This is a genomic window from Micromonospora coriariae, assembly GCF_900091455.1.
Taxonomy (GTDB): domain Bacteria; phylum Actinomycetota; class Actinomycetes; order Mycobacteriales; family Micromonosporaceae; genus Micromonospora; species Micromonospora coriariae.
Genome location: NZ_LT607412.1, coordinates 2506538 through 2963079 on the forward strand (window position 1 = coordinate 2506538; position 456542 = coordinate 2963079).

A 456542-nucleotide genomic window follows, 5' to 3' on the forward strand; every position below is an offset into this window, starting at 1 on the left:
TACGATCACCAGAGCGTGATCATCCCCGGGTGTGCTGGCCAACCATCTGCACGTTGCCGGTGCCCTCGATGATCTCGCCGGCCTGCCACGCCTCGACCCCACGGCCGGTCAGCGTGGCCAGCGCCCGGTCGGCGTCCTCGGCCGAGACGATCGCGAACATGCCGACGCCCATGTTGAAGGTGGACTCCATCTCCGGGTCGTCGATCCGGCCCTTCGACTGGATCAGGTCGAAGACCGGCTGCGGCTTCCAGGTGGACCGGTTGACCACCGCGTCGACGTGCTCCGGCAGCACCCGGACCAGGTTGCCGGGGATGCCACCGCCGGTGACGTGGGCCAGCGCCCGGACCTCGGCCTCGGCGATCAGCTTGAGGCAGTCCTTGGCGTAGATCTTGGTCGGGGTGAGCAGCTCCTCGCCCAGGGTCCGCTGCCGGCCGAAGTCGTCGATCACGATGTCCAGCCGCATCCGGGCCGCGCCGAGCAGCACGTGACGGACCAGCGAGTAGCCGTTGGAGTGCAGGCCGGAGGAGCGCATGGCGATCACCACGTCGCCCACCTCGACCCGGTCCGGGCTGAGGATGTCGCTCTCCTCGACCACGCCGACGCCGGTCGCCGAGATGTCGTACTCGTCCGGGCGGAGCACGCCGGGGTGCTCGGCGGTCTCCCCGCCCAGCAGCGCGCAGCCGGCGTACCGGCAGCCGTCGGCGATGCCCGCTCCGATCTCGGCGACCTTGTCCGGTACGACCTCGCCGGTGGCGATGTAGTCGAGCAGGAAGAGCGGCTCGGCACCGCAGGCCACCAGGTCGTCGACGACCATCGCGACCAGGTCGATGCCGACCGTGTCGTGGATGTCCATCTGCTGGGCGATCACCAGCTTGGTGCCCACGCCGTCCGTGGAGGAGGCCAGGATCGGGTTCTTGTACTTCGTCGTGTCCAGACGGAACAGGCCCGCGAAGCCACCGAGGTCGCCCAGCACCTCCGGGCGACGGGTCTGGCGCACCTTCGACTTGAGCAGCTCCACCGCGCGGTCGCCCGCATCGATCGAGACCCCGGCGTCGGCGTACGAGACCGAGCGTTTGCGCGCCTGACGGCCGGCGCCGGCCGTCCAGAGCTGGCGGTCGCCGCCGGCGCCGGTCGGGCTGCTTCCTGCGCCGCTGCGCTCGGACACGTGCGTCACGGTTCTCCCCTTTGTGGTTCTCGGTGCCGCGCCGGCGGTGGCCGGGCCGCGCCAGTTTGGTGCTACGGGCGGTTTGCGGTCACGCCACTCGGAGTGGCGACGAGCGGGCCGTTGGTGTGCGGGGCCTCCGGTGCCGAGTTGGCGACCCGTCGGCCCACCCCTTCGAGCACGTGCTTGCCGATCAGGTTGCCAGCCGGCAGCTCGATCGGGTACTCCCCATCGAAACACGCCCGACACAGCCGGGTCTTCGGCTGCTCGGTCGCGGCGATCAGGCCAGGAAGCGAAACGTAACCCAGCGTGTCGGCACCGATGGAACGCCGAATGCCGTCGTTGTCCAACCCGTTGGCCAGCAGCTCTGCCCGGGTGGCGAAGTCGATGCCGTAGAAGCACGGCCAGCTGACCGGCGGGGAGGAGATCCGGACGTGCACCTCCAGCGCCCCCGCCTCGCGCAGCATCCGCACGATGGCCCGCTGCGTGTTGCCGCGGACGATCGAGTCGTCGACGACCACCAGACGCTTGCCCCGGACGTTCTCCCGCAGCGGGTTCAGCTTCAGCCGGATACCGAGCTGGCGCAGGGTCTGCGACGGCTGGATGAAGGTGCGCCCCACGTACGGGTTCTTCATCAGGCCGGCGCCGTAGGTGATGCCGGACGCCTCGGCGTAGCCGATCGCGGCCGGGGTGCCGGACTCGGGCACCGGGATCACCAGGTCGGCCTCGACCGGGTGCTCCTTGGCCAACTGCCGGCCGATCTGCACCCGAGCCGCGTGCACGTTGCGCCCGGCGATCGTGGCGTCCGGACGGGCGATGTAGACGTACTCGAAGAGACAGCCCTTCGGCTCCGGCGACGCGAACCGGGTCGAGCGCAGCCCGTCCTCGTCGATCGCGATCAGCTCGCCCGGCTCGACCTCGCGCACCACGCTGGCGCCGACGATGTCCAGCGCGGCGGTCTCGCTGGCCACCACCCAGCCGCGCTCCAACCGGCCGAGCACCAGCGGGCGTACGCCGTGCGGGTCGCGGGCCGCGTAGAGCGTCGACTCGTCCATGAAGACGAAGCTGAACGCGCCCCGCAGCTGCGGCAGCACCTCCAGCGCGGCCGCCTCGACCGACAGGTCCGGACGGCTGGCCAGCAGCATGGTCACCAGCGAGGTGTCGTTCGTCGAGCCGTCCGCGACGAGGCCGCGCTCGGCGACCTCCTTCTCGAGCTCGGTGGTGTTGACCAGGTTGCCGTTGTGGGCCAGGGCGATGGTCGTGCCGGAACTCGTCGACCGGATCGTCGGCTGGGCATTTTCCCAGTTCGAGGCGCCGGTCGTGGAGTAGCGGGCGTGCCCGATCGCCAGGTGGCCGCGCAGGCTGGCCAGGGTGGGCTCGTCGAAGACCTGGGCCACCAGGCCGAGATCCTTGTAGACCACCACGCCGGAACCGTCGCTCACCGCGATGCCCGCCGCCTCCTGGCCGCGGTGCTGCAGTGCGTAGAGACCGAAGTAGGTCAGGTTGGCGACCTCTTCACCGGGGGCCCAGACGCCGAAGACGCCGCAGGCGTCCTGGGGGCCGGGTCGTTGGGGGTCAAGGTCGTGGCTCAGCCGGCCGTCGCCTCGGGGCACTACCGCTCCCTCATGCTGGTCTGGACCGGCCTGGCGGGGATCACGGGTGGATCCACACTCCTCTGCCGGGACCACTGTCGTCGCCTGACAGTGTACGCGAATCGCCGTCGATACAGAAAGTCACGGTTTCCCTGCCGAGCGTCACGGAGGGCCGGACATCGGGGCAGCTAGAGGGGCAGATATGCCGAGAGGTCCGCCCGGACCCCGCTCACCTGGATGCGACCCTCGGTGACCGCCTCGGCCCAACCAATTCGCCCGGTGGCCAGCGCCAGCCAGGTGTCCGGGGACATCTCGACCACGTTTGGCGGGTTTCCCCTGGTGTGTCGAGGGCCAGGAACGCACTGGATCGCACCGTATGGTGGGACGCGCACCTCCACCGATCGGCCGGGGGCGCGCTCCGCGAGGCCGGCCAACAACGACCGGACCGCCTCCCGGAATACCGGCCTTTCGGGCGTACGCCCCTCGTCGAGCGCCGACAATGCCGCCGCAACGGCGGCGGACTTACTGTACGGAGAGGACACGACGGGACGATACGACCCGCGGGCGGAGCACCCGACGTTGGCCCTGGGTCGCGCCGATCCAGTAAGACAAGGCATAGTTGCCGACGGCGTATTCGTACCGTGATGATCCCGGGCCCGGCGCCCCGCCGGTCAAAGGGAAGTCAGTCCGGAAGGCGGTGGACGTGTCAACACACCGACGTGCCTGGAAGCAGCGGGCCGGTGTGGTCGTAGCGCTGGTTGCCGGCGCTCTGCTCGCCGTCCCCGCCACACCAGCCCTGGCCGCACCCGACGTCACAGATGTGTCGGCCTCGCCAAGCAGCGTTGAGGCCGGTAAGACTACGAAGATCAGCTACAAGCTCGACTTCGAGGATGGCTCTGAGCCGGCTGATATCAGTTTCAGCTCAAGCAATGGGAAGCTGACCTGCGTTGACGGGTGCTCACGCGGCCGAGTGACGGCGAGCGGCACCTATGAAGCCACCTTCAAGCTCGCGGATGACGCTGCCAACGGAAGCGCCAGTGTCACCGTGAAGGCCACAGACTCCACTGGCCCGATCAAGCAGAGCCGAGACGCCTCGACCACCGTCACGTTGGTCGCCAAGGCTGCGCCACCGCCGCAGGCGCAGACTGTGAAGACGGTCTCCGGCAAGGTGGTCGTGCAGGCCAACGGCGACGCTGTGCCGAACGCCGTGGTGATGCTCCTGGACAGCGCGGGTAAGCGCCACGACACCACCAGCGACGGCAGCGGCAACTTCCGCTTCACCGGCACCACCGGCAATCCGATCGCGCCCGGCAGACTCGAACTGGGCGCCAGCTTCGACAACGTCCTCGGGCGGAAGACCATCAACGCGAGCGCCGGGCAGTCCATCACCGGCCAGCGGGTCAGCCTGGCCCTCAAGGTCGAGGTGACCCCGAGCCCCACCCCGTCCGCCAGCGCTGAGGCCACCCCCAGCGAGGAACCGGTCGAGGAGGGCACCGAGGAGGAGCCCACCGAGGAAGCCAGCGCGGGCGCACCGGCGAACGCCTCCAACGAGGAGGACGGCGGCGGCCTCGGCCCGTACATGATCATCCTGCTCGGCGGCCTGCTCGTCGCCGCTGGTGTCGGCACGATCGTGATGCTCTGGATGAAGCGCAAGGAGAACGGCGACGAGGACGACGACCCGGCCGGCGCCGGCGCGGTGCCGGCGGCGCGGGGTGGGTTCCGCGCGGGCGACGACCAGACCCGGGTGGTCAACCGCCCGCTCGGCGCACCTGACCCGACGATGGTCGGCGGTGCGGCGCTGAGCGAGGCGCCGACGATGATGCACCGCCCGGTGGTCGACGACGTCCCACCGGACCCGTACGGCGCGCCAGCGCAGCCGTACGGCGCGGCGGGCCAGCAGGGCTGGGGCGGCGCCGGCTACGGCGACGAGCCGGCGCCCGGCGGGTACGGCGCGGGCGGCTACGGCAACGCTCCGGCCTCGGGCGGCGGCTACGGCACGGCGGTGACCCCCGAGGGTGGCTACGGTGCCGGCGCGGCCGGTGACGGCTACGGTGCCACGCCCGGCTCAGGTGCGGGCTACGGCGGCGCACCGTCTTCCAACGGCGGCTACGGCAGCGCGCCGTCCTCCGGCGGCGGTTACGGCAGCCGCGACTACACGGCCCCGGCCGGCGCGGCCGGCTACCCGCCGGCTCCCGCTGGAGGCGCGGGCTACGGCGAGCGCTTCGACGAGCCGACCGGCCGGTACACCGGCGACAGCACGCAGTACCCGGCTCCGGCCGACCCGTACGCCACAGGCGTCTACCAGCCGGAGCAGGGCCAGGGCTACGGTCAGTCCGACCCCGCCCCGTACGGCGGTCGGGCGGCGGAGCCGACCGGTGGCTACGGCCAGCAGGCCGGCGGGTACGACCAGGGCGGCTACGGTCAGCAGCCCGCTGGCGGATACGACCAGGGCGGCTACGGCCAGGAACCTCCGGCCCAGCGCGGCGGCGGCTACGACGACCGGGGCTACGACCAGGGCGGCTACGGCCAACAGCCCGCTGGCGGGTACGACCAGGGCGGCTACGGCCAGGAACCCCCGGCCCAGCGCGGCGGCGGCTACGACGACCGGGGCTACGACCAGGGCGGCTATGACCAGGGCGGCTACGGCCAGCAGTCGGGCCGGGCTCGGCCGGCGGACAGCCCGCCGCCGACCGAGCGGAGTGGTCGACGCCTCGACTGGCTGGACGACTGACCCGGCACGCACTGTCCACGGCACAGGAAACGGCCGCCCGGATCTCCGGGCGGCCGTTTCGTTGTCGCAAGGTCCACTTCGGTCAGGCGGCGGAGAACACGCCCTGACGGAGCACCGGGACGACGTCCGACACGCCGACCCGGACGGCGACGTCGACGTCCTCGGCGAAGCCACCCTCAGTCAGCTCCCGGCCGGATACGCTGCCCCGGACCGCGGCGGGCACGTCCGGGGTGCTGGCCAGCGCGGCGAGCGCCATGGCCGCCTCCACGGAGAGCCCACCCGGCACGCCGGAGAGGGCGTCGAGGACGCTGGCCGCGCCGAGCTGATCCTCCACCGACGGGCGCAGCGAACCGTCCGGCCACCGCTCCCCCGCCGCGATGACGCCGATCGGGGCGTCCGTCGTGCCGTACCCCTGGCGGCGCAGCCAACGCCCGACGGCCCCGGCATTGCGCAGGCACGCCGCGACCACCGGTAGCCCGGTGGCACTGGCGGCGGCGCTGATCGCGGAGCCGTTCGGCGAGGGCAGCACCAGGTCCGCCACCACCGGCGCGGTGCTCAGCGCGGCGGGCGAGAGCGACCACGGGTGCTCCGCCGTAACCCGCCGACGGCCCACCGCGGCCACCGCGCCGACCCGCAACGCGTACTCGGCCGCCTGCTCACCCCACGGGAACGGGTGCACCCGCATGCCGCGGCCGACCGCCACCTCCACCGAGGTGGTGAACGAGAGCACGTCCACCACCACCAGCGCGGCGCAGACCCGACCCAGCTCCGCCGCGCCGGTCAGCCCCCAGTCGAACCGGGCACCGGAGCCGGGTTGGCCGTAGACGGCGGCCGCCAATGCCTCAGCGCTCGTCAGGCGACGGCTCGGTGACACCGGAGCCAGCCTCGGACGACTCACCGGGCCCGGCGGGCTCGGTGTCCTCGACCGGGCTCTCGGCAGCCTCGGCGACCGGCTCGACGGCACCGGTCTGCGGAGCCGGGCCGGCCGACGCGATCGGCTCGGAGACGACCTCTCCCGCATCAACCGGCTCGGCCTGCGCGACCGGCAGCGGCACTGCCTCGACCGCGCCCGCCACGCCGGCCGCCGGTGCGGGCACCTCGACGTCGGCGGCGCCACCGAAGAGGCGCGGCAACGTCTCGGTGTGCGCGGCGCGCAGCTCGTCCAGCCCGATCCGGAACTGGCCGTGCACCTCCAGCGCACCACCAGCCGGGTCGGTGACGCCGATCAGCTCGAACGGCACCCCGCGCTCGGCGCAGAGCGCCGCGAACGCCTTGTCGTGGCCGCGCGGCACCGACACCAGCGCCCGTGCCGCCGACTCGCTGAACAGGTAGACGAACGGCATCGAGCCGCCGGCGAAGTGCTCCGGCACCGCGATCCGGGCGCCGACGCCGCGGCGCAGGCAGGACTCGACAAGGCTCTGGGCGAGGCCACCGTCGGAGAGGTCGTGCGCCGAGGTGAGGTGACCGACCCGGGCGGCCTCGGCCAGCAGGTCGGCCAGCGCCTTCTCCCGGGCAAGGTCGACCTGCGGCGGGATGCCGCCGAGGTGCTCGTGCGTCACCCAGGCCCACTCCGAGCCGGAGAGCTCCACGTTGGTCTCGCCGAGCAGGTAGAGCTGGTCGTGGTCGCCGGCGGCGCGCGGGACGAAGCCCATCGGGACCCGGTCGGCGACGTTGTCCAGCACGCCCAGCACGCCGACCACCGGGGTCGGGTGGATGGCCGCAGCGCCGGTCTGGTTGTAGAAGCTGACGTTGCCGCCGGTGACCGGGATGCCCAGCTCCAGGCAGCCGTCCGCCAGGCCGCGTACGGCCTCGGCGAACTGCCACATTACGCCCGGGTCCTCCGGGGAGCCGAAGTTCAGGCAGTTGGTCACGGCGATCGGCTTCGCGCCGGTCACCGCCACGTTCCGGTACGCCTCGGCCAGCGCCAGCTTGGTGCCGTTGTACGGGTCGAGCCGGGCGTACCGGCCGTTGCCGTCCACGGACAGCGCCACGCCGAGCCCGGTCCGCTCGTCGATCCGGATCACGCCGCCGTCCTCCGGCTGGGCGAGCACGGTGTTGCCCAGCACGTAGCGGTCGTACTGCTCGGTGACCCAGGTCTTGTCGGCCAGGTTGGGCGACGCGATCATGCGCAGCACGGTCTCCCGCAGCGCCTCCGGGTCGGCCGGGCGGGGAAGCGTCTCGGCCCGGTCGGCCTGGAGCAGGATCAGGTCGGCCGGCTCACGCATCGGCCGGGCGTAGACCGGGCCGTCGTCGACCAGCGAGCCCGGCGGCACGTCGACCACCAGGTGGTCCTGCCAGGTGATCAGCAACCGGCCCGGGCTGCCGTCCGGCTCCGGCGCGGTGACCTCGCCGATCGCGGTGGCGAGCACGCCCCACTTCTCGGCGGTCTTGAGCACCGCGTCGAGCTTGTCCGGCTCGACGACCAGCAGCATGCGCTCCTGGGACTCGCTGGCCAGGATCTCGTGCGGGTCCATCGACGGCTCACGCAGGGGCACCCGCTCCAGCCAGACCCGCATGCCGGTGCCGGCCGCGGCGGCGGTCTCGGTGAGCGCGCAGGTCAGCCCGGCGCCGCCGAGGTCCTGGATGCCGACGACCAGCTGGCCGTCGTACAGCTCCAGGCAGGCCTCGATCAACAGCTTCTCGGTGAACGGGTCGCCGACCTGCACGGCGGGGCGGCGCTGCTCGCTGCCCTCGTCGAAGGTGGCGCTGGCCAGCACCGAGACACCGCCGATGCCGTCCCGGCCGGTCTTGGCGCCCATCAGCACGACCACGTTGCCGGGGCCGGCGGCCGCCTTGTTCTGCAACCGGTTGACCGGCAGCACGCCCAGGCAGAGCGCGTTGAGCAACGGGTTGCCCTGGTAGGAGGGGTCGAAGACCAGCTCGCCACCGATGTTGGGCAGGCCGAGGCAGTTGCCGTAGCCACCCACGCCGGCGACCACGCCGGTGAGGACCCGGGCGGTGTCCGGGTGGTCCGCGGCACCGAAGCGCAGCGGGTCCATCACCGCGACCGGGCGGGCGCCCATGGCGAGGATGTCCCGGACGATGCCGCCGACGCCGGTCGCCGCACCCTGGTACGGCTCGACGAAGCTCGGGTGGTTGTGCGACTCGACCTTGAAGGTCACCGCCAGCTCGTCGGAGACCTGCACCACGCCGGCGTTCTCGCCGATGCCGGCGAGCAGCCGGTCGCTGTGCGGGGCCTTCTCACCGAACTGGCGCAGGTGCACCTTGCTCGACTTGTAGGAGCAGTGCTCGCTCCACATGATCGAGTACATCGCCAACTCGGACTGGGTGGGCCGACGGCCGAGGATCTGCCGGATCCGGTCGTACTCGTCGTCACGGAGCCCCAGCTCGGTGTACGGCTGGAGCTCTCCCGGGGTGCCACCGGCGCGCGGCACTGTGTCCACGCCCTCGGTCCAGTCGACGGCGGCCGGCTGGGCGGCGGCGGGCGCCGGGGCGGCGGGCTGCGCCGGGCTCGGCTCGGTCGGCTGCGCCGGGGCGGAGTACGCCTCCGGTGTGTCCCGTACCGGGTCCGGATGGGTGGTCATGACCTCTCCTCGCTGCGCTCGTGCCCGCCCGACCGGCGGTTGAGCTGACCGATGATCGTGCCGCCGGTCACCGCCCCACACTTCGTTCGCGACTGCGCGCTCACGCTGGCGCCCCCACCAGGTGCTTGAGGACCGAGGTGAAGAAGCCGAGGCCGTCCAGCGAGGGGCCGGTGAGCGCCTCCACCGCGTGCTCGGGGTGCGGCATGATGCCGACCACGTTGCCTGCGGGGTTGGTGATCGCGGCGATGTCGCGCTGCGACCCGTTCGGGTTGCCGCCGACGTAGCGGGCGACCACCCGACCCTCGGCTTCGAGCTGATCGAGCGTCGCGGTGTCGGCGACGTAGCAACCCTCGCCGTTCTTCACCGGGATGAGCACCTCCTGGCCGGGCTGGAACGCGTTGGTCCACGCGGTGCCGGCCGACTCGATGCGCAGGATCTGGTCCCGGTTGCGGAAGTGCAGGTGCTGGTTGCGGGTGAGCGCGCCGGGCAGCAGGTGCGCCTCGCAGAGAATCTGGAAGCCGTTGCAGATGCCGAGCACCGGCAGACCGCCCTGGGCGGCGTCCACGATCGTCTCCATCACCGGCGCGAACCGGGCGATGGCGCCGCAGCGCAGGTAGTCACCGTAGGAGAAGCCGCCGGGCAACACGACCGCGTCCACCCCGTGCAGCGCCGGGTCACCGTGCCAGAGCCGGACCGGCTCGGCCCCGGCGATCCGGACGGCGCGGGCGGCGTCCCCGTCGTCGAGCGAGCCGGGGAAGGTGACCACACCGACCCGGGCGGTCACGAGCGGGCGTCCGCGGTCTCGTCGGCCTCGACCAGGCGGACGGTGAAGTCCTCGATGACCGGGTTGGCGAGGAGCTTGTCGGCGATCTCCCGGGCTCGGTCCAGGTCCGGTTCACCGGTGAACTCGATCTCGATCCGCCTGCCGATCCGAACCGAGGCGACGTCGCTGACGCCGAGCCGGGGCAGCGCGTTTGCGACGGCCTGGCCCTGCGGATCGAGGATCTCGGGCTTGAGCATGACGTCGACGACGACGCGAGGCACTGGGCACTCCTGACTGTGTACGCAGTTGGGTGCCGACCCACAACGGGCGAGCGCAGCCAGCGTACCTGGCAGATACGGCCGCGGACGCACCGGCCGGGTGCAGTTCAGGCGGTGCGCTGCACAACCGGCGGCCGGGATGGGTCGCCGCGCGGGACACGCGGTCTCACCAGGGCATATACGGCGCTGAGGGTGGCCGAATCGTTACATTGATCAACCTCAATCAAATCCTTGAAAACAGCCGCCCAGGGCCCTATTGTATCGATATCATTCGATGTTGGCGATGACGGGGACCCCCCGCTGTCGCCCTCCCGCACCCGGCGACCCCGGGTCCGCCCCGTCCAAGGAGTCCACCCCATGCGCATCCGTCCCCTGCTCGCCCTGCTCGGCGTCGCGCTCACCGGCGTCCTCGGCGCCGCGTCCGGCGCGGTCGCCGCCCCGGCCGGCCCGCAACCCATCATCGGCGGCGGCACCGTCTCGTCCGCCCCCTGGGCCGCCGCGGTGATGAGCAACGGCTCGTTCACCTGTTCCGGCAGCGTGATCGCCCCGCAGTGGGTGCTCACCGCCCGGCACTGCATCAGCGGCACCATGTCCGTCCGGGTCGGCAGCGTCTACCGCTCCTCGGGCGGGGTCACCCGTACCGTCAGCGCCACCTACACCCGCAACGACCTCGCCCTCATGCGCCTCTCCAGCACGGTCAGCACCTCGGCGGTGAGCCTGGCCAGCAGCAACCCGCCGATCAACTCGACCAACTCGATCTACGGCTGGGGCATGACCTGCTACAGCGGCTGCTCGGCGTCCAGCCAGCTCAAGACCGCCACCGTGCGGGTGACCAGCAACAGCGCCACCGACGCGTACGGCGGCCAGGCGATCCGCAGCACCAGGATCAACGGCAACGCCTGGCGGGGCGACTCGGGCGGCCCGCAGTTCTACAACGGCCGGCAGGTCGGCGTGGCCTCGACGGCCGACGGCTCCAGCATCCAGAACTACGGCAGCGTCGCGTACAACCGGGGCTGGATCACCTCGACGGCCGGTGTCTGACGGTTAGCGCCCCGCGCGGCGCGGATGGCAGGCCCTGCGCCGGCCGTCCGCGCCGCGTCGTTTTGCAGCATCCGATCAGGTGAACAATGCACACGATCGGGTCACGCCGCTCCTGACAGCATCGGAACCGTGCTGGTCGTGACGACGGAGCAACTGCCCGGCTACGAAATCCGCCAGATTCTCGGTGAGGTGGTGTCATCGATGGCCAGGACGCGCAACCCGTACCGCGAGGGGGTCAAGAACCTGCGCGGTGGCGCGTACGACCCGCTGGCCCCGGACAACCTGACCCGCTGGCGCACCGACTCGGTGGCCCGGCTCGGCGAGGAGGCCCTGCGGCTCGGCGCCAACGCGGTGATCGGCATGCGGTTCGACAGCCGGGACTGTGGCGAGATGTGGATGGAGATCTGCGCGTACGGCACGGCGGTGATCGTCGCACCCGTCATGCCGGACGTCATGCCCGCCGATCAGCCAGCGATCGCCGCGGAAACGGCGCACGACGCCGGCTTCACCGAGTCGCCCGGCGGCATCGCCGAACCGGCCAGCGCCCCGAACCTCCGCACCGCCGCCGAAACCCCCACCGGCGACTAACCCCACCCACCCCGGCCCGGCCGGGCCCGGCCGCCCCGGGCCCGCCTTCACCCGGTCGATCATGAAGTTATTGCCGTCCGCCTCGGCGTGTCGCGGCAATAACTTCATGATCACGCGCGGGAGCGGTCACCGCGCGGGACCGGCCGGGGCGGGCCGGGCGCGCGGGGCCGGGCGGGGGTTCAGAGGATCGGGGGTGGGGAGTAGGTGGCGGCGTTCGGGTGGGCCGTCACCACGGCGGTGATGCGGCGGGTGACCGCTGCGACCTGGGCCGGGGCGGCGCCGACGAAGGCGGTGCGGTCGGCGACGAGGGTGTCGATGTCGGCGCGGGACAGGCCGAGCCGACCGTCCGCCGCGAGCCGGTCGAACAGGTCGTTCTCCGGCGAGCCCTTCTCGCGCATGGCCAGCGCCACCGCGACCGCGTGCTCCTTGATCACCTCGTGCGCGACCTCCCGACCGACGCCCCGCCGGACCGCCGCGACCAGGATCTTCGTGGTGGCCAGGAAGGGCAGGAACCGCTCCAGCTCCCGGTTGATCACCGCGGGGTACGCGCCGAACTCGTCGAGGACGGTGAGGAAGGTCTGGAACAGCCCGTCGGCGGCGAAGAAGGCGTCCGGCAGGGCGACCCGGCGGACCACCGAGCAGGACACGTCCCCCTCGTTCCACTGGTCACCGGCCAGCTCGCCGACCATCGACAGGTAGCCCCGAATGATCACCGCGAAGCCGTTCACCCGCTCGGAGGACCGGGTGTTCATCTTGTGCGGCATCGCGCTGGAGCCGACCTGACCCGGCTTGAAGCCCTCGGTGACCAGCTCCTGACCGACCATCAGCCGGATCGTGGTGGCCAGCGACGACGGCGCGGCGGCGGTCTGCGCCAGCGCGGCCAGCACGTCGAAGTCCAGTGAACGCGGGTACACCTGCCCGACGCTGTCCAGCACCCGGGAGAAGCCCAGGTGCTCGGCGACCCGGCGCTCCAGCTCGGCCACCTTGTCGGGATCGCCGTCGAAGAGGTCGAGCTGGTCGGCGGCCGTGCCGACCGGCCCCTTGATCCCGCGCAGCGGGTAGCGGGCGATCAGCTCCTCCAGCCGCTCGTACGCGATGAGCAGCTCCTCCGCCGCCGAGGCGAAGCGCTTGCCCAGCGTGGTGGCCTGCGCCGCCACGTTGTGCGAACGCCCGGTCATCACCAGCTCGGAGTGCTCGTGGGCGAGCCAGGCGAGCCGGGCCAGGGTGGCCACCACCCGATCCCGGATCAGCTCGAGCGAGGCACGCACCTGGAGCTGCTCGACGTTCTCGGTGAGATCCCGGGAGGTCATCCCCTTGTGCACGTGCTCGAACCCGGCGAGCGCGCTGAACTCCTCGATCCGAGCCTTCACGTCGTGCCGCGTGACCCGCTCCCGCTCCGCGATGGAGGCCAGGTCGACCTGGTCGAGCACCCGCTCGTACGCCTCGACCACGCCGTCCGGCACGGCCACGCCGAGATCGCGCTGAGCGCGGAGCACGGCGAGCCAGAGCCGCCTCTCCATCCGGACCTTCTCCTCCGGTGACCAGAGGGCGACCAGTTCGGGCGAGGCGTACCGGTTGGCGAGCACGTTCGGGATCGTCGTCACGGTGCCCATTCTCCCGCACCCGGTGCCCATCCCCGGACGGGGTCACCGTCCCCGCGAACCGTGACCAGGGCGGGATCACCGGCGTGGTGCGGCCGTCAGCGCTCCAGGATCGCCGTGACGCCCTGACCCCCGGCGGCACAGATCGAGATCAGTCCGCGTCCGCTGCCCTTCTCGGCCAGCAGCTTGGCCAGGGTCGCCACGATCCGTCCACCGGTGGCGGCGAACGGGTGCCCGGCGGCCAGCGAGGAGCCGTTGACGTTCACCCGGTCCCGGTCGATGGCGCCCAGCGGGGCGTCCAGTCCGAGCCGGTCCTTGCAGAACTCCGGCGACTCCCAGGCGGCGAGGGTGGCCAGCACCTGCGAGGCGAACGCCTCATGGATCTCGTAGTAGTCGAAGTCCTGGAGCGTCAGCCCGGCCCGGCCCAGCATCCGGGGCACCGCGTACGCGGGGGCCATCAGCAGCCCCTCGTCACCGTGCACGAAGTCCACCGCCGCCGTCTCCGACCAGCTGAACCAGGCCAGCACCGGCAGGTTGTGCGCGCTCGCCCACTCCTCGCTGGCCAGCAGCACGGTGGACGCGCCGTCGGTGAGCGGCGAGGAGTTGCCGGCAGTCATGGTGGCCTGCTCGGCGTCCGGGCCACGGGTGCCGAAGACCGGCCTGAGCGAGCCGAGCTTCTCCAGGCTGGTGTCGGGGCGCAGGTTCGCATCGCGGGTGAGGCCCAGGTACGGCGTCATGAGGTCGTCGAAGAAGCCCCTGTCGTACGCGGCGGCCAGCCGCTGGTGCGAGCGCAGCGCCAACTCGTCCTGGGAACGCCGGTCGATTTGCCAGCGCAGAGCGGTGCGGGCGGCGTGGTCTCCCATGGACAGCCCGGTACGCGGCTCCGCGTTGCGCGGGATCTCCGGCTTGAACGGCTGGAGCGGGCGCAGCTTCGCCGCGATCTTGAGCCGTTCGCCCAGCGTGCGGGCGGAGTTGAGCTTGAGCAGCGTCCGGCGCATCTCCTCGTTGACCGCCAGGGGCGCGTCGGAGGTGGTGTCGACGCCACCGGCGATGCCCACGTCCAGCTGCCCGAGGGCGATCTTGTTGGCGACCAGGATCGCCGCCTCCAGGCCGGTGCCGCAGGCCTGCTGGATGTCGTACGCCGGGGTGTGCGGGTCGAGCCTGGAGCCGAGCACGACCTCCCGGGTCAGGTTGAAGTCACGGGAGTGCTTGAGCACCGCCCCGGCCACCACCTCGCCAACCCGCTGCCCGGCCAGCCCGTACCGGGCGATCAGACCGTCCAGCGCCGCGCCGAGCATGTCCGAGTTGGACGCGTCCGCGTAGCGGGAGTTGGAACGGGCGAAGGGGATTCGGTTGCCCCCGATGACCGCGACGCGCCGGATGCTCTGCACGATCCGCCTCCTCGACATGTGTTGCTCGAACCCTACTCGCCAGTAGGCTACGCCGCTCGGTGACCACCGCGCGAGCCCCGGGTCTGCCGGCCCGGCTCGCCGGGCCCGTGCCGGTCGCCGCCGGCCGGCAGATCTGAACAGGGGCTCCCTGTACAACGCGAGGCGTTGACAGGGCCCTGCTTTTCGGCTCAGCGGCCGAGATCTCGCCGGGCGAACCGCAGGATGCCCGCCCCGAGCAGGACGGCCGTGGCGACGGCTAGGACGGCCGCGTCGACCGGCACGAAGCCGTACCGCAACGGTTCGCCCCCGATGTAGTACTGGAACGGGGTGAGGTGGCGCGACCACTCCGCGCCGATCTGTGGCGCGAACCCGTTCAGGGCGTACCCGAGCACGCCCAGGCCGGCGGTGAGGCCGAAGACCGTGGCCCGGCTCTTCCCGGTGGCCGCGCCGACGGCCGTACCGAGTGCGCCGAAGAACAGACCGAGCAACGCCAGGTTGACTGTCTGGGCGGTGAAGTTGGCGACGCTGATCGAGTCCAGTCGGGCGGACATCCGCACGGTGAGCACGGCAAGCATGACGGCCCCGGAGAGCAGCACGGCGCCGACGGCGAGGGCCGCGAAACGGTGCAGCAGCAGCCGGGCCCGCCCAATCGGGTGCGCCAGCAGCAGGTCGAGGTAGCCGGACTCCTCGTCAGCCGAGGTCATCCGCGCTCCGGTCGCCGCGCCGTAGAAGGTGACCAGCAGCGGTACGAGCAGCCCGAACACGGCTCCCTGAAGGTAGCCGGCAGCGGTGGCGTTGTCGTCCAGTCCGAAGCCCCTCATCGCCTCCGGCACGCTCGTCGGGGAATCGGCGGACAGTTGCGGATAGAAGCTGGCGTAGGCCATCGTGAGCAGGCCGGTGGCCAGCGCCCAGACCGTGAAAATGCGGCGGTTGTCGTAGAGCGTCTTGCCGGCCACCGATCGGCTGAAGGCCCGGGCGATCGTCGAGGTGCCCGGGACCACGCCGACGGTGGAGGTCGCCGGCCGGGCCGGCCGAACACCTGCCGTTGCTGGATTCATCTTGCCGCCGTTCGTTGCCGCGCCCTCGTGGGCGTCGGAGTGGCTGAAAGGAAGGGAGTTGCGGGCGTCAGGCGACATCGCTGGTCTCCTGCCGCGCGCCGCCGGTGTAGTAGCCGTGGAACAGCTCTTCCAGGTCCTGCCGGTCGGCCCGCAGCCCGGTGACGGCGTGCCGGGCAGCGGCCTTGATGAGGGCGTCCGGGGTGCCGTTGATCCGGCACTCGAGGACGGAACCGCTCACGAGCACGTCCCGGACACCGGGCAGGGCCGCGAACTCCGCGGCCCGGACTGGCTCGCCGAAGGTGAGCTGGATCCGCAGTTCGGACCGGGCCTGGAGGGCGGCGACCGTGTCCAGGGCGACGAGCCGGCCCTCGCGGATGATCGCGACGCGGTCGGCGACCGCCTCGACCTCGCTCATGATGTGGCTGGACATGAAGACGGTTCCGCCGTCCTGCCGGGCCTCGGCGACCAACTTGAGGAACGTCTGCTGCACCAGGGGGTCCAGCCCCGACGTCGGCTCGTCCAGGATCAGCAGCTCCGGCCGGTGCATGAACGCCTGCACCAGCCCGACCTTCTGCCGGTTGCCCTTGGACAGGCTCTTGATTCGGGCGGTCAGATCCAGTTCGAGGCGGTCGGCCAGCTCGACGATCCGCGCCGCCGGTACGCCGCCGCGCAGGTTGCCCAGGAACGTCAGGCACTCCCCCGCCCGCTGGCGGCCGTCGACCACAAAGTCACCGGCGAGATAGCCGATCCGGCGGTGCAGATCGACGGCGTCGACGGCGGGATCCAGCCCGAGCACCCGGGCGGAGCCCTCGGTGGGGCGGATCAGGCTCAGCAGCAGCCGAATGGTGGTGGACTTTCCGGCGCCGTTGGGGCCGAGGTAGCCGAACACCTCGCCGGGCTGCACGTCGAGGGTGAGAGCGGTCAGGCCGCGCCGGGATCCGTACGTCTTGGTGAGCCCGTTGAGCTCGATAGCGGGAGGCATGGGCACAAGCTATCAGAGTGTTCAGAGATTTTTGAACACTGAGAGATGTTAAAGTAGTCGCCGACACAGAAGGAGGCGGCAACCTTGGCGGACACCACCGCGGCGGCCGAACGCATGGCGCTGATCCTGGCCGAGGGCGGGCTGCAGAAAGCGACCGCGCGGGTGATGGCGGCGTTCCTCTTCGCCGACTCGGAGAGCGTGACGGCGACCGAGCTCACCGAGGAGCTCGGCGTCAGCTCGGGCTCGGTGTCGGGCGCGATCAAGATGCTGTCCACGGTCGGACTGATCGAACGGGTGCCGGCGCCGGGCAGCCGCCGTGAGCACTACCGACTGCGGGAGGGTGCCTGGGCCACCCTGATGTCGGCGCAGAACGGGACGGTCCAGGCCATGTTCGAGGCGGCCGACCAGGGGATCGCCGCAGCGGGGAAGGGCAGCCCGGCCGCCAGGCGACTGGCGGAGATGCGGGACTTTTACGGCTTCATGTTCCGCGAACTTCCCGCCTTGGTGGACCGATGGCGGGCCCTACGAACGGCGGGGCCGGGTTCAGACGCCTGACGACCGACCACGGCGGCGAAGGGGTTGCATCGAACCTACTCGTCAGTAGGCTACGGTCATGAGCGACCGCTACGCGAGCTTCGTCCGAACGGGGGCCGGTCGCGCGCTGGTAAAGCGCCTCGGGCTGCCCGACCCGCCCCGACTCCGCCGGCACACGCCGGGCGACCCGCTCGTTCCCGGGCCGGTCTTGCTCGGCTCGTCAACCGGCGGCCGGCTCGCCGAGCCGGTCGGCAAGATCTTCAGCGCCGCCGGGGTCGAGCTGTCCGACCCCGCCGCCGCCTCGCGCTTCGCCGCCCTGGCGTACGACGCGACCGGCATCACCGACTCCACCCAGCTACGCCAGCTCTACGACTTCTTCCACCCGCAGGCCCGGGCGGTGCTGCCCAGCGGTCGGGTGATCGTGTTGGGCACCCCGCCGCAGGAGTGTCCGACGCCGCGCGAGGCGACCGCCCAGCGGGCCCTGGAGGGGCTGGTCCGCAGCATCGGCAAGGAGTTCGGCCTGGGTGTCACCGCCCAACTGGTGTACGTCACGAAGAACGCCGACGCGGCCACCCGGGTCAGTCTGGAGTCCACGCTGCGCTTCCTGCTGTCAGGCCGGTCCGCGTACGTCTCGGGGCAGGTGATCCGGGTCGGCACCGGCGACGCGAGCGCACCGGCCGACTGGGACCGCCCGCTGGACGGGCAGGTCGTGCTGGTCACCGGCGCCGCCCGGGGTATCGGTGCCGCGCTGGCCCGCGTGCTCGCCCGCGACGGCGCCCAGGTGGTGGCGTTGGACATCCCCGCCGCCGGGGACGCCCTCGCGGCGGTGGCGAACGACATCGGCGGCACAGCCGTCCAGCTCGACCTGACCGCGCCGGACGCGCCGGCCCGGCTCGCCGACCACCTGGGCAGCCGGCACGGCCGGGTCGACGTGGTGGTGCACAACGCCGGCATCACCCGCGACAAGACGCTCGGCCGGATGGACGCCGACCGGTGGGACCAGGTGATCGACGTCAACCTCTCCAGCCAGGAGCGGATCAACGACGTGTTGCTGGAGCGGAAGCTCATCCCGGCCGGCGGGCGGATCGTGTCGGTCTCCTCGATCGCCGGGATCGCCGGCAACCGGGGGCAGACCAACTACTCCACCAGCAAGGCCGGCGTGATCGGTCTGGTCGACTCGCTCGCCCCCGCCCTGCACGATCGGGGGATCAGCGTCAACGCGGTGGCCCCCGGCTTCATCGAGACCCGGCTGACCGCGCGCATCCCGCTGGTGGTCCGCGAGGCGGGCCGGCGGATGAACAGCCTGGCCCAGGGCGGGCTGCCGGTGGACGTGGCCGAGACGATCGGTTGGCTGGCCTGGCCGGCCAGCGGCGCGGTCAGCGGAAACGTGGTCCGGGTCTGCGGCCAGAGCCTGCTGGGGGCGTGATGGGCGCGCGGAGGAAGCCGGCGGACGGGTCGGGCGACGACGTTTCCCTGCACGAGCTGATCGACGGCCCGACGGAGGCGCTGTCGGCGGAGACCCTGGCCGCGGCGGGTATGCCCGACCCGGGTGGCCGTACGCGCGTCGAACTGCCCCGGATGCCGGCAGCCGGTGCGCTCCACCGACGGGCGTTGCTCGGCGCGCTGCCCGGCCTCGGCGGCGGGCGGCGCGGGCCCGGCCTGCCGGCGGTCGAGTTGGCCACGGGCGGGGTGACCGTGGACCGCGCGCATCTGGCCGACTACGACCGGGTCTGCGGTTTCCGGCTCACCGACCGCCTGCCGGCGACGTTCCCGCACGTCATGGGGTTCCCGCTGGCCCTGCGGCTGATGACCGCACCGGAGTTCCCCATCCCGCTGACCGGCGTGGTGCACGTCGGCAACCGGATCACCGTCCGCCGACCGATCACCGCCGACGAGACCCTCGACTTCACGACGTACGCCGAGGACCTGCGCCCGCACGACCGGGGGCGGCAGGTGGACGTGGTGCTGGTCGGCTCGGTCGACGGGGAGGAGGTCTGGCGCGGCGTCTCGACGTACCTCGGTCGGGAGCACAAGCCCGACGGCGGTGAGCGGCGCGACCGGAGCGGACACCCCGAGGCGCCGGCCGCCACGGCCCGCTGGCGGGTGGAGCCCCGTATCGGCACGCAGTACGCGCGCGTCTCCGGGGACCACAACCCGATCCACACCTCCCTGCTCGGGGCGCGGCTGTTCGGCTTCCGCCGGCCGATCGCGCACGGCATGTGGAGCAAGGCGCGCTGCCTGGCCGCACTGGAGAACCGTTTGCCGGACGCCTACACCGTCGAGGTCGCCTTCAAGCTGCCCGTACCGCTGCCGAGCACGGTGAGCTTCGCCCTCCTGCCGGATGGTGGGTTCGCCCTGCACGACTCGCGCGGTCGACCACACCTGGCTGGTCTCGTGAGCTGACGCCCCTGCCGAGTCGGATTCGGGCTTGGCAGGGGCGTGCTCGTGCGTTAGGTTGTTCTCACGCAGAGATGTTCTCAGATTGAGAGAGACATGACTGACGAGCAGGAGTTCCTGGCCGCGTACGACCCCCGGGCCTACCCGTCGGTCGCGGTGACCGTCGACGTGGTGGCGCTGACCATCCGCGACGCCGCACTGCATCTCCTGCTGATCCGGCGCGGTCAGCCACCCTTCGAGGGGCACTGGGCGCTGCCCGGCGGCTTCGTCCGCCCCGACGAGGACCTCACCGCTGGTGCCCGACGCGAGCTGGCCGAGGAGACCGGGCTCGGCGGCGAGGGGCTGCGCCGCGTACATCTGGAGCAGTTGGGCAGCTATGGCGCGCCCGACCGCGACCCGCGGATGCGCGTCTTCTCGATCGCCCACCTCGCGTTCGCCCCCGACCTGCCCGACCCGGCCGCCGGCAGCGACGCCGACGAGGCGGTCTGGCTGCCGGTGACCGCGTTGACCAGCCGGCAGCTCGCCTTCGACCACGGCCGGATCATCGACGACGCGTTGGAACGCGCCCGCTCCAAGCTGGAATACACCCCGCTCGCGACGCGCTTCCTCGCCACCGAGTTCACCATCAGCGAGCTGCGCGCCGTCTACGAGACGGTCTGGGGTCACCCGCTGCACGCCGGCAACTTCCACCGCAAGGTGCTCTCCGTGCCGGGCTTCGTGGAGAGCACCGGCGCCAGCACCGAACGCGGCGGCACCCGGGGTGGCCCCCGCGCCCGGCTCTACCGGGCCGGCGACGCCCGACTGCTGCACCCGGCGCTGCTGCGCCCCGCCCACGAGGAGACGGTGCGATGAGGACGGTGGCCGCCGTCCACCTGGTCACGACGGCCCGCACCGACGCGGACCTGTTCGGCACGGACCAGCCGGCCCGGCGTTACCGCGAGCTGGTCGCGGCCCTGCACCCCGACCGGCTGCCGGCCGACCCGGCGGTACGCGCCGACGCCACCGAGGCGTTCATCCAGGTCACCGCGCGGTGGCGGGCCCGGCAGGTCACCGTCCTCGGCGACTACCGACTCGGCTCGCCGGCCCACACGGGCGACCTGGCCGACCTCTACGACGTCGGCGACGACCGGCTGCTCAAGCTCCCCCGACGGCCCACCGACAACGACCTGATGGCCCGTGAGGCGCACGCCCTGCGCACCATCGCGGAGCGCGGAGACCCCCGTTACCTGCCGTACGTGCCCCGGCTTGTCGACGAGTTCCCGCACCGCGACGCCGCGACCGGCGCCGAACGACGGATCAACGTGCTCGCCACCGCGCCCGGCCTGCACGACCTGACCGAGGTGCGGCGCGCGTACCCGGACGGGCTGGACGCCCGGGACGTGGCCTGGATGTGGCGGCGGCTGCTGGTGGCGCTCGGCCTGGCCCACCGGGCGGGCGTGGTGCACGGCGAGGTCCTGCCGCGACACGTGCTGATCGAGCCGGATGCCCACGGCGTGGTGCTGGTCGACTGGTGCCTCTCCACCCCCGTCGGGAGCACGGTCCCGGCGCTGGTGCCGGGGCAGGAGGACTGGTACCCGCGCGAGGTCCTCAGGAAGCTGCCCTGTGGGCCGGGCACCGACATCGCGATGGCCAGCCGCTGCATGACCTCCCTGATGAACCGCCAGGCACCGCGCGAGCTGCTCGACTTCGCACACGCCTGCCGGCAGCCGTCCCTGGGCTCCCGGCCCGACGATGCCTGGCGCCTGCTGCGCGAACTCGACGAGGTGCTGGACCGGCTCTACGGGCCACGCGCCTTCCGACCCTTCACCCTCACCTCCTAAGGAGCTGTCATGGGCAGTGGAATCTGGTCCACCGACGTGTACGACGCCGCCGACCGCTACCGGCGCACCACCGGTCGCAGCGCGTTCTCCTACAGCGACACTGGCGCGCGCACGGTGCACCCGGCGCTCGACCCCCGCGACGCGACGCGCGAGAGCCGCGACTCCGACGAGCACCCCCGGTCGACGCCCATCGCGGTCCTCTTCGACGTCACCGGCTCGATGCGCAACGTGCCGCGCGTCCTGCAGACCAAGCTGCCGCAGCTGCTCGGGCTGCTGCAACGGCAGGGCTACGCCAGCGACCCGCAGATCATGTTCGGCGCGATCGGCGACGCCACCTGTGACCGGGTGCCGTTGCAGGTGGGCCAGTTCGAGTCGGACAACCGGATGGACGACGACCTCGGCCGGATCGTCCTCGAAGGCGGTGGCGGCGGGCAGATGACGGAGTCGTACGAGCTGGCCATGTACTTCATGGCCCGACACACCGCCACCGACAGCTGGGAGAAGCGCGGCCGGCGCGGCTACCTGTTCATCATCGGCGACGAGCTGGCGTACCCGCGGGTGAAGGCGCGGGAGGTGGCCCGCCTGATCGGCGACGACCTGCCCGAGGACGTGCCGCTGCGGCAGGTCGTCGACGAGGTGACCCGCCGCTGGGACACCTACTACCTGCTCCCCGCCGGCAGCCACTACGCCGGCAACGCCAAGGTGCTCGACTTCTGGCGGGACCTGCTCGGGCAGAACGCCGTCGTGCTCGACGACCTCGACGCGGTCTGCGAGACCATCGCGCTCACCATCGGCCTCGGCGAGCAGGCCATCGACCTGGACGAGGGCCTGCGACACCTGGACCGGACGGGATCGGGCGCCACCGGCACCGTGTCGAAGGCGCTGGCCCGCCTCGGCCGGGGGCGGCGGGCCGAGGTGTCGCCGCTGCCGGCCTTCCGCGACACCGCCGGTGGGGTGACCCGGCTGTGAGGCATGTGGCGGTGGTCGACCTCGGCTACGGCGACGCCGGCAAGGGCACGGTGGTGGACTGGCTCTGCGCCACCCGCCCCGTGCACACGGTGGTCCGCTTCAACGGGGGCGCGCAGGCGGCGCACAACGTCGTGCTGCGCGACGGGCGGCACCACACGTTCGCGCAGTTCGGCGCCGGCACATTCCATCCCGCGGTGCGTACGCACCTGTCGCGGCACGTGGTGGTGGACCCGCTGGCGCTGGCCGCCGAGGCCGACCATCTCGCCACGGTCGGGGTGCCCGACGCGCTCGACCGCCTGACCGTCGACGGGGAGGCGCTGCTCGCCACCCCGTACCACCGGGCCGCCAACCGGGCCCGGGAGATCGCCCGGGGAGCCGACCGGCACGGCTCCTGCGGGCTCGGGGTGGGCGAGGCCGTCGCGTACGGTCTCGCCCACCCGGACGACGCGCCCCGGGTCGCCGACTGCCGCAGCCCGGCGCTGCTGCGGCGCAGACTGACCGCCCTGCGGGACCGGCTGGCCGCCGAGCTGGGCCCGCTGGACGCGCCGCCGGTCGAGGACTGCCTGCCCGCGTTCACCGGGTTCGCCGGGCGGGTCGCGATCGTCGAGCGGAGTTGGCTCGCCGGGGCGCTGCGCGCGGGGACCTGCGTCTTCGAGGGCGCGCAGGGCGTGCTGCTCGACGAGTGGCACGGCTTCCACCCGTACACCACGTGGAGCACCACCACGTTCGCCAACGCCGACAGTCTGCTCGCCGAGGCGGGGCTGCCGGGCGGCGCGACCCGAATCGGAGTGCTCCGGCTGGTCACCACCCGGCACGGGGCCGGCCCCCTGGTGACCGAGGACCCCCGACTGCCGCTGGCCGATCCGCACAACCCGACGAACCCGTGGCAGGGCCGGTTCCGGTTCGGCCACTTCGACGCGGTCGCCCACCGGTACGCCCTCGCCGCGGCCGGCGGGGTCGACGGCCTGGCGCTGACCCACCTCGACCTCGCCGGCCCGGAGCTGCGGATCTGCCGCCGCTACGACACCACGGACCGGCTCGTCCCGGGCCCACCCGGCGACCTGGACCGGCAGGCCGCGCTCACCGCCCGCCTGCTGCGCTCCCGCCCGCTGTACGACGACAAACCGCAGGACTGGCCGGCAGCGGTACGCGCCGAGCTGGACACCCCGGTGGTGCTCACCTCGCACGGCCCCGCCTCCGACGACAAGAGGACGCACGGTCCGCTGCTAGCCCCACCGACCCTGGTCCGCACGGCCTGACCCACCCCGCCCCCACCCCGTCGATTGACGGGGCGGGGGCGGGGTGGGGGTTATCCAGCGGCTTCGGCCACCGGGCGGGTCGCACCCCGCGAGCATGGGGGCATGGACTCCGCGCTCGACCTGCTCCGACAGCTGGTCACCTCACCGTGGCTGTACCTGCTGATCTTCGGGCTCACGGCGGTCGACGCGTTCTTTCCGGCCGTACCCGGCGAGGCGGCCGTCATCACCGCCGCCGTGCTCTCCACCAGTGGAAATCCCAAGCTGGCTGCGGTGATCGTCGCCGCCGCGCTGGGCGCATGCGCCGGTGACCACGTCTCGTACGCCATCGGGCGCGGTGGCGGCGCCAGACGCCTCGCCGGGTTTCCCGATGGCAGCCGCCGACGAGCCAGCTCGGAGTGGGCCCGGCGCGCGCTGAACCGGCGCGGCGGGCTGATCCTCACCACCTCCCGGTATCTGCCGGGCGGGCGGACCGCCGTCACCCTCACCATGGGCGCGGTGCGCTATCCCCGCCGGTCGTTCCTGCTGTACGACGCGATCGCGACGGTCACCTGGGCCCTGTACTGCGGGCTGCTCGGCTACTTCGGTGGGCTGGCCTTCGAACGGCACCCCGTCAAGGGCGTCCTCGCCGGGATCGGCCTGTCGGTGATCGTCACGCTGGGGATCGAGGGCACCCGTTGGCTGCGCCACCGGGCGCGCGGCCGCGCCACCGCCACCACCGACCGGGCCGGACCGATCTGACACCCGTCACAGCAGCTCGGCGTCGTGCACCAGGATGGCCAGCTGCACCCGATTGCCCGCCTGAAGTTTTGCCAGCGCCCGGCTGACGTGTGCCTTGACGGTGGCCTCGCTCATCGTCAGCCGCCGGGCGATCTCCGCGTTGCCGTGCCCGCGCGCCACCTCCCGGACGATCGCCAGCTCCCGCTCGGTCAGCGGGGCGAGCCGCTGCCGCGCCGCGTCCCGGCGGGCCGGACCACGCTCGGCGAACGAGCTGATCAGGCGCCGGGTCACCGTCGGGGCGAGCATCGCGTTCCCGGCGGCCACCGTACGAACGGCGGCGGCCAACTCGCGGGGCGGGGTGTCCTTGAGCAGGAAGCCGACCGCGCCGGCCCGCAGCGCTCGGTGCACGTACTCGTCGAGGTCGAAGGTGGTCAACATGATCACCTTCGGGCCGGCGGCGACCACGTCGGGCGCGACGGTCAGCCCGTCGACGCCCGGCATCCGCACGTCGAGCAGCACCACGTCGGGGCGTAACCGCTGGGCCTGCTCCAGCGCACCGGGGCCGTCCGCTGCCTCACCGACGACAGTGATGTCCTCCGCCGCCTCAAGGATCAGCCGCAGCCCGGCCCGGACCAGCTGCTCGTCGTCGACCACCACCACCCGGATCACGCCGCACCCGCCAGCGGGATCAGGGCCCGGACCAGGAAGCCGTCGTCCACCGGAGTCGCCTCCAACCGGCCGCCGAGCAACTCCAACCGCTCACGCAGCCCGAGCAGCCCCTGCCCTGCACCGGGCAGCGCCGACCCGCCCTCGGACGGGCCGTTGCGGACCAGCACCTCCAGCCCGTCGGGCAGGTAGCGCAGGCAGACGGTCGTCTCGGCGTCGGCCGCGTGCTTGCGCACGTTGGTCAGCGCCTCGCGGACCACCCGGTACGCGGTACGCCCCAGCGTCGCCGGTAGTGCCGTCGGCACACCCTCGTCCTGCCGGGACACCCGCAGCCCGGCGGCACGGGACTCCCCGATCAACTCGTCCAACGTGTCGAGCCCCCGTTCCGGCGTCACGGGCGGGCCGGCCTGGCGCAGCACGCCCAGCACCTCGCGCAGGTCGGTGAGCGCCTGCCGGCCGGTCGTCCGGATCAGCGCGGCGGCCTCGACGGTCGCCGGGTCCTCGGCGGTCACCTCCAGCGCCCCGGCGTGCACCACCATCAACGAGACCCGGTGTGCCACCACGTCGTGCATCTCCCGGGCGATCCGGGTGCGCTCCTCGGCACGGACCCGGTCGGCGCGGGCCTCCTGCTCGCGTTCCAGCCGCTCGGCCCGGTCCCGCAGCGCGGCGAGCGTGTCCTGACGGGCCCGCACCCAGAGGCCGAAGACCAACGGAAGCCCCACCAGACAGGCGGCGAGCAGCAGCACGTTGCCGGTGGTGGCGGTGGTGATCCGGCGTACGCCACCCACCGCCAACCCGACCAGCACCCCACCGGTCAGCACCAGGGCCGCCCCGGCGAGGTAGCCGGCGAGTTGGCGACCGCGCAACCGCAGACCCGCCTGGTACGAGGCCAGCACACCGGCGGCCGCCGCGGCGAGCACCAACCAGCCGACCGCCGCGGCCAGGAACAACGGCCAGCGGCGGGTCCGGACCGTGCCGGCGGCCCACGCCGAGCCGAGCGCGATCAGCAGCACGACAGCGCCCGGCAACGGCGAGCGGACCCCGATGTCACCGGTCGCGCTGGCCCACACGGCCGCGGCGACCAGGACGGCGAGCAGCGGCGGAGCGTACCGCTGGACGGCCCGCCGGAAGACGACGGCGCTAAAGGCCACCCAGCGAGCGTAGGGCTTCACGGACCGATCGGGCTGCCGTGCGCCGCCGGACCGGGGCGCGGTGGGGGAAGACCCCTACCCACCCTCGGGGACGGCCGCTACCTAAGTAGTGGCGCTCACCTGACCACTGGCCGATGTCGGGAGCCACGGCCCCGACCAGCATCGGGATCATGGATCTGCTCGACCTGCTGCACGACACGATGTCCTCGCCCTGGGTGTACCTGGCGATCTTCACGATCGCGGTGCTCGACGGCTTCTTCCCGGTGGTGCCGAGCGAGACGGCGGTGATCACCGCGGGGGTGTTCGCGGCCTCCGGAGCGCCGTACCTACCGGCGGTGATCCTGGTGGCCGCCGCCGGGGCGCTGGTCGGCGACCACATCTCGTACGCCATCGGGCGGGCTGGCGGCACCCGGCTGCTCGACCGACTGCCGCCCGACGGTCGACGCCGAGCCGCCATCGACCGGGCCCGTCGGGGGATCGCCACCCGGGGAGGTCTGATCCTCACCGTGGCCCGCTACATCCCGGGCGGCCGGACGGCGGTCACCCTCACCATGGGCGCGGTGCGCTATCCCCGGCGACGGTTCCTGGCCTTCGACGCGCTGGCCGCCAGCTCGTGGGGGCTCTACTCGGCGCTGGTCGGCTACGTCGGTGGGCTGGCCTTCGAGCAGGACCCGCTGCGTGGTCTCCTGCTCGGTCTGGGCCTCGCCCTGACGGTGACTGTGGTCGTCGAGGTGGTCCGCTGGCTCCGCAACCGCCGCATTGCGGCGCGGGCCGACGAGCCGGGCAGCGACGCTGTCTCCGCCGGGGTCGTCAGTCGGCCGGCGGACGCCAGGTGACGCCGTGCAGGAGTTGGCCGGCGCCGAGCCAGGCGACGTTCATCATCCGGGTGGCGGTCTTCTCCGGGTCGGCCTCCGGGTGGTCCGCCAGCCAGTCGGCCAGCGACTCCGTCGCGCCCACCAGGGCGTACGCGACCACCTCCAGGTCGGTGCCCGCCACCTCGCGGCCCTCCGCCCGCAACGCGTGGTCCAGCATCCCGGCGACCACCTCGACCAGCCGGGCCCGCATGGTGGCCAGCTCGCCGGCGAACGGCTGCTCGCCCCGGGCCTGCCGGTAGAGCACGGCCCAGCCGTCGCGGTACGCGCCGACGAAGCCGAAGAACGCCCGCAACCCTCGCCAGAGCCGCTCGTCGGCCGGCAGGTCGGGGGCGGCGGCGCCGGCGATGGCCTGCATCATCCGGGTGCCCTCCCGGTGCAGGCAGGCGACGAACAACTCCTCCTTCGTGCCCAGGTACGCGTAGACCATCGGCTTGGAGATGCCGGCGTCCTCCGCGATCTCGTCCATGCTGGCGGCGTGGAAGCCACGCCGGGAGAAGACCTTGACGGCCGCGTCGAGCATCTGCTGCTCACGGACGGCCCGTGGCAGGCGCTTGAACGCGGGAGCGGTGGACACCTTGCGAGCATACCTACTCGTGCGTAGGGTTACGCGCGAGTAGCCAAATCTTCCGGAAGGCGCACCTCATGACTGACTTCGACCCGGCCACCTTCGCCAACGTCGGGCCCAAGGAGTTCGCCCAGCTGGTCAAGTCCACTCCGGACGACAAGATCGCCCAGGTGATGTCCGGTGATCTGCGCGGCAAGGTCCTGGGCGAGGTGTTCGGCCGGATGCCGTCGCTGTTCCGCGCGGACCGGGCCGGCTCCACCAACGCGGTCATCCACTGGGTCGTCACCGGTCGCCCGGACGGCGGCAGCGACACCTACGAGGTGGTCATCGCCGACGGCAAGTGCGACGTGAACGAAACCCCGCAGCACGACCCGAAGCTGAGCCTGACCATGGGCCCGGTGGAGTTCCTGAAGATCGTCTCCGGTGGCGCCAACCCGGTGATGATGTTCATGACCGGCATGCTGAAGGCGAAGGGCGACCTGGGCCTCGCCGCCAACATCGCCAACCTGTTCGACATCCCCAAGGCCTGACATGGCTGAGTTCTCGCTCGACCTGAACGAGGAACAGCGGGACCTGCGCGACTGGGTGCACGGCTTCGCCGCCGAGGTCGTGCGCCCGGCCGCCGCCGAGTGGGACGAGCGCGAGGACACCCCGTGGCCGGTGATCCAGGAAGCCGCCAAGGTCGGCCTCTACGGCTTCGAGTTCCTCGCCACCTGCTGGGCCGACCCGACGGGGCTCTCCCTGCCCATCGCCAGCGAGGAACTCTTCTGGGGTGACGCCGGCATCGGGCTGAGCATCTTCGGCACCTCGCTCGCCGTCGCCGCCATCTACGGCGCGGGCACCCCCGAGCAGATGGTCGAGTGGGTGCCGCAGTGCTTCGGCGACGTCGACTCGCCGACCGTCGCCGCGTTCTGCACAAGCGAACCGGAGGCCGGCTCCGACGTCGGCGCGATGCGCACCCGGGCGGTCTACGACGAGGCCACCGACGAGTGGGTGCTGACCGGGCAGAAGGCGTACGCCACCAACGGCGGGATCGCCGGGGTGCACGTGGTCACCGCCTCGGTCGACCCCACGCTCGGCTCCCGGGGCCAGGCGGCGTTCGTCGTACCGCCGGGCACCCCCGGCCTGGCCGCCACCCGCAAGCTGCGCAAGCTGGGCCTGCGCGCGTCGCACACCGCCGACGTCTTCCTCGACGGGGTACGCGTGCCCGGGCGCTGCCTGCTCGGCGGCCGGGACGCCCTGCTGGAACGCCTGGACCGGGCCCGCTCCGGGCAGCGGGCCAGCGGGCAGGCCGCGATGCGTACCTTCGAGCTGTCCCGGCCCACAGTCGGCGCCCAGGCGCTCGGCGTGGCCCGGGCCGCCTACGAGTACGCCCTGGACTACGCGAAGGATCGGGTCCAGTTCGGACGACCGATCATCGAGAACCAGGCGGTCGCGTTCGCGCTGGCCGACATGCGGATGGAGATCGACGCGGCGCGGCTGCTGGTCTGGCGGGCCTCCTGGATGGGCCGCAACAACCGCCCGTTCACCGCCGGCGAGGGATCGATGTCCAAGCTCAAGGCCGGCGAGGTCGCGGTGTCGGTCACCGAGAAGGCGGTGCAGTTGCTCGGCGGGGCCGGCTTCCTGCGCGACCACCCGGTGGAGCGCTGGTACCGGGACGCGAAGATCTACACCATCTTCGAGGGCACCTCCGAGATCCAGCGGTTGGTGATCTCCCGGGCGATCTCCGGAATGCAGATCCGCTGATCACAGCGGTTGGGCAGCTCGGCGGATCCGGTGCATGATCGACGGCAGAGCCCGACGATGGGCCCCTCCGGGGGCCCATCCGTGCACCCCGAAGGAGGCCCAAGGGCATGGACCTGCCGTTCGTCGTCGCCACGCTGACCCGACGCGGCCTGCTCACCCCCGGCCGACCCATCCGCGTCGCCTCGCAGCTCAACGCCCTACGCACCTGGGGCTGGAGCCTCGCCGGTGAGCTGCGCCAAGCCGCCGCCCGGGACCCCGGCCGGCCGGCGGTGCTCGACGAGCACGGCACCCAGCTGACCTACCAGGAGCTGCTCGACCGGGCCGAGCGGCTGGCCCGCGCGCTGCGCGCCGCGCTCGGCGTACAGGCCGGCGACCGGATCGGGGTGCTCTGCCGCAACCACCACGGCCTGATCGAGACGATCGTGGCCGCCACCCTGCTCGGCGTGGACTCGGTCCTGGTCAACACCGGCCTGTCCGCCGCGCAACTGGCCACCGTCGCCGAGGAGCAACGACTACGGGTGCTGGTGCACGACGACGAGTTCGCCGAGCTGGTCCTCGGGCTCCCGGCCGAACTGCACCGGGTAGACGAGCGCGCCCATGCGGAGCTGATCGCCGGGGCGCTGCCGGGCGACCTGCGCCCACCGGAGCGCGACGGCCGGATCATCGTGCTGACCTCCGGCACCACCGGCTCCCCGAAGGGCGCCCGCCGGCCCACCCCGAACGGCTTCGGCCCACTGGTGTCCATCATCGACCGGATCCCGCTGCACACCCGGGACACGGTGATGATCGCCGCACCGATCTTCCACACCTGGGGCTTCGCGGCGCTCCAGGTGTCCTTCGCGCTGCGGGCCACCATCGTGCTGCAACGCCGCTTCGACCCGGCCGCCACGCTGGCGGCGCTCGCCGCGCACGGGTGTGACGCCCTCTTCGCCGTACCGGTGATGCTGCAGCGACTGCTGGAGGTGCCGCCGCCGGACCCGCGGCCCGCGCTGAAGGTGGTCGCGGTCAGCGGCTCGGCGCTGCCCGGTGGGCTCGCCCCGGCGTTCATGGACGCCTACGGCGACGTGCTCTACAACCTGTACGGCTCGACCGAGGTCTCCTGGGCCTCCATCGCCGGGCCGGCCCACCTGCGGCACGCACCCACCACCGCCGGTCGGCCGCCGCACGGCACCCGGCTGGAGATCCTCGACGACAACGGCGAGCCGGTTCCCGGTGGCCGGGTCGGCCGGATCTTCGTCGGCAACGAGATGCTGTTCGAGGGCTACACGTCAGGAGCGACGCGGGAGACCCATGACGGCCTGCTCGACACGGGCGACCTCGGCCGGGTCAACGCCGATGGCCTGCTCTTCGTCGACGGACGCGCCGACGACATGATCGTCTCCGGCGGTGAGAACGTCTTCCCGTCCGAAGTGGAGGACCTGCTCGCCCGGCTGCCGCAGGTCCGTGAGGCCGCGGTGATCGGGGTGCCCGACCCGGAGTACGGCCAGCGCCTCGCCGCGTTCCTCGCCCTGCACCCCGACGAGACACTCGATCCGGAGGCGGTCCGCGAGTACGTGCGGCACTACCTGGCCCGCTTCTCCGTACCCCGTGACGTGATCTTCGTGAAGTACCTGCCCCGCAACGCCACCGGCAAGGTGGTCAGCCGCGAGCTGCGCCGCTACTACGGCTGATCCAACCGACGTGACGTCCCGGCACGCCCACCGACCTGGTGATGTTTGTCACTTCAACTAGATCAAGTATCGGCGACCCGGCAGCCTTGCCGCGTGACAACCCTGGTGCGGCCCCAGAGCAGTGACCTCGCGGTCGCGCCGGCCACCCGCGACCCGTACATCGACAACGTCAAAGGGCTGCTGATCCTCCTGGTCGTGCTCGGCCACACAGTGGGTCAGACGGTCGGCTCCTCGCCGGGCGGCAGAACGATCTACACGTTGGTCTACCTGTGCCACATGCCGGCCTTCGCCATGCTGTCCGGGATGCTCTCGGCAACCGAGCTCACCGGCCGCCGGGCGGCGTCGCTGGTCCGTGACCTGGTCGCGCCGTACGTGGTGTTCCAACTGCTCTACATGGGCTTCTACACGGCCATGGACAAGCCCATGGACTGGACGGTCAACCAGTTCCTGACCCCGGTCTACCACCTGTGGTTCCTGCCCGCCCTGCTCATCTGGCGGATGCTCACTCCGCTCTTCGCCCAGCTTCGCGGAGTCGTCCTGATCGCGATCGGGATCTCCCTTCTCGCCGGAGCAACCACGGTCCTCAGCCACCCCCTGGCGTTGAACCGGGTGGCCGGCATGCTGCCCTTCTTCGTCCTCGGCGTCTGGCTCGGACGCGGCAGGCTGGCCTACCGCCCGTCTCCTCGGGTGCGGCTCGCCGCGGTCGCCGTACTCGTCGCTGCCGTGCCGATCGCCTACCTGGTCGGTTCGCGCCTGCCGAACCTCTGGCTGTACTGGAACAGCACCTACCAGCGCATCGGGGTGGACCTGACCGACGGCGTCCTGATCCGGCTCGGACTGATGGCCGTCGCGTCCGCGATGACCTGGGCGATCATGATGCTGGCTCCGCGCCGCCAGACGTTTCTCACGAGCTGGGGCGCCAACTCCATGTACCCGTACCTGCTGCACGGGTTCGCCGTGCTGGCCTTCGCCTGGTCCACCCTCGACAGTCGGGTCGACAGCATCCCGGCCCTGCTGGCGCTCGTCGCCGTGGTGGTGGCGGTGGTCTGGGTCACCGCAAGCCGGCCGGTGGTGTGGGCACTGCGTCCGCTGGTCAGCCCGCCGGTCGGCTGGCTGCTCAGGAAGAGCCCCTCGGGGCAGCCCCCGGCGGGGGTACGCGCCTAGAACCTGGCCGGCGAACCTCGCCGGTCCGGTCGTACGGTGGTCGGGTCAACGCCACTGGGTGCCACGGTCACCCCAGGTGGCCCCGCGGGTGGCGACTGCGCCGGGGGTTACCGGTCAGCCGGGAATCGTGATCCGGCCGTCGATGGCGGCGGCGGCGATGTCGGTGCGGTGCTGCGATCCGGCCAGCTCCACCCCGTCCACAAGCGCGTACGCGGAGTCCCGGGCTGCGGCGAGGTCGGTGCCGGTGGCCGTACCGCAGAGAACCCGGCCGCCAGCGGACAGCAAGGCGCCGTCGCTGGCCCGGCGGGCGGTGCCGGCGTGGATGATGCCCGGCCGGTCCGCGCCGGTGATCACGTCGCCGGTGCGCGGCGCCGCCGGATAGCCCTGCGCGGCGAGCACCACTGTGACCGCGGCGCCCGGCCGCCAGCGCAGCGGCGGATGCCCGGCCAACGTGCCGGTGGCCGCCGCGTGCAGTAGCCCGCCCAGCGGCGTCTCCAGCAGCGCGAGGACCACCTGCGTCTCCGGGTCGCCGAAGCGCGCGTTGAACTCGATCACCCGCGGACCTTCGGCGGTCATGGCCAGGCCCACGTAGAGCAGACCGGCGAACGGGGTGCCCCGGCCGCGCAGCTCGGCCAGCGTCGGGTGCACCACATCCCGCATCACATCGTCAACCAGGCCGGGCGGGGCCCAGGGCACTGGCGCGTACGCCCCCATGCCGCCGGTGTTCGGGCCGGTGTCGCCGTCACCGATCCGCTTGAAGTCCTGGGCGGGCAACAGCGGCACCGCCGCCTCGCCGTCGGTCACCACGAAGAGGCTGACCTCCGGGCCGTCGAGGAACTCCTCGACCACCACCCGGCCACAGTCCCGGGCATGCGCCAGCGCGGCCGACCGGTCGTCGGTGACCACCACGCCCTTGCCGGCGGCGAGCCCGTCGTCCTTCACCACGTACGGCACGCCGAACTCGTCCAGCGCCCGGGCGGTGCTCTCCTCGTCCGCGCAGGTGTACGCACGCGCGGTCGGGACGCCGGCGGCGGTCATCACGTCCTTGGCGAACGTCTTGGAACCCTCGAGGCGGGCGGCCTCGGCCGACGGCCCGAACACGGCGATGCCCTTGGCGCGTACCGCGTCGGCAACCCCGGCGACCAGCGGCGCCTCCGGCCCGATCACCACCAGGTCGGCTTCCACCTCGACCGCCAGCGCCGCGACGGCCGCCGGATCGGTGGCGTTGACCGCCCGCAGCTCAGCCACGTCGGCGATCCCCGGATTACCCGGTGCCGCGATCAGAGCCGTGACGGCCGGATCGCCCACCAATCCAAGGGCGAGCGCATGCTCCCGCCCCCCACCACCCACCAGAAGAACCCGCACAACCCGGAATCCTACTGTCCCCCACCCCCACGCCCACCCGCCAGGCTTGCCGATCATGAGGTTAGCCGTGCATTCGATCACCTGGAACCCCGTCAACCTCATGATCAACGCGAGCGGGTCATAGCGAGGGCCTGGCGAACGGTCCACGGGATGTAGTCAGGCTGGAGGGTGTCGGCCCAGGTGAAGCGGAGGACCGTCCAGCCGGCGTTCACCAGACGGTTCTGCCGACGGCGGTCGGCGAATGCGGCAGCCGGGGTGCCGTGTGCGTTCCGGCCGTCAGCCTCCGCTAACACTCTCGGGCCGCGCCAGCCCAGATCGCCGATACCGAGCAGGTGACCGTCCCCGTCCCGTACTTCCAACTGGAGGACGTCCGGCGGCACCCGGCCGTCGACACACCGCAGCCTCGTGCGTGTTTCCAGCGGCGACTGGGCCCGTCCGTCCGCTTCGGCGAGATAGCCCCGGGCCGCCACCGCACCGCGCCGCCCCCTGATCAGCGCCCGAATCATTGACAGGCACTCGGCCGTGAGCATCCCCCGATTGAGTGCGGAGTCGAGCACCGCGACCGCTGGGTACCGCTGCTCGCGCAGGATGATCTCGGCGACGGTCCACAGAGGCGTCGTCGCGGCGATCCCGTTTACCGGCCGCACCGCTGATGGCGCGTGCTCGAGCTGATGCAGCACGATGGCCGGGTCCGACACGCGGGTCAGCTTCGCGGCCCGGCCCGGCAACGCCACGTGGACCTCGTCACCGCAGGACAGACCGGCGATGCCGTGCAGTTCGGCTGCCGTGCCGAAGACCACGTGCGCCTCCGGACCCAGCGAGAGCACAGCGGCACGGATCCTGCACCGGCGTGCTGCCGGCTCGCCGTGTCGACCGTCGGTCAGATAGACCGCGCGGGCGAGCGGCCGCCACTGGCCGACCGCCACCAGGTGATCGATGTCGTGCCGACTGAACCCGGCGCGCAGTGCCTGGGCCCGAGTGGTCAAGCCGTCCTGGACGGCGGTAACGGAGCGAAGCAGTTCGGCACGGTCCACACACCCAAACTGGCGGCTCGCCCGCCCCGTCCGCCGCCCCTGTGGATAACCGGCGCCTCCCTGTGGACAACCGCCCGCCAACCCCTGTCGATCATGAGGTTGGCGGGCGATTTGATCTCCACAGTCCCCGCCAACCTCATGATCACCGAGGCGGCTAGGCCCGGGCGGGCCGGTGGGACCGGGCGGGCCGGGGCGGGGTGTTAGGGGAGGAGGGGGTGGAGGAGGACGTTTTCTTCGCGGCCGGGGCCTACGCCTACGACGCTCACCTTGGTGTTGCAGAGTTCCTCTACGCGCGCGATGTAGCGGCGGGCGTTCTCCGGCAGTTCGTTGGCGGTGCGGGCCTTCGTGATGTCCTCCCACCAGCCGTCGAGCTCCTCGTACACGGGCTTGGCGTGGTGGAAGTCCGTCTGGCTCATCGGCATGTCGTCGACCCGGACACCGTTGATCTCGTAGCCGACGCAGATCGGCACCTTGGGCAGCCCGGTGAGCACGTCCAGCTTGGTGATGACCAGGTCGGTGACGCCGTTGAGGCGGCAGGCGTACCGGGCGACCACCGCGTCGAACCACCCGCACCGGCGTTCCCGCCCGGTGGTCGTGCCGTACTCCGCGCCGATCTTGCGAAGGTGCTCGCCGCTGGCGTCGAACAGTTCGGTCGGGAACGGGCCCGCGCCGACCCGGGTGGTGTACGCCTTGCTCACCGCGATCACCTTGCTGATCGCGGTCGGCGGGATGCCGGCACCCACGCAGGCGCCACCAGCCGTCGGGTTCGACGAGGTGACGAAGGGGTACGTGCCGTGGTCCATGTCGAGCATTGTGGCCTGGGCGCCCTCCAGCAGCACAGTCTCGTGCCGGTCCAGGGCGTCCCAGAGCATCGCCCGGGTCTCCGCGATGTACGGCTTGAGCCGCTCCGCGTACCCCAGGTACTCCTCGACGGTCGCCTCGAGGTCGATCGCCTTGCGGTTGTAGACCTTGAAGAGGATCTGGTTCTTCTCGCGCAGCGCGAGTTCCAGCTTCTTGCGCAGGATGCCCGGGTCCAGCAGGTCCTGGAGCCGGATGCCGATCCGGGCGACCTTGTCGCCGTACGCCGGGCCGATGCCCCGGCCGGTGGTGCCGATCCGGGACGAGCCGAGGTACCGCTCGATCACCCGGTCCAGCGCCCGGTGGTGCGGCATGATCAGGTGCGCGTCGCCGGAAATCCGCAACCGGGACACGTCCACGCCCCGCTCGGCCAGCCCGTCGATCTCGGTGAGCAGCACCTTCGGGTCGACCACCACGCCGTTGCCGATGATGATCATCGCGCTGGGCGAGAGCGCGCCGGAGGGCATCAGGTGCAGTGCGTACTTCTGGCCGTCCGGGGTGATCACCGTGTGGCCCGCGTTGTTGCCACCGGAGTAGCGCACGACGTAGTCGACCCGCTCACCCAGCAGGTCGGTAACCTTGCCCTTGCCCTCGTCGCCCCACTGAGCGCCGATGAGCACGATCGCTGGCATCTTTTCCGCCTCCAGAAGGCTCGGGTGCCAGGTGGCGACCGGTTGGCGAGCCCGGGGTGTCAGGTTAACAAGTAGTGACGGCGCGGCCGGCAGGGGTCGCGGCGAGAGGCAGGAGGCTCCTTCGGTGTACGACGTGGTGCTGCTCACCCTCGGTTCGGAGCGGGACGCTTCCGGAGGCTGCGGCGGCGGCGGGGCCTGCTGCGGCGGGGCGACCGGAGCCGACACCGACCCGGCAACCGGTGCCGACGGCGGGGCGCCGGGCGATGCGGACAGGTGCGCCACCGGGCAGCCCCGGGTGCCGGTGCTGGCCTGCGCCGATGCGCTTAACGCCCGCGGTGCGCGGGTGCAGACGGTCACCGCGCGCTCGGACGCCGAGATCGACGAGGTGTTGTCCCGCCTCGACGGTCCGCCGCGTCCGGACGGCCTCACCTGGCCGGACCCGGACGGCAAGACCCGGCTGGTCGTCGCCACGGCCAGCGACGGGCAGTTGCGCGCCGTGCTGCGCCGGCTGGTCCGGCGGTACGCGCCGGCGCCGAGCCGCCGCCCGGCGGACCTGCCCGCTGACCGAACCCTGCCCGACCTGCCCCCGGTGGCCGTACTCCCGCTCGACCCGGCGCGCGGCGGCACCCACCGTGACCTGGCCGCGCAGCTCGGGCTGCCCCGCGACCCCGCTGCGGTGGCCGCCGCGGTGCTGGGCGGCACGCCGCGCCGGCTGGATCTGCTGCGCAACGACGGCGGCTCGGTGACCCTGGACGGCGCCCTGCTCGGCGCCGCCGACGACGCCGGCCGGCCGCTGCAGTGGCGAGCCCGGGTCGAGGTGGACGACACCATCCTCACCGACGGTGACGAACTGCTGCTGGCCTGTGCGATCGGTAACGCCGGCGGGTACGCGATGCTCGACGACGTGACGCTGCTGGCCGCGCCGGATCCGGCCGACGGCCAGGTCGAGGTCGCGGTGGCCGTGCCGGTGGTCGTCCGCTCGGCGCTGGGCAGGAAGCGGGTACGCCTGGAGGTGCGGCGCGCCCGCGGGCGGGCGGTGTCGGTGCTGCCCCGAGAGGGAAAGGTGCCCTACCTCGACGACGGAGTCGAAGGCGAGCTGACCCGGAAGCGGTCCTGGTGGATCGAACCGGGCGCCTGGGCGGTCTGGGCGAGCTGACCCCGGCTGCGCCGACCGGCCCTCGTCGGCAGGTGGGCCTATCCTCGCAGGAGGACTGGGGAGGAACCGTAATGGACGAGAACGCCGACCGGGCGCAACTGCCCGGCCAGCAGCCGGTGCCGGAGCGGGACATCGAACCACTCTGGCCACCTGATCCGGCCGACCCGGGCGCGGAGGCCGCGGCACCGCCATGGGCGTCGATCTCGGAGCAGCGGGGTGGCCCGCCGTCGGCCGTGCCGCCGTCGACCGTGCTGCCGCCCGTGGCCGCGCCGCCGACGGGCCGTCCGCCGGTTTCCGGGCAGTCCGGGGCAGCGGCACGGACGCCTCCGTCCCCGTCCGACTACCCGTCGCTCACCGGTGCCGTACCGGCGCCCGGCGGCTGGGGCGTCACCGGCCCCTCCGGCACCGCGTCGGGCTGGGCCCCGGCCCAGCCGAGTTGGCCACCGTCGGCCGATCCACCAACCCCCGACGCTGCCGACGCGACGAATGACGACGCCCGACCCACGCCGTCGACCACCGGTGCCGCGTCCAGCGCCCCGGCTACCGGCCCCGCCCCGGCCGGGGTTAGCGGCCCATCGAACGGCGCGGCGGTCGGGGCCGCCGGCTCGGCGACCGGCTCGACCGGTCCCGCGAACGGCAGCACCGACTCGCCCGGCGGCAACGGTGACTCGGCCAGCGCCGCGACACCGAGCACCGCCCCGACGGCCACGAACAGCGCGCCGGAGCCGGCAGGCAACGCGTCCGGGACACCAAACCCCACCCCGCAGGCACCCGATCCCGCGCCGGAGGCAGCCAACCCCGCGCCGCAGCCAGCCGACGCCACGCAGGCGGCCAGCCCCGCGCCGCAGGCGGCCAGCCCCGCGCCGCAGGCGGCCAGCCCCGCGCCGCAGGCGGCCAGCCCCGCGCCGCAGGCGGCCAGCCCCGCGCCGCAGGCGGCCATCCTGCCCGGGGCGGAGTCTTCCGCGTCGGGAGCGGCACCGGGGCGGGCCGACAATCCGGGTCCGGTCGCCGTCCCGCCGATCGTGCCGGGCGGCGTCGACCTGGACCTGCCGTTCTCCCTGGACCGCCCGGCGGCGTCCGCCACGCCCGCCATCAGCCAGGCCCCGGCCGCACCGGCGGCACCCGAAGACGCGACGGCGGACCCCACCACGGCTGGACCGACGGCGAGCCGGGCCGGCACCGGGGAGGACGGATCCACCGGAACGGCACGGCCGGCGGCCGAGTCGCCCTGGGCGTACCCGCCGCAGCGGCCTGCCGGCGCGACCGGGACGGCCCACGACGAGGCGGCCCCCGCAACGCCTCCGGTCCCCGCGCCTCCCGTCCCCCAGCCACCGCACCAGGGTGGCCCGCCCGCCCCGCACGCCGGCCCCAGCCAGACGTACCCCGGCCAGACGTACCCCGGCCAGATGCACACCGGTCAGACGTACCCGCCCGCGATCCCCGGTCCCGCCGGCCCGGCACCGATCCCGCCCCCGCCCGGCCCGACGCAGTTCGCCGAGCCGCCGCACGGCAGCCCCACGCCGCAGCAGGGTGGCCCGGTGGCCCCGCCTCCGGGTCCGTTCCCGCCGTCGCCGGGCTGGTATCCCCCGCCCTGGCAGCAGAGCACCCCCGGAGCCCCACCGGCGCAGCCGCAGTCGTATCAGGAGGCCGCGGGGGTGACCCGGGTGCCGACCACCGGCTATCCGGACGCCACCTGGGAGCCGGAGACCACTGCGGCGCCGACCGCGGAGGACTTCGCCCGGCGCCGGCAGGTACGACCCGCCGATCCGGTGGCCACGATGGGCGTCCGCGCGGTGGTCAACAAGATGGGGCTGCTCCGGCTGGCGCCCGGGCGACACGAGCAGGAGCTCAAGCGGGACATCGAGATGGTGCGTCGCAACTTCGGCGGGCTGCGACAGGTGACCGTGGTCAATCCCAAGGGCGGCGCCGGAAAGACGGTGGCCATCCTGCTGCTCGCGATGACGTTCGGCCAGAAGCGCGGCGGCTACGTGCTGGCCTGGGACAACAACGAGACCCAGGGCACGCTCGGGATGCGGGCCCAACAGGACTTCCACTCCCGCACGGTGCGGGACATGCTGCGCGACCTCGGGCAGTTCCAGGGCGCGCACGGGCGGGTCGGCGACCTGTCGCAGTACGTCCGCTCCCAGGGCGAGGGGATGTTCGACGTGCTCGCCTCGGACGAGTCGGCCACCGGTGGCGAGATGCTCACCGCGGCCGCGTTCGCCGAGATCCGCGAGGTGGTCAGCCGGTTCTACAAGCTGATCTTCGTGGACACCGGGAACAACGTCCGGGCGCAGAACTGGCAGGCCTCGATGGACGCCACCGACCAACTGGTCGTCACCATGTCCGCCCGTAACGACTCGGCGGAGACCGCCGCCCGGATGCTCGACCACCTCGAGCAGAGCGGCCGGCAGCGGCTGGTCCGGCAGGCGGTGACGGTGGTGTCGATGCCGCCGTCCCGCAAGGAGATCGACCTGCCGGCCATCCAGGAGCACTTCGCGGCCCGGACCAGGGCGGTGCTGCTGGCACCCTACGAGCGGCTCATCGACAGCGGCGAGCCGATCCGGTACGGAGGGCTCTCCTCGGCCACCCGGGACGCCTGGCTCAAGATCGCCGCCGCGGTCGCCGAGGGGCTGTAGCCCGCCGACGGCCGGCCCGGACGTGTGCCGGACCGACCGTCGGGCCGGGTGTCAGTTGCTGGCCAGCGCGTCCGCCGCCGCAGGGTCACAGTCGCGGAGGAACTGGGCGCAGCGGGCCGCCTCGTCGGCCTCGCCGATCTCGTCGGCTGCCCGGGAGAGCACGTACAGGCAGCGCAGGAAGCCCCGGTTCGGCTCGTGCGACCACGGCACCGGGCCGTGGCCCTTCCAGCCGCTCCGGCGCAGCTGGTCCAGGCCCCGGTGGTAGCCGGTGCGCGCGTAGGCGTACGCCGTCACCACCTGGCCCTGGGCGAACGACCGGGCCGCGAGCTCGGCCCAGGCAGCGCTGTAGGTCGGGAAATGGGCCGCCACCTCGGCGTACGCCTGGTCGCTGCCGGCCTGTTCGGCGGCGGCCAGGGCTGCGTCGGCCTCGTGGTTCGCGGGCAGGAGGGTGGCCGGTGGCTCTGGCAACAGGTTCTGCATCGTCCCATTCAACCCGCTGGACAGTGCGACACGCGAGCGGGTCGGCCGACGCGCTCCGCTGAACGGCTGAGGAGTTGGTCACGCCTGCGGCCTATGCCGCCGCCAGGTGTTTTCCACTACAACTAATGGTCCGGAGCCTCCCCAGGACCCGGTTACGCAGGAGCCCGGTGGCCACGGCCGCCGGGCTCCTGTCGGTTCCGCCCCGGCCCGGGGTTTGGCCGTCCCCGCCGGACGGGCAGGATGGCCCGGTGCCGACCCCACCTCCCGCGGACGTCATCGAGCCGCACCTGCACGCCAACGAGGTCCAGACCCGCGACGAGTTCGACCAGCAGCTGGCCACCGGCCGCCTGACCGGGCTGACAGTGCAGGGGCTCCGCCTCGACCTGGCCCCGGTGCCCGACCTGACCGGCGTCGAGGTCACCGGCACCCTCTTCGTCGGCTGCCGGTTCGCCTCCCGGGAGGTCGGCGCCGACCTGGTCCGGCGTGGCGCGAACGTGGTGCCGCCGTTCTCCGGGCTGCCGTACCCGACCCAACCGGCGCACCTCTACACCCCGGAGGAGCTGGCCGCCGGGTTCGCCGAGGACGGGTTCACCGGGATGTACGACACCCGGGTGTACGAGCACTACCGGGCGCACGGCGGAGCGATGCCGGACGTCAGGGAGGCCCTCGGCCAGCGTCTGCATGATCACGGCGTGGACAACGCGCTGGCCGACGCCACCCGGGTCTGGTTGGCCGAGCACGGGCCGCAGTCGGTGGTGGGCATCATGGGCGGGCACGCGGTGCGGCGGGGCAGCCCGGCGTACCGGATGGCGGCCGTGCTGGGTTGGGAGCTGGCCCGGGCCGACCGGCTGGTGGTGACCGGCGGCGGTCCCGGGGTGATGGAGGCCGCGAACCTCGGCGCCTACCTGGCGGATCAGCCGGCGGCGGAGTTGACCGCGGCGATCGACCTGCTGGCCACCGCGCCCGACTTCACCGACCACCAGCGGTACACCGCCGTGGCGCTGACGGTCCGGCAGCGGTACGCGGGCGTGCCGCGGCAGCGCGGCGCCGACGCGGGGTGGGCGCGGGCCGGCGGGCTGGCCATTCCGACCTGGCTGTACGGGCACGAGCCCGCGAACCTGTTCGCGGGGCGGATCGCCAAGTACTTCTCGAATGCGATCCGGGAGGACACCATCCTGCGGCTCGCCCGGGGCGGCATCGTCTTCGCCCCTGGCCGGGCGGGCACGGTGCAGGAGGTGTTCCAGGCGGCGACCAAGACCTACTACGGCACCGACGGTGTCAGCGGCGCCTACGTCTTCCTCGACCGCGCGTACTGGACCCGGGAGCTGCCGGTGGAGGAGCTGCTGCGCCCGCTGCTGGCCGCCTCCCCGTTCGGCGACCTGTCGTCGACGATCCACCTGACCGACGACGTCCGCGAGGCCGTCCACCTGCTGACAACGTAAGGAAGGGCACCTTCTTAACGCCTGATGTATAGGAAGGGCCCCTTCCTAACACCGGCGGGGCCGTCGCGCGGAAACGACGACGGCCGGCTCCCCGAGAGGGCCGGCCGTCGGTGGGACGTCGTTACTTGGACATCGTGGTTCCGGTGGAGCGCAGGTGCTCGCACGCCTCGACGACCCGGGCGGCCAGGCCGGCCTCGGCGGCCTTGCCCCAGGTACGCGGGTCGTACTGCTTCTTGTTGCCGACCTCGCCGTCGATCTTCAGCACGCCGTCGTAGTTGCGGAGCATGTGGTCCGCGACGGGCCGGGTGAAGGCGTACTGGGTGTCGGTGTCGATGTTCATCTTCACCACGCCGTAGTCCAGCGCCTCGCGGATCTCGCTCAGCAGGGAGCCGGAGCCGCCGTGGAAGACCAGGCTGAGCGGCTTGTCCTTGCCGTACTTCGCGCCGACCGCGTCCTGGATCTGCTTGAGGATCTCCGGCCGGAGCTTGACGTTGCCCGGCTTGTAGACGCCGTGCACGTTGCCGAAGGTCAGGGCCGCCATGTAGCGGCCCTTCTCGCCGAGGCCGAGCGCCTCGACCATGGCCAGGCCATCCTCGACTGTGGTGTAGAGCTTGTCGTTGATGGCGTTCTCGACGCCGTCCTCCTCGCCACCGACGACGCCGACCTCGATCTCAAGGACGATCTTGCCCTTGGCGGCCTCGTCGAGGAGTTGGGAGGCGATCTGCAGGTTCTCCGCCACCGGCACGGCCGAGCCGTCCCACATGTGCGACTGGTACAGCGGCTGCTCGCCCCGCTTGACCCGCTCCTGCGAGATGCCCATCAGCGGCCGGACGAAGCCGTCCAGCTTGTCCTTCGGGCAGTGGTCCGTGTGCAGCGCGATGTTGACCGGGTACTTCTTGGCCACCTCGTGCGCGTACGCGGCGAACGCCACAGCGCCGGTGACCATGTCCTTGATCGAGGGGCCGGACAGGTACTCGGCGCCACCGGTCGAGACCTGGATGATGCCGTCGCTCTCCGCGTCGGCGAAGCCCTTGAGCGCCGCGTTCAGCGTCTGGGAGGAGGTCACGTTGATCGCGGGGTACGCGTACCGGCCAGCCTTGGCGCGGTCCAGCATCTCCGCGTAAGCCTCGGGGGAAGCGATGGGCATATCGAACGCTCCTTACTTACCACTCTCGGCCGTGCTGGCCGCTGTTGTTCACGGGTGCGCCGGACCGCGCTGTCCTCCGCCCGGCAGTATCCCGTAGGTGAGGTGCGCCGGAAAAACCGGCCCGGGTGCTGGCCAGGATCCGGTCACCGGTTGTCCAGCCGGTCCGGCACGATGACGCTGATCAGCCAGGTGACCACGGTCATCACGATGGCGCCCCAGAACGCCGCCCAGAAACCGTCCACCTGGAACGGCAGGTCGAGCCCGCGGGCAATCCGGTCGGTGAGCAGGAACAGCAGCGCGTTGACCACCAGCGCGAACAGGCCCAGGGTCAGCAGGTAGAACACGCAGCCGACGACCTTGATCACCGGTTTGAGCACCGCGTTGATCACACCGAAGATCAGCGCGACCACGATCAGCGTGAGCACGGTGTTGCCACCCGAGCGTCCGTGCACCTCGACCCCGGGGACGATCAGCGTGGTCACCCACAACGCGACCGCGGTGATCGCCAGCCGGATGAGGAATCCCACGGCCCCATCCTGGCACCGGGTCGCGCCGCCCACGGGTGATTCGGCCGACTCGACTTTCGCGCGCCACCGGCACAGCCCGTACGGTGGGTGGGAACCGAGCACCGAGCCCCGGGAGGAACCATGGGTCAGCCCGATGAGGACTTCACCCCCGGCGACCACCTCGCCCCGGACGAACGCGACCCCGAGGCGGATCCGGCGGACGCGGTCGAGCAGGCAGCGGTGGTCGATCCCGCCGACGTCGACGGGGAGCCGCACCGCGGCTTGGAGGTCGACGACTGGGACGCGATGGAGCAGGCCCGGGTGGTCACCGGGGACGACGACGACTACCGCTGACGCCGCGCCCCCGGAGAGCGTCAGCCGGCGGGGTCGACCCGGTCCGGGTGGCGGGCCGCCCAGTCCCCGAGCCGATCCTCGCGCAGCGCGGTCAGGAACTCCGGGGCGAGCGCCGGGTCGGCGAACAGGTACCGGTCCCGGCCGGTCGGCTCGCTGATCGGCAGGCTGAGCCCGACCGGGTCGACGGATCGCAGTGCGGGCACGAGCCGGATCAGGTCCAGCATGGCGGCACCGTCAGGAGCCACCACGAGGTCCGGGCCGACGGTGTCCAGCAGCTTGGAGAGTCGTACCGGGTTGGTGAGCACGCCCTGTTCCCTGGCCTGGCGGACCAGACCGGCGGCGAAGAGGCGGGCGTTGTGGTCCCGGTCCTGACTGCCCTGGGGCAGCCCCCGTCGCTGACGGAGCAGGTCGACGGAGGCGGCGCCGTCGAGACGCTGACAGCCGGCGGGGAATAGCCGCCCGGTGTGGACCGATCGCACACTTTGGGGCAGGCAGACCGGCACCCCGTCCACCGTGTCGGTGAGCCCACGCAGCGCGGGGTACGTCAGCACGAAGCCGGTGTCCACCCGGGCACCGGTCAGCTCGGTGATCGTCCGCCGGGTCAGCTCGTACCCCTTGGTCAGGTCCGACCCCTTGGTCAGGTCCGACCCCTTGGTCGCGGTGCCCAAGGGGAACGCGGCGTTCAGCTTGTCGGTCCCATGGCCGGGGATCGACACCTTCAGGTCACGCGGCAGCGAGATCAGGTACGGACGGCTGCGGTCGGCCGGGATGTGCAGCAGCAGCACCGAATCGGCCAACGGTAGGCCCGACCGCGACGTGTGGCGGTCGATGCCGACCAGCAGGATGGTCACCGGGTCCGTCGACGCGGGACGGGCCGACTCACCGAGCAACTCGCCAGCCTGCGGCGGCCCGGAACGCTCCGGGGTGAACAGCGGCGCCCCGATCCCCAGTACGCCGAGCAGGGCCAGAGCCGTACCGCCGGCCTGCCACCGACGGCGGCGTCGCCGTCGGCCGGTCGCCAGCCGGTCGATCGCGGCCCGCAGCGGGCCGGTCGGCGGGGTAAGCGGTTCGTGCCGGGCGAACGCGGCACGCAGGTCGTCCTCGATCATGAGCAGGCCTCCACGTACTCGGCCCGGAGCGTGGCCAGGGCGCGGGAGATGGACGAACGTACGGTCCCGACGGCGCAGCCGAGGATGTCGGCGATCTCGGCGTCGGGCAGGTCCTCGTAGTAGCGCAGCACCAGGGTGGCCCGCTGCCGCCGCGGTAGCCGGGACAGCCAGGACCAGATCTGGTCCCGGTCCACGGCGGACTGGGCGTGGTCGACGGGTGCCACCAGCGCCTCGTCGGGTTCCCCGCGCAGCAGCACCCGGCGCATCCAGGAGCCGCGCCGCCAGTCGACGTACTGGTTGGTGAGCATCCGGCGCACGTAGCGCTCGGGCGAGTCCGCCCGGGCGACCCGTCGCCAGTTGAGCTGGACCCGGACCATCGTCTCCTGAACCAGATCCTGCGCCTGGTGCGGATCGCCGGTGAGCATCACCGCGTACCGCAGCAGCGGGGCCAGCCGCGTGTCCGCGAACTCCTCGTACGTCACTGCACCTCCCAGGTCTCCTGCCTCAGATGACGGAAGCGGGCCGACCGAACGTTGCGGTGACGCCCGTCAACCTTTCGGCCGATCTTCGGATCCCGGCTGCGGTCCGGGCGGTGGTCAGCTCATTGATTGCTTAAGATCCGCACGCTCCACCTGAATCCCCCACTGGAGGAACCCCCTCATGCTCACCCACTCCACCCGGCGCTGGCTCGCCGGACTGGGCGTAGCAGGCGCGTTCGTCGCCGCCTCCGCCAGTCCGGCCGTCGCCACCGAAGAAGCGCCCATCGAACTGGGCGTCTACTTCGGCGACACGACCATCGCGCTCAACTCCCCCGGCAAGATGGAATCCGCAACCGTCTACAGCAGCGCCCCCGTCGTGCTCCGCGATGTCACTGTCCGCTACGACTACCGTGGCCTGGCGGACAAGGTCACCATCGCGCGGGAGGCAGGCACGGGCGACTGCACCACGCCCGAGAAGGGCGTCCTGCTCTGCACCGAACCGTGGGAGGTCGGTGTGGACGAGTGGGGCCTCGGCGGCTTCTTCCCCGTCGTCATCGCGCCCACCGAGGATGCGAAGGACGGGGATGCGGGCACCGTCAAGGTGACGTTCAGCGCCCCAGGTTTCGACGCCGTCAGCCACGACGCCAAGATCCGTGTGGGTGAGGGTGTCGACCTCGCCGCCGGGCCCGGTACAAAGGTGTCAGCGGCACCCGGCGGAAAGTTCACCAGCGCCCTCAAGGTCAGCAACACCGGTGAGACGACCGCCAAGGGCGCGAGCGTCGTCTTCTACAACGACTACGGCATCCTCGCCGACAAGCACTACAGCAACTGCACCTATGTGGACGACACACTGCGCAGCTGCCACTTCGACGAGGATCTTGCACCGGACGCCACCTACGGCGTCAACCTCGCTTACCGGCTCGGGAAGGACACGTACGCTCCGGGCTCCCAGGTCGGCGAGATTGTCTGGATGACGCCCGCGGAGTTCGAGGACTACGAGGCGTATCTCGACAGCGCGGGGGTTTCGGCGGGCGAGCCGGGGACCGGCGGGAAGCTCACCCTCGTCGAGCTCCCCACGAAGTCCGGAGCCCGCGGGTTCCAGGCCGACATCGACCCGGAAAACAACCGGTCCCTGCTTGAGGTCACGGTGACCGGCAAGAACGGCACCGACCTCGAGGCGATCGGCGACAAGGCCACCGGCAAGAAGGGCGACGAGGTCGACGTCACCGTCGGCTTCCGCAACAACGGTCCGGCAACGCTGGACCACAGCCGTGGTGGCTCTCCGGTCACTCACATGAACGTGGAGATCCCGAAGAACACCACCGTCGTGGCGGCTCCGGACTTCTGCTTCCCGATCACCGGTGACGAGTGGGGCGAGCCGGGCGAGCCGGGCGGCCGGCTCTACGGCTGCTACCCGACGCCGTTCATCAAGGCTGGCGACCAGGAGACGGCCGACTTCACGCTTCGGATCGACAAGGTGGTCCCGAACGACACCGGCACTGTCAAGATCAACCTGCCCTGCCGGTGCGACGGCGGCTTCTACGCCGACCTGAAGCCGGCGAACGACACCGCCAAGATCCTGGTGAACGCGTCCGGCGAGGGCGGCGAGGGCGGTGAGGGCGGTGGCGACGGTGGCGGCCTGCCGGTCACCGGCCAGTCGACCGGCCTGATCGCCGGCATCGGCGCGCTGCTGCTCGCCGCGGGCGTCGGCGGCTACCTGGTGGCGAAGCGCCGCCGGACCCGCTTCGTCGCCTGACCCAACCCGCACCACCGGTGCCCCGCCGACCACCCGGTCGGCGGGGCACCGTCGTTGCGGCACCCCTCGCCTCGGGGGATGCGCCAGCGGGTGGTGTGGGCCCGGTCCGGCGCGGCACGAGACCCGGCCTTCGGTACCCTTTGTGGCCGTGGACACAGCTGAGAAGACCCGCACGCTCGCGGAGAGCGTCGCCCTGAACCCGCTCGATCCCAAGGAGCTGTTGCAGACCTTCGGGCTCATCGGCGTCTGGGTGATCCTCTTCGCCGAGACCGGCCTGCTGGTGGGCTTCTTCTTCCCCGGCGACTCGCTGCTGTTCCTGGCCGGGGTGGCCGCCTCGCCCGTGGCGGACGCCATCTTCGGCGACGGCACCCGGCTCTCCCTGGCCGGCCTGCTGATCGGTGGCCCGATCTGCGCGATCCTCGGCGCCCAGTTGGGGCACTGGCTCGGCGCGCGGTACGGCCGGCGGATGTTCGAGCGCCCCAACTCCCGACTCTTCAAGAAGGAGTACGTGGAGAAGGCGGAGTACTACTTCCAGAAGTTCGGCCCGGCGAAGGCCGTGGTGCTGGCCCGCTTCATCCCGATCGTCCGGACGTTCCTCAACCCGGTCGCCGGCGCGCTCGGCATGCCGGCCCGGCAGTTCCTGCTCTGGAACATCGTCGGCGCGGTGCTGTGGGTGGACGGCATCCTGCTGATCGGCTACCTGCTGGCCGAGCAGATCTACCAGGCCATCGGCGACAAGATCGACCACTACATCCTGCCGGTGGTGGCCCTGATCATCGTGATCTCGGTGCTGCCGATCTTCTTCGAGTTTCTCCGCGACCGGCGGGCCCGCAAGCGTGGCGAGGCGGTAGCGGTGGTCGCGGCGGCCAGCGCCGTCGGCGCGGTCGAAGCGGCCCGTGAGACGTTCGACCACGACGAGCACCCGCACGGCCGCCAGCGCCCGGAGCACGGGCAGGAGCGCTGAACCCTGGGTACGACGACGGCCGGCCCCCTGGTGAGGGGGTCGGCCGTCGACATGTCGGACCCGGCCTCCGGCGGTGCGGCCGGGGACGAGCAGGCGTCACCGCGCGGTGGCGCCACCCCTGGCTCGCCACCGAACACCATCCCGGCGCGGGACGATGCGCAGCGCCTGCTTCAGCGGGCCTTCTTGGTGGCCCGCTTACGCGGCGGGGTCAGCAGGTCGGCGATCGTCGCGATCGCACTCGGGACCAGCCGGTAGTACGCCCAGACACCGCGCTTCTCCCGCTCCAGCAAGCCGGCCTCGGTGAGGATACGCAAGTGGTGACTGACCGTCGGCTGAGAGAGGCCGAGCGGCGCCGTCAGGTCACAGACGCACGCCTCGCCCTCAGGGGCCGACTGGATCAGGCTGAGCAGCCGCAGCCGAGCGGGATCGGCAAGGGCCTTGAGGACCCCCGCGAGACGCTCGGCATCGGCACGTTCGATCGGCTCACCGGCAAGCGGCGAGATCTGAGGCATAGTCATTTCGGCCAACGCAGTTCCCACGTATTCCATCCTTCCACCAGCAGCATCGATCCGCCTGCATATCAGCAGATCCGAATCGGCAAACTTTTACGCCACAAGGCCGAGGTCAGCCAACGTATAGGCCGCCCGGTACGGCAATCCGGCGGCTCGCACCGCGTCGCCGGCACCTCGATCAACAATAACCGCCACGCCCACGACTTCAGCCCCGGCCTCACGAAGCGCCTCGACCGCGGTCAACACACTTCCGCCTGTCGTGGACGTATCCTCCACCGCCAACACTCGGCGGCCGACCACCTCCGGTCCCTCGATACGCCGTTGTAGACCGTGGGCCTTACCCGCCTTGCGCACCACAAAAGCGTCCAGGGCCCGACCGGTCGGAACAGCGGCGTGCAGCATCGAGAGCGCGACAGGGTCCGCGCCCAGGGTGAGCCCGCCGACGGCGTCGTACTCCCAGTCGGCGGTGAGGTCGAGCAGCACCCGGCCAACCAACGGAGCGGCCCGGTGATGGAGCGTGACGCGACGCAGATCGACGTACCAGTCTGCCTCCCGCCCCGAGGAGAGCACGACCCGTCCGTGGACCACAGCCAGGTCGGTAATGAATTTACGCAGGTCGTCGTGGTCCCCCATGGCGATAGAGGTTACTGCGCAAGTCTGAACGCCGCGTGTGGGGTCCACCCTGATCAGCCCGGTGGGGGACAGATGGTTGGCGATGTTCGACTACGCTCAGCAATCGGACCGATTGCGGCGAGCCAACGCACCGGCACCGGCGCCGGGAGACCGGGCGGCCCGTGGAGGCTCAGCTCTCGTCTCGGCCGATCCTGCCGCGGGTGTCCCGGGCGACCGCCTGGAGCAGCCTCCGCGGCGCGTGCCGCAGACCGGCGACGGCCACTTTGTACTTCCATGCAGGAATGCTGACCAACTTGCCTTTGCCCAGGTCACGCAAGGCTTCGCCGACCACATCCTCGGCCCGCAGCCACATCCACTCGGGCGTCTTCGACATGTTGATGCCAGCCCGCTGATGGAACTCCGTACGGGTGTAGCCGGGGCAGAGGGCCATCACCCGGACCCCGTACGGCCGTGCCGACTGGCCAACGGACTCGCTGAAATTGGTCACCCACGCCTTGCTGGCCGAGTAGGTCGATCCCGGCATCACCGCGCCGAATCCGGCAACCGAAGAGACATTTATCACTGCCCCATCGCGCCGTTCGGTCATCGGCCGTAGGGCCGCCATGGTCAGCCGCATGACCGCGTGCACGTTGAGCCGCAGCAGGCGGGCCTCGTCTTCGGCGGAGGAGCGCAGGAACGGTTTGTTCAGGCTGATCCCGGCGTTGTTGATCAGCAGGTGCACGGGACTGCCGTCGGTGAGCCGCTGCTCCACCACGGCGCAGCCGTCGTCGGTGGACAGGTCCGCCGAGATCGTCTCGACTTCGCGGCCGTGTCGGGCACCCAGCTCGGTGGCCAGCTCGGTCAACCGGCCCGCGTCCCGAGCGACAAGCACCAGGTGCCAGCCGTCAGCGGCCAGCCGACGGGTGAACGCAGCGCCGATGCCGGCGGTCGCGCCGGTGATCAGGGCCCGTCGCTCGGCGGTGGCGGGGTCGAGCGTCACGGGCGGTCCTCACCTGGGCGGGTACGGGGGCGCGGTCTGCGCCGGCGGCGGCTGGTGCGGGGCGGGTGCGAACCCGGGTGGGGCGGACGGAACGGTCGGCGTTGTCGGGCGGTGCCGACCGAACCAGGCGTTGGCCGCCGGCAGAGCCAGCAGCGTAGCTACCACAAGGTAACCGAGGCCCTGTCCGACGGAAAGCCCCGCGTTGAGCGGGATCCACCACGACGGGTACGCGTCACCGATCAGGCCCAGCAACTCGGCGGTGCCCCGCTCACCGGCGCCCAACCGCAGCGGCGCGGCCCGTTCGCCGACGAGCACCGCCACGCTGCAGCAGCCAGCGAGCAGGCCGAGCCCGCAGACGACCCAGGTGGCCATCCGGACGCCGGCACGACCTGTCAGCAGCCCGAGGGCCAGGCCGGCGAGCACCGGCGCGGAGAGTGCCGTCACCACCGCCGAAACCGCCGCGGACGCACGCAGCAGGGTCACCACATCGTCGATCTGCTGCGGGCTCGCCGAGGTGTCCCGGGCGGCGGAGCGGAACGCGTCGACCGTGCGGCCGAGCACCGCCAGGTCGATGACGGTGTACGCGAGTGCGGCGATCGCCATCACCAGCAGCACGGCCGTGGCCAGCAGGACCACGGCCGGCCGGCGCGCCGGTGCCGATTCCGGGTACGACACGACGAATCCCTCCGGTAGGCGTCGGGTTGCAACCTACTCGGAGGGATCGTCGGCGTCGTGGTTATCGAGCGGTCAACTCGTCGACGGCGGGGTCGGCCCGGGACGGTCGGCCGGCGGCGTGTCGTCCGGTCGGTCCGTGCCGGACGGGCCCGACGAGGGCGACGGCCCGGGCGGCGGCGGGTAACCCGGCTCCGACCCGGTCGTCTGGCCCGGCGTCGACGGGTAACCCGGCTCGCCACCCGACGGGTAGCCCGGCTGACCGGGAGCCTGCGGGTAGCCCGGCTGACCCGGCGCCTGCGGGTAACCGGGGTAGCTGGCACCCGGGGTCGGCGGCTCCCAACCCGCGGTGGGCTTGCGGAAGAACTCGTTGGCCTTCGGGAGCGCCAGCAGGATCAGCGCCGCGAGCAGCGCGAGCAGGCTGACCACGCCGAGCAGGAGGCTGACCGGGGTGATCCAGGAGGGCAGCGCCTCGTCCAGCCGGCGCTGGATCTCCTCACCGCTCGGCATGTCGCCGCCGGTGTTCCCGCCGGTGGTGAAGCTGCCGGCGGCCCCGCTGAGCAGGGTGCCGCCCACGCAGCAGACCATGATGCCGCCGATGATCCAGGTGGTGATCCGGGCGCCGTTGCGGCCCTGGTTGTTGAGCAGGGCCAGCACGCCCAGGGCGACCGCGAGCAGCAGCAGCAGGATGCTGGTGCCGATGCCGAAGGCGAAGAAGAAGTCCGCCACCTGCTCGGCACCGTCGGCGGAGCTGCCCTCGTACGCCTCACGGAGCACGTCACGGGTCTTGCCGATGGTGGCGAGGGTGAGGATCAGACTGATCACCTGGCACGCCAGGAACAGGAAGAGCAGGTAGCTGGAAATCGTCACGATGGACGGCCGCTGGCGGGCCGGCGTGCTCTGGGAATCGACCACGATTCTCCTTCCCTAAGATCGCCCACACCGTATCGGCAACTGGCCACTCTGGCATGCCGTGCCCATCCCGGCGCGCCCTTCGGGCCCGGCTCAGCGCTCTTCGGCGGTGGGTCGAATCGTCAGCTCGGCGGGGTCGAGCAGGTCGCCCCGGGCTACCCTCCAACCCTCTTCGCCGTACGCCTCGAAGGAGAGTCGCGCGCCGCCGCCGGACTCGTAGTCGTGGTAGCGCATCGTCCCTGCTGCCGGCAGCCCGGTCTCGCCAATGGCGGTGTAACGCGCCTGCCCGGTCTCGGCCCAGGTGTAGCGCCGCCCGCCGAGGTCGATGGTCGGGGCGCCCGGGGTGACGGTCGCGCCCGGTTCGGCGGTCCAGAGCACCAACTCCAGGTCGAGGCCGTCGTCCACGGACAACCGGTGGCGGGTCCCGGAGGCATCGTCGAGCAGGTGCTGCACCCAGCTCCAGTCCCCCTCGACCAGGCGGATCGTGCCGCTCACCGCGTACTCCCGCTCGCGGATCCGCACGCGGTCGCCCGGGGCCAGTCGGTGCGGACCGCCGCGCGGCGGCCGTCCGCCGGGCACCGCACCGCCGGGCCGGGCCGCCGCCCGTCGTCGGGCCAGCACGATGATCACGATCACGGCCACCGCGATGACGGCCACCGCCGCCACCAGGTAAGTCATCGACCCGTCCACCGACCACCTCCCCAGGTACGTCGGCGCAGACGGTAACAACCTCTGACACCGGAGCGACTCGCGTCGTGACGGAAAGCTCAGCTACGGACGGCGGCCGGATTGTCGCCCGGCGTGGTCGGCGGCACTGTGGACGAACTTGGAGCGGAACCGATCGGACTATTCCCGCCCGGCAAACGGATCATGCGGCGGCGAGCCGTTCGGCGGCGTAGTCGCCGAGAGTGGTGCGCCCCATCACGCAGCCGACGAAGGTGGTGAACTCGGTCGGATCGTCCCGCAGTGACGTCCAGGCCGCCCGGGCCGCCGTCGGGTCGATCCGCTCCAGCAGTGTGGCCGCGTACGCCCGGCCTGCGGGCGACCCGTCGGCCAGCACCCGGTCGAGCTGCCGGCGTACCTCCTCGGGGTGGTCGTCGAGGGTGGCCTCGATCCGCTGGTACGCCTCGGTCACCGGCAGCAGCGTGCCGGCGAACCCGACCCCACCGAAGGCGAGCGTGTCCGCCGCGACCAACTCGTCAACGGCCGAGTCGAGTTCCCGTTCCCACTTCTGCTTCCCGATGCCGAACATGCCCTCATCCTTTCCCCGCCCACACCGCCCCGACCCTGTTGATCATGAAGTTATTGCCACGACTCGCCGAGCCGGAGGGCAACAACTTCATGATCAACGCGGGTGGGCCGGGCCGGGAGGCACGGACAGGACAGGTGGGTCAGGCGGGGGTTACCGTCAGGGTGTTGGTGGAGGTGGTCAGGTCGACCTTGACGGTGTCGCCGTCGCGGATCGTGCCGGACAGGAGGGCCTTGGCCAACTGGTCGCCGATCGCGGTCTGGACCAGGCGGCGGAGCGGGCGGGCGCCGTAGATCGGGTCGTAGCCGTGTTCGGCGAGCCAACCTCGGGCCGCGTCGGTGATCTCCAGGCCGAGTCGGCGGTCCGCGAGACGGGTCCGCATCCGGTCGAGCTGGATGTCCACGATGGACCGGAGATCGTCACCCCGCAGCGAGGCGAAGACCACTATGTCGTCCAGCCGGTTGAGGAACTCCGGCTTGAAGTGCGACCGGACCACGGCGAGGACCCCCTCGCGGCGCTGCTCCTCGGCCAGCGTCAGGTCGCTGATCACCGACGACCCGAGGTTGGAGGTGAGGATCAGGATCGCGTTACGGAAGTCCACAGTGCGGCCCTGACCATCGGTGAGCCGACCGTCGTCGAGCACCTGGAGCAGCACGTCGAAGACGTCCGGGTGGGCCTTCTCCACCTCGTCCAGCAGGATCACCGAGTACGGCCGGCGGCGCACCGCCTCGGTGAGCTGGCCGCCCTCCTCGTAGCCGATGTAGCCGGGAGGGGCACCGACCAGGCGGGCCACCGAGTGCTTCTCGCCGTACTCGCTCATGTCGATGCGGACCATCGCCCGCTCGTCGTCGAAGAGGAACCCGGCGAGCGCCTTGGCCAGCTCGGTCTTGCCGACACCGGTCGGGCCGAGGAAGAGGAAGCTGCCGGTCGGGCGGTCCGGGTCGGCGACGCCGGCACGGGCCCGGCGGACCGCGTCGGAGACCGCGCCCACCGCCTCGATCTGGCCGACCACCCGTGAGCCCAGCGACTCCTCCATCCGGAGCAGCTTGGCCGTCTCGCCCTCGAGCAGCCGGCCCGCCGGGATGCCGGTCCAGGAGGCGACCACCGCGGCGATGTCGTCCGCGCCGACCTCCTCCTTCAGCATCGCGCCGTCGGCCTGGAGCTGGGCGAGCTCCTCCTCGGCCTGCTTCAGCTCGACCTTGAGCGCGGGGATCCGGCCGTAGCGCAGCTCGGCGGCGCGCTCCAGCTCCCCGTCGCGCTCGGCCCGCTCGGCCTCGCCGCCCAGGCGCTCCAGTTCCTCCTTGGCTGTGGAGAGCTTGGTGATGTGGCTCTTCTCCGTCTGCCAACGCTCGGAGAGCACGGTGAGCTGTTCGCGCTTGTCGGCCAGCTCCTTGCGCAGCCGCTCCAGCCGCTCGGCGGAGGCGGCGTCCGGCTCCTTGGCCAGCGCCATCTCCTCGATCTCCAGCCGGCGGACCGCCCGCTCGATCTCGTCCACCTCGACCGGCCGGGAGTCGATCTCCATCCGGAGCCGGGACGCGGACTCGTCGACCAGGTCGATCGCCTTGTCCGGCAGGAACCGGTCGGTGATGTAGCGGTCGGACAGCGACGCGGCGGCGACCAGCGCGGCGTCGGTGATCCGCACGCCGTGGTGCACCTCGTAGCGCTCCTTGAGCCCGCGCAGGATGCCGATGGTGTCCTCGATGGTCGGCTCGCCGACCAGCACCGGCTGGAAGCGGCGCTCCAGCGCCGGGTCCTTCTCGATGTGCTCGCGGTACTCGTCCAGCGTGGTGGCGCCGACCATCCGCAGCTCACCGCGGGCGAGCATCGGCTTGAGCATGTTGCCGGCGTCCATCGAGCCCTCGCCCTTGCCGGCGCCGACAACGGTGTGCAGCTCGTCGAGGAACGTGATGACCTGCCCGTTGGAGTTCTTGATCTCCTCCAGCACGGACTTCAGCCGCTCCTCGAACTGGCCGCGGTACTGGGCGCCGGCGACCATCGCGCCGAGGTCCAGCGAGACCAGCTTCTTGTCGCGCAGCGACTCGGGCACGTCACCGGCCACGATCCGCTGGGCCAGGCCCTCGACGATGGCGGTCTTGCCGACGCCGGGCTCGCCGATCAGCACCGGGTTGTTCTTGGTACGCCGGGAGAGCACCTGGATCACCCGGCGGATCTCCGAGTCCCGGCCGATCACCGGATCGATCTTGCCGTCGCGGGCGCTGGCGGTCAGGTCGACGCCGTACTTGGCCAGGGCCTGGTAGGTCTGCTCCGGATCGGCGGTGGTGACCCGCCGGTCCCCACCCCGGACGCTCGGGAAGGCGGCGACCAGGGTCTCCTCGGTGGCACCTACCGACGTCAGCGCGCCGGACACCGCGCCGCCCACCCGGGCCAGGCCGGCGAGCAGGTGCTCGGTGGAGGTGTACTCGTCGCCCAGCGGCCGGGCGATCTGCTCGGCGGCGCCGATGGCGTTGACGAACTCCCGGGCCAGCGTGGGCTCGGCGATGCTGGATCCCCGGGCGGCCGGCAGGGCGTCGACCGCACGCTGGGCGGCCCGGCGCAGCTCGACGGGGTCGGCCCCGACCGCGCGCAGCAGGCCGGCGGCGGTCGAGCCGTCGGTGTCCAACAGTGACAGCAGCAGGTGCCAGGGCTCCACGGTGGCGTGGCCGCGCTGGTTGGCCAGGGCGACGGCACCGGTGATGGTCTCGCGGCTCTTGGTGGTGAGGCGTTCGGTGTTCATGGGCTCCCCCGGATCGGCGTTGTCCATTGGGTTGGACGCAACCAGAGTTGAGCGTATTCCACTCAACCTTAGCGCTGTGGCCTAGAGCACATTCGACCACGCGCCGGGGCAGACGCCGGGGGGCGCAACGACTAACATCGCCATCGATGGAGTAGAGGCTGGTGACAACCGGCGGCGCGGGGGCGTCATTCATTGCCCCAATCTGCGGCTCCATTTTCAACGCTGCGATAAATTGCGTTCCTTAGGCGCGTCCGGGCCAAATCCTCCGTGGCATTCAATCCTCCGAGCGTTGCGAAGTTCGATGGCTTCTCCTATGGTCGGCACCAGGCACCGGACAACCGGTCCGGAGTTTCCCACGGGAGGATCGTCATGGAGACGAAGGAAACCGAGAAGAAGATGAGCCTGCGCATCCGCAAGCTGGAGAAGATCGAGACAACGGCCGACCGCAAGGACGGCTGACCAGCTGAATCGGCGCACTGTCCGCCTCTCACGCGAGGGGCGGACAGTGCCCCATTTTTAGCATCGCGTATGTTCACGGGGAGAAGTCGATGCACATGCTGAAGCCGAAGATCAAAAGCGTCCACGCTCCGTTCACCCTGCCGGGCAATAGGATAATTATCGGTCTCATGCAGTACGGCGTCGCGTCCGAAATTCAGGACGACGAAACCGGAATGGTGGCCCGGATGCTGACCCTCATGGATGGATCCCGTTCGTTCGAGCAGATTCACGAGGAACTCAGCGTGACTCACCCCGGCCTCGACCGGGACAGCGTCCGGGAGGTGATCCAGCAGCTGATCGAGCAGGGGTTCGTCGAGGACGCGGCCGCTCCGCCGCCCGGCGAACTGTCCCCCCGGGAGCTCAGCCGCTACGACTCGGCCCGCAACTTCTTTGCCTGGATTGACACCTCACCCCGGCAGTCACCGTACGAGCCGCAGCGCCGGTTGAAGCAGGCCAAGGTGGGCCTGCTGGGCCTTGGTGGTACCGGCTCCGCGGTGGCCACGGGTCTGGTGGCCAGCGGGATCGGCCGGCTGCACTGCGTCGACTTCGACACGGTCGAGGAAGGCAATCTCACACGGCAGTTGCTGTACACCGAGGCGGACGTGGGCCGCAGCAAGGTGACGACGGCCGTGGAGCGGCTGCGGGCGCTCAACTCCAACGTGAACGTCACCGGCGAGGAGTGCAAGGTCGCCTCCGCCGAGGACGTGGTCCGCCTGATGGACGGCTGCGACGTCTTCGTTCTCTGCGCGGACCGTCCCGAGAACCTGATCGAGGAGTGGACCAACGAGGCCGCGCTGCGGACCCGTACCCCCTGGTACGTCTCGTTCTACACGGGCCCGATGGCGGTCGTACGGTCGTTCGTCCCCTCTGAGACCGGCTGCTATGTCTGCCTACAGCGCCAGGAGGGCCAGCGGGAGATAAACCGTGACAAGACCTGGCTGACCGAGAGACGCCCGAACGCGGTGATCGCGGCCAGCGCCAACATCAGCGGCCACCTGTGCGCCCTCGACGTCATCTACCAGCTCACCGGCATGCCGCAGCAAGCGCGCGGTCGGGCGTTCCACCACAACTTCGCCAACTGGGACCATCACTACTACATCGACGCGGTACGTGATCCGGACTGCCCGGCGTGCGGCGAGACGACCGGCCGTGACTGAGGTCCGGGATATGACGACCCCGCCGGCCGACCCGGTCGCGGCGGCCGTCCAGGTCGATGCGCGGAGTGTGGTCCGGTTCCATCCGCTGCGCACGCGCCCGTCCGACGACGACCCCGACGAGGTCGTCGTCGGCCGCCCCGAGGTCGGCGTCTTCATAGAACTCCCCGACATCGGTCTCGAGGCGATCGACGCACTGAACACGGGGATGCCGGTCGGCGCGGCCGAGGACCTGCTCGCCGACCGGCACGGGGTCCGCATCGACCTCAGCGAACTGGTGGAGGACCTCGTCGGTGAAGGATTCGTCGCCGAGGTTGACGGACGGCCGGTGCCGGATCCCCACGACCCCGTGGCCAATCACCTGCCCTGGCTGCGTCCCCGGCACGTGCGGTGGTTGTTCGGCGTACCCGCGAAGCTCGCCTACGCCATCCTCGTCGCGGCCACCGTCGTCACTGTGATCGCCGATCCTGACCGCATCCCGAGCTTCCGGGACTTCTACTGGACCGACTACGTGGGCATGGCCGTCCTGGTCAACACCGTGATGTTCTCGGTGGCAGCCACGGCTCACGAGATCAGTCATCTGGTGGCGGCCCGCTCGCTCGGCGCACCGGCCCGGATCGGTTTCGGCACCCGTCTGCACCACCTGGTGCTGCAGACGGACGTGACCGCGATCTGGACCGTGGCTCGCCGATCCCGCTACCGCGTTTATCTGAGCGGGATACTGCTCGACATCGCCGTCGTCTGCTCGGCCATCCTGCTCATGGCGTACGCACACCTGCCGGCCCTGGTGGACGGGCTGCTGGGGGCGCTCGCCGTGGTGATGATCGGGTCGATGTCGGGGCAGTTCCGCGTGTACATGCGCACGGACCTCTACTTCGTGCTCCTGGATGTCCTCCGCTGCCGGAACCTGTTCCAGGACGGCCTGGCGTACGCACGGCATCTGCTGCGGCGAGCGGGTCACGTCGTGGCGCCGGGCAGAATCGCCACGAGTCCCGACCCGACGGACGAACTACCCGCCCGGGAACGCAAGGCCGTCCGGATCTACGCGGCGGCGGTGGTGGTCGGCAGCACCGTCGCCCTGGGCGCCTTCGCGGTGTACGGCCTGCCCGTGCTGTTGTTCGGCGCCGTGACCGCGGGAAGCGCGATCGGCAACGGACTCACCGGCGGAAACCTCCTGTCGGCCCTCGACGCCACCGCGATCATCCTGGTCGAGGGGTCGTTGCAGGTCCTCTTCCTCCGAACCTTCATGCGCAAGCACCGGGACCGGTGGGGGCGGGCACGGCGGACCCGCTGAGGTCAGGGACGGGACGAGGTTCCGACGGAACGTCCCGCCCGTGGCGCCGACAGCGTGCCGGAACCGCGCCACCGAGACGGGCCAGGCCGGCGAGCAGGTGCTCGGTGGAGGTGTGCTTGTCGCCCAGCGGCGGGCTCGCTGGGCGGCCCGGCGCAGCTCGACGGGGTCGGTCCCGAGGGTGCGCAGCAGGCCGGCGGCGGCCGAGCCGTCGGTGTCCAACAGTGACAGCAGCAGGTGCCAGGGCTCCACGGTGGTGTGGACGTGCTGGTTGCCCAGGGCGACGGCACCAATGATGGTCTCGCGGCTCTTGCTGACGAGCAGTTGAGCGTACCCCACTCAGCTTGGCGCTGTGACGCCCATCACTCTCGCCGACGCCACCGCCAGTCGAACTCCCCGGCCGCCGGGGGCGGGCCGGGCAGCGGGTCGGTGTCCGGCGCCGCCGACAGTCCGGCCAGCAGCACCGCGAGTTGACGGCGGCGCAGCTGCCCGGTCCGCTCCGGATCGGGTACGCGCACCGCGGCGCACGCCTCCAGCAGCAGCCCCAGGTCCTGCACGACCATGTCGGGGCGCAGCCGCCCGCTGGCCTGGGCCCGCTCGAACAGGGCCGTGGCCAGCTCGTTGGCGCGCATCGCGTCCCGGCCCATCTCCTCGGTCGGGGTGAAGGTGCCGGCCAGGTGAACGGTGAGCGAGTGCACGTCCGCGTCGACCACCCGGGCCAGGAACCCGGCGAACGCGGCCCAGTCGTCCGGCTCCGCCATGGCGGTCTCGGCTTCGGCGATGTAGTGGCGCAGCCCGTCGTGGCAGAGCTGGCGCAGCAGGTCCTCCTTGCCCGCGTACCGCCGGTAGAGCGCGCTGATGCCGACGCCGGCACGTTCGGCGACGGCGGCGATCGGCGCCTTCGGATCATCGAGAAACACCGCGCGGGCGGCTTCGAGGATCACCTCGTCGTTGCGGGCGGCCTGGGCACGGCGGCCGGCCAGCGGCGCGTCCGTCTTTCCGGGGGAGGTCGGCATGCCGCAAGAGTAACAGTGGAACGGATCGTTCCGGTCTGCTACTGTGGTGGCAGAACGAAACATTCCGTTCCGAAGGAGTTCCAGATGACCGGCACCGCGATCCGCCCGTTCCGCGCCGAGGTCCCGCAGGCCGCACTCGACGACCTGGCTGCCCGGCTCGGCCGCACGATCTGGCCCGCCGACCTGCCCGGCGCCGGTGCCACCCACGGGATGAGCACCGACCGGGTCCGCGCCCTCGTCGACCGGTGGCGGGACGGGTTCGACTGGCGGGCCGTCGAGGCCCGATTGAACGCCTACCCGCAGTTCGTCACCGAGATCGACGGCGAGCAGATCCACTTCCTGCACGTCCGGTCGCCCCGGCCGGACGCCACCCCGCTGGTGCTCACCCACGGATGGCCCGGCTCGGTGCTGGAGTACCTGGACGTGATCACCCCGCTCACCGAACCGACCGCACCGGACGCGCCGGCATTTCACCTGGTCATCCCGTCGCTGCCCGGCTTCGGGTTCAGCGGCCCGACCCGCAGCGCCGGCTGGAACCGGTACCGCACCGCCCGCGCCTGGGCCGAGCTGATGAACCGACTGGGGTACGACCGCTACGGCGCGGTCGGCAACGACGCCGGCTCGATGGTCGCGCCGGAGTTGGGCCGGATCGACGCGGCGCACGTGCTCGGCGTGCACGTCACCCAACTCTTCTCGTTCCCCTCGGGTGACCCGGCCGAGTTCGCCGGGCTCTCCGAGGCGGACCAGGCGGCGCTCGGGCACCTCCAGTGGTTCTACGAGAACAAGTTCTCCTTCAACCAGGTGCACAGTCAGCAGCCGCAGACCCTGGCGTTCGGGCTGGCCGACTCGCCGGTCGGGCTGCTGGCCTGGAACGCCCAACTCTTCGACGAGAGCCTGGACGCCGACTTCATCCTGGCCAACGTGGCGCTCTACTGGTTCACCGGCACGGCGGCCTCGGCGATCCGGTTCTACTGGGAGGACGCGCACGCCGGCGACGCGCCGGCCGGGCCGACCAGCGTGCCGACCGCGCTGGCCATGTTCCCCGGTGACTTCCAGTCGATCCGCCGCTTCGCCGAGCGGGACCACGCGAACATCGTCCGGTGGACGGCGTACGGGACGGACGTCGAGGGCCGCGGCGACGTCGGCGGCCACTACGCCGCCCACCAGGCCACCGACGTGCTGGTCGCGGATGTCCGCGAGTTCTTCGCCAGCCTTCGCTGACCGTGGCGCGCCCGGGTGCCCACCCCGCTCCGCCGGTGTGGGCACCGGCGCATGCCGGGCTCCGGCTCGGGCTCCCGTGCCGGGCGCTGGGCGCCGGCTTCGTCACGGACAACAAGCGTCGCGTCCTTTGCTCTGCTTCACCCCACGCAAGCCCACGACCAGCCACACGGACTGCCGGGACACCGGCCGGGTTCGACCAAGATCTGGGCTTCGTTCACCGAGCGGTAGCCTTGGCGGGTGCGAGTACGAGTCGAGCAGACCGCCCTACCCGGGATCGGCGTACGTCACGATCTGGTGACGGAGTCCGGACGCCGCCTGGGCGTTGTCTCCCACCGCAATGGCCGCAGGGATCTTGTCCTCTACGACCCCGACGATCCCGACGCCTGCCAGGCGGACATCCCGCTGACCGACGACGAGGCGGAGGCGCTGGCCGACATCCTCGGCGCGTCGCTGATGCTCGGTCAGCTCTCCGGGCTGCGCGAACAGGCCGCCGGCCTGCTCACCGAGCAGATCGCCATCACGGCGGGGTCGCGGTACGTCAACCGACAGCTCGGTGACACCAAGGCGCGTACCCGCACCAGCGCGTCCATCGTGGCGGTGCTGCGCGACGGCGAGGTGATCGTCTCGCCGCTTCCCACCTTCCGCTTCGCAGCCGGTGACGTGGTGGTCGTCGTGGGGACCCGCAAGGGTCTCGACGGTGTCTCCGCCATCCTCGCCGACAGTGACCCGGACGGCTGAGGCGGATGCACGACTCCACCACACTGCTCGTCGAGGTCGGCGCGCTGCTGCTGTTGCTCGGTGTCCTCGGTCGACTCAGCCGCCGCGTCGGTCTTTCGCCCATTCCCCTCTACCTGCTCGCCGGGCTGGCGTTCGGGCACGGTGGGCTGCTCCCGCTCGCGGCCAGCGAGGAGTTCTTCGCGGTCGGGGCCGAGATCGGCGTCATCCTGCTGCTGGTGATGCTCGGCCTGGAATACTCGGCCAACGAACTGGTCGGCAACCTCCGGTCGGCGGCCCCGGCCGGGCTGATCGACGGCGTACTCAACGCACTGCCCGGCGCGATCTTCGCCCTGCTGCTCGGCTGGGACTGGGTGGCCGCCCTGGTGCTCGGCGGCATCACGTGGGTCTCGTCCTCCGGAGTGATCGCCAAGGTCCTCGGCGACCTGGGCCGACTCGGTAACCGCGAAACCCCGGTGATCCTCTCGGTCCTGGTGATCGAGGACCTGGCGATGGCGCTCTACCTGCCGCTGGTCACCGCGGTGCTGGCCGGCACCGACCTGCTCGGCGGCGGCATCGCGCTCACCGTGGCGGTGGGTACGGTGCTGCTCGTGCTGGTGCTCGCCATCCGGTACGGCCATTTGATCTCGTCCGCCCTGTCGGCAAAGGATCCGGAGGCGCTGCTGCTCGGCGTACTCGGGCTGACCCTGTTCATCGCCGGTCTCGCGGCGAAGCTCCAGGTGTCGGCGGCGGTCGGGGCGTTCCTGGTCGGCATCGCGCTCTCCGGGCCGGTGGCGCACCACGCCACCGAGTTGCTCTCCCCGCTGCGGGACCTGTTCGCCGCGGTGTTCTTCGTCTTCTTCGGGCTGGTCACCGACCCGCGGGACATCCCCCCGGTGCTGCTGCCGGCGCTCGCGCTGGCCGTGATCACCATGGCGACGAAGACGCTCACCGGCTACCTGGCGGCACGCCGCGTCGGCATCGCCGAACCCGGTCGATGGCGGGCTGGCCTGGCACTCGTACCCCGGGGTGAGTTCTCCATCGTCATCGCCGGGCTCGCGGTGGCCGCCGGCAGCGTCGAGCCGCGGTTGGCCGCGCTGGCCACGGCGTACGTCCTGATCACCGTGGTGACCGGGCCGATGCTGGCCCGGCTGCCCGACTTCCCGTGGTTCAAGCGGTGGCTGCGCAACCGCGCGGCGGCCGAGCGGCGGGAGCCGGTTCCGATCCACGACTGACGGGCCACCACCGCTGACGTCGGCCCTGATCGGCACGTCAGCGGCGGTACGCGGGCCCTCCCGACCATCCGGTGGGCCCGGCCAGGCCAACGGTTGCTGAATTGCTCCCTGCGGGGACTACCGCAGCACCCGACGGCGGGTTACCGTTTCGCCGCAGCAGCCAGGGTCCGCGGGTGGCCAGTGTCAACGCGGGCGAAAGCGGAAGGTTGGCCGGTGAGCGTGCAGGAGTCGACGTTCCACGGCTTCGCCAACCCCGTCGATCCGACTCCGGCGGAGTTGCGAGCTTGGGCGTACCAGCCCGATTCGGTGCCGTTGGCTTCCATGCCACCAGATTGGGACCTACTGGTCGCCGGTGACCGGCTCATACTGACGCTCTTCGACCTGGCGATGGACCCGACCTGCCCGGCCCGCCGCTTCGCGCTGCACTGCCTCTACATCTACGCGGCCGACGGCATCCGGACGAACTTCCGCGCCCATCCCAAGCGCCGCTTCCGCAAGCTGGTCGAGCAGGCCGAGCGCGACGGCGACGAGCTGATGAAGATCTGGGCACACAACGGCCGCGTGCTGCTGGCCCGGCCGGATCTCTTCGTCTACCGGGACTGGTGCGAAGGCGGCCTGGTCCGCGAGAACCGCCGCCTCGGCTGACGCCGAACGGGCCGGGACCCCCCGTGGGTCCCGGCCCGCACGTCGGTTACCGGTCGGTCTGCTTCCGCTGGGTCTCGGCCCGGGCCTGGTCGACGCCGTGGTCGACCTGGTCGGCGAACCGCCCTTCGGTGATCTTGTCCCGAAAGCTTCCCTCGGTCACCTTGTCGAACTTCTCGCGGACGCTGTCGGCCAGGTCTTCGAGCCGGTCCTCGGTCTGCTGAGCCATCTGCTGGGCCATCTTCTTCGCCGGCTCCGCCATCGCTCCCCCTGCTATGCCGGTAGGTCCGAATTAAGCCGATAGAACCCGTATCGACAGGCTAACCGGAACGGCCCGGCGCGCGCCGGGAAATCCGGTGCGGGCCGGGCCGAAGAACGGGACCGGAAGAGCAGGTCAGCGGTCGGGCGTGCGGCGGGGCCGCCAGACAACCAGGGCGGTGGAGGTGCGGTTGGTGGGCACCAGATCACGGCCCGGGAAGCGGGCCAGCGACTCCAGTTCGGCCACCCGGCGGTACGCGGCGTCCAACTCCGCCTCCAGCCGGGCGACCCGCTGCTGCGCCTGCTCCAGCAGCCGCTCCAGCCCGATGATCCGCTTGACCCCGGCCAGGTTGATCCCGTCGTCCTGACTGAGCCGCTGCACCTCGCGCAGCAGCACCACGTCGCGGACGCTGTAGCGACGCCCTCCGCCGGCCGCCCGGCCGGGCTGCACCAGCCCCAGACGGTCGTACTGGCGCAGGGTCTGTGGGTGCATCCCCGCCATCCGGGCCGCGACCGAGATCATCAGCACCTTGGCCTCGTAGGCAGGGTCACCCGAACCGAGGAACTCGCCCGACATCCCGCTCACCTCCGCGTCCATCCCACCGGACTAACTGACCCGACGCACCCGAGCGTCGAGATGTTCCCTGGACGCTGGCGGGCTCTGCTCGGCGAACGCCTCCAGCGCCGCCCGCGCCTCGTCCGACAACCGGGCCGGCACCACCACGTCCAGCGTGACCAGCAGGTCGCCGGCCTGCCCGTCGCGGCGGACCACACCCTTGCCCCGGGCCCGCAGCACGCGGCCGCTCGGCGTACCCGGCGGGACCCGCAGGGTCACCGCGCCGTCGAGCGTCGGCACCCGCAGGTCCGTGCCGAGCACGGCCTCCGCGAAGGTGACCGGCACGGTCAACGTCAGGTCGTCACCGGTACGCCCGAACAGCTCGTCCGGCCGGACCTTGACCTGCACGAACAGGTCACCGGCCGGGCCACCGCGCTCACCCGGCTCACCTCGCCCGGCCAGCCGGATCCGCTGGCCGTCGGCCACGCCGGCCGGGAAGCGCACGTTCATCGTGCGGGTCTTGGTGACCCCGCCACTGCCATGGCACTCCGGGCACTTCTCCTCGACCACCGTGCCGACGCCCTGGCAGGTGCGGCACGGCTCGGAGAAGCTGAACGACCCCTGGTTGCGGGTGGTCACCCCGGCGCCGTGGCAGGCCGGACAGGTGCGCGGCTGGGTGCCGGGCTTGGCCCCGTTGCCGTGGCAGGTGTCGCAGACGCCCGGGGCGCGCAACGTCAGCGGCAGAGTCACGCCCCGCACCGCGTCGCCGAAGTCCAGCGCCACCTCGGTCTCCACGTCCCGGCCCCGGGCGGGCCCGCGCGGGGCGGCCTGCCCACCGGCCGAGCCGCCGGAGAAGATCGAGCTGAACAGGTCCTGGAAGCCGGCCCCGCCGAAGCGACGGTCCCCGCCAGCGCCCCCGCCACCGAACATGTCGGAGACGTCGACCGGCATGCCGCCCGGCTGGCCGGCTCCCCGGGCGTTGCGCCGGAACGCGCCCGAGCCGAACAGCGAACGCATCTCGTCGTACTCGCGGCGGCGGCCGGTGTCCGACAACACGTTGTACGCCTCGGAGACCGCCTTGAAGCGCTCCTCGGCCTTCGGGTCGCCCGGGTTGTGGTCCGGGTGCGACTCCCGGGCCAACTTGCGGTACGCCTTCTTGATGTCATCCGCGGAGGCGGCCTTGTCCACGCCGAGCACGGCGTAGAAGTCCTTCTCGAGCCAGTCCTTCGAACTCACCGGTCCACCCCCTTCCGACCGTCGAGGCCCGGCCGTCCCGCCCACCGCATAGCGGCGGGCGGGACAGGCCGGTCACCGTTTCGCACTATTCCGGATCCGCGACCGCTACCAGCGCGGGGCGCAGCAGCCGCTCACCGAGCTGGTAGCCGCGCCGCATGACCTGCACGCAGGTCGGCTCGCTGACCTCGGCCGAGGTCTGGTGCGCGACCGCCTCGTGCCGGGTCGGGTCGAACGGGTCGCCCTGCTCGCCGAAGGCGTTCAGGCCGAACTTGCCCAGCGCGGTGGTCAGCTGTTCCGCCACCGTGCCGAACGGCCCGACCAGGTCGCCGTGTTCCCGGGCCCGGTCCAGGTCGTCCAGGATCGGCAGCAGCGCGGCCAGCACCGAGCCGGTTGCCTGCTCCTGCACCAGGCTGCGGTCCCGGTCCACCCGCTTGCGGTAGTTGGCGTACTCCGCCGACACCCGCTGCAGGTCCCGCGTGCGCTCGTCCAGCTCGGCCCGGAGCGCCTCCATCTCGGCGCCGAGCGGCGTGCCGGTGCCGCCGCCGCCCACCGGCTGCGCCGGGGCGTCCACCACCGGTGGACCGGCCGGTGTGGGGCCGTCCATCGAGGTCGCCTCGATCTCGATCTCGTCGACCACGATCTCGGCGTCCTCGACCAGGCCCTCGGCCGGTACGTCGCTGCCCGCGTCGGCGGCGGCGCCCTCCGGCTCCGTCGCGTCGCTGATCTTGCGGTTGTTGCGGATGACGACCCGCTCCCCGTCGCCGGTGGCCGGCTTGGTGGGCGCGGAGCCACCCGGCGCCGACCCGGTGTCGCCCGGGTCGGCGGCTCGTGGCTTCTGCGTCATGCGGCTACCTCATCCCCTTCGCAGTGGACACGTGTCGGAGGCCGACGGTCACTTCTTGCCGTCCTCGTCCACGATCTCCGCGTCGACCACGTCGTCGGCGCCGCCGGCGGCACCGGCCTGCGGGCCGGTCGCCCCGGTCGCACCCGGGCCGGCCTCGCCACCCGCCTGCTGACCCTGCTCGGCCTGCTGCAAGTAGAGCAGCGAACCGGCCTGCTGGGAGACCTGCGCCAGCCGCTCGTGCGCCGACTTGATCTTCTCAATGTCCTGACCGCCGAGGGCGCCACGCAGCTCGCCGAGCGCCTCGTTGAGCTGCTCCCGGTTCTCGCTGGGCAGCTTGTCGCCGCTCTCGGCGAGGAACTTCTCGGTCTGCCACTGGAGCGCCTCGGCCACGTTGCGGGTCTCGGCGTCGTCGCGGCGGCGCTTGTCCTCCTCCGCGTGCTCCTCGGCGTCCCGGCGCATCCGCTCGATGTCGTCCTTCGGCAGCGAGGAGCCACCGGTGATCGTCATCTTCTGTTCCTTGCCGGTGCCCAGGTCCTTGGCGTGCACGTTGACGATGCCGTTGGCGTCGATGTCGAAAGCGACCTCGATCTGCGGCACGCCGCGCGGCGCCGGCGGGAGGCCGGTCAGCTCGAAGGTGCCGAGCTTCTTGTTGTAGGCCGCGATCTCCCGCTCGCCCTGGAACACCTGGATCAGCACCGACGGCTGGTTGTCGTCCGCCGTGGTGAAGACCTCGGAGCGCTTGGTCGGGATGGTGGTGTTGCGCTCGATCAGCTTGGTGAAGATGCCACCCTTGGTCTCGATGCCCAGGCTCAGCGGCGTCACGTCGAGCAGCAGGACGTCCTTGACCTCACCCTTGAGCACGCCGGCCTGGAGCGCGGCGCCGACGGCGACGACCTCGTCCGGGTTGACGCCCTTGTTGGGGTCACGGCCGGTGAGCTGCTTGACCAGGTCGGTCACGGCCGGCATCCGGGTCGAGCCGCCGACCAGGATCACGTGCTCGACGTCGGAGATCTTGATCCCGGCGTCCTTCACGGCCTGCTCGAACGGGCCCTTGCACCGGTCCAGCAGGTCCTGCGTCATCCGCTGGAACTCGGCGCGGCTGAGCGTCACGTCCAGGTGCAGCGGGCCGGCGGAGCCGGCGGTGATGTACGGCAGGTTGATGTTGGTGGTGGTGGCGGCGGACAGCTCGATCTTGGCCTTCTCGGCGGCCTCACGGAGCCGCTGGAGGGCCATCTTGTCCTGGCTCAGGTCGATGCCGTGCTCGCCGCGGAACGTCTTGACCAGGTGGTCGATGATCCGCTGGTCCCAGTCGTCGCCGCCGAGGTGGTTGTCACCGCTGGTCGACTTGACCTCGATGACGCCCTCGGCCAGCTCCAGCAGGGACACGTCGAAGGTGCCACCGCCGAGGTCGAAGACCAGGACGGTCTGCTCCTTGGAGCCCTTGTCCAGCCCGTACGCCAGGGCGGCCGCGGTCGGCTCGTTGACGATCCGCAGCACGTTGAAGCCGGCGATCTCACCGGCCTCCTTGGTGGCCTGGCGCTGGCTGTCGTTGAAGTAGGCCGGGACGGTGATCACCGCGTCGGTGATCTGCTCGCCCAGGTACGCCTCGGCGTCCCGCTTGAGCTTCATCAGCGTCCGGGCCGAGATCTCCTGCGGCGTGTACTTCTTGCCGTCGATGTCGACGGACCAGTTCGTGCCGACCTCGCGCTTGACCGAGCGGATCGTCCGGTCCGGGTTCGTCACCGCCTGGCGCTTGGCGACCTCACCGACGAGCACCTCGCCGTTACGGGCGAACGCGACGATCGACGGAGTCGTCCGCGAGCCCTCAGCGTTGGCGATGACGGTGGGCTCACCGCCCTCGAGAACGCTGACGCAGGAGTTCGTCGTGCCGAGGTCGATACCGACCGCACGTGCCATCTTCGCTTCCTCGCTTCGTAAGGTTGTGCAGGTGACGGGCACCGCCCGCGGACTGCCTGGCGGGCACCGCCCGCAGCGGGCCCACCACAAGTTGAGTGAACTTGACTCAATAGTGCCACGCCCCGGCCAATCGTCAAGTTGGGTTGAGCCGACCTGACGCAACCCAGCCGTTATTACCGTCCGGTTGTCTTCCCTTGCATCGGTCGGGCACGCTTTAGCGGTGACGACGCACGGCGATTCCGCCACCCGTTCCGGCGCGCCCGCCGTCGCAGCCCGCACCGGCCCGCCGGACGCCGCGGAGGAGCCGCCCGCCACCACCGGGGACGACAGCCTCCCCGGCGCGCTGTCGGGTCTCCGGGCCGCGATCGGCGCGGCCCGGTATCCGCTCGCCCTGCCCTCCGCCGGGCCGGCCCGGCACACCGCCAGCGCCCTCACCGACCAGCTCGACGACTACCTGCTGCCCCGGCTCGCCCGGCTCGACGCGCCACTGCTCGTGGTGGTCGGCGGTTCCACCGGCGCGGGCAAGTCGACCCTGGTCAACAGCCTGGTCAAGGCCCGGGTCAGCGCTGCCGGCGTGCTCCGGCCGACCACCCGCTCACCGGTGCTGGTCTGCAACCCGGCCGACGCGGCCTGGTTCCGGCAGGGTGAGCTGCTGCCCGGGCTCACCCGCACCACCGAGCCGAGTGAGGACCCACGCTCCCTGCACCTGGTCACCGCCCCGGCGCTACCCGCCGGGCTGGCCTTCCTCGACGCGCCGGACATCGACTCGGTGGTCGACGCCAACCGGGCACTCGCCGGCCAGTTGCTCGCCGCAGCCGACCTCTGGCTGTTCGTCACCACCGCCGCCCGGTACGCCGACGCGGTGCCGTGGGAGCTGCTGCGCAGCGCCCGGGCCCGGGGTGCGGTGATCGCCATGGTGCTGGACCGGGTGCCCACGGAGGCCACTGACGAGATCTCCGCGCACCTGGCCGAGATGCTGACCGCACAGGACCTCGGCCGGGCGCCCCTGTTCGTGCTGCCGGAGACGTGGGTCGACGGTCAGGGGCTGCTGCCCGAGGGTGTCACCGCGCCGCTGGCCGAGTGGTTCGCGCGGCTGGCCGCCGACGCCGACGCCCGGGCGGCCGTGGTCCGGCAGACCCTGGACGGGGCGCTGGCCGCGCTGCACCCGGCCGTGGAGGAGCTGGCCGACGCCGCCGACGAGCAGGTCGCCGCCGCGGACGGTCTGGACGAGCGGGTCCGGGCCGCGTACCGGGGCGCCGAGCGGACCGTCGAGGAGGGCCTGCGGGACGGCCGCCTGCTCCGAGGCGAGGTGCTCGCCCGCTGGCAGGAGTTCGTCGGCACCGGGGAGCTGTTCCGCACCCTGGAGGCGCGGATCGGGCGGCTGCGGGATCGGGTGGTGGCAGCCGTCACCGGCCGGCCGGCGCCCGCCGCGGAGCTGCGCAACGCCATCGAGTCGCAGCTGGTCACGCTGCTGCGCGGGGTCGCCTCCGAGGCCGCCGAGTCGGCGTACACCGCGTGGAAGGCGCACCCGGCGGGGGCGGGGCTGCTCGATCCGGGGCTCGCCCATCCCAGCGACGACCTGCCCGAGCGCGCCGAGCGGATGGTCCGGGACTGGCAGCGCGGGGTGCTGGAGCTGGTCCGGGTCGAGGGCGGCGACAAGCGGTTCGTGGCCCGCACCGCCGCGTACGCGGTGAACGCCACCGGGCTCGCCGTGATGATCGCCGTGTTCGCCTCCACCGCGTTCATCCCCACCGGGCTGGAGGTGGCCACAGGGGCCGGCACCACCGTCGCGGCCCAGGCCGTACTCCAGGCGATCTTCGGCGACCAGGCCGTGCGTACGCTCGCCGCCAAGGCCCGTGCGGACCTGCTGGACCGGGTGCGGACGCTGCTCGACGCGGAGGCCGACCGCTTCCTGACCCGCACCGCCGACGCCCGCCCCGCCGCGGACGCCGGCGACGGGTTGCGCAGGGCCGCCGGCCGGGTCGAGCTGGCCCGGCACCGCAGCGGCCTGGCGACCGGCGGCGAGGAGGACTCCGGGTGAGCAACATCGCCGGCCGGGTACGCGAGGCGTTCCGGGGCGACCAGCGGATCGACCCCGATGAGCTGATCGCCCGCCTGGACGCGGTACGCCGGTTCCTGACCGCGGCGGACGGCCTGCTGCCGGACTCCGAACTCGTGCCCGCGCACACCCTGGTCGAGCGGGCCGGCACCCGGCTCGCCCTGTCCCGCGACCACACCGTGGTCGCCCTGGCCGGCGCCACCGGCAGCGGCAAGTCCAGCCTCTTCAACGCGTTGGCCCGGCTGGAGCTCTCGCCGGTCGGGGTCCGCCGCCCGACGACCGGCGTCACGCACGCCTGCGTGTGGGGGGCACTGGAGGGCGCCAACCGACTGCTCGACTGGATCGGCGTGCTGCCCCGGCACCGCTTCGTCCGCGAGAGCGCGCTGGACGCGGACGACGAGACCGCGCTGCACGGGCTGATCCTGCTCGACCTGCCCGACTTCGACTCGGTGCAGCGGGCCCACCGACTGGAGGTGGACCGGCTGCTCGGCCTTGTCGACCAGGTGGTCTGGGTGGTCGACCCGCAGAAGTACGCCGACCGGGTCATCCATGACAGCTACCTCCGCGAGTTCCACCGCCACCGGGACGTCACACTGGTCGTGCTCAACCAGGTCGACCGGCTGCCCCCGGCCGAGCTGCCCCGGGTCCTGGACGACCTGCGCCGGTTGCTCGACGCGGACGGGCTGACCGGCGTGCCGCTGCTGGCCACCACCGCAATCGACCCGGCCGGGATGGTCGGGCTGCGCACCGCGTTGGAACGGACGGTCGCCGAGCGGCAGGCGGCGCTGCGGCGGCTCGCCGGCGACGTCGACACGGTGGTCGCCACGCTGGACGAGCTGGTCGGCTCGGCACGACCGGCGGGCGGGCCGGACGACGCGGCCGTCGCCGGGCTGAACCGGGCACTGGCCGGCGCGGCCGGCGTACCGGCGGTGAGCGAGGCGGTGGAGCAGGCGTACCGGCACCGGGCCGGCGCGGCCACCGGCTGGCCGGTGGTGCGGGGCTGGCGGCGGTTGCGGCCCGACCCGCTGCGCCGGCTGCACCTGCCAGGCCCGACCGGTGAGGCCACCGACCCGGCGGAGAGCCTGGTCGCGGCGACGTCGGTACCGGACCCGACGGCCGCCCAGCGCTCGGCGCTCGGGCTGGCCATCCGCGCGGTGGCCGATCGGGCCGCCGCCAACCTGCCGGCCGCCTGGCCGGCGGCGGTCACCTCCGCCGCCCGGTCCCACCTCGGCGACCTGCCGGACGCGCTGGACCGCGCGATCGCCGGCACCGACCTCGGCCTGGGCCGTCGACCCCTCTGGTGGCGCCTGGTCGGTGGTGTCCAGTGGCTGGTCACCCTGGCTGCCGTGGTCGGCCTGGGTTGGTTGGTGCTCGGGTACGCGCTGCGGGTGCTCGGCCTGCCCGCACTGGACAACCCGATGGTGGGGCAGGTGCCACTGCCCACGGTGCTGCTGCTCGGCGGCCTGCTGGCCGGGCTGCTGGTGGCGGCGCTGACCCGACCGGTGGTGCGCTGGGCCGCCCGGCGGGCACGGGCTCGCGCCAGGCAGCGGCTGACGCTCCGGGTCGCCGAGGTGGGCGAGGAGTACGTGCTCGCCCCGGTGCGGATCGTGCTCGCCTCGTACGCGCAGGCACGCGACGCGCTGCGGGATGCCGCCCGCCGCTGACGCCCCGCACGGCTCGCTACCCCTCTGCGCACCCGCCGAGCGGCGTAGGGTCGGAGCATGGCCACGCCTCAGACCCCCTACGACGCGGTGCTGCACGCCGCACGCGACGTGACCAAGCTGGAGTCGGCGCTGGACGCCGAGATGCTCGGCAGCGCGCTCCTGGGCAGCGTCTACGCGATCGCGGAGACCGACCGCGACACCGCCGTACGGGAGTTCGTCACCGGCTTCCTCGCCGCCACCGCCCGCCGCCGGATCGCGGCGGCGACCACCATTCGGCAGGTCTTCGCCGCGCTCATTCCCAACGCCGAGGGCACCGAACGGGTGCGCCCGGGCAGCCAGGCGCCGGCCTGGACCGGTCAGCTCGGCCGGGTGCACCTCACCGGCAGCTGGGCGTACGGCGACGTGTACGGCGACCAGACCTCCTACCTCGCCACCTTCGCCTACGACGACGCGGCCGGCGGCCCCGAGCACGCGCTGGTGGCCCTGGTCGACCACAACATCGGGATCACCAAGGACATCTTCGTCGGCGGGCCGGCGGAACGGATCCTGGACCAGGTCCGGCAGATGTGCGCGGACGACGAGTTGACCTGGTTCCGCACCGAGGACCCTGCCCAGCTGCGCGGCGAGGTGGCCCGCCACCTCGCCGTCACCGACGACCTGAGCGAGCTGCCCGGCGAGGGTTCGCTCGCCACCGACCGGGCACTTGTCGGCGCCCGGCTGGCGTTGCTGCCCACCGCCGCCGACCCGACCAGCCCGGCGGAGGTCGAGCCGCTCTCCGCCGCCGAGCGCACCGAGCTGGTCCGGCGGTTCCTGGCCGCGCCGGAGGCCGCCCGTTTCGGGCTGGACGCCGTCGACGGTCCGGAGCTGGCCTCGCTGCACTTCTGCCTGAGCCTGCTGCTGGACCATTCGGCGACCTTCCCGGACGCCGACCCGATGCGGTGGAGCCCGGCCGTGTCCGGGCTCTTCCTGCTCGACTGGGTGCACCGCCGGGCCGTGCTGGACATGGACGACGCGGCGATGCTGCCCCGCGTGCTGCGCGCCTGGGCCCGGTACGCGTCGCGCCAGCGTGGCCTGCCCGACACGGCCGCGACGCGCACGGACGAGGCGATCGAGGAGATGGTGCCGGAGTTCGCCCGCCTCTACTCGACCGGCGAGCGGCGCAGCCCGGCCACCGCGGCGGTGGCGCAGCTGATGGCCGACGGGGTCGACCCGGACGACCCGGCCGCACTGGACGCCTGGATCGAGGCGAACCGGCACCGTCTCGCGGACGACGGCGCCTGACGGCATCCCGGGCGGGCCGGCATGTCGCCGCCCGCCCGGGTCCGGTCAGCGGGGCCCGGTGACGCCCGGTCAGCGCAGCAGACCGAAGACCACCCCGGAGATCATTGCGCCGAGCACGCCGCCGGCCAGCACCTGCGGAACGGTGTGGTCCCGTAGCCGCACCCGGGCCCAGCCGACCACGCCCAGCAGTGGGGCGGTGACGAGCAGTTGGGTTCCGAAGGTCAGCACCAGGATGATCAGCGTGCCGGCGGCCACCGCCGAGTGGATCGACATCTTCCACCAGTGGCTCACCGACACGGCGACCACCAGCCCGACCAGCCCAGCCACCGCCAGTGCCAGCAACGGACGGGGTGCGCCGAGCACCGCGAGCAGGGCCAGACCGGCGGCGACCGAGCCGAGGCCGACCAGCAACGGCACCCGGCGCTGCTCCCGGCGACCGATGTGGTGGTCCGTGAGCCGACCACGGCGTACGCCGCCGACGATGTAGGCGAACGGAATGCCGGTGACGAAGAGCGTGGCGAGCAGACCCCACGCGAGGCCGTGACCGGCGCTGCGGGAGCTGTGCCAGCTCACGGTGACCATCAGCAACGACACCAGTACGGCGGGCGCGGTCAGCTCGGTGACCAGCCTGGCGACCCGCAACCCTGGCCCCGGCCGGGCGGTGACCGGGCGGAGTTTCGCACCGCCGCCCACGCCACCCCCTCCGGTACGCCCCTATCGCCGACCGCCGCCGGCACCGGGTGGGTCGCGCCTGATCGTCACCGTACCGCCGAGGACACCGTGGAGTACATGGGTCGCGTCAGCGGCGAGGGAGTGGCCGTGGGAGTCGGTCGGTCAGCCGGGAACGTCGGGGATGTCGCGACGGTCGGGCTGGGCCGGCTCGGCGATGAACCGGGCGTGGCGGGTGGCGTGGTCGTGGTGGCCGGCTCGGACAGGGTGCTGGTCGGCACGGCGGTCGGGGGGTCGGTCACTGTGGGCGTCGTCGGCGGGGTCGCCGTCGGGCTCGGCGTCGGGCTCGGCGTCGGGGTCGGGTCCGGGTCGGGCGGGCCGGTTGGCGGGGGCACCGGCGGCGGGCTGTGCGGGAGTGAAGCCGGGGGCGTGCTTCGGGTGGGCCTCGGCGAGGGTGGCGGGGGCAGCACGCGGACCGGCCCGGGATCGGCCCCGGTCGGCCCCCGGTCCGTCCGATCCTGGTCACGTCCGGGAGCCGCGGGCAGCCAGCCGGCGGTGGCGGTCGGACCGACGCCGGGCGTGGCGGGTGGTGGGAGCGCCGGCTGGCTGGTCGCCGGCACCGGGATGACCACCGGCCCGACCGACGGGGTCGGGATGAACGGGGTGCTGCTGTCCGGCAGCGCGGTGCTGCCCGGGGTTGCCGAGCCCGCGCTGATGGCGGCGAGGATGGGCATCGACGCGGTGCCCGCCAGCAGCGCGACGGTGAGCAGGTAGCCCCGGGAGGGGCCGCCGGCGCCGGGAGCGCGGTGCGCGCCGATCACCCGGCGGTACCCACCGGCCGACCGGTGCCGGCCGAGCGCGGGCGTGCCGGGACCGTCACCTGGCTCGTACACCGCATACCCCTTGTCGTCAGCCGTCGGAGGACGCGGAAGGACGTCGCCGGCTGAAGAACCACGGCAAATCACCCGATCGGCGCGTTCCTGCGGGAAACAGCGTCGCCCAGTTACCGTCCGTCAGCCAACCTCCACTGCGTGTCGACACGCGGAGATGGCCCGAACGGTGACGAACCATCGCCGTAACGCCTGGTTGGCACCGGAGGGCACGATGGCGACAAACAACCTCAAACAGGGGGCGGTCGGAATGCGGGGCGGGCGTACTGTGGGCGCGCTCACCTGCTCTGCGAATATGGAGCACGACGGCAACGCAGCCGCGACCTCCGCGCACCCTCGCGGCAGGCGCGGTTGAGCGCCGGCGCTCCCGAACCGGGTTCGGCCAGAATCCGGCTCACGCCGCGCGGCAACCCCCACCGGGGCTAGGCGCGGCCGCCAGGAACCGGTCCGGCAGCAGCCGGACAGGCGCACGAGTTGCGCGGCCGGGTGACCCCCCGGTGCCGACGCAGACACGACAGGGAGAGACGGATGGCAAAGGGCGACCCCGGGGGCACCACCCGCGGCAGGCGGGCAGCACCCCGCTCCAGGAAGAGCGCGGCCGGCGACCCCGAGCTGGTGCAGCTGCTCACCCCCGAAGGCGAGCGGATCGAGAGCGTCACCGGGCCGGACGGCAACGAGTATCGCGTCGACTTCACCGACGAGGAGTACCGCGGGCTCTACCGCGACCTCGTGCTGGTCCGCAAGCTCGACGCCGAGGCGACCGCGCTCCAGCGCCAGGGCGAGCTGGGCATCTGGGCCAGCCTGCTCGGCCAGGAGGCGGCGCAGGTCGGCTCCGGGCGGGCGCTGCGCACCCAGGACATGGCCTTCCCGACGTACCGGGAGCACGGCGTCCTCTACTGCCGCGGCATCGACCCGATCATGCCGCTCGGCCTGTTCCGCGGCGTCGACCAGGGCGGCTGGGACCCGAACGAGTTCAAGTTCAACATGTACACGATCGTGATCGGGGCGCAGACCCTGCATGCGACGGGCTACGCCATGGGCATCACCATGGACGGCAAGACCGGCACCGACGACGGTGAAGCGGTGATCGCCTACTTCGGCGACGGGGCCACCAGCCAGGGTGACGTCAACGAGGCGTTCGTCTGGGCCGGCGTGTTCAACGCGCCGATGGTCTTCTTCTGCCAGAACAACCAGTACGCGATCTCCGAGCCGCTGGAGCGGCAGACCCGGATCCCGCTCTACCAGCGGGCCGCCGGCTTCGGCTTCCCCGGCATCCGCGTGGACGGCAACGACGTGCTGGCCACGTACGCGGTCACCCGCACCGCGCTGGACAACGCGCGGCACGGGCAGGGCCCGAGCCTGATCGAGGCGTACACCTACCGGATGGGCGCGCACACCACCTCCGACGACCCGACCCGCTACCGGATCGCCAGCGAGGTCGAGGCGTGGCAGGCCAAGGACCCGATCGCCCGGGTCAAGGCCTTCCTGGAGAAGCAGCAGATCGCCGACGCGGACTTCTTCGCCGAGGTCGACGAGCAGGCTCGCCGCGAGTCGGTGCACCTGCGCGAGCGCGTGCTCGCCATGCCCAACCCCGAGCCGGTGACGATGTTCGACCACGTCTACCCGAACGGGTCTCCGCTGCTCGACGAGCAGCGCGCGCAGTTCAGCCGCTACATGGAGTCGTTCGAGGGGAGCGCCCACTGATGGCCACGGAGACGCTCACCCTCGGCAAGGCCCTCAACACCGGTCTGCGCCGCGCCCTGGAGAACGACCCCAAGGTCATCATCATGGGCGAGGACGTCGGCAAGCTCGGCGGCGTGTTCCGGATCACCGACGGGCTCCAGAAGGACTTCGGCGACCAGCGGGTGATCGACACGCCGCTGGCCGAATCCGGCATCATCGGCACCGCGGTCGGCCTGGCCATCCGTGGCTTCCGGCCGGTCTGCGAGATCCAGTTCGACGGCTTCGTCTACCCCGCGTACGACCAGATCGTGTCGCAGGTGGCGAAGATGCACTACCGCTCGCGCGGCAAGCTCAACATCCCCATGGTCATCCGGATTCCGTTCGGCGGCGGCATCGGCGCGGTCGAGCACCACTCCGAGTCGCCGGAGGCGTACTTCGCGCACACCGCCGGCCTGAAGGTGGTGTCCTGCGCCAACCCGCAGGACGCGTACGTGATGATCCAGCAGGCCATCGCCTCCGACGACCCGATCGTCTTCCTGGAGCCCAAGCGGCGCTACTGGGAGAAGGGGCAGGTCGACCTGGACGCGCCACTGTCCGACGCGTACCCGCTGCACTCGGCCCGGGTGGTCCGGCCCGGCACCGACGTGACCGTGCTGGCGTACGGGCCGATGGTCCGGACCTGCCTCGAGGCGGCGACCGCCGCCGCCGAGGACGGCCGGGAGCTGGAGGTCATCGACCTGCGCTCGCTCTCTCCGTTGGACCTGACGGCGGCGTACGAGTCGGTGAAGCGCACCGGCCGCGCAGTCGTGGTGCACGAGGCGCCGTCCAACATCGGCCTCGGCGCCGAACTGGCCGCGCGGATCACCGAGGAGTGCTTCTACTCCCTGGAGTCGCCGGTGCTGCGCGTGACCGGCTTCGACATCCCCTACCCGGCCGCCCGGGTGGAGGAGGAGTTCCTGCCCGACCTCGACCGGGTGCTCGACGCTGTCGACCGCACCTTCGGCTGGTGAGCGGCATGTCCCGGATCAAGACGTTCAACCTGCCGGACCTGGGCGAGGGGCTGACCGAGGGCGAGATCCTGACCTGGCTGGTCAAGGTCGGCGACACCATCGAACTGAACCAGCCGATTGTCGAGGTCGAGACGGCCAAGGCGGCGGTGGAGATTCCGGCGAAGTGGGCCGGGCAGGTTCAGGCGATCCACCACCCGGAGGGGACGACTGTCGAGGTCGGTTCCCCGATCATCGCGATCGACACCGACCCGGGCGCCGGCCCGCTGGACGCGCCGTCGACCACGGCCACGCCCGGCGGTGACCTGCCCACCCCGTCGGCGGCCTCGCTGGCAGCCGTCGAGGTGGCACCGGCCGAGGGCATGGTCGAGCCGGGTCTGATCGGCGGCCCCGCTCCGGGTGGGCGGACCGCTGTGCTGGTCGGCTACGGCCCGCGTACCACCGCCGCGAAGCGCCGGCCGCGCAAGGGTGCCGTCCCGGCTCAGGCCGCGGCGACGCCAGCTCCGGCGCCGGTCGCGCCGGCTCCGCAGCCGGTGGCCGCGCCGACGCCGGTCGCCGCGGCGACCGGTGGGCTGGTGCTCGCCAAGCCGCCGGTGCGCAAGCTCGCCAAGGATCTCGGGGTCGACCTGAGCACGCTGACCGGTTCGGGGCCGCTGGGCTCGATCACCCGGGAGGACGTGCAGCAGGCGGCGAACGGGGCCGTGGTGACGCCCGAGCCGATCAGGGCGACGTCGGTGGCGACGAGCGCGGCCAGCTTCGGCGCGGACCGCGAGCAGCGCATCCCGGTCAAGGGGGTACGCAAGCTCACCGCCGAGAACATGTCCCGCTCGGCGTTCACCGCCCCGCACGTGACGGAGTTCCTGACCGTCGACGTGACCCGGGCGATGAAGGCGCTGGACCGGCTGCGCGGCCGGCGGGAGTGGCGCGACGTCCGGGTTTCACCGCTGCTGCTGGTGGCGAAGGCAGTGCTACTGGCGGTCAAGCGACACCCGATGGTCAACTCGACCTGGGCCGGCGACGAGATCGTGGTCAAGGAGTACGTCAACCTCGGCATCGCGGCGGCCACCGAGCGTGGCCTCATCGTGCCGAACGTCAAGGACGCCGGCCGGCTCTCGCTACGCGAGCTGGCGGACGCCCTGAACGACCTGGTGCAGACGGCGAAGTCCGGACGGACCTCGCCGGCCGACATGTCCGGCGGCACCCTGACCATCACCAACGTGGGGGTGTTCGGGGTGGACACCGGGACGCCGATCCTGCCCCCGGGTGAGTCGGCGATCCTGGCCTTCGGCGCGGTGCGGGAGATGCCCTGGGTGCACAAGGGCAAGGTCAAGGCGCGTCAGGTCACCACGCTGGGGTTGAGCTTCGACCACCGGATCATCGACGGTGAGCTGGGCTCGAAGTTCCTGCGCGACATCGGCGACTTCCTCGCCGACCCGGAGGCGGCGCTGCTCGCCTGGACCTGATCGTCCGAACGCCAGCCACGGCCGGTGTGCCACGGGTTAACGCCCGGCACACCGGCCGTGTCCGTTGGGCGACGAAACCGCTGGTGAGTCGCCCTCCAGACCTTTGATTGTTAGGCGGGTGTCTCAGCTCACCTAATAATCGATGGAAGTTGCCCGGGTTCTGCGGTTGAATAGACGCATCAGGGGCCGACAACCGAATAGCCAGGAGGACACCCAATGAGCATGATCGAGCGAATCCGCAGCCACCGCGACGCCACCCGCCGCGCCCGTGCCATCGAGCACGCGCTGCGCTCGGCGAACTCGCCGGCGGTCCGCGAGGAACTCCTCATCATCGCCCAGCGTCACATGGGCTGACGCTCCACGACATTCCTCACCTCCTCCAGATCGATGGCCCGCCCGGCCCACCGGGCGGGCCATCGGCGTTTCCTCACCTCCCGGCACCGGGATTCCGCCGTGCCGCAGCGCCCGGTACGGTGGGCTTCGGTCGCCGCCCGCCGGCCCGGCACCGGCGGAGCCGATAGAAGCTGCTCGACACCGACCGGCCACGCGGAGTGACGACCGGTGCTCCTTGGACGCCCCGTGTGGCCAACGGATACGGTGCGGGGAGCCGGCACGGTGGTACGCCGGTGACGCCGGCAGCCATGCCGAGGAGACCGATCGGCACCGGCGGCCGACATGTGATGGAGGAGGCGCACCGATGACGTCCGAGGGCCCGCACCGCCCCGGCCAGGAGCCGGACGAGGTGTCACCGGGCGCCGGCGGACCGGCGCCGTACGGCGACCGCCCGGCGCAGCCGGACAACGGCTACAACGCCACCGGCCCCGATCTGGGCTGGGCACCCCCGCCGCCGACGCGGCCGAACCCGCCGGCCCCGGCATGGGCCGCCCAGTCGGAGCAGCAGCCGAACCCCGCCTGGGGTGCCGCCGCCGCGCCGCAGCCCACCGAGCCGGCGCAGCCCGCCTGGGCCACCGGCGGTGGCGCGAACGAGCCGCCGCAGCCGCCCGGCACCTGGACCGGCGCCGGTGGCCCACCCGACCACACGCAGCCCGCCCCGTGGGCCGCCCAGCAGCAGGGCTGGACGCCAGCCGAGCAGAGCGCACCCGGGTGGACCCCCGGGGCCACCGAGCAGCCCGAGTGGGCGCAGGCCCAGCCGGCCGCGCGGGGTGCCGCGCAGGTGCCGCCCGCCACCGCCGCCTGGCCGGCTCAGGACGACCCGTCCCGCTCCGGTGGCTGGAACGCCGACGCCCAACAGGACGACCCGGCCCGCTCCGGCGCTTGGGGCGGGGCGGCGCAGGCCAACCCGCCCGCCGGCGACTGGCGCGGCGGCGAGCCGCAGCAGTCCGAGTCGGCGCAGGCCGCCGGCTGGTCCGGCGGTGGCTCCGGTCAGCAGGACGACCAGGCCGGCTCCGCCGGTTGGGCCAACGGCACCGCCGGTCAGGCCGACCAGCCGGTGTGGACGCCGGCCGAGCAGTCCCCCCAGACCTGGGGTCAGGCCGCCGAGTCGACCGAGCAGCCGGCCCCCGGGTGGGGCCAGGCCGAGCCGGCCGCGGCCCGGGGCGCCGCTCAGGTACCGGCGCAGGCGCCGGCACCGAACTGGCCGAGTCAGGACGACCCGGCCCGCTCCGGCGGCTGGGCCGGCCAGCAGCAGCCGGCGCAGCCCAGCGGGTGGGGCGACGGCACCGACGTGAAGCAGGACGAGGCCGCGCAGCCCGCCGCCTGGGGTGGCGCCGAGGGCCGTCCGCAGCAGCCGGACTGGGTGCTCGCATCGCAGGACCAGCCGGCCGAGCGGCCGGAACCGGCGGAATGGACCCCCGAGGGGACCGCCACCCCGGCCCGGGCCAGCGCCAGCGTGCCCAGCAACGACGGGACGCCCGCCTGGGCCGCCGCCCCCGACAACGCCGCACAGGGCGGCGCCGGCGTGCCGGAGGCCCAGCCGTGGGCGCCCGGCGAGGTGTGGGGTCGCGCCGAGGCGGAAGCCTCCCAGTCCCGCGGTGACTGGGAGACGGGCCGGGGCGACGAGTCGCCGGTCTACCAGCCCGCTCCCGCGCCGGGCATCTCGCCCGCCAACGCGGTGCCACTGCCCCCGCAGGAGCAGCGCGTACCGGGGGCCAGCCTGGCTGCCGCACCACCGGCCAACTACGGGCCGCCGGCCCAGTACGGCCCAGCCTCGGAGCAGCCGGCGTACGCCGAGCGGGACAGCCCGGACGCCGCCGCGCAGTACGAGGCGGAGCCGGCCGGTTGGGGCCGCGCCGAGGAGGCTCCGGCGGCGGGCGCCGTGGTGCCCGCCCCGCGTACCTCCCCGGAGGCCGGAGCCGGCCGCGCGGTCGTACCGACGCCGGACGCCGAGTCGGCGGCCGGCGCGGCGGGTCGGGCGTCGGCGAGCGCCTCGGTGCCGTTGGCCAGCCGGGTGATGCCGCCCACCGACCAGGCCGTACGACCGGCCGGCGCGCCCGCGCCGCAGCCCCGTGTGTACGGCCGCCCGTCCCGACCCGAGCCGGATAACGAGCCGGAGCAGGCGGCGCCGGAGGCGTTCCAGACCGACCCGGGTCCGGAGCGCCAGAGCGCACCCGACTGGCAGAACGGCCCCGACCGACGGGCCGCACCCGACTGGCAGAACGGCCCGGAGCGACAGGGCGCTCCCGCATGGGGCGGCGAGGCCCCGGCCGAGCCGCGCTTCGACGACCGGGACGTGCCGGCTGCACCGAACGGGTTCGCTGAGGCGGCGTCTCCGCCCCCGGCGTTCCCGCCGGGTGTGCCGTCGTTCGTCGACACCCCGGGCAGCAACCGGCCGGTGAACGGGGTCCGGCCGCAGGCCGGCGCCGAGCGCCCGGCCGACCCGTTCGGCGCCCCCGGGTCACCGGCCGCCGGCACCGCCGCGGTGAACGGCACGCCGGGCTTCGGCGGCCCGAGTTTCGGCGGCCCGGGCTTCGGCGGACCGGCCAACGAGCCGGCACCGGGCGGCGGCTTCCCGCCGGCCTTCCCGCCGGCGCCCCAGCAGCTCGCACCATCGTGGGGCCAGCAAGCCGGTGAGTCGGACCAGGGCCGGTTCGACGCGTTCAAGCCGGACGCCGACCAGCCGAAGGTGGAGCCACCGACGCCGAAGGTGCGCAACGGCCGGGTGCTGGCGGCGGTGCTGATCGCCGCGGTGCTCATCCTGGCGGTGCCGCTCGGCCTGCTGATGCTGCTGGGCAAGTTCGGCGGGGACGACACGCCGGCCTTCGACCCGGCGGTCGGCACCTGCGTGAAGCAGTCCGGCCAGGGCGCCTCGGCGGTGGACTGTGGCGAGGCGGGCGCGTTCACCATCGTTTCCAAGGTGGATGCGAAGGACAAGTGCGCCGACCCGGCCCAGCCGCACGTGGTGCTGCCCGGTGACGGCATCAACCGGGTGCTCTGCCTCAAGCCGGCCACCAAGTAACGCGAACCGACGGCGGGGCCACGGGTATCCGTGGCCCCGCCGTCGTCGTCCCACCATCCGTGGGGGCGTACCCGCCCGGATCTCAGCGGCTCGCCCCCTCCGGCTGGCAGCGGGCCGGTGATCAGGCACGATGGGGGCATGAGCGCACGAGTACGGGCCCCCGAGCTGCGCGGTCGGGGCTGGCTGAACACCGGTGGACGCGATCTCAAGCTCGCCGACCTGCGCGGCAAGATCGTCCTGGCGGATTTTTGGACCTTCTGCTGCATCAACTGCCTGCATGTGCTCGACGAGTTGCGCCCGCTGGAGGAGAAGTACGGCGACGTGCTCGTCGTGATCGGCGTGCACTCGCCGAAGTTCGAGCATGAGAAGGACGCCGACGCGCTGGCCGCCGCCGTGGAGCGGTACGGGGTGCACCACCCCGTACTCGACGATCCCGAGATGGACATGTGGCAGCAGTACGCGGCCCGGGCCTGGCCGACCCTGTCGGTGATCGACCCGGAGGGGTACGTGGTGGCCACCATGGCCGGCGAGGGGCACGCCGAGGGGCTGGCCCGACTGATCGACGAGCTGATCGCCACCCACGAGGCCAAGGGCACCCTGCACCGGGGGGACGGCCCGTACGTCCCGCCGCCGGCACCGGAAACCGCGCTGCGCTTCCCGGGTAAGGCGGCGTTGCTGCCGAACGGCAACCTGCTGGTCTCCGACTCGGCCCGGCACTCGTTGGTCGAGGTCGACGCGGACGGCGAGACGCCGGTGCGCCGGATCGGCTCGGGTGAGCGGGGCCGGGCCGACGGGCTGGCCGCCGCAGCGACGTTCTCCGAGCCGCAGGGGGTGTGCCTGCTACCCACGCAGGTCGCCGAGGTGGTGGGCTACGACCTGGTGGTGGCCGACACGGTCAACCACCTGCTGCGCGGCGTACGGCTGGAGTCCGGCGAGGTGGTCACCGTGGCCGGCAGTGGGCGGCAGTGGCGCGCCTCGGTCGACGACCACCCCCACGACGCGCTCGCCGTCGACCTCTCCTCGCCGTGGGACCTGGCCTGGTACGACGACAAGCTGATCATCGCGATGGCCGGCATCCACCAGCTCTGGTGGTTCGATCCGATCAAGCGGACCGCCGGTATGTACGCCGGCACCACGGTCGAGGCGCTGCGCGACGGCCCGCTCGCCGAGGCGTGGATGGCGCAGCCGTCCGGCCTCTCCGTCTCCGCCGACGGCACGCGGCTCTGGATCGCCGACAGCGAGACCAGCGCCGTCCGGTACGTCGAGAACGGGGTGCTGGGCACCGCCGTCGGGCAGGGTCTGTTCGACTTCGGTCACGTGGACGGGCCGGCGGAGACGGCGCTGCTCCAGCACCCGCTGGGCGTGTGCGCGCTGCCGGACGACTCGGTGCTGATCGCGGACACCTACAACGGCGCGGTACGCCGCTTCGACCCGTCGACCGGCCAGGTGTCCACGGTCACCGACGGGCTGGCCGAGCCGAGCGACCTGGTGCTCACCCCGGACGGTGAGGTGCTGGTCGTGGAGTCCGCCGCGCACCGGCTGACCCGGCTGGCCCCGGGTTCGCTGTCGGCGGCCGGCGCCAGCACGGTGGACGGCCCCAGGCACCGCACCGAGCGCAAGCCCACCGACGTCGCGGCGGGTGAGGTCACCCTGGACATCGTCTTCACGCCCGCGCCGGGGCAGAAGCTGGACGAGACGTACGGGCCGTCGACCCGGCTGGTGGTCTCCGCGTCCCCGCCCGAGCTGCTGGTGGAGGGCGCCGGCACGGGCACCGAGCTGTCCCGCCGGCTGGTGCTCAACGGCGAGGTCACCGGTGGGGTGCTCCAGGTGACCGCCCAGGCGGCGACCTGCGACGCGGACGTCGAGCACGCGGCCTGCCACCTGACCCGCCAGGACTGGGGCGTCCCGGTCCGCGTGGTGGACGGCGCCGCGGCCCGGCTTCCGCTGGTGCTGCGCGGCCTCGACGCCTAGCTGTTAGGAAGGGCCCCTTGTACAACAAAATCCGATAAGAAGGGGCCCTTCCTTTCACGCGAACGGGGCTAGTGGGACTCCGGCGTCGATCAGCGTGGCGCGGACCAGCTCCGTGGCGGAGACCGCGCCGGGTGTGTCGCCGTGCACGCAGATCGAGTCCGCCGGGCAGGGAATGACTGTGCCGTCCACCGCCACCACGGTCCGTTCGGTGGCGATCCGTACCGCCCGTGTGGCCACCTCGTCCGGGTCGGTGATGAGCGCGCCGGGGGTGCCGCGGGGCACCAGCACCCCGTTGGGCAGGTAGCCGCGGTCGGCGAAGGCCTCGGCGACCACCGGCAGGCCGGCCCCGACGGCGAGCTGGGCGAGCGTGGTGCCGGGCATGCAGAGCACCGGCAGCTCGGGGTCGTGGCTGGTCACCGCGGCGACCACCGCCGCCGCCTGGGACTCGTCGGTGGCGGCCGCGTGGTAGAGCGCCCCGTGCGGCTTGAGGTAGCGGACCCGGGTGTTGAACAGCTGGCAGAACGCGCTGAGCGCCCCGAGCTGGTAGGTCACCTCGTCGCGTAGCTCGGCGAAGTCGTACGCGATGTGCCGCCGGCCGAAGCCGGCCAGGTCCCGGTAGCCGACCTGCGCGCCGACCGCCACCCCGCGCCGTGCCGCGCCCTCGCAGACCCGCCGCATCGTGGACGGGTCGCCGCCGTGGAAGCCGCAGGCGACGTTGGCGGACGTCACCAGGTCCAGCAGGGCCTCGTCGTCGCCGAGTCGCCAGATGCCGAATCCCTCGCCCAGGTCAGCGTTGAGGTCCATGGAATCTGACGGTAGTACCTGGCCGGGCCTGCGCGAGCGGGGTCACGTCGGGGACCACCCCGATGACGGGGTATCCGCCGGTGGTGGGGTGGTCGGCGAGGAAGATCAGGGGTTGCCCGTCCGCCGGCACCTGCACCGCGCCGAGCACGATGCCCTCGCTGGGCAGTTCGCCGGCGACCGCGCGGGGCAGCGGCGCGCCGGCGAGCCGCGCGCCGACCCGGTTGCTCACCGGGCTGACGGTGTACGCGGTGCCGAGCAGCCGGTCGAACGCGGTCGGGGTGAACCAGTCGTCGCGGGGGCCCCGGTGCAGAGCCAGGTGCAGCTCCGGAAGAGGTGCGGGGCCGACCGTCAGGTCCACCGGCGCGGGCTCGCCGACCGGTTCGCCGAGCGGCAACCGGTCACCGTCACGCAGCGGTGACGGCCCCAGCCCGGAGAGGGTGTCGGTGGCCCGGCTGCCGAGCACCGCCGGCACGTCGATCCCGCCCGCCACGGCCAGCCAGCTCCGTACGCCCCGACGCGCCGGGCCGATCCGCAGCACCGTTCCGGCGGGCACGGTGAGCGGGCGTCCGGTGTCGCCGGGTCGGTCGCCGGCACGGATCGGCGCCTCGGCTCCGGTGACCGCAACGGTGGTGGCCCGGGTCAGCCGCAGCACGCAGCCGGTCAACGTGATCTCCAGGCCGGCGGCCTCTTCCGGGTTGCCGACCAGGCGGTTGGCGAGCCGCAGGGCGGCCGGGTCGAGGGCCCCGGACCGGGGTACGCCCAGGTGCGCCCAGCCGGGCCGGCCCAGGTCCTGCACGGTGGTGAGCGCGCCGGCGCGGAGCACCTCGATCTCGGCGGGACGGGTCACGCCGCCGCCATCCGGACCCGCGTGCCTGGGCCCAGCCGGGCGGGCGGGTCGGCGTGGACGTCGAAGAGGACCAGCTCGGTTCGACCGACCAGCAGCCAGCCGCCGGGGGACGCGCTCGGGTAGATGCCGGCGTACGGGCCGGCCAGGGCGACCGAGCCGGCCGGCACGCGGGGGCGGGGGGTGGCCAGCCGGGGCAGCGCCAACTCGGCGGGCAGCCCGGTCAGGTAGGGGAACCCGGGGGCGAAGCCGCAGAAGGCGACCCGGAACGGGGTGCCGGTCAACCGGCGCAGTACGGCCGGCAGGTCGGTCCCCCAGTGCTCGGCGACCGCCGGCAGGTCGGGCCCGTCAAAGACGACCGGGACGACGACCTCGCCAGATTCCCGCTCGCGCATCCGTTCCGCCGCGCCTTCGGCGTCGTTGACGGCGGCGGAGACCGTTGGTGCCCAACGGGACAGCAGTTGGGCCGTGGCGGTCGGGTCGGGCAGGCCGTCGAGCAGGACGGTGCTGGCGGCCGGCACGATCTCGACGGCGGTCAGCTCGCCCCGCTCGCGGCGGCGCCACAGCTCGGCCCGCCACGCGTCGACGAGGGCGACCTGGGCCACGTCGGCGGGCGCGGAGCAGTCGAGCAGCAGGGCGTGCGCCCCGGCGGGTCGGATCCGCATCCGCTCATCCTCGCCGATGCCGTGTCGCCGGGGTGTTCACAGGGACGGTGCCGGGCGTCACCAGCGCGACTACTTGCAAGTAACCTACGGTGCCGTAACCTGATGTCGTGACCACCTCCGCCCCGCTTCGACTGAAGCCGGTCGACATCGGTAAGCCCCGGATGCGCGGCTGGCTGCACACGTACGCCTTCTTCGTCGCCCTGGTCTGCGGCATCGTGCTGTGCTCGATCGCCGCCACCCGACCGGGGTGGGCACCCCTGGTGAGCTGCGTCATCTACAGCCTGACCGTCTGTGGGCTCTTCGGCACCAGCGCGCTGTACCACCGTCGCGTGTGGTCGGAGCGCGGCTACCAGGTGATGCGCCGGATGGACCATTCGATGATCTTCGTGTTCATCGCCGGCACGTACACGCCGTTCTGCGCTCTGCTGCTCGCGCCGCGGCCGGCCACCGTGATGCTGGCCCTGGTCTGGGGTGGCGCGCTGGCCGGCGTGGCGCTCAAGATGGTCTGGCCGCACGCCCCGCGCTGGGTTTCCGCGCCGCTCTACCTGGCGCTCGGCTGGGTGTCGGTGGCCATGCTGCCGGAGATCCTGCACGGGGGTGGCGTCGCGGCGCTGGTGCTGCTGGCCGTCGGCGGCGCGATCTACAGCGTCGGCGCGGTCTTCTACGCGTTGCGCCGGCCCAACCCGTGGCCGACCGTCTTCGGTCATCACGAGTTCTTCCACGCCTGCACCCTGCTGGCCGCGCTCTGCCACCACATCGCGATCTACTTCGCGTTGTTCGCCTGACCGCGACCGGCAGAAGACGAGCCGGGGCCCCGCGACGCTGCGGGACCCCGGAGTGCGCGATCGTGGGTCAGACCGGCCGGCCCGGCCGGCGCACCTCGCGGTACTCCCGCATGACCCGGTCATCCTGGACCGGCACCACACGGTCCGCCACGACGCGGTCCTCGCGAACCGGCGCGGCGACCACCGTGCGGCGGCGGCTGTTCCAGAAGTAGAGGGTGACGAGCAGGCCGGCGACGCCGGCCAGCATCAGCACCCAGCCAACCACGGCCAGGTTGAGCCAGCCCAGGTCGGCCTCCACGGCGAATGCGAAGATCGCGCCCAATGCGATCAGGAAGATGCTGCCACCAATGCCCATGTCTCGCTCCTCGGCTCTAACCTGGCGTACGTCCCGCCGCGGCCGTCGGTAGGGGTGCGGCATCCATCGACTTACCCCGGCACGGAGATCGCCAATCGGGCAAGCTGGGGGCATGACGGACGCCCATCCCGAGACACGGACTCTGGTGCTGCTCCGGCACGCGAAGGCCGAGCAGGGCGGCGAAGGGACGGACGACGCCCACCGGCCGCTCTGTGCGCGGGGGCACGCCGACGCGGCGGCGGCCGGTGCCTGGCTCGCCCACCACGGGCTGCTGCCCGACGTGGTGATCTGCTCGACGGCGTTACGCACCCGGCAGACCTGGCACGGGGTGGCGATGGGGATGACCGGTTCGCCACCGGAGGGCGGCCCAGCCGGTCCCCGCCCGACCGTCCGCTACGAGCCCGGCGCGTACGACGCCCATCCGGAGGAGTTGTTGGCGCTGGTCCGCACCATCGACGCGGCAGCACGGACGGCGTTGCTGATCGCCCACAATCCGGGCATCTCGCTGCTCTCCGCGTTTCTCGATCCGGAGGGGGCGGACGCGGAGGGGTTGCGGACCACCGAACTGGCGGTGCACCGAGGCACGCTGAGCTGGACGGAGCTGGCTGCGGCTCGGGCGCCGATCACCGCACGGCACGTCGCACGCGGCTGAGCCACCCGCCGAATGCTCGACGGGTGGCCCGGGCGTACGCGGCTCAGGAGGGTGGCGCGGTCGGCGGCGGCGGATCGGGCGGCGGCGGCATCATCGCCGTCGGGTGCGAGAGCCGGTTCTCCTCGACGATGAGGGTTCGGGCCCTCTTGCGCCGGTCCTGCCAGAACCAGAGCGTGGTCAGCAGTACGGCCAGCCCGGCCAGGATGAACACCCAGCCGACCGCGCGCAGGTCTATCCACCAGACGTTGGCTCGTATCGCGAAGGTCAGGATGGCGCCGATCGCGATGAGAAAGATCCCGCTTCCTACACCCATGTGCGCTGCACTCCCCCGTGCGGTGGCTCTGGGCGTTCCCTGTCGTGACCACGCGACGGTTACCCGCCCCGCCGCCGGCCTACCGGGGTCGGGCCACCGAATAGCGGCACCGGTACGGGCAGCGCGACGGCCGGCGGGACAGGTGCCCCGCCGGCCGTCGGCGTCGGATGGCGCTTGGAACCTTCAGGCGTGCCGAGGCACGCTCAGAAGGCCTCCTCCGGCAGGTCCATGATGTCGAGGTCCGCGCCCTCGATGATGCGCCGGTCCGCGCCGATGCGCGGCAGCACCTCGCGGGCGAAGAACCGGGCAGCCGCCACCTTGCCGGTGTAGAACGCCTTGTCGGTCGCGGAGACCTCACCGGCCAGCGCCGTCAGCGCCACGTCGGCCTGCTTCTGGAGCAACCAGCCGACCACCAGGTCGCCGATGGCCAGCAGGAACCGCCGGCTGCTGAGCCCGACCTTGTAGAGGGCGCGGGTGTCGCCGCCCTGCGCCTCACCCAGCCAGCCGGTCAGCACGCCGAGCATGTTCTGGATCTCGGCGAGCGCCTTGCCGAGCGCCTGCCGCTCCTCCTTGAGCTGGCCGTTGCCCGCCTCGGAGGAGATGAACTCCTGGATCTCGCCGGCGACCGCCATCAGCGCCTTGCCGTTGTCCCGGACGATCTTGCGGAAGATCAGGTCCAGGCTCTGGATGGCGGTGGTGCCCTCGTACAAGGTGTCGATCTTGGCGTCCCGGACGTACTGCTCCAGCGGGTAGTCCTGGAGGAAGCCGGAGCCGCCGAAGGTCTGCAGCGCCTCGTGCCCGAGCAGCTCGTACGCCCGCTCCGAACCGACACCCTTGACCAGCGGCAGCAGCAGGTCGTTGACCCGCTTGGCCAGCTTGGTGGCCTTCTCGTCGCCGGCCGCCTCGGCGATGGCGACCCGGTCCTGCCAGGTGGCGGTGTAGAGGACCAGGGCGCGCAGGCCCTCCGCGTACGACTTCTGCAGCAGCAGCGAGCGGCGCACGTCGGGGTGGTGGGTGATCGTGACGCGCGGCGCGGTCTTGTCGGCCTGCTGGATCAGGTCGGCGCCCTGCACCCGGTTCTTCGCGTACTCCAGGGCGTTGAGGTAGCCGGTGGAGAGGGTGGCGATCGCCTTGGTGCCGACCATCATCCGGGCGTACTCGATGATCATGAACATCTGGCGGATGCCGTCGTGCTTGTCGCCCAGCAGCCAGCCCTTGGCCGGCACACCGTGCTCGCCGAAGGTCACCTCGCAGGTGTTGGAGACCTTCAGGCCCATCTTGTGCTCGACGTTCGTGGCGTAGACGCCGTTGCGCTCGCCCAGCTCGCCGGTGCTCTCGTCGAAGTGGTACTTCGGCACCACGAAGAGCGACAGGCCCTTTGTGCCCGGGCCGCCGACACCCTCGACGCCCACCGGGCGGGCCAGCACGTAGTGGACGATGTTGTCGGTCAGGTCGTGCTCGCCCGAGGTGATGAAGCGCTTCACGCCCTCGATGTGCCACGAGCCGTCCGGCTGCTGGATGGCCCGGGTGCGGCCGGCACCCACGTCCGAGCCGGCATCCGGCTCGGTGAGCACCATCGTGGAGCCCCACTGCTTGTCGATGAAGAGCTTGGCCCACTTCTTCTGCCGCTCGGTGCCCTCGACGTGCAGCACGTGCGCGAAGGACGGGCCGGAGGCGTACATCCAGACCGGGGCGTTCGACCCGAGCACCAGCTCGGCGAGGGCCCACCAGAGAGCACGCGGCGCGTTGGTGCCGCCCAGCTCGGGCGGCAGGTCCAGCCGCCAGAACTCGGAGTCCATGAACGCCTGGTAGGACTTCTTGAACGACTCCGGCAGCGGTGCGGTGTGCGTGGCCGGATCGAAGACCGGCGGATTGCGGTCACTGTCCGTGTAGCTGGCGGCCAGATCCTCGCGGGCGAGTCGGTCGACCTCGGCGAGGAAACTACGGGCCGTGTCGGTGTCGAGTTCCGAGTACGGCTCCTGGCCGAACGCCCGGTCAGCCCCGAAGACCTCGAACAGGTTGAATTCGAGGTCCCGGAGGTTGCTCTTGTAGTGGGTCATGCTCACTGGCCCCGCTTCCGGACAGGTGTTACCGATCAGTAACCCCGACTCTATTACTCGCGGGTAGCCAGCGACAAGCCGATCGCCCGAGTGACGGGCATTACACACCCCGGCGCCGCACCCGCGTCCGGCCGAGAAGTCAGCTCTCGGCGGCGCCGACCTCCCAGCTCGGCACGGCCGCCGCCGCGCCGGTCCGCGCGCCGGCGTACTCCATCAGGACCAGGGCGATGTCGTCGTCGAGCCGGCCGTGCACCCACTCGACCAGAGCCGTCTCCAGCGAGGCAAGCCCGTCGGCGACTGTGCCGTGCCCGAGCAGTCGCCAGGCCCGGTCCGCGGTCGGGAAGAACTCGCCGTCCCGCCGGGCCTCACCGAGACCGTCGGTGAACAACAGCAGCCGGTCGCCGGGCTCGAGGCGTTCCACCCGCGGACGGACCACCGGCATGAACCCGAGCGGAGGCGCCGGCGCGGGCGGCTCCAGCGGGATCACCGCGCCCCGGCGCAGCAGCAGCGGCGGAGGATGCCCGCAGTTGACGATGGTGAGCGTGCCGCCACGCTCCTCCACCAGAGCCGCTGTCACGAAGTCCTCGTCACCGACGTTGCGGGCCACCGCGCGGTCCAGATCGGCCACCACGGCGCGCAGGTCGGCCCGCTCGTACGCCACGTGCCGGTAGGAGCCGAGGACGATGCTGGCCAACCGGACCGCGTCCAGGCCCTTGCCGCGCACGTCACCGATGATCATGCGAACCCCGTAGGGCGTGTCGATCGCCTCGTACAGGTCCCCACCGATCTCGGCCGTCGCGGTGGAGGAGATGTAGCGGCCGGCCACCGACAGCGTGCCGACCTGCGGGCCGAGCGGACGCAGCACCGCCTGCTGGGCCACCGAGGCGAGCTTGGTCAACTCGGCGATCTGCACCGCCTGCCGCTGCCGAACCCAGGCCACCGCCATCGCCAGCCCGGTGGCGAACGCGACCCCGACCACGTTGACCGAGGTGACCAGCGACATCTCCGGCTCGATCAGGGCGAAGCCGGCCCCGATCAGGGTCGCCGCCGCGCCCACCCCCAGCACCACCTGCCACGCCGCCAGCGCGGCAGCCAGGACCGGGGCGGCCGCCAGCAGTGCGACGTAGTGCGCGGGCCGGCCGTCCGCCAGCTCCACCGCCGAGACGATCGCGAGCAGAACGAGGGCCGCGCCGAGGCCGGCGCGGGATCCGGGGCTCAGCGGGCGACGGCCCGACTGGAGGAGTCGCGTGGGTACGAGGGACAGCATGCCTGATCCGCGTGAACGGGTGAATGAACCTGACCCGTCGTCCGAGGAGGTTCTGTCCGGCTGGCGCGGGTGTCCGGCCGGAACGGCATTGCCCGCTCCGCTCAGCCGAGGACCTCGTACCTGACGGTGAGCGCGCCCACGTCGACCGAGGCGATGGTGGCGAACGCGGCCCGCGAGAGGTCCAGGCAGCGGCCGTCGATGAACGGGCCACGGTCGTTGATCCGTACCACGACCGACTTGCCACTGGCCGGATTCGTCACCCGGACCTTTGTGTTGAACGGAAGGGTCTTGTGGGCCGCGGTCAGCTCGTTCGGGTTGAACGACTCGCCGTTGGCGGTGAGCTGCCCGTCGGAGTAGAAGGAGGCGCCGCACGAGCCGCTCTCCAGCACCTTCGCGGCCGCGGCCTTCTTCTTCGCGGTCGGACTCGGCTTCGGCGTCGCGGTACGGGTCTTGTTCCGGGAGGCGGCCTGCGGCGACCGGCTGGACGACGGGCTGGCCGTCACGCTCGGCGAGGCGCTGGCACTCGGGGCCGGGGAGCTGGCGGCGGGGCTGCTGGCGGCGACGGTCGGAGCGAACTCGATGGTGGCCTGCCCCGGCTGCGCGGAGCCCGAGGTCAGCTGCACGGCCCCGACGGTGCCCCCGACGGCGAGGGCCACGCCGACCGCCGCGGTGGCCGCGATGCCCGCCGGGGAGGAGAAGATGCGGGTACGGGAGTGCCTGCCTGCCACCGGCCCGGTCCTTTCGTCGACTGAACAAACCGGGTCGGACCGTAACGAGTGAAGCACTTCCGAAGTCAACGTGATCATCGTGGTATGCCCGTATTTGCGCTGGTACGTGTAGCCGATCATCCGAGCCCGGATGGGCCGGCCGGCCCGGGTGCCCGCACGCCGGACGCGCGTACCGCAGGATGGACCGGTGCCCGCTGAGCTGACCGAACGCCTCGCCGCCCTGTTCCGGTGGATCGACCCCGGGCCGGGCACCAGCCACCTGGTCAGCGACATCTCCGGTTGGTGGCGGGACCCGGCCGTGCTGGCCGAGCTGGGACCGGCCCTGGTGGCGCCGTACCGGTCCGTCCGGCCGACCGTGGTGCTCGCCCCCGCGGTCACCGGGCTGCTGCTCGGGCCGCTGGCCGCCACCGCCCTCGGAGTCGGCTTCGTGGCCGCGCACAAGCCTGGCGACGGCCGGCTGCCGGCCGGGCCGCTCACCTGGGCGCAGAGCCCGCCGGACTACCGGGGCCGGCAGGTCGACCTGGCCGTGCGGGACCGGCACCTCGGCCCGGGCGACCGGGTCCTGGTGGTGGACGACTGGGTGCGCACCGGGGCGCAGATCCGCGCCCTCCACGACATCTGCGCGGCGCGCGGAGCCGAGGTGCTGGGCAGCGCCGTGGTGGCCGTCGACTGCCCGCCCGACGTCGCGACCGCACTCCGGATCACCGGCCTGATCAGCGGCGCCGATCTGCCGTCTTGACCTGAACCAAGCTTCACCTCCGACGATCGACGCATGGACGACGGGATCCTCGACGAGGCGTACGAACGACTGCACCGCACCGGCCCCGAATACGAGGGCTGGCTGACCAACCACGGGCCGATGGCCGTCGAGGCGCTGGCCCGGCACGGGCACCAGCAACGGGTGCACCGCTGGCTCGACGACTACCTCGGTCGCCTCGATGAGCTGCCCCGTGGGCTGCGCCCGATCGACGACTGGCGGGCGACGCTGGGCGACGCGAAGCGGGCCGGTGACTGGCTGGCGTACTTCGACCGGGAATTGCGCGAACGCCCGTGGCGGGAGGTGCTCGGCACCTGGTGGCCGCGGCTGCTGCCCGGCATCGCCGCCGGCGCCACCCACGGCGTGATCCGGGTCGGGCATGCCGTACGCGCGCTCGAGCCGGCGGGCGCGAACCCGCAGCGGCTCGCCGAACTGGGCCAGGCCCTCGGCTACTGGGCCGCCCGCTGGCAGCCGGTCCCAGGAGCGGACCGACTGCTCGACCCGGCCGCCTCGGTCGGCGACGTCGCTGCCGAGGCGGGCGGGCCGGGCACCGACGAGGTGGACGTGGATGCCGCGTTGGCCGGGCTGCCCCGGATCGACGACCAGTCCGGGGGCATCCTGGCCCGGCTGGGCCGGCTACCGGGCGTACCTCGATGGGAGCCGGCACTCGCGGCGCTGCGCCCCGCGCGGAGCCCGGCCCAGGCGGAGCGGGGGCTCGCCGCGCTGGTACACCGGGCCGGCCTGGACTACCTGCGCTTCGGGCACGCCGCGCCGGTCATGCTGGTGCACGCGGTCACCGCGCCGACAGCGGTGCTGCGTACCCTGCCGGCACTCGATCGGGCGCTCTGGGCGCCGAGCCTCGCCGCGGCCTGGGCCGCGACGGCGGCCGTGACCTCGGTGTACGCCCCGAACGACGGGATGGCGCCGCCGACCGTGCCCGCAGCCACCCCGGCGGAGGTCTTCGCCCGGGCAGCCCGCCACGGTGACGAGCACGTGGTCAAGCTGGCCGACGCTGTGCTCGACGCGCACGCGGCCACCGGCGACGAGCGGCTGCTCACCGCCGCCGGCTACGCCGGTCAGCTGATCTGACCAGGGCCCGGCATATTGCGGCGGCGGTACGGGTCGCGCTGGCCTAGCCTCGGCAGGATGTGGCCTCGGATCGGTGAACTGCGCACCCTCGCCCTCGGCACCCCCGGCGAGCTGCGGGCGACCTTGAACACCCTGGTGCTGGCCGGCGTGAAGACCGCCACGGCCGGCCGGCTCGCCGAGTACGCGGAGGAGGGCGAGGAGCTGGAGCGGGTCGGCGAGCGGCTGGCGCTGGTCGACGACGACGACGCGCTGGCCGGCGTCGTGGAGATCACCGGCGTCGAGGTGGTCCGTTTCGCCGACGTGCCCTGGGACTTCGCCCGCGCCGAGGGTGAGGGTGACCGCTCGATCGAGGAGTGGCGCGCCGGACACTCGGCCTACTGGGCGCGACTGGGCACCCCGGTCGACGACGACAGCCCGATCGTCTGCCTCCGCCTACGGCTGGTGTCCGGCGGCGAGGGCGGGGTGGCCAGCGGCGACCTCGGCACCTGACCCGGCTGTCGCTGGCGACGTGGTCTCACCGGTGGCGCTGCGGCCCCGCTGCCGGCTCAGCCGCGCAGCCCCGGCAGCAGCCGGGTCGCCACGTCCGCCAGGACTGCCTCATCGCCGGCGTACCAACTGCTGGCCCGCGGCCAGTGCGTCACCACGTCGGTGAAGCCGAGGTCAGCGGCCCGGCCGACCTGGTCGGCGAAGAACTGCGCGCTGCGGAGCGAGAAGACCGGCGCCGCGTCCAGCGAGAGATACCGGTCCAGGGTGGCCGGATCACGGCCGGCCTCATCCAGCGTCCGGTCCATCCGCGCGGACAGCGCCGACACCGTGCCCCACCAGCCCTCCACGTCGTCCGCGTCGGTGCCGGTGGTCACCCAGCCCTGGCCGAACCGGGCCACCAGCCGCATCGACCGCGGCCCGTTGGCGGCCACCACGAACGGCACCCGGGGCTGCTGGACGCAACCAGGATTGTTGCGGGCGTCCACCGCCGCGAACCAGTCACCACGCCAGGTGGTGCCGTCCTCCCGCAGGATCAGATCCAGCAGTTCGGTGAACTCGGCGAACCGGTCGACCCGCTGACGCGGCGGCAGCGTCTCGCCACCCAGCACCGCCGAGTCGAAGCCGATGCCGCCCGCGCCCAGGCCGAGCAGCAGCCGGCCGTCCGAGACGTCGTCGACCGTGGTGATCTGGCGGGCGAACGCCGCCGGGTGCCGGAAGTTCGGCGACGCCACCAGGGTGCCCAGCCGGATCCGGGAGGTGACCGTGGCGGCGGCGGTCAGCGTGGTCATCGAGTCGAACCACGGGCCGTCCACCAGGTCCCGCCAACCCAGGTGGTCGTACGTCCAGGCGTGGTCGAAGCCCCACTCGTCGGCCTGCCGCCAGCGACGCTGCGACTCCGCCCAGCGCTGGTCCGGCAGGATCACGATGCCAATTCGCATGATCGCCAGCCTAGCCGGGGGCACCACGGACACCCGGCTTTCGCTACCGTTCTCCGATGGACCTACGGTCGAGTCGGGCCGACACGGTACGAGCATTCGGCACCATGTCGCTGGTGGCTGGCTTCCTGACTTCGCTGCTCACCATGCCGTCCGACTACGACGGGCTCAGGCCGCAGATCCTCGCCGCCCTCCTCGTCCTGACGGGCATCGGTCTGCGGATCGAGGCGGCGATCATCGACCGTAAGTCGTAGTCCCACCGTCGCTGGCCGGCCCGGGCGTCCGGATCTTCACAGTGATCGCCTGGCGGCTGACCCTGCTGCCGTACCGCGGAGAGCAGTCTCACGCACTGACCTGTCGCGCTGTGATTCACGTCACTCCGTTGCCCTGTAGGAAGTTCTCCGGCGGCTCCGACCCATCGGCGAGCGGGCACCCGAACGGGTGTCGCCCGAGGAGAGGAACAAGGCGAGATGACGAAGGTGACCGCACAGGTGTCCGTGTCGCTGGACGGGTTCTACGCCGGCCCGCAGTTCGCTGGCGACGGCGACTGGATGGACTCGGCCGAGAGCGCCAAGTTCTTCCGGGTCACCCGCTGGGTGACCGATGCCGCGGCGTGGCGCGAGCGACAGGGCTTCGCCGGCGGCGAGCAGGACACCAACTCGGAGGTGGTCGCCGAGTCGTTCGGGGCGGCCGGCGCGTACGTGATGGGGCGGCGGATGGCCGACGGGGGTGAGGCGCCCTGGGGCGAGGAGCCGCCGTTTCGCGCGCCGGTCTTCGTCGTCACACACCGCCCCCGCGAGCCCCTGCTGCGCGGCGGTGGCACCAGTTTCACCTACGTCACCGATGGCGTGGCCAGTGCGGTCGAGCAGGCGCGCGCCGCGGCCGGCGGCAAGGACGTGGCGGTGGCCGGTGGCGGCAGCCTCGTGCGGCAGGTGCTCAAGGCCGGCCTGCTCGACCAGTTGGAGCTGCACGTCGTACCGGTCGTGCTCGGCACCGGCCTCCGGCTGTTCGACGCGGACCTCGACCTCGGCGAGAAGGAGGCGATCGAGCTGACGCCTACCCGGGTCATCCACACACCGCAGGTCACCCACATCCGGTACGCGGTGCGCGGTCGCGCCCCGCTCGTGCTCGACGACCGGGGCAGCGGCGGCGGCCCGACGGTGACCGGCCGAGTGCGGTAGCCGGCACCTACAGGCGGGACAGCACCAGCAGCCGGTTGCCGTCCGGGTCTTCGACCCGGGCGGACCGCTCACCCCACGGCTGGTCGACCGGCTCCTCGGTGACGGCCGCACCAGCGGCCCGCAGCGTGCCCACGGCCTCGTCGCAGTCGTCGGCGTAGACGCACAGTTCCCAGCGGTGGACGCTGGAAGGGCCGCCGGCCTTCGGGTCGGCGGCCAGGCCCAGTTCGCTGTTGCCCAGCCGGAGTGCGACGAACTCCGGGTCGCCGTCATCCGGGAACCGGTAGGTCTGCTCGAAGCCGACGACACCCCGATAGAACGCGATCAGTCTTGGCAGGTCGGGCGTAGTCACGATCGGGAACGCTTCGGTGAACACGGAACCACCTCCAAACCGGACACTAGCCGGTAGGGGCCCAGCCGCATCGATCTCGGCGACTCCCGGATGCCCGACCCCGCTCAGCCTCGGTCGATCCGCTTGTGCTTGGAACGGCTGGTGAACCTGGCGCCGCCGCTGCTCTGCACGCCGGCCCGCCGCGGCACCCCACGCCGGTGGATGGCGGGTCTGGCCGCCGGGCACTTGAACACGCGGCTGGCTCCCCGTGCCCGGAACCATCTCCGGAACGGGATGCGGGAGAGGGCCAGGGGAACCGCCACGACCAGGATCACGAACCCGGCCGCGCCGATGACACCTTGGATGCGGCCGCGGTGTCCGTTGAGCTCGTCGAAGTCGGTGACGAAGTCGCTCGGATCGGCAGGGTTCACCCAGATCGGCACCACGTCACCGGTTGGCAGACACACCTCGAAGCAGCCCATCTCCTGCTCGTACGTCCGGCCGGCCGTCTCGTACCGGAGATACATGGTGGTGGAGCTGCCACCCCGCTTGCTCACCCGGTCGTAGACGACGGCCCGCGCCGGTACACCTTCGGCCCGCAGTTCGGTCTTCCAGTCGTCGAGCGCGTGCTGCGTGTGCAGCGGCAGCCAGAGCAGCGCAGCTCCGGTTACCACAAGCAACACGCACCCGAGGGTCACCCAGACCGGGCGCCTCAGCGTCATGATCAGGCGGCTCATCGGCTCATCGTGCCGCTCCGACGCAAAGCGCACGCCACTGTCGCGGCGACGTCGCCGAAACCGCCTTGTCGTACTGCTGGCCCGTGTCTACGGTGCAGTGATGCTCTCGCGGATGCTGGCGGTGACCTTCGATGCGCACGACCCCGCTCGCCTGGCGCAGTTCTGGGCCGGAATGCTCGGCCGGGAGGTCGTCGGAGGCGCCGGTGGTGCGCTCCTGCCCGGCGATGACACTCAGCTCGGCCTCCAGTTCGTTCCGAGCCGCACGACGAAGGTGGGGCCGAACCGCATGCACCTTCACCTGACCAGCGCCAGCGACGCCGACCAGCAGCACAAGGTGGCGACGGCACTGGGGCTCGGCGGCGCGCACCTCGACGTCGGGCAGCGCCCCGAGGAGGGGCACGTCGTCCTCGCCGACCCCGAGGGCAACGAGTTCTGCGTGGTCGAGTCGGGCAACGGCTTCCTCGCCGGGTGCGGCCTGCTCGGGGAGGTCGCCTGCGACGGCACCCGAGAGGTCGGCCTCTTCTGGAGCGAGGCGCTGGGCTGGCCGCTGGTGTGGGACCAGGACGAGGAGACCGCGATCCAGTCACCGCACGGCGGCACGAAGGTCGCGTGGGGAGGCCCGCCCCTGGCCCCGAAAACGGCGAGGAACCGACAGCGCTTCGACCTCGCCCCGGCCGGTGGCGATCAGCAAGCGGAGGTCGACCGGCTGGTCGCCCTCGGGGCCACCCGGCTCGAGGTCGCTGCGGACGGCGCCGTCGTGCTGGCCGATCCCGACGGCAACGAGTTCAGCGTCAGAGGCCGCTGACCACATCGCGGCCGCCCCGACCCTGGCCCGGCCCCTCAGGCGCTGCTGGCGACAACACCGGCTGAGGCCCCGGCCAGGAATCTGTCCTGAGCTGGGGCCTCACGGTGGAGCGGGTGACAGGGCGGTAACGGAGGTGAACGACGCCGTTTTGGAATCGGCGCTCGTCGAGGAGCGCGAAGTCGGTGCGTACGCCAGTAGGCAGCCCCGGCTTGCCGCCTCCGACGGCCGCGGGCCAGACGAACAACTGGCACTCGTCGACCAGGCCGGCCCGCATGGCTTGCGCCGCCAGGTTGGCGCCTCCAACGGTGATATCACTGCTGGCAGTGGCCTTCAGCTGGTGTACGACGGCGGGGTCGAAACGGCGCTCCAAGCTGGTGGCGGCCGTTGACACCGCGGCGAGAGTCGTGGAGTAGACGACCTTGTTCGCCGCTTGCCAGGCGTTCGCGAAGTCAGCCATGAGGCCGGACTGCGCGGCTAGAGCAGCGTCGGTTTCCCAGACAGCCATCGTTTCGTACAGGCACCGCCCGTAAAGGAGAGTACCCACCGACCGCAGGAGGTTGGTGGTGAACGTGAATACCTCGTCGTCGCGTGCGAACCAGTCGAAGGCTCCACTTTCGTCCTCGATATAGCCGTCAAGCGACACGTTGGTCACGTAGATCAGCTTGGCCATGCCCCCACCTCCCGGTGCACGTAGGACCCGATTGGGATGTCACCTTCGCCTGCCACGCCTCGGCTCAAGCCTCAGTCGACGAGTGACGATCTCATCCCTGCAAGACGCGCCGCGGCTTGAACCGGCGAACCTCCTGCGGCCAGCCGCATGCCTCCGCGATTTTGCCGGCCCACATCCGGGCGGTCGCCTCATCCGGCACGTCCACGATGGTCAGGCCACCCAAGAACTCCTTGCTCTCGACATAGGGCCCGTCGGTGAAGACCATCGCACCGCTTGTGGCGTCTGCGCTGAAGACCGGGCCGTCCTCTTCCTCCAGGCCCCCGGCGAAGACGAATGCCCCGGCGGCCTTGATCTCATCAACAACCGCCCTGGCGAGTGGACCGCGCCCGAGGAACCACTCCTCGGTGTGGTCACCCACCCACTGCTGATTGAAGTAGATGAGGTACTCAGGCATGTCCGCTCCCTCTGATCGTCCCCGGACCCGACGTCCGTCTCTGCATACGCTACGAACGGCATCCGGCAGATCCGACACTCTCCAGCTTGATTTCTGTCAACCGGCACTCCGACGGGGTGATCCGCTCGCGCACGCCGGGATCGTCGGCCTGCGTCTCAGCCAGGCACCGCAGGGCCATGGGCTCTCCCGTGTCCGGGAGCAGGATGCGAACGCTGACGGACTCGGGCGTGAGTAGCCCGGCACGGATCTCGTCGAGCGGCTCGGCCTGTGCGCGAACGAATGCGCCGCTTGGCCCGTGGATGGCCCGTCAGGCGCTGCTGGCCGCAACAACATCGAAGGCCCTGGCTGGGACTGTCGTCCTGACCAGGGCCTTTCGCATGGAGCGGGTGACGGGAATCGAACCCGCACTGTCAGCCTGGGAATTGCCGATCTCCGGCAGGCCACCGGCTTGACGGCCTGGTCTCGGCAGTCTCGCGTGGCCTCGACTGGCCCCTGCTGTCCTCGCCCAATGGCATGCTAATGGCACGCCGGGTTCTTGCCCCGGCCGCCGGCCCGGTCCCGCCTAGTCCCGGTCCTACGCCGCTCGATAACTCGCTCCGTACCTGCGCTTGCATCCCCGGTCTATCCTGCTGGCGTCCTCGCCCCTGCCGGCTGTGCGGCTACGGTGGGATAACCCTCACTTGTGGCCATCGTCTACTCGGCTCGTGACGAGCGAGCCGAGCCAGTGAGATCTCGATGGTGACTCTGCGAGGGTTGCGTCGCCATATGCCGTTGAGCAGGTCGTCCAGCCCGAGTGGCGCGCAGACGTGGAGGGTGTCGGCATGGTCGAGTCTCACTGCCACACAGGTAGCGGTTTCGGGCCAGGTGGCTACGGCTTCCGCAATGGAGTTGAGCGCCGCTACGGGAGCAGCATTGAACACGCCCTCGTACCAGGTGTGCACAGCGGCTTGGTTGGTCGCCTCCCAGGGGACCAGCGGTTCCCGGTTGCCAACAACAATGACGCCCCCTCGGTCTCGCCGTTGTCCTTTATCCTCGTGGCCCGTGACCTTCGCACAGCAACTACAGGACTACTCCGACGCTTGCCGCTGGGTCGGTGACCTCGCCACCGCTACTCAGAGCCCTCAGCTTGACGCCCGGACTCCCTGTGAAGACTTCGACGTCCGAAGCCTCCTGGGACACCTACTCGGCACCGCGCACCGCTCGCTCGCCACAGCCCGAGGCGTTTCGACACGAGGGATTCCCCATGTGATCACCGATGTTGTCGATGACAAGCTGGCGTTGACCTACGCCGACTTGGCCAAGACGATCCGTGAGGAGTGGTCGGGGCTGACTGCTGCCGACACCGTCGTTGCTCCGTGGGGGCCGTGCACCGCGTTGGAGGCCGCTCAGGGCTTCACCGTCGAAACGGTCACCCACGGATGGGACCTGGCCGTGGCCACCGGACAGCCGAGCGAGGCACCCAAGCGGATCGCCGATCGCTGTCTTGAGTACGTCGCGGCTGTCATCCCGGATCGGCTACGCGGCGTCATGTACGGCGCTCCGGTCGTCGGAGTTGAGAACGTGTCCGCGACAGAACAGCTCGCTCATCTCCTTGGCCACAAGCGCATCGGAAACGGATGACTCGCGAACCCGCGCCTCGGCCGCATCCACCCGTCAAGACGTTCGTAGGGAAATCACGTGGGCGCCGGGTAACGGTTGCGGATCTCCTCGTCGGGCAGTCGTAGACCTTCCAGCCTCACTGCACCAGGCGCTGCGGGTGGACCGGAATAAGCCCGATGAGTCGGCCGTCAACGCGGGCAAGACCAAGGGCAAGCCGGGCAAGAAGTCCGGCAGCAAGAAGGGCAAGAAGCGGTCGGCGGATCGGGACGGGGCCGGCGATGACCAGGGCTAATGGCACGCTAATGGCACACGGCATGATCGCTTGCCTTGGAACATCGAAGGCCCTGGCTGGGACTGTCGTCCTGGCCAGGGCCTCGATCGTGGAGCGGGTGACGGGAATCGAACCCGCACTGTCAGCTTGGGAAGCTGATGTTCTGCCATTGAACTACACCCGCGAGCGGCACCACTGTACCTGAGTCACCCAGCCGGTGCACCCAGGCACCCCACCCCCACGTGGCGGTCGACCACCGGCCCCGTCGCGGAGGTTCGCCATCGCTCGCTGAGCTGCCGCTCGCGGAAAGTAGTTTCCTTGTGACAAGATATGGTCGTTCTCAAATGCATCGATGGCTTGTAACGTCTGCCACACGTTGCCAGCCACGGCGTGACACACCCCCTGCCACGCCGCCAGAAAGAGGTGGGCCCATGGGACTCCGTCCCAGCCTGCTGACCCGGCGTGCCGCCGGAGTCGCGTCGACGACCCTCGCGCTGCTGCTCAGCACCGCCGCCGTGGGCGTCGTTCCGGCTGCCTCGGCATTCTCCGCAGCCCCCGGCGGCGCCTGCGTGGAGCCGACCGACAGCCACGCCAACGCCCGGATGAAACCCGGTGCCGCGGCCAAGCACGAACCGAACGAACTGACCGCGAAGCAGGTACGCGAGCGGGACGCGGACCTCGCCGCGGCGCTGCGCGAGCGCGCCACCTTCCGAACCGGAGCCGGCGCCACGGCGCTGGCCACAGTCACCATCCCGGTGGTGGTGCACGTGATCCAGGAGAACAGCACCCGCGCCGGCGGCAACATCCCGGACTCGCTGATCACCGCCCAGATCAACGTGCTCAACCAGGCATACTCCGGCGCCACCGGCGGCGCGGCCACCGCGTTCGCCTTCCGGCTCGACGCGATCAACCGGGTGACGAACCCAGCCTGGTACCCGATCGTGGACGGCTCGTCGGCCGAGCGGTCGATGAAGTCGTCGTTGCGGGTCGGCGGCAAGAACACGCTCAACATCTACCTGGGCGAGTTGAGCGATGACCTGCTGGGCTGGGCGACGTTCCCGCAGCGGAAGCTGAACAGCATGGACGGCGTGGTCGTGCTGAGCGAGTCACTGCCGGGCGGCACCGCCACCAACTACAACCAGGGCGACACCGGCACCCACGAGGTGGGCCACTGGCTGAACCTCTACCACACCTTCCAGGGCGGATGCGGTGGCTCGGGTGACAGCGTCAGCGACACCCCGGCCGAGGCGTCACCGGCGTACGAGTGCCCGACCGGGCGGAACACCTGCTCGGCTGCGGGGCTGGACCCGATCACCAACTTCATGGACTACACCTACGACTCGTGCCTGTACCAGTTCACGCCGGGACAGGCCAGCCGCATGCTGACCGCGTGGAACGCGTACCGGGCGGCGTAGCTTCCCGCGTACCACCGGTGCCGGCTCCGTCACGACGGAGCCGGCACCGGTGGCTTTCCCCAGGACCCGGCCGCGATCAGGCCGCCGAGCGTTGGACGTCACGGTTGCGGCGGGCAGGGCGGGTCTGCGGTACGGAGGTTGGGCCGGCCGCCGCGGGCGGGGCGTGCGGGTCAAGCCAGACCTGGACGGCCGGCCGGCCTGGCGCACCACCCGTGATGCCCATGCCGTGCTGGTCGCGGCGGGTCAGCATCGCCACGTCGACGGTGAACTCGAACAGCCGCCAGTCGACCTGCGGCTCGGCCCGGGCGCTCTGCGCCAGCCGCGCCACCCGGGTCGGATCGGTCACCGGCCAGGCGTGCCCCGCCACGTATGCCTCGTCGTCGCTCTCCTCCGGCGGGAACGAGTGCAGCGCGTAACGGCCATCCCGTTCGAGGTCACGGCGCTTCGGAGAGTCGATCACGAAGCAGAACAGACCCTCGTCGGTGATGACCGGGGAGACCGGGTGGACCCGGGGCCCGCCGTCGGCGCGGACAGTGGCCAGATAGCCGAAGCCCGGCCCGTACTGCTGGAGGAGAACGCGGATCCCGTCGGCGAGTCGGGGCTCGTCGGCGGCGAATTCGGACCAGGAAGCCATGCGAGCATTCTATCGAACAAATGTACGACCAGCGACCTCGACGCGCTGGTCAACCGCACCGAATCCCGCCCCCGCGGCGAACGCCGCTATGGTGGTCCGATGCTGCTCTCCGACCGCGACCTGGTCTCCGAGATCAAGGCCGGCACGCTGGGCCTGGAGCCGTTCGAGCCCACCCTGGTCCAACCGTCCAGCATCGACGTACGACTCGACCGGCTGTTCCGGGTCTTCAACAACCATCTCTACACCCACATCGACCCGGCCATGCAGCAGGACGACCTCACCTCGGTCGTCGAGGTGCCCGACGGCGAGCCGTTCGTGCTGCACCCGGGCGAGTTCGTGCTCGCCTCGACGCTGGAGGTGATCTCGCTGGGCGACCAGCTCGCCGGCCGACTGGAGGGCAAGTCGAGCCTGGGCCGGCTCGGTCTGCTCACGCACTCCACCGCCGGGTTCATCGACCCGGGCTTCTCCGGGCACGTGACGCTGGAGCTGTCCAACGTGGCGAACCTGCCGATCACCCTCTGGCCGGGCATGAAGATCGGTCAGCTCTGCATCTTCCGGCTCTCCTCGCCGGCCGAGCACCCGTACGGCTCGGTGGTGTACGGCTCGCGCTACCAGGGTCAGCGTGGCCCGACCCCGAGCCGCGCCTGGCAGCACTGGCGCACCTGGCCCACCCGCTGAGGCCGTAACGGCGACGGGCCCGCCGCGAAGAATCGCGACGGGCCCATCGGTCACCCGGGATCAGCCCGGGCGGCCGTAGCTGTGGATCGGGCCGTCGTCGACCTTCTTCATCTTGATCGGTTGACCGGCCTGCGAGGCGTGCACGACCCAGCCGTTGCCCACGTACATCCCGACGTGGTGGATGTCGCTGTAGTAGAAGACCAGGTCACCGGCACGTAGGTCGGCCCGGCTGACGTTCTTGGTCACCCGGCTCTGCTGGGCGGCGTTGTGCGGCAGCGACACACCGGCCTTGGCCCAGGCGGCCAGCATCAGCCCGGAGCAGTCGTACGAGTTCGGACCCTCGGCACCCCAGACGTACGGCTTGCCGATCTGCGCGCAGGCGAACTTGACCGCCACGCCGGCGCCGCCGCCGGGGTAGCTGGCCGGGCAGGGCGCCGGACGCAGCGGGCCGCCGCCACCGTTGCCGTAGACCTTGAGGCGCAGCTTCTGCAGGCGGTCGATCTCGTCGTTGATCTGCTTCTTCTTGGCCGCCAACTGGGCCTCGGTCCGGGTCAGCTGGGCCACCATCTCGTCCAGTGGCGCCTTCTGCCGGGCCAACTCGTCACGCAGGTCGGCCACCTGCCGCACGTCCTGCTGCTGGTCGTGCGCGAACCGGTCGAGCATCTCGAGCTGCCCGACCAACTCGCTGGGCGACCGGCCACCCAGCACGGCGTTGACGGTGGAGACGTTCTCGCCCTTGTACGCGCGGACAGCCAGGGAGCTGACCTTGTCCATCGCAGCGTCGACCTGGCGCTCCAGCGGGGCGATCCGGGCCGCCAGAGCGTTGGCCTGCTTGCGCTTCGCGGCCAGGTCGGCCCGGGTGGCGTTGTGCCGTTCGATGATCGGTTCGAGCTTGTTCCAGTCGGCGTCGATCTGGCGCTCGATCTCGGCGACGGAGGGGTCGGCGTGGGCCGCCGTGGCGCTGCCGGTCAGGACGACGGCAACGCCGACCAGGGCGGCGAGGGCGGTGGTGAAGCGGGACCAGCGTGGACGCGGCACGATCGACGTCAGGCCGGCTGACGCCGACCGTTCGGACGACGGCCGCGGGGCATGGTGAGCCACCGGGTTCCGTACTCCTTCTTCCTGACCGCCTACCGGGTTAGCTGACGGGTTCGGGCGGGAAGGTGGACGCCCTACCGCAGTGGCTGCGGATTCACCCCGGGAAACCTGGGTCCCCGGCTCGCTCGGAAGCGATTCGGCGGTGTCGGTCCGTTACCGCCCGGCTGGGCGGAGCTGCTGTCGGCCCGACGAATGACCAGAGTAGAGACGACCGTTACCGATCCGCAACCGGTGTGGCCGTGACACTCCGTACCGATTGCCGGGGGCGACGACCGCCGACGAAGGTTTCCTTCCACGAACGTCGACAGGTGGAAAGGTATTGACGCGAGCCCCGGGCGGGGCGAAGGTGGCCTCACTTCGCCCTTCAGATCTAGGGGGTTCGATGCACCGTCCAACCCTGTCCACCGGCCGGCGCGCCCTGCTCGCCGCCACCGTGGTCGCCGCCGCGACCGCGGTTCCCCTACCCGCCGGCCCAGCCGTGGCCGCACCCACCGCCGACCGCCAGCAGCAGTACGCCGCCGCGGCGACCGAGTACGGCGTACCGGCCGACGTGCTGCTCGGCGTCTCCTATCTGGAGTCGCGCTGGGACAGCAACGCCGGCACGCCGAGCACCAGCGGCGGCTACGGCCCGATGCACCTGACCGACGCCCGGCACGTGGCCGCCCTACCGGGGCGCGGCCACCACGACGCCGGCACCGAGGACCCGCGCGGCGACGACTCCCGCCCCGCACGGGAGATGGCACCCCGACCCACCGAGGATCCCGCGCCGCCCGCCGCCGCGTTGCAGACCGTGGACGCCGCCGCCGCACTGACCGGCGCCGCCCCCGAGTCGCTGCGCACCGACCCGAGGGTCAACATCCGTGGCGGCGCGGCACTGCTGGCCTCGTACCAGCGGGAACTGGGCGCGCCGGTGGGCGCCGGCACCGACCCGGCAGCCTGGTACGGCGCTGTGGCCCGCTACGCCGGCGCGGACAGCGCGGACGCCGCGGCGGCCTTCGCCGACGAGGTGTTCACGACCATCGGCACCGGTGAGTCCCGGGTGACCGACGACGGCCAGCGGATCACGCTGCCGGCCCGGGCGATCCAACCGCAGCGCTCCTGGCTGGACCGCCTCGGGCTGCGCCGGCTCGCCCGCCCGGACGGGCTGGAGTGCCCCCGGACCATCTCCTGCGAGTGGATCCCGGCGCCGTACGAGGCGTTCGGCGCCGGGGACTACGGCAACCACGACCTCTCCGACCGACCCGGCCGGCAGAAGATCGAGTACATCGTCATCCACGACACCGAGGCGAGCTGGGCGACCACGCTGCAACTCGTCCAGGACCCCACCTACGTGAGCTGGCACTACTCGCTGCGCTCGGTGGACGGGCACATCGCCCAGCACGTGAAGACCAAGGACGTCGGCTGGCACGCCGGCAACTGGTACGTCAACGCCAAGTCGATCGGGCTGGAGCACGAGGGCTTCGCCGCGCAGGGCACCTGGTACACCGAGGCGATGTACCGGACCTCCGCCAAACTGGTCCGGCACCTCGCCCTGCGGCTGGGGATCCCGCTGGACCGCCAGCACATCATCGGCCACGACAACGTGTCCGGCACAGTCGCCTCCACCGTGCGCGGGATGCACTGGGACCCGGGCCCGTACTGGGACTGGACGCACTACTTCACGCTGCTGCACGCGCCGCGGCTGGACACCGGCACTCCGGCCACCGGACTGGTCCGGATCGACCCGGACTACGCCACCAACCAGCCGGCGTTCACCGGCTGTGTCACCGCCGGTGTGCCGTGCGCGCCGCGCGGCTCGTCGTCGGTGGTGCTGCGCAGCGCGCCGTCCGCGGACGCGCCGTTGGTCAACGACATCGCACTGCGCCCCGACGGCACCCCTAACACGATGGAGGTGTCGGACCACGGCGCCCGGGCCTCCGCCGGCCAGACGTACGCTCTCGCCGGTCGGCAGGGGGACTGGACGGCGATCTGGTATCTCGGGCAGCGCGCCTGGTTCCACAACCCGGCATCCGCGCCCACCGCCAGCTGGACCGTCGGCGTGGTGGCCACCCCGAAGCCCGGACGGGCCACCATCCCGGTGTACGGGCGGGCGTACCCGGAGGAGGCCGCGTACCCGGCCGGAGTGCCCTACCAGCCGATCTCGCCGCTCCAGTACACCCTGGCGGCCGGCCAGCGGTACGCCGTGGGCGCGGTGTTGCCGGGCGAGTACTACCGGGCCACCACGTTCGACGGCTCCTCGCCGGGCGACTGGACGGTCATCCGCGGCCAGAACCGGTACGCGCAGATCCAGTTCGGTCACCGGATCATGTACGTCGACCTCGCCGACGTGCAGCTCCTGCCGTCCCCGGTGGGCGCACCCCGCTGAACCGTTGAACGGCACGAGGCCCCCGGTCGTTCGACCGGGGGCCTCGTCGTGACTGCTGCTGGATCAGCCGGGTCTGCGGAACCCGGCGACCGGCATGTAGTTGATGCTGGCCACCTGCACCGGCTTGCCGGCGCGTGGCGCGTGCACCATCTTGTCGTTACCCAGATACAGGCCGACATGGTGCAGGTCGCTGAAGAAGAAGACCAGGTCACCGGGGCGGGCGTCGGCCCGCGAGATGGCCTTGCCCTCGTGCCACTGGTCACCCGTGTGGTGGGTCAGGCTGATCCCGGCCGCCTTGTAGGCGTACTGGGTCAGGCCCGAGCAGTCGAACGAGTTCGGGCCGGTGGCGCCCCAGACGTAGGGATCGCCGACCTGCTGGCAGGCGGTCTTGATCGCCTTCTGGGCGGCCGCGTTGGCCACCCCGTTGATGGTCGGGCAGCCCTCGGTCTTGATCGTCGTCTTCGGCAGCGAGGCCTCGAGACGCTTGATCTCGCCGTCGATCTGCTTCTTCTTCGCCGCCAGCTCGTTCTGCTGCTTGGTCTGGGTGGCGATCAGCGCGTCCAGCTTCTGCTTCTGGCCGTCGTACTTGGCCCGTACGGCCAGCACGCCCTCGACCTCCTTGCGCTCCCGCGCGGCCAGCCGGTCCAGGACCGTGAGCTGCTCGGTGAGCGTGTCCGGCTTGGCGCTGACCAGCAACGCGCCGATGTCGTGGGAGGGACCCGACATGTAGTACCGGGAGGCGAGGTCACCGACCCGGTTGAGCGCCAGCTCGCTCTGCAGCGCCAGCGGCTCGATCTTCTTCTGCAGTTCGGATGACTTCTTCCGGTTGGCCTTCAGCTGCGACCGCACCTTGTTGTACTGCTCGATGGTGGGCTCCAACTGCTCCCACTGCTTGTCGATCTGCGCCTCGATCTCGTCGACCGAGGGCGCGGCCTGCACGGGCGCGGAGAGCACGCCGGCGCCGACCGCGGCGGCGGCGACCAGGACGAGTAGACGGTGGGCGACCCGGCGCAGACCGCCCGGCCGAGCGGGCAGTCCCGGGGCGTGACGATGAGGGGGCATGGTTGCCACCGGCACCGACTCCTTTGCAACCGACCGCCGGGCGCCTCGCGTGAGGGAAGGGCCGAGGCAGACGACCCACAGCGGTCGGTGCCCCACATTAGGGAAGCGCAGCACCGGAATCAAGGCGGGAGGCGTCACCGTCACTGTCACGCAACCGCTTGCACACCAAGGGTATTGGCCCGTCACCCAACTATCGCGGTCAATACGTCGTCGAGCGTGACCACACCGAGCGGGCGCCGGCCGTCGCTGACCAGCACCATGTGCCTCCGCTCGCGGCGCATGGCCAGCAGCAGGTCGGCGAGCGTACGCTCCGGCGGCACCACCGCCAGCGGCCGGTAGACCTCCGCCGGCACCGGTGCCCGGCGGGCATGCCCCGAGTACCCGAGCACGTCCTTGACGTGCACGAAACCGAGCACCCGCCGGGTGGACCGCTGCACCACCGGGAACCGGGACCGGCCGGTGCGGGTCGCCAGCACCTCCAGCGACGCGGGCGAGACGTCCTCGGCCACCGTCACGACCGTCGACCACGGCTGCCACGCGTCCGCGGCGGTCCGGGTGTGCAGGGCCAGGGCGCCGGTGATCCGGGCGTGCTGCTCCGCGTCGAGCAGCCCCTCGGTGCGCGCCTGGGAGACCAGCCCCGCCAACTCCTCCGCGGTGAAGACCGTCTTCACCGCCTCGGACGCCTCGACCCGCCAGACCGCGAGGACCCGCCGGGCCGCCCACTTCATCGCCAGCAGCAGCGGCTTGGTGGCCACGCAGAACGCCAGCATGGCCGGACCGAGCCAGAGCGCGGAGAGTTCCGGACCGGCCAGCGTGATGTTCTTCGGCACCATCTCGCCGACCACCGTGTGCAGGAAGACCACCACGCCCAACGCCAGCACGAACGCCACCGGGTGCACCGCCCGCTCGGGCAGGCCGGCCGCGTGGAACGGCGACTCCAACAGGTGGGCCAGCGCGGGCTCGGCGATCGCACCGAGACCCAGGGAGCAGACCGTGATGCCGAGCTGCGCCCCAGCGATCATCAGGGGGATCTGGTTCATCGCCGACAGCGCCCAGCGGGCCCGCTTCGAGCCGGCGGCCAGCGGCTCGATCACCGTCCGCCGGGACGCGATGAGCGCGAACTCGCTACCCACGAAGAACCCGTTGCCGAGCAGCAGCAGCACGGTCACCAGCAGCTCAGGCATCGTCGTCCGGTTCCGCCGGGCGCAGCACCCGGACCTGCTCGATCCGGTGCCGTTCCACCTCCACCACTGTGAACTCCCAGCCGCCGGCCTCGACCGTCTCGCCGGCCAGCGGGATGTGCCCGAGCCGGGCCATCAGGTAGCCGGCCAGCGTCTCGTACGGCCCCTCGGGCAGCCGGAAGCCGGTCTGCTCGGCCAGCTCGTCGGAGCGCAGCACCCCGTCGACCAGCACGGTGCGCTCCCCGCCCGGCACGGTCAACTCGACCGGGCCGGCGTCGTCCACGCTGGCCGGATCGAACTCGTCGGCGATCTCCCCGACCAGCTCCTCGACCAGGTCCTCGATGGTCACCACGCCGTCCGTGCCGCCGTACTCGTCGACCACGATGGCCAGGTCGGCCCCGGCGGCCTTCAGCGCGGCAAGCACGCCGTCCAGGTCCAGGCTCTCCGGCACGTACACCGGCTCGCGGGCCACCGAGCCGACAGTGGTCGACGCCCGGGCGGCCAGTGGAACCCCGAGCGCGTCCGGCACCCCCGCCACACCGGTGACCAGGTCCAGGGTCTCCTCGTACACCGGGAACCGGGTCCGCCCGGTCTCCCGGGACAGCTCCAGCAACTCGGCCACCGTGGCCGTGGCGCGCAGCGCCACCACGTCCACCCGGGGGGTCATCGCCTCCGCCGCCCGCTTGTCGCCGAAGCGGATGGTGCGGCGCAGCAGCATCGCGGTGTCCGTCGGCAGTGCCCCCGCCCGGGCGGAGATGGCCGCCAGCAGGCCCAGCTCCTCCGGTGATCGGGCGCTCCGAAGCTCCTCCTGCGGCTCCACCCCGAGCGCCCGGACGAGCCGGTTCGCCGAACCGTTGAGCCCCCGGATCACCCAGCCGAACGTCCGGGAGAAGGAGTGCATGGGGCCGGCGGTCGCCAGCGCGGCCGGCATCGGCCGGGCCAGCGCCGCGTTCTTGGGTACCAGTTCGCCGAAGAGCATGGAGATCAGAGTCGCCAGGGCCAGCGCCAGGAACGGGGTGAACCGCTCCGTGCTGTCCCCGGCCACCGGGCGCAGCAGCGGGGTGAAGACGCGGGCCAGGGCCGGCTCGGCCAGGTAGCCCGTGAGCAGCGCGGTGATGGTGATGCCGAGCTGCGCCCCGGAGAGCTGGAAGGAGAGCTCGCGCAGCGCTGTGCGTACCGTCAGGGCGGCCTCGTCGCCGGCGGCGGCCCGGCGGTCGATCTCCGCGCGATCGACCGTGACCAGGGCGAACTCGGCCGCGACGAAGAACGCGTTGCCGGCGGTCAGCGCAGCGAAGCCGACCAGGGGCAGCAGCGTGGCCAGGACAATCCCGTCGATGTTCGCCTCACCTCGGCGAGATTGTGCCACGGCGGGTGCCCGGCCACCGGCCGGGACGGCCGGCCGGTGGCTCTGTGCGGTACGCGGCTCAGCCGCCGACCGGCGCGGCCTCCTTGCCGCCCTGTGGCTGCTCCGGCTTGACCGAGCGGAGCAGCACGCTGGCCACGTCGATCACCTCGACCTGCTCGCCGGCGCCCTTGCCGTTCACCCCGTCGTTGAGCATCGTCGAGCAGAACGGGCAGCCGACGGCGACCGTCTTCGCCCCGGTGGCCATGGCCTCCTCGACCCGGTCCACGTTGATCCGCTTGCCGATCTTCTCCTCCATCCACATCCGGGCGCCGCCGGCGCCGCAGCAGAAGGAGCGCTCGCTGTTGCGCGGCATCTCGGTGAGCTCGCCCTCGATGGCGTCCCCGAGCACCTCACGGGGAGCCGCGAAGACCCGGTTGTGCCGACCCAGGTAGCACGGGTCGTGGTAGGTGACCCCGCCGTCGACGGGCTGCACCGGGGTGAGCTTGCCGGTGGACACCAGGTGGGCCAGCAGTTGGGTGTGGTGGACCACCTCGAACTCGCCGCCGAGCTGGCCGTACTCGTTGCCGAGTGTGTTGAAGCAGTGCGGGCAGGTAGCGACGATCTTGCGCTTGGCCTTCTCCCGGCCCTCGAACGCCTCGTTGAGCGTCTCCACGTTCTGCTGGGCGAGCATCTGGAAGACGAACTCGTTGCCGATTCGCCGCGCCGGGTCGCCGGAGCAGGTCTCGCCCTCGCCCAGGATGGCGAACTTGACGCCCGCCTCGTTCAGCAGGGTGGCCACCGCGCGGGTGGTCTTCTTGGCCCGGTCCTCGAACGCGCCGGCGCAGCCGACCCAGAACAGGTACTCGAAGTCGTCCACCTCGCCGACCCGGGGCACCTCGAAGTCGAGACCCTTGGTCCAGTCCTCGCGGGTGTTCTGCGGGGCGCCCCACGGGTTGCCCTTGTTCTCCAGGTTGCGCAGCATCACGCCGGCCTCGGAGGGGAAGCTCGACTCGATCAGCACCTGGTAGCGGCGCATGTCGACGATGTGGTCCACGTGCTCGATGTCCACCGGGCACTGCTCGACGCAGGCGCCGCAGGTGGTGCAGGACCAGAGCACGTCCGGGTCGATGACCCCGCCCTCCTCGGCGGTGCCGATCAGCGGGCGCTCGGCCTCGGCGAGGGCCAGCACGTCCATGTGGGCGAGCTGCGCCTGGGTGGCCTTCTCCTCGCCGGTCAGGTCCTTGCCGCCGCCGGCCAGCAGGTAGGGCGCCTTGGCGTACGCGTGGTCGCGCAGGCTCAGCACGAGCAGCTTGGGCGAGAGCGGCTTGCCGGTGTTCCAGGCCGGGCACTGCGACTGGCAGCGACCGCACTCGGTGCAGGTGCTGAAGTCGAGCAGACCCTTCCAGCTGAACTGCTCGACCTGGGCGACACCGAACTGGTCCTTCTCCGGGTCCGCCTCCTCGAAGTCGAGGGGCTTGCCCTGACTGGTCATCGGGCGCAACGCGCCGAGGCCGGAGCCGGCCGGCCGGGCCGGCTCACGCTTGAAGAAGATGTTGGGGAACGCCAGGAAGCGGTGCCAGGCGACGCCCATTGTGACGTTAAGCGAGATGACGATCAGCCAGGTCATCGAGATTACGATCTTGATAACGGCGGCGATGCTCGCCCCGTCCTGCCAGTCCGGCAGCACCGCGCCGACGACGTGGCTTACCGGGGTGGCCCAGAGCGGGTACTCGAAGTGGTCGGTGGCGACCTTGAAGCCCCGGATCACGAACCCGAAGATCAGGACCAGCAGCACGATCCACTCGACGAAGTAGCCCTGCCACATCGTCGAGCCGGTGAACCGGGAGCGCCCACCCGGCCGGTTCGGCCGGTTGCGCAGCCGGATCGCCATCAGCACCAGGATGCCGACCAGGCCCAGGACGCCGATGATCTCGGTGGCCAGCCCGAAGACCAGCCAGTGCCCGATGATCGGCAGCCCACCGGTCGGGGTGACCACCTCGAAGTACGCCTCGAGCACCAGCAGCGACAGCACGATGAAGCCGACCATCACGAACCAGTGCGCCGCGCCCACCACGCTCCACTTGAGCATCCTGGTGTGGCCGGCGGTCTCCACCAGCATGGTCTTCGTACGGCTGACCTTGTCGGTGAACCGCTCCGGCGCGGGCTGCCCGAGCCGGATGACTGCCACCATCTTGAGGACCGCACGCGCCGCAAGCCACACCGCCACGGCGGTGATGGCGGCCGCGAGGATCGTGGTGACGATCTGGACGCTGCCCATCGAGTTGGCCTCCCCGGTCTGCTGCCTGTCGAGCGGCTCGGCGACCGGGACCGGGTCAGGACGTAGCCAGCGTCGCGCCGCTGCCGCACCTGCGACCGGACCGGTCGATGACCTCGCTCCGCTCGGTCATGCAGTGCAGCCTACGCGCAAGGTTACCCAGCAGTAACGTGAGTCATCTCGCAGCGGGCCGCGCCGCCCTGCGGACACCATAGGGTGCCCCGCCCGGTCCTGCCGGGCAGGGGCTCCGTGGGGTGACGTGAATCCTCCGGCGTGGCGACGCCGGGCCGGCTCAGCGCCAGCGGGAGAGCAGCGCCAGCGAGGCGACCATCGCGCCGAAGCCCACCGCGAGGTTCCAGTAACCCCACGCCATGACCGGGTACTGCTGCTCGGAGAGGTAGTAGACCACCAGCCAACCGATGCCAGCGACGATCAATGCGACAGCGGTGATCGGCAGCCACACCGGGCTAGGCTTGCGCGACGATGCCGCCGTCGTCGGACGGACGTCCGTCGGCGGGGTGTACACCTTCTTCTTGCGGACCTGAGACTTGGGCACGACGCTCTCCAGAGGGGTGACGACCTCGTCCGGCCTGACAACCGGGCGCGGGGGCGACGGTCCATGGCCAATAATGTTCGAAAGCTAGCGTAGTCCGGAACGCCCGCCCGGACCACGAATGGGGTCAGCCCGGTGCGCGGAGTGACCGAAAAAGGCGGGACTGTTCGCATCACCGGCCGGGCCGGGGGCGGACCAATCCCCGAAACGTGGAAGGAACGCTCGGTGGAGTACACATCCGGCGCTGCCTCCTGGCAGAAGGTCCTCCGACGGGCCGCTGCCGGGCTGCTGCCCCGGCGACCGCGTCAACGCCGACCGGGCTGGTCGATCGGGGTGCCCCTGATCGCCGCCGCGGCGGGGCTGCTCTTCACCACCACCGCGACCACCGCCGGCGGCACCGCGCTGCGAGAGGACCGCCGGCCCCAGCTCAACCAGCTCATCGAGGACCGCCGCGAGCAGGTGGCGGCGAGCGAGCGCCGGGCCGCCACACTGCGCGACGAGGTCGAGCAGCGGACCGACGCGCTGGCCCACTCGGACAGCCCGATCAAGGCCCAACAGGACCGCGCCCAGGGCAGCCTCCAGGCCGCCGGGTTCACAGCGCTGGCCGGCACCGGGGTGACCGTGGAGCTGAACGACGCGCCGCCGCGACGCAGCGACCAGGCCCCCACGGACGCCAGCAACGACGACCTGGTGGTGCACCAGGGTGACGTGCAGGCGGTGGTCAACGCGCTGTGGGCCGGCGGCGCGGAGGCCATGTCAATCATGAACGTCCGCGTGCTGACGACCAGCGCGGTACGCTGCGTCGGTAACACCCTGCTGCTCCACGGGCGGGTGTACTCCCCACCGTTCAAGATCGTAGCAATCGGCGATCCCGCTGCCCTCCAGCAGGCCCTCGCCAGCTCTGAGGGAGTCCGGTTGTTCAAGGACGCAGTCGACGACTACCAGCTCGGGTACGAGGAGACCGTCTCCGCGGTGACAGTCCCGGCGTTCGAGGACTCGACCGCCCTGCGCTCGGCGACGGTGCCCCGGTGAGCGGCCCGGACGACCGGCGGGACGGGCGACACCGGGACCAGGCCGACGAACCGACGGCGTTCCTACCCAAGGTCGACCGGCCCGAACGTGAAGCTGACCGACCGGGCCCCACCGGCAACTGGCCCGATCCGGTGCTGCCCTCCCGGCCCCGGGCGACGCCCCCACCGGCCGTACCCGAACCGCCGACCGGCCGCCCCGACAACCTCCCGGGCACCGGAGCGCCTCCGCCCTGGCCCGGCGCCAGGCCCGCCGAGTCGGGCCCGCACGGCGGGCCCGTCCCTCCTCCCGCAGCCACCCGCGGCCGACCGCCCGCACCCGACCAGGGACCGGTCCGACCGGCCGCCCCCGGCAACACCCCCATCCGGCCGCCGGCGCCGCCGAGTACCCCACCCGCCCGCCCGACGGCTGCCGGTGTGGACGCGCCCACCGCGTTCATCCGCAAGGTCGGGCCCACGCGCGCAACCGGCTCGCCGGCCGCTCCGACCGGTCCGGACCGCCCCGCCGACCCGGCCGCCACCGCGCTGATCCCGGCCGTACCCGCCCGGCCCTCGTCCCGCCCGCCGGCCATGGACTCCACGGCGCTGATGGGTGCCGTCCCCCGCACCGCGGCCACCGACGAGCCGGCCGGCGCCGAGGACAATCCCGCCGAGCCACCGCGGCCCCGACGCGGCGAGCGGGTGGTCCAACTCCGGCCCCACCAGACCGGTGAGGGTTACAAGAGCGTCTACTCGGAGCTCACCCGCCCCACGCTCGCCTCCCGGCTCCGCACCGGCGTCCGGGTCACCGGCGAGGTCCTGATCACCTTCGGCCTCGTGGTGCTGCTCTTCGCGGGTTACGAGGTCTGGGGCAAGTCGGCCATCGTCGACGCCCACCAGAACGACCTCAGCCAGCAGCTCGCCCAGGCTTGGGGCCCGACCGACGACCCCACGGTCGCCCCGTCGGCCACCCCGAGCGTCAAACCGGCGCCGCCGGTGCGCGGCAAGCCGATCGCCAGCCTCTACATCCCCAAGCTCGACAAGAACTGGGTGGTGGTCGAGGGCGTCACGCAGGCCGACATCCGGTACGCCCCGGGCCACTACCCGGCCAGCGCGCTGCCCGGGCAGGTCGGCAACTTCTCCGTCGCCGGCCACCGCAACCGGGCCACCTTCTGGCGGCTGGACGAGCTGGACGACGGCGACGCGATAGTGGTCGAGAGCAAGACCGACTGGTACGTCTATCGGGTTTCGCAGTCCCGGATCGTCAGGCCGACGCAGGTCGAGGTGGTGGCGCCGGTCCCCGGCGAACCGGACCGGAAGGCCACCCGGCGGATGCTCACCCTGACCACCTGCAACCCGAAGTTCGACAACTACCAGCGCCTGATCATCCACGCCGAGCTGGACCGGACCCAACCCAAGTCGGCGGGCCGCCCGGCGGAGCTGGGAGGCTGACCCGATGTACGCGTTCATCTGGCGCAAACTGCCGTTCGGCCTGGCCGGCAAGCTGACCGGTTCGGTGCTGCTCGCCGCCGCCGCGGTGGCCCTGCTCTGGTACGTGGCCTTCCCGTGGGCCGAGCCGCTGCTGCCCTTCGACGACGTGCAGGTCACCCAGGACTCCGGCGTGCCCGGCGACCCGGGCGGCGGGGATGCGGTGACCGGGGAGACCCCGGCCGGCGACGAGCACGAGCTGCCCTACGACACCGACCAGAACAACTCCGCGCCGCCCTCCCCGAGCAGGTGACCATGCGCGTCCTGGTGATCGACAACTACGACTCGTTCGTCTTCAACCTTGTGCAATATCTGGGCCAGCTCGGGGTGGACTGCGAGGTCCGCCGAAACGACGAGATCGACGTCGCCGACGTGGGCCGGGTGGGTGCCGCCGGCATCCTGCTCTCGCCCGGTCCGGGCAGTCCCGACCGCGCCGGCATCTGCCTGGACGTCATCCGGGAGTACGCGGGCCAGCTGCCCATCTTCGGCGTCTGCCTCGGCCACCAGGCGATCGGCGAGGCGTTCGGGGCGACCGTCACCCGCGCACCCGAACTGCTGCACGGCAAGACCTCCGAGGTACGCCACCAGTCGGTCGGCGTGCTCACCGGTCTCCCCGACCCGTTCACCGCCACCCGCTACCACTCACTGGCCGTACTGCCCGAGACGCTCCCCGACGAGCTGGAGGTCACCGGCTGGACCGGCTCCGGCGTGGTGATGGCGATGCGGCACCGTACGCTGCCGATCGAGGGCGTGCAGTTCCACCCGGAGTCGGTGCTCACCGAGGGCGGCCACCTGATGCTCGCCAACTGGCTGGCGAGCTGCGGCCACCCGGAGGCGCTGGAGCGGGCCCCGGAGCTGGCCGCCGAGGTAGACGCCCGCCGCCGCGCCGCCTTCGCCACCACCTGACCGCGACCAGGCCGGTTTTCAATCGGGACGCTCAGCCCCGCAGCGCGTCCTGGACGGCCGGACTCGCGGGCGAGCGCACCGCCGGTGCCCGGCCCCGGCCCGCGTCCCACGCCGCCTTGCCACTGGCGAAGTAGTCCCGGATCGACTTCTCGGCCAGCAGGACGGGGCCGCAACCGGTGCAGCGGGCGGTGACCCCGTCGACGTCGAGGCCGAGGTGCCGGCACAGCGTCACGGCCCGGGACACGTGGTAGGACTGGGTCACGATCAGGGCCCGCTCGACTCCGTACACCTCGCGCGCCCGGGCACAGCTGTCATAGGTGTCCAAGCCGAACGGGTCGGCCACCACGCGCCGCGGATCGACACCGAGTTCGGCCAGGTACGACGTCATCACCGCCGGCTCGTCACCCGAGGTGCCATCCCCGTCGCCCGACACGAGCACCACCCGGGCCCGCCCACTGTTCACCAACTCGGCCGCGGTCTCCAGGCGGCCGGCCAGCCGGTCCCCCGGTTGAGTTCGATCGGGTCGCCACAGCGGTGCCGAGGACGATCACGACGTCGGCGGCCGGGGCGTCGGCCTCGTCGTAGACATGGCCCCGCGCGGAGATCGTCGTCCACAGCCACGGAAGGCTGGCGAGGAGCAGCGAGGCCAGCCCCAGGGCGACCGCCCGGGTCAGGCCCCGCCGCCACCGGCACCCGCGACCCGGAGGGTCGCTCACCGAAGCTTCGGTCACGCGGACGGCCCCCGGAGCCGAGTCACCGGGTCTACTGCTCGTTGAGCCGGGTGGGTGGGGGAGGGAACGGCAGACCGGAACCGCCGCCGTTACCGTCGCCCGGCTTGGTCGGCGTGGTGGTCGGCGTGGGCGTCGGCGTCGCTGGCGGACTCGGAGTCTCGTCCTCCGGCTCCGGCTGGGAGACGACGATCGTCACGGTCTTCCCCTGGGCCAGCGGCGCGCCCGGCCTGGGGTCCTGGTCGGTCACCTTGCCGGCCTCCGCCGCGGGCACGAGGTCGCCGAGGTCGACGTTGACCCGGTAGCCCGCCTGCTTCAACTCCTCCTCGGCCGCCTTCTGCGACGAACCACGAACGTCGGGAACGCCATGGATGTTGCCCTTGGAGTAGGTGACCGTCACCTCGGTGTCCTCGGCCACCCGCTCCCCGGGGGCCGGCGACACGTCCAGGACGATGCCCTCGCTCGCCTTGTTGTCGATCGGCTTGGGCTTGACCTTCAGGCCCAGGCCCTCGAGCCGGGCCTTGACCGCGTCGTACAACGAGCCGACGAGGTCGCTCGGGATCGCCACGTCGGGCTTGCCACCGCACACCTGGATGGTCACTGTGCCGTTCTCCCGCAGCCGCGTCCCGGGCTCCGGAATCTGCTTGGCGACCGTGCCCTTTTCGCAGGTGCCGCTCAGTATCTGCTCACCCGCCTGCGGCTGGAGGCCAGCGTTGCGGATCTCGGTGAAGGCGGCCTCCTGGTTCTTACCGGTGAGCGTGGGCACCGACTTCAAGTTCTTGTCCGGTTGCTGGCTCCAGAGCAGGGCGGCGACCAGGGCGATCACCGCCAGGACGCCGACGGCGCTGAAGGTCGCGATCAGCAGGGAGGACGCCTTGCGCTGGCGCGGGTCGCCGACCCGGGCCGGGATCTGGCGGGTCTGCGGACCACCGGCGGCGGACGGATAACCGCCCCCACCACCGGCCGGGGCCATCGCCACGGTCTCCGCCTCGCGCATCACCGGAGTGGCCAGCACGGGACGGCCAGCGGCGGCGCGGAGCAGGTCGGCCCGCATCTCGCCGGCACTCTGGTAGCGGTTGAGCGGGTTCTTGGACAGCGCCTTGAGCACGATCGCGTCGACTGCGGGGTTGACGTCCGGGTTGATGTCGCTCGGCGTGGGCGGCGTCTCCCGCACGTGCTGGTACGCGACGCTGACCGGGCTGTCCCCAACGAACGGCGGGTGCCCGCAGACCAGTTCGAAGAGCACGCAGCCGGCCGCGTACACGTCGGAGCGGGCGTCCACGGCCTCACCGCGCGCCTGCTCCGGGGAGAGGTACTGCGCCGTGCCGATCACCGCGCTGGTCTGCGTCATGGTGGTCGCGCCGCTGGCCAGCGCCCGGGCGATGCCGAAGTCCATCACCTTGACCTGGCCGGTCTGGGTGAGCATGACGTTGCCCGGCTTGATGTCCCGGTGGATGATGCCGTGCCGGTGGCTGAACTCCAGCGCCGCGCACATGTCGGCGCAGATCTCCAACGCCCGGCGGGGCTGTAACCGGCCCTCGGCGCCGAGCACCTCCTTCAGCGTCCGCCCGTTGACGAACTCCATGACGATGAACGGCAGCGTCTCGCCGGTCGGCGCGGTCTCCTCGCCGGTGTCGTAGACCGCCACGATCGCCGGGTGGTTGAGCGAAGCGGCGTTCTGCGCCTCCCGACGGAACCGCATCTGGAACGTCGCGTCCCGCGCGAGGTCGGTGCGGAGCATCTTGATCGCGACGTCCCGACCGAGCCGGAGGTCGCGACCGCGGTGCACCTCGGCCATGCCGCCGTAGCCGAGCAGCTCGCCGACCTGGTACCTGCCACCGAGCAGGCGGGCCTGCGCTGTCATCGCGTCTGTCGTCCTTCGCTCGTCGTCTTCCCGCCGTCGTCCGGCTGGAGCCGTACCTCAAGACGGTACGACGTCCGGGTCGCATCGTCGCGTCCGTGGAGCCGCAGCACGCCGGACGTCACGGTGTGCGGAGCCAGCGCAGCGGGTTCACCGGCTTGCGACTGCTTCCGCAGGTTGTAGGAAATCACGCCGGAGCAGAGCAGGACCAGTACGGCCAGCAGGATGGCGAGGAGCACCATTCCGGGCCGGGACCGGCGAGGATCGGGTGCCGGCAGCGCCGGGCCGGCCTGCCGGAGGTACGCCTGCTGATGCTCCTGCCGCACCGGTGCCGACGGCACCGCGGCGGCGCCGCGCGGGTAACCGGCGGGGCTGACGGGCGGGCGTGCGTGCGGGACGGCCGGCGCGACGGCGGTGGGCCGGGGCTGCTGGGCCGGCGTGACGGCGGTCGGCCGTTGGCCGGCGACCGGCGGTCGGTGCGGGGTGCCCGGCGGGCGAAGCTGCTGCGCGGACGGCACCTGGGCCCGGCCGGGTGCGGCGGGCGAGGCCGGCGCCGCGGAGACCGGCCCGGGGTGGCCACCGGCCCTGGCCTGCTGGGAGAGCGCGGCCTTGAGCTGGCGGGCGACCCCGGCGAGGGCGGCGGCGCTGGGCCACCGGGCTGCCGGGTCCTTGGCCAACGCCCGTTCCACAACGGCCCGGACCTGCGGCGGGATGTCCGCCGGCAACGGTCGGGGGGTCTCCCGGACGTGCCGCATGGCGATGTCCAACGGGTTGTCGCCCTCGAACGGGCGGCGTCCGGCCAGGCACTGGTAGGCGACCACGCCGAGCGCGTACACGTCGGACGCCGGGGTGGCGACGCCACCGGTGGCCTGCTCGGGCGAGATGTACGAGGCGGTGCCGAGCACCGAGCCGGCGGCGGTGAGCTGGCCGACCAGGTCGGAGCGGGCGATACCGAAGTCGGTCAGCACCAGCGTGCCGTTCGGCCGGACCAGCAGGTTGCCCGGCTTCACGTCGCGGTGCACGATGCCCTTCTCGTGGGCGGCGTGCAACGCGTCCGCGGCCTGCGCGACCAGGGCCATCGTCCGGGCCGGGGTGAGCCGGCCGACCCGGCTCAGCGTGGACGACAGGGCATCGCCCTCGACGTACTCCATGACCAGGAAGGCGATCTGCTGGTCGTTGCCGAAGTCGTAGACGTCCACCACGCCGGGGTGGTTGATGGTGGCCATGGTCCGTGCCTCGCCGCGGAACCGCTCGGCGAAGTCCGGGTCGTCGAGCAGCGCGGGAAGCAGGCTCTTGACCGCGACCGTCCGGCCGAGCACCTGGTCGGTGCCGCGCCAGACGTCGCCCATGCCGCCGCTGGCGATCCGCTCGTCGAGGCGGTAGCGGTTGCCGAGCTGGACGCCGGGGCTGAGCATGTCAGCGACCCCCTGGGTCGGCGATGGCGGCCCGCATGATCTGACCGCCGATCCGGGCGGCCTCGCCGCTGCCACCGGAGCCGGCCTGCTCCAGGACGACGCAGACCGCGGAGACCGGGTTGCCGTTCTTGTCCAGCGCGAAGCCGATGAACCAACCGTGGTCGGGCCGGTCCGGAGCGGACTGCGCGGTGCCCGTCTTGCCGCCGACCGTGTAGCCGCTGATCGCCGCGTTCCGGCCGGTGCCCTTCTGGACCACGCTGACCATCATGTCGCGCAGGTCGCCGGCAACCTGCCCGTCGACCGGCTGGCGCAGCTCCCGCGGCTTCGCTGTGTAGTAGCTGGTGGTCCGGTCCGGGGCGAGCAGCTGCCGGACCAGGTACGGCCGCATCTGGCTCCCGCCGTAGGCGACCGCCCCGGCGATCATGGCCCCCTCCAGCGGGGTCATCCGGACGTTGTTCTGGCCGATCGACGACTGGGCCAGCGCGGCCGGGTCGGTGCTGCCGTCCGGGTTCTGCATGTCGCCGGTCCGGCTGGCCGCCGTGGGCAGGCCGTCCTCGCCGAGCTGACCGACGGTGAGGTCGTCCTGCTCGAAGCCGAACTGCTGGGCCTTCTCCTTGATGGTGTCGGCGCCGAGCCGCACGCCGAGCTGGGCGAAACCGGTGTTGCACGAGTAGGTCACCGCGTCCAGCAGGGTGACCTGGTCCTTCGGGCAGATCGACGGAGCGGCGTTACGGATCGGGCTGCCCGAGGTGGGCGGGGTGTAGCTCGGCCCGGCCGGGATCGAGGTGGATTTACTGATCCCGTTCTCCAGCGCCGCCGCGGCGACCACGATCTTGAAGGTGGATCCCGGCGGCAGCGTCTCGGAGAGCGCCCGGTTATTCAGCGGTTTATCCGGGTCCTGATCCAGCTTGTTGAACGCCGCCGCCGCCTCGGAGCCGTTGTGGCTGGCCAGCGGGCGCGGGTCGAAGCTGGGCATGGAAACCAGCGCCTGCACCGCGCCGGTGCGCGGGTCGATCGCGATCGCCGCGCCCTTCTTCACCCCTACCTGGTTGTTGCGCAGCTGGTCGTACGCCACGTCCTGGGCCCGCTTGGAGAGGGTGAGCAGCACGTTGCCGCCACCGGTGTCGTCGCCGGTGAACATGTCCTTCAACCGGTCGCCGATCAACTGGTCGCTGGTGCCGGCCAGGAAGTCGTTCTCTACCCTCTCGATGCCCTGGTCCGCCAGGTTGACCGGCTTGTAGCCGAGCACGTGGGCATACTTGGCGCCACCTGGATAGGTGCGCAGGAACTTCAGCTTGCCGGTGGTCTCCTTGCTGGTGGCCACCGCAGTGCCGCCGACCTCGATGTTGCCGCGCTTGCGCTTGTAGTCGGCGACCTGGACCCGGCCGTTGTAGTCGCTGGTGCGGTACTCGTCGGCCTTCTGGAACTGAATCCAGTTGAGGTTCGCGAAGAGCAGGCCGAACAGGACCATCACGACGACGCCGACGCGGCGCAGTGGTGCGTTCACGGCTTGATCACCTCCGTGGGAGCACCGTGCAGCTGCTCCGGCCGGCCGCCGGCGGGTCGGGCCGCCTTGGCGGCGCTCCCGCTCACCGGCCGACGGGCTCCGTCAGAGACCCGCAGCAGCACCGCGATGAGCAGCCAGTTCGCCATCAGCGACGAACCACCTGCGGACAGGAACGGGGTGGTCTGACCGGTCAGCGGGATGAGCTTGCTGATCCCGCCGACGATCACGAAGACCTGGAGGCCGAGCGTGAACGCGAGACCACCGGCGAGCAGCTTGCCGAACGAGTCCCGCACCGCGAGCGCGGCCCGCAGCCCCCGCTCCACGATCAGCAGGTAGACGACGAGCAGCGCGGAGAGCCCGAAGAGACCGATCTCCTCGCCGATGCCGGCGAAGATGAAGTCGTTCTGCACCTCCGGCAGGATGTCCGGCTGACCGCCGCCCGGCCCGGCGCCGAAGAGCCCGCCCGTACCCAGGGCGAGCAGCCCCTGGACCAACTGGTAGCCCTTGTCGGTCGGGTCGGCGAACGGATCCAACCAGATCTCGGCACGTAGGTAGAAGTTGGCGAACGGCCCGCCGACCGTCGAGCCGAGGACGTAGGCGAGGTACGCGCCGCCGAAGAAGAGGACCAGGCCGATCAGCAGCCAGCTGACCCGTTCGGTGGCGATGTAGAGCGTCACCACGAACATGCCGAAGTAGAGCAGCGAGGTGCCCAGGTCCTTCTCGAACACCAGCACCAGGACGCTGATCAGCCAGACGCCGACCACCGGGCCGAGATCGCGGCCACGCGGGAAGTCGATGCCGAGGAAGCGCCGGCTGGCCAGCGACAACACCTCACGCTTGCGCACCAGGTAGTAGGCGAAGAAGACCAGCAGCGCCAGCTTGGCGAACTCACCCGGTTGGATGGAGAAGCTGCCCACCCGGATCCACAGCTTCGCGCCGTTGATCTCGGAGATGCTCGACGGCAGCACCGCCGGGAGCATCACCAGCACGATGCCGGCCAACCCCAGGGTGTACGCGTACCGCGAGATCGACCGGTGGTCGCGCATGATGGCGAGCAGGCTCGCGGCGAGGACCACCGCACCGAGCGTCCAGGCCAGCTGGCGCCCGCCCTGCCCCGCGAAGACGGCCAGGCTCTCCCGCTCGGCCACCGGGGCGTCGCCCAGGTCGATCCGGCGCAGGAAGCCCACCCCGAGCCCGTTGAGCAGGGCCACCGCCGGCAGCAGCGCCGGGTCGGCGAAGGGTGCCAGGAACCGGATGACCAGGTGCAGGCCGAGGAAGACCGCGCCGAGCGCCGCGGCGGGCATCCAGAAGTCCGGAGTGACGGTGTCCAGCAGGTTCGCCTCGACGGTCGCCCCGTACGCGGCCACCAGCACCATCGCGAGCAGCAGCAGGGACAGCTCGGCGTTGCGGCGCGACCGCGCCAGGCGTACGCCGGATTGCTCGCCCGCATTGGCGGGCGAGGGAGCCGGTGTGGCCGCTACGGTCACGGGTGGAGTCCTCGAGATCTCAGCTGACGCTCACTCAGGAGACCGGCAACCGGCCGGGTCGAGCCCTGGCGTGGTCGAGTCGGAGGGCGTGGCGTCGGGTGTGGTGGTCGGACCGGTCACGCCGACAGCGGCGGTCGCACCGGTGGTCGGAGTGGCGCTGACGACCCCGTTGGGGGTCACCGACGCTTTGGCGCTGGGGCTGCCGTTCGGTGCCGGCGTCGTTCCGGCCGGCGTGGGGGTGGGCGTCGGCGTCGCGCCCACCGCGGCGGTCGGGTCGGCCGGGCAGAGCGGCTTCAGGTTGGGGTTGCTCGGGGTGTCGCTCGTCAGCTCGGCGAGTTGACGCTCGGCGTCCGGCTCGCTCTTGGCCCGGATGCCCACCTTGACGGTGTCCTGCGCCGCCACGGTGAGGTCGTCCAGCCGGGTGCCGCTGGTGCGGTGCACGGTGGAGAGGTCCATCCCGGCGATCTGACCCTGGATGCCACGGAAGACGGCGACCTGGCCCTCCTCGGTGGCGCCCACGTAGTACTGCCGCTGCGTGTAGGTCCAGCCCGCGAAGAGCCCGCCGCCGAGGATCACCAGCAGGGCCAGCGCCATGGCTGTGGCCCGCACCGGGCGGCGCTTCGGCTCCTGCTCGTCGTCCGCCGCCGGCGGCTCCTCGGGCGCGGCCGGACGGGGCGCGGAGAGCGCCGAGGCCCGGGCGGCCGGGGTGGAGTCGTCGGCGGAGGTGGCCATGCCCCGGTCCCGGGCGGCGGCGCCGCCAACGATCGGGGTCGCCTCGACGATGTCCTGGTCCGTGGCGTCCGCGATGATCACCGTGATGTTGTCCGGCCCACCGCCGCGCAGCGCGAGCTGCACCAGCCGCTCGACGCACTGCTGCGGGTCGGCGTACTCCCGCAGCGTCTCGCCGATGGTCTCGGCGCTGACCACGCCCGAGAGGCCGTCGCTGCAGATCAGGTACCGGTCGCCGGGCAGCACCTGGCGCACCGAGTACTCCGGGTCGATGTCCCGGCCGTCCAGGGCCCGGGTGAGCAACGACCGCTGCGGGTGGCTGCTCGCCTCCTCGGCGCTGATCCGACCCTCGTCGACGAGCATCTGGACGTAGGTGTCGTCCTTGGTGACCTGCGCGAACTCACCGTTGCGCAGCAGATAGGCCCGCGAGTCGCCGATGTGGACCATCCCCAGCTTGCTGCCGGAGAAGAGGGTCGCCGTCAGCGTGGTGCCCATCCCCTCCAACTGCGGGTTGGCGTCCACCGTGTCGCGGAGTTGTTGGTTGGCGGTGCCCACGGCCGAACGCAACGCGTCGACGAGAGCGTCCCCCGGGACGTCCTCGTCGAGCGGCGCCATGGCACCGATGACGATGTTGCTGGCGACGTCACCGGCGGCCATGCCGCCCATGCCGTCGGCAACGGCGAGTAGCCGCGGCCCGGCGTAGACGGAGTCTTGATTGCCGTCTCGGATCAGACCGCGGTCGCTGTGGGCCGCATAGCGCAGGGTCAGAGTCATGGCCGTAATTCGAGGGAAGTGCGGCCGATCCGGATCGGCACGCCGAGGGGGACGGGGGTTGGTCCGGTGACCTTAGCGCGATCTAGGTACGTGCCGTTAGTCGAGCCGAGGTCCTCGACGAACCACTGCCCTTCGCGCGGCACGAGCCGGGCGTGCCGCGCGGAGGCGTAGTCGTCGGTGATGACCAGGGTGGAGTCCTCGGCCCGACCGATGGTGATCTGCGCTTCACCGAGAGTGATCCGAGTGCCGGCCAGCTGACCGGCGGTCACCACCAGCTGGTGTGCCGCTCTGCCGCGCTTCACCTTCGCCGGCTTGGCCGCCTGCCCCGTCGAGGCGCCCACCGCACGTGGCGCCGCCACCAGACGACCGGACCGGGCTCCCGCGAAGAGGTCCCGGCGGATCACGCCGACCACCGTGAACACGAAGATCCACAGCAGGATCAGGAACCCGAACCGGGCGACGGTGATGACCAGTTCCGGCAAGGCGGGTCAGCCGTCCACGCGGAAGGTCAGCGTCGTGGTGCCGAGCTGGACCATGTCACCCGGATTGAGGGCGACGGCGGAGACCCGCTGGCCGTTGACCATGGTGCCGTTGGTCGACCCCAGATCGGTCAGCACGACCTGGCCGCCGTCGAAGTCCAGCCGGGCGTGTCGCCGGGAGATGCCGACGTCGGGCAGGCGCAGGTTGGCCTGATCGCCGCGACCGATCACCGTCGACCCCATCTGGAGGGGATAGGTGCGCCCGTCACCCGAGACCAGCCGCACGTTGCGGCCGCCGCCCTGCCCGGGCGGTGGACCGTAACCGCCACCCTGGTCGTACGCGGGATAGGCGGGCGGGCCGGCGTCGTAGCCGGGCGCCGAGACCGGGGCGACCTCGCCGCCGGTGTAGACCTCGGCGGTGACCCGGAACATCCCCGTGTCCAGGCCCTCCCCCCGTTCGATCTCGACGATCACGTCGCCGTAGACCGTCCAGGCCTGCTCGCCGATGAACTCCGCCTGCGACTGGGCCAGCTCCTGGGCCAGCGCGGCGGCGTACGGCGCCAGACGACTGTGGTCGAACGGCGAGAGATCGATCACGTAGCGGTTGGGCACCAATGTGCGCCCACCGGCCAGGATCGCCTTGTGCGCCTCGGCCTCCCGCTGCATGGCGTTGAGGATCTCCACGGGGTGGACCACCCCTTTGAAGACCTTGGCGAAGGCCCCTTCGACCAGGCCTTCCAGACGCTTCTCGAAGCGTTGCAGCACGCTCACCGGCTCCTCCTCGGGTCCCGAGGACATGATGGTATCCGGCCGGCGCGCGCGCAGCTCACACGCCGCTCGGCCGCCTGCTCCCGGCCCGTTCGGATGGGCCGGGTCTCCCGTGCTAATCTTTCGTCCGCCACGAACGGTAACCGCTCGTGGCGAGCGCCGGGGACAGCGTAGTATCTCCGGGGCCTGCTGGAGACAGTGGGCTCGGGGCGGCTACAGTGTTCCGGGTCGTGCCACGGGGATGTGGCGGAATGGCAGACGCGCACGGTTCAGGTCCGTGTGCCCGAAAGGGCGTGGGGGTTCAACTCCCCCCATCCCCACCACCGACGAGGGCTCCGCAGAATGCGGGGCCCTTCCGTCATATCGGGGCGCGCCCGGCGTCACGCTATGCTCCGATGGTTTCTGCCTCCGATGGACCAGGAGTGGCGTGTGAGTGTCGCGTTGGTGACCGGGTCGGGTGGTCTGATCGGCTCCGAGGCGGTCCGGCACTTCGCCGGCCTCGGTCTGGACGTCGTCGGCATCGACAACGACATGCGCCGGTACTTCTTCGGCGAGGACGGCTCCACCTCGTGGAGCCTGGAGCGGCTCAGCCGTGACCTGGGCACCGCGTACACCCACTTCGCGGTGGACATCCGGGACCGGGACGGCCTGGAGCAGGTGTTCAAGAAGTACGGCTCCGACATCGCCGTGGTGATCCACAGCGCGGCGCAGCCGAGTCACGACTGGGCCGCCAAGGAGCCGTACACGGACTTCGACGTGAACGCCGGCGGCACGCTCAACATCTTGGAGAACACCCGGCGACACGCGATCGAGGCGCCGTTCATCCACTGCTCCACCAACAAGGTCTACGGTGACCGGCCCAACAGCCTGCCGCTGATCGAGCTGGAGACCCGGTACGAGCTGCCCGAGGACCACCGCTGGTACCAGGGCATCACCGAGGACATGTCGATCGACAACTCGCTGCACTCGGTCTTCGGCGCTTCCAAGGTCGCCGCGGACGTGATGGTGCAGGAGTACGGGCGCTACTTCGACATGAAGACGGCCTGTTTCCGGGGCGGCACGCTGACCGGCCCGGCGCACTCGGCGGCCGAGCTGCACGGGTTCCTGGCCTACCTGATGCGCTGCGTGATGGAGGGCCGGACGTACAACCTGTTCGGCTACAAGGGCAAGATGGTCCGCGACGCGATCCACTCGCGTGACGTGCTGACCGCGTTCGAGGCGTTCTTCCGGGCACCGCGTTCGGCGGAGGTCTACAACCTCGGCGGAGGCCGGCACTCCAACACGTCGCACATCGAGGCGTTCCGGATCGCCGAGGAGATCACCGGCCGCGAGGCGCAGATCAACTACGTCGAGCAGAACCGCACCGGCGACCACCAGTGGTACGTGAGCAGCATGGCTCGATTTGAGCAGCAGTACCCGGAGTGGGAGATTACGTATGACGTCCCGATGATCCTGCGGGAGATCTACGAGGCAAACGTGGACAAGTGGGTGCCCCAGGCATGACCGCCCAGACCAAGCGCAACGTGCTCGGCGTCCTGGTCGACGCGACCGACTACGCCACGGCGACCGACGCCGTGGTGACCGCGGCGCACGAGCGACGCCCGCTCGCGCTGACCGCGCTGGCCGTGCACGGTGTGATGACCGGGGTGCTGGACCCGGCGCACAACGCCCGACTCAACTCCTTCGACGTGGTCACCCCCGACGGTCAGCCGGTGCGCTGGGCGCTCAACCTGCTGCACCATGCCGGGCTCACCGACCGGGTCTACGGGCCGACGCTGACGCTGCACGTGCTGTCGCGCTTCGCCGACGAGGGGCTGCCGGTCTACCTGTACGGCTCCACCGAGGAGACGCTGGCCAAGCTGCTCCCGGCGCTGGAGCGGATGTTCCCGGCGCTGAAGATCGCCGGGGTGGAGCCGTCCAAGTTCCGCGCGGTCCAGCCGGGCGAGGACTTTGAGATCGCCGACCGGATCCGGTCCAGCGGTGCCCGGCTGGTCCTGGTCGGGCTTGGCTGCCCGCGCCAGGAGGTCTTCGCGTACGCCATGCGGCCGTTGCTCGACATGCCGCTGATGGCGGTCGGGGCGGCCTTCGACTACCACGCCGGGCTGCTGCGCCAGCCCCCGTCGTGGATGCAGCGCGCCGGACTGGAGTGGTTCTGGCGGCTCGGTCTGGAGCCGAAGCGGCTCTGGCGCCGCTACGTGATCCTCAACCCGGCCTACCTGGCCCGGCTCGCCGGGCAGAAGACCGGCCTGTGGAAGGCCCGCCCGCCGGCGCCGGCCACCGAGCGGCCGGCCACCTTCGCGGTCTGAACCCTGATTGGTACGGCACGAGGCCCCACCCGGCGTTCCGGGTGGGGCCTCGGCCGTGGGAACCAGGTCAGAGGGTCAGGGTCCAGGTGTTGATGTAGCCGGTGTCGCCGGAGTAGACGTCCCGCACCTGCAGTCGCCAGGTGCCGTTCGCCGCCTCACTGGAGACGTTGGCGGTGTAGGTCGTGTTCACGTTGTCGGCGCCGTCGAAGTAGCTGCTGTTCTTCAGCCGGTACGCCGAGCCGTCCGGGGCCACCAGGTCGATCACCAGGTCACCACGGTAGGTGTGCACGATGTTCACCGCGACGGTCGAGGACGCCGAGGCGTTGCGGCCGCAGCCGGCGATCGTGATCGAGCTGGACACCGTGGCGCCGGTGTCCGGGATCGCGACGTCGGCGCCGTTGGTGCCGGAGCAGCCACCGCCACCCGAGCCGGTCACGGTCAACGTGTACGTGGCCGTGCGGGTGCCCGCCGCGCCGCTGCCGGTGATGGTCACCGGGTAGCTGCCGGCGGGGGTGCTCGCCGAGGTGGCGATGGTGAGGGTGGACGAGCCACCCGAGGTCACCGTCGACGGGCTGAACGACGCGGTCGCCCCGGCCGGGAGGCCGCTGGCGGAGAGGCTGACCGCCTGGGCGGAGCCGGCGGTGGTGGCCGTGCCGACGGTGGCCGTCACCGAACCGCCCGGCGCGGCGGAGCCGGAGGTCGGCGACACCGAGACCGAGAAGTCGTTGGCCGGCGGGGTGCCGCTCACGACGTAGAGCAGCCGGTTCGGGGTGCCGGTGCCGACGTTGGTCACCACGTTCGGGGTGGAGTTGTTGACCAGGTTGTCCCGGACCTGCTGCGGGCTCCACGACGGGTTCGCCGAGAGCACGAGCGCCGCGGCCCCGGCGACGTGCGGCGACGCCATGGAGGTGCCGCTGATGGTGTTCGTCGCGCTGCTTCCGGTGTACCAGGCCGAGGTGATGTTGACGCCCGGGGCCAGGATGTCGACGCAGGTGCCGAAGTTGGAGAAACTCGCCGCGGCGTCGTTGTTCTGCGTCGCACCCACGGTGATCGCGGAGGCGACCCGGGCCGGGGAGTAGTTGCAGGCGTTCTGCCGGACGCCGAGGGCGTTGCCGTTGCCCGCCGCCACCGCGTACGTGACGCCGGAGTTGATCGAGTTGGTGACGGCCGTGTCGATCGAACTGTTGGCGCCACCACCGAGGCTCATGTTCGCCACCGCCGGCCTGACCGCGTTCGCTGTCACCCAGTCGATGCCGGCCACCACCTGGGCGTTGGTGCCGCTGCCCTGGCAGTTGAGCACTCGGACGCCGACGATCTGGACGCCCTTGGCCACCCCGTACGACGAACCACCAACCGTGCCCGCCACGTGCGTGCCGTGGCCGTTGCAGTCGTCGGCGGAGCCGCCGTCCACCGCGTCGAAGCCGGAGACGGCCCGCCCGCCGAAGTCGTTGTGCCCGTACAGCACGCCGGTGTCGATGATGTAGGCGCGGACGTTCGACGCCGTGGTCGGGTAGGTGTACGAGCTGTTCAGGGGTAGGTTCCGCTGGTCGATCCGGTCCAGGCCCCAGGACGGCGGGTTGGTCTGGGTGCCGGCGATCGAGACGGTGTGGTTCTGCTCGACGTACGCCACCGCCGGGTCCGCGGCGATCCGTGCGGCGGCCTTCGCGCCGACCCGGATCTCGAAGCCGCGCAGCGCCGCGCCGTAGGTGCGGGCCACCGTGCCGCCGTGCCGGCCGACCAGCCGGTCCGCGTTGTCGCCGACCGTGCCCCGGCTGACGGCGGTGTCCTTGAAGACGACGATGTAGCTGTCCGCGACCGCGGTGTCTCCACCCGCCGCCCGGATGGCTCCGGCCGGTTCTGCGGCCAGGGCGGGTGTGGCAGCGGCCAACAGGGTCAGTGTGGCCACCCCGACGAGTACGGACCTGTGGGCAAGACGCATCTCTTACCTCCCTCCGACCGGCAGCCGCCCGACGCGGGTCCCGCTCAGATCCATGACGGCCGATCTTTCCGAGAGTAGGTCAACGCAGTGACGAAGATAAACATGTCGCATCGTTCATAACGCGGAAAGGATGCCCCCTACGGGACGGCGTCCGGGACGAACGAGGGCTGCGCCCGGAGTCGCGGACGGCCGCGACCGGGAAGGCTGACCAGCATGGAGAGCCCCCTCGCCACCCTGCTGCCGATCACCGTCCTGTGGCTGGCCGCTGGCGTGGTCGCGGACGGCCTGCCACGGCTGGACCGCGCCCGCGCGCTGCGCCGACGCGCTGGACACCTGCTCGTCCTGACCCTGATGGGCCTGACGCTCACGGCGGCCGTGCTCGCGGCCGGGTTGTTCAGTGCCGGAAACACCCCGGCCGACCGGGCTGCCGCCGCGCTCAATCTCGCCGGGCTCCCCACCCTCGTGGTGGCGGTCTGCACCGTACGCCGGGTGCGCCGGCTCTGGGCCGGTGCGGGAGCGTTTGCCGCAGCACCGGAGACCCCGGCGCCGCACGGCCTCCGGGCCGCCGCCGCGCACCCGCTGATCGGGTTGCCGTTGCAGGTCACCGGTGTGCTGACGGTGCCCGCGGTGATCGCGGCGAGCGGCGCCGACCTCTTCGCCGCACCGGGCGTCACCGGTCCGGCGATCACCGTCGGCGCGCTCGGGATCCTGGCCATCGGCGTCCGGCACGCGCTCCGGCACAACCGGCTCGCCGAGCGGGCCCAGCCGGACCCGGCGACGTCAGCGCGAGCGGCCGGGCCCCTGCACGTATAGCAGCTCCAGGATCGCCCGTGTCGCCTCGAACCAGCGATCCAGCCAGCCCGGCGGCGGCACGCTGCCCTTCGGCGGCAGCTCCATCAGCAGGCCCCGCAGCAGCGGGTGCTCAGCCAGCGACCCGGTGGGCTCCATCGGCCAGCCGCTCGGCGGGAAGGACGGCTCGACCAGTGGGTTCGGGTCCAGCGAGGGCAGCGAGAGCGGCGCATCGCCCGCCTCGGTCGCCGGAGCCTCCCGCCCGCTCATCTCCTGGTCGGTCGAGACCACCTCGGTCAGTACGGTGTCCCGACGCGCCCCGCGGTACTTGCCACCGAACCGCTCCGGCTTGCCCGGACCGTTGGTGAGGTTGTCTGACCCGATCGTCGTCATCCGTCTCGCCTACCTCGCTGGGTTGCGGATCGGTGCGGCGGGTCGTCGACCAGCGCCGTACCGACCGGTTCAACGAGACGGACCCGCTGTGGCGACGGGATTCCCGGCGGAACCTCGCCGAGCGCGCCTCCGCGCGGCGAGCGGGAGCCCGGCAGCTCGGCACGCGAAGGCCCCCGCCCGGTCGGGACCGGACAGGGACCTCACGTGACCGCTCGGTCAGGCCGAGCCGAACACACCACCTCTGGTGCCGGCGACGAAGGCGTGCCAGTCACCCGGGGCGAAGACCAGGGCCGGGCCGGTCTTGTCCTTCGAGTCCCGCACTCCGACCGCCCCGGTCACGTACGCCACCTCCACGCAGTTGTCACAGTTCGGCCCGCTCTTCGAGCTCTTGAACCACGTTGCCTGCGTCAGGTCCACGGGGAACCCCTTGGTCGCCATTTCCACAACGGCTCCTCTGCCAGTTTTGCGATGTGTGCGACGGACTCCTCCGGACGAATGGCCGCGGCGCGGATGTGATCGAAGATGAAGCTGTACTTCTGCAGTTCGTCGCTCTTCTCAAGGAAAAGCCCACCCGTGGCGTTCTCCGCGTACACGACATCCGGATCACCGGGCTCGGGGAAACTGAGGATCGTGAAGGTGCCGTCCATGCCGGCGTGCGCACCCACCTCGAAAGGCAGGATCTGCAACGTCACGTTCGGCAACTCGGCCACTTCGACCAACCGCTTGAGCTGGCCACGCATCACCTCGTCCCCACCCACCGGCCTGCTTACCACCGCCTCATCGAGCACCACCCACAGATCGACCGGATCGTCCTGGGTCAACAACGACTGACGGCCCAGTCGGACACGCACCCGCTGGTGGACCTGATCGGCGGTGAAGTCCGGCCGGGCGGCGCGGATCATCGCGCCGGCGTACTCCTCGGTCTCCAGCAGGCCCGGCACCACCTGCTGCTCGTACGCCCGAATCGAGCTCGCCGCGGCCTCCAGCCCGACGTACGCGCCGACCAGCACCGTGCTGTACGGGTGCCACCAGCCCTTCTGCCGGGCCTCCCGGGCGATCTGCACGAGTTCGTCGCTCTCGGCACCGACCACGCCGTAGATCCGCAGCATGTCCCGGACGTCGCGCGGGGTGGCCGTGGTGTGCCCGGTCTCGATCCGGGAGACCTTCGACGCCGAGCACTCCAACTGCTCGGCGACGACTTCGATGGTGATGCCGGCGGATTCCCGCTGGCGGCGTAGCTCGGCACCGAGCCGTCGTCGCCTGATGGTGGGGCTGCGCCGCTCACTCATGGCACTCCCCGGTCACCGCTCCCCGCCGCTGGCTGCTCGACCCCACTTCGGGCTACCTCCGGTCGACGCGCCACTGGCTGCCGCCCGCCGGGGGCGCGACCGTCGACCGGCGAGCGTTCGCGGCGAGGGGTGGTGCCGGTCATCGGCCGGCCGCGACGGGCGAAACCGGCCCTCAGTGTGCCGTCCGGACGCGGATGGCTTCAAGCGCCGCTTTGCGGAAGGGACTCACGTATTGGCAAAACTCGACGTGCAACTTGCATGAAGCACGTCCCTGATGCACTCTGTCGGTATGGCACGGATCACTCAGCGTCTCCGTCCGGTCCCCCGGTGTGGTGATCCCACCGACCCGGGGAAGCCGGGCACGACGCGGGCCCGGCCGGCGACACCGAGAGCTGCTCCGGGGTGAGGACCTCGCCGCTGCAAGCCTGCCGGCTGCGGCGGCGGGCGCGGTTCCCGGAAAGCAGTCGGATGATGGTCGGGTGGCGGCACGCCACCAGCGGAGTACGGCCCGACCACCACCACCCGCACCACCGGTCCACGAGGCGCGACCCCGTCACCGGGCCGAGACGTTCCCCCGACCAGTCACCGCCGGCAGAACTGCCGGCCGACCTCCCCAGGAGCCCATGTGCTTCCCCGCTCCGGTGACGTACTGCACGTGACTCGCGCGGCGAGTGTCCAGTTCCTCAGGCCCATCAAGTTCCGGGTGATCCGGGTGCTCGACTGGCCGACCTACGACGGTTGGCTCTGGCTCGACGGCTACGAGTTGAACACCGCGGGCGACGCTGTCAACCGTCGGTCGATCTTCGTCCAGCGGGACGGGCTGCAACAGGTGCAGGCCGCACCGGAGCCCCGCACGCACACCGTACGGAGCCGGCGACCGGTCGTCCGTACACCGGTCCGGGTGGGCTGACCGGCGCGATCCGCCGCCGGTGGGCGTGCCGCCGCCATAGAATTGGTACGCCCACCCCGGCACCGTTTTACCCGCGCGTCCAGGGCCCTGAGCCTGGGATGGTCATGGTCAATCAGCCCGCCCTGCGGCGGCACCACCGCTCCCGTATCGCCTACGCCTTTGGACTGCTCGCCCTGCTCGGGGCCGTGACCACGCTCGTGGTCCTGGCCCGCGACCCGGCGCTGTCGTCCACCCGGCTGACCACTCCGGTGCCGGCGCCGGAAATCACAGTGGTCGACGCCTACCCACCGACGGACGACGAACCCGGCTGGTTCCACACCGACGCCCCCGACGGCCGCGCCGACGCTGTCGACCCGACCGGTTCGGCGGCCGGGGCCGGTGGCGGCGGCCAGTCCGACGGGCGGCAGGAGATCACCGAAGCCGGTCCGGCCGGGCACACCGCGACGGACGTCCGCCGCTCGCTGTTCTGGTCCGGGATCTTCGGCCTCACCATCTCCCTGGCCGGCCTCGGCCTGGTCGGCACCCGCCGCCGGATGTGGTGAGCACCGGTCACCCCGTGCCCGTCACAGTAGGGCTCGGAGTGGCCGGGCTGGTCCCGGTCGAGGGCTGGGCCTGGGACACGACCAGCAGCACCTCCTCGTCGGTGGGCACCCTGGTGCCGGCATCCGGTTCGGTGCCCACCACCGTCCCCGCCGGCAGCTCGGACGGGCGGTACACCACCCGGTAGGTCAGACCGAGCCGGTCCAGCAGCCCTTCCGCGGTGGCCTGCGGCAGGCCGGCGAGCGGCGGCACCGGCACCTCGGCCGCCGCGGTGGTGGCCGCCGGGCTGCTCGGCGTCTCGCTGGTCGGCGCCGCCGAGGTCGGGGCCGCGCTGGTCGGTGCGGCGCTCGTGGCACTGGGTGGCGGCAGCGACGGGGTGGATCCCGGGTCGTCGTCCCTGTCGTCGTTCTGTGCGGCGAGCACCACCCAGAGCGCGGCGCCGAGCAGGCCGGCGAGCAGGAGCGCGAGTACGCCCCAGAGGATCGGCAGCCACCAGCGACGGCCGCCCTGCTCCTCGGCGTACCACTCTCCCGAGGGCTCGGAGGGTCGGGGCGCCCGTACCTCCGCCCTCCCGGACCACGGCGGGGTCGCCCGCTCGGCAGGCATCCGCGCGGTCCGGTCGGCAGGCGTGCCCGGCTGCGTCAGCGCGGAGCGGTCGATCGGCATGGTCTCGTCGGGCGACCCGCTGGCAGGGGTGGCGGGTCCGGCGGTTGGTGGCGCCTCGGACCGGTCGGCGGTGGGAGGCAGCGGGCGCGTCCGGTCGTCGTCGTGCTCCCCGGCGGGCGGCTCCTGGCGGTCGTCGCTCATCGCACGTCCTTTCCCGAACCGGGGCGGGCGCCATGGCCCTCGACCGCCAACCTAACCGCCCGGACCGTCAACGGCGCGGATCAGCGGCCCGAACCGCCCGGGCCTGGGGTCGCGGACCGGAGATCAGAAGGGGGGTTTAGTGCCCGGCAGGCTCGGCGGCGTCTCCCCGCACCAGATGCTGACCTCGTCGTTCCAGCGGGCCGGGCCGTCCTCGGCCGGTTCCTGCCGGCTGACCTTCCCACTGCGCCCGCTGCGGTAGCGCGGGTAGAGACCCTCGTCGACCAGTTCGTCGGCGGCCCTCGCGCAGTCGTCGCCGACCACGTCCGGCACCTCGGCGGCCGGCGGCGGGCCGGCAACCCGCAGCTGCACGGTGGTGCCCCGGGTCACCTCCGTGCCCACGTCGGGCGAGGTGCTCTCGACCGTACGACCGGTGCCGGTGCCGAAGACCAGCCGCCAGCCCAGCCGCTGCTTGCGCAGGGTGTCCCGGGCCTCCACGAAATCGGTGCCGATCACCGGTGGCACTGTCAGTCCGGTCCCCCTGGTCGCGCTGGCGGAGGTCCGGGGGGCGGAGGGCGTGGTCCGGCCGGTGCTCGGCCGGGATGCGGTGGGCCGTCCCGTCGGCGCACCGGTCGCCACCGCCAACGGCTCCGGCGGAGGTGCGTCGTCCTCACCGGCCAGCAGCCAGCCACCGGTCGCGCCGACCGCGGCGAGGAGCACGGCGACCAGCCCGCCACCCAGCAGCACGCTGGCCCGGCCCGCATCGCTGCCGTCCCGGCCGGCGACGGAATCCTGCCGACCCGTGTTCGCGTCCGTCATTGCGCCCACCGCCTCATCACCGGCGACCGTACCGGTCGTCGCCCAACCCGTTGCGTCTGCGGTCCACCCCGGCGGGTAGTTGCCACTCGCCGCGCCGACGACGGGACGTTACGCTGCCCGGCATGGCCAGACGGGGCTGGGGAGTATCGATCGTGACGGCGGTCGGGGTCGCTGCCGGCGCTGGCGCCGCGCAACTTGGCTTCGGCTACGGGCTCGGCGTCATCACCTGGACGCCCACCGATGCGGGCGCCACCGACACGGCCTGGGCGGACGGCCTCGCCTGGGCCACATGGCTCGCCGCCAGCTCCACCGTGCTGGGTGCGGTGTGCGCCCAGCGCCTGCACTTCAGGGCCGTGCCGCCTGCGGCCGAGCCGACGGTGAGTGGCCCGGATCCGATGCCTCCCGCCACACCGGCCCCGGAGAACGGGTCCGAGTCGGCCGAACGGTCGGAGCCGGTGACGCCCGGAGCCGCGCCCGCTGTCGGTAGTACCGTCCCGGCGAGCGCCGTGGAAGGCGCGCCGGCACAGGCGGCCGAGGTGTTGTCCAGCGAGCGTGGGAGCCTGCTGCGACGGGTGTCCCTGGCGCTCGGCGCCGCGATCGGCGGGCTGGTCACCGTGCTTCTGGTCGCCGTACCCGCGCGGATCGCGGTGGGCGCCGACACCGGTGCGCCGCAACGGGTGGCGGCCGTACACGCGGGGCTGGGCATCCTGGTCGGAGTGCTCGTCGCGCTCTGGGCGCTGCGCTCGCGCGCCGCCGCGGTGAACGTGACCGCGACGGCCGCCTGGCTCTGGCTGCTCGCGGTGGTCTCGGTGATCGACGGGGTACGCGTCGGACGCGGTCTGACCGGCGCTCAGCTCGGCACCTGGCAGCTCGACCCGGACCACCCGCGGTACTGGATCGGGGACCAGCTCTACTGGCCCGGTGCACTGCTGGCGCTCGTTCCCGCGCTGCTGATCGGCGCGCTGGCCGCCCGGCGGGCCGCCCGGTCGACCGGGCACCGGGTCGGCGCGGCGGCCTCCGGCGCGGCCGGCCCGCTACTCGTCGCGGTCGCCTACCTGACCACCCTGCCGCACTGGTCGGCGCTGGGTCCCGCGCAGCTGTCCACCCAGCTCATCGCCCCGTACGCGGTGATCGCCGGCCTCGGCGGCTCGGTCCTGGTCGCCGTCCTCGCCGAGCGGGCCAACCGAAGCCCCGGCGCGGCTGCGCAGGGCCCGGCGGCCGGCCCGGCCCCGGCCGCTCGGACCGATGCAGTCCCGGCTGTCGATCCCGAGCCGACCTCGACCGGGGCCGACGCCGAGCCGTTGAAGTCCCCCTCGACGGAAACCGCCGGTCGGCGCGGCACAGCCGTCACACCCCGGATTCCGGCACCGCGCACGGACCCGGACCTCTCCGAGCCAGCCGACGGCGGGACGGCCGAGGCCGAGCAGCCGAATGCCCGCCGCGCCCGAGCAACCAAACGAACCACCCGCCCCACTGCGGGCTGAGTCCGCAGGGGTGATCAGTCGACCGGCCAGGTGTGGACGGGTTCGTTGCCGCGTTGGAGTTCCGCGTAGCGCTGGACCATGTGGTGCAGCGCGTCGGCCCGGTCCATGCCCCGGTGCCGCTCCGCCGCCCAGACCGCCTCGGTCTGCCAGACGGCGCCGTTGCGGCCGGTCCGGCAGCGCTGCTCGATGATGCCGAGCAACCGGTCGCGCTGCGCCGGGGCGACGCCGAACCCGTCCAGGCCGGCCGCCGCGGTGGGGAGCAACTGCTCCAGCACCAGCTTGGTGACCGGAACATCGCCGATCCGCGGCCAGTGCAGCACGGCGTCCAGGCCGCGCCGGGCGGCGGCGTGGAAGTTCTCCTCGGCGGAGCTGAAGGTGAGCTGGCTCCAGATCGGCCGGTCCGCCTCGGCCAGGCCGCGGGCCAGCCCGAAGTAGAAGGCCGCGTTGGCCAGCATGTCCACCACGGTCGGACCGGCCGGCAGCACCCGGTTCTCCACCCGCAGGTGCGGGCGGCCGTTCATGATGTCGTACACCGGGCGGTTCCACCGGTAGACCGTGCCGTTGTGCAGCCGCAGCTCGCCGAGCTGCGGCACACCGCCGGAGTGCAGTACCTCCACCGGATCCTCGTCCTCGCAGATCGGCAGCAGCGGCGGGAAGTAGCGGACGTTCTCCTCGAACAGGTCGAAGATCGAGGTGATCCAGCGCTCGCCGAACCACACGCGGGGGCGTACGCCCTGGGCCTTGAGTTCGTCCGGTCGGGTGTCGGTCGCCTGCTCGAACAGGGCGATCCGGGTTTCGGCCCAGAGCTGACGGCCGTACAGGAAGGGAGAGTTCGCTCCGATCGCCACCTGCACCCCGGCGATGGCCTGGGACGCGTTCCAGTAGTCGGCGAAGCTGTCCGGGGCGACCTGGAGGTGGAACTGGAGACTGGTGCAGGCGGCCTCGGGGGCGATCGAGTCGGTGTGCGTCCGCAACTGCTCGACGCCGCGGATGTCGAGCTCGATGTCCTCGCCCCGGGCGCCGACGATCTGGTCGTTGAGCACCCGGTAGCGCTCGTTGGTGGAGAGATTGTCCTCGACGAGGTGCCCCTCGGTGAGGGTGGGCAGGATGCCTACCAGAACGATCTTCGCGTCGGACTTGGCCGCACGCTCGTCGGCACGGGAGAGGCTGCTGCGCAGGTCGTGTTCGTAGTCGGCGAAACCGGTGCCGTCGATCAGCCGGGGCTCGGCGTTGAGTTCCAGGTTGAACTGCCCCAGCTCGGTCTGGAAGAGCGGGTCGGCGATGTCGGCGAGGATCTCCTCGTTGCGCATCGCCGGCTCGGCCGCCGAGTCGACCAGGTTGAGTTCGATCTCCAGACCCGTCATCGGCCGGTCGGCGTCGAAGCCGAAGTCGTCCAGCATCAGAGCGAAGACGTCCAGGCATCGCCGGACCTTCTGCCGGTAGCGGACTCGATCCTCCCGGGTGAAGGCGCCCTGCGAGACGTCCCTGCCCATGTGTCCTCCCGGCGGCCGGCGCGGTCGGGATCCTGCCGTCCCGGAAAGCGCATTGTGAACCATCCACGTTAAGAGCGCCCACCTGACCGGAGCCAGGGGCCGGTGCCGATGATGCGAAACCGGCCCGCGCGGAAGCGCTCGTGGCGCCATCTGTACCCCGTCGCGGGCGTGCCGGACCCGCCGGAGGTGCGAACAACCCGTGACACTTCACACGCAGGTGGCGACGGCTGGCCGAGACGACGCCGGGCCCGCGCCGACATGCGGCGCGGGCCCGGCGTACCGGCGATCCGAAGGATCAGGCCTGGCGGACGGCCTCGCCCTCGATCTCGATCTTGATCTTCTTGCCGACCAGCACCCCGCCGGTCTCCAGCGTGACGTTCCAGGTCAGGCCGAACTCCTCGCGGTCGATCTCGGTGCTCGCGGAGAAGCCGAAGATGTCCTGGCCGAACGGGCTGCGGCCGACGCCCTCGAACTCCACCCGCAGCTCGACCGGACGGGTGACGTCCTTGATGCTGAGCTCACCGGTGAGCACGAACTCGTTGCCGCGACGGGACTTGACGCCGGTGCTGCGGAACTCCAGCGTCGGGTACTTCTCGACCTCCAGGAACTCGGGGCTGCGCAGGTGCGCGTCCCGGTCGCTCTGGGTGGTGTCGATGCTGGCGGCCTGAATGGTCGCGACGACCGACGACTGCAGCGGGTCCTCGGCGATGGTGATGGTGGCGGCCGCCTCTTTGAACTCGCCGCGGACCTTGCTCACCATCATGTGCCGGGCGACGAAGCCAACCCGCTTGTGTGCCGCGTCCAGCGCGTAGGTGCCGGCCGTCGGAATGGTGAGGCCGTCCCAGTCGCGGGTAACCGCATCGATGCTGCTGGTCATGCTGATCTCCTCCAGAAGAATGTTTAGTAGCCCAACGACTGCCTGAGCAACTATAGCCACAGCAATATTCCCTGTGTCAAGTACTGGTAGGATGAACGAGTGACAAACGTGTTCGACGATCCCCGGATCACCGCCGTCGGCCTGCTCTACGAGGTGCACGCCGGGCTCTCGGCCCGGTTCGCTGCCCAGCTCGAGGAGCACGACCTCTCCACGGTCGAGTTCGAGGTGATCACGCGACTGGCCCGCTCGCCGGGCAACCAACTACGAATGACCGACCTCGCCGCGCAGACCTCCCTCTCCACCAGCGGGGTGACCCGCGTGGTGGACCGGATGGAACGCGACGGCCTGCTCACCCGCCGGGCCTGCCCGACCGACCGGCGCAGCTCGTACGCGGTGGTCACCACCGCCGGCATGCAACGGCTGAACGAGACGCTACCGGGGCACCTGCGGATCATCGAGCAGTGGTTCACCGGCCAACTCGGCCCCGAGGCCCTGGCCGCACTGCTCGACGGCCTGCGCCGGGTACGCGACGCCGTCCACCCGTGCGCCACCGCCGGCAGCACCGACGCCGCGCCCGAGGAGGAGATCACCGCCGATGGAGCTACCCGAGCCTGACCGCCGGCGAGCACCGGTCCCGGCCGGCACGGCAGCGGGCGGCGTACGGACCAGCCTGAGCACGTGTCACGTCACCGGCAGAAAAACCGGCAGAACTGACCTTGGCAACCGGACCTATCGCCCGGAATAGACTTTCCGCTCCCATCTCGGTGGCAGGCTTCGGGCACCGGGGATTCACCGGGGGGTGACGGCGCGGGCGAACAGCGAGGGGTAGCACCAAGGGGGCTTTTCGTCCGCGCCACTCCCGCCCGGGCATCCGCTATGCGGTCCCACCCCACGACAGAGTGGCCGGTCCGCCACGACTACCCCACGGCCGGCCCGCCCCGGGCGGCCATCAGCGCGTAGAGCAGCCCAGACTCCTGTGGCAACAGCCGGATGCCACTCTCCTGGCAGACCTGGTCCAGCCGGTCCATGATCGCCGGATCAGCGGTGCTCGCGGCCAACCCCACCAGCGCCTCCACCACGTCCCGGCGATCCTGAGCGGCATCGGCGGCGGCGGCGAACCACTCGGCGGCGAGCTCCCGGTCACCCTGGTGCAGCGCCAGATTTCCCTCGATCAACGCCCAGGTCCCCGACTCCGGCCCGCCCCTGGACAGCACCGCGTCATCCGCGCGGGGTCGTGGCGGCCCGGCCCGCTCCACCCACGATCGATTCGGCACGGCCACCGCGACCTCGGCGATCCCCGCCCGCAGCTCGGTGAGCACCTCGGTCGCCTCCGCACCGCGACCGTCCTGGGCGAGCGCCAACCCGACAGTGCCGAGCACCCGGCGCCGATGCCCCGGATCACCCAGCTCGGACAGGGCCACCACTGCCCGTCGGCCCTGGTCGACGGCGTCGGCGTACCGGCCCTCGAGGCGGGCGACCTCGGCGCGGTTGGCCCAGGCCAGCACCCGCAGTCGCTGCTCACCGCTCTCGGCGGCGAGCCGGTCGACCGCGGCCAGCCGCCGACGCGCCGCAGCCAGGTCACCGAGCCGGATGTCGTGCCAGGCGAGACTGTTCTGGGCCACCGCGAGGTGCCGGGTCCGACCGTTGCGAGCCGCCAGCCGGAGCACCGCCTCAGCCTGCTCGCGGGCCTCGTCGTGTCCGCCGACGGTGATCAGCAGCGCGCCGAGAACGGTCCGCGCCTCCAACTCTCCGGTAACGTCGCGGGCCTGCCGGAACATGTCCAGCGCGGCGCGCGCCGTCGGCAGTTCGTCGGGACCCGCACCGTGCTCGACGGCGAGCCGGGCCACCCCGAGGCTGGCCCAGCCACGCAGGACGGGATCAGCGTCCGCGGTTCGCGGGTCGGCCAGCAACCGGCGCAGCCACTGCCTGCCGGCGACGTCGCGCCCCCGGAACCGCCACCAGCGGGTCAGGCAGGCCGCCAGGCGAAGCGCGGTCATCGGGTCGTCGGTGGCCGCGTGGGCCAGCGCGGAGCTGATGTCGCTGCTCACCTCATCCAGCCGGTGCACCGCGTCGGGCAACCGGGGACCAGCGAGGTCGGCGGCGGTCCGCGCCACGAGGCGGGCGATCACCTCCGCGTGCCGGCGCCGGACGCACGTCAGCTCGCCACCGCCGGCCGCCTGTTCGAGAGCGAAGTCGCGGACCGCGTCGAGCAGCCGGAACCGGAACGGCCCGGTGCCGCGCACGCTCAGCAGGCCCAGTTCGACGAGCCGGTCCAGCACCGGGACCGGGTCGATCGCCACTGTGCCGTCCCGGTCGGCCTCGTCGGCGAGCATCTCCTCGGCCAGCTCCACCGACCACCGATTGCCGAACATGGCGAGCCGCCGCAGCGCGGCCTGCTCGTCCGGCGCGAGCAACCGGTAGCTGGCCGCCACCGCGTCCCGCAGGGTGACCGCCGCCACGGCCGAGGTGGCATCGGCGCCGTTCGCGCGGTGGGCGGGGGCATCCGGGCCGTCCCAACCGGGGTGGACCGCCGGATCGCCCGGCGTCGCCAGGTCGAGCACCCGGTCGCCGTACCGGTCGAGCAGCTCGGTGAGGTCGAGAAGCCGACCTCGGGCGGCCATCAGCTCGATGGCCAGCGGCAGCCCACCCAGCCGGCGGACCAGCGCGGCCAGCGCCGGCAGCTCGTCGGGAGCGGGCGGCTCCCGACGGACCTGGGCGAGCCGGGCGGTGAACAGTGCGACCGCCGGCCACGACCCGAGGGTGGCCGGTCCGGACCGCTCGGCGTCCGGCGGCGGCACGTCGAGCGGCGCGACCGGCCAGACCCGCTCGCCGGGCAGGCCGACCGGGTGCCGCCCGGTGACCAGCGCCCGCAGCGAGGGCAGCGCGCCGGTCAACCGGTGCAGTGTCTCGGCCACCGGGCCGGGCGCGCGCTCCGCCGCGTCCATCACCAGCAGCGTCGGGCGGCCGGCGAGCCGGGCGGTGAGCCCCGGCAGCCGGGCCGCACCGAGTACGGCCATCGAGGCGGCGAGCACGTCCGGCCCGTCCGAGCCCTCGCCGATCAGCACCCCGGCGACGCCGCCCGGGTGCGCGTCGGCGGCGTCGTGCGCGACGGACAGCGCCAGCGCGGTCTTGCCGACCCCGGCCAGCCCGACCAGGCTCACCAGCCGGGGACCATGCTCCGCGGTCAGCATCGCCGTCAACTCGGTGACGTCGCGGTCCCGGCCGATCAGCGCGACCGCCGGTGGGAGGGCGACCGGCGGGGCGGAGCCGACCGGGTCGACTGCCGAAGTGGCGGGGCCGGTGACCGCGAGGGCCGCGAGGGTCACGTCCGTTCGGGGCAGGTCACCGCCGGCCTGGCCCCGGGCAGCGGCCAGGAACGCCGACCGGACGGCCCCGGTCAGCTCCAGAGCACCGGCGAGCAGCTCGACGGTGGTGCGCTGCGGTCGGACCGACCGGCCGCGCTCCAGGTCACGCACCGTCCGCACGCCGACGCCGGCCCGGTTGGCCAGCTCCGCCTGGGTCAGGCCGGCGGCACGCCGGTGCCCGCGGAGCAGCTCCGCCAGCCCGCTACGACCGGCCGGGCTCCGCGACCGTTCATGATCCGGAGTCATGGGCACGAAGAGTACGGATCGACTCCGACCATCGGCAGTCGAACGTCGGGCTGCCGACGCCCACTCGCCGAAATCCGACAGCCTGGCCGGGCAGCCCTGCCGGAGGCGGCTGTCGACCGGCCGCCGGCGAATCCAGCCCCGGTCAGAGGCCCAGATCGCGCGCGATGATCATGCGCTGCACCTCGCTTGTGCCCTCGCCGATCTCCAGGATCTTGGAGTCCCGCCAGAACCGGGCCACCGGGGACTCGTTCATGAAGCCGTAGCCACCGTGGATCTGGGTGGCCTCCCGGGCGTTGTCCACCGCGATGGTGCTGGCGTGCAACTTGGCGATGGCGGCCTGCCGCTTGAACGGCTCACCGGCCAGCATCCGCGCGGCCGCGTCGTAGTAGGCCAGCCGGGCGGTGTGCGCCTTCAGCTCCATGTCGGCGATCTTGAACTGGATCGCCTGGTTGCCACCGATCGGCCGGCCGAAGGCGTGCCGCTCCTTCGCATACTTGATCGACTCGTCGACGCAGCCCTGAGCGAGACCGACGGCCAGCGCGGCGATGGCGATCCGGCCCTCGTCGAGGATCTGAAGGAACTGGGCGAAGCCGCGCCCCCGTTCGCCGAGCAGGTTCGCCGCCGGCACCCGGCAGTCGTCGAAGGTCAGCTCGTGGGTGTCCGAGGCGGTCCAGCCCACCTTGGAGTAGCCCGGCGCCACGGTGAACCCCGGCGTGCCGTTGGGCACGATGATGGTCGACAACTCCTTCGAGCCGTCCGGCTTCGTACCGGTCACCGCGGTGACGGTGACCAGGGCGGTGATGTCGGTGCCCGAGTTGGTGATGAACGCCTTCGAGCCGTTGATCACCCACTCGTCACCGTCCAGCACCGCCCGCGTCTGGGTGCCGGCGGCGTCCGAGCCGGTGCCCGGCTCGGTGAGACCGAAACCGGCAAGCGCCTCGCCGCTGAGCAGCTTCGGCAGCCAGGTCGCGCGCTGCTCGTCGGTGCCGAACCGGTAGATCGGCATGGCGCCGAGCGAGACCGCCGCCTCGAGCGTGATCGCCACGCTGGAGTCGACCCGGGCCAGCTCCTCCAGGGCCAGGCAGAGCGCGAAGTAGTCGCCACCCATGCCGCCGTGCTCCTCGCCGAAGGGCAGGCCGAACAGGCCCATCTTGCCCATCTGCCGGATCACCTCGTACGGAAAGGTGTGCTGCTCGTAGTGCTCGGCGATGACCGGCGCGACCACCTCGCGCGCGAAGTCCCGCACGCTCTCCCGCAGCGCCGCTTGTTCGTCGGTGAGCCGGAAATCCATCTCATCCTCCTGTGTGGACGGGGCCGCCGGGCGCTCGTGACGCCGGGACGGTTCGCTGTGCTGGTCCGGTCGGGGGTCAGACCGGGGTGACGCCGTGCCGGCGCCGGGAGAAGTGCCGATCCTTGGTACGCGCCGCGGCGAACCGGCGGACCAGCTCGGTACGCAGGTCGTGCGGCTCGACTATGGCGTCCACCACCAGCTCGCTGGCGAGCCGGACGACGTCGATGTCCTGCTCGTACTCGGCCCGCTTGGCGGCGACGAAGGCGGCCCGTTCGTCCGCGTCCGCGATAGCGGCGATCTTGTTGGCGTAGACCGCGTTCACCGCCGCCTCGGCCCCCATCACCGCGATCTTCGCGCTGGGCAGCGCGATGGTGGCGTCCGGCTCGAACCCGGGGCCGGCCATCGCGTAGAGGCCGGCGCCGTACGCCTTGCGGACCACCACGCAGATCTTCGGAACGGTCGCCTCGGAGATCGCGGTGATCATCTTGGCGCCGTGCCGGATGATGCCCTGCTTCTCCACCACGCTGCCGACCATGAAGCCGGGCACGTCGCTGAGGAAGAGCAGCGGCACGTTGAACGCGTCGCAGAGCTGCACGAACCGGGTCGCCTTGTCGGCCGAGTCGACGAAGAGCACGCCGCCCTTGAACATCGAGTTGTTGCCGAGCACGCCGACGACCTCGCCGTTCAGGCGACCGAAGCCGATGGTCAGCTCCTTGGCCCACAGCGCCTGGATCTCGAAGAAGGACCCCTCGTCGAGCAGGCCCTTGACGTACCGCCGCATGTCGAACGCCTGCCGCTCGCTGGCCGGCACCAGCGCGGCCAGGTCGGCCTTCGCGGGCGCGGCGACGGCCTCCGCGGCCGGCGGTGCCTGGGTCCAGTTCGCCGGCAGGTACGACAGGTAGCGGCGTACCACGTCGAGCGCGTCGGCCTCGGTCTTGCACAGGAAGTGCCCGACGCCGGATTCGGCGGTGTGCACCTTGGCCCCGCCCATCGCCTCCAGCGTGGTCTTCTCGCCGGTGACCATCTCGACCATCCGGTCGGAGCCGAGGTACATGCTGGCGTTGCCGTCGACCATGGCCACCACGTCGCAGAACGCCGGGATGTACGCCCCGCCGGCGGCGCTCGGGCCGAACAGCGCGCACACCTGCGGGATCGAACCCGAGGCGCGCACCTGGTTCCAGAAGATCTTGCCGGCACCGCGACGACCGGGGAAGAGGTCGACCTGGTCGGTGATCCGGGCGCCGGCCGAGTCGACCAGGTAGACCATCGGCACGCCGGCGCCGTACGCCCGCTCGATGATCCGGATGATCTTCTCGACGGTGCGGGCGCCCCAGCTGCCGGCCTTGACGGTGGAGTCGTTGGCCATCAGGCAGACCTGCCGGCCGTCGATGGTGGCGGTGCCGGTGACCACGCCGTCGGCGGGCAGCCCCTCGGCCAGCGCGTTGGCGTACAGGCCGTCCTCGACGAACGAACCCTCGTCGACCAGGAGCGCGACCCGCTCCCGGGCGAAGAGTTTGCCCTTTGCGGCGTTCGCCGCGTGGTACTTGTCCGCGCCGCCGGACCGGGCCCGCTTGCGCAGCTGCTCCAGCGCCTCACCGTCGAGCGTCACGCTGACTCCCTCGCCGTACTGACCTGAACGATCGTTAGGCTATCGCATTCGCGCGACGCCCGGCGACCCATGGGCGGGACCGGATGGCCGGGTGGCCGCCGGGAGGCTGCGGATTCAAACCAGACATTGAAATCTATTAATCTCTATGGCTAGGCTCCTGACACCCCCTCCTCCCGGATTGGAGTCAGCGATGACCTCACGACTCAATCGGCTCGCGGTCGCGTTCGTCGCGACGGCGCTCGCCACCCTCGGCGTCACGGTCGCCAACCCGTCGCCCGCGTCCGCCGCAATGACCATCTGCTACAACACCAGCCAGGCGGGCAGCTACGCCAGCACCGCCAACCAGGCCGCCTCGATCTGGAACAACGCCACCGTCAACCTGACGCTCTCGGCGAACTGCGGCTCCAACCTCCGGATCTACCGGATCACCGGCGGCGGCTCGTACGCCGTGCGGACCAGCCTCGGCAACGGCCGGGTCTACATCGACACCCAGCAGGCCGCCCAGTACAGCGTGCTGCGGATCATGACCCACGAGATCGGGCACATCCTCGGCCTGCCGGACAACTACAACGGGAACTGCGCGCTCCTGATGTCCGGTGGCAGCGCCGGCACCAGCTGCACCAACCCGTACCCGAGCACCGCCGAGGCGAACCGGGTGAGCAACCTCTTCGCCGGCACCTTCGCCGCCACCGAGCGCAGCACGGACCGCGCCGGAGCGGACATCTTCCGCGACAGCTGGCCGAGCGTGCTCACGCCGGTGGGCTGACCGACCGGGCAGATACGTCGGAGGGGCCGGCACGCCGCCGGCCCCTCCCCGCGTTCCCGAGCGGTCAGCTCGGCATCGGCGTCAGCCGGGTACGAGGGCCGGCACGCAACACGCCGGACGGGAGCTTCTTGCCGAGCAGGTGCTCGGCAAGCTCGGCCGCCTCGATCAGGGCGGCCAGGTCGATGCCGGTGTCGATGCCCATGTCGTGCAGCATGTGCACGGCCTCCTCGGTGGCCAGGTTGCCGCTGGCCCCCGGGGCGTACGGGCAGCCGCCCAGGCCGCCGACGCTGGCGTCGAACTCGGTCACCCCCAGCTCCATCGCGGTCAGCAGGTTGGCCAGCGCGGTGCCCCGGGTGTTGTGGAAGTGCAGCAGCACCGGCACGTGCGCGTTGCGGTCGCGTACGGCGGTCAGCAGCTCGCGGACCCGGCGCGGAGTGCCCATGCCGGTGGTGTCGCCGAACGCGACCCGGTCCGCGCCGTCGCGGACCACCCGATCCACTATGCCGGCCACCCGCTCCGGGGCGACGTCCCCCTCGTAGGGGCAGCCGAAGCTGGTCGCCACGATCACCTCGACCCGCGCGGAAGCACCGTGCAGCAGGTCGATCAGCTCGGCGATGTCGTCCAGCGACTCGTCCGTCGAACGGTTGACGTTGCGCCGGTTGTGCGTGTCGCTGGCCGAGACCACCACCTCGATCTCGGTGAACCCGGCGGCCAGGGCCCGCTGGGCGCCCCGCGTGTTCGGCACCAGGGCCGAGTAGCGCACGCCGTCGGCCCGCACCGCCCGCCGCCACACCTCGTCGGCGTCGGCCATCTGCGGGATCGCCTTCGGGTGCACGAACGACACCGCCTCGATCCGGCATACGCCGGTGCCGGAGAGCGCGTCGAGCAGCCGCACCTTGGCGTCGGTCGGGATCGGGTCCTCGTTCTGCAGCCCGTCTCGCGGCCCGACCTCACGGATCGACACGGAATCTGGCAACTGGCTCATCGGTCACCTCGCTGTGACGTCGGATCGGGGCGGGATGTCGGCTCCACCGCGCCCTTTGCACTGCTTCAACGGACGCAACGGCGACTGTCCGGTATCCGGACGACCGCTGTTGCGTCCAGGTAAGCAGAGCAAAGGGCTCGGCTGCCAGTGCCGCCGGGTCGCTGGACGGCGGCCCGGCGGCCCGGCGGCCGACCGGGTCAGCGCATGCGGGAGACGATGCCGGTGTCGTAGGCGCCGGAGAGAAACTCTTCGTTCTCCAGCAGCTCGGCGAAGAAGGGCAGGTTGTTCTTCGGGCCCTCGATCCGGAAGGCCGCGACTGCCGTCCGGGCCCGCTCGATCACCTCGTCCCGGGTGGCACCACTGATGATCAGCTTGGCCATCAGGCTGTCGTAGAACGGGGTGACGGTGTTGCCCTCGGTGTAGCCGGAGTCCACCCGGACCCCGTCGCCGGTCGGTTCGACCCACGTCTTCACCACGCCCGGGCCGGGCAGGAAGCGCTTCGGGTCCTCGGCGTTGATCCGCATCTCGATGGCGTGCCCGCTCGGTGCCAGCGCGTCCGGATCGAAGGTCGGCGCCAGCCCGGACGCCACCCGCAACTGCTCCTCCACCAGGTCGACGCCGTAGACGTACTCGGTCACCGGGTGCTCCACCTGGAGCCGCGTGTTCATCTCAAGGAAGAAGAACTCGTCGGACGCAGGATCGAGCAGACATTCCACCGTGCCCGCGTTGCGGTAGCCGACCGCCTCACCGGCGCGTACCGCCGCGGCCAGGAAGCGCTCGCGCAGCTCCGGCGAGACCGCCGGCGACGGCGACTCCTCGACCAGCTTCTGGTTACGCCGCTGCACCGAGCACTCCCGTTCGCCGAGCGCCACCACCCGGCCGTCGGCCAGGCCGAGGATCTGCACCTCGACATGGCGCACCCGGGGGAAGTACCGCTCGATCAGCACCGAACCGTCGCCGAACATCCGCTCGGCGAACGCGCGCACCTTGTCGTACTCGGTGCGCAGCGCGGCCTCGTCGACCGCCACGCCCATGCCCATGCCGCCGCCACCGGCGGCGGCCTTGACCATCACCGGGTAGCCGATCCCGGCGGCGGCCGTCACAGCCGCGTCCAGGTCGGCGGCCGGGTCGGTGGTGCCGGGCGCGACCGGAACGCCGGCCGCCGCCATCAGGTTCCGGGCGTTGATCTTGTCGCCCATCGCGGTGATCGCGTCCGCGCCGGGGCCGACCCAGATCAGACCGCTCGACTCGACGGTACGGGCGAACTCGGCGTTCTCCGACAGGAAGCCGTAGCCGGGGTGGATGGCCTGCGCGCCGGTCGACTTCGCGGCGGCGAGGATCGCCTCGGTGTTGCGGTAGCTCTGCGCCGGGTTCGGCGGGCCGATGAGGACCGCTTCGTCCGCCTCGGCGACGAACGGCAGATGGGCGTCGGCCTCCGAGTACACCGCGATCGCGCGGATGCCGAGCCGCTTCGCGGTACGGATGATCCGGCGGGCGATCTCGCCCCGATTGGCGACCAGCAGTGACTCGATCATGTTTCCTCCCGGCGTCCGGATGTTGGGACGGTTGTCAGGAAACCATGACCGGCACGCCGGTGACGAGTCGGCTCAGGCGAGCAGTGCGGCCAGGGCGGCGTCGCGCAGCAGCTCGGCGCGGCGTCGGCGGTCCACCTCGCCACCGAGGAACGGAGTCGAGTTCATCAGGCCGAACGCGGCGTGCGCGAGCACGCGCGCCTCACCGTCGGGCATGCCCGGGTGCAGCGCGGTGAGCACAGTCACCCACTCCTCGACGTATAGCCGTTGCAGGCGACGGATCCGCCGCCGGGGCTCGTCCGGCAGGCGGTCCAGCTCGTGCAGGTGCAGCGCGATCACCGCCGGGTTGGCCAGCGCGAACTCGACGTGGAAGTCGATCAGCGACTCCAGTACGCCGCGCGCGTCGTCCGGGTGCCCCGCGGAGCGCTCCCGGCCGCCGGCCAGCAGCCCCTCGCTGACCGGGATCAGCGCGGCGGCGAGCATCGCCTCCTTGCCGGCGAAGTGGTGGTAGAGGGCCGGGCCGGTCACCCCGGCGGCCGCGCCGATGTCGTCCATCGACACCCCGTGATAGCCCCGGGCGGCGAACAGACCGACCGCGATCTCCAGGATCTCGTCCTTGCGGGACCGGCGCCGGCCCGCACCCGCCGCACCCCGTGCCTGCTGCTCCACCGTCACGGGGCAAGCGTAGACCGCGAGCCGCGCACCGTGGAGCGGTGGTTACCGGTCGGTTGCGCACGCCGCACCGTCGGTCGGGTCAGTCGTCCGGGTCGAGGTCGTGCTCCGCCCGCAACGCCGCGGCCTCCTGCGGCCGGTCCAGCAGGTCCAGCGCACGGGCCAGCAGCCAGGCGGTCTGGCGCACCGGCCGGGAGTCCGCCGGGAGGCCACCGAGCACCCGGCGCAGCAGCGGTTCCGCCTCGGCCGGACGGTCCAGGCGCAGCAGCAGCTCACCGATGAGGATCTCCACCTGCGCGGCCTCGCCGAACGCCTCGATCGACCGCAACCGGTCGGGCACCCCGGCCAGCCGGCCCAACGCCTCGTCCGGCCGGTCCTCCCCGGTCAGCACCCGCGCACCGGCCTCGGCCGCCATCGCCAGCTCGTACGTCACCGGCGGCGACTGCTCCGGCTGCCCGGCCAGCGTCGCGGCCAGTCCGTCCATCAGCTCGATGGCGCGCACCGCCGCCGGTCGGTCATCGGACCAGAACCAGGCGTACGCCTCCCGCCGGCGGGCCCGCAGCTCGTCGAGCGGCAGGTCGGCGAGCCGGTAAGCAGTGGCGGCAGCGGTGAACCGCTCGGCGGCCACCGCGTCCCGGTCGGCGTCGTAGAGGATCCCGCCGGCCTCCTCCAACACCTGAGCGCGGTGCGGGAGGTTGTCCGGGCCGTCCAGGTTGTCGGCCAACCGCTCCAGCAGTGCCAGCGCCGGATCGATCTCGCCGAGCCCGGCGTAGACACCGGCCAGAAGGTGCCGGCAGCGGTCCGCTTCCGCCTGGGCGCCGAGCCGGTCCAGCCCGAGGACCGCCTCCTCGGCGACCTCGGCCGCCTCACCGAGCCGACCCACCACCCGGTACGCGTTCGCCAGCTCCCAGCGCAGGAAGGCGTCCCCCTCGGCGCCCCGCTCCACGCAGAGCGTCACCGCCTCGACGAAGTCGTCCACCGCGTCGGCGGCCCGCCCGGCGGAGAGCAGCGCCCGGGCCCGGGCCACCCGGACCGGCAGCACCGCAGCCGCCGGAGCCACGGCCAGCGCCTCGTCGCAGGCGGCCACGGCGTCGGCCGGATCGTCCACCGCCCGGACGTAGGTCAGGCAGGCCGCCGTGATCAGCTCGCCGACGCCCAGCTCACGGCCGATCCGGCGGGCCTCGTCGGCGGCCGCGCGGGCCTCGTCGACCCGGTCCGACTGCTCCAGCAGGTGTGCCCGGTGCAGCGCGATCCGGGCCGCCAGGTGCCGGTCGCCGCCCGCGTCGGCGGGCACCCGGTCGAGCGCGGCGAGCGCCTCCGCCCAACGTTCCCGGTGCAGCAGCGCCAGCGCCACCCGATCGTGCCCGGCGGCGCGCTGTCTCGCGTCGCCGAGCCGGTCCAACACCTCGGCCGCGGCTCGGACCAGCGCCAACCCCTCCTCGGCGTCGTCGTCGGAGCGGGTCAGCAGCACCCCGAGCCGCCCGGCGACCACCTGCGCGGGCACCTCCTCGGCCGCCTCCCGGTACCGGCTCAGCGCCGCCCGGTTCATCTCGATCGCGCCCGCGATGTCGTCCTCGTCGCCGCGCTCGGCCGCCCGCAGCGCCAGCCGGTGCGCGGCCGTACGCGGTGGCAGGTCGTCGGTGCCGAACCGGTCGTCGCAGGCGGCCAGCGCCGCCCGGAACGTGGCCCGGTCGTGCCGGCCCCAGCTCTCCTCGGCGAGGGCCAGCAGCTCGTCCGGACCGGCGTCGGCGGGCAGGGCCACGCTGGTCTCGTCGCCGGCCCGCGCCCGGTCGGAGGCGGCCGGTGACACACCCCGGTCGCGGTGGATGCTCGGCTCGTCCCCGACCGGGCGGGACGGGCGGCGGCGGACGCTGGCGGAGAGCGGCAGGTGCTCGCCGCTCGCCCGCACCGCGAGCCGACCGGCTATCCACTCCGACTGGTGCGCGGTGCCGTTGCGGGCGTCGAAGCGGGCGGCCAGCGCGGTCGCGGTCTCCGCCAGCTCGTCGGCGAGCGTCAGCGCGGGCACCTCGCCGGCCGGCCGCCCCTCGGCGGCACGGCGGTACACGGTCGGTGCGCCGATCCGGCCGGCCTGGCGCAGCGCGGCGGCGGCGGTCGCCGCGAAGTGCATCGCGGCGGCCGGCGACGGCGGCCGGTCCAGCCAGTCCAGGTGCCGTTCGACCAGCTCCACCGCCCGCGCCTCGTTGCCGGTCAGCGTGCAGAACTCGATGTGGTCGCCGATGTCCCACAGGTCGGCGAGGTTGGCGCGCAGCCGGCGGTACGCCTCCCGGTGCGCGTCCCGCGCCGACTCACCCCGCCCGGTGCGCAGGTACGGCAGGAGCAGCGCGGTGAGGATCGCCTGCGGCTGCTCGGTACACGTGAGCCGACCGGCGAGCACCGGCTCGGCCAGTGCCACCGCCTCGGCGTCCCGTCCGGTGTCGGCGAGATAGCCCACCTGGCTCGTCGGGTCACAGCCGGCACAGTCGGAGAGTTCGTCGCGCGGGGTGGTCTGCCAGAGCCGGTACCAGTGCGCGGCCGCCTCGGCGTCACCCACGTGGTCGGCGACCCGGAACCGGTGCTTGTGGACGGTCTGCAGGCTGTGCCCGCCGGCCCGGTAGCGCCGCTCCATGTCGTCCAGCACCGCGTACGTGCGGTCCAGCGGCACCTCCGGGAACTTCAGCAGGCCGGACACCATGTACTTGAAATGCCACAGCAGCTGGTGCAGGTGGCGCTGGTGGTAGGGCTGCGGATCGCTGTCGAACTCGGACAGGCACCAGGAGAAGGTCACGAAGGACTTCGCCGGCTCACCGCCGTAGACGTACCCGGTGGTGGCCTGCATCCGCGTGACGAAGGCGAGGTGCCGGTCGTCCGCGGCGTCCACCCGGCGCAGCAACTGCTCCAGCGCGGCGATCTGCCCCGCCCCGTACGGCATGTCGGCGATGCCGCGCAGCACCCGCCAGAGATCCTCGTCGGCCATTGTCACTCCCGTCCCGGCACGGCCCGGCCGAGCAGGCCGAGGAAGGAATCGTTCAGCAGCGCGGCGTCGGCCGCGCGGATCGGGTGGTGGCCGAGCAGCAGCGCCTGCCCGTACAGCGCCTCGACGGCGAGCCCGACCAGCTCCGGGTCGGCCAGCATGGTGACCCGGCGGACCAGCGGGTTGCGGTGGTTGAGCACCAGCTGCGGGCGGTCCGGCGGGGCGGTGGCGGCGAGCGCGTCGAGCACTCCACCCCACAGCTCGTCGGCCCGGTCCCGGCTGGCCGCGAGCTGGTCGTTGAACGCCGCCGACCGGCTGACCAGGTAGAGCGCGGGCAGCGAGACCGGGTCGTACGCCCGGATGACCACCTCGCAGCCGGAGCGCTCGACCGCCCGCTGCGCCGCGGCGAGGAACGGCCGCAGGGCCAGCTCCACCTGCGGGTCGAGACCGTCGAAGCGGGTGGTGAGGTCGCTCGGCTCCAGCCGCTCGATCAGCACCGAGCGGTCCACCGTCGGCAGCCGCTCGATCAGCTCGGTGTCGTACGTGTAGCCCGCGTTGACCACCGCCAGATCCTGCGCGGCGGCCACCGCGGCGAGCTGGCGGAACTCGTCGAGGCTCGCCGCGTACCGGAGCACCCCGTAGCGCTCCCGGAACTCGGCGAGGGTGAGCGTGCCGACGTTCGTGTCCATCGGCCACCACCGGTCGACCAGCCGGAGCATCTCGTCGTCGTGCAGTGCCAACGCTTTCACGCCGAGGTGGTGCACCTGGAGGAACTCGGCCAGCCGGTGCGGGTCGTGCCGCGCCAGCCGGACCAGCCAGCCGCGTACCTGGTCGCCGAGCGCCTCCCGGGTGGCGGCCAGCAGGGTGTCCTCGTAGAGGGCCTCCCGGCTGGCGGTCGGGCGCAGCTCGGTCGCGTCCACCACGCAGTGCGCGAAGAACGCCCAGTCCGGCAGCAGCCCGTCGGCGTGCTCGGTGAGCAGCATCCGCTTGAGGTAGACCCGGTGCCCGGCCCGGGCCGCCGGGTTCACCGGGGTGGGCAGGATGAATGCGACACCGGTCAGCCCGGCCTCCGGCACGCTCAGTGGCACCACGTCGAACGGGTCGACGCCGAGCGTCTCCCGGGAGTATCGGATCAGTGCCGCCCGGTCGACCGGCGCTCCCGCCGTGGTCGGCCAGGGTGGCTCGCCGGTGGTGGTGACCACGTCACCGACCCGGACGGTGACCGGCAGCAGGGAACCGAAGAGGCGGGCCAGGTCGGTGACGGTCGGGGTGCTGAACCACTGGTCGGCGTCGCGGCGGGGCACCAGCGTGACAGTCGTGCCCGGCTCGGCGCGGGCGGCCTCGGGCGGCGCCACCGTCACCGCATAGCGGCCGTCGGCGTACCCGGTCCAGCGGACCGTGGGGTGGCCACCGTGCCGGGTGAGCACCTGGATCTCGTCGGCCACCAGGAAGCAGGAGAGCAGGCCGATGCCGAACTGGCCGAGGAACTCGTGCCGGGAGAAGCCCAGCTCGTCGCGCTTGGAGCTGCGGCCGATGGTGGCCAGCAGCTCGTGCACCTGCGCCTCGGTGAGGCCGATGCCGGTGTCGTGCACCCGCAGCGTGCCGTCGCCGGTGCGGTCCGGCGGCTCGATGCGGACCAACGCGGGAGCGTCCGGCTCGTTCGCCCGCCGCGCGGTGATTGCGTCCACCGCGTTCTGCAGCAGCTCCCGGACGTAGACCCGCGGGCTGCCGTAGAGGTGATGACTGAGCAGGTCGACCACGCCACGGAGGTCGACCTGGAAGGTGTGGTCCACGCCTGAGTTCTCCCCGGTCCGATGCCGGCGCCCACCGTACCGATGATCACCGACGCGTGGCGTCCCCCTTTCGCCCGGCGGTTTGACCCTCGACCCGGTCGAACCCGCACGGTCAGCGCCATGACCTCCTCCGCTCTCGGCCGGGACTTCCGGCTGCTCTGGTCCGCCGCCGTCTCCTCCCGATTGGGAGACGCCCTGCGTACGCCGGCTCTGGCGCTGCTGGCCGCGGCGCTGACCCGCGATCCCCGGGTGATCGCGGCGGTCACAGTGGTCGCTCAGCTGCCGCCGCTGCTGTTCGGCCTGCTCGGCGGCGTGTACGCGGACCGCTGGGACCGCCGGCGGACGATGGCCCTGGTGGACGGGGTCCGCGCCGCCGTGGTGGCAGCGCTGGCCGTGGCGGTCGCCTTCGACCGGGCCGGCGTCCTGGTGCTGCTGGTGGCCGCGTTCCTGCTCGCAGCGCTGGGCACCCTCTTCGACGCCGCCTCGTTCGCGCTGCTTCCCGCGCTGGTGCCGCCGGCCGCGCTGCCCCGGGCGAACGGCCGCCTCCAGGCGGGTACGGCGGTGGCCGGCGGCTTCCTCGGCGCACCCGCCGCCGGCGTTCTCTTCGCCGCCGCCCCCGCCCTACCGTTCACCGTCGACGCAGTCACCTTCGCGGTGGCCGCCCTGCTCGTCCTGGCCCTCACCCCGACACCCGCTCCGCAGCCGGTGGCCGGATCCCGGCGAAAATCGGTGTGGGGCGAGATCGTCGAGGGGATGCGGTGGCTGCGTGGGCACCGGACACTGTGGCCGGTCACCCTGCTGGCCGCAGCGAGCAACCTGGCGATCAGCGGGCTGCTGGCGGTGCTGGTGCTCTACGCGCTGGACGTGTTGCGGGTGCCGCCGGCCGGGTACGGGCTGTTCGCCGCGGGGACGATCGTCGGTGGCGTGGCCGGGGCGCTCGGGTCGGGTCGGCTCGCCGCCCGGCTCGGCACGGTGACCGCGCTGCGCGTGGTACTCGCCGTGCAGACCGTCGCGCTGGCCGGGTTCGCGCTGGCCCGGCATCCCGTGCCGGGCGGGATCGCGCTGGCCGTCTTCGCCGCCGGCACAGTGGTGTGGAACAGCCTGTGTGCGTCGTACGGGCAGCGGCACGTGCCGAGCGGACTGCTCGGTCGGGTGGGTGCCGCGCAGCGGATGGTCGGGCTGCTCACCGCACCGGTGGGCGCGACGCTCGCCGGGCTGGTCGCCGCAGCGTACGGAACCGTGCCGGTGGCGGGTGCGGCGGCTGGCACGTTCGCGCTGGTCACCCTCGCGGCGTGGCGCACACTACGGGCCTAGCCCGGCGTTCGTTCCCGGTGGGACAGCCCGGACAGGCGCAGCGCGATCTGGCGTCGGGCCGGCGGCACGGCACCGAGCAGCCGGAGCAGCACGTCCCGTACCGGCCGGCGGGCCGGGGAGAGGGTGGCCAGCCGGGTCAGCCCGGCGGCGAAACTCAGCACGTCCTCGGCCATCGGGCGCTGCCGGGCGGTGTAGCCGTCCAGCAGCGTCTCCGGCCCGCCGCCGAGCACGTCGGCCAGCGCGGTGCCGAGCGCCACCGCGTCGCAGATGCCGAGGTTCATGCCCTGCCCGCCGGCGGGGCTGTGCACGTGCCCCGCGTCCCCGGCCAGCAGCACCGGTCCGGACCGGAAGGTGTCGGCGATCCGGTGGTGCACCCGGAACCGGGATCCCCAGAGCACTTCGGTCACCCGTTCGGGTTGCCGCGCCGGGCCGCGCTCGTCGAGCAGCGCCTGGAGGTACGCCGCGTCGGGTTCGGCCGGTGCGGTCGGCGCGGCGGCGACCAGCCGAACCACCCCGTCCGGGAGCGGCGCCCAGATCAGCGGCCCGGACCGGGCGAGGAAGAGCGCCGCCTCGTCGCGGGGCAGTGCACTGTGCACCCGGACGTCGGCCAGCACGAAGGACTCCTCGTCGCTGGGGCCGGTGAAGCCGATGCCGGCCAGTTGCCGGACAGTGCTGTGCAGGCCGTCCGCGCCGGTCACGAACCGGGCGCGCACCTCTGCACCGTCGACCTGCGCGAGCACCCCGTCCGCGGTCCGCCTCAGACCGGACAGCCGGCACGGCCGCCGGACCCGGACGCCGAGGTCGGCCAGGCGCTCGCTGAGCACCGCCTCGGTGACCGCCTGGGAGACCATCAACGCGTAGGGAAAGCGGGACGGCAACTGGTGGAACGGAACCGACAGCAGCACCCGGTCCCGGTCGCGGACGGTGAAGCGCGGCGCCCGCACGCCCTGGGCGACCAGCGGCGCCGCGGCGCCGATCCGGTCCAGCACCTCCAGGGTGTACGCGTGCACGACGGCCGCGCGGGAGGTCACCGGCGGGCTGCCGAGCTGGTCCACCACGGTCACCTCGAACCCGCGGCGGGCCAGTGTCAGTGCGGTGGTGAGGCCGGTTGGCCCGGCTCCCACCACCAGAACGTCGGTATGCGTGGGCAGCATGGCCACCTCCCGAACAACCGTTGCCAACACATGTTGGCAAACACTTGTTGGCAACGCTAGGTCGCCGCTCATTGTGTGTCAACAGTCGTTGGCATACGGTCGTTGACATGACAGCGCCAACCCATCCGACCCAGCCCCGCCGCTCGGACGTCACCCGGGCCGCGATCCTGCGAGCCGCCCGGGAACGGTTCGCCGCGGACGGGTACGAGCGCGCCACCATCCGGGCCATCGCCGCAGACGCCCGGATCGACCCGTCGATGGTGATGCGGTACTACGGCAGCAAGGAGGGCCTCTTCGCGGCGGCGGCCGAGTTCGACCTACGGCTGCCCGACCTGACCGACGTGCCGCCCGGGCGGTTCGGCGACGTCCTGGTGCGGCACTTCCTTGCCCGGTGGGAGGGCGACGAGACGCTCGTCGCGCTGCTGCGTGCCGCGAGCACCAACCCGGGCGCGGCGGAGCGGATGCGCGGCATCTTCGCCGACCAGCTCACCTCTGCCGTGGCCACGTTCGGCACCGACCCGGCAACCACCGCCCGACGCGCGGGCCTGGTCGCCAGTCAGATCCTCGGCCTCGCCTTCACCCGCTACATCGTCCGCCTGCCACCGATGGTTGAGCTGGATCCGGAGGAGCTGGTCTCCTGGGTCGCACCGACCCTCCAGCGATATCTGACCGGGCAGCCGGAGAGCTGACCCAACCTTTTCCCCCTCCCCGTGCGTCTGCCAGGTGACGGCCGAACGCGGCGGCCGGGAGGTGGGCGGATGGCAAACGACGGACGCGACGGCTACCTCGCCTTCGTGGAGAGCCACCAGCACCGCCTGCTGCGCGCGGCCTACCTGATCTGCGGCAACCGGCACCAGGCCGAGGACCTGCTCCAGGACGCGCTGCTCAAGCTGGCGCTGCGCTGGACCACGGTCCGCGACGGCGATCCCGCCGCGTACGTGCGGGCCATCCTCTACCGGGACACGGTGTCGTGGTGGCGTCGCCGGCGGCGGGAACGGCTCAGCGCCGAGCCGCCGGAGCAGGTGGCCCCCGACCGCGACGGCGCGTTACGGCTCACGCTGCACGACGCGCTCGGCCTGCTCCCGCCCCGGCAGCGGGCCGTGCTGGTGCTGCGCTACTACGAGGACCTGACCGAGGTCGCCACGGCCGAGGCGCTCGGCGTGACAGTCGGCACCGTGAAGAGCCAGTGCCACGCGGCGCTGCGCCGGCTCCGCGAGGTGGCCCCCGACCTCACCCGGGACTCCCGACCGGCTCAGCAGCCGGCGACTCGCCGCGACCTGGCCAGCGGCCTGGAGGTGAATCCGTGAACGAGCAGGACCTGCGCCGGCTGCTGACCGTCAGCGTCGAGGACGTCCGGCCCAGCCACCCGGCCACGGCCGGCTGGGAGCGGGCCCGGCGTACCCGGCGTACCCGACTGGCGGTCGGCGCCGTCGCCCTCGCCGTGGCACTGATCGGCGGCGGCACGGTGGCCGCCCTGCGACCCCCCGCCGATCCGCCGCCGGACCAATCGGTGGCCCCCACCCCGACCGTCGAGCCCAGCCATGCCCCGCCGGTGGTGCGTGCCCCCGCCGAGCTGACGTTCCCGCCCGACCCGTTGGCCCGGCTCAGCGGCCCGGCGACCGTGCGGCTGTCGGAGCGACCGGTCCAGCGGGCGCTGGCGCTGTTCCAGCAGTTGACCGAGGAGTACCGGGCGGACGGCCCCGTCCGGATTCTCGGCGACGACGGCGTCGTGCGCAGTCTCGACGTGGTGACCCCGGCACCCACCCGGGACGAGGGCGGCAACCAGGCGCCCGCCGTGAAGCCGGGGGTGCTGTCGCCCGACGGCCGGTCGGCCGCGTTCGCCCAGACCGACGAGCTGATCATGGTCGACCTCACCATGGCGACCGTGCGCCGGATCCCGCTCGACGGCTACCTGGAGCTGGTGGTCTGGGCGAGCGACCGGGTGCTGGTCGGCGGCGACGACCGGACGTACGCGGTGGACCGGGTCACCGGCGCGGCGAGCGAGGTCGACGTGTCGGCCTGGGACCTCGTCGCACCCGACCCGGCGGCCGGCCGCGACGCGGCGCTCGTCGAGGTGGGCGGGCTGACGCTGCGCAGCCGAACCCGCGAGGGCACGGTTCGCTCCGAACAGCGGATCACGGGCTCGGCACTGCCCTCGCCGTACCAGGTCAACGAGTTCTACGGCCGGGGCTGGCTGCACGGCGAGCGGCTGGCCCGGGCAGCGTGGATCACCAATGACGAGATCGGCGGGGCCGAGGGAGTGGCCGTGCTGGACGCCCGCACCGGCGCGGTCGCCCACGTGCTGGACCTGGGTCGGGACCGGTGGAAGAGCTGCTGCGAGGTGCTGGGCTGGGACAACGAGGGCGCCGTGCTGCTCCGCCTGCAACCGACAGGCGTGGCGCGCTGGCACCCGGAGACCGGCGAGATCACCGGCGTGGTCCGCGACCTGCCCGGCGTGGTGGCGCTGGCCGGTTGAGCACCGTCCCCGCGAGACGACAACCGCCGCGCGGGGACGATCGGGCCGCTCAGGCGGCGAGGCCACCGGGCTGGTCGCCCTTCACAACGGGCGCCCGGACCAGGTTGCCCCACTCGGTCCAGGAGCCGTCGTAGTTGCGCACCTGCGGATAGCCCAGCAGGTGCCGCAGCACGAACCAGGTGTGGCTGGACCGCTCACCGATCCGGCAGTACGCGATCACGTCGTCGTCCGGGCTGAGCCCGAGTTGATCGGCGTAGATGGCCTTCAGTTCGTCGGCGGACTTGAACGTGCCGTCCTCGTTGGCGGCGGACTTCCACGGCTTGCTGACCGCGCCCGGGATGTGGCCGCCGCGCAGCGCGCCCTCCTGCGGGTAGTCCGGCATGTGCAGCATCTCGCCGGTGTACTCGCCCGGGGACCGGACGTCGACCAGCGGCCGACCCGCGGCGATGTGCGCCATCACCTGCTCGCGGAACGCCCGCAGCGGCGTGTCGTCCCGCAGCGGCACCGGGTAGTCGGCGCGCGGACGGGACGGCTTGTCGCGGGTCACCTCGCGCCCCTCGGCGATCCACTTCTGCCGGCCGCCGTCGAGCAGCCGCACGTCGGCATGCCCGAAGAGCGAGAAGACCCAGAGGGCGTACGCGGCCCACCAGTTGAAGTTGTCGCCGTAGAAGACCACCGTGTCGCCTCGGCCGATGCCCTTGGCGGCGCACATCTCGGCGAAGCTCGTCGCGTCGAGATAGTCCCGGGTCACCTGGTCGTTCAACTCCAGGTGCCAGTCGACCTTGACGGCGCCGGGGATGTGACCGGACTCGTAGAGCAGCACGTCCTCGTCGGACTCGACCACGACGAGGCCCTCGTCGCCCAGGTGCTCGGCCAGCCAGTCGGTGGTGACCAGCCGCTGCGGGTCGGCGTACGACTGGAGGCGGGGATCAGGATCGTTCGGCACAGACATGATCCCCAAGGTACGCCGCAACCCTGCCCTTCGACCGGCCATCGGGTGCGACGCCGCGCACGTGCCGGCGGTCAGGCGCGGCGGTGGGCGATCCGACCGGCGACCACGGTCATCAGGCAGGCGTCGCCGTCGTGGACCGCGAGGTCGGCGCGCTCCCCGGCGACCAGCACGGGCACCACTGCGGCCGGCAGCACCAGCAGGTCACTCCGGTCGACGGCCGCCCGCAGCGCCGGATCGGCCAGATGCTCCGCCAGCACCGCCGTCACCCCGCGCCGCAGCAACGCGTGCACCCGCTCGCGCGGGGTCGGCGCCACCGGCAGCGCGCCCTCGTGCAGCAGACCCGGACCCAACGTCCCAGGCCAACGGCGGACCCGCACCCCGGCGTACGCCGCGCTCAGCTCGACCAGCGGGCCGACGGCCTCGATCCGGTCGGCGCTCACCAGCACCGCGTGATCCGGCAGCGGGTCGCCATCTCTGGTGAGCCGCAGCAGCGGCGCGGTGTGCAGGGTGCGCACGCTCAGTCGACGATCGGCCCGAGCAGCGGGCGCTTCGCGGTGACCGTGTCGCCGGACGACCGGCCGGTCAGCCGACGCTTGATCCACGGGGCCAGGTGCTGCCCCGCCCAGCGCAGGTCGGCGGCGCGGGCGGCCAGCCACGGCGACGGCGCCGGGTGCGGAGGCACCATCAGCCACTCCTCGTCGCAGCCGACGCCGAGCGCGGTGAGCACCTGCCCGGCGACCCGTCGGTGCCCGGCCTCGCTCAGGTGCAGCCGGTCGGTGCTCCAGAGCATCGGGTTGAGGAAGGTGTCGTCGGCGTACAGGTCGACCATGATGGCGCCGTGCCGCTCGGCGGTCTCGCCGACGGCCTGGTTGAGCAGCTCCACCCGGGGGGCGACGAGACGCTGGCCGGGCAGCCGGGCCATCACGTCGGCGAACCGGAAGAGCAGCACGTCCGCGCCACCCGAGCGCAACTGCCGAACCACCTCGTCGAAGCGGGCGACCAGCGCGTCCGGATCGAAGGTGCGGCGCAGCACGTCGTTGCCGCCCGCCGCGAAGCTGATCAGGTCGGGCTTCATGGCCACCGCGGCGGGCACCTGCTCGGCGACCACGCTGGGAAAGAGCCGCCCCCGGATGGCCAGGTTGGCGTACCGGAAGTCGGGGCCCGCCTCAGCGGCGAGCCGGGTCGCCACCATGTCGGCCCAGCCCCGGTAGGTGCCGTCCGGGTACGCGTCGTCCATACCCTCGGTGAAGCTGTCCCCGACCGCGACAAAACTGCGCCAGCGCACCCGCGCCCCCTCACGCCACTCGTTGCCTGCGGCGACCAGTCTGTCACCGGAGACCCGCCCGTCGGTGCCCCCGCAGGGACGACGTGGCGGAGGTCATCCGTGCGCTCGGGGTGGCCCGGCCGTGCCCGGGCCACCCTCGGTCCGCTCAGCCGAGCGCGTTGATGATCTGCATGTCCCGGAGGCTCGGCGGCTCCGCCTGCTCGGCGACCTTCGTTCCGCCCTCGTCAACGAGGATCAGGGTGTACCTGTCACCGCTGCGAACCCGGACCACCATCGACCCGTCGAGCGGCAGCACGACCTCCTTGCCGGTGCGGGTGTCCAGCACCACGTTGGCCAGCAGGGATCTGGCGGCGTCGCCCGCGTCGGCACGGCGCGCCGGCGTTCGGGTAGGGACGAACGAGTCGAACTCCGTCAGCAGAGGGTCCACACGAGCCGATCCTTCGGGTCATGGTGCGGCGACGTTGATGCCTTTCCAGACGCGAGTTGGGACGGCGATGGTTGCCACACCCGCGACGCCCGGCCTCGAACAGCTCGCGCGGGCCGTCGGTCCGATTCAACCGGAACAGGTCGTGGATCGCCTCAGCGCTGCGTGACACTCTGCTGAAGGAGGAACTACTGTCGGGAGGCATCGACTGCGGTCTGGTCGAGGTCCGGTCGGGTCGATCGCCCGGACCAGCCGGGACAATGCCGGATAGAGCCTGGAGGACGTGTGGAAGGTGAACCGACCGCGGAGCTGATCCGGGCACAACTCCGGCGGCTGCGGCTGCGCGCCGAGCTGAGTCAGGAGGAGTTCGGAAAACTCGTCCACTTCTCGGGCTCGCAGGTGTCGGCCGTGGAGCTGGGTCAGCGCCCGCTCGACCGGTTCTTCCTCAAGCGGGCGGACGAGGTGCTCGCGACAGGCGGGCTGCTGATGTCGCTGCTGAAGCTGGCCGAGCGCGACGGGCAGCCGAGCTGGTTCCGACCGTGGCTGGAAGCCGAACGCCATGCCCGGCAGCTGCGGTGCTACCAACCCACGCTCATTCCCGGCCTGCTACAGACCGAGAATTACGCCCGCGCGGTGATTCGGGTCAACGACGAGCTGAGCGATGACGAGGTGGAGAGGCGGCTGGCGGTCCGGATGGATCGGCAGTCCATCCTCGTGCACGCGGAGGCCCCGAAGCTCGTGGCGGTGATTGAAGAGAGCGTTCTGCGGCGTGCCGACGAAGGGTTTCGTGGGCTGATGACCCAACAGGTCGCGCACCTCCTCGAGTGTTCGGAGAGCCCGCACATCAGCGTGCATGTCATTCCTGTCGAGGTCAGCAACCACATCGGACTGAATGGTCCCTTCACCCTGGCTCGTGGCAACGACGGCGGGTGGGTCGGTCACCTGGAGAACCAGCTCGGCGGCGTGGTGGTCGATCGGGACGAGGATGTGGCTATTCTGCTGGCGAGGTGGGAGAGCGTCCGCAGCGAGGCCCTGCCTCACCGGCAGTCCACCCTGCTCATGAAGGAAGTGATGACGTCATGGAGCTGATCGGCGCAGCGTGGCGCAAGTCCACTCGGAGTGGGCAGGGTGAGTGTGTCGAGGTGGCAGACAACCTCGTCGGCGTCGTCGGCGTGCGGGACAGCAAGGACCCGACCGGCCCGGTGCTCACCTTCGACCCGCAGTCCTGGCGAGCCTTCGTCACCTCCGCCAAACGGCGCTGACTCCGCCGCGCGGGAGCTGATCCACTCAGGACATCCGCCACTGGTCGAAATGGATCGCTCATCCAGCCGTACCGGTCGTAGGCTGCGCTGATGCTGTTACGCATGTCGACCCTGCTGCTGCGGACCCTGCGCGAGGACCCGGCAGACGCGGAGGTGCCGAGCCACCGGCTCCTGCTGCGCGCCGGCTACATCCGTCGCGCCGCGCCGGGCGGCTACACCTGGCTGCCGCTGGGCAAGCTGGTGCTGGACCGGATCACCGAGGTGGTACGCGGCGAGCTGACCGCGATCGGCGACCAGGAGGTGCACTTCCCGGCGCTGCTGCCGGCGGAGCCGTACCGGACCAGCGGCCGGTGGACGGAGTACGGCGACGACATCTTCACCCTCGCCGACCGGCGCGGTGCCGAGCACCTGTTGGCGCCCACCCACGAGGAGATGGCGGCACTGCTGGTCAAGGACCTGTTCACCTCGTACCGGGATTTCCCGGTGACGCTGTTCCAGGTGCAGACCAAGTTCCGGGACGAGGCGCGGCCGCGGGCCGGTCTGCTGCGCGGCCGGGAGTTCCTGATGAAGGATGCGTACTCCTTCGACCTGGACGAGGCGGGGCTGCGGGAGGCGTACGGGCGGCACCGGGCGGCGTACCAGCGGATCTTCGACCGGCTGGGCCTGGACTACACGGTGGTGCACGCGATGTCCGGGGCGATGGGCGGCTCGGCGTCGGAGGAGTTCCTGGCCGCGACGCCGGTCGGCGAGGACACCTTCGTCGGCTGCACCACCTGCGACTACGCGGCGAACACCGAGGCGGTCATCACGCGGGCACCGACCGCTGGCGACCCGACAGCGCGGCCGGCCGTCGAGGTGCACGACACTCCCGAGACCCCGACGATCGCCAGCCTCGTCGAACTGGCCAACGCGCGCCGGCTGGGTGGCCGGGACGGCTGGACCGCCGCCGACACCCTGAAGAACGTCGTGCTGGCTGTCCGTCAGCCGGGTGCGGACCGGGCCGAGCCGCTGGTGGTCGGCGTTCCTGGTGACCGGGAGGTCGACCTGAAGCGGGTGGGCGCCGCGCTGCACCCGGCCCAGGTGGCCGTCTTCGAGGAGTGGGGCGACCATCCGGAGCTGGTTCGCGGGTACATCGGACCGCAACTGCTCGACAAGCTGGGCATCCGCTACCTCGTCGATCCGCGGGTGGTGCCCGGCTCGGCCTGGTTGACCGGGGCGAACGAGCCGGGCCGGCACGCGACGGACGTGGTCTGCGGGCGGGACTTCACTCCCGACGGCACGATCGAGGCGGCCGACGTACGGGCCGGCGACCCCTGCCCGGCCTGCGACGGTGGCGAGCTGACCATCCGGCGGGGCATCGAGATCGGGCACATCTTCCAACTCGGCCGCCGGTTCACCGACGCGTTCGCGGTCGACGTGCTCGGTCCGGCGGGCAAGCCGGTCCGGCCGACCATGGGCTGCTACGGCATCGGGGTGTCGCGGGCGGTGGCGGCGGTCGCCGAACAGCACCACGACGACCGGGGGCTGGTGTGGCCGGCCGCGGTCGCGCCGTGTGACGTACACCTTGTCGTGGCGGGCAAGGGTCCGCAGCTCGACGCGGCGCTGGAACTCGGCGGGCGGCTCGCGGCCGCCGGCCTGCGGGTGCTGGTCGACGACCGGACACACGTCTCGGCCGGCGTGAAGTTCACCGACGCCGAGCTGATCGGCATTCCGCGCGCCGTAGTGGTCGGCCGACGGCTGGCCGACGGGTACGTCGAGCTGCGCGAGCGGGCCGGCGACGGGCGCACCGAGCTGCCCCTCGACGGTCTGGTGGAACGGTTGGTCGACGAGGAGCGCCGGGAACGTGGGACCGTGGTGTAGCCACCACGGCACGGGGTACCGCAGTTCGATCGGGTGGATACGTCTTCGGAGGCTCTCATGACCGGTTACCGGGTCAGCGACGTGATGACCAAGCAGGTGGTGTACCTGCCGGCGGAGACCACCCTGGACGAGGCGGCCAGGGTGATGAAGGAGGCGGACATCGGCGACGTGGTGGTCACCGACGGCGCCAGCCTCGCCGGCATGCTCACCGACCGGGACATCGTGGTCCGGGCGGTGGCCGAGAACACCTCGCCGGCCGCCACGACCATCGGCTCGATCGTCACCCGCGAGGTCGTCATGATCGAGCAGCACTGCACGGCGGGCGAGGCGGCGGCGCTGATGCGGGACCGGGGCATCCGGCGGGTGCTGGTCTGCGACACCGACCGCAAGCTGGTCGGCATCGTCTCGCTCGGCGACCTGGCCATGCAGCTCGACCCGACGAGCGCCCTCAGCGAGATCAGCGAGCAGTCCCCAACCGTGTAAGGAAGGGCCCCTTCTTATCGCCTCAGGTAGAGGAAGGGTCCCCTGTTAACAGCGGTAGCCTCGACGCATGGCTGACATGCCGGCCCGACTGGCCGAAATCGTCGACGAGTTCGCCTCCGCTCCGCGCGACCTGGTGCTGGAGATGCTGCTCGAGTACGCCGACGTCATCCCGCCGCTGCCGGTGGAGGCCGCCGAGCGCGAGGGCATGGAACAGGTACCGGAGTGCCAGACGGCGTTCTTCCTGCGCGCCCGGGTGACGCCGGACGGGGTGGTCGAGACGCTCTTCGACTGCCCGCCGGAGGCGCCGACCACCCGGGCGTTCGCCGGGATCCTCGCCGAGGGGCTGGCCGGCGCGAGCGCCGAGGAGGTGCTGGCCGTGCCGGACGACCTCTACCAGCGGATGGGCCTGGCGCAGGCGATCAGCCCGCTGCGCGTGCGCGGCGGCACCGCCATCCTGGGCCGACTCAAGCGCCAGGTGCGGGAACAGATCGGCTGACCAGCGAGTTGGGACCGATCATGGAGATCGAGATCTACGCGGACGTCGTGTGCCCGTGGTGCTACATCGGCAAGCGCCGACTGGAAGAGGCGCTCGCCAGCTACGACGGCGAGGTGACCGTCCGCTACCGGCCGTTCCAACTCGATCCGTCGCCGGTGGCCGAGCCCCGGCCGCTGGTGGAGGCGATGGCCGCCAAGTTCGGCGGCCCGGAGCAAGCCCGGCAGATGTTCGCGCACGTGACAGGGGTCGCGGCCGGTGACGGGCTCCGGCTCGACTTCGACCGGGCGGTGGCCGCGAACACCTTCGACGCGCACCGGCTGGTCTCGTACGCCGCCGACCACGGCCGGGCCGCCGAGATGGTGGAGGCGCTTTATCAGGCGTACTTCACCGAGGGCGTCGACGTCGGCTCCCACGAGGCCCTGGCCACGGTGGCCGGCGGCATCGGCCTGGACGCCGCCGACGTGCGCAGGTTCCTCGACTCCGACGAGCGGGTCGCCGACATCGCCGCCCAGCTGGCCGCCGCCCGGGAGTTGGGCGTCACAAGCGTGCCGACCTTCGTGCTGGCCGGAAAGTACGCGGTCACCGGCGCCCAGGAGGCCCAGACGCTGCTCGCCGCGCTGGCGGAGGTCGAGCAGCGCGAGTCCGGAGCGCACTCGCACTGAGTCGGGCCGCAGCCGGCCAGGGCAGCCGGCATCGACAGGCGTGATGTTTCACGTGCAACGGTATCGATGCCGGTGCCTGGTCAGGCCGGTCGGGCCAGGCCCTCCACCACCTGCGCGCCGGGCAGTACGCCGAGCGCCGGACCGGGCAGCGCGATCTTGCTGTGCCGTACGCCGGACCCGATGATCACGTGCGGCGTCGCGATCACCCGTGCGTCCACCAGGATCGGCCACTGCGCCGGCAGCCCGATCGGGGTGATGCCGCCGTACTCCATGCCGGTGAGCGCGACCGCGTCGTCCATCGGAGCGAAGCTCGCCTTACGCACGTCCAGTGCCCGGCGGGCCACTCCGTTCACGTCGGCACGGGTGGTGGCCAGGATGATGCAGGCCGCGTAGCGGACCACACCCTCGCGCTTGCCGGCCACCACCACACAGTTGGCCGACACGTCCAGCCCCACCTCGTACGCCGCGCAGAACGCGGCCGTGTCGGCGAGATCGGCGTCGATCGGGGCGACCAGCACCTCGTCGACGTCCACCGGGGCGTCGGCGGGCCACTGCGCGATCGCCTCCGCCACCGGCGGGGCGAGCAGGTCCAGGCGGGCACGGGCGGGTTCGGTCTTCAGCGTTCCCATCACGGGTGCGATCCTCGCACCCGCCGCGCCGAACCGCCCGGTGACTCCCGAACCGCCCGGCGATCCCGAGCCGCCACGCGGCCCGGCCCGTCCGGGGGCCGAGCCGGCGGGCGGCTCAACTGCCGGCGAGGAAGGCGTTCTCGCGCAGGAAGGTGCGGTCGCGGGAGGCTGCCAGTTCCTCGGCGCGCTGGGCCTTGGCCCGGAACAGCTCCACATCCTCCAGCGCGTGCCGGACACCCAGCCGGATCACGCCGTAGAGGAAGACGAAACCGAAGACGTACAGGATGACGGTGGCGACGACTGCGAACATGGCGTCACCGTAAGACGAACGTGAACCGGTGTACGTCTCATCTCCGCTCGGTTCCCCCGTACGTGTCAGCGAGGTGGTCGGCCCAGGTGCGCACGCCTCGGGGCAGCACCTCGGTGACCAGGCCGCCGGCGCGCAGTTCGCGACCGAGCCGGCCGGGGATCCGCACCGGCAGCAGGGGACGGCGTGATCCACGGGCCTTCTGCCAGGCGCGTACCGCCTCGTCGAAGCGGAGCACCTGCGGCCCGCCGTACTCCTCGATGCCGCCCAGTGGGCCGGCGACCAGGCGAGCCGCCAACCGCGCCGCCACCTCGCCCGTGTCGACCGGCTGGGCGAGCACCGCCCGGTCGCCGATCACCGGCCCCAGCCGCGCGCTGGCGGCCAGCATGTCGTCCAGGAACTGCGGAAACTGGGTCGCCCGCAGCACCGACCACGGCACCGGGCCGGCAGCCACCACCTGCTCGGCGGCGAGCTTGTGCCGGTAGTACGGGATCGGCACCCGGTCCACGCCGACGATCGAGACGTACACCAGGTGCTGGACACCGGCGGCGCCAGCGGCGACCACCAGCCGGCGCGTGCCCAGCACGTCCACCTGGTAGGTCCGCCGGCCCTGGGGTGCGGACGCCAGGTGCAGCACAGCGTCCACTCCGGCCACCGCCTCGGTCAGCCCTTCGCCGGTGGCCAGGTCGGTCACCACCCATTCCACCTCGCCGCCGGTACGCGGCCGTCGGCTGGCGGCCCGGACGCGAATTCCGTCGTCGCGCAGCCGGGCCAGCACAGCGTGGCCCAGGCGACCGCTCGCTCCGGTGACCAGAACCCTCATCCCATCCTCCCGCCCGCCGTGAAACCACGGCCTCCGCCAGCCCATCGATCCGTCCGGCACCGGCCGCGCCGCCCGTGGGCCACCTGCTGTTGACGGCACCTCGGGGCGGCCCGTGACCGGGTGTGCGGCGGGTCACCCCGAGCGGATCAGATCCAGCACGGTCAGCAGCGCGAAGAACGCGATCAACACTTCGCTGACCACCCAGGCGTGCCCCTGTGCCCACTCCCGCATGCGGGCCAGCACCCGTGCCGCGCGCTGCCTGAGCAGAAGCAACGCCAGCAGTGGCAGTGCGAGCAGCGTCACCGTGAACAGTACGAACGGCAGCAGGTGCCACCACGGCAGGTTGTGCCGGGCGACGCTCGCCCCGACGGCGGCCATGGTCAGGTCATCGGTGGGCGTCACCACGAAGAGCAGCGCGCCCAGCCGCAACGCCCAGGCGGGGTCGGCGTGCCCGATGCTCCCCAGCCACTTCGGCTGCCCGGCACGGTGCCGGCGCAGCCAGACGACCACGGCCAGAATGACCAGCAGGACGAGCACCACCAGGTCGACGGCGGGCCCACGCTCGAGCCGGCCCGCCACTGCTGTGGCATCGTCGGCCAGGCCGCCGACCAGCCGGACGAGCAGCCACGCCACCGTCACCCCGGCGGTGACCACCAGCCCGGCACCGGCGAGGAAGCCCAACGACGCGGCCCGGGGACGGTCCGACGAGGCGAGGAAGACCGCCACGACCAACTGGGTCCCGGCGACCATCACCACGGCCAGTGGCAGGACGGTCAGGAAGTTCATCGCCCGCCATCCTCCCGGCCCACCTGCGCCGGACGCCGCCGAATCCACGGATCAGCCGCCCGGCCGCGCCCTCCCGCCAACCACCACCCGACCGGCCAGCAGCGCACCGAACAACGCCAGCCCGGCGGCCACCACCAGGGTCGCCGTGTAGCTGGCCGGGCCCGGCGCGCTTCCGGCGGCCAGCACGGCGCCGGTGAGCGCCAGCACGGTCGCCGCGAAGAGCGAGTCGCCCAGTTGCAGCGAGGAACTGTTCCGGCCCTGCTCCCCGGGGGCCGACAGCTCCAGGGTGAGCACCGACAACGACGGATAGAGCAACCCCATGCCGAGGCCGGCCACCGCCCAGCCCAGCACCGCGACGGCCACCGGCAGCTCGGGCCGGACGGCCAGCGCCACAGTGGCGGTGCCGATCGTGATGCAGCTCAACCCGGCCCGCGGCAGGCTGGCGCGGGAGGCCGGCAGGGGGATCCGGCCCTGCACCCAGGAGCCCACCGACCAGGCCAGCGCCCCGACCGTGAGAACCAGCCCGGCGGCGGTCGGCGACAGGCCCCGCTCCCGGGACAGCATCAGCGGGATGACCACCTCGGCGCCGACGAACGACGCCGACGCCAGACCCCGCAGCCCGACCACGGTGGGCAGGCCCCGGGCCGCCCGCAGGAACCCGGGCGGCAGCAGGCGCGGAGCGCAGACCAGCAGGCCGGCCACCGCGAACGCGATCACGACCACGGCGGCGGCACCGCGCTGCTGTCCCCCGATGTGCAGCAGTGCGGCGCTCGCCCCCGCCCCGCACGCCCAGCCGATCCGGGCCGCCGCGCCCGCCGGCGGCCGGGTCTGCACAATCCGGTCCAGCGACCGCAGGCCGGGATGGATCAACAGCACGGCCGGCACGGCCACCGCCGGCACCGCCAGGAAGACCCACCGCCAGCCCAGGTACTCCACGATCAGGCCCGCCAGCGCCGGCCCGACCAGCGACGGTACGACCCACGCCGCCGCGAACGCGGCGAAGATCCGCCGGTGCAGCTCCTCCGGGTACGCGTGCCCGACGATCACGTAGAGCGCCACCGAGAGCAGCCCGGAGCCGAACCCCTGCACCACCCGGCCGACGACCAGCGCACCCATCACGGGGGCGGTCCCGGCGATCAGCAGTCCGACCACGAACCAGGCGACGCCGTGCCACATCGGCCCCCGGGGCCCACGCGAGTCGGACCAGATGCCGGAGACCACCATGGCCAGCACGCCCGCGGCGAACGGACCGCCGAAGGCGATGCCGTACAGCGCCAGCCCGTCCAGGCTGCGAGCGACGGTCGGCATCGCCGTACCGACAGCCAGCGCCTCGAACGCGAGCAGCGAGATCAGCGCGACACTGCCCACCGTCATCGCGCGCAGCCGGGGCGCGAACAGCCCCGGCGCGGCCGGTACGACGGTGGCGGTCACCGAGCACCCGCCGAGCGGGCGTCGGGCGGGCAGGTCCGCAGTGGTGTGCTCGGCATGCGCCCAGCCTGCGACCTCAACCCGGATTCAGGTCAACCGGTGTGACCCGGCTCTCGTCAGGCGTTCTCCAGCGCCTCCCCGACGCCCCGTACCAGTCCCGAGAAGTGCTGGTCCGACAGGAGGTGGCCGGCGGTGATCACCACGGCCAGCGGCCATTCGATGACCTGGAGGGCGGCGAGCACCCCGAGCCCGGCGTAGTACGCGATCCGGTCCGGCGGTGGCACCGCCATCGAACCCAGCATCGGCACCTCCACCCGCCGGCTGTACATCCGGAGGTTCTCCCGCGCGCCGTTGAGGTGTCGCGTCAGCGTGCTCATTCGGCCTCCCCGTGGTCCGTTGACGTTCGCCGGATTCCACCACCCACCCCGTCCATGCGCTGCCGCCTGCGGAAAGTTCAGCTGCTCGCGGGGCATAACGGACGGCAGGCCGGGAAGCCAGGCCGCCGGACGCGAGGCGGCGGGAGGGCGACGATGGGCGTGGGCAGGTGCAGCAGCTACGGGGAGTCGGGCCGGCGTCCGTCCAGTCGTACGCCTCGATGACGGCGGCGGGCCGCGCCGTCGGCCGTCTCCTGCCGTCCTTCGGCGTGCCGAATCTGGTCGGCGAGGCATCCCGGACCGTGGGCTCGGCCGCGACCCGGTTGGCCCGGACGGCCGGCCTGTCCCGGCGCCGGATCTGGTCCCGGCCCGGCCGGCACCACATCGAGGTGCACGGTGTCTGCCAGGACGGCGGTGACCGGCTGGCCCGGCAGGTGGAGGGCGCGCTGGAGCGGCTGCCCGGGGTGGCCTGGGCGCGGGTCAACGCGCCGTCCGGCCGGGTGGTGGTGGCCGTGCAGGCACCCGAGCCGAAGCTGCGCGACCTGATCGCCACTATCGCCCGGATCGAAAAGACCTGCGACCACGAGCCGGACCCGGAGATCCCGCCGCCGCACCCACCGGAGGAGGGGCCCCGAACTCCCCGCACCCTCGGTGCGCTCGCCTCGGACGCGTTGGGCCTGACCATCTCGGCGGCCACCCGGATCCTGCCGTTCGCGCCGGTGCCCGCCGAGGTGGCCGGGCTGCTCGCCGCGGTGGACCTGCAACCCAAGCTGCACGCGCTCGCCGCCCGGGGCCTACGCGCCGATCCACGCGCCGACATCCTCTTTCCGCTCGCCGAAGCGGTGGTGCAGGGCCTGACCGGAGGCTGGGCCGGGATAGTCCTGGACGGCGCGCAACGGATCGTGCAGTGGGGCGAGGCGCGGGCGCAGCTCACCGCGTGGGAGCGGGCCGAGCCACGGCTGACCGGAGACCCGGAACGCGCGACAGCCCGTTGGCCTGTGGACGAACGCCCGCGGCCCAAGCCGGACGGCCCGGTCGAGCGGTACATCAACCGGATGCTGGCCGCCGGCGCGGCGGCTGCCGCGGCCGCGACACCCTTCGCGGGACCCAAGCGCGCCGCCGCGCTGGGCCTGTCCGCCCTGCCCAAGGCTCCGGGCAGCGGACGCGAGGGGTACGCCGCTCAGCTCGGCCGGATTCTGGCCCGGCGCGGCGTGATCGCGATGGACCGCAGCGTGCTGCGCGAGCTGGACCGGATCGACACGCTGGTGTTGGACGCCGCGGTGCTCGGCTCGAACCGGGGCGTGCTGGCCGACCTGGCCCCGGCGCGGGGAGTGGACGTCGAGCAGGTGGCGGAGCAGGCGTTCGCGCTGTTCGACCCGGCTGATCCGTCCGGCTCACGGGCGGCGGACGGCTGGCGGATCGGGACCCTGGACCAACTGTCCTCCGGCGACCCGGATGACATTCCGGACAGCGATCGGCTACGCGCGGCCGGTGGTCAACTGCTCGGCCTGGTCCATGACGACCGGCTCGCCGCGCTGCTCCGGGTCGAGCCGGAGCCCGCGCCGGGTGTCGACGGCCTGACCGCCGCGGCCCGCGAGGCCGGCCTGCGGCTGGTCGTGGCCGGCGGTGACGAGCAGCGGTACGGCTTCGCGGATGCGATGCTGCCCGGCGGGGACCGGCTGACCGACTCGGTACGCGCGTTGCAACGCGACGGGGCGGTGGTGATGCTGGTGTCCGGGGACCGGTCGGCGCTCGGCGCGTCCGACTGCGGCCTCGGGGTGTCGGCCCAGGAGGAGCTGCCGCCGTGGGGCGCGCACCTGCTGGTCGGCGCGGACCTCCGGACGGTGGCGCTGCTGGTGGAGGCGACCGGGGTGGCCCGGCGCATGACCGAGCAGAACATTCGCCTGGCCCTGGCCGGCGCCGGTCTCGGGGCGCTCGGCGCGTTCACCGCCGCCCCGGCCCAGTTGCCCGGCCGGTCACTGGGCGCCGTGAACGGCGCGGCCGGGCTGGCCTTCGCGCACGGCGTCTGGCGGGCCCGGCGGCTGCCGGACCGGTCGGACACTCCGGCGCCGGTGGCGACCGCCTGGCACCTGATGCCGGTCGGTGCCGTGTTCCACCGGCTCGACACCGGGCCGGACGGGCTGGACAGCGCTGAGGCGCAGCGCCGACAGGACGGGCAGGGCCCGAGCGGTGGCGACGCATCCGGCAGCGGAGGTCTGCTGCGTGCCTTCGTGGACGAGCTCGCGAACCCGCTCACCCCGGTGCTGGCCGCCGGCGCGGTGCTCTCCGCGTCGTTCGGCTCGCTGGTCGACGCCGCGCTGGTGGGCAGCGTGGTCGGCGGGTCCGCCCTGATCGGGGCGGTGCATGAGCGCAACACCGAACGGTCGCTGGCCGAACTGCTGTCCCGTTCGGCGGTGACCGCCCGGGTCCTCCGCGACGGTGCCGAGCGGGTGGTCGCCGCCGAGGACCTGGTCCTCGGGGACGTCATCACCGTCGAGCCGGGTGACTCGGTGCCCGCCGACTGTCGGGTGCTCGAATCGGTGGGGCTGGAGGCGGACGAGTCGTCGCTGACCGGCGAGTCGCTGCCGGTCGCCAAGACCGACCGGCCGGTGGTCGCGGCCGCCGTCGCCGACCGGCATTCGATGCTGTACGAGGGCACCACCGTCGCCGCCGGACACGGCACCGCCGTCGTGGTGGCCACCGGCGCCGACACCGAGGCCGGGCGCAGCCTGGCGCTGGTCCGGCAGGCGCCGCCGACCAGCGGGGTGGAGGCCCGCCTGGGCTCGTTGACCAGCGCCGCCATCCCGTTGGCCGCGGGCTCGGCGGTGGCGGTGGCCGGCGCTGGCCTGCTCCGGGGCGTACCGCTGGCCGAAACGGCGGCGACCGCCGCGAACCTCGCCGTGGCGTCGGTGCCGGAGGGGCTGCCGTTCCTGGTCAGCGCAGCGCAGCTGGCTGCCGCCCGACGGCTGGCCGAGCACGGCGCACTGGTCCGCAACCCGCGCACCATCGAGGCGTTGGGTCGGGTGGATGTCCTCTGCTTCGACAAGACCGGCACCCTCACCGAGGGTCAGTTGCTGCTCGCCGGCGTCGGCGACGGCGTCGGCGACCGGTACGCGCCGGTGGACCGGCTCGACGATCGCCTTCGGTTGACGCTGGCCACGGCGCTGCGGGCCACCCCCGCCGCAGCCGATCCGGAGGAGTTGGCGCTCCAGACCGACCGCGCGGTCCGGCGGGGCGCCAAGGTGGCCGGAGTGGTGGAGCAGACCGGCGCCGCGGGCTGGCGGGCCGCCGGCGGGCTGCCGTTCGAACCGTCGCGCGGCTACCACGCGAGCATCGGGGAGACCGACGGTCGCCTGCTGTTGAGCGTCAAGGGCGCCCCGGAGACGGTGCTGCCGCGCTGTTCGACACGGCGCACCGACGGCAGTCAGCAGCCGTTGGACGACGCCGGGCGCGCGGAGCTGGAGCGGATGCTCGCCGACCGGGCCGGGGCGGGCAACCGGATCCTGGCCGTCGCCGAATGCCAGGTAGACGACCCGCAGGTGACCGACGGGGACGTCCGGGACCTGACCTTCGTCGGTTTCCTCGCCCTCGCGGACGGGGTGCGGGAGAGCGCCGCCCCGGCGGTACGCCGGATCCGGCAGGCCGGCGTACACACCATCATGATCACGGGCGATCATCCCGCTACCGCCGAGGCCATCGCCGCCACCATCAGCGAGCACGACGAGCAGCGGGTGGTCACCGCGGGCGAACTCGACCAGCTGGACGACGAGATGCTCGCCGAGCGGTTGGCCAACACCGACGTGGTGGCCCGCTGCACCCCCGCGCACAAGGTGCGGATCATCCAGGCGTTGCAGAAGTGCGGGCGGACCGTGGCGATGACCGGTGACGGCGCCAACGACGCCCCGGCGATCCGGCTGGCCGACGTCGGAATCGCCCTCGGCCAGCGGGGCACCCCGGCGGCCCGGGCCGCCGCCGACCTGGTGGTCACCGACGACCGGCTGGAGACCATCATCGCCACCCTGGTCGAGGGGCGGGCGATGTGGTCGTCGGTGCGGCACGCGCTCAGCATCCTGGTCGGCGGCAACCTCGGCGAGATCGCGTTCAGCGTGCTCACCGCCGCCGCGACCGGACGTTCCGCGCTCACCGGACGGCAGTTGCTGCTGGTCAACCTCCTCACCGACCTGGCACCGGCGCTCGCCATCGCGGTCCGCCCGCCCGCGTCGGACCGCACCGACAGCCTGCTGCGGGAGGGCCCGGACGCGTCGCTCGGGGAGACGCTCACGAGGGAGATCGGGCTGCGCGCGGCGGCCACCACGCTGGGCGCCACCACCGGCTGGACGTTGGCCCGGTACACCGGCCGTCGTCGGCGGGCCGGCACTGTCGCGCTGGTCTCCCTGGTGGGCACCCAACTCGGCCAGACGATCCTGGCCGGCGGCACCAGCCCCGCGGTGCTGGCGTCCACTGCGGCGTCGCTGGGGGTGCTGGTCGTGGTGGTGCAGACGCCGGGGGTGAGCCAGTTCTTCGGCTGCACCCCGCTCGGGCCGGTCGGCTGGACCATCGGGGCCGGGTCCGCGCTCGGCGCCACCTTCGCCAATGGCGCGCTCACCAAACTGGTGGAGCACCTGCCGCAGGCTCGACCCGACGGCGGTGGAGCGAGCGGATCCGAGGGCTGACCGCCCACCCGCGCATGCCCGCCCCTCGCCGGGGTACCGCAGCACGGGAGGAGGTGGTCACGGTGACGGAACAGCCGCAGGTGACGTTCATCGGCACCGCGACGACGGTGCTGCGGATCGGCGGGTTCACCCTGCTGACCGATCCGAACTTTCTGCACCGGGGCCAGCGGGCGTACCTGGGCAAGGGCATGTGGTCGCGCCGGCGCACCGACCCGGCACTGTCGATCGCCCAACTCCCGGAGCTGGACGCGGTGGTCCTTTCCCACCTGCACGGCGACCACTTCGACCGGGTTGCCCGCCGCCACCTGGCCCGCGAGCTGCCCATCGTCACCACCCCGGCCGCTGAACGGAAGCTGCGTCGCTGGGGATTCCGGGCCGCGGAGGGTCTGCCGACCTGGTCGTCCCGGGAACTGCACAGCGATGGTACGACGCTGCGGCTGACCTCGATGCCCGGCAAGCACGGCCCGGGCGCCCTGGACCGGCTGCTGCCCGACGTGATGGGCACGATGATCGACGTGGAGCGTGCCGGGCGGCGCGAGTTCCGGCTCTACGTCACAGGCGACACGCTGAACCGGCCGCTGCTCGCCGCCGTCCCGGAGCGGTACCCGGACATCGACGCGATGCTGATCCACCTCGGCGGCACGAAGGTTGCCGGGATCCTGCTCACCATGGACGCCCGGCAGGGCGCCGACCTGGTGGAGCTGGTTCGGCCGAAGTTGACCGTGCCGATCCACTACGACGACTACGGGGTGTTCCGCTCACCGCTGGCGCACTTCGTGGACGAGGCCCGACGCCGGGGATGGGCGGCACAGGTACGCACCATCGGCCGCGGTGAGACAGTCCCCCTCACCTCACCCTCCTGACCGCCGGTGGCTGCGCGATCGAGGCAGGCACCGGCACACCGATCGCCGCCACCGCTGACCGGTGACGGCGCTCGATGACGGACGAGGTCAGCCGCGCTCGGAGATGGCCTCGATGAGATCACCCACGGGGCGTTCCGGCAGGGACCGGGCCACATCGGCCACGGCCACGATGCCGACGAGCTGATGCCCGTCGATCACCGGCAGTCGGCGTACCTTGTGCTGACCCATGGTCCGCAGGATCTCGGCAGCGTCGTCGTCCGCGCCGATGGTCACCGCCTCACCCTGGGCCAGTTCGCCGGCGGTCACGTTGGCCGGGTCGCGGCCCTCCGCCAGCACCTTCACCACGATGTCGCGGTCGGTCAGCATGCCCTTGAGCCGGTTGTCGTCACCGCAGATCGGCAGCGAGCCGACTCCCAGCTCGGCCATCCGCTTCGCGGCCGACTTCAGGTCGTCCTGCTCGCGGACGCAGCTCACGTCGTTCGTCATGATTTCGCGCGCGGTCGGCATTGGCCTGACACCTCACTTCCGGGGGGGGGTTGTTGCCGTTCCTCCTACCCCGACCGCCCTCGACCATGCGAACCGGCCGGCGGCTCACCGCTCCGGGCCGTGCGCGCAGTTCGACCTCTTGGCAGCTCGCTTCGCCGGTCGCTTCCCGCTCATGCCCTGCCCATCGTGCTCGTCGCCCAGCCGTGGCGGTTCGACGTCTCCCCGTGCGAAGCCGGAGATCCCGACACGACCCTGTTCGTCTACACGACCGAGGCCGGGTCGCCCTCGCGGCGGGCCATGGATCTCCTGGCGAGTTGGACCGCCCCCGACAGTGGCCTCAACCGGGAGCAGCAGAGTCGACGCCATCCGGACTCCGCCACGGGGTGACTGCCCGCACAGTTGTGGACTGATCAGTTCCTTACCTCTATGGTTGCGGCATGGGCAGGCCGAGGACGTTCGACATCGACGCGGCGGTGGACCGCGCGATGGAGCTGTTCTGGCGACAGGGCTTCGAGGGCACCTCGACGGAGGATCTCGTGGCGGGGCTCGGAATCGCCCGGGGCAGCCTCTACAAGGCGTTCGGATCGAAGGAGCAGCTCTACGCGCTGGCGCTGCGCCGTTACTGCCAACGCCACGCGGCAGGGCTGCTCGAGGTGTTGGACCGGGCGGAGCAGGTGCGGCCGGCGATCCGGGCGGCGCTCCTGGAGTTGGTGGAGGTTGATCTGGCCGATCCGGAGCTGGGCTGCCTGGTGGTCAACGCGGCCACGGAGCGCGCTGCGCACCCGGACACGGTGCAGCAGGTGTCCCGCACGATGGGCCAGATCGAGTCGGCCCTGGCGGGAGCGTTGGAGCGGGCCCGGGTCCGCGGGGAGATCGCGGCGGACAAGAAACCACGGGAGCTGGCCCAGTTCCTGACCACGTTTCTGCAGGGTCTGCGAGTGATGGGCAAGGCCCGCGCGGATCGGGCGTTCCTTGACAACGCCGTGGAGGTCGCCATGGGCGCCCTCGACTGACTTTTTGCTGCCCGAATTAGGAACTGATCAGTCAACAATTGGGAGTGATAGTGAATCTCGAACTGCAGGGCAAGGTCGCCATCGTCACCGGTGCGAGCAAGGGCATCGGACTGAGCACCGTGGCGGCGTTGCTCGACGAAGGGGCGCACGTGGTGGCGAACAGCCGCACGAGCACGCCGGAGCTCGACGCCCAGGTCGCGCGCGGCGCCACCGTGGTACTGGCCGACATCACCGACGCGGATACCCCGCAACGGCTCGTCGACGCCGCACTGTCGACGTACGGGCGCCTGGATGTGCTGGTCAACAACGTTGGCGCCGGCAGCGTCCGGTCCGGATTCCTCGACGTCGACGACACCGAATGGGCGCGCGTGTTCGACGTGACGTTCTTCAGCGCCGTACGCACCAGCAGGGCCGCCCTGCCCGCCCTGCTGGACAACGGCGGGACGATCGTCAACATCAGCAGCATCAATGCCAGACTGCCGTTTCCGATGGTGGTCGACTACTCGGCGGCCAAGGCGGCGGTGGCCAACCTGACCAAGACCCTGTCGGAGGAGTTCGCCCCACGTGGTGTGCGGGTCAACGCCGTCTCGCCCGGCCCGGTGCGGACCCCGTTCTGGACCGGACCCGACGGTTTCGCACACGCCGTCGCGGCCGGCGCGGGGGTCACCGCACAGCAGGCGCTCGACGAGGTGGTGCCGCAGAGCATGGCGATCAGCACCGGCCGGATCACCGAGGCCGGCGAGGTCGCCGACCTGGTGCTTTTCCTTGCCTCCGCCCGCTCCGCCAACACCACCGGCGCCGAGTTCATTCTCGATGGCGGCCAGGTCAAGACCCTCTAGCCACACCTGCCCCTCGGGACGTGGACATCCCGGCCAGGCAGCGGACGACAGGAAAGGCAGCCGCCCATCAGAACATGATGGGCGGCTGCTCTCGTCAGCTCGCTGTTCCGAACGCGGGCCCGCGGCATCATCGGCACGGTCAGCGCCGGAGCAGGACGAACCCTCCCCCGGGCTGGGAACGCTGGCTCGCCCCGCACCCGCAGCCGATACCAACCCCGACCTGCGGATCCGGCGCGGCCGCCCGGGCGCAGATGAATGAGTCGGCCCCTACCGGGGACTAGCTGGACCATACCGATCGAGACGGAAGGCGGCGATGGGCGTCGACCGGGACTGCACCGAGGTGGGGGACGACTTCCTCCGGGTCATCCGTACCGTGTTGGCTACGGCGCCAAGGACCGGCGCCGCGCCCGGGGGAACGGCCGAGCCGGCTCCGGGAGTGTGGTGACCGGGCGCAGGTCCGTGGTCGTGGGCGTCGTGGCCGCCCCCGGAGTCGCGGCCGACCTGGCGCGGGAGGCCGCCACGGAGCTCGCCGACCGGCTCCGCAACCGGGTCCCGGAGGTCGACTGGGCGGTACGCCTCCAGGTGGCGCGGCTCGTCGAAGGGCCAGCCGACCTCGGCCAGCTCATCGAGGCAGCCCGGCGCTGGATGCTGGCCGAGGGCTGGAGTCTGGTTCTCTGCGTGACGGACCTGCCGTTGCAGACCGCGCGGCGGCCCGTGGTCGCGCACGCCAGCACCACCCACGGCGTCGCGGTCCTTTCCATGCCCGCGCTCGGCCTCGTCGCCGTGGCCCGGCGGATGGCCGAGGCCGGCGACCGGCTCTTCGCCGCACTGCTCGGCGATACCGACGCGGTCGGCGACCCGGTGCGGGCCGGCCCGCGCCGCCGGCGCCTGGCCACCAGTCGGCGGGCCCGGGAACTCGGCGCGCGCGTGAACCCCCAGGCGTCCGGCATCGGCCTGCTGGCCGGGGTGATCGGCGGCAACCTGCGGCTGCTGCTCGGCATGCTCCGGACGAACCGACCGTGGCGGCTGGCCGTCCGGCTCTCTCGGCTGCTGGTTGGTGCCTTCGCGACCGCCGTCCTCGCCCTGGTGACCGCCGATATTTGGCAGTTGTCGGCGGCCGTGGGCAACCTGCGGCTCGGCCTGCTCGCGGCCGGCTCCGTCCTGGCGGTGGTGCTGACCATGATGCTCGGCGCGCGCCTCTGGGAGCGGGTTCCGCGCGACTCGGGTGCCCGGGAGCAGGTCGTCCTCTTCAACGTGGTCACCGTGCTCACTGTGGTGATCGGCGTCCTCGCGCTGTACGTGGCGCTCGCCGCGCTGACCATCATCGGGGCGATCGCCCTCGTCCCCTGGGACCTGCTCGCTGAAGCTACCGGCCGACCGGCCGGCATCGCCCACCAGGTCAAGCTGGGCTGGCTGGCCAGCTCGCTGGCGACGGTCGGCGGCGCGCTCGGCGCCGGACTGGAGTCCGACTCGGCGGTACGGGAGGCGGCGTACCGCTATCAGCCCGACACCGAGCTGACCGGCGAGCAGGGTGGGCCGAACCCAACCGGCGGGGCCGGACCGAGACCTAGCAGCGAGTCCGGGTCGCCGCACAGAGACAGGTCTGAGCCGGAGCGGAACCACGAGGCCGGCTGACGGCCCTGGTCGGCGCTGTGTTCAGGACCCACGCCCGCTCGTGCCCGCTGCCCCCTGCGGCTCATCGCCGCCTTCGTGGTCGGCGTGGTGCTTGGCGGCTTCGGTGTCAGCCAACTGCGAGACTCGCGTGATCAGCGGGAGCGCAGCGCCGTGGTCGCATTCGTGGCCTTCCCTCAATCGGCAGACTCTGGAAACGCAGCCTCCAAGGGGTCCGTCCGACTGCCCGGGTATTTGGCGTTGGCCAACGCCGACCCCGGGCCGATCACCGTTCGTGGGGTTCTTGCAGAGAGGCCGGGCGTCGTAATACACACCATCGGATCGCCCCGGCTGTTACACCCTGGCAGCACCGGTCAGCTCGCGGTCGAGCTGTGGTTCGAGTGCTCGGTCGCACGCCTCCAGCGAGAGCCGCTGCCGCTAGGGTTGTCAGTCGAGACCGATGATCCTGGTCACCGGCGCGAAACGTGCAAGACCGCGACGCTGCCCGACCCCTGCTCTGGGCGCTACACGCCTGTTTCCCAGGCATCCGTCTGATCTGGGCCGACTCGGGCTACGCCGGCAAACTCGTCGACTGGGCCGCCACCCACCTCCGACTCACCGTCCAGATCGTGGCCAAACTCGCCGGGCAGACCACCTTCGTCGTCCTGCACCGCAGATGGGCCGTGGAACGCACCTTCTCCTGGATCAACCGGTGCCGACGCACCGTCCGCGACTACGAACGGCTACCCCAACACCACGCCGCGATAGTCCAAATGGGCCATGATCACCATCATGACCCGCCGCCTGGCCCGACACCACACCGCCGCGCCACCCACGCCCACTGCGCCATCGACCGCCTGAACCCCTCGGACCGGCCCACCTGCCATCCCGTATGCCGTCGACTCGCCCCAGCCCGCACCGGGGAGCACCGGCAAGGCCCCGCTGATCAAGGCGACACGCAAGTCACCGATCAGCCGTGATAGCCGTCCGGCGTCGCTCATTCGACGGCTTCGCGCTGGCGCCGCCGGTAGACACGGTTCTTGTTCCGTGCCCCGCACAACTGCATGGTGCACCAGCGGCTGGAGCCGTTGCGCGACTGGTCATAGAAGACCCACCGGCAACTGTCTGCCTGGCACACCTTCAGCCTGGAGAGCGTGCGGTCGGCGTCGCCGAAGGCCAGCGCCACCAGGATCGCCGCGAGCGCCCCGGACAGCCCAGTGCCCGTGGGAGCGATGGTGAACCGCTCGCCGACCACGACCGCGAGCGGCAGGTCGGCCGCGGCTTCGGCGAGCACGCGGCGGCCCCGCTCCCGGCGGTCGAGTCCCGGTGACTCGTCCTGCGGGCCGGGCCGACCGTGGTGTGCCGGGACGCTCAGCAGGTCACGCAACGCCTCCCGGAAACGCAGCGCACGCCCTACGTCGTCGGGTCCCAGCCCTCCTTCGCGGACCGCGTGGCCCTTCGCGGCCAGCCAGGTGGTCAGGCCACCGGGGTCGGCGAGGTCGTCCCAGCCGCCCTCGAAGTCCACGCTGTTGCAGAAGTCCTGTACGAGGCGGAGCCGACCGGGTGCGGGGCGACGCGCATCGGCGTCCTCAGTAGTCACAGATACCAGCATAACCAGTTGACCGGCATCGCCACGCATGATCTACTCCTCGGCGATGCCAGTGAAAACGTTAAGCAGGTATCGGCCTCCATGGACCGATGTCGAGCCGCTCCCGGCCTCGCACCAGCTCCCGCCCGGATTCGGCCTGCTCTGGGCCGGCCAGGGCGTCAGCGAGTTCGGCACCGCGATCGCCGGGCTCGCCCTGCCGCTCCTCGCGGCGCTGCACCTCGGCGCGGATTCCGTACAGCTCGGTTGGCTCGGCGCGGCCGCGATGCTGCCCTGGCTGCTCGCACTGCCGATCGGCGCCTGGATGGACCGGGTGCCGGCGCGGCCGGTCATCGTCACGGCCGAACTCACCCGCGCCGCGGCAACCCTGCTCATCCCGGCCCTGTGGCTCGCCGGTTCGCTGTCCCTGTCGCGGTTGTACCTGCTGGTCGCGGTGATCGGCCTGGCCCAGGTGTTCTTCGAGACCGCCTGGGGCACCGCGCTGCCGCGGATGGTGGGCCACGGTGCCCTGCTCGCCGCGCACAGCCGCCTCGAATCGGTCCGATCGGCCACGTCGGTCGGCGGACCGGGGGTCGCGGGCCTGCTGATCCGCGCCGTCGGCCCGGCCGCCGCCCTGGTCGTCGACGCACTGAGCTATCTGGTCAGCGCCGCCACGGCCTGGCGAGCACTCCCGCACGGCCCGGCGACGGTCGGCGACCAGCCCCGTGAGCCCCTGCTCACCGCCATCCGCGCCGGGCTCACGGTGATCACCCGGACGCCGATGTTGCGGGCGATGGCGCTCCAGGCCACGATCTGGAACTCCGTCACCGGCGCCACCCAGGCACTGTTCATGCTCTACGCTCTGCGCGTACTCGGCCTAGGCCCCGGCGGCATCGGCGTGCTGCTCATGATCGGCGGCATCGGCGCGCTGCTGGGCTCGACCACCGCACCCATGCTGCTACGGCGGCTCGCCTTCGGACCGACCTACATCGTGCTGGTCCTCGTCGCCTGCCTGGGTACGCTCCTGACCGCGGCGGTCACCCGACCCCTGCCGGTGGCGCTGGCGCTGGTCGGCGTCGGGGAGTTCCTCGTCGGCGTGGGCATCGCGGTCACCCGGGTGCAGGCCGTCAGCCTGCGCCAGACCATCACCCCAGCCCCACTGCTGGCCCGCATGCTGGCGACGTACCGGCTGCTGGCCTTCGGCACGGTTCCGCTCGGCAGCGTTCTCGGCGGTTTCCTGGGTGGAGCGCTCGGCCTGCGCGCCGCCCTGCTGCTCATCGCCATCGCCGGGGTGGCCGCCGCCGTCCCGCTCCTGCTCTCCCCGATCCGCACCCTGCGTACGCTTCCCCACACCAGCACCGAAGGGCCCCTCCTGTGACCACGATCCGCATTGCCCACTCCGACGAGATCCCCGGGCTCGTCCAGTACCCGAACGATGCCGAACGCAACGCCGCGACCGGCACGTACCTGACCGACCTGCTCAGCAAGGGCTGCACCCGGCCGGAGTGGTGCCTGGTGGCCGAGGACGACGGCCGACTGGTCGGCAGTGTCGTGCTGTGGACCATGCCCGGTAACGAGATGCCCATCGACGTGGTGCTCCTGGAGGCCCCCTGGGACGACCCCGACCTGACCATCGGGCTCGCCCTGCTCGCGGAGGCGGCCACCCTGGCCAGGACACTCGGTGCCACGGAACTGGGTCACGTGGTGGACTCACCGGCCCAGGCACCACAGTTCCAGCGCCATCCCGAGGAGCACGCGGAACTGCTGCGCCGGGCCGGATTCACCGTGGCCCGCGACGGCCGGCGCTTCCGCTGGCTGGCCGGCGGGGAACTGCCCGCGCAGGACGGGCGGCTTCGGTTCCGGTCCCTCGCCGAACTGGGCCCCGAACCCTTCGTCCACCTGTTGGAGACCCTGCTCGCGGAGACCGCCGACGCGCGGCTGACCGAGGACGTACGGCGGCACGGCCTGCGCAAGGCCGCGGAGCTGCTGTTCGAGGAGTCAGCGGAATTGGACCACGAGCCGCAGTGGTGGGAGATCGGGTACGACGCTGACGGCACCCAGGCCGTGATCAGCCTCCCGGCGCACAGCCCCGCCTTCCCCGTGATCGGCTTCGTCGGTGTCGCTCCCGCGCACCGGGGCAAGGGCTACAGCTCGTCGGTCGTGGCACGGGGAACGGCGATCCTGGCCGAGAACGGCGCCACCGAGATCCGGGGCGACTGCGACGTAGAGAACGTCGCGATGTTCAAGGGCTTCCAGCGCGCCGGTTACGACAACTTCGCCAACCGGATGGAGTTCACCCGCCCGCTCTGACCCGTACCCCGCGACGCCGCCGGGCTGCCCTGGTCCGGCGGCGTCTACGCCGTGTGGCTGTCCCGCCGACATCGCTGCCAGAGCGCCGAGGTCAGGCCGGATCCGGACCGATCCGTACGGCACCACCTGATCGACCTGCTTCACCGAGGAAGAGATCGCCGCCCTCGACGCACGGAGTCACCGGGTGGCGCCGGCGGATCGGTCCCACGAGGCGACTGACCCGCCGACCACCACGCTCCCCGGCCTGGCGACCTCGCGGCGCATGCGGACCGCGTCCCGGGACCGAGCCCGAACGCGCGCTCGGCGGCCAGCACTTCGGTCAGGCCCGGAGTGATCTCCTCGTCGGCCAGTCTCCGGAACCACAGCGGGCGTGGGGCCGGCGTTCCACGGCACCGCCCGGAAGGTCGTCAACGTGCCTGCCGGCAGAACTCGACCAGTGGCCCAGGCGGCGACGAGGTCCAGCAGCAACCGGCCGATGCACGCAGATGCCGCTCACCATGCTGGGATGGTTCACTGGGCGATGGTCCGTCGGTTGATACGCGACATGTGTCCGCCAACTGATCTGCGACAGCCAACGACGCTGCGCTGGCCGGTACACCCGTAACCGGGTAGACGGGCTGGCTCGGCAACGGGCAGCATCGCGCGGTGCACATCGCAACGGACGGGGAAGCCGTCGACATCATCACGGCTGGCGACCACTGGCAGTCCTCCTGGTATCCGCCGTCGAACCTCCCCGCTGGCGTTCCACATGGATCGACCGGGGTCTGCGCGGTCGGTGGTCATGTGATCCTGGTCAGCGGTGACGGCAAGTACTGGCAGTTCCCGGGCGGACGCCCGGAGGCCGGCGAGGACTGGTCCGACACCCTGGCCCGTGAGGTGAGCGAAGAGGCGTGCGCGACAGTGCTCGGCTGTCGATTGCTGGGCTTCAGCCGCGGGGTGTGCATGAGGGGGCCAGAGCAGGGTCTCGTGCTCGTGCGGGCCCTGTGGCGCGCCGATGTCCGCCTAGACGCGTGGACGCCCGAGCACGAGATGGTCGAGCGTCGCCTCGTCCCTCCAGAAAGCGTGTGGGATGCGTTGTCTGTTCCGACCGGCTGGGAGCCGATTTACCGCCGGATCTTGATCGAGGCAGGTATCCCGGCTGGTCAATAGCCTTCTAGTTCGGCCTCGGGCTAGCGGCGTGCAGTGGGCCAGCGTGGCGTCGTCGTGGGTCTTGCCCCGTGGCCACTTCCTGCCGTGCGGATCGCTGGCTTCCGCTGCTCGGACCTGTCGGGCACACTCCGGCGGATTTCCACGATTCGGTGCGTCGGGTGTTCAGCGGGTCTGCTGACGATTCGCTGACTGCGAAAGACGCACTTCGATCCGAGGAAGATCGGCCGACGGGGGAGAACAGGTCGTGACCTGGTCGGATGGTGTGGTGGAGCCCAGGGGACTCGAACCCCAAAAACGCGATCATGGGACATCGGGGGTGTAGGCGGCCTTTGACCTGCTGTCACCTCGGATCGACTTCCGTTGCCTGACACCACTTTGCGGCCTCAGGTGGTCCCGATGTGGTCCCGATGATCTTGCCGATCGAGGCGGCCCGAGCCGGCGCCGTCCGCCTGGTCCTGGTCCTCGACGGCTCGGTCAAGTCCGCCCCGGTGGCTCCACGCGTGGCTCCCAAAGGCCCCTCGTGGGGCGACTTGACACGCGAGGTTAATGAGCCTAACTTTTAGGTTAACTCCACTAACAAGCCGTCAGGAGCTGGTCATGGCCATGCTGTCGTCCCTTACCAACCTCGACGCCGCCGCGTCACGGCAATCCACCTCGACGCCGCCCCGGCGGCGCGTGGCCCCCGTGCTCGCCGGCGTCGGCTACTCGCTCGCCTGGATCGCCGGCCTGACCGTCGCGTCCGCCTCCACCGACGTGACCTCCACGGGCGCGGCGCTGGTGGCGGATTCCGCCGGCCACGAGGTCGCCTCGATCACGCAGTACGTGCTGACCGAGGGCGTCGCCGCGGTCCTCCTGGCCGTGGTGGTCGTGCTGCTGGGCCGGGCCGTGGGCGAACACCGAGGTTCCCGGCTGCTGACCGGCACGGGCCTGGTCGCGGCCGGCATCTCGCTGGTGCAGTGCGCGCTGGGCGTCACGCTCGCCGGCTGGGCGGCGCCCGGAGGCCATGCCGACGTCGCCGGGGCGCTCTTCGAGACGGTCAACCGGCTCGACGGGCTGAAGATGTTTGTGCTAGCCGCGATGGCGCTGGCAGGTGCCGGCCTGGCCCGGCGCGCCGCCATTCTGCCCCACTGGTTCGGGTACCTCGGACTGGCGCTCGCCGTCACGCTGGTCGCCTCCGGCGTGGGCTATCTGTTCCTGATGAGCACCGCGGCGCTGGCGGCGTACGTGTCGTTGCCGTTGCTGCTGGTCTGGGTGACGACGGCGGGCCTGCTCGTGCGTCGGACCGGTCGGTAGGCTGCGGTAATGCCCCGTTCGGGTCTGACCCGCGACCGCGTGGTCGCACAGGCCGCGACGGTGGCCGACGAGGTGGGCTTCGACCGGCTCGCTCTGGCCACTGTCGCGAAGCGACTGAACGTCTCCCTGCCCGCGCTCTACAAGCACATCGACAGCCTGGCCGGGCTGCAACGCGACGTGGCCGTGCTCGGCGTGCGGGAGCTGACCGTAGCGATCTCCACCGCCACGGTGGGCCGGTCCGGTCGCGACGCCCTGCACGCGGCGGCACGGGCGTACCGCGAGTACGCGCTCGCGCATCCCGGCCGCGCCGCCGCCGCCGTCCGGGCACCGGACCCGGCGGACGCCGAGCACCTGGTCGTCGGGCGGGCGGCGGTCGAGGTGCTGATCGCCTTGCTGAGGGGCTACGACATCACCGGGGACGACGCGATCCACGCGGTACGCGCGATGCGCGTGGTCCTGCACGGGTTCGTGACCCTGGAGGCGGCCGGCGGGTTCGGGCTGCCGCAGTCCCTCGACGAGACGTTCGACCGGCTGGTCGATTCCCTAGACGCTACGTTCCGCGCCTGGGCGGCTGGCGTGCCGACGAAACCGTCGTAGCCGTCTGCGGGTAGGCGTCGAGCAGTCCCTTCGGTGCCAGTCCTGGCGCTGTTCTGGGCCGCGTTCACGATCCTCGAAGGACAAGGTGGGGCGCCCTACCGGACGAGTCTCAATGGCGGTTGTCAAGCGGCGGCGCCGGCGGCAGGAGTGGCCTGGGGGTTAGAAGAAGATCGCGGATGACTGGTTAGGGCATCGCACCCCTGTTCGACCCGTCCGTGGTTGTCGGGCATCGTCGGCCACTGCCGCTGTCCTTGGCTGTATCGATGGCTGTATGACCGGCCGGCGCTGACCGTCTGATCCGTAGATTCCCAAGAGCATGCCAAGGCCGTCCGATGCCGTCCGCCTGGTCCTGGTCCTCAAGCGCTCGGCAACTCGATCGGTCCCGTCCCGTCCGGTCCAGTCCGCCCCGGTGGCTCCCCCGCGTGGCTCCCAGACTGTCAGCTTGGGAATTGTCGATCCCCGCCTGCCTGCTGGGTTGGCGGCCTGCTCTCGTCGGTCTTCGTGGCCTCGGCCGGCCCCTGCTGTCCTGGCTCAATGGCACGCTAATGGCACATGTGTGGTCCTCGCCGATGCACCGCATGATCAGCTTGCGCTTTGAACACGATCGGATCGGGGCCGGGCCGTCGATCCGGCGATCCGGCGATCCGATGGACCCGAGGAACCGGGCAGGCGCCTGGGCCGTCATAGCCTTTCGTGAAGTCCCGGACGCGACGCCTACTCATCTCGGGTGCCCTTGCCGCTTTCGTGGCGGTGGGGATCCTCGCCACAGGTCATCACTACGTTTGGTGGGGACCCGAGCCACCACGCGATCCGGACGCGCTCGTACTGCGGATCCAGTTCGTCCAGGGCATGGGGCCCCAGTCCATTCGCCCGGTCCCCGACATTTCTGTATACGGGGACGGGCGCGTACTGACCACGGCGACCGAGTTCGCCGAGTTCCGCTTCCGGGAAGTCGTCAAGGATCAGCAGCTCACCCGTCTGGCGTACCGCCGGGTCTACCGCGACGCCCACCTTGCCGGGCTGTCCAAATCCCGTACCTTCGACAGCGACGCGCAGTGGCCTGACGCCGGTCCCACCGTAGTAACGCTCCTGGCCGGCGATGGGCAGCACGTCTCCACCCTGGAACCAGGCGCCAGCGGCACGCGCGTCTGGCTGATCAAACGGCTTGCCGATCACCTGCGATCCCTGCCACGAAGCGACCTCGTACGCCCGCCAGTAACCTACAGGCCGACGCGGATGGCGATCGTGGCGTGGCAAGCCGGGGAGAACTCGTCCGAAAGCTCACCCAACGGGCGGACCCAGGTCACGCCATGGCCACTCTCGCCGATCGCGGCAGACCAGCAGCCAAGTTGCACTCTTCTGAGGGGAACCGACGCTGAAGCCGCTGCGCGACTCGCCGACTCAGCCTCACCTGACACGCGATGGCGCAGCGGCATGCACCTTTACACGATGGCTCTCCGGCCGTTGTTGCCCGACGAGACCGACTGTACGGCGGCGATCCGATAAGCAAGACCGCCGTCACCCCCACCGCCGGCCCCGTGCCAGACCTCAAACCCAGATCGACGTACATCGGATCCTGCGGGCACAAGCGAAGCCTCGCGCACTGGGCCCCGTGTGCGGGATCTCCTCTTCGGGCAAGTCGTAGACCGTCCAGCCTCCCAGGCATAAGGGGGTCGCCAGTCTGCCCCCATCCCCGGATAGGTGCCAAGGACTGCGGCGCCCGGTCGGTGTCACGGGTGGCCGCAGGCCATCGGCGTGCCGACGCGCAGCGCCCTTGACGCCGGCTGGGCGGCGTAGAGAATCGGGTACCCGGGGATGGGTCACACCCCGGTCCTCGTCGTCGTCCGAACGCGGTCAGTGTCCCCGAGATTCAGGGGCAAGCAGCTCTGCTGCGGGCCGCCCTCGGCCGCCGGGACCATCGGTAACGTGGTCCCGATGTGGTCCCGACGATCTTGCGGCGTGTCCCGCCGCAGGTCAGAGGCAGTATTGGTGGAGCCCAGGGGACTCGAACCCCTAACCCCTGCCTTGCAAAGGCAGTGCTCTGCCAGTTGAGCTAGGGCCCCGTGGGCGGCGGCGGCTTCGCCGATCGTTCGCCGCCAAGCCGGACGTCAGCGCAGGTCGGGCGCGGTGGTCGCCTCGTGCCACAGGGCGCGCTCGTCGTTCGAGGCCTTCACCTTGTTGAACACGACGGCGGCCACGCCAACGACGCCGGCCAGAATCAGCAGCTTCTTGAACATTGGGGACACCCCTCGCGCTCGACTACCGTCGGACGACGTGCGGTGGGGCTAGCTGGAATCGAACCAGCGACCTCAGAGTTATCAGCTCTGCGCTCTAACCGACTGAGCTATAGCCCCGTGTTGCGACGAGCAAGGTTAACCCATCCGCTCAGCCGGCCCCAAATCGGGGGCCGGGCCCGCGAGCCGGGCCGTCGACACCTGCAAAACCTACCTGAGTACGAGACGCCGGAGCGACCGCATTCCGCGGCGCCCCGGCGTCCCGATCGCTCAGTCCCGCTCGGCGAGGGTCAACTCGATCCCGCCGACCAGGTCGGCGCAGACGTTGTAGACGAACGCTCCCAGCGTGGCCAGCGCGGTGAAGAGCACCACGTTGACCAGGCCGATCAGCGCCGAGCTGAGGATCACGCCCTTGGCGGTGATCTGGAAGCCGCTGGTGCTCTGCCCCCCGCCGGCGTTCACCAGGTCGCTCAGGCTGTCGTTGACGCTCTGGAACACCCCCATCGCGTCCAGCGCCAGGTAGAGCACCGACGTGGCGACCACCACGACGATGAAGAGCACCACCGAGACGGCGAACGCGAACTTCATCACGGACCAGGGGTCGATCCGCTTCAGGTTCAGCCGGGCCCGGCGCGGCCCGCGGGACGCGGCCGAGCTGACCGAGGTACGCGCTGCGCGTACCGCCTCACCGACCCGGGCCGCCCCGACCGCCGACGCGTTCCCGATTCCCGGCGGCAGGCCGCCGCCGCTGGCCGGGCGGCTGGTGCCGGTGGCACGCCCCCCGTCCGGCTGCGGCTGGGTCATGCCCGGCGTGATCCGGGGCTGCGTGCCGGTGGCCCCGGTGGATGCCGCCTCGCCCGGCCGGACACTGATCGGCTGGGTGGTCGTGGGACGGGCCGGGGTCGCCGCCGCCACCGGAGGCGCGTCGGTGGACGCCGGCGCCTCGACGCCGGACGTCTCGGTCTTGTCGCCCGATCCACCGTCCTCGCCGGGCTGGTCCGGCGGGGGTGTCATGCCGGGAGCCCGGGTGAATTTCGGGGCAGGCGCGTCGGCGGGGACCGTTGCCCGGCCCACGGCCGCGCGGCCGGTCGCTGGTGTGCCGCCCTTGGCGGCCTCCTCGTCGACCGGGTTGGCCGAGGTCCCCGTGTTCCCCGACTTCGCCTGTGTCTCCGTCATTCAACTAGTCCTGTTCGTCGGGTTCGTCGGCATTGCGAGCAATGGCCACGATAGTCACGCCGTCCGGGAGGTCCATCAGCTTGACCCCCATTGTGTTCCGGTCACGCGTACGGCGTACAGGCTTCACCGGAGTCCGGATGACACCACCGTTGCTGGTGATCGCGAACAACTCGTCGTCCGGGTCGATCACCACCGCGCCGACCAGACCACCGCGCCGCTCGGTGATCTTCGCAGTCAACACGCCCTTACCTCCCCGGCCCTGCACCGGGTATTCCTCGATCGGGGTACGTTTCGCGTATCCCCCGTTCGTGGCCACCAGAACGTCCAGGCCCTCCCGAACGACCTCCATGGCGAGCAGGACGTCGTCGTCCGTGAAGCGCATGCCGATCACGCCGGAGGTGGCGCGACCCATCGGCCGCAGCGCCTCGTCGGAGGCGTTGAACCGGATCGCCTGCGCCTTCTTGGAGACCAGCAGCAGGTCGTTCTCCGGCGCAACCAGCGCAGCACCGACCAGCTCGTCCTCATCGCGCAGGTTGATCGCGATGATTCCGCCGGAACGGTTGGAGTCGAACTCCTCGAGCCGCGTCTTCTTCACCAGGCCGTTCTTCGTGGCCAGTACCAGATAGGGGGCTACCTGGTAGTTCGGGATTTCGATGATCTGCGCGATCTGCTCGTCGGGCAGGAAGGCGAGCAGGTTGGCCACGTGCTGGCCCTTGGCTACCCTACTGGCCTCCGGCAACTCGTACGCCTTCGCCCGGTAGACGCGTCCCTTGTTCGTGAAGAACAGGATCCAGTCGTGGGTGGAGCATACGAAGAAGTGGCTGACAATGTCGTCCTGCCGCAGCGTGGCGCCGCTGACACCCTTGCCACCTCGGCGCTGCGAGCGGTAGAGATCCACCTTGGTCCGCTTGGCGTACCCGGTCCGGGTGATCGTGACGACCACGTCCTCCCGGGCGATGAGGTCCTCCATCGAGACCTCGCCGTCGAACGGGATGATCTGCGTACGTCGCTCGTCGCCCCACTTGGCGACGATCTCGCCCAGCTCCTCCGAGACGATCTTCCGCTGCCGCTCGGGCTTGGCGAGGATGTCCTTGAGGTCGGCGATCTCGATCTCGAGCTTCGCCAGGTCGTCGACGATCCGCTGCCGCTCCAGGGCGGCGAGACGGCGCAGCTGCATGTCCAGGATCGCGGTCGCCTGGATCTCGTCGATCTCCAGCAGCCGGATCAGGCCCTGCCGGGCGTCGTCCACCGTCGGCGAGCGCCGGATCAGGGCGATCACCTCGTCCAGCGCGTCCAGCGCCTTACCGAGGCCGCGCAGGATGTGCGCCCGCTCCTCGGCCTTGCGCAGACGGAACGCGGTCCGCCGGCGGATCACGTCGATCTGGTGCTCGACGTAGTAGCGGATGAACTGCGCCAGGTTGAGCGTGCGCGGCACCCCGTCGACCAGGGCCAGCATGTTGGCGCCGAAGGTCTCCTGGAGCTGGGTGTGCTTGTAGAGGTTGTTCAGCACGACCTTGGCGACCGCGTCGCGCTTGAGCACGAGCACGATCCGCATGCCGGTACGACCGGAGGACTCGTCGCGGATGTCGGCGATCCCGGCGAGCTTGCCCTCCTTGATCAGCTCCGCGATCCGCTCGGCGAGATTGTCCGGGTTGACCTGGTAGGGCAGCTCGCTGACGACCAGGCAGGGCCGGCCCCGCTTGTCCTCCTCGACCTCCACCACCGCGCGCATCCGGATCGAGCCGCGGCCGGTGCGGTACGCGTCCTGGATCGCGGTGGTGCCGACGATCAGGCCGTGGGTCGGGAAGTCCGGACCCTTGACGATGCCGAGCAGGGCTTCGAGGGTGGTCTCCTCGTCCTCCTCCGGGTGCTCCAGGCACCACTGCACCGCCGCGCCGATCTCCCGCAGGTTGTGCGGCGGGATCTTGGTGGCCATGCCGACCGCGATGCCCTCGGAGCCGTTCACCAGCAGGTTGGGGATCCGCGACGGCAGGATGGTGGGCTCCTTGGCCCGGCCGTCGTAGTTGTCCTGCAGGTCGACGGTGTCCTCGTCGATGTCCCGCAGCATCTCCATGGCCAGCGGATCGAGCTTGCACTCGGTGTATCGCATGGCGGCGGCCGGGTCGTTGCCGGGAGAACCGAAGTTGCCGTTTCCGTCGACCAGCGGATACCGCAGCGACCAGGGCTGCGCCATCCGGACCAGCGCGTCGTAGATCGCCGAGTCGCCGTGCGGGTGGAACTGACCCATCACGTCGCCGACGACCCGGGAACACTTCACGTAGCCGCGGTCCGGACGGTAGCCCGAGTCGAACATGGCGTAGAGGATCTTGCGGTGCACCGGCTTGAGCCCGTCCCGGACGTCCGGGAGCGCACGACCGACGATGACGCTCATCGCGTAGTCGAGGTAGGAGCGCTGCATCTCCACCTCGAGCCCGACCGGTTCGATCCGGTCGTGCGCGACCACGGCGGCGATGGCCTCGGCGGGGACCTCGGGCTCGTTCGGTGTGGACTCGGGGGAATCGGTCACTGTATACCCTTATCAGACTCAGAGTCGTTTTCGTGCTGTGGATAACGGCTGTGGATACTGGCCAAGCTGTGGATAACTCTGTGGATCGGCGGGTCGGTCGGGTGCACACCGGCCGACCCGCCGAGCTCCATCAGATGTCCAGGAACCGCACGTCCTTGGCGTTGCGCTGGATGAACGACCGGCGCGCCTCGACGTCCTCACCCATCAGCACGCTGAACAACTCGTCGGCGGTCGCCGCGTCGTCGAGCGTGACCTGACGCAGAGTACGCGTTGCCGGGTTCATAGTGGTTTCCCACAGCTCGGGATAGTTCATCTCGCCGAGGCCCTTGAACCGCTGAATGTCGTCCGGCTTGGCGTTCGGCTTCTTCTGCTGGCGCAGCGCGATCAGCCCGTCCCGCTCACGATCGGAGTAGGCGTACTGGGCGTCGTCGCCCTTCTTGTTCCACTTGATCTTGTAGAGCGGCGGGGCTGCCAGGTAGACGTGGCCCATCTCGACGAGTGGACGCATGAAGCGGAAGAGCAGGGTGAGCAGCAGCGTCTGGATGTGCTGGCCGTCGACGTCCGCGTCGGCCATCAGCACCACCTTGTGGTACCGCAGCTTCTCCATGTCGAAGTCGTCGTGGATGCCGGTGCCCAGCGCGGTGATCAGCGCCTGGACCTCGTTGTTCTTCAGCACCCGGTCGATCCGGGCCTTCTCCACATTGAGGATCTTGCCGCGGATCGGCAGGATCGCCTGGGTGCGTGGGTCGCGACCCTGCTTGGCCGAGCCGCCGGCCGAGTCACCCTCGACGATGAACACCTCGGACTCACGGGGGTCGGTCGACTGGCAGTCGGCCAGCTTGCCCGGCATCGAGCCGGACTCCAGCAGCGACTTGCGTCGGGCCAGCTTGCGCGCCTGCTGCGCGGCGATCCGGGCCCGGGCCGCCTGGGACGCCTTCTGAATGATCGTCTTGGCCTCGGCCGGGTTGCGGTCGAACCAGTCGACCAGCCGGTCGTTGCAGACCCGCTGCACGAAGCTCTTCACCGGTGTGTTGCCCAGCTTGGTCTTGGTCTGGCCCTCGAACTGCGGATTGGTCAGCTTGACCGAGATGATCGCGGCCAAGCCCTCGCGGATGTCCTCGCCGGAGAGCTTCTCGTCGCCCTTGAGCAGCTTCTTGTCGGTGCCGTACCGGTTGACCACGCTGGTCAGCGCGGACCGGAAGCCCTCCTCGTGGGTGCCGCCCTCGTGCGTGTTGATGTTGTTGGCGAAGGTGTAGACCGACTCGCCGTACGACTCGTTCCACTGCATGGCGATCTCGAGGGACATGCCCTCCTCCTCGGCCCCGAACTCGACCACCGTCTTGTGCATCGGGTTCTTGGAGGCGTTGAGGTGTCGGACGAAGTCGGCGATACCGCCGTCGTAGCGGAAGGTGACCTCGCGGGTCTTGCCGTCCTCGTCCTCGGCCACCCGCTCGTCGAGCAGGTGGATGGTGATGCCCCGGTTGAGGAAGGCCATCTCCTGGAGGCGTCGGTAGATGGTCTGGAAGTCGAAGTCGATCGTCTCGAAGACGTCGGGGTCGGGCCAGAAGGAGACCGCCGAGCCGGTGAGGTCGGTGGCCTCGCCCTTCTCCAGCGGGCTCGGCTTGGAGTTGGTGTAGTGCTGCCGCCACACGGAGCCGGACTTGTGGATCTCGACGAACATCTTCGTGGAGAGCGCGTTCACCACTGAGACACCGACGCCGTGCAGACCGCCGGAGACCGCGTACGCCTTGCCGTCGAACTTGCCACCCGCGTGCAGCACCGTCAGCGCGACCTCGACGCCCGGCTTCTTGAGCTTCGGGTGGAGGTCGACCGGGAAGCCACGGCCGTTGTCGGTGACCTGGACCCCACCGTCGGCGAGCAGCACGACGTCGATGGTGTCGCAGTAGCCGGCCATCGCCTCGTCGACCGCGTTGTCGACGACCTCCCAGACGAGGTGGTGCAGACCGCGCTCGCCGGTGGACCCGATGTACATACCGGGCCGCTTGCGAACCGCCTCCAGCCCCTCGAGAACGGTGATCGACTCTGCGCCGTACTCCTGCTTGTCCTGCGCTGCCACCCTCGGCCACTTTCTCGCGTCGTCCGCGCCAAAATGGGCGCGTCGGGCGCGGGTTCGGCGGACAGGACGCGACGTCGGCGCGCGGACCGGTGCCGGAAATTTCCGGACAGCGGGTCGAACGCGCCGGTCGCCGCGGTTTGCCCGCGGATCGCGATCGGCTCGACCCGACGTGGAGAATGACTCTGGGGCCACCGGCCCCGTCCCTCGCTCCGCACCGGGTCTTCGTCTCACCGTCAATCCTACTGTGCGCGGAGGACAGAACCACCAGTCGGCACCCTCAGCGAGGCGGCTGAGAAGTCCATAGCCGGCAGAACCCCATTGCCCGCGACTCCCCCCACACGCCAGGCTCCGATCGGACGCGCCGCCCCGGAACGGGTTGACCCGCGGCCGGGCGGGTCGGGGGTCGCGGCCGGGCCGCCCGTGCCGTACGTTTGCGGCGCCCCGGAAGCGGGCTTGATCTTTAGCGGCCGGAACCGGGACGATCGACCCGATCGACCCGACACGTGCTCTTTAAGAGGTGACAGATGGGGCTGGACAACGTCGCGGTGCACTGGCCGCGGACCGGCCGCTTCTACGATCCGGTCGCTCCGGCCGAGTTCGTCGACTTCGGCGAGATCGTCGACCTGCCACGAATCTCCGCTCCGACGGCGGCGCTGGCTGAGCTGATCGCGAAGACCGGCACCGTCCGGGCGACCGCGTACACCGAGCTGGTGGATCTGCTGCTCGGCCTGGAAGGTGTGTTGTACGCCACAGACGCCGCGGCCGAGGACGAGGACCCGGTGATCGACCCGGACGGGTGCGCCTGGATCGCCGGCGGCATCGAACGGTTCGTCACCGGCCACCGTGCGCACGGCGAGGCCGTGACGTTCGAGTCGGTGAGCGTCGTGCTGCGCTCGCTGCTCGGCGACGGGCGGCTGGCCGAGCAGCAGCTGCGCTGGCTGGAGAGCCGGCTGGACGCGCTGCGCGACGAGAGCGGCGACCCGCCGCAGTGGAATTTCACCTGCGCCGAACTGGGTGTGCTGGCGGCGTTCTACAGGCGCTGCGCCGAGCGCGGCTTCGCCGTCTACGCCGACGCCTGACCGGCCGGCCCGGGATCGGCGGCGGTCTGGTCGTCGCCTCCGGGGCGGTTGGCCGCGGCGATCACCTGGGTCAGCACCACGTGCAGGTGCCGCAGGTCCTCGACCGGCAGCCCGAGCCGCTGGACGATCGCAGCCGGGATCTGCTCGGCCCGGCTGCGCAGGGCGACTCCGCTGGGGGTGAGGGTGACAGCGAGGCTGCGTTCGTCGGCGGCGTCGCGCTCACGGCGCAGGTAGCCGGCGGCTTCGAGCCGCTTGAGCAGGGGCGACAGGGTGCCCGGGTCGAGCTGCAACAGCCGGCTGAGGTCCCGGCCGGACAGCGGCGCGTGCTGCCAGAGCGCGAGCATGACCAGATACTGCGGGTGGGTGAGGCCCATCGGCTCCAGCAGCGGGCGATAGACGGCCACGACACTGCGCGCCGCCACCGACAGGGCGAAACAGACCTGTTGCTCCAGCGCCAGCGGGTCGACGCCGTCCGGTCGTTCGCTCATCGGTTGCCCTCCTCAGACACAGTGGCTATCGTACCGATCATTGGTGCACAAACTATTAGTACACCAATGGTCTGCCCCGGTGCTCGGGCGGAACGACGGCGCGCAGGAAGAGGGCGGCAGATGAGCGAGGACGACGCGGCCACCAAACCGCAGGGCGAGGGCGGCCGGTTCATGCGCTGGGCGTTCCGGCACCTGGCCGGCCCGGCCGAGGGCGTGCAGGGGGCGGTGCAGGGCGGCTCGGCCGAGGCCCGCGAGGCGTGGAAGCGCGACCTGGCCGAGCGTAAGCGCTACACCCGCGAACAGCGCGAACGGAAGCGGGCCGCCAAGGAGGCCGACCGGCGACGCTGAGGCGCTCGCTCAGCCGTAGGTGTCCCGCGGCCCCCGGCCGCGTACCCGACGCGGCCCCTTGGACCAGGACGGCGCGGCCGGACCGTGGATGTGCAGCTTGCGCACCACGTTGTGGCCGACCTCCCGGGCGATCTGCTTGAGCAGCGAACCGGCGAGCAGCCGCAGCTGCGTCGCCCACGCGGTCGAGCGGGCCTCCACGGTCAGCTCGCCGTTCTCCAGCTTGACCGGCCGGCTGTGCTGGGCGACCTCCGCGCCCACCACCCGCTCCCAGGCGCCGAACACCGTGGCCTCGGCCGCCGGCTGCTGCCAGCCCCGCGCCTTCACCAACCGGTTCAGCACCACGCTGAGCGGCTGCGGGTCGCGCGGGTCCGGGCCCGGGCCGGAGTAGCCGCGCAGGCGCCGCCCGGAGCCGCCGTCGCCACTCCCGCCACTCCCGGGGGTACGCCGGGCGCGGGCCGCCGCCTGCCGCCGGGACAACGCCGCGTCGAGCACCGCCCGGGCCAGTTCCGGCCCGGTCGCGGCGTCCGGCTGCCCGCCGCCGTCGCCGTCGCCGCCGCCGGCCGCCTTCGACCCCGGGGTACGCGGCGATCCGGCATCACCGGCCCGCCGGTCATCGCGGCCAACGTCGGGACGGGCGGGTTTCGGCTCATCCGACACGGCGTACCGTCCCCTCGCCGACCTGGTAACGGACGCCGCGCAGGGCGGCCGGCACGTCGTCGTCCACCGCGCAGGTGACCAGCAACTGGCTCGCACCGCCGACCAGTTCCGCCAACCGCTCCCGGCGACCGGTGTCCAACTCGGCGAAGACGTCGTCGAGCACCAGCACCGGTTCGATGCCGTCGGCGCGCAGCAGGTCGTACCCGGCCAGTCGCAGCGCGAGCGCGAACGACCAGGACTCGCCGTGGCTGGCGTACCCCTTGGCGGGCAGCGGGCCGAGGGTCAGTGTCAGCTCGTCGCGGTGCGGGCCGACCAGGGTGGTGCCCCGTTCGATCTCGGCGGAGCGGGACGCGGCGAGCGCGGCGGTCAGCGCGGCCGCCAGCACGCCACGATCGGTGGTCGGCTCGGCCAGCTCGATCGAGGGCCGGTAGGCGATACCCGCGGCGCCGCGCCCGGCGGCCACCGCGTCGTACGCCTTGGAAACGTGCGGCGTGAGCGCGGCGACCAGCTCCAGCCGGCCGGCCAACAGCTCCGCGCCGTGCTGCGCCAGATGCGTGTCCCAGACGGCGAGGGTGCCGAGGTCGCCGCCCCGGGACCCGCCGGTCTTGCGGGCCAGGTACGCGGTACGCAGCAGGGCGTTGCGCTGCTTGACCACCCGCTCGTAGTCGGCCCGCACGCCCGCGTACCGGGGCTGCCGGTTGACCAGCAGGTCGTCCAGGTAGCGGCGGCGCTCGGCCGGGTCGCCCCGGACCAGCTCCAGATCCTCCGGCGCGAAGAGCACCAGTCGCAGGGCGCCCAGCACGTCCCGGGCCCGCCGCGCCGGGGATCTGCCCAGGCGGGCCCGGTTGGCCTTGCCGGGCACAATCTCCAGCTCGACCAGGAGCTCACGGCCGTCGTGGACCACCGCGCAGCGGATCACCGCCGAGGAGGCGCCCATCCGGACCAGTGGTGCGTCCGTGGCGACCCGGTGCGAGTCCAGGGTCGCCACGTAGCCCAGAGCCTCGACGAGGTTCGTCTTGCCGACGCCGTTGGCGCCGATCAGGACGTTCGCCCCCGGCTGGAGGTCGACGGCGACCCGCTCGTACGAGCGGAAGTCGACAAGTTCCAGCCGGTGGACATACACAGGGTGTGGATACCGCTCAGCGCTTGTGGACGGCGTGGCCGCCGAACTGCTGGCGCAGCGCGGCGACGGCCTTCATGGCGGGCGAGTCGTCCTGCCGGGAGGCGAACCGGGCGAACAGCGAGGCGGTGATGACGTTCAGCGGCACGGCCAGCCGGACCGCTTCGTCGACCGTCCACCGGCCCTCGCCGGTGTCCTCGGTGTAACCACTCAGCTCCGCCAGCTCCGGGTCCTCGTCGAGCGCCCGGTCCAGCAGGTCGAGCAGCCAGGACCGAACAACGGTGCCCTCCCGCCAGGACTTGAACACCCCCGGCACGTTGGTCACCAGCTCCGAGGCGGCCAGCAGCTCGTAGCCCTCGGCGTAGGCGTGCATCAGGCCGTACTCGATGCCGTTGTGCACCATCTTGGAGTAGTGCCCGGCGCCGACCGGCCCGGCGTGCACGAAGCCGAACTCACCCTCCGGCTTGAGCGCCTCGAAGATCGGCAACAGCCGGTCGACGTGCTCCTGGGCGCCGCCGACCATCAGTGCGTAACCGTTCTGCCGGCCCCATACGCCGCCGGAGACACCAACGTCCAGGTAGCCGATGCCGCGCTCGTTGAGCCGCTCGGCCCGGGGGGCGTCGTCGCTGAACCGGGAGTTGCCACCGTCGATGATGATGTCGCCCTCGCCCAGCACCGCGGCGAGCTCGTCGATGGTCGCGTCGGTGACACCGGCGGGCACCATGACCCAGACCGCCCGCGGCGACTCGAGCTTCTCAGCCAGCCCTGCGAGGGTCGGGACGTCACTCAACTGGGCGTTGTGGTCGAAGCCGACCACCTCGTGGCCGGCGGCCCGCAACCGCTCCCGCATGTTGCCGCCCATCCGGCCGAGTCCTACCAGGCCGAGCTGCATGTGTTCCTACCTCCGTGGATCTGGGTATCGGTGCGCGCGATCAGCGGGACACGCGGATCGGCATGATGAGGTACCGGTACCCCGGAATGGCCTCGCCATCCTCGCCGGCGGGCGAGATCACCGCGGGCTTGAAGGCGTCGACGAACGAGAGCACGGCGGTCTGGGAACCCAGGTTGGCCAGGCCGTCGATGAGGTACTGCGGGTTGAAGCCGATGGTCAGCGCGTCGCCGGTGAAGGCGGCCTCCATCGCCTCGCTGGCCCGCGCCTCCTCCGAACCGCCGGCCTCGACCACCAGCCCGTCGGCGCTGAAGCTCAGCAGCACCGGCGTGGTGCGCTCGGCGACCAGCGCGACCCGCTTGACCACCTCGATCAGGGTGCTGACCGGCACCCGGGCCTCGGCGTTGTGGGTGGCCGGGAAGAGCGAACGCACCGGCGGGTAGTTGGCCCCGTCGAGCAGCCGGCTGGTGGTACGCCGGGTGCCACCGGCGAGGCCGACCATGCCCTCGCCCGCCGCGCCCTGGGCGAGGGCGAGGGTGACCTCGCCACCCAGCGGGCCGAGCGCCTTGGCGGTGTCGTTCAGGGTGCGGGCCGGCACCAGGGCGTTGATGCTCACCTCGGGGTCGTCCGGCCGCCACTGGATCTCGCGCAGCGCCAGCCGGTAGCGGTCGGTGGCGAGCATCGACAGGGTGCTGCCGGAGAGCTCGACACGCACCCCGGTCATCATCGGCAGCGTCTCGTCGCGGCCGGCGGCGATGGCCACCTGGGAGACGGCGGTGGCGAACGCGGCGGCGTCAACGGTGCCGGCGCTCTGCGGCATCTCGGGCAGCGCGGGGTAGTCCTCCACCGGCATGGTGGGCAGGGTGAACCGGGCGCTGCCGCAGACCAGCTCGAGGTGGGCGCCGACGGCGGCGATGTCCACCGGCTTGGCTGGCAGCGCCTTGGTGATCTCGGCGAGCAGGCGACCGGAGACCAGCGCGGCCCCGTCGGCGTCGCCCTGCACCTCGACGGTGACCTGGCTGGAGACCTCGTAGTCGAACCCGGAGACCCGCAGGTTGCCGTCGGTGACGCGAAGCATCACCCCGGCCAGCACCGGTACCGACGGACGGCTCGGCAGGCTCTTCGCGGTCCAGGCCACGGCCTCGGCGAGCGCGTCGCGCTCTACTCGGAACTTCATCAATGCCTCCGCGTCGACGTCAGCGACAACTCTCTCATGCCGACCGCTGCCTACCGTCCCGCCCAACCGTGCGGGTACCCATCGCACTTTAGGGCGCGGGGGCATCGGCTGTGCGCCCGGCCCCGTGGATCGTGTCGATGCTGACCGGCTGGTCCGGCAGCTTTCGGCCCGATCCACAGAAAGTCCAACGGTGATGATTGGTTTTTGTTCTCTTAGAAGAGATAACCCATCGTCTTCATCGCACCTGTGCAAACTGTGGAGAACTCGGGTCCGCGCAGCTCAGACAGGTTATCCACCGGTGATTTGGCTGTGGAGAACCGGGGGTACAACCGCCTCGCGTGTCCACAGCCCGCCCGCGCCGGCCGGTTGTCCACCGTTGTCCACCGGTTGTCCACCGGTAATCCACCGACTTTCTCCCCAAGCCTGTGGATCGCCATGAAGATCACCAATGGCGTCATCCCCAGAACCTTCAACAGGTCGTACACAGGACGACGGTCGCCGGTGGACAACCGCGCAGTTGTCCCCAGCCGTCCACAGCGTCGTACACAGGGTTTCTCCACAGCCTGTGGGTAACTGGCGGAGGACGGACCGTAGTTATCCACTGACGGTGGACAGCGAGCTGTGGACAACGAGTGAGCATCGAATCGGTCACGGCGTCGATGCTGTGGTCTGCACCATGTCGAGGGTCAAGTCGGAGACCCGCCAGAGACGAAAAAAGAACGCCCGGCCGGGTCTCCGGCCGGGCGTGTCCAGGGCAGCGTGCCGTCGCGACGGCGGGCGTACGCCTCAGGTGTTCTGTTTGATCCGGTTGGTCAGCTCGGCGATCTGGTTGTAGAGCGAGCGCCGCTCGGCCATCTGCTGGCGGATCTTGCGGTCGGCGTGCATGACCGTGGTGTGGTCCCGGCCCCCGAAGGCCTGCCCGATCCGGGGAAGTGACAACTCGGTCAACTCCCGGCACAGGTACATGGCCACCTGGCGGGCGTTGACCAGCACCCGGGAGCGGGACTGACCTCGCAGGTCCTCCAGGCTCACCCCGAAGTAGTCCGCCGTGGAGACCATGATCTGGTCCGCGGTGATCTCCGGGCCGGCGCCGTCCGGAATGAAGTCCCGCAGGACCTCCTCGGCCAGCGACAGCTCGACCGTCGACCGGGTCAGGCTGGCGAACGCGGTCACCCGGATCAGCGCGCCCTCGAGTTCCCGGATCGAGTTCGACACCCGGGAGGCGATGAACTCCAGCACGTCCGGCGGGGCGTAGAGACGCTCCTGCGCCGCCTTCTTCTGCAGGATCGCGATCCGGGTCTCCAGATCCGGCGGCTGGATGTCGGCGAGCAGACCCCACTCGAACCGGGTCCGCAGCCGGTCCTCCAGCGTGGCGAGTTGCTTCGGCGACCGGTCCGACGTGATCACGATCTGCTTGTTGGCGTTGTGCAGCGTGTTGAAGGTGTGGAAGAACTCCTCCTGGGTGCGCTCGCGGTTCTCCAGGAACTGGATGTCGTCGATCAGCAGGATGTCGACGTCGCGGTAGCGCCGCTGGAACGCGCTGGTCTTGTCGTCCCGGAGCGAGTTGATGAAGTCGTTGGTGAATTCCTCGGTCGAGACGTACCGCACCGAGCGGGCGTTGCCGAGCGTCGTGGCGTAGTGCCCGATGGCGTGCAGCAGGTGCGTCTTGCCCAGCCCGGAGCTGCCGTAGATGAACAGCGGGTTGTACGCCTTCGCCGGCGACTCGGCCACCGCCACGCTCGCCGCGTGGGCGAACCGGTTGGACGAGCCGATGACGAACGTCTCGAACATGTACTTCGGGTTGAGCCGGTTGCCGCCGGTGTCGGTGCCGGGCAGCCGACGGTCGTCGCGCCCGCCGGGGCGATGATCCACACCGCTGCGACCCGGACCGCTGTCCGTCCCGCTGTCCCGCGGCATCGCACGGATCACGTGCTGGTCCCGCGGTGACGCCGCGTCCTCCCGGTAGCGGGGCTCGTAGGGCCGGGTGTCCGGGCCCGGCGGGTCCAGACGGCCGGCCTGCTCGTCGTAGCCGCGCCGGTCAGGCGCCGGGCGGGGCGTCCGCAGCGGCTCCACGAACGCGGCGCTGAACAACGCCTCCTGCCCGTCGCGGCTGGCCGGAATCAGCCCGGATCGGTGCCCGTCGGCGGTCGGCGCGAGCGGCGGACCGGACGGGGCCGGTGGCGCAGCCGGCTCGGGCGCTCGCGCCGGGTGCTGTTCAGGGATGACCGCGTCGTACGCCGGCCGGCCGGACTGCTCGTCGTCGGACGGTACGGCGGGCGGCGGACCCCCGGCGTCGATCGACCCCGGTTCGGGTGCACTGCGGTAGACGGTGCCAGCCGGGCGGCCGGCGGTGTCCTCGGCCACCCGCACGGTGACCGCGACCTGGATCGGCCGGCCGAGCCGCCGGGTGAGCGCCTCGGTGATCGCCGGGCGCAGCCGTGACTCGATCACGTCGCGGGTGAACGCGTCCGGGACGGAGAGCAGCGCGGTGTCCTCGACGATCGCCCGCAGCCGGGTCAGTCGGAGGTAGGCGCGCTGCTGGGCGGAGATGATCTCGTCGGCGAGCTCGTCGGTCGCCGCTAACCACACCGCGGCAAGGTCGGTCGTACCGGCCACCGTCGTGCCACCCCCTCGCCTCTGCTCCCGGCCGCCGCTGTCTGCCAGCCGGCCGTCCCGGGCCCGCCGCGTTCGCGGGTGGAACATCACCCACCCGGACGGTTGACCAGTGGTCGTCCACAGGTTATCCACAGCCTGTGTACCGACCGATTGTGGCCGCCCGCCGGACGCGGGTGGGACCTGCCCCCTGCCTGAACGGGCGCTGAAGCGGGTTCACCGTGCCGAACGATTCACTACCGTGTCCGGTCTTGCCTGCGCGCGACGACCGGAGCTTCCGACGCTCACCGCAATCGGGCACGGTAACAGCGTTGTCCCTGCGCCATCAACCGGCGACGCGACGGGCTCCTTGTCGGCATCAGCGAAAACCGCCCCTTCGGCCCCGGGCGCGTCCCGATCTCCGCCGTCGCGAGGTGTTTGACGGTCATTGCACCCCTGCGTAGGCTGGAGCGGCTGCTCTCTCGCCCTCTGCTAGGGTGATGGGTGCTTGCTGTCCGCGGTCGCATCCCCGCATCGCCGAGGTCCCGCTCCGCCGGGCAGCACCGATCGGTGGCCATCGTCGAGGTGGCCTGGACCACCCCACGACCCCGGCGATCCCGTCGCCCGGGGCGCGTACGAAAACGGAGAGCCTGACGTGAGCAAGCGCACCTACCAGCCGAACAACCGCCGGCGCGCGAAGACCCACGGCTTCCGGCTGCGCATGCGCACCCGTGCCGGCCGTGCCATCCTCTCGAGCCGCCGCGCCAAGGGTCGCACCACCCTGTCGGCCTGAGCCGACGGGCCGGTCCGGGGGACGTGGGCAGTCGTGCTGGCCGCCGCACAGCGACTGCGGCGTAGCACTGACTTCGCCGCAGCGGTTCGCGGTGGCCGACGCGCCGGACGAGGCGGCGTCGTGGTCCACCTGACCGTGCCGGCGACCGCCGACCCCAGCACATCGACCTCGTCGGAGCCGGCGCGGGACACCGGTGCGGAGCAACTCTCCGCTCCGACCCGCGCCGGCTTCGTCGTGTCCAAGGCGGTCGGCAACGCGGTGGTGCGCAACCGGGTCCGGCGTCGGCTCCGGGCACTGGTCCGGGAACGGCTGGCCGCGCTGCCCACCGGCAGCACCCTGGTCGTCCGAGCGCTCCCGGCCACGGCCGAGGCGTCGTACCCCCGGCTCGCCGCCGACCTGGACGCCGCCATCGCGGCCGCCCGGTCACCCCGGGAGCGGAGGTCCCGATGAGTACGGAGCCGACCGCCCCGCGCCCCACAACCGGTGCCAGGGTGCTGATCGCGCCCATCATCGCGTACCGTCGGTGGATAAGTCCGGCGCTGCCGGCCCGCTGTCGGTTCTACCCGTCGTGCAGTGCGTACGCCCAGGAGGCGGTGGCCCGGCACGGCGCGCTCCGGGGAGCCGCGCTGGCGGTCCGGCGGCTGTTGCGCTGCCACCCCTTCCACCCAGGTGGACATGACCCGGTGCCGGAACCGGGCGGTCGCCGTCGTGCCGATGTGACTGGAGCACCGAATTGAGTCTCGACTGGATCTACTTCGCGATTTCGTGGATCCTGCTGACCTGGCACTCTGCCTGGGACGCCATCGGGGTGCCCGTCAACGCGGTGATCGGCACCAACTTCGCCTGGATCCTCGCCATCGTCTTCCTGGTTGTCACGGTCCGGGTGATCCTGTTCCCGGTCTTCGTCAAGCAGATCAAGTCGCAGCGGGCGATGCAGGCGCTCCAGCCCAAGGTCAAGGAGCTGCAGGAGAAGCACAAGGGTGACCGGGAGACGCTCCAGAAAGAGATGATGGAGCTCTACCGGAAGGAAAAGGCCAACCCCCTGATGGGCTGCCTTCCGATGTTCCTCCAGATCCCGGTGTTCCTCGGCCTCTTCCACGTGCTGCGCCGCCTCGACCCCTTCAAGGGGGAAGACAAGAAGACGATCTACGGCTGGACCGTCGACCAGTTCAACAGCGCCTCGCACGCGAAGCTCTTCACCGCGCCGCTGTCCGGCAAGTTCGGGTCCACCGCCGAGGAGTTGGCCCGCCTCGGCGCCAACGGCACCACTGTCAAGGTGATCGCCGGCATTCTGGTCCTGATCATGATCGGCACCACGTACCTGACCAGCCGTCAGATGATCCTCAAGACCGGCTGGGCGGAGGACCCGCAGCAGCGGATGATCCAGCGACTGATGCTCTACGGCATCCCCGCCTCACTGTTGATCTCCGGTGCGATCTTCCCGATCGGCGTGATCATCTACTGGGTCACCAACAACCTCTTCACCCTCGGCCAGCAGCAGTGGGTGCTGCGCAAGTTCCCGCCGCCGGTGACCGCCAAGAAGGCCGCCACCCCCGCCGCCCGTAACCCGGTGCAGCCGGCCAAGGCGGGCGGCCTGTTCGGACGCGGCAAGTCGGCCCCGCAGGCGCCGGTCAAGGCGACCGCGCCCAAGGTGGCCGGGCCGAAGCCGGGCGCCAAGCCGGTGAACCCCAAGAAGAGCCGCCCCGCCAAGCGGCAGGGCTGACCTCCGGGCCGTCGTCGGGCGACCGGCGGCGGCCCGTTCCGCACCGCGCAGCCGCCGTACGGCCGGCGCCGGACGGAACCGACCGCGCGTGACGCGGCCACGGGCGACACTGCCCGTACAGACGTGCCCGTGGGCACCGGCGACCTCCCGCCGGCCCCGGGAAACCAGCGGACCCGACGGTCCGGCCGAGCGAGTACGGAGATGAGACCGTGACCGAGACCAGCATCCCCCGCGCCGAGCAGTCCCTGGACGAGGAGGAGACCGCGCCGCTCGCGGTGGACGACGACATCGAGGCCGACGAGACGGAGGCTGACGACACCGAGGCCGGCGACGACACCGAGCCCACCGCCGGCGGCCGGGAGAAGAAGACCCCGGGCGAGGGCGAACTTTTCCGGCAGAGCGAGATCGCGGCGGACTACGTCGAAGGGTTGCTCGACATCCTCGACTACGACGGCGACATCGACGAGCTGGTCGCCGGCGGCCGGCCGGTGGTCGAGGTGGTCGGTGCCCGGCTGCAGAACCTGGTGGGTCAGCGCGGCGCCACCCTGGAGGCGCTCCAGGAGCTGACGCGCCTCGCCGTCTTCCGGGCGACCGGCACGCCGAGCCGCCTGCTGCTGGACGTCGGAGGCTACCGCGCGAACCGCCGCAAGGAACTCGCCGCCGTGGCCAAGAACGCGGTGGAGAAGGTCAAGGAGTACGGCGAGCCCGTCCGGCTGGAGGCGATGTCCGCGTTCGAGCGCAAGTGCGTCCACGACGTCGTCAACGCCATGTCCGGCGTGGTGAGCGAGTCCGAGGGCGTCGAGCCGAGCCGGCGCATCGTCGTACGGCCGGCGGACTGACCGGGTGACCCACGACGACACCACGGCTGACGCCGTGACCGGCCCGGGCGGCACGCCGCCCGGGCCGTCCGCTGTCCGGCCCGGCACCCCCGGCGTCGACACCGATGCGGCGCGGGACGGTTCGCCGTCGCCGTCCGACGCGGAACTACCGCCCGAACTGGCCCCGGCCGCTCTGACCCTCTTCGGCGATCGACTCGACGTGGCAGCCGCGTACGCCGAACTGCTGGCCACCGACGGGGTGGTCCGCGGTCTGATCGGCCCCCGGGAGGCTCCTCGCATCTGGGACCGGCACCTGCTCAACTGCGCTGCGGTCGCCGAGCGGATCCCCGCCGACGCGACGGTGCTCGACGTCGGGTCCGGCGCCGGTCTGCCCGGCCTGGTCCTGGCCATCGCGCGCCCCGACCTGACGGTGACCCTGATCGAGCCGCTCGCCCGACGCACGTCGTTCCTGATCGAGGTCGTCGAGCGTCTCGGCCTGACCAGATCGGTGCGGGTTTTCCGGGGGCGGGCCGATGAGGCGGCCAGCGGATCGAGCGGCCGCGAACCCCTCCGGGGAGATGTGGTGACCGCCCGCGCCGTCGCGCCGCTGGACCGACTGGCGGCCTGGAGCCTGCCGCTGGCGGTGCGCGGCGGGCGACTGCTGGCGCTCAAGGGCGCGTCCGCCGCCGAGGAGATCAACGAGCACGGCGAGGTGGTGGAGCGGCTCGGCGGCGGAGAGCCGACAGTGCATCTCTGCGGCGTCGACGTGATCGACCCGCCCACCACCGTCGTGGAGGTCGTCCGTGAGCGGATGGTCGGTCCGGCCCGCCCGGCTGCCAACAAGCGCTCCCGGGGTGGGCGGCCACGCCGCCGTTGACGCTTCGCGCCATCGGGCGTCCGGCCGGTGGGTTGTCTCGTTGTACCGGTACGGATGGAACGAGGGGATGAGAACCCGACGTGGACCGGCCACGCCCGTCCGCCGTAGGCTGGCCGTGCGTCGATAGTGTGGAGTGGGCGACGGACGTCGCGGCCTCCGACCACTCCCGAGGGGCCGTACGCTCCGGGGGTGCGAGCGCGGGTGCGGCCAAAGTTGACCGGGGCGCGGACCGACCATCCGAAGCGGGTAGGGATGACAGGTGCATGACGACGGCAGGTACGACGATCCACGCGTGACCGGGTCAACCAGCGACCCTGTTTCACGTGAAACCGACTACCCAAGCTGGTCGCCCGGCGCTTCCGGGCCTTCGCCCCGACCGGCGGACAACGATCCGCTGGTGTCGCGCGACGAGCCCGCGGGCCAGCCGACCGGACCCGACACCACGGAACCGGCGGCTGTCCGTCGGGCACCGGATGCGGTGAGCCGGCCGGCCAACGCCGCCGACGTACGGCCGACCTCGGGTCGGCGGAACACCGTCGCGGCGGTCCGCTTCGAGCCGGCGGTTCCGCACCAACCCACCGCCGCGGCGGCTCAGGACGCGGCGCCCGTGGTCGCTTCAACGGAATCGTTGACCGCGGTATCGGCCGACCCCACGTACGTTTCACGTGAAACCCCGACGCGCGAAGAGGATGACCCACCGTTGGCTATGGAGGCGATGCGCGCCGTGCAGATCCTGAATCCCAGTGGCGAGGTGACCATGCCTCGGCCGGACCGGACACGGGTCATGTGCGTCGCGAACCAGAAGGGCGGCGTGGGTAAGACCACGACCACGGTCAACCTTGCGGTGGCGCTCGCCCTGCACGGCAACCGGGTGCTCGTGGTGGACCTCGACCCCCAGGGCAACGCCTCGACCGGCCTCAACGTCCCGCACCACACCGGCATACCCGACGTGTACGACTGCCTGATCAACAGCGTGCCGTTGGCCGAGGTGGCGCAGGCGGTCGAGGGCATCCCCAACCTGTGGTGCGTACCCGCGACGATCGACCTGGCCGGCGCGGAGATCGAGCTGGTGTCGGTGGTGGCGCGGGAGTCGCGCCTCGACCGGGCCATTGCCGCCTACCCGGGGCAGTTCGACTACGTCTTCATCGACTGCCCGCCCTCGCTCGGCCTGCTCACGGTCAACGCCCTGGTCGCCGCGCAGGAGGTGCTGATCCCGATCCAGTGCGAGTACTACGCGCTGGAGGGGCTCAACCAGCTGATCAACAACATCAACCTGGTGCGGCAACACCTGAACCCCAAGCTCGACGTCTCGACCATCCTGCTGACCATGTACGACCGCCGTACCCGCCTGGCCGACGCGGTCGAGCAGGACGTCCGGAACCACTTCGGCGACAAGGTGCTCCAGGCGGTCATCCCCCGCAACGTCCGGGTCTCCGAGGCGCCCAGCTACGGCCAGTCGGTGATGACCTACGATCCCGGTTCGCGGGGCGCCACGAGTTACTTCGAGGCTGCCCAGGAGATCGCCGAGCGGGGCGTCAAGGAGCCGGTGGGCCGGAATGCGTAGTGCGGACGATTCGCTGGGAGGCGTGGCATGAAGAACCGTCCTCGGGGCGGTCTGGGTCGGGGCCTGGGGGCGCTCATCCCGACCGGGCCGGCGCCGGGTGCAGCGGGCACCCTGACGGCCGAGCCGGAGAACGGGCACGTGCAGGATGAGTCCGTCGCGGCCGTGTCGGCGGCGCCCGCCGGTCCGCCGGCCCGCGAGTCGGAGCCGACGCTCAGCCCCGTGCCAGGCGCCCGATTCGCCGAGATCCCGGTCGACGCGATCGTGCCGAACCCGAAGCAGCCCCGCCAGGTCTTCGACGAGGAGGCGCTGGAGGAGCTGAAGACCTCCATCCAGGAAGTCGGCTTCCTCCAGCCCATCGTCGTCCGCCAGCTCGACGACGAGAAGTACGAGCTGGTGATGGGCGAGCGGCGGTGGCGGGCCGCCCAGGCGGTGGGGCGGGAGAGCATCCCGGCAATCGTTCGGGACACCCGCGACGACGCCATGCTCCGGGACGCGCTACTGGAGAACATCCACCGGGCCAACCTGAACCCGCTGGAAGAGGCCGCCGCGTACCAGCAGCTGCTGGAGGAGTTCGGCGCCACCCACGAGGAGTTGGCCCGCCGCATCGGTCGGAGCCGACCGCAGATCTCCAACACCATCCGGCTGCTGAACCTGCCGGCGCAGGTGCAGCGCCGAGTGGCTGCGGGGATCCTGTCGGCCGGCCACGCCCGCGCCCTGCTGAGCCTCGACGAGTCGGAGGCGCAGGAGCAGCTGGCGCTGCGGATCGTGGCCGAAGGGCTGTCGGTCCGTGCGACCGAGGAGATCGTGGCCCTGACGCTGAACGACGGGCCGTCGAAGGGTCAGGCCGCGAAGCGGCGACCGAAGCCGCACGCGCCCGCCCTGAACGACCTCGCCGATCGGCTGTCGGATCGGTTCGACACCCGGGTGAAGGTCGACATCGGCAGGAGCAAGGGCAAGATCACTATCGAGTTCGCGACCGTGGACGACCTGGAGCGGATCGTCGGCATCATCGGAGTGCAACAGGAGGAGGCCGGGGACTGACCTCCCCGTTCGCCTGCGGCCGCGCTTCCCTCGGGATACGCGGCCGTTCTGCATCCGGCCGCGCTGGTTTCACGTGAAACGGGCGAGCTCTGGCACCGGGGTGCCGCCCTTACACGTCGCGTCCATCGCGCCCTGTCGAACTGCCGTCGTTTCACGTGAAACAGTGCGGCGCACGTGTGGTCGACGCGGCTCGGCCGGGGGCTGGCGACGAGTGCCCTCGTGCGCCCGCTCAGCGGCCCGCTGCGCCGTCGTACGCCTCCCGTGGTGGCTCGGGCCGGGCGGCCTATTCTCCGAGCCCTGGCGGTGCTCCGCGCGGATCGAGGTCTCCTCGACCGACGCGTGCCGGCCGTGCCTAAGCGGCGGTCGGGGCGGGCGGCTTGTGCGCTATGCGTCGGGTACCGCTCGCCGCGTCCGTGTCTCCGCGCTCCGCACGGTGGGTCGGTGGGTCCGGCGGTCCGCGCTTCGCGTTCGGTCCGCGCTTCGCGTTCGGTCCGCGCTTCGCGTTCGGTCCGCGCTTCGCGCCCCGTCTCCGTCTAGCGTCTGTGCGCCCGCGATCCCGCCTCGGTGTCGGGGCCCGGACTGCTGCGAGTCGGTCCGGGTCATCCAATGCCCCAGCCACCTGCCAGACCCACCTTGCACCTTGCCCATTGCTGCGCGCCGTCCCACACCCACTCCGCCCCTAACGCCAATGCGTCAGGCCAAGATCCGGACAACTTCAGGGATCTAGCTGCCTCCAGCGCTCGCGAGGCGACTACATCCCGGAAACTGCTGCCTCGACAGCCGGCGGGGAGCGGCGAGGTGCCCGATGGCACCGAGGCGTGGCCGGCGGGCAGGGAGCTGCGGGAGGCGGGCAGCGGGCAGCGCGTGAAGCCGCCTCGGCACGCCCGACGCATGGCGCTGACCGCCGATCACACCAGCGTCTGAGGACCCTGGCTCATGCGAGTCGGGTCATCCGAGCCGACCGCGGAGGGCCCAACCACTTCGCCGCCCAATCCGCCGCCCAGCCCGCCGGCGCGGCTTCGAGGTCGGCCTAGCGGCGGGTAGTCCCGCCGTGCCGTCGAGCCTGGGCGCCGTACTGACGAGTCGACGTCGGCGCCGGCGTCGTCGGCGGGGTGCGAGCGGGTTCGCGGCCAACGAACGACCAACCAAAAAGTTATCCACACCGGTTGTCCACAGGCACCCCCTGTTTCACGTGAAACACCGCGTGGGAGCGGGTGCCAGCCTGTGGATGACGGCCCGTGTTCACGATCTCGGCAGCCTGTGGATATCCCCTCGCCGGCGCTTTGGTGATCCGAACATCGATCGACGATGAGCGCTGATCGGGTGGACCAGGGAGGGGTCAAACTGGTAGGGACAGCGGTGTCAGACTCGGTTAGGGTCAGCGTCGTGCACGACACCCCTCCCTCAGTCCCGGACTTCACCCAGTGGCCCTCGTTTCCCTTCGAGGGCGACCTCCGTGTAAAGCAGCTCGACGATCCGGTCCCGGTCGAACCGCCACGCAAGGGCGAGGGCCTCCGGGAATGCACGGCCTGCAACGCTCCTGACGACGCCTACATCTGGGTGGGAGAGCGGTGGCGGGTACGCGCCATGGACCGGCCCACCGGCCTGCCCATGGTGCTCATCCTGGAATCGCGGACCCACCTCGACCTGGGCGACCTGCCGAACCTGCTCGCCGCCGAGCTGGGCGTGATGACCGTCCGTCTGGAGCGGGCCATCCGATCCTTGGACGGCGTGGCGCGGGTGCACGTGAACCGGTGGGGCGACGGCTCCGCCCATCTGCACATGTGGTTCCTCGCCCGGCCGTACGGGCGGCTTCAGCTGCGGGGCACCTTCCTGTCGCTGTGGGACTCGATCCTGCCGCCGATCTCCGAGGCGCAGTGGCGGGAGAACCTCGCGCTCGTCGCGGCCTGGCTGGCCGAGTTCGGTGGCCGGCCGCTCGCCGAGCCGCCCCGCATCCAGTGGCAGGCACCGTCCAGCCTGCTCGCGCAGTCCGCCGCTGCGGACGCCGCCGCGGCAGCGGCGGAGGCGGTTTCGGTCATCGAAGCGGCAGAGGAGATCCCCGAGCCAGCGAACGACGCCGACGCCGCCACGGACGACGGCACCGGCACGGACGGCGGCACCGGCACGGACGACGGCACGGACACCGGAACCGTGCCCGGCACCACCGGCGATCCGGCAACCGGAACCAACGGCACCACCGACCCGACAACCGAATCCGCCAGCGCATCCGCACCCGCTCTGGCGGACACTGCCGGTCCCGGCAGCCGCACCGACACGGCCGCTGCGGCTGGCGTCCCACTCATCAGCAACCCCAGCACGTCCGAGGACGCGCCACCCGCCCGCTGACAATCCACAGGATCATGAGGTTGGCGGCGGCAACGGACCGCGCGGCACCCGTCAACCTCATGATCGACCGGCCCGGCGGCAACGCGGAGGCGGCGCGGAGGCGCAGGGCGCGGGGATGCGGGGATGCGGGGATGCGGGGTGCCGCGGGGAAGTTCGGCGCGGCGGCAGGGAGCTCAGGACGTGGTGGGGCGGGCGGCGGCCCGGGTGACCAGAGAGCCGAGGAGTCGACCGAAGTCCAGGCCGGCAGCCTGCACGGCGAGCGGGAGCAGCGACGTCTCCGTCATGCCGGGTGAGACGTTGACCTCCAGCACGTGCGGCTGACCGGCGGCGTCGACGATCACGTCGACCCGGGACAGATCACGCAGGCCGAGCGCGGTGTGCGCGGCGAGGGCCACCTCGGCGACCTTGGCGGCTGCCTCCGGCTCCAGCCGCGCCGGGGCGTGCCACGTGGTACGCCCGGCGGTGTAACGGGCGGCGTAGTCGTAGACCCCGTTACGCGGCACGATCTCCACCGGCGGCAGCGCCTGCGGTCCGTCGCCGAGGTCGACCACGGAGACCGCCACGTCCATGCCCGGCACGTACCGCTCCACCAGGGCAGTGGAGTCGTACGCGAAGCAACCGACCATCGCGGCCGGCAGCGACGCGGCGTCCCGGACCACGGCGGCGCCCAGCCCCGACCCGCCCTGCGCCGGCTTGACCATCAGGGGCAGGCCCAGCCGGTCGGCGATCCGGTCGAGCACGGCCACCGCACCCAGCTCGGAGAAGCGGTCGTGCGGCAGGGCCACCCAGTCCGGAGTCGGAATGCCGGCCTCGCGGAGTACAGCCTTGGCCGAGGGCTTGTCCCAGGCGAGCCGGGAGGCACGGGCGTCGCAACCGACGTACGGGACGCCGCACAGGTCCAGCACTCCGCGCAGCGAGCCGTCCTCGCCGGTGGCACCGTGCAGTGCGATGACCACGGCGTCCGGCGGGTCGACGGCGAGCGCCGGCAGCAGGGCCACGTCGGCGTCCCGCAGTTCGGCCTCCACGCCCACGGCACGCAGCGCGTCGAGCACCCGGCGACCGGAGCGCAGCGAGACGTCCCGCTCGTAGGAGAGCCCGCCGGCGAGTACCAGCACGCGCAGGTCGGCCGCGACGGCGGATTTGGTCACGTGGAGGGGCTCGGCAGCGGTCGTACCCATGCCGGCATCATGCCAAGTCGGGTCCCGGCACGTCGGAGCCGGCCTGGCCGCGTCGCCCGGCTGCGCCACCCACGGCGCCGAAGACCCGGCGCATCGCGATCTCCTGCTCCATCACCCCGGCGAGCCGGCGGACGCCCTCGCGGATCCGCTCCGGCGGCGGGAAGCTGAAGTTCAGCCGCATGGCGCCGGTGCCGGTGCCGTCGGCGTAGAAGCCGGTGCCGGGCACGTAGGCGACCCGGGCGGCGACCGCGCGCGGCATCATGGCCTTCGAGTCGAGCCCGTCAGGCAGGGTCGCCCAGACGAAGAGGCCGCCTGCCGGGGTGGTCCAGCTGGTGCCCTCGGGCATCAGGTCGGCCAGCGCGTCGAGCATGGCGTCCCGGCGCTCCCGGTAGACCTCGCGGTAGACCTTGAGCTGCTGCCGCCAGGGCATGGTGCCCAGGTAGGTGGCGACCGCGGCCTGGGCGTAGCCGCTGGGGCAGAGGATCTGCGCCTCGCTGGCGATGACCAGCTTGTCGCGGACCGCGTGTGGCGCCAGGATCCAGCCGACCCGCAGCCCGGGCGCGAAGGTCTTGGAGAACGTGCTGAGGTAGAACACCCCGTCCCGACGGCGGGCCCGCAACGGTGCCGGCGCCTCGCCCTCGAACCCCAGCTGGCCGTACGGGTCGTCCTCGACCACGAGCAGGCCCGCGCGCTCGCAGATGTCGAGCACGCGCTCCCGGCGCTCCTCGCTGAGCGTCACGCCTGTCGGGTTCTGGTAGGTGGGGATGGTGTAGAGGAACTTCACCCGTCGGCCGGCCCGGGCGAGGTCGGCGATGGCCGTCTCCAGCGCCTCCGGGATCAGCCCGTCCGCGTCCATCGGCACGTGCGCCACCTGAGCCTGGGCGGCCTGGAACACTCCGAGCGCGCCGACGTACGTCGGACCCTCGGCGAGCACCACGTCACCCGGGTCGAGGAAGAGCCGGGCCACCAGGTCCAGCGCCTGCTGCCCGCCCACGGTGACCACCACGTCCTCCGGGGAGGCGCCACAGCCGGCGTCGATCCCGGAGAGCGCCATCACCTCGCAGATCCGTTCGCGCAGCTCGAGGGTGCCCTGGCCGATGCCGTACTGGAGGGTGGTCTCACCGTGTTCGGAGCCGAGCCGGCCGAGCATCTCGCCGACCGCGTCGAGCGGCAGGGCGGCGATGTACGGCGCCCCACCGGCGAGCGAGACGACCTCCGGCCGGCTGGCCACCGCGAAGAGTGCTCGGATCTCGGAGGCGGTCATCCCGCGCACCCGCCGGGCGTACCGGTCGGTGTAGTCGTCGAGCGTCGTGCCGGTCATGACCTCACCTCGATCGCTGCTCGGGTGGCTCCCCCCGGGTACCCCGGACGCTGGCGACCATGGCGGCGGGGACACCGATTGTCGATCCTAGTCCGCCGCAGCCAGGGTGCCGGCCTGCTGCGCCGCACCGTCCACATCCCGGACCGGTCCCCGGTGTCCCCCGGTGCGGTGAGCATCTGCGCGTCCCCTCCCGTACCGTCGATCGGCGGCGTACGATCGCTCGTCGGGGGCAGGAAGGCGGCGCTGTCGTTCCGTGCCGGTCTCACCACCGAGCCTATTGTGGGGATGCGCCATATGTCGCGACGTCTGGTCAGCCTGACCCTCGACACGTTGGAAGACCTTCCTCGCCCATGCCGACAGTGCGTCTACTGGGAGTTGGACCCGGTCTCCGCCGACCGGGCCTGCGCCGCAGGCGATCCGGGCCTGGAGAAGGAGGCGTGGGTCTCCCAGACGCTGCTGGAGTGGGGCTCGTGCGGCAAGCTCGCGTACGTCGACGGCATGCCGGCCGGCTTCGTGATGTACGCCCCGCCCGCCTACGTCCCCCGCTCGATGGCTTTCCCCACCTCGCCGGTCTCCGCCGACGCGGCGCTGTTGATGACCGCCAACGTGGTCGCCGCGTTCGCCGGCGGCGGGTTGGGCCGGATGCTTGTGCAGGGCGTCGCCCGGGACCTGACCAAGCGGGGGATCAAGGCGATCGAGGCGTTCGGCGACGCCAAGTTCGGCGACGCCGACGACCCGGTGGGTGGCTGCGTCGCACCGGCCGATTTCTTCCTCTCCGTCGGGTTCAAGACGGTCCGTCCGCATCCGCGGTTTCCCCGCCTGCGGCTGGAGCTGCGCACAGCGCTGAGCTGGAAGTCCGACGTCGAGTACGCGCTGGAGAAGCTGCTCGGCTCGATGAGCCCGGAAACCCTGCTCCGCCCGGTCCGCCCCGCCCCGGCAACCCGCTCCGCCGGCGGCTGAGCGGACGACGCCAAGCGCCCCGGCTCAGTCGACCACCGTCCCGGCGGTCACCACCGCCCGCAGCTCGCTGACGTCGATCGAGCCGGTCGGCACGTCCCGCTCGATCGGGAAGTACATCCGCTGCACAGCGGCCACGATCGCCTCCACCACCCGGTCCCGGAACGCGGGGTCGATGATCCGGGCGCGGTCCGCCGGCGAGGTGAGGTAGCCGACCTCCACCCGGACCGCCGGCATCCGGGTCAGCCGCAGCAGGTCCCACGCCTTGGCATGGGTACGGCAGTCCCGCAGCCCGGTGCGCGCGACGATCTCCCGCTGCACGAGCCCGGCCAGCCGCTCGCCCGTCGCCGACGTCACCCCGTTGTTGGTGCCGTAGTGGTAGGTCGCCACGCCCTCCGCGTCCGGGTTGGCGTGCCCGTCCAGGTGCAGCGAGATGAAGACGTCGGCGCCGAGCGAGTTCGCCAGCAGCGCGCGGTCGGTGTCCGGCAGGCAACTGTCGGGCGCCGGACCCCGGGTGAGCTGCACCCGCACCCCGGACGCGGCGAGCCGCCCCTCCAACCGGCTTGCGAGGTCGTGCATCAGGTCCGCCTCGGTCCAGCGCAGCGACCCGTCCGGCACCACCACGCCCGGGTCGGTGCCACCGTGGCCGGGGTCGATGACCACCGTCTTGCCGAGCAGTGCCGGCCCGGACTGCCGGATCGCGTCGGACTCGCGTAGCCACTGGGGGCGGCCACCCACCACCTTGCGGCCGATCCGGCGCAGCGCGTTCATGGTGTGCGGTCCGCAGGAGCCGTCGGGGGTGAGGCCGACCTCGCGCTGGAACTGGGCCACCGCCCGGGAGGTACGGATGCCGTAGATGGCGTCCGCCCGGCCCGCGTCGTACCCCATCTCCAGGAGTCGCTCCTGGAGCGACCGGACGTCCTCGCCGGTGAGCGGGTCGGGCACCGCGTGGTAGAGGGTGCGGGCGCCGAGCCGCCAACGGGCGGCGTCCAGGGCCCCCCAGGTCTCCGTCCCGACCCGGCCGTCCACGCTGAGCCCGCGGGACTGCTGGAAGGCGCGGACCGCTCGCTCGGTGTCGAGGTCGAACTCGTCCAGGTGCGGGCCGGCGGCGGAGGCGAGCAGGTCGAGGCCGATGAGGATGGTACGGATCTCCGTGACCGCGGGTCCCCGGTCACCGGGTCGGATCGGACGCACGCACGACCCCCTCTGCACGACGCTGGCTGGCCGGGCGGCCCCGGCTTGAGGCTATGCGTTCCGGGGCTGCGAGGTGGCTCGGGCTGGAAAAACGGCTGTGACGTGGGCCCGGAAGACACCGAACCCCGCACCCGGTGACCGGGTACGGGGTTGGGGTACGTTCCTGCTGGTCAGAGCGCCGATTCGATGAGCCGGACCAGCTCACCCTTCGGCTTCGCGCCAGCGATCGACTGCACCGGCTGGCCGTTCTTGAAGACGGTCAGCGTCGGCACGGACATCACCCGGTAGGCCCGGGCGGTCTCCGGGTTCTCGTCGATGTTGAGCTTGACGATGGTGACCTGGTCACCCATCTCGCCGGCGATCTCCTCGAGCAGCGGCGACACCTTGCGGCAGGGCCCGCACCACTCGGCCCAGAAGTCCACCAGAACCGGCTTGTCGGCCTGCAGCACGTCAGCCACGAAGCTCGCGTCGGTGACCGCCTTGGTTGTTCCCACTATTGCCCCTCCTCCGGGATGTGTTCGATTTCAGCTGAGCGTCGCGATGAACCGTTCGGCGTCGAGCGCGGCGGCACAGCCGGTGCCGGCCGCGGTGATCGCCTGACGGTAGGTGTGGTCAACCACGTCACCGGCGGCGAAGACGCCAGGCACGCTGGTCCGGGTGCTGGGGGCCTGAACCTTCACGTAGCCCTCGTCGTCCAGCTCGACCTGGTCGCGGAAGAGTTCACTGCGGGGGTCGTGACCGATGGCCACGAAGACGCCGGTCACGTCCAGCACCTTGGTCTCGCCGCTGTGCACGTTGCGGACCCGTACGCCGGTGACCTTGCCGTCGGCGCCCAGGATCTCCTCGACGGTGCTGTTCCACTCGACCTTGATCTTCTCGTTGTTCAGCGCCCGGTCAGCCATGATCTTGCTGGCCCGGAACGAGTCGCGCCGGTGGATGATGGTGACCGAGTCGGCGAAGCGGGTGAGGAAGCTGGCCTCCTCCATCGCCGAGTCGCCGCCGCCGACGACCACGATGTGCTGGTTGCGGAAGAAGAACCCGTCACAGGTGGCGCACGAGGAGACGCCGTGGCCAAGGTATTCCTGCTCGCCGGGCACACCCAGCGGACGCCAGGCCGAACCGGTGGAGAGGATGACGGAGCGTGCCCGGTAGGCGGTCTCACCGACCCAGACGGTGCTCACCGCGCCGGAGCCCGCATCGCCGGTGTCGACCAGCTCGACCCGGGTCACGTCGTCGGTGAGGAACTCGGCGCCGAACCGCTCGGCCTGCTTGCGCATGTTGTCCATCAGCTCGGGGCCGAGGATGCCGTCGGCGAAGCCGGGAAAGTTTTCCACCTCGGTTGTGGTCATCAGCGCGCCGCCCGACTGCACGCCCTCAATGATCAGCGGCTTCAGGTTGGCGCGTGCGGCGTAGACCGCCGCGGTGTAACCGGCCGGCCCGGAGCCGATGATGATCAGGTTGCGGACCTCGTCCACTGCCGTCTCCCGAGTTGTGTGTGTCGGCGTCGGCGCACGCACCGATGCTGATCCGAGTGCCGACGCCTGGAGGGTGCCGGCAGGTGACTTCCAGAACGTCATCGTACGAACTGGGGATTCCCGAGCCGGACATCCGGTGGGTCAGGTCACGCGTACGCTCGCCGGTGACCGCAGATTCACCCTACCCGCGCCGAATACCGGCTGTCCGAGCCGGACCCGGGGACACCGCACTCCGGGCCGCTCACCCAGGCCCAGCGGGCGCCGGCAGCGTCGGTGAACCGGATGACGAGTGCCGGCTCGCCCCGGAACGTGGCGTAGTCGATCACTTCGACGACCAGCGGGGCGGATCCGTGCTCCGCGGCCACGTCGGCCAGGCAGGTTTTCAGCGCGGCATCGTCGGTCAGCCGGGCCAACTGGTCCAGCCCGCTCGACAGCGGTCGCCGGTCCCCCTCGCCGGCCACCCCGGGCTGCGCGTCGGCGGAGGTGCTGGCTCCCTTCAGGGGGGACGGGCCGCCCGTCCTGTCGCCGAGGCTCTGCGGGCTGTAATCCGTGCCGCTGCGCAGGGACGGTCCGGTGGTGCGGACCGCGCTGTCGGGCGCGCTGGCCGGCTGGTTCAGGGCGCTGGTGCTGGCCGGCCGGTTCACGGCGCTGGTGCCGGCGGTGTCCGAGGCGTCCATCGAGAGCTGGTCGAGGCCCAGCCCGACCGCGACGAGGGCGACCACCGCGACGGCCACCGGAGCGGCACGCCGGGCCCACCTGCGCCGGCGGCGACCAGGACCCGTTCGTGTGCCGCGTGCCGGGTCGGCCGGGGACGGGCCGACCGGGCGGCGGCCGGGGCCGCTTCCGCCCTGTGCCGGCACGACCACCGGTGTGGCGGCGCCGGCCTCCGCCTCCCCGTCGGCGGTGCCGGAGTCGACCGGGGCGCCGTTCGGTACCGGATCCGCCGCAGCCAGCGCGGCGGCAAGTCGGTCGGCCACCGCCGGCGGCAGCTCCGGGGAGGGCTCGGCCCACCGGGCCAGGTCGGCGCGGACCTCGATCACCGCGGGAGCCAGCAGCGCGTACGCCTCAGCCCAGGCCGGGTCCGTGTCGACCAGCCGAGCGACCTCCGCCTGCTGCGGCGTGCCGTCCAACGCCCCGCCGAGGTAGTCAGCGAGCAGGTCGTCGTCGACCTCCCTGTACCCCTCGGTCGTCACGTGTCCTCCTGATTGGCGTCCCGCCGGTAACGGCCCGACCCCGATCCGACGCCCTCCGCCGGGCGTGGGTTCCCCGGCGTGACGCCGGGCACGTCCGCGACCGGTCCGGATCGCTCCGGGCGGGCCGTGGGGGTCGCCGTGCCGGCTGCCGGGCGGAGGTGCCCGAGCAGCACCGCCAGCCGGGCCCGACCCCGGGCGCACCGGCTCTTCACCGTCCCCTCCGCGACACCGAGGATGCGTGCCACCTCGGCGACCGGGTAGCCCTGCAGGTCCACCAGCACCAGGGCGGCGCGTTGCTCGACGGGTAGCGCCGCGAGCGCCTCACGGACCACCAACGCGGTCTCGTGATCCTGCGCCGGTGCGGCTGGCTCCACTCCTCCGGTGGCCGACCCGTCCCCGGCGCGGTTGCCGTCGGGCAGCGGAACTGTGGGATGCGCCTGCCGGCGCCGGATCCGGTCCAGGCAGGCGTTCACCACGATGCGGTGCAGCCAGGTGGTGACGGCGGAGTCACCGCGGAACCGGCCGGCCGCTCGATGCGCGGACAACAGCGCGTCCTGGAGGGCGTCGGCGGCCTCTTCCCGGTCGCCGAGCGTCCGCAGGGCCACCGCCCAGAGCCGGTCGCGGTGCCGGTGGAACAGTTCGGCGAAGGCGTCCCGATCTCCGGTGACGTGGGCGCGCAGCAGCTCCAGGTCCGTTGCGGCGTCGCGCCCGTCCATCACCACGTCCAACGGATGCGGTGCCCTGGTGCAGGTGCCAAGCTCACGACCCCTGGACCGTGATCTCCTGCACCCCCAGCTTGAAGCCACCCTCGGCCGGAGGCAGTTCGGTGATCCAGAACAGCAGGTATTGGTATTTCGTGTCCGCGTTGAAGCCGTTGAACGTCATGGTGGTGCCGTCGTGGTCCTCGAACGGCTGCCCGATGCGGGTCTTGTAGCTCGCGACCAGCTGCTTGTCGCCGCTGGAACTCGGCGGCGGGTTGGCACTGCCGGTGAGGAGCTGGGCGGAGGCGCCGGTGGCGGAGAGCACCGCCTGCACCGACTTGACGGTGTGCGGCTCGCCGAGATCGAGCCAGACGCCCATGCCCTTCTTCAGGTTGCCGAAGTTGGGCCGGTCCCGGTACGTCTCCGTCTCCCAGCCGTTGTCCTCGTCACCGTCGATGACCTTGTCGGCGCCGTCGACCTCGCTGCGGTTCTTGCTGTCCGGGTCGATGATCCGGACCCCCGCCACGGTCAGCTTCCGTACCGTGGTGGCGGCCGGGGTGGCATCGTCGGCCGGGGCGCTGGAGGTGGGAGCGGCCCCCGCGTTGCCCTGCGGCTTCTCGTCGTCGCCACCCAGCGCGCTGATCCCGATCAGCAGACCGACCAGGGCGACCGCCAGCAGACCGGCGATGCCCACGGCGACCTTGCGACCGCCGGCCGCGGCCAGCGGCGACGGCTCCTCCTCGGTGTCGGCGGCGAACCGCAACGGCCCGCTGTTGTCGAGGTAGTGCTCCTCCTCGGCCGGCACGTCCAGCCGGGCCAACTCGGCGGCGAGGACGTCCGACGAGGGCGGGGCGATCTCGGCGTCGAGCAGATCCATTGTCAGGTCGTCCAGGTACGCGGGCACTCCGGCCCGGACCTGGCGGGGGGCCGCGATGCCGCCGCTGGCGTCCCGGACCGCGTCCGGGATCGCGGCACGGCCGTGCCCGGCGGTGGCGCCGTGCAGCGGAGCCTCGGCGTGCGGCCAGTAGCCGGTCAGGGCGAAGTAGAGGATCCCGCCGACCGCCCGGATGTCGTTCTCCTGGCTGTCGGCGCCGTCGGTGCGCGCGTCGGCAAGGACCACCCGGCCCTCGTCGCTGATCATGACGGTGCCGGGGTGCACGTTGCCATGCACCATTCCGGTGGCGTGCACCGCGGCGAGCGCGCTGGCAACGGCGTTACCGATCGCGGTGGCCCGGGCCGGGTCCAGCGGGCCCTCGGTCGCCAGGTCGCGCAGCGACTGCCCGTCCACCCACTCGCGCACCACGTACGCCCGCTCGGCCTCGTCGATCGCGTCGTAGACGCCGACCAGGTTGGGGTGGATGACCCGGCTGGCCGCGACGGCGGCCTGAAGCATCTCGGTGGCGGAGTCGCCACCCGGGTAGCGCAGCACCACCGCGACGGGGCGGCGCAGGATGACGTCGACCCCGCGCCAGACCAGCCGACCCGCGCTGTCGTTGTTGATGTGCTCGACCAGCTCGTACCGCTCGGCGAGGACTTCACCGGCCGTGGGAGCACCGAAGGTCATGAGCGGCGGAGCGCTTTCGTCCGCCTCCTGACCCTCGCCGACCTGGGTCACCCGTCCTCCCTCGGTGATCGTGTCGATCGATGGACCCGCACTGCTGGGCATGTGGCTTCCCGCTCTGCCGTCGAAGGAACCGGCCGACCGGTGTCGACGCGCAGCGCCGGCGCCTGCCGTACCCGTCGAGAGCGACCTTACCCGGGTTGCCCGTCTCTCCGACATGTCATCTTCCCGCCGTACCCAGCGAGGTGCCGGGAGTCGGAAGAGTCGTCCGGTTACGACCGTTGTCAGCCACGTTGCTGGCACATGTACTAGCCAATCTACGGCTTCACTGCAAGTGACCGACGCCGGGGCCGGACCAGGTTGGTGCGCCCGTCAGCGGGCGTGTTCCCGCCGATCGGACCGACACGCTCAGCCGTACGGTCAGTTATCCACAGGCGGTTCGGTGGCTGACCGGCGAATCGCGGAGTTATCCACAGGTGCATCCCCAGCCTGGTGATCCGCGGTCACGATCCGTGCAGGTACGACTTGGTGGGCGGACGCTCGCGCTCAGCGACCGATCCGTCGGCGGACCATGCCGACCACCTCGGTGATCTCGCCGATCCGCAGCACAGTGGCCAGACCCAGGTACGTCCCGCCGATCACCGCACCGCCGATCACGAGCTGGATGATCGCCTCCGCCCGCGTCGGCGTGTCGTCACCCGGCAGCAGCTTGACCACCACGAGGCCGACCAGCGCCGCACCCAGCGCGGCGACCGCCACCCGGAGCAGGGTGCGCATGATCCGGCCAAGGCCGATCCGCCCCACCCGAGGACGGAGCAGCAGGGCGGAGCCGACGGCGGCGGCAAGGTACGAGACCGCGTTGCCGATCATCATGCCGCTGGCCGCGAAGCTCGCCGAGAACGCGGCGAAGAGGACGACTTGGAGCCCGGCCCGCAACGCCACCACCGGGATGTTGATCAGTGCCGGAGTTCGAGTGTCGGGTAGGGCGTAGAAGGCGAAGGTGAAGAGCTGGCTGATCGCGAACGGCACCAGGGCGACCGCGGCGAAGAACAGCACCGGCGCCGTCGACCGGGCGCCCGCGTCGTCGAACGCCCCGTACCGGAACAGGGTGAAGGCAATCGGCGTGGCCAACACCGCGTAGCAGACCGCGATCGGCGCGAGGACCGCCGAGACGGTGCGGGTGCCCCGGGACAGGTCGGCGGCGACGTCGGCGTACCGGCCGTCGGCGGCGGCCGCGCTCATCCGGGGCATCAGCGCGGTGATGATCGATACGGCGATGATGCCGTGCGCCATCATCAGCAGCAGGAACACGTTGTTGTAGATCAGCGGGCCGGCTGACTTTTCGCCCGTCCGGCTCAACAGGTTGAAGACCACGATCAGGCCGAGCTGGCTGACTGCGACGTAGCAGAACATCCAGGCGCCGAGCCGGCCCAGCTCACTCAGGCCGAGCGCGCGGAAGTCGAACCGGAAACGCCAGCGGAAGCCGACCTTGCGAAGAGCGGGCAGCAGCCCGATGGCCTGTGCGGCCACCCCGAGCAGGGTGCCCCCGCCGATCAGCAGGATCCGGCCGGGCGTCATCTCCTTCGGGGTGAGAACGTCAGTCCCGAAGATCAGTAGGTAGAGCCCAGCGGTGCCGATGACCACGATGTTGTTCAGGATCGGTGCCCACATCGGGGCGGCGAAGTGCCCCCGTGTGTTGAGAACCGCGCTGATCAATGCGCTGAGGCCGGTGAAGAAGATCATCGGCAGCATCAGGAAGGCCAGCTTGGTTACCAGGTTGGAGTAGCCGGGCATCCCCTCATCGCTCGCGTAGAGCCACGTCAGTACCGGTGCGATGGCCACGGCCACCAACGCGGCCGCCCCGAGCGTGATCACCGCGAGGGTGAGCAGCCGCTGGGTGTACGCCTGTCCGGCGTCGGCATCGGCCTTGCGCCGACGTACGAGCACCGGGATCAGCACGCTGGTCAAAACGCCACCGAGTAGGAACTCGTACACCATGCCCGGCAAGATCTGTGCGGTCGTGTACGCGTTGCCGATCGCCGAACCGAGCGCCGCCGTGATCGCCAGCGTGCGCAGGAAACCTGTGCCCCGGCTGACCAGGCTGCCGATCGCCATCACCGCGCTGTTGGCCGCGGCGCTCGCCTCGGCCACCTGCTCCTGCGGCGGTGCGGTCGACTCCATGGCGGGCTGGTTCAGCGGCTCGGCGGAGATGAAGGTGGCGCCGTCCCCCGGGCGTGCGCCGGGCCCGCCGTCGTGCGCGGCGTTCGCGCTGCGGTAGAGCCCGCCGCTCATCTCCAGCCTCCCAGGGGTACGTCGAGCCGGGCACCGACCCGCACGTCACAGACCTTAGTCAACCGGTACCCGTTACCCGCGCCCGGCGGACGGGATGCGGACCGGGCCCGATACGCTGGGGATCCCATGTCCGAAGCCTCCGCTCCCCACGCCGCCGACCGCCGCGAACTCACCGGCGCCCAGCGCAACGCCGTCGCCGAACTGCTCCGGGTCTCCCCGGTCGCCGACGAGTTGGGCCACCGGTTCGTCCGTGCCGGTCACGAGTTGCACCTGGTGGGCGGTTCGGTGCGGGACGCGCTGCTCGGCCGGCTCGGGGACGACCTGGACTTCTGCACCGACGCGCACCCCGACGAGACGCTGCGGATCATAAAGGGCTGGGCCGAGTCGATCTGGGAGACCGGCCGGGAGTTCGGCACCATCGGCGCCCAGCGCGACGGCCTCCGGTTGGAGATCACCACCTTCCGCGCCGAGTCGTACGACCAGGTCACCCGTAACCCCGTGGTGGTCTACGGCACCAACCTCACAGAGGATCTGAGGCGGCGCGACTTCACCATCAACGCGATGGCGGTCAGTCTGCCGGAGCACCGGTTCACCGACCCGCACGGCGGGCTGGACGACCTCTCGGCCAAGGTGATCCGTACCCCCGCCGATCCCCACGAGTCGTTCGGCGACGACCCGCTGCGGATGCTGCGGGCCGCCCGGTTCGCCGCCCAGCTGCGCTTCGCCGTGCACCCGGACGTGCACGCGGCGATGAGCCGGATGGCCGCCGACCTGGACCGGATCACCGCCGAGCGGATCCGCGACGAGTTCACCAAGCTGCTCTGCGGCGCGGACCCGATCACCGGACTGCGGCTGTTGGTCGACACCGGGTTGGCCGAGCGGTTCCTGCCGGAGCTGACCGGGCTGAAGCTGGAGATCGACGAGCACGCCCAGCACAAGGACGTCTACGAGCACACGCTGACGGTCGTCGAGAACGCGGTCTCCTTCGAGGAGGACGGCTGCGACTTCATCCTGCGGATGGCGGCCCTCATGCACGACGTGGGCAAGCCGGCGACCAAGGCGGTCGGCCCCGATGGCCGGGTCAGCTTCCACCACCACGAGGTGGTCGGCGCCCGGCTGACCAAGGCCCGGATGAAGGCGTTGCGCTACCCGAAGGACATCACCGCGAAGGTGACCGCGCTGGTCGCGCTGCACCTGCGCTTCTACGGGTACGGCCGGGGCGAGTGGACCGACTCGGCGGTACGCCGCTACGTCGCCGATGCCGGTGATCTGCTACCTCGGCTGCACAAGCTGACCCGCTCGGACTGCACCACCCGCAACCGGCGTAAGGCCGCCCAGCTCGGCGCGGACTACGACGCGTTGGAGGACCGGATCGCCCGGATCGCCGCCGAGGAGGACCTGGCCCGGGTGCGCCCCGACCTGGACGGCAACGCGATCATGGAGTTGCTGGGCGTACCGCCGGGACCGGTAGTGGGGCGGGCGTGGAAGCACCTCAAGGAGCAGCGCCTCGAGCACGGTCCGCTGGACCGCGACGCCGCCGAGGCGGAGCTGCTGCGCTGGGCCCGCGCCGAGGGCCTGATCGACTGACCGGGGCCGACCCGTCACGACAGGCGCCGCCCCCGAACCGGGAGCGGCGCCTGTCGGCGTACTGCGTCAGCGGGTCTCGACGGCCGTTCCGTCCACGGCCGCGGTGCCCTTGCCGGCCGAGGTGCCGTTGCCGTCCACGCCGGACGCCGAGCCGAGCCGGGCCAGCAGGCCGGCCAGGTCGATCCCGGTCAGGTCGCTGCCCAGCTGGAGTCCCTGGGCCACGTTGCCGGCCACCGACTTCGTCAGCGACGACGCGCCATCGGTGGAGATGACGGTCATCTTGTCGATCGCCCCGATCGGTGCGCTGGCCGCCTCGACAACCTGCGGCAGCACCTTGACCAGCAGGTCCAGCACCGCCGCCTCGCCGTACGCGGCGAACGCCTCCGCCTTGCGCGCCATCGCGTCCGCCTCGGCCTGGCCCTTCGCCAGGATGGCCGCCGCCTCGGCCTGACCCTCCCGCTCCACCGCCTCGGCGATCGCGGAGCGCCGGCGCTGCTCGGCCTCACCCTCCTTGGCACCCTCGATCGCGTTCGCCTCGGCGAGCGCGGCCCGTCGGGCCCGCTCGCCCTCACCGGTGAGCCGGGCCTGCTCGGCGGAGGCCTGGGCGGCGGCGATGACCGACTGCCGCTGCGCGTCCGCGTGCAGCACCGCCGCGGCGCGGGACGCCTCGGCCTCCTGCTCGACCTTGTACCGGGCGGCGTCGGCCGGCTTGCGTACCTCGGTGTCCAGTTGGCGCTGCTTGAGCTCGGCGTTGCGCTCGGCCACCTTCTGCTGCTCGGAGAGGATCGCCTGGTCCCGCTCCGCCTGCGCGAGCGGCCCGGCCGCCGCCGACTTCGCCTTCGCCGCGTCGATCTCCGCCTGGATGCCGGCCTGCTTGAGGGAGAGGTTCCGGTTCGCCTCGGCGATGGCCTCCTCGGCGAGCAGCCGCTCCTGCTCGGCCTGCTGCCGGGCCCGCGCCTCGGCGATCGCCGCGTCCTTGAGCACCCGGGCGGCCTCGGGCCGACCCAGGTCCTGGAGGTAGGAGCCCTCGGCCAGGATGTCCTGGAGTTGGAACGTGTCCAGCACCAGACCCTGGTTGGTCATCGAGTGCTCGGCCTCCTCCGCCACCGCGCTGGCGAACGCCGCCCGGTCCCGGATGACCTCCTCGACGGTGAGCCGACCGACGATGGAGCGCAGCGCACCGGCCAGCACCTCCCGCGTGAAGTTGTCGATCTCGTCCTGCTGGTGCAGGAACCGTTGGGCGGCGGCGCGGATCGCGTCCTCGGTGCCGCCGACCTTCACGATCGCCACGCCGTGCAGGTCGGTGCGGATGCCCTGCTTGCTCACCGCGCCCCGGATGCCGACGTCGATCCTCCGGCTGGACAGGTCGAGCGACTGGAGCTTCTGCACCACCGGCAGCACGAAGACCGAGGCGCCCAGCACCACCTTCTGGCCGGACATGTCGGTCGACCGGCCGCCGTCGGCGGTCTGCGTGGTGCGGCCCTTGCGGCCGGTCACGATGAACGCCTCGTTCGGCCCGGCCACCTTGATCCGGGAGAGCACGAAGAACACCAGGACGAGCACGAGGAGGACCGCGCCGCCGATGGCGATTAACAGGGGCATGAAAGGAGTCCTGTCTGCGAGAAGTGGTCAGTAGGTCTCGACGTGCACGCTGGTCTCACTGAGCGCCTGCACGACGAAGACCTGGGCGCCGACCGGGATCGGCTGGTCGGCGCGGGCGTTGAGCTTGACCGGCTGCCCGGCGACGAGCACCCGGACCTCGCCGTAGCCGTCGACGGGCACCGGGGTGACCACCAGGCCGAGCGCGCCGACCAGGTCGTCACGGGTGGGGGTGGGGTCGGTGCGCATGTTCCGCGCCGCCCGGCTCAGCCGGGACGCCAACCACCCGGTGGGCACGGCGGCGACCAGGCCGCCGGCCGCGGCGCCCGCGATCATGCCGGGTGTACGCGCACCGAGCAGTTCGTTGACGATGGCCGCGCCGAACCCGAACGCACCGGCGAAGCCGGCGACCGTCTCGGTCGAGATCGGCCCGTCCACGTCGGCGTGCCCGAAGTGCAGCAGCTCGGTGCCGAGCAGGGCGAGCGCCAGCACTCCGACACCTGCCCCGCCGATGATCAGAAAGATGAGCGTCCCCGTTGCCACGACCTGCACGGTATCGATATCGCGCAACGCCCGGCAGCCCAGCAGGACGCGATGATGATCTACCGGATCGAGCCGGCCGCAAGCTCTATCTCGGCTTCCGGAATCGCGACCGGGCGCGGGCCGAGCGGGCCGCGGCGGCGGAGGCGTTCCGGGCGGCCGAGGAGTGGCGTTCGGCCCGACGCTGGTAGCCGGGCCGGCAACGGCCTCCGCGTCAGGGAGAATGGGTGGATGCGCTGGACTGTGCTCGACTCTCCGATCGGCGAGTTTTCTGTGGCGAGCGACGGCGCGAGCGTCTGCGGCACCCACTTCGGTCGGGTTGAGGCAGCGGTCGACGAGCCCGACCACGCGTTGTCCCGGCAGGCCGTCGCCGAGCTGCGGGCGTACTTCTCCGGTGAGCTCACCGGGTTCACCGTTCCGGTGTCGATTCCGCGAGGGTCGGAGTTCGAGCGGGCGGTGTGGCGGGAGATGACCCACATCCCGTACGGCGAGACGCTGACGTACGGCGAGGTGGCGCGCCGGGTCGGTGATCCCGGGGCGGCCCGGGCGGTGGGCGTGGCCTGCAACCGGAACCCGGTCCCGGTGATCGTGCCGTGTCACCGGATCGTCGGTGCCGGTGGGAAGCTGGTCGGCTTCGGTGGTGGCCTGCCCCGCAAGGTCACGCTGCTGGAGCTGGAGGCCCGGGTGGCCCTGCAACGCGCCTGGTCCTGACCCCGGCCGGCCCGGCCCGCTGCTGGACGCGGCGAGGGCCGGGTCCGTACGGACCCGGCCCTCGGCCGTGCTGATGCTCAGCGGGTCAGCGCGCGACCTCGCCGGCGATGAACTCCTCGACGGCCTGGTGGGCGTCGTGGTCGGCGTACTGCACAGGCGGGGACTTCATGAAGTACGACGAGGCCGACAGGATCGGGCCGCCGATCTTCCGGTCCAGCGCGATCTTCGCGGCGCGAACCGCGTCGATGATGACGCCGGCCGAGTTCGGAGAGTCCCACACCTCGAGCTTGAGCTCGGCGTTGAGCGGGGTGTCGCCGAACGAGCGGCCCTCCAGGCGGATGTACGCCCACTTGCGGTCGTCCAGCCACGGCACGTGGTCCGACGGGCCGATGTGCACGTCGCTCTTGCTCATCTCGTGCGGGATCTGCGAGGTGACCGACTGGGTCTTCGAGATCTTCTTCGAGACCAGCCGCTTGCGCTCCAGCATGTTCATGAAGTCCATGTTGCCGCCGAAGTTGAGCTGGTACGTGCGCAGCAGCTCGACGCCGCGGTCCTCGAAGAGCTTCGCCAGGGCGCGGTGCACGATGGTGGCGCCGACCTGGCTCTTGATGTCGTCACCGACGATCGGCAGGCCCGCGTCGGTGAACTTCTGAGCCCACTCCGGGTCGGAGGCGATGAAGACCGGCAGGGCGTTGACGAACGCGCAGCCGGCGTCGATCGCGGCCTGGGCGTAGAACTTCGCGGCCTGCTCGGAGCCGACCGGGAGGTAGCAGACGACGACGTCGACCTGCGCGTCGCGCAGCGCCTGCGCCACGTCGACGGGAGTGGCGTCGGATTCCTCGACGATCTCGCGGTAGTACTGGCCCAGACCGTCGAAGGTCGGACCGCGCTGCACGCTGACGCCGGTCGGCGGCACGTCGCAGAGCTTGATCGTGTTGTTCTCGCTGGCGACGATCGCCTCCGCGAGGTCCATGCCCACCTTCTTGGCGTCCACGTCGAACGCCGCGACGAACTCCACGGCGGAGACGTGGTAGTCGCCGAAGGCGACGTGCATGAGACCCGGGACGCGGTCGTTCGGGTCGGCATTCCGGTAGTACTCGACGCCCTGAACAAGGGACGAGGCGCAGTTACCCACACCGACGATGGCGACGCGGACGGAGCCCATAGCGTCTGCCTCCTTCTTTTCTGTCACGGCCGCTCTTTCCTGGTCTCTCCAGGCGGAGGCGGGCTGTTGTCTTCTCGTCGGCCACCGGCCGTCCCGATGTTCGGGACCGTCGGGGCTCGGCCGGAGCGCTCGTTGGCGATGAGCTCCTCCAGCCAGCGGACCTCACGCTCACAGGCGTCAAGGCCGTGGCGCTGCAGTTCCAGTGTGTAAGCGTCGAGGCGCTCGGCCGCCCGGCCCAGCACGTCACGAAGCCCTTCGCGACGTTCCTCGATCTTGCGGCGGCGACCCTCCAGAATGCGCAGTCGGGTCGCCTGGTCGGTCCGGGCGAAGAACGCGAAGTGCACTCCGAAGCCCGTGTCGTCGTACGTCTCGGGCCCGGCCTGCGCGATCAGCTGGGCGAAGCGTTCCTTGCCTTCGGCGGTGATTTTGTAGACCACCCGACCTCGTCGGCTGGTCAGCGCGGGAACCTCCTCGGCGGTGGCGGGTGTCTCGGCGGCTTCGGTGATCCATCCCGCCGCCTGCAACCTGCGCAGGGTCGGGTAGAGCGAGCCGTAGCTGATCGCCGCCCGGATCGCGCCGAGTTTGGCGGTCAGCTCCTTGCGCAGCTCATAGCCGTGCATCGGAGACTCCTGCAGGAGGCCGAGGATGGCGAACTCAAGCACTGCGCCACCCTCTCTTTACCCCCGGCGCGAAGTGGTAACCGCCGCGATGTATCGGACCGATACATCGCACGTTAGCGGCTTGAGGATGCCAGGGCAAACCCCCGTTCCGGGGTGCTGTCGTCACGGATCGTGAGCACGGTCGCCTGGTCGGGCCGGACCGCGTACCCTTCTCCGCATGCGTACGCAGCGCCAGGTCGTCGACTACTCGCTCCAGAAGCGAGCGGTGCTGCGTGAGCTCCTGGCCGGCCGGGTCGGCACGTACGACGTCTGCGACGCGTCGCCGTACCTGAAGAACGCCGCTCGGTTCCACGGCGAGCCGACCGAACGGCGCTGCCCCATCTGCCGCAGCGAGAACCTGACACTCGTCCACTACATTTACGGTGACGAGCTCAAGCAGTCCGCCGGCCAGGCTCGGACACTGACCGAGCTGCCCGTGCTGGCGATGACACTGCGTGAGTTCCAGGTCTTCGTGGTGGAGGTGTGCCTCGGCTGCGACTGGAACCATCTCGTCGAGCAGTACCTGCTCGGCCGGGACGGTCTCACCGGCGAGGGCGAAGGCACCAGCGAGCAGAACGCGGCGGGCGCCGGTGGCGCCGGCCGGCGGAGGCGAGAGGCGCAACGGTGATCTCAGCTGGTTCGACCGGCCCCGGGGCCGTAGACGCTACCCGGGACGGCCGACCGCTCGTTGGTCTGATTGGCCCGATTGATACTGCAATGACCTCGGCGAACCGGCACCCCCGTGCCGGTGCCCAGGGTGAAGCAACTCACGGCAACCGGGTGGCGGCGCAGTCGCGCCCCACCGCGACCGGCAGGGTGTGAGGAATGAACTCGTACGGCGATCCCAGTTCTGCGCGCGGGCGGGCCCAGTATTCGGGCCCGGACGGTGACCCCGGACCGGGCGCGGACGACGCGTACCGCCGATCCGGCGGTGACTCCCGGGGGAGCGGATGGTCGGCCTCCGAGGCCGCGGCGTCCCCCGCTCGTGCTTCGGTGACACCGCGGGCCGCCGGTGGGCGGGCCTCGGTGGGTGGCTCGGCCGCGGTGCCGCCGCGCGGCGGTGCGCCCGCCGGATCCGCCTCGGTGGGCTCGGCCGCGCCGGGCCGGGCCGGGCGGGCGTCGGTGCCGGTGTCGCCGGCACCCGGCGTGGCCGCCGGTCGTGCCGGCGCGGGCCGGGCCTCGGTGCCCGTGTCCCCGGCGCCGGGCGCACCGGCCGGTCGCGCCACGGTCGGCGCCGCCTCCGTCGGCACCGCCTCGGCGGGCCGGGCCAGTGTCGGGTCGGCATCCGTCGGCGGCCGGGCCGCGGTGGCCCGGGCGAGCGTCTCACCGGTCGCCGGCGGCCCGGGTGCCCCCGGCGGGCCTGGCGGGCCGAACGGTCCGGGTCGCGGTGGCCGGGGCGGTCGCGGTCCGGGTGACCCCGGCGCGGCGGCCCGGGCGAAGAAGCGCAAGCGGATCAACCTGCTGATCGCCGGGTTCGCGGTCTTCATCATGCTCGCCGGCGTCGGCGTGGTCGGCTTCACCTACTACTCGACAAACGTCGTGCTGCCCGACGAGATCACCCCACCGCAGGCGACCACCCTGTACGCGTTCGACAACAAGACCCCCATCGCCAAGGTGGGCGATCAGAACCGCACCCTGGTCACCATCGACCAGATTCCGGAGTGGGTGCAGAACGCGGTGGCCGCCGCCGAGGACCGGAACTTCTACCGGCACTCCGGTGTGGACTACAAGGGCATCGCACGGGCCGGCTGGAACAACCTCTCCGGCGGCGACAAGCAGGGTGCCTCCACCATCACCCAGCAGTACGCGCGCAACGCCTACGACAACCTGAAGGACGACACCTACGCCCGGAAGGTGAAGGAGGCGATCCTCGCCTCCAAGCTCAACGACGAGTACACCAAGCCGGAGATCATGCAGCACTACCTCAACGTGATCTACTTCGGCCGCGGCGCGTACGGCATCGAGGCCGCGGCGCAGACCTACTTCGGCAAGTCGGTGAAGGACCTCAAGCCGGACGAGGGCGCGGTGCTCGCCGCCCTGATCAAGCAGCCGGAACCGAGCGCCACCCACCAGGGGTACGACCCGGCGATCAACCGGCCCGCCGCCGAGGACCGCTGGAACTACGTGATCGACGGCATGGTCAAGGAGGGCTGGCTGGGCGTGCCCGGCAAGCCGGAGCGGCCCGTCGCGTACCCGAAGAACATCAAGGCCCCGAAGAAGGGCGGCATCGGGATCGACTTCGGCGTCAACACGCCGTACGGCAACGTGATCAACTACGTCCGGGAAGAGATGCGGGACAGGGGCATCTGCGTCGACAAGGACACGCAGGTGACCGAAGCCAAGCCGCTCTGCTCCCAGGCGCTGATGGCCGGCGGTTACCGGATCCGCACCACCATCGACACCACGATCCAGAAGGCCGCGGTCGAGACGGCCCAGCGCAAGTCCAAGGGCTCCGAGTTGGCGGGCCAGCCGAGCAACCTGATGGCCGCGGTGGTCGCGATCGACCCGAAGAACGGTCGGGTGCTCGCCTACTACGGCGGTGACAACGGCACCGGCACCGACTACGCCGGCAAGAACACCGACTCCACCGGGGCGATCAGCGGCGGTCACTCGCCCGGCTCGAGCTTCAAGATCTATACCCTGGCGGCCGCACTCAAGGCCGGCAAGGCCCTTGAGTCCCGATGGAAGGGCAAGGCCTTCACGCCGGAGGGCACCAAGTTCAAGGTCAGCAACGCCGGCACGGACGATCCGTCCTGCCACAATTCCTGCACGCTCCGAACGTCCACGCTCAAATCACTGAACGTGCCGTTCTACTACGTCACCGAGGACATCGGCGCCGACAAGGTCGTCGACATGGCCAAGCAGGCCGGCGTCACCACCATGTGGCGCACCGACACCAACCCGGCCAAGGCCTACGACCTGACCAAGGCCGACCCGAAGGACATCACCCCGGAGCCGTTCTTCAACGTGGTCGGCTACGGCCAGTACCCGATCACCGTGTTGGACCACGCCAACGGCGTGGCCACCTTCGCCAACGGGGGCGTCTACAACAAGGCGCACTTCCTCTACTCGGTGGAGAAGCAGAACCCGAACACCGGCAAGTGGGAGAAGGTGGCCAAGGGCAGCGAGAAGCTGAACTCCCAGCCGCGCATCGACAAGGACGTGGTGGCCGACGTGACGTCGGTGCTGAAGGACTACCCGGCCGCCGTCAACCACCGCCTCGACGACGGCCGCAAGGCCGCCTCCAAGACCGGCACCTGGGAACTCAGGGGCGACAGCGAAGACAACGGCGACGCCTGGATGATCGGCTACACGCCGCAGTTGGCCACCGCGGTATGGGTGGGCAACGTGCAGGCCCGGAAGGCACTCAAGCTCAAGGACGGTCGCAAGGTCAGCGGTGGAAACCTCCCGGGTGACATCTGGGAGCGGTTCATGGACGAGGCGCTGAAGGACAAGGACAAGCTCGACTTCCCGCCAGCGGCGAACATCGGCGACAAGGAAGCCGGCAACGGTGAGCCGCCGCCGCCGCCCCCGCCGCCGGCAGGAGGCCTGCCGGGCCTGCCGGGTCAGCCGGGTCAGCCCTGTGATCCGCTGACCAACCCCTTCTGCCCGCGTACCGACGGCGGCAACAACGGGGGCGACAACCCGAACGGTCCCGGCCGACCCGGGACAGGCGGCAACGGCGGTGGGCTGTTACCCAGCCTGCCACCGACCAACCGGGACTGACCCGCACCGCCGCGCGATGCCGTCGCCGGCCGGACGACCTGTCCGGCCGGCGACGGCGTTTCCGTACCCGATCCGCGAGCCGGGACGGCACGTCGTAAGGCAGGGTGCCTGTGGAGTGCCATCCGGTGTCGCCGGGAAGATGACGCGGCGGTGATGCGGTGGTGACGCGGCGATGTGAAGGCCGCTTACCATCCGGGCTTCCGATCCGTCAGGAGGCCTGGAGTGAGTCCCATCACCGCCAAACCTGCCCGTCTACGACACGCCACTACCCGGATGCTGTCCACGTTGGCTGCCGTCGCCATCGGCCTCACCGTGAGCCTGGTGGGTGGCCAACAGGCTGCGTTGGCCGCCACCTCCGGGTGCGGAGCGGTTTGTGACGGCAAGAACCCGGACACCTACATCGCCACGGTGGACGGCAAGAGCATGCGCTGCAACTACCTTGACAACTCGTACACCAAGTACACGGCGAGGAACGTCGAGTTGCGCTACAGCTCGTTCTGTCGCACCGCCTGGGCCCGGCAGACGGACAGCTTCGGCTACATGTCCGGGGTGGTCGTGGAGAGCTTCAACACCAACGGTTCGCTGCGTAAGCGGTACGACAACGAGCATTGGAGCAATCTGTGGACGCCGATGGTGAACGACAAGGGATACACCGCCCGAGCCTGCTTCTACCAGTACGACACCGAGCTCGACCAGGCCGAGGGCCGGCGGCACTACCTGTACTGCACTCCCAAGTTCTGACCTCGTCCTAGCCCCCCTCAACGCGGTGGATTGGCCGGCCCCGGTTCGGGCACCGCACCACGTCGGTGACCGGCCGGCCACTCCCTCCGCACTGCACCAGATCCGCCACGCGACCTGTTCCGGGGAAACATGACGTGATACTGCGAGTACGGCAGGATGCCTTCCCATGAGCACCCAGTCGACGCCCGGCATCGACGACGCCGGAACCACCGACCACCCGTCCCGCTCCGACGGGTTCGTCCGCGGCATCTCCGGCATGATCGGCGGGCCCCTGGGAGACCACGCGACGGCACTGGACCGGCCGGCCGGTGGGGAGCGGCGGTTCTGGACCGCGGTCCGGATCGTGCTGGCACTGGTCTGCCTCACGCTCGCTCTGCACTGGGTGCAGAAGTCGCCATGCCAGGACGGTGCCTGGCAGGACAACGAGCAGTACACCCGGTTCTGCTACACCGACGTGCTCGCCCTCTACTACGCCGAGGGGCTCAACGAGGGCAAGGTTCCCTACCGTGATCACCCGGTGGAATACCCGGTGCTGACCGGCTACTTCATGGGGGCGCTGGGCCTGCCGGTGCACGCTGTCGGCGACGGCGACCCGAGCATCAACCAGGGTCAGTGGTTCTACAACCTCAACGCACTGGTGCTGGGCGCGCTCGCGGTGGCCACGGTGGCGGTGATCCTTGCGCTGCGCCGTCGACGACCCTGGGACGCCGCGTTGTTCGCGCTCGCCCCGGCGTTGCTGCTCACCGCCACCGTCAACTGGGACCTGCTTGCCATCGGGTTGGCCGCGTTCGGCCTGCTGGCCTGGGCCAGGAAACGACCGGTGGTGGCCGGAGTGCTGCTCGGCCTCGCCGGCGCGGCGAAGCTCTGGCCGCTGTTCATCCTCGGTCCGATCCTGGTGCTGGCGCTGCGGGCCGCCCGGCTGCGGGCCGCGCTCATCGCGGTGGGCAGCGCCATCGCCGCCCTGGTGCTGGTGAACCTGCCCCCCGCACTGGCGTACCGGGAGAACTGGGACCGGTTCTTCGAGCTGAACAGCACCCGCCCCATCGACTGGGGCACGCTCTGGTACATCGGGCGTTACCTCGATGGCAAGGTCGGCGGTAACCCCGCCCGGCTCGGGCCGTTCGAGTGGCTGAACGCCAACATCCCCACCCTGAACACCGTCTCGTACGCCCTGTTCGGGCTTGCCTGCCTCGGGGTGGCCGTCCTGGCGCTGCGGGCACCGCGCCGACCGCGGCTGGCCCAGCTCGCCTTCCTGGTCGTCGCCGCGTTCCTCATCTTCAGCAAGGTCTGGTCCCAGCAGTTCGTGCTCTGGCTGCTACCACTGGCGGTGCTGGCCCGCCCGAAGTGGGGTGCCATCCTGGCCTGGCAGTTCGCCGAGGTCTGCTACTTCGTCGCCTTCTACGGCGAACTGCTCGGCGCGGCGACCAGCCGACCGGTCTTCCCGGAGGGCGTGTTCGTGCTGGCCGCCACGCTGCGGCTGACCACTGTGGTGGTGCTGTGCGTGCTGATCGTCCGGGAGATCCTGCACCCCGAGCGGGACGCCGTACGGGCCACCTATGCCGACGATCCGGACGGCGGTGTGCTCGACGGCGCCCAGGACGTGTCATGGCGGGAGCGCTGGCGGCACCTGCGGGCGGTGGTCACGCAGGCGGCCCGCCGCCTGACCCGACGGCCCGGCGCAAGACGGGTCAGAGCCGGTACACCACGGCGCCGTCGATCTCCTGCCGGGTGATGCCGAGCGAGTCCACCGGGGCGTCGATGGTGATCTCCCACGGCGTTCCGGCCACCTGCCCACGCAGCAGCACCACCGTGCGGACGCCGAGCGTCCGCAGGTAGTCGACGCTGGTCTGGTCGGGGAACGACTGGCTCACCCGGCGGACGTCGTCGAGCTGGCGCGGAGTGAAGCCGCTGCCGCCGTTCACCACGTCCGTGAAGCCGCTGGTGGACCAGAGCATCACGTGCTGGTCCAGGCCCTGGTTGCTGGGCAGCACCAGCAGCGGCCCCTCCACCGTGCGCAGCGCGGCCGGTTGGGTCGGCACCACCGGGTGCGGCGTGGTGTTCAGGCCCTCGACGGTGACCAGCAGCAGCGGCAGCAGGGTGGCCAGGCGCAGCCACGGCCCCGGCCAGGACGGGATCCGCTGCGCGGCCAGGTCGCGGACCCGTTCGGTGAGGGCGGTGACCGCGCCCGCGGCGAGCAGGGCGAGCAGCAGCGTGGTCCAGAGCATCAACCGGCCCGGGGTACGCAGCGCGTTCCAGCCCGGTGCGTGCTCGAACAGGGGGACGTAGGTGAAGCTGCCGTCGAAGAAGCGGGTGCCCATCGCGAAGGCCATCGTCACCAGCACCCCGGCGAGGAGCAGCAGCCGGTGCCGTAGCCGCCAGACCGAGAAGAACAGCCCGCCGGCGGCCAGCGCGTAGAGCACGAAGCCCGGCAGCAGGGTCATCTCCGGGTGCCACGGCAGCGCCGCTCGCGCGCCCTCGTGCAGACCGCCCCAGATCCGCGATTCCGCGGGCGCGGTCACGAAGCCGGAAACCGGCGGCGAGAAGATGCTGATGTCGCCGATCGTGCGCTCGGCGTACGGGTGCAGCTCGGTCACCTTGAAGTACGGGATCGCCATCAGCAGACCCATCCCGGCGAAGAGCATCCCGCCGACCAGATCGGCGACGAGCAGCCGGCGGCCGAACGGCAGGGCCTGGCCGGTGCGGAGCCGCCGCGCGAGGAACAGGACGGCCGCGACCAGCACCGCGCAGGCCAGGAAGTACGCGAACGGCAGACCGATGCCGAAGCCGAGGCTGAGTTGCCAGGCCGCCACCAGCCAGCCGGCGTAGACCCAGCCGTCGTGTCGGCGCTCCGGCCGGTAGCCGTGCCGCAGCGACCAGCCGTGCCCGCGCGCCAGCATGGCCAGGGCGAGGGGGATCCCGCCGTTGGAGAGCACGTGCAGGTGCCCGGCCTGGGCCAGCAACCACGGCGCGTAGGTGTAGGCGACGCCGGCTACCGCGGCACCGATCCGGCCCGCGCCGAGCTGCCGGGCCAGCGCGTACGCCCCGAGCGTCGCGAGCGCGTGCGCCAGTACGAACATGATGTTGTAGCGCAGCACCGCGTCCTCGGGGCCGTTGCCGAGCATGCCGGCCGGGGCGTAGCCGAGCAGCGTGTCGGAGAACGCGAAGCTCCACAGCTCGGGGAAGAACGTGTTGGACTGCCACAGGCGCGCCGGCTCGGTCAGCAGGATGTGCCCGGACCAGGCCATCTGCCACGCCTGCAGGCTCGGGTCCCAGTGGTCCTGGGGGAGGGTGTAGCGCGGGTAGCGCAGCGTCGGCCAGGTCATCAGCACGGCCAGCGCCAGCGCGCCGAGGGTCGCCAGGGTCCACTCGTGGATCAGGAACCGGCCGACGGCGCGGGCCGCCCGGCCGAGCCGGGAGGGCACCGGCTCCGGCGCGGAGGCGAACGCCTCCCAGCGCTCGGATCCCGCCGACTTCGCTTCACCATCGGCCTTCACCGGACCGTCGGCGTCGCCGCCCTTCGCGCCCTTGGCCGCGTCGTCGCCCTCGGCCGGACCGCCTTCGGCCGCACCGTCCTTCTCCGCGCCGGCCTTGACAGCACCGGCCGCAGCCGCGCCGGCCTTGACCGAACTGTCCTTCTCCGCGCCGTCCGCGCCCGCGTCGCCCGTTGCCGCGTCGGGCTCGGCCGTACTGTCCGTGGCCGCGCTGTCCGTGGCGGTGCGGTCCGTGGTCGCGCCGTCGGCCGAGCCGAGCCCGGGGCCGTCGTGCTTCGCGGAGCCGGGCTTCGGGTCGTCCGTGGCGGTGGCGGCTTTCGTACCGTCGTTGGTGCCGGTGCTGGCCCTCGTACCGTCGCCGCTGGCGGGGTGGTCCGTGCCGGCGGCGGTCGTGGTGTCGGAGGCCGTGGCGGCGGTGCGCGCCGCCAGCGTGGGGGTGCCGGAGGCGGTCGGGATCGCCGGCCGGATCCGGGCGTCCCCGGTGGGGGTGGGCCGGGCGCTCCCGGTCCCGGGCTGGCCGGTCGTCATGCTGCAGTGCTCTCCGTCCCGAGCTGCTGGCGCAGGAAGTCGATGTCGGCGGCCTGGCCGGCGACGCCTCCCGGAGTCTCGACGACCACCGGCGCCCCGGCAGCGCGGATCACCGCCACCACCAGCTCCGGGTCGATGGTCCCGCCGCCCAGGTTGTCGTGCCGGTCCTGACCGGAGTTGAAGGCGCCCTTGGAGTTGTTGGCGTGCACCAGGTCGATCCGCCCGGTGATCGCCTTGACCCGGTCAACCAGGCCGAGCAGCTCCTCGCCGCCGGCGTACGCGTGGCAGGTGTCCAGGCAGAAGCCGACCTCGTGGTCGCCGATGGCGTCCCAGAGGCGGGCCAGCGCGTCCAGTCGGCGGGCGCACGCGTTGTCGCCGCCAGCGGTGTTCTCGATCAGGACGGGGACGCCGAAGCCCCCGGAGTCGGCCGCGTACGCGAATGTCTTGCGCCAGTTGTCGAAGCCCACGGCCAGGTCGTCGCCGGCATTGACGTGCCCGCCGTGGACGATCAGGCCCTTCGCGCCGATCGCGGCGGCCGCGTTCGCGTGCCCGAGCAGCAGCTTGCGGCTGGGGATCCGGATGCGGTTGTTGAGGGTGGCCACGTTGATGACGTACGGCGCGTGCACGTACAGGTCGACCTCGGCCGCGCGCAGCCGCTCGGCGTCCTCCCGGGGCTTGGGCGCCTTCCACCCCTGCGGGTCGGAGAGGAAGAACTGCACGGTGTCGGCGGACCGGGCGGCCGCCTCCGTCAGCGGGTCGGTCGAATCGACGTGGGCTCCGATACGCATGCGAGCGAGCCTACGTCGCGACCCCGACGGGTGGGGCGACCGGCCGGGGCGGTGTCGCGGTCAACGGCGTCACCGAACGGACCGACGATCGTTGATGGGATGGAGCCGGCGGCCAGCGCCGGTGCCGTCGGTGGCGTGAACGCCGCGGACGGCAACCGGTGGTCGACGGACCGACAGCGAGGTCACCCCCGCCGCGCGGCCCGGCGTGGCGGGGGCGGCCCCCCGGGCACATCAGATCCGACCGATGAAGAATCTCGGAAATTTGTGCCTTTCCCCCCGACAAGGTACGAGAGCCGTTGTATCGTCAGATAACAACACGATAAAGCTCCGCGGGGCGTCTTCGGTCCAACCTCATCGGTGTGGTCGTTCCTCCCCAGGTCCCACCCAAGGAATGCGGACGGGACGCCCCGCGGCCTCGTTGACGGGGGTCCACCACCGGCCGGTGACGGCCGGACGGTGGGCCCCCGTCGGCACGTCCGGGCGCTGGCCGTACCACCACAGGCATGATCGTTCGGACCGGGTATCCTGGTCAGGTTGTCCGCGTCCGGCCGGGTTCCCCCGGTACGTGCGGGCAGCGACGCACGACCTCCTGCCACGGAAGGACCGTGGCCGCTTAGCCCACAGGAGGTGAGCACGTCTTGCGTCATTACGAAGTAATGGTGATCCTCGACCCCAGCCTCGAGGAACGCACCGTCGCCCCGTCGCTCGACACGTACCTGAACGTGATCCGGACCGCGGGTGGCTCGGTTGAGAAGACCGACGTGTGGGGCCGCCGGCGCCTCGCGTACGAGATCAACAAAAAGGCCGAGGGCATTTACGCCGTCGTCGACCTGCAGGCCACGCCTGCCGCGGTGGCCGAGCTGGACCGTCAGCTCCGGCTCAACGAGTCCGTGCTGCGCACCAAGGTCATCCGGCCGGAGATGCGCTAAGCATTCAACCCGGTTCGCCCGGATCAGCCTCCGCGGCTCTGTCGTACGGCTCTGAGAGCCTGTACGACGAGACGCTGAGTGCGCGAGGAGATGGTCATGGCAGGAGACACCACCATCACGGTCATCGGCAATCTGACCGATGACCCCGAGTTGCGGTTCACCCCCTCCGGGGCGGCGGTCGCCAAGTTCCGAGTCGCCTCGACGCCCCGATTCATGGACAAGGCGTCGGGCGAGTGGAAGGACGGCGAGCCGCTGTTCCTCGCTTGCACCGTGTGGCGGCAGGCCGCCGAGCACGTCGCCGAGTCGCTGCAGCGTGGCGCTCGGGTGATCGTCTCGGGCCGGCTCCGGCAGCGGTCCTACGAGACCCGCGAGGGTGAGAAGCGCACTGTCATCGAGCTTGAGGTCGACGAGATCGGCCCGTCGCTGCGCTACGCCACGGCGAAGGTGCAGAAGATGTCCCGCTCCGGCGGTGGCGGCGGCGGCTTCGGTGGCGGCAGCGGCGGCGGTGGTGGTCAGGGTGGCGGCGGAGGCAACTTCGACGACCCCTGGGCTTCGGCCGCACCCTCTCCCGCGCGTGCCGGTTCGGGCGGCAACTTCGACGAGGAGCCCCCGTTCTAATGGCGCCGAGCGCCCGCGATCGCAAACCAGGAGCACGAGCAATGGCCAAGGCTGCGGCACTTCGCAAGCCGAAGAAGAAGGTGAACCCGCTCGACAAGGACGGGATCACCTACATCGATTACAAGGACACCGCGCTGCTGCGCAAGTTCATCTCCGACCGCGGCAAGATCCGCGCTCGGCGGGTGACCGGCGTGACCTCGCAGCAGCAGCGGCAGATCGCCCGTGCGGTCAAGAATGCCCGTGAGATGGCGCTCCTGCCGTACACGGCTACCACCCGCTGAGAGGAGGCACCGATATGAAGATCATCCTGACTCAGGAAGTGTCCGGCCTCGGTGCCCCGGGCGACATCGTCGAGGTCAAGGACGGCTTCGGCCGTAACTACCTGCTGCCGCAGGGCTTCGCGATCGCCTGGACCAAGGGCGCGGAAAAGCAGGTCACGGTCATCAAGCGGGCCCGCTCGGCCCGCGAGATCCGCGACCTCGACCACGCGAACGAGGTCAAGGGTCAGCTCGAGGGTCTCAAGGTCAACCTGAAGGCCCGCGCCGGCGACGGCGGTCGGCTCTTCGGCTCGGTCACTTCGGCCGAGATCGTCGACGCCGTCAAGGCCTCCGGTGGCCCGGTCCTCGACCGGCGCCGGCTGGAGGTGCCCGGTCACATCAAGTCGACCGGCACCTACCCGGTGAAGATCAAGCTGCACCCCGAGGTGACCGCGTCGTTCAACCTGAACGTCGTTCAGGGCTGACACCAGCGACACCACCACGAGGGCCCGTGCCGAGCGATCGGTACGGGCCCTCGTGCGTACCGTCGTCGGGCCCGCGCCCGGTCAACCGATCGGCTGACCGGTCACCGCGCTGATCAACACCGTGGAGAGGCCCCCGCCCACCACCGCGGCGGCGAGCGCGATGGTGGCCGAGCGCCACGTCGTACCGACCCGACGCAGCAGCGCCGCCACCACCAGACTGCTCAGCAGCGCCAGCCCGAAGCGGGGCGAGCCGGCGAGCAGCGACTCCAACGCACGCGACCGGGGCGAGTCGCACCCGCCTCCGCTGATGTCGGTGACGCACCCGGCCGGCGCCTGGCTGTTCAGGGTCAGCAGCCAGACGAAAATCAACACCGCCGGCACCAGATAACAGGCCGCGGTGTACAGCAGCGGCCGGATGGACCCACCCGGATCCGGGTCCAGCAGGTCGTCCTCCAGGCGCCGCGCCCAGCCGCCCGTGGCCACGGACTCGACCCGCCGACGCACCGAGGCCACCCCGACCGGCGGCTGGTCCACCCGCCGTCGTGGCCCAGCACCACGCGGTACGGGCGCACCACGCGGTACGGGCGCACCACGCGGTACTGGTGCGCTCCGCGGGCGCGGGGCGGTGTAACCCACCACCGGCGACCGGGGTGCCGTCGTCGACGGATCCATCCAGCGCGGGTCGTCACCGGCCAGCCGAGTGCCGGACCAGAAGCGGTCGTCCCGGCTCGGCCAACCCTCGGCCGCCACCGGCCGGTCGGAGCGGGGCGCGAGCGTCCGGTCCCACTGGTCGTCCTCGACCGCGGACCGCTCCCACTGGCCGGTGCGGTCGGACCGTTCCCAACCACCGATGCTCTCCGCCTGCGCCCACTGCCCACTCAGGTCGTTGTCGTCCGTATCGGCCACCGGCGGCCACGCGTGTACGCCCGAGGCGTCCCACGGGTCCACCGCCGGCGCGTACGACGGGTCCGGCTCGGGCGTCGGCCCCGAACCGCGCTCCCACGGATCGACCGCCGGACGGGTCCAGGACTCCTCCGCCCGGCGGCTGCGCCGGGTGGGTCGGTCCGTTTCCCAACGCGGCGCCGGCTCGGCCGGGGCGGGCTCCAGGTCACCGCCGGACCAGATCACCTGTGGGCGGCCGGCGGGCGCACGGCGAGGACGGCGGTCCGGGACCGCGCCGGAGACCGGCTCCTCCTCCGCCGAGTCGGCACGCCGGCGGCCCGCGTACCCCTGCCCCTGTGGACGGTCGAGCGTCCACTCCCGGGTGTGGTCCGAGTCGGGCGCAGCGCCGATCGCCGGTCGCTCCCGCCAACTCGTCTCGCTGACCAGGCGCCGGGTGCTCGTCGTCTCACTGGCTCGCCAGCCGGCTCCGGAACTAGGCAGTTCGGGCTCGGGCTCGGGCTCGTCGTCATCCGGGGCGGCGTGCCGGCCACCGCCGTCCGCGTGCCGGACCCCCGATTCCAGTGCCCACCGGGGCAGGTAGGCGTCGACCGGCTCGTCCTGCCCCCGGTCCAGTGCACGCCGACGGCTGGAGGTGCGATAGCGCCCGTCCTCGTCGTACGGGTCGACCGGAAGGGGTGGCATGCGCTCACCCCACGAGGCGGTCGGCTGGCGCTCGCGCGGGCTGCCCTCCCCGCGTCCCCAGTCCCGGTAACTCACGGCCGGAGTGTGACCCTTCTGAACCGAAAGCGTAATCCGCTGTCCAGGTGTAGCCGTTCGCTGGAGATAGTACGGGACGATCGTGTCACAGGCCCGACCGAAATATTCTCCTCCACAGGCTGGGGATCGCATATCCGCAGGTCAGCGAGGTGTGGCCCGGAATTCCCCAAGCGTTGTCCACAGGCTGTGCACACGCTGCGCACATGCTCGTCCACCGACATCCACAGGTTGTCCCGAGGCTCGTCCACCGGCGCTGTTGAGTCGCTGACCTCGGGGTCCGTATGGTTGGCCCTCGACCGCCGGCGCGATGGCCCCCGATCGACCGGCCCGGTCGGACGGAATTGTCGTACCCCGGCGATAGAGCTGGGACCCGGATCCGGCGCAGTGGAGGGGGGACCCGTGTCGGTCACCGACGACATGCGGGCGGAGCCACGCTCCGGCGGCCAGCCGCCCGCCCAGCGCGACGGCCAGTTCGACAAGACTCCGCCCCAGGATGTCGCCGCCGAGCAGTGCGTCCTCGGCGGCATGCTGCTCTCCAAGGACGCCATCGCCGACGTCGTCGAGATCCTGAAGACCAACGACTTCTACCGGCCGGTGCACGCCACCATCTTCGACATCATCCTGGACATCTACGGCCGGGGTGAGCCGGCCGACCCGATCACCGTGGCCGCCGCCCTCACCGACTCCGGTGATCTGGCCCGCATCGGTGGCGCGCCCTACCTGCACACCCTCATCGCCAGCGTGCCCACCGCCGCGAACGCCGCCTACTACGCGCGGATCGTCAGCGAGCGGGCGGTGCTGCGCCGGCTGGTCGAGGCCGGCACCAAGATCGTGCAGTTGGGTTACGGCACCGCAAGCGGCGGCAGCCGCGACGTCGACGACGTCGTGGACCTCGCCCAGCAGGCCGTCTACGACGTCACGGAACGCCGCGTCAGCGAGGACTTCGCGGTCCTGGCGGACATGTTGCAGCCAACGCTTGACGAGATCGAGGCGGTGGGTGCGCAGGGCGGGATGATGACCGGCGTCCCGACCGGCTTCACCGACCTCGACCGGCTGCTCAACGGCCTTCACGCGGGCCAGTTGATCATCGTGGCCGGCAGGCCTGGTCTGGGCAAATCGACCGCAAGCATGGACTTCGCTCGAAATGCCGCTATCCGGGCCAACCAGGCGGCTGCCATCTTCTCGCTGGAAATGAGCAAGGTCGAGATCGTCATGCGACTGCTCTCCGCCGAGGCGCGGGTGCCGCTGCACGTGCTGCGCAGCGGGCAGCTCTCCGACGACGACTGGACCAAGCTGGCCCGGTGCATGGGCGAGATCAGCGAGGCACCGCTCTTCGTCGACGACACGCCGAGCATGAACCTGATGGAGATCCGGGCCAAGGCCCGCCGGCTCAAGCAGCGGCACGACCTCAAGTTGATCGTGGTCGACTACCTCCAGCTGATGACCTCGCCGAAGCGCACCGAGAGCCGACAGCAGGAGGTCGCCGACCTCTCCCGTGGCCTCAAGCTGCTGGCCAAGGAGGTCGAGTGCCCGGTCATCGCGGTCAGCCAGCTGAACCGTGGCCCCGAGCAGCGCACCGACAAGCGCCCCCAGCTGTCCGATCTGCGCGAATCGGGTTGCCTCACTGCGGAGACCCGAGTGATACGTGCGGACGACAATACCGAGATCACTTTGGGTGAGTTGCTGGCCAACAACGCAAAGGACATTCCGGTCTGGGCGCTGGACGAGGGTCTGCGCTACACCCCTCGCACCATGACCCACGTCTTCCCGAGCGGCACCCGCGAGGTGTTCCGGCTGACCCTCGCATCGGGCAAACAGATCGACGCTACGGCCAACCACCCCTTCCTCGCGTTCACGGGGTGGGTGCCGCTAGGTGAACTGTCGCCAGGAGATCGCATCGCTACGCCGCGACACCTCCCGCCCCCAATGGTCGCCCGCCCATGGGCCGACCCGGAGGTCGTTATGTTGGCGCACCTACTGGGCGACGGTTCCTTCGTGCGGCGCCAACCGATCCGTTACGCAAGTCGCGACGAGCTGAACCTGCAGGCCGTGACAGAAGCGGCGAAACATTTCGGGATCACCGCCCTCCGCGACGACTACGCGGCCGCGAGGGTGACCACCCTCCGGTTGCCCGCGCCTTATCGGCTGGCTCGTGGTCGGCGTAACCCGATCGCGGCGTGGTTGGACGACTTGGGCCTCTTCGGCCTTCGGTCGCACGAGAAGTTCCTCCCGCCGACCGTCTTCAGCCTGCCCAAGGAGCAGATCACCACCTTTCTACGGCACCTGTGGGCCACGGACGGTTCGGTGACGGTCAACCGCTCAGGGCGCGGCGGCCGGGTCTATTTCGCGTCCACCAGCCGACGAATGCTCGAGGACATCTCGCGGCTGCTCCTGAGGTACGGCATCACGGCCCGACTCAAGGTCGTACCAGTCGTGGGGCATCGCCCGCAGCACACGCTCGACATCTCCGGTCGGGACGACCAGTTGAGGTTCCTGCGCGAGATTGGCGTCCACGGGCAGCGGTCGGAGGGCTGCGCCGCCCTGCTTGCCGCGTTGGAAACAACGGAGAGCAACACCAACGTCGACACCGTGCCGCGCGAGGTGTGGACCAGGGTCAAGGAAATTCTGGTGGAGCAGGGCATGACCCACCGTGAGTTCGCGAAGGCCATCGGCACCCAGTTTTGCGGCAGCGCCCTCTGGAAGCGCGCGCCCAGCCGCTCCCGGCTGGCGGCGATCGCCGCCGTCCTCGACGCGGCCGATCTCGACTTGCACGCGACCAACGACATCTTCTGGGATTCGATCGTGGCCATCGAGTCGATCGGCGAGCAAGAGGTGTTCGACGCGACTGTGCTCGGGAAGCACAACTTCATCGCCAACGGCATCGCCACCCACAACTCGATCGAGCAGGATGCCGACGTTGTCATCCTTTTGCACCGCGACGACTACTACGACAAGGAGTCGCCGCGCGCGGGCGAGGCGGACTTCATCATCGCCAAGCATCGAAACGGCCCCACCGACACGGTGACCGTCGCGGCCCAGCTGCACCTGTCCCGCTTCGTCGACATGGCCATCGTCTGATCGGCGCGAGCACCGACGCTCAGCCCAACAGCGGGAACCAGCCCGCCGATTCGCCCAGCTCCAACCGGTCCCGGTCGGTGAGCGGGAGACGCCCGGTGGCTTTCAACAGGAACTCCTCGTCGTCCCACGCCGTGGGGCGGACCGTGTCGTCGCTCATCAGGCCGTCCATGGTCGCCACCGCGACCCGTACCGCCAGTCGGCCCGGCGGCGGCGCGTCGGGCAGTTCCAGCGTCAGGTCCAGGTGGTGCACGACGGCTTCGGTGGTCAGGGTGGCGAGGAAGTCCGGTACGCGTAGCACGTGCCCCTGCGTGGTCACGTACCCCGTCGGGTCGGCTGCGGCGGCGGCCCGGATCGCCGCCGGGGCGGTGTCCCGCCAGAGCCGGACGATCCCGGTCGGCCGGTCGAAGGCGGCCGCGGACCGGCGGACCGACCAGGCGTGCCGGGCGTCGATACCACCGTCGGACGGGAAGCCGCGCCAGTAGCTGACGTCGTCCACGTCGGCGGGGCCGTCGGCGGGACTGGCCAGCGCGACCAGGGCCCGCTGGGCGTCGCCGAGCACGTGGAAGAGGACATCCGCGACGAGCCACCCCCGGCAGCGGGTGGATCGTTGCAGGTCCCCGTCGTCCCGGCCGTCGACCACGCCGGTGATCCCGTCGTACGCCTGGGCCAGCGCCTCGGCCGGCCGGATCGCGCTCATGCGATGCAGCCTCGCACGGACCAACCCGCCCGCCAACCGTTGTCGATGGTGGCGGTGGACGAAGCGCCCGGGCCGACGCGCGGATCGGCCCGGGCGGGATGATGACCTCGGCTCAGCCGAACATCTCGTCGAGGAATCCCTTGCGCTTCTTCTGCCGGTAGTGGCCGTGGTAGCCGTGGTGCTGTTGGCCGCCGTAAACCGGCGCCGGCGGGTAGCCGTGGGCGGGCGGGGGCGGTGGCGGCGGGGGAACCGCACCGTAGCCGGGCTGGTGCTGCGGCGGTGGGTAGCCACCGGGCTGCTGAGCGGGCTGCGGCGGCGGGCCGGCCTGCTGGCGGCTCCAGTTGGCCTCCGCCTCGAAGAGCTTCTCAAGCTCGCCGCGGTCGAGGAAAATGCCTCGGCACTCCCCGCACTGGTCGATGACGACGCCGCTGCGCTCGTACTGACGCATTTCTCCGTGACACTTGGGACAGGTGAGACTCATCATCCGAAGGTACCCGGTCGAGTCACGCGGTCGCGGTAAGCGCCTCGATCACCTCTTCGTCGGGCACCTCGTGGAAGTCCTCGTAGTAGACGCTGACCGCGCCGAAATCCTGCGGGCGTTGGGCGCAGACGACCTGGTCGGCCTCCGCGGCCAGTAGCTCGTACGCCTCCTGTGCGCCGACCGGCACCGCCACCACCACCCGACGTGCGCCGAGTCGGCGGACGACCTCGACGGCGGCGCGCGCGGTCGCGCCGGTGGCCAGGCCGTCGTCAACGATCACCGCGATCCGCCCGGCGAGGTCCAGCGGCGGTCGGTCGCCCCGGTAGAGCCGCTCCCGACGCTCCAACTCGGTCTGCTCCCGGTGGTTGACCTCGGCGATGTCGTCGCTGCTGAGCCGGCTGGCCACCGCCTCGTTGAGCACCTGCACACCGCCCGGGCCGAGCGCGCCGAAGGCGACCTCCCGGGCCCACGGCATGCCGAGCTTGCGGACCACCAGCACGTCCAGGGGCGCGCCGAGCCGTTCGGCGACGACCCGGGCCACAGGCACGCCGCCGCGGACCAGGCCGAGGACGACGACGTCCGGCTCGCCGATGAGTGCGGTGAGCCGATCGGCGAGCACCTGGCCCGCCTCGGCCCGGTCGCGGTACGTGGTCATGCCTTCAGGTGTACGCCGTGTCGCGTCGTTCCGCCCGGCAGTTACGCCGAAGTGGCCCGACCGGACAGCTCGCCGGGCACCGGGACGGTCGACGCGTCGGTGGTGCGGTGCAGTGCGGGTGCCCAGGTGAGCAGGGCCAGCGGATACAACAGGTAGCCGAACCGGGTCGAGGGCATCAGGAGGATCGCGGCGAGCAGCCCGTACCCGCAGATCAGCGCCGTGGCCACGGCGGTGCGGGGCGGACGGCGGGCGAGTCGGACGGCGATGGTCAGGCCGGCCGCGACCAGTAACGCGGCGGCGATCAGCCGGCCGGCGGGCAGCGCGGTGGCGATCAGGTAGCCGGGGAACGGGGACTGCGCGGGGCTGGTGACCAGGCCGTGGCCGAGCGGGAAACGCAGCACGTTCTCGATCAGCGCGTCACGGTCGACCAGCAGGGCCGGGAGCAGGGCCGCCACGGGCAACCCGATCGCGCCGGCGGCGACCCGGGTGCCGGCCCGCCGGGTCAGCCCCCACACGATCAGGACCAGGGCGACCGGCCAGGCGAACAACTTCAGCGCGCCGGCCAGCCCGACCGCGAGGCCGGCCCGGCCGGGTCGGTCGGCGGCGGCGAGCGCGAGAGCGAGCAGGCAGAGCGCGAGTACGGGCAGGTCGTCGCCGCCGGTGGCGAGGGTGAGCGCGCAGATCGGCAGGACGGTGGCGGCCTGCACGCCCCGCAGCAGGGCGGCGCCCCGACGGTCGTCGGCGTCGGCGGTCGTGGCCGGGTGTGCGCGGTGGGCGGAGCGAAGGGCGGCCACGGCCAGGGCGAGCGCCAGCGCGGTGCCCACCGAGAACCAGACCCGGGCATCGGTCCACGCGGCGTCGAACAGGGCTCTGGGCAGGCCGAACATCGCCATGCCCGGCTGGTACGGCGTGTAGCCGAGCAGCTGCTCGCCGTGCGGCAGGGCGGCTATGGCGTCGTGCCCGAGGTACGGCGTGCCGTGGTCGAGTAGGCGCGCCCCGGCCTGTTCCACGACCAGCACCTCCTCCTGGGCTCGGTCGACGCGTCCGGTGGCCCGCTCGACGCTCTGCCAGAGCACGGGCAGCAGGGCGGTGCTCGCCCAGACGAATCCGGTGACCGTCCACCGGGCTGGCAGGCCGACCAGCCGGGAGGCCGAGCCGCGTCGGCGAAGGATGAGCTGGAGGACCACCGCCAGTGCCGCGATGAGGTAGCCGACTGTGGCGACCGTGCCCCAGGCCCGGTGCGGCAGCAGCGTCGAGGTGACCGCGGTGATCGCGGCGAAGATGGCCGAGACGGCGTAGAGACCGAGGTCGAGGGCGAGGCCCCCGGCGGCGGTGTCGAGCGTCCGCCAGCGACGGGCGGTCGGGTGGTCGGCGGTCACGGGCGCCAGTCTGGCAGACCGCTCTGCCGGGACCCGGTCAGGCGGGGAGGTGGGGAAGGCGGTCCGGGCGGGACCGGCCGCCCTGGCGGCGGTTCTGGGTCAGCCGGATCACCGCGCCGGCGTCGTGCAGCGGCGGTGCGAGGGCGCCCGGGCGGCCGCCCGAGCCGCGCTGCAACGCCGCGAGGAGAGTGCCGGCGGGCATCGGCCGGGCGAACAGGTGCCCCTGGCCGGCGGTGCAACCCAGCTCCCAGAGGGCCCTTCGTTGCGGTTCGCTCTCCACCCCCTCGGCCACCACGTCAAGGTCGAGGCTGCGGCCCAGGTCGAGGGTGGAACGGATGACGGCGGCGGCCTCCGCCGAACTCTCCATCGTCGTCACGAAGCTGCGGTCGATCTTCAGCTCGTGCACGGGGATCCGGGAGAGCAGGGAGAGCGAGGAGTAGCCGGTGCCGAAGTCGTCCAGCGCCAAACGGACGCCCTCGTCGCGCAGCCGGCTCAGCACCCGGTCCACCACGTCGAGCTGGCTGAGCGTCAGCGTCTCGGTCAACTCCAGCACCAACCGGTCCGGCGGCAGGTCGTGGGCGCGCAGGTGGGCCAGCACCGAGCCGGGGAAGCGCGCGTCGAGCAGGCTGCGCGGGGACACGTTGACCGCGACCGGCACGTCGAAGCCGGCGTCGCGCCAGCCGGCCGCGGCGATCAACGCCTGGTCGAGGATCGCCTCGGCGAAGGCCGGTAGCAGCCCGGAGCGCTCCACCGCCTCCAGGAAACGCAGCGGATCGATCATGCCGTGGGTGGGGTGGTGCCAGCGGGCCAGCGCCTCCGCGCTGGTCACCTCGCCGGTGCCCAGGTCGACGATCGGTTGGAAGTTGACGACGAACTCGTGGTCGGCGACCGCCCGTGGCAGGTCCCCCCCGAGGGTGAGTCGGCCGAGGTCGGCGGTGTCCCGGGCCGGGGCGTACGTGGAGATCCGTTGACCGGCCCGCTTCGCCTGGTACATCGCCACGTCGGCGCGGCGCAGCAGCTCTGCCATGCCGCCACTGGCCGGGGCGACGGAGATCCCGCCGCTGGCTTCGACGCTGATCCGCATGCCGTCCAGCTCGAACGGTTCGTGCAGCGCGGCGAGCAGCGTCTCCGCCCGGTGCGCGGCGACCGCCGGGGCCGGCAGCCCGCGCAGGAGTACGGCGAACTCGTCGCCGCCGAGGCGGGCCACCAGGTCAGTGGCCTGGGCGGCGCCCCGCAGACGTTCGGCCACCTGTACCAGCACCTGGTCGCCGGCGGCGTGCCCGAGCGTGTCGTTGACCTCTTTGAAGTGGTTGAGGTCGATCAGCACCAGCGCGGTCACCCCGTCCGCGTGTCGCCCGCTCAACTGCTCGGTGCCCTTGTCGAGCAGGTGCCGACGGTTGGCCAGGCCGGTCAGCGCGTCGTGCGCCGCGGCGTACGCGTGCTCGTCGGCGACCCGTGCCAGCTCGGCGTACGCCTGGGCGTTGCGGACCGCCGTGCAGAGCGCGGAGGCGAAGGTACGCAGGGTGTACTGCTCCCGTTCGGAGAGCTGCACCGGGCCGCGGAAGCGCAGCCGCAGCGCGCCGATGTCGACCGAACGGTCGTGGCCCTCCAGCGGCGTGGCGACGATCGTGCCGTCCACGTCGGTGGGCGTGCCGGCCGGTCCGTCGAAGGCGATGCCGCCGGCGTCACCGCGGACGGTGCGGCCACCGTCGCGCAGCTCGATCTCGACCTCGTCGGCGGAGAAAAGCTCGGTGGCCTGGGTGACGGCGTTGGTGAGGACTTTGTCCAGGTCGACCACGTTGAGCGCGTCGGTGGCGCGGGCGAGCCGCTGCCACGCCTGCTGCTCGGTGCGGCTGCGGATATGCGCGGAGTAGGCCAGGTGCAGGCTGAGGACCAGGAACGGAACGGCGAGCAGGAGACGTTGATCCGCCCGAAGGATGATCAGGGTGAAGGCTGCGACCACGAATCGGACGGCGAAGCCGGCGAGCCGTAGGTCCCAGTGGTTACGGAACTGACGGGCGACACGGGTGCCCGACGCCAGCGCGATGACCGGGATGGCCAACAGGTCGTCGAGCACCGCGGCGGCGAGGTACACCGCCCCGAGCAGGATGAAGAGGTCCCACAGGCCCTCTGGCGGCCAGCGCTCGCCGAGGAGCATGACCACCGCAGTCGCGCCACCGGCCACGAGGGTGTGTTTGGCGATGCCGAACGCCGCTTTGATCGCGGTCAACCGGTTGAGGAGCGAGACGCAGGCGATACCGATGCCGGTGGAGAGGATCACCCAGGGTGGTGGGGCCAGGGCGAGCCCGAGAACGATGGCGGTCTCCACCCAGGCGAACGAGAAGGTCGTCGACCGGATGCGGAGCCGCGCCTTGACGACCGCTCCGGAGGCGATCATCAGTATGAGTGCCACGATTGTCGAGACGTCGCCCGCGCTGTCCGGCGCCTTGCGTACCGCCGCGAGAGCAGCGGTTACGGCGACGGCTGTCGCCAGCACCACCAGCACTCCGACGAGGGTCAGCAGGCGGGGGTCGGTGTCCCTTTGACGACGCGTCGTCCGGCTCACTCAACCTCACCCGTAACCCACCGTCGGTGTCCGCTGACGGGCAGCGTACTCCGGTGTGGCTGTGGTGATAAGGACTCAGTCCCATTCGGTGCTACGCATCTGACACCCCTTCAGCGTCGAGGATCTGCATCTGGCTGAAGCTGGACTAGTCCCACTCGGTGCTGTTGCGCATCGTCCCTCCCCCTTCCCGCTCCGTGGCGCCTGTCGGGGCGCCCGTCGTTTGGTAGGGCTGAGAGTAGGAGAGGTGACGTGTGAGAAGGAACAATTAATGTCGGTATGCGCAACATTAGCCAAGCTGAAGCGGATATGTCACTTTGTGTCCGCACTCCTGAGCGGAGCGCTCAACCTTCACGCCGATGCGCGGGGCGGGTCGACCCATTGATGCCATCGCTTGCAGACTGCAATCAGTGTCGCTAACTGCGTAGGCAACTTCATCCGCGCTTCGGTCCCTGGGCGGAGATGAAACGGGTTGTTCGTGAGCAGACATCAGGAGCAGACCACTCCAGTTGAGACTAAGGCCAGCGGCGCTGCCGGGGTGAGTGGGTGACCCTAGGCTTCGTTGTGTGACCGACCGGACACGCGTCATCGTTCACGTAGGGAGGACGGGTGGAGATTCGGGTTCTTGGCGGCCTCTCCGTGCAACTGCCCTCCCGCACTTTGCAGCTGGGCACGCCAAAACAGCAGGCAATCTTCGCGATGCTCGCAGTTCATCCGGGCCAGCTGGTGACGGTGGAGGATCTCATCGATGAGTTGTGGCCCGATCGTCCTCCGCGGTCTGCCGTGGCGAACGTGCGGACCTACGCGGCGAATTTGCGTCGAGGCTTCGAGGCTTTGCAGCCCGGCCAAGGGGTTGTCGCTCGGCAGCGGAACGGCTATCGGCTCGACCTGCGGCCGGATCTGATCGATATCTGCCTCTTCGAGATGGAGCATCGCGCGGGTCGGGACGCCCTCTCGGCCGGAGACCTGGACCAGGCGCGCCACCTGCTGGGCCAGGCCGTGGCCCGGTGGCAGGGCCGGATGCTCGCCGGCATCCCACTCGGGCCCGTGCTGGCCGCCCGCGTGGTGGCCGCCGAGGAGGAGCGGCTGCTCACCACGGAACTCCTCGCTGACGTCCAGTTGAGATCGGGTCGGGATGACCTGGCGATTCCGCTGTTACGGGAGGTCGTCGCCCGTCATCCCCTCCGTGAGCCGGCGTACGTCCTTCTCATGCGTGCCCTGTACGAGCGTGGAGACAATGCGGAAGCACTCGCCGCGTACGAGGAGATCCGTACGCGGCTGGCCACGGAGCTGGGAGTGGGCCCCGGCGGCGATACCCAGGAGTTGCGCCGCACGATCATCACGGCGACATCCCGCCCAATGCCCGCGCGTTCCGTGCGCTCCGGCCCGGTCACACCAGGCATCGACGGCTCGGCGCCCGGGGGTCGGATCAACCCGGTGGATCACCTTCCCCGGGCGGTCACCGACTTCGTCGGGCGGGAGGACGTGTTGGCTCGGTTACTGGTGGAGACCCGGCGGGTCGAGGAGCGTGTTCCGACCGTCCACCTCATCGACGGAATGGCGGGCAGCGGCAAGACCACCCTCGCCGTGCACCTGGCGCGTCAGTTGTCGGCTCGGTACCCGGACGCCAAGCTGTTCATCGACCTGTGCGGCCACGGAGAGAAGACCCGGGTGGATCCGTCGAGCGCGCTGGTCACCCTGCTTCGCCAGCTTGACGTGCCCGCCGATCACGTTCCGGTCGAGTTCGACGCCCGAGTCGAGTTGTGGCGACGTGAGCTGGCCAGGAGAAGGTCCGTCGTCGTCCTCGACAACGCCGCGAGCAGCAGTCAGATCCTTCCCCTCCTTCCGACCGAGCCGACCACCGTCGTGCTGGTGACGTCGCGACGCCGACTCTCCCACCCGGAGGTCGGGCCGTCGCAGACCCTGCCCGTCATGACACCTGAGGAAGGTGTGGATCTGCTGGCCTTCAGCGTGGGCCGGGACCGGGTCGACGCCGAGCCGCAGGCGGCCGCTGAGGTGGTTCGGCGGTGCGGGTACCTGCCATTGGCGATCCGGTTGGCCGGAGCCCGACTGGCGCATCGGCGCGGTTGGCGGCTGGGGCAGCTCGCCGAACAGATGGCTGCCGGCCCGCCGGCGCTGCGTCATCTGGCCGGGGAGGAAAGTACGGTGGCGGGCGCCTTCGCCGCTTCCTACGAGCCGCTGCCGGCCCCGATCAGGCGAGTCTTCCGTCTCCTGAGTCTGTATCCCGGAAATCGGCTCAGTCCGCCGGTCGTCGCCGCGCTGACCGGTCTGCCGATGGAGGAGGCACACGCGGCGCTGGACGAACTCGTCGACCGGAACCTGGTGGAGGACATCGACTCCGAGCGATACCGACTGCACGATCTCGTCCGCCAGTACTCCGCCGAGCTCTGCTCCCGCATCGATCCACCGGCCGACCGGAGGCAGGCGCTGCATCAACTCTTCGAGGTCACGCTCGAAGCGGCCCTGATGGTCGCCGTGTCGCTGGAGCCGAGCGGCATCGTCAGTGCCCAGGTCACCTTCGCCCCGTCCGGGCGACCCGAGCTGGCCAGGGCCCTCGGGGAACGGAACGTCGAATGGTTGGAGGCCGAGCGGACGGATCTGGTGACAATGGTCGTCTCGGCGCGCGAGCTGGGCTTCCACCAGCACTCGTGGCAACTGGCTCGCGCACTCTGGCGGTTCTGCTACATCCGCGGGTATTTCGAGGACATCATCCTGACTCACCGGCAGGCGATGGCGGCGGCGGAAGCCACCGGGGACGCTGACGCGCTGGCGGTGATCAACAACTATTTGGCCTCTGCCTACGTGCGGACCGGCGATAATCGGAAGGCCCTGCATCACCTGACCCGTGCTGTCGCTCTCTCCCAGAACTCCCGGGACCGGCTGAGCACGGCGCGATACCGATCCAACCTCGGCGCCGTCTACTGGTGGAGCGGCAAGCTGACCGAGGCGGTCGCGGTCGGGATGGAGAGCCTGCGCGACTACAAGGGGTATGGCAATGTCGGAGTGCCCCTGGTGCTGCCCAATATCGGTCTGGCGCTGACGGCGCTGGGTCGCCACGACGAGGCGCTGCGGCTGCATCGTCTGCACCTGGCCTGGGCCCGGACGAACTCCGAGGACTTTCACATCCTCAACGCCCTCAGCCACATCGGTGCGGTACGGGTGCGAATGGGTCACTTTCCGCAGGCGATCCGGATCCTCACGGCCTCCCTGGCGATGCGTGACCGGACCGGCCACCGGTATGCCGAGGCCGAGGTGCGCAACGACCTCGGGATCGCGTACCGCGGTCTCGGCCGGCTGGTGGCGGCCCAGCAGGAGCACGAGGCGGCTCGGCGACTGGCGGTCGGTTCGGGGGAACGGCACGTCGAGGCGGCGGCGTTGAACGAACTCGGTCGTACCCTGCGGGCCCAGGGGCGAGGTGGCGAGGCGGTCGAGATGCACCGGGCGGCGTTGCGGTTGGCCACCCGGATCGCACACCCGCACGAGCAGGGGCGCGCCCTTGCCGGCCTCGCCGAACACTTCGCCCGCGTCGACCCGACGGAGGCACGACGCCACTGGGAGCGAGCGTTGGCGATCTTCCAACGGATGGGCGTCCCGGAGCGCTTCGAAGCCGAACGTCGCCTCGCCGAGTTGGGCGAGACTCCCGTGAACGCGGAGGCTTGACCTGCCCGGACGGCCCTTATCGATTTCTTATCGCCGTGCCCGGTAGCTTGTCGGCCGTATCGGCGAACGGGGGAGGTTCTGCCCACGGGCAGAACCGGGTCGTCGACACACGCCCGCTGCCAGGTCCCCCCCCAGCGACCTCGGCTGCGGTGGGTGGTGAGGGAGGAGCGGCATACGGCCGGCGCGTCGGCAGCACCCGACGTGGCCGGCTCGGGCGCCGCTCCTTCCGAGCACCCGTCGTGCCGCACCGATAGGCTCGGCACCGTGACCGAACCCGCGCAGCTCAGCCACGTCGACCGCGCCGGTGCGGCCCGCATGGTCGACGTCTCCGCCAAGCCGGTGACCGGCCGGCTGGCCGTCGCCGCGGGCCGCCTTCGGACCACACCCGAGGTCGTCGACCTGCTGCACCGCGACGGCCTGCCCAAGGGTGACGCTCTGGCCGTCGGTCGGCTGGCCGGGATCATGGGCGCCAAACGCACACCGGAGCTGATCCCGCTCTGCCACCCGATCGCCCTGCACGGCGTCACCGTCGACCTGCGGCTCACTGTCGACACCGTGGAGATCACCGCCACCGCCCGCACCGCGGACCGGACGGGAGTCGAGATGGAGGCACTCACCGCGGTCGCCGTCGCCGGTCTCGCCCTTGTCGACATGGTCAAGGCGGTTGACCCGGCGGCGTCGGTGGAGGCGGTCCGGGTGCTTCGCAAGGAGGGCGGCAAGACCGGCGAGTGGGTCCGACCGGAGGACCGGCCGTGATCCGGGCCCGGGTGATCGTCGCGTCGAACCGGGCCGCGGCCGGCGTCTACGCCGACACCAGCGGTCCACTGCTCGCCGCCGGCCTGCTCGACCTGGGCTGCCAGGTCGACGAGCCGGTGGTGGTGCCCGACGGCGAGCCGGTCGGCGCGGCCTTGCGAGACGCCCTCGCCGACGGCATCGACGTGGTGTTGACCAGCGGTGGCACGGGGGTCACCCCGACAGACCGGACACCGGACGTGACCCGGGGTCTGCTGGATTACGAGATCCCCGGCATCGCCGAGGCGATCCGCGCGCACAGTCGCGACCGGGTGCCCACGTCGGTGCTGTCCCGAGGGCTGGCCGGCGTGGCCGGCCGGATGCTGGTGGTCAACCTGCCCGGCTCGACCGGCGGTGCCCGGGACGGGCTGGCCGTCCTCGGGCCGATCCTCGCGCACACCGTCGACCAACTTCGCGGCGGAGACCACTGACCGGTCCGCGCCCAGACCCGGCGGGTGTCGGTCCGTCCCGATAGGCTCGGCCGGTGAGCACGGAAACCGCACCAACCGCGGACCGGGTCGCCGCGCCCCCGCCGGCCGGGTGGGAGGAGGCGCGCTCCCGCGTCTACGCAGTCGGCCTGGCCGCCGCGCTTCCCACCCTCTCCCGGCCACTGACCGACACCGACGGGCTGACCCTGGCCGAGCCGCTGACCGCCCGCACCGACCTTCCCGCCTTCCCCACCTCCAGCGTGGACGGCTGGGCGGTGCGCGGCGGCGGCCCCTGGCGCGTCGTCGGCCGGGTGCTGGCCGGCAACACTCCCGCGCCGCTCAGCGAGGACGGCACGACCGTCGAGATCGCGACCGGTGCGATGGTGCCCGAAGGCGCGACCGCCGTGCTGCGCGTCGAGGAGTCCACCACCACCGACGGCCTGGTCAGCGGCACGCCCCGCCAGACGCCGGAGTGGCGGCAGCCGGGCGAGGAGGCGTCCGCCGACGAGGAGCTGCTGCCGGTCGGCACGCCGATCGACCCGGCGGTGATCGGCCTGGCGGCGTCCTGCGGGCACGACACCCTGCGGGTCCGGCGGGCGCCGCGCGCCGCGCTTCTGGTCTTCGGCGACGAACTGCTCACCGCGGGTCCCCCCGCGGCCGGCCGGGTCCGGGACGCGCTGGGGCCGGCGGTGCCCGCGTGGCTGCGCCGGTACGGCTGCCAGATCCGTCCGGCCGACGTGGTCGGCCCCGTGGCCGACACGCTGCCCGCGCACGTGGCTGCCCTGCGCGCGGCGCTGACCAACGCCGACCTGGTCTGCACCACGGGCGGCACGATGCACGGCCCGGTCGACCACCTGCACCCGGCGCTCGAAGCGCTCGGCGCCGACTACGTGGTCAACACGGTGGCGGTCCGGCCCGGCTTCCCGATGCTGCTGGCCCGGGTGGCCGGCGCCGACGGGCGGGTCCGGTTCGTCGCCGGGCTGCCGGGCAACCCGCAGTCCGCCATCGTCGCGCTGGTGTCGCTGGTCGCCCCGCTGCTCGCCGGCCTCCAGGGCCGTCCGATGCCGGTTCTGCCGCAGGCCACGTTGGCCGAGGCGGTGCCCGGTCGTGGCGAGCACACCCACCTGGCGCTGGTCCGGCTGGACCGGGCGGCCGGCACCGCGTTCCCGGTGCGGCACGTCGGCTCGGCGATGCTGCGTGGCCTGGCCGGCGCGGACGGGTTCGCGGTCATCCGGCCGGGCACCAGCGGCGATCCGGGTGACCGGGTGCCGATCGTGCCGCTGCCGCTGCTGACCGGGGAGCGTGCGTCATGACGGCGCCGGCGCTCACCTTCGGCCAGGTCACCGACCAGCCGCTGGACCTGGCCGCGCACGAGGCGGCGGTCGCCGACCGGCGGGCCGGCGCGGTGGTCTCCTTCCAGGGTGTGGTCCGCGACCACGACCACGGGCGGGCCGTGGTGAGCCTGGAGTACGAGGGGCACCCGAGTGCCGAGCAGGTGCTCCGCGAGGTGGCCGCCGAGATCGCGGCCGAGCCCGACGTCTACGCGGTGGCCGTCTCGCACCGGGTCGGCCCGCTGGCGATCGGTGACGTGGCGCTGGTCGCCGCCGTGAGCACCGCGCACCGCGCGGCGGCATTCGAGGCCTGCGCCCGCCTGGTGGACGAGGCCAAGGCACGGCTGCCGATCTGGAAACGGCAGGTCTTCGGCGACGGCACCGAGGAATGGGTCAACTGCCCCTGACTGCTCAGCGTCGGCCGTTGACCAGCACGTTCCGCGCGAGTCGATCGCCGTAGAACGCCGGCTCGGCGCCCGGGCGCCAGGGCAGCGCGGCGACCAGCACGATCAGCGCGAGCGCGAGCGAGTTCTCCATCAGCGCGCCGAAGAGACCGTCCTGATAGTGCGACATCTCGGGCAGCTGGTGCTCGTACGGCCAGATCGGGGAGATCAGGAACAGCAGGTAGAGCCCGATCGCGGCGACGCCGTGCCGGAGCCCGGTCAACGTCGGGTACCAGATCGGCGGGCGGAGCCCGTTGACCCCGGTCAGGCCGCCCAACGCCAGGCCCTGGCCACTGCGCGAGGTCAACCCCCGGCTCGCCTCCCGGCGGCGCACCGCCGCGTCGGCCAGCACGATGATCGCCGGAACCACCCAGACCAGGTGGTGCGTCCAGGAGATCGGACTGATCACGTTGGCGGTCAGACCGACCAGCGTGAACGCGGTCAGTTCGTCACCGTCGGCGCGGGAACTGGCCGCCCGGGACAGGCCCAGCGCCAGGATCAGCACCGAGAAGGAGAACCAGAGCAGACCGGGGGTCTCGATCGAGTCGTACAGCCGGGCCAGCAGACCGGCGAGCGACTGGTTGGGCGTCATGTCCGCCGCGCCGACCCGCTCGGTCTGCCAGAGGACGCTGCCGAAGTAGGCCCGCGACTCGTCGCCGACGATCGCGAAGGTCCCCACCGTCACGCCGATCGTGGTGCCGATCGCGGTGGCCGCCACCCGCCACTGGCGGGTGACCAGCAGGTAGGCGATGAACAGCGCCGGGGTGAGCTTGACCGCGGTGGCCAGGCCGATGCCCGCGCCGGCCCAGGCGCCGCCGTAGAGGAAGCGCAGCAGGGGGCCGTCGGTCGCCGCGTAGTGGGTGCCCCGGCGGGAGCGCCACCGCAGCCCGATCAGGTCGGCCATGATCAGCGCGAACAGCAGGATGTTGACCTGGCCGTAGCCGAGGGTCTCCCGGCCCGGTTCGATGGCCACCGCGAGCGGCACCGCCAGGGCCACGGTGAACCACAGCGGCCAGGCCAGCCGGTCCACGATGGGGCGGAGCAGCCCCGCCAGCACCAGCGCCAGCGCCGCGATGCTGGCCAGAGCGTTGACCATCCCGGCGGCGCCGATCGGCAACTGTGCCATCGGCAGCATGACCAACCCGGCGAACGGCGGATAGGTGAAGCCGAGAGTTGTGCCCGGCGCGATGAACTCGTAGAGCTCGTGACCGCTCGCCCACCACACCACCGCGCCGTGGTAGATCTTCATGTCGAAGAAGTTGTACGGCCGCCCGAACGCGCCGATGGCCAGCCATGCGGCGTAGGCGACGGCGGCCACGATGCCACCCCGTACGACATTCGCGCGATCGATCCCGCGCGCCACGCGTTGGATTTGGGCGAGGCGGTCCGCCCGTCTACCGACAGTCGTCGGCATGGCGTGGCCACCCCCGTACCAAGATCGTCCTACCCGTCCAGGTCCTGCACGGAGCCTAGAACGGCGCCTCACGTCAGTGCCTCCCGCGTTATGCGACCGTGTCCGATCCCACACATGTTTTTGACATTTCCACCGCGTTAACGCCTACCGGGCGGTTCAGGTAATTCGTCGCCTTAGCGGGGGTGGGGGTGATGGCGGAACGGATCGAGGCAGGTCAACCCGGAAGTCGACGCGCGGTGGAGGCGGACCGGACGGCGATCCGGGCCTCCCGTCGGGCGGTGCGGACGGCGCGCTGCATCGAACGTCGAGAGTGGCCGATGCGATGACCGGTCCGCCACCGTAGACCCGGCTTGCCTCCGGTGTCGGCCGCGGCGAGCAGCAGGCCGCCGAAGAGGCCCAGGTTCTTCAGAGCGTGAACCTGATTGTTGTTCCGGGCCACCGGGTCGTCGTTGTTCCAGAAGGGATGCCCGGCGATGGTGACCGGCACCAGCGTGCCGGCGAGGACCAGCGCGGCAGGTCGGCTGAACCGCCCGGTAGCCAGCATCAGCCCGGCGCTGACCTGCACCGCGGCATTGAGCCGGATCAGCGTCTTGGTGTCGGTGGGGAAGTTCGGATGCGCCTTCTGCAACATCGGCGCGACCTTGTCGGTCACCGGCTTGGCCGCCACCGCCAGCCGGTCCGGGCTACGGAAGTTGCGGTACCCGCTGACCACGAAAATGCCGCTCAGCATGGCGCGGGCAAGGGAGCGTACGGGCTTCATGGATCAGTCATACCCCGTCACGGCGTTTGCTACCCCGGCAACCGCCGGATCCGGATCGGTGGCCGTACACATGCGCCACGCCGATTCGAGCGACCATCGCTGATGGAACGGCCGACACGGGTAACGTCGCGCGGGTGACCACGCTGCGGCTGCGACCCGAGGACACGGCCGACACCGGCCCGGTGCGTCGGGTGCTGGCTGGCGCGTTCGCCCGGCCCGACGTGGCAACACCACCGGAGGTGAGCCTGGTCGACGAGCTGCGCGGCACCGACGCCTGGCTGCCGGAGCTGGCGATGGTCGCCGAGTACGGCGGCGAGGTGGTCGGGTACGCGCTGCTCACCCGGGTGCGGGTGCGACCGGAGCGGGGCAGCGACGCGCCCGCTCTCGCGTTCGGCCCGGTGGCGGTCGCTCCGCACCGGCAGCGGCTGGGGCACGGAACGGCGGTGGTACAGGCGGCTCTGGACGCCGCCACCGAGCTGGGCGAGCGCCTGGTCGTGGTTCTGGGTGATCCCGCCTTCTACCGCCGGTTCGGCTTCGGCCCCGCCGGCGAGCTGGGCCTGACCAGCCCGTGGGCCGGTCTCGGGGAGCCGTGGCAGGCGTTGGTGCTGCCGCCGTCCACCAGCGAGGAAGGGCCACCGCCCTCCGGCGAGGTCCTGTTTCCGGTGCCCTGGTCCCGGGTCTGACCGCGCCGGACCACGGTGCCCGTCAGGCGGGCTGGGTGCGCAGGTACCGGCCGAAGTGCGGAACGGTAAAGGCCACAGTGCCCCGCTCACCGGAGTAGATCAGCCCCTTCTTGATCAGCGCGTCGCGCGCCGGGGAGAGGCTGGCCGGCTTGCGACCGAGGGCACGGGCGATCTCCGCGGTGGGCACCGCGGCGTCCATGTCGTCCCGGACCGGAGCGCCGGACTCGCCCTCCACCAGGGACAGCGTGGCCATGGCCCGCATGTACTCGCGCTCGGCGGGCGTCGCCCGCTCGAACCGGGAGCCGAAGAAGCCGACCGCCAGCTCGGCCTCCGCCTCGGGCGCGGCCACCCGGACGTCGGCGGCGGTGATCGGCGAGCGCGGAGCGTGGTCCCAGGTCGCCTTCCCGTACGCCTGGACGAAGTAGGGGTAGCCGCCGGACTTCTCGTAGAGAAGGTCGAGCGCCTTCTGCTCGTACTCCACCTCCTCGCGTTCGGCCGGCGCACACAGCGCCTGGTCGGCGGCGATCCGGTCGAGCCGGTCGATGCGCTGGTAACGGAACAGCCGCTCGGAGTACGACTTCGCGGCGCTGAGCACGGCCGGCAGGTGCGGCAGGCCGGCGCCGACGACGATCAGCGGTGCGCCGAGCTGGGACAGCTCGTGGCAGGCGGCGCAGAGCGCCGACACGTCCTCCGGGCCGAGGTCCTGCATCTCGTCGATGAAGACGGCGATGCCGGTGCCCACGTCGCTGGCCACGGCGGCGGCGTCAGTGAGCAGCTCGACCAGGTCGATCTCGATGTCGCCGGAGTCGGCCCGACCACTCGCCGCGGGTACGTCGATCCCGGGCTGCCACCGGTCGCGCAGTTTCGGGGCGGCCCCGCCCCGACCGGCCGGGGCGGACCGCTGGGCGAACGCCTTGAGGACTCCGAGGAAGGCGTCGATCCGGTCGGGCGCGCGGTGCCGGGGTGCGAGCTCCCGGACCGCCATGTGCAGCGCGGCGGCGACCGGGCGGCGCAGGGACTGATCCGGTCGTGCCTCGATCTTGCCGCTGCCCCAGAGCCGGTTGATCGCCTGCGAGCGGAGGGTGTTGAGCAGGACGGTCTTGCCGACCCCGCGCAGGCCGGTGAGCATCAGGCTGCGTTCGGGGCGACCTCGGGCGATGCGCTCCAGCACGATGTCGAAGACGTCCAGCTCCCGCCCCCGCCCGGCGAGTTCGGGCGGGCGCTGACCGGCGCCCGGTGCGTACGGGTTGCGGACCGGATCCACGCATCGCACAGTATCGGGCCCTCTAGCTGAGGGGCTAGATATGGATAGATGGGCCTACCGGCGTGTCGGGGCCGTCGACAACAAACTAGGGCTGTCTAGCGTGGACGCTAGACAGCCCTAGTTTTGCCTACCGGCTACCGCTTCTTCAGGCAGAGCACGTAGTCGAACAGGTCGACCGAGTTGTCGTGTACGTAGTTCGCGGTGGCCTGCGGCGCGAGCGTCTCGCACCGGTTCCCGTCGCTCGTTGCCGGAATCCGCAGCAGCACCTGGTAGGTGTTGGGGCCGCACGGCACCTTGCGCAACTCCGCGTCGTCCTCGGTGCCGTCGTTGACCACGCAGTCACCCTTGGCGAACTCGTCCTCGCTCGGGCTGGGCGCGGCCGAGGTCGGCGCGTCGCTGGGCAGGACGGGCGGCACGGCCGGCGCGGTCACCGACGGCGCGGGCGCCGCGTTGCTGTCGGCGTCCACGGCCCTCCAGACCGCCCAACCCGCCAGGCCGAGGCACGGGCAGAGCAGGAGCAGCACCACCAGCGCGATGATCAGGGCGACCTTCCGGCCGGTCTTGTTCGCCGGTGGAGCGGGCGGCATCCAGTACCCGCCGGGTGCCGGCGGGCCCCACGGCCCGCCCGGCTGCGCAGGCATTGGACCGGCCGGCGGGAACGGACCGGGCGGCGGCGGGTAACCGGCTCCGGAACTGGGCGGCGGGTAGCCGGCCCCGGGGGCCGGCGGCGGGTAACCCGGGCCCGAGGTCGGCGGCGGACCCCACATGGGCGCGGTGGGCGGCTCCGCGCCGGCCGGCGGTGGGCCCCACTGCTGCCGGGTCGGGTCGTCCGACGGCGGGCCGTCGGCGCCGGTCGCCGGGCGCTGGTACGGGTCGTCCGGCTGCCCGGCACCCGGTGGTCCGTAGGTTGTCATGTCATCCCCAGGGTGGCTGGCGTCAGCGCTGCTTCAGGCAGAGGACGAAGTCGAGGGTGTCCAGCTCGCTGTCGAAGAAGTACCAGTTGGTGTAGCCCTCGACCTTGGCGCACTTGGCCTCGGCGTCCCGCTCACCGCTGGTCGCGCCGTCGATCCGGCGCAGCACCTCGTACGACTTCGGGGCGCAGCCGCTGATCAGCAGCTTGGGCTTGCCGCCGGCCGCACCCTCGTTGCGGACGCACTGGCCCACCTTCACGAACCGCGGGTCGGCCGACGACTCGGGCGCTGCGGCGCTCGGTGCCGGCCCGGCCGGGTCGACCGCGTCCGCGCTGGGCTCTTCGGCGATGGCCGAGCCGGTCGGCGCGGTCACCGGGGCGGGATCGTCCGGACCGCTGAGGAACCAGAACGCCCCGCCACCGGCCACCACCAGCAGCAGCACGACGGCCAGCACCGCGATCAGCGGACCTCGACCACGCCCACCCGGAGCCGGCGCGGGGTCTCCGCCGTACGGACCGTCGTCGGGCCGGTACGACTCCCCACCGCCGTACGCCGGGACCGGCCGGTACGACCCGCCACCGTAGGTGCTTCCCGACTCGCCGTAGCGCGTCTCAGGCCCGCCGCCGTAGGGCGCCGCGACCGCGCCGCCGTAGGGCGCGTCGTCGTAGGGCCCGGGTCGCCCCTGGTGCGGCGACGGGTACGACTGCACCACCGGCGGGTAGGGCTCGTGCGAGGGCGGGTAGGGCTGTTGGGCCGGTGGGTAGGGCTGCTGGGGTGGCCGTCCGGGCGTCTCGTCGGGTCGTTGCCCACGCCACGGTCCCGGGACGCCGCCACCCGGTGGTCCGTAGTTCGTCATGCCGCCCTCCTGCACAAGTGAGAGGCCGGCCACCAATGCGCGACGCCGACTCCGTGGTCACCGTAGCGTGGTCCACCGATGAGCTCACCTCCACCGAGTGCCGCCGCCCTGGCCAACCGCCGCGCCGGCACCGCGCCGACCTTGATCTGGACCGCGTTGATCGTGGTCTACCTGCTCTGGGGCTCCACCTATCTGGGCATCCGGATCGCCGTGGAGACGCTGCCACCGTTGACGTCGGCCGCCCTGCGGTTCGTCGTCGCCGGTGCGGTGCTGGCGGTGGTGTTGCGCCTGCGCCGGGGGCCGGGCGCGTTGCGGGTGGAGCGCCGACAGCTCGCCTCCGCCGCGCTGATCGGGGCGCTCCTGCTCGCCGGCGGCAACGGGCTGGTGGTGCTCGCCGAGTCCGGGCCGCCCGGAGTGGCGTTGCCGTCCGGGATCGCCGCGCTGCTGGTGGCGACCGTGCCGCTGCTCGTGGTGCTGCTGCGCTCCGCCGCCGGGGACCGACCCCCCGTCTGGACGTTCGCCGGGGTCACCCTCGGCTTCGTCGGTCTGGTCCTGCTGGTGCTGCCGGCCGGCGGTTCGGATGCCGTGCCGCTGGTCGGGGCGTTGACCGTAGTCGCCGGGGCCGTCTCCTGGTCGGTCGGATCGTTCCTGTCCGGAAAGATCCGGATGCCCGCCGACCCGTTCGTCGCCACGGTGTACGAGATGGTGGCCGGCGCGCTGGTGCTGGCCGTCGTCGCCGTCGGGCGGGGCGAGCTGCGCGACTTCCACCCGGCCGAGGTCAGCACCCGCTCCTGGCTGGCGTTGGGCTATCTCATGGTGGCCGGCTCGCTGGTGGCCTTCACCGCGTACGTCTGGTTGCTGCACAACGCGCCGATCTCGCTGGTCTCGACGTACGCCTACGTCAACCCGGCGGTCGCGGTGGCGCTCGGCGCGTTGCTGGTGGCCGAGCCGGTCACCCCGCAGGTGCTGCTCGGCGGAGCGGTGATCGTGGCCGGGGTGGCCCTGGTGGTGACCATGGAACGTCCCCGCCGGCCGAACACGGGATCGCGGTCCGGGACCGCGCGCGAGGGCGACCGGCGGTAGCCTCCGGCGCATGTCGGCCGTTGCGCTGGTGCCGGTGGCGTCGCTCGGCGTGCTGGTCGGCCTCGCCGTTCCTGCGCTGGCCGGACGCTTCACCCCTTCGCCGGGGCACCCCCCGAGGCCGTCCCGGCCCTGCCGGTGGGTGTGGCTGAGCCCGGCGGTGACGGGCGTGGTGTTCGTCGGGCTCGCCGTGGCACTGCGTGCCGACCCGGCGCTGCCGGTCTTCCTCGCGGTGGCGTCGGTGGGGCTGGTGCTGGCCGTGGTCGACCTGGCCTGCCTGCGCTTGCCTGATTCGCTGGTCCTGGCCACGGCGCTGCTCGCTCTGGGCGGCCTCTCCGGCGCGGCGCTGCTCGCCGACGATCCCGGACGGCTGCTCGGCGCGCTGGCCGGAGCGGCGGTCGCCGGCGCGGCGCACGTGCTGCTGGCCCTGCTGCCCGGCTCCCGGTTGGGCTTCGGGGACGTGAAGCTCGCCGCGGTCCTCGGCCTGCCGCTCGGCTGGCTGGGTCGGGACGCCCTGCTGGCCGGGTTGCTCCTGCCGCACCTGCTGCACGGCGGCCTGGTGCTCGGCCTGCTCGCCGCGCGGCGGGTACGCCGGGACACCCTGCTGCCCCTCGGCCCGGCGCTGCTCGCGGGCGCCTGGCTCGCCGTGCTCCTCGCCTGACCGCCCCTCCCTTGAGCGGCGCGCCTCAGAGCAGGCCACTGGTCCGGTCGGGGCGGGCCGCAGGCCGCCGCGACGGGAGCGGGATCTCAAATGAGGCGGAGCTGGCGGTCCTTCGGCCGGCGCGGCTCGGCCTCGCCGAACCGTTCGAACAGCCCCGGATCGATCGCGCCGAGGAATGGCGACGGCGCACAGTCGCGCTCGACGCCGTGGCGGACACGGCGTGCGGCGTGCGTGACGTACAGCCGATCCTGCGCGCGGGTCAGGCCGACGAAGAAGAGCCGTCGCTCCTCGGCGACCGCATCCTCGTCGGGTGTCGAGCCCGGCCAGCGCAGCGGTAGCAACCCGTCCTCCGCGCCGACCAGGAAGACCACCGGGAACTCGAGGCCCTTCGCGGCGTGCAGCGTCAGCAGGGTGACCGCCTCCGCCCGCGGGTCGAGCGCGTCCACCTCGGCTCCGGTGGCCAGCTGCGACAGGAACGTCTCCAGGTCGTCGCCGCAGCGTCGGGCCAGCGGGGTCAGCAGATCCACCGCAGAGCGGACGTCCTCGGGACGGCCCACGCCGGCACCGTCCAGGGTCGGCACGGCGAAGCGCTCCGCGACGACCTGGCCGGCCAGCCGCACCCGGGCGGCCAGCGAGCCGGCCAACCCGTCGGCGTGCCGCAGCTCGCGGGCGATGGCCGCCACTCCGGGCCGGTCCCGCAGCCGGTCGTGTGAGCGTTTCTGCACCGGAATGTTGGCCCGGGCCAGGGCGTCCACGATCGGCGCGGCCTGCGCGTCGGTGCGGTAGAGCACTGCGATGTCGGAGAACGACAGCGTGGTGGACCGCCCGTCGATCCGACCCGAGTCGAGCGACCGGTGGGACAGCCCGCCGACCAGTTCGTCCACCGTACGGACCACGAAGTCGGCCTCCTCGGCGACGGACGCCGCAGGATAGCGGCCGACCAGCGGCGCCTCCGGATCGAGCCGGGCCGGGTCCAGCCGTCGGCCCCGAACCAGCGAGGACGGCGCGATGGCCTGCACGGCGGCGGCCAGGATAGGAGCCGAGGAGCGGTAGTTGCGGTTGAGCCGGACCAGCCGGGCGTCGGTGAAGTCCTCGGAGAAGCGCAGGAAGTAGCCGACGTCGGCACCCCGGAACGAGTAGATCGCCTGGTCCGGGTCGCCGATCGCGCAGAGGTTGCCGTCGGCCGGGCTGAGCAACCGCAGCAGCTCGTACTGCACCGCGTCGACGTCCTGGTACTCGTCGACGAAGATCCACCGCCAGCGGTCCCGGTACCGCCCGACCAGCTCCCGGTCAGCCCGCAGCAGCTCCACCGGCAGGCTCACCAGCTCGTCCAGGTCAACCAGATCCTGCTTGCGCAGCAACGCGGTGTAGCCGGACGGGTCGTCGCCGGCCTCCGACCGGGCCGCCGCCCGCTCGGCGTCGTCGGCGATCCGGAAGTTCACCGGCAGGCCCGCCGCGTCGGCATTCTCCCGCAGGATGCTCAGCCCGAGCGCGTGGAAGGTGCCCACTGTGACGTCCTCGGCGACCGGGCCGAGCAGGCCGTCGAGGCGGTGCCGCAGCTCCTCGGCGGCCCTGCGGGTGAACGTGATGGCAAGGCAGTGCTCGGGGAAGACGTTCAGCTCCGCGCAGAGGTACGCGATCCGGTGCGTCAGCGTCCGGGTCTTGCCGGTGCCCGGGCCGGCCACGATCAGCAGCGGGCCGCCGGGCGCGGACGCGGCCACCCGCTGCATCGCGTCCAACCGGTCCAGCAGGCCGGTGCCGACCTCCTCCATGCCCGCGAGCATCGGCTCGAACGGCTCGTGCGGTGACGGCGGCGATGCGATCGGTGGGGCGGGTGGCGGGGCCACCTTGCGCTTCGGTTCCGGCTTCGCCGCCGCCGGGCGCCTGGCTGCCGCCCGGGCTGCCGGCTCCGCGGGCTTCCGCTGCGCCGGCAGCGGTACGTCGAACAGCGTCTCCTGCGCCGTGCCGGCGCTGCCGCCCAGCTCCGCCGGGTCGAAGAGGGTGATCACGCCGTACTCGCCGTCGTAGCCCGGCACCCGGCGCACGTCGCCGCGCCGCAGCCGCCCGATGCCCTCGGCGAGCAGCTCGCCGCCTGCCTGCGCGATGTCGGTCAGCGGCGTCGTGGTCAGGATCTCCAGCTCGGGGCCGAGCGCGGCGAGCAGTTCGTTGAGCCGCCCCTCGACCTTCTTCGACCGGGCGCCCACCCTGTTGATCTCACCGAGAATCTCGGCCAGCGGCACCAGGTGGGTGACCTCCCGGGCGTGCGCCGGCCGGTGCCCCTCCGCTCGGTCAGCCAGCTCCTCGATGCGGCTGAGCACGCCCACGGTGAGCGGCTTGCCGCACTCGGGGCAGCGTCCGTCCGCGGCCCGGGTCCGCTCGGGGGACCAGTTGATCCCGCACAGCCGGTGCCCGTCCGCGTGGTACTTGCCCTCCTCGGGGAAGAACTCGATGGTGCCGGCCAGGCCATCGCCGGTCCGCAGGGCCTCCCGGACGGCGAAGTAGTTCCGCTCGGCGGTCAGCACGGTCGCCTCCCGGCCCAGCGCCGGCGGGGAGTGTGCGTCCGAGTTGGAGACCAGTTGGTAGCGGTCCAGGCTGCCGACCCGCCAGTTCATCGCCGGGTCGGAGGAGAGGCCCGTCTCCACGGCGAAGATGTGCTCGGCCAGGTCGGCGTAGCAGTCGGCGATCGCGTCGAAGCCGGATTTCGAGCCCAGCGCGGAGAACCACGGCGTCCAGATGTGCGCCGGAATCAGGTATCCGTCCGGGCTCGCCTCCAGGGTGATCTCCAGCAGGTCGCGGGAGTCCAGGCCGAGGATCGGCCGGCCGTCGGAGCCGAGGTTGCCGATCCGGCCGAGCGCGGCGTTGAACCGGGCCACCGCGTCCAGGTCGGGCAGGTAGATCAGGTGGTGCACCTTGCGGGTCCGGTCGTCCCGCTTGTAGATGGTGGAGATCTCCACGCTCAGCATGAACCGGACCGGATCCGTCTCCGCCGTGCCGGCGAGTCTGGGCGGCAGCCGGCGGGCGATGTCCCGCTCCGCCTCCGGGTCGAGCCGGTAGAGCCCCGGTTCGGCCGGGCGCAGCGTGTCCCGGAGGTGGTCGTACCAGGCGGGGTGGGTGAAGTCACCGGTGCCGAGCAGGGCGATGCCCTTGCGCCGGGCCCACCAGGCGAGGTTCGGCAGGGTGAGGTCGCGGCTGCACGCGCGCGAGTACTTCGAGTGGATGTGCAGGTCCGCGACGAATGGCGGGAGGCCACCGGGGGGTACGGCGCTGAACGGGGGCACGCCGCATCCTGTCACGCCCGCCGCGCCGGCCGCCGGCCGCCACGCGCGGACGTGACGTCCGCTATGCCGAGCGCAGCTCGACCAGACTGATCTGCGGTTCGGCCCCGACCCGGACCGGCGGACCCCAGAAGCCCGCGCCGTTGGTCACGTAGACCTTGGTGCCGTCGACCTCGCCGAGCCCACTGACCACCGGCTGTTCGAGCCGGACGGCCAGGTTGAACGGCACCACCTGCCCGCCGTGGGTGTGCCCGGACAGTTGCAGGTCGACGCCGTACCGGGCCGCCTCCTTCGCCTGCACCGGCTGGTGCGCGAGCAGCACCACCGGGCGGCTCGGGTCGCGGCCACCGAGGGCGGCGGCGAAGTCCGGCCCGGCGGCGAGGCCGGTGCCCGTGCCCGAAAGGTCGTTGACGCCGGCCAGGTCGAGTACGCCGCCCCGCGCCTGGATCTCCTGCCGCTGGTTCTGCAGCACCCGCAGGCCGAGCCGGTCCACCTCCTGGACCCACTCCTCCACACCCGAGTAGTACTCGTGGTTGCCGGTGACGAAGAAGCTGCCGTAGCGGGAGCGCAGGCCGCGCAGCGGCGCGGCTGCCGATCCCAGCTCGGCGACCGAACCGTCGACCAGGTCACCGACGACCGCGACCAGGTCCGCGTCGAGGCGGTTGATCGCGGCGACGATCCGCTCGGTGTGCGCCCGGCCGCGCAGCGGCCCGAGGTGGATGTCGGAGACGGTGGCGATGCGCAGGCCGTCCATGCTGCGCGGAAGCTTGCCGAGCGGGATCTGCACCCGGTCCAGCTGCGGCGGGCCGAGCGCGGTGCGTACCCCGTACCCCGTGATGCCGGTGGCGGTGAGGCCGGCGAAGATGGCTGCACCGCGGGCCAGCAGCAGCCGGCGTGCCGGGTCGTGGTCGGGTGCACGGACCGCGCTGGCGGCCGGCGGGTCGGTCGGCCCGGCGGCGCCGACCAGCACCGGCTCCGGTGCGGCGGTGGTCGGCTCGACGGCGGTGACCCGGCGGCGCAACACCAGCCGGGTGGCCAGCATCGGCACTTCCAGCACGGCGAGCAGGACCAGCAGGTAGAACATCACCGCGAGCCAGAGGTAGCCCGGCCAGGCGAGCCAGTAGAACCCGGCCTGCGTCCCGACGAGGGTGGCCGGCACGAGCAGCGCCAGCACCAGGGCCGCGACGCCGCCGATCCGTCGCAGGCGGCCCGGCGTGGTGGTGTCCCGGATCAGCCGCTTCCACAGGTAGAGGTGGATGAGGCCGATGACCAGCGCCAGGACGGCCACGAACCCCAGAACCGCCAACATCTGTGCCTCCCTCAGCCGCCCGCGAACGGGGGCAGGACATCGATCGTGGCCCCGCCTGGCAGGGGTGCCTGCCGATCATGACAGGTCACGCCGTCCACGAGGAAACTCGCCACCCGCAGCACGGCGGCCAACCGGTCACCGTGCCGCTGGGCCAGCTCGGCGGTGAGGTCATCGAGCGACCGACCGGCGGCGACGGCCTCCTCGGAGCGGCCGGCGGCGGCGCGCGCGCCGGCGAAGTAGCGGACCGTCAGCGGCCTCAGGTCCACGTCTCAGCCCCCGATCGCGGACATCGGCCGGGTCGGCTGGAGGAAGGTGGGGTCGTCGATGCCGTGGCCCGCGCGCTTGCCCCACATCGCGGTGCGCCAGCGTCGGGCCAGGTCGTCGTCGTCCGCGCCGGCGCGCAGGGCGGCGCGCAGGTCGGACTCCTCGGTGGCGAAGAGGCAGGCGCGGACCTGGCCGTCGGCGGTCAGTCGGGTGCGGTCGCAGTCGCCGCAGAAGGGGCGGGTGACGCTGGCGATCACGCCGACCCGGGCCGGGCCGCCGTCGACCAGCCAGGTCTCCGCCGGCGCCGCGCCGCGTTCGGCCGGGTCGGGGCTGAGGTCGAAGCGGGTACGCAGGGAGGCGAGGATCTCCTCGGCGGTGACCATCGTGCTGCGGTCCCAGCCGTGCTGGGCGTCCAGTGGCATCTGCTCGATGATCCGCAGTTGGTAGTCGTGGTCGACGGCGAAGCGCAGCAGGGCCGGTGCCTCGTCCTCGTTGACGCCGCGCATCAACACGGAATTGATCTTCACTGGGCTGAGCCCGGCGGCGGCGGCCCCGGCGAGCCCGGCGAGCACCGCGTCCAGCCGGGGGCGACGGGTGAGCTGGGCGAACCGGTCCGGGTCCAGGGTGTCCAGCGAGACGTTCACCCGGTCGAGGCCGGCCGTGCGCAGCGCCGGGGCGAGCCGGTCCAGGCCGATGCCGTTGGTGGTGAGCGAGATCCGCGGGCGGGGCTCCAGCGCGGCGACCGCGGCCACGATGTCGACCAGCCCGGGTCGGATCAGTGGCTCGCCGCCGGTGAACCGCACCTCGGTGACGCCGAGCCGCTCGACGGCCACCCGGACCAACCGGACGATCTCCGTGTCGGTGAGCAGCTCGGGACCGGCCAGCCAGGGCAGCCCTTCGGCCGGCATGCAGTAGGTGCACCGCAGGTTGCACTTGTCGGTGAGGGACACGCGCAGGTCCCGGGCGACCCGGCCGAACCGGTCGACGAGGACGCCGTCGGTCCGCGGGGTGACGCTCATCTGTCGACCGTAGCGCGCTCGGGCCGGCCCAGGGCGGCGCGGGCATTCTGGACGACGGCATCTCGGTATCCGGCACCGAACAGCGCGGTGTGCACCAGCAGCAGGTGCAGTTGGTGCAGCGGCACCCGGTCGCGCCAGCCGTCGGGGAGCGGCCAGCTTTCCCGATAGGCGGCCAGGGCCCGGGCCAGGTGCGGGATGCCACCGAAGAGCGCCAACTGGGCGAGGTCCGTCTCCCGGTGCCCGCCGTGCGCCGCCGGGTCCACCAGCCAGGCCCGGTCGTCGGCGCCCCAGAGCACGTTGCCCGGCCACAGGTCGCCGTGGATGCGGGCCGGCGGCTCATTCCCGCCGAGCTCGCCCACCCGGCCGATCACCTGCTCCACCAGAGCGGCATCGTCGCGGCTCAGCGCGCCGGCGTCGACCGATCGCCGCAGGTAGGGCGCGAGCCGCCGCTGGGCGAACCACGTCGACCAGGGACCGTCGTCGGGGGTGTTGTCCTGCTCGAGCGCTCCGATGAAACCGGGCCAGGCCGCACCGAAGGCCGGTGCCCCGGCCCGGTGGAGGTCGGCCAACTCCCGGCCGAAGCGCTCGGCCGCCTCCGGCGTCGGCTCGCCGGGCTCCACCCAGTCGAGCGCCAGCAGGTCGGGCAACGCCACGATCACCTCGGGTACGGCGATCGCGTCGGCCTCGCGCAGCCAGCGCAACCCGGCGGCCTCGGCGGCGAAGAAGCCCTCCGGCACCGGCCGGTCGGCCCGCTCCGGCCAGGACTTGGTGAAGACCGAGTGGCCGTCGTCCAGGGTGAGTCGGGCGGCGGCGCAGATGTGCCCACCGGCGACCGGCGTCTCCCGGATCCGCTGGTGGGTCAGGAACGTCGGCAGGTGTGCCGGGTGCGCGCGCAGATACGCCAGGTCCATCAGCGCACGGTAACCGCTCCCCACGACACAACGGCACCACCCGAACACATCAGGTCGGCCACCGGCGCCACCGGTCCGCTCTGAGCACCTGGAGATGGACGTTGACCAGGGACAATACGGGGAGTGACTGTGGATAAGCCGCGTGTCGTCCACAGGGGCGGCGAAGCCGGGCGAGCCCGTCGCAGGCTCCCCGCATGACCTCGACCGAACGCCCCCGGCTCGCCGTCCGCTCACCCGCCGACCTGCTCGCCGCCGTGCCGTACCTGCTCGGCTTCCACCCCGCCGACAGCGTGGTCGCGGTGGCGCTGCGCGGGCGGCGGATCATCTTCGCCGCCCGCGCCGACCTGCCCGATCCGTCGACCGATCCGGTCGAGCGGGCACGGCACCTGGCCGGGGTGATCCGTCGCCAGGGCGCGGAGGCCGCGACCGTGGTGGGCTACGGGCCGCCGGACCGGGTGACGCCGAGCGTGGACGCGGTGCGCGCCGCCCTGACCGGGGCCGGGCTGGAGGTGCTGGACGCGCTGCGGGTGACCGACGGCCGGTGGTGGTCCTATCTCTGCGCCGAGGTCGACTGCTGTCCGCCCGAGGGCCGGCGCTACGACCCGGCCGCCAACCAGGTGACCGCCTCGGCGGTCTTCGCCGGCCAGGTCGCGCTCCCCGACCGGGCCGCCCTCGTGGCCCAGGTGTCACCGGTCGACGGCCCGGCGCGCGACGCGCTGCGCGCGGCCACCGCGCGGGCCGAGCGGCGACTGGCCGACCTGGTCGAGCAGGCGCCCGCGAGCGATCTGCTCGGCGGCCGGGCGCTGCGCTCTGCCGGGGTTGCGGCGGTCCGTGCGGCGCAACACCGGCAACGGCGCGGCGAACGGCTCGACGACGACGAGGTGGCCTGGCTGAGCCTGCTGCTGACGCATCTGCCGATCCGCGACCACGCCTGGGAACGCACCGATGGCCGTGACCGGGACATCGCCCTCTGGACCGACGTGCTGCGCCGGGCCGAGTCGGAGCTGACCGCCGCTCCGGGCGCACTGCTGGCGTTCGCGGCCTGGCGGGCGGGGCAGGGGGCGTTGGCGGCGGTCGCGCTCGAGCGCACGCTGAGCCTGCACCCCGACTACTCCCTGGCCGTGCTGCTGGACGACCTGCTCCGGCGCGGCGTGCCCCCGTCCGAGCTGGACGGCTGGCCGTCGGTCGGGATGCCCGGCGTGGTCCGCCCTCGCAGGAGGCGCCGACGTGGCAGCCGCTGACCAGCTCGGTAATACCGTCGGTGCTACCGGCTCGACATCGCGGTGCGCCTTGCCGAATCCGGTGGGCTACAGATTCCTGTCGCGGCAACGTTCTCGCTGACCGCGGCCGCGGCCGCACACGAGTTGAGCGAGGCACGCCATGCCCCTGGAAGGATCGCTCTGGTCAACTGACCGGATCATGGCTCGACAGCCCTGCTGGCCTCCGTCGAACGATGTACGCGTTTCTCCTGTTCGCGGCCGACGCGGTGAGGTAGCCGCCACCGAAGAATGATCTGGTGTTCACTCTTCGCCCGGGTACGCCATGACCGCCGGGTTGCTGTTGTCGCTCGCGGGGCTGGCCCTGGTCGACAGCACCAGCATCGGCACCCTCTTCATCCCGGTCTGGTTGCTGCTCGCGCCCGGGACGGTCAACGCCCGGCGGATCCTCGTCTACCTCGGCACCATCGCCGTCTTCTACTTCGCGGTCGGGCTGCTGCTCGCCGTGGGGGGCAGCCGGCTGGCCGACGTATTCGGCGGGGCGCTGGACAACCGGCCGGTGCTCTGGGCACAGCTCGTCCTCGGGGTCGGGCTGTTCGCGCTCAGCTTCCGGTACGACGGCAAACGACGCCCGCGCGGCGGCGGTGTGCTGCGCTGGCGGGACCGGGTCACCGCCGGCGACTCCTCGGCGCGATGGCTGGTGGGGCTGGCGCTACTCGCCGCGCTCGCGGAGATGGCGACGATGCTGCCGTATCTCGGGGCGGTCGGCCTGTTGACCACGTCCGGGCTCGGCGCGGCGGAGATCGTGGGGTTGCTCGCCGGCTACTGCCTGGTCATGGTGCTGCCGGCGGTGCTGCTGCTGGGGGCGCGGATGGCCTGGCCGAGTCTGGTCGAGCCGGTGCTGGTCCGGCTCAACGCCTGGATCGTGCGGCACTCCGGCGGCATGCTCGGCTGGATCCTCGGCATCGCCGGCTTCCTGCTGGCCCGTGACGCCGCGATCCGGTTGGGGCTGTTCGACTAGCTGGCCGATCAGATGGTGACCCGTTCGGGACGGGCGTAGACGTTCATCGTGTTGCCGCGCAGGAAACCGACAAGCGTCATCCCCGCCTCGTCGGCCAGTTCGGCGGCGAGGGTGCTCGGGGCGGAGACCGCGGCCAGCAGCGGCAACCCGGCCATCCACGCCTTCTGGGTCAGTTCGAAGCTGGCGCGGCCGGAGACCAGCAGCAGGTGCCCGGCCAGCGGCAGCCGTCGTTCCCGCACCGCCCAGCCGATCACCTTGTCCACGGCGTTGTGTCGGCCCACGTCCTCCCGGAGCACCACCAGCTCTCCGGCGGGCGTGAAAAGCCCCGCCGCGTGCAGCCCACCGGTCCGGTCGAAGCCGCGCTGGCCGGCGCGCAGCCGGTCGGGCAGCTCGGCGAGCAGGGCCGCCGGCACGGTGAGCGGGTCCGCCGCCACCGGGAACAGCGAACGGGTGCGGACGGCGTCGATGCTGGCCTTGCCGCAGACCCCGCAGGAGCTGGTCGTGTAGAAGTTCCGGGACGGGTCGGTGGTCGGTTCCGGCACCCCGGGGGTGAGCACCACGTCCACCACGTTGTACGTGTTCGGCGTCTCCGCGCCGGCGCACAGCTGCGCGGTCTGCACGTCGTCCGTCGACCGGATCAGCCCCTCGGTCAGCAGAAAGCCGATGGCCAGGTCCAGGTCGTCCCCGGGGGTGCGCATGGTGACCGCGAGCGGCCGCCGCCGGCCGGGGCCGGCCGGGCCCACCCGGATCTCCAGCGGCTCCTCCACCGCCAGGTTGTCCGGCCGGCGGACGGGTCCACGCCCGTCGGCCGCCGCGTCCAGGTCGATCCGGAGTACGCCCCGTCGGTCAGTCGCCCGTCCCATCCCGCCATCCTGCACCTCGCATCGGTACGCCCGCACGGCCACCGGGCATCGGCGCGGGCCGCCGACCGGGTGGCGGCACGGCTACGGTGGCCGGATGGGGACGTACGCCGCGGTGGTGCTCGCCGGTGGGGCCGCCCGACGGATGGGCGGGGTGGACAAGCCCGCGCTCCCGGTCGGCGGCCGGCCGATGCGCGACCGGGTGCTGGCCGCGGTCGCCGATGCCGCGCCGCGGGTGCTCGTCGGTCCGGCGGGCGCGGTTCCGCCCGGCGTTCGGGTGACCCGGGAGGACCCGCCCGGCGGGGGACCGGTCGCCGCGGCGGCGGCCGGGCTGGCACTGCTCGACCCGGGGGCGAACCTGGTCGCGCTGCTCGCCGCCGACCTGCCGTTGCTCACCCGCGCCGCGATCGGCGAGCTGCTGACCCACCTGGCCGCGCCTCGGCACACCGGACCGGCGAGCGGCGGCAGCCCGGTCGGTTCGGAGCGGCTACCCGACGGGGTGTGTTTCGTCGACGCGGACGGGCGGCGGCAGTCCCTCTGCGGGGTGTGGCGGGTCGCCGCGCTGCGTGCCGGGCTGGACCGGCTGGCGGCCGAGCGGGGTGGCAGCCTCGCCGGGGCTCCGGTCCGGGCGTTGCTGGCCGGGCTCGTCGTCCGCGAGGTGCCCTGGTCCGGTGACGGCCCGCCGCCCTGGTTCGACTGCGACACTGACGAGGACGTACGCCGGGCGGAGGAGTGGGCGCGATGACGGTGATGGACGACTGGGTGACGGCGGCGTGTACCGAGCTGGACCTGGGCCCGGCCCAAGTGCCCGTGCCGGTGGTGCTGGACCTGGCCCGCGACGTCGCCCACCAGGTGTTGCGACCGGGCGCGCCGATCACGGCGTACCTGCTGGGGCTGGCGGTGGGTCGCGGCGCCGACCCGGCGGACGCCGCCGCCCGGCTCAGCGCCCTCGCGGCCACCTGGCCGGTCGAGTTGGGCGCCGATCCCGCCGACCCGTCGGCGGTCTGACCGCCGGGCCATTGCCGGTGTCCGGTCACGGTCCGGGCTGATTCGACGCCCGGACGGCGTGGGTAGGGTGATCGTGACGGACGGAGGCGATCATGACGGATGACCACCCCTCGGCGCCGAAGAATGAGCTGCCCGGCGGTACGGCCGAGCCGGCGGAGTCGATCCTGCTCGACGAACCGAGCACCACGGATCTGCGGGCCAAGGTGACGGAGGCGTGGCAGGAGTTCGCCCGCGCGCTCGCCGTCCGGCTGCGGGAGCTGCCCGCCGGCGCGCACCTCGAACTCACCCTGGACCCCACCGCCTCCGGGACCGGGGACGCCGTCTACTCGATCAGCGTCGACGTGGACGGCGACGGCCGGCTCTCCGCCCGGGCGGTCGGCAACGCCGCCCTGCCGGCGGGCTACCGGTTGGATCGCGCCGCTGTGGCGGACATGGTCGCGCTCGGCTGGTCCCCGCCCGGGGTGGTGGCCGGCTCCGGCGGTTCCTTCGGGTTGGACGGCACAACAGCGGAGGCGACCCGGATCGCCGCGCTGCTCTCCCGGACGCTGCGCGACGTCTACGGCGCCCCGCACCCGGCGTTCCTGGTCTACCTGGTGCAGGACGCCGAGGGTGAGCCGCTGACCGTGGAGCCGCTGGGCACCGCGCGTAGCGAGTTCGGTCCGGACGCCGACGTGGAGGCCGACCTGGAGGAGGCGCTGGCCGAGGCGGCCGCCGCGCAGGTCGAGCGGGACGACGTGCTCGACCTGGCGGATCGGGTCCGCACAGTGGTCTCGACCATGCTGAAGTCCGACACCGACCGGTTGCAGGTCGACTCGGACGGCGACATCAACATCCGCGCCGGTTCGGCGATGGTCTTCGTCCGGGTGCGGGACAACCCGCCCCTGGTGGACGTCCTCTCCCCGGTGCTCACCGAGGTGGAGCCGACCGAGCGGCTCTACGTCAAGCTCTCCGAGCTGACCAACCGGATGCCGATCGGCCGCCTCTACTGCGCCGACGACACGGTCTGGGCGTCCATTCCGGTCTTCGGCCGCAACTTCCAGGCCACCCACCTGATGCTGGCGGTGCAGGTGATGACCGGGCTCGCCGACGAGTTGGACGACCGGCTGCACGGCGAGTTCGGGGGCAAGCGGTTCTTCGGCGAGGGCGACAAGCCGGTCCGGCGCGACGAGTCGGAGCACCGCACCGGCATGTACCTGTGAGCGTGGTTTCAGGAGACGTCGAGCAGGGTCTTGCCGACCGTCGAGCGAGCCTCGATGGCGGCGTGCGCGTCGGCGGCGCGCTCCAGCGGGAAACGCTGCCCGATCACTGGCCGCAGCAGGCCGGCCGCCGCGTCCGCCAGCGCCCGACCGGTGTACGCCCGCAGCCGCGCGGGCGCGGCGTCCGGCCGGACCAGGGTGACCTGCCGTGCGGTGGCGGCCTCCACGGACACCGGTGACCACTCGCCGCTGGCCAGCCCGAAGCTGACCATGCGGCCACCCGGGGTCAGCAGCTCGAAGGCCGCCTGGGCGACCGGCCCGCCGACACCGTCGAACACCACGTCGATCCCGCCCACCGCGTCCCGGATCCGGTCAGCCCAGCCCGGCACGCCGTAGTCGACAGCCAGATCGGCGCCCAGCCCCGGCAGCAGGTCCACCTTGCGTTGCCCACCGGCCACGCCGATCACCCGGGCACCGGCCCGGGCCGCGAGCTGCACCAGCAGGCTGCCCACCCCGCCCGCCGCGGCCTCCACCAGCACCCGGTCCCCGGGGTGGACGCCGACCGCCTCGACCAACATCGTGGCGGTACGTCCGTCGGCCAGCAGCGCGACCGCCGCGTCCAGCGCCAGCCCGACCGGGACCTCGATCGGCGTGGACGCGTCCACCACCACCCGTTCGGCGTATCCGCCGGAGCCGCCCGTGGCGCTGACCACCCTCCGCCCGGTCAGCCCGGGGTCGACGCCCGGCCCGACGGCCACGATCACCCCGCCGACGCCGTTGCCGGGGATCAGCGGTGGGGTGACCCGGAACGGCCCGGGGCGACCGGAGCGCTGCTGCGTCTCGACGAATGTGATGTTCGCGTGCGCGACGTCGATCAGCACCTGACCGGGGCCGGGCACCGGGTCAGGCGTCGGGCCGGGCACCAGCACCTCGGGCCCACCGAATGCACGTATCCAGACTGCCCGCACGGAACCCCCTCGGCCGCGGTGGGCATCGTGCCCACACCAGGCCACAAGTTCATCTGCTCAACCGGGCTTGAGGTCAAGGGCGGGTGGGGCCCGGATACCCCGAGAACCAGGCCCCACCCGCCGGGGAGGGAGGGTCATGCTGCGGTGGCCGCCCGTCCGGGCCGGGCCACTGCGGTTCGACGCGGCCCGGCCCGCTCCGGTTCCCATCGATCACCGCGCGGGCGCGAGTACATCGGCCCGGCCCCGACGGGAGCGGCCGGTCAGCGGGTGGAGGGGCCGACGCCGGGGGATTCGACCAGCCGGGAGAGCACGATGGTGCTGCGGGTGGAGGTCACGAACGACTCGGCGCGTAGCCGCTCCAACGCCGCCTCCAGGTGGGCGATGTCGGCGGCACGCAGGTGCACCAGCGCGTCCGCCTCACCGGAGACGGTGTACGCGCCGACCACCTCCGGGTGCCGGCGGGCCGCCACGCCGATCTGCGCCGGGGTGGTCCGGCCGGCACAGAACAGCTCGACGAACGCCTCGGTGGTCCAGCCGACGGCCGCCGGATCAACCACGGCCGTGAATCCCCTGATCACGCCGGTGGCGCGCAGTCTGTCGACCCGGCGCTTGACTGCCGGGGCGGAGAGTGACACCCGGGTGCCGATGTCCGCGTACGACGCGCGGGCGTCGGCGACGAGCAACGCAATGATCCGCTGGTCTACCGCGTCTATCTGCAACGTTCCGCCTCTGGGAAGCAATGGTTGTGGCTGTTACCAAAGTTCAACGGTACCTACTCTTGGTGACCGTGAACCAGCAGCGAGTCCCGCGAAAGCGGACATATCTCATGTGCTCGCCCGCGCACTTCGCGGTGGAGTACGCGATCAATCCGTGGATGGACGTGACCACCCCCGTCGACCGGGAACTGGCCGTCAAGCAGTGGGACCGGCTGCGCGAGACGCTGGTCGGCCTCGGCCACGAGGTGCACCTGCTCACCGCCGAGCGGGGCCTGCCCGACATGGTGTACGCCGCCAACGGCGGCTTCGTGGTGGACGGCAGTGTCTACGGCGCGCGGTTCAAGCATGAGCAGCGGGCCGCCGAGGCCGCCCTGCACCATGCCTTCTACGAGTCGCAGGGCTGGCGGTTCATCGCGCCGAGCGAGACCAACGAGGGCGAGGGTGACTTCGCGTACGTGCCGGAGGCGCACGGCGGGCTCATCCTGGCCGGGCACGGCTTCCGCACCGAGATCCCGGCGCACGCGGAGGCGCAGGAGGCGCTGGGTCGTCCGGTGGTGTCGCTGCGGCTGATCGACCCCCGCTTCTACCACCTGGACGTGGCGCTCGCGGCCATCGACGACGCGAACATCGTGTACTTCCCGGGCGCGTTCTCCGCGGCCAGCCAGCGGGTGCTCACCCAGCTCTTCCCGGACGCGGTGATCGCCGACGACGAGGACGCGATGGCCTTCGGCCTCAATCTGGTCAGCGACGGCGCGAACGTGGTCCTCAACAGCGAGGCCACCCGGCTGGCCGGCAAGCTCAAGGCCGCCGGCTACACCCCGGTCCCGGTCGAGCTGGCCGAGCTGAAGAAGGGCGGCGGCAGCGTGAAGTGCTGTATCGGGGAACTCCGGCACTGACCCGCGAACGCCTCGGGGCCGGCCTCCCTTTCGGGAGACCGGCCCCGCACCTTGCTCCAGGGGCGCTCAGCCCAGCGTGGCCAGCTCGTTGATCAGCACGTTCGACATGACCTGACCGTCGCGCTGCACCTCCCGCAGGTACCACTTCTGCTGCGGGGTGCGCGGCTGGTTGAACTGCCAGATGCCACGTGGGCTGTCGATCTGGCCGATCTTGCCCAGCGCCAGGTTGACCTGCTGGGGGGTGGGTGACCCGCCGGTCAGCTGGATCGCCTGGTCGAGCACCTGCGCCGCATCGTACGAGGCCATCGCGTAGGTGGTCGGGGTGACCTGGTACTTCTTGCGATAGGCCGAGGCGAAGACCCGGTTGGACGTGTTGTTCAGGTCGGCCGAGTAGTTCAGGGCGGTCTGGATACCCAGCGCGTCCCTGTCCATGCTCTCCAGCACGGTGCCCTCGGTGAGGAAGCCGGGTGCGTACACCGGCCCGGAGAACTGGTCACGCAGCTGCTTGATGAACTCCACGGCCGCCGCGCCGGCGTAGAAGCAGACGACCGCGGTCGGCTTCTTGGCCAGCGCCTTGCGGATGTCCGCGACGTAGGTGTTCTTCCCCGGGTTCGGGGTGGGGTTGGTGTTGGTCACCGGATCGGCGATCCGCGGGTCGTTGGCGCCGAACTCCTGGCGGAAGCCCCGCACCACGTCCGGACTGCCGACGTTCTCCGGCATGATCATCGCGATGCGGCCGTTCGACGGCAGCCGGTCGCGCAGATAGCGGCCGAGCGCCCGGCCGGCCTCGTCCAGCACGTAGGACGTCCGCCAGATGTAGAAGACGCTCTGCAGGCTGCTCGGCGAGGCGTTGGAGCCGATCAGCGGGACCCGGGCCTGCTCCACGGTGTCCCGGATACCGACCATCACCGCCGAGTTGACCACCCCGGTGAGCGCCAGCACGCCCTTGGAGAGCAGGTCGTCAACGGCGGCCTTGCCGGTCTTGGCGGTGTCACCCTCGTCGGCGGTCAGCAGCTCCACCGGGTGTCCGCCCAGCCGCTGGTCGTGCAGGTCGAGGAAGAGCTGGAAGCCGTTGGTGATGTCCTCACCGATGCTCTTGAAGCCGCCGGCCTGCGGCGTGATCAGACCGATCTTGACCGGGCCCCGGTTGGCGGTCGGTTGGTCGTCGGTGTCGGAGCCGCACGCGGCGGCGAATCCGGTGGTACCGAGCGCGGCCAACAGTTGGAGCGCCCGCCTGCGATTCATCTGCGACACCGAGTTCCTTCCAGGAGCGTTGCAGGGCAGAACAGCGCCCCTCCGGCGTTCTACCTGCTCCGCGACGCTGCGTCAATGGCTAGTGATCATCGTGCAGGGACCGCAACATAACCAGGACGCGGGGCCAGGCCGGGGACTCCGGGTCGATCAGCCCGAAATGCTCGCATCCGGGCAGTTCGACAAGGGAAATATCGGATCCCGCGGCACGCGCCGCCGCCACGAACGCCCGGCTCATCGTCACCGGCACCTGCTGGTCGGCCGACCCATGCATCACTACTGTGCGTGTCCGAGTCGGCACCAACGAGCGTGGATCGGTCGCCGCGTACCGGTCCGGGACCTGCGCCGGGCCGCCGCCGAGCAGCGCCGCCACCGCGCCCGAGTCCAGATCCTGCCGGTACGCCTCAGCCAGGTCGGCCACCGGGGCCAGGGCGAGCACGCCACCCACCGTCGCGGGCGCGGTGGCCGCCGCGTACAGCGCCAGGTGGCCACCGGCGGAGTGGCCGATCAGGATCGGGGCGGCCCGGGACACCCGGCCGGGCAGCGCCTCGGCGGCCAGCGCGGGCAGTGCCGCGACCCCGGTCAGCACGTCGGTCATGGTTCCCGGCCAGCCGCCGCCCGGCTCCCCGGTGCGCCGGTACTCCAGTTGCGCCACCGGGTGGCCGACAGCGGCGAGCGCGGCGGCCAGCGGCCCGGTGTGCCGCCGGTCGTACTCGGCCCGCCAGAAGCCGCCGTGCACCACGACGACCAGTGGCCGTGCCCTGCCGGTGCCGGCCGGCTGCCGCAGGTCGGCCACCTGGTCGGGGTGGTCGCCGTACGCCACGGTCCGGTCGGGCTCCGGAGCGGGCCGGGTCAGCACCTCGCGCGGATCGGCAGGCATGGCGTGACGGTAGCGCGCCCCGCTCGGGTGGTTCGGACCCGGGAGTCGGTCCCGGGCGGTATGGGTTGAGCCCGCTGGGTAAAGATGGACCCCATGACCGAAGCGCGCTCCGCTGCACAGAACGACGAGACCGACCGCGACGATTCCGGCCACTCCGGCACCGTGGTGGTGGTCGGCCCGGACGGCCGGCCGATCGGCACGGTGCAGACCGAGGAGGGGCAGGGCGAGGACCCGACCCGCCTGGTCGAGCAGCCGGCCAAGGTCATGCGGATCGGCAGCATGATCAAGCAGTTGCTGGAGGAGGTCAAGGCGGCCCCGCTCGACGACGCGAGCCGCAACCGGATGCGTGAGATCCACGAGCGGTCCATCGTCGAGCTGAAGGAGGGCCTCGCCCCCGAGCTGCGCGACGAGTTGGAGCGGATCTCGCTGCCGTTCGCCGAGGACAAGGCCCCGAGCGAGAGCGAACTGCGGATCGCGCACGCCCAGCTCGTCGGCTGGCTGGAGGGCCTGTTCCACGGCATCCAGGCGGCCCTGGTCGCCCAGCAGATGGCCGCCCGGGTCCAGCTGGAGCAGATGCGGGGTGGCCGGCAGGCGCTGCCCAGCGGTCCAGGGGGGATCGTGCCCGGGATGCCCGGCGTCGGCCAGCCGACCGGTGGCGAGGGGCACAACACCGGCCAGTACCTCTGATCCGACCGGCTCAGTCCACCCCGAAGATCTTCTCCAGGTACGCCGCCACGCCGTCCTCGGAGTTCGCCGCGGTCACCTCGTCGGCGACCGCCAGGACGGCGCGGTGGGCGTTGGCCACCGCCACGCCCCTCCCGGCCCAGGTCAGCATCGGCACGTCGTTGGGCATGTCGCCGAAGGCCAGCACGTCCGCCGCCGCCACGCCGAGCCGGTCGCAGTACCAGTCGAGCCCGGCCGCCTTTGTCACTCCCGCCGCGGAAATCTCCACCAGCCCGGAGTTCGACGAGTGCGTCGCCTCGGCCAGCCCGGCCACCGCCGCCGCGACCAGCTCGACGAAGACGTCCGGGTCCTGTTCGCCGGCCCGCACCAGCAGCTTCACCGCCGGAACGGACAGCAGCTCCTCCGGCGTCCGTACCGGGCGGATCGCCTCGTGGTCGGCGTCCCAGCGCAGCGGGTACCGCTCCTCGTGGCGCATCTCCCGGCTGTCCAGGATCTCCACGGCGAAGGCGATGCCGGGCACCTCGGCACGCAGCCGCTCGGCCACCTCGGCCAGGTGCTGCGGGGCGAGCGGGTCGGCGCGCAGCACCTCGTCGCGGGCCGGGTCGTAGACCACGGCTCCGTTGGCGCAGACCGCCGGCAGCGGCTCGGCCAGCTGGTCGTACACCATCTTCAGCCAGCGGACCGGACGGCCGGTGACCAGCACGACCGGTGTGCCCTGCCCGGTGATCCGGGCGAGCACGCCGGCGGTGCGCGCGCTGACCGTGTGGTCGTCGCGGATCAGCGTGCCGTCGATGTCGGTGGCGATCAGTCGAGGTGTCTCTCCCATCACCGGGACAGTAGCCGGTCCAGATACACCGCCACTCCGTCGTCGTCGTTGCGGAGGGTCACCTCGTCGGCGGCGGCACGGACGGCGGGGTGCGCGTTGGCCACCGCCACCCGGGACCAGCCGGCCCATTCGAACATCGGCAGGTCGTTGGGCATGTCACCGAAGACCAGCACGTCGGCGGGGTCGACCCCGAGCGTCTGCGCGACCACGGTCAGCCCCGTCGCCTTGTCCACCCCGGGCGGGCAGATCTCGATGAAGCCGAGCCCGGCCTGGGTGAGTGTGGCGACCTGCGGCGGGACGATCCGGCGGGCCACGGCCAGCAACTCGTCCACGTGGTGGTCGGCGGTCCGGGCGAAGGCCTTGATCACGTCGCAGGAGAGGCACTCCGCGCGGGTACGCGCCTCGAACCGGTCCTGGTAGGGCCAGCTCGCGTGGTAGTCGCCCCAGAGCGGGGCGTCGTGCTCGTCGGATGCTTCGACCATGACGGTCAGCGGGCCGACCTCGGCCTCCAGGTCGGCGAGCAGCGTGGCCAGCACCTCGCCGGCCAGTCGCTCCTCGCGGAGCACCACCGGGCCGGTCGGGTCGCTCTGATCGACCACCCACCCGCCGCCGGCCATCACCAGGAAATCGGCGGCCCGGATGTCGTTGCGGGTCAGCTCGGTCAACCGCGGTCCGCGCCCGGTCGCGCCGACCACCGGAATGCCGGCGGCCCGCACCCGGTCGAGCACCCCATGGGTGTACGCGGAGACGGTGTCGTCGCTGCGAACCAGCGTCCCGTCAAGGTCGGTCGCGATCAGCTTGGGCAGTCCCGGGCGGGTCATCGTTCCTCCTTCGCCCGCCGCCGTCGCAGCCTGCCGTGCGGTACTGGTGCCGAGACCCGGCGTTACGGCGGGCAGCAACCGTACCTCGCGGAACAGGGCGCAACCATGGCTTCCAGGCGAATCAGGCGCCAACGGGCGGCACACCGTCGGTGTCCATGAATCGCAGGTCAGACGGTGTGGGCAGAGCGTCGCATCGCGTCCCCGACGCGGCTCAGGCCGGGGGTTCGGGGCGGGCGAACGGAGCGGCCGAGGTGACCGTCAGGTCGGCCGGCGGGGGCGGGCCGTCGTCGATCGGGTCACGGTCCCGGCGGCGGCGCCAGCCTCGTCCCGCCGCGCCGTCCCCGGCCCGGTCGTCCTCCGTCGGCCCGGCCTGTGCGCCAATCGGAGCGGCCTCCGCCAGCCGCAGCGCGAGACCGAGCAGCACGCAGGCGGTGAACGCCATCACCATGCCGCGGCCGTACTCGACCTTGAAACCTTCCTGGGGTGAGTAGAAGAGGTTGCGCTCACCGGGGTCGTCGAGCGTGACCGTGGCGGCGGCCAGCAGCGCCAGCAGGGCACCGACGAGGGTGAGCCCGGCCAGCCGGGCGTTCGGCCGGACAGCCGCCGTGCCCCGCAGCGCCAGCGCGACGGTGCAGACCAGGCCGAGCAGCCCGACCAGGTAACCGACCCCCAGGCCGCCGACCTCGGACACCCCGGCAGGCACCTCGATCGTGGTGTTCCCCTCCGGGCCGCCGTTCGGGACGGTCATCACCAGCCACTCCCCGACCAGCGAGGCGACCCCGGCCACCGCGCCGAGCCCGGCGAGCAGCACAGGCAGCCGGGGGTCCCGGGTGAAACCGGCCAGACTTCGGCCGAACCGGTGCCGCCGGGCCGATTCGTCGGTACCCCACTCGACCACGGCAGGGCCGTCGGACCGGTCGCCTTGCCGTGGGATCGGCAGCTCCTCGGACATCGGCCATCCTTCCGCCGGTCACGGGCCTGCGTCGAATCATGGCACAGCCGACGGGTGGTGACCGGAATCGCAGGGCCGGCGTCCGTGCCGGTCGGTCGCCCGGCGGACGCCTTTCCGCTAGCGTTCTGGTCATGCCAATCCGTACCGCTTCCGCACAATGGCAGGGCAATCTCACCGAGGGGTCCGGCACCGTCCGCACCGGTAAGGGCGGCCTGTCGGGCAACTACTCCTTCAAGTCGCGCTTCGAGGAGGGCGAGGGCACCAACCCCGAGGAGCTGATCGCCGCGGCGCACTCCGCCTGCTTCTCGATGGCGTTCTCGAAGGCCCTCGCCGACGCCGGCTCGACGCCCACCTCGGTCGAGACCACCGCCAAGGTCCACCTGGACAAGACCGACGCCGGGATGACCGTGACCCGGATCGAGCTGGAGACCGTCGGCCAGGTGCCGGGCATCGACGACGCGGAGTTCCAGAAGCTCGCCGAGGCCGCCAAGGCCAACTGCCCGATCTCCCGCCTGCTCTCGCCGGGCGCCGATATCACCCTCACCGCCCGCCTGGCCTCCTGAGCCGGTCGACCCGTACGCCGCACGTTCACGGACAGGGTCTCCGCCCGCACCCGGGCGGCCGCTCTCTCCGTGAACGGGCGGATCCCGGTCCCGCGCCGCTGATCGTGATCCGTCGGCCGGCACGGGGTCGGGCAGAATGGGTGGGGTGCCGGTGGAGATGACTCGCGAACGCTTCGAGGAGCTGGTCGGCGACGCCCTCGACGAGGTGCCCGAGGAACTGCTCGGCCTGATGAGCAACGTGGTGATCCTGGTCGAGGACGACCCGCCGCCGGGCGAGCCCGACCTGCTGGGCCTCTACGAGGGGCACGCGCTGACCGACCGGGGCTGGGACTACTCGGGCGTGCTGCCGGACCGGATCTTCATCTACCGCCGCCCGATCCTGAGGATCTGCGACAACGACGAGGACGTCGTCGACGAGGTGGCGGTGACCGTGGTGCACGAGATCGCCCACCACTTCGGCATCGACGACGCGCGGTTGCACGCGCTGGGCTGGGGCTGAGCGCGGCCGATCGTCGCCTGACCGACCCGCCGCGCCACTCGGCCGATGGTCCGTGGTTGCCCTGGTCGCCTACCGTCGGTGCAGCGACCGCGACCTTTTCAGGAGGCACCTTTCATGCGCAGCGAGCTGTTCTCCGCGGAGAATCTGGAGAAGGAGTCCGCACAGGCCGGCATGCGGCTGCAGAACTCCAAAATGTTGAAGATCGAGCTCAACGGCGAGGCGATGGCCCGGGTCGGGTCGATGGTCGCCTACCAGGGGCAGGTGCAGTTCCAGGCGCTGGGTTCGGGCGGGCTCGGCAAGTTCCTCAAGCAGAAGCTCACCGGCGAGGGCGTCCCGCTGATGAAGGTCTCCGGCCAGGGTGACGTCTTCCTCGCCGAGCTGGCCAAGGACGTGCACATCATCGACCTTGAGCCGGGCGACGCGCTCTCCATCAACGGCTCCAGCGTGCTCGCCTTCGACTCCACCCTCCAGTACGACATCCGGATGGTCGGCGGCGCCGGGATGGCCTCCTCGTCCGGCCTGTTCAACTGCGTGTTCAGCGGGTACGGCCGGATCGCCATCACGACCAAGGGCACCCCTGTGGTGCTGAACGTGGACGCCCCGACGTACGTCGACCCGCAGGCCGCGGTCTGCTGGTCGGCCAATCTCCAGACCGGCTACCACCGGGCCGAGCAGCTCGGCCTCGGCACGCTCCTCGGGCGACGCACCGGCGAGTCCTTCACGATGAGCTTCGCCGGCCAGGGCTTCGTGGTGGTTCAGCCTTCCGAGGAGCCGCCGATCATGGGCAGCGGCGCGCAGCAGCAGGAGGGTGGCCTGCTCGGCGGTCTGCTGAGCTGACCACGCCGGCGTCGGCGCGCCCGGTCCCGGGAGCGCCGACGCTTCCGGTCAGCTCAGTTCGCCCCTGCGCAGCCGGGCCAGCCAGGCCGCCGCGTCGGCGTAGTCGACATCGGAGAGACCTGCCGGCGCCGGCACCGGCCGCTCGCCCGCCGCCTCTGCCCAACGGTGCCGGGGGTACGAGCCCAGGAAGCGGACGTCGGCGCAGACCCGGCGCAGGCCCTGCAACGCCTCGCCCATCCGCACGTCGGCCACGTGCCCCGCGCAGTCCAGGAAGAAGACGTACCGGCCCAGCGCCTCGCCGGTCGGACGGGACTCGATCCGGGTCAGGTTGACTCCCCGGACGGCCAACTCCATCAGCACCGACAGCAGCGCGCCGACCCGGTCGTGGGCGATGTAGACCGCGAGCGAGGTGAGGTCGTCGCCGGTCGGCGGTGGGGGCGGCCCAGGGCGGGAGACGAGCGCGAACCGGGTCACCGCGTCCGGATGGTCGGCGATCTTGTCGGCGAGCACCGCGAGGCGGTGCCGAGCCGCCCCGATCGGCGCGCAGATCGCGGCGTCGTACTCGCCCGCCCCGGCGCCGGCGGCGGCCGCACCGTTGGAGAGCACGTCGACCACCACCGCGTCGGGCAGGTGGTCGCGCAGCCAGCCCCGGCACTGGGTGGACGCCTGCGGGTGGGCCGCCACGGTGCGGACCGAGGTCAGCGAGGTGCCCGGGCGGGCACCGAGCATGAACTCCACAGGCAGGATCACCTCCCGGGTGATCACCAGTGGCTCACCCTCGGCCATCTCGTCGAGAGTGACACCGACCGCGCCGCCGATCGAGTTCTCCAGCGGCACCAGCGCGGCGTCGGCGTCCCCGGCCCGAACGCTGTCCAGCGCCTCACCGACGCTGCGAGCGGGCGTACGGTTGCCGCGCTCGGCGGCGGGGACGGTGCGCAGCGCCTGTTCGGCGAAGGTGCCCTCCGGGCCGAGGTAGACGAAGCGCGTCGGCGGTGTTCCTGGCATGCGGCCAGCCTACGCACCCGAGCCGAGAACCGGCCCGGCGTCGCAGGCGAGCGTCCGGATCCCCACCGGACCGGTGGCGCGTACCTCGATGGTGCACACGTCGGTGCCGGCGGTGACCAGCTCCGGAGCGGCTGCCCGACCGCGGGTGACGACCTGGAGTTCCTCGTGCCCGGTCACCTCCAGCACGGTGTACTGCCAGTCGGCGGCGCAGAGGGGCCCGCTGCGGACCCGGACCCGGACGTTTTCCGGAAGCACGCCACCCCGGCCGCGCAGCAGCTGCACCACCCGCTGCCCGGACGGCCCGTTCGGGCAGGCCGTCGCGACCAGCCCGGCGTCCGGGGTGGCTGTGGCGGTGCCGACCGGCGGGGTGGCGGGCGCGGTGCTCGGGGTGCCGGTCGGGCCGGGTGCCGCCGGGACTCCGGTGCCGGTCGGCGCGCCGGACGGTTCCCGCAACCCGGGTGGGGCGCCGCAGCCCGTCAGCACTGCGACGGTGAGGAGAGCGAGCGCCGCTCGCAGGACCCGGGTCGCGGGTAGCGCGCGGACAGCCACCGGATCGTGGGTCGCCGGTGGGGCGTGGGTCGTCGCCCGCGGTGGGGTGGACACGCGGCGGAGCGGGGTGAACGGCACGGGCCGATCCTCGGGACATCGGAGAACTCGTCGCGGCCGGGGTGGCCGAGCCCATCGTAGGGGGAGCGGCCGGCGGGGTGAAGCTCAGCCGAGGACGCGGTGCCCGGCACGCTCCAGGGCGGCCGTGCCCTCGGTCAACCGCACGGCCGGCACCAGCAGGTAGTCGGTATCGAAGGTGGAGAACGTGACCACGCTGACCCGGGCCTCGGCGAGCGGGTCGACGAGCGCGGCCAGGGTGTCGGTGCCGGCCACGTCCACCGGGCCGGCGACGCGCAGGCAGCGCCAGACGGTCTCCACAACGGCCTGCGCGGGGGCCCGTTCGGTCGGGCAGATCACCGAGATTCCGTCGGCCGTCCAGCTCACGGTGACCACGTCGGTGCGACCCAGCCCGCTCGACAACGCGTCCGGCAGGGTGGAGCCGGCGGCCAACCGGCACACGGCGTACTCCCCCGGCAGCAGAGCGATATCGAGCATGAGGGCACCTTACGGCCTCGGTGCGGACCCACCCCAGCATCGCCGCGTGCGGCGAACGACACACTCCGTCGCAGGTCAGACCTCGGAGAAGAAGGTGAGCGAGCCGGCCACGGCACCGTCGGCGAGCACCGGGGTGGAGATCGCGTCGACGGTCGCGTCGGAGCTGTCCGCCGAGGCCGCCTGCACCCGGAGCAGACCGCGGGCGAGCCGGCCGGACGAGAGCGCCAGCAGGGGCGGAATCTTGTCGATCTCGGCCTCGGTCAGCTCGCCGCGGTTGGCGGTGAAGTCCAGCAGGCGCAACCCGCCGTCGAGCAGCGGGCGCCCGATCAGGCCGTCCGGTTCGCCCAGGCAGAGCAGGTCGCAGCCGGCCGCGGAGATCGCCACCACCCGGGTTTCGGCGTCGATCAGCAGGCACGGCTCGTCGGCTCGGCCGACCGTCGAGGACCACTGGCCGAAGTTGTCGGACTCCGGCTCTGTCGAGGCCCGCGCCGTCGGCACGAACACTTCCGAGAGCGAGAGTTCGACGTGGGCCACCGAGCCTCCTATGTACACCGACGGACTGTCCACGCTAGCGGGTCGCCGACGGAACCACCGAGCGCACCGCGCCACCGGCCACACTGCCTGAGCCGGGGCGGCCAGTGACGGCGCGGGAGCCGGTGGCGTGGACGGGGACCGGAGCCGCGTGGCGTCGCCGGTGACGTTACCGGCGGTTGGCCGGCTTGTCAGCGGCCGTTCGGCCCTCGTCATACCACCGGTAGTCGGCGGATGGACGGTACGTGCCGTTCAGCCAGGTGCCCGGGTGCTGCGCGACCCGGGACAGCTTCTCGGCCGTGGCGGGGCTGATCCGGCTGCCGCCGGCCACGAGGAGCCGGTCCAGCTCCCGGTGGGTGGCCATCAGACAGTCCTTCGGCAGGCCGTAGACGCTGATCACGCCGGAGCCGACGAAGGTCAGCACCGGCGTCACCGGCACAGGCAGCCGCACCGCGGCGGAGAGGGCCTTGCTGGCCCGCTTGGCGTCCCGGCGGGCCTCCGCCACGTACGGCGGTCGCTTGCCGTTGATCTGCACGACGTCCCCCGCGACGAGCACACGGGCCCGCCCGTGGTCGGCGATGGTCACCGCGAACAGGCCGCTCGGCCCGATGGCGAGGAACCCGGCGCGCTCGTCCTGACCACGGTCGAGCAGGACGTCGGCCACGTCGGTGCGGGGCCACTCGATGACGTGCCAGGCCGGCCCGAGATGGTCGAGCTGGCCCAGGGCCCGTGCTCCGGCCGCCTCCAGCCTCCGGGCGCCCCGCTCGGCCCGACGACGGCGGGCCCATTCGAGCGGTGTCGGACGGACCGGTGCGAGAACCCCCGGCGACTCGACGCGGGGATGGGGCACCGCGACGGGCGGCAGTGCCCGGGCGGTCGGTACGGCTCGTCGTGCGGGAAAGACAGTCATCGCGACCTCCGGCAAAAGGTCCCTCGAAGTTATGTCCCCACTACCCTACGTTGACACTCCCCGTGTTCGGCAAGCCGGAACGCCGGAGTGACTGTGGATGAATGCCATATTCATCCACAGTTCTTTTCTCGGATGCCGCCAAACCCTGCCCTACGCTGCGGGGGTGACCCACTACGTCGACAGCGAAGTCGGCCGGCTCGGCACCGTACTGCTGCACCGGCCCGGCCCGGAACTGGCCCGGCTCACCCCCCGCAACAACGACTCACTCCTGTTCGACGCGATCCCCTGGGTCGGCCGCGCCCAGGAGGAACACGACGCGTTCGCCGCCGCGCTGCGCGAGCGCGGCGTCGAGGTGCTCTACCTGGCCACCCTGCTGGCCGAGACGTTGGCCGTCGCGGACGCCCGGGCCGAACTCACCGAGCAGGTGCTGCGCTCGCGCCGGCTCGGCGACACCCTGCGCGCCCGGGTCGCCGACCACCTCTCCTACCTGGACCCGGTCGCGCTGGCCGACGTGCTCACCGCCGGGCTGGCCCACGAGGAACTGCGAATCAGCTCGGAACGGCCGGGCGGCCTGGTCTACACCCTGATGGACCGGCACGACTTCGTCATCGACCCGCTGCCCAACCTGCTCTTCACCCGGGACTCGTCGCTGTGGATCGGCGACCGGGTCGGAGTCACAAGCCTGGCCATGCCGGCCCGCCGCCGGGAGACCACCCTCACCGACGCCATCTACCGCCACCATCCGCGCTTCGCCGGCACCGAGTTCGTCTACCGCCCCCACCTGGAGCACCTGGAGGGCGGGGACGTGCTGCTGCTCGCCCCCGGGGTGCTGGCGGTCGGGGTGGGTGAGCGGACGACCCCGGCCGGTGCCGAACGGCTGGGCCGGCAGGTCTTCGCTGCCGGGCTGGCCCACACGATCCTGGTGGTGCCGATCGCCCAGGAGCGCGCCACCATGCACCTGGACACCGTCTGCACGATGGTCGACGTGGACGCCGTGCTGATGTATCCCAACGTCGCCAGCGTGCTCTCCGCGTACACCGTGATCGCCGGCGCGGACGGCGAGGACCCGCGGGTGGACGGCCCCGCGCCCTTCCTGCGGGCCGCCGCCGACGCGATGGACCTCGACCAGCTCCGGGTCATCGACACCGGGCTCGACCCGGTCACCGCGGAACGCGAGCAGTGGGACGACGGCAACAACACGCTGGCCCTGGCACCGCGGCTCTGCGTCGGCTACGAGCGCAACACCGAGACCAATGCCCAGCTGGAGCGGGCCGGCATCGAGGTGATCCCGATCGCCGGCTCGGAGCTGGGCTCGGGGCGGGGCGGCCCGCGCTGCATGTCCTGCCCGATCACCCGCGACCCGCTGAAGGAAGGGCCCCTTGTTAACGCCTAGTGCATAAAAAGGGGCCCTTCCTAACGTCAGCGGAGGGTGAGCTGGCGACCGAGCAGCCCCTGACGGGCCCGGCGTCCGGCGGCGTCCAGCGGGTCGCTGGCGGCGAGTGCCTCGGTGTACCGCTTGGCGAACTGCGCCACCGGGTCCTCCCAGTCGGTCGCCGGAGTCTCCTCCGGCAGGTCCCAGACCGGCACCAGCCGACCGTGCGCGCGGAACATGCCGGCGAACCGGGTCTGCTCGCCGAGCGGCAGCGTGCCAGCCGCGCCGAGCCGGGCCAGCGCGTCGAGCGCGGCGTCCTCCTCGTCCGGCAGCACCCAACGCACGTGCGCCTTCTCCGGGACCTGGCACCAGTACGCGGCCTTCGCCGCGGTCAGCCGCACCGTCGGGTAGATGGCCGCGTTCGCCCGCTCAAGCGACGCCTGCACGGTCGGGTCGTCCGTTGCGCCGGGGTCGAGCCAGAACTCGAACCCGTCGTGCATGGTGATCTCCAGTGGGCCGTCCACCAGGACGTCCTGCAGCCGGGGGCCGGGTCCGGGCAGCGGCGGCACGGCCACCTGGCCGCCCGGCTCGGTCCGCAACGCGCAGAGCAGCGCCTCGGCCAGGTCGCGGGAGACGTCACCGGACTGCTGGTGACGTTGCAGGCCGATGAGCACCCGGCCGTCCGGCTTGGTGATCGCCGGAGCGGCCATCGGCAGCACCGTGGCCAGCGTGACCGGCCGGTCCCCGAACTCCTCGACAAGGGCGGGCGACAGCCGCAGCGGCGCGGACGCGGCGGGCACCAGCTCGCGCAGCGCGATCCACTCGGGTTCGTCGACCAGCCCCTCGAACGGTCGGGGCACGAAGATGTCCCGCACCTTGTCCCGACGGGGGGCGGTGTCCGCGGCGGCACGCTGGTTCTTTCGACGCTTGCTCACGGCGTCACAGCCTAGAGGCCCGACCGGCTCGTCGTGGGCGGGACCCGCTCCGAGACGTCGCTCAGCCTGCCGGCACCAGGTCGGGCCGGGGCGCCGGGGCAGGATCGAACTCCGCCCAGACGCGCTGGCCCAGACCGTCCCGCTCGACGCCCCACCGGGTGGCCAGACCGGCCACGATGTGCAGGCCTCGGCCATCCGCCGCGTCGGGGTTGGCCGTCCGGATCCGTGGCCCGGTGCTCGCGCCGCCATCGGTCACCCGCAACTGGATCCGCGGCCCGTCGACCGAGGGCCGCAACCGCCAGGCCACCCGGACCACGCCGCCGGGCAGCGGTCGGGCGTGCCGCACCGCGTTGCCCACCAGCTCGGCGAGCACCGCGATCAGGTCCGCGAGGAGCGTCGGGGGTACGACGTCCGCCAGGTCGTCGGCGAGCCGGTGCCGGGCCAGCCGCGCTCCGGTGGGATGGTGGGGGACCACCACGCACCATGCCCGTTCCTTCGCTGCCACCGTTGCCTCCACGTCGCGCCACCGCCGGTCAACCGCGGGGCAGCCGCACCTCTGCGACCGTACCGCCGCCGGCCCTCGGACGTAGGGATACCCATCCATTCTGCTGTTCAACGATCCGGCGGACGAGATAGAGACCGAGCCCTGCGCCCGGGTAGCCGCGCCGGTCGCCGGATTCGCCCTGCCAGAACCGGTCGAACGCCCGCTCCACGTGCTCCGGGCGGATGCCGATGCCCCGGTCGCTGACCCGGAAGGCCACCAGCTGACCGTCGACCGCGGCGGTGATCTCGATCGGCGCATGCGGCGCCGAGTACTTGCCGGCGTTGGTCGTCAGCTCGGTCAGCACGGTGACCAGGCTGGGCCGGTGGCCGAGTGCCTTGGGTAGGTCCGCCGGGAGGCGGAGCACCAGTCGGCGGCGCAGCTCCGCCGGCAGGTCGACGACCGCGGAGCGCAGCGCCTCGCCGAGGTCGAACGGGGTGGGCGGGTCGTCCCCCGGCCCCGCCTCGGCAGTCGAGGAGAGCAGTCGGTCGACCAGCCGCGCCAGCTCGTTGGCGCGCTGCCCGATCACCCGGGCGGCCTGCCGCCGGTCGGACTCGACAAGCGAATCCCAGTGGTCGGTGAGGGTGTCCGCGTACCCCTTGATCACGGTGACCGGGGTGCGTAGCTCATGGCTGGTCACCGCGACGAACAGCTCGCGGTCGTGGTCCCGACGCTGCTGGTCGGTGATGTCGCGGAAGGTGACCACCCGCAGCGTGCCCGGGCCGGGCAGTTCCCCGGAGGTGATCCGCAGCCAGCGCCCGTCCGGCAGACGGTGGTCGCGGACCTGACCGGACGGCGGCAGCGGGAACGGCAGCGGTTGGCTCAGAGCCTGCTCGGCCGTCCGGCCGGTGACCTGGGCGGCGGCCGGGTTCCAGAGTCGGACGTGCCCGTCCCGGTCGACCACGGCCAGCCCGTCGGCGAGCGCCGCCACCACCGGTCCGTCGCCGTGCACTGGCAGCCCGGTCTGGTCGCCGTACATGTGCGCGATGCAGGAGGCGAGGTAGGCGACGACCCCCTGCTGCTCGGCGCTCGGCTCCTCGTCGACCTGGTAGAGCGCGTGCAGGCTGCCGACGGTGTGACCGCCGATCTCGGCCCGGGAGACCGCCATCCGGCGCAGGCCGCAGCCGGCCAGTTCGTCGGCGAGCTTGCCGCTGAGGTCGGCGACCCGGGCCTGGCGAACCCGGGGGCCCGAAAGTAGGCAGACAGTGTCCGGATCGTCGGCCGCCAGCGGGCGGCCGAGGATCCACTCCGCCGCCCCCGTCGCGGCGATCACCCGACCACCGGTCGGGCCGAACTCGGCGAACGCCATGCCGGCCGCGCCGAGGGCGGGCTGGGCCACCCGTAGCAGCTGGGTGAGGACCGGCAGGCCGGCGTCGCCAGAGTTGATCATCTCGATCACGACGGTGTGGCCGGCGATGAGAGCGGGGAAGTCAATACGCTCCGGCATGTGCCGAGTCTGCCCCGCCGACGCGAATTTCGGCACCCCTGCCCGGTAGGTGCCGGTCAGCGGTCCAGCCGGGCCAGGGCGTGTGCCGGGCGATCGGTGATGATCCCGTCCACCCCGGCGGCCAGGACCAGCTCCAGATCCGCCGGGTCGTTGACCGTCCAGACGTACACCTCGTTGCCGGACGCACGCAGCGCGGGCAGCAGTTGCGGGCGAGACCGGACCAGGCCGATGCCCGGCCCGGCGATGCGCGTGCCGAACGGCAGCCGCCCCAGGCGGAGCCAGGGCGGCAGCACCTCCAGCAACAGCACAGTGGGCAGCGTCGGGGCCAGCTCGTGCACCCGTCGGACCGCCAGCGGGGAGAACGACATGACGGTGACCTGGACCGGGTCGTCCGGCGCCGGGTCGGCCAGCCCGTACCGGCGCAGCAGGGCGACCAGCCGCCGCTCCACGTTCGAACCGTAACGGGACGGGTGCTTCGTCTCCACCAGCAGCCGGACCGGGCGGCCGGCGGCCAGCACCGCGTCCAGCAGCCGGGCCAGGGTCAGCAGCCGGGTGTGTGACTCGTCGGGCGGCACGTCACCGCTCGGCGCGCTGCCGGGGTGCCAGGAGCCGAAGTCCAGCGTCTCCAGCTCGGCGAGCGTACGCGCGCTGACCAGGCCGCGACCGTTGCTGGTGCGGTCCAGTCGGCGGTCGTGCACGCAGACCAGATGCCCGTCCCGGGTCAGCCGGACGTCGCACTCCAGGCCGTCGGCGCCCTCGTCGAGGGCACGCAGGTAGGCGGCGAGGGTGTGTTCCGGAAGGTCGTACGAGGCGCCGCGGTGCGCGAAGACCAGAGGCCCGCCCATCCCGGCCGCCTTCAGATGACCTGGCCGGGCTGCCCGTTGGCGTCGACCACCGGGCGGCCGACGGCGGCCCACTGGCGCATCCCGCCGTCGGCGTTGCGTACCTGCTCCCAGCCGTTGTTGACCAGGTAGGCGACGACCTGGGCGGAGCGCCCGCCGGAGCGGCAGATGACCGCCACGTCCCGGTCGGTCGGCACCTCGGCCAGCCGCGCCGGCAGTTCCATCATCGGCAGGTGGTGGGCGCCGGGAGCGTGGCCGGCCGCCCACTCGTCGTCTTCCCGCACATCCAGCAGGTAGGTGTCGTCGGCGATCTCGGTCACGGGCACGGTGGGAACCTGGGGTCCGAACACAGGTACCAACACTAGATCCTCATCGGCCGGTTCGGCATCGACCCGGCCGTCGGCACCATCACAACCGGGTCACCCACCGTGGGTTGGCCTGAGCCCAGGCCGGCACCCTGGTGCCGCGTACGGCCTCGAAGAGCCCGTTGCCGCCGTTGTCCAGCACCACGTACGAGACCTCGCCGATGGTCTGCGGGGACGAGGGCACCTGGACACCCCGCAACCCGTCGGCCGGCAGCGCGCGCAGCGCGAGGAGCAGGTCCTCCAGGGGTACGCCGTTGGTGTCGACGGTCAACGAACCGCCGACCGCCCGGAGCACCTGGTCCAGCTTGACCGGGTTGCTGCGCAGATCCGCCTGGCCAGCCCGGTCCAGCATCGCCTTGAGCAGTTGCTGCTGGTGGTGCTGCCGGTCGTAGTCGCCGCCGGGCAGGTCGTAGCGCTGCCGTACGTAGTCCAGTGCCTCCGCGCCATCCATCTGCCGACAGCCGGTGGGGAAGACCCGGTTGGTGTGGATGGAGCGGACCTCGGTGTCCACGCACATCCGCACCCCACCGAGCAGGTCGATCACCTTCCGGAAGCCGGAGAAGTCGATGAGCGCGGCACCGTCGAACCGGATCCCGGTGAGTCGGGCCAGAGTGGCGGAGAGCAACCGGGTGCCGGCCTGCCCGCCGCCGCCGTGCTCGTACGCCGCATTGATCTTGTCCTGGCCGCCGGGGAAGCCGTTTGTCGGCGGGATGGCGACCAGCAGGTCACGCGGGATGGAGACCAGGTACGCCTCCCGGCGCCCAGCGGGCACGTGCACGATGAGGATGGTGTCCGAGCGTTGGTCCGGCCCGCTGCCGCCGGGGCGGCGGTCGGAGCCGACCAGCAGGTAGTTGAGCGGCCCGTCCAGGTCCGTCCGGTCGGTGCGGGCGTCGAGGTCGAGCAGGATCTCCTTGGCCACCGCGCGGTCGTACCTGTGGCTGAGCGTCTTGAGCCCGACCACGGCGAGCCCGGCCAGCAGGACGAGGGCCAGGCCGATGCCGAGCAGGATCCGTGACCCACGGGCGCGGCGCGGACGGGCGGCTCCGGCCTCGGCGGCCCGGTCCGCTGCGTTCCGTCCCGACCTGGACGTGACCGCCTCCCCGCAGCCGATACGTGAAACCTGCTCACGTCAGGCTACGGGCGGTGACGGGGCGGTCGCCGGCTTTCCGGGACTTCCGGTCGGCTGCCGCCTGCGTCACTTCCGGCTTGAGATCATCTCCGGGTGGGCGAAGACAAATTCGCCCAGCTTGTCCTGCTTCATCGCCCGGAACATCTCCATGGTCTCCTCGTTCAACGTCTCGCGCTGATTGCCGTTCCCGTTGAACGTGCCGTTGTTGGTCTTGAGCATGGTCAGGTCCCTCGAGGTCACCCCGCGCATGGTGAAGATGAACTTCTCGATCGCCACGCCGCCGGTGTCCAGCACCAGCGCCTTGCCGGCCGCCTTGGTCAGCTGCTGGAGCTTCGCCGGGTTGGTCAGCGCGCCGCCGTCGGTGGCCTTGCGGGCCATCGCCTTGATCAGCTGCTGCTGATTCTGCTGGCGGTCGTAGTCACCACCGGGGAGCCCGTAGCGTTGCCGGGCGTAGTCCAGGGCCGCCCAGCCCTCCATCTCCTGGCAGCCCTTCTTGTGCACCACCGGAGTCATCTGCTTGCCGGTCTTCTTGGCGTCGGCGTTCCACATCGGCTCGCCGTCGACGAACGACATGTGCTTCGACTTGACCTCGTGGCTCACGCAGATCTTCACGGTGCCGAGGGTGTCGATGACGTTCTTGAAGCCACCGAAGTTGATGATCGCCGCACCGTCGAAGCTGACTCCGGTGAGCCGCTTGATCGTCTGCGCCATCAACTGAGCCCCGCCCTCCCAGCCGCCACCGTTGCGGGCGCCGGCCTGGAAAGCGGCATTGATCTTGTCGGTGTCACCGCCGAACCCGCTCTTCGGGAACGCCGGGATCTGTGCCTCGGTGTCCCGGGGGATGGAGATCAGGTACGCCTGGTCGTGGGAGGCCGGGATGTGCAGGATGATGATGCTGTCCGACCGGACGTTGTCCGCGGCCCAGCGCTCCCGCGCGTCCACGCCGAGCAGCAGCATGTCGATCGGACCGTCCAGGCTCGCGCCGCCCTCGGCGTCGGACTTACCCGCGTCACCGAGCAGGTTCCGCTGGGCGATGTCCCCGGTCGCCTGGCTGATCAGCACCTTGCTACCGACGATGCCCACTCCGCTGCTGAGCATCAGCACGGCACCGAAGATCACCGTCAGCCGAGCCCAGAGCGGATCCCTGCGCTTCGGGCGCTTCTTCGCCGGCCCGCCTCCGGAGCGGCCACCGCCGCCGGGCGGGCGACCACCCGGACCGCCGCCCGCGCGGCCCGGCTGCATCGGAATGGACGAGGCGATCCGGCCGCTGGGGGCGGCGGACCCGGTAGACGAAGGGCGACGGCTGGCCTGAACCGGCATGCGTGCTCCAGCTCGTGATCAGGAGGGGGGCGGCACCACTGTACGTACATCGATTCGACTTGGCGAGTTCATCCCGGGTCAATCCGGACGCCGATTTCGCTGAGGTCGGTCGGTCGTCGACACCTGATGACCCGAACGGGCCGCTGCCGGTCGTCCTGCGGATCAGCCGCCCTCGGTGCCCTTGGGCTGGTTGGCCTTGACCCAGTCCGCCATGGTGTCCGCCGACATGGCCCGGTACATCGCCAGCGCCTTCTCCCGGTCGGAGACCACCACCGACTCGCCGTTGATCGTGTCGCTGCCCGAGTTCGGGCTGGTCACGAAGGTGAGGTTCTGGCCGCGCAGGTTGCGGAACTGCAGCGCCATGTCCGTCACCGAGAAGCCCTCGTCGACGGTGGCGGCGGCGGTCACCGACTGGAGGAAGTCGTGGAGCTTCTTCGGGTTCGCCAGCGTGCCCGTGCTCGCCGCCTTGTCCAGCAGCGCCCGGAGGAACTCCTGCTGGTGCCGCATCCGGGCGAAGTCCCCGTCCGGGAACTGCTTGCGCTGGCGGATCCAGTCCAACGCCTCCGCGCCATCCATGTGGTTGGTGCCCTTGGTGAACGTCCGGTACGGCTTGTGGATCGAGGTGACGGTCCGCTCCACCTTCAGGTCGACGCCGCCGAGGGCGTCGGTGACCTGCTTGAAGCCGGCGAAGTCGATCGCCATCACGTGGTCGATCCGGACGTCGGTGAAGCACTCCACGGTGCGGACCGCGAGCGGCAGCCCGCCGAACGCGAACGCCGCATTGATCTTCGCGCGCTGGCCGGAGCCGCAGTCCGCGCCGGCGCTCTCCGGGATCGGCACGTAGAGGTCACGAGGGATGGAGACCAGGTACGCCTCCTGGTGGTCGGCCGGAATGTGCATCACGATGATCGTGTCGGCGCGCCACTGGCTCTTCGTGTCGACCGGCGCGTCCGGGTCCCGAGAGTCGCTGCCCACCAGCAGGATGTTCAGCGCGCCGTCGACGGTCTTGACCGGTCGGCCACCGGTGATCTCCGCGAACGGGTCGGTCCGGGCCAGGTCGCCGTCGAGGTTGCGCGCGTACAGCCACGCGCCGATGCCGCCGAGCAGGGCCAGCACCAGCACGGCGATCCCGGCCACCAGGCCGATCCGACCCCAGCGTGGCCGTGGGCCGCGCCGGTCCGGCCCGCCGGCACCACCCGTTCCACCTGGTCCTCCGGGCCCACGCGGCCCCTCCGGGCCGCCCGGCCGGGGCCGCTCCTCGTCGGGCGACGGATACCAGCGTGCCTCGCTCGGCCGGGTACGTCCGGAGGCGCCCCGGTCGGGGCCGGGCACGGAGGCGCGCCCGGCGCTGCGGTGCAGGTACGGGTGCGGAACGCCGGCAGACGAGGTCGCTGACATGTAACTCAGGGTACGTAGGACGAGCCACTACCGCCCTCAGGCGACACTCAGCCAGCTGTCGTGCGTCGCCGGCCGGTTACCCTAGCCGCGCCCGGAAGTGCTCGATCGTGCGTCGCAGGCCGTCTTCGGGCGCCACGGTCGGCTCGTATCCGAGCAGTTCGCGGGCGAGGGTCAGGTCCGGGCGGCGCATCTCCGGGTCATCCGAGCTTCGAGTGATGTACGTCACTTCCGAGCTGCTGTCGGAGAGCGACACGATCAACTCAGCCAGTTGCCGCATGGTGAGCTCATGCTCGGTGCCGCAGTTGATCGGACCGGTCTCGGTCGAGTCGAGCAGCAGCAGGATGCCTCGCACCAGGTCCTCGACGAAACAGATGGACCTGGTCTGGTTGCCGGTGCCGTGCACGGTGAGCGGCTCGCCGCGCAGCGCCTGGGAGATGAAGGTCGGGATGGCCCGGCCGTCGTCGGGGCGCATCCGCGGGCCGTACGTGTTGAAGATCCGGACGATCGCCGCGTCGAGCCCGCGGTGCCGGTGGTACGCCATGGTGGCCGCCTCGGAGAAGCGCTTCGCCTCGTCGTAGACGCTGCGTACCCCGATCGGGTTGACGTTGCCCCAGTAGGTCTCGCGCTGCGGGTGCTCCTTCGGGTCCCCGTACGCCTCGGAGGTGGAGGCCATCAGGAACCGGGCGCCGTCGGCGACCGCGCGGTCCAGCAGGTGCAGGGTGCCCACCGAGCCGACCCGCAGGATCTCCACCGGCAGGTGGGCGAAATCGGTGGGGCTGGCCGGCGAGGCCATGTGCAGGATCGCGTCGAACCGCTCGGCCAGCGCCGGGTGGTGCGTCGGCAGACCCTCGGAGATGTCCGCCTCGACCAGGGTGAAGGTCGGCCGGTCCAGCAGGTGGGCGACGTTCTCCTTCGACCCGGTGACGAAGTTGTCCAGCGCCACCACCGTGCAACCCCGCGCGATCAGGGCGTCCACCAGGTGCGACGGGACGAAACCGGCGCCGCCGGTGACGAGAATGCGGTGACCGGAACCGTAGCGCTCAGCAACCTTCATACCGATCAGCCTACCGACCCCCGGAATTGCGGAAGGGCCCCCTGTTGACGCCCGGCGTTCCACAGGAGGCCCTTCTCAACAAAGTGCCGCGGTCAGTGGGCACCGGCGCCGGTCAGGGCGCGGACCTCCAGCTCCGCGTACTTGTCCTCGTCGTGCTCCTTGGAAAGGAGGGTGCCGATCCAGCCGCACAGGAAACCGAACGGAATGGAGAGGATGCCCGGGTTGGACAGCGGGAACCACTGCCAGTCGTGATCCGGGAACATCGACGTCGCCGCCCCGGAGACCACCGGCGAGAAGAACACCAGCAGTACGGCCGAGAGCAGACCACCGTAGATCGCCCACACCGCGCCGGAGGTGTTGAACCGCCGCCAGAACAGGCTGTAGAGGATCGCCGGCAGGTTGCCCGAGGCGGCCACCGCGAACGCCAGCGCCACCAGGAACGCCACGTTCAGGTTCTGCGCGAAGATCGACAAGGCGATCGAGACGGCGCCGATCACCAGGGCGGAGATCCGGGCGACCCGTACCTCCTGGCGCTCCGACGCCTCACCCTTCTTCATGACGTTCGCGTAGAAGTCGTGCGCCAGGCTGGACGAGGAGGCCAGGGTCAACCCGGCGACCACCGCCAGGATCGTGGCGAAGGCGACCGCCGCGATGATCGCCAGCAGAGCCGCCCCACCCACGTCGCCGCCGAGGAAGTCGATGCCGAGCGCCTCGGCCAGCTGTGGCGCTGCCGTGTTGCCCGCCTTGTCCTGTGCGGTGATCGCCTCGCTGCCGACCAGTGCCGCGGCGCCGAAGCCCAGGGCCAGGGTGAGCAGGTAGAAGGTGCCGATGATGCCGATCGCCCAGAGCACGCTCTTACGGGCCGCCTTCGCGGTCGGCACCGTGTAGAAGCGGATCAGGATGTGCGGAAGGCCGGCGGTGCCGAGCACCAGGGCGATGCCGAGCGAGAGCAGGTCCATCTTGCTGTAGAAGGTCTTCAGCGCGTCACCGGGTGTCTCCACCCCGTAGCGAAGCCCGGGTTCCAGGAAGGCGGCTCCCTTGCCGGAGGCGTCCGCGGCGTCGCCGAGCAGCGACGAGAGGTTGAACTTGTACTTGGCGAGCACCAGCAGCGTCATGACGATCGCGCCGCTCATCAGCAGGAACGCCTTGACGATCTGCACGTAGGTGGTGCCCTTCATGCCGCCCACGGTGACGTAGATGATCATGAGGGCGCCGACCATGATGATGGTGGCGATCTTCGCGGCGTCCGCGTCCATGCCGAGGAAGGTGGTCCCCGGCCTGATCCCCAGCAGCAGCGCCACCAGGGCGCCGGCGCCGACCATCTGGGCCAGCAGGTAGAAGATCGACACCGTGATGGTGGAGACCGCCGCCGCCGTACGCACCGGACGCTGGCGCATCCGGAACGCCAGGACGTCGGCCATCGTGTACCGGCCGGAGTTGCGCAGCAGCTCCGCGACCAGCAGCAGGGCGACCAGCCAGGCGACCAGGAAGCCGATGGAGTAGAGGAAGCCGTCGTAGCCGTAGAGCGCGATGATGCCGGCGATGCCGAGGAACGAGGCGGCCGACATGTAGTCGCCACCGATCGCCATGCCGTTCTGGAAGCCGGAGAAGGACCGGCCGCCCGCGTAGAAGTCGGTCGCGGTCTTGGTCTGCCGGCTGGCCCAGACGGTGATGGCCAGGGTCACGGCCACGAAGACCAGGAAGAGCGTGATGGTCAGGTTGCGGGCGGTGTGGCTGCCCGCCTCAGCCGCCAGGAGCGGGTTAGCCGCGAGGACCGTCTTCATGGGTCACCTCCCCGATCTCGGCACGGATCCGGTCGGCGACCGGGTCGATCTTCCGGTCCGCGTACCGGGAGTAGAGCCAGGCGATCACGAACGTGGAGACGAACTGGAGCAGGCCGAAGACCAGCGCGACGTTGATGTTGCTGCCGAACAGCTTCGTGCCCATGAAGTCCCGGGCGTACGCGGAGAGAATGACGTAGAGCGCATACCACAGGAAGAACGCGACGGTCATCGGGAAGACGAAGCCGCGCAGCGCGCGCCGCAGCCCGGCGAACTCGTCCGACCGTTGTACGGCCAGGTATCTGTCCGGCTGGGAAGCGGTCGGCGCGGGTGTGTCCGTGGACATCTGTGGATCACCACCTTCACAGGCGTTGGAGGAGTTTCGCGCACCGTAAAGAGCGCGCTCCCCGCCGGGGAAGGCCGCGATCGACGCCGGTCGACGAGTGCGCCGAGCGGTCGGCTGGCTGCGCCGAGTGACTCAGGTCACTCCGGTGACCGGTCGGCCGGCGCGACGGCCGCCCGGAACCCGCGTTCAGCCGGGCAGCTCGTGGTAGCGACCGCGGTAGTGCAGCAGCGGGCTGGCCTCCTCGGCCAGGTCGACCGCCTCGATCGTGGCCTCCACCAGCAGCGCCCAGCCGTACTCCCGGGCGGTGTCCAGTCGGCAGCCGACCCATCCGCCGGCGTCCGTCGGGACCGGCCCGTACGGGGTGTCGGTCCACGTCCCGCTGGCGAAGAGCCCACCCGGGGCGGGGAAGAGACCGGCGAACCGGTCGGCGAGCTGCCGGTGCGGCGGGCCGAGCGGCGCGACAGCGAACCGGCCCGCCGCCTCGATCGCCGCCCACAGATCGGACTCCGCGTCGATCAGCCCGATCAGCCGGTCCGGCTCCCCCTCGGCGACCAGGGTGGACGAGACGGTCAGCCCGGCCGGGCCCGGCGCGGTCCAGAGGGTCACCGGCGCGGCGAGCCGACCACGCAGCCGGCGGACCGGTGACCGTTGCCCGGCCGGCACCGCGAACGGGTCGGTGTGGTGGATCTCGGCGCCCGGCTCATGATTCACGTGAAACATTGTGACCCCACGACCCCGCCTTCAGGACCCGACCGGCGAAGGTCCGGACCAGGACCGCCACCTCGTCGGCCCGCGTGTCGAGCACGAAGTGCCCGCCGTCCAGCAGATGCGCCTCCGCCTCCGGGACGTCGGACTGGTACCGCCGCCGGCCCGGCGACGTCCTCGCTGCCCGGGTCGGCGTCGAGGTCAGCGGGTCGTGCTCAACGGCGCGGCGTGACCGTGGCCAGCAACTCGGGCAGTCGCCGGTCCAGCACGTCGCCGGCCAGGTACGCGCCCAGCAGCGCCGCGCCCAGCCCGTACGCCGCGCCGACCGGCAGGGCCAACCAGAGCCAGGCGTCACCGAGCAGTGCCGCGGCCACCACCATCGGCACCCCGGCGATCGCCGCGACGACCATGGCCAGCAGGGTGAGCAGGCCCTTCGCCATGCCCGCACCAGTGTTCATCGCGAACGGGTTGCTCGTCTCCGGCAGCGAATATGCCCCGAGCACCGACACGAAGCTGCTCACCGCCAGCCCCGCACCGTAGGTGGCCGCCAGGCTGCCGGCGGTCAGCCCGATCCAGCCCGGGTGGCCGAGCAGCAGCGACAGCGCCACCGCGACGACAGTCAGCATCGGCAGCACGTACAACGAGAAGGCCGCCATCCGCGCGCGCAGCTCGACCCGGCCGGGCACCCCGGCCACCACGTTCGCCGCGTACGCGCTGCCGTCGAAGCCGAACTGGTTGGCCAGGGTGACCGAGGCGAGCACACCGACGAAGAGCATGGAGATGGTGACCAGTACCGGTGAGCTGTCGCTGGCACTCAGCGTCATGCCCTGCTCGCCCCCGGCGAAGCCCGCACCGCCGAGGTTGGTCATGACCGGCACGAAGATGCCGACCACCGCGATCGTGATCAGGTTGGCCCGGCGGCGAGCGTCCCGCCACCAGTAGCGGGCCTCCCGGGCGACCAGGGCGCCGAACCGGTCCCGCCGCATCCGGCCGGTGATCCGGGGAAACAGCTGGGCGACCGCGCCACCTGTGGCGCCTCGCCGGGCCGGCGCCCGGCCGGAGCTGACCGCCCCCACCATCGCCGACTCCAGCGACCGTGACCACCAGGCCAGCAGGGCACCGAGCGCGACCACGGTGATCAGCAGCTTGACCGGAGCAGCCCAGACCCGCCCCTGGGCCACGTCGATGCCGGCGGTCCAGGGTGCGCCGAACGGCGTCCACCCGATCACGGTCGCCAACCCGGTCAGCCGGTCCCAGTCCGTCTCGCGCAGCGCGGCCAGGCCGAAGATCTGCAACGGACCGAGCAGCGCGGCCGCCACCGCCAGCAGGACAGCCGCCAGGTCACGCACCCGGCGCGACCGCAGCATGCTGGCGAAGGCGCTGGTCACCGCGCGGCTGGCGGCCACACAGAGCAGCATCCCGGCGACCACACCGACGACGGCCACCATCCCGGCGGACCAACCACCCAGCCTCCAGGCGGTGAGCACCAACCCGAACGTCGCGATCAGCATCGCCAGCGCCGACACGCTGACCAGGGCCGCGGCGAACAGGCCGATGACAAGCGTGCGGCGGGGCAGGGGCAGCAGAGCGAACCGGGCCGGGTCCAGTGTCTCGTCGACCCCGAAGAAGACCAGCGGCAGCAGCAGCCAGCCGAGCACCAGCAGCCCGCCACCGCCCGCCGCGACCAGCATCGCGTACCGGCCGTTGCCCGTCATGGCCGGCACGGCGAAGAGGAAGAAGCCGCTGGCGGCGAACCAGAGCCCGACCAGCGCGCCGCCGATGAACATCGCGAGCCGCCAGCCCTGGCCACGGAAGCTGTTGCCCATCACCCGCAGCTTCAGCCGCAGGAAGTGCCGGGCGGAGACGGCTCGGACCGGCCCGGCGGGCGCGGCGGCGGTGCTCATCGGGAGAGCCACGACAGCTCCTCACCGGTCGCGGTACGCCCGCCGACCACCTCGACGAAGACCTGCTCCAGCGAGCGGTCGCCGCGGACCTCCCCGATCGTGCCGACCCGCTTGATGGTGCCCTCGGCGAGAATCGCCACGTGCGAGCAGAGCCGCTCGACGACCTCCATCACGTGACTGGAGAAGACCACTGTGCCGCCGCCGGCCGCGTACCGGGTGAGGATGTCCCGGATCAGCGCGGCGGAGACGGGGTCGACCGCCTCGAACGGCTCGTCCAGCACCAGCACCCGGGGGCCGTGCAGCAGCGCGCAGGCCAGGCCGATCTTCTTCTTCATACCCGCCGAGTAGTCCACCACCAGCGTCCGGCCGGCGTCGCCGAGCGCCAGCACGTCCAGCAGCTCCGCGGCCCGCTGGTCGACCACCGCCGGGTCCATCCCACGCAACAGCCCGTTGTACGCCAGCAGCTCCGCCCCGGTCAGCCGGTCGAACAGCCGGACCCCGTCCGGCATCACGCCGAGCAGCCGCTTGGCCGCCACCGGATCCCGCCACACGTCGTGCCCGAGCACCCAGGCCGAACCGGCATCGGGCCGCAACAGCCCGACCGCCATCGACAGCGTGGTGGTCTTGCCGGCGCCGTTCGGGCCGAGCAGGCCGTAGAAGGAGCCGGCGGGGACGTCGAGGTCGACGCCGGCCACCGCGATCGTGCCATCGAACCGCTTCGCCAGACCACGCAGCGCCAGCGCGGGATGCTCACCAGTCATGAGCCGACGTTATCCGTCGGCCACCACTTGCGCGCTCCGGCGGCAGGCGGACCCGGCGTCATCCCCAGGACGGACGTCGCACGAGATCCGCCGGCGGAAGGTGCCGGTTCCCGATGCGACCCGCCGTCGTGCTGGCGGGTGACCGGAAGTCGCCCTTCCCTACATGCGGAGGGCCTCGGGGGTGTGCAGGCGGAGCATGGTGGCGGCGACGTCGGCCGGGGCCCGCCGACGGGTCGCCATCGACACCGCGACCATCACGGTGAAGGCCAGGGGCACCGTCCAGGCGGCCGGTTGCGCGGTGAGCGTGGCCGGCCAGCCGGACAGCGGCGGGCCGAGCACGGTGAGCAGCACAGCGCCGATCGCCGCGCCGCCGCCGGCCAGCACACCGGCGGCGGCGCCCAGGTCGGTCAGCCCGCGCCACCAGATGCCGAGCACCAGCAGCGGGCAGAAACTCGACGCGGCGACCGCGAAGGCGAGCCCCACCACCTGCGACACGTCCAGCCCGGAGAGGTTGAGCGCCAGCACCGCCGGCACGCCCCCGGCGATCACCGTGGCCAGCCGGAAGCCGCGCACCGAGCCCCGGCCGAGGACGTCCGTGGAGATCACCCCGGCGACGCTGGTCAGCAGCCCGGACGAGGTGGAGAGGAAGGCCGCGAACGCGCCCGCCGCGACCAGCGCGGCGAGCAGCCGCCCGACCAGCCCGTCGCCGAGGGCCGCGCCGGGCAGCAGCACCACCACCGCGTCGGTCTGCCCGCTGACCAGCAGCTGCGGGGTGTAGATCCGACCGAGCACCCCGTACAGGGTGGGGAGCAGGTAGAAGACGCCGACCAGGGCCAGCACGACCAGCGTGGTCCGGCGGGCCGCCGCGCCGTCGGGATTGGTGTAGAAGCGGACCAGCACGTGCGGCAGGCCCATGGTGCCCAGGAAGGTGGCCAGGATCAGCGAGTACGTGGCGAACAGGCCCCGGTCGTCGTCGCCGGCGGTGCTGGGCAGCAGCCAGTCGCCGGCGTCTGTGGCGACGCCGGACACCTCCGGCACGGAGTCGCCCGCGGCGAAGGTCAGTTCGTCGCCGGGGCTCACCTCCCGGACGTCGCCGTCGGGCAGGGTGAGGGTCGCGCGGTGCTCGACCACGACGGTGGTCGCGGTCCGGAACGTCGGCCCGTCGGGCGGGGTCACCGCCGGCCGGGCGTCGGCCTGCCACTGCAACGCCAGGAAGATCGCCGGTACGGCGAGCGCGGTCAGCTTGAGCCAGTACTGGAACGCCTGGACGAAGGTGATAGCCCGCATCCCGCCGAGCGCCACGTTCGCGGTGACCACGGCGGCCACCAGCAGGGCGCCGAGCGGGAACGGGGACCCGGTCACCGTGGCCAGGGTGAGCCCCGCGCCCTGGAGCTGCGGCACCAGGTAGAGCCACCCGATGAAGATCACGAAGGCGGTGGCGAGGATGCGCAACCGGCGCGATCCCAGTCGCAGCTCGCAGAAGTCGGGCAGGGTGAACGCGCCGGAACGGCGCAGCGGCGCGGCCACGAAGAGCAGCAGGGCCAGGTAGCCGGCGGCGAACCCGACCGGGTACCAGAGCACGTCCACGCCGTACTTGAGGACCATGCCGGCGATGCCCAGGAAGCTCGCCGCCGACAGGTACTCCCCGCCGATGGCGGCCGCGTTCCAGGTGGGACTGATCGCCCGGGAGGCGACCAGGAAATCGGAGGTGGTCCGGGCCAGCCGCAGCCCGTAGAAGCCGATCCCGACGGTGACCAGGGTGACCGCGACGATGGCCGGGACCACGTAGTCGTTGCCCACCTCAGCGCTCCGGCCGCTGCACCAGGTCGGTGAAATCCTGCTCGTTGCGTTCGGCCAGCCGCACGTACGCCCAGCCCACCCCGATCAGGAACGGGAAGGACGCCACGCCCAGCAGCAGCCAGGGCAGGTTGACGCCGGCGACCGTCGTCCGGCCGAGCGACGGTGCGATGGCGAACAGCCAGGGCAGCCCGCCGAGCCCGATGGCCACCACGAGCGAGAGCCGCAGCGCCAGCGCGAGCTGGGCCCGGACCAGACCGCGGACCAGCGCCTCGCCCACCTGTGTCTGCTGCGCCAGCTCGGCGCGGGTCCGCTCGGAGCGGCTGTCCTGACGGGTGATGTCGGCCAGCACGATCCGGGTCCGGCGGGGCGGCGGTGCGGTACCGCCGGGCCCCGCGTCAGTGAGTCGCTTGGCCACCCCGGCAGTCTCACCCGCCCCGCCGGAATGTCAAGCGGCACGTTCACCAGCGCAGCGGACCGGCGCAGTCGGTCACGCCGGCGGTCATCACGGCTCCGCCCAGCTCCCGCCGGGCCCGCTCCCGGCCGAGGTTCGCCGCCCAGAGGCCGTCCCGGGGCAGCTCGGCGGCGATCTCCCGCAGCGCGCACGCCCGCAGTGGCTCGGGCAGTCGGTCCAGTGCCGGGACGGCGTCGGCGGAGAGCCCGGAGAGGTAACCGACGTCCAGTCGGCCGGTCTCCAGATACCGGTCGACGTTCCGGTCGGCGATCAGCCGGTCCGGGTTGACCAGGGCCAGCCCGAGCAGCGCGAGCACCGCGGTGCCGATCACGAGCCGCGGCAGCCACTCGGCGCGCAGCCGCACCACGGCCACCCCGACCAGGACGAAGAGCAGCCCGAGCCAGAGTTCGACGGTCGCCACGACGAGCCGGAGGCGGGTGGCGCCGTACGCGTCGGCGTAGACCTGCATCCGGTAGAGGGCGGAGGCGACGACCACGAGGCTGAGCGCGGTGAGCGCCCCGAGGAGGACGCGGACCAGCAGCCGGTCGGCGCGGGTGGCCCGGGGCGCCCGGCGGGCGGCGATCGCGATCACCAGCAGCGTGAGCCCGGTGACGGCGAGCAGCTGCCAGAAGCCGCCGCGGGCGTACTCGGCGTAGGTGAGCCCGGCCGTGCGGAGCACGTGCCCCGCGCCGCCGAAGAACACCGTCAGCTGCACCAGTACGAATGCGGCGAACAGGGCGTTGAGCAGCGTCAGCGGCAGCGCCCACTCCAGCCGGTGCGCCGGCCGGGAAGGCGCCGGCCGCAGACCGTCCAGGTCGGGCGGACGGCTGACCAGGTACGCGCCGCCGAGCAACCCCAGGCCGATCAGCAGCAGGCGGGCCAGCCAACCGAACACACTGCTCGCCGAGATGTCCGGCAGCAGACCCGCGACCAGGTCGGCGAAGACCGCGTCGGCGGAGGAGAAAAGTAGTCCGAACAGCACCAGCAGGCCGGCCGAGACCGCGAGGCTGCTCACGATCCGCCCGATCCCGGGACCGGCCGGGCGGGTGTGGCGCAGCCCGCGTACCGCCCAGGGGATCGCCCGGACGGTCGCCGCCGGCGGCAGCGTCGCGGCCACCAGCATGCCGAACGGGTTCCGTCCGCCGGTCACCGCGAGCGTCGCGGTGACCGCGGCGGCGATCAGACAGAGCGCGAAGAGCCACCCGGCGGCCCGGACCGTTCCGACGGCGACCAGCGCGACGGTCGCGACCGCCCAGGCGACCCGCGCCACCCGTCCCGGTGCCCCCGTGGCACCGGGACGGGCGGTGGCCGGCGCGGGGGTCACGCTGTCCGCCCGGGTCGCCGCCGTGGTGGCCGGCGTGGCCGTGGGCAACGCCGTGGTGGGCGGCGTTGCCGTGGGCAACTCCGTCGTCGGCGGCGTGGCCGGCGCGGCGGTCGTGGGTGGCGCGGCGGTCGTGGGTGGCCGGTTGGTCGCCTGCGCGGGGGTGTCCGGAGGCGCCGCCGTCGCCGGGGGAGCTGCGGTCGTGGCCGTGGCGGCCGGGGACGAGGTGTCGGACCGGACGAGGCTGGCGGTGACGAGCGCGGTCGTGGCGGCCAGCGCGGCCAGCAGCCACCCGACGCCCGGACGAACCGCCGGGAGCGTCGTGGCGCCGATGACCGCCGCCGCCGTCAGCACGGCCAGCACCACCGGACGGACGGCGCCGGTCGGCCCAGGCCAGCGCCGTTCCAGCAGTCCAGGCGGCCGAGGGATTGCCGGCGTCGGCGGCCAGGGTTGGGGCCGACCGGCCGCGGGCGGGAACGCCGGGCCGGGGCCGAACCGGGGCTCTCCGGGCCCGCCGGGAGCGGGGGATCGTGGGCCGGTGGCCGGGACGGGCATGCTGCCGGGGCTGGTCATGCGGCCTCTTCTCGGAGTGAGCCGTCGGTCGGGATGGTGACCTGGATGCGGCAGCCGGGGCGGCTACCCCGGGTCGGTCCGTCCGGGTCGAGGACGCCGATCCGGCCGCCGTGCAGTTCGACGACCCAGCGCGCGATGGCCAGGCCGAGCCCGGTCCCACCGCCGGCCGCCCGGTCACCGCGGGTGAACCGCTCGAACACCCGGGAACGCTCGGCGGTGGGGATGCCCTGGCCCTCGTCGCTCACCTCGAAGCGGAGGTGGCCCGCGTGTTCCTCGACGCTCAGCCGTACGGTGCCACCGGGCGGGCTGTGCCGTGCCGCGTTGTCGAGCAGGTTCGCGAACACCTGGTGCAGCCGCCACGGGTCGGCCTGCACGGTCAGGGGCATCTCCAGCTTGCGGAGCCGGAAGCGCACGTCCAGCCCGGCGCCGGTCGCGCTCGCGGTGGCGTGCTCGACCGCCTCGTCGAGGAAGTCCCCCACGTCCATGCGGACGCGCCGCAGCGGAACCACCCCGGCGTCGAGACGGGACAGGTCGAGCAGGTCGGCGACGAGATGTCCGAGCCGTTCGGTCTGGGCCAGCGCCGAGCGCAGTGCCGCGGGTTCCGGCGTGGCCACGCCGTCCACCATGTTCTCCAACACGCCCTGCAATGCCGTGATCGGCGTACGCAGCTCGTGCGAGACGTTGGCGATCAGCTCGCGCCGCCGCTGGTCCGCGGCGTGCAGATCCTCGGCCATCTTGTTGAACGCCTGGGCGAGTTCGCCGACCTCGTCACGGGACGTGGCGCGTACCCGGCGGGTGTAGTCACCCCGGGCCATCGCGCCGGCGGCCGCAGTCATCTCCCGCAGTGGCGAGGTCATGCCGTGGGCCAGCACCTGCGAGGTGAACAGGGCCACGGCGATGGCGGTCGCCGAGGTCACCGGTGGTGGCCAGCCGATGCCGTACGAGAAGTACGCGAGGCCGGCAGCGCCGGAGGCGACCAGCAGCACCCCCAGTTTCAGCTTGATGGAGCGCACCGGGTCCAGCGGGCGGGGCAGCAGCTCCAGCACCCGGTCCACGCGGGTGAGCAGGGTGGCGGTCACGACGGCACCTCCAGGGCGTACCCGACTCCGTGGACCGTACGGATGAGGTCGGCGCCCAGCTTCCGGCGCAGGGCCTTGACGTGGCTGTCCACCGTGCGGGTGCCGCTGCCCTCGGCCCATCCCCAGACCTCGGCGAGCAGCCGTTCCCGGTGCAGGACAGTGCGGGGCCGCCCGGCGAGGTGGACCAGCAGGTCGAACTCGGTCGGCGTGAGGTGCACGTCCGCGCCGGCACGCCGGACCCGCCGCTCGGCCTCGTTGATCTCGATGTCACCGAGGCGGAGGGCGGGTGGCGCGGGCGTTGTGGCCGCCCGCTCCACCCGGCGCAGCAGGACGTGCACCCGGGCGGCCAGCTCGCGCATCGAGAACGGCTTGGTGAGGTAGTCGTCCGCGCCCACCGCGAGCCCGACCAGCAGGTCGGTCTCGTCGTCGCGGGCGGTGAGCATCAGCACCGGCACCGGCCGGACGGCCTGGATCCTCCGGCACACCTCCAGGCCGTCGAAGCCGGGCAGCATCACGTCGAGGACGACCAGATCCGGTTGCCCCGTCCGGAACTGCTCGACCGCGCTGGGACCGTCCACGGCGATCTCCACCGCGAATCCCTCGGCGCGGAGTCGGGCGGCGACCGACTCCGCGATGGTCCGTTCGTCCTCGACCACCAGTACCCGGCGTTCCTTCATGGGCCCTGACTGTAGGGATCCGCCGTGGAGATCGGTGGGTGGCGTTGTGAATAACCTGTGGAGAACGGGTCACGCCTGTGGATAACCCGGTGCACAGCTGTGCCTCGCTGTCAGCCCAGGCCGACGCGCTCCGGGCGGGCCGAGGCCGAGCCGAGCCAGGTGTGCGGGTTGCCGAACCAGCACCAACCCAGCTTCGGTGCGCCCTGGCTGATCCAGAGCGCCGGCACCCGCTTGTCCCCGCACCGCGACCCGACAAGCGAGAAACACCTGTTGCTGGCCAGCGCGGCCGGGTGCAGCGTGATGAAGGCGAGACCCTCGTCGATGGTGAGCGGCAGTCGGCCCTGGGCGGTCATTCCCTCCAGCGCGGCGGCCGGGGGCAGGTTACGGAACTCCTCACCCCGGTCGACGTCGAAGAGCAGGTACGCGGGGCCCTCCGGGACCTCCAGCTCCTTGATCGGGTCGAAGCGGGGCAGGTCGTCCTCGGCGTAGTGCCGGTCGAGGAAGCCCGGCTTGCGCTTGCCGACCAGCGTGGTGAGCTCCAGCCGTGGCTCGACCGGCACCAGGTCCCGAGTGGTGACCAGCAGGAACGGCACCCGGGCGTCGGTGGGTGCGGCCAGGCCGGTGGCCCCCTCGACCGCCCTGGCCCGCAGGGGTGCGACCAGATCGCGGAAGGCGGTCTCGGACAGCCCGGCCAGGCCGGGGTAGCCCAGCTCGGTGAGCCGGTCGAGTTGGCGGTCGAATTCGGTGGCAGCGTCGAACACGGCGGTTCCCCATTCGTCGTTCGGAATATCGTACAGCGTACGACAGTGCTGCGTTATTCCCCGCCGCGCCGATGCAACCCCCGGGGGCGACCGCTCCGTCGTACGACCGTGATGGTCAGCAGAGGAGAAAGACCGCGGTGAGGCGGGCCGACGAGGAAGACTTCCACGACTTCGTCGCGGACCGGATGGACCGCTGGCGACGGAGTGCATTCCTGCTCTGTCAGGACTGGCACGCCGCAGACGACGTCGTCTCGGTCACGGTGACGCGGCTCTACCGGAGCTGGCGCCTCGTGCGCCGGGCGGAGAACCGCGACGCGTACGCGCAGCGGGTCCTGACCCGCTCCTGGCTCGACGAGCGGCGTCGCCCCTGGAGCAACCGGGAGCAGTCGTGGGCGGAGGTGCCGGACGTGGCCGGCGCCGTGCCGGAGACGGTGACCGACCGCGACGGGCTCGCCACATTGCTGCGCTCGCTCGCCCCGAAGCAACGGGCGGTGCTCGTCCTGCGCTTCTACCTCGACTACTCGGTCGAGGAGACCGCCCGGATGCTCGGCATCTCCGCCGGCACCGTCAAGAGCCAGTCCGCACGCGGGCTGGCGAATCTGCGCACCGCCGTCAACGGTCAGTACTGAGCGGGGAGGCACCAGATGAGTCACCAACTGTTCGACGAGTTGATCGGTACACCCCCGCCACCCCGGGTCGATGTCAAGGGCATCGTCCGGCGGGAACGGCGGGCCAGCGCCGCCCGGCGGCTCGGCGGCTCGTTGGCCGCCGTGCTGGCCCTGGCGGTGGCCGGCGGCATCAGCGTCGCCGTACGTCATCAGGAGCCCGGTGCGGCCCGGGCCACGCCGCAGGCCGTTGCGTCCTCGCCCGCCGCGGACACGCGGTTCCGCCTGGTGTTCGACACCGAGGAGACGGCCGACGCCACCGCCAAGCGCCTCAGCCAGGAGCTGGACCGGGCGCTGCGGGCGGTGGCGCCCGGCGCGACGTGGACCTGGATGCCGGACCACCTCGGCGAGCCTCGCAAGCCGGACGGGCAGCCGCCAGAGTTCACGCACCGGGGCACCCCGGACTTCGTCGGTACCTCCTCCGGCATCTCCTACCAGGGGCGCAAGGGTTCCCTGGGCGTGTCGATCACTCCGGACGCGTCCGACGGACCGGCCGGGTTCCACTGGCCGTGCCAGCTGCCCCAGGGCATCCCGGAGGACAGCCGCTACCGCAGGGTGTGCGACGCGGGCACGACCCCGAACGGCGCGCTGATGAAGATCGAGACGCTGACCGGTACGCGGCAGAAGAGCGTGCAGTACCTCATCGCGATCCAGTTGCCCGGCGACCGGGCACTCCAGGCGAGCGTGCTGAACATGGTCGGGGTCGACGAGTCGGCGGTGCCCGCGCAGCCGCAGGCTCCGCTGTCCATGGAGCAGCTGAAGGCCATCGCCCTGGCCATCGCCGACCAGGTCAAGGCCTGACAGCCACCGAGGCGGGGCGGATCCGACGAGGGTGAGCGGGGCTGGGAGCCGGGGTCACCGGTTCCAGTCCTGCTTCGCCGCTCGCACCAACTTGTCCTTCAGTTCCCGGGTGTGCCGCCGGCTCACCGGCAGCTCGGTCCCGTCGATCACCACCACGTAACCGGAGTTGACCAGCCGCAGCTCCGCGATCAACTTCAACTGCACCAGGTACGACCGGTGCACCCGGACGAAACCGGCGTCGGCCCACCGCTCGGCGAGCGTGGCCAGCGAGACCCGCACCAGGTGTGACCCCTCCGCCGTGTGCAACCGGGCGTAGTCGCCCTGAGCCTCCACCCAGCGCACAGCCGAGCGGGGCAGCATCCGGGTGGTGCCGGCCAACTCGATCGGGATGGTCGGATCCTCCTCGGCCCGGGCCAGCGCCGCCGGATGCGACGGCACCACCCGCGAACCGATCACCCGGCGCAGCGACTCGGCCAGCCGCTCGGCGCGCACCGGTTTGCGCACGTAGTCGGTGGCCCCCAGGTCGAAGGCGTCCACCGCGCCGTCGTCGTACGCGGTGACGAAGACGATCGCCGGTGGCCGGGCGAACCGGCGCAGAACCCGGGCCAGCTCCATGCCGTCCAGGCCGGGCATCCGGATGTCCAGGAAGACCACGTCCACGTCACCGTCGCGGAGCAGTCGCAGCGCCTCGGTGGCGTCCCCCGCCGTGTGCAGGCGGGCCACCCGGGGGTCGGCCCGCAGGTGGTACGCCAGCTCGTCGAGCGCCGGGGGCTCGTCGTCCACCGCCAGCACCCGGAGGAAACCGGACGCGCTCACGTTCCGGCCCGCACGCCGGGATGGAACTTCGGCACCCGCATGCTCACCCTGGTGCCCGAGCCGAGCCCCGTCTCGACAACCAGCCCGAACCGGTCCCCGAAAACGGACCGCAGGCGCTCGTCGACGTTGGAGAGGCCGACGTGCTGGCCCGTCTCGTCGCCCGGGTCGCCGGTGCTGCGGGCCAGCTCCGCGATGCCGGCGGTCAGCGTGGTCGGATCCATTCCCACCCCGTCGTCCTCCACGGTGATGTGGCATTCGGCGCCCGCGTCCCGGGCCTCGATGCTCACCATGCCTGTGCCCGGCTTGCGGGACAACCCGTGCCGGACCGCGTTCTCCACCAGCGGCTGCAGGCAGAGGAACGGCAGTGTCACCGGCAGCACCTCCGGGGCGATCTGCAACCGCACCTGCAACCGGTCGCCGAACCGGGCCCGCTCGATGGTCAGGTAACGGTCGATCGACCGCAGCTCCTCGGCCAGCGTGGTGAACTCCCCGTGCGCCCGGAACGAGTACCGGGTGAACTCCGCGAACTCCAGGATCAGCTCGCGGGCCCGCTCCGGATCGGTGCGCACGAACGAGCCGATCGCGGTCAACGCGTTGTAGATGAAGTGCGGGCTGATCTGCGCCCGTAGCGCCCGGATCTCGGCCCGCGCGAGCCGCTCCCGCGACGAGTCCAGCTCAGCCAGGGCGAGCTGGTTGCCGGCCCAGTGCGCGGTCTCCAGGGTGGCCTGCACCAGCCCGGGCGCCGGGGGGCTGTCGGCGATCGCCACCAGGGCACCGACCACCCGGCCGTCCGCCCCCTGCAACGGTGCGACCACCGCTCCCCGGATCGGGCAGTCGACCCGGTCGCAGCGCAGCTCGGATTCACCGAGCACCGTCGAGCGCCCGGTCTCCATCGCCCGGCGGGCCGCCGCGAGCAGTTGCTCGCCGTGGTGCGCGCCGCGTCCATCGAGGGCGAGCACCACGTCGGCGTCGGTGAGCGCCAGCCCGGCCGCCCCCACCAGAGCCCGCAGATGGCGTACGGCCTTCGCCGCGCCCGCCGCGCTCAGCCCCGCCCGCAGCGGTTCGGCGGCCAGCCCGGCGGTGTGCAGCACCTCGTAGGTGGCCCGCTGGGTGGCGGTGGCGATGCCCCGGCGGGCACGCAGGCGCAGCACCGCCCACAGGGCCGCGGTCAGCGCGGTGACCAGTGAGACGACGCCGATGACGGCGGAGAGGTTGCCACCCACGCAGCGATCCTGGACCCTCCGGCCCGGCGCGCCAACCCCCTAGTAGGCGCCCTTGCGGGCGAGCACGACCCCGACGGTGCGCCACAGGATGCTCAGGTCGTACGCCAACGACCAGTTGTCGACGTAGTAGAGGTCAAGCCGGACGGACTCGTCCCAGGACAGGTCGGAGCGGCCGGAGACCTGCCACAGGCCGGTCATGCCGGGGCGGACCAGCAGCCGGCGGCGCACGTCGCCCAGGAAGTCGCCGTCGTCGGCCGGCAACGGGCGGGGCCCGACCAGCGACATCTCACCCCAGAGCACGTTGATCAGCTGCGGCAGCTCGTCCAGTGAGGTGGCCCGCAGGAAGCGGCCCACCGGGAAGACCCGCGGGTCCTCCTTCATCTTGAACAGCATGCCGTCGGTCTCGTTCCGGTCGACCAGGCTGGCCAGTCGATCCTCGGCGTCGACGTACATGGTCCGGAACTTCCACACCCGGAACGTGCGCCCCTCGTGCCCCACCCGGGGCTGGCGGAAGAAGACCGGCCCGGGGTCGGAGATCCGGATCGCCACGGCGATGGAGAGGAAGAGCGGGATCAGCAGCAGCAGACCGAGGCCGGCGGCGACCCGATCCAACAGGTTCTTGGCCAGCAGCGCCGGCCCGGAGAGGGTCGGCTCCTCGACGTGCAGCAGCGGCAGACCCTCGATCGGCCGGATGTGCACCCGGGGACCGGCGATGTCGGTCAGCTGCGGGGCGACCACCAGGTCCACGCCGGAGCCCTCCAACTGCCAGGCCAGCCGGCGCAGCTCACCCGGCTCGGCGCTGGCCGACCCGCAGATCGCGATGGTGTCCCCGCCGACCTCCCGGACCAGGGCCAGCACGTCCCGGCCGGCGTGCACCGGCACCGGGGTCGGCATCCCCCGGGCCGCGGCGTAGCCGTCGGTGATGTGGATGGCGACCGGCACGAGCCCGGCGTTCGGGCTGCGGGTCACCGCCGCGTAGACCTCCAGGCACTCGGGCAGGGTGCCGACCAGCACCATCCGGTGCGCGGCCTGGCCGGCCCGGCGGCGGATGTAGTGCAGCGCCCAGCGGGCCACGAAGCGGCCCCAGAGGATCAGCACGGTGGCGCCCACCAGCGCGGTGCCCACGGTGTACCGGGAGAGCTGGGTCACCGTGGCGAAGGCGAGGAAGGAGACGCTCGCGGCGACCGTCACCGCGGCCCGGATCACGCGCTTGAACTCGTCCGGCCCGAGCCCCAGGTAACGCCGGTCGTAGGCCCGGTTGCTCCAGAGGATGATCACCCAGCCGAGCGGGAGCAGGAGGTAGGAGACGGTGTGGAACCAGGTCGGGTCCTGCTTGGTGCCGGAGAAACCGGAGGCCGCCTGATCGAAGAGCTGGATGGCGATCCAGCTGGCGAACGCCGCCGCGCCGAAATCGAGCACGAGGAGGATCGCCGTGTAGGGGCGGTGCCAGCGGGAGACACGGCGTCGCGCCCTGGCCCATGCCGACCGGGGGACGCCGTTGTGCGACGGCGGGGTCGGCGGCTGGATCTCGAAGCTGTCGACGTGCCGCACGAGTCTGCTCCGGCCTTCGTTGGATACCGGGCGCTGGAGGCTTGCCGTCACCTCACCCATGTCCTCCCGCATGACCTGTGCCGCTCACTCGGCGTGAGGGCCCGGGTCGCCCACCGTCCCAGTCTCCCACGCGGGATCCGACCGGTCGCGCCCCCGGAAGGGATTGGCGACCGATGGTGCCGGCGGGATCTGGCCGGCTCCGTACCATTTCAGAAGCCGGGGACCGAGCCACTATACCGATGGATGCGCGTGTGGCGGGAACCGTGGACCGGAGCTTCGGCTCAGTCGGGTCGATTCCGCTCCGTAGTCGCCAAGTGGGATTACTCACCGTACGAGACGTGACAACCGTCGGTCAGCGAGCGGCTTGCCGCCGGTCTGGCACGTCGGGCAGTACTGGAGGCTCGAGTCGGCGAACGACACCTCCCGCACGGTGTCACCGCACACCGGGCAGGGCAGGCCGGTGCGGGCGTGCACCTTCAACCCGGAGCGCTTCTCGCCCTTCAGCTCCGCGGCCCGCTGCCCGAGGGACCGTTGGACGGCGTCGCCGAGCACCTGCCGGGTGGCCGCGTGCAGGGTGGCGAGCTGGTCGTCGGTGAGCCGGTCGGTGATCGCGAACGGGGACAGCTTCGCCGCGTGCAGGATCTCGTCGGAGTACGCGTTGCCGACGCCCGACAGCACCGCCTGATCGGTCAGCACCCCCTTGATCTGCCCGCGCCGGCTGCGCAGCCGCTCCGCGAAGGTGGGCAGGTCCGCGGCGAGCGCGTCCGGGCCCAGCTTCGCCACGCCGGGCACCGCCGCCGGGTCGGTGACCAGGTACGCGGCCAGCTTCTTCTGTGTGCCGGCCTCGGTGAGGTCGAACCCGGAGCCGTCGTCGAGGCGGACGCGCAGCGCGATCGGGCCCTTGCCGGGCCGCAGCGGGGTGGTGGCCGGGAACGCCTCCCGGTAGTGCAGCCAACCCGCCCGAGCCAGGTGGACCACCAGGTGCAGGTCGCCCTCGACGAGCACGTCGAGGAACTTGCCGTGCCGGCGGGCGTCGACCACCGCCCGACCGGCGACCGCGGCCGGTGCCGGGTCGTACGTCTTCAGGGCGCTGATCGCGGCGACCTCGAGCCGGTCGACACGCCGCCCCACCGCGCGCTGTCGCAGGTAACCCGCGAGCGCCTCAACCTCCGGTAGTTCGGGCACGACCCAACGGTAGCCTTCTTTCCGGTGAGCGCGAGGAATGAGCTTGCGAGTCCCGGCACGACCGCGAACGAAAGGCGAGCTCGTTGAGAATCGTGGTGGCACACAACCGGTACCGGGAAGCCCAGCCCTCCGGCGAGAACACGATCGTGGACGCGGAGATCGCTCAGCTCACCGCCGCCGGCGTCGAGGTGCTGCCGTTCATCCGCAGCTCGGACGAGATCCCGTCGATGTCGAAGGTGGCGAAGGCGCTGCTGCCGATCTCGCCGATCTGGGCCCCCCGGGCCCAGCACGACCTGAGCCGGCTGCTCACCGAGCACCGGCCGGACGCACTGCACCTGCACAACCCGTACCCGCTGCTCTCGCCCTGGGTGGTGCGGACCGCGCACCGGCACGGCGTCCCGGTGGTGCAGACGGTGCACAACTACCGGCAGGTCTGCTCCTCGGGGATCTACTTCCGCGACGGCGTGATCTGTCAGGACTGCAAGGGCCGGGCGCTGGGGGTGCCGGCGATCAAGCACCGCTGCTACCGCGACTCGGCGGCCCAGAGTGCGCTGATGGCGACCACCCTGGCCGTGCACCGGGGCACGTGGCGGTCGGTGGACCGGTACATCGCGCTGACCACGGCGATCGCCGACCACCTGCGTGACTACGGCATTCCGGACGAACGGATCGTGGTGAAGCCGAACGCCGTGCCGGATCCGGGCCGGCCGGCGCCGCTCGGTGACGGTTTTCTCTACATGGCCCGGCTGAGCCCGGAGAAGGGCGTCGACCTGCTGCTGGACGCCTGGCGCCGGCATCCGGTGGGCGCACTGGGCACGCTGCGGGTGGCCGGTGACGGCGAGTTGCGCTCCCTGGTGGAGGCCGCCGCCGTCGAGCGACCCGACGTGGTCTACCTCGGCCAGCTCGACCGGGCCGGAGTGCGGGCGGCGGTCGAGGCGAGCGCGGTGGTGATCGTCGCCGCCATGTGGCACGACGTGCTGCCGACCGTGATCATCGAGGCGATGGCCAGTGGCCGGCCGGTGCTCGGCACCGCGTTGGGCGGCATTCCGTACCTGATCGGGGCGGATGCCCCGCACGAGCCCGCCGGCACCGGGCCCGCCGAGATCGCCTCCGCGGTCGCCGGGGGCGGCGGCGGGTCGCCCATGCCGGCGGGGATCGGTCTGGGCGAGGCCGGTTGGGTGGTCGCCCCGGAGCCCGCCGCGCTCGCGGCCGCCCTGCCGGTCGCCCGCGCTGGTGCGTCCGGGCTGGCCCCGGCCGCCCGCGCCCGCTACGAGCGGACCTTCCACCCCGACGTGGTCACCAAGCAGCTCATCGACGTCTACGCCGGCATGGCCCGCACCGCGCACCGCCGCTGACCTGCCAGCCCTGCCGGTCCGGGTCCCGCGCCGCCCGCCGGCTCGGGCCGCATGCCGCCCGCCGGGTCGGGCCGGCAAGATCGTGCTCGATCGATCGTGGAAAGAGTGGCCTCGGAGCAAGATCCACACAACATCAGGGATATTGGGGCCTCCCACGTCTGGGAGACCGCAGCATCCGGGAAGTTGCGTGGATCTTGGCCCGACGTGGCCCGGCCCGATGTGGCCCGGCCCGGGCGCGGGGCACGCCGTGGGGATCAGCGCAGGGAGGCGCGGGCGGAGAAGGCGATGCTCGCCAGCAGGAAGCCGCCGTTGACGATGGTGAACGCGACGATCACCCAGAGGACCAGCGTGGGGGCGACGGCCAGCACCAGGGCGGCCACGAAGATCACCGCGCCGTAGTCGCGGACCAGCTTCGCCAGGCGGACCGGCAGCGAGGTCGAGGTGACCATGCTGGCCGCGTTCGGGCCGGCCTGCATCACCGAGGTGACCAGGTTGACCATCCAGGTGCCGGCGAAGGTCGCCACCAGCCAGGTCGGGGTCGACGGCTCCTGCGCCACCGCGGTGGCGGCCAGCGCCGCCACCAGGGCGATCTGCGCGGCCACGTCGCACAGCACGTCGACCCGGGCACCGGCCGCGCTGCCCTGGCCGGTCACCCGGGCCAGTTGCCCGTCCGCGCAGTCCAGGGAGTACGCCACCTGCCAGCCCACCAGGGCGAGCACGCCGACCACCCAGGCCGGCACGTCACCGGCCGCGACCGGTCCGGCGAGCGCCACCACGGTGACCGAGGTGGCCAAGCCCAGCACCAGGTTGGTGATGGTCAGCGCGGTCGGGCGCAGCCCCAGCCGCTGGGCGACCAGCGCGAAGGCGGCCCCCAGCCACTGGCTGATCGACTCGCTGAACAGACCACCGCCCCGGTTCACCCGGTGGAAGTCGGCGATTGTGGGACGGGGGTCAGCCAAGCTGGTCGCGGATTGCACCGGCGTAGTCTGCCAGCCGCTCCCGCGTCTCGGTAGGCGACAGCGCCAGGTGCTCGAGGATCGTGTACCGGTCCGGCCGGGTGCGCGGCGCGAACTGCACCGCCTCGACGAACTGGTCGTCGGTCAGCCCCACCTCGGCGGGAAGCCGGGGCAGCCCGTGCCGGGACAGGCAGGCCGACATCTCCCCGAAGCGGCGCAGGTCCCCGCGCAGCCAGGTGCAGAAGAGCGCGCCCAGCCCGGCCAACTCGCCGTGGGAGGCGGTGCCGGGGAAGAGGGCGTCCACCGCGTGCATGATCTCGTGGCAGCCGCCGCTGGACGGGCGACTGGTGCCGCAGACCGCCATGGCGAGGCCGCTGGAGATCAACGCCTCGGCCAGCACGGTGACGAACGCGTCGTCGGTCATGTCGCCCGGGTGGTTCAGCACGGCTTCGGCGCCGGCCCGGGCCAGTGACGCGGCGAGCCCGTCGACGGGCTCGCCGCGTACCCGGCGGGCGAGCTCCCAGTCCGCCAAGGCACTGATGTTGCTGACGACGTCACCGATGCCGGCTCGGTTGTGCCGGTCCGGACCGCTTTCCACGAAGTCCAGGTCAACGATCACCGCGATCGGGATGTGCACCCCGTAGGAACCCTTGATCCCGTCGGTGATCAGGCTCGCCACCGGGGAGGCGATGCCATCGTTGGCCAGGCTGGTGGCCACCGAGACCATCGGCAGGCCCCGCCGGGTGGCCGCGTACTTCGCCACGTCGATGGTCTTGCCGCCGCCGATGCCGACCACCGCGTCGTACGAGCGGGCGCGGAGCTTGCCGCCCAGGTCGTCGGCGGCGTCCAGAGTCGCCCCCGCGACGGTGAACACGTCGGCCGACCGCAGTGACGGTCGGATCAGCTCGGCGATCTGGGCACCCTGACCCGGCCCGACGACCACCGCGACGTCGCCGCCGGCGGAGATCCGCCCGTCGGCCAGGATCGCGCCGAGGTCGGCCACCGCGCCCCGCCGCACGTCGATGTGGAGCGGGGTCAGCACGCTACGGGCTAGTAGCGGCACGCGATCTCCCGCGCGCGGGCCAGGTCGGCGTGGTTGTCGACCTCGACCCAGGGCACGTCGCCGATCGGCGCCGCCCGCACCTCACCGCCCCGGTCGGCGAACTCCTGGTAGCCGTCCTCGTAGTACAGGTTCGGGTCGCGCCGCCAGGTGGCCTCCAGAGCGTCGGCGAGGGCGTCGGCGGCCTGCGGCTCGATCAGCGTGGCGCCGATGTACTCCCCGTACGCCTCGCCCGGGTCCATGATCTTGGTGATCCGGGTGAGCTGGCCGGCGGCGTCGAAGGTGGTCTTCATCTCCTCCTCCGCCAGCGGCTTGAGCGTGTCCACGGCGAGCAGGATGCCCGGCCCACGCTCGGCGAGCAGGGTCTTCTCCACGCTCACCGGGTGCACGGTGTCCCCGTTGACCAGCAGCACCCCGCGCGCGAAGTACTCCCGGGCCAGCCAGAGCGAGTAGGCGTTGTTCCACTCCTCGGCCTTGTCGTTGTGCACCAGGGTGAGGGTGACCCCGTACCGCTTCTCCAGGTCGGCCTGCCGCTCGCGGACCGCGTCCGCCGCGTAGCCGACCACGATCACGATGTCGGTGAGGCCGACCTCGGCCAGGTTGCCCAGCGCGATGTCCAGGATCGTGGTCTCCCCGTCCACAGGCACCAACGCCTTGGGCAGAGTGTCGGTGTACGGGCGCAGCCGGCGCCCTGCCCCGGCCGCGAGCACCATCCCGATCATCCCGACATCCTCCCTCGTCCTGCTCCCCGTCACCGGTGGAGGATAGCCCCGGGTGGACGGGCCGCTCCGGCCAACCGGGTCAGCCGGGCAGCGCCGCCAGGTCGGCGAGCATGGTCAACCGCTCCTCCGCGCCGAGCACGGCGTACGGGCCGGCCGCCCGCCGGTCGGTCTCCAGCTCGATGGCGAGCCGCTCCGGGCCGACCGGCAGGGTGGCGATGCTCGACGCGGTGTGCCCGGCGGCGGTCCAGGCGGCGGCGTGCGCGTCGGCCCGGTGGTAGCGCATCGTGCCCAGCCGGTTGAGCAGCAGCACGCCCGGCGGGGTGCCGTCCGGCTCGTACGGGGGCGCCATCGCGGCGAACGCCGACCCGTCCCGGTCGCCCTCCTCGTCGGCCAGCACCAGGGCGTACGCCAGCAGCCGGCCGAGCGCTGCCACCAGCCTCGACACCCGCTCGTCCTGCCCGGCCCACAGCTCCTCGGTGACCTCGGCGTGCACCTGGTACAGCTCGGCGAGGAAGGCGGCACCGCGGTCGGTGGCGGAGAGGCCGCCGTCCGGGCGGCGGTGGATCATGCCGTGTGCCACATGCTTGTCCACGCTCCGGTGGCAGACCACCGGGTCGCGGTACCGGGTGATCGCCGCGAAGCCCGGCCCGTCCACCGTGCCGCCGGGCGCCGCCAACCGGGTGCGCAGCTCCACCAGGAATCCGGTCGCGGCCGGACCGCCGTACCGCTGGCTCAGCTCGGCGCCACCACCGTTCCGACCGGCCAGCATGCCGGCGACGAAGGCCCGGTCCACGGCCGGGGCGAGCAGACCGGCGAACCGGTGCGGCGCCAGCTCGACGGTGTTCACAGACCGATCGACCGCAGGACGGCGAAGCCCTCCTCCGCGATCCGCCGGATCAGCCCGTCGTTGACGTGGCGGTGCTCGTCCAGCACGGTCACCTCGTGCTCGGCCAGCCAGCGGTACTCGGTGTGCTTGCCGGCCTCCAGCGTCGGATGGTCCAGGTCACCGTCCACCCGGACCAGGAAGTCGTGCTCGATCCGGGCGAGACCGTCGTCGCCGACGTAGTGGTACTCGCCGACCTGGCCGAGGACGTGCGACAGGGTCCAGCCGGTCTCCTCGGTGACCTCCCGACGGAGTGCCTCGTCGACCTCCTCGCCCGGCTCGAGATGGCCGCCGACGATGTCCCAGCAATTGGGAAAGAGGCGTCGGTGCGGCGAGCGGCGCTGAAAGAAGATGCGGCCGTCGTGGCTGACGATCAGCGCGCCGGCGCAGCGCAGGGGCTCGGTGGACACCGTCCGACAGTAGCGAGCGTGCGGGTGGAACGGCGATGCCCGGTCTTGTCCAGGAGACATTCACGGACCACCATGTCGGTACCGGATGCCACCGTCCCAAAGGGGTGATGCGTGATGCAGGTACGGGAAGCGATGTCCAGCCAGGTCCTCGTCGTCGGTCCGGAGCACACGCTCCGCCAGGCGGCCCGGATGATGTCGGCCCGCGGTGTCGGGTCGGCGGTCGTGATCGACCCGGACTCCGAGGGGATCGGCATCATGACCGAACGCGACGTGTTGAAGGCCATCGGCGCCGGCCTGGACTGCGACGTGGAACGTACCGGCGCTCATCTGACGTGGGACGTGGTCTACGCCGGCCCGGACTGGACGGTGGCCGAGGCGGCCGCCGCGATGGCTCGGGGCGGGTTCCGGCACCTGGTGGTGCTGGAAGGCCGGGAGGTGGCCGGGGTGATCTCCGTCCGGGACATCATGCGGGTCTGGGCGGAGAGCCAGGTGGTCGCCGCGACCTGACCGTGCGCCTGACCGGCACCCACGCCGGGCATTCCGGAGGGACTTTCCCGGGCAGCGCAGCACGACTCGCTCGACCTTCCGGTCTGATCTGACGCCGACCGGTGGAGCCGGGTCACCCGACCCGGTGGCTCAGGATGCGGACATCGCCGTGCCGTCCGCGTGTCCCCCGCCGCCGCCCGTACGCTCAACATCCATGACCGCCGAGCAGCTGATCTCCTTCGCCCGTGGGGCTCCCTCGCTGGACATCGTCGATGTCGAGGGGCTCAAGGCCGCCGCCGTCCGCGCCTTCGACGCCGATCCAGCCGGGGTCACGGCCTACGGCACCTCCGTGGGCTACGTTCCGCTGCGAAAGTGGATCGCCGAGAAGCACGGGGTCAAGGTCGATCAGGTGCTGGTCACCAACGGGTCGCTGCAGGCCGACGCGTTCCTCTTCGACCACCTGGTCCGCCCCGGCGACGCGGTGGTGGTGGAGCGGCCGACGTACGACCGGACGCTGCTCAACCTCCAGCGGATGGGCAGCGAGCTGCACGGTGTCTCGGTCCAGCCGGACGGTCTGGACACCGCCGAGCTGCGCAAGCTGCTGGAGTCCGGGGTCCGGCCCCGGCTGGCGCACGTCATTCCGAACTACCAGAACCCGGCCGGCGTGACGCTCTCGGAGGAGAAGCGCCGGGAGCTGCTCGACCTGGCCGCGGAGTACGAGTTCACGATCTTCGAGGACGATCCGTACGCGGACGTCCGGTTCCGCGGCGAGGCGCTGCCGTCGATGCTCTCGCTGGACACCCGCAACGTGGTGGTGCACGCGTCGAGCTTCACCAAGACGGTCTGCCCCGGCGTGCGGGTCGGATACCTGGTCGGCCCGGCGGATCTGATCGCCGACATCGCCAAGAACGCGACCAGCCTGTACATCTCGCCCGGCATGGTGTCCCAGGCGATCGTGCACCAGTTCTGCGTCTCCGGCGACATCGACCGCTCCATCGAGACGGTCCGGGCGGCGCTGGGCGAGCGGGCCCGGGTGCTCGCCGAGTCGCTGCGCCGGCACCTGCCGCAGGCCCGGTTCGTGGAGCCCGACGGCGGCTACTTCCTCTGGGTGGAGTTTCCGGACGACGTGCTGGTCGACCGGCTCGCCTCCGCGGCGGCCGAGCGCGGGGTCGCAGTGGTCAAGGGCAGCGACTTCATGCTGGACGGCGGGCAGCACGCCCTGCGGCTGGCCTTCTCGGCGGTCACCGCTGACCGGATCGACGAGGGTGTCCGCCGGCTCGCGGCGGCCGTCGAGGCCGTCCGCGGCTGAGCTTTCTGTCAATTTCCCGACAGAACGACGATGCCGGCCGTTCCGGGACTCCCGCCCGGACGGCCGGCGGCTCACAATGCTGCGAGCGTCACTCATCAGGTGTAGTGGAGATCACCGCCCGCTTCCCGGGCCGCCCCACCCCCGGTGACGCGTGCAGCACAACCCCCGCCCCCAGAGGCGCCGGGTGGGCCGTGTCGTCCCCGCACCCCCCAATGCGGCCCGGCCCGCCCGGCGCCGCCCCACGCGACAGCTGTCACACGTGCCCTTCGCCGCCACCGGCGTAGCCTCAAGCCGCAGCCGAGCGCGGGGAGGTGGCGCGATGACGGATCGGGCAGATCAGGGCGGGACGGCACCGTCGCACACCGGCCGTGTGCTGCGACCCCGGGCGTGGCCGTCACCGGTCCGGGCGATGACCCGGATCCTCAACGCGGACGGCTCGCCGCCCGCGCCGACCCCGACCGGCACCGGGCGCAGCGGCGTCGTCGACTGCGCGCTCTACGTCGACGGCAAGCGGCAACCCGGCGACTGGACGTACGCGGACGCGCTGGCCGCGGCCCGCCGCGAGGAGCACGGCTTCGTCTGGCTCGGCCTGCACCAGCCCGAGCTGGCCGAGATGACCGCCATCGCGGCGACCTACGGGCTGCACGAACTGGCAGTCGAGGACGCGGTGAAGGCCGAGCAGCGCCCCAAGCTGGAGCGGTTCGGGAACGTCAGCTTCCTGGTGCTGCGTACCGCCCGGTACTGCGAGCACGCCGAGCTGACCGAGAACTCCGAGGTCGTCGAGACCGGCCAGGTGATGCTCTTCATCGGCCCGAACTTCCTGATCAGCGTCCGGCACGGCGACGCGAGCCGGCTCTCTCCGGTCCGTGCCGACCTGGAGACCAAGCAGGAGCTGCTGCTCCAGGGCCCGTGGTCGGTCGCGTACGCGATCACCGACCGGGTGGTCGACCTCTACCTGGAGGTCGCCGAGCAGCTCGAGGACGACCTCGACGTGCTGGAGGCCGAGGTCTTCGACCGCAACGGCCGCGGGCGGATCCAACGGATCTACCAGATGAAGCGGGAGCTGGTGGAGTTCAAGCGGGCCGTGGTGCCGTTGCAGCGGCCGCTGATGACGTTGACCTCGCAGGTCAACCGGGAGGTGCCGAAGGAGATCCGGCGCTACTTCCGGGACGTGCAGGACCACCTCAGCCGCACAGTCGAGCAGGTGAACTCCTATGACGACCTGCTGAACTCGATCCTCCAGGCGCGGTTGGCCCAGGTCACCGTCGACCAGAACAACGACATGCGCAAGATCGCCGCGTGGGCGGCGATCGCCGCGGTCTGGACCGCCATCGCGGGCATCTACGGGATGAACTTCGAGAACATGCCCGAGCTGAACATGACGTACGGCTATCCCGTCGTGCTGGCCCTGATGCTCGCCATCTCGCTGGCCCTCTATCGCTGGTTCCGCCGCAACGGCTGGCTCTGACCCCGCGCGGAAGCGCCGGCGGGCGCGGGAAACCCGCGTCGCCGGCGCTCGATGCGCTTCCGCTCGGTCAGCGGCGGCCGTTGGTGCGGGCGGTGTCCTTGCCCAGCGCCTTGGTGAGGTCGTCGGCCGGACGCCCGGACGTGTCCTTGGCGCCCTCGGCGACCGAAGGGACCTTGTCGGTCGGGCGGACGCTGGACGGCTTGGCGGCACCGGTGGTGCTGGCGCTGTCGCCACCGGCCACCGCCGAACTACCGGCGCCGGTCATCCCGGCCATGGTGGACCCGTCGGTCCCCTTGGTCGCGGCCGGAGTCCGTACCTCGATCGAATCCACCTCGTCGCGCATCGGCTCCAGGGTGCGGGTCGGGTCGTACTCGGCCCACTCCTGCTGCTCGCGGCGGCGGCGCAGGGCGACCGCGCCAGCCAACCCGACGATGGCACCCGCTGCGAGCAGCCCGGTCATCATCGATCCGCGACGGCGCGGCTGCTTCTTCTTGGCGGTGATCCGCATGTTCTTCGACCTGGCCTTCCTGGTGAGCGGCCCCGCCTGCGCGGCGCCGTCACGGGCGGCCGCGGCCAGCGGTGCCAGCGTGGTGAGTGTCGTCCCCCAGCCGGTCGAGGCACGGTCGCGCACTCTCGCCGCGGCCGGCTCGACGTAGCCGCGGGCCATCTGGACCCGTGGACCGACCGTCGCGCCCGCGCCCTTGGCGGCGTGGTTGGCTGCCTGCACCAGGTGGCTGATGCTCTGGTTCAGCTCGGCCCTGGCCAGCTGCCCCTCGGACTTACGCCGCCCGATTCCAAACACGGTCCCACCTCCTGGGAGTTGTTCCTTCGTCATCCTCCACCTTCGGATGCCTCCGCGATGCCAGATCGGGCACATGGGAGGATCCGCATGGAACTGACCAACGAGTGAGGAGTACCCGTGGCCGAGGCTGTCTACGCCACCTTGCACACCAACGCTGGCCCGATCCGGCTGGAGCTCTTCCCCAACCACGCGCCGAAGACGGTTCGCAACTTCATCGACCTGGCCGAGGGCAACCGGGAGTACACCGACCCGCGCACCGGTCAGCCGGGCAGCGGTCCGTACTACGACGGCACCATCTCGCACCGGGTGATCAGCGGCTTCATGGTCCAGATGGGCGACCCGACCGGCACCGGTCGGGGCGGGCCGGGCTACAAGTTCGCCGACGAGTTCCACCCGGAGCTGCGCTTCGACCGGCCGTACCTGCTGGCGATGGCGAACGCCGGACCGGGCACCAACGGTTCGCAGTTCTTCATCACCGTGTCCCCGACGCCGCACCTCAACAACCGGCACACCATCTTCGGCCAGGTGGCCGACGAGCAGTCGGTGAAGGTCGTGGACGCGATCGCGAACACCCCGACCGGCCCGAGCGACCGTCCGCTGCAGGACGTCGTCATCGAGCGGGTCGAGATCGAGCGGTCCGCTGCCTGATCGACAGGCGAGGTACCTTTGCTCGCATGATTGAGCGCTCCGGAGCACCGCACCGGCTGGCGTCGGTGGACCGCGCGGTGGCGGACGGAGGGTCGGCCCGGTGAGCGAGTCTCCGCCGACCACCCCGGTCTGCTACCGGCACCCCGGCCGGGAGACCTACGTCCGGTGCTCCCGCTGCGACCGGCCGATCTGCCCGGACTGCATGCGGGAGGCGTCCGTCGGGCACCAGTGCCCGGAGTGCGTCAACGAGGGACGTCGCAGCGTCCGGCCGGCGCGTACCGCCTTCGGTGGCGGTACCGCCGGCCGGCACGGCTACGTCACCAAGGCGCTGATCGCGCTGAACGTGCTGCTCATGCTGCTCTCCATCGCCTCCGATCGCGGTGGGGACGCGGCGGTGGGCGGCTCCGGCTTCGGCGGTCTGATGGGTGGCAGCACGCCGCTGACCAACTGGGGCTCGGTGCTCGGGCTGGCGGTCTTCCCCGACGGCACGCTCGGTGGGATCGCCGACGGCGAGTGGTACCGGCTGGTCACCGCGATGTTCCTGCACTACGGCGTGATCCACCTGCTGCTCAACATGTGGGCGCTGTGGGTGCTCGGCCGGTCGCTGGAGGCCAACCTCGGGCCGCTGCGCTTCGGCGCGCTCTATCTGGTCGCGGGTCTCGGCGGCAACGTCGCCGCCTACCTGTTCAGCGCCCAGAACTCGGCCACCGCCGGCGCGTCCACAGCCGTCTTCGGCCTCTTCGCCGCGCTCATCATCATCGAACGCAAGCTGGGCCGGGACATCTCCCAGGTGATCCCGATCCTGGTGATCAACCTGGTGTTCACGCTTACCGTGCCGGGCATCTCCATCCCGGGGCACCTGGGTGGCCTGGTGGTCGGTGGGGCGATGGCCCTGGTGCTCGCGTACGCGCCGCGCGGTCGGCGCACGCTGGTGCAGGTCGCCGGCGGCGCGATCATCCTGCTGATACTGCTCGGCCTGGTCCTGTTCCGTACCGCGCAGCTGCTGGCCTGAGCGCCCGGACCAACGGCGGCGCCGGGCAATCGCGCCGGGCGCCGGGCGGTCACGCCGGGCGGGCGGCCCGCAGCGTCTCGGCCACCTCGTCCGGGGCGGCCCCCAGGTCGTACCGGCCGAACAGGTGCAGCGATTCCCCGGCGTCGATCTCCAGCAGCTCGGTGGTCAGACCGAGCCGGGGCCGACGGTCCACGGTGATCCGCTCGACCATGGCCCAGGGCAGCAGCCGGCGACCGGCGAAACCCTGGGCGACGATCACGCCGGCCGGGTCGAGGGCGAGCCGGACCGGCGCCAGCAGGTCACGCAGCGCCCAGCCGACAAGGCCGGCGGCGACCAGCCCGATCAGCGTCAGCTGCACCGGGTCGCCTTCGGCGAGGAGCAGGCCGAGCGCCACCAGGACGACCGCGCCGGCCACCTTCGCCAGCGGTACGCCCACCGGCACCCGCCACTGCCGGACCGGGAAAGCTTCGGCATCCATCCGGCCAGCATGCCAGCGTCCGCCCGGGGGACCGTGCCGGCACCCGTTCGCGGGCGGGCCGGACCGGGGGAGGACGACCGGTCCGTGGACGACGTAGGATCGGGACAGCCCAAGTTACCCGGGAGTAAACATGAGTGACGCGGTCATCGTCGGCGCGGTACGCACTCCGGTCGGGCGGCGCAAGGGCAGCCTCGCCGGCGTCCACCCGGTCGACCTCTCAGCACACGTGCTGCGCGCCCTCGCCGAGCGCACCGGGCTCGACGCCGCGCTGGTCGACGACGTCTTCTGGGGCTGCGTGTCCCAGGTCGGCGAGCAGTCCTGGAACATCGCCCGCAACGGCGTGCTCGCCGCCGGGTGGCCCGAGTCCGTGCCCGGCACCACGCTGGACCGGCAGTGCGGCTCCAGCCAACAGGCGCTGCACTTCGCCGCCGCGACGGTCCTCTCCGGCCAGGCCGATCTGGTGGTCGCCGGCGGGGTGGAGTCGATGACCCGGGTGCCGATGGGCTCCAGTGTGGGCGGTGGCATGCCGTTCAGCGACCAGCTGCGGGACCGCTACCGGGGCGTGGAGGGCTTCGCCGATGACGCGGCGCTGCCGTTCAACCAGGGGGTCGGGGCCGAGTTGATCGCCCGGAGGTGGCGCTTCTCGCGTACCCAGCTCGACGAGTTCGCGCTGGCCAGCCACGAGAAGGCGGCCGCCGCACAGGACGCTGGCGCGTTCGACCCGGAACTCGCGCCGGTGCCGCTCGCCGACGGCGGCAAGTTCGCCGCCGACGAGGGCATCCGCCGGGACACCTCGCTGGAGAAGCTCGGCGAACTGGCCACCCCGTTCCGCGCCGACGGGGTGGTGACCGCGGGGTCCGCGTCCCAGATCTCCGACGGCGCGGCGGCCCTCGCGGTCACCACCGGCGAGTGGGCCAGCCGGCACGGGCTGCGCCCGCTGGCCCGGATCCACACCGCCGTGGTCGCCGCCGACGACCCGGTCACCATGCTCACCGCACCCATCCCGGCCACCGCGAAGGCGCTGCGCCGCGCGGGGTTGGGCATCGAGGAGATCGGTGTGTACGAGGTGAACGAGGCGTTCGCCCCGGTGCCGCTGGCCTGGTTGGCGGAGACCGAGGCGGACCCGGAGCGGCTCAACCCCCGCGGCGGGGCGATCGCCCTCGGCCATCCGCTCGGCGGCTCCGGCGCCCGGATCATGACCACGATGCTCCAGCACATGCGGGACAACGGGATCCGCTACGGCCTGCAGACCATGTGCGAGGGTGGCGGCATGGCCAACGCCACAATCGTCGAGCTGCTCTGACTCCAGCCCCGGTCGTTACCGGAAAAGGCGTCGCCCCGCCCCGGCCCGGCCGCCTAGGGTGCGCACTGTGACGACGATCGCCGGTGAACGCGCGCCCGACTGGTCCCGAGAGCAGTGGCAGGTGCGGGCCCGTTCCTGGGTGGATACGCAGCTGAGTCAGGCCGGCCGGCGGGTGACCGGGCCGGTGGAGCCGCGGGTGCGCCCGTGGTCGCTGGTGTGGCGGGTGCCCACCGACGGTGGGCCGGTCTGGTTCAAGGCCAACAACCCGGGCACCGTGCACGAGGCCGTCCTGATCGCGGCGCTGGCCGGGCTGGCGCCCGAGCGGGTGCTCGCACCGATCGCGGTGGACCCGGCTCGGGGATGGTCGCTGCTGCCCGACGGCGGCGAGTCGCTGCGGGACGTGCTGGGCCGGGACCCGGACCTGACGCACTGGGAGCGGGCGCTGCCCGGTTACGCCGCGCTCCAACTGGCCACCGCGCCACGGGCCGGGGAACTGATCGCCCTCGGCGTGCCGGACCACCGTCCCGAGGCGCTCGCCGGGCTGCTCGCCGAGCTGCTCGACGATCGAGAGTCGCTGCGGATCGGCGACGAGGACGGGCTCAGCCCGGAGACGTACGAGCGGCTGCGGGCCGAGTTGCCGGCGTACGCCGAGCGGTGCCGCCGGCTCGCCGACATCGGCATCCCGGCCACCGTGCAGCACGACGACCTGCACGACGGCAACGTGTTCGCCGGCCCGGACGGGTACCGCTACTTCGACTGGGGTGACGCCTCGGTGGCGCACCCGTTCGGCACGCTGCTGGTGACCCTGCGCTCCATCCGGTACGCCACCGACCTGGCTGCCGACGACGCCCGGCTGGCCCGGCTGCGCGACGGTTACCTGGAGGCGTGGACCGACCGGTACGACCGTCGGACCCTGGTCGAGGCCGCTGGCCTGGCGATGAACCTGGGCGCGGTCAGCCGGTCGCTCTCCTGGCGGCGGGCTCTGGACACCGCCGACCCGGCTCGGGCCGAGTACGCCGACGCGGTCCCCGGCTGGCTCGGCGAGCTGTTCGAGCCCAGCCCACTCTGACCCGCTGCCTGCCACAACCCGTACCGCTCGGAAGTCGGACAGGCGGTGCGACGCGCCGCGTGGAACTTCCAAAAAACCGCCGTGACCCACGTCACCTCCCTCGAAGAGGTCGTTGGGCAGGTCATGGACGTCTTCTCCCGAACGTTCCTCCCGGCCGCCGCCGAGGCTGGCCTGGCCGTGCAGACCCTGAACCGGCACATGCCGGTCTTCCGGCGCTGCGTCGGCTCCGGTGACGCCACCATCCTGGTCACCCGCTGCAGCCGCCCGGACCGTCCGGTCACCGGCGACTACCTGCTGCTGCTCACCCACCGTCGGCTGGTGGTGACCCAGCAGACCCGGCTGCTGCACCGGCTGCGCCTGCATCTCAACACCGAGCTGCGCGAGCTGAGCAACGTCACCTGGAGCCCCGACCCGCGGCTGCACTCGGTCGAGCTGGCCGCCACCGCCATCGATGGGATCCGCGAGCGGTTCCTGATCCGCACCACCCACCCGAAGCGGGTGTGGCAGCTCGACGCGCTTCTCAACCACGCCTTCCGGACTCGTCTGCGTACTCCCCGTGAGCGGATCGTCGCCACCATCGGCGAGGTTCCGGCCGCCGCGCGGCCCAGCGTGTTCCGACCCGTCGCGGCGCACTGACGCCCCACCGCCCCACCGCTCGCGGCGGCCCTGCGCCCCGCCTTTACCGAACTCGAACACGCGCCGATCGCGCCGAGCGCACCGGGTCGGCAATCATGGGCCGGTGACAGTCGAACCGCCGCACCGCGGGCTCGTCCTCGTGGTCGAGGACGAGCCGGCCATCGCCGACCTGGTCCGGCTCTACCTCACCCGCGACGGGTTCGGCGTACACCTGGAACGGGACGGCGAGGCCGGCCTGGCCGTCGCCCGCCGGCTGCGTCCGGTGGCCTGCGTCCTGGACATCGCCCTGCCCGGGCTGCCCGGCACGGAGATCTGCCGCCGGCTGCGCGCGGGCGGCGACTGGACGCCGGTCATCTTCCTCACCGCCCGGGACGACGAGGTGGACCGGATCGTCGGCCTGGAGTTGGGCGCCGACGACTACGTCACCAAGCCGTTCAGCCCCCGCGAGCTGGTCGCCCGGGTGCGCGCGGTGCTGCGCCGCTCCGGTGGCGGCCCGGCGGGTGCCGACCAGCCGCGCGTCGTCGGTCCGGTGACGCTCGACCCCGCCCGTCGGACGGTCACCGCCGCCGGCGCCCCGGTGCAGCTCACCTCCACCGAGTTCGACCTGCTGGCCCACCTGATGGCCCGACCCGGGCGGGTCTTCACCCGGGAGGAGTTGCTGGCCGGCGTGTGGGGCTACGCCGCACACGCCGGCACCCGCACGGTCGACGTGCACGTCGCTCAGGTGCGGGCGAAGCTCGGCCCGGCCAGCGTGATCCGGACGCACCGGGGCGTGGGGTACGCGGCAGATGCCTGACCATCCCGGTCGGCGGCAGCCCACGGCCCGACCCGAGGCGCCGACGATGGCGCTGCCGGTGGTCGGCGCCCAACCCCCGACCGCACCCCGGCCCAGCCGATTCGGTCGGACGCTGACCGCGCGGGCGGTGCTGGTCACCTGTGCCGTGGCGCTGGTGTCGGTGCTGGTCACAGCGATCGTCGCGGTGCCGCTGGCGATCCGGGGCGCGGAGCGACGCGATCAGGAGGCGCTGGCCGCGCAGGCCCGACTCGCCGCCGAGGTGCTGCGGACCCGTCTCGACCGGGGTCGTACCGCCGACGAGGAGCGGCTCATCCAGCAACTGCGCGCCCAGGGCATCGACGCGTACCTGATCCGGCGGGGGGCCGTCGACCGGCCGGGCCTGCCGCCCCGGGTGGTGCAGCGGATCGAGCAGGGCCGCAACGTGTCGGCCCGTCGCCCGGTCAACGGCAGGCGCGCACTGGTCGAGGGCCGGGCGCTGCCCGGCGGCAACGGGGTCGTGCTTTCCCGCGCCTCGACGACCGGGCTGTGGCGGCAGGTGCTGCTCAGCCTCTGGCTACCGCTGCTGGCCGGGCTCGCCGCCGGCGTGGTGGCCGGGCTGCTGCTGGCCCGCTGGTTGGCCCGGCCGATTCGCGTCGCGGCCACCGCCGCCGCCCGCCTGCGCGCCGGGGACCGCGCGGTCCGGGTGCCGGTCGAGCCGCCGGACGAGGTCGCCGACCTGGCCGAGGCGTTGAACGGGTTGGCCGCCGCGCTGGCCACCAGCGAGGGCCGGCAGCGGGAGTTCCTGCTCTCCGTCTCGCACGAGCTGAGGACTCCGTTGACCGCGATCCGAGGGTACGCCGAGGCGCTGGCCGACGGGGTGATCGGCGCGGACGGTACGGCTGGCACCGGCCGGACGATGCTGGCCGAGGCGCAGCACCTGGACCGGTTGATCGGCGACCTGCTGGCGTTGGCCCGGCTGGAGGCCGCCGACTTCCCGCTGGAACCGGTGCCGGTGGACCTGGCCCGGCTGGCCGTCGACACCGAAGCGACCTGGTCCGACCGGTGTACGGCGGTCGGAGTGCCATTCCGATTGGAGATGCCCGGGGTGCCGGTGCCGGTGTACACCGATCCGGGGCGGATCCGGCAGGTGGTGGACGGGCTGCTGGAGAACGCGCTGCGGGTCGTACCCCCGGGGGCGCCTGTGGTGCTCGCGGTCCGGGCAGCCGGCGCGGACCCGGCCGCCGGCGGCGTGCTGGAGGTCCGCGACGGCGGGCCCGGCTTCACCGACGACGACCTGGCGGTGGCGTTCGAGCGGGGTGCGCTGCACCAGCGTTACCGGGGGGTGCGCAAGGTGGGCAGCGGGCTGGGGCTGGCACTGGCCGCCGGGCTGGTCCGCCGGCTGGGTGGCGAGATCGTCGCGGGTCACGCGCCGGAGGGCGGCGCCGCATTCACGGTCCGGCTGCCCGGTGATCCTTACCAGACCCGAACATCGGCCTGATGCTCCGCTCGTCGTCGCCGGGCAGGCTGAGGGCTCCACGGACGAGAGGGAGAGTCATGCCACGTTGGGGATCTGCCGCAGTCACCACGTCACTGCTCGCGGCGGTCGCGCTCGGCATCAGCGGCTGCGGAGCGGCCGAGGTGGCCAGCCAACCCGCCCGGGAGGCCGCGGTGGAGGTCGCCGCGGCGATGGGTGTGGAGGGCCAGGCGCTGGCCGCCATGGGCTTCGACGCCAACGATCTGGACGTGCAGGCCGTCGCCGCGCCGGCCACCGGCGGGTCGGCCACGCCCGGTGCTTCGCCCAGCGCCCAGGAGAAGGCCCGGCAGAAGCGCGGCGAGGAGTGGCGCAAGCGCCGCCAGGCCCGGGTGCTGCTGCGCAGGAACACCCTGCACGGTGAGGCGGTGGTGCAGACCAGGGACGGCGGTACGAAGACGGTCGCCGTGCAGCGCGGCGAGGTGACCGCGATCGACGGCGACTCGATGACCGTGAAGTCCACCGACGGCTTCACCATGACGTGGACCTTCGGTGACGACCTGCGGGTCGTCGAGCGGCGCGCCACCGTGCAGGCGAGCGACGTGAAGGTCGGTACGACGCTCGGCGTCGCCGGCGCGAAGGACGGCGACAAGAACGTGGCCCGCCTGGTCCTCGTCCCCCGCGCCAAGTAAGCGCCGCGCGAAAGGAAGGGCCCCTTATTAACGCCAGGCGTTAATAAGGGGCCCTTCCTTTCGCAGCTCAGTAGACGCGGGAGCCGATGAAGTCGTCGTGACCGTAGCCGACCGGGTTGGCGGCGGTCCGGGGCTCGAACGACCACTGCTGCCGGGTGCTGGTGGAGCAGCCGGCCAACCGCAGCCGGGGACTGCCCAGCCACGGGTTGTCGAACGCGACGCAGAGGTTGCTGGCGCCGGCCGGCTTGATCTGGTTGCCGGCGAAGACGAACTGCTGGGCCGGGGTCCCGTTGCAGTCGTAGATGTTGACAGCGGTACCGGAGCTCAGCGACCCGTTCGCGATGTCGAGGCACCGGTCGTGGGAGAGCTCGGAGTGCAGCGACCGCCGGCCCGGGTCGTACCAGAAGCCCTGGTTACGTCCACCGTGGCAGGTGTACGGCTGCTGGACGGTGCCGTTGCGGGAGTCGTATCCCTTGCCGTCGACACAGGTGCCGGTGGCCAGGTTGCGCAGCTGCTTGAACTCCAGCAACCCCGGGTAGAGCACGCCGCTGCCGGTGCTGGCCGGGTCGACACAGCTGGCCCGCTGCTGCCCCGAGTTCCAGAACTGGGTGATGCACTGGGCGAACATGCCGTGCCCGCGGGCGTTGGGGTGGAACGACTGCCGGGCGGCGTTTTCGTCCCAGATGCCCAACTCGATGTAGAGGCCGCGGACCGACGTGTTGTCCGTGCACACCTCGTGGCCGTGGAAGAGCCGGCTGGCATCCAGGTAGCGGGTGCCGGTCTGGGTGGCCGCGGCGCGCAGCGCCGACTCGAACATCGGCACGGCCTTGTTCCGGGCGAACGCCGCGTCGGCCAGGTAGAGCAGGCAGCCGCCGGAGTACCAGCCGGGGAAGTTCGGGTTGTCCTCCACGTCCGGGCTGCCCGGGCTCGGGTACGACATGAGCACCAGCTCGTAGTCCGAGCGCAGGTAGCCGGCGTTGGTCATGGTCTGCCGGATGTCGTTGAGCGCGTCGACCACGGCCTGACGACTGCCGTCGGTGCGGATCGTCCACTGGTCGGTGTAGCGCGGGTAGCAGGGGCCCTGGAAGAAGACCCGGCTGATCGCGCAGTCGGTGGCGACCGGGCCGAACTGGATGGTGCCGTCGCCGTTCGCGCCGACGACCACCCAGATGAGCTTCACGTGCGTGTTGCGCGCCTTGATTCCCAGGTAGTCGCCCTGGTTCAGCTCGTTGTGCTGGGTCGGTCCGCCGGCGATCAGGTTCCACGGGGTGCCACCGGAGCAGGCCAGGTTGTACTGCGCGTCCGAGGGGATGCCGGTGCGGAACAGCGCCTGGTCGTACGAGCGGTCGCACCAGTTTCCGGGCTGGTGCGTGCCGGGGACGTAGTTGCCGACCCCCTCACCGGAGATCTCGCTGTCACCCATGGTGATCAGCGCCGTGCGGCGTTGCTCGATCGGGCGGATGGCCGGGGCGCCGTAGAGGGCGGTCGCCTCGGCGGCCCGGATGGCCTCCAGGTTGGCGGGGAGTGGCTGGACGGTCGGCCGGTCGGCGGCGGTCGCGGGGGCGGCCGGTCCGGCGAGCATCGGCAGGACGAGAGCGGCGACGGCGACGGCGACGGTGAGGGCCCGTCGTCGGGTCGCGCGTTCGGGCCTGGCGGGGGTAGCAGGCATCGACGCACTCCTTTCGGCTCAATCGCGGGACGTCGATTGAGTTACCAGACGGTAACGTGCTGATCAACGGATGTGAATACGCTTCGGATCCTTGCGCGCGGGATGCAGAACCGCCCGGATCGGACGATCCGGGCGGCGTGGGCGCGGGGTGGTCTGGCCTCGCGGCGGTCGGTGCGGCCGGGCGGTCAGCGGCCGGGCGGCAGCGCGTAACCGACGTAGCCGCGGAACTCCAGTCGCCAGCCGGCCGGGACCAGCTTGGCGCACGCCGGCTGGCTGCCGGTGCAGACGATCGCGTCCACCGAGGTGGGGTTGGCCGGCGGGCGTTCCGGCAGCACCGACTGCAACGCCACCAGATCCGGTGACCGCCTGTCCGGCTGCCGCAGCAGCAGCCACCACGGGTACTCCCAGTTGTCGTTCTGCTCCACCAGCCCGATCCGGCGCGCACCGCTGTCGTGGACCGCCGCGGCGGCCCAGCGGAACTCGTCGGCCCACTGTGGGCGACGCAGGAACCGGGTGTCCCAGTCCGAGGTGGTGAACACCGATCCGCTGCCGACGAGCCGGCGTGGGAACCCGTACGACAGCGCGAGCACCCCGGCCAGCGCCGAGGTGGCCAGCACGGTGACCGCCGCCACCGTGGCCACCGACCGCCGCCCCCGGCCGGTCCCGCGCCGGTCCGCCGCCGCGCCGGAGTGGCGGCGGAGGAGCGCGTCCAGCCACAGCCCGGCCAGTGGTACGGCGAGCACCAGGGCGTAGAGCAGCAGCCGGTTGCCCCACGGTTGCCACTTGATCATCGCGGTGTGCAGCAGCACGGTGGCCAGCACCACCGCCGCGTACCCGCGCATCTGCCCCGCCTGCCCCGGGTCGATCCGGCGTGGCCGGACGAGCGCGACCGCCGCGCCGATCAGCGCCAGCACCCCGGCGATCGGGAACGCCACCCGGTCCTCGTCCGGGTACCAGGCGGGCTCCGGAAAGACCTCCCGGCCGAAGGTGATCGCCCGGTCCTGCGGGTCGACGCCGATCAGGTCCGCCCCGTCGATGATCGCCTCGGCGCCGACCCGGCGCAGCGGTGCCAGCGGCGTGTCGAACGCGGTGTGCCCGATCCGCAGCGCGTTCACCAGGATCGACTGCGGATCGTGTCGTTCCATCGGGATCGACTCGCGCAACCGGGGTGGCCCCAGCGGATGCCCGAACTCGGCGGTCACCCGGGCCAGGAAGGGGCCGACCACCAGGGCCGCGACCAGGAGGATCAGCGCCGAACCGCCGACGGTGCGGGCCACCCCGCCGGCCGGCCGCGACCGCCGCACCCCACGGACCGCCGTCGCGTCGGCCGGTGCCCGGCCGTCGGTCAGGGCCAGCCGGAGCTGGGCCATCCCCCAGAGCACCAGCAGCGGGCCGAGGGCGATCAGGCCGCTGGTCTTGGTCACCGCGGTCAGGCCGGTGGCGGCGCCGAGCGCGAGCACTGTGCCCCAGCCGGTACGGCGGCGCAGCCCGTCCAGCACCACTGTGGCCGCGCAGGCCACCCACGCCGCGCAGACCAGGTCGGTCTGCGTACTCGTCGCCTGCAGCACCACCATCGGTGTGCTGGCCAGCACGAACGCGGTGATCAACTGGGCCCGCCGGCCGCCGCCGAGTTGCGCGGTGATCCGCGCGGCCACCAGCAGGCAGACCACCCCGGCCGCCCACTGCACCAGGTTGTACAACTGGTCCCCACCGGTGAGCAGGCGCAGGTGCAGCAGCAGATACTCGGCGCCGGGCGGAATGGTCACCTGCCGGTGGATGGCGGTGGCCCAGAAGTCAAGGTCGCCCTGGGCCACCCAGTGCTCGACCTTGGGCAGGTGGTACGTCTGCGAGTCGAAGTTGTTCGGCTCGGCCACCAACGCGACAAGCAACTGCAGCAGGACCAGCCCGCCGACCGTGCCGGCGAGCAGACGCTCCCCCCGACCCGCCGTACGCCAGGCGTCGACCGCGACACTGAGCAGGCCGGCGGGAGTCCGACCGACCCACCTGGGCGCGTGGTCACGTCCGGCTCCATTGTCGTCGGCTGGCGGGGCGGGCGCCTCGGGGCCGGTGCCAGCGGGCACAGCGGCGCCGACCGCGACCGGCCGGGGTGCCGCGGCGGCTGGCTGCGCGAGCCGGGTCACCTGGCGCCACCGCAGCCCCGCCGCCGTCGCGGCGGCAGCCAGGAAGAGCAGCCAGGCGGCGACGATCGCCGGTCGGGTGAGCGCGTGCAGCGCGCCGAGCAACTCGACGACGAGCACCGCGTACGTGCCGGTGAGCACTGCGGTGCGCACCACCGCGAGCCGCAGCGGTGCCACCGCGTCGACCCCGCGCGGTCTCGTCGCGACGGTGAGCAGGAGCACCGCGGCGGCAGGAACCGCCACGAGCAGGGAGTCGGCAGCCGACATGGCGGGAAGTAAACACCATCCGGCTGAACCCGCCACGTTGGCTGCCCGGCGGTGACGGCCGGCGTTCGGCCGACCAGCCAGGCTAGGCTATGCCCGACGTATTGTCGCCACCGTGGAGATTTCCGTGAAGCTCTCGATCCTCATGCCGGTCTACAACGAGGAAGAACGCATCGCGGATGCCCTCAAGCAGGCACTGGCGGTGGACTATCCCTGCGAGATCGAGCTGGTCGTGGTCGACGACGGCAGCCGGGACGGCACCGGCGAGATCCTCGGTCGCGCCGATGACGCCCGCCTGCGGGTCATCACCCACCAGCGCAACGCCGGCAAGGGCGCGGCCATCAAGACGGCGGTGGACAGCGCGGAGGGTGACTACATGGTCATCCTCGACGCCGACCTCGAGTACGACCCACAGGACATTCCCAAGCTGCTCGACCCGGTGCTCGACGGGCGCGCCACAGTGGTCTACGGCAATCGCACCTTCGGCAGCCACAGCGCCTACAGCTTCTGGTACGTGATGGGCAACAAGGGCGTCACCATGGCGGCGAACGTGCTGTTCAACTCGTACATCGGTGACCTGGAGACCTGCTTCAAGCTGATGCCGGTGGCGCTCTACCGGTCGCTCGAGGTGCGCTCGCGCGGCTTCGGCATGGAGGCCGAGGTGACCGGCAAGCTGCTGCGCCGCCGGATCCGCCCGTACGAGGTGCCGATCAGCTACCGGGCGCGTGGCCGGGAAGAGGGCAAGAAGATCACCTGGAAGGACGGCGTCGAGGCGATCTGGATCCTCGGCCGGGAACGCGCCCGCCGCCGTCCCACCACTCCGGCTCGCTGACCGCTCAGCGGCCGGTCGCCAGCAGCGCACCGGCCAGGAAGGCGTCGACCGAGCGGCGCAGGCCCGCGCTGTCCAGCCCGTGCCACCGGTTGTGGTCCTCCGGCGAGCCGTAGCGGCGCAGATCCTTCCGTCCCACTCCGAGGGCCAGCAGCCGATGTGGCCGGTCCGCCAGTGCCGCCGACACCACCCGGCTGGACGTGCCGGCCAGGTACGGCTCGACCAGGATCACCTCGGTTCCCGCCAGTGCCCGCAGCCCAGCGGTGTCGAACGGTCGCGGCCGGTGGGTGTAGGCCACTGTGACCGGCAGGTCGGCGACCGCGTCCAGCGCCGCGTCGAGCACCGGTCCGACCGCCACCAGCAGCGGGGCCCCGGGGCCGGCGGCACGCACCACCGCGAGCGAGCCGTCGCCGCCGCGTGGCCGGTCGTTCTGCAGTACCGAGAGCCGCAGGTACGCCGAGCCGTCACTGGCCACCGCGTCCCGCAGCAGCGCGGGCACCTCCCCCGGGTGACCCGGGACGTGCACCGTCCAGCCGTGCAGGGTGTCGATCAGTGACACGTCCGCCGGGGACAGGTGCGTCCGGCCGGCTGCCGCGCGGTCGTACGAGGCGCCGACGCCGACCAGCACCGCGGACACGTCCTGGTGGTCCAGATCCAACTTGATCTGCTCGTACGCCCGCTCGATCAGGAACGGCGCGTAGCTGTGCACGATCGGCCGCAGACCGGTGAGGGCGAGCCCGCCGGCCACCCCGACCATCAGTTGCTCCCGGATGCCGACGTTGAGCACACGGTCCGGATGCCGCGCGGCGGCCGGGGCGAAGGCGGCAGCGGAGATGTCGGCGAGCACCAGCGCGGTGCGCGGATCCTCGGTCAGCAGGTCGGTGGCGGTGGCGGTGAAGGTGTCGCGCATTGTCACTCCTCCGTGTCGACGACCGCGACGACGACGTGCGGCCGTTCCTGGCGCTGACCGGTGAGGGCGGCGTGCAGCGCGTCATGGTCGTGTCCGTCGACGGTGCTGGCGGTCCAGCCGTTCACCGTGAACCGGGCCGCCACGCCACCCGGCCAGCCGTGGGTGGCCGAGTGGTTGTCGACAACGACGGCGGTCAGGCTGCCGAGGCCGGTGGCACCGGCGTACGCGATCGCCTCGTGGTTCGATCCCTCGTCCAGTTCGGCGTCACCGAGCAGGACGTACACCCGGGGGGTGAGCAGGCCCTGGGCTCGTAGCCCGAGCGCGGTGCCCACGCCCAGGCCGAGACCGTGCCCGAGTGAGCCGGAGCCGATCTCCACCCCCGGCACCAGGGTCCGGTCCGGGTGGTCGCCGAGGGGGCTCGCCGGCCCGCCCTGCTCATCCAGCCAGGCGGTGGGGAGGAAGCCCTTGGCGGCGAGCACCGCGTAGTAGCCGGCCACGGCGTGCCCCTTGGAGAGCAGGAACCGGTCCCGCTCGGGGTCCTCGGCGGTGCCCGGAGTGATCCGTATGACGCGGTCGTAGAGCACCCAGAGCACATCGATTGTCGAGTACACGTTGGCACCGAACTCCCGGCCGGCGCGTAGCCGCTCCAGTGGGCCGGCCACCGGCGCCGGCACCGGCGACGTGGCCGCGTTGGTGGTGGTCGTCATCATCTGGATAGCCTGTGAGTTGAAGCGCACTTCAACTCAAGGACCGGGTGATGCAGGACTCACTGACAATCGGCGAGCTGTCCGTCCGTTCGGGCGTGGCGCCGTCGGCGCTGCGCTACTACGAGCGGCTCGGTCTGATCCGCGCCGACCGGACCGGCGGCAACCAGCGCCGGTACGCCCGCGCCGAGCTGCGCCGGGTGGCCTTCATCCGGATCTCCCAGCAGGTCGGCGTCTCGCTGGACGAGATCCGCGCGGCGCTGGACTCGCTGCCTGAGGCCCGTACGCCCAGCCCACAGGACTGGGCGCGGCTCTCCGCCAGCTGGCGGGGCCGGCTGGACGAGAGGATCCGGCTGCTCACCAAGCTCCGCGACGACCTGGACGGCTGTATCGGGTGCGGCTGCCTGTCCCTGCAGCGCTGCACGCTCAACAACCCCGGGGACGCCCTCGGCGGCGAGGGGCCCGGTGCCCGCCTGATGCTGCCCCGGCCGGCGGCCGACACGTCCGCCTGACGTGCACCCACCCCGGCCGGTGACCGACGTCACCCGATGGTGAGCAGCACCTTGCCGACGTGGTCGTTCGACTCGACCAGCCGGTGCGCCTCCGCCGCCTCGGTCATCGGCAGCCGCCGGTCCACCACCGGCCGGATCCTGCCGGTTTCGATCAACGGCCACACCTCGTCCCGTACGCCCCGGACGATCTCCGCCTTCTCGGTGAGCGGCCGGGCGCGCAGGGTCGTCGCCGAGACGCTGGCCCGCTTGCTCACCAGCGCGCCGAGATCCAGCTCGGCCTTGCGGCCACCCTGTAGCCCGATCACCACCAGGCGGCCTCCGCTGGCCAACGCGGCGACGTTGCGACCCAGGTAGGACCCGCCCATGATGTCGAGGATGACGTCCGCGCCGTGGCCGTCGGTGATTCGTCGGACCTCCTCGACGAAGTCCTGTTCCCGGTAGTCGATGGCGTGCGCCGCGCCCAGTTCGCGCAGCCGGGGGTGCTTGGCGGCCCGAGCGGTCACCAGGATCGTGGCGTCGAGGGCCGCCCCGAACTGGATCGCGAAGGTGCCGATCCCGCTGCCGCCGCCGTGCACCAGCAGCGTGTCACCCGGGCGGAGCCGGCCCACCGGGACCAGGTTCGACCAGACGGTGCAGGCCACCTCGGGCAGCGCGGCGGCGTCGACCAGGTCGACGCCGGCCGGCACCGGCAGCAACTGCCCGGCGGGGACCGCGACCCGCTCGGCGTACCCGCCGCCGGTCAGCAGCGCGCAGACCTGCTGGCCGATCGCCCACCCCGTCACCTCGGGACCGATCGCGCTGATCACCCCGGAGCACTCCAGCCCGGGGTGATCGGGTGCGCCGGGCGGCGGCGGGTAGTGCCCCTGCCGTTGCAGCAGGTCCGCGCGATTGACTCCGGCGGCGCGCACATCGACGATCACCTCGTCGGGGCCGGGCTCGGGATCGGGGACCTCAGCCCAGATCAGCGCGTCGGGTCCACCGGGCTTCGGGATGGTGATGGCTCGCATGGGCTCAGTCTTACCCGATGGCACCGCGGGCCGCAGGCGCACCCGGTCGGTCCCCGACGACCACTGTGGATGTTCGGACCAGTTCCGGCGCCATGCCGCCCGGTCAGGGAGGGACGCCGGGCCGCGCACCCGGTGTCATGGCAGACTAGGCACGGCCGCGCACCCTCGGGTGGCGGCCCGGGAGGGTTCGCCTAGTGGCCGATGGCGCTGGTCTTGAAAACCGGTAAGGCAGCGATGTCTTCGTGGGTTCGAATCCCACACCCTCCGCCCTTCGGAACAGCCTAAACGCCCCTGACCAGCGCAAATATCGGTCACGGGGTGTGTCTGTGGGTGGCGATCGGTCCCGCTCCGGGCGGTCGAGCATGATGTGGCCGTGCGCTACCTGATCTCTCACCCCGACGCGTTGGCCGAGCTTGGCGACCTGGACGTCGCGCTGTACGACGGCACCCAACCCGTGCCGGAAAGCCTGGACGATGTCGAGTTCTACGCGATTCCGTACGGGATCATCGACCCGCGGTTCTGCGAGCCGATCGCCCGGATGCCCCGGCTCACGGTGGTGCAGACCGTGACCGCGGGCTACGACCATGTCCTGCCGTACCTGCGGCCCGGGCTGACTCTGGCCAACGGCCGGGGCGTGCACGACGCGGCGACCGCCGAGCTGGCCGTGGCGCTCACCCTTGCCGCCCGCCGCCGGCTGCCGGACTTCGTCCGGGCGGGAGGCGAGGGCCGCTGGACCACAGGCTGGTCGACCGGGCTGGCCGACACCCGGGTGCTGATCGTCGGGTACGGCTCGATCGGCGCCGCGATCGAGCGCCGGCTCGCCGGGTTCGAGGTGGAGATCAGCCGGGTGGCGCGGAGCGCTCGCCCCGGCGTACGGCCGGTCTCCGAGGTTTCGGAGCTGCTGCCGCGAGCGGATGTCGTCATCCTGGCCACGCCGCTGACCCCGGAGACCGAGGGCCTGGTGGACAAGGACTTCCTGGCCGCAATGGCCGACGGCGCCCTGCTGGTGAACGTGTCACGGGGGCGGGTGGTGGACACCGATGCGCTGCTCGCGGAGCTCAGCGCGGGCCGGCTGCACGCTGCCCTGGACGTCACCGACCCCGAGCCGCTGCCCGCCGAACACCTGCTGTGGTCCGCACCGAACGTCCTGATCAGCCCGCACGTCGGCGGTCTGACCGCAGCGATGGCGCCCCGGGCCCGCCGGCTGCTGGTCGATCAGGTCCGGCGGTACGCGGCGGGCGAGCCGCTCGCGAACGTCGTCATCGGGCCGTGACGTCCGGGTCCCGTACCTTTCACCGCCGTCACTCCGGTGTTTCGGTGGCCCGCCGGCTCTCTCGGATCGTCTCCTCGGCCAGCCGCTCGATCGCGCGCCGGCGCTCCTCGGCGATGGCCCGCTCGTCCTGGCGGCGCAGCGCGGTGAAGACGGCTGCTACGAAGTCCCGCCAGATCCCGGCCACGAGGTCCCCCTGTGGAGCGTTGCCCCGGACTCAACGGTAACGCTGCGGAGCCGGCGCTGGCGCTTCCGGTCGTCGTAGACGCCGCGAAGGGGTAAGAAGGGGCAGGTATCTCCGTGAACACCGGAAGGACGCGTCCCGATGACCCTGGAACGACCGATCGCCCCGGACCCGTACGAGCTGCTGCCGACGGTGCCCTCGTTCACCCTGACCAGTGACGACGTGCAGAACGGCGAGCCGATGGATGCCCGGCATGCGCACGGCAGCACCGGCGGCGACAACGTCTCCCCGCAGCTGACCTGGTCGGACTTCCCCGCCGAGACGAAGAGTTTCACCGTGACCTGCTTCGACCCGGACGCGCCGACCGGCAGCGGCTTCTGGCACTGGGTGCTGGTGAACGTGCCGGTCGACGTCACCCAGTTGCCCACCGGTGCGGGTGGCGCGGCGGGCGCGGACCTGGGTGGAGCGTTCTCGGTCCGCAACGACTACGGCGAGCAGGGCTACGGCGGCACGGCGCCGCCCCCCGGTGACCGCCCGCACCGGTACGTCTTCGCGGTGCACGCCCTGGATGTGGACCGCCTCGACCTGACCCCCGACGCCAGCCCGGCCTACGTCGGCTTCAACCTCACGTTCCACACCCTCGCCCGAGCGGTGATCCGCCCCACCTACCAGATCAAGGAATGATCCCTACCCCGCGATCTTGCACTTGCTCACGCGGAAGAGTGCAAGATCGCGGGGGTGGGGTCAGGAAGGGACGCGGGCCACCGCGAAGACGGACTGGCCGAACGGGGGCCGGATGCGCTGTTCGGCGGCCTTGGTGGCGGGGAGGACGACCGTGTCGTACACCTTCACCATCGGGCCCTCCTTCGGCATCAGCCGGAAGACCTTGGTGGCCATGAAGTAGCCGAGCAGCCCCAGCGCGTTGGCGTAGTGGATCTTCTCCACGGTCAGGCCCGCCTCGGTCATCGCTGCTCCGAGCGTCTTCTTCGTGTAGCGGCGGACGTGGCCGGTGGCGATGTCGGCCGGGCTCATGGCGAACTGGAACGCCGGCACGATGATGATCACGGCACCGCCGGGGCGGACCAGGTCGCGCATGCTGCGCAGCGCGCCCACGTGGTCCTCGATGTGCTCCAGCACGTTGTACGAGACCGCGGCGCTGTAGTCGCCCCGATCGTTGTGCGGCAGCAGCATCTGCCGGACATCGATGCTCGGCTCGTCGGCGAGGCGCTCCTTGAGCTGCACCAGTCGGTCCGGATCGGCCTCGGTGGCGGTGAACCGGGGCAGCCGCTGGGACCATTCCAGCGCGTAGTCACCGAGACCGCTGCCGATCTCGATCGGATCGTCACCGAGGTACGGCACCGCCAGTTCGACGAACCAGCGACGGTGGTTGACCGCCGTGGCCAGGCCCTCCAGCACCTCGGACTGGACGCGCTGATCCCCAGTGATTTCTGCCATGCGTCGATTCCTCACGATATGAACTCGACCCGTGCCTGGACCGACAGAGTGAATCATCCGCTGGGATGGGAGAAGAATCGGGGCAGCGGGGTGGCCGAATTGTGGTCGGGGGTGGGCACGTGATCGGCGGTCGGCGAACCCGGCACATAGTACGGCAGTACCCCGAAACATGTCACGGCAGTGCCATACGCTGACTACCCTATGAATTGTCATGACTACTCCTGAATCGGACGCGCCCGGAGGCGGCCCGGCCACCGCGTCGACCGTGGAGGGCGATGACTCCCGCGCGCGCCGCAGCGGCAAGCGCGCCGATCTGGCCGCCGTGCTGAGCTTCGTGGTGCTCGGCTTCTGGGTCACCGGGCGGCTCTGGCTGGAGCCGGGCAGCGGGGTGCGGGACAACCGTTCCGATCAGTCGCAGTTCGAATGGATGATGGCGCACGGTGCGCGAGTCGTCACCCATTTTGCATATCCGTTCCATTCGGACCGGATGAACGTGCCGGACGGCGTCAATCTCATGGCGAATACTTCCGTATTATCCGTTTCGCTGCCAATGACACCCGTCACCGTGCTCCTTGGACCGCGTGCGGCATTCCTGCTCTTTCTCACCGCTGGGATGATTGCCACCGCCACCGCCTGGTACTTCCTGCTTTCCCGGGTCCTGATCGGAGCCCGGGGCCCGGCCTGGCTGGGTGCCGGCTTCTGCGCGTTCGCGCCGGCCATGGTGTCGCACGCCAATGCGCATCCGAACATCGTGTCGCAGTTCGTCGTCCCACTGATCATCTGGCGGACGCTGCGGCTGGGTGAGCCGGGACGCTGGCTGCGCAACGGCGTGCTCCTCGCGTTGGTGATCGTCTGGCAGGCCTTCCTCAACCTGGAGATCCTGCTGATGACGGCGATCGGGCTGGGCGTGATCGTCGGTGCGCTCGCCATCGGCCGCCCGGAGCTGCGATCGCGGGCCCGGCCGTTTCTCGCCGGTCTGGCCGTCGCCGCCGGGATAGCCGGGGTGCTGCTGGCGTACCCGCTCTACGTCCAGTTCTTCGGGCCGGGCGCGTACTCCGGGCTGTCCCGCCTGATCCGCGGCTACTCCAGCGACCTCGCCTCGTTCGTCGCGTACTCCCGGGAGTCGCTCGCCGGCAGCCCGCGTACGGCGGCGAACCTGGCCAAGAACCCGACCGAGGAGAACAGCTTCTTCGGGTGGCCGCTGCTGGTGCTGGTGATCGCCCTGGTCTGGTGGCTGCGTCGCTCGGTCGTCGTCCTCGGGCTGGCCGCCCTCGGGCTGTTCTTCGCGGTGCTCTCACTGGGCCGGGTGATCCGCTTCGCCGGCCGGGACACCGGCGTGCCGGGGCCCTGGGCCGCGCTGGAGAACCTGCCGATCCTGCACTCGGTGGTGCCGACCCGGTGGGCCCTGGCGATCACCCCGATCATCGGGCTGCTGCTCGCCTACGGCGCCGAGCGGGCGCGCGAGCTGGCCCGGTCGCAGCCGGCCGCCCGCCGGCAGATCCGGTTCGTCACGGCGACCGCGCTCACGATGGCCCTGCTGCCGATCCTGCCCACCCCGCTGCCGGTGGCCCGCCTCGACCCGGTCCCCGCCTTCGTCACCAGTGGGGCGTGGCGGCCGTACGTGACCGGCGGGCGCAGTGTGGTGACCCTGCCGCTGCCGGACACCAACTACGCCGAGCCGCTGCGCTGGTCCGCGGCGACCCGACTGGACATGCCGTTGGCCCGCGGCTACTTCCTCGGCCCGGACACACGCCGAAACGCCGAGAAGCCGCGGATCGCGCTGTTCACCGCATCGCCCCGCCCCACCAGCAGCTTCTTCGGCACCATCCGACGCACCGGGGCGGTGCCGCCGATCACCCCGCAGAGCCGGGTGAAGGCGGTCGACGACCTGCGCTACTGGCGGGCCGGCGTGGTCATCCTCGGGCCGCACGAGCACGAGGCGGCCCTGCGTCGGGGAATGACCGAGCTCACCGGGATCCAGCCGACGTTCACCGGCGGGGTGTGGGTGTGGGACGTGCGGCCGTTGACCGACTGAGCGAGGTTCAGGCCTGGCGGACGCAGCAGCCCTGGCAGACCTTCGGGCTGGGCAGGGTGAAGGCGAGGCAGCAGGTGCGCCGCTGCACGCTCGGCTCACCGGTCGGCCCCGGCACCAGCTCCACCAGATCCGCCAGGTCGAGCGCGCCGAGCACTGTGTCGATCGTCTGCACCGTCGAACCGGGCAGCCCGTCCGCGGCCCGCAGGATGCCGTGCGAGATGCCGGAGGCGACCGAGCCGAGGAGCGTCCGGGTGCCGACCCGTACCTCCGCCTGGATCGCCGCGATGAGCGGGGCCAGGTGGGCGTCGAGGAGCGAGGCGCGTAGCGCGGCCAGGAGCTCCGCTTCGCCGGCGACGACCCGCACCTCCGGGTGCCCGGCCAGCGCCAGCGGGTCGCTCGGCAGCACCGCCACGGTGGTGCTGCGGCGCAGACCCAGGGTGAGCAGCGGCCGGTGGTCCTCGAAGTGGATCAACACGTCGGACGGGTCGAGCAGCGGCACCCGCCGGGCCGAGGCCCAGCCGAGCACGACCGGCAGTGCCGTCCAGTAGCTATACGACTTCCAGGCCAGCGCGGCGCAGGCGTGCGGCGTGCCGCCCCAGCGCAGTGTGGCGGCGTGCAGCAGGTCGGGCAGCCGGCTGCCGTCGATCAGCGTGGTCGCGGGCGCCCAGCCGAACTCGTCGTCGACCAGCAGACCCGGCGCGAGCCCGGGAAGATCGTCGGTGCCGAACATGGCGCGCAGTGCCGCGGTGACGGGGGCGAGCGGCGTGGCGGTCATGTCCCGCCTCGGCATCACCGCTGTCACCGTGTCATCCCCCGTCCGCGTGACCGAGGAGCACCTCGGCGGACGACCCTGCCGTCCTGAGCTAAGGCTAGCCTAACCACACGCGTAGGTCTAAGGGAAGCCTCACCTGAGCCGTATCGGGAGGTCAGGGTCACTCCACTCCCGGCGGGAGCAGCGCTCCGCCCCGGCCTACTACCCGGCCCCGACCCCGGAAAACACCGGCGCAGGATCGATGTGGGTCGGTGGATTGTCAAGCGATGTGTCGGCAAGGTGGCAGATACGTGTGCGTGCGGCCACGGAACGTGAAACTGATACTCCCGGCCACGAGGAAGCCGATGACGACCTCACCCCTCGAACGGGCTGCCGACTCCTTCGCGGCCGAACTCGCCCGGCAGCGGACCGGGCGGGGGCTGTCCAAGAAGCAACTGGCCGTCCTGATGGGGTTCGACCCGTCCTACGTCAGCCACGTCGAGGGGCGCCGGCACCGCCCGACCGAGGACTTCGCCCGCCGCGCCGAGGCCGTCCTGGAGGCCAGCGGCGCGATCTGGCAGCGCTTCCGGGAGTACGACGAACTACGGCACGCCCGCTCCGGTCAACCGCACCGCGAGGCACACCTGCCCGGCCAGTGGCTGCCACCCGGCACCGGCCTCGTCGTGGAGCGCGAGCTCGCCGCCCTCACCCACACCGACGACGGCTACCGGTGCGTCATCCACCGCGAGCTCTACAACGCCGGCACCGAGCCGATCAACCGCTACCTGGTCCGGGTCGCCGTCGACCGCTACCCGAACGACCCCGGCCGCTCCAACCGGCACCACCGCGAGCACCCGCTCACCTTCGCCGAGCTGCAACTACAGGCCCGCCGGGACGACGGCGGCGGTGACCCGGAGCCGATGCACTGGCGGGCGAAACACGACCGGGACGCGTTCAAGGAGATCTGGCTGCTCTTCGAGAACGGTGAGCGGCGCTTCCCGCTCTACCCCGGCGACCGGGCCACCATCGAGTACGCGTACTCCGTCGGGCAGGAGAAGTGGGGTCCCTGGTTCCAGCGGGCCGTGCGGCTGCCCACCCGACAGCTCGCCGTCCGGCTGGACCTGCCAGCGGCGCTCGACCCGCAGGTCTGGGGCGTGGAGACCTCGCTCTCAGCGGAGGAGGGGCCCCTGCGAACGGCGCCGCAGCGCCGCGACGAGGGCGGCCGGGCGATCTTCGACTGGCAGACCGACGACCCACCGCTGAACGCCCGCTACCGCATGCAGTGGCGTTTCCGGGCCCGCCCGGACACCGACCCGGACGTCGGCCCCGGCGGGGCCCGGGTCCGGCCCAGCGACCGGATGCGCGGACTCGGCATCGTCCAGCGCGGCGCCGACCTGCTCCGCCAGCGCGGCCGCCCGTTCGACCTGCCCGCTGAGGAGCAGGTCGCCCGGGAGGTGGTCGACCGGCTCAGCACGGCGCTGGCCCGGCTCGACGAACTGCATCCCTTCAGCAAGGGAGTAGGCGTCGCCGCCCCGCAGCTCGGCATCGGCCGGGCGGCGGCCGTCGTGCGGCCCCCCGACCGCTCGGCGGAGCCGGTCGTGCTGCTCAACCCCCGGGTGGTCGACGCCGACCCGGACACCGACGAGCAGTACGAGGGCTGCCTCTCCTTCTTCGACCACCGTGGCCTGGTGCCCCGGCCGCTGCGACTGGACGTGGAGCACGCCCAGTGGGACGGCAGCCGGATCATCACCTCGTTCGAGTTCGGCATGGCCCGGCTGGTCGCACACGAGATCGACCACCTGGAGGGCCGGCTCTACGTGGACCGGATGACACCCGGCGTGCCGCTGGTGCCGGTGGAGGAGTACCGGGAGTCCGGGCACCCCTGGCGCTACTGACACACGAGCGGGACCGGGGCGCGTGCCCCAGGGGGCAGGGGCACGCGCCCCGGTGTGGGGGGAGGAACGCCTAGAGGTCACCGAAGGTGTCGTAGCGGATGTGCGGCGGCGGCACCTCGTCGGCGGCCAGCACCCGCAGCGTGGACCTGACCATCCGGGCCGACCCGGAGACGTAGCAGTCGTGCGTGGTCCACGGGCCGTACCGGGCCACCACGTCCGGGATGTCGCCCAGCTCGCCGTCGAAGCCCGGGTCCTCGCTGCACGCCGCGGTGACCGACAACCACGGGTGTACGGCGACCAACTCCTGCAACCCGGCCAGGCCGTAAAGGTCCGCCGCCTGCCGGGCGCCGTAGAAGACGTGCACCCACCGGGTCCGGTTGTAGCTGGCCAACTCCTCCACCAGCGCCTTGATCGGCGCCAGCCCCACCCCGCCGGCCACGCAGAGGATGTCCCGCTCCGAGGACCGGTCCAAGGTCATCGAGCCCATCGGCGCCGCCAGCCGGAGCAGGTCACCCGGCCGCACCCGGCGGACCAGCGCACCGGACACCCAGCCGGCCCCGGGCGACCGCACGTGGAACTCCAGCACGTTGTCGTCGTTCGGGGCGTTCGCCACCGAGTACGTCCGCCACACCCGAGGGTGGTGGCGCGGCACTTCGAGGCTCACGTACTGGCCCGCCCGCCAGGGCAGCGGATGCTGCAACGCCCGACAGGTCAGCACTGCGGTGTCCGGGCCGTACCGCTCGTGGGTCAGCACCTCGGCGTGCCAGAACGGCGGGTTGTCGTCGTTCGCCGCCCCGGCCAGCATCTTCGCCGAGATGGCCGCGTACGCGTCCCGCCACGCCTGGTCGTACTCCAGGTTCCAGCCGTCGCCGGCGGTGCTGCGCAGCGCGTCCAGCAGCGCGACGCCCATCGTCTTGTAGTGCTGCTCGTCGACGTGGTACTTGCGGTGGTCGCGGCCCAGCGCCCGGAGGAACTCGTCGAAGCTCTCCGGATCGTCGACGGTGTGGATCGCCGTGATGATCGCTTCCAGCAGGCGGTCGCCCTGGCCGGTCATCTGCACCGGGAAGAGCTGCCGCAGGGCGGGGTCGAGCAGGAAGAGCCGGGCGTAGAAGTGCCCGCTCAGCCGGTCCCGGTCCTCCTCGACCAGGGTCCAGCTCTCTTTCAGCAACCGCGCGACGTTGTCCACGGGGGCGCTCCTTCTCCAGACGGCGGCGGATCGGGCGCTCATAGAATCTCCACGGAGCGTGCGCGCCGGTCGCACAGAATGTGCGATCGGTTCATGCCGGCCGGTCGGCCGTGCCAGCGGCGCCGCCCGTCGGGCAGAGTGGTGCGGTGACCGTTGAGCTGACCCGCCCGGTGTCCCGCCGGCTGCTGGGCACCGAGACCCTGCTGGTCCTCGGCCTCTCCCTCGGCCAGTCCGCGGTCTACGCGGTGGTCTCGATCATCGCGAAGCTGACCGCCGACGGCCCGCTCTCCAAGCAGACCGCCTCGCTGAACACCTCCGCGTCAGCGAGACCCTGGCTGGACCTGACGTACCAGCTGCTCGGCATCGCCTTCGCGCTGCTGCCGGTGCTGCTCGCCGTACACCTGCTCAGCCGCGATCCCGGCGACCCGGCGCGGACCCTCGGCCTGGACGCCCGGCGGCCCGGCCAGGACCTGGCGCGTGGCGCCGGCCTGGCCGCGCTGATCGGCCTGCCCGGGCTGGCCCTGTTCTGGGTGGCGGCGCAGCTCGGCATCAACGCCACGCTGGTGCCGGCCTCGCTGCCGGATGTCTGGTGGGCGGTCCCGGTGCTGATCCTCGCCGCCGTGCAGAACGCCGTGCTGGAGGAGGTGATCGTGGTCGGCTACCTGGTCACCCGGCTGCGGCAGCTCCAGTGGCGGCTCGGCGCGATCATCGCCGCCAGCGCGCTGCTGCGCGGCTCGTACCACCTGTACCAGGGCTTCGGCGCGTTCGTCGGCAACGCCGTGATGGGTGTCGTGTTCAGCTACTTCTACCTGCGTTCCCGACGGGTGATGCCGCTGGTCATCGCGCACACCCTGCTCGACGTGGTCGCCTTCGTCGGCTACGCGCTGCTGCCCCGGGACTGGTTCAACTGGCTCTGACCGGTCGACCCGCCACCTCGGCCGGCGACGGCCGGTAGGCGGCCACCGTCCGGGCCGCGAGCCGGTCGGCCGCGGCCGAGTCGCCCAGCGCCGCGGCGAGCACCGCCGCACCCGGCAGCAGCCGGGACGCCAGCCGCAGCGCCAGCCACCCACCGGCCTGCGCCGTGAGCGGCGCGGCCAGCCGCCACGCCGCCTCCGCCACCCGCGGCCACGTCCCCTCGACCGGGTCGTCCGCAGTCCCGGCCGCGGCCAACGCGGCGCGGGCGCTCTCCGCATCCGGGTGCACCTGGGTGAGCACCAGCAGGTCGACCGCCCGGTCGGGGTGCGCGGGATCCCGGCCGTACGCCGCCGCCAGGTGCAGCACCAGGTTCGAGTGGGTCCAGAGCACCGAGGCCAGCTCCGCCAGCGGCGCGAACAGCCCGGCCAGCGCGGCGGCCGCTCCGCCCGCGCCGGCCGCGCGGACGAACCGCCGGGTGGCCAGGCGGGCCAGACCGTCCGCGGGGGCGTCCGGGTACCGGGCCCGCAGCCGCTCGGCCCAGTCGGCCGCGCCGGGGCCGAGAGCCCGCACCGCGGCCAGGGCCAGCAACTCCGGCGCGAAGCCCGGGTGGTCGCGCAGGTGCGCGGCGACCGCCCGCAGCTCCGATTCGGGGGTACGCGCCGAAGCCGGCGCGACGTGGTGCTCGGCGGGCGCTGCCACGATCGTGGACGGCTGCTGCTCGGCCGGGGTCTGCTCCGCTGGTTGTCGCTTCGCGGGGGTGGTGGCCTGCTTCGGTGCCGCGCTCTTCCGCGCACCCGCCGCACGCTTGGTCGGGGTCGTGGTGCGTTCGGCCGGGGTGGCCGCCGCGTCGGTGGAGCGTGCGGTGCGTCTGGTCGGCGCAGCAGTCGGAGTGGCCGGGGTCACGTCGGGTGCTGGCGATGTCGTGGCGGTCCCCTCCCCGGTCGAGGTGCCGGCTGCCTTCCGGTGGGCTGCCTTCCGGGGGGCGGCCTTGCGGGCCGGCGTGGCACGGCTGGCCCGGGCCTTCGGCGTCCGAGTCGGCGTACCAGCCGGTTGCTGCGGGCTGCCCTCAAGTGCTCGCTCATCCACCGGAGCCGCCGCGCTGCCCGGCTCCGTCGGCGCGGCACCGGCCGGCTGGTCCACGTCCGCCGCCGGGCCGGACGCGTCGACGCCCGTCGTGCCGCCGTCCGTCCCGGCTTCCTCCTCGTCATTCCCGCTGCCGACAGGAGCCGGTTGGCGGGGCAGGGGGCGGTCCGGCTCCGGTGGCTGGAAGAGCACTGCCGGGGCGGGCCTGGCACGTCGAGGGCGCTGGGTGCCAGGCGTGGCAGGTGTCGCTGCCGGGTCGGAGGTCGCCTTCTCCACGGACCGCTGGGCGGCCGTCGGCGGAGTGAAGGTCGGCCGTGGGGGGCGCCGGCGCGCGCGGTCAGCAGGCTCTCGGCGGGTCGGCTCGGCGGGCGGCTGCTCCTGCATATCGATGGAGCGTAGTCCCGATCAGGCCGGCGCACAGCGTGGAAACACGGGGGCTGCGGCCTCGGTGGGCGTACGTCGGAAGTCGCTTTGCTCCCGGTGGGTGGCGACCTGTATCCTCGGGCGCGGTGGTCTACAGGCCACCAGGGAGACTTCGCCTAGTCTGGTCTATGGCGCCGCACTGCTAATGCGGTTGGGGTCTTAAAGCCCCTCCCGGGTTCGAATCCCGGAGTCTCCGCGCGAAAGCCGGGTGTGTACACTGGCTGAGCACATGCGCCCGTAGCTCAATGGATAGAGCATCTGACTACGGATCAGAAGGTTAGGGGTTCGAGTCCCTTCGGGCGCACAAGATCAAGAGGCGTCTGGCCTGCCAAAAGGCGGTCAGGCGCCTCTTGCCGTTCCGTGCCGGTGGACGCATTGGTGCTCGAATGGTGCTCGTACGACGAGGCTGTCCTACGTCCCGGCCTGTCCGTCTCCCTCCGTGTAGCCACGCCGGGTTCGATTGAAGGTGCCCCGGACTCGACCCGCCTCACCGAGGCGGCGCCATCCTTGTCGCTGTGCGCGATCACGATCGTGGAGTCCACATCGAGGACCACCACGCCGGTGCCGATGTCCAGACCCGCCGCCCGTGCCGCCGGTGGACCACCGAACAGCTGCCACACCGTGGTGTCCGAGGCCACCGACCCGAACACCTCCCGCTGGTGGCACAGCACGTCGATGTCCGCGATCGCTTCCCCGCCGTCAGCGATCATCACCGCGAGGTCGACCAGCACCCGACCCCGATCATGCAACGGCCACCAGCCGGTCCGGGCCTGCCCGCCGACAACGCTGCGGTCAACCCAGCCCGATCAGCCAGCAACCGCAGCAACGCCGCACCGACGTGCGGCACCACACCCGCGGTAACACGCAGACCCCTCGACCACGCCGTAAGCTGCACTCGGAAGTGCCTCCCTCGAAGAGAAACCTGTAGATGCCGAAATCACAAGTTTCCCCTTGCGGGGCAGGCGCTTCCGCTCATCTACACGCCGACGAACAGCGCGTCTTGGCGATCACGGTGAGTCACCCAGGCTAGCGACAGTCCGTCGAGACCGCCCGTCATCCGCGCAGGCGGTTCGCGATCCGATCGGCCGCATCAGCGTCCAGGGGATGGGAGGTGCCGTGCAGGATCGGGCCGGTGAGAACGGCGGGGCCGGTGACCGGCGGCGAGCCATGCTCGGCGGCGAGCAGGCTCGCTGCGGGGTTGGGCTGCCCTGGTCGGGCCCGACCAGGGCTGTCCTCGGCGTGCCACAAGGTCAGGTCGGTGCCAAGCCTGGTGGATCGAATGTTCTCCGAGCCGAGCAGTCGGGCCACCTCCTGCACGAGATCCATCCCAAAGAAGTCTGTCGCCACCTGCTTGACGCCGTCGACGGTCACCAGCAGCAGCCCGGCCGCTTTGCCACCTGCAGCTGCCATCCCGGAATCACTTGGCCTGCCTGAAGAAGGGGTCATGGTCTGACCAAAAGTGGCCTGAGGCTGCGCTGGCCGGGACGCGCCTTGTATCAGCACGACGATCCCGCACACCGCGGTGGCCAGCAACGCCACCGCCCCGAAGGGCACGGCCAGCATGAAAGGCCAGCGCCAACCGACGGCGCGCCCCACCAGCACCCCCGCCGCGGGCCCGAGACCCAGCGCCAGCACCACCGCGCCGGCAACGAGGGACGTCACCCACACCCGTCGTGCCGCCATCTGCGTCACCAGCATGGCCGTGACACCCCAGGCCAGGCCGGCCCCGAACCCCGTCACCGCGCGCCCGAGTAGCAGCAGAGCACCCCCCGAGGCCAGCGCGGTCAGCAGTGATCCTAGAACCAGCAGCGCGATCGCGAGCAACGCGACGACAGTCGGCCACCGCCGACCGACGAGAGCGCCGACCGCAACCGCCAGTACCGCCGGTAGCAGGTAAGCGACGAAAATCCAGAGGACCGCCGAGGTCGGCAGGTCCATGTCCCGTTGGATCGCACCCCATTGCGGCCCGACGGCGACGGCGAGCAGAAAGGCGCCCAGCGACGCGGCGAGTGTCGGCCCGATCAACAGCCAGACCGGGCGGAGAACCTGCGGCCGATCACCGATCACGACGGAGCGTGGACCGTAGGGGGGAATCTGGTTGGCGGTGCTGGGGACGGGCGCAGTCACCTCGCGAATATACCGGCCCGAGATTCGGTGAAGTATCCAAGCATGGGCACTGTCTCGCGTTCGGTGGCGACCGATAGGACAGTCACCCAGGGCTGCGACCAGGTAGTTGTGTCTGGTGGGGGAGGGTGCCGTAATGACCGCGACACTGAATGACCAGACCGGACGCAGGAAGCGGCCCGAGCCGACGGCAGAGGCGAAAGCCGCCGCTGAGCTGGTTCGGGCGGCCAAGGAACAGGGGCTGTCGCTGACCGGTCTGCACGGTCTGTTGAAGCAGTTGACCGAGACGGTCCTGGAGACCGCGTTGAACGAGGCTGGATCTGCCGACCCTGGCCGACTCCGGCTACGACGGCGCCGGCCAGGGCATCAACACTCCGTACAAGCAGCCCACCGACGGCCGCCGTCTTGCGGTTGACAACCGCGCCTACAACGCCCCACTTCGATCAATGAGATGCCTCGGAGAACGCGGCTTCGCGATCGTCACCGGCCGCTGGCGAACCCTGCACCAAACACCGCCAGCCCTCGAAGCGTCGGCGACATCGTCCGCGCCGCTCTCCATCTCACCCAATTCGAATACCGGTACCTACCCGAATCTTGTTGAGATCACTTCAATGTCAGCTACTGGTGTGGCAGGTGTCCCGCCGCTTCCCCGCCGTCGGTCGCGATAGGAGCAGGATCGATGACCCGCTACATGATGGCTGCCACCGACGCTGGGTGGCGGACGGCTCGGCGAACGTGTCGCCTCCCCGGCGCCCACCCTCGGCGAAGTCGCCGAATTCGGCGGCAGCTGTCGGACGAACTACGGAGCCTGCGTCAGCGCAGTTCGAGTGTGAGTAGCGGCTCAGCGAACACGGGCGATGGGGCGTCGGGGTGTGCGGCAACAGCCTGCTCCAGCCGTCGGAAGCCGGCCTCCAGGTCGTCGGGGCCGAGCTGCGCGAAGAACGAGAGGGTGCGCAGGCGCAGCCGTTCGAGCATGTCGCGGCGGGTGCCCGAGGACGGCTCGGTGACCGTGCCGAAGCTGGCAACGCGCCAGCCCACCGACGTGAACATCTCGATGGCCTCGTGCAGCGGCTGAAACAGCGAGGCATCCGCCTCGTAACCGTTGGGAAAGTGCTCCAGCCACCACGGTCGGGGATGGTGATCGCTGAAATTCGCGCGCAGTAGCAACCGCCCGCCGGGCCTGAGCACCCTGGCCAGCTCCCGGGCCGCCCGGGGCTTGTCCTGTACGTGGTGCCAGGACAGGAACATGAGTGCGTAGTCGGCACTGTTGGACGGCACGGGAATGTCCTCGGCGGCGCCGGCCAGATACTGCACTCCGGGATGTTGGGAGTGCGTCTGCGCGACCTCGCGCATGCGGACCGACGGCTCGATGCCGGTGACCGGCCCGAACGCTTCTGCCAGCGCGGGGGTGTACCTGCCGGTCCCCGAGCCGATGTCCAGCCCGGCCAGCGGACGCCGCTCGGGCAGTACCGCCGCGAAGGCGTTGATCCATACCCGTAGTTGCTGCTGGGTGAGCGCGCGCCCGCGCGCGTAGTCCTGGTGCTGCTCCGTGTCGTAGTCGATCGACCTCATCGCACCTCCCACCTGGGCGGCGACCGTGAGCGTCGCCTCGATATATCACGCCGATACATCGGCACGATATTCGTCGTCGCGTCACCCCACAAGGTGGCCGCACCACTCGACAGGACCGACGCGCCAGATGAGAGGCGTCTGACCTGCCGAAAGGGCGGTCAGACGCCTCTTGCTGTCCGTCTCCCGCGTTGGCTGCTACCGGCGGGGCGCGGACGGATCTGCGGTGCGGTGATCGCTGGCCAGCCGCCACAGTGCCAGCGCGCCGACGAGCAGGCCGAAGTCGCGCAGGGCCACGTCGAAATACTCGCCGAGCAGCAGAAGGTTCACGATGATCCCGGCCAGCCAGGCGGCCACCACGACAGCGCCGTATTTCGGCCGGGCCGCAACGAGGAGGCCGGCCACGATCTCGATCACGCCGACGGCGTACATCGCCTGCTGCCCGGTGCCCGGGACGAGTCGGTCGACGAAGGGCGCCAGGTAGCCCGGCCAGTCGGTCAACAGGTTGAAGAACTTGTCCAGACCGAACGCGATCGGCGCCACCGTGAAGACGGTGCGCAGCAGCAGGAACGCTTGCTGGGTAGGGCCTCCTGTGCGTGCGGTCAGTCCGGCGATCGTTGATGAGCTCGATGCGGTGGTGGCCACGAGAGTCCCCAATCTTCTAGAAACGCATTGTCTGTCTTTTAGAGACGCTAGGGTCGCTCTCTTCTAAAGTCAACAGGTGCGTGTTTTACACTTCGGCCATGGCTCCTCGCCCCCGGCCCGACCGCATCGCCGCCCTGGCCACCCTCGACGACCCGACACGCCGAGCCGTGTTCGACTTCGTCGCCCGCAGCGCGGACTCGATCAGCCGCGACGCTGCGGCCAACGCTCTGGGAGTCAGCCGGCGGATTGCCGCATTCCATCTCGACCGGCTGGCGGAACAGGGCCTGCTGGCCGTCGAGTACCGCCGGCCAGCAGGCCGTACGGGGCCCGGCGCGGGTCGTCCGGCGAAGTTGTACCGACGGATGGCGGGCGAGGTGGCGGTGTCCGTGCCCGAGCGGCACTACGACCTCGTCGGCGGGTTACTCGCGGCGGCCGTGGCAGAGTCGATCGACACCGGGACGCCCGTCAAGGAGGTGCTTGATCGAACGGCCTACGAGGCCGGGAGGTCGATCGGCGTGGCGGCGGACGATGTCGTGGCGGCGCTCGAGGAGGCCGGCTACGAGCCGCGGCGCCAGGAGCAGAACGGAGGCGCCCTGGCGTTGGGCAACTGTCCGTTCCATCGGCTCGCCCAGCAGTTCACGGCACTCGTGTGCGGGGTCAACCTTCAGCTGCTGCGGGGCGTCGCCGACGGTGCCGGGGAACCGCACCTCGTGGTGCTCGATCCGAGCCCGGGGCAGTGCTGTGTGCGGCTGACGCCGGCGGCACGCTGAGTCGGCGCCTCGGGCGGTTTCCGCCCGCCGTCACGGCCTCGGCACGCGCCCGGGGTTGTCAGGCTGCGGCGATGTCGGCGGCCGGAGCGTGGGGGACCGGAGCGGCGGGGGTCGTCAGGGAGCCGAGGAGGGCCATCTTCTCGGCGCTGCTCGTGCCCGGTTGAGCGTGGTAGACGACGAGCAGCTGACCTTTGGCGCCGCCGATGCTGAGCTTCTCGCGGTTGAGAACGAGGTCGCCGACCTGCGGGTGCCGCATGCGGGTGGGCATGCCCTCGCAGGTGCGGACGTCGTGCCGGGCCCAGAGCTGTCGGAATCGTGGGCTGGCCAACGACAGTTCGCCGACGAGCTGGACGAATCGCGGGTCGTCGGTATCGGTGCCCACGGCCGTGCGGAAGCTGCCGACCAGGTTGGCTGTGGCCACGTCCCAGTCGGGGTACATCGCGCGTTCGGCTGGGTCGAGGAACACCGCGGTGAGCCGGTTCTGGCCGGCCTGCAGGTTGGGCGACAGCGCACGGGCGAGGTTGTTGGCGGCGAGCACGTCGAAATAGCGGTCCTCGACGAACGCGGGTATGCCCACGACGTCGAGCAGTTGACGGATGCTGGCCGGTACGGTCTGGCGCCGTGGACGGCGTCGCCGGTGCCGGGGCTGTGGTGTGGCCAGGCTCAGCAGGTAGTCGGTGGCCGCGTCGTCGAGGCGCAGGACGCGGGCGAGTGCCTCGAGGACCTGCATCGACGGATTGCGGTCGCGGCCCTGCTCGAGTCGCAGGTAGTAGTCGGCGCTGATGCCGGCGAGCATGGCGACTTCTTCACGCCGTAGCCCGGCGACGCGCCGCACCCCGTCGGCGGGCAGGCCGACGCTGTCGGGCTGGACGAGCTCGCGGCGAGCCCGCAGGTAGCCGCCGAGCAGATTGTTGTCGCGCACCCTCCCCAGGTTAACCGCGTGGATCGTGGTCTGCCTGTCCCTGCCACTCCCAGGATCACCGGGACTCATCCTGTTCAACCCCGTTGGGCGGAGTGTGGAGCAGTCACCCGCTGGCGCCGCCGTTTGGCGCCTGCGCCGGCGGGAAGCTCGTCCCTTTACGGCAACACTGAGAGGAATTCCGGCATGACGTCAAGCACACCTCCGGGCGGAACGTTCACGATGGGCGACCTGGTGGTCTCCCGGATGGGGTACGGCGCTATGCAGTTGGCCGGCCCGCACGTCTTCGGTCCGCCGGCCGACCGCGACGCCGCAGTGTCCGTGCTGCGTGAGGCCGTCGACCTGGGGATCAACCACATCGACACGGCCGACTTCTACGGCCCGTACGTCACCAACGAGATCATCAAGGAGGCTCTGCACCCGTACCCGAACGACCTGCACATCGTGACGAAGATCGGATCGTTGCGGGACGCCGAGGGGAACTGGCCGAAGGCGTTGGCTCCCGAGCAGCTGCGCCAGGCCGTGCACGACAACCTGGATCGCCTCGGGCTCGACGTACTCGATGTGGTCAACCTGCGCGTCGGCGGCTTCGACCGGCCCGCCCCCGGCTCCATCGCCGAGCCGTTCGTCGCGCTCGCGCAGATGCAGCAGGAGGGGTTGATCAAGCATCTCGGTCTCAGCACGGTCAACGCCGAGCAGGTCGCCGAGGCGCAGTCCATCGCCCCGATCGTGTGCGTGCAGAACTACTACAACATCGCGAACCGGGAGGACGACGACATGATCGACTCCCTCGCCGCGCAGGGCATCGCCTACGTGCCCTACTTCCCGCTCGGCGGCTTCTCGCCACTGCAGTCCGAGGAGCTGAACGCGGTCGCCACGCGTCTCGGCAACACACCGATGGCTGTCGCGCTGGCGTGGCTGCTCCAGCGCTCCCCGAACATCCTGCTCATCCCCGGCACCTCATCCGTCGCGCACCTGCGCGAGAACTTCTCCGCGGCCGCGCTGACCCTTCCCGAGGACGCGCTGGCCGAGCTGGACGCCATAAGCGTCGGGTGAGGTGGCGGGTCCGGCGCAGCACGTCGTTCAGTCACCGGACCGCTCCACATCTGCGACAGGGGCGGACCCGGTTCGGCCCGCCCCTGTCGGTGCAAGTGGTGCGCACCAGTACCGGCGAGGCGGCGGGGGCTCAGTCGGTCAGTTCGATGATGGGCCGGTCGCTGACGACCGCCGTCAGGATCATCGGGGCGTCTCCGTCGCACTGGTTGACGGAGACCCCGATCCATCGGGCACTGACCGCGACTGGCCCCCACACCGCCAGATCGCCGTAACAGTCCACATCGCACAACGCCTGGAACAACGACGGTATGGAATCGCCCGCCTGATCGCGAAAGAGCGGCACTCGCATGGAAATTCGCCGGTGCGGTCCCCACCGGTTGTCCAGTTCCCGTACGACGAGGGCCAGGTTCTCCGTCGCGGCCTCCTCCGCCTCGTTCCACTCACTCCCGTAGACCCCGGTGAGGGCGTCGCTCTCCCAGAGCGGACCGATGTGGAAACCCTCGCCCCTGGTGGCGGTCCACTCCCCGGTGACCGGGTCCCCCTCGCTGACCGTCGCACCACCGCTGGGTAGGTCAGCGGTGAGCAGCACCTCGATGTCGGACACGGCACGGTCGGTCTCGAACGCTTCACCGGCCCGGCTGGTCACCGCGCTACCCCTTCCGCTGCTGCTCGACGAGCGCCAGCAAGGCCGCGTGCGTCTCCTGATCTGCCGCCGCGATGAGCCCACCCGCGCCGGTGTGCACCGGTTGCCCCTGGATGCCGGTCACCACGCATCCCGCTGCCCGGCACAGGGCGATCCCAGCGGCGAAGTGCACGCTGTCCCGCATGTCGCCGTCCGTCACGTACGCGGCTCGCCGGCCGGCTGCCACCCACGCCAACGCCAGGCTGCTGGAGACCACGCGGGGGCGGAACCGCTCGACGAACCCCGCGTCGGCGAGCAGCCGCACAGCCCGGAACTCTGGAGCGTTCGGGAACGGCGGATCGAGGTTGACGTCCACCAACACCGACTCGGCCGACGGCCTGAGCTGCTCGTCCACGCCGTCGCGCCGCACGTACGCACGGGTGCCGTCAGTCCAGAACACCTCATCGGCGAACGGGTCGGCGGAGGCCGCCGCGGTGACTGTCGAACCCGCGCGCAGCGCGACGTTCACTCCGACCAGCATGGTGCGTACGGCGTAGTTCAGCGTGCCGCACAGCGGGTCGACCAGCCACATCCGCTCGGCGGCGCTGGCGCCGGTGCGTCCGCTCTCCTCACCCGTCACGGCATCCTGCGGGCGGGTGGAACCGAGAACGTCGAGGATGACCTTCTCCGCCTCGAGGTCAGCGGCAGTGGCGAAGTCTCCCCCGGACTTCTCGAAGCGCGTCAGCGACGCCCCGTACATGGTTCGCACGACGGCGGCTCCCGCCTGCGCTGCCGTGATCGCCACGTCTTCGTCTTTGATCAGCATGCGAGCAGGATGACACGGCTGCCGCCGCAGCCTCGTCCGGTGGACCGCCGAGCCGCCTCGACGCGGGGGAGTTCGAGGATGCCGCAGTCGCATCTCCTGCACGCGGCGAGAGACTTCAGGGTGGGCATCTCCGGGACTGGTACAGGAACATCCTGATGCCGGGTCGATCGACGCACTGCCAGGCTGGGGCGATGACCGACACCGATGTACGGGTCTCCCGCCAGCCGTTCCACCTGGTACGCACGGCGGCCGTTGGCGCCCCCGTGCTCCTGCTGCTCTACGGCGTCCTGCGGATCATCGACGGCCTGGACGGGGACCACGGCCCGGGCTGGGCGTGGGACCTGGGTCACGCCCTGTTCCTGGTCGCGTTCGTGCTCTTCGCCGGTCTGGTCGTCGGTCTGCGGCGGCTGCTCGGGTCCGCCGGTGCCGTTGGTTCGAGCATCCGGCCGCGCACCGGGCTGCGGGTGCTTCTGGACGTGGCGACGGTCGCAGGGCTGGTCGGTGTGGTCGCGTTCCTCTGGGTGATCCTCGGTGACCTCTTCCCCCGGCTGGGCGATGCCGCGCCGCTGCCGGACCCGTTGATGGCGGTGGGCCCGCTGCTGTTCCAGTTCGGCCTACTCACCCTGCTGGTGCGGGCGGCTGTCGGCCGTCCGCGACTCATTCCGGGCTGGGGCCCGCCGCTGGTACTGCTCGGCTTCGTGGCGATCGCCGTCAACCTGGACCTGCTTCCGATCGGCGCCGCGCTGATCCTCTCCGGACTGCTGCCCCTCTGGCACCGGGTCCACTGACGGCCGGACCGCGCTGATGAGGCGCCCGAGCAGCGGAGACGCCGCTCGGGCGCCTTTTTGTCGGTCACGTTGGTCGCTGATACCCATTCGTCTCGGAAAACTTTCGATATCCGCCAGCGCCCTGCCGAGTCCGTCTGCGGTGATCGGCGGCACCCATGGTCTGCTGGCGGCATGGTTGGTGGCACCAGGGGCAACCGAAAGTTTCGGGCAGAACATTGACACTTTCCGATAACTCGCCCAACACTTGGCGAGGAGCGGCATTCGCGGCCATCGATCACGGCTGTCGTTCCGCCACCCACCACCACACTCGGAAGGGAGAGCCCTGGTGATCATCAGCTCGGGCCGATCCAGGACCCGTTCCGCGGTCGTCGCGCTGTCGATAGCAGCGCTCACGGTCGCTGGATCGGTAACGGTAGTTGCGAGAACTCCCACGGCGGAGGCCGCCGCCGGCAGCCTCGTCGCCGCGGCGTCAGTGGAGGACGAGGGCGCCGACTGCGCGGTGTCGGGCCTGCCCGACCTGGGATCCCTGCCCACCAACGCCAAGCTTCCCGACCCATTCAAGAAGCTGAACGGTACGACCATCGCCACCAAGGCCGACTGGCGGTGCCGTCGGGCGGAGATCAGGGAACTGGCGGAGAAGTTCGTCTACGGCGAGAAGCCCGCGAAGCCGGCGACCGTCACCGGGACGGTCTCGAACAGCACCATCACGGTGAACGTGAACCACAACGGCAGGAGCACCAGCTTCTCGGCGAGGGTCGAGCTGCCGAGTGGTTCCGGACCCTTCCCGGCCGTCGTGGTCGTGGGCGGGTTCGGCGCGGACACGGCCACCATCAAGGCCGCTGGCGCCGCCGTCATCAGCTACGACCCCCTGGCGGTCGGGCGAGAGGGTACGCCCCGGAACAACAAGCAGGGCGCCCTCTACAGCATCTACGGCTCCTCGAGCAGCACCGGACTGCTCGCCGCCTGGGGCTGGGGCGTTAGCCGGATCATCGACGTCATCGAGCAGTCGGACGGCAGAATTCTCAAGGCCGACGCGATGGGTGTCACGGGTTGCTCGCGGTACGGCAAGGGCGCGTTCGCGATCGGTGTGTTCGACCAGCGCATCGCTCTGACCATGCCGATCGAATCGGGTAGCGCCGGGGTTCCCATCTTCCGGGGCATCCCCGGGGAGGGCGCCCAGAGTTTGAGCAGCGCGTACGGCGAGCAGCCGTGGCTCGGAGACGCGTTCGGCTCGTTCACGAGCAGCCCGACCAGGCTCCCGGTGGACACGCACGAGATGGTGGCGATGGTGGCGCCGCGAGGGCTGTTCATCATGGACAACCCGCACATCGCCAACCTGGGCCCCCGGTCCGCGAGTGTGGCGGCCCTGGGCGGCGCTGAGGTCTACCGGGCGCTCGGCGTGGGCGACAACATCACCTACTGGTCCGACGTCCAGGACGGTAGCCACTGCGCCAACCGGCCGGAGTGGCGTGACCCGTTGCAGAAGAACATCAGGAAGTTCCTGCTGAAGACGGGGAACGATCCGGGTGTGATCAGGATTTCGAGCAGGGCGTTGGGCAGGTTGGCCGACTGGCGGGACTGGCAGACGCCAACCCTCACCGACGGCCCGACCACCCCGCCCCCGACCACCCCGCCCCCGACCACCCCGCCTCCGACCACCCCGCCGCCGACCACGGCTCCGCCGACCACTCCGCCTCCGACCGGGGCCGGCTGCTCGGCGACGGTGTCGATCAACCAGTGGACTGGCGGTTTCGTCGCCACGGTTCGGGTTACCGCGGGCTCATCGCCGGTCAACGGCTGGACGGTCGCCATGACCCTTCCGCCGGGTGCCAGCGTCACCAACGCCTGGAACGCCAACCGGAGCGGGGACACCGGAACGGTCCAGTTCACCAACGTCGGTCACAACGGCTCGATCGCCCCCGGCCAGTCCACCGAGTTCGGCTACCAGGGCACCGGAACCGGTGGCGGAATGACCCTCACCTGCAACACGCCCTAGCTTCGCTCGGCGATTTCCCGGGCCTGGTGTGGAGACGCCAATCTCCACACCGGGCCCTGGACGCCGGGTAGCCCGATCACTCGGGCTGGTCGAGCCAGACCACGATCCCGGTCAGGTCGTTGAGCACGGCCGCCACGCCCGCCCGGATGGCCGCCGCGCAGCGCTCGGCCGTGAACGAGTCGGGGTTGTACGTCGAGGACGTGCCGAGCCCCTCACCGCGAAACGACGCGCCTGACCAGTCGACCGCCGTCACGTTGTGGGTGGGCTCGGCCAGCTCCGCCCCGACCACGAGGAACTGTTGATCCAGATGGTTCGGAGTGACCAGCGCAAGCGGGTCGATGAGATCGTTGCCCGCGCTGACGATGAGGTCGGGATGCATCCCCATGGCCCTGCTGATGCTGGGAACGGCGTCATGGGCGTCCGCCACGACGATCTTCCTGAGATCGAGGTGTTCGTCGTCGGCCCAGCCCTCGACGGCCGTCACGAGAGCCCTGGTCGGCTGGTCGTCGCCGGCGGTGAGCAGCACCACCCGGTAGTCCCGTGACGGGTGGACGCCGGTCCACGAACCGGGCCGCGGCCGGATCGTCGCCTCCGGAGCGGGCGTGGTGGAAGGGTCGACGAACCCCGGGCCGAGGGAGCCGATGGCGGCGGGTCTGGGATGCGGCTCTGACCAGTCGTCGCCGGAGCTGCATCCGGTGACCAGCGCGGCGGCGGCAGCCAGCATGGCAACGGCCCGAAGCGGGGGGCGCAAGGCGATCGTCCTCCGAGTGATGGCGGAAAGTGCGCGTACTTCTTCGTATTCCTATCCCAATTCCGGCCACTGTCGAGGCACGGGTCGCCACTGCGGGATTTTGTTTTCCATCGGTTCGTCGGCGGGCGGGCTGCTGTTCACCCACGGCGTGCAGCGTGCACTGGCCAACCGAGGGAGCCGCATGTTCGGGCACGTCCGCCGTACCGTTATCGTCGCCGTTGTCGGGATCGCTGCGGCCGTTGTCCCCTTTTTAGGAACCGGACCGGCCTCCGCCCACGGCTTCTCGTCGACCGTCTACGCAAAAATCACCCCGGGAGACGAGGGTCACATACGCACGGCGGTGGAGCTCGAATACGACCTGCTCGTCGTTTCGGCCGCCGATTCCGGTGACGATGATCCGCTCTTTCAGGAGGGAACGGCGGCGTTCGACGCGGGTGACTCCGAGGCGCAGGCGGCGGCGTTGCACAAGCATGCCGACACGACCCTCAGGTATGTCGCCGACCGCTTCACGGTGACCGCACAGGGTGCGGCGTGCCAGTCGACGCGGGTGGGTGACGTGACGATCGGCGAGCGCGAGGGCGTGCCGTACGCGAATCTGCTGCTCGACTGGGCGTGTCCGCAACGGACCGGCGAACACGAGGTGCGCAGCGGTCTGTTCCCGGACGGCGAGGGCTACGTCAAGGGCACGAAGACGATCGTCACCTACGAGATCGACGGCCGTTCGGGCAGTGCGGCGCTGGACGTCGACAACCCCTCCTTCTCGACCGGCCAGTCCTGGTACGAGCGGTTCCGGGAGTTCTTCCTCCTCGGCGCCGAGCACCTGCTGTCCGGGATCGACCACATCCTCTTCCTGCTGGCGCTCATCGCCGGGTCGCGGCGCCTGCGGGAGATCGTGCTCGCGGCCACGAGCTTCACCCTGGCGCACTCGGTGACGTTCATGCTCGCGGCCCTCGGCCTGGTCGAGGTGCCGGCGGCGATCGTGGAGCCGGTCATCGCGTTGTCGATCGCCGTCGTCGCAGGCTGGCACCTGTGGGGAATCTGGCGGCGCGGCGACCACGCCACCGCCCTCGATCCGGCCGGCCGTGGCCACTTCAGCCTGGACCGCTCCGGCTGGATCCGCCTCGGCGTCGTGTTCTGCTTCGGCCTCGTGCACGGCCTGGGGTTCGCGGGCGCGCTGGGCATCGACGAGGCGTGGTCGTGGACCCTGCTGTGGTCCCTGCTGGTGTTCAACGTCGGCATCGAGGTCGTGCAGTTGGCGATTATCGCGGTCGTCTTCCCATTGCTGATCGTGTTGCGACGTCGAGCGCCCAAAGCCGGACTCTGGGCGACCGGCGCTATTTCCGCCTGCGTGTCCATTATGGGGCTGATCTGGTTTGCGCAACGCGTGTCGGGGTCCTGAGCAAGGCCAAGTAGTGCGCGAAGTGCAGGCAACCGCAAGATCTAGTTCACGGCTGGTTCATCCCGCGACGAAAGCGTTGGTTCGCTTCCCCGTCAACGGAAGCAGACAATCCATTTCTCTATTTGAAAAGGGAACAATGTCGATGACATTGAGCACCTCGACACGGGCCTCCGGGCTCGTGCGGCGGCGCGTGGTCGCCGGGGTCGCAGCCGGGTTCCTGGGAATGGGCGCGGCCCTCGGCAGCGGCCTGATGGCCACCGCCAGCGCGGCCGAGTCCACCACCATCACCGGCGTGGTCCTCGGCGTCGGCGCCAACGAGACCCAGCGCATCGTGAGCTGGTACTCCTCCGCCGACACCGCCCAGAAGATCCAGCTCGCCCCGACCGCCGAGATCGTCAACGGCGAGTTCCCGGCCAGCGCCGTCAGCTTCGACGCCGTTGGTGCGGCGAACACCTCCACCACCGGCTTCAACCGCCACGCCACGATCACCAACCTCCGTGAGAACGTGGCGTACTCGTACCGGGTCGGCGCCGAGGGCAGCTGGTCCCCGGCGTACGCCTTCAAGACGCAGGACTTCGAGGGCGACTACGACTTCCTGTTCTTCGGTGACCCGCAGATCGGCTCCTCCGGTGACCGGCTGAAGGACCAGGCCGGCTGGGAGGAGACCCTGAAGGTCGCCACAGCGGCCAACCCGAACGCCGAGCTGCTGGTGTCCGCCGGCGACCACGTCGAGAGCGCCAACGACGAGGGTCAGTGGACCTCGTTCCTGGCCCCCGACCAGCTGCGCCAGTACCCCCTCGTCGCCACCATCGGTAACCACGACGTCGGCGGCAAGTCCTACGAGCAGCACCACTTCACTCCGAACACCGACCGCTCGTCCCAGTACTACAGCGGGGACCAGGCGACCCGGTCCGGCGGTGACTACTGGTTCATCCACAAGGATGTGCTGTTCATCGACCTCAACAGCAACAGCTACGCCAACCCGGCGGACGGCTCCGCCGGTGGCGACGCGGCGCACGTCGCGTACGTCACCGACGTCATCAACAAGCACGGCTCCGAGGCCAAGTGGAAGGTGCTGGTCTACCACCACTCCATCTACTCGCCGGCCAGCCACGCGACCGACACCGACAACAAGCAGCGGCGGGAAGACTTCACCACGGCCTTCTCGAACCTCGGCGTCGACATGGTGCTGCAGGGTCACGACCACAGCTACTCCCGCAGCTACTCCATCAAGAACGGCCAGAAGGAGAACCCGGCCGAGCAGCCGGGTGCTGCCGACGTGTTCCCCGGCCCGGGTGGCGTCATCTACGTGACGGCGAACTCGGCCTCCGGCTCGAAGTACTACGACATCAAGAAGCCGGACAACACCGGCACCGGCATCCGTGGCAACGGCCCGGACCCGCTGGACCCGGCCAAGTACTGGTACAACTCGACGCAGAACCAGGAGCACGTCCGCAGCTACGTCAAGGTGCAGGTGCGCGGCGACAAGTTGGTTCTGGCGAACGTCCGCAGCGGCACCTGCGCGGCGCCGAACGCGGCGGTCGAGAAGGGCCTGTCCTGCGTCAACACCCCGGACGGTCAGCCGATCGGCTCGATCACCGACAAGGTGACAGTGCACCCGTACCACGGTGACGGCCAGGCCATCCAGGTCAACGTGCCGAACCCGGCTCCGGGTGAGTTCGGCTGGACGATCGACGGCTACAACGGTCTGGTGGACCTCGGTGTCGCGCAGGAGCGCAACGGCACCTACTTCGAGGCGACCGGCAAGATCAACCCGATCCTCGTGTCGGACAGCCGCCGCTCGCTCGCCCCGTGGTCGATCTCCGCCAACGTGGGTGACTTCCAGGACGGCGACAAGACGTTCGCCGGCTCCTACCTCGGCTGGACCCCGTACGTGCTCGACGGCGGCGCAGGCGCCGAGGCCGGCGCCCCGGTCCTGTCGTCCCTCGATGACCAGGGCAAGGGCCTCTCGGTCTCCAGCGCCCTCGCTGCTGCCGCCCAGGGTCACTCCCGGGGTGGCGCCAAGCTCGGCGCTGACCTGGACCTGAAGATCCCGGACAGCATCGCGAAGGGTAGCTACCGCACCACCCTCACAATCACTGCGCTGAGCAGCTGATCAGACCTGCCTGAGCTGGCGGGGTAGGCGCCTCCGGGTGTTTACCCCGCCGCTCGTTCCGGAACACCCCAGACCGCCTGAGGACCCCGAGATGTCTACGACCCCAACACGCCGGAAAACGACAGTCGCCGCCTTCCTCCGTACCGCCGCCGTGGCTCTGCTCGCCACCTCCGCCGTTGCCGGCCTGGCTTCCGGCCCCGCGCTGGCGGCGGACGGTGACGTCGCCTGGACGGTCCGGACGGCCTCCAACAGCTACGGCGCAGCCCGGTCCAGCTTCAGCTACGCCGTGAACCCCGGTGGACGGGTCGAGGACGCGATGGTCGTCGCCAACCGTGGCCCGGTCCCGCTCAACCTGGCCGTGTACACCGCCGACGGCTTCACCACCGGGGCGGGCCAGCTCGACCTGCTCGCCAGGGACGGGAAGTCCGTGGCGGTCGGCGCCTGGGTCCACGCCGATCGCGGCAGCGTCACGATCCAGCCGGGGAAGACCGCCCAGGTCCCCTTCAAGATCAGCGTGCCCGACAACGCCACGCCGGGCGACTACGTCGGTGGCATCCTCACGTCGCTGACCCGGGCGGACCAGGCCGAGGGCATCAACGTGGATCGGCGCCTCGGTATCCGGATCAAGTTGCGGGTCGGCGGCGAGCTGAAGCCGAACCTCGCGATCGAGGATCTTCACGTGACGTACGGCGGCAAGCTCAACCCGTTCAGCAGGGGCGACGCCACGGTCACCTACAAGATCCACAACTCTGGCAACGCCGCCCTTTCCGGCCAGCAGGCGGTGTCGGTCTCGGGCCCGTTCGGCTCGCTGCGGGCCGGGGCCGGCGGTATCGCGGCACCGCCGGAGCTGCTTCCCGGTGAAAGCTGGACCGTGACGGTGCCGGTACGTGGCGTGGCGCCCGCCGTGTGGTTGGCGGCGACCGCGACCCTCACGCCCCAGCTCACCGACGCGTCGGGTTCCACCACCCCGCTCAAGCCGGTCCGGGCCACGACGCACGGCTGGGCCCTGCCGTGGATGCTGGCGCTGGTGCTTCTGGTGCTGGTCGCGGCACTCGTCGGGGCGCTCCGGTATCGACGCCGCGACCGGGTCCGGCGCAGGACGCGCGAGGAGGCCCGGGTGCGCGACGCCGTCGAGCAGGCGCTCCGCGGCCAGGAGCCCCAGACGTCCTAGGCGTCCTCAGCCGTCCCCGTGGTGGCGCGACCGGCCGTGGGTCGGGTCGCCCACCGCGCGGCGGGTGAGGGTGACGGCGACCGCGACGACCGCGATCACCAGCGCCGCCGCCAGCGCGGGTGCCCATGTCGGCGCCAGACGCAGACCCACCGTGCCGAGCACCGCGCCGCCGATCAGTCCCACCAGCCTTCCGAGGCCGCCCAGGTCGGCGAAGCGGTGGGGATCGAGGATCCGACGCCGGACCAGCTCGGTCAGCGAACCCGTCAGATAGGTGGTCGAGGCACCCCGTACCCCGGCACCGATGGTGATCACGCTCTGCATGCCACTCGCCGCGGCCGCCGCCCCGAGCAGCACGAGCCCGACGGCGTACCCGGGACGTGCCGCGCAGCCCAACCAGCCCGCCGCGAAACCGAGCAGCAACACCGCCTCGACCGCCGTGACCACCGCCGTGCGGCGGTTCCACCCTGGCGGCGTGCGGCGTAACGGCAGCGTGGCACCGGCCACGCCCAGGGCGTACCCGCCCACCGCCACCACCGCGCCGGCGAGCGAGCGGGCATCCGCCGTCGCGATCGCGTGGCCGAAGTGCACCGCCGTGCGGCCCCGCCCGCCATGGTGGCGGGCGCCAGGGCGCCCAGGTGGCCGAGCGCCGTCGGTCGCCCTTGTGGGTGAACGCGGCTCAGCCCCGGACCCGGCCCGTCCCGGAGCCGGCATGCTGCGACGGTGACGCCGGCACGGAGAGGGAATCCACATGGTTGACGGGGATGTGCCCGAGCAGATGCAGGCCGCGGCCTTCGACGAGTTCGGCGGGCCGGAGGTGATCACCCTGCGGATCCTGCCGGTGCCGGAGGTCGCTGACGACGAGGTGCTGATCAAGGTGTGGAACGCCGGCGTCGGCGTGTGGGACGCGTACGAGCGGGAGGGCGTGCTGGTGCCCGAGGGCGCCGCGTTCCCGATCGTGCCCGGCGCCGACGGTGCCGGAACCGTCGCCGCGATCGGCAGCCAGGTGACCAATGTGGCGGTCGGTGACCTGGTCTACGTCGCCGCCACCACCCGGCCGAAGGGCGGCTTCTACGCCGAGTACGCGGTGTCGAAGGCGCAGTACGCCGCGAAGCTGCCCGAGGGCGTGTCCGCGCAGCACGCGGGCGCCATGCCGACCGACGGGCTGACCGCGCTGGCCGGGCTGGACGCCCTCGGACTGTCGGCGGGCGCCTGGCTGTTGATCTTCGGCGCGAGCGGCGGTCAGGGTCACCTGGCCGTGCAGTTGGCCAAGCGGCAGGGCCTGAACGTGGTCGCCGTGGCCTCCGGACCGGACGGCGTGGCGCTGGTGACCCGACTCGGCGCCGACGTGTCGCTCGATGGTCACGGCGAACCGACCGAGGTGATCGCGCGGATCAGGGACGCGGCCCCCGACGGCGTGCACGGGATCCTGGCGATGGCCGGCGGCGAGACGCTCGACCGGCTCACCGAAACGCTGTCCGACGGCGGCGTGGTCGCGTACGCCCACGGCGTGCAGCCGGAGCCGCGCGAGCGGCCGGGCGCGCCGGTCCGGGCGTACGACGGCGTCGCCAACCCCGGTCAGTTGCAGCGCCTCAACGAGCTCATCGAGGCGGGGCCGTTCGAGGTGCACGTCGCCGAGACGTTTCCGCTGGGCAAGGTGGTGGAGGCGCACCGGCGGCTGAAGACGTCCTTTCCCGGCAAGCTGCTGCTGACGGTCCGCTAGGGCGATCTCGGCTCGGTCGTCGCCAGGTAGCTGGCGAGGTGACCGGCGGCCACCAGCATCGCGTGTCCGCGCGTGGCCAGTCGTTGCCGCCAGGTGTGCAGGGACGCCGCCAGGGGCCCCGGACCGTCGGCCGCGCGTACCTGCCGCATCACGGTCGCGATGTGGTCCAACAGGTAGCCGCCCCGGCGCAGGAGATGAGCCAGCTCGGCGTCGCGGACGTCCTCGGGGCCGTACTGCCGCTGCCCCGAGGGGTGGTCGCGCGCCGGGGACAGGACGCCGGCCCGTTCCCACTTCCGTAGCGTCGCCGGTGTCACGCCGAGCCGGTGGGCGAGGTCGCCGACGGCCAGCAGCCGGCCGGGCGGGGTCGGCGTCGGTGCGGCGGTGAGCACCCCGATGGTCGTCTCGACGGCGTCGAGCGTCTCGCGGTCGCGCAGCAACTGCGCGTGACTGGCGTCGACGGCGCGCAGGGCGGCGTCCAGGTCGCCGCGAACGGCCGCCCGCATGATCTCGCCGCCCGTCGCGTAGCCATGTGCCGCGACGAGCGCCAGGTAGGCGCGCAGCGCTGCGGCGTGCACCTCGGTGTACGCGCGATAGCCGCTCGGCGTGCGCCGGGCGGCCGGAATGACGCCGTCGCGTTCGTAGTTGCGGACGGCCTGGCTGGAGATGGCGTGCTCGCGAGCCAGGTCCACCGGCCGGTAGGTGCGTCCTGCGGTTTGAGGGTTCAGCTGTCACTCCTCAGACGATCGACGCGGAAGTCTCAACGGGCGGTTCAACGATACGGTGAAGGTCATGGCTTCTTCTTCAATGCCCGCCGCCTGGTCGTTCGACCTCGGCCCCGACGACGTCGCCGCGCTCGTCCTCGCGCTGCCCGAGGTGGCCGTCGTCCAGGCCGACGAGGCGTCCGGCGCCCCCCGGTCCAGCTGGGGCGATCGGTTCTTCTTCGTCGGGCCGGACCGTCGCCGGCCGTTCGCCACCCTCGTCGGGCAGGACACCGCCGGCTTCGACGAGGCCTCGAAACTCGACCGCCCCGGCGTCTTCCGGCTCAGCCTGGACCTCGGCCGCGAGGAGTTCGAGCGTCGGTTCGGCTACCCGCCGGCGCAGTTCGCAGAGCATCGTTCCGCCGTCGACTTCACCGCCCTCGACCAGGTAACTCCCCATCCCGCCTACGGAACCCACGGGTGGGCCTGCGTGCTCAACCCGGGTCCGCGCGGCCTGGCCGAGGTGGACCGGTTGCTCGCGCACGCGCACCACCGGGCGCTGCGGCGGCACAAACGCTCGCTCGACCGCCAGCACCGCCCGGACTGATCCCACCCACCGGCGGCCGGTCGGCTGCGTCAGCGGTCGGATCGGTCCCGGGGTTGCGGGACGCGTACCGACGCCATGCCGGCCGCGGTGGCGGCCTGGATGCCCAGGTCGGTGTCCTCGAAGACCAGGCAGGAGCCCGGGGGTACGCCGAGGTGCTCCGCCGCGAGCAGGAAGGCTTCCGGGTCGGGCTTGGCCCGGGCGTAGTCGTCGGCGCAGACCAGCACGTCGAACCGGTCGAGCAGGCCGAGCGCGCCGAGCGAGGCGGTGACCGAGGCCCGGGTGCCGCCGGAGACGACAGCGAACGGAACCTGCCGGTGCGCGTCGTGGATGTGCGCCAGCACCTCGGGTACGGCGGCGAGCTGCGGCAGCAGCTCCTGGTAGTAGCTCTCCCGGCGCTCGTCGACGGTCGCCACCGGCATGGTCAGGCCGTGCCGCTCGTTCAACTCGACGATGATGTCGATGGCCGGCCGGCCGCCCCACGCGTAGAAGAGGTCCTCGGGGAACTCGCAGCCCCACTCGTCCAGGGCCCGCCGCCAGGCCAGGTAGTGCAGCGGCATCGAGTCGACGATGGTGCCGTCGCAGTCGAACAGGTACGCCGCGAACTGGCCGGGTGGCAGAGGCAGACTCACCCGAGCAGGCTACAGCGGACGCTCCCGAGCAGCGGATCCGCTCAGTCGGCCGGCTCCTCGGTAGAGACGGATTCCAGCCGGCGGAGCAGGTGCGCCCGTTCCGGCTCGGTACCGACAAGCGTCAGCGCGCTGCGGTACGCCGCCGCTGCCTCGCCGTACCGGCCGAGCCGGCGCAGCAGGTCGGCGCGGGTGGCCGGATAGAGGTGGTAACCCCGCAATCGCGGATCATCGGCCAACTGGTCCAGCAGGGCGAGCCCGGCGTCCGGCCCGTCCCGCATGGCCACCGCGGCGGCCCGGTTGAGCGCGACGACCGGCGAGGGGACCAGGCCGAGCAGTACGTCGTAGAGCGCCACCACCTGCGCCCAGTCGGTGCTGGCCACGTCCGCGGCCTCGTCGTGCAGTGCGGCGATGGCGGCCTGCAACCCGTACGGCCCGGGTGGTCCGCCGGTCAGCGCGACCAGCACCAGACGACGCCCCTCGTCGATCATGCGGTGGTCCCAGCGTCCGCGGTCCTGGTCGTCGAGGAGGACCACCTCGCCGTCCGGTCCGGTACGCGCCGCGCGCCGGGCGTGGATCAGCAACATCAGCCCGAGCAGGCCGGCGACCTCCCGCTCGGCCGGCAGCAGCCGGCGCAGGATCCGGGCCAGCCGGATGGCCTCCTCGGCGAGGTCGGTCCGCTGGAGATCCGGGCCGGAGCTCGCGGCGTACCCCTCGGTGAAGATCGAGTAGACCGCCTGGAGGACTGTGGGCAGGCGCTCGGGTAGCTCGTCGGCGCCCGGCACCCGGAACGGGATGCGGGCGTCGCGGATCTTCCGCTTGGCCCGGACGAGTCGCTGGGCCATGGTCGCGGACGGCACCAGGAACGCCCGCGCCACCTCGGCCGTGGTGAGGCCGGCGAGGAAGCGCAGGGTGAGTGCGCCGCGGTCCTGTGCGGGCAGGGCCGGGTGGGCACAGGTGAAGAAGAGCGCCAGCCGGTCGTCGGGCAGGTCGCGGTCCGCGTCGGCGGGTGGAGCGGCCTCCGCCCGCTCGGCCTCGGCCTGGAGCACGGCGAGCCGGGTGGCCAGCACCCGGTCGCGGCGCAGCCGGTCCACGGCGCGGCGGCGGGCCGTGGTGAGCAGCCAGGCGCCCGGCCGGCTCGGGACGCCGTCGGTCGGCCAGTGCACCAGCGCCGCCTCGATGGCCTCCGAGGCGACCTCCTCGGCCAGGTCGAGGTCGCCGAAGCGGTGCACCAGCGAGGCGAGCAGACGGCCGCGTTCCTCCCGGAACACCGCCTCGACCGACGACCCGACCGGCCCGGCTGCCCCGGACACCGTCAGACCTCCACCTCGATCTCGGCGACCGGTCGCACCTGGACCGACCCGCCACCGAGGGCGCCCGGGCTGCGGGCCGCCCAGTCCAGCGCGGCGTCGAGGTCCGGCACGTCGATGATGTCGTACCCGCCGAGCACCTCGCGGGTCTCGGCGAACGGCCCGTCAGTGATCGTGCGTTCCCCGGCCGGGCCGACCTGCACGCTCGTGCAGGTGGTCAGATCCTGCAACGGGTGCCCGGACACCCAGATCCCGGCGTCCTTCATCTCCCGGTCGTAGCGGATCCAGTCCTCGAAGCTGCACCCGTCGACGGGCTCACCCCCGTCGGTCGTGGGGCTCATGAACAACAGCATGTACTTCACGCTTCGGCTCCTCTCAGGTGCGGCGGGTCGCCGTACAGCATGACGACGAACGGACACCGGGGATATCGACACGACGGCCGGAGAACTTTCCGACGCTCATGGACCGACAGGCGGCGCCGCGGCCGGCAGGTGCGGGCCGCGTCGGTCGAACCGCCGCTCGTACCAGGTCACCCCGATCAGGAACACGGTCAGCAGGGCGAGCGCGGCCAGCGGGGGCAGGGCCCGCCCGATCGGCAGCAGGGCCAGCGGCACCAGCGCGGCGACGACCTGCGCCGGGTGCACGGCACGGACGGTGAGCCGGCGGAAGAGCAACCGTGCGAGCAGGTAGAGGGCGGCGCCGCCGTACAGGGCGGTGGCGACGACCCAGCCCAACCTGGCGGGGCCCTCGTTTCCCTCGGTGAGGTGACCGAGCACCTGCTCGATACCGAGCGCGATGTAGATGGCACCGATGATCAGCGGGGCGTGCACGAGGCCGTACGCGTCACCGGCCACGTCGGACCTCCGCTCGAGTGGCACCAGCGTGATGGACTGCCGGGCGGCGGGCGCCAGCCGGTCGAAGTAGAGCCACCACAAACAGACAGTGGTGACGAGGCCGAACAGCGCCGCCACCAGGCCGGGGCCGATCGGTGCCATCGACCTCGGTGCCGCGCCTGCCGCGATCAGCGACTCGCCCAGCGCGATGATGAGCACCAGGCCGAATCGTTCGCTGAAGTGGTCCAGGCTGCGCAGCGGCCACGGGCGGTAGGTGGACGCGACCCGGGCTCCGCCGATGTCCACCAGGAACGCCAGAGTCCAGAGCGCCGTCTGGGCGACGCCACCGAGCAGCGCACCGACGATGAGCGGGAGCCAGGCCGCCGTCACCGGCACGGCGAAGAACCGGAGGGTCGAGCGCAGCGGCGGGTCGGTGGCGCTCACCCAGAACAGCACCCCGAGCTGCACCGCCCGGGTGACCAGGTAGGCCAGCGCGAGGCTGAGCGGCGCGTCGAACAGCTCCGGGCCCTGCTGCCACGCGTCCGGCAGCAGCAGTGCGGCCACGAAGATGGCGGCCATCGCCGTCAGGGTCGCCGCGCGGACGGCGCCGACGTCCGCGCGAACCAGGTTTCCCAACCAGAGGTACGGGCTCCAGGAGTAGATCAGCAGCAGCAGGAGGAGCAGCCCCTGGGCCAGGGTGAGCGCGGTCGGTGGCTGCGCCATGAACGTGATGACCCGGGTGAGCGCGAAGACGAAGACCAGGTCGAAGAAGATCTCGAACATCGTGGTCCGGTGCGTCTCCGCAGCCGGGACCGGACGAACGCGGAAAATCCCCTTCATCCTCGCATTCTGCGTCACTCCCGGGCCACATCGACCGATGGTTCAGCCGCTCTCACCGTTCGGCGGCGCCGAGAAGACGTGGGCAACCCGTCTTCAGGCCGGGGCATCCGTCCGCCGCCGGCTCCGCTCGGCCCGCCGGCGCACCTGCTGGTACGCGCCGGTCAGCCCCATCGCCCGGCGGACCTCGATCAGCGTCCGCCGTACCTCCTCGCGGGTCCGTTCGGTGCCCTCGACGATCAGCCGGTCGACCAGCCCGCGGTCGGCCTCGATCGCGGCCCGGCGTTCCCTGATCGGCGCCAGGAACCGCTCCAGCGCGACCACCAGTCGCTCCTTGACCTCGACGTCGCCCACACGCCCGGCCCGGTAACGCCCGGCGAGGTCGGCCACCTCGTCACGGTCGGGGTTGAACACCTCGTGGTACGCGAAGACCGGGTTGCCCTCCACCTTTCCCGGCACGTCGGCCCGCACCCGGTTCGGATCGGTGTACATGCCGAGCACCTTGCGACGCACCGTGGCCGGATCGTCGGAGAGGGCGATCGTGTTGCCCCGGCTCTTGCTCATCTTGGCCGCGCCGTCGGTGCCCACCAGGCTCGGCGTGTCCGCCTGGATCAGTTCGGCGACCGTGAAGACGGGGCCGTAGAGGTGGTTGAACCGACGGGCGATCTCCCGGGTCACCTCGACGTGCGCCGCGTTGTCCCGGCCGACCGGGACCACCTCCCCCTTGACGCAGAGGATGTCCGCGGCCTGGAGCACCGGGTAACCCAGCAGCCCGTACGGCATCTCCTCCTTGCCGGCGTCCCGGGCCATGTCCTTCAACGACGGCACCCGCTCCAGCCGGGGCACTGTCACCAGGTTCTGCAGCAGGGTGTTGAGGTCGCCGACCTCCGGGATGGCGGACTGGAGGTAGAACGTGGCCCGCGCCGGGTCGACGCCGGCGGCGAGGATGTCGGTCACCATCTCGCGGGCGTTGCCGGAAACCTGGTCGATGTCCTCGCGGCGGTTCCTGGTGGTGAGCATGTGCAGGTCGGCGATGATGAAGAAGCTCTCGTAACGCTGGTGCAGCCGCACCCGGTTGGCGATGCTGCCGACGTAGTGGCCGAGATGCAGGCGGCCGGTGGGCCGGTCGCCGGTGAGCATTCGTGCGACGGACATGGTGGTGTGCCTCTCGTGCGGGAAGGTGGGTCACGCGTGGGCGCGCGCCGAGCGGGGCGGGTCAGCCCCCTCGGTCAGCGGGATCGGCTCAGTACGCCGTCCGCCATCGCGCGCCGGCGCGGTACCGCAGACCACCGGCACGGAGTACGTCCAGGAGTTGCTCACGGCCATCGCCGGAGCTGGTCGGGGGCACGACACCGAGCGGGAGGCCGTCGACCATGTCGACCGCCTCCGCTGCGCTGTTGCCCGTCCGGACCACGGCTTCACGCTACCCCTGGTGCCGCGCCTGGTGTGGCCGGTAGCGCTCCGCGTAGTAGTTGCCGACGCGTTCCCCGGTACTCGGGCCGGCCGAGTCCGGGTCGTACGGGGGCGCGTCCTTGATCTCCTGCCGAGGTTGCACGGGCCTCATAGCCGTGGCGCGTGGATTTTCGGTAGGGCCAACTCCCAGGTCAGCATGCCTGTGCCCGTTTCTCGCACATCGGCTGCGGCGGTGCTGTGTCTGCCCGGCAGACATTCGATCACTGGCGGGCCGCCGACCATTCTGGGTCCGCATCCGGGCAACGCCGAAAAAGGGAGACGCAGATGTATCGACGGCTTGGCGCCGTGCTGGCGCTCGCGCTGGGCCTCGCCACCGGGACCGGCAGCGCGGCGCAGGCCGGCGCCGTCCACCACCACGACCGGGCCAACTCGGCGATCGGTGGCATCGGAACCTGCTTCTGAGTCCCTCCAACGAAGGACCGGTCCACCCTCGGGCCGGTACACCTCGACGCTCCGGCCCGTGACCAGCTCCGCTGGCATACTCGGCTGCCATGGTGCTGTCGAGAGGGTGGGCCCTCTTCCTGGTCGGAGTCGGGATCTGGACCTGGGTGATCTGGCCAAGGTTCGCGGTCGCCATCTGGCAGGACCCGCGCTCGTGGACGTCCGGCACTGTGGGCGATGGCTCGCCCACCGGCTTCCTGTGGGTGCACGCCCTCCTGATCGTGGCGTCCCTGGCGATCGGCAGCACCGCCGGCGTCCTCGGTGTCCGTGCCTGGTTCGCCGCCCGCCGCCGCCAGGACCGTCCAGCCGGGTGACGGTTCCCGTTCACGCCCTGCCGGACATCCGGTCACTCTCGGTGCGGCCGGAGAGCTCTTTGAGCAGCGGTGCCGAGCCTTCGAGTGCCTGGCCAAAGGGCTTGAGCTGCGGAAACTCATCTACGCGGCAAGTGTGACGCGGGACGCTGGCCCCGGATTTGACGATCAAACCCACGGACGCGTAACTTTCTCTTTGCCAGCGCGGAACGGGGCAAACGGGACGAAGGTCCTGGTGCACCGGATCGGGCGGGCAGCCGGGTCAGGCAGGGGTTCGCTCCTGTGAGGCACGGTCCGGGCGGGGCTCGCCGAAACTGCCGCGAGGCGGATTTGGTGCAGCGGAACCGACCGGGTATGGTTCAACACCGGCAGGGCACCGGGCGAGCTTGCGGGACACCGCAGCGGCCGGCCTGCCGAATCCGACGACCTGACGCAGCGGCTTGCTGCTGCGTGAGCGCGCCGGAACCAACCCGTACGAAGCGCGACAGACCGGGACACACGGTTTGACACGGCGAAGACGGTGAGGTAACGTAGTAAAAGTGCCCGGCGCGAGTGAGCGGCGGGACGCGGTACGGAAAGCCCCGAGATGGGGTCCCACGAGTGGGGCTTTTGATCGGTGTGTGGTTGTTCTTTGAGAACTCAACAGGGTGCTTGAAAAGCCAGTGCCAATTATGATTTATACCCCGGACTGGTCGGGCTTTATGTCTGGCTGGTTGGGATTCCTTTGGCAACATTTGTTTGTTGTCAGGATGCTGTTCAACTAATTTTTTGTTGGAGAGTTTGATCCTGGCTCAGGACGAACGCTGGCGGCGTGCTTAACACATGCAAGTCGAGCGGAAAGGCCCTTCGGGGTACTCGAGCGGCGAACGGGTGAGTAACACGTGAGCAACCTGCCCCAAGCTTTGGGATAACCCCGGGAAACCGGGGCTAATACCGAATATTACCTGGCCTCGCATGAGGTTGGGTGGAAAGTTTTTCGGCTTGGGATGGGCTCGCGGCCTATCAGCTTGTTGGTGGGGTGATGGCCTACCAAGGCGACGACGGGTAGCCGGCCTGAGAGGGCGACCGGCCACACTGGGACTGAGACACGGCCCAGACTCCTACGGGAGGCAGCAGTGGGGAATATTGCACAATGGGCGGAAGCCTGATGCAGCGACGCCGCGTGAGGGATGACGGCCTTCGGGTTGTAAACCTCTTTCAGCAGGGACGAAGCGAAAGTGACGGTACCTGCAGAAGAAGCACCGGCCAACTACGTGCCAGCAGCCGCGGTAAGACGTAGGGTGCGAGCGTTGTCCGGATTTATTGGGCGTAAAGAGCTCGTAGGCGGCTTGTCGCGTCGACTGTGAAAACCCGCAGCTCAACTGCGGGCCTGCAGTCGATACGGGCAGGCTAGAGTTCGGTAGGGGAGACTGGAATTCCTGGTGTAGCGGTGAAATGCGCAGATATCAGGAGGAACACCGATGGCGAAGGCAGGTCTCTGGGCCGATACTGACGCTGAGGAGCGAAAGCGTGGGGAGCGAACAGGATTAGATACCCTGGTAGTCCACGCTGTAAACGTTGGGCGCTAGGTGTGGGGGGCCTCTCCGGTTCCCTGTGCCGCAGCTAACGCATTAAGCGCCCCGCCTGGGGAGTACGGCCGCAAGGCTAAAACTCAAAGGAATTGACGGGGGCCCGCACAAGCGGCGGAGCATGCGGATTAATTCGATGCAACGCGAAGAACCTTACCTGGGTTTGACATGGCCGCAAAACTCGCAGAGATGTGAGGTCCTTCGGGGGCGGTCACAGGTGGTGCATGGCTGTCGTCAGCTCGTGTCGTGAGATGTTGGGTTAAGTCCCGCAACGAGCGCAACCCTCGTTCGATGTTGCCAGCGCGTTATGGCGGGGACTCATCGAAGACTGCCGGGGTCAACTCGGAGGAAGGTGGGGATGACGTCAAGTCATCATGCCCCTTATGTCCAGGGCTTCACGCATGCTACAATGGCCGGTACAATGGGCTGCGATACCGTGAGGTGGAGCGAATCCCAAAAAGCCGGTCTCAGTTCGGATCGGGGTCTGCAACTCGACCCCGTGAAGTCGGAGTCGCTAGTAATCGCAGATCAGCAACGCTGCGGTGAATACGTTCCCGGGCCTTGTACACACCGCCCGTCACGTCACGAAAGTCGGCAACACCCGAAGCCGGTGGCCCAACCCCTTGTGGGAGGGAGCCGTCGAAGGTGGGGCTGGCGATTGGGACGAAGTCGTAACAAGGTAGCCGTACCGGAAGGTGCGGCTGGATCACCTCCTTTCTAAGGAGCACCATCCGGTGAAAGCCGGTATGGAGCCCGCGCTGCCCGACTGTGGTGGCGGGGTGCTCAGATGGCGGAGACACTGGTGAGTTTTCTGCCGGCAACGGCCGGGACGTCTTAGTACAGCCACCTTCGGGTGGTGGGAACGGAATTGCTCCTGGTGCGGCTGGGGGATGGCGTAGAGCACCCTGTTGGGTCCTGAAAGAACAACCATTGGTTGTCTCTTTCGGAAACCGTGACCCTGCCTGTTGGTGGGGGATGGTTGCCAGGCATGGCCTGGTCTCGCATACCGATCACTGTGGTGGTGCTGGTGTGGGGCCAAAGGGTTGTGGGTTGGTCGTTTGTTGAGAATTGCACAGTGGACGCGAGCATCTTTGTGGTCAAGTTGTCAAGGGCGAACGGTGAATGCCTTGGCACCAGGAGCCGATGAAGGACGTGGGAGGCCGCGATAGGCCTGGGGGAGCTGTCAACCAAGCTGTGATCCCAGGGTGTCCGAATGGGGAAACCTGGCACCAGTCATGTGGTGTCACCCACACCTGAACACATAGGGTGTGTGGAGGGAACGCGGGGAAGTGAAACATCTCAGTACCCGTAGGAAGAGAAAACAATTTAGTGATTCCGTGAGTAGTGGCGAGCGAAAGCGGATTGAGGCTAAACCGGCTGCGTGTGATACCTGTCAGGGGTTGCGTGGTCGGGGTTGTGGGACCCTGCTGAACAAGCTGACACTTGTTCGAGAAGTTACAAAGTCAGTGGCTAGTCGAACAGTCTGGAATGGCTGACCGTAGACGGTGAAAGTCCGGTAGGTGAAAGTTGCTGACCTTCTGTGGGTGTTCCCGAGTAGCGGCGGACCCCTGAAATCTGCCGTGAATCTGCCAGGACCACCTGGTAAGCCTAAATACTTCCTGGTGACCGATAGCGGACGAGTACCGTGAGGGAATGGTGAAAAGTACCCCGGGAGGGGAGTGAAATAGTACCTGAAACCGTTCGCCTACAATCCGTCGGAGCCTTGCGGGGTGACGGCGTGCCTTTTGAAGAATGAGCCTGCGAGTTAGTGGCATGTGGCGAGGTTAACCCGTGTGGGGGAGCCGTAGCGAAAGCGAGTCTGAATAGGGCGATTCAGTCGCGTGTCCTAGACCCGAAGCGGAGTGATCTAGCCATGGGCAGGCTGAAGCGCGGGTAAGACCGCGTGGAGGGCCGAACCCACCAATGTTGAAAAATTGGGGGATGACCTGTGGTTAGGGGTGAAAGGCCAATCAAACTCCGTGATAGCTGGTTCTCCCCGAAATGCATTTAGGTGCAGCGTCGCGTGTTTCTTGCCGGAGGTAGAGCACTGGATGGTCTAGGGGGCCCACAAGCTTACCGAAATCAGCCAAACTCCGAATGCCGGTAAGTGAGAGCGCGGCAGTGAGACTGCGGGGGATAAGCTTCGTAGTCGAGAGGGAAACAGCCCAGATCACCAGCTAAGGCCCCTAAGCGTGTGCTAAGTGGAAAAGGATGTGGGGTCGCATAGACAACCAGGAGGTTGGCTTAGAAGCAGCCACCCTTTAAAGAGTGCGTAATAGCTCACTGGTCAAGTGGTTCCGCGCCGACAATGTAGCGGGGCTCAAGCACACCGCCGAAGCTGTGGCATTCACATTTTAACCTCGCTTGGACTTGATTCCTTGTGCAGGTGTGTGGATGGGTAGGGGAGCGTCGTGCCGCGAGTGAAGCAGCGGGGTGACCCAGTTGTGGACGCGGCACGAGTGAGAATGCAGGCATGAGTAGCGAAAGAAGGGTGAGAAACCCTTCCGCCGGATGACCAAGGGTTCCAGGGCCAGGCTAATCCGCCCTGGGTGAGTCGGGACCTAAGGCGAGGCCGAGAGGCGTAGTCGATGGACAACGGGTTGATATTCCCGTACCCGCGAAAGAGCGTCCCTGATGAACCTCGTTGTGCTAACCACCCGAGCTGCCTGATGTCTTCGGACGGATGGTGGTGAGCGTGGGAACCTGATGGGTAGTAGTCAAGCGATGGGGTGACGCAGGAAGGTAGCTGAGCCCGGCCGGTGGTTGTGCCGGGGTAAGCGTGTAGGCCGTGGTGTAGGCAAATCCGCACCACATGAAGGCTGAGACGTGATGCCGAGCCGATTCAGGTGAAGTCAGTGATCCTATGCTGCCGAGAAAAGCCTCTAGCGAGTTCTTAGCGGCCCGTACCCCAAACCGACACAGGTGGTCAGGTAGAGAATACCGAGGCGATCGGGCGAACTGTGGTTAAGGAACTCGGCAAATTGCCCCCGTAACTTAGGGAGAAGGGGGGCCGGAGACGTGAAGCCCCGCGCGGGTGGAGCGTTGTATGGCCGCAGAGAGCAGGGGGAAGCGACTGTTTACTAAAAACACAGGTCCATGCGAAGAAGTAATTCGATGTATATGGACTGACGCCTGCCCGGTGCTGGAACGTTAAGGGGACCTGTTAGCTCTTCGGGGCGAAGCGGAGAACTTAAGCGCCAGTAAACGGCGGTGGTAACTATAACCATCCTAAGGTAGCGAAATTCCTTGTCGGGTAAGTTCCGACCTGCACGAATGGCGTAACGACTTCCCCACTGTCTCAACCACAGGCCCGGCGAAATTGCAGTACGAGTAAAGATGCTCGTTACGCGCGGCAGGACGGAAAGACCCCGGGACCTTTACTATAGCTTGACATTGGTACTCGAATTAGCTTGTGTAGGATAGGTGGGAGCCGGTGAAGTCCATACGCCAGTATGGGTGGAGGCAATCTTGAAATACCACTCTGGTTGATTTGGGTATCTAACTTCGGACCGTTATCCGGTTCAGGGACAGTGTCTGGTGGGTAGTTTAACTGGGGCGGTTGCCTCCTAAAAGGTAACGGAGGCGCCCAAAGGTTCCCTCAGCCTGGTTGGCAATCAGGTGTTGAGTGCAAGTACACAAGGGAGCTTGACTGTGAGACTGACAGGTCGAGCAGGGACGAAAGTCGGGACTAGTGATCCGGCACTTGCGAGTGGAAGCGGTGTCGCTCAACGGATAAAAGGTACCCCGGGGATAACAGGCTGATCTTCCCCAAGAGTCCATATCGACGGGATGGTTTGGCACCTCGATGTCGGCTCGTCGCATCCTGGGGCTGTAGCAGGTCCCAAGGGTTGGGCTGTTCGCCCATTAAAGCGGTACGCGAGCTGGGTTTAGAACGTCGTGAGACAGTTCGGTCCCTATCCGCCGTGCGCGTAGGATACTTGAGAAGGGCTGTCCCTAGTACGAGAGGACCGGGACGGACGAACCTCTGGTGTGCCAGTTGTCCCGCCAGGGGCACGGCTGGTTAGCTACGTTCGGAAGGGATAACCGCTGAAAGCATCTAAGCGGGAAGCCTGCTTCAAGATGAGGTATCCCACCCACTTTGTGGGGTAAGGCCCCCAGCTAGACGACTGGGTTGATAGGCCGGAAATGTAAGCCCGGTAACGGGTTCAGTTGACCGGTACTAATAGGCCGAGGACTTGACTACTAAGCTGCTACGCGTCCACTGTGCAACTCTCGATGAACGAACAACAGACCCGTGGTATGGGTGTTGTTTGATATGTCGATAGAGTTACGGCGGTCATGGCGGAGGGGAAACGCCCGGTCACATTCCGAACCCGGAAGCTAAGCCCTCCAGCGCCGATGGTACTGCACTCGTGAGGGTGTGGGAGAGTAGGACGCCGCCGGACAATCTTTCAGAAAGGGCCACCCTTCGGGGTGGCCCTTTCTGCATGCCCGCATCCATCCCGGGTTGATCGGCTCGGAATCCTGGAAACCGCGGTATCGGTGAGCGTTGGATGCCCCGATATCGCTGAAACCGAGTCGATCAACGGGCCCAGGCCTGGCGGCGGCCCTGGGAATCCGACCACAGTTGAGGGGCCCTGGCGGCGGAATGGCCGGGGGCCCCTCAACTCGGTCAGAACACGATGACGGGGCGGCCCCGTACGCCTCCCGCCTCCATGAACGTGTGTGCCTGCGCGACGTCTTCGGGCGCGAAGGTGGCTGCGACGCGCAGGACGGCGTCAGCGAACCCGTCTCCCCGTGGCACCAGGTGGTCTGCGCCCAGGGCGGCAACGAGGTCACGATCCCGTTCGGCCGCGTCCGCGATCACGGTCAGCCCTGCGGCCTTGGCCAACTGCATCGCGTACCCGCCGACTGCTCCGGCTGCTCCGATCACCGCGACAGTCGCGCCCGGACGACGAGTGCGAGTGCACTGGTCCCGACGGTCAGTTCCGGGCGCACGCCGTCGCCGACCTCGTCGATCACGCCTGCGGCATCCCAACCGACGACGTACGCGTCGGACGCCGGGAACGCCTCGGGCATGAGCTTCTGAATAAGCCCGGACCGGTAGGCGATGTCGGACGGGTTGATGTCCGCCGCTCCGACCTTGATGCGTACCTGTCCCGGACCAGCGTGCGGCTCTGGCAGCTCCAGTACCCGCATCACTTCCGGGCCTCCGAATTCTGTGAACCCGACAGCTCTCATAGCGCATCTCCGTGTTCCTGATCGGCAGGCCGCGAGATCCGCGGACCTGGTGGCCACGGGAGGGCCACTGCACCGAGGTTCACACCGCCGGGTACGGGGTGCCAGGGAGGGACGTCCCTATGCAGGCCGGTACCAGGCACGGACCCTTCCCCGGTGTGGGACTGAGAGCATGAGTTCGCGCGGCGGAGACAGTGGCGACAACGAGTTGGGCCAGTTCCTGCGTGCCCGTCGTGCCGCGCTTGACCCGCGCCGGGCTGGCCTGGCGCCCCGTGGTGGCTTGCGCCGCGTGGCGGGTCTGCGCCGGGAGGAACTGGCCCAGCTGGCACACCTGAGCTTCGACTACGTCGTCCGGCTTGGGCAGGGACGCACGCGCCGTGTCTCCGCCTCCGTCCTGAACGCGCTCGCAGACGCCCTCCAGCTCACTCACGACGAGCGTGCCTACCTCTACAGTCTGGCCGACGTGGCGCCTCGCACCGCCTCCCGACCACGCGGCCGACCGGAGATCGCGCCCCCGTTGCAGCAGCACCTTGATGACATGCACGACGTGCCCGCGATGATCCTCAACCGCCGTATGGACATCCTGGAGTGGAATCGCGCAGCTACGGCGCTGCTGATCGATTTTGGGGCCCCACCGCCGTGCGAGCGTAACTACATCCGCCTGACCTTCCTCAACGAGGATTTCCGGAACCTCGTCGTCGACTGGCCCGCGACCGCCCGGGAATGCGTCGGCCTGCTGCGCCGGGAAGCGGGACAGCATCGCGATGACCGCGACCTCAATGACCTGGTAACCGAGCTCAACGCCCGTTCAGTGGAATTCCGCGAATGGTGGGCCGACTATCGCGTCGCCGGCCCGCGACAGCTCGTCAAAACCCTCGACCACCCCACCGCCGGGAGACTCACCGTCGACGTCCAGCAGCTATCCGTCGACACCAGCCGTGACCAGTTCATGGCCACCCTGACGGGACACGACACCGAGTCCCGTGCCGCGCTCCGCTTCCTCCTGCAGTGGTCCAAGGTCCCGCCGCAGGGTGGCAGGCGTAATGGGCGGTACGGTGACGCCGGTGAGGTGACGGCAGAGCGGGTGAGACCTCAGGAAGGCTTCGGGCCGCAGACGTAGCGGGGCTCCGCGTCGTAGCGCCAGGTGAACTTCTCCCGCTTGACCACCACGCCGCCCTTCTTGATGACCCGGAAGGCGTCCTGGGTGAAGCCGTTGATGCCGTTGCTCGGGATGCACGTCGGGCCGGGTTCGAGGTGGATGACCTTCGGCGTGGTGATGTTGCGGCGCGGCCCGTACTCCGTCTTCACGCTGTCGTAGATCTTCGTGCTCCAGATCGACACGGTGATCGTGCTCGACGTGTAGGAGGTGTCGATGAGCAGGCCGTACTGGGTGTTGTTGCGGAACTTGAAGTCCAGGTTCGGCCAGAAGATGGTCGACTCGATGACGGCCGGATACCGGTCGAACCAGTACGAGTGCGGCTTGTGCTCGACGTCCTCCAGGCCCGCGTAGTAGGTGGCGTTGAACAGCGTCGTGGTGAACTGCGAGGTGCCGCCCCCGACACCGGGCACCAGCTTGCCGTCCAGGATGACCGGCGCGTCCCGGTAGCCCTGCGCGTAGCCGCGCTCGCCGGTGTGGCCGTTCAGCGAGAACGTCTTCCCCGGCAGCACGACAGTGCCGTCCACCTCCCTGGCGATCGTGGCGATGTTCTGGCTGCGCGACGAGGCCATGCCCCCGGTGAACCGGGTGGTGAAGGTGGACACGCGCTCCTTGATGCCCAGGCCGGCAAGCTTCTCCGCGGTCAGCTCGGGCGGCGTCGGCTTCAGCTCGCCGGTCACCTCGCGGCCGTCCGGCTTCGGCAGCACCGCCAGCAGGTCACCGGCCAGGGTGGCTGGGTCCAGCTGCTGCCCGGGTCGCCCGTCGGTGACCTTCGGTCGGCCACCGGAAATGGTCACCGTCCCGTTCTTCGGCGGCACCTCGACGGCGTCCAGGTCGTCCCCGAGCGCCGAGCGCAGCCGCTTGACGTCCACCGTCGGGGTCAGCTTGCCGGCCTTGTCGGCGGTGAACCGCAGGCTCTTCGCGATGGCGGCGGGCGGGATCTTCAGCGAGCCCCGGTCGGTGCGCAGGGTGACCGGTGCGGCGACCGCCGGCTTCGCCAGCTCGGCGACCAGCCGGTCCAACTCCTCGGCGGTGGTCGCCGGCTGACTCTCCACCAGCGGCACGGTGACCGGGGTGCCGGCCAGCCAGCCGGCGCGGACCGCGTCGGCGGAACGCTGCGGGTCGAACGCCAGCCCCGGCCTGGGCTGGACCACCTTCGGCGTGGTGCCCTGGTAGGTGATCGCCGGCATCGTCATCGGGCGGGCCTGGTCGCCGAGCACCTTGCGGAGCGCGGCATCCAGCCGGTCCACGTCGACGGTGACGACCGGCTCGACGGTGCGGGAGCCGACCAGCCGGCTGACCGGGTGCGCGTCGGCCTCGGCCGCAGCCGCCACGGTGGCCTCGACGTCGACACCCAGCCCCACGTCGGTGGGGTTGACCTCGGCCGTGCGCTCCCCGACGGTGACCCGCAGCGGCGCGGCGAGAGCCGCCGCCCGCCGGTCCAGCTCCGCCCGCAGCTCCCGGTGGGCGTCCGTGCGGCTCCGGCCCCCCAGCTCGGCGCCGAGCACGCTGGTGCCGCGCGGAACATCGCCGGCGTACGCCCAGGCGCCAGCGCCCGCCACGGCAGCGAGCACGCCGCCGGTGACGCCGGCTGCCAGGAGCATCCGCACCCGGCGAGGGCGGCGCCGGCCATCCTCCGGCTCGCCGGTGGGAGGTGCCGGGACCGGCCCTGGTGCGTCGTCGGGCCAGGTGACCGCGGTGACCTGCACGGTGGGCCGGTCGTCGGCGGGTGGACGTATTTCGCCGTACAGCGTCACTGCAACCTCGATCGCCAGGTGCCGCGGGAGGTCCCCCCTCCCGGAGGAACCTACGGTAACGAATGCCGGGCCGTCCTCGCGGTCTGCGCCCACCGGTGCCGGTGCCGCGTGTCGTCCCGGCGTGTCGTCCAGGGCGGGGGGCGGTGGCCGCATGGGACCGCTGACGTGGCACGGTGGCGTTGTGAACGCTGCGGACCGGGTGTTGGCGTACGGCGGCGGGTGGTTGGACCGGGCGGGCGAGTTGCGTACCGATCCGGCCCGGCTGAGCACACTGCTCACCGATGCGACCACTGTTGTGTTGCCGCTGTGGCGGGACCGCTGTCTCGTCGACGGGAACGGCCCGGTGCGGCTGACCGCGGAGCGGGCGTCTCTCGTCCGGTCCGCCGCCGGCGAGTCCGTCTTCCTGGGGCTCGACGGGAACGCCGCCGTGTTCGCCGCGGACCTTTCCGCGCTCAGCGAGCAGTCCGCCGTCGAGATGGCAGGTGCTGCGCGGGCCGTCGACGTACGCGCCCTGGTCGGGCGGCTCGACCCGGCCGAGGCGGCCGTCCAGGCGTACGCGCGGGGGTTGCTGCACTGGCACCGGCAGCAGCGGTACTGCGGCGCGTGCGGTTCGCCGGCTGTCGCTGGCGGCGGTGGGCACGTCCGGACGTGCACCGGCGACGAGTGCGGGCGGCTGCTGTTCCCCCGGATCGAACCGGCGATCATCGTGCTGGTGGTGGCGCCCGACGGACCGGGGGTGCCGGAGCGCTGCCTGTTGGCCCGGCACACGGGTGCGCCCGAGGGGTCGTACTCGACGCTGGCCGGCTTCGTCGAGGTGGGCGAGAGCCTGGAGGACGCGGTACGGCGGGAGATGGCCGAGGAGGCCGGGATCACCGTGACGGACGTGGCCTATCAGGGGTCGCAGGCGTGGCCGTTCCCGGCCGGGCTGATGGTGGGCTTCCGGGCCACCGCCGGGTCCGAGGAGATCCGCGTCGACGACGTGGAACTGCTGGACGCGCGCTGGTTCACCCGGGCGGACCTGCGGGAGCGGGTCGCGGAGGGTCGTCCGCTCGGTCGGCCGGACTCGATCGACCACCAGTTGCTGCGCGACTGGCTCGCGGAGGGCTGACCCGGTCCGCACGTCTGGTCAGCTGCGCCCCGGACCGTTAACCTTTGCGCCCATGCCGTCCTCCACCGGTCCGCTGACCGCAGTGAGCTCGCGCGTGGCGTCGCTGCTGCCTGACCGGGTCGTAGCGGGAGCCATCCGGGCTGTCTACCCCCGGGTCGAGCCCGAGCTCGCGCGCCTCGCGGAGTTCATGCCGAAAGGTGGCACCGCACTCGACGTCGGCGCCTGGTACGGGCCATGGACCCGGCGCATGCGCAAGCTGGCTGACCAGGTTGTCGCCATCGAGCCGAACGACGAGCTTGCGCGGAGCATCGCAAGGGCCTTCCCCGAGGTACGGGTGGTCCGGGCGGTGGCGTCGGACCACGAGGGAAGCGCGGAACTCTATCTGCCGGAGAACGGTCCCGCGGTCGGTACCTCCTCGCTCGAGTACGGCGAGGGCAGCCCGGTGACCGTTCCCGCTGTGACGATCGACGGCCTGGGGCTCAGCGACGTGCGGTTCCTCAAGATCGATGTCGAGGGGCACGAGCTGCCGGCGTTGCGGGGTGCGGCCGAGACGATTCGCCGGGACGGCCCGGTGCTGCTGGTGGAGGTCGAGGAGCGGGTCCAACCGGTGGCGCCGATCATCGAGCTGCTGGCCGAGTGGGGTTACCGAGGCTACGTGCTGCCGGAGCGGGAATGGTTGCCGCTCGCTGACTTCGACATCCGTGGTCATCAGCGCGACGCGATAGCGCGAGTTCACCAGAGCTTCGCGCGACGGGTCGTGTTCCCGCGCCCGCGCTACGTCAACTCGGTCCTGTTCAGGCGGGACGTCAGCTGACCCGGTCCGCGAGGTCCGGAGGCCCGACGGGTTCCGGCGACGGCCCTGCCGGAGGGCCGCGACGCCCTGCCGAGGCGCGGACGACCACCGCCAGGGCGAGCGCCGCGGACGCGGCTGCGGCGGTGGCGGTCCACATGATGCCGGCGAAGGTGTGTGGCGCCACGAAGACCGCCACGAGCACGAGCCCGGCCGCCGCCACCCAGAGCGGGACCGACGGCCAGCGGGCGCCGCTCGCAATCTGCGCGTTGATCAGCACGAAGGCCAGAGCGTAGAGAGCGCCGGTGGCGGCGAAGAACGGCGCGTATCTGCCGAGAGCGGCGTAGTCCTGCCCGCCGGCGAGCCGGAAGGCGAGCCCGCCGGCCAGCGCCGAGGTGATGACGAGTGCGGCACCGCACGCCCCGACGACGGCCCAGGCGGCCCGCCGCGTCCGGCCGTCCTGGCGGGCCATCCGGGGCAGGGCCAGCACGGTGACCACCTGCGGCGCCCAGAGCGCCCCCTTGGTGAGCACGGTCCCGACGGAGTACGCACCGGACTCCGCCGGCGACAGCAACTGCCGGGCCAGGATGAGGTCGGCGTACGACGCGACAAGCATCGCCAGGGTGGCGCTACTGGCCGTCATGACCTGCCTCAGCCCCAGGGCCGGCCCGCTCGCCGGGTGAGCCGCTGCCGCGGAGCCTCCTGTCGCCGGAGCTTCCGCCGGCGCGGCTCCTGACGCGGCGGTCAGCCGCAGGATCGGCAGGGCGACGTAGGAGCAGACGAGACCGGCCAGCAATGACCCGACCAGCCCGGCGCCGAGGACGAGCCCGGCGATCACGCCCGCGTAACGTCCGACGGCCAGCACGCACATGCCCAGCGCCAGGCGCAGGAAACGCTGGTCCCCCTGCAACTCGCCGAGCCACCTGGCGGCCAGGACGACGGGAAGCGTCATGCCCACCAGCAGGGTCACCACCTCGACCGGCAGGTGCACTGTGGTGACGATCAGCGGTATGGCGGCGACCAGGGTGCCACCGGTGACAGCCGCCGCGGTGAGGGTGACACGCGCGGTCGGTGCGTGCGGGTGACGTGCCCGATGCACGGCGACGGCGGTCTGCAGGCCCGCGCCGGCCACGCCGGCGATCGCGACGAGAGCCTGCACGGTCGCCAGCGCTCCGAGGTCGGCGGCGGTGAGATGGCGGGCGCCGAGCATGGGAACCAGATAGGCCAGCCCGTTGGTCAGGGTGGCCGCGGCCATGACGGCGCTGCCGGTCACCGCCATCCGACCGGCGTCGGAAACCTGTGCGGTAGTCCCTCTCATGCCGGCCGTCTGACTCCACTTCTCCCCGCCGTCGGAACGAAGGGGTGAGCAACCGTAGGGCGCCCACAGGGTACAGAGGCCGGCGGGGCGGCGTGGAGCGGCAGTAGATCGACCTGGCCGGTCGACCTGCGCCCGCGGACGGGCTAACGTCTTCCGGCATGACCGGCTCGGGTTGGGATTCACCATGACCGGCAACCCGGCGTCGATCAGCACACCGTCCCGTCCTGGCCACAAGTAGGAGCCACGCGTGAAGCTCCCTGCTGCCCACCGCGCCGACCTGGCGCGATCGGTGCGCCTGTTCCGTGCGTTTCGCCTGGAGCAGACCGATCCCGACTTCTTCTACGGCATGCTCGCGCAGGACACCGTCGGCCAACTCCAGACGTACGCCGACCTCGCCGGTGCCGTCGTGCTGGACGTCGGAGGCGGTGCGGGCTACTTCGCCGAGGCCCTGACCGGGGCGGGCGCGCGGATCGTCTGCGTGGACTGCGACGCGGGCGAGATGTCCGCGCGAGGTGAGGCCGTACCGGGCGGTGTGATGGGCAGTGCGCTCAACATGCCGGTTCGCACCGGCGGGGTCGACGTCTGCTTCTCCTCCAACGTCCTCGAACACGTGCCGCAGCCGTACGTCATGGCCGACGAGATGCTCCGGGTGACCCGGTCCGGCGGCACGATCTTCCTGTCCTTCACCAACTGGCTCTCGCCCTGGGGCGGCCACGAGACGTCGCCCTGGCACTATCTGGGCGGCCACCGTGCGGCGCAGCGGTATGAACGCAAGCAGGGCCGGCGGCCGAAGAACGTCTTCGGCGAGAGCATGTACGCGGTCTCGGTCGGCGAGATGCTCCGCTGGGCGCGGCGGCAGTCCGAGGCGGAGGTCGTCGACATCCTGCCGCGCTACCTGCCCAACTGGGCCAAGGGAGTGGTCCGAGTGCCTGGCGTACGCGAGGTCCTCACCTGGAACCTGGTCCTTGTCCTCCGTAAGCGCTGACCAGCTCGGCCCGAGCCCGGACGTCCCGGAGGGATCCGCGCGTGGTCGGCTGCGTCTGCACGTCGCCGCCGCCGTTACCGCGCTTCTCGTGTCGGCGCCCCTGGCCCGGCCGGGCTACGTGCTGCGCTACGACATGGTCTTCGTGCCCCGGCAGCCTCTGCGGTGGGACCTGTTCGCCTCGGGCGACGCGCTGCCGCGCGCCGTCCCGCAGGACGCGGTGGTCTCCCTGCTCAACCTGGCGGTGCCGGGCTGGCTGCTGCAGCGGATCGCGCTCGTTGCGATCATCTGGTTCGCCGTGGTGGGCGCGGGCCGTCTGGTGCCGGCCCGACGGGAGTTGACCCGCCTCGTCGCGGCCATCGGGTATGCCTGGACGCCGTTCATGGCCGAACGGCTGCTGCTCGGCCAGTGGGGTCTGTTGCTGGCGTACGCCGCGTTGCCTTGGCTGGTCCGGGCCGCGATCGGGCTGCGCGAAGGTCGTCGTGGGGCGCTGCCACGGGTCATCGTGGCGGCTGCCGCCGCGGCGATCACCCCCACCGGGGGCCTGTTGGCCCTGACGACCGTCTCGGTCCTTCTCCTGGGCCACGGCGGTCCCGCTCGTCGTGCGTTCGGCACGGCGTTCGGTGCCGTCGCCGTGCTCAACCTGCCGTGGCTGGTCGCAGCCGCGACGACGGCCGCCGGTGGCCGTTCGGATCCCGACGGTGTGGCGGCCTTCGCCGCCCGTGCCGAGAACTGGGGCGGGCCACTCGTCGCGCTCGCCGGCACGGGTGGGATCTGGAATTCGCTGACGACGCCGGCCAGCCGTGGCGCCCTGCTCGTTCCCGTCGTCACGGTCGGGCTGCTCGTCCTCGCCGCCCTCGGTTTTCCGGTGCTACGCGACCGTTGGCCGGCGGGTGCGGCGGCCCGACTGGGCGTACTGGCCGTCGGCTCGTTCGCGGTCGCATCCCTCGCGGCACTACCCGGGGGCGCGGCCGCACTGCGCTGGCTGGTGGCGGAGGTGCCGGGCGCCGGCCTGCTCCGCGACGGACAGAAGCTGCTCGTCCCGTACGCCCTCTGTCTGGTGCTGTGTGCCGCGCTCGGCGGGGAACGAACGGCGGGCCGGCTCAGGCACCCCGGGGACCGTCTGGCGCTGGTGGGCCTGGTGCTCCTGCCGGTGGCCGTCCTGCCCGACCTGGCGTACGGCGTGGCCGGCCGGTTGCAGCCGGCCCGGTACCCGCAGGAATGGGGTGTTGTCGCGCGGGCGGTCGCGCGGGAGCCGGGGCCCACCCTCTCGTTGCCGATGAGCATGTACCGGTCGTACCGCTGGAACCACGGCACTGTGGTGATCGATCCGCTGGCGCGCTACCTCCCGGTGGAGGTCATCACGGATGACACCCTCATCGTCGGAGGCCGGTCGGTGGCCGGGGAGAGCGACCGGGTGGCGCGGATCCGCGGGACGCTCGCCGAAGGGCGCTCGTTGGCGGGCAGCGACCTGCGGTGGGTCGTCGTCCAGCACCGCTCGGGAGGAACCGTCCCGCCGCAGGCGCTGGAAGGTCTCCAGGTTGTCCACGATGGTGCGGAGCTGACGCTCTACCGGAATCCGACAGCCCCGCAGACCGGGACGGAGCGGCACGGCGGGTGGCCCTTGATCCTGGGCCTCTGTTCCGCCCTGGCGCTGCTCCTGCTCGCGATTCTGAGCCTGTTGCGCCGCCCTACCGCGTGGTAACGTGCCGCCACGCATGTCGATGGAGGAGGGTACACAATGCCGAAGCCGCTTACCTTGATGCTGGCCGCGGTGGTCGGTGCGGTGCTGGCGGTGGTGGCGCTGGGTGCCATGACGCAGCAACTCGTCGTTTCGTCAGGCACCGCGGCGAGCACCTCCGAAGACAACGGCAACCCCCAGCACTACGGCGTCAGGTAGCGTTCCGCCGCCGGCCTCGGCCGGCCGTCGGTGACGGTCCGAACGAGGTCGGCGAAACGGTCTCCCGATGCCGACCAGGTGAAGCGGGCGGCGTGCGACTGCGCCGCCTTTCCCATCTCGTGACGAAACACGTCGTCGGCCAGGAGGCTCCGTACCTGCGCGACGAAGTCGGCCGTGTCGCGGGCGAGTAAGCCGGTTTCCCCGGCGACAATTGCCTCGGTGACACCCCCCGCGTCGTGAAACGCCACGGTCGGCGTGCCCACCGCTCCCGCCTCGACGATCGTCAAGCCCCATCCCTCTTTCAGCGAGGGGGTCAGGGCGACCCATGTCGAGCAGAGCAGCTCGTGCTTATCCGGCTCCGACACGAAGCCGGCGAAATGCACCCGATCGCCGATGCCCAGTTCGTCCGCGACGTCGCGAAGTCGCGTTTCCCACCAGCCCTGCCCGGCGACGACCAGTCGCAGCCCCGGAAATTCGGGGGCGAGACGCGCCACCGCTTCCAGGGCGATCTCCACCCGCTTGTGGGGGACGAGCCGGCACAGCACCAGAAGCGAAGGATGTGGGGTACGAGGGGCGGTCTCGGGCGTCAATTCCGGGGTCCCGTTGTACACCACAGTGACGCGACCCGGGTCGACGCCGAGCAATGCCAGCTCGCCGCGGGTGGCGGCCGAGACGGTGACGTAACGGCACCTCCGGTAGACGCGCGTCGCGAAGCTCGACTCGATCCACCACCCGATGCGGGCGCCCCAGGCGCCGAGGACCACCGACCACTGCTCACGGTGGACGTGGTGCACGAGGATGATGACGGCGCAGCGCGCGTACAGCGGGGAGAGGAAGGGCAGCCCGTTGCAGACGTCGACGATCAGGTCGGGTCGACCGAGCGACCGCGTCCGCAACGGGCCGAATCCAACCAGGCCGGCCAGGTAGACGAGCGCCGCCCGCAGGTAGACGGTGTGCCGACCGCCGCGACGGAGGATCCGTAGGCCCGACTCGGTCGTCTCCTCGCCGGGTGCGCCGGGGTGGCTGGCGCACAGCAGCGTCGCGCGGTGCCCGTGCGCTATCAACTCTTCGGCGATGCGCTCGACGTACACCTCCGAGCCGCCGCCTTCCGGATTGCGCGTGTCACGCCAGTTGAGGAACAGTACGTGCCGTCCGGGGCCGTCGAGGGTCTGCACCCGCTGCTCCTACTGCCGAGTAGTGTTCGCGATCGCGCCACCCTAAGGCGCTCGTGTCCGAACCCGCAATGGGTCGACGCGTCGGTCCCATGTGTGCCAGGCGGCCGGCAGCAGACGGGAGGGGCGAAATGCTCAAGGCATCGCAACCGGCGAGAGAGTCGGCGCCCGGCGGCGCTTCCTCGGCGGTATGGCGATTGCGGGCAGCAGCCGTCTGCGTCGCACTCACGGCGTTGGCGTTCCTTCAGGAACCCGGCAAGATCGTGATGGACACCAAAATCGATCTTGCGACAAATCCCGTCGGATGGCTCGAACGCTCATTGCACGTCTGGAATCCGGCGGGGTCGTTCGGCCAACTGCAGAACCAAACGTACGGTTATCTATGGCCAATGGGGCCATTCTTCGCGGCCGGCGATGCCGTGGGCATGCCCGCATGGGTCGTGCAGCGTCTCTGGTGGGCACTGCTGATGTGCGTCGCCTGCGTCGGGGTCATGCAACTGGCCGAGCGGCTGGCCATCGGCACGCCTGCGGCCCGGATCATCGCGGGGGTCGCATTCGCGCTCTCCCCTCGGATGATCACCGAACTCGGCCCCATCTCGGTCGAGGCATGGCCCAGCGCGGTCGCCCCCTGGGTGCTCGTACCCCTGGTCGGGTTGGCCCACGGCTCCTCGCTGCGTCGTGCCGTCGCCTGGTCCGCACTTGCCGTGGCCTGCGCCGGCGGCGTGAACGCCACAGCAGTGCTCGCGGTCGTACCGCTGGCGGTGCTCTGGCTGGCCACACTGCGGCCGATGCGGCGTCGCCTCGTCGCGATCGGCGCGTGGGGCGTGGCGGTCGCCGCCGCGACCGCCTGGTGGTTGGTGCCGCTGCTGGTGCTCGGCCGGTACAGCCCGCCATTCCTCGACTACATCGAGACGGCCCCCGTGACCACCCGGGTGACCGATCTGACGACGACGATGCGCGGTGCGTCGCACTGGCTCGCCTACGGTCGGTCGTGGGACGCCGGTGCCCAGCTCGCACTCGACGGCCCACTGATCATCGCCACCATCGTGGTCGCCGCTCTGGGGCTCGCCGGCCTCGCCCGACGCGGAATGCCGCACCGGCGCTTCCTCGTCACCGGCCTGCTCGTCGGCGTCGCCCTGGTCGGAATGGGGCACGTCGCCGCCGTCGACGGGCTCTTCGCCGAGTCGCAACGGTCCTTCCTCGACGGTGCCGGAGCGCCGTTGCGCAACGTGCACAAGTTCGACGTGGTGCTGCGGCTGCCGCTGATCCTCGGCATGGCCCACCTGCTCGGCGTGTTGGCCCGCACCGCCGCGGTGGCCGGTCGGCGATGGCACTCGGCGCGGAAGCGGGCGATCGTGGTGAAGGTCGTGGCGCTGACGGGGATCGCCGCCATCGCGAGCCCCGCCCTCGCCGGCCAACTGCCGATCAAGGGCAGTTTCGACAGCGTGCCCGGCTACTGGCAGGCCGCCGGCAGTTGGCTGGACGCCAACCTCGGGCGCGACCGCGTCCTGGTGGCGCCGGCTGCCCGCTTTCCGAACTACCGCTGGGGCGGCCCGGCCGACGAGATCACCCAGCCGCTGCTGAAGAGCTCATGGGCGGTGCGCAACTCGATCCCGCTCACCCCGCCGACGACGATCCGGCTCCTCGACGCGTTCGAGTCGGTGCTGGCCACCGGCGCCGGCTCGGACGGTCTGACCGATCTGCTCGCCCGTTCCGGAGTGCGGTACGTCCTGCTCCGCTCAGACCTCAACTACGGGGAATCCCGTGCCGCCCGTCCGGTGCAGGTCCGGCAGGCCCTCGCCCGCTCCCCGGGGCTGCGGCTGGTCGCCGCCTTCGGCCCGATGGTCGGCGGGGGCCAGGCCTTCGGTGGCTACCGCGACCAGGGCCTGGACGTGCCCACCCGGGCACTGGAGGTGTACGAGGTCCAGCAGGTGGTGCAGCCGGTCGTCGCGTACGACGCCACGGCGATCTCGACTGTGGTCGGCGGCCCCGAGTCACTGCTGGACATCGCCGCGGCTCGACGGCTCAACGGAGCGCCCACGGTGCTCGCCGGTGACCTGCCGAAGGGTCAGGCGCTGGGGCCGGTGCTGCTGACCGACGGTATGCGGCGTCGGGAGGTGACCTTCGGACTGCTGCACGACAACGCGTCGGCCACCACCGAAGCTGGCCAGCGATCCCTGCTCAGTGGGGTCGCGCGCGACTACCTGCCGCCCTGGGGCGACGAGTACTCCACGGTGACGCGGTACGTCGGGATCAACGGGGTCACCGCGTCCAGTTCCTGGGCTCAGCCGCATCCGCTGACCGGATCCCGTCCCGCCCACCACCCGTTCGCGGCGGTCGACGGCGACCCGTCCACCTCCTGGCGTACCGCCCCGAGTGCCCCGACCCGTCAGTGGCTGGAGGTCGAACTCGCCAAACCCATGAAGATCTCGGAGGTGCGGTTGCGTTTCGACACGGAGGCGGACGTGCTGCCCACGAAGGTGACGGTGCGCAGCGGCGCGGAGCGGGTCACCGTCGACTCCTTCGACCCGACGCTGACCGTGCGGCTTCCCGGAGTGCACTCCAGCACCCGGATCAGGGTCACCATCGAATCGGCGTTGCCGGTCCGCACCGGACAGGGGCGGGTCGGCATCGCGGAGCTGGAGATCCCTGGCGTGCAGGCGTCGCGGACGCTGGTCACACCGCAGGGGCCGGCCACCACGCAGCCCGCGACGGTGGTGCTCGCCTCGGCGCCGACCACCGACTCCTGCTTCTTCGTCGACGACGTGCCGCGCTGCGGCTCCGGCGTGGGCCGAGCGTCGGAGGACGGTGATCAGCTCGACCGGACGGTGGTCCTGCCGGCCGGTGCGTCGTACACCCCGGCCGTCTGGGCCCGGCCGAAGGCCGGACCGCAGCTCAACGCGCTGCTCGACGCGCAGGTGGCGAAGTCGTGGCCGCTGACGTTGGCGCCCCGGGTCACCGCCTCGTCGACCGCGGTACCCGACCCGGTGGCCCGCCCCGGCGCCGTCCTCGACGGCGACCCCGCGACGGCCTGGCTGCCCGCGTCGGAGGACGAGGGGCCGTGGCTGAAACTCAACTGGCTCACCACTCGCACGATCAACGGGTTGCGGTTGTCGTCGGCGGACTCGGTCGCCCGGGCACGCCCCTGGCGAGTCACCGTCATCGGCGACGGCGGCGTGCGCGGCGGCACGGTCGGCAAGGACGGCCTGCTCAAGTTTGACCGGCCGCTGCGCACCGACGAGGTCACGATCCTGTTCCGCGCGTCCGCGGCGGTGAAGAGCTTCGACCCGTACAAGGGCAGGTCGGAGTGGCTGCCGCTGGGAATCGGCGACGTGAGCACACTGCCTGCCGGCCCGTCGATCGCGGTGAATCTCGACGAGCGCGTGACGTTGCCGTGCGGCAGCGGACCAACGCTTCAGGTCGCCGGCAAGCAGATGCGGACGGCCGTCACGGCAAGCCGCCGGGAGCTGCTGGAACTCAGGGAGGTACGAGCCACGGCCTGCGGCGAGAAGGTGTCGAAGCCACTGGAACTGCCCGCTGGCGAACTGCGGGTGGTCGCCTCCGGGAGTGACCTGACCACACCGACCAGGCTCGCCCTGGACCCGGCCGGCCGCACCGGCCCGATCGCCACGCCGAGCCCCGTACGCATCGTCGACTGGTCGGCGACGGAACGACGGCTGCACGTCGCCGCGAACCCGGGCGGCACCGTCCTCGCGGTGCGGGAGAACAAGAATCCTGGCTGGCAGGCAACCGTGGCGGGACAGAAGCTGACGCCCATCACCGTCGACGGGTGGCAGCAGGGGTGGCTGCTGCCACCCGGACTGGGCGGCGACGTCGTACTCCGTTTCACGCCGGACCAGACCTACCGGGGTGGCCTGGTGGCGGGCGCGGTGCTGCTCGGGGTCGTCCTGCTGCTCGCGGTGCTGCCAACCCGCCGGCCGCCGAGGCCACTCGCCGCCGTGCCCGGACGACGCCGGCGGGAGTGGCTGCTACCCGGCGTCGTCGGCGCTGCGGCACTGCTGACCGTCGGCGGAATCTGGGCGGTCGTCCTGGCCACCGTCGGTGCGTTGGCGTTGGCCGCCCTCGGGTTGATCACGCCGTTCCTGCACCGCAGTGAGCTGCGCAGACTTCGTCGGGTCAGCCGGTTGGTGGCCTGGCTGCTCCCGGTCCTCTGCTTCGGTGTGGCGGGGTGGATCTCGCTTGTGGATCCCCTCCAACACACGTCCGCGGCGCCTCAGCTGGCGGCGCTGGCCGCGCTCACCGCTCTCTGGTGCTCGGTCGCCCTGCCCGCGCGGCGTCTCGCGGTCGCCGATCCCCAGCGCAGCACCGGTCGCTCGACGACGTAGTAGCTGACCGCCGCCATCGCGATCGCCCCGCTGAGGGTGAGCGCGTAGATCCGCAACGGGTTGCCGGTGAAGTAGGTGCGACTCTCGACCCGGTAGATCATGTCGAGCACCAGCGGATGCCAGAGGAACATCCCGTACGAGAGCGTGCCGAGCCACCGGATCGGCGCGCTGCCGAGAGCCAGTGAGATCAGCGTGGTGGGGCCGAACACGAGGGGAATCATGACCATCACCGCGACGCCGAGGTAGAGCCCCATCTGCGTCGCGAACTGCCCGGCCGTCGGGGCGGCGAGGCCACGCGGCCCGGTGACCGGCGTGCTGGCCACCGCGAGCAGCCCGAGCGCGATGCCCCAGCAGGCCAGTGGCGCGGAGCCGAGCTGATCGAAGACCCGCCACGAGCGGGGCGCCGTCGACGTCCGGAGGGCCACATGGACCGTGGCGATGACGATGCCCGCAGCGAACCACAGCGCGTACGACGGGAGCCACATGATGTGCAGGCCGGTGTCCAGGAGACCCGTGCCCATCGCGGCGATCCAGCCCACCGTGATCAGCAGCCCGGCGCCGGCGAGCGTCACCGTCCGGGCGGGCCGCCACCGCTTCCCCAGGAGTGCCGCCGCCGCGACCGGCAGCAGCAGGTAGAAGAGCACCTCCGTGGCGAGACTCCAGGTCTGGCCGAGCCCGCGCCTGATCTGCGCGTGCTCGTAGATCTGGGTGAATGTGAGGTGCCGTAACCAGTCGCCCAACGGAGCGACGCCGCCCTCCGGGAGCACCGTGAGGCAGACGATGACGGCGAGCCAGTACGCCGGCAGGATGCGGATGGCGCGCTTCCAGTAGAAGCGCCGGGCACCCGGTGTGGTGGAACCGGTGGCGGCCGCGCGTGCCCAGGGGCGAAAGAGCAGGAAACCCGAAAGCACGAAGAAGAGCGCGACCGCGAAATCCATCATGGCGACCCAGCCGCCCCAGCTTTCCCGGGTGGTGACGCCCGTGATGAATCCGACGTGTTGGGCAATCACCGCGGCCGCACCGATTACCCGCACCCCGTCGAGGGCCGGTAGACGCGGAAGCGCGGGGGCTGAGGAGGCAGCAAACATCAAGCTTCCCGGGGGTCGCGGAGAGAGGTGACTGGAGAGTAACGTGCCGCCATGCCAGAGGCGTCCTGCTGTGACGTCGATGTCTTCAGCGTATGGCTGGCTGGTGCCTTTTCGCCTTGTCAATGAAGGAGGAGCAGTGAAGAGGATTGTCGGCGCCATGCTGTTTGGCCTTGGCGTCCTGCTGGTCGTCGCCGCTGTGGGGCTGCCACTTTACGTCGCACCCGCGGTCAGTCAACTGCCGTACGACCTGGAGCGTTCGGAGTCCGTGGCAGAGTCGGCCAACGCCGAGTTCCTCCAGATCAAGGCGGGCGCCGCGAACATCGAGCGGGGCGGCCTGCGGTCGACTGTCGAGGTGGTACCGCAGCCGAAGATCACCGACGAGAAGATGACCGGTGACCTCGAGGGCAAGGCGGTCGTCTGGGACGTGTTCCAGTCCGTGCGGCGCATCGACAACAACGAGATGATCAACGAGTACAGCACCCAGCTCGCCGTCGACCGTGTGAGCGGTGCGGCCGCCAAGTGGGATGCTGCCTGGCTCGAGGACGGAACGGACCAACCCGCGAACTACGCCGGCCAGGTCTACAAGTTCCCGTTCGGCACCGAGAAGAAGGACTACCCGGTCTTCGACCGTGAGATTCGCAAGACGGTCCCGGCGCAGTTCAAAGAGGTCACCGAGGTTCGTGGGGTCCAGGCCTACCGCTTCGAGCAGACGGTCCCCGAGGCCGAGTTGGTGCTGGCCGAGAGCAGCCTGAAGCTGCTGCTCGCGCGCTTCGCTCCCGAGGCCAAGACCGCCCGGCTCATGTACACCAACACGCGCAGCTTCTGGGTGGAGCCCGTCACCGGCTCCTACGTGGACGTCCGCGACCAGCCGCGCAAGGTGCTGGTGCCGGACGTGGGCCAGCCGACCGTGCTGCTGAGCGCCGACTTCCGCTACAACGAGGCGACCGTGATCGCCAGTGCCGAGCGTGCCGCGGACAACGCCGCTTCCATCCAGATGGTGCGCCTGTGGGGGCCCATCACCCTCGGGGTGCTCGGTCTGCTGGCGATCGTCGGCGGCGGGTGGCTGGCGCTGCGCGGCGCCGGAAGGCGTGCGGCCGCCGAGTCGGTCGAGGAGAAGCGGGCCGGCAGCCACCGGGCAGACAAGGATGGCAAGGACGCCGAGCCGGAAGCGCCGACGGCAGAGACGCCGACGGCAGAGACGCCGACGGCAGAGACGCCGACGGCAGAGACGCCGACGGCAGAGACGCCGACGGCAGAGACGCCGACGGCAGAGACGCCGACGGCAGAGACGCCGACGGCGGAAGCGCCGACGGCAGATGCGCCGACGGCAGATGCGCCGACGGTGGTAGCGCCGTCAGCCGACTCGACCGAACGGACGGTGCCCGATCAGCGGTCGTCGGCCGAGCGTCCCGCGGCGCGCTGAAGCCTGACGTACCAGTTCGGTGGGCCCGGTTCGCCGGGCCCACCGAACTGCTTTTCACCGCTTGACGGCCAGCACCACGAGGATCGATGCGAGCGACGGTCGCCGGCACATGGCCGCGTCCAACCAGGCCATGCTCGACGGGACCCCGTGGAACCCCGCGCCCCGCAGTGTGACTGGCTCGAACCCTTCGCGACGCAGCAGGTCGAGCAGCGCGGTGCGGTTGAACAGGCGCAGATGCCCGACCGGGATGGTGTCGGTCTTGAGGCGACGCAGCGGCCCGGCGCCCACCTCGGTCGACCGGGAGGAGGTCTCGTAGAAGATCGGCTGGACTCCGGCCAGGAAGAGCGCCCTGTTGTACCAGGCCTGCAGGTTCGGCGTGGTGATGACGAGGTGGCCGCCCGGGCGGAGCACGCGCGCGCACTCCTCCAGCAGGTGGTCGGGGTCGTACAGATGCTCGAGCACCTCACCCGCGTGCACCAGGTCGATGGAGGTGTCCGGAAAAGGCAGGCCGTCGCCCAGGTCGCAGCGGTGGAACTCGTACGGCAGCTCGGCTGCCCGGGCGAGTTGGTGCTCCGAGTAGTCGACCCCGATCCAGCGGATGTCCCGGTCGGGGGCACTGGACGCGAGATGGGCCAGGAAACTGCCGTCGCCGCATCCGACATCGAGAATGGCCGTCTGCGCCGCCGGGTCGGCGGCCATCGCGGCGAAGATCAGGTCGGTCGCGACGTGCTGGCGTTGCCGCAGCGGGGGTGACTGGCTGCCCCAGCCCTGCGGGCCGTAGTAATCGATCAGCGGCACGCCGCAGAGCATAGCCATCCAGCTGCGGCAGAGGGAGGTCGAGCGGTACCGGATCGAGCTCGGATTCCTGCCTACTTTACAGTCGTTATCTGATTGTAATTGGTCGATGCGTCAGTTACTGTCCGTCGTTGGTCCACGAGTTAGGGGCGGATTTGTTGCTGATTCGGCTGCTCTTGACGGTGACTTCCTTGACCCAGCGTGACGCCGTGCTGTCGCTCGATCAACCGCCTGTTACTGCCGGGTAATCAGGGGGTTGTGGGCTGCGCCGCGACGGGTGCACGATCAGGCTCGATCGTTACCCGCCGGTAACAGGCGACGGGCCCGGTGCGGGCCGCCAGTCCGGGACCGGCCACCGCGCGCATCCGCCTGAGGAGGAACCCGTGCAGGATCGGTTTGACAATCAGGGTCGTACCCGGTGGCGGCGGTTCGCCGCCATGATGGTGCCCGCCACGGCCGCCGCCGGCGCCATCCTGTTCGGGATGTCGACCGGCGCGATCGCCTCCGACATCACCGTGTCCGGGCAGACGTTCAAGATCGGCGCCGAGCGCCTCGAGGGGGACGGCTTCAAGCAGTACGGCGGCATCGTCCGGGAGAAGGGCAAGGACGGCAAGTCCGGCGAGGTCCACCCGATCGCCCTCTCCGAGATCAGCAGCGCCGAGCTGTACAGCCTCTGCCAGTCCGTCCGGGCCGACCTGCCCGGCCTGCCGGTGGTGCTCACCATCAACGCCGGTGAGGGCAAGGATCCCGCCCGGGCCAAGGACCTGCTGATCGCGATGGACTCGCTGAACGGGAACGCGACGTTCACCAACATCAAGATTGGTCGGGACGCGACCGACCTGAACCCGACGGCGCAGGCCGGATCGTTCGGTCAGAACTCCGACCACGTCACCATCACCAACCTTCGGCAGGTGTCCCGGTACACCACCGCGGCCACCTTCAACCTGGTCGGACTCCGGCTGAAGGTCAACGTGGGCGACGACGCCAAGGGCAAGGAGTGCTTCTGAGATGAGCCGTGGCCCGCGGTGGCCGACCACCGCGGGCCACGTCCGTGTCCCCGTCCCCGCTCCGCCAGGAGGAGTACGTGACAAGCGACAACCCGTCCCACGCCCGGCCGGGCAGTGTGGCCCAGGCGTGGCGGATCTTCCGCCGTTGGCAGCGGAGCCGACCGTTCTGGGGTGGTCTGTTCATCATCCTGGCCGGGGTCGAGATGTTCGCCTCCACCCGGATGACGCTGAACGGCCTGAGCTTCCACAGCGGAGCCACCGGCCTGCTCTCACTGCTGATCCCGGTCATCCTGGTGACCTGTGGCCTGCTGCTCTGGCTCAGCCCGGCGCAGCGGCTGTTCTACTCGATCGTCGCGGCGGTCACCACCGTCTACTCGCTTATCGGGCTCAACCTCGGCGGCTTCTTCGTCGGTCTGCTGCTCGGCATGGTCGGCAGCGCACTCGCCTTCGCCTGGACGCCCACCCGCCCTGCCCCGCCCGCCGCCGAGCCTGACGCGGAGGAGCCTGACGCGGAACAGCCACCGGTCGCCGAGCAGTCCGACGCCGAGCAGCCGGTCACCGAGCAGCCCGCAACGGAACCGGCCGACGTGGGCGCGCCGCCCGAATGGCCGGGACGCTCCGCTGATCCGCGTACCTTCGCTGTCGTCCTGGTGGTGCTCGGTGTCGCGGCCGCTGGACTGGCCACCCAACCCCGACCCGTGCAGGCCGCCCCCGGCCGGCCCGCCGCGACCGCCTGTCCCACCCCGTCCTCGGCGGTGACCCCCTCGCCGAGCCGGAGCGCGCCCACCGCGACGCCGACGGCCAGCCCGAGCCCGACACCGGAGCGCGACTCGGACGGCAACCTGATCACCGACATCCTGGACGGGATCGGCGACCTGCTCACCGGTGGACGGCGTGACGACACCGCGACGCCGTCGGCGAGCCCGACGGCGACACCGTCAGCGAAACCGACAGGCACGCCGACCCGGCCGCCGGCCAACCACCCCGGGCCCGCCGACTGCCCGTCGCCGACCCCGACCCGTCCCGCGAAGCCGGGCAAGGTGGAGCCGGGTAAGCCGCTGCCGCGCCTCGCCGCAGACCCGACCCTGCCGAAGGTCGCGCAGACGCCGTCCAAGCTCACCGGCTCCAAGGTCACCATGACCGGGCTGCGGTTCGAGGGCACCACCGAGCTGCGGTCCGAGAAGGGCGACCTCAAGGTGCTGAAGTTCAGCATGCGCGAGGCGGTGACCGACGACTTCCTGCTCCGCGCGGACGGCCCCGAGGGGCGCAGCCAGCGGTACGCGACCGACCGGCTGACGGTCCGCGGTGACGTGGCCTTCTACGCCACCCGTTTCGTCGGCCGGCTGCTCGGCATCAAGGTCACTCTGACCCCGGACCTGCCGTTGCCGGACGGCATCCCGGTCACCCTGCCCATCCCGGTCACGTTCACCGAGCCGGTCATCGACCTGGCGTACGTCACCAGTGACACCCTGACCGCCCGGCCGGCGCTGGCACTGAGCCTCGGCTGAGCGGTGACCACCGCCCCTCGCCGGCGTCGTACCGGCGAAGGGCGGTGACGGGTCAGAGTCGGGCCAGCGCCTTGCGCAGCGGGTCGAGGCCCAGCGCGCCCAGGTCCAACGCCTGCCGGTGGAACTCCCGCAGGTCGAAGTCCGCGCCCTTGCGGGCCTTGGCGTCCTCGCGGGCCTGGAGCCAGATCCGCTCACCGACCTTGTACGAGGGCGCCTGCCCCGGCCAGCCCAGGTAGCGGTTCAGCTCGAAGCGCAGGTTCTCGTCCGGCACCCGGCAGTGCGCCCGCATGAACTCCCAGCCCAGCTCGGGCGTCCACCGCTCGCCCGGGTGGAAGCCGAACGGATTGTCCTTCGGGATCTCCAGCTCCAGGTGCATGCCGATGTCGACGATCACCCGGGCCGCGCGCATCGCCTGGCCGTCGAGCATGCCCAGCTTGTCGCCCGGGTCCTCCAGGTAGCCCAGCTCGTCCATCAGCCGCTCCGAGTAGAGCGCCCACCCCTCGCCGTGCCCGGAGACCCAGCAGAGCAACCGCTGCCAGCGGTTGAGCAGGTCGGCGCGGACCGCGGTCTGCGCCACCTGAAGGTGATGACCCGGCACGCCCTCGTGGTAGACCGTGGTCACCTCCCGCCAGGTGGAGAAGTCGGTGATGCCCTGCGGCACCGCCCACCACATCCGACCCGGGCGGGAGAAGTCCTCGCTCGGCCCGGTGTAGTAGATGGCGCCGTCGCTGGTCGGGGCGAGGCAGCACTCGATCCGGCGAACCTGCTCCGGGATGTCGAAGTGGGTGCCGTGCAGCTCGCTGATCGCCTTGTCGGCGAGCGCCTGCATCCAGTCCCGGAACGCCTCCTTGCCCTGGATGGTCCGCGCCGGGTCGGCGTCCAGCGCGGCCACGGCCTCGTCGACACTGGCGCCGGGGCCCGCGATGCGACCGGCGACGACCCGCATCTCCGCCTCCAGGCGGGCCAGCTCGGCGAACCCCCAGGCGTACGTCTCGTCCAGGTCGACCTTGGCGCCGAGGAAGTACTGCGAGGCGAGTTCGTAGCGTTCCCGGCCGGCCGCCTGCTTGTCCCGCCCGTGCGGCGCCAGCTCGGCGCGCAGGAACTGGCCGAACTCCGCGGTCGCCGCGGTGGCCGCCGCCGCGCCCCGGCGCAGCTCGGCGCCGAGCGTGCCGTCCGCGCCCAGCCGCTCGACCAGCCCGTGGAAGAAGTTGTCCCCGGTCGGGTCGACCCAGATGTCGCACTGCTTCGCCACCTCGACCAGCTGCACCTTCGAGCTGATCTGGCCGGCGGCGAGCGCCTCCCGCAGCGTGGTCTTGTAGCCCTCCAGCGCGCCCGGGAAGCCGTTGAGTCGGGCGGCGATGTTGGCCTGCGCGTCGGCCGTCGCGGTCGGCATCAGGTCGAACACCATGCGGATGTCGTGCAGCCCGCTGGCGATCACGTTGACCTCGCTGGTGGCCTCGCCGGCGTCGTACCGCGCCAGGTCCAGGCCGAGCCGTTCCTGCATGGCCTCCTTGGCGGTCCGTTCCGCCTCGGTGTCCGGCTCGGTCGCCTCCAGCTCCGAGAGGGTCCGGCGGGTCAGGTCCGCCCGCGCCCGGTAACCCTCGGGCGAGAGGTCGTCCAGCTGGTCGTCATGGCCGGCGATGCCGACGTAGGTGGCGCCGGTCGGGCTCAACGGCGCCCACTCGGCCACGTAGCGGTTGGCGAGTTCATCAATTCGTCCCACGGTGCGACCCTACGTGACCAACCCGCCCCGGTGTCGACGACGTTTGTCGTGTTCAGCCAGCGGTTGGTGGCACCGTGGTGGCCGGAGATGGTGTCCGAAAGTCGCGCGACTTTGTCGTACGCCTCCGGCAGAGTGTCAGGGGTGAACACCGACATCACTCCTGACAAGGCGCCGCTGCGCGCCTGGCTGCCGGGTTTCATCGCCCTCGCCGCCATCTGGGGCTCCAGCTTCCTGTTCATCAAGGTCGGGGTGGCCGAGCTGCACCCGGTCCAGCTCACCCTCTACCGGGTCCTCGCCGGCGCGCTGACCCTGCTGGTGGTGCTCGCGGTGCTGCGCGACCGGCTGCCCTCCGAGCCCCGGGTCTGGGCGCACCTCTTCGTGGTCGCAGCGTTCGGCGTGGCCGTGCCGTTCACCCTCTTCGGCTACGGCGAGCAGCGGGTCGAGTCGATGCTCGCCGGCATCTGGAACGCCACCACGCCGCTGATCGTGCTGCCGCTGGCGGTGCTGGTCTTCCGCACCGAACGGCTGACCGTACGCCGCGCGGTCGGGCTCGGGCTGGGCTTCCTTGGTGTGCTCGTGGTGCTCGGGGTCTGGGAGGGCATCGGCGGGGCGCACTTCACCGGGCAGCTGATGTGCTTCGGCGCGGCCGCCTGCTACGGCTTCGCCATCCCGTACCAGAAGCGGTTCGTCGCGGGCAGCAGCCACTCCGGGCTGTCGCTCTCCGCGGCACAGTTGCTGCTCGCCGCCGGCCAACTGGCCATCGTCACCCCGTTCGTCGCGGGCGCGCCACCGCTGCCCACCGACCTGTCGGCGAAGGTGGTGGCCAGCGTGCTGGCCCTCGGCGCGCTCGGCACCGGGCTCGCCTTCGTGATCAACATGCGCAACATCCGGGTGGCCGGGGCGAGTACCGCCTCCACCGTCACCTACCTGATCCCGATCTTCGCGGTGCTGATCGGGGCCGTGGCGCTCGATGAGCGGCTCAACTGGCACCAGCCGGTCGGCGCGCTGATCGTGCTGCTGGGGGTCGCGGTCTCGCAGGGCGTGTTCGGCCGGCGGCGGCCGCGGCCGGTGGCCGGCGTCGGCGCGCCCGCCACCCCCGCTGCGGAACCGGTCAGCCGCTGAGGCTCGGCCGGCGGCTCACGACCGGTCGCCGGCCCACTCGACGAGTTGCTTCGCCGACCAGGTGTTGACCACCCGGTCGGCGGGGACGCCGCACCGGGCGGCCCGCTCGCAGCCGAACCGCTGCCAGTCGAGCTGGCCCGGGGCGTGCGCGTCCGTGTTGATCGCGAACCGGCAGCCGGCCTCCAGGGCGCGGCGGATCAGCCGCTTCGGCGGGTCCTGCCGCTCCGGCCGCGAGTTGATTTCGACGGCCGTGTCGTGCTCCGCGCAGGCGGCGAAGACCGCGTCCGCGTCGAAGTCGCTCTCCCCCCGGGTCCGGGCCCGGTGCCCCCGGTCGCCCGGCCCGGTCACCCCGGCCGGGCGGGACGACACCATCCGGCCGGTGCAGTGGCCGAGGATGTCCAGGTGGGGGTTGGCGACCGCGGTCAGCATCCGCCGGGTCATCTTCGCCCGCTCGTCGTTCAGGCCGCTGTGCACCGATCCGACCACCACGTCCAGCCGGGCCAGCAGCTCCTCGTCCTGGTCCAGTGAGCCGTCCGCGAGGATGTCCACCTCGATCCCGGTCAGGATCCGGAACCCCTCCGGCAGCGCCGCGTTGACCTGTGCCACATGGTCGAGCTGACGGCGCAGCCGATCGGCGGTCAACCCCCGGGCCACCTTCAGCCGTGGCGAGTGGTCGGTGAGCACCAGGTACTCGTGGCCCAGCTCCACCGCGGCCAGCGCCATCTCCTCGATCGGCGAGCCGCCGTCGGACCAGTCCGAGTGGGTGTGACAGTCACCGCGCAACGCGGTACGCAGCGCCGTCGCCTCGGCGTCCAGGTCACTGCCCTCGGTCGCCACCAGCCGGCGCAGGTAGACCGGCTCCTCACCGGCCAGCGACTCCGCCACACAGCGGGCCGTGACGTCACCGACCCCGGCCAGCTTGGTGAGCGTGCCGTTGCCGGCCCGCTCGGTCACCTCGGCCGCCGGCAGCCCGGCCAACGCCTTGGCCGCCGACCGGAACGCCCGCACCCGATAGGTGGCCTCGTTGGCCCGCTCCAGCAGGAACGCGATCCGGCGCAGGTCGGCGATGGGGTCCCGGGCCTTCATCCCACCGAACCTAGCCGTTGTGGGGCCCGTCAGGGAGCCTTCGGGCAGCCGTGTTTGCGCTGCCACGCGGTGACCTCGGCGGCCGGTTCCCGATTGCCGCCACGCCGCCAGGAGTCCAGGTAGCGCGCCGGCCAGAGCACCCCTCGCCGGATCCACCAGCCGTCCCTGCCAGTGCACGGCGGCGAGATGCCGAAGTGCACGTGGCAGACGTTGTTCGCGTTGCCGGTGCGGCCCACCTTGCCGAGCTGCTGCCCGGCGCGCACCCGGGCACCGGCATCGACGCCGGTGGTCACCACGCTCAGGTGCGAGCCGTAGTACCGCACCCCGTCATCGCCGAGCAGGGCGACCGACAGGCCCCCGTTCTCCGGGCCCTGCGGACCGCGCTTGTCGTACCGGTCGGTGCGACTCACCTCGAGCACCGTCCCGTCGGTCACCGCGACGAACGTCTCACCGCAGTCGGCGAAGATGTCCGTCGCCGGGTAGGCGCCGTGCGTCGGGTGATAGGCCACGTCGTCGGCGCGTACCGGAAAGACGTGCCGCAGCCCGACGCGGGGTGCGCTCGCCGACGGCCGGGCCGACGACGGCGTCGGGCGGGTCGGACCGGCCGCCGTCGCCGTGGCGGAGGGCGTCCCGGGCTGGTCGGCGGTCGCCCAGACCGCCGGCGGCGTCGGGGCGACGCCGTCCGGTGGGACCCCCGGCCGGGTGGTCGCGCAGCCGGCGGCCAGCACCGGGGCGAGCAGCAGCAGGATCGGGTACGCCGGACGCGTGCGGCGGCCGATCGTCGGCGAGGGCATCCGGTCATCCTGGCAGACCGGTACCGTGGGCACGAACGACGCGCGTGAGGGAGGGCAGCGACGGTGACCATCGCCCGGCCCGATCCCGGCCCGGATCCCGACGCCGTCGCGCGCCCGGCCTCGCGTACCCCCTCGGGGCTCTTTCCGGCCGGGCCGCCGACCCGCCCCACCTACCGCGAACCGCACCCGGTCACCGGCGGCGGTGTCGCCGCCGGCGGTGGCGCGGCAGCCGCCTGGCTGGTGCTCTTCGGTCTACTCGGCACCGACGTGGCCAGCTACGCGTGGTGGACGGTGGTGGCCGGTCTGCTGGCCTGGTTCACCGCCCTGGTCCTCGTGCGCTTCGGCGACCGTGGGGTGGCCACCGGGGTGGCCATTGTCACCGCCGGCGGCTGGAGCATCGCCGCCGCCGTGGTGGCGGTCCGCTGGGCGACCGGCGGTGACTGGCCGCTGTGGTGACCGGGCCGGCGGGCCTTCGTTCGGGTCGGCGGTGACTGCGCCGCGTGCCCGGTTGGCTGCGCAGCGAACGCCATCTTGACGTGGCCGCCGAGACTGGGCACGCTCGGCACTATGGCCTGGACCACCCCGCGGCAGGACCCCGATCGAAGCCGCCGCCGCCTGCAGCTGCTCGCCGAGTTGGCGGGGGCCAGGCAGGTACGTCAGCGCAACCGGCCCCAGCGGCTGCGCACCGAGCGTCTGCGCCAGCTCATCGCCACCCGCCGTCGGGTAGCCGGCTGATCCGACTTTGTCAGGAATGACCGGCCCTTCGGGGCGTTGACCGGTCGCCTGCCGACCCGACCGGCTAACGTGCACGCGTAACGAGTCGGCGCTGTGCCGAGGGCTATTGGGGGGACCGTGTCGTACTTCGCTGCGGCCGTGGTGCGCGACGACAGTGGCTGGACCGCCGCAGAGGTCAGCCTGCGCGGCGCCACCGACATCGACGAGGTCGCCGACCGGCTGCGTGACGTCGACCAGGAGGCCGACATCTCGCTGCTCTTCGTCGAGGCGGACGACGCCTACCTGGTGATCCTGCGCCTCGACGAGGGCGAGGACCTGAGGGTGTTCGGGTCGGACTCCGCGTACGCCGAGGAATCCCGGCTGGGTTCGCTGCTGGTCGGTGATCTGAAGACCTCGGTCACCGGGCTCGACGGCGACGACGAGCCGCGCCCGGCGACCGGCGGCGACGAGGAGAGCGAGCAGCCCGCAGTCGACCCGGAGGCCGACCCGGTAGGCGACGCCGACCTGCTGGCCAACCTGGGCATTCCCGCGCAGAAACTGCTGGCCCTGTGCACCCATGAGGGGATGCTGCCGGCCGACGTCACCGCCGAGATCTGCGAGGTGCTCGGCTGCGCCGACGAGGTCGAGGACCTGCGTGAGGTCTGATCCCACCGGATCGGACGGCGGGATGCCGCCCGTGGGCGGTGGAGAGCCCGCCGACGCCACCGATCCCCAGCTGGAGACGATCCGGCCGGGGCAGCCGACCCCCGGCGCGGTGGGCCGCGCCGGACCGGGCGCCCACGAGGGGCTGGCCGACCCGGGGGACGTCGGCCGGCGCCAGCGGCACGAGCTGTGGATGCGCCGCGCGCTGGAGGTCGCCGTCACCGGCCCCGCCGTCGACGACGTGGGCGCTGCCGACGTGGACGACGTGCCGGTGGGAGCGGTGCTCTACGGCCCCGACGGGACCGAACTGGCGATCGGGCGCAACGAGCGGGAGCTGACCGGCGACCCCACCGCGCACGCCGAGGTGCTGGCGTTGCGCAGGGGCGCCGAGCAGGCCGGCCGATGGCGGTTGGACGGCTGCACCCTGGTGGTCACCCTGGAACCGTGCACCATGTGTGCGGGAGCGCTCGTGCTGGCCCGGGTCTCCACCGTCGTCTTCGGCGCCTGGGAGCCGAAGACCGGCGCGGCCGGCTCACTGTGGGACGTGCTGCGCGACCGCCGACTCAACCACCGCCCCGAGGTCTACGGCGGCGTCCTGGAAGCCGAAACCGCCGCCGTACTACGCGCCTTCTTCCGCTAACCCCCCGCCCCCCGCCCGCCCGCCCCCTTTCCGCGTCGATCTAGGGCATATGAGCGTCAGTTGATCTCCATGCGCGACGATTCGCCCTAGATCGACGGGCGGTAGTGATCGTGGAGAGGACGCTTTCGGGGGAGTGGTACAGGTCTGCGGCGGTGAAGTAGCGCATCGCCCACCCCTGTTGCTCCAGCCAGTTGTGGCGGGAGCGGTCCCTTCGCAGCGTCTGGCGGTTGAGGTGGGAGGAGCCGTCGTACTCTGCTGCGATCATGCGGCACGGATCGCCCAGGTCAAGGCGGCACCGGACACGACCTGCGCCGTCGCGTACCGGCAATTGGGGTACGAAATCTTTGATGCCGGCATCGATGAGGAGCAGCCGAAGCTGGGTCTCCTGTCGGCACTCCGCTCGTCCGTCCGCGATCGCCACGAGTTCGCGAGCCTGTCGCACACCACGTAGCCCGTCGTGCCGGCTTACCTCGACGAGCAGCTCTTCCGGTGTCACCGCCCCGGCGAAGAGTGCGGCGTCGAGGAGCGGCAGGGCGTCGAGCCGGGGAAGCGTACGGGCGAGATCAACGGCGACGCGGGGTGCTCCCGCACAGGGAAGGCCAAGGATGCAGACGGGTGGGGCAGTCGGCAGAACTGTCTGGTGTGAGGTGATCCCTCGCCGTTGCGGGAAGGGCCTTCCCGCAGGGATGAGCAGGTGAACGTTGTCGGTCGGTGCAATCCCGAAGCCGTGGAGTTGGGCAGCACTGTGGAAGCCCAGCACCGCGTCCGGGTTGTCCATCAGCGCGGCTCGTGCCCGCCCCCACAGCCCGGGCAGGTCCGGGCCCGAGATGTACCTGCCGTGGTACGGCCGGTGCAGTCGCCCTCTGTTCGTGCGCCACCTGACCGCGCCCGCCGACAAGCCCGCATTCCTCAGCTGGCGGTAGCGAGCCGGCTGTAGGTCGATCGGGATCCGCCAAGGTAGCTCAGCCGCCTGCGAGTAAAGGTCCACGGCGGGGAAGGCTGCCCCCGCTCACCGTCGCTGCGCTCACCCACAGCCGCACCCTGTGGATAACCCATCGCCCTGTGCACAAAGCCCATTAGCCCCCACCCCTGTGCTACCCCCCACCCCCGCCCCCACCCCCCCGGCCGCCCACCGCCCGCCACCCGGCGTCGATCTAGGGCATATCGCCGTGATTAGAGATCCATTAGCAGCGATATGCCCTAGATCGACGAGGTTGGGGCGGGGGCGGCGGGGTGGGTCAGGTGATGATGGTGTCGAGGGCGATCTCGACCATCTGGCTGAAGGTCTGCTCGCGCTCCTCGGAGGTGGTCTTCTCGCCGGTCTTGATGTGGTCGCTGACGGTCAGGACGGTCAGCGCGCGCGCCTTGAACCGGGCGGCGATCGTGTAGAGCGCCGCCGACTCCATCTCCACCGCCAGCACGCCGTAGTCGGCGAGGGTGTCGTAGAGATCCGGCCGGTCCGTGTAGAAGGCGTCCGCGGCCAGGATCGGCCCGACGTGCATGGTGATGCCGCGCCGCTCGGCCACCTCGACCGAGGTACGCAGCAGCCCGAAATCGGCCACCGGGGCGTAGTCGATCAGGCCGTCGAAGCGCATCCGGTTCATGTTCGAGTCGGTGGACGAGCCGATCGCGGCGACCACGTCCCGCAGTTGGAGGTCGGTGCTGAGGGCACCGCAGGAGCCGACTCGAATCAGCGTCTTCACGCCGTACTCGTTGATCAGCTCGTGGGCGTAGATGGAGGCGGACGGCATGCCCATGCCGGAGCCCTGGACGGAGACCTCGACGCCGTTCCAGCGGCCGGTGAAGCCCAGCATGCCCCGGACCGTCGAGTAGCAGGTGGCGCCCTCGAGGTAGGTCTCCGCGATCCACTTGGCCCGCAGCGGGTCGCCCGGCATCAGGACCCGCTCGGCGATCTCTCCCGGCTTTGCGCCGATGTGCGTACTCATGGCAAAGATCCTGCCAGGCCGCTGCCGGTGATACCGGTTCGGCATCGCAACCGGTGGTCCTGTACCCTCGTCGGCGGTGGCGTGTCCGAGCGGCCTAAGGAGCACGCCTCGAAAGCGTGTGAGGGTTAACGCCCTCCGAGGGTTCAAATCCCTCCGCCACCGCTCTGAAGTGCGAAAACGCCCGGCGATCCGCGAGGATCGGCCGGGCGTTTTCGCGTCAGAGCTGCTGCTCGCCGCCGTCGACGAACAACTCGCCGCCGGTCATGAAGCTGCTCTGGTCGGAGGCGAGGAAGAGCGCGGCGTTGGCGATCTCGTCCGGGTGTGCCATGCGCTGCATGGGCACGCCCGAGGCGATGGTCTTCAGCAACCCGGGTGCCTCGGCGGGGCTGGGCGCGAGGCCTGCGAGCCCGGGAGTCTCGGTCGAGCCGGGGATCAGGGTGTTGACCCGGATCTTCCGGCCGATCAGCTCGGCGGCCCAGGTGCGGCCGAACGAGCGGATGGCTGCCTTGGACGCGGCGTAGACGCTGAACGCCGGGGTGCCGTTGCTGGCGGCGGTCGAGCCGGTCAGCACGATCGTCGCGCCCTCGTTGAGCAGGGGCAGGGCCTTCTGGACTGTGAAGATGGTGCCGTAGATGTTGGTGTCGAAGGTGGTGGCCACGTGCTCGACCGTGATCGAGTCGAGCGACCGGAACTCGCCACCGCCGGCGTTGGCGAACACCACGTCCAGGCCCGCGCCCCGCTCCTCGATCGCCCGCATCACCCGGTCCAGGTCGTCGAGCTTGCTGACATCGCTGGCGATGCCTGTGACGTTCGCGCCGATGCTGGCGACGGCCTCGTCCACCGGGCCCTTGCGGCGGCCGGTGACGAAGACGTACGCGCCTTCGGCGGCGAAGCGGCGGGCGGCGGCCAGGCCGATGCCGGCGGTGCCCCCGGTGACGAGGGCGGTCTTGCCGTCAAGCTGTCCCACGATTGGTCTCCTATTGCTTCTGGTGTGGTTGTCCTGCCGCGTTGTCGTACCGGCGGGTGGTCAGTGGGTTGCGGGGGTGGAGGCGAAGCTCGGCAGGAGAGTGGCCAGTTCGCGCCACTGCGGCATGGGCAGCGCCGGCCGATCCGGACCGTCGGGCCGCAGCACGTGGAGGGCGACGTGGTCCGCGCCGGCGTTCAGGTGCTCGCGGATGCGTGTGGCCACCGCGTCCAGGTCGCCCCAGGCGACCACGGCGTCGATCAGACGGTCGCTGCCGCCGGGGACCAGGTCGTCGTCGGTGAATCCCAGGCGTGCCAGGTTGGCTCGGTACGTCGGGAAGCCGATGAACATGCCGATCCCCGCCCGGGCGGCGGCGCGGGCCCGGTGCGGGTCCTCGTCGAGGACGACAGCCAGGTGCGGTGCGACCAGCGGCTGGTCTCCAACGCGTCTCCGCTGCGCCGCCGTGTAGTCCGGGGTCACCAGAAACGGGTGCCATCCGGCCGTTCGGTCGGCGGCGAGGTCCGCCATCCTCGGCCCGAGCGCGCCGAGGATGCGCCGTCCAGCGGGAACCGGCCGGGGCGCGGCGTCCAGGGCGTCCAGCCAGCGGCCCATCGTCTCCACCGGCCGGCCGTAGTCCTGGCCCGCCTGGGCGGCGGAGTGGGCGTTGCTCACCCCGAAGCCGAGGACTGTCCGGGGCCCGTGTGCGGCGTCCAGCGCGGCCAGCCGGTCACCGAGAGCCATCGGGTCCTGGCCCCAGATCGCCAGCACACCCAGCGCCACAGTGGCGTGCGGTGCGGCCGCCAGCAGGTGCCCGACGTCGTCGACGGCCCCGCGGCCGTCGAGGCCGGGCACCCACAGCGCCCGGAAGCCCCGTTCGTCGAGTTCGGTCGCCGCGTCCCGGACGGCCGGGTTCGCGGCGCCGCGCAGCTCCATGCTCCAGAGCCCGACCGCGGGCAGCGAGGTGTTCAGTCGAGTCGCCACACGATCCTCCAAGATTTCTGTACCGAGCGGTACTGATTTGACGGTAGCAACCACTGACCTGGTCCGCAAATTTCTGTACCGATCGGTTGCACCGCGGGTAGCATGGCCGCGGGAGGAGGTGGAACCGTGCCGCAGCGAGGACGACCACGGGGTTTCGACGCCGACGAGGCGCTGGAGCGCGCAGTCGAGGTGTTCTGGCGCCAGGGGTACGAGGGCGCCTCGGTGAGCGACCTCACCGCCGCCATGGGCATCAACAAACCCAGCCTCTACGCCGCGTACGGCGGCAAGGAGGAGTTGTTCCGCAAGGTCGTGGCCCGCTACGCCGAACAGGACATGGGGTACGCGCGGAACGCGCTCGCCCAACCCACCGCGTACCAGGTCGTCGCCACGCTGCTCCGCGACAACGTGCTCGCCGTGACCCGACCCGACCGTCCAGCCGGCTGCCTGTCGATCCAGGGCGGCACCGCCTGCTCCACCCAGAACGCGCCGGTCGCCGGGTTCCTCGCCGCCAGCCGCCTGGCCGGTGAGCGCGCCCTCGCCGACCGGTTCACCAGCGCCGTCGCCGAAGGCGACCTACCCGCCAACGCCGACCCGGCCGCGCTCGCCCGCTTCGTCATGATCGTCACCGAAGGTCAGTCGGTGCACGCCGCCGCCGGGGTCAGCCGGGAGGACCTGCACCAGGCGGCCGAGATCGCGCTCGCCGGGTTCGCCGCCGCGTCGGGGGCCCGACTGCCCGAGCCCGCCACCGACACGGCCTGAGCCCCGGCGACGGGCGCTCACCGTCGCAGCAGCGCCGCCACCCCGTCGAGATGGTCCGGTCCTGGAGCGACTTCGCGCCGATCGGCTGGCGGACTGGTCGCGCAGCCTCACTCGTACGACTTCTGGCGGTCGACGCCTGGGTCAGCAGGGGCCGGCGCCCTCGTCGAAGAGGCGGCGGGCCCAGTCGGCGTACCCGGCGATGGTCTTGCGGACCGTGCGCCCGTCGTGCAGGAAGAGGTACGCGCGGTCCCCGCGGCGGGCGAGCAGCCCGTCGAGCCGGTACGTCCCCTGTGGAGCGCGCAGCCGGGTGACGGACGGATAGCGGGACCAGACCTGGTCGACGGGTGAGCCCGCGGTGATGCCCTCAGGTGTCCGCATCGGGTCGCCGACCCAGAGCAGCACCAGTCTGTCCTCGACGAAGACCGGGCTGACCGTGTCGTGGCCGGCGAGCATCGGCCCGCAGGCGTCCAGGTCGGTACGCAGGATGCCCCGGCGGGTCAGCTCGTCCTCGGTGTCACCGAACTCGATGTTGCGCAGGCCGTTCAGGTCGATGATTTCCACGCTGCCGGCGGGCCGGCCGTCCGGGATCGGCCCCGGTGGCTGCACACCACTGCCGGCGATCGAGGCAGCCGTCAGCAGCGCGGAAATAAACGCAAATTGTCGCAATTTCATGGAATCCCCCAGTCCACAACGGAACCAGGGCGTTCAGGTTGCTGCCGTTCGCCGGATCACTGGTTCTCCCACTGCTCGACAAGCTCGTCCCAGTAGTCGGCGCTGAGCCGGCGCCGCCCGTGCGCCAGCCAACCGTCGGTGTTCCGTTCCAGGTGCAACCCCAACTCGGCGAACGGGTCGATCCAGGTGCCCGGCTCGACACCGAGCCGGGTGAGCGCCATGTTGATCGGCCACTTCCCGCGCGGGGAGTCGAGCACGCCGTCGAACCGTGGCCCCCAGGACAGCGCGCCGCCCAGCCATACCGCCGCCGACTGGTAGCCGGCGCCGCCGCCGAACTCCGCCTCCAGGTACGCCACCGGCCCGGACCGTGACCACCGGGCCAGCGACTCGACCAGTGGCGGCGACAACACCAGGTCGAACGGTTGCTCGGCGCTCCGGTCGTCAACGGCGAAATCCGGCAGCGACCCGGTCAGCTCCACCACCAACTGCGGCGTGACCGGCAGTAGTGCGAAGTCCTGGCGCAGCTCGCCGAGGACCGCGTGATCCAGCTCGGCAGTCTGCTCGCGGAGCAGTTCCGCGTCCGCGACCACCGCGCTGAGCTGGTAACTCATCGAACCCTCCGCCGTCCACAGCCTGTGGATAGAACATGTGTACGACCGATTCCGAGCCGGCCGCCGTCGATCCCCGGACCGTACCCGCCGGCCCGGGGTGGTTCACCGCTCGGGCAGAATCGTCCGGTGGCGGGGGAGGTGCGATGAGCTGGGGTACGGCCAGGGTGCTGACCGACCGCGACGCCGGCCGCTATCTCGGTGGGGTACTGGTGTCCGGCTTCGGCACCGCGGCGATGCTGCTGGTGGCCGGCATCTGGGTGAAGGAGCTGAGCGGGTCGAGCAGCCTCGCCGCCCTGGTGACCCTGGGGGTGTGGGCGCCCACCCTGGTCGGGCCACTGCTGGGGCTGCTCGCCGACCGGTTCCGCCGGCGGCCGCTGCTGATCGTCCTGCACGCGGTGATGGCGGCGCTCCTGCCGGTCCTGCTGCTGGTCGACTCGGCCGCCCGGGTGTGGCTGATCTTCGTGGTGATGACCGCGTACGGAATCAGCTTCGTGCTGAGCGACGCGGCCGAGGCCGCGCTGGTGCCGGCGGTGGTTCCCGGCCCGCTGCTCGGCGACTTCAACGGACTGCGCACCACGATCAACGAGGGGATGAAGCTGCTCGCCCCGCTCGCCGGAGCGGGGTTGTTCGCCGCGTACGGCGCGCACCCCGTGGTGCTGTTGGACGCGGCCACCTTCGTGCTGGCCGGCGTCGTCTTCTGGTCGCTGCGGGTCCGCGAGCAACCGCCCGGGCGCCCCGAACGCTGGAGCCGGCAGCTCGCCGACGGGTGGGGACACCTGCGGCGGCATCGGGCGCTGCGGCACGTCGTCGGCTGCGCCGCGCTGACAATGGTGCTGATGGGGCTCAACGGCGCCGTCGCGTACGCCGTGGTGGACGCCGGCCTGGGGAGGCCGCCCGAGTTCAACGGCGTGCTGGCCACTGTGCAGGGCGTCGGGTCCCTTCTCGGCGGCCTGGCGGCCGGATCACTGCTGCGCCGCTTCGGCGACCGGCGGGTGGTGGCCGGGGCGGTCGCGGTCTTCGCCGTCGGGCTGGCCCTGCGGGCCACCACCTCGGTCGGACTGGTGGTCGCCGGCGGGCTCGCGGTGGGGCTCGGCGTGCCGCTGGTGCTGGTCACCGTCTGGACGGCCGTCCAGCGGGAGACGCCGGGCGAGTTGGTCGGGCGGGTGGCGTCCACGGTCAACACGCTCACCTTCGGCCCGTCCACCGTGGCCCTGCTGGCCGGCGCGAGCCTGCTCGAAATCGTCGACCACCGGCTGATCCTGCTGACCGCCGCGGTCGCCGCCGTACCCCTTGCGCTCTGGTCCCTGCGGGCCCCGCCTGCCCCGCAGGGCGGGCCGGAGGCGTCGGTCCCGGTCAGGGCCGCCGAGCGAGCCGGCTGACGGGGTCGTCAGGGGCGCCAGATCGCCACGGCGACGTCGCGTCTGCGCTCTGCGAACCGGCCCTCGCGTGCCGCTTCGGACAGCAGGCGACGGAGGTCCGCCTCGAAGGCGGGGAGTCGGTCGGCGAACAGGTGTGGTGCCGAGCTGGACAGGGAGAACACCGCCGAAACGATCTCGTCGACGCCGCGTTCCGCGACCGCCCCTCCGCTGACCTCGATGCGGGTGGGGCCGGTGAAGCCGACCTGCCGCATGATCGCCTCCTCCCCGCCGGGGGTGCCTGCGGGCAACCATCCCCGACCGGCCCGGCGGACCGGCCCCAGGTAGCTGGCGACCAGCTCGTCGATCTGCCGCCACGGCGGACGCGGATACGGCAGCGTCTCGTCGTCGGCCACGCCCTGATGGGTGTTGGCGCTGACGTGGACCCAGGCCCCTCCCGGCGCGAGCATGTCGCGGACCCGGCGGGCCACGAGAGACCGATCCATCCAGTGGAACGACTGGGCGAAGGTTGCCACCCGGAACGTGCCCAGGCCGGCCGGCAGGGCCTCGGCGCGTAGGTGCCGCCACTCGATGGTCGTGGCTCCGACCTCGCCGGCTCTGCGCCGCGCCTCGGTGAGCATGCCCTCGTCGGCGTCGACGCCCACCGCCGCGTCGAACAGGGGCGCGAGCAGCAGCGTCAGCGATCCGGGCCCGCAGCCCACGTCCAGGAGTCGGCCGGTGCCGTCGAGGCCGAGTTCCTTGCCGAGGGCGTCGGCGAGACTGGGCGGGTAGGCCATGCGCCCCGAGCTGTAGTGGCTCGCGCTGCCCGCGTACAAGGTCTCGTCCCACTGCCACGCCGTGTCCGCCACGACGTCGATGAGACCACAAGATCAACGCCCGGCGGACCGATTATGGCCTGCCGGGCGTTGGTGCTGTTCAAGGACGCGTTCAGCGCCGCACGTTGTAGACGAGGACTTTGGCGTCGGGTGACACCGAGGCGACGACGACGCCGGCTCCGCCGAACGACCACCGCCATGTGCCGGACGTGTCGGCCGTGACCGTCGTCCGCACCGTGCCGTCCGCGGCGGACGTGACCGTCCTGACCCGCGTGTACGACGTGGTGCCCGCCTTCCTGAACTCAAGGCTGACCGGCTGGCCGGCGTAGGCGACGGAGACGAAAGAGTTCCCACCCACGTCCAGGCGATTCCAGTCGGGATAGGTGAGCTTGCCGGTGACGTTGAGGCTGGAGCCCTTGCGGATGGTTCCAGGACCGGCGTTCGGCGTCACCAACCCGGCCTTCTTCAACAGGGGGACGTTGTCCGCCGGGTCGCTGTAGAGGTCGTACTTCGCACCGTCGTAGGCGTAACCGGCGATCCTCAACTGAACCTTGTGCCCAACCGATGAGTCTTGGTGTCGTAGGGCTCGGCGTGAGCCGGAGCTGCCGGCAACAGGCTGCCGACGACTGCTACCGCGACGAGCAGGGCGGCATTGCGCACCGATACCAAAGGGCCCCCCAACGGAATCAGAAACCGTGCAGTGGGCACGGGTGGTCGCATCCTTCCACAGCGGTGCGGGAGTCAGGGCTCAAGGCGCGGGCATGACGCCGAGGGCGGCCAGCAGCATGGGCACGGCCAGCAGGATCACGCCCAACGCCACGGGTGCGCCGAGCGCGCCGAGGACGACGACGCCCTTCCGGAGTCTGAAGCGCCGCGAGTATGAGATCGCCAGGACGCCGAAGCCGGCCGCAACCATCAGGAAGAAGAGCACGTAAGCAACCCCGGCCAGGTCGATCTGGTCGGCGCTGCCAGCCAGGCCCGAAGCCATGCCGATCGCTTGCACCACGCTGCCCAGGGCGTACACGGCGAGCATCGCAAACGCTCCCCACACCAACACGCCCAGAAACACCGGAGGAAGAAATCTCGGGCGGCTGGCGACCGACAACAGTGCCACAGCCGCGCCCACCGCCTTGAGCCCGACGACGAGCCAGTTCATCACGGCGATCCCGGTGGAATACTCGGCATACGGACCGTCGGCAAAGCGGTCGGTCAGCTCGAAGACGATGTTGACGACCGCGAACCCGATGCAGCACAGGGCCATCAGACGGCCGGTCACGGTGATACCGATGCCGGGTCGCGCAGGGGCCTCGGGACGATCGGTTGCGAAAGCAGCGGCTGCCATTCCGGTAGTCAACAGCAGTCCCGCAGCCAGGTCCTCCCTCCCGAAGGGGAGATCGGCAACATGGATTGGCGCTGAACTGTGAGTCGCGGTGGCGACTGAACCGAACCTGGGAGCGGTGCCCCACGCTTCGTCCCGACGTACGGATCACTCACGGGTGGCTGCCCGAGCGGCCCGGGAGCGACGTGGAGACGACGAAGGGCCGGTCCCCGGTGGGGCCGACCCTCGCGTTTGTGATCAAGCGAGCGGAGGATACGAGATTCGAACTCGTGAGGGTGTAAACCCAACACGCTTTCCAAGCGTGCGCCCTAGGCCTCTAGGCGAATCCTCCGCGAGCCAGGATACAGGGCCCCGCCGACCCGGCCACCCCACCACCCCCTGAAGATCGACGGGCTGTCGGGTAGGGTTGGCGTCACCTCCCGTGCGGCGGTATCTCGTGAACCTCCCCAGGGCCGGAAGGCAGCAAGGATAAGCGAGCTCTGCCGGGTGCACGGGAGGCCTTTCTGTCTCCAGGCCGGTTGATCCACTCGACATCCGTGATGTCGGGGCATCCCGGGCATAGGGACACCGCGACTTCCAGGAAGCCGAGTCGATCAAGCGGGGCAACCCGTGGCAACCCACGCCGGACCGGGGTGGTGGGTGGTCACCCGCGCCCGACCGGCGCAGAATGGCTCGGTCGAGAGGAGGCGGGACGAGTGACGCTGGCGCTCTACCGCAAGTACCGGCCGCGTACCTTCGCCGAGGTCATCGGGCAGGAGCACGTCACCGAGCCGCTGTCGCAGGCGCTGCGCAGCGGGCGGCTCAACCACGCCTACCTCTTCTCCGGCCCGCGCGGCTGCGGCAAGACCACCAGCGCCCGGATCATGGCCCGCTCGCTCAACTGTGAGCAGGGCCCCACCCCCGAGCCGTGCGGCAAGTGTGACTCCTGCCGCTCGCTGTCGACTGACGGTGCCGGTTCCATCGACGTGATCGAGATCGACGCGGCCAGCCACGGTGGTGTCGACGACGCGCGCGAGCTGCGCGAGCGGGCCTTCTTCGCGCCGGCCAACAGTCGCTTCAAGATCTACATCATCGACGAGGCGCACATGGTCTCGACCCAGGGCTTCAACGCCCTGCTCAAGCTGGTCGAGGAGCCTCCGGAGTACGTCAAGTTCATCTTCGCCACCACCGAGCCGGAGAAGGTTCTCGGCACGATCAGGTCGCGGACCCACCACTACCCGTTCCGGCTGTTTCCGCCGAAGGTGGTCCGCCCCTATCTGGAGCAGCTCTGCGAGGCGGAGGGGGTCACCGTCGAGCCGGCGGCCTTTCCGCTGGTGGTGCGTGCCGGTGGTGGCAGCATGCGGGACAGTCTCTCCGTGCTCGACCAGCTCATCGCCGGCGCCGGGCCGGAGGGGGTCAGCTACGCCCGGGCCGCCGCGCTGCTCGGGGTCACCGACTCGGCGCTGATCGACGAGATGTGCGACGCGCTGGCCGCCGGTGACGGCGCCGCCGCGTACGCCACAGTCGACCGGGTGGCCGAGGCCGGGCACGACATGCGCCGGTTCGCGTCGGACCTGCTGGAGCGGCTGCGCGACCTGATCGTGATCCAGCAGGTGCCGGACGCCGCCGCGAAGGGCCTGATCGACGGTCCTGCCGACCAGATCGAGCGGATGGCCGCCCAGGCCGCGCAGCTCGGTCCGGGCACGCTCTCCCGCTGCGCCGACATCGTGCACGACGGCCTGGTGGAGATGCGCGGCACCACCGCGCCCCGGCTGCTGCTGGAGCTGATCTGCGCCCGGATGCTGCTGCCCGGCGCGGACGACTCCACTGGTGGCCTGCTCCAGCGCCTGGAGCGGATGGAGCGCCGGCTCACCCTGAGCGGTGGCGACGCGCCGTCGGCCGCCGCCGCCTCCGCGCCAGCCACCCACCCTGGGGTACGCGCACAGCCGGCCTCCCCGTCTCCGGCTCCCGCCGCCCCGGCACCCGCTGCCGCCCCGACCTCCGCGCCGCCGTGGACGGTCGACCCGGCGGCACCCCCGAGCACTCCGTCCTCGGCCGCTCCGGTCCCGAGCGCTCCCGCCTCGGCCGCTGACACGCCGATTCCGGCGTCCCCCGGTGCGTCGGCTACCGCGGACCGGGCCGTACCCGTCTCGCCGGCCGGGCCCGGCTCGCCCGGTGGGTCGCCGGCTCCCCGACGCGCGGTGCCGCCGTCGGCGGTGCTTCCCGACCCGGCGACGCCGGAGCCGCCCCGACCCGGCGCGCCGGCCGCGGCGCTGGACGCGGTCGCGGTCCGCCGGGTCTGGCCCGACGTGGTCGGCAAGGTCAACCGGACCAACAAGCGGATCGCGGCCCTGATGCGCGACGCGGTGGTACGCGACCTCGACGGCGACACGCTTGTGCTGACGGTCAAGTCCACCGTGCTGGCCAAGATGATGGCCGACCACGCGGCGGTGCTCACCGACGCGCTCTATGAGGAGCTGGGCGGACGCTGGCAGATCCGTTGCGAGGTGGCCGGCGAGCGGGGCGGCGTGTCGCTGTCCGGCCCGCCGCGTTCGCAGGCCGCCGCGCCGGCCCGACCGGCCGCATCCCCGGAGGACGCCCGATCCGCCGCGCCGGCGGACGCCCGACCCACCCCGACCAACGCGTCACCCACCCCGACGAACGCGACCGCAGCTGCCGGCCCCGCTGGCGGCGGGGGTGTCCGCGACGGCCTGCCCGACACGTCGGGCGCGCGTGGCCGTGCCACCTCAGCGGCGGACGAGTCCGCTGGTCGCGGCGCAGGTCGGCAGGGCGGTGCGTCGCCGGCCGGGTCGCCGGTGAACGACGAGGACGACTGGCCGGAGGCGGCCCGCCCCGGTGGCAGCGCCCCCGCCGCCGCACCGGCCGATGACGAGGACTGGCCGGAGGCCGCCCGGCCGGGCGGCGTCACCGCCGACACCCCGCCGGCCGGCCCCGGCTCGGCGCCCTCCAGCGCGAACGGCGCCGACGCAACGGCCACCGGTGCGGACAGCACTGACCTGGGCCGCGCGGGTGGAGGCGGCACCGGTGCGGCCGGCGGCGGTAAGCCGAACGCCCGGGCCAACCCGACACCGGCGGCCCGTCAACCGGCCACCGGTGGAGCACCGGTGAGCAGCGCCATCGCCGCCGCCCGCGCGGCAGCGGCGGGGCGCGGTCCGCGTACCGGAGCGGCGGCCCGCCCCACGGCGGACGCCGAATGGGCCGGCGAACCGCCCTACGACCCGGACTTCGACGGTCCGCTGCGCGGTGCCAAGCCGGGTGGCGCGGCACCGGCGGCCACGCCGACCTACGAGGGGTTCGACCCGGGCGACGAGCCGCTGGACGAGATCATCGACGAGAAGACCGCCCGGGAGTCCAGCGAGGAGCAGGCGGTACGGCTGCTCCGCGAGACCTTCGGCGCCGAAAAGATCGACGAAGTCGACGCCCGCTGACTCCTCCACCCGAGGCAGCAGGCCCAGAGCGGGATCGGTTCCGGGTGGTGACAGGTGTACTCCTACCGGCTCCGGCGTGGGCGGACGACCGGGCGGGGCGGAGTCGGTCCCAGCGGATAGGCTGGGCGGCGGCCGAGCAGACGAGTGCGAGAAGGAGCCATCCGTGCGCCCAGGTGGACAGCCGAACATGCAGCAGATGCTGAAGCAGGCGCAGAAGATGCAGCAGCAGATCGCCGCCGCCCAGGCCGAGCTGGCCGAGGCCGAGCTGACCGGCACCGCCGGCGGTGGGCTGGTCACCGCGACCGTCTCCGGTTCCGGGGAGCTCAAGGCCATCAAGATCGACCCGAAGGCCGTCGACCCGGACGACGTGGAGACGCTGGAGGACCTGGTCGTCGCGGCCGTGCACAACGCCGCCGAGGCGGCGCGTGAGCTGACCGAGCGCAAGATGGGTCCTGTCACCGGTGGCATGGGCGGCCTCGGCCTGCCCGGTTTCTGAGCCGGCAGATGTACGAAGGTGCCATCCAGGATCTGATCGACGAGCTGGGTCGGCTGCCGGGCGTGGGCCCGAAGAGCGCTCAGCGGATCGCGTTCCACGTCCTGTCGGCGGATCCGACCGACGTCAACCGGCTGGCCGGCGCGCTGCGCAAGGTCAAGGAGCTGGTGCGGTTCTGCACGACCTGCTACAACGTGGCCGAGTCCGAGCAGTGCCGGATCTGCCGCGACCCACGCCGTACCGACGAGGTGCTGTGTGTGGTGGAGGAGCCCAAGGACGTGGTGGCCATCGAGCGGACCGGTGAGTTCCGCGGCCGCTACCACGTGCTCGGCGGCGCGATCAACCCGCTGGAGGGGATCGGTCCGGACAATCTGCGCATCCGCGAGCTGATGACCCGGCTGAGTGGCGGCGCGGTGCGCGAGCTGATCCTGGCGACCGACCCGAACACCGAGGGCGAGGCGACCGCCACCTACCTGGCGCTGATGGTGAAGCCGATGGGGATCGCGGTCACCCGGCTGGCGAGCGGGCTGCCGGTCGGCGGTGACCTGGAGTACGCCGACGAGATCACGCTGGGCCGGGCCTTCGAGGGGCGCCGGGCCGTCTGATCCACCGCCCGGTGATGGGCGGACGGTGAGCCGGTGATGACGACACGGTGATCGCCGTCGTGACGATGGGGGCTCTCTCTCCGCATCTCGCGACGGAGGTCACCGTGCGCCGGTCCCTGGCCCCGCTACTCGCACTCGCGGTGCTCGTACCGCTCGTTCCGTTCCAACAGGTGGCCTCGGCCGCTCCCGCCGCTCCCGCCCCGACGACCACCGTCGCCAGGCCGCCGGCCCCGAACCGGCCGGCCGATCCCGATCGGGTCCTCGACCCCGACCGGCGGCTCGGCACCACCTGGCGGCGATCCGCCGACCGGGTGGTCACCACCTCGTCCGACGAGACCGGCCTGCACGTGCTGGTGGCGGACGCCAAGGAGGCGTACCGCTGGCGGACGGCGGCCACGCTCGGTGAGCCCGGCCTGCCGACGGACCAGTGGGTCGGGCAGGTCTGCCTGACCGGCTCCGGCCGGCGCGCTGTGGCGGTCTACGCGCCCCGTGAGTTCACCAACCGGGAGAACCTGCTCAACGCGGGAGCCTTCGCGGCGGTTGTCGACCTGGACACGGGTGCGGTCACCAAGCTGCCCGAGCGCTACTCCCTGGCGTACCACAATCCCGGCTGCGCGGCCGGGGAGGCCGCGGTGCTGACGCGCCTGGAGCTGCCGGCGTCGTCCCGGGCCGGCACGGCCGCGCGGACCGTCCTGACCAGGGTGGACACCGCGAAGCCCTCCGCCACCCGGAAGTCGCTGGCGACCGGTCAGCTCACCTCGGCCATCCCGGTCGGTGACGGCATCGTCGCAGCCAAGGGCGACGCGCTGCTCACCCTCGACCGCCGGGGAGCGGTCCGGTCGACGGTCCGGACCGGAGGATCACCTTTCCGGCTGATGGCGGACGGGACCCGGGACGTCGCGCTCCAGGTGGCCCGGGGGGACGAGGTTGACCTCGCCCGGCTGTCCGGTGGCCGGGTGGTTCCGCTGGCCACCGTTCCGTCGGGCACGGTCAAGCTGCGCGCCGGCGGTGCGGGTCGGGTCTTCGCCGTGGGCGGCCAGGCCGGCGGCCGGCTTGCCGGCAAGCGCCTGCCGGCCGGGTGGCGCACGATCGATGCGCCCCCGGACAGCGACGTCTCCCGCACCGGTGACCTGGTGCTGACCAGGGCCGTCACCGGTCGGGAGGCGGCCGGGCCGGCAGGGGGCACGCCGGCCGACGGGCAGGCGGACCGGGTCGACATCAAGGCTCGCCTGCGGACGGGGGGCGACGTGGCCTTCACGGTGCTGCCCGCGGGTCGGCGCGCCGGGCGGCTGGCTCCGGCGGCCGGCGCGGGACGGGCGCCGGGTAACGCGACGACCCTCGCCGATCCGAGCCCGGAGACCGTGGCGTACGACCTCGACGGCTCCTGCGCGGTACGCCGCAACGACCCGGCGATCCAGGTCTACCAACCGACCCGCGAGCAGGTGGAGTGGGCAGCCGACCTGGCGGTACGCGGACAGCTGACCTTCCAGCGGGCGGCCAACTGGTCCAACAACGGCCTGCCGGCGTACTCGCCGCAGGGGATGTTCCCGTCGATGACGCTCGCCGGTGGTGGCAACGTGCCGGCGCAGGTGTTCCTGGGGATCCTGGCCCAGGAGTCGAACCTGTGGCAGGCCAGTTTCCACGTCGTGGACGGCCTGGCCGGGAATCCGCTGACCAGCCTCGGCTACTACGGTCTGGACCTGCTGAACCCGGACTACACCAAGATCGACTGGACGAAGACGGACTGCGGTTACGGCGTCGGTCAGGTGACGTCCGGGATGAAGAAGAGCGACACCGACCAGTGGATCGCGGGCGTGCAGTGGGACGCGACGAAGCAGAAGGCGGTGGCGCTGGACTACGCCGTCAACATCGCGGCCGGCCTGCGGATCCTGCAGGACAAGTGGAACCAGACCCGCAACTCCGGGCTGATCGCGAACAACGGCGACGCTAGGTACATCGAGAACTGGTGGTTCGCCATCTGGGCGTACAACACCGGCTTCTACAGCCAGATCCCGCAGAGCCCCACCGAACCCTGGGGGGTCGGCTGGGCCAACAATCCGGCCAATCCCAACTATCCGGCGGACCGGAAGATGTTCCTGACCGAGCCGCTGGACGTGCCGGGCGCCAACCCGCCCGTCGACGACCAGGTCGGGTACGACAACGCCAAGCACCCGAACCACTGGTCGTACCCGGAGCGGGTGATGGGCTTCGCCTACACCTCGCTGCGCCGGTACAACTACGAGACGGGCAACTACAGCCCGACGTACGCCACCGCGCAGGAGCGCAACAAGCTCGTCGCCCAGCCGTCCCGGTTCGCCTTCTGCGTGCCCGCTCAGAACGCCTGTGACCCGAACGTGTCGGAGGTGCCGGGCGACTACCCGACGGAGAAGCCCGGCCCGTGCACCCGCGACGACCTGAAGTGCTGGTGGCACACGCCGATCACCTGGACGGACTGCCAGGTCAACTGCGGCCTGGAGAACCGGCGGTACACCACCGTCGAGCCCCGCCCGTACGGCTCCAGCATCTACGACTCGCAGTGCAGCCGGACCGGGCTGCCCGGCAACGCGCTGATCATCGACGACATCGACAGCGCAACCCCGCTCGGCCCGCAGGGCTGCGCGCGGGACTACACACCGGCGGGCAAGTTCTCGTTCAGCTATCCCTCCCGGGTCGGGCCGAACAACGTGACCATCTATCCCGGCAAGGTGGACACCCACCAGATCGGCGGCGGGTTCGGCGGGCACTTCTGGTTCACACACACGCAGAAGCTCGACACAGCGCCGGAGAAGGTGACCGGGCGGTGGACGCCGACCAACCGGCTGAACGGCTGGGCCAAGGTCATGGTGCACATCCCCGACCACGGCGCGCACACCCAGCAGGCGAAGTACGTGATCAACACGGGGGCGGGCCAGCGGACCCGGTACATCCCGACCCGGACCGAGGCGCACCGCTGGGTGACTCTGGGGACGTACCAGTTCTCCAACGCGGGCGCGCAGTCGGTGGAGCTGAGCAACATCACCCCGGACGGCAACGGCAGCGAGGACGTGGCCTGGGACGCCCTGGCGTTCGTTCCCCTGCCCGCCAAGCCGCGGCACTTCGTGGTGGCGATGGGTGACTCGTACGGCTCCGGCGAGGGCGTCGGCAGCTACTACTACGAGACGGACAACAACTACGGCAACCGGGCCTGGAACGCCTGCCGCCGGAGCACCAGGTCCTGGCCGCTGCTGACCCGCCTGCCCGGTTCGTCGAGTTCGATCTCCAGCCGGCTGGCCAGCCACGACCAGGGCCTGGACTTCCAGTTCGTGAGCTGCTCCGGGGCGACGGCGCAGCAGATGAGGAGCACGAGCGTCCCCTACTACTGGCAGAGTCCACCCTCGTCCGTGGGTGACTACGGGGAGGCCGCGGAGGGGCAGTTCCGGGAGATCTCCCAGATCCAGTCCGGCGTGCTGGACGGCAACACGACACTGGTGCTGCTCTCGGCCGGCGGCAACGACGCCGGCTTCCCCTCGACGATGACCAAGTGCGCGCTCGAGGCGTGCGACACCGCCGCGTACGAGGCGACCGTACGGCAGCGGATCGACAACGCCCAGTACGAGGTACGCCAGTTGGTCGACGCGGTGTCCGCGAAGGCACCCAACGCGACAATCATGGTGGTCGGCTATCCCCGGATCTTCGCCAGCTACCACCAGGACTCGTGCGTGTTCGCCCGGTACACGGCAGGCGAGATGGCGATGGTCAACAGGCTGGCCCTCTACATGCGGGACGTGCAGCGGACCATGACCGACACGGCCCGGGCAGCCGGTCGGAGGGTGCAGTTCACCGACATGGTCGACGGCATGCTCGACCACGGGACGTGCCGCAAGTACGACGTCGGCCACGACATCCTCGTACCGGACGACATCAACTCGCTGGTCGCCGGCCCCGAGGGCGAGGGCGACTTCCGGATGGTGGCCAACGACGACTACGCGACGTGCGTCGGCTGGATCACGGCCGGCTTGAACGTCTGCATCAGCCGGGCCTCCTTCCATCCGAAGGACACCGGTGCGGTGACCTACTCCAACGCCGTGACAGCCCGGTTGCCGGCGGTGGGCTACAACTGAGTGGGACCGGTGGGTCGGCGCGACCGGCGCGGGCCCACCGGCGTACCCCTGGAGGTGTCGTGTGACGACCCGGCGGCCGGTGCGGCGGTCCCGTACCCCGGTGGTGCTGGCGGTCGTGCTGGGCCTGGCCCTGGTGGGCGTCGTCGTGGCGATCGAGGTGGGCACCCGGCGGATGGCCGCGGACAGTCGGGCGGAGGAGGCCGGCGCCGAAGCCGCCGTGACCCGCGACGCGCAGGCGTACGCGGCCGAGGTGGTCGCCACCGGCGACCCGGCGCCGACCGACGACCGCTTGGCGGCGGTCGCGGACGGCACCGGGGTGCAGGTGCGCGAGGTGCGCCGACGGCCCGACCTGTCGGTCATCGTGTACGGTACGGCCCGATTTGGCACGATGTTCGGGGCGGGAAACGTGGCCGCCTGTCACCGGGTGACCTTCCACGCTCTGGGCACGGCGGCGGCGGGTTCCGTCGTCGAGCGGCTGTCCGACTGCCCGTCGGCGGCGCCCGGGCCGACGCCCTCCTGACCGGTCCGGCGAAGCGCTCCCGGCCGCCGGATTCCCCGCCCGTCGGTGTGTCGGTCGCTGCGCCGGTGGCGCGGTCGACTGTCAGACCCCGTCGCAAGGTGTCGGCTTGGTAGCGATTGCCTGACGCCAGTTCCGCTTCGCGTGTGACATGTCATAGCCTCCCGCACACGGACCGAGCCACAACTCGGCGTGGTCGGGCGCATGACAGAGGTGAGAGATGCAGGCGAGAAGGCTAAAAACGGCTGTGGCCATCGCGGCCGTTGCCGCTCTGGCGGTCGGCGCGGCCGGCTGCGCGGAGAGCGAGCGCGACGGCGACAGTGGCGAGGCCAAGACTGGCGGCACCTTCATCTTCGCGGGTGCCGGTGACCCGAAGAACTTCGATCCGATCTTCAACGATGACGGTGAGTCGTTCCGGCCGGTCCGGCAGATGTTCGACACCCTGGTGAGCCACAAGCCGGGCACCGCGGAGCTGCAGGGCGGCCTGGCTGAGAGCTGGGAGCACGACCCGGACGGCAAGGTCTGGACGTTCAAGCTCCGCCAGGGCGTGAAGTTCCACGACGGTACGCCGTTCAACGCCGCCGCGGTCTGCTTCAACTTCGACCGCTGGTACAACATGAAGGGCGCTGCCGCCCAGTCCCAGATGATCTACTACATGGACACCTTCGGCGGGTTCGCCAAGAACGAGGCCGAGGGTGCCGGCGAGTCGATCTACAACAAGTGCGAGGCCAAGGACGACGGAACCGCCGTCCTGACCCTGAACAGGTACAAGGGCGCCTTCCCCGGCGCCTTCGCGCTGACCTCGCTGTCGATCGCGAGCCCCGAGGCGCTCAAGAAGTACGACGCCAACACGGTCACGCAGAACGGTGACTCGTTCTCGTACAGCGCGTTCGCCAACGAGCACCCGGTCGGCACCGGCCCGTTCACCTTCGGTGGCTGGGACAAGGCCAAGAACGAGATCACCCTGAACCGCAACCCGGACTACTTTGGCGAGAAGGCCAAGGTGGACAAGATGATCATCAAGATCATCAAGGATGAGAGCACCCGCAAGCAGGAGCTCCGGGCCGGCACCGTGCAGGGCATCGACTTCCCGGCCCCGGCCGACCGCAAGGCGCTCGAGGGTGAGGGCTTCCAGGTCGTCAACCGCCCGGCGTTCAACATCCTCTACCTGGGCATCAACCAGAAGAACCCGAAGCTGAAGGACCTGCGGGTGCGGCAGGCGATCGCCTACGCGCTCAACCGCCAGCAGCTGGTGCAGACCAAGGGCCCGGGTGGCGCCAAGGTCGCCGACGAGTTCATGCCGGACACCGTGCTCGGCTACGCCCCGGACGTGCAGAAGTACGAGTACAACCCGGACGAGGCGAAGCGGCTGCTCAAGGAGGCCGGCGCCGAGGGTCTGACGCTGAACTTCTACTACCCGCCGGACGTCACCCGGCCGTACATGCCGAACCCGCAGGAGATCTTCACCGTTCTCGCCAACGACCTCCAGGCCGTGGGCATCAAGGTCAACGGTGTGCCTCGCCCGTGGAACGGTGGCTTCAAGGACGACGTGCAGCAGTTCGGCAAGCACGACCTGCACATCCTCGGCTGGACCGGTGACTACAACGACCCGGGCAACTTCGTCGGCACGTTCTTCGGCCGCGGGAAGGCCGAGTTCGGCGATCAGGCGATGACCGAGATGTTCGAGGCCATCACCAAGGCCGACGCCACGGTCGACGAGGCCGGCAAGAAGGCGGCCTGGGAGCAGGTCAACAAGGACATCGCCGCCAAGTGGCTGCCGGCCGTGCCGGTCTGGCACGCCCCGCCGGCCATTGTCGTCACCAAGGATGTCAAGGGTCTGGTTGCCAGCCCGCTGACCGACGAGCGGTTCAACACGGTCAGCGTCACCAAGTGACGTTTGGCGGCTGACGCCGTAGGCCTGATCGGCCCGGGTCCGGGGCTCCTCCCGGCCCGGGCCGATCGCGCGACCATCGAGAGTCTGGTGTGTGAGAGATGTTGCGAGTCATAGTCCGCCGCCTGCTGCAGTTGGTGGTGACCCTCATAGCGCTGTCGGCGCTGATCTTCATCTGGCTGCGGAACCTGCCCGGCGGCCCGGTCGAGGCGCTGCTCGGCGAGCGGGCCACGCCCGAACGCCGCGCCCTGCTGACCAAGGCGCTCGGCTACGACCAGCCGATCCTGGTGCAGTACGGCAAGTTCATGCAGCGGGTGGTGACCGGCGACTTCGGCAACTCGATCCGGTCCGGTGACCCGGTCACCGACGTCATCAGCCGTGCCTTCCCGGCCACCATCGAGCTGGCCCTCGCCGCGATGATCATCGCGGTCGGCCTCGGGGTGCCGTTGGGCTACCTCGCCGCACGTTGGCGTGGACGGTCCCTGGACAACCTCACCATCGCCGGCACCCTGCTCGGCATCTCGATCCCGATCTTCTTCCTGGGCTACCTGCTCAAGGACGTCTTCACGCAGAACATCCACTGGTTTCCGCCGTCCGGACGGCTGACCACCGGTCTGGACAACACCAACGTCACAGGCTTCTTCGTGCTCGACGGCCTGCTCACCCGGGAGTTCGACGCCAGCGCCGACGCGCTGTGGCACCTGATCCTGCCGGCGATCACGCTCGCGACCATCCCGCTCGCCGTGATCGTGCGGATCACCCGCGCGAGCGTGCTCGACGTGCTCAACGAGGACTACGTGCGGACGGCCGAGGCGAAGGGCCTGCGGCACCGCACCATCCGCGGCCGGCACATCCTGCGCAACGCGCTGCTGCCGGTGGTCACCACCATCGGCTTGCAGACCGGCGCGCTGCTCTCCGGCGCGGTGCTCACCGAGAAGGTCTACAACTGGGGCGGCATCGGCACGCTGATCACTGACTCGATCAGCGGCGGCCGGGACTACCCGGTGCTCCAGGCGATCATCCTGCTCGCCGCGCTGGTCTTCGTGGTGGTCAACCTGCTGGTCGACCTCTCCTACGCCTTCATCGACCCGAGGGTGCGTGTGCGATGAGTGACCCGATCACCCAGGCCGGCACGCCGGCTCCCCGTAGCGGGGACGACAAGCCACGCCCCGGCATGAGCGAGCGCAGCATCGGCCTGCTCGGCGACCGTAAGAAGGCGCGACTGGACGAGCTGGCCCGGGCGAGCGCGGCCGACCGGGGCGGAATCAGCCTCGTCCGCGACGCCGTGCGCCGGCTGCGACGCAATCCGGTCGCCATCGTCGGGGCCACCATCGTGGGGCTGTTCGTCCTGATGGCGATCTTCGCTCCGCTGATCGCCCCACACGACCCGGTACAGCGCTTCGACGAGCTGACGAAGAACCTCACAGTGGACAGCATCCCGGGTGCCAGCGGCGACTTCCCGCTCGGCTCCGACCCGCTCGGCCGGGACTTCCTCTCCCGGATGATCTACGGCGCCCGGCAGACGCTCTTCGTCGGCGTGCTCGCCACCCTCATCGGCCTCGCGCTCGGTGTGCTGATCGGCGCGATCGCCGGTGCCTTCGGCGGCTGGATCGACGTGGTGCTGATGCGGCTCACCGACGTGATGCTGGCCCTGCCCAGCCTGCTGCTCGCGATCACCCTGGTCGCGTTGGCCAGCCGGTCGAGCCAGTGGACTGTCATCTTCGCGGTGGCCATCGTGAGTGTGCCGATCTTCGCCCGGCTGCTGCGCGGCTCGATGCTGGCCCAGCGGGAGAGCGACCACGTGCTGGCCGCCCGCGCGCTCGGCGTCAAGGAACGCAACATCGTGCTGCGGCACATGCTGCCCAACTCGCTGACCGCGGTGATCGTGCAGGCCACCCTGACCTTCGCGGTGGCCATCCTGGACGCCGCCGCGCTCTCCTTCCTGGGTCTCGGCGACCCGGACATCAACCGGGCCGAGTGGGGCCTGATGCTCGGGGTGGACGGTCAGCGCTACTTCGACGTCCGGCCGGAGCTGGCCTACTACCCGGCGCTGGCGATCATCGTGGTCGCGCTCGGCTTCACCCTGCTGGGCGAGGCGATGCGCGAGGCGATCGACCCGAAGAACCGGCGGTGACGGCGGTGCGAGCGAGCGGCACGACCAACGAGCGCCAGCGACGAGCGCGCGGAGTGAGCTTGCGAGCTCCGCGGTCGCGGGCGAAGCACCAGTGCAGTGAGGAAGTGACCCGATGAGCCTGCTCGACGTCCGTGACCTGAGCGTGGTGTTCCAGCGACGCGGCGAGCGGCCCTTCACCGCCGTCGACAAGGTCAGCTTCACAGTGGAACCGGGGCAGACCGTCGGCCTGGTCGGTGAGTCCGGCTGCGGCAAGAGCGTGACCAGCCTGGCCATCATGGGCCTGCTGCCCAAGCGGGGCAACAAGGTCACCGGGGAGGTGCTCTTCGAGGGCGCCGACCTGTTGAAGCTGCGGCCGGACGACATGCGCGACCGGCGGGGCCGGGAGATCAGCATGATCTTCCAGGACCCGCTGTCGTCGCTGAACCCGGTCATCCCGATCGGAATCCAGGTCGCCGAGGTGCTGGAACGCCACCAGGGCCGGGACCGCAAGCAGGCGTTGCGGGAGGCGCGGGACCTGCTCGACGCGGTCGGGATTCCGGATCCGCAGCGGCGGCTCAGTGAGTACCCGCACCAGATCTCCGGCGGGATGCGCCAGCGGGCGCTGATCGCCATCGCGCTGGCCTGCAAGCCCCGGCTGCTGATCGCCGACGAGCCGACCACCGCCCTCGACGTGACCATCCAGGCGCAGATCCTCACCCTGCTCAAGCAGCTGGTCGACGAGACCGGCACCGCGCTCGTCATGATCACACACGATCTGGGCGTGGTGGCCGGGCTCTGCGACACGGTCAACGTGCTCTACGGCGGCAAGGTGGTCGAGCGGGCACGACGGCACGAGCTGTTCGCGCACGCCCGGCACCCGTACACGCACGGGCTGCTCAACTCGGTGCCCCGGCTCGACTCACCGCGTGGTGAGCGGCTGCACGCGATCCGCGGGTCCGTCTCGGACAACATCCCGTGGGCCGAGGGGTGCGCCTTCGCGCCGCGCTGCGACAACGTCGTGGACGCGTGCCTGGAGGGGCCTCCGCCGCTCGAACCCACAGCCACCGGCGGCGACCTGCGCTGCAACAACCCCGTCTCCGAGGAGGTGGCGGTCCGATGACCGAACAGACCGGACCTCTGGTCGAACTGCGCGACATCAAGGTCCATTTCCCGATCAAGAGCGGCCTGCTCTTCGACCGCACCGTCGGGTACGTCTACGCGGTGGACGGCGTTTCGCTGAGCATCCGCAAGGGTGAGACGTACGGCCTGGTCGGCGAGTCGGGCTGCGGCAAGTCGACGCTGGGCCGGGGCCTGCTGCGACTGGTCGAGCCGACCGACGGCGAGATCATTTTCGACGGCACCGACGTGCGTTCGCTCAAGGGCGAGTCGATGCGTCGGGCCCGGCGCCGGATGCAGATGATCTTCCAGGATCCGCTGTCCAGTCTCGACCCTCGGCAGTCGGTGGAGTCGCTGCTGGTGGAGGGGCTCAAGGCGCACGGGCTGGCCGGCGACAAGGCGGAGACGAACCGGCGGTTGCGCGAGACGCTGGAGGCGGTCGGCCTGCCCGCGTCGGCGTTGGGCAAGTACCCGCACGAGTTCTCCGGCGGTCAGCGCCAGCGGATCGGCATCGCCCGGGCGCTGGTGCTCGACCCGGACCTGATCGTCGCCGACGAGCCGGTCTCCGCGCTCGACGTGTCGATCCAGGCGCAGGTGCTCAACCTGCTCGAGGACCTGCAGAACGAGCGCGGCCTGACCTACCTGATCATCGCTCACGACCTGGCGGTGGTCCGGCACATCGCCGACACGGTGGGCGTCATGTACCTCGGCGGGCTGGTGGAGGAGGCGTCCAGCGACGACCTGTACCGCGAGCCGATGCACCCGTACACCCGGGCGCTGATGTCCGCGGTGCCGGTCCCGGACCCGTTGGTCGAGGATCGTCGAGAGCGGATCCTCCTCGCCGGTGACCTGCCCTCGCCGACCAACCCGCCGTCGGGCTGCCGGTTCCACACCCGGTGCCCGTGGGCGCAGCCGACCCGCTGCGCGGACGAGCGGCCGGCGCTGCGCGACGTGGTCGGCGGGCACCGGGTGGCCTGCCACTTCGCCGAGGACATCGCCGCCGGCCGGATCCGGCCGCACGAGGTCGAGGCGGAGCTGGTCCGCCCGACCGAGGGCACCGGCCCGCTTGACCCGCCGGGCGAGCTGATCCCGACCCCGTGACGCAGCCAGGGGCCGTCCTGTCACAGGACGGCCCCTGGGCGTGCGGCCTGACGTGCCCCGGCGTGAGGCTCAGCCCTCCGGACGGTGCAGCAGGGCCACCGCGACGCCGTGCACCGCGTCGAGACCTGCCGGGTCGGGCAGCGGCACCGAGCCGCCGGTCACCGCGTACCACTCGTCCGCGTCCTTGTACTGCACGTTCAGCGTGACCCGACCGTCGGCGTAGCTGGTGCGCAGGGTCAGCTCCCCGGTCACCACACCCACCTCGTCGGTCATCACCCCGCCCGGCCCCGGGACGATGTCCGCGGTACGCGTGGCGCCGCTGGCCGCGTCCGCGTCCATGCCGGCACCCGGCGACGCGGTGTCGGGCGGGTTGGGGCCGTCCGCGCTCATCCCCGCGCCGGGCACCGTGCCGGCGGTACCGGTGCTGCCGTCCACGGTCATGCCCGCGGTCGCTGGCCCGGCCGACGCGCTGCCGGTCGCCGCCGCCGCGTCCTCTCCGCCCGCGTCCGGCGTCTGCTCCGGGGCCGGGCTCGCCCCGGCCCCTGTCACGGCTTGTTCGCCCATGTGCAGCCCTCCAACATGTCGTTCAGGGCGGCCTTCTCGGCACTGGTCACCGTCAGCCGCCAGTGGTGCTTGACCGTCACCCAGCTCTCGGCGTACTGGCACCAGTACGACCGGTTCGCCGGTTTCCACTGGGACGGGTCCTGGTCACCCTTTGCCCGGTTCGAGGACGCGGAAACCGCGAGAAGCTGAGGCCGCGTCGTGTCGTTGGCGAAATCGCCGCGCTTCGCGTCGTTCCAATCGTCGGCACCCGATCGCCACGCGTTGGCCAACGGCACCATGTGGTCGATGTCCACGTCGGACGGATCAGTGGCGCTGCGACCGTCGTAAACGCTCTCCCAGCGCCCGCCGACCACGTTGCAGCCGGAGAGCTTCACGTCCTTGCCGTCGCGCTGCAGGATGGTGTCCCGCACGTCGCAGTTCTTGCCGGTGTTCCGCCAGTGCGGGAAGTGCTCACGGCTGTAGCCCTTCATCGAGCCGGCGCTGGCGACCGTCAGCTGGCCCAACTGCTCGACGGCGTTGCTGCCGCCACTCGGTGGCGCCGCGTCGGGCTCATCGGGCGGGACGCAACCGGCCACGCCGAGCGCCAGCGCCGCGACGAGCGCGGCCACCGCCGCGCGCGGTCCTGATCTGGTACGCACAGACGACACCTCTCCAGCTTGCGGTCTCCCGGCGATTGCGCACAGTACCCGGGCATGGTTTCGGCGTTTCGTGGCGTCTCCCACATGGTGCAAGGCAGATTGGTGGGATGACCGCACCCGTACCGGCGCCGGCACTGCGGATGGGGACCGCCGCCGGCCGGGGGACCCTGCTCGCCGCGGTGCTCGCCTCCGGCATGGTCTTCCTGGACAGCACGGTCGTCAACGTGGCGCTGCCCAAGCTCGGCCAGGACCTCGACGCGAACGTGGCGGATCTGCAGTGGACCGTCAACGGCTACCTGCTGATGCTGGCGGCGTTCGTGCTGCTCGGCGGCGCGCTCGGGGACCGCTTCGGCCGGCGACGGGTCTTCCTGACCGGGGTGGTCTGGTTCACCGCCGCCTCGGTGCTCTGTGGGCTGGCCCAGGGCACCGGCTGGCTGATTGCGGCGCGGTTCCTCCAGGGTGCCGGCGGCGCCCTGCTCACCCCCGGGTCGCTGTCGGTGCTCCAGGCCAGCTTCCACCCGGACGACCGGGGCCGGGCGATCGGCGCCTGGGCCGGGCTGTCCGGCGTGTCCACCGCACTGGGTCCGTTCATCGGCGGCTGGCTGATCGACGCGCTGTCCTGGCGGTGGATCTTCTTCCTCAACCTGCCGATCGCCGTGCTGGTACTGCTGGCGGCCCTTCGCTGGGTGCCGGAGAGCCGGGACGAGAACGCCTCCGGGACGGTGGGGCCGGGCCGGACCCGACGCCGGTTCGACGTGGCCGGGGCGCTGCTCGGCGCGTTCGCGCTCGCCGGTGTCACGTACGCCCTGATCGACGCGCCGGCGCGCGGCTTCGACTCGGCCCCGGTGGTGGTCGCGGCACTGGTCGGGGTGCTGGCCGCGGTGGCCTTCGTGCTGCTGGAACGGCGGCGCGGAGACACCGCGATGCTGCCCACCGGGCTGTTCCGCAGCCGGCTCTTCTCGGTACTGAATATCTTCACAGTGGTGGTCTACGCCGCGCTGAGCGGTTTCACCTTCTTCTTCGCCGTCTACCTGCAGAACGTGGTCGAGTGGTCGGCCTTCCGCACCGGGATCGCGCTGCTGCCGATGACGGTGCTGCTGCTGATCGGGTCGGCCCGGGCCGGCGCGCTGTCGGCGCGGATCGGCCCACGGCTGCCGCTGGCCGTCGGACCGGCGGTGGCGGCCGCCGGGCTGCTGATGCTGCGCGACGTCGGCCCGGGCGCGTCGTACTGGCGTGAGGTGCTGCCCGGGGTGCTGCTCTTCGGGCTCGGGCTGACCCTGGTGGTGGCACCGTTGACCGCATCGGTGCTGGCCGCAGTGGAGGACCGGTTCTCCGGCGTGGCCAGCGGCTTCAACAACGCCGCGTCCCGGGCCGGCGGCCTGCTCGCGGTGGCCGCGCTGCCGCTGCTGGTCGGCCTCTCCGGCGGCGGGTACGAGCAGAAATCCGAGCTGACGCACGCGTTCCGGGGCGCGATGACCTGGTGCGCCGGCCTGTTGCTGACCGGCGCGGTGCTGGCCCTCGTCCTGGTCCACCGGCCGCCCCGCGCGGCCCCGCCGTCGCAGCCCTGCCACTCCCTGCCCGCCGCCACACCCCCGAAGTGAAAGGAAGGGCCCCTTGTTAACGCCAGGCGTTAACAAGGGGCCCTTCCTTTCACTTCATGCGCCGGGATGGGGCGTTCAGCTGCGGGCGCGGTTGACGGCGCTGGTGACCGCCTTGATCGAGGCGGTGACGATGTTGGCGTCGGTGCCCACGCCCCAGACCGCCCGACCGTCCACCTCGCACTCCACGTACGCGGCGGCCTGCGCGTCCCCACCGGAGGAGAGCGCGTGCTCGTGGTAGTCGAGCACCCGGACGCCCACCCCGACCGACTGGAGCGCGTTGACGTACGCGTCGATCGGGCCGTTGCCGACCGCGGCGAGCGACCGCTGCTCGGCGCCCACGCCTACCTGGGCCTCGATCTCGACCTTGCCGTCTGTGGTACCGATCGTGTAGCCGGCCAGGCGTACGGCCGGGTCGGGCTGGTGGTCGAGCAGGTAGTGCGTCGCGAAGATCTCCCACATGGCGGCCGGGTCGACCTCGCCGCCGTCGTGGTCGGTGACCTGCTGCACCACGCCGGAGAACTCGATCTGGAGCCGGCGGGGCAGATCCAGTTGGTGCTCGCTCTTCATGATGTACGCGACGCCGCCCTTGCCGGACTGCGAGTTGACCCGGATGACCGCCTCGTAGGTACGGCCCAGGTCCTTCGGGTCGATCGGCAGGTAGGGCACCGCCCAGGTGTGCTCGTCCACAGGTACGCCGGCGGCCGCCGCGTCGGCGGTGAGAGCGTCGAAGCCCTTCTTGATCGCGTCCTGGTGGGAGCCGGAGAAGGCGGTGTAGACCAGGTCGCCCGCGTACGGGTGGCGCTCGTGCACCGGCAGCTGGTTGCAGTACTCGACGGCCCGCCGGACCTCGTCGATGTTCGAGAAGTCGATCATCGGGTCGATGCCCTGGGAGAAGAGGTTGAGGCCCAGCGTCACCAGGTCCACGTTGCCGGTGCGCTCGCCGTTGCCGAACAGGCAGCCCTCGATCCGGTCCGCGCCGGCGAGCAGGCCCAGCTCGGCGGCGGCCACACCGGTGCCCCGGTCGTTGTGCGGGTGCAGGCTGAGCACCAGGCTGTCCCGGCGCGGCAGGTGCCGGTGCATCCACTCGATCGAGTCGGCGTACACGTTCGGCGTCGCCATCTCGACGGTGGCCGGCAGGTTGATGATCAGCTTCCGGTCGGGCGTCGGGTCGATCACGTCGATCACCCGGGCGCAGACCTCCAGCGCGTACTCCAGCTCGGTGCCCGTGTAGGACTCCGGCGAGTACTCGTAGTGGATGTCGGTGTCCGGCGTGTGGATCTCGGCGTACTTCTGGCAGAGCCGGGCGCCGGAGGTGGCGATGTCGGTGATGCCGTCCCGGTCCAGGCCGAAGACCACCCGGCGCTGGAGCGTGGAGGTCGAGTTGTAGAAGTGCACGATCGCCCGCTTCGCACCGCGCAGCGACTCGAACGTGCGCTCGATCAGGTGCTCCCGGCACTGGGTGAGCACCTGGATGGTGACGTCGTCCGGGATCATGTCCTGCTCGATGAGCTGCCGCACGAAGTCGAAGTCGGTCTGGCTGGCCGACGGGAAGCCGACCTCGATCTCCTTGTAGCCCATCTGGACCAGCAGCTGGAACATCCGGCGCTTGCGCTCGGGCGACATCGGGTCGATCAGCGCCTGGTTGCCGTCCCGCAGGTCCACGGCGCACCAGCGCGGCGCGGCGTCGACGTGCCGGGTGGGCCAGCTGCGGTCCGGCAGGTCGACCCGGAACTGCTCGCGGTAGGGCTGGTAGCGGTGGTACGGCATCCGACTCGGGCGCTGCCGGGCGATCGGATCGGTCTCAGCGTCGGTGACAGGTTGAGCCATCTCAGAGTGCTCCCTGGAACATGTGGCGTCAGCAGATCGGAAGGTGTCGGCGGGATGCCGGGCAACGGTGCGCGGCGGTGCCGAGAAGAAGTTCGGATGTGCTGGACGGCGCGATGCGACTCCGCGACGAGGTGCCGGCCGGTCAGGCCTCGTCGCGGCGGCTAAGGAGAACGAGCGCCTGCCACATGACCAGGTCACCCTACGTGATGAAACGGAGGGTGGGAAGGTAGGTCCGGATTATGGGACCGGGGCCATGGCCGGCGCCGCGGCCTCGGCACCCAGCCGCGGCGTCCGTTGCGCCCAGGCCACCGCGGGCACGATCGCCACCGCTACCAGCACGAAGATCGCTGCCGTCGGTAACCAACCCCACCCGCCGGTGGTCACCCCGAGCGCGGTCAGCCCCGCCGGGGCGATCAGGTACTGGACCTGCACGCCGAGTCCGAGCGCCCCCACGTACGCACCGCGCTGGTCGGCCGGCGGCAGGGTGGCGGTGAGCCCCCAGGTGCCCGCCGACTCGATCAGCTCGGCCAGGATCAGCAGCAACGCGGCGGCCACCAGCACCACCACTGTGAGCGCGCCCCGAGTGACGCCTGAAATCGGCAGGACCAGGCAGAACAGGGCGATCAGCAGTCCACCCCGACGGGAGGCCCGGGCCGCGCCCACCGCGGTGTCCGCGCCCCGGCTGACACGCACCTGGAGCAGCACGATCAGGACGGTGTTGAGCAGCACCAGCCCGGCGATCATCGTCTTCGGGGCGTCGGTGCGGGTGAGGATCCACAGCGGCATGACCGTCAGGTAGAGCACCCCGTGCGCGGTGAGCAGCCCGGACACCAGGGACACCGCCATGAACGGCCGGTCCCGCAGCACGTCGAGCCGACTCATCGGCTCCGCCGGTCGGGCCACCTGCGGCAGCCGGGGCAGTCGCCGCACGAAGAGGGCCGTCACGAGGAAGACCGTCGAGATGAACCAGACCATTCCCCGGTACGCGGTGATCGTGTCCACCGCCAGCACCAGGCCGCTGATCACCGCGCCGAGCCCGAAGCCGACGTTCAGCGACGAGCGCTGGTACGCCATCGCCGTGACCCGTTCGGCCGGCGGGAGCGCGTTGATCGAGTAGACCTGCCGGGCCACGCCGACAGCGGCGTCCACGGCGGCCAGCGCCACCACCACGGCGAGGAACCCCGCGAAGCCGCCCACGAACGGGTAGGTCGCGAACAGCGCCGCGTTGAGCACCAGCCCCACCACCCAGACCCGCTGCGGCCCGTACCGGTCGGTGAGCCCACCCAGCGGCACCGTGCCCAGCAGCGACACCCCCGCCGCGATGGACAGCCCCAACCCGACCTGGGCGGCGCTGAGCCCGAGTGCCCGGGTGAAGAAGACGGCGCTGCCGGCGTGGAACAGGCCGCTGCCGACGGCGTAGACCATGGCCTGCACGGCCAGGGCGCGGGTCAGCCCGGCCGGCGGTACGACGTCTCGAACGGCGGTACGGATGGTTTCTCTGGTCCCCATGTCCGAGGAGTGAAGCGGGCCCCCATCGTTCCGGTCGAGTCTTTTAGGCTGGACCGAATCCTGTTCCTGGGGGGCGTGTGTCCGAGTTGCGGTTCAGCCTGGCCGACGTGGCGGGAGTGCGGCTCGCCGTGTCTCCGGCCAACGAGACGGTCATGAGCATGTGGGCGCTGGCCAACCCGGTCCGCTACGCGGTGCACCTGCCCTGGATCGACCGGGCCCGGGTGACGGTGCGTCGTCCCGAGGTGGCCGACCGGGTCCGACCTCTGGTGGGGTTGGTCGTGCCGGGTCGCTGGCTGCCCGACTTCCTCACCCCCGCGGCCCGACCGAACGTGGAGATGGCCGAGCAGCTCGACCAGATCGCCGCGACGCCGCCGGCCGTGGTGGTCCAGGACCTGCTGTCGACCACCTGGCAAAAACCGCTGAGCCCGTTCGGGCGGGCGCTGCTCGCCGACCCCGGCGGGCTGCTGCCGCAGGTCGTAGACGCGGTGCGGGTCTGGTACGACGAAGCGATCGCCCCGGACTGGCCGCGGATGCGGGCGCTGCTCGACGCCGACGTGGCGTACCGGGCCGCGCAGCTCGCCGAGAGCGGCGCCGGTCGGTTCTTCGAGCAGCTCCACCCGAGCCTGCGCTGGCACGGCGACCGGGTGATCAGCGACGACACGTTCGAGCGGGACTTCGACCTCCGCGGTCGTGGGCTGGCGCTGAACCCGACGGTGTTCACCGAGCAGCACGTGCTGTGGAACCTGCTGGAGGATTCGCTGCCGGCCGGCGCGTACCCCGTCCGTGCCGTCGGGACGCTCTGGGAGGCGGCCGCGCCGCCGTCCGGCGACCCACTGGCACGGGTGATCGGGCCGGGCCGGACCGCGCTGCTGTACCTGCTCGAGACGGCGCTGACCACCACCGACCTGGCCCGGCTCACCGGGATGTCCGCCGGAAACGTCTCCCAGCACCTGGCCGCGCTGCACGGCGCCGGCCTGGTGTCCCGGTCCCGCGAGGGTCGGCACGTGCGCTATCACAACACCGATGCCGCGGCGGTCCTCGTCCGGGCCAGCCGGGGCGGGTGACCCCGGCGCTCGATCAGCGCAGCAGCAGCTCGGCGACCGGACGGCGGCGACGCAGGCCGGTCTCGCGGGCCCGCAGCTCGGCCGGAAGGGCGAACGGGTCCCCGAGTCGGCCGACGGCGGCGACCACCAACGGGCGGACGCCGCCGGGCAGGTCGAGCTCGGTGGAGAGGCCGGCCCGGTCGAACCGGGTGAGCTGGTGCACGTGCAGCCCGAGCGCGGTGGCCTGCACGGTCAGGTGGGCGACCGCCTGCCCCAGGTCGTACGCGGCCCGCTCGGTGTCGAGGCCGGTGTGGGCGCCGACCACCAGGGTCGCGGCGTGCCGGATCCAGATCTGGTCGTCGACCGGGAGGTTGATCAGGATCCGTTTCCAGGTCTCGTCGTCGCGGTGGCCGAGGGCGAACCGCCAGGGTTGCCCGTTCTCCGCCGACGGTGCCCAGCGCGCGGCCTCAAGCAGCGAGGCGGACTCCTCCGGGGTCAGCTCGGCGCCCGGGTCGAAAGCTCGTGGACTCCAGCGGTAGGCGAGCAGCGGGGTGAGGTCGGCCATACACCGGATCGTTCTGTATGGGTGATTCGCCCCTCAGGATGGGGTGGTTAAATGTGGGCAAGAGCACCCGTAACGGGACGAAGATCAGGGCGTTCCCGCGCTCGGGCTCTCCGGCGGGTCCGGGGTCGGCGGCGCCGCGGTGTCGAGCGGCTCCCGGTCGATGACCACCGGGCCGGCCAGCTGCACGGTGGCCGGTGCCGGGCCGGGTGCAGCGGCCAGCCGCAGCGTCCCGGCCCCGGTCCGGACGCCGGTCGGCGTGCCGTCCTGGTCGTAGCAGTAGATGCCCACATCCAGCGGTGCGTTGAGCGACGCCGAGGTGGAATCCACCGAGTAGCAGGTGCCGGTGAGGCCCTCGGGCGCGTTGGCCGGGGCGACAGCCAACGGCGCGCGTCGGTCGGTGAGAACGTTCAGCCAGTCGGTGAGCAGGTGCTGGACCCGGGGGTCCGACCGGCGTGGGATCGCGTCGTCGCGATCACCCAGGCGTACGCAACTCGCCGACCCGGTATGACCGGCCGACGGCAGGGCGCACTGGAACAGCCCGTCGGCCGTGCTGGCCATCGAGACATCGGCGGTGCCACCCAGGGCGCCCCCCGGCACATCCACCCGCCAGCTGCCGTCGTTCGCGCTGGTGAACACGATGGTGCGATCCGGTTGACCCGCCTGGCTGTACACGTACTGGGCCACCAGGTGACGGTCCTGAGCCGCCGCGGCCAGCGCGGCCAGCTCATCCCGGGCGGCGTCCACCTCGACCGACCCCGGATCGGCGGGCGGTGGAGCCGGTGGCTGCTCAGTGGTGCAGGCGACCATTAGTGCCGGCAGGGCGAGGACGAGCGGCCCGAGCACGCGGCCGGCCGAGCGGGTGAGGACGGGCACCGGCCCATTCTGGTGGGTGCGGGCGGTTGGTGGGTGCCGACGCGTACGGGCTCGTCCCGGCGTGTCGGACGGGGCGTTGCCGCGTACCCGTCCGGACCTGGTGCGACCGGCACGGCCGGGCCCGGGCGGGCCGGATGGTGGGATCACCTGACCCGGCGTCGTTACCCGACGGATACCCTCAAGGGGTCTGACACACGCCGCCGGCCCCGGTTCCGGCGGCGTCGGCACGCTCAGGGTGACTGGGAGGGAGTGCACCGTCGTGGCACTCGTGGTGCAGAAGTACGGCGGGTCCTCCGTCGCCAACGCCGAGCGCATCAAGCGGGTGGCCGAGCGCATCGTGGCCGCCCGCAAGGCCGGCGACGACGTGGTGGTGGTGGTCTCCGCGATGGGTGACACCACCGACGAGCTGCTCGACCTGGCCAACCAGGTCAGCCCGCTGCCGCCGGGCCGTGAGCTGGACATGCTGCTCACCGCCGGGGAGCGGATCTCCATGGCGCTGCTGGCCATGGCCATCCACAACCTGGGGTACGAGGCCCGCTCGTTCACCGGCTCGCAGGCCGGCGTGATCACCACCTCGGTGCACGGCCGCGCGCGGATCATCGACGTCACCCCCGGGCGGCTCAAGGGCGCGCTCGACGAGGGCGCGGTGGTCATCGTGGCCGGCTTCCAGGGCGTCTCGCAGGACACCAAGGACGTCACCACGCTGGGCCGGGGCGGTTCCGACACCACTGCCGTCGCGCTCGCCGCCGCGCTGCACGCCGACGTCTGCGAGATCTACACCGACGTCGACGGCATCTTCACCGCCGACCCGCGGATCGTGCCCAACGCCCGGCACATCAGGCTGATCACGTACGAGGAGATGCTGGAGCTGGCCGCGTGCGGCGCGAAGGTCCTGCACCTGCGTAGCGTGGAGTACGCCCGGCGGGCGGGGTTGCCGATCCACGTCCGTTCGTCATACTCGACCAACACCGGCACGATGGTCACCGGATCGATGGAGGACCTTTCCGTGGAGCAGGCACTGATCACCGGGGTCGCGCACGACCGCAGCGAGGCCAAGATCACGATCGTCGGGGTGCCCGACGAGCCGGGTGCCGCCGCGCGGATCTTCGACACGGTCGCCGGCGCCGAGATCAACATTGACATGATCGTGCAGAACGTCTCCACCGAGGGCACCGGCCGGACGGACATCTCGTTCACCCTGCCCAAGACCGACGGCCCGACCGCGATGGCCGCGCTCAGCAAGATCCAGGAGCCGGTCAAGTTCAAGGGCCTGCTCTACGACGACCACGTCGGCAAGGTCTCGCTGATCGGCGCCGGCATGCGTTCGCACCCCGGTGTGGCCGCCGGCTTCTTCGCCGCCCTCGGCGCCGCCGGGGTAAACATTGAGATGATCTCCACGTCCGAGATCCGGGTCTCCGTGGTCTGCCGGGACACCGACCTCGACGCCGCGGTCCGCGCCATTCACGACGCGTTCGAGCTGGGCGGCGACACCGAAGCCGTGGTCTACGCGGGGACGGGTAGGTAGCGCCGATGACGGCGCTGCCCACCCTCGCCGTGGTCGGAGCGACCGGTGCCGTCGGCACCGTCATGTGTGAGCTGCTCACCGGGCGTCGCAACGTCTGGGGCGAGATCCGGCTGCTCGCCTCGGAGCGTTCGGTCGGGCGGCGGGTGCGCTGCCGGGGCGAGGAGCTCGTCGTCCAGGCGCTGACCCCGGAGGCGTTCGACGGCGTCGACGTGGCGATGTTCGACGTACCCGACGAGGTCTCCACCCAGTGGGCGCCGGTCGCCGTCGCCCGTGGCGCCATCGTGGTGGACAACTCCGGTGCCTTCCGCATGGACCGGGACGTTCCGCTGGTGGTGCCGGAGATCAACCCGGAGCAGGTCCGCAACCGGCCACGGGGCATCATCGCGAACGCCAACTGCACCACCCTGGGGATGATCGTCGCGGTCGCACCGCTGCACCGCGAGTACGGCCTGCGGGAGCTGGTGCTCGCCTCCTACCAGGCGGTGTCCGGGTCCGGTCAGGCCGGCGTGGACATCCTGCACGACCAGCTCGCCAAGGTCGCCGGGGGCCGCGGGCTCGGCTCACGGACCGGCGACGTGCGGCAGGCGGTCGGCGACGACCTGGGGCCGTTCCCTGCGCCGATGGCGCTCAACGTGGTGCCCTGGGCCGGCTCGCCGGCCGACGGCGGCTGGTCGTCCGAGGAGATGAAGGTCCGCAACGAGTCGCGGAAGATTCTCGGCCTGCCCGACCTGAAGGTCTCCGCCACCTGCGTCCGGGTGCCGGTGGTGACCGGTCACTCGGTGGCCGTGCACGCGGTCTTCGCCACCGAGGTGGACGCCGAGGGTGCCCGCGAGGCGTTGCGCAACGCCCCCGGGGTGATCCTGGTCGAC

The 456542-nt window shown here is 71.6% G+C and carries 418 protein-coding genes, 9 tRNA genes, 3 rRNA genes, 1 other RNA gene, 12 pseudogenes and 1 riboswitch (1 of these 444 cut by a window edge); of the genes and pseudogenes, 204 read left to right on the forward strand and 239 right to left on the reverse strand.

Annotated elements, in window-relative coordinates:
• Positions 1–19: 19 nt before the first annotated feature.
• From purM to GA0070607_RS11760, 3 genes are all read right to left on the reverse strand, one after another.
• Positions 20–1174, reverse strand: coding sequence for a phosphoribosylformylglycinamidine cyclo-ligase (gene purM, locus GA0070607_RS11750; protein ID WP_089018238.1), 1155 nt, complete (start codon positions 1172–1174; stop codon positions 20–22).
• Positions 1175–1236: 62 nt separating this feature from the next.
• The gene (gene purF / locus GA0070607_RS11755; protein ID WP_089018239.1) at positions 1237–2775 is read right to left on the reverse strand and encodes an amidophosphoribosyltransferase; all 1539 of its coding nucleotides are present in this window, start codon (positions 2773–2775) and stop codon (positions 1237–1239) included.
• 167 nt (positions 2776–2942) lie between these two features.
• Positions 2943–3296, reverse strand: coding sequence for a sterol carrier family protein (locus GA0070607_RS11760; protein ID WP_089018240.1), 354 nt, complete (start codon positions 3294–3296; stop codon positions 2943–2945).
• Positions 3297–3451: 155 nt separating this feature from the next.
• Here GA0070607_RS11760 and GA0070607_RS11765 point away from each other — a divergent pair, with 155 nt between their 5' ends.
• Entirely contained in the window at positions 3452–5485 is a 2034-nt protein-coding gene (locus GA0070607_RS11765; RefSeq protein ID WP_231930969.1) for a carboxypeptidase-like regulatory domain-containing protein, read from the forward strand.
• A gap of 82 nt (positions 5486–5567) precedes the next feature.
• On the opposite strand, the gene GA0070607_RS11770 is transcribed toward GA0070607_RS11765, so the two are convergent.
• The 4 genes from GA0070607_RS11770 to purS form a co-directional block, all read right to left on the reverse strand.
• Complete coding sequence (locus GA0070607_RS11770) at positions 5568–6323, reverse strand: 2-phosphosulfolactate phosphatase (RefSeq protein ID WP_089018242.1); 756 nt, start codon at positions 6321–6323, stop codon at positions 5568–5570.
• Between the two features lie 4 nt (positions 6324–6327).
• On the reverse strand, positions 6328–9030 hold the full coding sequence (gene purL, locus GA0070607_RS11775) for a phosphoribosylformylglycinamidine synthase subunit PurL (protein WP_089018243.1): 2703 nt from the start codon (positions 9028–9030) through the stop codon (positions 6328–6330).
• Between the two features lie 100 nt (positions 9031–9130).
• On the reverse strand, positions 9131–9814 hold the full coding sequence (purQ, locus tag GA0070607_RS11780; protein ID WP_089018244.1) for a phosphoribosylformylglycinamidine synthase subunit PurQ: 684 nt from the start codon (positions 9812–9814) through the stop codon (positions 9131–9133).
• Positions 9811–10074 carry a phosphoribosylformylglycinamidine synthase subunit PurS gene (gene purS, locus GA0070607_RS11785; RefSeq protein ID WP_030332194.1) on the reverse strand — a complete coding sequence of 88 codons (264 nt, stop codon included), beginning with the start codon at positions 10072–10074 and terminating at the stop codon, positions 9811–9813. Before purS ends, purQ begins: the two co-directional genes overlap by 4 nt.
• A gap of 354 nt (positions 10075–10428) precedes the next feature.
• On the opposite strand from purS, the gene GA0070607_RS11790 reads away from it, so the two are divergent.
• A complete protein-coding gene (locus GA0070607_RS11790) occupies positions 10429–11112 on the forward strand; it encodes a S1 family peptidase (protein ID WP_089018245.1) in 684 nt (227 codons plus the stop codon).
• A gap of 24 nt (positions 11113–11136) precedes the next feature.
• On the forward strand, positions 11137–11700 hold the full coding sequence (locus tag GA0070607_RS11795; RefSeq protein ID WP_089018246.1) for a YbjQ family protein: 564 nt from the start codon (positions 11137–11139) through the stop codon (positions 11698–11700).
• 179 nt (positions 11701–11879) lie between these two features.
• Here GA0070607_RS11795 and purB read toward each other — a convergent pair whose 3' ends face one another.
• The 4 genes from purB to GA0070607_RS11815 form a co-directional block, all read right to left on the reverse strand.
• Positions 11880–13304, reverse strand: coding sequence for an adenylosuccinate lyase (gene purB, locus GA0070607_RS11800; RefSeq protein WP_089021801.1), 1425 nt, complete (start codon positions 13302–13304; stop codon positions 11880–11882).
• 95 nt (positions 13305–13399) lie between these two features.
• Positions 13400–14692 carry an acetyl-CoA C-acetyltransferase gene (locus GA0070607_RS11805; RefSeq protein WP_089018247.1) on the reverse strand — a complete coding sequence of 431 codons (1293 nt, stop codon included), beginning with the start codon at positions 14690–14692 and terminating at the stop codon, positions 13400–13402.
• 188 nt (positions 14693–14880) lie between these two features.
• Positions 14881–15828 (reverse strand): ABC transporter permease subunit, encoded by a 948-nt coding sequence (locus GA0070607_RS11810; RefSeq protein ID WP_231930971.1) that lies wholly within the window; start codon positions 15826–15828, stop codon positions 14881–14883.
• Complete coding sequence (locus tag GA0070607_RS11815; protein WP_089018248.1) at positions 15818–16732, reverse strand: ABC transporter ATP-binding protein; 915 nt, start codon at positions 16730–16732, stop codon at positions 15818–15820. The genes GA0070607_RS11810 and GA0070607_RS11815 overlap by 11 nt, the downstream gene beginning before the upstream one ends.
• A gap of 84 nt (positions 16733–16816) precedes the next feature.
• Here GA0070607_RS11815 and GA0070607_RS11820 point away from each other — a divergent pair, with 84 nt between their 5' ends.
• The 8 genes from GA0070607_RS11820 (at position 16817) to GA0070607_RS11855 (ending at position 24449) form a co-directional block, all read left to right on the forward strand.
• On the forward strand, positions 16817–17287 hold the full coding sequence (locus GA0070607_RS11820) for a GbsR/MarR family transcriptional regulator (protein ID WP_231930973.1): 471 nt from the start codon (positions 16817–16819) through the stop codon (positions 17285–17287).
• 58 nt (positions 17288–17345) lie between these two features.
• Complete coding sequence (locus tag GA0070607_RS11825; protein WP_089018249.1) at positions 17346–18692, forward strand: 3-oxoacyl-ACP reductase; 1347 nt, start codon at positions 17346–17348, stop codon at positions 18690–18692.
• Between the two features lie 110 nt (positions 18693–18802).
• Positions 18803–19669 (forward strand): MaoC family dehydratase, encoded by an 867-nt coding sequence (locus GA0070607_RS11830; protein ID WP_231931145.1) that lies wholly within the window; start codon positions 18803–18805, stop codon positions 19667–19669.
• 90 nt (positions 19670–19759) lie between these two features.
• Positions 19760–20515, forward strand: a complete 756-nt coding sequence (locus GA0070607_RS11835; protein ID WP_089018251.1) for an NUDIX hydrolase — start codon at positions 19760–19762, stop codon at positions 20513–20515.
• Positions 20512–21483 carry a serine/threonine protein kinase gene (locus tag GA0070607_RS11840; RefSeq protein ID WP_089018252.1) on the forward strand — a complete coding sequence of 324 codons (972 nt, stop codon included), beginning with the start codon at positions 20512–20514 and terminating at the stop codon, positions 21481–21483. Before GA0070607_RS11835 ends, GA0070607_RS11840 begins: the two co-directional genes overlap by 4 nt.
• A gap of 9 nt (positions 21484–21492) precedes the next feature.
• Positions 21493–22452, forward strand: coding sequence for a hypothetical protein (locus tag GA0070607_RS11845; protein ID WP_089018253.1), 960 nt, complete (start codon positions 21493–21495; stop codon positions 22450–22452).
• Positions 22449–23711: an adenylosuccinate synthetase gene (locus tag GA0070607_RS11850; RefSeq protein WP_089018254.1), complete on the forward strand. Its 1263-nt coding sequence runs from the start codon at positions 22449–22451 to the stop codon at positions 23709–23711. The genes GA0070607_RS11845 and GA0070607_RS11850 overlap by 4 nt, the downstream gene beginning before the upstream one ends.
• A gap of 102 nt (positions 23712–23813) precedes the next feature.
• On the forward strand, positions 23814–24449 hold the full coding sequence (locus GA0070607_RS11855; protein ID WP_089018255.1) for a DedA family protein: 636 nt from the start codon (positions 23814–23816) through the stop codon (positions 24447–24449).
• 6 nt (positions 24450–24455) lie between these two features.
• Here GA0070607_RS11855 and GA0070607_RS11860 read toward each other — a convergent pair whose 3' ends face one another.
• Positions 24456–25097, reverse strand: coding sequence for a response regulator (locus tag GA0070607_RS11860; RefSeq protein WP_089018256.1), 642 nt, complete (start codon positions 25095–25097; stop codon positions 24456–24458).
• Positions 25094–26245, reverse strand: a complete 1152-nt coding sequence (locus tag GA0070607_RS11865; protein ID WP_157743136.1) for a sensor histidine kinase — start codon at positions 26243–26245, stop codon at positions 25094–25096. The genes GA0070607_RS11860 and GA0070607_RS11865 overlap by 4 nt, the downstream gene beginning before the upstream one ends.
• 170 nt (positions 26246–26415) lie before the next feature.
• On the opposite strand from GA0070607_RS11865, the gene GA0070607_RS11870 reads away from it, so the two are divergent.
• The gene (locus GA0070607_RS11870) at positions 26416–27081 is read left to right on the forward strand and encodes a DedA family protein (RefSeq protein ID WP_408630881.1); all 666 of its coding nucleotides are present in this window, start codon (positions 26416–26418) and stop codon (positions 27079–27081) included.
• Here GA0070607_RS11870 and GA0070607_RS11875 read toward each other — a convergent pair.
• Positions 27056–27694: a TetR/AcrR family transcriptional regulator gene (locus GA0070607_RS11875; protein WP_089018258.1), complete on the reverse strand. Its 639-nt coding sequence runs from the start codon at positions 27692–27694 to the stop codon at positions 27056–27058. The genes GA0070607_RS11870 and GA0070607_RS11875 overlap by 26 nt on opposite strands.
• Positions 27695–27762: 68 nt before the next feature.
• Here GA0070607_RS11875 and GA0070607_RS11880 point away from each other — a divergent pair, with 68 nt between their 5' ends.
• From GA0070607_RS11880 to GA0070607_RS11895, 4 genes are all read left to right on the forward strand, one after another.
• On the forward strand, positions 27763–28215 hold the full coding sequence (locus tag GA0070607_RS11880) for an SCP2 sterol-binding domain-containing protein (RefSeq protein WP_089018259.1): 453 nt from the start codon (positions 27763–27765) through the stop codon (positions 28213–28215).
• Position 28216: 1 nt separating this feature from the next.
• Positions 28217–29431, forward strand: coding sequence for an acyl-CoA dehydrogenase family protein (locus GA0070607_RS11885; protein ID WP_089018260.1), 1215 nt, complete (start codon positions 28217–28219; stop codon positions 29429–29431).
• A gap of 107 nt (positions 29432–29538) precedes the next feature.
• Positions 29539–31101, forward strand: coding sequence for an AMP-binding protein (locus GA0070607_RS11890; RefSeq protein ID WP_089018261.1), 1563 nt, complete (start codon positions 29539–29541; stop codon positions 31099–31101).
• 93 nt (positions 31102–31194) lie between these two features.
• Positions 31195–32265 (forward strand): acyltransferase family protein, encoded by a 1071-nt coding sequence (locus GA0070607_RS11895; protein ID WP_157743137.1) that lies wholly within the window; start codon positions 31195–31197, stop codon positions 32263–32265.
• 114 nt (positions 32266–32379) lie between these two features.
• On the opposite strand, the gene purD is transcribed toward GA0070607_RS11895, so the two are convergent.
• From purD to GA0070607_RS11910, 3 genes are all read right to left on the reverse strand, one after another.
• On the reverse strand, positions 32380–33630 hold the full coding sequence (gene purD / locus GA0070607_RS11900) for a phosphoribosylamine--glycine ligase (protein WP_089018263.1): 1251 nt from the start codon (positions 33628–33630) through the stop codon (positions 32380–32382).
• A gap of 104 nt (positions 33631–33734) precedes the next feature.
• Entirely contained in the window at positions 33735–34616 is an 882-nt protein-coding gene (locus GA0070607_RS11905; RefSeq protein ID WP_231930975.1) for a hypothetical protein, read from the reverse strand.
• A 248-nt stretch (positions 34617–34864) separates the two neighbouring features.
• The gene (locus GA0070607_RS11910; protein WP_089018264.1) at positions 34865–36154 is read right to left on the reverse strand and encodes an adenylosuccinate synthase; all 1290 of its coding nucleotides are present in this window, start codon (positions 36152–36154) and stop codon (positions 34865–34867) included.
• Positions 36155–36278: 124 nt separating this feature from the next.
• On the opposite strand from GA0070607_RS11910, the gene GA0070607_RS11915 reads away from it, so the two are divergent.
• Both GA0070607_RS11915 and GA0070607_RS33305 read left to right on the forward strand, forming a co-directional pair.
• A complete protein-coding gene (locus GA0070607_RS11915; protein WP_089018265.1) occupies positions 36279–37310 on the forward strand; it encodes a hypothetical protein in 1032 nt (343 codons plus the stop codon).
• Positions 37311–38872: 1562 nt separating this feature from the next.
• Positions 38873–39949, forward strand: a pseudogene (locus GA0070607_RS33305) (MinD/ParA family ATP-binding protein); the annotation flags it as partial.
• A 51-nt stretch (positions 39950–40000) separates the two neighbouring features.
• On the opposite strand, the gene GA0070607_RS11925 reads toward GA0070607_RS33305, so the two are convergent.
• A complete protein-coding gene (locus tag GA0070607_RS11925; RefSeq protein WP_089018267.1) occupies positions 40001–40429 on the reverse strand; it encodes a DUF3151 domain-containing protein in 429 nt (142 codons plus the stop codon).
• A gap of 248 nt (positions 40430–40677) precedes the next feature.
• Between GA0070607_RS11925 and GA0070607_RS11930 the strand changes: the two genes are divergently transcribed.
• On the forward strand, positions 40678–41871 hold the full coding sequence (locus GA0070607_RS11930; protein WP_172899015.1) for an LOG family protein: 1194 nt from the start codon (positions 40678–40680) through the stop codon (positions 41869–41871).
• Between the two features lie 121 nt (positions 41872–41992).
• On the opposite strand, the gene fbaA is transcribed toward GA0070607_RS11930, so the two are convergent.
• Both fbaA and GA0070607_RS11940 read right to left on the reverse strand, forming a co-directional pair.
• Entirely contained in the window at positions 41993–43018 is a 1026-nt protein-coding gene (fbaA, locus tag GA0070607_RS11935; RefSeq protein ID WP_089018268.1) for a class II fructose-bisphosphate aldolase, read from the reverse strand.
• Positions 43019–43161: 143 nt separating this feature from the next.
• Positions 43162–43545 carry a phage holin family protein gene (locus GA0070607_RS11940; RefSeq protein WP_089018269.1) on the reverse strand — a complete coding sequence of 128 codons (384 nt, stop codon included), beginning with the start codon at positions 43543–43545 and terminating at the stop codon, positions 43162–43164.
• A gap of 120 nt (positions 43546–43665) precedes the next feature.
• On the opposite strand from GA0070607_RS11940, the gene GA0070607_RS11945 reads away from it, so the two are divergent.
• Positions 43666–43878 (forward strand): hypothetical protein, encoded by a 213-nt coding sequence (locus GA0070607_RS11945; protein WP_089018270.1) that lies wholly within the window; start codon positions 43666–43668, stop codon positions 43876–43878.
• A gap of 20 nt (positions 43879–43898) precedes the next feature.
• On the opposite strand, the gene GA0070607_RS11950 is transcribed toward GA0070607_RS11945, so the two are convergent.
• Positions 43899–44987, reverse strand: a complete 1089-nt coding sequence (locus GA0070607_RS11950) for an LCP family protein (protein WP_089018271.1) — start codon at positions 44985–44987, stop codon at positions 43899–43901.
• Entirely contained in the window at positions 44984–45469 is a 486-nt protein-coding gene (locus GA0070607_RS11955; RefSeq protein WP_089018272.1) for a SigE family RNA polymerase sigma factor, read from the reverse strand. The genes GA0070607_RS11950 and GA0070607_RS11955 overlap by 4 nt, the downstream gene beginning before the upstream one ends.
• A 178-nt stretch (positions 45470–45647) precedes the next feature.
• Here GA0070607_RS11955 and GA0070607_RS11960 point away from each other — a divergent pair, with 178 nt between their 5' ends.
• Positions 45648–47222: an LPXTG cell wall anchor domain-containing protein gene (locus tag GA0070607_RS11960; RefSeq protein ID WP_089018273.1), complete on the forward strand. Its 1575-nt coding sequence runs from the start codon at positions 45648–45650 to the stop codon at positions 47220–47222.
• Positions 47223–47364: 142 nt separating this feature from the next.
• The gene (locus tag GA0070607_RS11965) at positions 47365–48186 is read left to right on the forward strand and encodes a DedA family protein (RefSeq protein ID WP_089018274.1); all 822 of its coding nucleotides are present in this window, start codon (positions 47365–47367) and stop codon (positions 48184–48186) included.
• 170 nt (positions 48187–48356) lie between these two features.
• Here the strand turns inward: GA0070607_RS11965 and GA0070607_RS11970 are convergent, their stop codons facing one another.
• From GA0070607_RS11970 to clpB, 8 genes are all read right to left on the reverse strand, one after another.
• A complete protein-coding gene (locus GA0070607_RS11970) occupies positions 48357–48734 on the reverse strand; it encodes an ArsR/SmtB family transcription factor (protein ID WP_007454255.1) in 378 nt (125 codons plus the stop codon).
• A gap of 57 nt (positions 48735–48791) precedes the next feature.
• The gene (pyrE, locus tag GA0070607_RS11975) at positions 48792–49331 is read right to left on the reverse strand and encodes an orotate phosphoribosyltransferase (protein ID WP_089018275.1); all 540 of its coding nucleotides are present in this window, start codon (positions 49329–49331) and stop codon (positions 48792–48794) included.
• 169 nt (positions 49332–49500) lie between these two features.
• Positions 49501–50310: an SDR family NAD(P)-dependent oxidoreductase gene (locus tag GA0070607_RS11980; RefSeq protein ID WP_089018276.1), complete on the reverse strand. Its 810-nt coding sequence runs from the start codon at positions 50308–50310 to the stop codon at positions 49501–49503.
• A gap of 9 nt (positions 50311–50319) precedes the next feature.
• Complete coding sequence (locus GA0070607_RS11985) at positions 50320–50985, reverse strand: hypothetical protein (RefSeq protein WP_089018277.1); 666 nt, start codon at positions 50983–50985, stop codon at positions 50320–50322.
• A 72-nt stretch (positions 50986–51057) separates the two neighbouring features.
• A complete protein-coding gene (locus GA0070607_RS11990) occupies positions 51058–51897 on the reverse strand; it encodes a hypothetical protein (RefSeq protein WP_089018278.1) in 840 nt (279 codons plus the stop codon).
• A 90-nt stretch (positions 51898–51987) separates the two neighbouring features.
• Positions 51988–52584 (reverse strand): DUF4178 domain-containing protein, encoded by a 597-nt coding sequence (locus GA0070607_RS11995; RefSeq protein ID WP_089018279.1) that lies wholly within the window; start codon positions 52582–52584, stop codon positions 51988–51990.
• Positions 52585–52762: 178 nt separating this feature from the next.
• The gene (locus tag GA0070607_RS12000) at positions 52763–53146 is read right to left on the reverse strand and encodes a hypothetical protein (RefSeq protein ID WP_089018280.1); all 384 of its coding nucleotides are present in this window, start codon (positions 53144–53146) and stop codon (positions 52763–52765) included.
• 139 nt (positions 53147–53285) lie between these two features.
• Positions 53286–55877 (reverse strand): ATP-dependent chaperone ClpB, encoded by a 2592-nt coding sequence (gene clpB / locus GA0070607_RS12005; RefSeq protein WP_089021807.1) that lies wholly within the window; start codon positions 55875–55877, stop codon positions 53286–53288.
• Between the two features lie 548 nt (positions 55878–56425).
• Between clpB and GA0070607_RS12010 the strand changes: the two genes are divergently transcribed.
• Positions 56426–57532, forward strand: coding sequence for a HesA/MoeB/ThiF family protein (locus tag GA0070607_RS12010; protein WP_089018281.1), 1107 nt, complete (start codon positions 56426–56428; stop codon positions 57530–57532).
• A 10-nt stretch (positions 57533–57542) separates the two neighbouring features.
• On the forward strand, positions 57543–58823 hold the full coding sequence (locus tag GA0070607_RS32320) for a hypothetical protein (protein WP_157743138.1): 1281 nt from the start codon (positions 57543–57545) through the stop codon (positions 58821–58823).
• 37 nt (positions 58824–58860) lie between these two features.
• Here the strand turns inward: GA0070607_RS32320 and GA0070607_RS32325 are convergent.
• Together GA0070607_RS32325 and GA0070607_RS12020 are read right to left on the reverse strand one after the other, a co-directional pair.
• A pseudogene (locus tag GA0070607_RS32325) lies at positions 58861–59159 on the reverse strand (Clp protease N-terminal domain-containing protein); the annotation flags it as partial.
• A 23-nt stretch (positions 59160–59182) separates the two neighbouring features.
• The gene (locus tag GA0070607_RS12020) at positions 59183–59836 is read right to left on the reverse strand and encodes a TetR/AcrR family transcriptional regulator (RefSeq protein WP_089018282.1); all 654 of its coding nucleotides are present in this window, start codon (positions 59834–59836) and stop codon (positions 59183–59185) included.
• A gap of 84 nt (positions 59837–59920) precedes the next feature.
• Here GA0070607_RS12020 and GA0070607_RS12025 point away from each other — a divergent pair, with 84 nt between their 5' ends.
• The 4 genes from GA0070607_RS12025 (at position 59921) to GA0070607_RS12040 (ending at position 63651) form a co-directional block, all read left to right on the forward strand.
• Positions 59921–61057: an epoxide hydrolase family protein gene (locus GA0070607_RS12025; RefSeq protein WP_089018283.1), complete on the forward strand. Its 1137-nt coding sequence runs from the start codon at positions 59921–59923 to the stop codon at positions 61055–61057.
• A gap of 237 nt (positions 61058–61294) precedes the next feature.
• Positions 61295–61795 (forward strand): cation:proton antiporter regulatory subunit, encoded by a 501-nt coding sequence (locus tag GA0070607_RS12030; RefSeq protein ID WP_089018284.1) that lies wholly within the window; start codon positions 61295–61297, stop codon positions 61793–61795.
• A 5-nt stretch (positions 61796–61800) separates the two neighbouring features.
• A complete protein-coding gene (locus GA0070607_RS12035; RefSeq protein WP_089018285.1) occupies positions 61801–63006 on the forward strand; it encodes a cation:proton antiporter in 1206 nt (401 codons plus the stop codon).
• Between the two features lie 213 nt (positions 63007–63219).
• On the forward strand, positions 63220–63651 hold the full coding sequence (locus GA0070607_RS12040) for a hypothetical protein (protein ID WP_089018286.1): 432 nt from the start codon (positions 63220–63222) through the stop codon (positions 63649–63651).
• Positions 63652–63697: 46 nt separating this feature from the next.
• Here the strand turns inward: GA0070607_RS12040 and GA0070607_RS12045 are convergent, their stop codons facing one another.
• The 5 genes from GA0070607_RS12045 to dnaK all read right to left on the reverse strand — a co-directional run bounded on the left by GA0070607_RS12045 (position 63698) and on the right by dnaK (position 68459).
• Positions 63698–63910, reverse strand: coding sequence for a hypothetical protein (locus GA0070607_RS12045; protein ID WP_089018287.1), 213 nt, complete (start codon positions 63908–63910; stop codon positions 63698–63700).
• Between the two features lie 132 nt (positions 63911–64042).
• A complete protein-coding gene (locus GA0070607_RS12050; RefSeq protein WP_030332087.1) occupies positions 64043–64483 on the reverse strand; it encodes a heat shock protein transcriptional repressor HspR in 441 nt (146 codons plus the stop codon).
• A gap of 30 nt (positions 64484–64513) precedes the next feature.
• Positions 64514–65698, reverse strand: coding sequence for a molecular chaperone DnaJ (gene dnaJ / locus GA0070607_RS12055; RefSeq protein ID WP_089018288.1), 1185 nt, complete (start codon positions 65696–65698; stop codon positions 64514–64516).
• Between the two features lie 85 nt (positions 65699–65783).
• Positions 65784–66542, reverse strand: a complete 759-nt coding sequence (grpE, locus tag GA0070607_RS12060; RefSeq protein ID WP_089018289.1) for a nucleotide exchange factor GrpE — start codon at positions 66540–66542, stop codon at positions 65784–65786.
• A 48-nt stretch (positions 66543–66590) separates the two neighbouring features.
• The gene (gene dnaK, locus GA0070607_RS12065) at positions 66591–68459 is read right to left on the reverse strand and encodes a molecular chaperone DnaK (protein ID WP_089018290.1); all 1869 of its coding nucleotides are present in this window, start codon (positions 68457–68459) and stop codon (positions 66591–66593) included.
• A gap of 220 nt (positions 68460–68679) precedes the next feature.
• On the opposite strand from dnaK, the gene GA0070607_RS12070 reads away from it, so the two are divergent.
• Genes GA0070607_RS12070 through GA0070607_RS12080 form a run of 3 tightly spaced genes read left to right on the forward strand, consistent with a single transcriptional unit; the run spans position 68680 to position 73463 of the window.
• Positions 68680–70500: a GTPase family protein gene (locus GA0070607_RS12070; RefSeq protein ID WP_089018291.1), complete on the forward strand. Its 1821-nt coding sequence runs from the start codon at positions 68680–68682 to the stop codon at positions 70498–70500.
• Positions 70497–72182: a GTPase gene (locus tag GA0070607_RS12075; protein ID WP_089018292.1), complete on the forward strand. Its 1686-nt coding sequence runs from the start codon at positions 70497–70499 to the stop codon at positions 72180–72182. The genes GA0070607_RS12070 and GA0070607_RS12075 overlap by 4 nt, the downstream gene beginning before the upstream one ends.
• A gap of 57 nt (positions 72183–72239) precedes the next feature.
• The gene (locus GA0070607_RS12080; protein WP_089018293.1) at positions 72240–73463 is read left to right on the forward strand and encodes a hypothetical protein; all 1224 of its coding nucleotides are present in this window, start codon (positions 72240–72242) and stop codon (positions 73461–73463) included.
• A 69-nt stretch (positions 73464–73532) separates the two neighbouring features.
• Here the strand turns inward: GA0070607_RS12080 and GA0070607_RS12085 are convergent, their stop codons facing one another.
• On the reverse strand, positions 73533–74156 hold the full coding sequence (locus GA0070607_RS12085) for a phosphatase PAP2 family protein (protein WP_089018294.1): 624 nt from the start codon (positions 74154–74156) through the stop codon (positions 73533–73535).
• 96 nt (positions 74157–74252) lie between these two features.
• Between GA0070607_RS12085 and GA0070607_RS33765 the strand changes: the two genes are divergently transcribed.
• From GA0070607_RS33765 to GA0070607_RS12115, 7 genes are all read left to right on the forward strand, one after another.
• The gene (locus GA0070607_RS33765; protein WP_157743139.1) at positions 74253–74906 is read left to right on the forward strand and encodes a hypothetical protein; all 654 of its coding nucleotides are present in this window, start codon (positions 74253–74255) and stop codon (positions 74904–74906) included.
• Between the two features lie 644 nt (positions 74907–75550).
• Positions 75551–76726: a pyruvate dehydrogenase (acetyl-transferring) E1 component subunit alpha gene (pdhA, locus tag GA0070607_RS12095; protein WP_089018296.1), complete on the forward strand. Its 1176-nt coding sequence runs from the start codon at positions 75551–75553 to the stop codon at positions 76724–76726.
• Positions 76726–77715, forward strand: a complete 990-nt coding sequence (locus tag GA0070607_RS12100; protein WP_089018297.1) for an alpha-ketoacid dehydrogenase subunit beta — start codon at positions 76726–76728, stop codon at positions 77713–77715. The genes pdhA and GA0070607_RS12100 overlap by 1 nt, the downstream gene beginning before the upstream one ends.
• A 5-nt stretch (positions 77716–77720) precedes the next feature.
• Positions 77721–79175, forward strand: coding sequence for a dihydrolipoamide acetyltransferase family protein (locus GA0070607_RS12105; protein ID WP_089021809.1), 1455 nt, complete (start codon positions 77721–77723; stop codon positions 79173–79175).
• 222 nt (positions 79176–79397) lie between these two features.
• Positions 79398–79529 (forward strand): hypothetical protein, encoded by a 132-nt coding sequence (locus GA0070607_RS33770; protein ID WP_269458446.1) that lies wholly within the window; start codon positions 79398–79400, stop codon positions 79527–79529.
• Between the two features lie 343 nt (positions 79530–79872).
• Positions 79873–82590: an LppU/SCO3897 family protein gene (locus GA0070607_RS12110; RefSeq protein WP_089018298.1), complete on the forward strand. Its 2718-nt coding sequence runs from the start codon at positions 79873–79875 to the stop codon at positions 82588–82590.
• Between the two features lie 138 nt (positions 82591–82728).
• The gene (locus GA0070607_RS12115; RefSeq protein ID WP_089018299.1) at positions 82729–84561 is read left to right on the forward strand and encodes an NHL domain-containing thioredoxin family protein; all 1833 of its coding nucleotides are present in this window, start codon (positions 82729–82731) and stop codon (positions 84559–84561) included.
• A gap of 54 nt (positions 84562–84615) precedes the next feature.
• Here the strand turns inward: GA0070607_RS12115 and GA0070607_RS12120 are convergent, their stop codons facing one another.
• From GA0070607_RS12120 to GA0070607_RS12130, 3 genes are read right to left on the reverse strand one after another with little or no spacing between them, the layout of a single operon-like run.
• A complete protein-coding gene (locus tag GA0070607_RS12120; RefSeq protein WP_089018300.1) occupies positions 84616–85365 on the reverse strand; it encodes a LamB/YcsF family protein in 750 nt (249 codons plus the stop codon).
• Complete coding sequence (locus GA0070607_RS12125; protein ID WP_408630902.1) at positions 85349–86311, reverse strand: 5-oxoprolinase subunit C family protein; 963 nt, start codon at positions 86309–86311, stop codon at positions 85349–85351. The genes GA0070607_RS12120 and GA0070607_RS12125 overlap by 17 nt, the downstream gene beginning before the upstream one ends.
• The gene (locus GA0070607_RS12130) at positions 86209–86874 is read right to left on the reverse strand and encodes a 5-oxoprolinase subunit B family protein (RefSeq protein ID WP_089018302.1); all 666 of its coding nucleotides are present in this window, start codon (positions 86872–86874) and stop codon (positions 86209–86211) included. Before GA0070607_RS12130 ends, GA0070607_RS12125 begins: the two co-directional genes overlap by 103 nt.
• Positions 86875–86981: 107 nt before the next feature.
• Here GA0070607_RS12130 and trhA point away from each other — a divergent pair, with 107 nt between their 5' ends.
• The gene (trhA, locus tag GA0070607_RS12135) at positions 86982–87659 is read left to right on the forward strand and encodes a PAQR family membrane homeostasis protein TrhA (RefSeq protein WP_089018303.1); all 678 of its coding nucleotides are present in this window, start codon (positions 86982–86984) and stop codon (positions 87657–87659) included.
• Between the two features lie 67 nt (positions 87660–87726).
• Here trhA and GA0070607_RS12140 read toward each other — a convergent pair whose 3' ends face one another.
• Complete coding sequence (locus tag GA0070607_RS12140) at positions 87727–88014, reverse strand: DUF6458 family protein (protein ID WP_089018304.1); 288 nt, start codon at positions 88012–88014, stop codon at positions 87727–87729.
• A gap of 112 nt (positions 88015–88126) precedes the next feature.
• Between GA0070607_RS12140 and GA0070607_RS12145 the strand changes: the two genes are divergently transcribed.
• On the forward strand, positions 88127–88666 hold the full coding sequence (locus GA0070607_RS12145) for a SixA phosphatase family protein (RefSeq protein ID WP_089018305.1): 540 nt from the start codon (positions 88127–88129) through the stop codon (positions 88664–88666).
• 43 nt (positions 88667–88709) lie between these two features.
• Here the strand turns inward: GA0070607_RS12145 and GA0070607_RS12150 are convergent, their stop codons facing one another.
• The 4 genes from GA0070607_RS12150 to GA0070607_RS12165 form a co-directional block, all read right to left on the reverse strand.
• Complete coding sequence (locus tag GA0070607_RS12150) at positions 88710–88979, reverse strand: DUF6458 family protein (protein ID WP_074315731.1); 270 nt, start codon at positions 88977–88979, stop codon at positions 88710–88712.
• 203 nt (positions 88980–89182) lie between these two features.
• Positions 89183–91039 carry an acyl-CoA dehydrogenase gene (locus GA0070607_RS12155; RefSeq protein WP_089018306.1) on the reverse strand — a complete coding sequence of 619 codons (1857 nt, stop codon included), beginning with the start codon at positions 91037–91039 and terminating at the stop codon, positions 89183–89185.
• Between the two features lie 139 nt (positions 91040–91178).
• Positions 91179–92306 carry a PP2C family protein-serine/threonine phosphatase gene (locus GA0070607_RS12160; protein ID WP_089018307.1) on the reverse strand — a complete coding sequence of 376 codons (1128 nt, stop codon included), beginning with the start codon at positions 92304–92306 and terminating at the stop codon, positions 91179–91181.
• A 101-nt stretch (positions 92307–92407) separates the two neighbouring features.
• Entirely contained in the window at positions 92408–93034 is a 627-nt protein-coding gene (locus GA0070607_RS12165; protein ID WP_172899016.1) for a septal ring lytic transglycosylase RlpA family protein, read from the reverse strand.
• 187 nt (positions 93035–93221) lie between these two features.
• Here GA0070607_RS12165 and GA0070607_RS12170 point away from each other — a divergent pair, with 187 nt between their 5' ends.
• From GA0070607_RS12170 to GA0070607_RS12180, 3 genes are read left to right on the forward strand one after another with little or no spacing between them, the layout of a single operon-like run.
• Positions 93222–93773 (forward strand): phosphoribosyltransferase family protein, encoded by a 552-nt coding sequence (locus GA0070607_RS12170; RefSeq protein ID WP_089018309.1) that lies wholly within the window; start codon positions 93222–93224, stop codon positions 93771–93773.
• 33 nt (positions 93774–93806) lie between these two features.
• Positions 93807–94880, forward strand: a complete 1074-nt coding sequence (locus GA0070607_RS12175; protein ID WP_089018310.1) for a questin oxidase family protein — start codon at positions 93807–93809, stop codon at positions 94878–94880.
• 57 nt (positions 94881–94937) lie between these two features.
• Complete coding sequence (locus GA0070607_RS12180) at positions 94938–95369, forward strand: ASCH domain-containing protein (protein ID WP_089018311.1); 432 nt, start codon at positions 94938–94940, stop codon at positions 95367–95369.
• A 56-nt stretch (positions 95370–95425) separates the two neighbouring features.
• On the opposite strand, the gene GA0070607_RS12185 is transcribed toward GA0070607_RS12180, so the two are convergent.
• A complete protein-coding gene (locus GA0070607_RS12185) occupies positions 95426–96304 on the reverse strand; it encodes an LLM class flavin-dependent oxidoreductase (protein WP_089018312.1) in 879 nt (292 codons plus the stop codon).
• A 56-nt stretch (positions 96305–96360) separates the two neighbouring features.
• On the opposite strand from GA0070607_RS12185, the gene GA0070607_RS12190 reads away from it, so the two are divergent.
• Both GA0070607_RS12190 and GA0070607_RS12195 read left to right on the forward strand, forming a co-directional pair.
• Positions 96361–96555 carry a hypothetical protein gene (locus tag GA0070607_RS12190; protein ID WP_089018313.1) on the forward strand — a complete coding sequence of 65 codons (195 nt, stop codon included), beginning with the start codon at positions 96361–96363 and terminating at the stop codon, positions 96553–96555.
• A 216-nt stretch (positions 96556–96771) separates the two neighbouring features.
• Positions 96772–97482: a dihydrofolate reductase family protein gene (locus GA0070607_RS12195; RefSeq protein WP_089018314.1), complete on the forward strand. Its 711-nt coding sequence runs from the start codon at positions 96772–96774 to the stop codon at positions 97480–97482.
• 7 nt (positions 97483–97489) lie between these two features.
• Here the strand turns inward: GA0070607_RS12195 and GA0070607_RS12200 are convergent, their stop codons facing one another.
• Together GA0070607_RS12200 and GA0070607_RS12205 are read right to left on the reverse strand one after the other, a co-directional pair.
• Positions 97490–97855: a VOC family protein gene (locus GA0070607_RS12200; protein WP_089018315.1), complete on the reverse strand. Its 366-nt coding sequence runs from the start codon at positions 97853–97855 to the stop codon at positions 97490–97492.
• 80 nt (positions 97856–97935) lie between these two features.
• Positions 97936–98547, reverse strand: a complete 612-nt coding sequence (locus tag GA0070607_RS12205; protein WP_231930977.1) for a DUF3592 domain-containing protein — start codon at positions 98545–98547, stop codon at positions 97936–97938.
• 100 nt (positions 98548–98647) lie between these two features.
• Here GA0070607_RS12205 and GA0070607_RS12210 point away from each other — a divergent pair, with 100 nt between their 5' ends.
• Positions 98648–99352, forward strand: coding sequence for a VOC family protein (locus GA0070607_RS12210; protein WP_089018316.1), 705 nt, complete (start codon positions 98648–98650; stop codon positions 99350–99352).
• Positions 99353–99473: 121 nt separating this feature from the next.
• On the opposite strand, the pseudogene GA0070607_RS12215 reads toward GA0070607_RS12210, so the two are convergent.
• The 3 genes and pseudogenes from GA0070607_RS12215 to GA0070607_RS12225 all read right to left on the reverse strand — a co-directional run.
• Positions 99474–100022, reverse strand: a pseudogene (locus tag GA0070607_RS12215) (dihydrofolate reductase family protein); the annotation flags it as partial.
• A 91-nt stretch (positions 100023–100113) separates the two neighbouring features.
• A complete protein-coding gene (locus GA0070607_RS12220) occupies positions 100114–100476 on the reverse strand; it encodes a YciI family protein (protein ID WP_089018318.1) in 363 nt (120 codons plus the stop codon).
• A 659-nt stretch (positions 100477–101135) separates the two neighbouring features.
• On the reverse strand, positions 101136–101474 hold the full coding sequence (locus GA0070607_RS12225) for a nucleotidyltransferase family protein (protein ID WP_089018319.1): 339 nt from the start codon (positions 101472–101474) through the stop codon (positions 101136–101138).
• A gap of 43 nt (positions 101475–101517) precedes the next feature.
• Here GA0070607_RS12225 and GA0070607_RS12230 point away from each other — a divergent pair, with 43 nt between their 5' ends.
• Together GA0070607_RS12230 and GA0070607_RS33775 are read left to right on the forward strand one after the other, a co-directional pair.
• Positions 101518–102096, forward strand: coding sequence for a TIGR03086 family metal-binding protein (locus GA0070607_RS12230; protein ID WP_231930978.1), 579 nt, complete (start codon positions 101518–101520; stop codon positions 102094–102096).
• 136 nt (positions 102097–102232) lie between these two features.
• Positions 102233–102367, forward strand: a complete 135-nt coding sequence (locus GA0070607_RS33775; RefSeq protein WP_269458422.1) for a hypothetical protein — start codon at positions 102233–102235, stop codon at positions 102365–102367.
• A gap of 89 nt (positions 102368–102456) precedes the next feature.
• Here GA0070607_RS33775 and GA0070607_RS12235 read toward each other — a convergent pair.
• Positions 102457–102530: transfer RNA gene (locus GA0070607_RS12235), tRNA-Gly, on the reverse strand.
• Positions 102531–102777: 247 nt separating this feature from the next.
• Here GA0070607_RS12235 and GA0070607_RS12240 point away from each other — a divergent pair.
• The gene (locus tag GA0070607_RS12240) at positions 102778–103761 is read left to right on the forward strand and encodes a zinc metalloprotease (protein WP_089018321.1); all 984 of its coding nucleotides are present in this window, start codon (positions 102778–102780) and stop codon (positions 103759–103761) included.
• A 76-nt stretch (positions 103762–103837) separates the two neighbouring features.
• On the opposite strand, the gene GA0070607_RS12245 is transcribed toward GA0070607_RS12240, so the two are convergent.
• On the reverse strand, positions 103838–104395 hold the full coding sequence (locus GA0070607_RS12245) for a pyridoxamine 5'-phosphate oxidase family protein (protein ID WP_089018322.1): 558 nt from the start codon (positions 104393–104395) through the stop codon (positions 103838–103840).
• Positions 104396–104494: 99 nt separating this feature from the next.
• Here GA0070607_RS12245 and dcd point away from each other — a divergent pair, with 99 nt between their 5' ends.
• Complete coding sequence (gene dcd / locus GA0070607_RS12250) at positions 104495–105073, forward strand: dCTP deaminase (RefSeq protein ID WP_089018323.1); 579 nt, start codon at positions 104495–104497, stop codon at positions 105071–105073.
• Between the two features lie 60 nt (positions 105074–105133).
• Here the strand turns inward: dcd and GA0070607_RS12255 are convergent, their stop codons facing one another.
• Positions 105134–106111, reverse strand: a complete 978-nt coding sequence (locus GA0070607_RS12255) for a C40 family peptidase (protein WP_231930979.1) — start codon at positions 106109–106111, stop codon at positions 105134–105136.
• A 75-nt stretch (positions 106112–106186) separates the two neighbouring features.
• Positions 106187–106323, reverse strand: a riboswitch (cyclic di-AMP (ydaO/yuaA leader).
• A 230-nt stretch (positions 106324–106553) separates the two neighbouring features.
• Here GA0070607_RS12255 and GA0070607_RS12260 point away from each other — a divergent pair.
• Positions 106554–108536, forward strand: a complete 1983-nt coding sequence (locus tag GA0070607_RS12260; RefSeq protein ID WP_089018325.1) for an N-acetylmuramoyl-L-alanine amidase — start codon at positions 106554–106556, stop codon at positions 108534–108536.
• A 63-nt stretch (positions 108537–108599) separates the two neighbouring features.
• On the opposite strand, the gene GA0070607_RS12265 is transcribed toward GA0070607_RS12260, so the two are convergent.
• From GA0070607_RS12265 to GA0070607_RS12285, 5 genes are all read right to left on the reverse strand, one after another.
• Positions 108600–109613: a C40 family peptidase gene (locus tag GA0070607_RS12265; RefSeq protein WP_231930980.1), complete on the reverse strand. Its 1014-nt coding sequence runs from the start codon at positions 109611–109613 to the stop codon at positions 108600–108602.
• A gap of 167 nt (positions 109614–109780) precedes the next feature.
• Complete coding sequence (locus tag GA0070607_RS12270) at positions 109781–110782, reverse strand: hemolysin family protein (RefSeq protein ID WP_089018326.1); 1002 nt, start codon at positions 110780–110782, stop codon at positions 109781–109783.
• On the reverse strand, positions 110775–112088 hold the full coding sequence (locus GA0070607_RS12275) for a hemolysin family protein (RefSeq protein WP_089021812.1): 1314 nt from the start codon (positions 112086–112088) through the stop codon (positions 110775–110777). Before GA0070607_RS12275 ends, GA0070607_RS12270 begins: the two co-directional genes overlap by 8 nt.
• Positions 112089–112203: 115 nt before the next feature.
• Positions 112204–114402 carry a (Fe-S)-binding protein gene (locus GA0070607_RS12280; protein WP_089018327.1) on the reverse strand — a complete coding sequence of 733 codons (2199 nt, stop codon included), beginning with the start codon at positions 114400–114402 and terminating at the stop codon, positions 112204–112206.
• Between the two features lie 289 nt (positions 114403–114691).
• Complete coding sequence (locus GA0070607_RS12285; RefSeq protein WP_089018328.1) at positions 114692–114955, reverse strand: cell division protein CrgA; 264 nt, start codon at positions 114953–114955, stop codon at positions 114692–114694.
• A gap of 222 nt (positions 114956–115177) precedes the next feature.
• Between GA0070607_RS12285 and GA0070607_RS12290 the strand changes: the two genes are divergently transcribed.
• The 4 genes from GA0070607_RS12290 to GA0070607_RS12305 are packed head-to-tail and all read left to right on the forward strand — an operon-like array spanning position 115178 to position 118353.
• Complete coding sequence (locus tag GA0070607_RS12290; protein WP_089018329.1) at positions 115178–115984, forward strand: DUF881 domain-containing protein; 807 nt, start codon at positions 115178–115180, stop codon at positions 115982–115984.
• On the forward strand, positions 115981–117411 hold the full coding sequence (locus tag GA0070607_RS12295) for a class E sortase (RefSeq protein WP_089018330.1): 1431 nt from the start codon (positions 115981–115983) through the stop codon (positions 117409–117411). The genes GA0070607_RS12290 and GA0070607_RS12295 overlap by 4 nt, the downstream gene beginning before the upstream one ends.
• Positions 117412–117415: 4 nt before the next feature.
• Complete coding sequence (locus GA0070607_RS12300; RefSeq protein ID WP_089018331.1) at positions 117416–117700, forward strand: hypothetical protein; 285 nt, start codon at positions 117416–117418, stop codon at positions 117698–117700.
• A 2-nt stretch (positions 117701–117702) separates the two neighbouring features.
• On the forward strand, positions 117703–118353 hold the full coding sequence (locus GA0070607_RS12305; protein WP_089018332.1) for an aminodeoxychorismate/anthranilate synthase component II: 651 nt from the start codon (positions 117703–117705) through the stop codon (positions 118351–118353).
• Positions 118354–118384: 31 nt separating this feature from the next.
• Here GA0070607_RS12305 and GA0070607_RS33315 read toward each other — a convergent pair whose 3' ends face one another.
• The 8 genes from GA0070607_RS33315 to GA0070607_RS12345 form a co-directional block, all read right to left on the reverse strand.
• Entirely contained in the window at positions 118385–118816 is a 432-nt protein-coding gene (locus GA0070607_RS33315) for a SanA/YdcF family protein (RefSeq protein ID WP_331716447.1), read from the reverse strand.
• Between the two features lie 299 nt (positions 118817–119115).
• Positions 119116–120945, reverse strand: coding sequence for a Stk1 family PASTA domain-containing Ser/Thr kinase (pknB, locus tag GA0070607_RS12315; protein ID WP_089018333.1), 1830 nt, complete (start codon positions 120943–120945; stop codon positions 119116–119118).
• Positions 120942–122357, reverse strand: coding sequence for a serine/threonine-protein kinase (locus GA0070607_RS12320; RefSeq protein WP_089018334.1), 1416 nt, complete (start codon positions 122355–122357; stop codon positions 120942–120944). The genes pknB and GA0070607_RS12320 overlap by 4 nt, the downstream gene beginning before the upstream one ends.
• A 1-nt stretch (position 122358) precedes the next feature.
• The gene (locus tag GA0070607_RS12325; RefSeq protein WP_089018335.1) at positions 122359–123864 is read right to left on the reverse strand and encodes a peptidoglycan D,D-transpeptidase FtsI family protein; all 1506 of its coding nucleotides are present in this window, start codon (positions 123862–123864) and stop codon (positions 122359–122361) included.
• On the reverse strand, positions 123861–125351 hold the full coding sequence (locus GA0070607_RS12330) for an FtsW/RodA/SpoVE family cell cycle protein (protein WP_089018336.1): 1491 nt from the start codon (positions 125349–125351) through the stop codon (positions 123861–123863). Before GA0070607_RS12330 ends, GA0070607_RS12325 begins: the two co-directional genes overlap by 4 nt.
• Positions 125352–125381: 30 nt before the next feature.
• A complete protein-coding gene (locus tag GA0070607_RS12335) occupies positions 125382–126854 on the reverse strand; it encodes a PP2C family protein-serine/threonine phosphatase (protein ID WP_089018337.1) in 1473 nt (490 codons plus the stop codon).
• On the reverse strand, positions 126851–127336 hold the full coding sequence (locus GA0070607_RS12340; protein ID WP_088959602.1) for an FHA domain-containing protein FhaB/FipA: 486 nt from the start codon (positions 127334–127336) through the stop codon (positions 126851–126853). Before GA0070607_RS12340 ends, GA0070607_RS12335 begins: the two co-directional genes overlap by 4 nt.
• Before the next feature lie 6 nt (positions 127337–127342).
• Complete coding sequence (locus tag GA0070607_RS12345; protein WP_074315673.1) at positions 127343–128131, reverse strand: FhaA domain-containing protein; 789 nt, start codon at positions 128129–128131, stop codon at positions 127343–127345.
• 207 nt (positions 128132–128338) lie between these two features.
• On the opposite strand from GA0070607_RS12345, the gene GA0070607_RS12350 reads away from it, so the two are divergent.
• The 3 genes from GA0070607_RS12350 (at position 128339) to GA0070607_RS12360 (ending at position 130407) form a co-directional block, all read left to right on the forward strand.
• Positions 128339–128424 (forward strand) — tRNA-Leu (locus GA0070607_RS12350).
• Between the two features lie 64 nt (positions 128425–128488).
• Complete coding sequence (locus GA0070607_RS12355) at positions 128489–129604, forward strand: NAD-dependent epimerase/dehydratase family protein (RefSeq protein ID WP_172899018.1); 1116 nt, start codon at positions 128489–128491, stop codon at positions 129602–129604.
• Positions 129601–130407 (forward strand): WecB/TagA/CpsF family glycosyltransferase, encoded by an 807-nt coding sequence (locus GA0070607_RS12360; protein ID WP_089018338.1) that lies wholly within the window; start codon positions 129601–129603, stop codon positions 130405–130407. The genes GA0070607_RS12355 and GA0070607_RS12360 overlap by 4 nt, the downstream gene beginning before the upstream one ends.
• 67 nt (positions 130408–130474) lie before the next feature.
• Here GA0070607_RS12360 and GA0070607_RS12365 read toward each other — a convergent pair whose 3' ends face one another.
• Positions 130475–132346: a S8 family peptidase gene (locus tag GA0070607_RS12365; RefSeq protein ID WP_089018339.1), complete on the reverse strand. Its 1872-nt coding sequence runs from the start codon at positions 132344–132346 to the stop codon at positions 130475–130477.
• A 213-nt stretch (positions 132347–132559) separates the two neighbouring features.
• Between GA0070607_RS12365 and GA0070607_RS12370 the strand changes: the two genes are divergently transcribed.
• Positions 132560–133159 (forward strand): hypothetical protein, encoded by a 600-nt coding sequence (locus GA0070607_RS12370; RefSeq protein WP_089018340.1) that lies wholly within the window; start codon positions 132560–132562, stop codon positions 133157–133159.
• On the opposite strand, the gene GA0070607_RS12375 is transcribed toward GA0070607_RS12370, so the two are convergent.
• From GA0070607_RS12375 to GA0070607_RS12385, 3 genes are all read right to left on the reverse strand, one after another.
• Positions 133127–133528 (reverse strand): hypothetical protein, encoded by a 402-nt coding sequence (locus GA0070607_RS12375; RefSeq protein WP_089018341.1) that lies wholly within the window; start codon positions 133526–133528, stop codon positions 133127–133129. The two genes, GA0070607_RS12370 and GA0070607_RS12375, sit on opposite strands and share 33 nt — an antisense overlap.
• Positions 133529–133744: 216 nt before the next feature.
• Positions 133745–133966 (reverse strand): DUF397 domain-containing protein, encoded by a 222-nt coding sequence (locus GA0070607_RS12380; RefSeq protein ID WP_089018342.1) that lies wholly within the window; start codon positions 133964–133966, stop codon positions 133745–133747.
• A complete protein-coding gene (locus GA0070607_RS12385) occupies positions 133936–134817 on the reverse strand; it encodes a helix-turn-helix domain-containing protein (protein ID WP_030487606.1) in 882 nt (293 codons plus the stop codon). The genes GA0070607_RS12380 and GA0070607_RS12385 overlap by 31 nt, the downstream gene beginning before the upstream one ends.
• Positions 134818–135442: 625 nt before the next feature.
• On the opposite strand from GA0070607_RS12385, the gene GA0070607_RS12390 reads away from it, so the two are divergent.
• On the forward strand, positions 135443–135727 hold the full coding sequence (locus GA0070607_RS12390) for a hypothetical protein (RefSeq protein ID WP_089018343.1): 285 nt from the start codon (positions 135443–135445) through the stop codon (positions 135725–135727).
• A gap of 98 nt (positions 135728–135825) precedes the next feature.
• The gene (locus GA0070607_RS12395) at positions 135826–136269 is read left to right on the forward strand and encodes a hypothetical protein (RefSeq protein ID WP_172899019.1); all 444 of its coding nucleotides are present in this window, start codon (positions 135826–135828) and stop codon (positions 136267–136269) included.
• A 7-nt stretch (positions 136270–136276) separates the two neighbouring features.
• On the opposite strand, the gene GA0070607_RS12400 is transcribed toward GA0070607_RS12395, so the two are convergent.
• Together GA0070607_RS12400 and GA0070607_RS12405 are read right to left on the reverse strand one after the other, a co-directional pair.
• Positions 136277–137074: a PASTA domain-containing protein gene (locus GA0070607_RS12400; RefSeq protein WP_089018344.1), complete on the reverse strand. Its 798-nt coding sequence runs from the start codon at positions 137072–137074 to the stop codon at positions 136277–136279.
• 123 nt (positions 137075–137197) lie between these two features.
• Positions 137198–137890, reverse strand: a complete 693-nt coding sequence (locus GA0070607_RS12405; RefSeq protein WP_089018345.1) for a PASTA domain-containing protein — start codon at positions 137888–137890, stop codon at positions 137198–137200.
• A gap of 122 nt (positions 137891–138012) precedes the next feature.
• Between GA0070607_RS12405 and GA0070607_RS12410 the strand changes: the two genes are divergently transcribed.
• Positions 138013–139374 carry a hypothetical protein gene (locus tag GA0070607_RS12410; RefSeq protein WP_089018346.1) on the forward strand — a complete coding sequence of 454 codons (1362 nt, stop codon included), beginning with the start codon at positions 138013–138015 and terminating at the stop codon, positions 139372–139374.
• A 14-nt stretch (positions 139375–139388) separates the two neighbouring features.
• On the opposite strand, the gene GA0070607_RS12415 is transcribed toward GA0070607_RS12410, so the two are convergent.
• Together GA0070607_RS12415 and GA0070607_RS12420 are read right to left on the reverse strand one after the other, a co-directional pair.
• Positions 139389–140867: a glutamate--cysteine ligase gene (locus GA0070607_RS12415; RefSeq protein ID WP_089018347.1), complete on the reverse strand. Its 1479-nt coding sequence runs from the start codon at positions 140865–140867 to the stop codon at positions 139389–139391.
• A 295-nt stretch (positions 140868–141162) separates the two neighbouring features.
• Positions 141163–141744: a YceI family protein gene (locus GA0070607_RS12420; RefSeq protein ID WP_089018348.1), complete on the reverse strand. Its 582-nt coding sequence runs from the start codon at positions 141742–141744 to the stop codon at positions 141163–141165.
• A gap of 99 nt (positions 141745–141843) precedes the next feature.
• Between GA0070607_RS12420 and GA0070607_RS12425 the strand changes: the two genes are divergently transcribed.
• Positions 141844–142359 carry a MarR family winged helix-turn-helix transcriptional regulator gene (locus GA0070607_RS12425; protein WP_089018349.1) on the forward strand — a complete coding sequence of 172 codons (516 nt, stop codon included), beginning with the start codon at positions 141844–141846 and terminating at the stop codon, positions 142357–142359.
• Positions 142360–142661: 302 nt separating this feature from the next.
• On the opposite strand, the gene GA0070607_RS12430 is transcribed toward GA0070607_RS12425, so the two are convergent.
• From GA0070607_RS12430 to GA0070607_RS12440, 3 genes are all read right to left on the reverse strand, one after another.
• The gene (locus GA0070607_RS12430) at positions 142662–145355 is read right to left on the reverse strand and encodes an ATP-binding protein (protein ID WP_089018350.1); all 2694 of its coding nucleotides are present in this window, start codon (positions 145353–145355) and stop codon (positions 142662–142664) included.
• 142 nt (positions 145356–145497) lie between these two features.
• A complete protein-coding gene (locus tag GA0070607_RS12435) occupies positions 145498–146646 on the reverse strand; it encodes an acyl-CoA dehydrogenase family protein (protein ID WP_089018351.1) in 1149 nt (382 codons plus the stop codon).
• Between the two features lie 76 nt (positions 146647–146722).
• Positions 146723–148255, reverse strand: coding sequence for an acyl-CoA carboxylase subunit beta (locus tag GA0070607_RS12440; protein WP_089018352.1), 1533 nt, complete (start codon positions 148253–148255; stop codon positions 146723–146725).
• 190 nt (positions 148256–148445) lie between these two features.
• On the opposite strand from GA0070607_RS12440, the gene GA0070607_RS12445 reads away from it, so the two are divergent.
• Entirely contained in the window at positions 148446–149021 is a 576-nt protein-coding gene (locus GA0070607_RS12445) for a snapalysin family zinc-dependent metalloprotease (protein WP_089018353.1), read from the forward strand.
• 64 nt (positions 149022–149085) lie between these two features.
• Here GA0070607_RS12445 and GA0070607_RS12450 read toward each other — a convergent pair whose 3' ends face one another.
• The 5 genes from GA0070607_RS12450 to GA0070607_RS12470 all read right to left on the reverse strand — a co-directional run bounded on the left by GA0070607_RS12450 (position 149086) and on the right by GA0070607_RS12470 (position 156974).
• The gene (locus GA0070607_RS12450; RefSeq protein WP_089018354.1) at positions 149086–150006 is read right to left on the reverse strand and encodes a hydroxymethylglutaryl-CoA lyase; all 921 of its coding nucleotides are present in this window, start codon (positions 150004–150006) and stop codon (positions 149086–149088) included.
• Positions 150007–150203: 197 nt separating this feature from the next.
• Positions 150204–151541 carry an acetyl-CoA carboxylase biotin carboxylase subunit gene (locus GA0070607_RS12455; RefSeq protein WP_089018355.1) on the reverse strand — a complete coding sequence of 446 codons (1338 nt, stop codon included), beginning with the start codon at positions 151539–151541 and terminating at the stop codon, positions 150204–150206.
• A 72-nt stretch (positions 151542–151613) separates the two neighbouring features.
• Entirely contained in the window at positions 151614–152213 is a 600-nt protein-coding gene (locus tag GA0070607_RS12460; protein ID WP_089018356.1) for a TetR/AcrR family transcriptional regulator, read from the reverse strand.
• A gap of 79 nt (positions 152214–152292) precedes the next feature.
• Positions 152293–155184 (reverse strand): hypothetical protein, encoded by a 2892-nt coding sequence (locus GA0070607_RS12465; RefSeq protein ID WP_089018357.1) that lies wholly within the window; start codon positions 155182–155184, stop codon positions 152293–152295.
• A gap of 2 nt (positions 155185–155186) precedes the next feature.
• Positions 155187–156974, reverse strand: coding sequence for an HSP90 family protein (locus tag GA0070607_RS12470; RefSeq protein ID WP_089018358.1), 1788 nt, complete (start codon positions 156972–156974; stop codon positions 155187–155189).
• Between the two features lie 120 nt (positions 156975–157094).
• On the opposite strand from GA0070607_RS12470, the gene GA0070607_RS12475 reads away from it, so the two are divergent.
• Positions 157095–158288: an MFS transporter gene (locus GA0070607_RS12475; RefSeq protein ID WP_089018359.1), complete on the forward strand. Its 1194-nt coding sequence runs from the start codon at positions 157095–157097 to the stop codon at positions 158286–158288.
• On the opposite strand, the gene GA0070607_RS12480 is transcribed toward GA0070607_RS12475, so the two are convergent.
• Entirely contained in the window at positions 158285–159442 is a 1158-nt protein-coding gene (locus GA0070607_RS12480; protein WP_089021815.1) for an FAD-dependent oxidoreductase, read from the reverse strand. The genes GA0070607_RS12475 and GA0070607_RS12480 overlap by 4 nt on opposite strands.
• A 107-nt stretch (positions 159443–159549) precedes the next feature.
• Between GA0070607_RS12480 and GA0070607_RS12485 the strand changes: the two genes are divergently transcribed.
• The 3 genes from GA0070607_RS12485 to GA0070607_RS12495 all read left to right on the forward strand — a co-directional run bounded on the left by GA0070607_RS12485 (position 159550) and on the right by GA0070607_RS12495 (position 161918).
• Positions 159550–160131, forward strand: a complete 582-nt coding sequence (locus GA0070607_RS12485; protein WP_157743140.1) for a TetR/AcrR family transcriptional regulator — start codon at positions 159550–159552, stop codon at positions 160129–160131.
• Between the two features lie 69 nt (positions 160132–160200).
• Entirely contained in the window at positions 160201–160749 is a 549-nt protein-coding gene (locus tag GA0070607_RS12490) for a SigE family RNA polymerase sigma factor (RefSeq protein WP_089018360.1), read from the forward strand.
• On the forward strand, positions 160746–161918 hold the full coding sequence (locus GA0070607_RS12495) for a hypothetical protein (RefSeq protein ID WP_089018361.1): 1173 nt from the start codon (positions 160746–160748) through the stop codon (positions 161916–161918). The genes GA0070607_RS12490 and GA0070607_RS12495 overlap by 4 nt, the downstream gene beginning before the upstream one ends.
• A 49-nt stretch (positions 161919–161967) precedes the next feature.
• Here the strand turns inward: GA0070607_RS12495 and GA0070607_RS12500 are convergent, their stop codons facing one another.
• The 4 genes from GA0070607_RS12500 to GA0070607_RS12515 all read right to left on the reverse strand — a co-directional run bounded on the left by GA0070607_RS12500 (position 161968) and on the right by GA0070607_RS12515 (position 164582).
• Complete coding sequence (locus GA0070607_RS12500) at positions 161968–162870, reverse strand: sulfurtransferase (protein ID WP_089018362.1); 903 nt, start codon at positions 162868–162870, stop codon at positions 161968–161970.
• Positions 162871–162941: 71 nt separating this feature from the next.
• Positions 162942–163385 carry a hypothetical protein gene (locus GA0070607_RS12505; protein ID WP_089018363.1) on the reverse strand — a complete coding sequence of 148 codons (444 nt, stop codon included), beginning with the start codon at positions 163383–163385 and terminating at the stop codon, positions 162942–162944.
• Positions 163386–163387: 2 nt separating this feature from the next.
• The gene (locus GA0070607_RS12510; RefSeq protein ID WP_089018364.1) at positions 163388–164155 is read right to left on the reverse strand and encodes an SGNH/GDSL hydrolase family protein; all 768 of its coding nucleotides are present in this window, start codon (positions 164153–164155) and stop codon (positions 163388–163390) included.
• A 145-nt stretch (positions 164156–164300) separates the two neighbouring features.
• Positions 164301–164582 (reverse strand): hypothetical protein, encoded by a 282-nt coding sequence (locus tag GA0070607_RS12515; protein ID WP_089018365.1) that lies wholly within the window; start codon positions 164580–164582, stop codon positions 164301–164303.
• A 282-nt stretch (positions 164583–164864) separates the two neighbouring features.
• Here GA0070607_RS12515 and GA0070607_RS12520 point away from each other — a divergent pair, with 282 nt between their 5' ends.
• The 6 genes from GA0070607_RS12520 (at position 164865) to GA0070607_RS12545 (ending at position 169342) form a co-directional block, all read left to right on the forward strand.
• Positions 164865–165668: a DUF5753 domain-containing protein gene (locus tag GA0070607_RS12520; RefSeq protein ID WP_089018366.1), complete on the forward strand. Its 804-nt coding sequence runs from the start codon at positions 164865–164867 to the stop codon at positions 165666–165668.
• Positions 165659–165841, forward strand: a complete 183-nt coding sequence (locus tag GA0070607_RS12525; RefSeq protein WP_089018367.1) for a DUF397 domain-containing protein — start codon at positions 165659–165661, stop codon at positions 165839–165841. Before GA0070607_RS12520 ends, GA0070607_RS12525 begins: the two co-directional genes overlap by 10 nt.
• A 90-nt stretch (positions 165842–165931) precedes the next feature.
• Complete coding sequence (locus GA0070607_RS12530; RefSeq protein WP_089018368.1) at positions 165932–167701, forward strand: proline--tRNA ligase; 1770 nt, start codon at positions 165932–165934, stop codon at positions 167699–167701.
• 57 nt (positions 167702–167758) lie between these two features.
• On the forward strand, positions 167759–168184 hold the full coding sequence (locus tag GA0070607_RS12535; RefSeq protein WP_089018369.1) for a CBS domain-containing protein: 426 nt from the start codon (positions 167759–167761) through the stop codon (positions 168182–168184).
• Between the two features lie 67 nt (positions 168185–168251).
• Entirely contained in the window at positions 168252–168680 is a 429-nt protein-coding gene (locus GA0070607_RS12540) for a SufE family protein (RefSeq protein ID WP_089018370.1), read from the forward strand.
• Between the two features lie 20 nt (positions 168681–168700).
• A complete protein-coding gene (locus GA0070607_RS12545; RefSeq protein ID WP_089018371.1) occupies positions 168701–169342 on the forward strand; it encodes a DsbA family oxidoreductase in 642 nt (213 codons plus the stop codon).
• An 80-nt stretch (positions 169343–169422) separates the two neighbouring features.
• Here the strand turns inward: GA0070607_RS12545 and GA0070607_RS12550 are convergent, their stop codons facing one another.
• The 6 genes from GA0070607_RS12550 to GA0070607_RS12575 form a co-directional block, all read right to left on the reverse strand.
• Complete coding sequence (locus GA0070607_RS12550) at positions 169423–169971, reverse strand: YbaK/EbsC family protein (protein WP_089018372.1); 549 nt, start codon at positions 169969–169971, stop codon at positions 169423–169425.
• Positions 169972–170086: 115 nt separating this feature from the next.
• Positions 170087–170281, reverse strand: a complete 195-nt coding sequence (locus tag GA0070607_RS12555) for a hypothetical protein (protein WP_089018373.1) — start codon at positions 170279–170281, stop codon at positions 170087–170089.
• Between the two features lie 37 nt (positions 170282–170318).
• Complete coding sequence (locus GA0070607_RS12560; protein WP_089018374.1) at positions 170319–171101, reverse strand: SDR family oxidoreductase; 783 nt, start codon at positions 171099–171101, stop codon at positions 170319–170321.
• A 132-nt stretch (positions 171102–171233) separates the two neighbouring features.
• Positions 171234–171887 carry a GAP family protein gene (locus tag GA0070607_RS12565; protein ID WP_089018375.1) on the reverse strand — a complete coding sequence of 218 codons (654 nt, stop codon included), beginning with the start codon at positions 171885–171887 and terminating at the stop codon, positions 171234–171236.
• A gap of 51 nt (positions 171888–171938) precedes the next feature.
• Positions 171939–173318 carry an MFS transporter gene (locus tag GA0070607_RS33780; protein ID WP_089018376.1) on the reverse strand — a complete coding sequence of 460 codons (1380 nt, stop codon included), beginning with the start codon at positions 173316–173318 and terminating at the stop codon, positions 171939–171941.
• Positions 173319–173431: 113 nt separating this feature from the next.
• Entirely contained in the window at positions 173432–173692 is a 261-nt protein-coding gene (locus GA0070607_RS12575) for a hypothetical protein (protein ID WP_089018377.1), read from the reverse strand.
• 218 nt (positions 173693–173910) lie between these two features.
• Here GA0070607_RS12575 and GA0070607_RS12580 point away from each other — a divergent pair, with 218 nt between their 5' ends.
• Together GA0070607_RS12580 and GA0070607_RS12585 are read left to right on the forward strand one after the other, a co-directional pair.
• Positions 173911–178362, forward strand: a complete 4452-nt coding sequence (locus tag GA0070607_RS12580; protein WP_089021816.1) for a cation-translocating P-type ATPase — start codon at positions 173911–173913, stop codon at positions 178360–178362.
• A 62-nt stretch (positions 178363–178424) separates the two neighbouring features.
• Positions 178425–179225 carry an MBL fold metallo-hydrolase gene (locus GA0070607_RS12585; protein WP_172899020.1) on the forward strand — a complete coding sequence of 267 codons (801 nt, stop codon included), beginning with the start codon at positions 178425–178427 and terminating at the stop codon, positions 179223–179225.
• Between the two features lie 87 nt (positions 179226–179312).
• On the opposite strand, the gene GA0070607_RS12590 is transcribed toward GA0070607_RS12585, so the two are convergent.
• A complete protein-coding gene (locus GA0070607_RS12590) occupies positions 179313–179732 on the reverse strand; it encodes a CBS domain-containing protein (protein WP_089018379.1) in 420 nt (139 codons plus the stop codon).
• 165 nt (positions 179733–179897) lie between these two features.
• Here GA0070607_RS12590 and GA0070607_RS12595 point away from each other — a divergent pair, with 165 nt between their 5' ends.
• From GA0070607_RS12595 to GA0070607_RS34110, 5 genes are all read left to right on the forward strand, one after another.
• Positions 179898–180098, forward strand: coding sequence for a hypothetical protein (locus GA0070607_RS12595; protein ID WP_089018380.1), 201 nt, complete (start codon positions 179898–179900; stop codon positions 180096–180098).
• 50 nt (positions 180099–180148) lie between these two features.
• Positions 180149–180724 (forward strand): TetR/AcrR family transcriptional regulator, encoded by a 576-nt coding sequence (locus GA0070607_RS12600; RefSeq protein WP_089018381.1) that lies wholly within the window; start codon positions 180149–180151, stop codon positions 180722–180724.
• Between the two features lie 50 nt (positions 180725–180774).
• Complete coding sequence (locus GA0070607_RS12605; RefSeq protein ID WP_089018382.1) at positions 180775–181563, forward strand: SDR family NAD(P)-dependent oxidoreductase; 789 nt, start codon at positions 180775–180777, stop codon at positions 181561–181563.
• A 441-nt stretch (positions 181564–182004) separates the two neighbouring features.
• Positions 182005–183198, forward strand: coding sequence for a hypothetical protein (locus GA0070607_RS12610; RefSeq protein WP_197701255.1), 1194 nt, complete (start codon positions 182005–182007; stop codon positions 183196–183198).
• A 461-nt stretch (positions 183199–183659) separates the two neighbouring features.
• Complete coding sequence (locus GA0070607_RS34110; RefSeq protein WP_089018383.1) at positions 183660–184154, forward strand: transposase; 495 nt, start codon at positions 183660–183662, stop codon at positions 184152–184154.
• 17 nt (positions 184155–184171) lie between these two features.
• Here GA0070607_RS34110 and GA0070607_RS33325 read toward each other — a convergent pair whose 3' ends face one another.
• Positions 184172–184774 carry a CGNR zinc finger domain-containing protein gene (locus tag GA0070607_RS33325; RefSeq protein WP_172899021.1) on the reverse strand — a complete coding sequence of 201 codons (603 nt, stop codon included), beginning with the start codon at positions 184772–184774 and terminating at the stop codon, positions 184172–184174.
• 55 nt (positions 184775–184829) lie between these two features.
• Between GA0070607_RS33325 and GA0070607_RS12625 the strand changes: the two genes are divergently transcribed.
• The 5 genes from GA0070607_RS12625 to GA0070607_RS12645 all read left to right on the forward strand — a co-directional run bounded on the left by GA0070607_RS12625 (position 184830) and on the right by GA0070607_RS12645 (position 190108).
• Positions 184830–186137 carry an MFS transporter gene (locus GA0070607_RS12625; protein WP_157743141.1) on the forward strand — a complete coding sequence of 436 codons (1308 nt, stop codon included), beginning with the start codon at positions 184830–184832 and terminating at the stop codon, positions 186135–186137.
• Complete coding sequence (locus GA0070607_RS12630; RefSeq protein ID WP_089018386.1) at positions 186134–187069, forward strand: GNAT family N-acetyltransferase; 936 nt, start codon at positions 186134–186136, stop codon at positions 187067–187069. Before GA0070607_RS12625 ends, GA0070607_RS12630 begins: the two co-directional genes overlap by 4 nt.
• A 645-nt stretch (positions 187070–187714) precedes the next feature.
• Positions 187715–188218: an NUDIX hydrolase gene (locus tag GA0070607_RS12635; RefSeq protein ID WP_089018387.1), complete on the forward strand. Its 504-nt coding sequence runs from the start codon at positions 187715–187717 to the stop codon at positions 188216–188218.
• A 597-nt stretch (positions 188219–188815) separates the two neighbouring features.
• Entirely contained in the window at positions 188816–189511 is a 696-nt protein-coding gene (locus tag GA0070607_RS12640; RefSeq protein ID WP_089018388.1) for a hypothetical protein, read from the forward strand.
• Between the two features lie 9 nt (positions 189512–189520).
• Positions 189521–190108, forward strand: coding sequence for a TetR/AcrR family transcriptional regulator (locus GA0070607_RS12645; protein ID WP_089018389.1), 588 nt, complete (start codon positions 189521–189523; stop codon positions 190106–190108).
• Positions 190109–190822: 714 nt separating this feature from the next.
• Here GA0070607_RS12645 and GA0070607_RS32330 read toward each other — a convergent pair.
• The 7 genes from GA0070607_RS32330 to gyrB form a co-directional block, all read right to left on the reverse strand.
• Positions 190823–191284 carry a hypothetical protein gene (locus GA0070607_RS32330; RefSeq protein ID WP_157743142.1) on the reverse strand — a complete coding sequence of 154 codons (462 nt, stop codon included), beginning with the start codon at positions 191282–191284 and terminating at the stop codon, positions 190823–190825.
• A gap of 811 nt (positions 191285–192095) precedes the next feature.
• Positions 192096–192171, reverse strand: a tRNA-Ala gene (locus GA0070607_RS12655).
• Positions 192172–192216: 45 nt separating this feature from the next.
• The gene (locus tag GA0070607_RS33330) at positions 192217–192345 is read right to left on the reverse strand and encodes a DLW-39 family protein (RefSeq protein WP_208869723.1); all 129 of its coding nucleotides are present in this window, start codon (positions 192343–192345) and stop codon (positions 192217–192219) included.
• A 43-nt stretch (positions 192346–192388) separates the two neighbouring features.
• Positions 192389–192462: transfer RNA gene (locus GA0070607_RS12660), tRNA-Ile, on the reverse strand.
• Between the two features lie 150 nt (positions 192463–192612).
• Entirely contained in the window at positions 192613–193518 is a 906-nt protein-coding gene (locus tag GA0070607_RS12665; RefSeq protein WP_089018391.1) for a DUF3566 domain-containing protein, read from the reverse strand.
• Positions 193519–193522: 4 nt separating this feature from the next.
• Positions 193523–196045 (reverse strand): DNA gyrase subunit A, encoded by a 2523-nt coding sequence (gene gyrA, locus GA0070607_RS12670; RefSeq protein WP_089018392.1) that lies wholly within the window; start codon positions 196043–196045, stop codon positions 193523–193525.
• Positions 196046–196175: 130 nt separating this feature from the next.
• On the reverse strand, positions 196176–198122 hold the full coding sequence (gene gyrB / locus GA0070607_RS12675) for a DNA topoisomerase (ATP-hydrolyzing) subunit B (protein WP_089018393.1): 1947 nt from the start codon (positions 198120–198122) through the stop codon (positions 196176–196178).
• A gap of 524 nt (positions 198123–198646) precedes the next feature.
• On the opposite strand from gyrB, the gene GA0070607_RS12685 reads away from it, so the two are divergent.
• Complete coding sequence (locus tag GA0070607_RS12685) at positions 198647–199201, forward strand: hypothetical protein (protein ID WP_089018395.1); 555 nt, start codon at positions 198647–198649, stop codon at positions 199199–199201.
• On the opposite strand, the gene GA0070607_RS12690 is transcribed toward GA0070607_RS12685, so the two are convergent.
• Positions 199186–199689 (reverse strand): MarR family winged helix-turn-helix transcriptional regulator, encoded by a 504-nt coding sequence (locus tag GA0070607_RS12690; protein WP_089018396.1) that lies wholly within the window; start codon positions 199687–199689, stop codon positions 199186–199188. The genes GA0070607_RS12685 and GA0070607_RS12690 overlap by 16 nt on opposite strands.
• 120 nt (positions 199690–199809) lie before the next feature.
• Here GA0070607_RS12690 and GA0070607_RS12695 point away from each other — a divergent pair, with 120 nt between their 5' ends.
• The gene (locus GA0070607_RS12695; RefSeq protein ID WP_089018397.1) at positions 199810–200037 is read left to right on the forward strand and encodes a hypothetical protein; all 228 of its coding nucleotides are present in this window, start codon (positions 199810–199812) and stop codon (positions 200035–200037) included.
• 9 nt (positions 200038–200046) lie between these two features.
• Here GA0070607_RS12695 and GA0070607_RS12700 read toward each other — a convergent pair whose 3' ends face one another.
• The 6 genes from GA0070607_RS12700 to dnaA all read right to left on the reverse strand — a co-directional run bounded on the left by GA0070607_RS12700 (position 200047) and on the right by dnaA (position 206583).
• Positions 200047–200694, reverse strand: coding sequence for a DUF721 domain-containing protein (locus GA0070607_RS12700; protein ID WP_089018398.1), 648 nt, complete (start codon positions 200692–200694; stop codon positions 200047–200049).
• Complete coding sequence (recF, locus tag GA0070607_RS12705) at positions 200684–201817, reverse strand: DNA replication/repair protein RecF (RefSeq protein WP_089018399.1); 1134 nt, start codon at positions 201815–201817, stop codon at positions 200684–200686. The genes GA0070607_RS12700 and recF overlap by 11 nt, the downstream gene beginning before the upstream one ends.
• Positions 201818–201833: 16 nt before the next feature.
• Entirely contained in the window at positions 201834–202706 is an 873-nt protein-coding gene (gnd, locus tag GA0070607_RS12710) for a phosphogluconate dehydrogenase (NAD(+)-dependent, decarboxylating) (RefSeq protein ID WP_089018400.1), read from the reverse strand.
• Positions 202707–202746: 40 nt separating this feature from the next.
• Positions 202747–203880, reverse strand: coding sequence for a DNA polymerase III subunit beta (dnaN, locus tag GA0070607_RS12715; protein ID WP_089018401.1), 1134 nt, complete (start codon positions 203878–203880; stop codon positions 202747–202749).
• Positions 203881–204092: 212 nt separating this feature from the next.
• Entirely contained in the window at positions 204093–204365 is a 273-nt protein-coding gene (locus GA0070607_RS32335; protein ID WP_157743143.1) for a hypothetical protein, read from the reverse strand.
• 301 nt (positions 204366–204666) lie between these two features.
• A complete protein-coding gene (gene dnaA, locus GA0070607_RS12720) occupies positions 204667–206583 on the reverse strand; it encodes a chromosomal replication initiator protein DnaA (RefSeq protein WP_231930981.1) in 1917 nt (638 codons plus the stop codon).
• Positions 206584–207127: 544 nt separating this feature from the next.
• Between dnaA and rpmH the strand changes: the two genes are divergently transcribed.
• The 10 genes and pseudogenes from rpmH (at position 207128) to GA0070607_RS33335 (ending at position 215634) form a co-directional block, all read left to right on the forward strand.
• A complete protein-coding gene (gene rpmH, locus GA0070607_RS12725; RefSeq protein WP_007453904.1) occupies positions 207128–207265 on the forward strand; it encodes a 50S ribosomal protein L34 in 138 nt (45 codons plus the stop codon).
• 33 nt (positions 207266–207298) lie between these two features.
• Entirely contained in the window at positions 207299–207715 is a 417-nt protein-coding gene (gene rnpA / locus GA0070607_RS12730; RefSeq protein WP_089018403.1) for a ribonuclease P protein component, read from the forward strand.
• Positions 207712–208002, forward strand: a complete 291-nt coding sequence (gene yidD / locus GA0070607_RS12735; protein WP_089018404.1) for a membrane protein insertion efficiency factor YidD — start codon at positions 207712–207714, stop codon at positions 208000–208002. Before rnpA ends, yidD begins: the two co-directional genes overlap by 4 nt.
• A complete protein-coding gene (gene yidC, locus GA0070607_RS12740) occupies positions 207999–208988 on the forward strand; it encodes a membrane protein insertase YidC (RefSeq protein ID WP_089018405.1) in 990 nt (329 codons plus the stop codon). The genes yidD and yidC overlap by 4 nt, the downstream gene beginning before the upstream one ends.
• 209 nt (positions 208989–209197) lie before the next feature.
• Positions 209198–209827 (forward strand): Jag family protein, encoded by a 630-nt coding sequence (locus GA0070607_RS12745; protein WP_089018406.1) that lies wholly within the window; start codon positions 209198–209200, stop codon positions 209825–209827.
• Between the two features lie 157 nt (positions 209828–209984).
• Positions 209985–210683: a 16S rRNA (guanine(527)-N(7))-methyltransferase RsmG gene (gene rsmG / locus GA0070607_RS12750; RefSeq protein ID WP_231931149.1), complete on the forward strand. Its 699-nt coding sequence runs from the start codon at positions 209985–209987 to the stop codon at positions 210681–210683.
• A 259-nt stretch (positions 210684–210942) separates the two neighbouring features.
• Positions 210943–212247, forward strand: coding sequence for a ParA family protein (locus GA0070607_RS32750; protein WP_089018408.1), 1305 nt, complete (start codon positions 210943–210945; stop codon positions 212245–212247).
• Between the two features lie 174 nt (positions 212248–212421).
• Positions 212422–213288 (forward strand): annotated as a pseudogene (locus GA0070607_RS12760) (ParB/RepB/Spo0J family partition protein); the annotation flags it as partial.
• A gap of 798 nt (positions 213289–214086) precedes the next feature.
• Positions 214087–214212: a hypothetical protein gene (locus GA0070607_RS33785; protein WP_269458423.1), complete on the forward strand. Its 126-nt coding sequence runs from the start codon at positions 214087–214089 to the stop codon at positions 214210–214212.
• 462 nt (positions 214213–214674) lie between these two features.
• The gene (locus GA0070607_RS33335) at positions 214675–215634 is read left to right on the forward strand and encodes a hypothetical protein (RefSeq protein ID WP_231930982.1); all 960 of its coding nucleotides are present in this window, start codon (positions 214675–214677) and stop codon (positions 215632–215634) included.
• A gap of 173 nt (positions 215635–215807) precedes the next feature.
• Here the strand turns inward: GA0070607_RS33335 and GA0070607_RS12770 are convergent, their stop codons facing one another.
• Both GA0070607_RS12770 and GA0070607_RS12775 read right to left on the reverse strand, forming a co-directional pair.
• Positions 215808–216812 carry a D-alanine--D-alanine ligase family protein gene (locus GA0070607_RS12770; protein WP_089018410.1) on the reverse strand — a complete coding sequence of 335 codons (1005 nt, stop codon included), beginning with the start codon at positions 216810–216812 and terminating at the stop codon, positions 215808–215810.
• Between the two features lie 7 nt (positions 216813–216819).
• Positions 216820–218133 (reverse strand): aminotransferase-like domain-containing protein, encoded by a 1314-nt coding sequence (locus GA0070607_RS12775; protein ID WP_089018411.1) that lies wholly within the window; start codon positions 218131–218133, stop codon positions 216820–216822.
• Between the two features lie 294 nt (positions 218134–218427).
• Between GA0070607_RS12775 and GA0070607_RS12780 the strand changes: the two genes are divergently transcribed.
• Entirely contained in the window at positions 218428–219093 is a 666-nt protein-coding gene (locus GA0070607_RS12780; protein ID WP_089018412.1) for a GNAT family N-acetyltransferase, read from the forward strand.
• Positions 219094–219117: 24 nt separating this feature from the next.
• Here the strand turns inward: GA0070607_RS12780 and GA0070607_RS12785 are convergent, their stop codons facing one another.
• From GA0070607_RS12785 to murJ, 7 genes are all read right to left on the reverse strand, one after another.
• Positions 219118–220284 carry an N-acetylmuramoyl-L-alanine amidase gene (locus GA0070607_RS12785; protein ID WP_089018413.1) on the reverse strand — a complete coding sequence of 389 codons (1167 nt, stop codon included), beginning with the start codon at positions 220282–220284 and terminating at the stop codon, positions 219118–219120.
• A 170-nt stretch (positions 220285–220454) separates the two neighbouring features.
• Positions 220455–220778, reverse strand: coding sequence for a thioredoxin (trxA, locus tag GA0070607_RS12790; RefSeq protein WP_089018414.1), 324 nt, complete (start codon positions 220776–220778; stop codon positions 220455–220457).
• A 30-nt stretch (positions 220779–220808) separates the two neighbouring features.
• Positions 220809–221759: a thioredoxin-disulfide reductase gene (gene trxB, locus GA0070607_RS12795; protein ID WP_089018415.1), complete on the reverse strand. Its 951-nt coding sequence runs from the start codon at positions 221757–221759 to the stop codon at positions 220809–220811.
• A gap of 176 nt (positions 221760–221935) precedes the next feature.
• A complete protein-coding gene (locus tag GA0070607_RS12800) occupies positions 221936–222952 on the reverse strand; it encodes a hypothetical protein (RefSeq protein ID WP_089018416.1) in 1017 nt (338 codons plus the stop codon).
• Positions 222949–223668, reverse strand: coding sequence for an RNA polymerase sigma factor SigM (gene sigM, locus GA0070607_RS12805; RefSeq protein WP_089018417.1), 720 nt, complete (start codon positions 223666–223668; stop codon positions 222949–222951). The genes GA0070607_RS12800 and sigM overlap by 4 nt, the downstream gene beginning before the upstream one ends.
• Positions 223669–223711: 43 nt before the next feature.
• Positions 223712–225319, reverse strand: a complete 1608-nt coding sequence (locus GA0070607_RS12810; protein WP_089018418.1) for a protein kinase family protein — start codon at positions 225317–225319, stop codon at positions 223712–223714.
• Positions 225320–225760: 441 nt separating this feature from the next.
• Positions 225761–227506, reverse strand: a complete 1746-nt coding sequence (murJ, locus tag GA0070607_RS12815) for a murein biosynthesis integral membrane protein MurJ (RefSeq protein ID WP_089018419.1) — start codon at positions 227504–227506, stop codon at positions 225761–225763.
• A gap of 126 nt (positions 227507–227632) precedes the next feature.
• On the opposite strand from murJ, the gene GA0070607_RS12820 reads away from it, so the two are divergent.
• Positions 227633–229093 carry a CCA tRNA nucleotidyltransferase gene (locus GA0070607_RS12820; RefSeq protein WP_089018420.1) on the forward strand — a complete coding sequence of 487 codons (1461 nt, stop codon included), beginning with the start codon at positions 227633–227635 and terminating at the stop codon, positions 229091–229093.
• 66 nt (positions 229094–229159) lie between these two features.
• On the opposite strand, the gene GA0070607_RS12825 is transcribed toward GA0070607_RS12820, so the two are convergent.
• Together GA0070607_RS12825 and GA0070607_RS12830 are read right to left on the reverse strand one after the other, a co-directional pair.
• Positions 229160–230695: a flotillin family protein gene (locus GA0070607_RS12825; RefSeq protein WP_089018421.1), complete on the reverse strand. Its 1536-nt coding sequence runs from the start codon at positions 230693–230695 to the stop codon at positions 229160–229162.
• A gap of 27 nt (positions 230696–230722) precedes the next feature.
• Entirely contained in the window at positions 230723–231244 is a 522-nt protein-coding gene (locus GA0070607_RS12830) for a hypothetical protein (RefSeq protein WP_231930983.1), read from the reverse strand.
• A 219-nt stretch (positions 231245–231463) separates the two neighbouring features.
• Between GA0070607_RS12830 and GA0070607_RS12835 the strand changes: the two genes are divergently transcribed.
• Positions 231464–231943 (forward strand): methylated-DNA--[protein]-cysteine S-methyltransferase, encoded by a 480-nt coding sequence (locus GA0070607_RS12835; RefSeq protein ID WP_089018423.1) that lies wholly within the window; start codon positions 231464–231466, stop codon positions 231941–231943.
• Between the two features lie 85 nt (positions 231944–232028).
• Here the strand turns inward: GA0070607_RS12835 and GA0070607_RS12840 are convergent, their stop codons facing one another.
• On the reverse strand, positions 232029–233108 hold the full coding sequence (locus GA0070607_RS12840) for an inositol-3-phosphate synthase (RefSeq protein WP_089018424.1): 1080 nt from the start codon (positions 233106–233108) through the stop codon (positions 232029–232031).
• A 23-nt stretch (positions 233109–233131) separates the two neighbouring features.
• Positions 233132–233770: a PadR family transcriptional regulator gene (locus GA0070607_RS12845; RefSeq protein ID WP_074315526.1), complete on the reverse strand. Its 639-nt coding sequence runs from the start codon at positions 233768–233770 to the stop codon at positions 233132–233134.
• Between the two features lie 175 nt (positions 233771–233945).
• Between GA0070607_RS12845 and GA0070607_RS12850 the strand changes: the two genes are divergently transcribed.
• The 4 genes from GA0070607_RS12850 (at position 233946) to GA0070607_RS12865 (ending at position 239966) form a co-directional block, all read left to right on the forward strand.
• Entirely contained in the window at positions 233946–234395 is a 450-nt protein-coding gene (locus tag GA0070607_RS12850; RefSeq protein WP_089018425.1) for a DUF5318 domain-containing protein, read from the forward strand.
• Positions 234396–234592: 197 nt separating this feature from the next.
• Complete coding sequence (locus GA0070607_RS12855) at positions 234593–237493, forward strand: transglycosylase domain-containing protein (RefSeq protein ID WP_089018426.1); 2901 nt, start codon at positions 234593–234595, stop codon at positions 237491–237493.
• A 273-nt stretch (positions 237494–237766) separates the two neighbouring features.
• Positions 237767–238234: a DUF2690 domain-containing protein gene (locus GA0070607_RS12860; RefSeq protein WP_089018427.1), complete on the forward strand. Its 468-nt coding sequence runs from the start codon at positions 237767–237769 to the stop codon at positions 238232–238234.
• 166 nt (positions 238235–238400) lie between these two features.
• Positions 238401–239966 (forward strand): glycosyltransferase family 87 protein, encoded by a 1566-nt coding sequence (locus GA0070607_RS12865; RefSeq protein ID WP_231930985.1) that lies wholly within the window; start codon positions 238401–238403, stop codon positions 239964–239966.
• Here GA0070607_RS12865 and GA0070607_RS12870 read toward each other — a convergent pair.
• Together GA0070607_RS12870 and GA0070607_RS12875 are read right to left on the reverse strand one after the other, a co-directional pair.
• On the reverse strand, positions 239923–242253 hold the full coding sequence (locus tag GA0070607_RS12870) for an ICP22 family protein (RefSeq protein WP_089018428.1): 2331 nt from the start codon (positions 242251–242253) through the stop codon (positions 239923–239925). The two genes, GA0070607_RS12865 and GA0070607_RS12870, sit on opposite strands and share 44 nt — an antisense overlap.
• Complete coding sequence (locus GA0070607_RS12875; RefSeq protein ID WP_089018429.1) at positions 242250–243041, reverse strand: deoxyribonuclease IV; 792 nt, start codon at positions 243039–243041, stop codon at positions 242250–242252. Before GA0070607_RS12875 ends, GA0070607_RS12870 begins: the two co-directional genes overlap by 4 nt.
• 638 nt (positions 243042–243679) lie before the next feature.
• On the opposite strand from GA0070607_RS12875, the gene rpsF reads away from it, so the two are divergent.
• From rpsF to rplI, 4 genes are all read left to right on the forward strand, one after another.
• Positions 243680–243970: a 30S ribosomal protein S6 gene (gene rpsF / locus GA0070607_RS12880; protein ID WP_074315517.1), complete on the forward strand. Its 291-nt coding sequence runs from the start codon at positions 243680–243682 to the stop codon at positions 243968–243970.
• Positions 243971–244048: 78 nt separating this feature from the next.
• Positions 244049–244588 (forward strand): single-stranded DNA-binding protein, encoded by a 540-nt coding sequence (locus tag GA0070607_RS12885; RefSeq protein WP_172899022.1) that lies wholly within the window; start codon positions 244049–244051, stop codon positions 244586–244588.
• Between the two features lie 41 nt (positions 244589–244629).
• Entirely contained in the window at positions 244630–244869 is a 240-nt protein-coding gene (gene rpsR / locus GA0070607_RS12890; protein WP_013289355.1) for a 30S ribosomal protein S18, read from the forward strand.
• 14 nt (positions 244870–244883) lie between these two features.
• A complete protein-coding gene (rplI, locus tag GA0070607_RS12895; protein WP_089018430.1) occupies positions 244884–245330 on the forward strand; it encodes a 50S ribosomal protein L9 in 447 nt (148 codons plus the stop codon).
• An 81-nt stretch (positions 245331–245411) separates the two neighbouring features.
• Here rplI and GA0070607_RS12900 read toward each other — a convergent pair whose 3' ends face one another.
• Complete coding sequence (locus GA0070607_RS12900; protein ID WP_089018431.1) at positions 245412–246989, reverse strand: hypothetical protein; 1578 nt, start codon at positions 246987–246989, stop codon at positions 245412–245414.
• Between the two features lie 384 nt (positions 246990–247373).
• Here GA0070607_RS12900 and GA0070607_RS12905 point away from each other — a divergent pair, with 384 nt between their 5' ends.
• Positions 247374–250067 (forward strand): replicative DNA helicase, encoded by a 2694-nt coding sequence (locus tag GA0070607_RS12905; protein WP_089018432.1) that lies wholly within the window; start codon positions 247374–247376, stop codon positions 250065–250067.
• Between the two features lie 19 nt (positions 250068–250086).
• On the opposite strand, the gene GA0070607_RS12910 is transcribed toward GA0070607_RS12905, so the two are convergent.
• The 5 genes from GA0070607_RS12910 to GA0070607_RS12930 all read right to left on the reverse strand — a co-directional run bounded on the left by GA0070607_RS12910 (position 250087) and on the right by GA0070607_RS12930 (position 255845).
• A complete protein-coding gene (locus GA0070607_RS12910) occupies positions 250087–250764 on the reverse strand; it encodes a maleylpyruvate isomerase N-terminal domain-containing protein (protein WP_089018433.1) in 678 nt (225 codons plus the stop codon).
• 112 nt (positions 250765–250876) lie between these two features.
• Positions 250877–251248, reverse strand: coding sequence for a TFIIB-type zinc ribbon-containing protein (locus tag GA0070607_RS12915; protein WP_089018434.1), 372 nt, complete (start codon positions 251246–251248; stop codon positions 250877–250879).
• A 19-nt stretch (positions 251249–251267) separates the two neighbouring features.
• Positions 251268–251900 carry a phosphoribosyltransferase gene (locus tag GA0070607_RS12920; protein WP_089018435.1) on the reverse strand — a complete coding sequence of 211 codons (633 nt, stop codon included), beginning with the start codon at positions 251898–251900 and terminating at the stop codon, positions 251268–251270.
• A gap of 41 nt (positions 251901–251941) precedes the next feature.
• A complete protein-coding gene (locus GA0070607_RS12925; protein WP_089018436.1) occupies positions 251942–253279 on the reverse strand; it encodes a glycosyltransferase 87 family protein in 1338 nt (445 codons plus the stop codon).
• Between the two features lie 37 nt (positions 253280–253316).
• Positions 253317–255845, reverse strand: a complete 2529-nt coding sequence (locus tag GA0070607_RS12930; RefSeq protein WP_172899023.1) for a putative bifunctional diguanylate cyclase/phosphodiesterase — start codon at positions 255843–255845, stop codon at positions 253317–253319.
• A gap of 696 nt (positions 255846–256541) precedes the next feature.
• Between GA0070607_RS12930 and GA0070607_RS34115 the strand changes: the two are divergent.
• The 6 genes and pseudogenes from GA0070607_RS34115 to GA0070607_RS12955 form a co-directional block, all read left to right on the forward strand.
• Positions 256542–256667 (forward strand): annotated as a pseudogene (locus GA0070607_RS34115) (AfsR/SARP family transcriptional regulator); the annotation flags it as partial.
• Positions 256668–256766: 99 nt separating this feature from the next.
• Positions 256767–259523, forward strand: coding sequence for an ATP-binding protein (locus GA0070607_RS12935; protein WP_269458424.1), 2757 nt, complete (start codon positions 256767–256769; stop codon positions 259521–259523).
• A 264-nt stretch (positions 259524–259787) separates the two neighbouring features.
• On the forward strand, positions 259788–260279 hold the full coding sequence (moaC, locus tag GA0070607_RS12940) for a cyclic pyranopterin monophosphate synthase MoaC (protein WP_089018438.1): 492 nt from the start codon (positions 259788–259790) through the stop codon (positions 260277–260279).
• Entirely contained in the window at positions 260276–260746 is a 471-nt protein-coding gene (locus tag GA0070607_RS12945; RefSeq protein WP_089021818.1) for a MogA/MoaB family molybdenum cofactor biosynthesis protein, read from the forward strand. The genes moaC and GA0070607_RS12945 overlap by 4 nt, the downstream gene beginning before the upstream one ends.
• Positions 260747–260799: 53 nt before the next feature.
• On the forward strand, positions 260800–262056 hold the full coding sequence (locus GA0070607_RS12950) for a molybdopterin molybdotransferase MoeA (protein WP_089018439.1): 1257 nt from the start codon (positions 260800–260802) through the stop codon (positions 262054–262056).
• On the forward strand, positions 262053–262481 hold the full coding sequence (locus GA0070607_RS12955; RefSeq protein ID WP_089018440.1) for a molybdenum cofactor biosynthesis protein MoaE: 429 nt from the start codon (positions 262053–262055) through the stop codon (positions 262479–262481). The genes GA0070607_RS12950 and GA0070607_RS12955 overlap by 4 nt, the downstream gene beginning before the upstream one ends.
• Before the next feature lie 4 nt (positions 262482–262485).
• Here GA0070607_RS12955 and GA0070607_RS12960 read toward each other — a convergent pair whose 3' ends face one another.
• Positions 262486–263931, reverse strand: a complete 1446-nt coding sequence (locus tag GA0070607_RS12960) for a glycosyltransferase 87 family protein (RefSeq protein WP_089018441.1) — start codon at positions 263929–263931, stop codon at positions 262486–262488.
• Between the two features lie 214 nt (positions 263932–264145).
• A complete protein-coding gene (locus GA0070607_RS12965; RefSeq protein ID WP_089018442.1) occupies positions 264146–264691 on the reverse strand; it encodes a DoxX family protein in 546 nt (181 codons plus the stop codon).
• 134 nt (positions 264692–264825) lie between these two features.
• Here GA0070607_RS12965 and GA0070607_RS12970 point away from each other — a divergent pair, with 134 nt between their 5' ends.
• The gene (locus GA0070607_RS12970; protein ID WP_089018443.1) at positions 264826–265374 is read left to right on the forward strand and encodes a GNAT family N-acetyltransferase; all 549 of its coding nucleotides are present in this window, start codon (positions 264826–264828) and stop codon (positions 265372–265374) included.
• 22 nt (positions 265375–265396) lie between these two features.
• Here the strand turns inward: GA0070607_RS12970 and GA0070607_RS12975 are convergent, their stop codons facing one another.
• The 3 genes and pseudogenes from GA0070607_RS12975 to GA0070607_RS33355 form a co-directional block, all read right to left on the reverse strand.
• The gene (locus tag GA0070607_RS12975; protein WP_089018444.1) at positions 265397–266638 is read right to left on the reverse strand and encodes an ATP-binding protein; all 1242 of its coding nucleotides are present in this window, start codon (positions 266636–266638) and stop codon (positions 265397–265399) included.
• A gap of 134 nt (positions 266639–266772) precedes the next feature.
• Positions 266773–267180, reverse strand: coding sequence for an LppU/SCO3897 family protein (locus tag GA0070607_RS33965; protein WP_089021819.1), 408 nt, complete (start codon positions 267178–267180; stop codon positions 266773–266775).
• A gap of 394 nt (positions 267181–267574) precedes the next feature.
• Positions 267575–268081: pseudogene (locus tag GA0070607_RS33355) on the reverse strand (LppU/SCO3897 family protein); the annotation flags it as partial.
• Between the two features lie 402 nt (positions 268082–268483).
• Between GA0070607_RS33355 and GA0070607_RS12990 the strand changes: the two are divergent.
• Positions 268484–269488, forward strand: coding sequence for an EamA family transporter (locus GA0070607_RS12990; RefSeq protein WP_172899024.1), 1005 nt, complete (start codon positions 268484–268486; stop codon positions 269486–269488).
• A 10-nt stretch (positions 269489–269498) separates the two neighbouring features.
• Positions 269499–270146, forward strand: coding sequence for a prepilin peptidase (locus GA0070607_RS12995; protein WP_089018446.1), 648 nt, complete (start codon positions 269499–269501; stop codon positions 270144–270146).
• Positions 270147–270232: 86 nt separating this feature from the next.
• On the opposite strand, the gene GA0070607_RS13000 is transcribed toward GA0070607_RS12995, so the two are convergent.
• The 5 genes from GA0070607_RS13000 to GA0070607_RS13020 all read right to left on the reverse strand — a co-directional run bounded on the left by GA0070607_RS13000 (position 270233) and on the right by GA0070607_RS13020 (position 276924).
• The gene (locus GA0070607_RS13000) at positions 270233–273424 is read right to left on the reverse strand and encodes a UvrD-helicase domain-containing protein (RefSeq protein WP_089018447.1); all 3192 of its coding nucleotides are present in this window, start codon (positions 273422–273424) and stop codon (positions 270233–270235) included.
• A gap of 61 nt (positions 273425–273485) precedes the next feature.
• Positions 273486–274730, reverse strand: a complete 1245-nt coding sequence (locus GA0070607_RS13005) for a metallophosphoesterase (protein ID WP_089018448.1) — start codon at positions 274728–274730, stop codon at positions 273486–273488.
• Positions 274731–274741: 11 nt separating this feature from the next.
• On the reverse strand, positions 274742–274996 hold the full coding sequence (locus GA0070607_RS13010) for a MoaD/ThiS family protein (RefSeq protein ID WP_089018449.1): 255 nt from the start codon (positions 274994–274996) through the stop codon (positions 274742–274744).
• Between the two features lie 3 nt (positions 274997–274999).
• Positions 275000–276013, reverse strand: coding sequence for a GTP 3',8-cyclase MoaA (gene moaA, locus GA0070607_RS13015; protein WP_089018450.1), 1014 nt, complete (start codon positions 276011–276013; stop codon positions 275000–275002).
• A complete protein-coding gene (locus GA0070607_RS13020) occupies positions 276010–276924 on the reverse strand; it encodes a fructosamine kinase family protein (protein WP_089018451.1) in 915 nt (304 codons plus the stop codon). Before GA0070607_RS13020 ends, moaA begins: the two co-directional genes overlap by 4 nt.
• Positions 276925–277118: 194 nt before the next feature.
• Between GA0070607_RS13020 and GA0070607_RS13025 the strand changes: the two genes are divergently transcribed.
• From GA0070607_RS13025 to GA0070607_RS13035, 3 genes and pseudogenes are all read left to right on the forward strand, one after another.
• Positions 277119–278165: a DUF4192 domain-containing protein gene (locus tag GA0070607_RS13025; RefSeq protein WP_089018452.1), complete on the forward strand. Its 1047-nt coding sequence runs from the start codon at positions 277119–277121 to the stop codon at positions 278163–278165.
• A gap of 30 nt (positions 278166–278195) precedes the next feature.
• Positions 278196–278336: pseudogene (locus tag GA0070607_RS13030) on the forward strand (zinc-binding dehydrogenase); the annotation flags it as partial.
• A 130-nt stretch (positions 278337–278466) separates the two neighbouring features.
• Positions 278467–279162: a GAP family protein gene (locus GA0070607_RS13035; RefSeq protein ID WP_089018454.1), complete on the forward strand. Its 696-nt coding sequence runs from the start codon at positions 278467–278469 to the stop codon at positions 279160–279162.
• Positions 279163–279170: 8 nt separating this feature from the next.
• On the opposite strand, the gene fdhD is transcribed toward GA0070607_RS13035, so the two are convergent.
• Positions 279171–280025: a formate dehydrogenase accessory sulfurtransferase FdhD gene (gene fdhD, locus GA0070607_RS13040; RefSeq protein ID WP_089018455.1), complete on the reverse strand. Its 855-nt coding sequence runs from the start codon at positions 280023–280025 to the stop codon at positions 279171–279173.
• Between the two features lie 94 nt (positions 280026–280119).
• Between fdhD and mobA the strand changes: the two genes are divergently transcribed.
• The 3 genes from mobA (at position 280120) to GA0070607_RS13055 (ending at position 282229) form a co-directional block, all read left to right on the forward strand.
• Complete coding sequence (gene mobA / locus GA0070607_RS13045; protein WP_089018456.1) at positions 280120–280767, forward strand: molybdenum cofactor guanylyltransferase; 648 nt, start codon at positions 280120–280122, stop codon at positions 280765–280767.
• Positions 280764–281030, forward strand: a complete 267-nt coding sequence (locus GA0070607_RS13050; RefSeq protein ID WP_089021821.1) for a DUF6457 domain-containing protein — start codon at positions 280764–280766, stop codon at positions 281028–281030. Before mobA ends, GA0070607_RS13050 begins: the two co-directional genes overlap by 4 nt.
• Positions 281031–281122: 92 nt before the next feature.
• Positions 281123–282229 carry a T3SS (YopN, CesT) and YbjN peptide-binding chaperone 1 gene (locus tag GA0070607_RS13055; protein WP_089018457.1) on the forward strand — a complete coding sequence of 369 codons (1107 nt, stop codon included), beginning with the start codon at positions 281123–281125 and terminating at the stop codon, positions 282227–282229.
• Between the two features lie 8 nt (positions 282230–282237).
• On the opposite strand, the gene GA0070607_RS13060 is transcribed toward GA0070607_RS13055, so the two are convergent.
• The gene (locus GA0070607_RS13060) at positions 282238–283194 is read right to left on the reverse strand and encodes a zinc-binding dehydrogenase (protein ID WP_089018458.1); all 957 of its coding nucleotides are present in this window, start codon (positions 283192–283194) and stop codon (positions 282238–282240) included.
• Positions 283195–283454: 260 nt separating this feature from the next.
• Positions 283455–283913: an Lrp/AsnC family transcriptional regulator gene (locus tag GA0070607_RS13065; RefSeq protein ID WP_074315467.1), complete on the reverse strand. Its 459-nt coding sequence runs from the start codon at positions 283911–283913 to the stop codon at positions 283455–283457.
• A 59-nt stretch (positions 283914–283972) separates the two neighbouring features.
• Here GA0070607_RS13065 and ddaH point away from each other — a divergent pair, with 59 nt between their 5' ends.
• Positions 283973–284806 carry a dimethylargininase gene (ddaH, locus tag GA0070607_RS13070; protein ID WP_408630882.1) on the forward strand — a complete coding sequence of 278 codons (834 nt, stop codon included), beginning with the start codon at positions 283973–283975 and terminating at the stop codon, positions 284804–284806.
• Between the two features lie 66 nt (positions 284807–284872).
• Here ddaH and GA0070607_RS13075 read toward each other — a convergent pair whose 3' ends face one another.
• Both GA0070607_RS13075 and GA0070607_RS13080 read right to left on the reverse strand, forming a co-directional pair.
• Positions 284873–286060 (reverse strand): ABC transporter substrate-binding protein, encoded by a 1188-nt coding sequence (locus tag GA0070607_RS13075; RefSeq protein ID WP_089018460.1) that lies wholly within the window; start codon positions 286058–286060, stop codon positions 284873–284875.
• A 79-nt stretch (positions 286061–286139) separates the two neighbouring features.
• A complete protein-coding gene (locus GA0070607_RS13080; protein WP_089018461.1) occupies positions 286140–286937 on the reverse strand; it encodes an alpha/beta hydrolase family protein in 798 nt (265 codons plus the stop codon).
• 84 nt (positions 286938–287021) lie between these two features.
• Here GA0070607_RS13080 and GA0070607_RS13085 point away from each other — a divergent pair, with 84 nt between their 5' ends.
• Positions 287022–287624: a bacterial proteasome activator family protein gene (locus tag GA0070607_RS13085; RefSeq protein WP_089018462.1), complete on the forward strand. Its 603-nt coding sequence runs from the start codon at positions 287022–287024 to the stop codon at positions 287622–287624.
• Positions 287625–287634: 10 nt separating this feature from the next.
• Here GA0070607_RS13085 and GA0070607_RS13090 read toward each other — a convergent pair whose 3' ends face one another.
• The 3 genes from GA0070607_RS13090 to GA0070607_RS13100 all read right to left on the reverse strand — a co-directional run bounded on the left by GA0070607_RS13090 (position 287635) and on the right by GA0070607_RS13100 (position 290220).
• Complete coding sequence (locus tag GA0070607_RS13090) at positions 287635–288447, reverse strand: HAD family hydrolase (RefSeq protein ID WP_089018463.1); 813 nt, start codon at positions 288445–288447, stop codon at positions 287635–287637.
• On the reverse strand, positions 288447–289268 hold the full coding sequence (locus GA0070607_RS13095; protein WP_089018464.1) for an HAD family hydrolase: 822 nt from the start codon (positions 289266–289268) through the stop codon (positions 288447–288449). The genes GA0070607_RS13090 and GA0070607_RS13095 overlap by 1 nt, the downstream gene beginning before the upstream one ends.
• Before the next feature lie 211 nt (positions 289269–289479).
• Entirely contained in the window at positions 289480–290220 is a 741-nt protein-coding gene (locus tag GA0070607_RS13100; RefSeq protein WP_089018465.1) for a hypothetical protein, read from the reverse strand.
• Between the two features lie 131 nt (positions 290221–290351).
• Here GA0070607_RS13100 and GA0070607_RS13105 point away from each other — a divergent pair, with 131 nt between their 5' ends.
• The 3 genes from GA0070607_RS13105 (at position 290352) to GA0070607_RS13115 (ending at position 292119) form a co-directional block, all read left to right on the forward strand.
• Positions 290352–290783 (forward strand): OsmC family protein, encoded by a 432-nt coding sequence (locus GA0070607_RS13105; RefSeq protein WP_089018466.1) that lies wholly within the window; start codon positions 290352–290354, stop codon positions 290781–290783.
• A 151-nt stretch (positions 290784–290934) separates the two neighbouring features.
• Positions 290935–291282 carry a metallopeptidase family protein gene (locus tag GA0070607_RS13110; protein WP_172899025.1) on the forward strand — a complete coding sequence of 116 codons (348 nt, stop codon included), beginning with the start codon at positions 290935–290937 and terminating at the stop codon, positions 291280–291282.
• Between the two features lie 114 nt (positions 291283–291396).
• Complete coding sequence (locus tag GA0070607_RS13115; RefSeq protein ID WP_089018467.1) at positions 291397–292119, forward strand: AIM24 family protein; 723 nt, start codon at positions 291397–291399, stop codon at positions 292117–292119.
• 48 nt (positions 292120–292167) lie between these two features.
• On the opposite strand, the gene pheA is transcribed toward GA0070607_RS13115, so the two are convergent.
• The 5 genes from pheA to GA0070607_RS13140 all read right to left on the reverse strand — a co-directional run bounded on the left by pheA (position 292168) and on the right by GA0070607_RS13140 (position 295666).
• Positions 292168–293124, reverse strand: a complete 957-nt coding sequence (gene pheA / locus GA0070607_RS13120; protein WP_089018468.1) for a prephenate dehydratase — start codon at positions 293122–293124, stop codon at positions 292168–292170.
• 9 nt (positions 293125–293133) lie between these two features.
• Positions 293134–293673 carry a hypothetical protein gene (locus GA0070607_RS13125; protein ID WP_408630903.1) on the reverse strand — a complete coding sequence of 180 codons (540 nt, stop codon included), beginning with the start codon at positions 293671–293673 and terminating at the stop codon, positions 293134–293136.
• Between the two features lie 162 nt (positions 293674–293835).
• Positions 293836–294225 (reverse strand): ACT domain-containing protein, encoded by a 390-nt coding sequence (locus tag GA0070607_RS13130; protein ID WP_089018469.1) that lies wholly within the window; start codon positions 294223–294225, stop codon positions 293836–293838.
• A 75-nt stretch (positions 294226–294300) separates the two neighbouring features.
• Entirely contained in the window at positions 294301–294759 is a 459-nt protein-coding gene (locus GA0070607_RS13135; protein ID WP_089018470.1) for a hypothetical protein, read from the reverse strand.
• A gap of 166 nt (positions 294760–294925) precedes the next feature.
• Positions 294926–295666 carry a hypothetical protein gene (locus GA0070607_RS13140; protein ID WP_089018471.1) on the reverse strand — a complete coding sequence of 247 codons (741 nt, stop codon included), beginning with the start codon at positions 295664–295666 and terminating at the stop codon, positions 294926–294928.
• Positions 295667–295829: 163 nt separating this feature from the next.
• Here GA0070607_RS13140 and GA0070607_RS13145 point away from each other — a divergent pair, with 163 nt between their 5' ends.
• Positions 295830–297059: an arginine deiminase gene (locus GA0070607_RS13145; protein ID WP_089018472.1), complete on the forward strand. Its 1230-nt coding sequence runs from the start codon at positions 295830–295832 to the stop codon at positions 297057–297059.
• Between the two features lie 26 nt (positions 297060–297085).
• On the opposite strand, the gene GA0070607_RS13150 is transcribed toward GA0070607_RS13145, so the two are convergent.
• From GA0070607_RS13150 to GA0070607_RS13250, 20 genes and pseudogenes are all read right to left on the reverse strand, one after another.
• Positions 297086–297973, reverse strand: a complete 888-nt coding sequence (locus GA0070607_RS13150; RefSeq protein WP_089018473.1) for a DUF5926 family protein — start codon at positions 297971–297973, stop codon at positions 297086–297088.
• Positions 297974–298034: 61 nt separating this feature from the next.
• On the reverse strand, positions 298035–298451 hold the full coding sequence (locus GA0070607_RS13155) for an ATP-binding protein (RefSeq protein WP_231931152.1): 417 nt from the start codon (positions 298449–298451) through the stop codon (positions 298035–298037).
• A 55-nt stretch (positions 298452–298506) separates the two neighbouring features.
• A complete protein-coding gene (locus tag GA0070607_RS13160) occupies positions 298507–299961 on the reverse strand; it encodes a PAS domain-containing sensor histidine kinase (protein WP_089018475.1) in 1455 nt (484 codons plus the stop codon).
• Positions 299962–300017: 56 nt separating this feature from the next.
• Complete coding sequence (locus GA0070607_RS13165) at positions 300018–300806, reverse strand: glycerophosphodiester phosphodiesterase (RefSeq protein WP_089018476.1); 789 nt, start codon at positions 300804–300806, stop codon at positions 300018–300020.
• Between the two features lie 11 nt (positions 300807–300817).
• Entirely contained in the window at positions 300818–301153 is a 336-nt protein-coding gene (locus GA0070607_RS13170) for a rhodanese-like domain-containing protein (protein WP_089018477.1), read from the reverse strand.
• Between the two features lie 58 nt (positions 301154–301211).
• Positions 301212–302087, reverse strand: coding sequence for an LCP family glycopolymer transferase (locus GA0070607_RS13175; protein WP_089018478.1), 876 nt, complete (start codon positions 302085–302087; stop codon positions 301212–301214).
• Between the two features lie 276 nt (positions 302088–302363).
• Positions 302364–303539: an LCP family protein gene (locus GA0070607_RS13180; protein ID WP_231930990.1), complete on the reverse strand. Its 1176-nt coding sequence runs from the start codon at positions 303537–303539 to the stop codon at positions 302364–302366.
• 240 nt (positions 303540–303779) lie between these two features.
• The gene (locus tag GA0070607_RS13185) at positions 303780–305015 is read right to left on the reverse strand and encodes an LCP family protein (protein ID WP_089018480.1); all 1236 of its coding nucleotides are present in this window, start codon (positions 305013–305015) and stop codon (positions 303780–303782) included.
• 76 nt (positions 305016–305091) lie between these two features.
• On the reverse strand, positions 305092–306069 hold the full coding sequence (locus GA0070607_RS13190) for an NAD-dependent epimerase/dehydratase family protein (RefSeq protein ID WP_089018481.1): 978 nt from the start codon (positions 306067–306069) through the stop codon (positions 305092–305094).
• Between the two features lie 92 nt (positions 306070–306161).
• The gene (locus tag GA0070607_RS13195; protein WP_089018482.1) at positions 306162–307853 is read right to left on the reverse strand and encodes a solute symporter family protein; all 1692 of its coding nucleotides are present in this window, start codon (positions 307851–307853) and stop codon (positions 306162–306164) included.
• Entirely contained in the window at positions 307831–308196 is a 366-nt protein-coding gene (locus tag GA0070607_RS13200) for a DUF485 domain-containing protein (RefSeq protein WP_089018483.1), read from the reverse strand. The genes GA0070607_RS13195 and GA0070607_RS13200 overlap by 23 nt, the downstream gene beginning before the upstream one ends.
• Before the next feature lie 186 nt (positions 308197–308382).
• Positions 308383–308934 (reverse strand): annotated as a pseudogene (locus GA0070607_RS13205) (flavin reductase family protein); the annotation flags it as partial.
• A 182-nt stretch (positions 308935–309116) separates the two neighbouring features.
• Positions 309117–310805: an ABC transporter permease gene (locus GA0070607_RS13215; RefSeq protein ID WP_089018485.1), complete on the reverse strand. Its 1689-nt coding sequence runs from the start codon at positions 310803–310805 to the stop codon at positions 309117–309119.
• A complete protein-coding gene (locus GA0070607_RS13220) occupies positions 310802–311566 on the reverse strand; it encodes an ABC transporter ATP-binding protein (RefSeq protein WP_089018486.1) in 765 nt (254 codons plus the stop codon). The genes GA0070607_RS13215 and GA0070607_RS13220 overlap by 4 nt, the downstream gene beginning before the upstream one ends.
• Before the next feature lie 159 nt (positions 311567–311725).
• Complete coding sequence (locus GA0070607_RS13225) at positions 311726–313366, reverse strand: sodium/solute symporter (RefSeq protein ID WP_089018487.1); 1641 nt, start codon at positions 313364–313366, stop codon at positions 311726–311728.
• Position 313367: 1 nt separating this feature from the next.
• Positions 313368–313781, reverse strand: a complete 414-nt coding sequence (locus GA0070607_RS13230) for a DUF485 domain-containing protein (RefSeq protein ID WP_089018488.1) — start codon at positions 313779–313781, stop codon at positions 313368–313370.
• A gap of 43 nt (positions 313782–313824) precedes the next feature.
• The gene (locus GA0070607_RS13235) at positions 313825–315711 is read right to left on the reverse strand and encodes a DUF4153 domain-containing protein (protein ID WP_089018489.1); all 1887 of its coding nucleotides are present in this window, start codon (positions 315709–315711) and stop codon (positions 313825–313827) included.
• Positions 315708–316790 carry a HAMP domain-containing sensor histidine kinase gene (locus GA0070607_RS13240; protein WP_197701336.1) on the reverse strand — a complete coding sequence of 361 codons (1083 nt, stop codon included), beginning with the start codon at positions 316788–316790 and terminating at the stop codon, positions 315708–315710. The genes GA0070607_RS13235 and GA0070607_RS13240 overlap by 4 nt, the downstream gene beginning before the upstream one ends.
• A complete protein-coding gene (locus tag GA0070607_RS13245) occupies positions 316787–317467 on the reverse strand; it encodes a response regulator transcription factor (RefSeq protein WP_089018490.1) in 681 nt (226 codons plus the stop codon). The genes GA0070607_RS13240 and GA0070607_RS13245 overlap by 4 nt, the downstream gene beginning before the upstream one ends.
• A 110-nt stretch (positions 317468–317577) precedes the next feature.
• Positions 317578–318228 carry a DUF5701 family protein gene (locus GA0070607_RS13250; protein ID WP_231930992.1) on the reverse strand — a complete coding sequence of 217 codons (651 nt, stop codon included), beginning with the start codon at positions 318226–318228 and terminating at the stop codon, positions 317578–317580.
• Between the two features lie 137 nt (positions 318229–318365).
• Here GA0070607_RS13250 and GA0070607_RS13255 point away from each other — a divergent pair, with 137 nt between their 5' ends.
• Positions 318366–318857: a sigma-70 family RNA polymerase sigma factor gene (locus GA0070607_RS13255; RefSeq protein WP_231930993.1), complete on the forward strand. Its 492-nt coding sequence runs from the start codon at positions 318366–318368 to the stop codon at positions 318855–318857.
• A 15-nt stretch (positions 318858–318872) separates the two neighbouring features.
• Positions 318873–319694 carry a hypothetical protein gene (locus GA0070607_RS13260; protein WP_089018491.1) on the forward strand — a complete coding sequence of 274 codons (822 nt, stop codon included), beginning with the start codon at positions 318873–318875 and terminating at the stop codon, positions 319692–319694.
• A 54-nt stretch (positions 319695–319748) separates the two neighbouring features.
• Here GA0070607_RS13260 and GA0070607_RS13265 read toward each other — a convergent pair whose 3' ends face one another.
• The 4 genes from GA0070607_RS13265 to GA0070607_RS13280 all read right to left on the reverse strand — a co-directional run bounded on the left by GA0070607_RS13265 (position 319749) and on the right by GA0070607_RS13280 (position 324469).
• A complete protein-coding gene (locus tag GA0070607_RS13265) occupies positions 319749–320510 on the reverse strand; it encodes a LytR/AlgR family response regulator transcription factor (RefSeq protein WP_089018492.1) in 762 nt (253 codons plus the stop codon).
• Positions 320507–321733 carry a sensor histidine kinase gene (locus GA0070607_RS13270; RefSeq protein WP_089018493.1) on the reverse strand — a complete coding sequence of 409 codons (1227 nt, stop codon included), beginning with the start codon at positions 321731–321733 and terminating at the stop codon, positions 320507–320509. Before GA0070607_RS13270 ends, GA0070607_RS13265 begins: the two co-directional genes overlap by 4 nt.
• 39 nt (positions 321734–321772) lie before the next feature.
• Positions 321773–323344, reverse strand: a complete 1572-nt coding sequence (locus GA0070607_RS13275) for a sugar transferase (RefSeq protein WP_172899183.1) — start codon at positions 323342–323344, stop codon at positions 321773–321775.
• Between the two features lie 264 nt (positions 323345–323608).
• Complete coding sequence (locus GA0070607_RS13280) at positions 323609–324469, reverse strand: Fpg/Nei family DNA glycosylase (RefSeq protein ID WP_089018495.1); 861 nt, start codon at positions 324467–324469, stop codon at positions 323609–323611.
• Positions 324470–324552: 83 nt separating this feature from the next.
• Here GA0070607_RS13280 and GA0070607_RS13285 point away from each other — a divergent pair, with 83 nt between their 5' ends.
• Positions 324553–325824, forward strand: coding sequence for a glycosyltransferase family 4 protein (locus GA0070607_RS13285; RefSeq protein WP_089018496.1), 1272 nt, complete (start codon positions 324553–324555; stop codon positions 325822–325824).
• A 254-nt stretch (positions 325825–326078) separates the two neighbouring features.
• Here GA0070607_RS13285 and GA0070607_RS13290 read toward each other — a convergent pair whose 3' ends face one another.
• The 5 genes from GA0070607_RS13290 to GA0070607_RS13310 form a co-directional block, all read right to left on the reverse strand.
• Positions 326079–326801 (reverse strand): CDP-alcohol phosphatidyltransferase family protein, encoded by a 723-nt coding sequence (locus tag GA0070607_RS13290; protein ID WP_089018497.1) that lies wholly within the window; start codon positions 326799–326801, stop codon positions 326079–326081.
• Complete coding sequence (locus GA0070607_RS13295) at positions 326776–327843, reverse strand: iron-containing alcohol dehydrogenase family protein (protein WP_089018498.1); 1068 nt, start codon at positions 327841–327843, stop codon at positions 326776–326778. The genes GA0070607_RS13290 and GA0070607_RS13295 overlap by 26 nt, the downstream gene beginning before the upstream one ends.
• Positions 327831–328562 carry a phosphocholine cytidylyltransferase family protein gene (locus GA0070607_RS13300; protein ID WP_089018499.1) on the reverse strand — a complete coding sequence of 244 codons (732 nt, stop codon included), beginning with the start codon at positions 328560–328562 and terminating at the stop codon, positions 327831–327833. Before GA0070607_RS13300 ends, GA0070607_RS13295 begins: the two co-directional genes overlap by 13 nt.
• 79 nt (positions 328563–328641) lie before the next feature.
• Entirely contained in the window at positions 328642–329409 is a 768-nt protein-coding gene (locus GA0070607_RS13305; RefSeq protein WP_089018500.1) for a hypothetical protein, read from the reverse strand.
• Complete coding sequence (locus GA0070607_RS13310) at positions 329406–329855, reverse strand: NUDIX hydrolase (RefSeq protein WP_231930994.1); 450 nt, start codon at positions 329853–329855, stop codon at positions 329406–329408. Before GA0070607_RS13310 ends, GA0070607_RS13305 begins: the two co-directional genes overlap by 4 nt.
• Positions 329856–329969: 114 nt before the next feature.
• Between GA0070607_RS13310 and GA0070607_RS13315 the strand changes: the two genes are divergently transcribed.
• The 3 genes from GA0070607_RS13315 (at position 329970) to corA (ending at position 333118) form a co-directional block, all read left to right on the forward strand.
• Complete coding sequence (locus GA0070607_RS13315; protein WP_089018502.1) at positions 329970–330362, forward strand: CBS domain-containing protein; 393 nt, start codon at positions 329970–329972, stop codon at positions 330360–330362.
• Between the two features lie 193 nt (positions 330363–330555).
• Complete coding sequence (locus tag GA0070607_RS13320; protein ID WP_089018503.1) at positions 330556–331650, forward strand: aminotransferase-like domain-containing protein; 1095 nt, start codon at positions 330556–330558, stop codon at positions 331648–331650.
• Positions 331651–332059: 409 nt separating this feature from the next.
• Positions 332060–333118, forward strand: a complete 1059-nt coding sequence (gene corA / locus GA0070607_RS13325) for a magnesium/cobalt transporter CorA (RefSeq protein WP_408630904.1) — start codon at positions 332060–332062, stop codon at positions 333116–333118.
• A 67-nt stretch (positions 333119–333185) separates the two neighbouring features.
• Here the strand turns inward: corA and GA0070607_RS13330 are convergent, their stop codons facing one another.
• On the reverse strand, positions 333186–333953 hold the full coding sequence (locus GA0070607_RS13330) for a hypothetical protein (RefSeq protein ID WP_089018505.1): 768 nt from the start codon (positions 333951–333953) through the stop codon (positions 333186–333188).
• 84 nt (positions 333954–334037) lie between these two features.
• On the opposite strand from GA0070607_RS13330, the gene GA0070607_RS13335 reads away from it, so the two are divergent.
• Together GA0070607_RS13335 and GA0070607_RS13340 are read left to right on the forward strand one after the other, a co-directional pair.
• On the forward strand, positions 334038–334568 hold the full coding sequence (locus GA0070607_RS13335; RefSeq protein ID WP_074315380.1) for a peptidylprolyl isomerase: 531 nt from the start codon (positions 334038–334040) through the stop codon (positions 334566–334568).
• Between the two features lie 100 nt (positions 334569–334668).
• Positions 334669–335580, forward strand: coding sequence for a rhomboid family intramembrane serine protease (locus tag GA0070607_RS13340; RefSeq protein ID WP_089018506.1), 912 nt, complete (start codon positions 334669–334671; stop codon positions 335578–335580).
• 49 nt (positions 335581–335629) lie between these two features.
• Here the strand turns inward: GA0070607_RS13340 and GA0070607_RS13345 are convergent, their stop codons facing one another.
• The gene (locus tag GA0070607_RS13345) at positions 335630–336058 is read right to left on the reverse strand and encodes a PH domain-containing protein (protein ID WP_089018507.1); all 429 of its coding nucleotides are present in this window, start codon (positions 336056–336058) and stop codon (positions 335630–335632) included.
• A 130-nt stretch (positions 336059–336188) separates the two neighbouring features.
• On the opposite strand from GA0070607_RS13345, the gene GA0070607_RS13350 reads away from it, so the two are divergent.
• The 6 genes from GA0070607_RS13350 to GA0070607_RS13375 all read left to right on the forward strand — a co-directional run bounded on the left by GA0070607_RS13350 (position 336189) and on the right by GA0070607_RS13375 (position 342004).
• Complete coding sequence (locus tag GA0070607_RS13350; protein WP_089018508.1) at positions 336189–337361, forward strand: thiolase family protein; 1173 nt, start codon at positions 336189–336191, stop codon at positions 337359–337361.
• A gap of 67 nt (positions 337362–337428) precedes the next feature.
• The gene (locus GA0070607_RS13355) at positions 337429–338430 is read left to right on the forward strand and encodes an aminoglycoside phosphotransferase family protein (protein WP_089018509.1); all 1002 of its coding nucleotides are present in this window, start codon (positions 337429–337431) and stop codon (positions 338428–338430) included.
• 123 nt (positions 338431–338553) lie between these two features.
• The gene (locus GA0070607_RS13360; RefSeq protein WP_089021827.1) at positions 338554–339066 is read left to right on the forward strand and encodes a hypothetical protein; all 513 of its coding nucleotides are present in this window, start codon (positions 338554–338556) and stop codon (positions 339064–339066) included.
• Between the two features lie 103 nt (positions 339067–339169).
• Positions 339170–339862, forward strand: coding sequence for a response regulator transcription factor (locus tag GA0070607_RS13365; RefSeq protein ID WP_089018510.1), 693 nt, complete (start codon positions 339170–339172; stop codon positions 339860–339862).
• A gap of 46 nt (positions 339863–339908) precedes the next feature.
• Complete coding sequence (locus GA0070607_RS13370) at positions 339909–341339, forward strand: sensor histidine kinase (protein ID WP_089018511.1); 1431 nt, start codon at positions 339909–339911, stop codon at positions 341337–341339.
• A gap of 56 nt (positions 341340–341395) precedes the next feature.
• Complete coding sequence (locus tag GA0070607_RS13375) at positions 341396–342004, forward strand: hypothetical protein (protein ID WP_089018512.1); 609 nt, start codon at positions 341396–341398, stop codon at positions 342002–342004.
• 67 nt (positions 342005–342071) lie between these two features.
• Here the strand turns inward: GA0070607_RS13375 and GA0070607_RS13380 are convergent, their stop codons facing one another.
• Both GA0070607_RS13380 and GA0070607_RS13385 read right to left on the reverse strand, forming a co-directional pair.
• Positions 342072–343673: a ricin-type beta-trefoil lectin domain protein gene (locus GA0070607_RS13380; RefSeq protein ID WP_089018513.1), complete on the reverse strand. Its 1602-nt coding sequence runs from the start codon at positions 343671–343673 to the stop codon at positions 342072–342074.
• Between the two features lie 185 nt (positions 343674–343858).
• On the reverse strand, positions 343859–346078 hold the full coding sequence (locus GA0070607_RS13385) for a glycosyltransferase family 39 protein (protein WP_089018514.1): 2220 nt from the start codon (positions 346076–346078) through the stop codon (positions 343859–343861).
• Between the two features lie 124 nt (positions 346079–346202).
• On the opposite strand from GA0070607_RS13385, the gene GA0070607_RS13390 reads away from it, so the two are divergent.
• Positions 346203–346907: a glycosyltransferase family 2 protein gene (locus GA0070607_RS13390; RefSeq protein ID WP_089018515.1), complete on the forward strand. Its 705-nt coding sequence runs from the start codon at positions 346203–346205 to the stop codon at positions 346905–346907.
• Between the two features lie 4 nt (positions 346908–346911).
• Here GA0070607_RS13390 and GA0070607_RS13395 read toward each other — a convergent pair whose 3' ends face one another.
• Together GA0070607_RS13395 and GA0070607_RS13400 are read right to left on the reverse strand one after the other, a co-directional pair.
• Positions 346912–347814, reverse strand: a complete 903-nt coding sequence (locus GA0070607_RS13395) for a transketolase family protein (protein WP_089018516.1) — start codon at positions 347812–347814, stop codon at positions 346912–346914.
• Positions 347815–347816: 2 nt separating this feature from the next.
• Positions 347817–348524 carry a transketolase gene (locus tag GA0070607_RS13400; protein WP_172899026.1) on the reverse strand — a complete coding sequence of 236 codons (708 nt, stop codon included), beginning with the start codon at positions 348522–348524 and terminating at the stop codon, positions 347817–347819.
• Between the two features lie 47 nt (positions 348525–348571).
• On the opposite strand from GA0070607_RS13400, the gene soxR reads away from it, so the two are divergent.
• Positions 348572–349030: a redox-sensitive transcriptional activator SoxR gene (soxR, locus tag GA0070607_RS13405; RefSeq protein WP_089018517.1), complete on the forward strand. Its 459-nt coding sequence runs from the start codon at positions 348572–348574 to the stop codon at positions 349028–349030.
• 29 nt (positions 349031–349059) lie between these two features.
• Here soxR and GA0070607_RS13410 read toward each other — a convergent pair whose 3' ends face one another.
• Positions 349060–350037 (reverse strand): NAD(P)H-quinone oxidoreductase, encoded by a 978-nt coding sequence (locus GA0070607_RS13410; protein WP_089018518.1) that lies wholly within the window; start codon positions 350035–350037, stop codon positions 349060–349062.
• 180 nt (positions 350038–350217) lie between these two features.
• Here GA0070607_RS13410 and GA0070607_RS13415 point away from each other — a divergent pair.
• Together GA0070607_RS13415 and GA0070607_RS13420 are read left to right on the forward strand one after the other, a co-directional pair.
• Positions 350218–350304, forward strand: a tRNA-Ser gene (locus GA0070607_RS13415).
• A gap of 106 nt (positions 350305–350410) precedes the next feature.
• The gene (locus GA0070607_RS13420) at positions 350411–351310 is read left to right on the forward strand and encodes a 2-hydroxyacid dehydrogenase (protein ID WP_089021829.1); all 900 of its coding nucleotides are present in this window, start codon (positions 350411–350413) and stop codon (positions 351308–351310) included.
• A 28-nt stretch (positions 351311–351338) separates the two neighbouring features.
• Here the strand turns inward: GA0070607_RS13420 and GA0070607_RS32340 are convergent, their stop codons facing one another.
• Positions 351339–351494, reverse strand: coding sequence for a hypothetical protein (locus GA0070607_RS32340; protein ID WP_157743145.1), 156 nt, complete (start codon positions 351492–351494; stop codon positions 351339–351341).
• Positions 351495–351632: 138 nt separating this feature from the next.
• Between GA0070607_RS32340 and GA0070607_RS13425 the strand changes: the two genes are divergently transcribed.
• Positions 351633–352175, forward strand: coding sequence for a YbhB/YbcL family Raf kinase inhibitor-like protein (locus GA0070607_RS13425; protein WP_089018519.1), 543 nt, complete (start codon positions 351633–351635; stop codon positions 352173–352175).
• Positions 352176–352235: 60 nt separating this feature from the next.
• Here GA0070607_RS13425 and GA0070607_RS13430 read toward each other — a convergent pair whose 3' ends face one another.
• A complete protein-coding gene (locus GA0070607_RS13430) occupies positions 352236–352946 on the reverse strand; it encodes a class I SAM-dependent methyltransferase (RefSeq protein WP_089018520.1) in 711 nt (236 codons plus the stop codon).
• A gap of 211 nt (positions 352947–353157) precedes the next feature.
• On the opposite strand from GA0070607_RS13430, the gene GA0070607_RS13435 reads away from it, so the two are divergent.
• The gene (locus GA0070607_RS13435) at positions 353158–354981 is read left to right on the forward strand and encodes a hypothetical protein (RefSeq protein WP_231930995.1); all 1824 of its coding nucleotides are present in this window, start codon (positions 353158–353160) and stop codon (positions 354979–354981) included.
• Between the two features lie 7 nt (positions 354982–354988).
• Here the strand turns inward: GA0070607_RS13435 and GA0070607_RS13440 are convergent, their stop codons facing one another.
• Positions 354989–355771 (reverse strand): IucA/IucC family C-terminal-domain containing protein, encoded by a 783-nt coding sequence (locus GA0070607_RS13440; protein WP_089021830.1) that lies wholly within the window; start codon positions 355769–355771, stop codon positions 354989–354991.
• Between the two features lie 326 nt (positions 355772–356097).
• Here GA0070607_RS13440 and GA0070607_RS13445 point away from each other — a divergent pair, with 326 nt between their 5' ends.
• Positions 356098–357627: a peptide deformylase gene (locus GA0070607_RS13445; RefSeq protein WP_089018522.1), complete on the forward strand. Its 1530-nt coding sequence runs from the start codon at positions 356098–356100 to the stop codon at positions 357625–357627.
• A 70-nt stretch (positions 357628–357697) separates the two neighbouring features.
• Here the strand turns inward: GA0070607_RS13445 and GA0070607_RS13450 are convergent, their stop codons facing one another.
• Positions 357698–358813 (reverse strand): globin domain-containing protein, encoded by a 1116-nt coding sequence (locus GA0070607_RS13450; protein WP_089018523.1) that lies wholly within the window; start codon positions 358811–358813, stop codon positions 357698–357700.
• A gap of 146 nt (positions 358814–358959) precedes the next feature.
• Between GA0070607_RS13450 and GA0070607_RS13455 the strand changes: the two genes are divergently transcribed.
• A complete protein-coding gene (locus tag GA0070607_RS13455) occupies positions 358960–359730 on the forward strand; it encodes a CPBP family intramembrane glutamic endopeptidase (protein WP_089018524.1) in 771 nt (256 codons plus the stop codon).
• Here the strand turns inward: GA0070607_RS13455 and GA0070607_RS13460 are convergent.
• A complete protein-coding gene (locus tag GA0070607_RS13460; RefSeq protein ID WP_231930996.1) occupies positions 359717–360631 on the reverse strand; it encodes a hypothetical protein in 915 nt (304 codons plus the stop codon). The two genes, GA0070607_RS13455 and GA0070607_RS13460, sit on opposite strands and share 14 nt — an antisense overlap.
• Before the next feature lie 708 nt (positions 360632–361339).
• Here GA0070607_RS13460 and GA0070607_RS13465 point away from each other — a divergent pair.
• Both GA0070607_RS13465 and GA0070607_RS13470 read left to right on the forward strand, forming a co-directional pair.
• Positions 361340–361430, forward strand: a tRNA-Ser gene (locus GA0070607_RS13465).
• Positions 361431–361465: 35 nt separating this feature from the next.
• A tRNA-Arg gene (locus GA0070607_RS13470) sits at positions 361466–361538 on the forward strand.
• A gap of 82 nt (positions 361539–361620) precedes the next feature.
• Here the strand turns inward: GA0070607_RS13470 and GA0070607_RS33360 are convergent.
• A pseudogene (locus GA0070607_RS33360) lies at positions 361621–362129 on the reverse strand (IS1380 family transposase); the annotation flags it as partial.
• A 158-nt stretch (positions 362130–362287) separates the two neighbouring features.
• Positions 362288–363361 carry an MFS transporter gene (locus tag GA0070607_RS32975; RefSeq protein ID WP_197701257.1) on the reverse strand — a complete coding sequence of 358 codons (1074 nt, stop codon included), beginning with the start codon at positions 363359–363361 and terminating at the stop codon, positions 362288–362290.
• 133 nt (positions 363362–363494) lie between these two features.
• On the opposite strand from GA0070607_RS32975, the pseudogene GA0070607_RS32350 reads away from it, so the two are divergent.
• Positions 363495–363671: pseudogene (locus tag GA0070607_RS32350) on the forward strand (IS256 family transposase); the annotation flags it as partial.
• 52 nt (positions 363672–363723) lie between these two features.
• The gene (locus GA0070607_RS13490) at positions 363724–364026 is read left to right on the forward strand and encodes a transposase family protein (protein WP_231931154.1); all 303 of its coding nucleotides are present in this window, start codon (positions 363724–363726) and stop codon (positions 364024–364026) included.
• 145 nt (positions 364027–364171) lie between these two features.
• On the opposite strand, the gene GA0070607_RS13495 is transcribed toward GA0070607_RS13490, so the two are convergent.
• Entirely contained in the window at positions 364172–364930 is a 759-nt protein-coding gene (locus GA0070607_RS13495; protein WP_089018526.1) for a class I SAM-dependent methyltransferase, read from the reverse strand.
• Positions 364931–365125: 195 nt separating this feature from the next.
• A complete protein-coding gene (locus GA0070607_RS13500) occupies positions 365126–365470 on the reverse strand; it encodes a hypothetical protein (protein ID WP_231930999.1) in 345 nt (114 codons plus the stop codon).
• Between the two features lie 200 nt (positions 365471–365670).
• Here GA0070607_RS13500 and GA0070607_RS13505 point away from each other — a divergent pair, with 200 nt between their 5' ends.
• Complete coding sequence (locus tag GA0070607_RS13505) at positions 365671–366342, forward strand: helix-turn-helix transcriptional regulator (protein WP_089018528.1); 672 nt, start codon at positions 365671–365673, stop codon at positions 366340–366342.
• 58 nt (positions 366343–366400) lie between these two features.
• Here GA0070607_RS13505 and GA0070607_RS13510 read toward each other — a convergent pair whose 3' ends face one another.
• Positions 366401–367264: a helix-turn-helix transcriptional regulator gene (locus GA0070607_RS13510; protein ID WP_231931001.1), complete on the reverse strand. Its 864-nt coding sequence runs from the start codon at positions 367262–367264 to the stop codon at positions 366401–366403.
• Positions 367265–367447: 183 nt separating this feature from the next.
• Here GA0070607_RS13510 and GA0070607_RS13515 point away from each other — a divergent pair, with 183 nt between their 5' ends.
• A complete protein-coding gene (locus GA0070607_RS13515; protein WP_089018529.1) occupies positions 367448–368317 on the forward strand; it encodes an aldo/keto reductase family oxidoreductase in 870 nt (289 codons plus the stop codon).
• A 130-nt stretch (positions 368318–368447) separates the two neighbouring features.
• On the opposite strand, the gene GA0070607_RS13520 is transcribed toward GA0070607_RS13515, so the two are convergent.
• Positions 368448–368963 carry a hypothetical protein gene (locus GA0070607_RS13520; protein WP_089018530.1) on the reverse strand — a complete coding sequence of 172 codons (516 nt, stop codon included), beginning with the start codon at positions 368961–368963 and terminating at the stop codon, positions 368448–368450.
• Positions 368964–368967: 4 nt separating this feature from the next.
• The gene (locus GA0070607_RS13525; protein ID WP_089018531.1) at positions 368968–369765 is read right to left on the reverse strand and encodes an inositol monophosphatase family protein; all 798 of its coding nucleotides are present in this window, start codon (positions 369763–369765) and stop codon (positions 368968–368970) included.
• A 191-nt stretch (positions 369766–369956) separates the two neighbouring features.
• Between GA0070607_RS13525 and GA0070607_RS13530 the strand changes: the two genes are divergently transcribed.
• Together GA0070607_RS13530 and GA0070607_RS33365 are read left to right on the forward strand one after the other, a co-directional pair.
• Positions 369957–370553, forward strand: a complete 597-nt coding sequence (locus GA0070607_RS13530) for a hypothetical protein (protein WP_089018532.1) — start codon at positions 369957–369959, stop codon at positions 370551–370553.
• A 472-nt stretch (positions 370554–371025) separates the two neighbouring features.
• Entirely contained in the window at positions 371026–372549 is a 1524-nt protein-coding gene (locus tag GA0070607_RS33365; protein ID WP_331716448.1) for a glucuronyl esterase domain-containing protein, read from the forward strand.
• Positions 372550–372625: 76 nt separating this feature from the next.
• On the opposite strand, the gene GA0070607_RS13540 is transcribed toward GA0070607_RS33365, so the two are convergent.
• Positions 372626–373075, reverse strand: a complete 450-nt coding sequence (locus GA0070607_RS13540) for a type 1 periplasmic-binding domain-containing protein (protein ID WP_231931004.1) — start codon at positions 373073–373075, stop codon at positions 372626–372628.
• A gap of 115 nt (positions 373076–373190) precedes the next feature.
• Between GA0070607_RS13540 and GA0070607_RS13545 the strand changes: the two genes are divergently transcribed.
• The 3 genes from GA0070607_RS13545 (at position 373191) to GA0070607_RS13555 (ending at position 377986) form a co-directional block, all read left to right on the forward strand.
• Positions 373191–374699 carry a HupE/UreJ family protein gene (locus GA0070607_RS13545; protein WP_231931006.1) on the forward strand — a complete coding sequence of 503 codons (1509 nt, stop codon included), beginning with the start codon at positions 373191–373193 and terminating at the stop codon, positions 374697–374699.
• A 142-nt stretch (positions 374700–374841) separates the two neighbouring features.
• Positions 374842–376815, forward strand: coding sequence for a purple acid phosphatase family protein (locus tag GA0070607_RS13550; protein WP_089021833.1), 1974 nt, complete (start codon positions 374842–374844; stop codon positions 376813–376815).
• Positions 376816–376906: 91 nt separating this feature from the next.
• A complete protein-coding gene (locus GA0070607_RS13555) occupies positions 376907–377986 on the forward strand; it encodes a WxL protein peptidoglycan domain-containing protein (RefSeq protein WP_089018536.1) in 1080 nt (359 codons plus the stop codon).
• A gap of 6 nt (positions 377987–377992) precedes the next feature.
• Here GA0070607_RS13555 and GA0070607_RS13560 read toward each other — a convergent pair whose 3' ends face one another.
• Complete coding sequence (locus tag GA0070607_RS13560; RefSeq protein ID WP_231931007.1) at positions 377993–378574, reverse strand: DUF1275 family protein; 582 nt, start codon at positions 378572–378574, stop codon at positions 377993–377995.
• A 160-nt stretch (positions 378575–378734) separates the two neighbouring features.
• Here GA0070607_RS13560 and GA0070607_RS13565 point away from each other — a divergent pair, with 160 nt between their 5' ends.
• The gene (locus GA0070607_RS13565; RefSeq protein ID WP_197701258.1) at positions 378735–379706 is read left to right on the forward strand and encodes a quinone oxidoreductase family protein; all 972 of its coding nucleotides are present in this window, start codon (positions 378735–378737) and stop codon (positions 379704–379706) included.
• On the opposite strand, the gene GA0070607_RS13570 is transcribed toward GA0070607_RS13565, so the two are convergent.
• Positions 379703–380395, reverse strand: a complete 693-nt coding sequence (locus GA0070607_RS13570) for a TioE family transcriptional regulator (RefSeq protein WP_331716449.1) — start codon at positions 380393–380395, stop codon at positions 379703–379705. The two genes, GA0070607_RS13565 and GA0070607_RS13570, sit on opposite strands and share 4 nt — an antisense overlap.
• Before the next feature lie 100 nt (positions 380396–380495).
• Here GA0070607_RS13570 and GA0070607_RS13575 point away from each other — a divergent pair, with 100 nt between their 5' ends.
• Positions 380496–381011: a DUF6194 family protein gene (locus GA0070607_RS13575; RefSeq protein ID WP_157743147.1), complete on the forward strand. Its 516-nt coding sequence runs from the start codon at positions 380496–380498 to the stop codon at positions 381009–381011.
• A gap of 29 nt (positions 381012–381040) precedes the next feature.
• On the opposite strand, the gene GA0070607_RS13580 is transcribed toward GA0070607_RS13575, so the two are convergent.
• The 7 genes from GA0070607_RS13580 to GA0070607_RS33790 form a co-directional block, all read right to left on the reverse strand.
• Positions 381041–381640 carry an HAD family hydrolase gene (locus GA0070607_RS13580; RefSeq protein WP_089018540.1) on the reverse strand — a complete coding sequence of 200 codons (600 nt, stop codon included), beginning with the start codon at positions 381638–381640 and terminating at the stop codon, positions 381041–381043.
• Positions 381641–381681: 41 nt separating this feature from the next.
• Positions 381682–382950 (reverse strand): RNA polymerase sigma factor, encoded by a 1269-nt coding sequence (locus GA0070607_RS13585; protein ID WP_089018541.1) that lies wholly within the window; start codon positions 382948–382950, stop codon positions 381682–381684.
• Between the two features lie 2 nt (positions 382951–382952).
• The gene (locus tag GA0070607_RS13590) at positions 382953–383300 is read right to left on the reverse strand and encodes a YciI family protein (RefSeq protein ID WP_197701292.1); all 348 of its coding nucleotides are present in this window, start codon (positions 383298–383300) and stop codon (positions 382953–382955) included.
• A gap of 105 nt (positions 383301–383405) precedes the next feature.
• Positions 383406–384620: a low temperature requirement protein A gene (locus tag GA0070607_RS13595; RefSeq protein ID WP_089018543.1), complete on the reverse strand. Its 1215-nt coding sequence runs from the start codon at positions 384618–384620 to the stop codon at positions 383406–383408.
• Positions 384621–384713: 93 nt separating this feature from the next.
• On the reverse strand, positions 384714–385772 hold the full coding sequence (trpS, locus tag GA0070607_RS13600; protein WP_089018544.1) for a tryptophan--tRNA ligase: 1059 nt from the start codon (positions 385770–385772) through the stop codon (positions 384714–384716).
• A gap of 88 nt (positions 385773–385860) precedes the next feature.
• Positions 385861–386031 (reverse strand): hypothetical protein, encoded by a 171-nt coding sequence (locus tag GA0070607_RS32355; RefSeq protein WP_157743148.1) that lies wholly within the window; start codon positions 386029–386031, stop codon positions 385861–385863.
• A 9-nt stretch (positions 386032–386040) separates the two neighbouring features.
• Positions 386041–386172 carry a hypothetical protein gene (locus tag GA0070607_RS33790; protein WP_269458425.1) on the reverse strand — a complete coding sequence of 44 codons (132 nt, stop codon included), beginning with the start codon at positions 386170–386172 and terminating at the stop codon, positions 386041–386043.
• Positions 386173–386354: 182 nt separating this feature from the next.
• On the opposite strand from GA0070607_RS33790, the gene GA0070607_RS32360 reads away from it, so the two are divergent.
• From GA0070607_RS32360 to rrf, 5 genes are all read left to right on the forward strand, one after another.
• Complete coding sequence (locus GA0070607_RS32360) at positions 386355–386492, forward strand: hypothetical protein (protein WP_157743149.1); 138 nt, start codon at positions 386355–386357, stop codon at positions 386490–386492.
• Positions 386493–386581: 89 nt separating this feature from the next.
• Complete coding sequence (locus GA0070607_RS13605; protein ID WP_089018545.1) at positions 386582–386845, forward strand: SCO4848 family membrane protein; 264 nt, start codon at positions 386582–386584, stop codon at positions 386843–386845.
• Between the two features lie 765 nt (positions 386846–387610).
• Positions 387611–389127 (forward strand): 16S ribosomal RNA (locus tag GA0070607_RS13610).
• Between the two features lie 378 nt (positions 389128–389505).
• Positions 389506–392614: ribosomal RNA gene (locus GA0070607_RS13615) — 23S ribosomal RNA — on the forward strand.
• Between the two features lie 85 nt (positions 392615–392699).
• A 5S ribosomal RNA gene (gene rrf, locus GA0070607_RS13620) occupies positions 392700–392816 on the forward strand.
• Together the 16S, 23S and 5S rRNA genes form the textbook arrangement of a ribosomal RNA operon.
• 227 nt (positions 392817–393043) lie before the next feature.
• Here rrf and GA0070607_RS32985 read toward each other — a convergent pair.
• Both GA0070607_RS32985 and GA0070607_RS32990 read right to left on the reverse strand, forming a co-directional pair.
• A complete protein-coding gene (locus GA0070607_RS32985; protein ID WP_197701259.1) occupies positions 393044–393304 on the reverse strand; it encodes a hypothetical protein in 261 nt (86 codons plus the stop codon).
• The gene (locus GA0070607_RS32990) at positions 393301–393570 is read right to left on the reverse strand and encodes an alcohol dehydrogenase catalytic domain-containing protein (RefSeq protein ID WP_197701260.1); all 270 of its coding nucleotides are present in this window, start codon (positions 393568–393570) and stop codon (positions 393301–393303) included. The genes GA0070607_RS32985 and GA0070607_RS32990 overlap by 4 nt, the downstream gene beginning before the upstream one ends.
• Positions 393571–393781: 211 nt before the next feature.
• Between GA0070607_RS32990 and GA0070607_RS13630 the strand changes: the two genes are divergently transcribed.
• The gene (locus GA0070607_RS13630; protein ID WP_089018546.1) at positions 393782–394729 is read left to right on the forward strand and encodes a helix-turn-helix transcriptional regulator; all 948 of its coding nucleotides are present in this window, start codon (positions 393782–393784) and stop codon (positions 394727–394729) included.
• Here GA0070607_RS13630 and GA0070607_RS13635 read toward each other — a convergent pair.
• Entirely contained in the window at positions 394702–396522 is a 1821-nt protein-coding gene (locus tag GA0070607_RS13635) for a VanW family protein (RefSeq protein ID WP_231931009.1), read from the reverse strand. The two genes, GA0070607_RS13630 and GA0070607_RS13635, sit on opposite strands and share 28 nt — an antisense overlap.
• A gap of 181 nt (positions 396523–396703) precedes the next feature.
• Between GA0070607_RS13635 and nudC the strand changes: the two genes are divergently transcribed.
• Positions 396704–397630, forward strand: a complete 927-nt coding sequence (gene nudC / locus GA0070607_RS13640) for an NAD(+) diphosphatase (RefSeq protein WP_231931011.1) — start codon at positions 396704–396706, stop codon at positions 397628–397630.
• Positions 397631–397682: 52 nt separating this feature from the next.
• Entirely contained in the window at positions 397683–398444 is a 762-nt protein-coding gene (locus GA0070607_RS13645) for an FkbM family methyltransferase (protein ID WP_197701261.1), read from the forward strand.
• Here GA0070607_RS13645 and GA0070607_RS13650 read toward each other — a convergent pair.
• On the reverse strand, positions 398437–399738 hold the full coding sequence (locus GA0070607_RS13650; protein ID WP_197701262.1) for a lipopolysaccharide biosynthesis protein: 1302 nt from the start codon (positions 399736–399738) through the stop codon (positions 398437–398439). The genes GA0070607_RS13645 and GA0070607_RS13650 overlap by 8 nt on opposite strands.
• A gap of 247 nt (positions 399739–399985) precedes the next feature.
• Here GA0070607_RS13650 and GA0070607_RS13655 point away from each other — a divergent pair, with 247 nt between their 5' ends.
• The 3 genes from GA0070607_RS13655 (at position 399986) to GA0070607_RS32365 (ending at position 402620) form a co-directional block, all read left to right on the forward strand.
• Entirely contained in the window at positions 399986–400723 is a 738-nt protein-coding gene (locus GA0070607_RS13655; protein WP_231931013.1) for a methyltransferase domain-containing protein, read from the forward strand.
• Between the two features lie 88 nt (positions 400724–400811).
• Positions 400812–402425 (forward strand): LPXTG cell wall anchor domain-containing protein, encoded by a 1614-nt coding sequence (locus GA0070607_RS13660; protein WP_331716450.1) that lies wholly within the window; start codon positions 400812–400814, stop codon positions 402423–402425.
• A 36-nt stretch (positions 402426–402461) separates the two neighbouring features.
• Entirely contained in the window at positions 402462–402620 is a 159-nt protein-coding gene (locus tag GA0070607_RS32365; protein WP_157743150.1) for a hypothetical protein, read from the forward strand.
• On the opposite strand, the gene GA0070607_RS13665 is transcribed toward GA0070607_RS32365, so the two are convergent.
• Positions 402605–403795: a glycosyltransferase family 4 protein gene (locus GA0070607_RS13665; protein ID WP_089018549.1), complete on the reverse strand. Its 1191-nt coding sequence runs from the start codon at positions 403793–403795 to the stop codon at positions 402605–402607. The two genes, GA0070607_RS32365 and GA0070607_RS13665, sit on opposite strands and share 16 nt — an antisense overlap.
• A 128-nt stretch (positions 403796–403923) precedes the next feature.
• On the opposite strand from GA0070607_RS13665, the gene GA0070607_RS13670 reads away from it, so the two are divergent.
• Entirely contained in the window at positions 403924–408138 is a 4215-nt protein-coding gene (locus tag GA0070607_RS13670; protein ID WP_172899028.1) for an alpha-(1->3)-arabinofuranosyltransferase, read from the forward strand.
• Here the strand turns inward: GA0070607_RS13670 and GA0070607_RS13675 are convergent.
• A complete protein-coding gene (locus GA0070607_RS13675; protein WP_089018551.1) occupies positions 408027–409226 on the reverse strand; it encodes an acyltransferase family protein in 1200 nt (399 codons plus the stop codon). The two genes, GA0070607_RS13670 and GA0070607_RS13675, sit on opposite strands and share 112 nt — an antisense overlap.
• Positions 409227–409362: 136 nt before the next feature.
• On the opposite strand from GA0070607_RS13675, the pseudogene GA0070607_RS13680 reads away from it, so the two are divergent.
• Positions 409363–410382, forward strand: a pseudogene (locus GA0070607_RS13680) (DUF3068 domain-containing protein); the annotation flags it as partial.
• A 321-nt stretch (positions 410383–410703) separates the two neighbouring features.
• On the opposite strand, the gene GA0070607_RS13685 reads toward GA0070607_RS13680, so the two are convergent.
• Positions 410704–411447: a class I SAM-dependent methyltransferase gene (locus GA0070607_RS13685; RefSeq protein ID WP_157743152.1), complete on the reverse strand. Its 744-nt coding sequence runs from the start codon at positions 411445–411447 to the stop codon at positions 410704–410706.
• Between the two features lie 380 nt (positions 411448–411827).
• On the opposite strand from GA0070607_RS13685, the gene GA0070607_RS13690 reads away from it, so the two are divergent.
• Complete coding sequence (locus tag GA0070607_RS13690) at positions 411828–412451, forward strand: DUF6230 family protein (RefSeq protein ID WP_089018553.1); 624 nt, start codon at positions 411828–411830, stop codon at positions 412449–412451.
• A 77-nt stretch (positions 412452–412528) separates the two neighbouring features.
• A complete protein-coding gene (locus tag GA0070607_RS13695; protein ID WP_089021838.1) occupies positions 412529–413959 on the forward strand; it encodes a DUF6114 domain-containing protein in 1431 nt (476 codons plus the stop codon).
• A gap of 52 nt (positions 413960–414011) precedes the next feature.
• Here the strand turns inward: GA0070607_RS13695 and GA0070607_RS13700 are convergent, their stop codons facing one another.
• Complete coding sequence (locus GA0070607_RS13700) at positions 414012–415682, reverse strand: DUF885 domain-containing protein (protein ID WP_089018554.1); 1671 nt, start codon at positions 415680–415682, stop codon at positions 414012–414014.
• Positions 415683–415769: 87 nt separating this feature from the next.
• On the opposite strand from GA0070607_RS13700, the pseudogene GA0070607_RS13705 reads away from it, so the two are divergent.
• A pseudogene (locus GA0070607_RS13705) lies at positions 415770–416937 on the forward strand (DMT family transporter); the annotation flags it as partial.
• Here the strand turns inward: GA0070607_RS13705 and GA0070607_RS13710 are convergent.
• On the reverse strand, positions 416820–417890 hold the full coding sequence (locus GA0070607_RS13710) for a PHP domain-containing protein (protein WP_089018555.1): 1071 nt from the start codon (positions 417888–417890) through the stop codon (positions 416820–416822). The pseudogene GA0070607_RS13705 and the gene GA0070607_RS13710 sit on opposite strands and share 118 nt — an antisense overlap.
• Before the next feature lie 29 nt (positions 417891–417919).
• On the reverse strand, positions 417920–418684 hold the full coding sequence (locus GA0070607_RS13715) for a M23 family metallopeptidase (protein ID WP_089018556.1): 765 nt from the start codon (positions 418682–418684) through the stop codon (positions 417920–417922).
• Positions 418685–418747: 63 nt separating this feature from the next.
• Between GA0070607_RS13715 and GA0070607_RS13720 the strand changes: the two genes are divergently transcribed.
• The 4 genes from GA0070607_RS13720 (at position 418748) to GA0070607_RS13730 (ending at position 420701) form a co-directional block, all read left to right on the forward strand.
• The gene (locus GA0070607_RS13720; RefSeq protein WP_408630883.1) at positions 418748–419140 is read left to right on the forward strand and encodes a hypothetical protein; all 393 of its coding nucleotides are present in this window, start codon (positions 418748–418750) and stop codon (positions 419138–419140) included.
• 111 nt (positions 419141–419251) lie between these two features.
• Positions 419252–419419: a hypothetical protein gene (locus GA0070607_RS32760; RefSeq protein WP_172899030.1), complete on the forward strand. Its 168-nt coding sequence runs from the start codon at positions 419252–419254 to the stop codon at positions 419417–419419.
• A gap of 117 nt (positions 419420–419536) precedes the next feature.
• Positions 419537–420064, forward strand: a complete 528-nt coding sequence (locus GA0070607_RS13725; RefSeq protein WP_089018557.1) for a tRNA adenosine deaminase-associated protein — start codon at positions 419537–419539, stop codon at positions 420062–420064.
• Between the two features lie 190 nt (positions 420065–420254).
• A complete protein-coding gene (locus GA0070607_RS13730) occupies positions 420255–420701 on the forward strand; it encodes a nucleoside deaminase (RefSeq protein ID WP_172899185.1) in 447 nt (148 codons plus the stop codon).
• Between the two features lie 40 nt (positions 420702–420741).
• On the opposite strand, the gene GA0070607_RS13735 is transcribed toward GA0070607_RS13730, so the two are convergent.
• Together GA0070607_RS13735 and deoD are read right to left on the reverse strand one after the other, a co-directional pair.
• Positions 420742–421479: an endonuclease domain-containing protein gene (locus tag GA0070607_RS13735; protein WP_231931018.1), complete on the reverse strand. Its 738-nt coding sequence runs from the start codon at positions 421477–421479 to the stop codon at positions 420742–420744.
• A gap of 460 nt (positions 421480–421939) precedes the next feature.
• Positions 421940–422647 (reverse strand): purine-nucleoside phosphorylase, encoded by a 708-nt coding sequence (gene deoD, locus GA0070607_RS13740; protein ID WP_089018559.1) that lies wholly within the window; start codon positions 422645–422647, stop codon positions 421940–421942.
• 75 nt (positions 422648–422722) lie between these two features.
• Between deoD and GA0070607_RS13745 the strand changes: the two genes are divergently transcribed.
• Positions 422723–422809, forward strand: a tRNA-Ser gene (locus GA0070607_RS13745).
• A 55-nt stretch (positions 422810–422864) separates the two neighbouring features.
• Here the strand turns inward: GA0070607_RS13745 and GA0070607_RS13750 are convergent.
• On the reverse strand, positions 422865–423614 hold the full coding sequence (locus GA0070607_RS13750; protein WP_089018560.1) for an SDR family oxidoreductase: 750 nt from the start codon (positions 423612–423614) through the stop codon (positions 422865–422867).
• Positions 423615–423674: 60 nt separating this feature from the next.
• Positions 423675–424592, reverse strand: coding sequence for a TIGR03620 family F420-dependent LLM class oxidoreductase (locus GA0070607_RS13755; RefSeq protein ID WP_231931019.1), 918 nt, complete (start codon positions 424590–424592; stop codon positions 423675–423677).
• Positions 424593–424718: 126 nt separating this feature from the next.
• Between GA0070607_RS13755 and GA0070607_RS13760 the strand changes: the two genes are divergently transcribed.
• Positions 424719–425351 carry a TetR/AcrR family transcriptional regulator gene (locus GA0070607_RS13760; RefSeq protein ID WP_197701263.1) on the forward strand — a complete coding sequence of 211 codons (633 nt, stop codon included), beginning with the start codon at positions 424719–424721 and terminating at the stop codon, positions 425349–425351.
• 141 nt (positions 425352–425492) lie between these two features.
• On the opposite strand, the gene GA0070607_RS13765 is transcribed toward GA0070607_RS13760, so the two are convergent.
• Together GA0070607_RS13765 and GA0070607_RS13770 are read right to left on the reverse strand one after the other, a co-directional pair.
• Positions 425493–425987: a hypothetical protein gene (locus GA0070607_RS13765; protein WP_172899186.1), complete on the reverse strand. Its 495-nt coding sequence runs from the start codon at positions 425985–425987 to the stop codon at positions 425493–425495.
• Positions 425988–426079: 92 nt separating this feature from the next.
• Positions 426080–426634, reverse strand: a complete 555-nt coding sequence (locus GA0070607_RS13770) for a hypothetical protein (RefSeq protein ID WP_089018563.1) — start codon at positions 426632–426634, stop codon at positions 426080–426082.
• A 143-nt stretch (positions 426635–426777) separates the two neighbouring features.
• On the opposite strand from GA0070607_RS13770, the gene GA0070607_RS13775 reads away from it, so the two are divergent.
• On the forward strand, positions 426778–428013 hold the full coding sequence (locus GA0070607_RS13775) for an MFS transporter (protein WP_089018564.1): 1236 nt from the start codon (positions 426778–426780) through the stop codon (positions 428011–428013).
• Between the two features lie 8 nt (positions 428014–428021).
• Here GA0070607_RS13775 and GA0070607_RS13780 read toward each other — a convergent pair whose 3' ends face one another.
• From GA0070607_RS13780 to GA0070607_RS13795, 4 genes are all read right to left on the reverse strand, one after another.
• A complete protein-coding gene (locus GA0070607_RS13780; RefSeq protein ID WP_089018565.1) occupies positions 428022–428858 on the reverse strand; it encodes a class I SAM-dependent methyltransferase in 837 nt (278 codons plus the stop codon).
• Positions 428859–428937: 79 nt separating this feature from the next.
• On the reverse strand, positions 428938–429369 hold the full coding sequence (locus tag GA0070607_RS13785) for a hypothetical protein (protein WP_089018566.1): 432 nt from the start codon (positions 429367–429369) through the stop codon (positions 428938–428940).
• 204 nt (positions 429370–429573) lie between these two features.
• Positions 429574–430101 (reverse strand): hypothetical protein, encoded by a 528-nt coding sequence (locus GA0070607_RS13790; protein WP_089018567.1) that lies wholly within the window; start codon positions 430099–430101, stop codon positions 429574–429576.
• Between the two features lie 309 nt (positions 430102–430410).
• A tRNA-Ser gene (locus tag GA0070607_RS13795) sits at positions 430411–430495 on the reverse strand.
• An 82-nt stretch (positions 430496–430577) separates the two neighbouring features.
• On the opposite strand from GA0070607_RS13795, the gene ffs reads away from it, so the two are divergent.
• From ffs to GA0070607_RS13850, 11 genes are all read left to right on the forward strand, one after another.
• Positions 430578–430667, forward strand: an RNA gene (gene ffs, locus GA0070607_RS13800) — signal recognition particle sRNA small type.
• A gap of 192 nt (positions 430668–430859) precedes the next feature.
• Complete coding sequence (locus tag GA0070607_RS13805; protein ID WP_089018568.1) at positions 430860–433592, forward strand: DNA polymerase III subunit gamma and tau; 2733 nt, start codon at positions 430860–430862, stop codon at positions 433590–433592.
• Positions 433593–433779: 187 nt separating this feature from the next.
• Positions 433780–434088 carry a YbaB/EbfC family nucleoid-associated protein gene (locus GA0070607_RS13810; RefSeq protein ID WP_231931157.1) on the forward strand — a complete coding sequence of 103 codons (309 nt, stop codon included), beginning with the start codon at positions 433780–433782 and terminating at the stop codon, positions 434086–434088.
• A gap of 8 nt (positions 434089–434096) precedes the next feature.
• Positions 434097–434690 (forward strand): recombination mediator RecR, encoded by a 594-nt coding sequence (recR, locus tag GA0070607_RS13815; RefSeq protein ID WP_089018569.1) that lies wholly within the window; start codon positions 434097–434099, stop codon positions 434688–434690.
• 104 nt (positions 434691–434794) lie between these two features.
• Positions 434795–438790, forward strand: a complete 3996-nt coding sequence (locus GA0070607_RS13820) for a golvesin C-terminal-like domain-containing protein (protein WP_157743153.1) — start codon at positions 434795–434797, stop codon at positions 438788–438790.
• 61 nt (positions 438791–438851) lie between these two features.
• Entirely contained in the window at positions 438852–439310 is a 459-nt protein-coding gene (locus GA0070607_RS13825; protein WP_089018571.1) for a hypothetical protein, read from the forward strand.
• A 217-nt stretch (positions 439311–439527) separates the two neighbouring features.
• Positions 439528–441201 (forward strand): ABC transporter substrate-binding protein, encoded by a 1674-nt coding sequence (locus GA0070607_RS13830; RefSeq protein WP_089018572.1) that lies wholly within the window; start codon positions 439528–439530, stop codon positions 441199–441201.
• A gap of 98 nt (positions 441202–441299) precedes the next feature.
• Complete coding sequence (locus GA0070607_RS13835; protein WP_089018573.1) at positions 441300–442307, forward strand: ABC transporter permease; 1008 nt, start codon at positions 441300–441302, stop codon at positions 442305–442307.
• Between the two features lie 65 nt (positions 442308–442372).
• The gene (locus tag GA0070607_RS13840) at positions 442373–443332 is read left to right on the forward strand and encodes an ABC transporter permease (protein ID WP_197701294.1); all 960 of its coding nucleotides are present in this window, start codon (positions 442373–442375) and stop codon (positions 443330–443332) included.
• 112 nt (positions 443333–443444) lie between these two features.
• The gene (locus GA0070607_RS13845; protein ID WP_089018574.1) at positions 443445–444431 is read left to right on the forward strand and encodes an ABC transporter ATP-binding protein; all 987 of its coding nucleotides are present in this window, start codon (positions 443445–443447) and stop codon (positions 444429–444431) included.
• A complete protein-coding gene (locus GA0070607_RS13850; RefSeq protein WP_089018575.1) occupies positions 444428–445528 on the forward strand; it encodes an ABC transporter ATP-binding protein in 1101 nt (366 codons plus the stop codon). Before GA0070607_RS13845 ends, GA0070607_RS13850 begins: the two co-directional genes overlap by 4 nt.
• Positions 445529–445597: 69 nt before the next feature.
• Here the strand turns inward: GA0070607_RS13850 and GA0070607_RS13855 are convergent, their stop codons facing one another.
• Both GA0070607_RS13855 and GA0070607_RS13860 read right to left on the reverse strand, forming a co-directional pair.
• Complete coding sequence (locus tag GA0070607_RS13855; RefSeq protein WP_089018576.1) at positions 445598–446092, reverse strand: hypothetical protein; 495 nt, start codon at positions 446090–446092, stop codon at positions 445598–445600.
• Positions 446074–446730, reverse strand: coding sequence for an HNH endonuclease family protein (locus tag GA0070607_RS13860; RefSeq protein ID WP_089018577.1), 657 nt, complete (start codon positions 446728–446730; stop codon positions 446074–446076). Before GA0070607_RS13860 ends, GA0070607_RS13855 begins: the two co-directional genes overlap by 19 nt.
• A gap of 107 nt (positions 446731–446837) precedes the next feature.
• On the opposite strand from GA0070607_RS13860, the gene GA0070607_RS13865 reads away from it, so the two are divergent.
• Positions 446838–448331 carry an MFS transporter gene (locus GA0070607_RS13865; protein WP_089018578.1) on the forward strand — a complete coding sequence of 498 codons (1494 nt, stop codon included), beginning with the start codon at positions 446838–446840 and terminating at the stop codon, positions 448329–448331.
• A 75-nt stretch (positions 448332–448406) separates the two neighbouring features.
• On the opposite strand, the gene leuA is transcribed toward GA0070607_RS13865, so the two are convergent.
• Positions 448407–450158 (reverse strand): 2-isopropylmalate synthase, encoded by a 1752-nt coding sequence (gene leuA, locus GA0070607_RS13870; RefSeq protein WP_089018579.1) that lies wholly within the window; start codon positions 450156–450158, stop codon positions 448407–448409.
• A gap of 237 nt (positions 450159–450395) precedes the next feature.
• Positions 450396–451667, reverse strand: coding sequence for an MFS transporter (locus GA0070607_RS13875; RefSeq protein ID WP_089018580.1), 1272 nt, complete (start codon positions 451665–451667; stop codon positions 450396–450398).
• A 77-nt stretch (positions 451668–451744) separates the two neighbouring features.
• On the opposite strand from GA0070607_RS13875, the gene GA0070607_RS13880 reads away from it, so the two are divergent.
• Positions 451745–452731 (forward strand): ArsR/SmtB family transcription factor, encoded by a 987-nt coding sequence (locus GA0070607_RS13880; RefSeq protein WP_089018581.1) that lies wholly within the window; start codon positions 451745–451747, stop codon positions 452729–452731.
• 13 nt (positions 452732–452744) lie between these two features.
• On the opposite strand, the gene GA0070607_RS13885 is transcribed toward GA0070607_RS13880, so the two are convergent.
• Positions 452745–453275 (reverse strand): nitroreductase family protein, encoded by a 531-nt coding sequence (locus tag GA0070607_RS13885; protein ID WP_089018582.1) that lies wholly within the window; start codon positions 453273–453275, stop codon positions 452745–452747.
• Positions 453276–453359: 84 nt separating this feature from the next.
• The gene (locus tag GA0070607_RS13890; RefSeq protein ID WP_231931027.1) at positions 453360–454148 is read right to left on the reverse strand and encodes a hypothetical protein; all 789 of its coding nucleotides are present in this window, start codon (positions 454146–454148) and stop codon (positions 453360–453362) included.
• A 259-nt stretch (positions 454149–454407) separates the two neighbouring features.
• On the opposite strand from GA0070607_RS13890, the gene GA0070607_RS13895 reads away from it, so the two are divergent.
• Entirely contained in the window at positions 454408–455673 is a 1266-nt protein-coding gene (locus GA0070607_RS13895; RefSeq protein ID WP_089018583.1) for an aspartate kinase, read from the forward strand.
• Between the two features lie 5 nt (positions 455674–455678).
• Positions 455679–456542, forward strand: the 5' portion of a protein-coding gene (locus GA0070607_RS13900) for an aspartate-semialdehyde dehydrogenase (RefSeq protein WP_089018584.1). It continues 195 nt past the right edge of the window; the window shows 864 of its 1059 coding nt (coding positions 1–864); its start codon is at positions 455679–455681; its stop codon lies off the right edge, out of view.

Excerpts from the sequence above, each read along its gene's own strand:
- GA0070607_RS13315 (WP_089018502.1), top strand. The coding sequence starts at position 329,970 with ATGCAGGTACGGGAAGCGATGTCCAGCCAGGTCCTCGTCGTCGGTCCG.
- GA0070607_RS12865 (WP_231930985.1), top strand. The coding sequence starts at position 238,401 with ATGAGCACCCAGTCGACGCCCGGCATCGACGACGCCGGAACCACCGAC.
- GA0070607_RS12130 (WP_089018302.1), bottom strand. The coding sequence starts at position 86,874 with ATGCGGATCCGACCCGCCGGGGCGCACGCCCTGCTGCTCGACTGCTCC.
- GA0070607_RS13190 (WP_089018481.1), bottom strand. The coding sequence starts at position 306,069 with ATGAAGGTTGCTGAGCGCTACGGTTCCGGTCACCGCATTCTCGTCACC.
- GA0070607_RS13235 (WP_089018489.1), bottom strand. The coding sequence starts at position 315,711 with ATGACCAGCCCCGGCAGCATGCCCGTCCCGGCCACCGGCCCACGATCC.
- GA0070607_RS12385 (WP_030487606.1), bottom strand. The coding sequence starts at position 134,817 with ATGAGTGAGCGGCGCAGCCCCACCATCAGGCGACGACGGCTCGGTGCC.
- GA0070607_RS12415 (WP_089018347.1), bottom strand. The coding sequence starts at position 140,867 with ATGGGCAGGGACGTCTCGCAGGGCGCCTTCACCCGGGAGGATCGAGTC.
- GA0070607_RS12045 (WP_089018287.1), bottom strand. The coding sequence starts at position 63,910 with ATGGCGGAGCCGGCGAAGAAGATGGCCCAGCAGATGGCTCAGCAGACC.
- GA0070607_RS12490 (WP_089018360.1), top strand. The coding sequence starts at position 160,201 with ATGGCAAACGACGGACGCGACGGCTACCTCGCCTTCGTGGAGAGCCAC.
- GA0070607_RS12010 (WP_089018281.1), top strand. The coding sequence starts at position 56,426 with ATGCACATGCTGAAGCCGAAGATCAAAAGCGTCCACGCTCCGTTCACC.
- GA0070607_RS12770 (WP_089018410.1), bottom strand. The coding sequence starts at position 216,812 with ATGGGTACGACCGCTGCCGAGCCCCTCCACGTGACCAAATCCGCCGTC.
- GA0070607_RS13855 (WP_089018576.1), bottom strand. The coding sequence starts at position 446,092 with ATGGGCGAACAAGCCGTGACAGGGGCCGGGGCGAGCCCGGCCCCGGAG.
- GA0070607_RS13590 (WP_197701292.1), bottom strand. The coding sequence starts at position 383,300 with ATGCTGTTGTTCATGAGCCCCACGACCGACGGGGGTGAGCCCGTCGAC.
- GA0070607_RS13435 (WP_231930995.1), top strand. The coding sequence starts at position 353,158 with ATGACTACTCCTGAATCGGACGCGCCCGGAGGCGGCCCGGCCACCGCG.
- GA0070607_RS12535 (WP_089018369.1), top strand. The coding sequence starts at position 167,759 with ATGACCGGTTACCGGGTCAGCGACGTGATGACCAAGCAGGTGGTGTAC.
- GA0070607_RS13345 (WP_089018507.1), bottom strand. The coding sequence starts at position 336,058 with ATGGATGCCGAAGCTTTCCCGGTCCGGCAGTGGCGGGTGCCGGTGGGC.
- GA0070607_RS12580 (WP_089021816.1), top strand. The coding sequence starts at position 173,911 with ATGACGGCGGCGGGCCGCGCCGTCGGCCGTCTCCTGCCGTCCTTCGGC.
- GA0070607_RS11945 (WP_089018270.1), top strand. The coding sequence starts at position 43,666 with ATGGGTCAGCCCGATGAGGACTTCACCCCCGGCGACCACCTCGCCCCG.
- GA0070607_RS13380 (WP_089018513.1), bottom strand. The coding sequence starts at position 343,673 with ATGCCTGCTACCCCCGCCAGGCCCGAACGCGCGACCCGACGACGGGCC.
- GA0070607_RS13595 (WP_089018543.1), bottom strand. The coding sequence starts at position 384,620 with ATGAAGGGGATTTTCCGCGTTCGTCCGGTCCCGGCTGCGGAGACGCAC.
- GA0070607_RS12300 (WP_089018331.1), top strand. The coding sequence starts at position 117,416 with ATGTACGCGTTCATCTGGCGCAAACTGCCGTTCGGCCTGGCCGGCAAG.
- GA0070607_RS12320 (WP_089018334.1), bottom strand. The coding sequence starts at position 122,357 with ATGCTCAGCCCCGGCGTCCAGCTCGGCAACCGCTACCGCCTCGACGAG.
- deoD (WP_089018559.1), bottom strand. The coding sequence starts at position 422,647 with ATGAGTACGCACATCGGCGCAAAGCCGGGAGAGATCGCCGAGCGGGTC.
- GA0070607_RS11870 (WP_408630881.1), top strand. The coding sequence starts at position 26,416 with ATGGATCTGCTCGACCTGCTGCACGACACGATGTCCTCGCCCTGGGTG.
- purL (WP_089018243.1), bottom strand. The coding sequence starts at position 9,030 with ATGACCACCCATCCGGACCCGGTACGGGACACACCGGAGGCGTACTCC.
- GA0070607_RS11810 (WP_231930971.1), bottom strand. The coding sequence starts at position 15,828 with ATGTCGCCTGACGCCCGCAACTCCCTTCCTTTCAGCCACTCCGACGCC.
- clpB (WP_089021807.1), bottom strand. The coding sequence starts at position 55,877 with ATGAACACCGAACGCCTCACCACCAAGAGCCGCGAGACCATCACCGGT.
- GA0070607_RS12990 (WP_172899024.1), top strand. The coding sequence starts at position 268,484 with ATGAGCTCACCTCCACCGAGTGCCGCCGCCCTGGCCAACCGCCGCGCC.
- moaA (WP_089018450.1), bottom strand. The coding sequence starts at position 276,013 with ATGAGCGTCACCCCGCGGACCGACGGCGTCCTCGTCGACCGGTTCGGC.
- GA0070607_RS13220 (WP_089018486.1), bottom strand. The coding sequence starts at position 311,566 with ATGACTGGTGAGCATCCCGCGCTGGCGCTGCGTGGTCTGGCGAAGCGG.
- GA0070607_RS13565 (WP_197701258.1), top strand. The coding sequence starts at position 378,735 with ATGGTTGACGGGGATGTGCCCGAGCAGATGCAGGCCGCGGCCTTCGAC.
- GA0070607_RS13395 (WP_089018516.1), bottom strand. The coding sequence starts at position 347,814 with ATGCGCGACACCTTCACCGCCACCGCCACCGACCTGCTGACCGAGGAT.
- GA0070607_RS12955 (WP_089018440.1), top strand. The coding sequence starts at position 262,053 with ATGACGGCGCCGGCGCTCACCTTCGGCCAGGTCACCGACCAGCCGCTG.
- GA0070607_RS13550 (WP_089021833.1), top strand. The coding sequence starts at position 374,842 with ATGACATTGAGCACCTCGACACGGGCCTCCGGGCTCGTGCGGCGGCGC.
- GA0070607_RS11825 (WP_089018249.1), top strand. The coding sequence starts at position 17,346 with ATGAGCGACCGCTACGCGAGCTTCGTCCGAACGGGGGCCGGTCGCGCG.
- dnaN (WP_089018401.1), bottom strand. The coding sequence starts at position 203,880 with ATGAAGTTCCGAGTAGAGCGCGACGCGCTCGCCGAGGCCGTGGCCTGG.
- GA0070607_RS12150 (WP_074315731.1), bottom strand. The coding sequence starts at position 88,979 with ATGGGTGTAGGAAGCGGGATCTTTCTCATCGCGATCGGCGCCATCCTG.
- GA0070607_RS13385 (WP_089018514.1), bottom strand. The coding sequence starts at position 346,078 with ATGTCGGCTGCCGACTCCCTGCTCGTGGCGGTTCCTGCCGCCGCGGTG.
- GA0070607_RS12445 (WP_089018353.1), top strand. The coding sequence starts at position 148,446 with ATGACCTCACGACTCAATCGGCTCGCGGTCGCGTTCGTCGCGACGGCG.
- GA0070607_RS12110 (WP_089018298.1), top strand. The coding sequence starts at position 79,873 with ATGACGTCCGAGGGCCCGCACCGCCCCGGCCAGGAGCCGGACGAGGTG.
- GA0070607_RS12695 (WP_089018397.1), top strand. The coding sequence starts at position 199,810 with ATGAGCGAGGACGACGCGGCCACCAAACCGCAGGGCGAGGGCGGCCGG.
- GA0070607_RS13275 (WP_172899183.1), bottom strand. The coding sequence starts at position 323,344 with ATGGGTGAGGTGACGGCAAGCCTCCAGCGCCCGGTATCCAACGAAGGC.
- GA0070607_RS11855 (WP_089018255.1), top strand. The coding sequence starts at position 23,814 with ATGGACTCCGCGCTCGACCTGCTCCGACAGCTGGTCACCTCACCGTGG.
- GA0070607_RS13425 (WP_089018519.1), top strand. The coding sequence starts at position 351,633 with ATGACCCTGGAACGACCGATCGCCCCGGACCCGTACGAGCTGCTGCCG.
- GA0070607_RS13845 (WP_089018574.1), top strand. The coding sequence starts at position 443,445 with ATGAGCCTGCTCGACGTCCGTGACCTGAGCGTGGTGTTCCAGCGACGC.
- GA0070607_RS12185 (WP_089018312.1), bottom strand. The coding sequence starts at position 96,304 with ATGCGAATTGGCATCGTGATCCTGCCGGACCAGCGCTGGGCGGAGTCG.
- GA0070607_RS13430 (WP_089018520.1), bottom strand. The coding sequence starts at position 352,946 with ATGGCAGAAATCACTGGGGATCAGCGCGTCCAGTCCGAGGTGCTGGAG.
- GA0070607_RS12500 (WP_089018362.1), bottom strand. The coding sequence starts at position 162,870 with ATGTCTGTGCCGAACGATCCTGATCCCCGCCTCCAGTCGTACGCCGAC.
- GA0070607_RS13025 (WP_089018452.1), top strand. The coding sequence starts at position 277,119 with ATGACCTCGACCGAACGCCCCCGGCTCGCCGTCCGCTCACCCGCCGAC.
- GA0070607_RS13730 (WP_172899185.1), top strand. The coding sequence starts at position 420,255 with ATGCGCCGCGCGCTGGAGGTCGCCGTCACCGGCCCCGCCGTCGACGAC.
- GA0070607_RS13095 (WP_089018464.1), bottom strand. The coding sequence starts at position 289,268 with ATGACCCGCCCGGGACTGCCCAAGCTGATCGCGACCGACCTTGACGGG.
- GA0070607_RS12155 (WP_089018306.1), bottom strand. The coding sequence starts at position 91,039 with ATGACCCACTACAAGAGCAACCTCCGGGACCTCGAATTCAACCTGTTC.
- GA0070607_RS11880 (WP_089018259.1), top strand. The coding sequence starts at position 27,763 with ATGACTGACTTCGACCCGGCCACCTTCGCCAACGTCGGGCCCAAGGAG.
- GA0070607_RS13320 (WP_089018503.1), top strand. The coding sequence starts at position 330,556 with ATGACCGCCGAGCAGCTGATCTCCTTCGCCCGTGGGGCTCCCTCGCTG.
- GA0070607_RS11830 (WP_231931145.1), top strand. The coding sequence starts at position 18,803 with ATGCCCGACCCGGGTGGCCGTACGCGCGTCGAACTGCCCCGGATGCCG.
- GA0070607_RS12640 (WP_089018388.1), top strand. The coding sequence starts at position 188,816 with ATGGCCATGCTGTCGTCCCTTACCAACCTCGACGCCGCCGCGTCACGG.
- GA0070607_RS13160 (WP_089018475.1), bottom strand. The coding sequence starts at position 299,961 with ATGCCGGAGCGTATTGACTTCCCCGCTCTCATCGCCGGCCACACCGTC.
- GA0070607_RS13350 (WP_089018508.1), top strand. The coding sequence starts at position 336,189 with ATGAGTGACGCGGTCATCGTCGGCGCGGTACGCACTCCGGTCGGGCGG.
- GA0070607_RS13670 (WP_172899028.1), top strand. The coding sequence starts at position 403,924 with ATGCTCAAGGCATCGCAACCGGCGAGAGAGTCGGCGCCCGGCGGCGCT.
- GA0070607_RS12020 (WP_089018282.1), bottom strand. The coding sequence starts at position 59,836 with ATGCCGACCTCCCCCGGAAAGACGGACGCGCCGCTGGCCGGCCGCCGT.
- GA0070607_RS13245 (WP_089018490.1), bottom strand. The coding sequence starts at position 317,467 with ATGAAGGAACGCCGGGTACTGGTGGTCGAGGACGAACGGACCATCGCG.
- GA0070607_RS13530 (WP_089018532.1), top strand. The coding sequence starts at position 369,957 with ATGACCGACACCGATGTACGGGTCTCCCGCCAGCCGTTCCACCTGGTA.
- GA0070607_RS13165 (WP_089018476.1), bottom strand. The coding sequence starts at position 300,806 with ATGGGCGGGCCTCTGGTCTTCGCGCACCGCGGCGCCTCGTACGACCTT.
- GA0070607_RS11840 (WP_089018252.1), top strand. The coding sequence starts at position 20,512 with ATGAGGACGGTGGCCGCCGTCCACCTGGTCACGACGGCCCGCACCGAC.
- GA0070607_RS11795 (WP_089018246.1), top strand. The coding sequence starts at position 11,137 with ATGGCAGGCCCTGCGCCGGCCGTCCGCGCCGCGTCGTTTTGCAGCATC.
- yidD (WP_089018404.1), top strand. The coding sequence starts at position 207,712 with ATGAGTACGGAGCCGACCGCCCCGCGCCCCACAACCGGTGCCAGGGTG.
- murJ (WP_089018419.1), bottom strand. The coding sequence starts at position 227,506 with ATGAGCGGCGGGCTCTACCGCAGCGCGAACGCCGCGCACGACGGCGGG.
- GA0070607_RS13020 (WP_089018451.1), bottom strand. The coding sequence starts at position 276,924 with ATGGACCTGGCGTATCTGCGCGCGCACCCGGCACACCTGCCGACGTTC.
- GA0070607_RS12305 (WP_089018332.1), top strand. The coding sequence starts at position 117,703 with ATGCGCGTCCTGGTGATCGACAACTACGACTCGTTCGTCTTCAACCTT.
- GA0070607_RS12820 (WP_089018420.1), top strand. The coding sequence starts at position 227,633 with ATGTCCGAAGCCTCCGCTCCCCACGCCGCCGACCGCCGCGAACTCACC.
- GA0070607_RS12120 (WP_089018300.1), bottom strand. The coding sequence starts at position 85,365 with ATGGACCTCAACGCTGACCTGGGCGAGGGATTCGGCATCTGGCGACTC.
- GA0070607_RS12840 (WP_089018424.1), bottom strand. The coding sequence starts at position 233,108 with ATGGGCTCCGTCCGCGTCGCCATCGTCGGTGTGGGTAACTGCGCCTCG.
- GA0070607_RS13410 (WP_089018518.1), bottom strand. The coding sequence starts at position 350,037 with ATGCGAGCCATCACCATCCCGAAGCCCGGTGGACCCGACGCGCTGATC.
- GA0070607_RS12400 (WP_089018344.1), bottom strand. The coding sequence starts at position 137,074 with ATGAGCGACGACCGCCAGGAGCCGCCCGCCGGGGAGCACGACGACGAC.
- GA0070607_RS13375 (WP_089018512.1), top strand. The coding sequence starts at position 341,396 with ATGCCACGTTGGGGATCTGCCGCAGTCACCACGTCACTGCTCGCGGCG.
- GA0070607_RS12525 (WP_089018367.1), top strand. The coding sequence starts at position 165,659 with ATGGAGCTGATCGGCGCAGCGTGGCGCAAGTCCACTCGGAGTGGGCAG.
- GA0070607_RS12180 (WP_089018311.1), top strand. The coding sequence starts at position 94,938 with ATGTGGCCTCGGATCGGTGAACTGCGCACCCTCGCCCTCGGCACCCCC.
- GA0070607_RS12550 (WP_089018372.1), bottom strand. The coding sequence starts at position 169,971 with ATGGGAACGCTGAAGACCGAACCCGCCCGTGCCCGCCTGGACCTGCTC.
- rplI (WP_089018430.1), top strand. The coding sequence starts at position 244,884 with ATGAAGATCATCCTGACTCAGGAAGTGTCCGGCCTCGGTGCCCCGGGC.
- GA0070607_RS12025 (WP_089018283.1), top strand. The coding sequence starts at position 59,921 with ATGACCGGCACCGCGATCCGCCCGTTCCGCGCCGAGGTCCCGCAGGCC.
- GA0070607_RS12205 (WP_231930977.1), bottom strand. The coding sequence starts at position 98,547 with ATGAGCCGCCTGATCATGACGCTGAGGCGCCCGGTCTGGGTGACCCTC.
- GA0070607_RS13440 (WP_089021830.1), bottom strand. The coding sequence starts at position 355,771 with ATGCCGAGGCGGGACATGACCGCCACGCCGCTCGCCCCCGTCACCGCG.
- GA0070607_RS33765 (WP_157743139.1), top strand. The coding sequence starts at position 74,253 with ATGGGTCGCGTCAGCGGCGAGGGAGTGGCCGTGGGAGTCGGTCGGTCA.
- GA0070607_RS12565 (WP_089018375.1), bottom strand. The coding sequence starts at position 171,887 with ATGAACTTCCTGACCGTCCTGCCACTGGCCGTGGTGATGGTCGCCGGG.
- GA0070607_RS13300 (WP_089018499.1), bottom strand. The coding sequence starts at position 328,562 with ATGATCGGGATGGTGCTCGCGGCCGGGGCAGGGCGCCGGCTGCGCCCG.
- GA0070607_RS13735 (WP_231931018.1), bottom strand. The coding sequence starts at position 421,479 with ATGGACAACCCGGACGCGGTGCTGGGCTTCCACAGTGCTGCCCAACTC.
- GA0070607_RS13050 (WP_089021821.1), top strand. The coding sequence starts at position 280,764 with ATGACGGTGATGGACGACTGGGTGACGGCGGCGTGTACCGAGCTGGAC.
- GA0070607_RS12160 (WP_089018307.1), bottom strand. The coding sequence starts at position 92,306 with ATGCTGTCCCTCGTACCCACGCGACTCCTCCAGTCGGGCCGTCGCCCG.
- GA0070607_RS12175 (WP_089018310.1), top strand. The coding sequence starts at position 93,807 with ATGGACGACGGGATCCTCGACGAGGCGTACGAACGACTGCACCGCACC.
- GA0070607_RS12335 (WP_089018337.1), bottom strand. The coding sequence starts at position 126,854 with ATGACTCTGACCCTGCGCTATGCGGCCCACAGCGACCGCGGTCTGATC.
- GA0070607_RS12875 (WP_089018429.1), bottom strand. The coding sequence starts at position 243,041 with ATGCGTATCGGAGCCCACGTCGATTCGACCGACCCGCTGACGGAGGCG.
- trpS (WP_089018544.1), bottom strand. The coding sequence starts at position 385,772 with ATGTCCGTCGCACGAATGCTCACCGGCGACCGGCCCACCGGCCGCCTG.
- GA0070607_RS13400 (WP_172899026.1), bottom strand. The coding sequence starts at position 348,524 with ATGATGACGACCACCACCAACGCGGCCACGTCGCCGGTGCCGGCGCCG.
- rpsR (WP_013289355.1), top strand. The coding sequence starts at position 244,630 with ATGGCCAAGGCTGCGGCACTTCGCAAGCCGAAGAAGAAGGTGAACCCG.
- GA0070607_RS12140 (WP_089018304.1), bottom strand. The coding sequence starts at position 88,014 with ATGGGCATTGGTGGCAGCATCTTCCTGATCGCATTGGGCGCGATCTTC.
- GA0070607_RS12360 (WP_089018338.1), top strand. The coding sequence starts at position 129,601 with ATGACCGCCCAGACCAAGCGCAACGTGCTCGGCGTCCTGGTCGACGCG.
- GA0070607_RS13830 (WP_089018572.1), top strand. The coding sequence starts at position 439,528 with ATGCAGGCGAGAAGGCTAAAAACGGCTGTGGCCATCGCGGCCGTTGCC.
- GA0070607_RS12115 (WP_089018299.1), top strand. The coding sequence starts at position 82,729 with ATGAGCGCACGAGTACGGGCCCCCGAGCTGCGCGGTCGGGGCTGGCTG.
- pyrE (WP_089018275.1), bottom strand. The coding sequence starts at position 49,331 with ATGGGGGACCACGACGACCTGCGTAAATTCATTACCGACCTGGCTGTG.
- GA0070607_RS13715 (WP_089018556.1), bottom strand. The coding sequence starts at position 418,684 with ATGCCCTCGCCGACGATCGGCCGCCGCACGCGTCCGGCGTACCCGATC.
- mobA (WP_089018456.1), top strand. The coding sequence starts at position 280,120 with ATGGGGACGTACGCCGCGGTGGTGCTCGCCGGTGGGGCCGCCCGACGG.
- GA0070607_RS12145 (WP_089018305.1), top strand. The coding sequence starts at position 88,127 with ATGACGGACGCCCATCCCGAGACACGGACTCTGGTGCTGCTCCGGCAC.
- GA0070607_RS12850 (WP_089018425.1), top strand. The coding sequence starts at position 233,946 with ATGCGTACGCAGCGCCAGGTCGTCGACTACTCGCTCCAGAAGCGAGCG.
- GA0070607_RS12450 (WP_089018354.1), bottom strand. The coding sequence starts at position 150,006 with ATGAGCCAGTTGCCAGATTCCGTGTCGATCCGTGAGGTCGGGCCGCGA.
- GA0070607_RS13185 (WP_089018480.1), bottom strand. The coding sequence starts at position 305,015 with ATGTCAGCGACCTCGTCTGCCGGCGTTCCGCACCCGTACCTGCACCGC.
- GA0070607_RS11790 (WP_089018245.1), top strand. The coding sequence starts at position 10,429 with ATGCGCATCCGTCCCCTGCTCGCCCTGCTCGGCGTCGCGCTCACCGGC.
- GA0070607_RS12545 (WP_089018371.1), top strand. The coding sequence starts at position 168,701 with ATGGAGATCGAGATCTACGCGGACGTCGTGTGCCCGTGGTGCTACATC.
- GA0070607_RS13055 (WP_089018457.1), top strand. The coding sequence starts at position 281,123 with ATGACGGATGACCACCCCTCGGCGCCGAAGAATGAGCTGCCCGGCGGT.
- GA0070607_RS12280 (WP_089018327.1), bottom strand. The coding sequence starts at position 114,402 with ATGGGCAGCGTCCAGATCGTCACCACGATCCTCGCGGCCGCCATCACC.
- GA0070607_RS11835 (WP_089018251.1), top strand. The coding sequence starts at position 19,760 with ATGACTGACGAGCAGGAGTTCCTGGCCGCGTACGACCCCCGGGCCTAC.
- GA0070607_RS12245 (WP_089018322.1), bottom strand. The coding sequence starts at position 104,395 with ATGGCTTCCTGGTCCGAATTCGCCGCCGACGAGCCCCGACTCGCCGAC.
- sigM (WP_089018417.1), bottom strand. The coding sequence starts at position 223,668 with ATGGACGGGCGCGACGCCGCAACGGACCTGGAGCTGCTGCGCGCCCAC.
- GA0070607_RS12485 (WP_157743140.1), top strand. The coding sequence starts at position 159,550 with ATGACAGCGCCAACCCATCCGACCCAGCCCCGCCGCTCGGACGTCACC.
- GA0070607_RS12560 (WP_089018374.1), bottom strand. The coding sequence starts at position 171,101 with ATGAGGGTTCTGGTCACCGGAGCGAGCGGTCGCCTGGGCCACGCTGTG.
- GA0070607_RS12935 (WP_269458424.1), top strand. The coding sequence starts at position 256,767 with ATGGAGCATCGCGCGGGTCGGGACGCCCTCTCGGCCGGAGACCTGGAC.
- GA0070607_RS12420 (WP_089018348.1), bottom strand. The coding sequence starts at position 141,744 with ATGACCAGCAGCATCGATGCGGTTACCCGCGACTGGGACGGCCTCACC.
- GA0070607_RS12825 (WP_089018421.1), bottom strand. The coding sequence starts at position 230,695 with ATGCCCCTGTTAATCGCCATCGGCGGCGCGGTCCTCCTCGTGCTCGTC.
- GA0070607_RS13515 (WP_089018529.1), top strand. The coding sequence starts at position 367,448 with ATGACGTCAAGCACACCTCCGGGCGGAACGTTCACGATGGGCGACCTG.
- GA0070607_RS12430 (WP_089018350.1), bottom strand. The coding sequence starts at position 145,355 with ATGACTCCGGATCATGAACGGTCGCGGAGCCCGGCCGGTCGTAGCGGG.
- GA0070607_RS12210 (WP_089018316.1), top strand. The coding sequence starts at position 98,648 with ATGCTCTCGCGGATGCTGGCGGTGACCTTCGATGCGCACGACCCCGCT.
- GA0070607_RS13445 (WP_089018522.1), top strand. The coding sequence starts at position 356,098 with ATGACGACCTCACCCCTCGAACGGGCTGCCGACTCCTTCGCGGCCGAA.
- GA0070607_RS11815 (WP_089018248.1), bottom strand. The coding sequence starts at position 16,732 with ATGCCTCCCGCTATCGAGCTCAACGGGCTCACCAAGACGTACGGATCC.
- GA0070607_RS12625 (WP_157743141.1), top strand. The coding sequence starts at position 184,830 with ATGCCAGTGAAAACGTTAAGCAGGTATCGGCCTCCATGGACCGATGTC.
- GA0070607_RS32320 (WP_157743138.1), top strand. The coding sequence starts at position 57,543 with ATGACGACCCCGCCGGCCGACCCGGTCGCGGCGGCCGTCCAGGTCGAT.
- fdhD (WP_089018455.1), bottom strand. The coding sequence starts at position 280,025 with ATGGGACGGGCGACTGACCGACGGGGCGTACTCCGGATCGACCTGGAC.
- GA0070607_RS33330 (WP_208869723.1), bottom strand. The coding sequence starts at position 192,345 with ATGTTCAAGAAGCTGCTGATTCTGGCCGGCGTCGTTGGCGTGGCCGCC.
- corA (WP_408630904.1), top strand. The coding sequence starts at position 332,060 with ATGACCCGGATCCTCAACGCGGACGGCTCGCCGCCCGCGCCGACCCCG.
- pdhA (WP_089018296.1), top strand. The coding sequence starts at position 75,551 with ATGGCAAAGGGCGACCCCGGGGGCACCACCCGCGGCAGGCGGGCAGCA.
- GA0070607_RS13840 (WP_197701294.1), top strand. The coding sequence starts at position 442,373 with ATGAGCGAGCGCAGCATCGGCCTGCTCGGCGACCGTAAGAAGGCGCGA.
- GA0070607_RS12780 (WP_089018412.1), top strand. The coding sequence starts at position 218,428 with ATGTCGCGACGTCTGGTCAGCCTGACCCTCGACACGTTGGAAGACCTT.
- GA0070607_RS13835 (WP_089018573.1), top strand. The coding sequence starts at position 441,300 with ATGTTGCGAGTCATAGTCCGCCGCCTGCTGCAGTTGGTGGTGACCCTC.
- GA0070607_RS32365 (WP_157743150.1), top strand. The coding sequence starts at position 402,462 with ATGCCGAAGCCGCTTACCTTGATGCTGGCCGCGGTGGTCGGTGCGGTG.
- GA0070607_RS12050 (WP_030332087.1), bottom strand. The coding sequence starts at position 64,483 with ATGTCGGGCGAGTTCCTCGGTTCGGGTGACCCTGCCTACGAGGCCAAG.
- GA0070607_RS12410 (WP_089018346.1), top strand. The coding sequence starts at position 138,013 with ATGGCCAGACGGGGCTGGGGAGTATCGATCGTGACGGCGGTCGGGGTC.
- GA0070607_RS12645 (WP_089018389.1), top strand. The coding sequence starts at position 189,521 with ATGCCCCGTTCGGGTCTGACCCGCGACCGCGTGGTCGCACAGGCCGCG.
- GA0070607_RS13810 (WP_231931157.1), top strand. The coding sequence starts at position 433,780 with ATGCAGCAGATGCTGAAGCAGGCGCAGAAGATGCAGCAGCAGATCGCC.
- GA0070607_RS12600 (WP_089018381.1), top strand. The coding sequence starts at position 180,149 with ATGGGCAGGCCGAGGACGTTCGACATCGACGCGGCGGTGGACCGCGCG.
- GA0070607_RS13330 (WP_089018505.1), bottom strand. The coding sequence starts at position 333,953 with ATGACGAAGGAACAACTCCCAGGAGGTGGGACCGTGTTTGGAATCGGG.
- GA0070607_RS12575 (WP_089018377.1), bottom strand. The coding sequence starts at position 173,692 with ATGAGCACGCTGACGCGACACCTCAACGGCGCGCGGGAGAACCTCCGG.
- GA0070607_RS13630 (WP_089018546.1), top strand. The coding sequence starts at position 393,782 with ATGAGTTCGCGCGGCGGAGACAGTGGCGACAACGAGTTGGGCCAGTTC.
- GA0070607_RS13080 (WP_089018461.1), bottom strand. The coding sequence starts at position 286,937 with ATGCCTGCCGATCCGCGCGAGGTGCTGACCCGGCCCGCTCCGGAGCCC.
- grpE (WP_089018289.1), bottom strand. The coding sequence starts at position 66,542 with ATGACGCAGAAGCCACGAGCCGCCGACCCGGGCGACACCGGGTCGGCG.
- GA0070607_RS13140 (WP_089018471.1), bottom strand. The coding sequence starts at position 295,666 with ATGACTGTCTTTCCCGCACGACGAGCCGTACCGACCGCCCGGGCACTG.
- GA0070607_RS12260 (WP_089018325.1), top strand. The coding sequence starts at position 106,554 with ATGCACCGTCCAACCCTGTCCACCGGCCGGCGCGCCCTGCTCGCCGCC.
- GA0070607_RS13085 (WP_089018462.1), top strand. The coding sequence starts at position 287,022 with ATGGACCCCATGACCGAAGCGCGCTCCGCTGCACAGAACGACGAGACC.
- GA0070607_RS12465 (WP_089018357.1), bottom strand. The coding sequence starts at position 155,184 with ATGGCCGACGAGGATCTCTGGCGGGTGCTGCGCGGCATCGCCGACATG.
- leuA (WP_089018579.1), bottom strand. The coding sequence starts at position 450,158 with ATGGCTCAACCTGTCACCGACGCTGAGACCGATCCGATCGCCCGGCAG.
- GA0070607_RS12240 (WP_089018321.1), top strand. The coding sequence starts at position 102,778 with ATGGGACTCCGTCCCAGCCTGCTGACCCGGCGTGCCGCCGGAGTCGCG.
- GA0070607_RS12920 (WP_089018435.1), bottom strand. The coding sequence starts at position 251,900 with ATGACCACGTACCGCGACCGGGCCGAGGCGGGCCAGGTGCTCGCCGAT.
- GA0070607_RS12995 (WP_089018446.1), top strand. The coding sequence starts at position 269,499 with ATGTCGGCCGTTGCGCTGGTGCCGGTGGCGTCGCTCGGCGTGCTGGTC.
- GA0070607_RS13675 (WP_089018551.1), bottom strand. The coding sequence starts at position 409,226 with ATGTTTGCTGCCTCCTCAGCCCCCGCGCTTCCGCGTCTACCGGCCCTC.
- dnaA (WP_231930981.1), bottom strand. The coding sequence starts at position 206,583 with ATGTTCCACCCGCGAACGCGGCGGGCCCGGGACGGCCGGCTGGCAGAC.
- GA0070607_RS12590 (WP_089018379.1), bottom strand. The coding sequence starts at position 179,732 with ATGCCGACCGCGCGCGAAATCATGACGAACGACGTGAGCTGCGTCCGC.
- GA0070607_RS32990 (WP_197701260.1), bottom strand. The coding sequence starts at position 393,570 with ATGCGGGTACTGGAGCTGCCAGAGCCGCACGCTGGTCCGGGACAGGTA.
- GA0070607_RS13100 (WP_089018465.1), bottom strand. The coding sequence starts at position 290,220 with ATGTCCGAGGAGCTGCCGATCCCACGGCAAGGCGACCGGTCCGACGGC.
- GA0070607_RS12685 (WP_089018395.1), top strand. The coding sequence starts at position 198,647 with ATGGGGCTGGACAACGTCGCGGTGCACTGGCCGCGGACCGGCCGCTTC.
- GA0070607_RS13115 (WP_089018467.1), top strand. The coding sequence starts at position 291,397 with ATGCGCAGCGAGCTGTTCTCCGCGGAGAATCTGGAGAAGGAGTCCGCA.
- GA0070607_RS11950 (WP_089018271.1), bottom strand. The coding sequence starts at position 44,987 with ATGATCGAGGACGACCTGCGTGCCGCGTTCGCCCGGCACGAACCGCTT.
- GA0070607_RS13195 (WP_089018482.1), bottom strand. The coding sequence starts at position 307,853 with ATGAAGACGGTCCTCGCGGCTAACCCGCTCCTGGCGGCTGAGGCGGGC.
- GA0070607_RS13650 (WP_197701262.1), bottom strand. The coding sequence starts at position 399,738 with ATGAGAGGGACTACCGCACAGGTTTCCGACGCCGGTCGGATGGCGGTG.
- GA0070607_RS12100 (WP_089018297.1), top strand. The coding sequence starts at position 76,726 with ATGGCCACGGAGACGCTCACCCTCGGCAAGGCCCTCAACACCGGTCTG.
- GA0070607_RS12000 (WP_089018280.1), bottom strand. The coding sequence starts at position 53,146 with ATGTTCGGCATCGGGAAGCAGAAGTGGGAACGGGAACTCGACTCGGCC.
- GA0070607_RS11960 (WP_089018273.1), top strand. The coding sequence starts at position 45,648 with ATGCTCACCCACTCCACCCGGCGCTGGCTCGCCGGACTGGGCGTAGCA.
- GA0070607_RS12380 (WP_089018342.1), bottom strand. The coding sequence starts at position 133,966 with ATGGCGACCAAGGGGTTCCCCGTGGACCTGACGCAGGCAACGTGGTTC.
- GA0070607_RS12540 (WP_089018370.1), top strand. The coding sequence starts at position 168,252 with ATGGCTGACATGCCGGCCCGACTGGCCGAAATCGTCGACGAGTTCGCC.
- soxR (WP_089018517.1), top strand. The coding sequence starts at position 348,572 with ATGCAGGACTCACTGACAATCGGCGAGCTGTCCGTCCGTTCGGGCGTG.
- GA0070607_RS13555 (WP_089018536.1), top strand. The coding sequence starts at position 376,907 with ATGTCTACGACCCCAACACGCCGGAAAACGACAGTCGCCGCCTTCCTC.
- GA0070607_RS13495 (WP_089018526.1), bottom strand. The coding sequence starts at position 364,930 with ATGAGGTCGATCGACTACGACACGGAGCAGCACCAGGACTACGCGCGC.
- GA0070607_RS13710 (WP_089018555.1), bottom strand. The coding sequence starts at position 417,890 with ATGAAGGCCCGGGACCCCATCGCCGACCTGCGCCGGATCGCGTTCCTG.
- GA0070607_RS13005 (WP_089018448.1), bottom strand. The coding sequence starts at position 274,730 with ATGTTGGCGGTTCTGGGGTTCGTGGCCGTCCTGGCGCTGGTCATCGGC.
- GA0070607_RS12775 (WP_089018411.1), bottom strand. The coding sequence starts at position 218,133 with ATGACCGGCACGACGCTCGACGACTACACCGACCGGTACGCCCGGCGG.
- GA0070607_RS13505 (WP_089018528.1), top strand. The coding sequence starts at position 365,671 with ATGGCTCCTCGCCCCCGGCCCGACCGCATCGCCGCCCTGGCCACCCTC.
- GA0070607_RS11845 (WP_089018253.1), top strand. The coding sequence starts at position 21,493 with ATGGGCAGTGGAATCTGGTCCACCGACGTGTACGACGCCGCCGACCGC.
- GA0070607_RS12480 (WP_089021815.1), bottom strand. The coding sequence starts at position 159,442 with ATGCTGCCCACGCATACCGACGTTCTGGTGGTGGGAGCCGGGCCAACC.
- GA0070607_RS13645 (WP_197701261.1), top strand. The coding sequence starts at position 397,683 with ATGCCGTCCTCCACCGGTCCGCTGACCGCAGTGAGCTCGCGCGTGGCG.
- GA0070607_RS12665 (WP_089018391.1), bottom strand. The coding sequence starts at position 193,518 with ATGACGGAGACACAGGCGAAGTCGGGGAACACGGGGACCTCGGCCAAC.
- GA0070607_RS12965 (WP_089018442.1), bottom strand. The coding sequence starts at position 264,691 with ATGAAGCCCGTACGCTCCCTTGCCCGCGCCATGCTGAGCGGCATTTTC.
- GA0070607_RS33770 (WP_269458446.1), top strand. The coding sequence starts at position 79,398 with ATGATCGAGCGAATCCGCAGCCACCGCGACGCCACCCGCCGCGCCCGT.
- GA0070607_RS12220 (WP_089018318.1), bottom strand. The coding sequence starts at position 100,476 with ATGCCTGAGTACCTCATCTACTTCAATCAGCAGTGGGTGGGTGACCAC.
- GA0070607_RS13850 (WP_089018575.1), top strand. The coding sequence starts at position 444,428 with ATGACCGAACAGACCGGACCTCTGGTCGAACTGCGCGACATCAAGGTC.
- GA0070607_RS11910 (WP_089018264.1), bottom strand. The coding sequence starts at position 36,154 with ATGCCAGCGATCGTGCTCATCGGCGCTCAGTGGGGCGACGAGGGCAAG.
- GA0070607_RS12835 (WP_089018423.1), top strand. The coding sequence starts at position 231,464 with ATGCGCTGGACTGTGCTCGACTCTCCGATCGGCGAGTTTTCTGTGGCG.
- GA0070607_RS13575 (WP_157743147.1), top strand. The coding sequence starts at position 380,496 with ATGGCTTCTTCTTCAATGCCCGCCGCCTGGTCGTTCGACCTCGGCCCC.
- GA0070607_RS12365 (WP_089018339.1), bottom strand. The coding sequence starts at position 132,346 with ATGCGTCTTGCCCACAGGTCCGTACTCGTCGGGGTGGCCACACTGACC.
- GA0070607_RS12345 (WP_074315673.1), bottom strand. The coding sequence starts at position 128,131 with ATGTCCTCGGGACCCGAGGAGGAGCCGGTGAGCGTGCTGCAACGCTTC.
- GA0070607_RS13260 (WP_089018491.1), top strand. The coding sequence starts at position 318,873 with ATGAGTCACCAACTGTTCGACGAGTTGATCGGTACACCCCCGCCACCC.
- GA0070607_RS13370 (WP_089018511.1), top strand. The coding sequence starts at position 339,909 with ATGGCGCTGCCGGTGGTCGGCGCCCAACCCCCGACCGCACCCCGGCCC.
- GA0070607_RS12395 (WP_172899019.1), top strand. The coding sequence starts at position 135,826 with ATGGTCATGGTCAATCAGCCCGCCCTGCGGCGGCACCACCGCTCCCGT.
- GA0070607_RS12810 (WP_089018418.1), bottom strand. The coding sequence starts at position 225,319 with ATGCCCAGCAGTGCGGGTCCATCGATCGACACGATCACCGAGGGAGGA.
- GA0070607_RS32360 (WP_157743149.1), top strand. The coding sequence starts at position 386,355 with ATGTATCGACGGCTTGGCGCCGTGCTGGCGCTCGCGCTGGGCCTCGCC.
- GA0070607_RS12475 (WP_089018359.1), top strand. The coding sequence starts at position 157,095 with ATGACCTCCTCCGCTCTCGGCCGGGACTTCCGGCTGCTCTGGTCCGCC.
- GA0070607_RS12405 (WP_089018345.1), bottom strand. The coding sequence starts at position 137,890 with ATGACGGACGCGAACACGGGTCGGCAGGATTCCGTCGCCGGCCGGGAC.
- fbaA (WP_089018268.1), bottom strand. The coding sequence starts at position 43,018 with ATGCCCATCGCTTCCCCCGAGGCTTACGCGGAGATGCTGGACCGCGCC.
- GA0070607_RS12530 (WP_089018368.1), top strand. The coding sequence starts at position 165,932 with ATGCTGTTACGCATGTCGACCCTGCTGCTGCGGACCCTGCGCGAGGAC.
- GA0070607_RS12375 (WP_089018341.1), bottom strand. The coding sequence starts at position 133,528 with ATGACGACGATCGGGTCAGACAACCTCACCAACGGTCCGGGCAAGCCG.
- GA0070607_RS12105 (WP_089021809.1), top strand. The coding sequence starts at position 77,721 with ATGTCCCGGATCAAGACGTTCAACCTGCCGGACCTGGGCGAGGGGCTG.
- GA0070607_RS13875 (WP_089018580.1), bottom strand. The coding sequence starts at position 451,667 with ATGGGGACCAGAGAAACCATCCGTACCGCCGTTCGAGACGTCGTACCG.
- GA0070607_RS12035 (WP_089018285.1), top strand. The coding sequence starts at position 61,801 with ATGCACGACTCCACCACACTGCTCGTCGAGGTCGGCGCGCTGCTGCTG.
- GA0070607_RS13775 (WP_089018564.1), top strand. The coding sequence starts at position 426,778 with ATGAGCTGGGGTACGGCCAGGGTGCTGACCGACCGCGACGCCGGCCGC.
- GA0070607_RS13605 (WP_089018545.1), top strand. The coding sequence starts at position 386,582 with ATGGTGCTGTCGAGAGGGTGGGCCCTCTTCCTGGTCGGAGTCGGGATC.
- GA0070607_RS11890 (WP_089018261.1), top strand. The coding sequence starts at position 29,539 with ATGGACCTGCCGTTCGTCGTCGCCACGCTGACCCGACGCGGCCTGCTC.
- GA0070607_RS12690 (WP_089018396.1), bottom strand. The coding sequence starts at position 199,689 with ATGAGCGAACGACCGGACGGCGTCGACCCGCTGGCGCTGGAGCAACAG.
- GA0070607_RS12195 (WP_089018314.1), top strand. The coding sequence starts at position 96,772 with ATGACGAAGGTGACCGCACAGGTGTCCGTGTCGCTGGACGGGTTCTAC.
- GA0070607_RS13130 (WP_089018469.1), bottom strand. The coding sequence starts at position 294,225 with ATGCTCGATATCGCTCTGCTGCCGGGGGAGTACGCCGTGTGCCGGTTG.
- GA0070607_RS13360 (WP_089021827.1), top strand. The coding sequence starts at position 338,554 with ATGGACGTCTTCTCCCGAACGTTCCTCCCGGCCGCCGCCGAGGCTGGC.
- GA0070607_RS12270 (WP_089018326.1), bottom strand. The coding sequence starts at position 110,782 with ATGCCTGAGCTGCTGGTGACCGTGCTGCTGCTGCTCGGCAACGGGTTC.
- GA0070607_RS13885 (WP_089018582.1), bottom strand. The coding sequence starts at position 453,275 with ATGGCCGACCTCACCCCGCTGCTCGCCTACCGCTGGAGTCCACGAGCT.
- GA0070607_RS13770 (WP_089018563.1), bottom strand. The coding sequence starts at position 426,634 with ATGAGTTACCAGCTCAGCGCGGTGGTCGCGGACGCGGAACTGCTCCGC.
- GA0070607_RS11970 (WP_007454255.1), bottom strand. The coding sequence starts at position 48,734 with ATGGAATACGTGGGAACTGCGTTGGCCGAAATGACTATGCCTCAGATC.
- GA0070607_RS12080 (WP_089018293.1), top strand. The coding sequence starts at position 72,240 with ATGGCCACGCCTCAGACCCCCTACGACGCGGTGCTGCACGCCGCACGC.
- dcd (WP_089018323.1), top strand. The coding sequence starts at position 104,495 with ATGCTGCTCTCCGACCGCGACCTGGTCTCCGAGATCAAGGCCGGCACG.
- GA0070607_RS12370 (WP_089018340.1), top strand. The coding sequence starts at position 132,560 with ATGGAGAGCCCCCTCGCCACCCTGCTGCCGATCACCGTCCTGTGGCTG.
- recR (WP_089018569.1), top strand. The coding sequence starts at position 434,097 with ATGTACGAAGGTGCCATCCAGGATCTGATCGACGAGCTGGGTCGGCTG.
- GA0070607_RS12555 (WP_089018373.1), bottom strand. The coding sequence starts at position 170,281 with ATGTTCGCAGTCGTCGCCACCGTCATCCTGTACGTCTTCGGTTTCGTC.
- GA0070607_RS12855 (WP_089018426.1), top strand. The coding sequence starts at position 234,593 with ATGAACTCGTACGGCGATCCCAGTTCTGCGCGCGGGCGGGCCCAGTAT.
- GA0070607_RS13090 (WP_089018463.1), bottom strand. The coding sequence starts at position 288,447 with ATGGGAGAGACACCTCGACTGATCGCCACCGACATCGACGGCACGCTG.
- GA0070607_RS12860 (WP_089018427.1), top strand. The coding sequence starts at position 237,767 with ATGCTGTCCACGTTGGCTGCCGTCGCCATCGGCCTCACCGTGAGCCTG.
- GA0070607_RS13865 (WP_089018578.1), top strand. The coding sequence starts at position 446,838 with ATGACCGCACCCGTACCGGCGCCGGCACTGCGGATGGGGACCGCCGCC.
- GA0070607_RS13545 (WP_231931006.1), top strand. The coding sequence starts at position 373,191 with ATGGCGGCGGGTCTGGGATGCGGCTCTGACCAGTCGTCGCCGGAGCTG.
- gnd (WP_089018400.1), bottom strand. The coding sequence starts at position 202,706 with ATGCAGCTCGGCCTGGTAGGACTCGGCCGGATGGGCGGCAACATGCGG.
- GA0070607_RS12910 (WP_089018433.1), bottom strand. The coding sequence starts at position 250,764 with ATGAGCGCGATCCGGCCGGCCGAGGCGCTGGCCCAGGCGTACGACGGG.
- GA0070607_RS12455 (WP_089018355.1), bottom strand. The coding sequence starts at position 151,541 with ATGATCGAGTCACTGCTGGTCGCCAATCGGGGCGAGATCGCCCGCCGG.
- GA0070607_RS11925 (WP_089018267.1), bottom strand. The coding sequence starts at position 40,429 with ATGCAGAACCTGTTGCCAGAGCCACCGGCCACCCTCCTGCCCGCGAAC.
- GA0070607_RS11885 (WP_089018260.1), top strand. The coding sequence starts at position 28,217 with ATGGCTGAGTTCTCGCTCGACCTGAACGAGGAACAGCGGGACCTGCGC.
- GA0070607_RS13035 (WP_089018454.1), top strand. The coding sequence starts at position 278,467 with ATGACCGCCGGGTTGCTGTTGTCGCTCGCGGGGCTGGCCCTGGTCGAC.
- GA0070607_RS12435 (WP_089018351.1), bottom strand. The coding sequence starts at position 146,646 with ATGGATTTCCGGCTCACCGACGAACAAGCGGCGCTGCGGGAGAGCGTG.
- GA0070607_RS12870 (WP_089018428.1), bottom strand. The coding sequence starts at position 242,253 with ATGACGACCGGCCAGCCCGGGACCGGGAGCGCCCGGCCCACCCCCACC.
- GA0070607_RS12960 (WP_089018441.1), bottom strand. The coding sequence starts at position 263,931 with ATGCCGACGACTGTCGGTAGACGGGCGGACCGCCTCGCCCAAATCCAA.
- pknB (WP_089018333.1), bottom strand. The coding sequence starts at position 120,945 with ATGACAGCGCAGGCCCGCCTGCTCGGTGGCAGGTACCAGGTCGGCGAG.
- GA0070607_RS13105 (WP_089018466.1), top strand. The coding sequence starts at position 290,352 with ATGCCAATCCGTACCGCTTCCGCACAATGGCAGGGCAATCTCACCGAG.
- pheA (WP_089018468.1), bottom strand. The coding sequence starts at position 293,124 with ATGCCAGGAACACCGCCGACGCGCTTCGTCTACCTCGGCCCGGAGGGC.
- GA0070607_RS32760 (WP_172899030.1), top strand. The coding sequence starts at position 419,252 with ATGGCCTGGACCACCCCGCGGCAGGACCCCGATCGAAGCCGCCGCCGC.
- GA0070607_RS13525 (WP_089018531.1), bottom strand. The coding sequence starts at position 369,765 with ATGCTGATCAAAGACGAAGACGTGGCGATCACGGCAGCGCAGGCGGGA.
- GA0070607_RS13200 (WP_089018483.1), bottom strand. The coding sequence starts at position 308,196 with ATGTCCACGGACACACCCGCGCCGACCGCTTCCCAGCCGGACAGATAC.
- GA0070607_RS12355 (WP_172899018.1), top strand. The coding sequence starts at position 128,489 with ATGCTCCGATGGTTTCTGCCTCCGATGGACCAGGAGTGGCGTGTGAGT.
- GA0070607_RS12915 (WP_089018434.1), bottom strand. The coding sequence starts at position 251,248 with ATGATGAGTCTCACCTGTCCCAAGTGTCACGGAGAAATGCGTCAGTAC.
- GA0070607_RS12190 (WP_089018313.1), top strand. The coding sequence starts at position 96,361 with ATGGACCTACGGTCGAGTCGGGCCGACACGGTACGAGCATTCGGCACC.
- GA0070607_RS13215 (WP_089018485.1), bottom strand. The coding sequence starts at position 310,805 with ATGAGCACCGCCGCCGCGCCCGCCGGGCCGGTCCGAGCCGTCTCCGCC.
- dnaK (WP_089018290.1), bottom strand. The coding sequence starts at position 68,459 with ATGGCACGTGCGGTCGGTATCGACCTCGGCACGACGAACTCCTGCGTC.
- GA0070607_RS13180 (WP_231930990.1), bottom strand. The coding sequence starts at position 303,539 with ATGCAGCCGGGCCGCGCGGGCGGCGGTCCGGGTGGTCGCCCGCCCGGC.